At 68.5% G+C, this 461373-nt stretch carries 431 protein-coding genes, 7 tRNA genes, 1 other RNA gene, 14 pseudogenes and 2 riboswitches (2 of these 455 cut by a window edge); of the genes and pseudogenes, 210 read left to right on the top strand and 243 right to left on the bottom strand.

Annotated features, from left to right (window positions below; translation table 11 throughout):
- From BW733_RS04135 to BW733_RS04145, 3 genes are all read right to left on the bottom strand, one after another.
- Positions 1-61 carry the start of a sugar ABC transporter permease gene (locus BW733_RS04135; RefSeq protein WP_077348147.1) on the bottom strand. It extends 827 nt beyond the left edge of the window, so 61 of the gene's 888 nt are visible here — the first part of the coding sequence; it begins with the start codon at positions 59-61; its stop codon lies beyond the left edge, outside the window.
- Positions 61-1629 (bottom strand): ABC transporter permease subunit, encoded by a 1569-nt coding sequence (locus tag BW733_RS04140; protein ID WP_237268293.1) that lies wholly within the window; start codon positions 1627-1629, stop codon positions 61-63. Before BW733_RS04140 ends, BW733_RS04135 begins: the two co-directional genes overlap by 1 nt.
- A 76-nt stretch (positions 1630-1705) precedes the next feature.
- Positions 1706-2980 carry a sugar ABC transporter substrate-binding protein gene (locus BW733_RS04145; protein WP_077348149.1) on the bottom strand — a complete coding sequence of 425 codons (1275 nt, stop codon included), beginning with the start codon at positions 2978-2980 and terminating at the stop codon, positions 1706-1708.
- 245 nt (positions 2981-3225) lie between these two features.
- On the opposite strand from BW733_RS04145, the gene BW733_RS04150 reads away from it, so the two are divergent.
- The 5 genes from BW733_RS04150 (at position 3226) to BW733_RS04170 (ending at position 7170) form a co-directional block, all read left to right on the top strand.
- Positions 3226-3690, top strand: coding sequence for a LacI family DNA-binding transcriptional regulator (locus tag BW733_RS04150; protein ID WP_077348151.1), 465 nt, complete (start codon positions 3226-3228; stop codon positions 3688-3690).
- A gap of 297 nt (positions 3691-3987) precedes the next feature.
- Positions 3988-4740 (top strand): amino acid ABC transporter ATP-binding protein, encoded by a 753-nt coding sequence (locus BW733_RS04155; protein ID WP_077348153.1) that lies wholly within the window; start codon positions 3988-3990, stop codon positions 4738-4740.
- Between the two features lie 23 nt (positions 4741-4763).
- The gene (locus tag BW733_RS04160; protein WP_077348155.1) at positions 4764-5603 is read left to right on the top strand and encodes a glutamate ABC transporter substrate-binding protein; all 840 of its coding nucleotides are present in this window, start codon (positions 4764-4766) and stop codon (positions 5601-5603) included.
- Between the two features lie 35 nt (positions 5604-5638).
- Positions 5639-6289 carry an amino acid ABC transporter permease gene (locus BW733_RS04165; protein ID WP_077348157.1) on the top strand — a complete coding sequence of 217 codons (651 nt, stop codon included), beginning with the start codon at positions 5639-5641 and terminating at the stop codon, positions 6287-6289.
- Positions 6286-7170 carry an amino acid ABC transporter permease gene (locus BW733_RS04170; RefSeq protein ID WP_077348159.1) on the top strand — a complete coding sequence of 295 codons (885 nt, stop codon included), beginning with the start codon at positions 6286-6288 and terminating at the stop codon, positions 7168-7170. Before BW733_RS04165 ends, BW733_RS04170 begins: the two co-directional genes overlap by 4 nt.
- Before the next feature lie 92 nt (positions 7171-7262).
- On the opposite strand, the gene pntB is transcribed toward BW733_RS04170, so the two are convergent.
- From pntB to BW733_RS18185, 9 genes are all read right to left on the bottom strand, one after another.
- A complete protein-coding gene (gene pntB, locus BW733_RS04175; RefSeq protein WP_077348161.1) occupies positions 7263-8669 on the bottom strand; it encodes a Re/Si-specific NAD(P)(+) transhydrogenase subunit beta in 1407 nt (468 codons plus the stop codon).
- Between the two features lie 5 nt (positions 8670-8674).
- Positions 8675-10213 carry a Re/Si-specific NAD(P)(+) transhydrogenase subunit alpha gene (locus tag BW733_RS04180; protein WP_077348163.1) on the bottom strand — a complete coding sequence of 513 codons (1539 nt, stop codon included), beginning with the start codon at positions 10211-10213 and terminating at the stop codon, positions 8675-8677.
- 114 nt (positions 10214-10327) lie between these two features.
- Positions 10328-10636, bottom strand: coding sequence for a transcriptional regulator (locus tag BW733_RS04185; protein ID WP_077348165.1), 309 nt, complete (start codon positions 10634-10636; stop codon positions 10328-10330).
- A gap of 156 nt (positions 10637-10792) precedes the next feature.
- Positions 10793-11092, bottom strand: a complete 300-nt coding sequence (locus BW733_RS18845) for a hypothetical protein (protein WP_202970279.1) — start codon at positions 11090-11092, stop codon at positions 10793-10795.
- A 51-nt stretch (positions 11093-11143) separates the two neighbouring features.
- Positions 11144-11701 (bottom strand): NUDIX hydrolase, encoded by a 558-nt coding sequence (locus BW733_RS04195; protein WP_077348167.1) that lies wholly within the window; start codon positions 11699-11701, stop codon positions 11144-11146.
- Entirely contained in the window at positions 11698-13020 is a 1323-nt protein-coding gene (locus tag BW733_RS04200; RefSeq protein WP_152024554.1) for a hypothetical protein, read from the bottom strand. The genes BW733_RS04195 and BW733_RS04200 overlap by 4 nt, the downstream gene beginning before the upstream one ends.
- A gap of 15 nt (positions 13021-13035) precedes the next feature.
- A complete protein-coding gene (gene purB / locus BW733_RS04205) occupies positions 13036-14466 on the bottom strand; it encodes an adenylosuccinate lyase (RefSeq protein ID WP_077348171.1) in 1431 nt (476 codons plus the stop codon).
- 52 nt (positions 14467-14518) lie between these two features.
- Positions 14519-14788, bottom strand: a complete 270-nt coding sequence (locus tag BW733_RS04210; RefSeq protein WP_077352693.1) for a putative quinol monooxygenase — start codon at positions 14786-14788, stop codon at positions 14519-14521.
- Between the two features lie 10 nt (positions 14789-14798).
- A complete protein-coding gene (locus BW733_RS18185) occupies positions 14799-14969 on the bottom strand; it encodes a cysteine hydrolase family protein (protein ID WP_161490125.1) in 171 nt (56 codons plus the stop codon).
- A 250-nt stretch (positions 14970-15219) separates the two neighbouring features.
- On the opposite strand from BW733_RS18185, the gene BW733_RS04215 reads away from it, so the two are divergent.
- The 4 genes from BW733_RS04215 to BW733_RS20215 are packed head-to-tail and all read left to right on the top strand — an operon-like array spanning position 15220 to position 19316.
- Positions 15220-16209, top strand: a complete 990-nt coding sequence (locus BW733_RS04215; protein WP_077352695.1) for an NAD-dependent epimerase/dehydratase family protein — start codon at positions 15220-15222, stop codon at positions 16207-16209.
- A gap of 1 nt (position 16210) precedes the next feature.
- Positions 16211-17002 carry an MBL fold metallo-hydrolase gene (locus BW733_RS04220; RefSeq protein WP_077348173.1) on the top strand — a complete coding sequence of 264 codons (792 nt, stop codon included), beginning with the start codon at positions 16211-16213 and terminating at the stop codon, positions 17000-17002.
- Positions 16999-18276: a F390 synthetase-related protein gene (locus tag BW733_RS04225; RefSeq protein ID WP_077348175.1), complete on the top strand. Its 1278-nt coding sequence runs from the start codon at positions 16999-17001 to the stop codon at positions 18274-18276. The genes BW733_RS04220 and BW733_RS04225 overlap by 4 nt, the downstream gene beginning before the upstream one ends.
- The gene (locus tag BW733_RS20215) at positions 18273-19316 is read left to right on the top strand and encodes a 3-oxoacyl-ACP synthase III family protein (protein WP_077348177.1); all 1044 of its coding nucleotides are present in this window, start codon (positions 18273-18275) and stop codon (positions 19314-19316) included. Before BW733_RS04225 ends, BW733_RS20215 begins: the two co-directional genes overlap by 4 nt.
- On the opposite strand, the gene BW733_RS04235 is transcribed toward BW733_RS20215, so the two are convergent.
- Both BW733_RS04235 and BW733_RS04240 read right to left on the bottom strand, forming a co-directional pair.
- Positions 19214-19873 carry an alpha/beta hydrolase gene (locus BW733_RS04235; RefSeq protein WP_152024555.1) on the bottom strand — a complete coding sequence of 220 codons (660 nt, stop codon included), beginning with the start codon at positions 19871-19873 and terminating at the stop codon, positions 19214-19216. The genes BW733_RS20215 and BW733_RS04235 overlap by 103 nt on opposite strands.
- Before the next feature lie 180 nt (positions 19874-20053).
- Positions 20054-20545: a MarR family winged helix-turn-helix transcriptional regulator gene (locus tag BW733_RS04240; protein WP_237268294.1), complete on the bottom strand. Its 492-nt coding sequence runs from the start codon at positions 20543-20545 to the stop codon at positions 20054-20056.
- 40 nt (positions 20546-20585) lie between these two features.
- Between BW733_RS04240 and BW733_RS04245 the strand changes: the two genes are divergently transcribed.
- Positions 20586-21482 carry a DMT family transporter gene (locus BW733_RS04245; protein ID WP_077348181.1) on the top strand — a complete coding sequence of 299 codons (897 nt, stop codon included), beginning with the start codon at positions 20586-20588 and terminating at the stop codon, positions 21480-21482.
- Here BW733_RS04245 and BW733_RS04250 read toward each other — a convergent pair.
- The 4 genes from BW733_RS04250 to BW733_RS04265 form a co-directional block, all read right to left on the bottom strand.
- Positions 21479-23662, bottom strand: coding sequence for a hypothetical protein (locus tag BW733_RS04250; RefSeq protein ID WP_152024557.1), 2184 nt, complete (start codon positions 23660-23662; stop codon positions 21479-21481). The two genes, BW733_RS04245 and BW733_RS04250, sit on opposite strands and share 4 nt — an antisense overlap.
- 156 nt (positions 23663-23818) lie before the next feature.
- Complete coding sequence (locus BW733_RS04255) at positions 23819-24685, bottom strand: MaoC family dehydratase (RefSeq protein ID WP_077348185.1); 867 nt, start codon at positions 24683-24685, stop codon at positions 23819-23821.
- Between the two features lies 1 nt (position 24686).
- Positions 24687-26075 carry a 3-oxoacyl-ACP reductase gene (locus tag BW733_RS04260; protein ID WP_077348187.1) on the bottom strand — a complete coding sequence of 463 codons (1389 nt, stop codon included), beginning with the start codon at positions 26073-26075 and terminating at the stop codon, positions 24687-24689.
- A gap of 1 nt (position 26076) precedes the next feature.
- The gene (locus tag BW733_RS04265; protein ID WP_077348189.1) at positions 26077-27321 is read right to left on the bottom strand and encodes an acetyl-CoA C-acetyltransferase; all 1245 of its coding nucleotides are present in this window, start codon (positions 27319-27321) and stop codon (positions 26077-26079) included.
- A 72-nt stretch (positions 27322-27393) separates the two neighbouring features.
- On the opposite strand from BW733_RS04265, the gene BW733_RS04270 reads away from it, so the two are divergent.
- Positions 27394-28071, top strand: a complete 678-nt coding sequence (locus tag BW733_RS04270; protein ID WP_077348191.1) for a TetR/AcrR family transcriptional regulator — start codon at positions 27394-27396, stop codon at positions 28069-28071.
- A 5-nt stretch (positions 28072-28076) separates the two neighbouring features.
- The gene (locus BW733_RS04275; RefSeq protein WP_077348193.1) at positions 28077-30005 is read left to right on the top strand and encodes an acyl-CoA dehydrogenase family protein; all 1929 of its coding nucleotides are present in this window, start codon (positions 28077-28079) and stop codon (positions 30003-30005) included.
- Positions 30006-30070: 65 nt separating this feature from the next.
- Here BW733_RS04275 and BW733_RS04280 read toward each other — a convergent pair whose 3' ends face one another.
- Positions 30071-30541 (bottom strand): DUF3048 domain-containing protein, encoded by a 471-nt coding sequence (locus tag BW733_RS04280; protein ID WP_077348195.1) that lies wholly within the window; start codon positions 30539-30541, stop codon positions 30071-30073.
- Between the two features lie 203 nt (positions 30542-30744).
- Positions 30745-31971, bottom strand: a complete 1227-nt coding sequence (purD, locus tag BW733_RS04285; RefSeq protein ID WP_077348197.1) for a phosphoribosylamine--glycine ligase — start codon at positions 31969-31971, stop codon at positions 30745-30747.
- Between the two features lie 115 nt (positions 31972-32086).
- Between purD and BW733_RS04290 the strand changes: the two genes are divergently transcribed.
- Positions 32087-32422: a hypothetical protein gene (locus tag BW733_RS04290; RefSeq protein WP_077348199.1), complete on the top strand. Its 336-nt coding sequence runs from the start codon at positions 32087-32089 to the stop codon at positions 32420-32422.
- A gap of 44 nt (positions 32423-32466) precedes the next feature.
- A complete protein-coding gene (locus BW733_RS04295) occupies positions 32467-32715 on the top strand; it encodes a hypothetical protein (RefSeq protein ID WP_077348201.1) in 249 nt (82 codons plus the stop codon).
- Between the two features lie 13 nt (positions 32716-32728).
- Here the strand turns inward: BW733_RS04295 and BW733_RS04300 are convergent, their stop codons facing one another.
- Positions 32729-33757, bottom strand: coding sequence for an acyltransferase family protein (locus BW733_RS04300; protein ID WP_161490126.1), 1029 nt, complete (start codon positions 33755-33757; stop codon positions 32729-32731).
- A gap of 61 nt (positions 33758-33818) precedes the next feature.
- On the opposite strand from BW733_RS04300, the gene BW733_RS04305 reads away from it, so the two are divergent.
- A complete protein-coding gene (locus BW733_RS04305; RefSeq protein WP_077348205.1) occupies positions 33819-34298 on the top strand; it encodes a hypothetical protein in 480 nt (159 codons plus the stop codon).
- On the opposite strand, the gene BW733_RS04310 is transcribed toward BW733_RS04305, so the two are convergent.
- Entirely contained in the window at positions 34299-34853 is a 555-nt protein-coding gene (locus BW733_RS04310) for a DinB family protein (RefSeq protein ID WP_077348207.1), read from the bottom strand.
- 128 nt (positions 34854-34981) lie between these two features.
- On the opposite strand from BW733_RS04310, the gene BW733_RS04315 reads away from it, so the two are divergent.
- The gene (locus BW733_RS04315) at positions 34982-35971 is read left to right on the top strand and encodes an IS481 family transposase (protein ID WP_077348209.1); all 990 of its coding nucleotides are present in this window, start codon (positions 34982-34984) and stop codon (positions 35969-35971) included.
- Between the two features lie 115 nt (positions 35972-36086).
- Here BW733_RS04315 and BW733_RS04320 read toward each other — a convergent pair whose 3' ends face one another.
- The 3 genes from BW733_RS04320 to BW733_RS04330 all read right to left on the bottom strand — a co-directional run bounded on the left by BW733_RS04320 (position 36087) and on the right by BW733_RS04330 (position 38095).
- The gene (locus BW733_RS04320; RefSeq protein ID WP_077348211.1) at positions 36087-36326 is read right to left on the bottom strand and encodes a hypothetical protein; all 240 of its coding nucleotides are present in this window, start codon (positions 36324-36326) and stop codon (positions 36087-36089) included.
- A 1-nt stretch (position 36327) separates the two neighbouring features.
- Entirely contained in the window at positions 36328-37611 is a 1284-nt protein-coding gene (locus tag BW733_RS04325) for an adenylosuccinate synthase (RefSeq protein ID WP_077348213.1), read from the bottom strand.
- 118 nt (positions 37612-37729) lie between these two features.
- The gene (locus tag BW733_RS04330) at positions 37730-38095 is read right to left on the bottom strand and encodes a hypothetical protein (protein ID WP_077348215.1); all 366 of its coding nucleotides are present in this window, start codon (positions 38093-38095) and stop codon (positions 37730-37732) included.
- Positions 38096-38148: 53 nt separating this feature from the next.
- Here BW733_RS04330 and BW733_RS04335 point away from each other — a divergent pair, with 53 nt between their 5' ends.
- The 8 genes from BW733_RS04335 (at position 38149) to BW733_RS04370 (ending at position 43605) form a co-directional block, all read left to right on the top strand.
- A complete protein-coding gene (locus tag BW733_RS04335; protein ID WP_077348217.1) occupies positions 38149-38451 on the top strand; it encodes a hypothetical protein in 303 nt (100 codons plus the stop codon).
- Between the two features lies 1 nt (position 38452).
- A complete protein-coding gene (locus tag BW733_RS04340) occupies positions 38453-39118 on the top strand; it encodes a WXG100 family type VII secretion target (RefSeq protein ID WP_152024558.1) in 666 nt (221 codons plus the stop codon).
- Entirely contained in the window at positions 39093-39512 is a 420-nt protein-coding gene (locus BW733_RS04345) for a hypothetical protein (RefSeq protein WP_152024559.1), read from the top strand. The genes BW733_RS04340 and BW733_RS04345 overlap by 26 nt, the downstream gene beginning before the upstream one ends.
- Before the next feature lie 157 nt (positions 39513-39669).
- Entirely contained in the window at positions 39670-40665 is a 996-nt protein-coding gene (gene dhaK, locus BW733_RS04350; RefSeq protein WP_077348223.1) for a dihydroxyacetone kinase subunit DhaK, read from the top strand.
- A complete protein-coding gene (dhaL, locus tag BW733_RS04355) occupies positions 40662-41297 on the top strand; it encodes a dihydroxyacetone kinase subunit DhaL (protein ID WP_077348225.1) in 636 nt (211 codons plus the stop codon). The genes dhaK and dhaL overlap by 4 nt, the downstream gene beginning before the upstream one ends.
- Entirely contained in the window at positions 41298-42014 is a 717-nt protein-coding gene (gene dhaM, locus BW733_RS04360; RefSeq protein WP_077348226.1) for a dihydroxyacetone kinase phosphoryl donor subunit DhaM, read from the top strand.
- A 64-nt stretch (positions 42015-42078) separates the two neighbouring features.
- Complete coding sequence (locus BW733_RS04365; protein ID WP_169836069.1) at positions 42079-42540, top strand: DUF3151 domain-containing protein; 462 nt, start codon at positions 42079-42081, stop codon at positions 42538-42540.
- 111 nt (positions 42541-42651) lie between these two features.
- Complete coding sequence (locus tag BW733_RS04370) at positions 42652-43605, top strand: hypothetical protein (protein WP_152024560.1); 954 nt, start codon at positions 42652-42654, stop codon at positions 43603-43605.
- Between the two features lie 27 nt (positions 43606-43632).
- On the opposite strand, the gene BW733_RS18850 is transcribed toward BW733_RS04370, so the two are convergent.
- Positions 43633-43860, bottom strand: coding sequence for a winged helix DNA-binding protein (locus BW733_RS18850; protein WP_161490127.1), 228 nt, complete (start codon positions 43858-43860; stop codon positions 43633-43635).
- A gap of 13 nt (positions 43861-43873) precedes the next feature.
- Here BW733_RS18850 and BW733_RS18855 point away from each other — a divergent pair, with 13 nt between their 5' ends.
- Complete coding sequence (locus BW733_RS18855) at positions 43874-44380, top strand: alpha/beta fold hydrolase (protein ID WP_237268372.1); 507 nt, start codon at positions 43874-43876, stop codon at positions 44378-44380.
- Between the two features lie 75 nt (positions 44381-44455).
- On the opposite strand, the gene BW733_RS04380 is transcribed toward BW733_RS18855, so the two are convergent.
- The 4 genes from BW733_RS04380 to BW733_RS04395 are packed head-to-tail and all read right to left on the bottom strand — an operon-like array spanning position 44456 to position 49981.
- Positions 44456-46765: a glycoside hydrolase family 3 N-terminal domain-containing protein gene (locus BW733_RS04380; RefSeq protein ID WP_237268295.1), complete on the bottom strand. Its 2310-nt coding sequence runs from the start codon at positions 46763-46765 to the stop codon at positions 44456-44458.
- Between the two features lie 23 nt (positions 46766-46788).
- Complete coding sequence (locus BW733_RS04385; protein WP_077348232.1) at positions 46789-47670, bottom strand: carbohydrate ABC transporter permease; 882 nt, start codon at positions 47668-47670, stop codon at positions 46789-46791.
- Positions 47667-48671, bottom strand: a complete 1005-nt coding sequence (locus BW733_RS04390) for a carbohydrate ABC transporter permease (RefSeq protein ID WP_077348234.1) — start codon at positions 48669-48671, stop codon at positions 47667-47669. Before BW733_RS04390 ends, BW733_RS04385 begins: the two co-directional genes overlap by 4 nt.
- Positions 48672-48673: 2 nt before the next feature.
- A complete protein-coding gene (locus BW733_RS04395) occupies positions 48674-49981 on the bottom strand; it encodes an extracellular solute-binding protein (RefSeq protein WP_077348236.1) in 1308 nt (435 codons plus the stop codon).
- Positions 49982-50125: 144 nt separating this feature from the next.
- Between BW733_RS04395 and BW733_RS04400 the strand changes: the two genes are divergently transcribed.
- The 4 genes from BW733_RS04400 to BW733_RS04415 all read left to right on the top strand — a co-directional run bounded on the left by BW733_RS04400 (position 50126) and on the right by BW733_RS04415 (position 54317).
- Positions 50126-51148, top strand: coding sequence for a LacI family DNA-binding transcriptional regulator (locus BW733_RS04400; protein WP_077348238.1), 1023 nt, complete (start codon positions 50126-50128; stop codon positions 51146-51148).
- A gap of 46 nt (positions 51149-51194) precedes the next feature.
- Positions 51195-51581 carry a hypothetical protein gene (locus BW733_RS04405; RefSeq protein WP_152024563.1) on the top strand — a complete coding sequence of 129 codons (387 nt, stop codon included), beginning with the start codon at positions 51195-51197 and terminating at the stop codon, positions 51579-51581.
- Positions 51582-51646: 65 nt separating this feature from the next.
- Positions 51647-53509: a translational GTPase TypA gene (typA, locus tag BW733_RS04410; protein ID WP_077348242.1), complete on the top strand. Its 1863-nt coding sequence runs from the start codon at positions 51647-51649 to the stop codon at positions 53507-53509.
- A gap of 172 nt (positions 53510-53681) precedes the next feature.
- Positions 53682-54317, top strand: a complete 636-nt coding sequence (locus tag BW733_RS04415) for a PadR family transcriptional regulator (protein ID WP_152024564.1) — start codon at positions 53682-53684, stop codon at positions 54315-54317.
- Here BW733_RS04415 and BW733_RS04420 read toward each other — a convergent pair.
- A complete protein-coding gene (locus BW733_RS04420) occupies positions 54280-54873 on the bottom strand; it encodes an HD domain-containing protein (RefSeq protein ID WP_152024565.1) in 594 nt (197 codons plus the stop codon). The genes BW733_RS04415 and BW733_RS04420 overlap by 38 nt on opposite strands.
- Complete coding sequence (locus tag BW733_RS04425) at positions 54867-55283, bottom strand: hypothetical protein (protein WP_077348246.1); 417 nt, start codon at positions 55281-55283, stop codon at positions 54867-54869. Before BW733_RS04425 ends, BW733_RS04420 begins: the two co-directional genes overlap by 7 nt.
- Before the next feature lie 140 nt (positions 55284-55423).
- Here BW733_RS04425 and BW733_RS04430 point away from each other — a divergent pair, with 140 nt between their 5' ends.
- Complete coding sequence (locus tag BW733_RS04430) at positions 55424-56056, top strand: SatD family protein (protein WP_077348248.1); 633 nt, start codon at positions 55424-55426, stop codon at positions 56054-56056.
- Between the two features lie 49 nt (positions 56057-56105).
- Here the strand turns inward: BW733_RS04430 and tpx are convergent, their stop codons facing one another.
- The 4 genes from tpx to BW733_RS19760 form a co-directional block, all read right to left on the bottom strand.
- Complete coding sequence (tpx, locus tag BW733_RS04435) at positions 56106-56603, bottom strand: thiol peroxidase (protein WP_077348250.1); 498 nt, start codon at positions 56601-56603, stop codon at positions 56106-56108.
- Positions 56604-56679: 76 nt separating this feature from the next.
- Positions 56680-57609 carry a CAF17-like 4Fe-4S cluster assembly/insertion protein YgfZ gene (gene ygfZ / locus BW733_RS04440; RefSeq protein WP_077348252.1) on the bottom strand — a complete coding sequence of 310 codons (930 nt, stop codon included), beginning with the start codon at positions 57607-57609 and terminating at the stop codon, positions 56680-56682.
- Positions 57609-58112 (bottom strand): heme-binding beta-barrel domain-containing protein, encoded by a 504-nt coding sequence (locus tag BW733_RS04445; protein WP_077348254.1) that lies wholly within the window; start codon positions 58110-58112, stop codon positions 57609-57611. The genes ygfZ and BW733_RS04445 overlap by 1 nt, the downstream gene beginning before the upstream one ends.
- Positions 58109-58231, bottom strand: a complete 123-nt coding sequence (locus BW733_RS19760; protein WP_257787459.1) for a hypothetical protein — start codon at positions 58229-58231, stop codon at positions 58109-58111. The genes BW733_RS04445 and BW733_RS19760 overlap by 4 nt, the downstream gene beginning before the upstream one ends.
- 33 nt (positions 58232-58264) lie before the next feature.
- On the opposite strand from BW733_RS19760, the gene dtd reads away from it, so the two are divergent.
- Positions 58265-58702, top strand: a complete 438-nt coding sequence (dtd, locus tag BW733_RS04450) for a D-aminoacyl-tRNA deacylase (protein WP_077348256.1) — start codon at positions 58265-58267, stop codon at positions 58700-58702.
- Between the two features lie 3 nt (positions 58703-58705).
- Here the strand turns inward: dtd and BW733_RS04455 are convergent, their stop codons facing one another.
- A complete protein-coding gene (locus BW733_RS04455) occupies positions 58706-59446 on the bottom strand; it encodes a hypothetical protein (protein ID WP_077348258.1) in 741 nt (246 codons plus the stop codon).
- A gap of 101 nt (positions 59447-59547) precedes the next feature.
- Here BW733_RS04455 and BW733_RS04460 point away from each other — a divergent pair, with 101 nt between their 5' ends.
- The 10 genes from BW733_RS04460 to BW733_RS04505 all read left to right on the top strand — a co-directional run bounded on the left by BW733_RS04460 (position 59548) and on the right by BW733_RS04505 (position 71924).
- Positions 59548-60201, top strand: coding sequence for a winged helix-turn-helix transcriptional regulator (locus BW733_RS04460; protein ID WP_077348260.1), 654 nt, complete (start codon positions 59548-59550; stop codon positions 60199-60201).
- Entirely contained in the window at positions 60191-61048 is an 858-nt protein-coding gene (gene mshD, locus BW733_RS04465; RefSeq protein ID WP_077348262.1) for a mycothiol synthase, read from the top strand. Before BW733_RS04460 ends, mshD begins: the two co-directional genes overlap by 11 nt.
- A 2-nt stretch (positions 61049-61050) precedes the next feature.
- Positions 61051-63129 (top strand): RNA degradosome polyphosphate kinase, encoded by a 2079-nt coding sequence (locus BW733_RS04470; protein ID WP_237268296.1) that lies wholly within the window; start codon positions 61051-61053, stop codon positions 63127-63129.
- Complete coding sequence (locus BW733_RS04475) at positions 63126-63998, top strand: NUDIX hydrolase (protein ID WP_077348266.1); 873 nt, start codon at positions 63126-63128, stop codon at positions 63996-63998. The genes BW733_RS04470 and BW733_RS04475 overlap by 4 nt, the downstream gene beginning before the upstream one ends.
- 204 nt (positions 63999-64202) lie before the next feature.
- Positions 64203-65312, top strand: a complete 1110-nt coding sequence (pstS, locus tag BW733_RS04480) for a phosphate ABC transporter substrate-binding protein PstS (protein ID WP_077348268.1) — start codon at positions 64203-64205, stop codon at positions 65310-65312.
- Positions 65313-65415: 103 nt separating this feature from the next.
- Complete coding sequence (pstC, locus tag BW733_RS04485) at positions 65416-66399, top strand: phosphate ABC transporter permease subunit PstC (RefSeq protein ID WP_077348270.1); 984 nt, start codon at positions 65416-65418, stop codon at positions 66397-66399.
- A complete protein-coding gene (gene pstA / locus BW733_RS04490) occupies positions 66399-67478 on the top strand; it encodes a phosphate ABC transporter permease PstA (RefSeq protein ID WP_077348272.1) in 1080 nt (359 codons plus the stop codon). The genes pstC and pstA overlap by 1 nt, the downstream gene beginning before the upstream one ends.
- A 29-nt stretch (positions 67479-67507) precedes the next feature.
- A complete protein-coding gene (gene pstB / locus BW733_RS04495; RefSeq protein WP_077348274.1) occupies positions 67508-68287 on the top strand; it encodes a phosphate ABC transporter ATP-binding protein PstB in 780 nt (259 codons plus the stop codon).
- Positions 68288-69063: 776 nt separating this feature from the next.
- Positions 69064-70713, top strand: coding sequence for an HNH endonuclease signature motif containing protein (locus BW733_RS04500; protein WP_077348276.1), 1650 nt, complete (start codon positions 69064-69066; stop codon positions 70711-70713).
- A gap of 359 nt (positions 70714-71072) precedes the next feature.
- Positions 71073-71924 carry an SDR family oxidoreductase gene (locus tag BW733_RS04505; protein WP_077348278.1) on the top strand — a complete coding sequence of 284 codons (852 nt, stop codon included), beginning with the start codon at positions 71073-71075 and terminating at the stop codon, positions 71922-71924.
- Between the two features lie 234 nt (positions 71925-72158).
- On the opposite strand, the gene BW733_RS04510 is transcribed toward BW733_RS04505, so the two are convergent.
- From BW733_RS04510 to BW733_RS04520, 3 genes are read right to left on the bottom strand one after another with little or no spacing between them, the layout of a single operon-like run.
- A complete protein-coding gene (locus BW733_RS04510) occupies positions 72159-72566 on the bottom strand; it encodes a VOC family protein (protein WP_077352703.1) in 408 nt (135 codons plus the stop codon).
- 2 nt (positions 72567-72568) lie between these two features.
- Positions 72569-73786 carry a glycoside hydrolase family 3 N-terminal domain-containing protein gene (locus BW733_RS04515; protein ID WP_077348280.1) on the bottom strand — a complete coding sequence of 406 codons (1218 nt, stop codon included), beginning with the start codon at positions 73784-73786 and terminating at the stop codon, positions 72569-72571.
- A complete protein-coding gene (locus BW733_RS04520; protein ID WP_077348282.1) occupies positions 73783-75186 on the bottom strand; it encodes a mycothione reductase in 1404 nt (467 codons plus the stop codon). Before BW733_RS04520 ends, BW733_RS04515 begins: the two co-directional genes overlap by 4 nt.
- Positions 75187-75248: 62 nt before the next feature.
- Between BW733_RS04520 and BW733_RS04525 the strand changes: the two genes are divergently transcribed.
- Complete coding sequence (locus BW733_RS04525; RefSeq protein WP_077348284.1) at positions 75249-76010, top strand: SDR family NAD(P)-dependent oxidoreductase; 762 nt, start codon at positions 75249-75251, stop codon at positions 76008-76010.
- A 10-nt stretch (positions 76011-76020) separates the two neighbouring features.
- On the opposite strand, the gene BW733_RS04530 is transcribed toward BW733_RS04525, so the two are convergent.
- The 14 genes from BW733_RS04530 to BW733_RS04595 form a co-directional block, all read right to left on the bottom strand.
- Positions 76021-77451: a GerMN domain-containing protein gene (locus BW733_RS04530; protein ID WP_077348286.1), complete on the bottom strand. Its 1431-nt coding sequence runs from the start codon at positions 77449-77451 to the stop codon at positions 76021-76023.
- Positions 77452-77457: 6 nt separating this feature from the next.
- Positions 77458-78363 carry a c-type cytochrome biogenesis protein CcsB gene (gene ccsB, locus BW733_RS04535; protein WP_077348288.1) on the bottom strand — a complete coding sequence of 302 codons (906 nt, stop codon included), beginning with the start codon at positions 78361-78363 and terminating at the stop codon, positions 77458-77460.
- The gene (gene resB, locus BW733_RS04540; protein ID WP_152024567.1) at positions 78360-79922 is read right to left on the bottom strand and encodes a cytochrome c biogenesis protein ResB; all 1563 of its coding nucleotides are present in this window, start codon (positions 79920-79922) and stop codon (positions 78360-78362) included. The genes ccsB and resB overlap by 4 nt, the downstream gene beginning before the upstream one ends.
- Complete coding sequence (locus BW733_RS04545) at positions 79922-80632, bottom strand: cytochrome c biogenesis CcdA family protein (RefSeq protein ID WP_077352705.1); 711 nt, start codon at positions 80630-80632, stop codon at positions 79922-79924. The genes resB and BW733_RS04545 overlap by 1 nt, the downstream gene beginning before the upstream one ends.
- A gap of 52 nt (positions 80633-80684) precedes the next feature.
- Positions 80685-81269: a TlpA family protein disulfide reductase gene (locus tag BW733_RS04550; protein WP_077348292.1), complete on the bottom strand. Its 585-nt coding sequence runs from the start codon at positions 81267-81269 to the stop codon at positions 80685-80687.
- Positions 81266-81922, bottom strand: coding sequence for a histidine phosphatase family protein (locus BW733_RS04555; RefSeq protein ID WP_418361330.1), 657 nt, complete (start codon positions 81920-81922; stop codon positions 81266-81268). Before BW733_RS04555 ends, BW733_RS04550 begins: the two co-directional genes overlap by 4 nt.
- Positions 81923-81940: 18 nt before the next feature.
- A complete protein-coding gene (locus tag BW733_RS04560; RefSeq protein WP_152024568.1) occupies positions 81941-83473 on the bottom strand; it encodes a uroporphyrinogen-III synthase in 1533 nt (510 codons plus the stop codon).
- Positions 83474-83550: 77 nt separating this feature from the next.
- Positions 83551-83787, bottom strand: a complete 237-nt coding sequence (locus BW733_RS04565; RefSeq protein ID WP_237268298.1) for a glutaredoxin family protein — start codon at positions 83785-83787, stop codon at positions 83551-83553.
- A 53-nt stretch (positions 83788-83840) separates the two neighbouring features.
- A complete protein-coding gene (locus BW733_RS04570) occupies positions 83841-83942 on the bottom strand; it encodes a 30S ribosomal protein bS22 (RefSeq protein WP_042842924.1) in 102 nt (33 codons plus the stop codon).
- A gap of 139 nt (positions 83943-84081) precedes the next feature.
- Positions 84082-84870, bottom strand: coding sequence for a pyrroline-5-carboxylate reductase (gene proC / locus BW733_RS04575; RefSeq protein ID WP_077352707.1), 789 nt, complete (start codon positions 84868-84870; stop codon positions 84082-84084).
- Complete coding sequence (locus tag BW733_RS04580) at positions 84870-85889, bottom strand: aspartate-semialdehyde dehydrogenase (RefSeq protein WP_077348300.1); 1020 nt, start codon at positions 85887-85889, stop codon at positions 84870-84872. The genes proC and BW733_RS04580 overlap by 1 nt, the downstream gene beginning before the upstream one ends.
- Before the next feature lie 394 nt (positions 85890-86283).
- On the bottom strand, positions 86284-87081 hold the full coding sequence (locus BW733_RS04585; RefSeq protein ID WP_237268299.1) for a CPBP family intramembrane glutamic endopeptidase: 798 nt from the start codon (positions 87079-87081) through the stop codon (positions 86284-86286).
- Entirely contained in the window at positions 87078-87986 is a 909-nt protein-coding gene (locus tag BW733_RS04590; protein WP_077348302.1) for a proline dehydrogenase family protein, read from the bottom strand. Before BW733_RS04590 ends, BW733_RS04585 begins: the two co-directional genes overlap by 4 nt.
- A gap of 4 nt (positions 87987-87990) precedes the next feature.
- Positions 87991-88791: a sugar phosphate isomerase/epimerase family protein gene (locus BW733_RS04595; protein WP_237268300.1), complete on the bottom strand. Its 801-nt coding sequence runs from the start codon at positions 88789-88791 to the stop codon at positions 87991-87993.
- A gap of 96 nt (positions 88792-88887) precedes the next feature.
- Between BW733_RS04595 and BW733_RS04600 the strand changes: the two genes are divergently transcribed.
- The 3 genes from BW733_RS04600 to BW733_RS04610 are packed head-to-tail and all read left to right on the top strand — an operon-like array spanning position 88888 to position 92037.
- Positions 88888-89526 (top strand): VOC family protein, encoded by a 639-nt coding sequence (locus tag BW733_RS04600; RefSeq protein WP_077348306.1) that lies wholly within the window; start codon positions 88888-88890, stop codon positions 89524-89526.
- A 41-nt stretch (positions 89527-89567) separates the two neighbouring features.
- Positions 89568-90959: a DNA repair protein RadA gene (radA, locus tag BW733_RS04605; protein WP_077348308.1), complete on the top strand. Its 1392-nt coding sequence runs from the start codon at positions 89568-89570 to the stop codon at positions 90957-90959.
- Positions 90960-90963: 4 nt separating this feature from the next.
- On the top strand, positions 90964-92037 hold the full coding sequence (locus BW733_RS04610; protein WP_161490128.1) for a HEAT repeat domain-containing protein: 1074 nt from the start codon (positions 90964-90966) through the stop codon (positions 92035-92037).
- On the opposite strand, the gene BW733_RS04615 is transcribed toward BW733_RS04610, so the two are convergent.
- Entirely contained in the window at positions 92025-92762 is a 738-nt protein-coding gene (locus BW733_RS04615) for a HEAT repeat domain-containing protein (RefSeq protein WP_077348312.1), read from the bottom strand. The genes BW733_RS04610 and BW733_RS04615 overlap by 13 nt on opposite strands.
- 152 nt (positions 92763-92914) lie before the next feature.
- Between BW733_RS04615 and disA the strand changes: the two genes are divergently transcribed.
- The 4 genes from disA (at position 92915) to BW733_RS04635 (ending at position 97770) form a co-directional block, all read left to right on the top strand.
- Positions 92915-93952, top strand: a complete 1038-nt coding sequence (gene disA, locus BW733_RS04620; RefSeq protein WP_161490129.1) for a DNA integrity scanning diadenylate cyclase DisA — start codon at positions 92915-92917, stop codon at positions 93950-93952.
- Positions 93953-93979: 27 nt separating this feature from the next.
- Positions 93980-94086, top strand: a riboswitch (TPP riboswitch).
- 29 nt (positions 94087-94115) lie between these two features.
- Positions 94116-95159: a thiamine ABC transporter substrate-binding protein gene (locus tag BW733_RS04625; RefSeq protein ID WP_152024570.1), complete on the top strand. Its 1044-nt coding sequence runs from the start codon at positions 94116-94118 to the stop codon at positions 95157-95159.
- Positions 95138-96802: an ABC transporter permease gene (locus BW733_RS04630; protein ID WP_077348317.1), complete on the top strand. Its 1665-nt coding sequence runs from the start codon at positions 95138-95140 to the stop codon at positions 96800-96802. The genes BW733_RS04625 and BW733_RS04630 overlap by 22 nt, the downstream gene beginning before the upstream one ends.
- Positions 96796-97770 carry an ABC transporter ATP-binding protein gene (locus BW733_RS04635; RefSeq protein ID WP_077348319.1) on the top strand — a complete coding sequence of 325 codons (975 nt, stop codon included), beginning with the start codon at positions 96796-96798 and terminating at the stop codon, positions 97768-97770. The genes BW733_RS04630 and BW733_RS04635 overlap by 7 nt, the downstream gene beginning before the upstream one ends.
- Here the strand turns inward: BW733_RS04635 and BW733_RS04640 are convergent.
- Both BW733_RS04640 and BW733_RS04645 read right to left on the bottom strand, forming a co-directional pair.
- Positions 97699-99240 (bottom strand): MFS transporter, encoded by a 1542-nt coding sequence (locus BW733_RS04640; RefSeq protein ID WP_077348321.1) that lies wholly within the window; start codon positions 99238-99240, stop codon positions 97699-97701. The genes BW733_RS04635 and BW733_RS04640 overlap by 72 nt on opposite strands.
- Positions 99233-99679, bottom strand: a complete 447-nt coding sequence (locus tag BW733_RS04645) for a DUF2871 domain-containing protein (RefSeq protein WP_077348323.1) — start codon at positions 99677-99679, stop codon at positions 99233-99235. The genes BW733_RS04640 and BW733_RS04645 overlap by 8 nt, the downstream gene beginning before the upstream one ends.
- A gap of 132 nt (positions 99680-99811) precedes the next feature.
- Here BW733_RS04645 and BW733_RS04650 point away from each other — a divergent pair, with 132 nt between their 5' ends.
- Positions 99812-100402, top strand: coding sequence for a TetR/AcrR family transcriptional regulator (locus tag BW733_RS04650; protein WP_077348325.1), 591 nt, complete (start codon positions 99812-99814; stop codon positions 100400-100402).
- A gap of 26 nt (positions 100403-100428) precedes the next feature.
- Here the strand turns inward: BW733_RS04650 and pgsA are convergent, their stop codons facing one another.
- A complete protein-coding gene (gene pgsA / locus BW733_RS04655) occupies positions 100429-101022 on the bottom strand; it encodes a phosphatidylinositol phosphate synthase (RefSeq protein WP_077348327.1) in 594 nt (197 codons plus the stop codon).
- Between the two features lie 77 nt (positions 101023-101099).
- Between pgsA and BW733_RS04660 the strand changes: the two genes are divergently transcribed.
- Together BW733_RS04660 and BW733_RS04665 are read left to right on the top strand one after the other, a co-directional pair.
- On the top strand, positions 101100-101462 hold the full coding sequence (locus BW733_RS04660) for a YidH family protein (protein ID WP_077348329.1): 363 nt from the start codon (positions 101100-101102) through the stop codon (positions 101460-101462).
- Entirely contained in the window at positions 101459-101809 is a 351-nt protein-coding gene (locus tag BW733_RS04665; RefSeq protein WP_077348331.1) for a DUF202 domain-containing protein, read from the top strand. Before BW733_RS04660 ends, BW733_RS04665 begins: the two co-directional genes overlap by 4 nt.
- A 617-nt stretch (positions 101810-102426) precedes the next feature.
- Here the strand turns inward: BW733_RS04665 and BW733_RS04670 are convergent.
- Positions 102427-104931: an ATP-dependent Clp protease ATP-binding subunit gene (locus tag BW733_RS04670; RefSeq protein WP_077348333.1), complete on the bottom strand. Its 2505-nt coding sequence runs from the start codon at positions 104929-104931 to the stop codon at positions 102427-102429.
- A 113-nt stretch (positions 104932-105044) separates the two neighbouring features.
- Entirely contained in the window at positions 105045-105377 is a 333-nt protein-coding gene (locus BW733_RS04675) for a histone-like nucleoid-structuring protein Lsr2 (protein WP_077348335.1), read from the bottom strand.
- Positions 105378-105561: 184 nt separating this feature from the next.
- Between BW733_RS04675 and BW733_RS04680 the strand changes: the two genes are divergently transcribed.
- Entirely contained in the window at positions 105562-106560 is a 999-nt protein-coding gene (locus BW733_RS04680) for an NADH-quinone oxidoreductase subunit D-related protein (RefSeq protein WP_161490130.1), read from the top strand.
- 17 nt (positions 106561-106577) lie between these two features.
- On the opposite strand, the gene BW733_RS04685 is transcribed toward BW733_RS04680, so the two are convergent.
- The 12 genes and pseudogenes from BW733_RS04685 to dacB all read right to left on the bottom strand — a co-directional run bounded on the left by BW733_RS04685 (position 106578) and on the right by dacB (position 116936).
- The gene (locus BW733_RS04685) at positions 106578-107186 is read right to left on the bottom strand and encodes a hypothetical protein (protein ID WP_152024571.1); all 609 of its coding nucleotides are present in this window, start codon (positions 107184-107186) and stop codon (positions 106578-106580) included.
- A 60-nt stretch (positions 107187-107246) separates the two neighbouring features.
- Positions 107247-107729, bottom strand: coding sequence for a DUF3180 domain-containing protein (locus BW733_RS04690; protein WP_161490131.1), 483 nt, complete (start codon positions 107727-107729; stop codon positions 107247-107249).
- Positions 107726-108286, bottom strand: a complete 561-nt coding sequence (gene folK / locus BW733_RS04695; RefSeq protein WP_077348343.1) for a 2-amino-4-hydroxy-6-hydroxymethyldihydropteridine diphosphokinase — start codon at positions 108284-108286, stop codon at positions 107726-107728. The genes BW733_RS04690 and folK overlap by 4 nt, the downstream gene beginning before the upstream one ends.
- On the bottom strand, positions 108279-108584 hold the full coding sequence (gene folB, locus BW733_RS04700) for a dihydroneopterin aldolase (protein ID WP_335755087.1): 306 nt from the start codon (positions 108582-108584) through the stop codon (positions 108279-108281). Before folB ends, folK begins: the two co-directional genes overlap by 8 nt.
- Before the next feature lie 276 nt (positions 108585-108860).
- Positions 108861-109631 (bottom strand): annotated as a pseudogene (gene folP / locus BW733_RS04705) (dihydropteroate synthase); the annotation flags it as partial.
- 17 nt (positions 109632-109648) lie between these two features.
- Positions 109649-110215: a GTP cyclohydrolase I FolE gene (gene folE, locus BW733_RS04710; RefSeq protein ID WP_077352711.1), complete on the bottom strand. Its 567-nt coding sequence runs from the start codon at positions 110213-110215 to the stop codon at positions 109649-109651.
- The gene (gene ftsH, locus BW733_RS04715; RefSeq protein ID WP_193791655.1) at positions 110215-112260 is read right to left on the bottom strand and encodes an ATP-dependent zinc metalloprotease FtsH; all 2046 of its coding nucleotides are present in this window, start codon (positions 112258-112260) and stop codon (positions 110215-110217) included. Before ftsH ends, folE begins: the two co-directional genes overlap by 1 nt.
- Positions 112261-112359: 99 nt before the next feature.
- Positions 112360-112965 carry a hypothetical protein gene (locus BW733_RS04720; RefSeq protein ID WP_077348347.1) on the bottom strand — a complete coding sequence of 202 codons (606 nt, stop codon included), beginning with the start codon at positions 112963-112965 and terminating at the stop codon, positions 112360-112362.
- A gap of 67 nt (positions 112966-113032) precedes the next feature.
- Positions 113033-113584, bottom strand: coding sequence for a hypoxanthine phosphoribosyltransferase (gene hpt, locus BW733_RS04725; protein WP_077348349.1), 552 nt, complete (start codon positions 113582-113584; stop codon positions 113033-113035).
- Positions 113585-113594: 10 nt separating this feature from the next.
- On the bottom strand, positions 113595-114542 hold the full coding sequence (tilS, locus tag BW733_RS04730) for a tRNA lysidine(34) synthetase TilS (protein ID WP_077348351.1): 948 nt from the start codon (positions 114540-114542) through the stop codon (positions 113595-113597).
- A complete protein-coding gene (locus BW733_RS04735; protein WP_077348353.1) occupies positions 114535-115506 on the bottom strand; it encodes an Rv3626c family coenzyme F420 biosynthesis-associated protein in 972 nt (323 codons plus the stop codon). Before BW733_RS04735 ends, tilS begins: the two co-directional genes overlap by 8 nt.
- Positions 115503-116936, bottom strand: coding sequence for a D-alanyl-D-alanine carboxypeptidase/D-alanyl-D-alanine endopeptidase (gene dacB / locus BW733_RS04740; protein ID WP_161490132.1), 1434 nt, complete (start codon positions 116934-116936; stop codon positions 115503-115505). Before dacB ends, BW733_RS04735 begins: the two co-directional genes overlap by 4 nt.
- Positions 116937-117125: 189 nt before the next feature.
- Here dacB and BW733_RS04745 point away from each other — a divergent pair, with 189 nt between their 5' ends.
- Positions 117126-117584 (top strand): inorganic diphosphatase, encoded by a 459-nt coding sequence (locus BW733_RS04745; protein WP_237268375.1) that lies wholly within the window; start codon positions 117126-117128, stop codon positions 117582-117584.
- 45 nt (positions 117585-117629) lie between these two features.
- Here BW733_RS04745 and BW733_RS04750 read toward each other — a convergent pair whose 3' ends face one another.
- Together BW733_RS04750 and BW733_RS04755 are read right to left on the bottom strand one after the other, a co-directional pair.
- Positions 117630-117983, bottom strand: coding sequence for a fluoride efflux transporter FluC (locus tag BW733_RS04750; protein WP_077348357.1), 354 nt, complete (start codon positions 117981-117983; stop codon positions 117630-117632).
- Entirely contained in the window at positions 117983-118339 is a 357-nt protein-coding gene (locus tag BW733_RS04755) for a FluC/FEX family fluoride channel (RefSeq protein WP_077348359.1), read from the bottom strand. Before BW733_RS04755 ends, BW733_RS04750 begins: the two co-directional genes overlap by 1 nt.
- A gap of 92 nt (positions 118340-118431) precedes the next feature.
- Here BW733_RS04755 and BW733_RS04760 point away from each other — a divergent pair, with 92 nt between their 5' ends.
- From BW733_RS04760 to BW733_RS04780, 5 genes are all read left to right on the top strand, one after another.
- Positions 118432-119436 carry a TRM11 family SAM-dependent methyltransferase gene (locus tag BW733_RS04760; RefSeq protein WP_077348361.1) on the top strand — a complete coding sequence of 335 codons (1005 nt, stop codon included), beginning with the start codon at positions 118432-118434 and terminating at the stop codon, positions 119434-119436.
- Positions 119437-119490: 54 nt separating this feature from the next.
- The gene (locus BW733_RS04765) at positions 119491-119979 is read left to right on the top strand and encodes a SixA phosphatase family protein (RefSeq protein WP_077348363.1); all 489 of its coding nucleotides are present in this window, start codon (positions 119491-119493) and stop codon (positions 119977-119979) included.
- 130 nt (positions 119980-120109) lie between these two features.
- Complete coding sequence (locus tag BW733_RS04770; protein ID WP_077348365.1) at positions 120110-121438, top strand: ammonium transporter; 1329 nt, start codon at positions 120110-120112, stop codon at positions 121436-121438.
- Positions 121435-121773: a P-II family nitrogen regulator gene (locus tag BW733_RS04775; protein WP_077348367.1), complete on the top strand. Its 339-nt coding sequence runs from the start codon at positions 121435-121437 to the stop codon at positions 121771-121773. Before BW733_RS04770 ends, BW733_RS04775 begins: the two co-directional genes overlap by 4 nt.
- Positions 121774-121924: 151 nt before the next feature.
- Entirely contained in the window at positions 121925-122422 is a 498-nt protein-coding gene (locus BW733_RS04780) for a GyrI-like domain-containing protein (protein WP_077348369.1), read from the top strand.
- 1 nt (position 122423) lies between these two features.
- On the opposite strand, the gene BW733_RS04785 is transcribed toward BW733_RS04780, so the two are convergent.
- The 15 genes from BW733_RS04785 to BW733_RS19245 all read right to left on the bottom strand — a co-directional run bounded on the left by BW733_RS04785 (position 122424) and on the right by BW733_RS19245 (position 139562).
- Entirely contained in the window at positions 122424-123506 is a 1083-nt protein-coding gene (locus BW733_RS04785) for a winged helix DNA-binding domain-containing protein (RefSeq protein WP_077348371.1), read from the bottom strand.
- 53 nt (positions 123507-123559) lie between these two features.
- A complete protein-coding gene (locus BW733_RS04790) occupies positions 123560-124909 on the bottom strand; it encodes a flavin monoamine oxidase family protein (protein WP_077348373.1) in 1350 nt (449 codons plus the stop codon).
- Between the two features lie 159 nt (positions 124910-125068).
- Positions 125069-125141, bottom strand: a tRNA-Thr gene (locus BW733_RS04795).
- A gap of 46 nt (positions 125142-125187) precedes the next feature.
- Complete coding sequence (locus BW733_RS04800; RefSeq protein ID WP_077348375.1) at positions 125188-126843, bottom strand: alpha/beta hydrolase; 1656 nt, start codon at positions 126841-126843, stop codon at positions 125188-125190.
- Entirely contained in the window at positions 126836-127672 is an 837-nt protein-coding gene (locus tag BW733_RS04805; protein WP_077348377.1) for a PSP1 domain-containing protein, read from the bottom strand. Before BW733_RS04805 ends, BW733_RS04800 begins: the two co-directional genes overlap by 8 nt.
- A 74-nt stretch (positions 127673-127746) precedes the next feature.
- Positions 127747-129474 (bottom strand): DoxX family membrane protein, encoded by a 1728-nt coding sequence (locus BW733_RS04810; RefSeq protein WP_077348379.1) that lies wholly within the window; start codon positions 129472-129474, stop codon positions 127747-127749.
- 86 nt (positions 129475-129560) lie between these two features.
- Positions 129561-130709, bottom strand: coding sequence for a DNA polymerase III subunit delta' (locus BW733_RS04815; protein ID WP_077348381.1), 1149 nt, complete (start codon positions 130707-130709; stop codon positions 129561-129563).
- Positions 130710-130725: 16 nt separating this feature from the next.
- Positions 130726-131652, bottom strand: a complete 927-nt coding sequence (locus BW733_RS04820; RefSeq protein ID WP_077348383.1) for a sulfite exporter TauE/SafE family protein — start codon at positions 131650-131652, stop codon at positions 130726-130728.
- 235 nt (positions 131653-131887) lie between these two features.
- The gene (tmk, locus tag BW733_RS04825; protein WP_077348385.1) at positions 131888-132502 is read right to left on the bottom strand and encodes a dTMP kinase; all 615 of its coding nucleotides are present in this window, start codon (positions 132500-132502) and stop codon (positions 131888-131890) included.
- Complete coding sequence (locus BW733_RS04830; RefSeq protein WP_152024573.1) at positions 132499-133893, bottom strand: hypothetical protein; 1395 nt, start codon at positions 133891-133893, stop codon at positions 132499-132501. The genes tmk and BW733_RS04830 overlap by 4 nt, the downstream gene beginning before the upstream one ends.
- A gap of 51 nt (positions 133894-133944) precedes the next feature.
- Entirely contained in the window at positions 133945-136632 is a 2688-nt protein-coding gene (gene topA, locus BW733_RS04835) for a type I DNA topoisomerase (protein WP_077348389.1), read from the bottom strand.
- Positions 136633-136682: 50 nt separating this feature from the next.
- The gene (locus BW733_RS04840; RefSeq protein ID WP_077348391.1) at positions 136683-138461 is read right to left on the bottom strand and encodes a hypothetical protein; all 1779 of its coding nucleotides are present in this window, start codon (positions 138459-138461) and stop codon (positions 136683-136685) included.
- Entirely contained in the window at positions 138404-138712 is a 309-nt protein-coding gene (locus BW733_RS04845) for a hypothetical protein (RefSeq protein WP_077348393.1), read from the bottom strand. Before BW733_RS04845 ends, BW733_RS04840 begins: the two co-directional genes overlap by 58 nt.
- Before the next feature lie 83 nt (positions 138713-138795).
- The gene (locus tag BW733_RS04850) at positions 138796-139230 is read right to left on the bottom strand and encodes an HAAS signaling domain-containing protein (RefSeq protein ID WP_077348395.1); all 435 of its coding nucleotides are present in this window, start codon (positions 139228-139230) and stop codon (positions 138796-138798) included.
- Positions 139227-139562, bottom strand: a complete 336-nt coding sequence (locus BW733_RS19245) for a PadR family transcriptional regulator (protein ID WP_237268301.1) — start codon at positions 139560-139562, stop codon at positions 139227-139229. Before BW733_RS19245 ends, BW733_RS04850 begins: the two co-directional genes overlap by 4 nt.
- 90 nt (positions 139563-139652) lie before the next feature.
- On the opposite strand from BW733_RS19245, the gene BW733_RS04860 reads away from it, so the two are divergent.
- Positions 139653-140735, top strand: coding sequence for a DNA glycosylase AlkZ-like family protein (locus tag BW733_RS04860; protein WP_077348397.1), 1083 nt, complete (start codon positions 139653-139655; stop codon positions 140733-140735).
- 183 nt (positions 140736-140918) lie between these two features.
- Here the strand turns inward: BW733_RS04860 and BW733_RS18860 are convergent, their stop codons facing one another.
- The 12 genes from BW733_RS18860 to ssd form a co-directional block, all read right to left on the bottom strand.
- On the bottom strand, positions 140919-141074 hold the full coding sequence (locus BW733_RS18860; RefSeq protein ID WP_202970283.1) for a hypothetical protein: 156 nt from the start codon (positions 141072-141074) through the stop codon (positions 140919-140921).
- A gap of 25 nt (positions 141075-141099) precedes the next feature.
- Positions 141100-141534, bottom strand: coding sequence for a maleylpyruvate isomerase family mycothiol-dependent enzyme (locus tag BW733_RS04865; RefSeq protein WP_077348456.1), 435 nt, complete (start codon positions 141532-141534; stop codon positions 141100-141102).
- A 2-nt stretch (positions 141535-141536) separates the two neighbouring features.
- Positions 141537-143015 carry a DUF7059 domain-containing protein gene (locus tag BW733_RS04870; RefSeq protein ID WP_077348458.1) on the bottom strand — a complete coding sequence of 493 codons (1479 nt, stop codon included), beginning with the start codon at positions 143013-143015 and terminating at the stop codon, positions 141537-141539.
- A 782-nt stretch (positions 143016-143797) separates the two neighbouring features.
- A complete protein-coding gene (mgrA, locus tag BW733_RS04875; RefSeq protein ID WP_077348460.1) occupies positions 143798-144844 on the bottom strand; it encodes an L-glyceraldehyde 3-phosphate reductase in 1047 nt (348 codons plus the stop codon).
- Positions 144845-145802: 958 nt separating this feature from the next.
- Positions 145803-146129 (bottom strand): hypothetical protein, encoded by a 327-nt coding sequence (locus tag BW733_RS04880; protein WP_161490134.1) that lies wholly within the window; start codon positions 146127-146129, stop codon positions 145803-145805.
- A 71-nt stretch (positions 146130-146200) separates the two neighbouring features.
- A complete protein-coding gene (locus BW733_RS04885) occupies positions 146201-146518 on the bottom strand; it encodes a TadE family type IV pilus minor pilin (RefSeq protein ID WP_152024574.1) in 318 nt (105 codons plus the stop codon).
- Between the two features lie 62 nt (positions 146519-146580).
- A complete protein-coding gene (locus BW733_RS04890) occupies positions 146581-146784 on the bottom strand; it encodes a DUF4244 domain-containing protein (protein ID WP_077348466.1) in 204 nt (67 codons plus the stop codon).
- Positions 146785-146921: 137 nt separating this feature from the next.
- Positions 146922-149195, bottom strand: coding sequence for a DEAD/DEAH box helicase (locus tag BW733_RS04895; protein WP_179947152.1), 2274 nt, complete (start codon positions 149193-149195; stop codon positions 146922-146924).
- A 77-nt stretch (positions 149196-149272) separates the two neighbouring features.
- Positions 149273-149998: a type II secretion system F family protein gene (locus BW733_RS04900; protein ID WP_077348468.1), complete on the bottom strand. Its 726-nt coding sequence runs from the start codon at positions 149996-149998 to the stop codon at positions 149273-149275.
- On the bottom strand, positions 149995-150795 hold the full coding sequence (locus tag BW733_RS04905; RefSeq protein WP_077348470.1) for a type II secretion system F family protein: 801 nt from the start codon (positions 150793-150795) through the stop codon (positions 149995-149997). The genes BW733_RS04900 and BW733_RS04905 overlap by 4 nt, the downstream gene beginning before the upstream one ends.
- Positions 150792-151931, bottom strand: coding sequence for a TadA family conjugal transfer-associated ATPase (locus BW733_RS04910; protein WP_077348472.1), 1140 nt, complete (start codon positions 151929-151931; stop codon positions 150792-150794). The genes BW733_RS04905 and BW733_RS04910 overlap by 4 nt, the downstream gene beginning before the upstream one ends.
- A complete protein-coding gene (gene ssd, locus BW733_RS04915) occupies positions 151924-152925 on the bottom strand; it encodes a septum site-determining protein Ssd (protein WP_161490135.1) in 1002 nt (333 codons plus the stop codon). The genes BW733_RS04910 and ssd overlap by 8 nt, the downstream gene beginning before the upstream one ends.
- Before the next feature lie 135 nt (positions 152926-153060).
- Here ssd and BW733_RS04920 point away from each other — a divergent pair, with 135 nt between their 5' ends.
- The 7 genes from BW733_RS04920 (at position 153061) to BW733_RS04945 (ending at position 156953) form a co-directional block, all read left to right on the top strand.
- Entirely contained in the window at positions 153061-153804 is a 744-nt protein-coding gene (locus BW733_RS04920; protein WP_077348476.1) for a class I SAM-dependent methyltransferase, read from the top strand.
- Positions 153805-153874: 70 nt separating this feature from the next.
- Positions 153875-154360 (top strand): phage holin family protein, encoded by a 486-nt coding sequence (locus BW733_RS04925; protein ID WP_077348478.1) that lies wholly within the window; start codon positions 153875-153877, stop codon positions 154358-154360.
- A gap of 40 nt (positions 154361-154400) precedes the next feature.
- A complete protein-coding gene (gene sp36, locus BW733_RS18470; protein ID WP_169836070.1) occupies positions 154401-154562 on the top strand; it encodes a Sp36 family protein in 162 nt (53 codons plus the stop codon).
- A complete protein-coding gene (locus tag BW733_RS04930) occupies positions 154562-155017 on the top strand; it encodes a RidA family protein (protein ID WP_077348480.1) in 456 nt (151 codons plus the stop codon). The genes sp36 and BW733_RS04930 overlap by 1 nt, the downstream gene beginning before the upstream one ends.
- Positions 155017-155688, top strand: coding sequence for an endonuclease III (nth, locus tag BW733_RS04935; protein WP_077348482.1), 672 nt, complete (start codon positions 155017-155019; stop codon positions 155686-155688). The genes BW733_RS04930 and nth overlap by 1 nt, the downstream gene beginning before the upstream one ends.
- An 18-nt stretch (positions 155689-155706) precedes the next feature.
- Positions 155707-156321 (top strand): TlpA family protein disulfide reductase, encoded by a 615-nt coding sequence (locus BW733_RS04940; RefSeq protein WP_077348484.1) that lies wholly within the window; start codon positions 155707-155709, stop codon positions 156319-156321.
- Entirely contained in the window at positions 156318-156953 is a 636-nt protein-coding gene (locus tag BW733_RS04945) for an NUDIX hydrolase (protein WP_077348486.1), read from the top strand. Before BW733_RS04940 ends, BW733_RS04945 begins: the two co-directional genes overlap by 4 nt.
- A gap of 58 nt (positions 156954-157011) precedes the next feature.
- On the opposite strand, the gene BW733_RS04950 is transcribed toward BW733_RS04945, so the two are convergent.
- Entirely contained in the window at positions 157012-157326 is a 315-nt protein-coding gene (locus BW733_RS04950; RefSeq protein ID WP_077348488.1) for a WhiB family transcriptional regulator, read from the bottom strand.
- A 143-nt stretch (positions 157327-157469) separates the two neighbouring features.
- Between BW733_RS04950 and BW733_RS04955 the strand changes: the two genes are divergently transcribed.
- The 5 genes from BW733_RS04955 (at position 157470) to BW733_RS04975 (ending at position 163299) form a co-directional block, all read left to right on the top strand.
- Positions 157470-159899, top strand: a complete 2430-nt coding sequence (locus BW733_RS04955) for a transglycosylase domain-containing protein (RefSeq protein ID WP_237268302.1) — start codon at positions 157470-157472, stop codon at positions 159897-159899.
- Positions 159899-160795: a metallophosphoesterase gene (locus BW733_RS04960; RefSeq protein WP_077348490.1), complete on the top strand. Its 897-nt coding sequence runs from the start codon at positions 159899-159901 to the stop codon at positions 160793-160795. Before BW733_RS04955 ends, BW733_RS04960 begins: the two co-directional genes overlap by 1 nt.
- Positions 160796-160851: 56 nt before the next feature.
- Positions 160852-160928 (top strand) — tRNA-Pro (locus BW733_RS04965).
- Between the two features lie 899 nt (positions 160929-161827).
- Positions 161828-161986, top strand: a complete 159-nt coding sequence (locus BW733_RS18190) for a hypothetical protein (protein ID WP_161490136.1) — start codon at positions 161828-161830, stop codon at positions 161984-161986.
- 74 nt (positions 161987-162060) lie between these two features.
- The gene (locus tag BW733_RS04975) at positions 162061-163299 is read left to right on the top strand and encodes a DNA topoisomerase IB (protein ID WP_202970285.1); all 1239 of its coding nucleotides are present in this window, start codon (positions 162061-162063) and stop codon (positions 163297-163299) included.
- Between the two features lie 35 nt (positions 163300-163334).
- Here BW733_RS04975 and BW733_RS19250 read toward each other — a convergent pair.
- Positions 163335-163511: pseudogene (locus BW733_RS19250) on the bottom strand (pyrimidine dimer DNA glycosylase/endonuclease V); the annotation flags it as partial.
- A 155-nt stretch (positions 163512-163666) separates the two neighbouring features.
- On the opposite strand from BW733_RS19250, the gene BW733_RS04985 reads away from it, so the two are divergent.
- Genes BW733_RS04985 through BW733_RS04995 form a run of 3 tightly spaced genes read left to right on the top strand, consistent with a single transcriptional unit; the run spans position 163667 to position 166694 of the window.
- On the top strand, positions 163667-165097 hold the full coding sequence (locus BW733_RS04985; RefSeq protein ID WP_077352727.1) for an NAD-dependent succinate-semialdehyde dehydrogenase: 1431 nt from the start codon (positions 163667-163669) through the stop codon (positions 165095-165097).
- A 39-nt stretch (positions 165098-165136) separates the two neighbouring features.
- Positions 165137-165937: an alpha/beta fold hydrolase gene (locus tag BW733_RS04990; protein WP_077348494.1), complete on the top strand. Its 801-nt coding sequence runs from the start codon at positions 165137-165139 to the stop codon at positions 165935-165937.
- Positions 165938-165959: 22 nt separating this feature from the next.
- Positions 165960-166694 carry a TetR/AcrR family transcriptional regulator gene (locus BW733_RS04995; RefSeq protein WP_202970286.1) on the top strand — a complete coding sequence of 245 codons (735 nt, stop codon included), beginning with the start codon at positions 165960-165962 and terminating at the stop codon, positions 166692-166694.
- Here the strand turns inward: BW733_RS04995 and BW733_RS18195 are convergent.
- Both BW733_RS18195 and BW733_RS05005 read right to left on the bottom strand, forming a co-directional pair.
- Positions 166668-167105, bottom strand: coding sequence for a hypothetical protein (locus BW733_RS18195; protein WP_161490138.1), 438 nt, complete (start codon positions 167103-167105; stop codon positions 166668-166670). The two genes, BW733_RS04995 and BW733_RS18195, sit on opposite strands and share 27 nt — an antisense overlap.
- A gap of 49 nt (positions 167106-167154) precedes the next feature.
- Positions 167155-167808: a hypothetical protein gene (locus BW733_RS05005; RefSeq protein ID WP_152024575.1), complete on the bottom strand. Its 654-nt coding sequence runs from the start codon at positions 167806-167808 to the stop codon at positions 167155-167157.
- Between the two features lie 113 nt (positions 167809-167921).
- On the opposite strand from BW733_RS05005, the gene BW733_RS05010 reads away from it, so the two are divergent.
- From BW733_RS05010 to BW733_RS05035, 6 genes are all read left to right on the top strand, one after another.
- Positions 167922-169805, top strand: coding sequence for a phosphoenolpyruvate carboxykinase (GTP) (locus BW733_RS05010; RefSeq protein WP_077348500.1), 1884 nt, complete (start codon positions 167922-167924; stop codon positions 169803-169805).
- Positions 169806-170035: 230 nt separating this feature from the next.
- Complete coding sequence (locus BW733_RS05015) at positions 170036-170329, top strand: leucine-rich repeat domain-containing protein (protein ID WP_152024576.1); 294 nt, start codon at positions 170036-170038, stop codon at positions 170327-170329.
- A gap of 220 nt (positions 170330-170549) precedes the next feature.
- Positions 170550-170744, top strand: coding sequence for a hypothetical protein (locus BW733_RS05020; protein ID WP_077348504.1), 195 nt, complete (start codon positions 170550-170552; stop codon positions 170742-170744).
- A gap of 115 nt (positions 170745-170859) precedes the next feature.
- On the top strand, positions 170860-171285 hold the full coding sequence (locus BW733_RS18865; protein ID WP_202970287.1) for a glutaredoxin domain-containing protein: 426 nt from the start codon (positions 170860-170862) through the stop codon (positions 171283-171285).
- 15 nt (positions 171286-171300) lie between these two features.
- Positions 171301-172476, top strand: a complete 1176-nt coding sequence (locus BW733_RS05030) for an MFS transporter (protein ID WP_077348506.1) — start codon at positions 171301-171303, stop codon at positions 172474-172476.
- A complete protein-coding gene (locus BW733_RS05035) occupies positions 172473-173933 on the top strand; it encodes an amidohydrolase (protein ID WP_077348508.1) in 1461 nt (486 codons plus the stop codon). The genes BW733_RS05030 and BW733_RS05035 overlap by 4 nt, the downstream gene beginning before the upstream one ends.
- Positions 173934-174108: 175 nt before the next feature.
- On the opposite strand, the gene BW733_RS05040 is transcribed toward BW733_RS05035, so the two are convergent.
- Entirely contained in the window at positions 174109-174627 is a 519-nt protein-coding gene (locus tag BW733_RS05040) for an SDR family oxidoreductase (protein WP_077348510.1), read from the bottom strand.
- 160 nt (positions 174628-174787) lie between these two features.
- Between BW733_RS05040 and BW733_RS05045 the strand changes: the two genes are divergently transcribed.
- A complete protein-coding gene (locus BW733_RS05045) occupies positions 174788-175273 on the top strand; it encodes a MarR family winged helix-turn-helix transcriptional regulator (RefSeq protein ID WP_077348512.1) in 486 nt (161 codons plus the stop codon).
- 7 nt (positions 175274-175280) lie between these two features.
- Complete coding sequence (locus BW733_RS05050) at positions 175281-176324, top strand: Gfo/Idh/MocA family protein (RefSeq protein ID WP_077348514.1); 1044 nt, start codon at positions 175281-175283, stop codon at positions 176322-176324.
- A gap of 23 nt (positions 176325-176347) precedes the next feature.
- Here the strand turns inward: BW733_RS05050 and BW733_RS05055 are convergent, their stop codons facing one another.
- From BW733_RS05055 to ffs, 8 genes and pseudogenes are all read right to left on the bottom strand, one after another.
- Positions 176348-176710 (bottom strand): type 1 glutamine amidotransferase family protein, encoded by a 363-nt coding sequence (locus BW733_RS05055; protein WP_202970288.1) that lies wholly within the window; start codon positions 176708-176710, stop codon positions 176348-176350.
- Positions 176711-176782: 72 nt separating this feature from the next.
- Complete coding sequence (locus BW733_RS19685) at positions 176783-177211, bottom strand: cation transporting ATPase C-terminal domain-containing protein (protein ID WP_335755096.1); 429 nt, start codon at positions 177209-177211, stop codon at positions 176783-176785.
- An 85-nt stretch (positions 177212-177296) separates the two neighbouring features.
- Positions 177297-179021: pseudogene (locus tag BW733_RS05060) on the bottom strand (HAD-IC family P-type ATPase); the annotation flags it as partial.
- Between the two features lie 154 nt (positions 179022-179175).
- Positions 179176-180102, bottom strand: a complete 927-nt coding sequence (locus BW733_RS05065) for an aminoglycoside phosphotransferase family protein (protein ID WP_077348516.1) — start codon at positions 180100-180102, stop codon at positions 179176-179178.
- 43 nt (positions 180103-180145) lie between these two features.
- The gene (gene recR / locus BW733_RS05070) at positions 180146-180763 is read right to left on the bottom strand and encodes a recombination mediator RecR (protein ID WP_077348518.1); all 618 of its coding nucleotides are present in this window, start codon (positions 180761-180763) and stop codon (positions 180146-180148) included.
- Positions 180764-180776: 13 nt separating this feature from the next.
- A complete protein-coding gene (locus BW733_RS05075) occupies positions 180777-181085 on the bottom strand; it encodes a YbaB/EbfC family nucleoid-associated protein (RefSeq protein WP_077348520.1) in 309 nt (102 codons plus the stop codon).
- 37 nt (positions 181086-181122) lie between these two features.
- Positions 181123-183366, bottom strand: coding sequence for a DNA polymerase III subunit gamma and tau (locus tag BW733_RS05080; protein ID WP_077352731.1), 2244 nt, complete (start codon positions 183364-183366; stop codon positions 181123-181125).
- 119 nt (positions 183367-183485) lie between these two features.
- An RNA gene (gene ffs, locus BW733_RS05085) (signal recognition particle sRNA small type) lies at positions 183486-183582 on the bottom strand.
- 214 nt (positions 183583-183796) lie between these two features.
- Here ffs and BW733_RS05090 point away from each other — a divergent pair.
- Positions 183797-184777, top strand: coding sequence for an asparaginase (locus BW733_RS05090; protein ID WP_077348522.1), 981 nt, complete (start codon positions 183797-183799; stop codon positions 184775-184777).
- A 238-nt stretch (positions 184778-185015) separates the two neighbouring features.
- Positions 185016-186035: a L,D-transpeptidase gene (locus BW733_RS18550; protein WP_237268304.1), complete on the top strand. Its 1020-nt coding sequence runs from the start codon at positions 185016-185018 to the stop codon at positions 186033-186035.
- A 149-nt stretch (positions 186036-186184) separates the two neighbouring features.
- On the opposite strand, the gene BW733_RS05100 is transcribed toward BW733_RS18550, so the two are convergent.
- Positions 186185-187462: an integrase catalytic domain-containing protein gene (locus tag BW733_RS05100; RefSeq protein WP_152024577.1), complete on the bottom strand. Its 1278-nt coding sequence runs from the start codon at positions 187460-187462 to the stop codon at positions 186185-186187.
- A 123-nt stretch (positions 187463-187585) separates the two neighbouring features.
- Here BW733_RS05100 and BW733_RS05105 point away from each other — a divergent pair.
- Both BW733_RS05105 and BW733_RS05110 read left to right on the top strand, forming a co-directional pair.
- Positions 187586-187673, top strand: a tRNA-Ser gene (locus BW733_RS05105).
- A 732-nt stretch (positions 187674-188405) separates the two neighbouring features.
- Positions 188406-190985 (top strand): alpha-amylase family protein, encoded by a 2580-nt coding sequence (locus tag BW733_RS05110; RefSeq protein WP_237268305.1) that lies wholly within the window; start codon positions 188406-188408, stop codon positions 190983-190985.
- Between the two features lie 50 nt (positions 190986-191035).
- On the opposite strand, the gene BW733_RS05115 is transcribed toward BW733_RS05110, so the two are convergent.
- The 13 genes and pseudogenes from BW733_RS05115 to BW733_RS05175 all read right to left on the bottom strand — a co-directional run bounded on the left by BW733_RS05115 (position 191036) and on the right by BW733_RS05175 (position 210259).
- Entirely contained in the window at positions 191036-191542 is a 507-nt protein-coding gene (locus BW733_RS05115) for a universal stress protein (RefSeq protein WP_237268306.1), read from the bottom strand.
- Between the two features lies 1 nt (position 191543).
- Positions 191544-192941: an MFS transporter gene (locus BW733_RS05120; protein ID WP_077348526.1), complete on the bottom strand. Its 1398-nt coding sequence runs from the start codon at positions 192939-192941 to the stop codon at positions 191544-191546.
- Positions 192938-193402 (bottom strand): SRPBCC family protein, encoded by a 465-nt coding sequence (locus BW733_RS05125; protein WP_077348528.1) that lies wholly within the window; start codon positions 193400-193402, stop codon positions 192938-192940. The genes BW733_RS05120 and BW733_RS05125 overlap by 4 nt, the downstream gene beginning before the upstream one ends.
- Positions 193403-193873: 471 nt before the next feature.
- Positions 193874-194800: pseudogene (locus tag BW733_RS05130) on the bottom strand (IS1634 family transposase); the annotation flags it as partial.
- Positions 194801-194938: 138 nt separating this feature from the next.
- Positions 194939-195931, bottom strand: a complete 993-nt coding sequence (locus BW733_RS05135) for a tyrosine-type recombinase/integrase (RefSeq protein WP_077348532.1) — start codon at positions 195929-195931, stop codon at positions 194939-194941.
- Positions 195928-197478 carry a BREX system Lon protease-like protein BrxL gene (gene brxL, locus BW733_RS05140; protein WP_077348534.1) on the bottom strand — a complete coding sequence of 517 codons (1551 nt, stop codon included), beginning with the start codon at positions 197476-197478 and terminating at the stop codon, positions 195928-195930. The genes BW733_RS05135 and brxL overlap by 4 nt, the downstream gene beginning before the upstream one ends.
- An 11-nt stretch (positions 197479-197489) precedes the next feature.
- Complete coding sequence (pglZ, locus tag BW733_RS05145; RefSeq protein ID WP_077348536.1) at positions 197490-199985, bottom strand: BREX-1 system phosphatase PglZ type A; 2496 nt, start codon at positions 199983-199985, stop codon at positions 197490-197492.
- Positions 199978-203481, bottom strand: coding sequence for a BREX-1 system adenine-specific DNA-methyltransferase PglX (gene pglX, locus BW733_RS05150; RefSeq protein WP_077348538.1), 3504 nt, complete (start codon positions 203479-203481; stop codon positions 199978-199980). The genes pglZ (BW733_RS05145) and pglX overlap by 8 nt, the downstream gene beginning before the upstream one ends.
- Positions 203481-207065 carry a BREX system P-loop protein BrxC gene (gene brxC, locus BW733_RS05155; protein ID WP_237268307.1) on the bottom strand — a complete coding sequence of 1195 codons (3585 nt, stop codon included), beginning with the start codon at positions 207063-207065 and terminating at the stop codon, positions 203481-203483. Before brxC ends, pglX begins: the two co-directional genes overlap by 1 nt.
- Positions 206965-207564, bottom strand: coding sequence for a DUF1788 domain-containing protein (locus BW733_RS05160; protein WP_077348542.1), 600 nt, complete (start codon positions 207562-207564; stop codon positions 206965-206967). Before BW733_RS05160 ends, brxC begins: the two co-directional genes overlap by 101 nt.
- Positions 207561-208199, bottom strand: coding sequence for a DUF1819 family protein (locus BW733_RS05165; protein ID WP_077348544.1), 639 nt, complete (start codon positions 208197-208199; stop codon positions 207561-207563). Before BW733_RS05165 ends, BW733_RS05160 begins: the two co-directional genes overlap by 4 nt.
- Before the next feature lie 222 nt (positions 208200-208421).
- A complete protein-coding gene (locus tag BW733_RS05170; protein WP_077348546.1) occupies positions 208422-209489 on the bottom strand; it encodes a C40 family peptidase in 1068 nt (355 codons plus the stop codon).
- A 35-nt stretch (positions 209490-209524) separates the two neighbouring features.
- On the bottom strand, positions 209525-210259 hold the full coding sequence (locus BW733_RS05175; protein ID WP_179947139.1) for a hypothetical protein: 735 nt from the start codon (positions 210257-210259) through the stop codon (positions 209525-209527).
- Between the two features lie 80 nt (positions 210260-210339).
- Here BW733_RS05175 and BW733_RS05180 point away from each other — a divergent pair, with 80 nt between their 5' ends.
- On the top strand, positions 210340-211638 hold the full coding sequence (locus BW733_RS05180; protein WP_077348548.1) for an IS256 family transposase: 1299 nt from the start codon (positions 210340-210342) through the stop codon (positions 211636-211638).
- A 6-nt stretch (positions 211639-211644) separates the two neighbouring features.
- Here the strand turns inward: BW733_RS05180 and BW733_RS05185 are convergent, their stop codons facing one another.
- The 6 genes from BW733_RS05185 to BW733_RS05210 are packed head-to-tail and all read right to left on the bottom strand — an operon-like array spanning position 211645 to position 215553.
- Positions 211645-212508, bottom strand: coding sequence for a putative type IV secretion/conjugal transfer ATPase (locus tag BW733_RS05185; protein ID WP_077348550.1), 864 nt, complete (start codon positions 212506-212508; stop codon positions 211645-211647).
- Entirely contained in the window at positions 212505-213530 is a 1026-nt protein-coding gene (locus BW733_RS05190) for an SCO6880 family protein (RefSeq protein WP_335755089.1), read from the bottom strand. The genes BW733_RS05185 and BW733_RS05190 overlap by 4 nt, the downstream gene beginning before the upstream one ends.
- A complete protein-coding gene (locus BW733_RS05195) occupies positions 213481-213765 on the bottom strand; it encodes a hypothetical protein (RefSeq protein WP_077348554.1) in 285 nt (94 codons plus the stop codon). The genes BW733_RS05190 and BW733_RS05195 overlap by 50 nt, the downstream gene beginning before the upstream one ends.
- Positions 213762-214514, bottom strand: a complete 753-nt coding sequence (locus BW733_RS05200; protein WP_077348556.1) for a hypothetical protein — start codon at positions 214512-214514, stop codon at positions 213762-213764. The genes BW733_RS05195 and BW733_RS05200 overlap by 4 nt, the downstream gene beginning before the upstream one ends.
- The gene (locus BW733_RS05205; protein WP_077348558.1) at positions 214511-214708 is read right to left on the bottom strand and encodes a hypothetical protein; all 198 of its coding nucleotides are present in this window, start codon (positions 214706-214708) and stop codon (positions 214511-214513) included. The genes BW733_RS05200 and BW733_RS05205 overlap by 4 nt, the downstream gene beginning before the upstream one ends.
- 53 nt (positions 214709-214761) lie before the next feature.
- Positions 214762-215553, bottom strand: a complete 792-nt coding sequence (locus BW733_RS05210; RefSeq protein WP_077348560.1) for a hypothetical protein — start codon at positions 215551-215553, stop codon at positions 214762-214764.
- 275 nt (positions 215554-215828) lie between these two features.
- Here BW733_RS05210 and BW733_RS05215 point away from each other — a divergent pair, with 275 nt between their 5' ends.
- From BW733_RS05215 to BW733_RS05270, 11 genes and pseudogenes are all read left to right on the top strand, one after another.
- A complete protein-coding gene (locus tag BW733_RS05215; RefSeq protein WP_077348562.1) occupies positions 215829-217232 on the top strand; it encodes a hypothetical protein in 1404 nt (467 codons plus the stop codon).
- Between the two features lie 193 nt (positions 217233-217425).
- A complete protein-coding gene (locus BW733_RS05220; RefSeq protein ID WP_077348564.1) occupies positions 217426-217611 on the top strand; it encodes a hypothetical protein in 186 nt (61 codons plus the stop codon).
- A 97-nt stretch (positions 217612-217708) separates the two neighbouring features.
- Positions 217709-218239, top strand: a pseudogene (locus tag BW733_RS05225) (transposase); the annotation flags it as partial.
- A 100-nt stretch (positions 218240-218339) separates the two neighbouring features.
- Positions 218340-218858 (top strand): annotated as a pseudogene (locus BW733_RS05230) (ISL3 family transposase); the annotation flags it as partial.
- Between the two features lie 589 nt (positions 218859-219447).
- On the top strand, positions 219448-220914 hold the full coding sequence (gene ltrA / locus BW733_RS05235) for a group II intron reverse transcriptase/maturase (protein ID WP_077348566.1): 1467 nt from the start codon (positions 219448-219450) through the stop codon (positions 220912-220914).
- 116 nt (positions 220915-221030) lie between these two features.
- Positions 221031-221825 (top strand): annotated as a pseudogene (locus BW733_RS05245) (ISL3 family transposase); the annotation flags it as partial.
- A 138-nt stretch (positions 221826-221963) separates the two neighbouring features.
- On the top strand, positions 221964-222902 hold the full coding sequence (locus tag BW733_RS05250) for a tyrosine-type recombinase/integrase (RefSeq protein ID WP_077347052.1): 939 nt from the start codon (positions 221964-221966) through the stop codon (positions 222900-222902).
- Positions 222899-223834 carry a tyrosine-type recombinase/integrase gene (locus BW733_RS05255; RefSeq protein ID WP_152024508.1) on the top strand — a complete coding sequence of 312 codons (936 nt, stop codon included), beginning with the start codon at positions 222899-222901 and terminating at the stop codon, positions 223832-223834. Before BW733_RS05250 ends, BW733_RS05255 begins: the two co-directional genes overlap by 4 nt.
- A complete protein-coding gene (locus BW733_RS05260) occupies positions 223827-224819 on the top strand; it encodes a tyrosine-type recombinase/integrase (protein WP_077348568.1) in 993 nt (330 codons plus the stop codon). Before BW733_RS05255 ends, BW733_RS05260 begins: the two co-directional genes overlap by 8 nt.
- A 154-nt stretch (positions 224820-224973) precedes the next feature.
- Positions 224974-225960 (top strand): DUF8611 domain-containing protein, encoded by a 987-nt coding sequence (locus BW733_RS05265; protein ID WP_077352739.1) that lies wholly within the window; start codon positions 224974-224976, stop codon positions 225958-225960.
- A 728-nt stretch (positions 225961-226688) separates the two neighbouring features.
- Positions 226689-227432, top strand: coding sequence for a DUF5131 family protein (locus BW733_RS05270; RefSeq protein ID WP_077348570.1), 744 nt, complete (start codon positions 226689-226691; stop codon positions 227430-227432).
- Here the strand turns inward: BW733_RS05270 and BW733_RS05275 are convergent.
- From BW733_RS05275 to BW733_RS05295, 5 genes are all read right to left on the bottom strand, one after another.
- Entirely contained in the window at positions 227408-228547 is a 1140-nt protein-coding gene (locus BW733_RS05275) for a three-Cys-motif partner protein TcmP (RefSeq protein ID WP_202970289.1), read from the bottom strand. The genes BW733_RS05270 and BW733_RS05275 overlap by 25 nt on opposite strands.
- A gap of 536 nt (positions 228548-229083) precedes the next feature.
- Positions 229084-230142, bottom strand: a complete 1059-nt coding sequence (locus BW733_RS05280) for an AfsR/SARP family transcriptional regulator (protein WP_077348572.1) — start codon at positions 230140-230142, stop codon at positions 229084-229086.
- Entirely contained in the window at positions 230111-230752 is a 642-nt protein-coding gene (locus BW733_RS05285) for a hypothetical protein (protein ID WP_077348574.1), read from the bottom strand. The genes BW733_RS05280 and BW733_RS05285 overlap by 32 nt, the downstream gene beginning before the upstream one ends.
- A gap of 110 nt (positions 230753-230862) precedes the next feature.
- Positions 230863-231306 carry a GNAT family N-acetyltransferase gene (locus BW733_RS05290; RefSeq protein WP_077348576.1) on the bottom strand — a complete coding sequence of 148 codons (444 nt, stop codon included), beginning with the start codon at positions 231304-231306 and terminating at the stop codon, positions 230863-230865.
- Positions 231303-231983 carry a TetR/AcrR family transcriptional regulator gene (locus BW733_RS05295; RefSeq protein WP_077352743.1) on the bottom strand — a complete coding sequence of 227 codons (681 nt, stop codon included), beginning with the start codon at positions 231981-231983 and terminating at the stop codon, positions 231303-231305. Before BW733_RS05295 ends, BW733_RS05290 begins: the two co-directional genes overlap by 4 nt.
- 87 nt (positions 231984-232070) lie before the next feature.
- Here BW733_RS05295 and BW733_RS05300 point away from each other — a divergent pair, with 87 nt between their 5' ends.
- Complete coding sequence (locus BW733_RS05300; protein ID WP_077348578.1) at positions 232071-232439, top strand: hypothetical protein; 369 nt, start codon at positions 232071-232073, stop codon at positions 232437-232439.
- Here BW733_RS05300 and BW733_RS05305 read toward each other — a convergent pair.
- Together BW733_RS05305 and BW733_RS05310 are read right to left on the bottom strand one after the other, a co-directional pair.
- The gene (locus BW733_RS05305; protein WP_077348580.1) at positions 232433-233110 is read right to left on the bottom strand and encodes a response regulator transcription factor; all 678 of its coding nucleotides are present in this window, start codon (positions 233108-233110) and stop codon (positions 232433-232435) included. The two genes, BW733_RS05300 and BW733_RS05305, sit on opposite strands and share 7 nt — an antisense overlap.
- Positions 233107-233820, bottom strand: a complete 714-nt coding sequence (locus tag BW733_RS05310; RefSeq protein WP_077348582.1) for a sensor histidine kinase — start codon at positions 233818-233820, stop codon at positions 233107-233109. Before BW733_RS05310 ends, BW733_RS05305 begins: the two co-directional genes overlap by 4 nt.
- 114 nt (positions 233821-233934) lie before the next feature.
- Here BW733_RS05310 and BW733_RS05315 point away from each other — a divergent pair, with 114 nt between their 5' ends.
- From BW733_RS05315 to BW733_RS05350, 9 genes are all read left to right on the top strand, one after another.
- Positions 233935-234666 (top strand): ABC transporter ATP-binding protein, encoded by a 732-nt coding sequence (locus tag BW733_RS05315; RefSeq protein WP_202970290.1) that lies wholly within the window; start codon positions 233935-233937, stop codon positions 234664-234666.
- Positions 234666-236081: an FtsX-like permease family protein gene (locus BW733_RS05320; RefSeq protein ID WP_077348586.1), complete on the top strand. Its 1416-nt coding sequence runs from the start codon at positions 234666-234668 to the stop codon at positions 236079-236081. Before BW733_RS05315 ends, BW733_RS05320 begins: the two co-directional genes overlap by 1 nt.
- 134 nt (positions 236082-236215) lie before the next feature.
- On the top strand, positions 236216-237205 hold the full coding sequence (locus BW733_RS18200) for a DUF4432 family protein (protein WP_161490139.1): 990 nt from the start codon (positions 236216-236218) through the stop codon (positions 237203-237205).
- Between the two features lie 91 nt (positions 237206-237296).
- Positions 237297-238496, top strand: coding sequence for a hypothetical protein (locus tag BW733_RS05330; protein ID WP_077348588.1), 1200 nt, complete (start codon positions 237297-237299; stop codon positions 238494-238496).
- A 50-nt stretch (positions 238497-238546) separates the two neighbouring features.
- Positions 238547-239407: a siderophore-interacting protein gene (locus BW733_RS05335; RefSeq protein ID WP_077348590.1), complete on the top strand. Its 861-nt coding sequence runs from the start codon at positions 238547-238549 to the stop codon at positions 239405-239407.
- The gene (locus BW733_RS05340; protein WP_077348592.1) at positions 239404-240009 is read left to right on the top strand and encodes a 2'-5' RNA ligase family protein; all 606 of its coding nucleotides are present in this window, start codon (positions 239404-239406) and stop codon (positions 240007-240009) included. Before BW733_RS05335 ends, BW733_RS05340 begins: the two co-directional genes overlap by 4 nt.
- A 59-nt stretch (positions 240010-240068) precedes the next feature.
- A complete protein-coding gene (locus tag BW733_RS05345; protein ID WP_237268308.1) occupies positions 240069-240662 on the top strand; it encodes a class I SAM-dependent methyltransferase in 594 nt (197 codons plus the stop codon).
- 39 nt (positions 240663-240701) lie between these two features.
- Positions 240702-240869, top strand: a complete 168-nt coding sequence (locus BW733_RS19255) for a hypothetical protein (RefSeq protein ID WP_237268309.1) — start codon at positions 240702-240704, stop codon at positions 240867-240869.
- Between the two features lie 103 nt (positions 240870-240972).
- Complete coding sequence (locus BW733_RS05350) at positions 240973-241422, top strand: DeoR/GlpR family DNA-binding transcription regulator (protein ID WP_077348594.1); 450 nt, start codon at positions 240973-240975, stop codon at positions 241420-241422.
- A 9-nt stretch (positions 241423-241431) separates the two neighbouring features.
- On the opposite strand, the gene cobS is transcribed toward BW733_RS05350, so the two are convergent.
- Both cobS and cobU read right to left on the bottom strand, forming a co-directional pair.
- On the bottom strand, positions 241432-242202 hold the full coding sequence (cobS, locus tag BW733_RS05355; RefSeq protein ID WP_077348596.1) for an adenosylcobinamide-GDP ribazoletransferase: 771 nt from the start codon (positions 242200-242202) through the stop codon (positions 241432-241434).
- Positions 242199-242828, bottom strand: a complete 630-nt coding sequence (gene cobU, locus BW733_RS05360) for a bifunctional adenosylcobinamide kinase/adenosylcobinamide-phosphate guanylyltransferase (RefSeq protein WP_077348598.1) — start codon at positions 242826-242828, stop codon at positions 242199-242201. The genes cobS and cobU overlap by 4 nt, the downstream gene beginning before the upstream one ends.
- A 56-nt stretch (positions 242829-242884) precedes the next feature.
- Here cobU and BW733_RS05365 point away from each other — a divergent pair, with 56 nt between their 5' ends.
- The 5 genes from BW733_RS05365 (at position 242885) to serB (ending at position 247076) form a co-directional block, all read left to right on the top strand.
- Positions 242885-243877, top strand: a complete 993-nt coding sequence (locus BW733_RS05365; RefSeq protein ID WP_077348600.1) for a class I SAM-dependent methyltransferase — start codon at positions 242885-242887, stop codon at positions 243875-243877.
- Positions 243763-244437: a winged helix-turn-helix transcriptional regulator gene (locus tag BW733_RS05370; protein WP_202970291.1), complete on the top strand. Its 675-nt coding sequence runs from the start codon at positions 243763-243765 to the stop codon at positions 244435-244437. The genes BW733_RS05365 and BW733_RS05370 overlap by 115 nt, the downstream gene beginning before the upstream one ends.
- Entirely contained in the window at positions 244434-244721 is a 288-nt protein-coding gene (locus BW733_RS05375; protein ID WP_202970292.1) for a dihydrofolate reductase family protein, read from the top strand. The genes BW733_RS05370 and BW733_RS05375 overlap by 4 nt, the downstream gene beginning before the upstream one ends.
- Positions 244722-244747: 26 nt before the next feature.
- Complete coding sequence (locus BW733_RS05380; protein ID WP_152024579.1) at positions 244748-246136, top strand: S1C family serine protease; 1389 nt, start codon at positions 244748-244750, stop codon at positions 246134-246136.
- A gap of 82 nt (positions 246137-246218) precedes the next feature.
- Positions 246219-247076 (top strand): phosphoserine phosphatase SerB, encoded by an 858-nt coding sequence (serB, locus tag BW733_RS05385; protein WP_237268310.1) that lies wholly within the window; start codon positions 246219-246221, stop codon positions 247074-247076.
- A gap of 52 nt (positions 247077-247128) precedes the next feature.
- Here serB and BW733_RS05390 read toward each other — a convergent pair whose 3' ends face one another.
- Positions 247129-247740 (bottom strand): histidine phosphatase family protein, encoded by a 612-nt coding sequence (locus tag BW733_RS05390; RefSeq protein WP_077348602.1) that lies wholly within the window; start codon positions 247738-247740, stop codon positions 247129-247131.
- 170 nt (positions 247741-247910) lie between these two features.
- Between BW733_RS05390 and scpC the strand changes: the two genes are divergently transcribed.
- Together scpC and BW733_RS05400 are read left to right on the top strand one after the other, a co-directional pair.
- Positions 247911-249425, top strand: a complete 1515-nt coding sequence (gene scpC, locus BW733_RS05395; protein WP_077348604.1) for a succinyl-CoA:acetate CoA-transferase ScpC — start codon at positions 247911-247913, stop codon at positions 249423-249425.
- A gap of 552 nt (positions 249426-249977) precedes the next feature.
- Entirely contained in the window at positions 249978-250571 is a 594-nt protein-coding gene (locus BW733_RS05400) for a MarC family protein (RefSeq protein ID WP_077348606.1), read from the top strand.
- Positions 250572-250613: 42 nt separating this feature from the next.
- On the opposite strand, the gene rfbB is transcribed toward BW733_RS05400, so the two are convergent.
- Positions 250614-251603 (bottom strand): dTDP-glucose 4,6-dehydratase, encoded by a 990-nt coding sequence (gene rfbB / locus BW733_RS05405; RefSeq protein ID WP_077348608.1) that lies wholly within the window; start codon positions 251601-251603, stop codon positions 250614-250616.
- A 161-nt stretch (positions 251604-251764) separates the two neighbouring features.
- Between rfbB and BW733_RS05410 the strand changes: the two genes are divergently transcribed.
- Together BW733_RS05410 and BW733_RS05415 are read left to right on the top strand one after the other, a co-directional pair.
- Complete coding sequence (locus BW733_RS05410) at positions 251765-254611, top strand: FAD-binding and (Fe-S)-binding domain-containing protein (protein ID WP_077348610.1); 2847 nt, start codon at positions 251765-251767, stop codon at positions 254609-254611.
- A 109-nt stretch (positions 254612-254720) separates the two neighbouring features.
- Positions 254721-255491: a carbon-nitrogen hydrolase family protein gene (locus BW733_RS05415; protein WP_077348612.1), complete on the top strand. Its 771-nt coding sequence runs from the start codon at positions 254721-254723 to the stop codon at positions 255489-255491.
- Here the strand turns inward: BW733_RS05415 and BW733_RS05420 are convergent.
- The 5 genes from BW733_RS05420 to BW733_RS05440 form a co-directional block, all read right to left on the bottom strand.
- Positions 255485-256639 (bottom strand): pyridoxal phosphate-dependent aminotransferase, encoded by a 1155-nt coding sequence (locus BW733_RS05420; protein WP_077348614.1) that lies wholly within the window; start codon positions 256637-256639, stop codon positions 255485-255487. The two genes, BW733_RS05415 and BW733_RS05420, sit on opposite strands and share 7 nt — an antisense overlap.
- Before the next feature lie 54 nt (positions 256640-256693).
- A complete protein-coding gene (locus BW733_RS05425; RefSeq protein ID WP_077348616.1) occupies positions 256694-256951 on the bottom strand; it encodes a type II toxin-antitoxin system antitoxin in 258 nt (85 codons plus the stop codon).
- Positions 256951-257925 carry an SPFH domain-containing protein gene (locus BW733_RS05430; RefSeq protein WP_077348618.1) on the bottom strand — a complete coding sequence of 325 codons (975 nt, stop codon included), beginning with the start codon at positions 257923-257925 and terminating at the stop codon, positions 256951-256953. Before BW733_RS05430 ends, BW733_RS05425 begins: the two co-directional genes overlap by 1 nt.
- A gap of 75 nt (positions 257926-258000) precedes the next feature.
- Positions 258001-258726: a GTP pyrophosphokinase gene (locus tag BW733_RS05435; protein ID WP_202970293.1), complete on the bottom strand. Its 726-nt coding sequence runs from the start codon at positions 258724-258726 to the stop codon at positions 258001-258003.
- 59 nt (positions 258727-258785) lie between these two features.
- Positions 258786-259754 (bottom strand): helix-turn-helix transcriptional regulator, encoded by a 969-nt coding sequence (locus BW733_RS05440; protein WP_161490140.1) that lies wholly within the window; start codon positions 259752-259754, stop codon positions 258786-258788.
- 100 nt (positions 259755-259854) lie between these two features.
- Between BW733_RS05440 and BW733_RS05445 the strand changes: the two genes are divergently transcribed.
- A complete protein-coding gene (locus BW733_RS05445) occupies positions 259855-260433 on the top strand; it encodes a TIGR03086 family metal-binding protein (protein ID WP_077348622.1) in 579 nt (192 codons plus the stop codon).
- 5 nt (positions 260434-260438) lie between these two features.
- On the opposite strand, the gene BW733_RS05450 is transcribed toward BW733_RS05445, so the two are convergent.
- The 3 genes from BW733_RS05450 to BW733_RS18205 are packed head-to-tail and all read right to left on the bottom strand — an operon-like array spanning position 260439 to position 261243.
- A complete protein-coding gene (locus BW733_RS05450) occupies positions 260439-260663 on the bottom strand; it encodes a helix-turn-helix domain-containing protein (RefSeq protein WP_077348624.1) in 225 nt (74 codons plus the stop codon).
- The gene (locus BW733_RS05455) at positions 260663-261100 is read right to left on the bottom strand and encodes a DUF2975 domain-containing protein (RefSeq protein WP_077348626.1); all 438 of its coding nucleotides are present in this window, start codon (positions 261098-261100) and stop codon (positions 260663-260665) included. Before BW733_RS05455 ends, BW733_RS05450 begins: the two co-directional genes overlap by 1 nt.
- Positions 261097-261243: a hypothetical protein gene (locus BW733_RS18205; protein ID WP_161490141.1), complete on the bottom strand. Its 147-nt coding sequence runs from the start codon at positions 261241-261243 to the stop codon at positions 261097-261099. The genes BW733_RS05455 and BW733_RS18205 overlap by 4 nt, the downstream gene beginning before the upstream one ends.
- Before the next feature lie 174 nt (positions 261244-261417).
- Here BW733_RS18205 and BW733_RS05460 point away from each other — a divergent pair, with 174 nt between their 5' ends.
- Positions 261418-262587, top strand: coding sequence for a M20 metallopeptidase family protein (locus BW733_RS05460; RefSeq protein ID WP_077348628.1), 1170 nt, complete (start codon positions 261418-261420; stop codon positions 262585-262587).
- Between the two features lie 3 nt (positions 262588-262590).
- Here the strand turns inward: BW733_RS05460 and BW733_RS05465 are convergent, their stop codons facing one another.
- Positions 262591-263031, bottom strand: coding sequence for a methylglyoxal synthase (locus tag BW733_RS05465; RefSeq protein WP_077348630.1), 441 nt, complete (start codon positions 263029-263031; stop codon positions 262591-262593).
- A gap of 175 nt (positions 263032-263206) precedes the next feature.
- Positions 263207-263383 (bottom strand): annotated as a pseudogene (locus tag BW733_RS17770) (carbohydrate ABC transporter permease); the annotation flags it as partial.
- Positions 263384-263584: 201 nt separating this feature from the next.
- Here BW733_RS17770 and BW733_RS05470 point away from each other — a divergent pair.
- From BW733_RS05470 to BW733_RS05500, 7 genes are all read left to right on the top strand, one after another.
- Positions 263585-264100 carry an alcohol dehydrogenase catalytic domain-containing protein gene (locus BW733_RS05470; RefSeq protein ID WP_202970294.1) on the top strand — a complete coding sequence of 172 codons (516 nt, stop codon included), beginning with the start codon at positions 263585-263587 and terminating at the stop codon, positions 264098-264100.
- Between the two features lie 177 nt (positions 264101-264277).
- A complete protein-coding gene (locus BW733_RS05475) occupies positions 264278-265486 on the top strand; it encodes an IS110 family RNA-guided transposase (RefSeq protein ID WP_202970148.1) in 1209 nt (402 codons plus the stop codon).
- A 241-nt stretch (positions 265487-265727) separates the two neighbouring features.
- The gene (locus BW733_RS05480; RefSeq protein ID WP_237268311.1) at positions 265728-266186 is read left to right on the top strand and encodes an MDR/zinc-dependent alcohol dehydrogenase-like family protein; all 459 of its coding nucleotides are present in this window, start codon (positions 265728-265730) and stop codon (positions 266184-266186) included.
- Position 266187: 1 nt separating this feature from the next.
- Positions 266188-266757 (top strand): type 1 glutamine amidotransferase domain-containing protein, encoded by a 570-nt coding sequence (locus BW733_RS05485; RefSeq protein ID WP_077348632.1) that lies wholly within the window; start codon positions 266188-266190, stop codon positions 266755-266757.
- On the top strand, positions 266754-267056 hold the full coding sequence (locus BW733_RS05490) for a putative quinol monooxygenase (RefSeq protein ID WP_077348634.1): 303 nt from the start codon (positions 266754-266756) through the stop codon (positions 267054-267056). Before BW733_RS05485 ends, BW733_RS05490 begins: the two co-directional genes overlap by 4 nt.
- Before the next feature lie 79 nt (positions 267057-267135).
- Entirely contained in the window at positions 267136-268326 is a 1191-nt protein-coding gene (locus tag BW733_RS05495; protein ID WP_237268312.1) for an NAD(P)/FAD-dependent oxidoreductase, read from the top strand.
- Positions 268327-268390: 64 nt separating this feature from the next.
- Positions 268391-270022, top strand: coding sequence for an IS1182 family transposase (locus BW733_RS05500; RefSeq protein WP_077348636.1), 1632 nt, complete (start codon positions 268391-268393; stop codon positions 270020-270022).
- A 199-nt stretch (positions 270023-270221) separates the two neighbouring features.
- On the opposite strand, the gene BW733_RS05505 is transcribed toward BW733_RS05500, so the two are convergent.
- Positions 270222-270497, bottom strand: a complete 276-nt coding sequence (locus tag BW733_RS05505) for a DUF2277 domain-containing protein (protein ID WP_077348638.1) — start codon at positions 270495-270497, stop codon at positions 270222-270224.
- 45 nt (positions 270498-270542) lie between these two features.
- Entirely contained in the window at positions 270543-271253 is a 711-nt protein-coding gene (locus BW733_RS05510) for an MgtC/SapB family protein (protein WP_077348640.1), read from the bottom strand.
- A 79-nt stretch (positions 271254-271332) separates the two neighbouring features.
- Positions 271333-271427: riboswitch (TPP riboswitch) on the top strand.
- Here BW733_RS05510 and thiM point away from each other — a divergent pair.
- The 4 genes from thiM (at position 271416) to BW733_RS05530 (ending at position 274443) form a co-directional block, all read left to right on the top strand.
- Complete coding sequence (gene thiM, locus BW733_RS05515; protein WP_077352757.1) at positions 271416-272219, top strand: hydroxyethylthiazole kinase; 804 nt, start codon at positions 271416-271418, stop codon at positions 272217-272219. It overlaps the preceding riboswitch by 12 nt.
- Positions 272220-272897, top strand: coding sequence for a thiamine phosphate synthase (thiE, locus tag BW733_RS05520; RefSeq protein ID WP_077348642.1), 678 nt, complete (start codon positions 272220-272222; stop codon positions 272895-272897).
- Positions 272894-273763, top strand: a complete 870-nt coding sequence (gene thiD / locus BW733_RS05525; RefSeq protein WP_077348644.1) for a bifunctional hydroxymethylpyrimidine kinase/phosphomethylpyrimidine kinase — start codon at positions 272894-272896, stop codon at positions 273761-273763. The genes thiE and thiD overlap by 4 nt, the downstream gene beginning before the upstream one ends.
- On the top strand, positions 273760-274443 hold the full coding sequence (locus BW733_RS05530) for a TenA family protein (RefSeq protein ID WP_077348646.1): 684 nt from the start codon (positions 273760-273762) through the stop codon (positions 274441-274443). The genes thiD and BW733_RS05530 overlap by 4 nt, the downstream gene beginning before the upstream one ends.
- A gap of 396 nt (positions 274444-274839) precedes the next feature.
- On the opposite strand, the gene BW733_RS05535 is transcribed toward BW733_RS05530, so the two are convergent.
- Positions 274840-275262 carry a hypothetical protein gene (locus BW733_RS05535; RefSeq protein ID WP_077348648.1) on the bottom strand — a complete coding sequence of 141 codons (423 nt, stop codon included), beginning with the start codon at positions 275260-275262 and terminating at the stop codon, positions 274840-274842.
- Between the two features lie 179 nt (positions 275263-275441).
- Here BW733_RS05535 and BW733_RS05540 point away from each other — a divergent pair, with 179 nt between their 5' ends.
- Entirely contained in the window at positions 275442-278003 is a 2562-nt protein-coding gene (locus BW733_RS05540) for a glycogen/starch/alpha-glucan phosphorylase (RefSeq protein ID WP_077348650.1), read from the top strand.
- Between the two features lie 77 nt (positions 278004-278080).
- Here BW733_RS05540 and treS read toward each other — a convergent pair whose 3' ends face one another.
- The 3 genes from treS to BW733_RS05555 form a co-directional block, all read right to left on the bottom strand.
- Positions 278081-280378 carry a maltose alpha-D-glucosyltransferase gene (treS, locus tag BW733_RS05545; RefSeq protein ID WP_237268313.1) on the bottom strand — a complete coding sequence of 766 codons (2298 nt, stop codon included), beginning with the start codon at positions 280376-280378 and terminating at the stop codon, positions 278081-278083.
- 114 nt (positions 280379-280492) lie between these two features.
- The gene (locus tag BW733_RS05550; protein ID WP_077348654.1) at positions 280493-281365 is read right to left on the bottom strand and encodes an NAD(+)/NADH kinase; all 873 of its coding nucleotides are present in this window, start codon (positions 281363-281365) and stop codon (positions 280493-280495) included.
- Positions 281366-281372: 7 nt separating this feature from the next.
- Positions 281373-282377, bottom strand: a complete 1005-nt coding sequence (locus BW733_RS05555) for an SPFH domain-containing protein (protein ID WP_077348656.1) — start codon at positions 282375-282377, stop codon at positions 281373-281375.
- 94 nt (positions 282378-282471) lie between these two features.
- Here BW733_RS05555 and BW733_RS05560 point away from each other — a divergent pair, with 94 nt between their 5' ends.
- Complete coding sequence (locus BW733_RS05560) at positions 282472-283155, top strand: NUDIX hydrolase (RefSeq protein WP_077348658.1); 684 nt, start codon at positions 282472-282474, stop codon at positions 283153-283155.
- 61 nt (positions 283156-283216) lie between these two features.
- Here the strand turns inward: BW733_RS05560 and BW733_RS05565 are convergent, their stop codons facing one another.
- Complete coding sequence (locus BW733_RS05565; protein WP_077348660.1) at positions 283217-283900, bottom strand: hypothetical protein; 684 nt, start codon at positions 283898-283900, stop codon at positions 283217-283219.
- A 490-nt stretch (positions 283901-284390) separates the two neighbouring features.
- Positions 284391-285341 carry an L-lactate dehydrogenase gene (locus BW733_RS05570; RefSeq protein ID WP_202970295.1) on the bottom strand — a complete coding sequence of 317 codons (951 nt, stop codon included), beginning with the start codon at positions 285339-285341 and terminating at the stop codon, positions 284391-284393.
- Between the two features lie 96 nt (positions 285342-285437).
- On the opposite strand from BW733_RS05570, the gene BW733_RS05575 reads away from it, so the two are divergent.
- Entirely contained in the window at positions 285438-285845 is a 408-nt protein-coding gene (locus BW733_RS05575; RefSeq protein ID WP_237268314.1) for a GntR family transcriptional regulator, read from the top strand.
- Positions 285846-285885: 40 nt separating this feature from the next.
- On the opposite strand, the gene BW733_RS05580 is transcribed toward BW733_RS05575, so the two are convergent.
- The 4 genes from BW733_RS05580 to dnaK all read right to left on the bottom strand — a co-directional run bounded on the left by BW733_RS05580 (position 285886) and on the right by dnaK (position 289906).
- On the bottom strand, positions 285886-286305 hold the full coding sequence (locus tag BW733_RS05580; protein WP_077352761.1) for a heat shock protein transcriptional repressor HspR: 420 nt from the start codon (positions 286303-286305) through the stop codon (positions 285886-285888).
- Between the two features lie 4 nt (positions 286306-286309).
- Positions 286310-287476 carry a molecular chaperone DnaJ gene (dnaJ, locus tag BW733_RS05585; RefSeq protein ID WP_077348664.1) on the bottom strand — a complete coding sequence of 389 codons (1167 nt, stop codon included), beginning with the start codon at positions 287474-287476 and terminating at the stop codon, positions 286310-286312.
- Between the two features lie 37 nt (positions 287477-287513).
- Positions 287514-287954 (bottom strand): nucleotide exchange factor GrpE, encoded by a 441-nt coding sequence (locus BW733_RS05590; protein WP_418361344.1) that lies wholly within the window; start codon positions 287952-287954, stop codon positions 287514-287516.
- An 83-nt stretch (positions 287955-288037) separates the two neighbouring features.
- Positions 288038-289906, bottom strand: a complete 1869-nt coding sequence (gene dnaK, locus BW733_RS05595; protein ID WP_077348668.1) for a molecular chaperone DnaK — start codon at positions 289904-289906, stop codon at positions 288038-288040.
- Between the two features lie 221 nt (positions 289907-290127).
- Here dnaK and BW733_RS05600 point away from each other — a divergent pair, with 221 nt between their 5' ends.
- Positions 290128-290856, top strand: coding sequence for a hypothetical protein (locus BW733_RS05600; RefSeq protein ID WP_077348670.1), 729 nt, complete (start codon positions 290128-290130; stop codon positions 290854-290856).
- 1 nt (position 290857) lies between these two features.
- Here the strand turns inward: BW733_RS05600 and BW733_RS05605 are convergent, their stop codons facing one another.
- The gene (locus BW733_RS05605; RefSeq protein ID WP_077348672.1) at positions 290858-291493 is read right to left on the bottom strand and encodes a DUF1707 SHOCT-like domain-containing protein; all 636 of its coding nucleotides are present in this window, start codon (positions 291491-291493) and stop codon (positions 290858-290860) included.
- A gap of 105 nt (positions 291494-291598) precedes the next feature.
- Between BW733_RS05605 and BW733_RS20035 the strand changes: the two are divergent.
- Positions 291599-291703, top strand: a pseudogene (locus BW733_RS20035) (hypothetical protein); the annotation flags it as partial.
- A 28-nt stretch (positions 291704-291731) separates the two neighbouring features.
- Positions 291732-291938, top strand: a complete 207-nt coding sequence (locus tag BW733_RS17775) for a hypothetical protein (RefSeq protein WP_152024581.1) — start codon at positions 291732-291734, stop codon at positions 291936-291938.
- A gap of 19 nt (positions 291939-291957) precedes the next feature.
- Here the strand turns inward: BW733_RS17775 and thrC are convergent, their stop codons facing one another.
- Genes thrC through mptB form a run of 4 tightly spaced genes read right to left on the bottom strand, consistent with a single transcriptional unit; the run spans position 291958 to position 296748 of the window.
- Positions 291958-293379: a threonine synthase gene (thrC, locus tag BW733_RS05610; protein ID WP_077348674.1), complete on the bottom strand. Its 1422-nt coding sequence runs from the start codon at positions 293377-293379 to the stop codon at positions 291958-291960.
- Positions 293380-293429: 50 nt separating this feature from the next.
- Positions 293430-294314, bottom strand: a complete 885-nt coding sequence (locus BW733_RS05615; protein WP_077348676.1) for an ABC transporter permease subunit — start codon at positions 294312-294314, stop codon at positions 293430-293432.
- Positions 294314-295279, bottom strand: coding sequence for an ATP-binding cassette domain-containing protein (locus tag BW733_RS05620; protein WP_077348678.1), 966 nt, complete (start codon positions 295277-295279; stop codon positions 294314-294316). The genes BW733_RS05615 and BW733_RS05620 overlap by 1 nt, the downstream gene beginning before the upstream one ends.
- Positions 295280-295314: 35 nt before the next feature.
- Entirely contained in the window at positions 295315-296748 is a 1434-nt protein-coding gene (mptB, locus tag BW733_RS05625; RefSeq protein WP_152024582.1) for a polyprenol phosphomannose-dependent alpha 1,6 mannosyltransferase MptB, read from the bottom strand.
- A gap of 201 nt (positions 296749-296949) precedes the next feature.
- Here mptB and BW733_RS05630 point away from each other — a divergent pair, with 201 nt between their 5' ends.
- The 4 genes from BW733_RS05630 to BW733_RS05645 all read left to right on the top strand — a co-directional run bounded on the left by BW733_RS05630 (position 296950) and on the right by BW733_RS05645 (position 301027).
- Complete coding sequence (locus BW733_RS05630; RefSeq protein ID WP_077348681.1) at positions 296950-298320, top strand: NAD(P)/FAD-dependent oxidoreductase; 1371 nt, start codon at positions 296950-296952, stop codon at positions 298318-298320.
- 14 nt (positions 298321-298334) lie between these two features.
- The gene (locus BW733_RS05635) at positions 298335-298805 is read left to right on the top strand and encodes a DoxX family protein (protein ID WP_077348683.1); all 471 of its coding nucleotides are present in this window, start codon (positions 298335-298337) and stop codon (positions 298803-298805) included.
- Positions 298806-298868: 63 nt separating this feature from the next.
- Positions 298869-299594 (top strand): response regulator transcription factor, encoded by a 726-nt coding sequence (locus tag BW733_RS05640; protein ID WP_077348685.1) that lies wholly within the window; start codon positions 298869-298871, stop codon positions 299592-299594.
- Positions 299591-301027, top strand: coding sequence for a sensor histidine kinase (locus BW733_RS05645; protein WP_077348687.1), 1437 nt, complete (start codon positions 299591-299593; stop codon positions 301025-301027). The genes BW733_RS05640 and BW733_RS05645 overlap by 4 nt, the downstream gene beginning before the upstream one ends.
- Before the next feature lie 71 nt (positions 301028-301098).
- On the opposite strand, the gene BW733_RS05650 is transcribed toward BW733_RS05645, so the two are convergent.
- Positions 301099-301470 (bottom strand): hypothetical protein, encoded by a 372-nt coding sequence (locus BW733_RS05650; protein WP_077348688.1) that lies wholly within the window; start codon positions 301468-301470, stop codon positions 301099-301101.
- Positions 301471-301826: 356 nt separating this feature from the next.
- On the opposite strand from BW733_RS05650, the gene deoC reads away from it, so the two are divergent.
- On the top strand, positions 301827-302510 hold the full coding sequence (gene deoC, locus BW733_RS05655) for a deoxyribose-phosphate aldolase (RefSeq protein WP_077348690.1): 684 nt from the start codon (positions 301827-301829) through the stop codon (positions 302508-302510).
- Positions 302511-302544: 34 nt separating this feature from the next.
- Here the strand turns inward: deoC and BW733_RS05660 are convergent, their stop codons facing one another.
- Positions 302545-304437 carry an ABC transporter ATP-binding protein gene (locus BW733_RS05660; RefSeq protein ID WP_077348692.1) on the bottom strand — a complete coding sequence of 631 codons (1893 nt, stop codon included), beginning with the start codon at positions 304435-304437 and terminating at the stop codon, positions 302545-302547.
- Between the two features lie 93 nt (positions 304438-304530).
- Between BW733_RS05660 and dcd the strand changes: the two genes are divergently transcribed.
- On the top strand, positions 304531-305106 hold the full coding sequence (gene dcd, locus BW733_RS05665) for a dCTP deaminase (RefSeq protein WP_077348694.1): 576 nt from the start codon (positions 304531-304533) through the stop codon (positions 305104-305106).
- 22 nt (positions 305107-305128) lie between these two features.
- Here the strand turns inward: dcd and BW733_RS05670 are convergent, their stop codons facing one another.
- The 8 genes from BW733_RS05670 to BW733_RS05705 form a co-directional block, all read right to left on the bottom strand.
- Positions 305129-306502, bottom strand: coding sequence for an RDD family protein (locus BW733_RS05670; RefSeq protein WP_161490142.1), 1374 nt, complete (start codon positions 306500-306502; stop codon positions 305129-305131).
- 79 nt (positions 306503-306581) lie between these two features.
- Positions 306582-308882, bottom strand: a complete 2301-nt coding sequence (locus BW733_RS05675) for a transglutaminase-like domain-containing protein (RefSeq protein WP_077348698.1) — start codon at positions 308880-308882, stop codon at positions 306582-306584.
- Entirely contained in the window at positions 308879-310117 is a 1239-nt protein-coding gene (locus BW733_RS05680; protein WP_077348701.1) for a DUF58 domain-containing protein, read from the bottom strand. The genes BW733_RS05675 and BW733_RS05680 overlap by 4 nt, the downstream gene beginning before the upstream one ends.
- The gene (locus BW733_RS05685) at positions 310117-311082 is read right to left on the bottom strand and encodes an AAA family ATPase (RefSeq protein ID WP_077348703.1); all 966 of its coding nucleotides are present in this window, start codon (positions 311080-311082) and stop codon (positions 310117-310119) included. Before BW733_RS05685 ends, BW733_RS05680 begins: the two co-directional genes overlap by 1 nt.
- A gap of 13 nt (positions 311083-311095) precedes the next feature.
- Complete coding sequence (locus tag BW733_RS05690) at positions 311096-317290, bottom strand: Ig-like domain-containing protein (protein ID WP_077348706.1); 6195 nt, start codon at positions 317288-317290, stop codon at positions 311096-311098.
- A gap of 10 nt (positions 317291-317300) precedes the next feature.
- Positions 317301-318896 carry an FHA domain-containing protein gene (locus BW733_RS05695; RefSeq protein ID WP_077348708.1) on the bottom strand — a complete coding sequence of 532 codons (1596 nt, stop codon included), beginning with the start codon at positions 318894-318896 and terminating at the stop codon, positions 317301-317303.
- A gap of 128 nt (positions 318897-319024) precedes the next feature.
- Positions 319025-320137, bottom strand: a complete 1113-nt coding sequence (locus BW733_RS05700) for a MalY/PatB family protein (RefSeq protein WP_077348711.1) — start codon at positions 320135-320137, stop codon at positions 319025-319027.
- Positions 320138-320160: 23 nt separating this feature from the next.
- Positions 320161-321423, bottom strand: coding sequence for a hypothetical protein (locus BW733_RS05705; protein WP_077348714.1), 1263 nt, complete (start codon positions 321421-321423; stop codon positions 320161-320163).
- A 380-nt stretch (positions 321424-321803) separates the two neighbouring features.
- Here BW733_RS05705 and ileS point away from each other — a divergent pair, with 380 nt between their 5' ends.
- Positions 321804-324938 carry an isoleucine--tRNA ligase gene (gene ileS, locus BW733_RS05710; RefSeq protein WP_077348716.1) on the top strand — a complete coding sequence of 1045 codons (3135 nt, stop codon included), beginning with the start codon at positions 321804-321806 and terminating at the stop codon, positions 324936-324938.
- Positions 324939-325037: 99 nt separating this feature from the next.
- Here ileS and BW733_RS05715 read toward each other — a convergent pair whose 3' ends face one another.
- Together BW733_RS05715 and BW733_RS05720 are read right to left on the bottom strand one after the other, a co-directional pair.
- Complete coding sequence (locus tag BW733_RS05715; protein WP_077348719.1) at positions 325038-326036, bottom strand: Gfo/Idh/MocA family protein; 999 nt, start codon at positions 326034-326036, stop codon at positions 325038-325040.
- A 40-nt stretch (positions 326037-326076) separates the two neighbouring features.
- Positions 326077-327453 (bottom strand): HNH endonuclease signature motif containing protein, encoded by a 1377-nt coding sequence (locus BW733_RS05720; protein WP_077348721.1) that lies wholly within the window; start codon positions 327451-327453, stop codon positions 326077-326079.
- A 776-nt stretch (positions 327454-328229) separates the two neighbouring features.
- Here BW733_RS05720 and BW733_RS05725 point away from each other — a divergent pair.
- From BW733_RS05725 to BW733_RS05735, 3 genes are all read left to right on the top strand, one after another.
- Entirely contained in the window at positions 328230-328571 is a 342-nt protein-coding gene (locus BW733_RS05725; RefSeq protein WP_152024583.1) for a hypothetical protein, read from the top strand.
- A 141-nt stretch (positions 328572-328712) separates the two neighbouring features.
- Positions 328713-329210, top strand: coding sequence for a SigE family RNA polymerase sigma factor (locus BW733_RS05730; RefSeq protein WP_077348725.1), 498 nt, complete (start codon positions 328713-328715; stop codon positions 329208-329210).
- A complete protein-coding gene (locus BW733_RS05735; protein ID WP_077348727.1) occupies positions 329207-330289 on the top strand; it encodes a hypothetical protein in 1083 nt (360 codons plus the stop codon). Before BW733_RS05730 ends, BW733_RS05735 begins: the two co-directional genes overlap by 4 nt.
- A gap of 7 nt (positions 330290-330296) precedes the next feature.
- Here BW733_RS05735 and BW733_RS05740 read toward each other — a convergent pair whose 3' ends face one another.
- Positions 330297-331481, bottom strand: coding sequence for a DUF480 domain-containing protein (locus BW733_RS05740; protein WP_077348729.1), 1185 nt, complete (start codon positions 331479-331481; stop codon positions 330297-330299).
- A gap of 91 nt (positions 331482-331572) precedes the next feature.
- Between BW733_RS05740 and BW733_RS05745 the strand changes: the two genes are divergently transcribed.
- Both BW733_RS05745 and ngcE read left to right on the top strand, forming a co-directional pair.
- Positions 331573-332847 carry an aspartate kinase gene (locus BW733_RS05745; RefSeq protein WP_077348731.1) on the top strand — a complete coding sequence of 425 codons (1275 nt, stop codon included), beginning with the start codon at positions 331573-331575 and terminating at the stop codon, positions 332845-332847.
- 85 nt (positions 332848-332932) lie between these two features.
- On the top strand, positions 332933-334300 hold the full coding sequence (gene ngcE, locus BW733_RS05750) for an N-acetylglucosamine/diacetylchitobiose ABC transporter substrate-binding protein (protein WP_077348733.1): 1368 nt from the start codon (positions 332933-332935) through the stop codon (positions 334298-334300).
- A 324-nt stretch (positions 334301-334624) separates the two neighbouring features.
- Here ngcE and BW733_RS05755 read toward each other — a convergent pair whose 3' ends face one another.
- Positions 334625-336277, bottom strand: a complete 1653-nt coding sequence (locus BW733_RS05755) for a helicase HerA-like domain-containing protein (RefSeq protein WP_237268315.1) — start codon at positions 336275-336277, stop codon at positions 334625-334627.
- 121 nt (positions 336278-336398) lie between these two features.
- Here BW733_RS05755 and BW733_RS05760 point away from each other — a divergent pair, with 121 nt between their 5' ends.
- Genes BW733_RS05760 through BW733_RS18210 form a run of 4 tightly spaced genes read left to right on the top strand, consistent with a single transcriptional unit; the run spans position 336399 to position 337981 of the window.
- On the top strand, positions 336399-336692 hold the full coding sequence (locus BW733_RS05760) for a type II toxin-antitoxin system VapB family antitoxin (RefSeq protein ID WP_077348738.1): 294 nt from the start codon (positions 336399-336401) through the stop codon (positions 336690-336692).
- A 34-nt stretch (positions 336693-336726) separates the two neighbouring features.
- Positions 336727-337260 (top strand): LytR C-terminal domain-containing protein, encoded by a 534-nt coding sequence (locus BW733_RS05765; RefSeq protein WP_077348741.1) that lies wholly within the window; start codon positions 336727-336729, stop codon positions 337258-337260.
- Between the two features lie 10 nt (positions 337261-337270).
- Positions 337271-337819, top strand: coding sequence for a phosphatase PAP2 family protein (locus tag BW733_RS05770; protein WP_077348743.1), 549 nt, complete (start codon positions 337271-337273; stop codon positions 337817-337819).
- A gap of 6 nt (positions 337820-337825) precedes the next feature.
- Complete coding sequence (locus BW733_RS18210; RefSeq protein WP_161490143.1) at positions 337826-337981, top strand: hypothetical protein; 156 nt, start codon at positions 337826-337828, stop codon at positions 337979-337981.
- A gap of 204 nt (positions 337982-338185) precedes the next feature.
- Here the strand turns inward: BW733_RS18210 and BW733_RS05775 are convergent.
- Positions 338186-338273, bottom strand: a tRNA-Ser gene (locus tag BW733_RS05775).
- A gap of 122 nt (positions 338274-338395) precedes the next feature.
- Between BW733_RS05775 and BW733_RS05780 the strand changes: the two genes are divergently transcribed.
- The 3 genes from BW733_RS05780 (at position 338396) to BW733_RS05790 (ending at position 342605) form a co-directional block, all read left to right on the top strand.
- Positions 338396-339670 carry an integrase catalytic domain-containing protein gene (locus BW733_RS05780; protein ID WP_202970180.1) on the top strand — a complete coding sequence of 425 codons (1275 nt, stop codon included), beginning with the start codon at positions 338396-338398 and terminating at the stop codon, positions 339668-339670.
- Between the two features lie 757 nt (positions 339671-340427).
- The gene (locus BW733_RS05785; RefSeq protein ID WP_077348746.1) at positions 340428-341603 is read left to right on the top strand and encodes an MFS transporter; all 1176 of its coding nucleotides are present in this window, start codon (positions 340428-340430) and stop codon (positions 341601-341603) included.
- Between the two features lie 150 nt (positions 341604-341753).
- On the top strand, positions 341754-342605 hold the full coding sequence (locus BW733_RS05790; protein WP_077352763.1) for a formylglycine-generating enzyme family protein: 852 nt from the start codon (positions 341754-341756) through the stop codon (positions 342603-342605).
- A gap of 150 nt (positions 342606-342755) precedes the next feature.
- On the opposite strand, the gene tadA is transcribed toward BW733_RS05790, so the two are convergent.
- Both tadA and BW733_RS05800 read right to left on the bottom strand, forming a co-directional pair.
- Complete coding sequence (gene tadA, locus BW733_RS05795; protein ID WP_077352765.1) at positions 342756-343187, bottom strand: tRNA adenosine(34) deaminase TadA; 432 nt, start codon at positions 343185-343187, stop codon at positions 342756-342758.
- A 32-nt stretch (positions 343188-343219) separates the two neighbouring features.
- Positions 343220-343828: a tRNA adenosine deaminase-associated protein gene (locus tag BW733_RS05800; protein WP_077348748.1), complete on the bottom strand. Its 609-nt coding sequence runs from the start codon at positions 343826-343828 to the stop codon at positions 343220-343222.
- Between the two features lie 60 nt (positions 343829-343888).
- On the opposite strand from BW733_RS05800, the gene upp reads away from it, so the two are divergent.
- Positions 343889-344548, top strand: a complete 660-nt coding sequence (gene upp, locus BW733_RS05805) for a uracil phosphoribosyltransferase (protein WP_179947140.1) — start codon at positions 343889-343891, stop codon at positions 344546-344548.
- 455 nt (positions 344549-345003) lie between these two features.
- Here upp and BW733_RS05810 read toward each other — a convergent pair whose 3' ends face one another.
- Positions 345004-345960, bottom strand: a complete 957-nt coding sequence (locus BW733_RS05810) for a squalene cyclase (RefSeq protein ID WP_077348752.1) — start codon at positions 345958-345960, stop codon at positions 345004-345006.
- A gap of 62 nt (positions 345961-346022) precedes the next feature.
- On the opposite strand from BW733_RS05810, the gene BW733_RS05815 reads away from it, so the two are divergent.
- The 4 genes from BW733_RS05815 to BW733_RS05830 all read left to right on the top strand — a co-directional run bounded on the left by BW733_RS05815 (position 346023) and on the right by BW733_RS05830 (position 349710).
- Complete coding sequence (locus tag BW733_RS05815; RefSeq protein WP_152024585.1) at positions 346023-346787, top strand: YwiC-like family protein; 765 nt, start codon at positions 346023-346025, stop codon at positions 346785-346787.
- 421 nt (positions 346788-347208) lie between these two features.
- Complete coding sequence (locus BW733_RS18215; protein ID WP_161490144.1) at positions 347209-347640, top strand: hypothetical protein; 432 nt, start codon at positions 347209-347211, stop codon at positions 347638-347640.
- Between the two features lie 83 nt (positions 347641-347723).
- Entirely contained in the window at positions 347724-348806 is a 1083-nt protein-coding gene (locus BW733_RS05825) for a type IV toxin-antitoxin system AbiEi family antitoxin domain-containing protein (RefSeq protein ID WP_077348759.1), read from the top strand.
- On the top strand, positions 348799-349710 hold the full coding sequence (locus BW733_RS05830; RefSeq protein ID WP_077348761.1) for a nucleotidyl transferase AbiEii/AbiGii toxin family protein: 912 nt from the start codon (positions 348799-348801) through the stop codon (positions 349708-349710). Before BW733_RS05825 ends, BW733_RS05830 begins: the two co-directional genes overlap by 8 nt.
- 242 nt (positions 349711-349952) lie before the next feature.
- On the opposite strand, the gene BW733_RS05835 is transcribed toward BW733_RS05830, so the two are convergent.
- Together BW733_RS05835 and BW733_RS05840 are read right to left on the bottom strand one after the other, a co-directional pair.
- Entirely contained in the window at positions 349953-350132 is a 180-nt protein-coding gene (locus tag BW733_RS05835) for a hypothetical protein (protein WP_077348763.1), read from the bottom strand.
- 227 nt (positions 350133-350359) lie between these two features.
- Positions 350360-350614: a toprim domain-containing protein gene (locus BW733_RS05840; protein ID WP_077348765.1), complete on the bottom strand. Its 255-nt coding sequence runs from the start codon at positions 350612-350614 to the stop codon at positions 350360-350362.
- Between the two features lie 53 nt (positions 350615-350667).
- Here BW733_RS05840 and BW733_RS05845 point away from each other — a divergent pair, with 53 nt between their 5' ends.
- Entirely contained in the window at positions 350668-351612 is a 945-nt protein-coding gene (locus tag BW733_RS05845) for a sugar phosphate isomerase/epimerase family protein (protein ID WP_237268317.1), read from the top strand.
- A 217-nt stretch (positions 351613-351829) separates the two neighbouring features.
- A complete protein-coding gene (locus BW733_RS05850) occupies positions 351830-352942 on the top strand; it encodes an Ltp family lipoprotein (RefSeq protein WP_161490145.1) in 1113 nt (370 codons plus the stop codon).
- 209 nt (positions 352943-353151) lie between these two features.
- Here the strand turns inward: BW733_RS05850 and BW733_RS17780 are convergent, their stop codons facing one another.
- The 4 genes from BW733_RS17780 to BW733_RS05870 all read right to left on the bottom strand — a co-directional run bounded on the left by BW733_RS17780 (position 353152) and on the right by BW733_RS05870 (position 354589).
- Entirely contained in the window at positions 353152-353562 is a 411-nt protein-coding gene (locus BW733_RS17780) for a phosphotransferase (protein WP_237268318.1), read from the bottom strand.
- Positions 353505-353708, bottom strand: coding sequence for a hypothetical protein (locus BW733_RS19260; protein WP_077348773.1), 204 nt, complete (start codon positions 353706-353708; stop codon positions 353505-353507). The genes BW733_RS17780 and BW733_RS19260 overlap by 58 nt, the downstream gene beginning before the upstream one ends.
- Positions 353709-353716: 8 nt before the next feature.
- Positions 353717-354103 (bottom strand): hypothetical protein, encoded by a 387-nt coding sequence (locus BW733_RS05865; RefSeq protein WP_077348775.1) that lies wholly within the window; start codon positions 354101-354103, stop codon positions 353717-353719.
- Between the two features lie 78 nt (positions 354104-354181).
- The gene (locus tag BW733_RS05870) at positions 354182-354589 is read right to left on the bottom strand and encodes an HIT family protein (RefSeq protein WP_077348777.1); all 408 of its coding nucleotides are present in this window, start codon (positions 354587-354589) and stop codon (positions 354182-354184) included.
- A 515-nt stretch (positions 354590-355104) separates the two neighbouring features.
- On the opposite strand from BW733_RS05870, the gene BW733_RS19265 reads away from it, so the two are divergent.
- Both BW733_RS19265 and BW733_RS19270 read left to right on the top strand, forming a co-directional pair.
- Positions 355105-355614, top strand: a complete 510-nt coding sequence (locus tag BW733_RS19265) for an MBL fold metallo-hydrolase (RefSeq protein ID WP_237268319.1) — start codon at positions 355105-355107, stop codon at positions 355612-355614.
- Positions 355602-355955: a hypothetical protein gene (locus tag BW733_RS19270; protein ID WP_237268320.1), complete on the top strand. Its 354-nt coding sequence runs from the start codon at positions 355602-355604 to the stop codon at positions 355953-355955. The genes BW733_RS19265 and BW733_RS19270 overlap by 13 nt, the downstream gene beginning before the upstream one ends.
- On the opposite strand, the gene BW733_RS05880 is transcribed toward BW733_RS19270, so the two are convergent.
- The 6 genes from BW733_RS05880 to BW733_RS05905 form a co-directional block, all read right to left on the bottom strand.
- Positions 355894-357192 (bottom strand): IS256 family transposase, encoded by a 1299-nt coding sequence (locus BW733_RS05880; RefSeq protein ID WP_077348779.1) that lies wholly within the window; start codon positions 357190-357192, stop codon positions 355894-355896. The genes BW733_RS19270 and BW733_RS05880 overlap by 62 nt on opposite strands.
- A 364-nt stretch (positions 357193-357556) precedes the next feature.
- Positions 357557-358453, bottom strand: a complete 897-nt coding sequence (locus BW733_RS05885; protein WP_077348781.1) for a 1,4-dihydroxy-2-naphthoyl-CoA synthase — start codon at positions 358451-358453, stop codon at positions 357557-357559.
- Between the two features lie 297 nt (positions 358454-358750).
- Positions 358751-359494, bottom strand: coding sequence for a glycerophosphodiester phosphodiesterase (locus BW733_RS05890; protein WP_161490146.1), 744 nt, complete (start codon positions 359492-359494; stop codon positions 358751-358753).
- A gap of 236 nt (positions 359495-359730) precedes the next feature.
- On the bottom strand, positions 359731-361029 hold the full coding sequence (locus BW733_RS05895; protein WP_077348548.1) for an IS256 family transposase: 1299 nt from the start codon (positions 361027-361029) through the stop codon (positions 359731-359733).
- A 66-nt stretch (positions 361030-361095) separates the two neighbouring features.
- Positions 361096-362358, bottom strand: a complete 1263-nt coding sequence (locus tag BW733_RS18555; RefSeq protein ID WP_077352769.1) for an integrase catalytic domain-containing protein — start codon at positions 362356-362358, stop codon at positions 361096-361098.
- Positions 362359-362549: 191 nt separating this feature from the next.
- Complete coding sequence (locus tag BW733_RS05905; RefSeq protein ID WP_152024588.1) at positions 362550-363806, bottom strand: integrase catalytic domain-containing protein; 1257 nt, start codon at positions 363804-363806, stop codon at positions 362550-362552.
- 160 nt (positions 363807-363966) lie between these two features.
- Between BW733_RS05905 and BW733_RS05910 the strand changes: the two genes are divergently transcribed.
- The 4 genes from BW733_RS05910 to istB all read left to right on the top strand — a co-directional run bounded on the left by BW733_RS05910 (position 363967) and on the right by istB (position 367359).
- Positions 363967-364042: transfer RNA gene (locus BW733_RS05910), tRNA-Arg, on the top strand.
- A gap of 189 nt (positions 364043-364231) precedes the next feature.
- Positions 364232-365020: a site-specific integrase gene (locus tag BW733_RS05915; protein WP_161490147.1), complete on the top strand. Its 789-nt coding sequence runs from the start codon at positions 364232-364234 to the stop codon at positions 365018-365020.
- Between the two features lie 228 nt (positions 365021-365248).
- A complete protein-coding gene (gene istA / locus BW733_RS05920; RefSeq protein WP_202970152.1) occupies positions 365249-366556 on the top strand; it encodes an IS21 family transposase in 1308 nt (435 codons plus the stop codon).
- A complete protein-coding gene (gene istB, locus BW733_RS05925; protein ID WP_077348793.1) occupies positions 366553-367359 on the top strand; it encodes an IS21-like element helper ATPase IstB in 807 nt (268 codons plus the stop codon). The genes istA and istB overlap by 4 nt, the downstream gene beginning before the upstream one ends.
- 257 nt (positions 367360-367616) lie before the next feature.
- On the opposite strand, the gene BW733_RS05930 is transcribed toward istB, so the two are convergent.
- Positions 367617-368654, bottom strand: a complete 1038-nt coding sequence (locus BW733_RS05930; RefSeq protein WP_237268321.1) for a hypothetical protein — start codon at positions 368652-368654, stop codon at positions 367617-367619.
- A gap of 117 nt (positions 368655-368771) precedes the next feature.
- Positions 368772-368873 (bottom strand): annotated as a pseudogene (locus BW733_RS20040) (hypothetical protein); the annotation flags it as partial.
- 67 nt (positions 368874-368940) lie between these two features.
- On the opposite strand from BW733_RS20040, the gene BW733_RS05935 reads away from it, so the two are divergent.
- Positions 368941-369930: an IS481 family transposase gene (locus BW733_RS05935; RefSeq protein ID WP_077346832.1), complete on the top strand. Its 990-nt coding sequence runs from the start codon at positions 368941-368943 to the stop codon at positions 369928-369930.
- Here BW733_RS05935 and BW733_RS05940 read toward each other — a convergent pair.
- From BW733_RS05940 to BW733_RS05965, 6 genes are all read right to left on the bottom strand, one after another.
- Positions 369910-370857, bottom strand: coding sequence for a DEAD/DEAH box helicase (locus tag BW733_RS05940; protein ID WP_077348799.1), 948 nt, complete (start codon positions 370855-370857; stop codon positions 369910-369912). The genes BW733_RS05935 and BW733_RS05940 overlap by 21 nt on opposite strands.
- Positions 370857-372191, bottom strand: coding sequence for a BREX system ATP-binding protein BrxD (gene brxD / locus BW733_RS05945; protein ID WP_077348803.1), 1335 nt, complete (start codon positions 372189-372191; stop codon positions 370857-370859). The genes BW733_RS05940 and brxD overlap by 1 nt, the downstream gene beginning before the upstream one ends.
- The gene (locus BW733_RS18425) at positions 372191-372688 is read right to left on the bottom strand and encodes a hypothetical protein (protein ID WP_077348806.1); all 498 of its coding nucleotides are present in this window, start codon (positions 372686-372688) and stop codon (positions 372191-372193) included. The genes brxD and BW733_RS18425 overlap by 1 nt, the downstream gene beginning before the upstream one ends.
- Positions 372689-372691: 3 nt before the next feature.
- On the bottom strand, positions 372692-373912 hold the full coding sequence (locus BW733_RS05955) for an AAA family ATPase (protein WP_161490148.1): 1221 nt from the start codon (positions 373910-373912) through the stop codon (positions 372692-372694).
- 185 nt (positions 373913-374097) lie between these two features.
- Positions 374098-376776 (bottom strand): BREX-2 system phosphatase PglZ, encoded by a 2679-nt coding sequence (pglZ, locus tag BW733_RS05960; protein WP_077348812.1) that lies wholly within the window; start codon positions 376774-376776, stop codon positions 374098-374100.
- Entirely contained in the window at positions 376773-378374 is a 1602-nt protein-coding gene (locus BW733_RS05965; protein WP_077348815.1) for a BREX-2 system ATPase PglY family protein, read from the bottom strand. The genes pglZ (BW733_RS05960) and BW733_RS05965 overlap by 4 nt, the downstream gene beginning before the upstream one ends.
- Before the next feature lie 35 nt (positions 378375-378409).
- Between BW733_RS05965 and BW733_RS05970 the strand changes: the two genes are divergently transcribed.
- The 10 genes from BW733_RS05970 to BW733_RS06015 all read left to right on the top strand — a co-directional run bounded on the left by BW733_RS05970 (position 378410) and on the right by BW733_RS06015 (position 389584).
- Positions 378410-378949, top strand: coding sequence for a transposase (locus tag BW733_RS05970; protein WP_077348818.1), 540 nt, complete (start codon positions 378410-378412; stop codon positions 378947-378949).
- Positions 378950-379147: 198 nt separating this feature from the next.
- A complete protein-coding gene (locus tag BW733_RS05975) occupies positions 379148-379477 on the top strand; it encodes a GNAT family N-acetyltransferase (RefSeq protein WP_077348820.1) in 330 nt (109 codons plus the stop codon).
- A 27-nt stretch (positions 379478-379504) separates the two neighbouring features.
- The gene (locus BW733_RS05980; protein WP_077348823.1) at positions 379505-380716 is read left to right on the top strand and encodes an extracellular solute-binding protein; all 1212 of its coding nucleotides are present in this window, start codon (positions 379505-379507) and stop codon (positions 380714-380716) included.
- A gap of 6 nt (positions 380717-380722) precedes the next feature.
- Positions 380723-381640, top strand: coding sequence for a carbohydrate ABC transporter permease (locus BW733_RS05985; RefSeq protein ID WP_077348825.1), 918 nt, complete (start codon positions 380723-380725; stop codon positions 381638-381640).
- A complete protein-coding gene (locus tag BW733_RS05990; RefSeq protein WP_237268322.1) occupies positions 381637-382479 on the top strand; it encodes a carbohydrate ABC transporter permease in 843 nt (280 codons plus the stop codon). The genes BW733_RS05985 and BW733_RS05990 overlap by 4 nt, the downstream gene beginning before the upstream one ends.
- Positions 382476-383564 carry an ABC transporter ATP-binding protein gene (locus tag BW733_RS05995; protein WP_077348826.1) on the top strand — a complete coding sequence of 363 codons (1089 nt, stop codon included), beginning with the start codon at positions 382476-382478 and terminating at the stop codon, positions 383562-383564. Before BW733_RS05990 ends, BW733_RS05995 begins: the two co-directional genes overlap by 4 nt.
- Before the next feature lie 2 nt (positions 383565-383566).
- Positions 383567-386227 carry a glycoside hydrolase family 38 N-terminal domain-containing protein gene (locus BW733_RS06000; RefSeq protein WP_161490149.1) on the top strand — a complete coding sequence of 887 codons (2661 nt, stop codon included), beginning with the start codon at positions 383567-383569 and terminating at the stop codon, positions 386225-386227.
- Complete coding sequence (locus BW733_RS06005; protein WP_077348830.1) at positions 386227-387486, top strand: CehA/McbA family metallohydrolase; 1260 nt, start codon at positions 386227-386229, stop codon at positions 387484-387486. Before BW733_RS06000 ends, BW733_RS06005 begins: the two co-directional genes overlap by 1 nt.
- A gap of 125 nt (positions 387487-387611) precedes the next feature.
- Positions 387612-389102, top strand: a complete 1491-nt coding sequence (locus BW733_RS06010) for a DNA-3-methyladenine glycosylase 2 family protein (protein ID WP_077348832.1) — start codon at positions 387612-387614, stop codon at positions 389100-389102.
- The gene (locus BW733_RS06015) at positions 389099-389584 is read left to right on the top strand and encodes a methylated-DNA--[protein]-cysteine S-methyltransferase (RefSeq protein ID WP_077348834.1); all 486 of its coding nucleotides are present in this window, start codon (positions 389099-389101) and stop codon (positions 389582-389584) included. The genes BW733_RS06010 and BW733_RS06015 overlap by 4 nt, the downstream gene beginning before the upstream one ends.
- Before the next feature lie 43 nt (positions 389585-389627).
- Here the strand turns inward: BW733_RS06015 and BW733_RS06020 are convergent, their stop codons facing one another.
- Both BW733_RS06020 and BW733_RS06025 read right to left on the bottom strand, forming a co-directional pair.
- A complete protein-coding gene (locus tag BW733_RS06020; protein ID WP_077348836.1) occupies positions 389628-390068 on the bottom strand; it encodes an ACT domain-containing protein in 441 nt (146 codons plus the stop codon).
- A gap of 63 nt (positions 390069-390131) precedes the next feature.
- Positions 390132-390225, bottom strand: a tRNA-Ser gene (locus BW733_RS06025).
- A gap of 76 nt (positions 390226-390301) precedes the next feature.
- Here BW733_RS06025 and BW733_RS06030 point away from each other — a divergent pair.
- Entirely contained in the window at positions 390302-391975 is a 1674-nt protein-coding gene (locus BW733_RS06030) for an LCP family protein (protein ID WP_077348838.1), read from the top strand.
- Positions 391976-392051: 76 nt separating this feature from the next.
- Positions 392052-394265, top strand: coding sequence for an LCP family glycopolymer transferase (locus BW733_RS06035; RefSeq protein ID WP_077348840.1), 2214 nt, complete (start codon positions 392052-392054; stop codon positions 394263-394265).
- A gap of 220 nt (positions 394266-394485) precedes the next feature.
- Here BW733_RS06035 and BW733_RS06040 read toward each other — a convergent pair whose 3' ends face one another.
- Positions 394486-394917: a hypothetical protein gene (locus BW733_RS06040; protein WP_077348842.1), complete on the bottom strand. Its 432-nt coding sequence runs from the start codon at positions 394915-394917 to the stop codon at positions 394486-394488.
- A gap of 91 nt (positions 394918-395008) precedes the next feature.
- Here BW733_RS06040 and BW733_RS06045 point away from each other — a divergent pair.
- From BW733_RS06045 to BW733_RS06070, 6 genes are all read left to right on the top strand, one after another.
- Positions 395009-395093, top strand: a tRNA-Ser gene (locus tag BW733_RS06045).
- 317 nt (positions 395094-395410) lie between these two features.
- Positions 395411-396226 (top strand): pseudouridine synthase, encoded by an 816-nt coding sequence (locus BW733_RS06050; protein ID WP_077352773.1) that lies wholly within the window; start codon positions 395411-395413, stop codon positions 396224-396226.
- Positions 396227-396279: 53 nt separating this feature from the next.
- Positions 396280-398232, top strand: a complete 1953-nt coding sequence (locus BW733_RS06055) for a M15 family metallopeptidase (RefSeq protein WP_077348844.1) — start codon at positions 396280-396282, stop codon at positions 398230-398232.
- Positions 398229-398930 carry a hypothetical protein gene (locus BW733_RS06060; protein WP_077348846.1) on the top strand — a complete coding sequence of 234 codons (702 nt, stop codon included), beginning with the start codon at positions 398229-398231 and terminating at the stop codon, positions 398928-398930. The genes BW733_RS06055 and BW733_RS06060 overlap by 4 nt, the downstream gene beginning before the upstream one ends.
- A gap of 21 nt (positions 398931-398951) precedes the next feature.
- Positions 398952-399917: an NAD(P)H-quinone oxidoreductase gene (locus BW733_RS06065; RefSeq protein ID WP_077348848.1), complete on the top strand. Its 966-nt coding sequence runs from the start codon at positions 398952-398954 to the stop codon at positions 399915-399917.
- A 32-nt stretch (positions 399918-399949) separates the two neighbouring features.
- Entirely contained in the window at positions 399950-400615 is a 666-nt protein-coding gene (locus BW733_RS06070) for a hypothetical protein (protein ID WP_077348850.1), read from the top strand.
- Between the two features lie 5 nt (positions 400616-400620).
- Here the strand turns inward: BW733_RS06070 and BW733_RS06075 are convergent, their stop codons facing one another.
- The gene (locus tag BW733_RS06075) at positions 400621-403461 is read right to left on the bottom strand and encodes a glycosyltransferase (protein ID WP_077348852.1); all 2841 of its coding nucleotides are present in this window, start codon (positions 403459-403461) and stop codon (positions 400621-400623) included.
- 162 nt (positions 403462-403623) lie between these two features.
- On the opposite strand from BW733_RS06075, the gene wecB reads away from it, so the two are divergent.
- Positions 403624-404688, top strand: coding sequence for a non-hydrolyzing UDP-N-acetylglucosamine 2-epimerase (gene wecB, locus BW733_RS06080; RefSeq protein ID WP_077348854.1), 1065 nt, complete (start codon positions 403624-403626; stop codon positions 404686-404688).
- A gap of 21 nt (positions 404689-404709) precedes the next feature.
- Here the strand turns inward: wecB and BW733_RS06085 are convergent, their stop codons facing one another.
- Together BW733_RS06085 and BW733_RS06090 are read right to left on the bottom strand one after the other, a co-directional pair.
- Positions 404710-405204, bottom strand: a complete 495-nt coding sequence (locus tag BW733_RS06085) for a hypothetical protein (RefSeq protein WP_077348856.1) — start codon at positions 405202-405204, stop codon at positions 404710-404712.
- 237 nt (positions 405205-405441) lie between these two features.
- A complete protein-coding gene (locus BW733_RS06090; RefSeq protein WP_077348858.1) occupies positions 405442-405747 on the bottom strand; it encodes a hypothetical protein in 306 nt (101 codons plus the stop codon).
- 90 nt (positions 405748-405837) lie between these two features.
- On the opposite strand from BW733_RS06090, the gene BW733_RS06095 reads away from it, so the two are divergent.
- From BW733_RS06095 to BW733_RS06110, 4 genes are read left to right on the top strand one after another with little or no spacing between them, the layout of a single operon-like run.
- The gene (locus BW733_RS06095) at positions 405838-406719 is read left to right on the top strand and encodes an ABC transporter ATP-binding protein (protein WP_077348860.1); all 882 of its coding nucleotides are present in this window, start codon (positions 405838-405840) and stop codon (positions 406717-406719) included.
- Between the two features lies 1 nt (position 406720).
- The gene (locus tag BW733_RS06100) at positions 406721-407524 is read left to right on the top strand and encodes an ABC transporter permease (RefSeq protein WP_161490150.1); all 804 of its coding nucleotides are present in this window, start codon (positions 406721-406723) and stop codon (positions 407522-407524) included.
- 22 nt (positions 407525-407546) lie between these two features.
- Positions 407547-408656, top strand: a complete 1110-nt coding sequence (locus BW733_RS06105; RefSeq protein WP_077348864.1) for a sensor histidine kinase — start codon at positions 407547-407549, stop codon at positions 408654-408656.
- Entirely contained in the window at positions 408653-409273 is a 621-nt protein-coding gene (locus BW733_RS06110; protein WP_077348866.1) for a response regulator transcription factor, read from the top strand. Before BW733_RS06105 ends, BW733_RS06110 begins: the two co-directional genes overlap by 4 nt.
- Here BW733_RS06110 and BW733_RS06115 read toward each other — a convergent pair.
- Positions 409270-410571: an MFS transporter gene (locus tag BW733_RS06115; protein WP_152024589.1), complete on the bottom strand. Its 1302-nt coding sequence runs from the start codon at positions 410569-410571 to the stop codon at positions 409270-409272. The genes BW733_RS06110 and BW733_RS06115 overlap by 4 nt on opposite strands.
- Before the next feature lie 80 nt (positions 410572-410651).
- On the opposite strand from BW733_RS06115, the gene BW733_RS06120 reads away from it, so the two are divergent.
- A complete protein-coding gene (locus BW733_RS06120) occupies positions 410652-411224 on the top strand; it encodes a winged helix-turn-helix domain-containing protein (RefSeq protein ID WP_077348868.1) in 573 nt (190 codons plus the stop codon).
- Positions 411225-411310: 86 nt separating this feature from the next.
- Here BW733_RS06120 and BW733_RS06125 read toward each other — a convergent pair whose 3' ends face one another.
- The 9 genes from BW733_RS06125 to BW733_RS06170 form a co-directional block, all read right to left on the bottom strand.
- Positions 411311-412600, bottom strand: coding sequence for a nucleotide sugar dehydrogenase (locus tag BW733_RS06125; protein ID WP_077348870.1), 1290 nt, complete (start codon positions 412598-412600; stop codon positions 411311-411313).
- Between the two features lie 213 nt (positions 412601-412813).
- Positions 412814-413815, bottom strand: coding sequence for a Gfo/Idh/MocA family protein (locus BW733_RS06130; RefSeq protein ID WP_077352775.1), 1002 nt, complete (start codon positions 413813-413815; stop codon positions 412814-412816).
- A 2-nt stretch (positions 413816-413817) separates the two neighbouring features.
- Positions 413818-414906 carry a DegT/DnrJ/EryC1/StrS family aminotransferase gene (locus BW733_RS06135; RefSeq protein WP_077348872.1) on the bottom strand — a complete coding sequence of 363 codons (1089 nt, stop codon included), beginning with the start codon at positions 414904-414906 and terminating at the stop codon, positions 413818-413820.
- Positions 414907-415500: an acyltransferase gene (locus tag BW733_RS06140; RefSeq protein ID WP_077348874.1), complete on the bottom strand. Its 594-nt coding sequence runs from the start codon at positions 415498-415500 to the stop codon at positions 414907-414909. It lies immediately after the preceding gene.
- Between the two features lie 584 nt (positions 415501-416084).
- Complete coding sequence (locus BW733_RS06150; RefSeq protein WP_077348876.1) at positions 416085-417167, bottom strand: glycosyltransferase; 1083 nt, start codon at positions 417165-417167, stop codon at positions 416085-416087.
- Between the two features lie 11 nt (positions 417168-417178).
- The gene (locus BW733_RS06155) at positions 417179-418048 is read right to left on the bottom strand and encodes an ABC transporter ATP-binding protein (RefSeq protein WP_237268323.1); all 870 of its coding nucleotides are present in this window, start codon (positions 418046-418048) and stop codon (positions 417179-417181) included.
- Positions 418026-418889 carry an ABC transporter permease gene (locus BW733_RS06160; RefSeq protein WP_077348877.1) on the bottom strand — a complete coding sequence of 288 codons (864 nt, stop codon included), beginning with the start codon at positions 418887-418889 and terminating at the stop codon, positions 418026-418028. The genes BW733_RS06155 and BW733_RS06160 overlap by 23 nt, the downstream gene beginning before the upstream one ends.
- Positions 418890-420050 (bottom strand): glycosyltransferase family 4 protein, encoded by a 1161-nt coding sequence (locus BW733_RS06165; protein ID WP_202970296.1) that lies wholly within the window; start codon positions 420048-420050, stop codon positions 418890-418892.
- Between the two features lie 8 nt (positions 420051-420058).
- Complete coding sequence (locus BW733_RS06170) at positions 420059-422632, bottom strand: glycosyltransferase family 4 protein (protein WP_077348880.1); 2574 nt, start codon at positions 422630-422632, stop codon at positions 420059-420061.
- A gap of 136 nt (positions 422633-422768) precedes the next feature.
- Here BW733_RS06170 and argG point away from each other — a divergent pair, with 136 nt between their 5' ends.
- The 4 genes from argG (at position 422769) to BW733_RS06190 (ending at position 426921) form a co-directional block, all read left to right on the top strand.
- On the top strand, positions 422769-424199 hold the full coding sequence (argG, locus tag BW733_RS06175; protein WP_179947141.1) for an argininosuccinate synthase: 1431 nt from the start codon (positions 422769-422771) through the stop codon (positions 424197-424199).
- A gap of 28 nt (positions 424200-424227) precedes the next feature.
- Complete coding sequence (locus BW733_RS18220) at positions 424228-424611, top strand: hypothetical protein (protein ID WP_161490151.1); 384 nt, start codon at positions 424228-424230, stop codon at positions 424609-424611.
- 187 nt (positions 424612-424798) lie between these two features.
- Positions 424799-425761: a glycosyltransferase family 4 protein gene (locus BW733_RS06185; RefSeq protein ID WP_161490152.1), complete on the top strand. Its 963-nt coding sequence runs from the start codon at positions 424799-424801 to the stop codon at positions 425759-425761.
- Between the two features lie 77 nt (positions 425762-425838).
- Complete coding sequence (locus BW733_RS06190) at positions 425839-426921, top strand: hypothetical protein (protein ID WP_077348888.1); 1083 nt, start codon at positions 425839-425841, stop codon at positions 426919-426921.
- On the opposite strand, the gene BW733_RS06195 is transcribed toward BW733_RS06190, so the two are convergent.
- The 5 genes and pseudogenes from BW733_RS06195 to BW733_RS06220 all read right to left on the bottom strand — a co-directional run bounded on the left by BW733_RS06195 (position 426918) and on the right by BW733_RS06220 (position 432646).
- Positions 426918-428012 (bottom strand): glycosyltransferase family 2 protein, encoded by a 1095-nt coding sequence (locus tag BW733_RS06195; RefSeq protein WP_077348890.1) that lies wholly within the window; start codon positions 428010-428012, stop codon positions 426918-426920. The two genes, BW733_RS06190 and BW733_RS06195, sit on opposite strands and share 4 nt — an antisense overlap.
- 49 nt (positions 428013-428061) lie before the next feature.
- Positions 428062-428271, bottom strand: a pseudogene (locus BW733_RS06200) (integrase core domain-containing protein); the annotation flags it as partial.
- Positions 428272-428325: 54 nt separating this feature from the next.
- Complete coding sequence (locus tag BW733_RS18870; protein ID WP_202970297.1) at positions 428326-429150, bottom strand: site-specific integrase; 825 nt, start codon at positions 429148-429150, stop codon at positions 428326-428328.
- 102 nt (positions 429151-429252) lie between these two features.
- Positions 429253-430210, bottom strand: a pseudogene (locus BW733_RS06215) (IS3 family transposase); the annotation flags it as partial.
- A 36-nt stretch (positions 430211-430246) separates the two neighbouring features.
- Positions 430247-432646, bottom strand: coding sequence for a glycosyltransferase family 4 protein (locus BW733_RS06220; protein ID WP_077348894.1), 2400 nt, complete (start codon positions 432644-432646; stop codon positions 430247-430249).
- A gap of 379 nt (positions 432647-433025) precedes the next feature.
- Between BW733_RS06220 and BW733_RS06225 the strand changes: the two genes are divergently transcribed.
- The 3 genes from BW733_RS06225 to BW733_RS06235 all read left to right on the top strand — a co-directional run bounded on the left by BW733_RS06225 (position 433026) and on the right by BW733_RS06235 (position 436383).
- Positions 433026-433574, top strand: coding sequence for a helix-turn-helix domain-containing protein (locus BW733_RS06225; protein WP_161490153.1), 549 nt, complete (start codon positions 433026-433028; stop codon positions 433572-433574).
- Positions 433575-433696: 122 nt separating this feature from the next.
- Positions 433697-435034: a Gfo/Idh/MocA family oxidoreductase gene (locus tag BW733_RS06230; protein ID WP_077348898.1), complete on the top strand. Its 1338-nt coding sequence runs from the start codon at positions 433697-433699 to the stop codon at positions 435032-435034.
- Positions 435031-436383, top strand: a complete 1353-nt coding sequence (locus BW733_RS06235; RefSeq protein WP_077348899.1) for a stealth family protein — start codon at positions 435031-435033, stop codon at positions 436381-436383. The genes BW733_RS06230 and BW733_RS06235 overlap by 4 nt, the downstream gene beginning before the upstream one ends.
- Here the strand turns inward: BW733_RS06235 and BW733_RS06240 are convergent.
- The 9 genes from BW733_RS06240 to serS form a co-directional block, all read right to left on the bottom strand.
- A complete protein-coding gene (locus BW733_RS06240) occupies positions 436371-439070 on the bottom strand; it encodes a stealth family protein (protein ID WP_077348900.1) in 2700 nt (899 codons plus the stop codon). The genes BW733_RS06235 and BW733_RS06240 overlap by 13 nt on opposite strands.
- 2 nt (positions 439071-439072) lie before the next feature.
- Positions 439073-439945, bottom strand: coding sequence for a hypothetical protein (locus BW733_RS06245; protein WP_077348901.1), 873 nt, complete (start codon positions 439943-439945; stop codon positions 439073-439075).
- Positions 439946-440001: 56 nt separating this feature from the next.
- Positions 440002-441657, bottom strand: coding sequence for a stealth family protein (locus BW733_RS06250; protein WP_077348903.1), 1656 nt, complete (start codon positions 441655-441657; stop codon positions 440002-440004).
- 34 nt (positions 441658-441691) lie between these two features.
- A complete protein-coding gene (locus tag BW733_RS06255) occupies positions 441692-442573 on the bottom strand; it encodes a glycosyltransferase family 2 protein (RefSeq protein WP_077348905.1) in 882 nt (293 codons plus the stop codon).
- A complete protein-coding gene (locus BW733_RS06260) occupies positions 442570-443367 on the bottom strand; it encodes a CDP-alcohol phosphatidyltransferase family protein (protein WP_077348907.1) in 798 nt (265 codons plus the stop codon). Before BW733_RS06260 ends, BW733_RS06255 begins: the two co-directional genes overlap by 4 nt.
- Positions 443364-444119 (bottom strand): ABC transporter ATP-binding protein, encoded by a 756-nt coding sequence (locus tag BW733_RS06265; protein WP_202970298.1) that lies wholly within the window; start codon positions 444117-444119, stop codon positions 443364-443366. Before BW733_RS06265 ends, BW733_RS06260 begins: the two co-directional genes overlap by 4 nt.
- Positions 444112-444957, bottom strand: a complete 846-nt coding sequence (locus BW733_RS06270) for an ABC transporter permease (RefSeq protein ID WP_237268324.1) — start codon at positions 444955-444957, stop codon at positions 444112-444114. Before BW733_RS06270 ends, BW733_RS06265 begins: the two co-directional genes overlap by 8 nt.
- A 156-nt stretch (positions 444958-445113) precedes the next feature.
- Entirely contained in the window at positions 445114-445920 is an 807-nt protein-coding gene (locus BW733_RS06275; protein ID WP_077348911.1) for an HAD family hydrolase, read from the bottom strand.
- Positions 445921-445969: 49 nt separating this feature from the next.
- A complete protein-coding gene (gene serS / locus BW733_RS06280; protein WP_077348913.1) occupies positions 445970-447244 on the bottom strand; it encodes a serine--tRNA ligase in 1275 nt (424 codons plus the stop codon).
- 78 nt (positions 447245-447322) lie between these two features.
- Between serS and BW733_RS06285 the strand changes: the two genes are divergently transcribed.
- From BW733_RS06285 to BW733_RS06325, 9 genes are all read left to right on the top strand, one after another.
- Positions 447323-448504 (top strand): MFS transporter, encoded by a 1182-nt coding sequence (locus BW733_RS06285; protein WP_179947142.1) that lies wholly within the window; start codon positions 447323-447325, stop codon positions 448502-448504.
- Between the two features lie 4 nt (positions 448505-448508).
- Positions 448509-449216, top strand: a complete 708-nt coding sequence (locus BW733_RS06290; protein WP_077348917.1) for a GNAT family N-acetyltransferase — start codon at positions 448509-448511, stop codon at positions 449214-449216.
- Between the two features lie 81 nt (positions 449217-449297).
- The gene (locus BW733_RS06295) at positions 449298-450797 is read left to right on the top strand and encodes a bifunctional phosphatase PAP2/diacylglycerol kinase family protein (RefSeq protein WP_077348919.1); all 1500 of its coding nucleotides are present in this window, start codon (positions 449298-449300) and stop codon (positions 450795-450797) included.
- Between the two features lie 286 nt (positions 450798-451083).
- Complete coding sequence (locus BW733_RS06300) at positions 451084-452385, top strand: ISL3 family transposase (protein WP_077348921.1); 1302 nt, start codon at positions 451084-451086, stop codon at positions 452383-452385.
- 515 nt (positions 452386-452900) lie between these two features.
- Positions 452901-453353, top strand: coding sequence for a DUF1931 family protein (locus BW733_RS06305; RefSeq protein ID WP_058954393.1), 453 nt, complete (start codon positions 452901-452903; stop codon positions 453351-453353).
- A gap of 334 nt (positions 453354-453687) precedes the next feature.
- Entirely contained in the window at positions 453688-454629 is a 942-nt protein-coding gene (locus BW733_RS06310) for a tyrosine-type recombinase/integrase (RefSeq protein WP_077348923.1), read from the top strand.
- Positions 454626-455561: a tyrosine-type recombinase/integrase gene (locus BW733_RS06315; protein ID WP_161490154.1), complete on the top strand. Its 936-nt coding sequence runs from the start codon at positions 454626-454628 to the stop codon at positions 455559-455561. The genes BW733_RS06310 and BW733_RS06315 overlap by 4 nt, the downstream gene beginning before the upstream one ends.
- A gap of 191 nt (positions 455562-455752) precedes the next feature.
- Positions 455753-457051 carry an IS256 family transposase gene (locus tag BW733_RS06320; protein ID WP_077348779.1) on the top strand — a complete coding sequence of 433 codons (1299 nt, stop codon included), beginning with the start codon at positions 455753-455755 and terminating at the stop codon, positions 457049-457051.
- 19 nt (positions 457052-457070) lie between these two features.
- The gene (locus BW733_RS06325; protein ID WP_202970299.1) at positions 457071-458021 is read left to right on the top strand and encodes a tyrosine-type recombinase/integrase; all 951 of its coding nucleotides are present in this window, start codon (positions 457071-457073) and stop codon (positions 458019-458021) included.
- A 68-nt stretch (positions 458022-458089) separates the two neighbouring features.
- On the opposite strand, the pseudogene BW733_RS06330 reads toward BW733_RS06325, so the two are convergent.
- The 3 genes and pseudogenes from BW733_RS06330 to BW733_RS06340 form a co-directional block, all read right to left on the bottom strand.
- A pseudogene (locus BW733_RS06330) lies at positions 458090-458878 on the bottom strand (ISL3 family transposase); the annotation flags it as partial.
- Between the two features lie 116 nt (positions 458879-458994).
- Entirely contained in the window at positions 458995-460461 is a 1467-nt protein-coding gene (gene ltrA / locus BW733_RS06335; protein ID WP_077348927.1) for a group II intron reverse transcriptase/maturase, read from the bottom strand.
- Between the two features lie 590 nt (positions 460462-461051).
- Positions 461052-461373: pseudogene (locus BW733_RS06340) on the bottom strand (transposase); its annotated part runs 196 nt beyond the window's last position; the annotation flags it as partial.

Consider the following 461373-nt stretch of genomic DNA (forward strand, 5'->3'; position numbering starts at 1 on the left):
TCCACCAGCGTGCGCCGCGCAGGCGGGTTTCGTTGTCGCCGGTGGCGATTCGCGTTGCCATCACAGCACCTCCTCGAGCTTGCGGGTCTGACGGAAGCCGAGCCACGAGATGAGGCCGACCACGACGAAGATCAGGATCGACATGGCGCTGGCCAGGCCGTACTGCCTCTCGCCGCCCTCGAAGGCGATGGCGTAGACCATCGAGATCAGGATGTCGGTCTCACCGAGCGGATACGGGGCTCCCGGATAGTTGGGCCCACCTCCCGTGAGCATGAAGATCAGCGAGAAGTTGTTGAAGTTGAACGCGAAGCTGGAGATCAGCAGCGGTGCGACCGAGACAAGCAGGAGCGGAAGGGTGATCGACCCGAAGCGACGCAGAGGGCCGGCTCCGTCCATGATCCCCGCCTCTGTGAGCTCACCGGGGATCGACTGCAGCGCCCCGGTGCACACGAGGAACATGTACGGGAAGCCGAGCCACAGGTTCACGAGCAGGATCGACAACTTGGCGAGGTTGCCGTCGCCCAACCAGTTGATGTCTGCGCCTCCAAGCAACACCTGGTTGATGAACCCGAACTCCCTGTTGAGCAGGCCTCTCCACACGAGGGCGGCCAGGAAGGCAGGGAAGGCGTAAGGAAGGATGAACAGCGCGCGGTAGAGAACGCGGCCCTTGACGCGCGGGTCGTTGAACACGACCGCGAGGAGCATGCCCATCGCGAAGGTGGTCAGCACCGAGAGGATGGCGAAGGCGAAGGACCAGACGAGCGACTTCACGAAGGGCCCGGCCAGTCGGCTGTCGCTGAACATCTGGGTGAAGTTGTCGAAGCCGACATTGACCCGCCAGCCGGGGCTGAGCGTCGAGCCGTCTTCTGCGACGAAGAGTCCCCGCGAGGGGTCGGCCTTAAAGACCTTTCCGTCCGCGGTCGTGAAGGTGTCTGCCGCCTCGTCATAGGTCAGCGTCGACTTCGCGACGTAGGCCATGGTCCCGTTGTCGGTGCGCAGCCAGCCGTCGGCGGGATCGTCGGTCATCGAGACGCGCAGATCGAGCACTTCCTTCTGGCGCTGCTGGATCTGGCCGAGGTTGAGCACCTCCGCGCCCTCGACTTCTGTGACCTTCTCCCCCTCGACGGTCGCCCCGTCTGCGGGTGCGAGCGGGGTCTCGGCGTCACCCACCTTCGCCTCGCCGTCCTGGACGATCGCGAAGGCGATCCTGCCGTCGCGGTCGAGCACGGTGAGCGGGTAGGTGGGGGTGCCGTCGACTCTTCGGTCAGAGGTCTTCATGATCTGGGTGATGGCGGCGGACTTGTTGTCGTTGTGCCCGTCGCCGTAGTTGGTGAAGGCGACATAGGCGGTGTTGACCATCACGTAGATCTGGAACACGGCCAGAAAGATCAGCCCCGGCACGAGGTACTTCGCCGGGATGGCCCGATTCGAGAAGTAGACGTAGTCGACGACGAGCAACGTCACCACCAGGAAGGCGAGCACTCCCCACTCCTCCAGTGGGATGCAGGCCATGATGCCGTAGACGCCCATCGCGTTGACGAGCATGACGAGCACGAGCTTCACGTAGAAGCCTGGGCGCGACAGATCGCGCGCGTGGGAGAGTCTCGACGGTGTTGTCGGAGGGCTCACAATTGGTTCTCCTTCGCTTCGTTGCGACGACTGAGGGTTGCGGGACAGCGTCCCGCAACCCTCAGCCTAGTCTCGACTACGCCGCTGCGATGGCGTCGTTGATGTTCTTGACCATGGCCTGCCATGCGACGGCCGGCTCGGCCTTACCTTCGATGATGCTGAGCTCGGCGGCGCCCCAGTACTTCCACACGGCACCCATGGCGGCGATGGCCGGCATCGGCTGGCCGTACTTGCCCGCCTCGGCGAAGCCGTTGAGGATCGGGTCTTTGACCTTGTCCGCGGAGGCGGTCAGGGCCGGGGTGCGGCCGGCGAACTCGTAGAGCTTGTCCTGGGCCTCAGGGGTGGCCAGGTACTCGAGGAACTGGTTGGCGAGCAGCGCGTTCTCGGACTTCGAGGAGAGGTAGACGCCCTGGACGCCGACGAACGGAGCGGAGGGCTGGCCACCGGCGGACGGGACGGGGACGACGCTCACGTCGATGCCCGCGTCCTGGAAGTCCTTGATGTTCCAGACACCGGTGACGATGTAGGGGGTCTTCTTGTCGAGGAAGGCCTGCTTTGCCTGGTCAGCGCCGAGCGAGGCGGAGACGACCTTCTCGTCTGCCATCTTCTTCAGGTAGGCGGCGAAGGCCTCACCCTCGGGGCCGGCCATGCCGAGCTCGGTGGTGTAGGCGCCGTCGGCGTCGACCTTGAACACGCTCGCACCGAACGAGGTCTGCACCGGGTACAGGTGGTAGGCGTCGCCCTCGGCACCCTGCTGGATGACGACCGGGAACTGGGCGCCCTCGACGGCCTTGCCCTGGGCGATGAGCTCGTCGAAGGTGGCGGGGGTGTCCTGGACCATGCCGTTGTTGCGGACGAGGCCGATGTTCTCGGTGGCATAGGGAACGCCGTAGAGCTGGCCGTCGAAGGTGAAGCCGCGGATGGCGATCTCGTTGAAGCCGGAGACGGCGTCGCCGAGCTCGACGGGGGCGATCACGCCGTTGGCCTGGAGGTCGCCGACCCAGTCGTGCGCGCCGACGATCAGGTCGGGGCCCTCACCGGTCGGGGCCTGGGCGATGAAGTCGGTCTTGATGTCCTGCGAGGGCTTCTGCACGACGTCGAGCGAAACGCCGGTGGAGGCCTGGAAGGCCGAGCCGAGCTGCTTGAAGGCGTCGATGCGGGTCTCGTCGACCCAGACGGTCAGGCTGCCGGTCGCGGCCGGGGCCGACGTGGCGGGCGACGAGGCGGTGGTCGCCTCGGGGCTGGCGACGCCCGTGGTGGGCGTCGAGGTGGAGGTGCCGCTGCCGCCACCGCAGGCGGCGAGAGACAGGGTCAGCCCAGCCGTTGCAACGGCAATGAGGCTCTTGCGCATGTGCTTCTCCTTATGGATCGGGGTCGCATCGGTGCCAACCCGCGTGGTTTCATCGTAACGATTTCTGCAAGGCTTGCAACTCCTTTGCATAACAACTCGGTAACGCTTCGCGGGCCGACGCTGGCGTTGGTTAGTGTTCTGACGCCACGCTTCCTGACGACGGTGTGAGGAGTCAACACCCAGCACGGGTGGCACTCATTGCAAACTTTACAAGGCTGTTGCAGGTCGGCCGAGGTTCTGCAAACATGGCGGGATCCAAGCTCGAAGGAGAGGAGGAGACCGTGATCCCCGCACGAGTGAAACTGGCTGACATCGCCGAGATCGCCGGCGTCTCGACGGCCACGGTCTCGAGGGTGATCAACGAGAAGCCAGTAGTCGCCGAAACCACCCGCGCCAGCGTCCTGGCGGCGCTGGAGGCCCTCGGCCATCCCCTCGACTCCCCCTCCCCCGACCAGCGCGACGGGCTGATCGCCGTGATCGTTCCCGAGCTCGGCAACCCGACCTTCGCTGCCTTCGCCAACGAGCTCTCCCTGCAGCTCTGCAGGAGTCCACGGACTGACAGCGACGGTGGAATGCACCGATTCGGCCACCGTCCGGCACTTCAGAACCCGAGCCAGAGTCGAACCGCACGCCTCGCGACATGGTCATCGTCGACCCCATGCCGACAAGCCCCCGGGGCTCGACCGTCCAGTTCCCTCCCCCGGCACTGAACTCCGCGTAGACCGACGCCAGGCTCCCGGGGCCACGCCGGGCCCCATCAACCACCCGGCGATTCGGCGGCCGGCCGTCTGGGAGCGGTGTCGGATTCCGTCGCAAGCGACGCGTCGTCAGGATCGCGCAGAACCGCTCACCGGAGACAGAATGGAACAGAGTCCGATTGAAGGGATTCAATAAGTGATGACTAGGTACTACGCCTGTCGCGAAGGGCCAACTGTGCCTCGTTACGGTCTGGCAACAATCGTTCCAGACCCCTGACCGTGAGCTTCGCACGCTGTTACTGTGCGGGCATGTCAGCCTTCCCCGAAGAGCGTGCGCTCGTCGAAGTCCGTGGTGTCAACAAGTACTTCGGGCAACATCACGTCCTGAAAGACATCGACCTCGATGTCCAGAAGGGCGAGGTTGTCATCGTCATCGGTCCGTCAGGTTCGGGCAAGTCCACGCTCTGCCGCTCGATCAACCGGCTCGAGACCATCGACTCAGGCGAGATCTGCATCGACGGGAACCTGCTCCCCGAGGAAGGCAGGCAACTCGCTCAGCTGCGCAGCGAGGTCGGCATGGTCTTCCAGGCGTTCAACCTGTTCGCCCACAAGACGGTGCTCGAGAACGTCACCCTCGCACCGATCAAGGTGCATAAGCAGTCGAAGGCCGACGCGGAGAAGCGGGCGATGGATCTCCTCAAGCGTGTCGGCGTCGCCGAGCACGCGCAGAAGCTGCCCGCCCAGCTCTCGGGCGGCCAGCAGCAGCGGGTCGCGATCGCGCGTTCGCTCGCCATGGATCCGAAGGTGATCCTCCTCGACGAGCCCACCAGCGCCCTCGACCCCGAGATGATCAACGAAGTGCTCGACGTCATGATCGAGCTCGCCCGCAGCGGCATGACGATGCTCGTCGTCACCCACGAGATGGGCTTCGCCAGGAAGGCGGCCGACCGGGTCGTGTTCATGGCCGACGGCGCGATCGTCGAGCAGGCAACGCCGGAGACGTTCTTCTCCAATCCGACGTCCGACCGGGCCAAGGACTTCCTTTCCAAGATCCTCGCGTAAAACCACGAGAACGGAGCAATCAAATGAAGATCCGCAAGATCGCTGCGGGGGCAGTCGCCCTCCTCATGTCAGCAGCACTGGCCGCCTGTGGCGGCGAGAAGGCAGCCACCGACTTCCCCGAGGGCAGCACCATGGCCAAGCTGGCCTCAGACGGGAAGATCACGATCGGCACCAAGTTCGACCAGCCCCTGTTCGGCCTGGTCGGCCCCGACGGCAAGCCGGTGGGCTTCGACGTCGAGATGGGCAAGCTGATCGCCAAGAAGCTCGGCATCGCCGAGGACAAGATCGAATGGGTGGAGACGGTCTCGCAGAATCGCGAGCCCTTCATCCAGAACGGTCAGGTCGACATCGTCATCGCCACCTACACCATCAACGACAAGCGCAAGGAAGTCATCGACTTCGCCGGCCCCTACTACACGGCAGGCCAGTCGTTCCTCGTGGCGAAGGGCAACAAGGCCGGCATCAAGGGGATCGACTCCGTCGGAGACAACACAATCTGCACCGTGACCGGCTCCACTTCCGAGAAGAACATCAAGGAGCACACCGACAAGGTGATCACCGTCGACAAGTACTCCGACTGCCTCGAGCCGATCCGCACCGGCCAGGCGCAGGCGCTGACCACCGACAACGTGATCCTCGCCGGCCTCGTGTCCCAGAACCCCGACGAGTTCGAGGTCGTCGACTCCACCTTCACTGAGGAGCCCTACGGCATCGGCCTAAAGAAGGGCGACGACGAGTTCCGCACGTTCATCAACGACACTCTCGACGAGGCGTACAAGGACGGCGCTTGGAAGAAGGCCTGGGAGGACACCGCGGGCAAGGTGCTCCCCGTGCCGGAGCCCCCGGCCGTCGACCGCTACTGACGCACAACCGCTGACGATCCGAGGAGGAGGCGCCCATGGAGGCGGTCTTCAGCAACCTGGACCAGTACTGGGTCGGGTTCAAAGGCACCATCGAACTGCTCGCCATCGGCGGGTTGGGCGCCCTCCTTCTCGGCACCGTCATCGCACTGCTTCGGATCTCCCCCATCGCGAGCCTTCGGGCCGTCGCGGTCTCGTACACCGAGCTGCTGCGTAACACACCACTCACGCTGGTGTTCTTCCTGATCATCGTCGTGCTGCCCACGCTCCAGCTCGGCTTCTCCAATCCGAAGATCGGGGCCTTCATCGCGCTGTCGATGTACACCTCGGCCTTCGTGGCGGAGGCGATCCGGTCGGGCATCAACGGCGTCCCCATCGGTCAGGCCGAGGCCGCCAGATCCGTGGGGCTGACCTTCGGACAGACGGTGTTCCTGATCATCCTTCCCCAGGCCTTCCGGATGGTGATCCCGCCGCTGATCAACGTCTTCATCGCGCTCGCGAAGAACACCTCGGTCGCGGGTGGCTTCCTGGTGGTGGAGCTCTTCGCGGTGTCGAAGGGCCTCGCCAATGCCAACGGCAACGCCGTCATCCCGATCCTGCTCGGCATCGCGGCCTGCTACCTGATCATCACGATCCCGCTCGGCCAGTTGGCCGGATGGGTTGAGCGGAAGGTGGCGATGCAGCGATGAGCGCCGCCAATGTTCTCTACGACGCCCCCGGCCCCAAGATCCGGCGGCTGTCCCTCGGCCTTTCGGTCCTGATCGGCCTCGGTGTCGTCGCCCTGCTCGGCTGGTTCATCTGGCGGCTGGGACAACCACGCACCACCGTCAACGGCGCGGTCCTGACCGGCCTCTGGGATCCGAGCCGGTGGGACATCTTCGAAGATCCCCGCGTCTGGGAGGGCCTCCTTATCCGAGGCCTCCTGATGGGGACGCTGCGCGCCGCGGCCCTCGCGGCGGTCCTCGCCCTCATCCTCGGGACCATCCTGTGCTTCGCGCGCAGCGCGCGTTCCGCCTGGATCCGGGTCCCCACGACGATCATCCTCGAGTTCTTCCGCGGCATGCCCGTCCTGCTGATGATGCTGTTCATCCTGCTGGCGATGAAGACCGGAGGCTACTGGGCCGTCGTGCTCGCGTTGACCGTCTACAACGGGGCGATCATCGGCGAGGCGCTCCGGGCGGGGATCGCATCGCTGCCGCGGGGGCAGCGCGAGGCGGGCCTTTCGCTCGGCCTGACGTCGACCACGTCGAAGCTGATCATCGAGTTCCCGCAGGCGTTCCGGCAGATGCTGCCCATCATCGTCGCCCAGCTCGTCGTGCTGCTGAAGGACACCTCCCTCGGCTACGTCGTCGCCTACCAGGAGATTCTGCGAGTTTCGTACACGCTGAAAGACTTCTACGGCTCGACCAGATACTCATTCTCAATCTTCCTCGTAGTGCTCGTCACGTACCTGGTCGTGAACTTCTCACTCTCGACGCTGGCCCGCTGGCTGGCCAAGCGCAGCGGGCCGAAGACCCAGGCGATGATCGTGGCCGACGCTAATCTCTCCGCCACCCAGACCCAGGTCTGAGCCGAGAGCCGCAACCTCGCCCGCTGCGGTCGGGAACCGCGGCCGGACGATGAGCCAGTGCATGACTGGCGCGTGCGCCCCCGCCCGGCCGGTCAGGCCTTGGTGCCTGCCGGGAGCGCCGCGACGATCTCCTGGGCCGTGGCCTTCGCGTCGCCGAAGCACATCACGGAGTTCTCGTTGAAGAACAGCGGGTTCTGGACGCCCGCGTACCCGGCGCTCATCGACCGCTTGAACACGACGACCGTTCCCGCCTCCCACACGCGCAGGACCGGCATGCCGGAGATCGGCGACCCCGGCTCCATGGCAGCGGGGTTGACGGTGTCGTTGGCGCCGATCACCAGGACGACGTCGGTGTCCTTGAGGTCGTCGTTGATCTCGTCCATCTCGTAGACGATGTCGTAGGGCACCTTCGCCTCGGCGAGCAGCACGTTCATGTGACCCGGGAGACGACCGGCGACCGGATGGATGCCGAAGCCCACCTTCTTACCCTGCGCGCGGAGCCGCTCGGTCAGTTCCGCGACGGCGTACTGCGCCTGGGCGACCGCCATGCCGTAGCCGGGCACGATCATCACGGAGCCGGCCCCGTCGAGCAGTTCCGCGACCTCAGTGGTGGACGCCTCCCGGTGCTCGCCGTAGTCACGGTTCCCCGCGGCGGAGACGTCCTCGCCGAATCCGCCGAGGATGACGGAGACGAACGAACGGTTCATGGCGCGGCACATGATGAAGCTGAGGATGGCGCCGGACGCGCCGACGAGCGCACCGGTGATGATCAGGATGGTCATGTCGAGCATGAAACCGCTCGCTGCCGCCGCCCAGCCGGAGTAGGAGTTCAGCATCGACACGACCACCGGCATGTCCGCGCCGCCGATCGCGGCGACCAGGTGGGCGCCGAGCAGCAGCGAGAGCACGGTGGCGATGATCAGCGGGACGACCGAGCCGGTGTCCAGGTACCACCAGCCGAGCAGGGCGATGGCCACGACGGTGGCGAGGTTCAGCCAGTGCCGTCCGGGCAGGGTGAGCGGCTTGGACTTGATCTTGCCGTTCAGCTTGCCCCAGGCGATCAGCGACCCGGTGAACGTGACGGCGCCGATGAACACGCCGAGGAAGACCTCGATGGAGTGCAGCGCGTCAGCGTGCCCGCCGGCCTCGAGATGCACGTTGAAGCCGACGAGGACGGCGGCGGCCCCGACGAAGCTGTGCAGGAGGGCGACGAGTTCGGGCATGCCCGTCATCTCGACCTTCTTGGCCCGCCACAGGCCGATCGCGCCGCCGATGGCGAGCGCGGCGTACAGCATGATGGCCGCGTCGATCTGCAGGTTGTGGTTGGCGTAGTCTCGGTAGGCGATGGCGAAGTTGGTCGCCACGACCGCGAAGACCATGCCCATGATCCCGTAGACGTTTCCCTTGCGCGCCGTCTCGTGCTTCGAGAGGCCGGCGAGCGCGAGGATGAACATCAGGCCGGCTGCGATGTAGGTCGCGTTGATGAAGTTCGTCAGCATGGCTCTCAGCCCTTCCTGAACATGCCGAGCATGCGCTGGGTGACGGCGAAGCCGCCGAACACGTTGATGGAGGCGAGCAGGACGGCGACGGCGGCAATGATCTTGACGAGGTAGGAGTCACTGGCCAGTTGGGTCATCGCGCCGACGATGATGATGCCGCTGATCGCGTTGGTGACGCTCATCAGGGGTGTGTGGAGCGCGTGGGTGACATTCCAGACGACGTAGTAGCCGACGACGCAGGCGAGGGCGAAGATGCCGAACAGGCCGACGAACGCCGACGGCGCGACCGTCAGGACCGCGATCAGCGCGATCGAGCCGACGGCGACCGCCGAGACCTGATGCCACCAGGGCCGCTCCTTCGGCGGGGGCGGTGGCTCGACCGGCGCGACCTCCTTCGCCGCGGGCGCCGGGGCCGCGGACACCTCGATCGGCGGCGGCGGGAAGGTGATCTCGCCGTCACGCACGGTGGTCATGGTGCGCACGACCTCGTCGTCGAAGTCGATGACGAGGTGGCCGTCCCTTGCCGGGGTCATCAGCGTCAGCGCGTTGACGAGGTTCGTGCCGTACAGCTGCGAGGACTGGCCAGGCAGCCGGCTCGCGAGGTCGGTCCAGCCGATGATGGTGACGCCGCCGTCGGTGGTGTAGCTCTCGCCGGGGCGGGTCAGCTCGCAGTTGCCGCCTCCCTGGGCGGCGAGGTCGACGATGACCGAACCGGGTCGCATCGTGGCGACCATGTCTGCGGTGATCAGCTTGGGTGACGGGCGTCCGGGAATGGCCGCGGTGGTGACGATGATGTCGACGTCGGCGGCCTGCTCGGCGTAGAGCTGGGCTGCCTTCTTGGCGTAGTCGGCCCCGACCTCCTTGGCATAGCCGTCAGACGAGACCCCCTGGCCGGCCGTGTCGACGTGGAGGAAGGTGGCCCCCATCGACTCGACCTGTTCGGCCGTCTCGGGCCGGACATCGGTCGCGCGGACGATCGCGCCGAGCGAGTTGGCGGCGCCGATGGCGGCGAGTCCTGCGACGCCGGTGCCCGCGACGAGCACCTTCGCCGGCGGCACCTTTCCTGCGGCCGTCACCTGGCCGGTGAAGAACCGACCGAAGGCGTGCGCGGCCTCGACGACGGCTCGGTAGCCGGAGATGTTGGCCATCGAGCTGAGCGCGTCGAGCGCCTGGGCTCGGCTGGTGCGGGGAACCATGTCCATGCTCAGCGCGGTGACGCCACGCGCGGCGAGCCGACCGGTGAGTTCACCGTCCTGCCTGGGGAAGAGGAAGCCGATCAGGACGGCTCCGGGCCGCAGCTTGGCGATCTGCGGCTCCGCCGGGGCGTTGACGGTGAGCACGATGTCGCTGCCACAGGCCCGTGCCTGGGTGACGATCTCCGCTCCGGCTTCGGCATACGCCCCGTCGGGGAAGGCCGACCTCAGCCCTGCTCCCGTCTCGACCACGACGTCGTAGCCGAGCCCGATCAACTGCGAGACGGTCTTCGGCGTCGCCGCGACTCTGTTCTCTCCGGCGCCCAGTTCGCTGGGGATCCCAATGCGCATGGCCAGAACCGTATCGGGCCGCCACTGGGCGTCTTGAGTTGGGGTCGCTTGGGAGCGCTGGCAGTCCGGATGGAGGGGGCATGGCCACCCGCCGCGAGGGTCAGGTGGACGGGTTCACGGCAGGGTTCCTGCGATCTCACGCAGGGCGCGGACATGGGCGTCGAACGCCTCCCTGCCCGGCTCCGTGAGCGAGAGCCAGGTCAGCCGCCTCGCGTGGCTGCGGCTCGCGGAGGCGGCCTTGCGGCTGACCACGTAGCCCAGGTCGACGAGGGTCTTGACGTGCTTGGACAGGGTTGCGTCCGAGACCTCGAGGGTGTCGCGGAGGACGGCGAAGTCGAGCTGATGCACGCGCCGCAGCAACCCGCAGATCCGCAGCCGCAGCGGGGCGTGGATCGCCTCGTCGAAGCGGGCGAGGTCACTCACTGCGCAGCCGCTCCAGGGCGCTGTCGTAGGCGACTCGAGCGAGCAACGTCGTGATCACGAACGCGGAGAGGCTGGTGACGGCGACCGCCCAGGTCGCGCCGAGGGCCACCAGCCCGAGTGAGGCGCTGAACAGGGCGAGGCCGGCGACGACGATCCCTACGAACGCGAGGGTGCCTTCGTCCCCACCTTCGGGAACCTGATGCCGGTCTCCTTCTGGATCAGGTGGACGATGGTCAGGGTCACGGCAAGGGCCAGCCACAGGGTTGCAGGAGGCTCGTACTCGTCGCGGGGCGTCGTGGTTGCGGCAGCGGCGACGAACCAGGCGGCCACCGCGCCGAACCCGGCGAGCAGAACCCAGGGCACACGCCTCTGGGAGAGTCGGTCGTTGTCGGTCGACAGCGCCTTCAAAGTGTCAGCAGCCGCCTCGGGCGTCGGTCCAGTGACGTTGCTTTCCATACCGGAAAGTCCAGCATCACTTTCCAACCTGGCAAGTGACTCTGGAACCCCCTATGACCGGGCGCTCCACACAGCCCAGGCGGCCAGCGTGATCCCGTCGACGATCAGGCCTTGCGCGATTGCTCCGACCAACTCCTCGAACGGGACCCACACAGCGTCGCTCAACTCGGATCCCACGGACAGGCCGGGTTGCGCTGCGACCACCTCCACGATCCCGATCGCATTGCTGAGGAGTCCCGTGTCTGCATGGATGCCCCCCAGCTCACGAACCGTCCGGACTGCCTCGATGCCGGTCTCTTCCCGGAGCTCACGCAGAGCGGTCTCGACCATGCTCTCCCCCGGCTCGCCCATTCCGCGGGGAAACTCCAGGCTCGTGGCCCTGATGGCGGGGCGCCACAACCGCGCCATCAACACCCGCTCGTCGTGAATGACCACGCACACGGCTCCGGGTTGGCCGTCCATGAGTTCGACGTGACGAGTCCGGTACGCCTCACCTTCGGTAGGCGTCACCAGGTCCGAGTAGACACTCAGCCAGGGAGCGGCGCCGTCGCGGTACAGCTGCTCGCTGACGATCCTCGGCTCCTCGATGTCCTCTTCTCCCACTGTCACGCTCCCGTCAGCTCAATCACGGAGGACAGATTCCTGTCCCCCAGATGGCGGTACTCGCGCCAGCTCGCCACAGCCTCGGGTAGCACGCCGACCAGGAGCGCCGCTCCGAGCGAGAGTACAGTCCAACGACCGTCGAACTCGGGGATCAGATCCAGCATGAAGGCGATCGTCGCGAAGACGGCCACCATCACGGCGCGGGTGATGACCCCCTTACGCTGCGACCGGACATCTCCGTGCTCTGAGACGACCCGCACCTGGTAGGCCAGCTCCTTCGTGGTTTCCTTCCCCGCTTCACGTTGCCACGCGGTGATCGCATCGCGGGCCTCATACCGGAAGGCCTGAAACCTAGCCGGGGTCATCTCGCCGAGCTGGACTGTCGCCTCGCCGGAGAGCGCGAGCTGCCCCGCCCGGACGCCGGCGCTTCCAGGAGCGTCGCCGTCAGTGCCCTGCCGCACCTTCAGCCAGACCTCTGCCCCACAGGACTCCGAGAGGGCCAACGAGTAGGCGTCGGCATAGGCGGCGTGGAGGCGGCGCTTCTCTGCACCATCGATGTCGAGCTCGTCGATGGCAACCTTCGCGTGAGAGCGGTCGGGCTGCCTGTGGACACGGCTCAACAACTCGTCCGGCAGTCCCGTCGTGGCAGTGGTGAGCCGCCTGCGCATGCGCGCCTCGAACAGGTCCCGGTCGGGCAGCTCCATGGGCGCCGTCTCCACCAGCCCGGCCGTTTCAGCGTCGAACCAGCTCTGCCACGCGTAGGCCAAGCCCTTGAGCGCACCTTCCTCCAGGCCGAGGCCTCGCTCAAGTGCGGCCGCCACTTCCGTGGCGACCATGCCGCTCGGCGCGTCAGCGATCTGGTCGGCGGGCAGCCCCTCAAGTCGGCTGAACGCAGCTCCGGCGTCGACCCCTGCAGGCAGGCCCGCGAGTACGGAGGACCAGATGACGAACCGAAGCTTCCTCCCGTCCCGACCGGTCGCGAAGGCGCGCAGCGACTCCTCGAGGTTCGAGGAACGGATGCGCACCCGGATGCCTGGCCGCTCAGCCAGAGGCATGCCGAGCAACTCGAGCGTCCCCGGCGCGGTCAACGCCTGGAAGAAGACGCCATCGATGAGTTGCGCATCGGTCAGCACGATCTGCTGCGAGAACAGCACCGCCGTGCGCAGCACGCCCCCGAACCACTGCTGAGCCGCGCGCCCATCTCCCCGGACGGTGTACAAGGCGCCGTGAGCCTGCGCCCACAGGCCGGGGATATCACCATGGAGGTGTCTCCACTGCCGCGACTGGACCTCGGAGTCGAGGTTGAAGACCATGGTCTGTGCCATGGCTCAACGGTAGGGCTAGAGGACGGCGCCGGGGGTGTAGGCCGCGGCGTCGGGATCGGAGGAGACGATCTCGCCGACCCTCTCCGCGACCCGGGCGACCTGAGCCTGTGCCGTGCCTGCGAGCTCGAGCGGGGAGACGATCAGCGCGTCGAGGTCCTCCCGGGTCAGCCCGAGCCGCTCGTCGGCGGCCAGCCGGTCGAGCAGGTCGTTGGTCCGGGCGCCCTTGCGCAGGTCGAGCGCGACGGCGACGGCATGCTCCTTGATCGCCTCGTGTGCGACCTCGCGGCCGACGCCCTTGCGGACGGCGGCCATCAGGACCTTCGTGGTGGTCAGGAAGGGAAGGTAGCGCTGCAGTTCGGCCTCGATCACCGCGGGGAAGGCGCCGAAGTCGGCGAGCACCGTCAGGAACGTTTCGAAGAGGCCGTCGAGTGCGAAGAAGGCGTCTGGCAGCGCTACGCGGCGCACCACGGAACAGGACACGTCGCCCTCGTTCCACTGATCGCCCGCGAGCTCGCCGACCATCGACACGTAGCCCCGCACGACCACCGACAGGCCGTTGACGCGCTCGCACGAGCGGGTGTTCATCTTGTGCGGCATCGCGGACGAGCCGACCTGGCCCTCCTTGAAGCCCTCGGTGACCAGCTCGAGGCCGGCCATCAGGCGGATCGTCGTGGCCACATTCGACGGCGCGGCCGCGACCTGGGCGAGCGCCGTGACGGCGTCATAGTCGAGGGAGCGCGGGTAGACCTGGCCGGTCGACGTGAAGACCTGGGCGAAGCCGAGCTCGTCGGCGATCCGGCGCTCGAGGTCGGCGAGCTTCTCCGCGTCACCGCCGAGCAGGTCGAGCATGTCCTGGGCCGTTCCGACAGGGCCCTTGATCCCGCGTGCCGGGTACCTACCGATCAGGTCGTCGAGCCGTTCCAGCGAGACGAGGAGTTCGTCCGCGGCGGTCGCGAACCGCTTCCCGAGCGTGGTCAGCTGGGCGGCGACGTTGTGGGAACGCCCGGTGAGCGGCTGGTCGGCGTACTGGGTGGCGAGGCGGGTCAGCTGCGCGAGGGCCGCAACCACGCGGGCACGCACCAGGCGCAGCGACTCGAGCACCTGGAGCTGCTCGATGTTCTCGGTGAGGTCACGCGACGTCATGCCCTTGTGGATGTGCTCGAAGCCCGCCAGGTCGTTGAACTCCTCGATCCTTGCCTTCACGTCGTGGCGCGTGATCCGCTCGCGGGCGTTGATCGAGTCGAGATCGACCTGGTCGATCACGTTCTCGTACGCGGCGATCACCTGATCCGGGTCGGCTCCGCCGAAGTCGACGCCGAGGTCGCGCTGGGCGCGGAGCACTGCGAGCCACAGCCTGCGCTCGGAGACGATCTTGGCCTCGGGGGCCCAGATGTCGCGCATCTGCGTGGAGGCGTAGCGGTTGGCCAGGACATTGGGGACGATCATGGGCCGCAGTCTAGTGGCGGTGCGCGGACGGTCGAACCGACGTTTCAGCCGGTCATGCCGCCTCGAACTGGCCGACGGCGGCGGCGACCACCAGCATCGACTGCGCCTCGTCCATCCCGCTGCCGCGGAACGCCTCGAGGGAGTCGACGTCACGCCAGATCTCACACACGTTGACGCGGTCCACGTCGAGCGGGTCGGGCGATACGGAGAAGTCGAGGCAGCCCGCGGCTGAGCGGGCCTTCAGCACAGCATCCGCTGAGTGCTCGAGGAACTGCTCCCTGCTTCCCGTGGCGATCCTCAGGTGTCCGGCAATGATGATCATGCCGTCCACCCTACGGGCGAGCGGCCGCGCGGAACGCCTGCACGAGCTGGACCGCCGGGGCGACGACGGCAGAGGTTCCCTCGACCGGGGCCGCGCCGTCGTCGAGGAAGTCGCGCTGCAGGTCGACCATGAGCGCGGCGCTCCTCCAGTGCGGCTCGAGGTGGGAGTCGGGGGTGGCCATGGCGCGACGATAACCCTCGGCGGGGGCCGGGACGCCGCGCGGCCCGAAAGTCTCGGGCGAGACTCTCAGTCCGCTCGCCGGAGGCCGGCACGGGCAGTCGACCTGCGTGCCTCCCTGACGGTGTCGGCGTCGATCGCAGATCCCGCGCGAGCGATGGTCGCACCCGCGCGCCCCCGGCCGGGCATGCACTTTGGGCCAGTCAGGCCTAGTAATGGAGTTCGTGAACGGGCCGCTCGCCTATGCTGACGCGATGTCGATCATCCGCCCGAAGGTCCTGGTCACAGGCGCCACCGGTTTCCTGGGCGGATACACGGTCGCCGAACTCCGGGAGTCGGGGCACGAGGTGCTCGCCTCAGGCCGCGACCGGACGAAGCTCGACCGCCTGCGGGTCGAGACGATCGCCGCTCCGCTCAGTGAACTGCCTGACGCCGCGCTGTTCCGCGTCGACGCCATCGTGCACTGCGCAGCACTCTCATCCCCCTGGGGCCGGTGGTCACAGTTCGCCCGCGCCAACGTCGAGGGAACGGCCGCCGTCGCCGAGGCCGCACGCCGCCACCACATCCCACGCATCGTGTTCATCTCGTCGCCCAGCATCTACTCGACCGCGGCGGACCGGCTGAACATCTCCGAGGACGAGGTCGACGGGTCGAACCCGCTCAACCACTACATCGCCTCGAAGCTGGAGGCGGAGCGGTTGCTGCGCGCCGCCCACGCGGATGGGGACCTCCCAGAACTGATCATCCTCCGACCGCGAGGGCTGGTCGGGGCAGGCGACCCGAGCCTCGCGCCGAGGCTGCTCGATGTCCACAGTCGCATCGGGGTCCCCCTGTTCCGGGAGGGGCGCAACCTGGTCGACCTGACGGCCGTGGAGAACGTCGCTCTCGCGATCCGCCTGGCTCTCGGGCACCCGGACGCGCACGGTCAGGCCTACAACATCACCAACGGCGACCCTCGCCCGTTCCGGGAACTGCTGGACCTCCTGTTCGGGCTGCTCGGCGAGTCCCCGCGCTACCGACGGGTCTCTACGCGGGTGCTCTATCCGCTCGCAGGGGCGCTCGAGCGGATCTGCGCTGCCCTTCCTGGCATGCCCGAGCCGCCGCTGACCCGCTACACGCTGACCACCATCGCCTACTCGCAGACGCTGGACATCACCCGCGCAAGGAACGACCTCGGCTACGCCCCACGGGTCAGCCTCGACGACGCGCTCGCGGCCTTCGCCGCGACCAGAGGGGCGGCCTGAGATGGGAACGCTCGACCACTTCGCCTGCGGCACGACCACCCACGACCTTTCCCGCGTCTTCCGCGGTGCCGCACGGCAGGCGCGGACGTTCCCGGCGGGCGCCTTCCTGTACCGGTCACCGGCGGCCACCGTGCTGTTCGACACCGGGTACGCCCCCGACACCGCGGACTCCGGCGTGGCCGGGTGGCTGTACAGCAGACTGCTCCCACCGTCGGTCGCCCCCGATGAGACGATCGACGCGCGGCTCCGCGCGGCCGGCATCGACCCCGGCGAGGTGACCCATGTCGTCTTGTCCCATGCGCATCCCGACCACCTCGGAGGGGTCCGCTACTTCCCTGAAGCGCAGTTCGTGCTGAGCGCCGGGGTCGATGCCTCCTTGCGCTCACCGAGGCTCAGGGAGGGGGTGCTGCGGGGGCTGCTGCCCTGCTGGTTCGCCTCCGCACGGCGCACCGTCATCGACGACGCCGCATTCGTCGACCACACCGACGGCGACCTCACCGTCCCCGTCCACGACCTGCTCGGCGACGGCAGCTATCTGCTCACGCCACTGCCGGGTCACGCGCACGGCCATCTCGGCGCCATCGTCGAGGGAGCCGTGCTGCTCGCGGGCGACGCCGCATGGGGCGCCGACCTGATCGACGCGGCCGACGACCTGCGCCCCCTCCCACGCCTGATCCAGCACGACGCAGGACGCTACGTCGCGACAGCCCGTTCCCTGCGCGACTTCCACCGCGCCGGGCTACGGGTCTGTCTCAGCCACGACACCTACGACATGTCCCGGCTGCTCGCATGAGCGCCGACACGCTGAGGATCGCCGTGTGGTACGCCCGTGCCCGCTGGCTCACCCGCTTCCGGTCGCGGGCCCGGCTCGAGCGCTACCAGCGGCGACAGCTGCGTCGGCACCTGCGGTTCCTGCGTCGCGCCTCTCCCCTGTTCGGGAGCCTGCAGCCTCGAGCCCTCTACGAGCTCCCGGAACAGGACAAGGCCACGATGATGGCCGGCTTCAACGATCTGGTCACGGTGCCGGTCGACCGTGACGAGGCCATGGCACTCGCCATCGCAGCCGAGCGGTCGCGCGCCTTCGACGCCTCCGTGCACGGCTGCTCCATCGGCCTGTCGACGGGGACCAGTGGCCACCGGGGGTTGTTCCTGGCGAGTCGCAGCGAGCGCGCGCAGTGGGCGGGAACGGTGCTGGCCAGGACCCTTCCGAGGCTCAGGGGGCAGCGCATCGCGCTGTTCCTGCGGGCTGGAAGCCAGCTCTACGACACGGTCGCGTCGCGCACCGTCCGCTTCGAATTCTTCGACACGTTCCTGCAGGTGGACGACCACCTGGCCCGCCTTGCCGAGCTGGACCCGACGATCCTGGTCGGCCCTCCCTCGGTGCTGCGCGGCCTCGCCGACGCGAGGATCCTGGGCCGTCTCCGCATCGCGCCCCAGAAGGTCTACTCGGTGGCCGAGGTGCTCACCCCGCTCGACGAGCAGCATCTGCGTGCGGGGTTCGGGGTCGCGCTCATCCACCAGATCTACCAGTGCACCGAAGGTTTCCTCGGCTGCACCTGCGAGCACGGAACCCTGCACCTGAATGAGGACGTGGTGCACGTCGAACGCGACCACCTCGACGAGCGACGCTTCGTCCCCGTCGTTACCGACTTCAGGCGCCGCAGCCAGCCGATCGTCCGTTACCGGATGGGCGATGTGCTCGTGCTGCGGGAAGCTCCCTGCCCGTGCGGAAGCGCCATGACCGCGCTTGAGCGGATCGAGGGACGCGAGGATGACGTGCTCCAGTTCGCCCGACCCGACGGCCGGCCCGTGCCCGTGTACGCCGATCTGGTCTCACGCGCCATGGCCTATGCGGAGCACGTGCGGCAGTACCGCGTCGTGCAGACCGGAGCGTCGTCGCTGAGGGTCGGGCTCGATCCCCTGACGCCCGAGGTCGCCGCTGACGTGAGCGCCGAGCTGCGCGGGCTGCTGCGCGCCCAGGGCGTCGACGACGTCACCATCGACGTCGTCTCCTACGAACCCGACCCGACGCGGAAACTGCGACGGGTGGAGAGGATGAACCCATGACGGTCCGCGGACTGCAGATCGACGGCTACGGCGTGTGCCTTCCCGAGGGCACGGTGACGTTCGGCTCAGCGACGAGGTACCGCGCCGAGGCCCCGGCGCAGCACCTCGACATGCTGGTCGACTCCGCGCAGAAGGCCATCGCCGCAGCTGGCATCTCCGCCGACGACCTCGACTGCATCATCGGCGCGACCGCAGGCGACGTTCAGCCCATCCCCTGCACCGCCTCCCTCGTCCAGGAGCGCGTCGCGCCGGATGCGCGCTGTGCCGCGCTCGACGTGAACTCCACGTGCACCAGCTTCATCACCGCCCTCGACGTGGCGTCGCGGTACCTGCGCGACGGGGAGTATCGGCGCATTCTCATCGTGGCGGGCGACGTCGGCGCCCAGTTCCTCCACCCCGGGCAGCGCGAGAGCTTCGAACTCTTCTCCGACGCCGCGGTCGCCGTGGTCGTCAGCTCACCGTCCGCGGAAGGGGTGGGCGTGCTCGCCTCCCTGCAGCAGACGTGGCCGCGTCATGCGCACGAGACGGAACTCCGCGGCGGCGGTAGCAGGATGCCCGGTCGCGACTTTCATCCCGACAACGACCACGACTACCGCTTCGACATGGACGGCCGCGCCGTGCTCCTGTCAGCGTCGAGGGTTCTTCCTGGCTTCTTCGAGCGCTTCTTCGAGAAGGCGGGCACCTCGGTGGACGAGATCGACTACGTGATCCCGCACCAGGCCAGCCGGGCGCTTCCCCTGCATGCGACGGATCGGGATCCCCGAGGACCGTTACGCGAACTACGTCGAGGACTTCGGCAACATGGTCTCCGCCTCGGTCCCGTTCGCCCTTGCGAGGGCCTGGGACGAGGGCCGGATCGGGCGTGGCAGCCGCGTGCTGCTCTGCGGCACGGCTGCTGGCCTCACGGCGAACGCGCTGCTGCTGCAGCTCTGACTCGTCAGGCCAGAGCTTCGAAGAACTCGACGAGGGATCCGGTGATGGCAGCCTCCGCCTCCGCACGCTCGACCGTCGGGACGCCGTCGCCGTCTTGGGGGCCATAGCGGCCGAGGAAGCTGTGCACCGCCCCGTCGACCGTGATCAGCCTGGTCGCGCCAGGCAACCGGTCGAGCCCTCCGGTCACCTTGGCGGCGTCGGCCACGCCGTCATGCTGGGCCATCAGCGAGACGACGGGGAACGCCTCGCCGCTCAGATCGGTCGAGTCCGAAGGGTAGGCGGCGGGCAGCACGAGGCCGGAGACGTCATGGTCTGCGGCGTACGAGGCTGCCATGGCCCCACCGAGGGAGTGCCCTCCGACCACAACGGGCAGTCCGGGAGCGAGCGCCTCCGCCACCTCCCCCGCCCGGTCGGCCGACAACACGGCGAGGTCGAGCGGCATCTCGGGGATGAGGGTGCGGACCCCGTGGGCAGCGAGGGCGTGGCCGATCCATTCGTAGGCCTGTGGACGCACGAGGCCGCCCGGGTAGAGCACGAAGGCCACCCGGGCCGCACCGCCGGTCGGCTCGACGACGATCACGTCTCCTCCCGCGTCGGCAAGGCGCACGTTCGAGGGCGCATCGGCGACGGCGGCGTCCTGACCGAGCATGACCGGGCCGCGCACGACGAAGGGTTGAGCGACGCCGACGCCGTACCCGAGCGGCGAGCAGGAACAGCAGGATGACCGTTGCCTTCTTCACGCCGCAATTGTGCCCCGGCATCCTCGCCTGCGGGTGGGCAGGCCTCCGGCCAGCCCCGGAGCGGGACGTCCGCAGCCCAATCAGTCGGCGGCGGGCCGGTCTGCTCATTCGTCTCCGACGGCCCCTGCCCACTTCTGCAGGATCGCCGCGAGGTGAGCCCTCTCGCTCTCGCTGAGCGGGGCGAGCAGGCGGTGTTCGTTGTCCAAGTGGGCCTCCACCGCACGGTCGATGCGCTCGCGCCCTTCGGGGGTGAGCCGCACCAGCCGCGCGCGCCCGTCATGGCTGCAGCGCTCCCGTGTGACGAGGCCGGCCGACTCGAGCCGGTCGACCCGCTTGCTCACCGCTCCGCTTGTGACCATCGTGGTGGCGGCGAGGTCGCCCGGCGAGAGCTCGAAGGGTTCGCCCGATCGGCGGAGGGTGGCCAGGACGTCGAACTCCCCCTCGCCCAGCCCGAACCGCCGTTGGACGGCGGAGATCTCGCGCCCGAGGGCGTCAGCGAGCCGCGTCATGTTGCCGAAGATCGCCATCGGGGAGGCGTCGAGGTCGGGCCTCTCGCGGCCCCACTGGTCGAGGATCCTGGACACGTGGTCGTTCACGGGCTTCACTATATCTTCCTCGGAAGGTACTGTATTTTCCATGGAAGATAAATGGCGGTGGAGCCTGGTGGCGGCGGTGCCTCCCGTGTTGTGGGGCAGCACCTACTTCGTGAACGCCCATTTCATGCCGGCCGATCATCCGCTGTGGGGATCGGCACTCCGTGCCGCCCCGGCTGCACTCCTGCTCCTTGCGGTGACCCGCCGGCTTCCGCACGGCGCCTGGATCTGGCGCTCCGCCCTGCTCGGCATCCTCAACATCGGCGGCTTCTTCCTGCTGCTGTTCATCGCCGCGCAGCTGCTGCCGAGCTCCGTGGCGTCTTCGGTGATGGCGCTCGCCCCGGTCGCCCTGACGCTCAGCGCATGGGCCCTACTCGGGCAGAAGCCAAGCGTCGTGCTGCTGATCGGGGCGGCGGTCGGTGCCATGGGCGTCCCGCTGCTTGTCGGCGTCGGGACGGTTGGCTTCGAGCCGTGGGGGCTTGCCGCCTCGCTCACGGCGATGCTGATGAACAGCATCGGTTCCATCCTCGCGCGACGCTGGCAGGGCGAGATCCCGGTCCTGCACACCACCTGCTGGCAGCTCCTCTGGGGAGGGGCGGCGCTGGTGATCGCCGCCGTCGTCGTCGAGGGCGCTCCTCCTGCGCTCGGGCCGTCGCAGCTCGGCGCCGTCGCCTATCTGTCGATCCTGGCGACCGCCGTGGCCTACCTCTGCTGGTTCGGGGCACTGAGGCACATCGACGCGGGGGTGGTCGGCGTGGTGGGGCTGCTCAATCCGGTAGCGGGCGTGAGTCTCGGCATCCTCGCCGGGGGCGAGGCCCTGGCCGGGACGCAGTGGCTGGGACTTGCGATCGTGCTCGGCTGCATGGCGGCCGTGCAGGTGATGCCAACTCGGCACCCGGCCCTGAACGGGGAGCCTGCGGAGAGAGAGCCTGGGGACTAGTTCGAGGTCGGCCACTGCCCGCCCGGGCGCTGCGGAGGTGGTTCGGACGTCGGCCAAGGCCGACCGGACGGATCGGGCCCGGGCGGTCCCTGCCGGGGAGGGCTCTGTGGCGGCGGCCGCCGCTGCTCGGGCTGTCCCAGCTGCCGCCCACCCGGGTCGGAGTCTCGACTCACCCGGGCCGGAGCGGGTGAGTCGCCGCCTGGACCCCACCCGGGCGCAGCAGAAGAGGGTGGTCGGGGTGGCGCGCCCCTGACGGGGCGACGGCGCAGTCGGAGCAGCAGCACCACACCGATCACGACGATCAGCAGCCCCGCCGCACCCGCGACGATGCCCATGCCGAGCCGTCCAGCCCGTTCCCGCTCGCCTTGGAGGTCGGCGAGCTCTCGACGCAGCTGGTCGAAGTCGCCGGCCTCGAACGCAGAGCGCGCTCGGTCGAGGTCTCCTCCGGTGCCGAGCAGGCGGCGTCCGATCCCGACGAGCGGGCCCGCATCGTCCTCAGCCGATGCGACAACTCGCGTCAGCGAGTCGAGGAGTTCGTCCGTCTCACGAAGCGTTTCTGCCACCGCGTCAGGACCCTCCGCGTTCTCGTAGGCCTCCTGCACGCCGCGGGGAACGGCGAGGCCGGCGTCTGCCGTGGACCTCTGGAGCTCTCCCGCGAGGGCCGCGACGTCCGCGAACCGCTCGATCGACGCGTTGGCCTCATCGAACTCCCAGGCCGCCATCTGCGCACGCAGCGGCCTGGGTGGCTGCCAGGCCCCGTCCTTCTCGTCGAGCTCCGAGTACGCCCTGCGCGTCGGTGCCCTGCCGTCGAGTCTTCCCTTTGTCGCGTCGTCCAGAACCCAGTCGAGGTAGGCGTCAGCGGCGAACGTGTTTCCCCCACGGACCTCGACGAGATCGAGGAGACGCCACTGGTCGGTGGGGGCGATCCCCTCCGTCGAGCCGGGCAGCTCGTAGGCCGACTCTCCGGAAAGGGCCCCGCTGAGCACCTCGGTCACCGCCTCGTCGTCCAGGTCATCCAGCAGGATCCGCAAGACGCCGTGCGCCGCCCGGTAGGCGTACTCCTCCTCCGCAGCGCTGGACGAGCCGCCCTCCTCGCCCCAGGCGACAAGGGGCTGTGCATTCTCGTCCCCGGTGTCCACCTCGACGAGATCCGTCTCCCCCTCTCCACTGACGCGGTGGGTGACGAAACTCGCGAGCCCTTCACGTACCCATCGTTCGGGGAACCGTCCCTCGTCGAAGCCTGCGAGCACGGCCTGACGGGTGAACGTGGTCCGGTCCAACTGCTGCGGCGCCCCCGCGACGCCGGCGGCAAGATCGATTCCATAGTTGCCAGCCGACTCCGCTGCGAGGTCCTCGTACACGGTGATCTGGCGGCTCAGCGGGAGGCCTGTGAGTGCCTCGATCGCGGGCAGCCTCTCTTTGAGGAGCCCCTCGCCGAAGTCGAGCCAGTCCTCGTCGCCGGGGAGTCCGAGCAGCGTCACCCGGCTCCCGCCCACCTCGACCCTGCGCTCGTCGGCGGTCTTCGGGTCGCGCAGCACGACGAAGGACCAGATCCCGTAGTCGACGGTGGCCTCCTCGGCCGTCCAGACGGTGTCCCCGCCGGACTTCGTGGGGGCGAAGGCCCCTCTGCTCGACCTCAGCTCCATGTCGCTCGGTGCGACGATCTCGAGCCGAACCTTTCCCGGGTCCCCCTGAGCGAGGGCCCCGAAGGCGGCGAAGCCGTCACCGACCCGCGTGGTGTCCTTCGCCCGGAAGTCGGCCCCCGGGAACGAGAACGTGAGTTCGATCGTGCGCGATTCGCCGTACAGGAGCTTCGGGAATCCGATCCTGGCCGAACGCACGTCCGCCGCGCTCCCCTCCTCCAGCGTGACCTGCAGCGGCGCCCCACCGGAGGTCGCCTGCACGTTCTGGGCGGTGGCCGGGACGTTGACGGTATAGGCCTTGTACTCCCAGCGTCCATTCGGGCTCTCGGGGGTGACCTCGGTGTCGACATTGGTGATGGTCAGCGTGGTGGTCACCGAGACGTCCGAGCCGTCCGAGCTGACCACGTAGCGGGAGTGGCTCACCTCGGTGAGACCCTTCCAGTCTGCCCGTGCCGTCGGCGACGACCCCAGAGCCATACCGGTCCCGAGCACGGCGCACGCCGCGATGCCTGCGACGATCCGGTGTCCAAACGTCATGACCATGCGCTCCCCCCAAGACGGATGGCCAGAGTCTAGGCGCAGCGTGAGGTCATCTGGCCTTGTTGGACCTCACTTGACCGCCGACGGCCCCGACACGCGGCGGCGGCACCGCGGAGTCTCCGCGATGCCGCCGGGAAGGCCTGGCCACCTCGCTCAGGCTCGTGCGGTGAGCTGACCGACGAGGTGCGGCTTGCCCTCCTTGTTGACGACAGCGAAGCTCCAGTCGTCGCCCTCCTGCTCGGAGGCGAACCAGACTTTTCCTGGCAGCAGGACCGGCTTCGCGAACTGCACCTTCACCGTGTAGGCCGGAGGCAGCTTCCCGCCGAGGGCGGCGAGCGCGCGGGCGTGGGTCCACATGCCGTGGATGATCGCGCGCGGGAAGCCGAACAGCTTCGCGGTCACCGGGGAGAGGTGGATCGGGTTCGAGTCGCCGGAGACGGCCGCGTATTGGCGTCCGAGGTTGGCGGGCAGCCGCCACAGCTGAGAGGGCTCGACCCGCGGGGCGGCGAGACGCTCGGTCGCGACGGCTTCGCCCTCGACCTTCGCGCCTCCCGCCAGGTAGTTGGACCTGCCCTCCCAGACCAGCTCGTCTCCGACATGGATCTCGCCGCGCATCTCGAAGACGGCGCCCTTCGCGTGCGGCCGGAGGTTGTCGGCCCAGACCTTCATCCGCAGCTTCTCCGAGACGGAGACCGGGCGGTGCAGCGCCATCTCGTTGCTGACGTGCACCAGGCCTGCGAGCGAGAAGGGGAAGTCGTCCTCGGCCATGAGCGCGGCCTGCAGCGGGAAGGTCTGGACGTGCAGCCAGGTGCCGGGTACGTCGTCGCGCAGGGTGAAGCCGCAGACCTTGTCGTAGGCGGCGAGCTGCGCCAGGTCCTGTTTCTGGTCCATCAGCAGGTAGCTGCGCTCCGGGAGCCCGGAGACCCTCGCCCCACGCTTGCGCACCGACCCGACGAGGCCCTTCACCAGCAGCTTGCTGACGGCCGGCGGCGCGGGAAGTGATCTCACATCGCGGCCCATGTCACGCCCCGACGAGGTTCTGGCCGCAGACCCGCACGACCTGCCCGTCGACCCCACCCGAGGCCGGGCCGCACAGGTAGGCAAGGGTCTCGGCGACGTCGACGGGGTTGCCGCCTTGGGTCAGCGAGTTCGTGCGACGGAAGATCTCGCGCTGCACGAACGGGATCGCGGCGGTCATCTCCGTCTCGATGAAGCCCGGCGCGACGGCGTTGATGGTGATCGGCCTGTCGGAGAGCTCGTCCTTCAACGCCCAGACGTAACCCATCACCCCGGCCTTGGACGCCGCATAGTTCGTCTGGCCCTTGTTGCCCGCGATGCCGGAGGTCGACGCGATGCCGACGATGCGGGCCTCCTCGCCGAGCCCGCCTGGCATGTCTCCGCTCAGCAGATGGTCGTTGATCCGCATCTCTGCTGCCAGGTTCACGTCGAGCACGGAGGACCACTGGCGCTCGTCGAGGTTTGCGAGCAGCTTGTCGCGGGTGATGCCTGCGTTGTGCACGATGGCCCAGATGCGCTTGTCCTGGCCGTACCGCGAGGCGATGTGCCCCGTGATCCGTGCACCCGCGTCCGCCTTGGTGATGTCGAGCTGCAGCGCGGAGCCGCCGATCTCGTTTGCCACCTTCGCGAGGGCGTCGCCTGCGGCCGGGATGTCGACGGCGACCACCGTGGCGCCGTCACGGGCGAAGGTCCGGGCGATGGCCGCACCGATGCCGCGGGCCGCGCCGGTGACGACGACGATCCGGTCGGCGAACGGCTTCGCGGTCAGCTCATGGGTCACCTTTGCCTGCCCGACCCGCCAGGCCTGACCGTCGACGAAGGCGGAGCGCCCCTCGAGCAGGAACGAGAGGGTCGAGGCGAGATCGGAGGGCCGCGTCCCCTCCTTGAGGAAGACGAGGTTCGACGTAGCGCCGCCGCGCAGTTCCTTGCCGACGGTGCGGTTGATGCCGTCGATGCCCTGGGCGACCGCCTTGGCCTCGAGCCCATCGACCGCCGAGGCGTCGGTGGCGAGGATGATGACTCGTCCGGAGCCCTCGAGCGAGCGCATCGCGGGACGCAGCAGCGCTCGGATGCCCTCCAACTGCACGATCTCGCGCACGCCCGTGGCGTCGACGATGATCGCCCCGGGCTTTGCCGGGTAGCGGGGCGGCACACTGCGCCCCTTGTCGTCCTTGATCCGTGCCTCGGGGGTGTCGACGATGGGCTGGCCGGGGATGACCCCGAGCAGTTCGAGCGTCTGGCGGGCGATCCCGCCGCCGTCGAGCTCACCGAGGACGACGGGGCCGGTCGGCAGCACCCTGCCGCGGCGCAGCTTCGGCGGATCGCTCAGGCCGGCCTTGCGGGCCACGAACTTGCCCGCCGGGGTGGCGTAGATGCTCTCGAGAATGCTCATGTCATGCCTCCAGGATGGCGACGAGGCCCTGGCCGCCTGCCGCACAGATCGAAATCAGGCCGCGGGAACCCGGGCCCTTCTCGGCCAGCATCTTCGCCAGGGAGGCGACGATGCGGGCGCCGGTCGCCGCGAACGGATGTCCGGCGGCGAGCGAGGAACCCTTGACGTTGAGCCGCGCCCGGTCGACGGTGCCGACCCCGGCCTGCTCGAGGGACTTCAGGGTGGCGAGCACGGTCGAGGCGAAGGCCTCGTGGAACTCGTAGAAGTCGAAGTCGTCCAGCGTCAGCCCGTTGCGCTCGAGCAGCACCGGGATCGCCTGCGCGGGGGCGAGCAGCAGATCGTCGCCGCCGTTGACGTAGTCGCTCGCGGCGACCTGCGCGTCGACCACCTTCGCAAGCACCGGCCAGTCGCGCTGACGAGCCAGTTCCTCCTCCGCGAGCAGGACCACGGCGGCACCGTCGGTGAGCGCCGTCGAGTTGCCCGCCGTCATGGAGGCCCCCTCGCCCTTTCCGAAGACGGGGCGCAGCTTCGCGAGGGCCTCGAGGCTCGTGTCGGGGCGCAGGATGCCATCCTTTGCGACCCGCAGGTACGGGGTGACGAGGTCGTCGAAGAAGCCCTCGTCCCACGCCTTTGCCAGGTTCTGATGCGACGCGAGCGTGAGCGCGTCCTGGTCCTCGCGCGAGACGCCCCACTTCTTCGTGGTCAACGCCTGGGACTCGCCCATCGAGAGGCCGGTGCGGGGCTCGACCACGCCCGGCGGAACGGGCATCAGGTCGCCGGGGCGGATCTTGGCGATGGCGGCCAGCTTCTCCGGGAGGCTGCGCGCACGGTTCAGCGCGAGCAGCGCCTTGCGCAGCGGCTCCGTCACGACGATGGGCGCATCGGATGCCGAGTCGACGCCGCCGGCGATGGCCGTGTCCGCCTGGCCGAGCCGGATCTTGTTCGAGGCGTAGACGACCGCCTCCAGCCCGGTGCAGCAGGCCTGCTGCAGGTCGCAGGCAGGGGTGAGCGCGGAGAGCGAGGAGCCGAGCACCGACTCGCGGGTCAGGTTGAAGTCGCGCGTGTGCTTGAGTACCGCACCGCCGACCACCTCGTCGACCCGCTGCCCCGCAAGGCCGAAGCGCGCGACGAGCCCGTCGAGCGCGGCAGTCATCAGATCCTGGGCGGAAGCCATGGCGTACTTGGTGCCCGCCTTGACGAAGGGGGTGCGGTTGCCGCCGACCACCACCGCATTGCGTGAAGTCATCATTGATCCTCTCGGGAACGTATCTGTGACCGACAGTAGCAGGTACACCAAGTTTCGGATACCCTGAGTTGCATGAAGCTGGACGGAGCGTCTCCCGGCGGGACGCTGAGTGACGACGAGGTCGCCGTGGCTGAAGCCCCGGTCGACGGACGGGCCCTGCGGTGGGAACAGCACAACGCAGAACGCCGTCGTGTCCTCGTCGAGGAGGCCGTGCGCGCGATCCGCGAGCTCGGCCCGAACGTCGGAATGGACGAGATCGCGGCGCGCGCCAAGACCTCGAAGACGGTGCTCTACCGCCACTTCGGCGACAAGGCGGGCCTCTATCAGGCCGTCGTGGCGTCCGTGCGTGACTACATCCTGCGCAAGCTCCCCCTCGAGGAGGCGGAGCGCCTCGGGCCTCGCGAACTGGTCGCGGCCCTCGCCGACGCCTACCTCGCCGTCGTCGAGCGCGACCGCAACCTCTACCTCTTCGTCTCGTCGCGGCCTACGGGCGAGACGCCGACCGAGGACCCGGTGCTCAGCATCACCACGCGCATCGGTAACGAGGTGGCAGCGACCATCCGCGCCTGGCTGCGCAACCAGGGCCACGACGAGGAACCGGCCAACATCTGGGCCCACGGGGCGGTCGGATTCATCTGGGCGGTCGCCGACCGCTGGATCGTGACCAACCTCCGCCGCCCCCGCGCCGACGTCGTCGCCTACATCGACCGGTTCTTCGGACCAGCATTTGAAGCCCAACAAAGGAGTTGAACCACATGACGATCTCACCCACGGGTGAAGCCCTCCGCAAGAGCCTCGACGGCCCGTTCCATGCACTCAAGCAGCGGTGGCGCGACGAGGTGACGGCCGACGACGTCGTCCGCGACACCGCGCTGACGATGGACGAGGCTCGCGACTGGGCCCTTGATCGGGTCATCGGCCTAGCGAGCCGTAACTTCGTGACGGCCGGTTTCCCCTCCGAGCAGGGAGGAACGGGCAACGCGGCCGAGTCGGTCGCGAACTTCGAGATGGTCGCCATGGGCGATCTGTCGCTGACCATCAAGACCGGCGTGCAGCACGGCCTGTTCGGCGGGGCAATCGTCAACCTCGGCACGTCGTACCACCACGAGACGTTCCTGCCTGGAGCCATCTCCGTCGATCTGCCCGGCTGCTTCGCCATGACCGAGATCGGCCACGGCTCCGACGTCCAGTCCCTCGAGACGTCGATCACCTGGGATCCGGAGACCTCCGAGTTCGTCGTCCACTCCCCCTCCCCCACCTCGACCAAGGCCTACATCGGCAACGCCGGCCGCGACGGTCGGATGGCGGTGGTGTTCGGCCAACTGTGGGTCGACGGCGTGCATGAGGGCGTGCACGTGGTGCTCGTCCCGATCCGGGACGAGAACGGCAACGATCTTCCGGGCGTCACCACCGGCGACCAGGGGCACAAGGGCGGCCTGCTCGGCGTCGACAACGGCACCATCTCCTTCGAGCACGTCCGGGTGCCGCGCGAGATGCTGCTCGACCGATACGGGGGCGTCAACGAGGCCGGCGAGTACGAGTCGAAGATCAAGTCGAAGAACGCGCGCTTCTTCACCATGCTCGGCACGCTGGTGCGCGGCCGCATCTGCGTGGGTGGCGGGGCCGCGTCGGCCGCGAGGAAGGCGCTGACCATCTCGGTCAACTACGCCAACCAGCGCAGGCAGTTCCGTGAGCCCGGGCTAGGTCACGAGATCCTGCTGCTCGACTACCTGACGCACCAGCGCCGCCTGCTGCCCAATGTCGCCGCCGCGTACGCGTTCGGCTTCGCCCAGAACGAGCTGTCGCTCGAGTTGCAGCGGGTGATGGACGCCGAGGGCGCCGATCCGCACGCGGCCCGCGCACTCGAGACCCTCGCCGCGGGCATGAAGTCCATGCAGACCCGCTGGGCCAACGACACCCTGCAGGAGTGCCGCGAGGCCTGCGGCGGAGCTGGCTACCTGTCCGACAACGCCATCACGCTCGCCCGCCAGGACGCCGACGTGTTCGCGACCTTCGAGGGCGACAACACCGTCCTGCTGCAGCTCGTCGCGAAGGCACTGCTGCTGAACTCCAAGACCAGCTGGGGTGAGATGGACCTGCGCGGCACCGCGCAGAAGACCGCCCGCCTGATCGGGGGGACGGTCCTCGAGCGCACGACCGCCCGTTCGCTGATCGACCGGCTCGTCGCGTCGGCCAACCGCAAGCCCGAGTCGCAGAAGCTGCGGGCACGGGGCTGGCAGATCCAGCTGTTCGAGTTCCGGGAGGAGCACGTCGTCGAGGGCCTTGCCCAGCGGATGCGCGCCGCCAGCAAGGCGGAGGACTCCTTCGAGGCCATCAACCAGTGCCAGCCGCACATGCTCGAGGCCGCGAAGGCGCACATCGAGCGGGTGGTGCTCGAAGCCTTCGTCGCCGCGATCGAGGACTGCGAGGACGACTACGTCAAGGCGCTGCTCGTCAAGGTGTGCGACCTGTATGCGCTGTCGACGATCGAGTCGAACCGAGCCTGGTACCTGGAGCACGAGGCGTTCGACCCGCGCCGTTCCAAGGCGATCACCGCCGCGGTCAACGAGCTGTGCGGCGAGCTGCGCGGCAAGTCGAAGGAGCTGGTCGAGGGGCTCGGCGTTCCCGAGGACTGGCTGGTCCACCCTCGCACGGCGATCCCCCCGCTCAGCAACAAGCGCTGACCGCGTCCGCAGAGCCGCGTCCCGGGACCACCGGGGCGCGGCTCACCCGTCTCGGCGGGCGGCCGCTACGGCCTCAGCCATGGGGCGACCACGGATGCCTCGTCGTCGACGATCTCCTCGGGGTGCGCCTGGATCGCCCGGTCGTACTGGGTCTTGCCGTTCGCCTTGTAGAGGCGCGACTTGTCGACGCTGTAGGCCGCGGTTCCGCGGTAGTCGAGGTAGGTCATCCGTTCGAGGTGCTCGGAGTTGGCCTTGACGTAGTTCATCACCCAGTCGGCTGCGCCGGTGTTGGCGAAGACGGGGAAGATCGGCGACAGCAGCGCGACGTCGGCCGGCCGGATCGAGCGGACGGGCCCCACGGCGTCGGGGTACTGGCTGTGGAAGATTGGGCAGAGCCGCGTGGCCGAGTCGCCGTTGGGCTGGCAGATCACGATGTCTGCGGCGTTGAGCCCCACCCGTGGCTGCTCGACCTTGAGGTTGGGCACCTTCACGGCGACCGCGGGCCGCGTGAGCGTCGCCGGGTCGGTCACCGTCATGCCGGTCAGCGTTGCGCGGGGCACCGGCGTCGGCGACGGGCTCGGGCTGGGCGACGGCACGGCCGAGGGGGTGGGCGTCGGGGCTGCCGAGGTGGGCGACGGGCTGGTGTCGGGCTGCGTGGTGGTGCAGCCGACGAGGCCTGCGACGAGGGCGCCTATAAGGACCCCGCGCCTGGAAGCGGTGATGTGTGTTCCGACCCTGTTCAGTGGGGAATGCCGATGTCTGTGCGGTGGAAGCCTCCCTCGAGGAAGACGCCCTCGAGGAGAGCGTAGGCCCGCTGCCTGGCCTGCTCGACGTCGGTCCCCCGGCCGACGATCCCGAGCACCCGACCGCCCGAGGACACGAGCTGGTCGCCGTCGAGCCGGGTGCCCGCATGGAGGACGTAGGCATCGGCCTCGTCGGCGGGCAGTTCGATGGGCGTCCCGGTCGTGGGGGTGCCTGGGTACCCTTCGGCTGCCTCGACCACGACGACGGCCGCGCCGTCGTGCCATTCGAGGGGACCGACGGTGTCGAGCTGGCCCCGCGCGGCCGCGTCGAGCACGCCCGCGAGCGGGGTCTTGAGCAGCGAGAGGACGGCCTGGGTCTCTGGATCGCCGAAGCGGACGTTGAACTCGACCACCCGCAGCCCCTTCGAGGTGAGGGCGAGGCCCGCGTAGAGGAGCCCGTTGAACGGGGTTCCCCGTCGACGCATCTCGGCAAGCGTCGGCTCGACGACCTTCGTCATGATCTCGTCGGTCAGCCCGGCGTCGGCCCAGGCGAGCGGCGAGTAGGCGCCCATGCCTCCGGTGTTGGGGCCCTCGTCCGCGTCCGCGACCCGCTTGTAGTCCTGGGCGGGAAGCAGCGGCAGTGCGCGTTCGCCGTCACAGATCGCGAAGAGGGAGACCTCGGGGCCGTCGAGGAAGTCCTCGATGACGACGCGTCCGCACGCCTCCGCGTGATCGAGGGCGGCGACCCGGTCGTCGGTGACGACGACCCCCTTGCCCGCGGCGAGCCCGTCGTTCTTCACGACGTAGGGGGCCCCGAACGTGTCGAGGGCGGCCTCGACCTGCTCGAGGGTCTCGCACACCCTGGCGTCGGCCGTCGGCACCCCCGCGGCTGCCATGACGTCCTTGGCGAAGGCCTTCGACCCTTCGAGGACTGCTGCCTCGGCGCTGGGGCCGAACGTCGCGATCCCCGCCTCACGCAGCGCGTCGGCGACCCCTGCGACCAGGGGAGCCTCCGGGCCGACCACGACCAGGTCGATGCCCAAATGCTGCGCGGCCTCGACAACGGCCGCCGGGGAGGCGGGGTCTGCGGAGTGCAGGGTGGCGATGCCCGCCAGCCCCGGGTTGCCCGGGGCGGCATGCAGTTCGGTGACGGACGGATCGGCGGCCAGGGCGCGGCCGATCGCATGCTCACGACCGCCAGAACCGAGCAGGAGGATCTTCACGCGCGCCAGCCTAACTTGAAACCGCCGCGCACCACCGACCGCGCCCACACAGTGTGCGCGAGCCTCGGGTTCCGCGAACCCGCCTGCTGGACCGCCAGGCCATTAACCTCCCGTCATGAGCTACGACCACTACCTGATCCCGGCCGAGCACGCGGACGACCCGGACTCCGCCGCCAGGCATCTCGACTCGGTCATGGACGATGAAGCGGCCCCGGATGCGCAGGCCTTGGCCGACGCCATCACCGCCCGCGACACGGATCCTGAGGTCGCGCTCCTCTCGCTGACCCCGGTGCCCGCCTCGGGAGACTGCGTGCTCGTCTACGGGCCGTGGCGAACCGTGCAGGAGACCCGCGACGTCATCTTCGCGGAGACCCGCCCCGGGGGTACGCGGTCTACGATCCGCAGGACCACATCGTCTTCGACCCCCGCGGCGCCCATGGGGCGAGGCTGAGCACCTCCCATCGCGGCGACTTCCCATACGCCACGACGCAGGCCGTGGAAGCGCTGATCGGCAAGCTCCGCATCGACGACCACCTGATCGCCAGCACCTCGGACGAGCACTACATCCAGGCCCAGCGCCAGGGCGAGACGACCTACGCGGTGGAGTACCGGGAGGGGGGCTCGTCGCGCCACTTCGCGACGGAGATGTCGTCCGCGGACGACGTCGCGGCGGCCTTCCGTGCCTGGCTCGAAAACGGTCCGTCGGAGCTGCCCTCTGGCGGATGGACGAGGCTAACGTTCTGACGTCGGCCTGAGATCAGGCGGCAGCCGTCTGGCGGCCGGGAGCGCGGTAGAGCACTGGGAGCCACCGTCGGGTCAGGTCGTAGATCAGACAGGCCGCGCCCGTCAGGAGCACCACCAGCAGCGGCACGAGCCAGATGCTGACCAGGCTCCCCTGCTTCCCGAGGCCGGGGGTCAGCCAGATCAGCAGTGCGAGCAGCAATGGGTGGAAGATGTAGATGGGAAGGGTTCTCGCCGCGAGGTAGGCCCCGAGCCGCCTCACGCCGCCGAGGTGTGCCAGGAGTCGCGATGCCCCCAGGAAGAAGGTGATCCCCAGGATCGAGAGCACCGCCGTCAGAGGCTGCCGGTACGCGGAGCGCTGCGGCGCGTAGATCTCGAGAGCGATCGGCACGTAGGCGGCGACGGTGAGCGGAAGCACCCACCACGGCACCTTCGCCCAGCGCTCGACCAACGGCCTGGCGAACGCCCCGAGGGCGAAAAACAGGTAGAAGTTGAGGAACCGACGCAGCGTGAACAGCGCGTCGAAGACGATCCCCTCCCCCACCAACGGGACCCAAGGCCAGAGGACGTCGGCCGCGGCGGCGAGGGCAAGCATCACCAGTGGCACGCGGCGTCCGAGCCGCGACACCACGAAGAACAGGGCGAGCAGGGGAAGGTACCAGTAGGCGCCGTTGAGGCTGACCACCCAGCTCGCCGCCCTGACGGCTGTCGCCTCGAGGTGCTGCGGGTTATAGGCGGCAGCGTACGGATAGGCGTAGAGCAGGGTCCACAGCGCGAACACCCAGGCGTGGTCCAGGATCCTCGGCCGGGCGATGGCGCCCCAGCCACGCGAGAGCGCGCCGACCGACAGGAGACCCGAGACAAGGAAGAACAGCGGCATGCGCACCGGAAGCAGCCAGGCGCTCAAGGCGGCGAGCACCGCCTCCACGCGGTTACTCCCGACCGTCAGGACGGACATGCCCGTGATCGCCACGTGGTAGAGCACGACCAGCACGACGGCCGACGCCTTCGCGACGTCGACCCAGTGCAGCCTCTCCCGTTCCACGGCGGTCAGGATAGCCGCCGAGCGGGCCCCACACGCCTGACCACCGGGTAGCCTGCCGAGCATGAGGGAACGACTACGGCGAAAGTACCTGAGCCTCGGGATCGGCGAGTTCACGGCGATCGCGGTGTTCGTCATCGGCGCGCTCATCGGGGTGATGCCGCGCCTGTCCGGGTCGGAGCCCCTGGCGCTGTGGGCCGCGCTCATCCCGCTGTGCCTGATCCTCGCCCAGGCTGGCACCTACTGGCTGCTCGCCCGCGCCTGGGTCGGCGAGTCGACCATGCCACGCGGGTTGGCAGGCTTCTACCGCCTGCTCAGGATCGTCAACCCGATCCTGCTCCTCGGGGGCGCGGTCGTGATCGCGATGTCCTTGCCCATCGGCCCAGGTGCGCTCATCCTCGCGATCGCCATCTGGGTGTTCGCGGTCATCGAGTACCTCAACTACTTCGTGGTGCGGCTCTCCTACCCCCTGAGCCGCTGGTTCCAGGAGGTCGGTTCCTGGCGCACGCCTCGGCTGATGATCGACGTCCGCGACGCGGCCTGATCAACCCATCGTGCGCTGGCCGTCGAGGGCCTCGCGGATGATGTCGGCGTGGCCTGCGTGCTGCGAGATCTCGGCGATCAGGTGCAGCGCGACCCTCCGCACCGACCAACTGACCCCCTGCTCGAACCACGGGGCCTCGGGCAGCGGATGCCCGAGGTCGAGGTCGGCCTCGGCGACGATGCGCGCCGTCTCGGCACCGACGTCGCGGATCCGCCCACGCAGGACCTCAAGGGTCTCGTCGTCGCTCAGCACGAAGCGGGTGTCCTCCCACTCGCTGTCGCCCCAGTCGCCGTCGTTGCTCTCACCCTCGGCGACGGCGTCCCAGTCGACATCGGACTCGTAGACGCCGGACCCACCGAACGCCTCGGCGCCCTTGAGCGCGAACTGCATCCACTGCTCCTCGGTGTCGGCCACGTGCTTCAGGATCGACGCGATGGTGAGGACGCTCACCGTGCTCGCGGTGCGGGCCTGCTCTTCAGTGAGCCCCTCCGCGGTCTGCAACAGGAAGCCCCGGTGCCGGTCGAGGGTCTCGATGATGGTCTCGCGTTCAGTCATTGTCTGAGCCTAGGTGTACTGACCACGGAGATTGAGTACGCGCGGCGGGTCTGCTGGACATAGGGGAAGACCTCTGAGTGAAGTGTGGGACTTACGACAGAACCCATTTCACGAAACAGAGGTCTTCCATGCCCCACCGTAACGCCATACTCACCGAAACCGGACGTCTGCACCTGGCCCAGCTCGTCGTTGACCAGGGCTGGACCCTGCGGCGAGCCGCGGAACGTTTCGGTGTCGCGGTCAACACCGCCCGCCGCTGGGCGCAGCGTTACCGCGAACAGGGCCTGGCCGGGATGGTCGACAAGTCCTCTCGCCCGAAGCATTGCCCGCATCAACTCTCGCAGCGCACCGAGCGTCGCATCGTCGGGTTGCGTGTAACCAAGCGCTGGGGCCCGGCCCGGATCGCCTACCACCTTCACCTGAACCCCTCGACGGTCCACAAGGTCATCAGGCGCTACGGCTGCCCACCCCTGCGATGGACCGATCCTGCTACCGGAGCCAGGATCAAAACCTCACGCGCCGAGAAACGCCGCTACGAGCACGCCGCCCCCGGCGACCTGGTCCACGTCGACATCAAGAAACTCGGCCGGATCCCCGACGGCGGCGGCCACAAAGTGCTGGGCCGTGCCGCGGGTACCCGGAACAAGACCAGAACCGCCACGAACCGCCGGCCCGGGTATGCCTACATCCACAACGCCGTCGACGACCACTCCCGCTTGGCCTACAGCGAAATCCTGACCGACGAGAAGAAGGAAACCGCCGCCGCGTTCTGGCAACGCGCCAACGCCTTCTTCAACGCCGCCGGGATCACCGTGACACGAGTCTTGACTGACAACGGCGCCTGCTACCGCTCCAACGCCTTCAAAAAGGCTCTCGGCGACGACATCACACACAAACGCACCCGCCCCTACCGACCCCAAACCAACGGCAAAGTCGAACGGTTCAACCGCATCATGCTCGAGGAATGGGCCTATGCCCAGCCCTACACCTCCGAAACCCAGCGAGTCGCCGCCTTCGACCAATGGCTGCACCATTACAATCACCACCGAGGCCACACCGCGCTCAAGGGACATCCCCCAGCCGCGCGCGTACCCAACCTATCCGGGGTGAACACCTAGGAGTCGGCACCGACAGTTCGTGGCCGATCGCCTCCGCAGACGGAGTGACGCTCCGCGTCGTCAACCTCGGCGGCCCACCTCAGCGCGGGCGGGGGTGGCTCTGCGTGCGAGAACGTCAGTCGGTGGTGCCGAACTCCGCCTCGTCGGCCTCGCGGTCGGCCCGCTCGGCCGCCTCCTGGGAGCGCTGGACCAGCACCCGGAACCCGATGATCAGCAGCAGGAAGCCTCCCCCGACGGGGACGGCCCACCACCAACCCCAGTTGAAGTCCTCCTGCCACACGGCGACCACGACGGTGGCCACCATGAACAGCGCCAGGAGGATCACCAGGGCGGTGACGAGCCTGCGGGTCGTCACGTCAGATCAGGTCGTTGATCGCGACCGACTCCTCGCGGCCCGGCCCGACGCCGATGCCGCTGATCCGGCAGCCGATCAGTTCCTCGAGCCGGCGCACGTAGGCCTGGCAGTTCGGGGGGAGCTCGTCGAAGGTGCGGGCCTTGGAGATGTCCTCGCTCCAGCCGTCGAGGAACTCGTAGACCGGCTTGGCGTGGTGGAACTGCGACTGCGTCATGGGCATGACGTCGTGCCGCTCGCCGTCGACCTCGTAGGCGACGCAGACGGGAATCTTCTCCCAGCCGCTGAGGATGTCGAGCTTTGTGAGGAAGATGTCGGTGAAGCCGTTGATCTTGACCGCCTGCTCGACGAGCAGCGCGTCGAACCAGCCGCAGCGACGCGGGCGACCGGTGGTCGCGCCGAACTCGCCACCCTTCTCACGCAGCGCCTCGCCGTCCTCGTCGAACAACTCGGTCGGGAACGGGCCCTCACCGACACGGGTGGTGTAGGCCTTCGCGATGCCGATCGTGCGGTCGATCCGCGTGGGGCCGACGCCGCCACCGGTGGTCGCGCCCGAGGCGGTCGGGTTCGACGAGGTGACGTAGGGGTAGGTGCCCTGGTCGAGGTCGAGGTGGTGCGCCTGCGCGCCCTCGAAGAGGACGACCTTCCCCTCGTCGAGGGCGTCGTTGATGTAGCGGCCCGAGTCGACGATGTGCGGACGGATGGCGTCGGCGTGCTTCAGGAGCGACTGCACGACGTCCTCGGCCTCGATCGGGCGACGGTTGTAGATCTTGACCAGCAGTTCGTTCTTCTGGTCGAGCGCGGCCTCGACCTTCTGCCGCAAGATCGACTCGTCGAGGATGTCCTGGATCCGGATGCCTATCCGGTTGACCTTGTCGGAGTAGCACGGGCCGACGCCGCGACCCGTCGTGCCGATGCGACGCTTGCCGAGGAAGCGCTCGGTGACCTTGTCGAGGACCTTGTGGTACTCGGTGATGATGTGCGCGTTCGCGGAGATCAGCGGATGCGGGACGTCGACGCCCCGCGAGTGCAGGACCTCGAGCTCCTCGGCAAGCACGTCGAGATCGACGACGACGCCGTTGCCGATCACGGTGGTGGTGTCCGGGTTGAGGATGCCGGAGGGAAGCAGGTGGAGGACGAACTTCTCACCGCCGACGACGAGGGTGTGGCCGGCGTTGTTGCCGCCGGAGTATCGGACGCAGACGTCTACGCGGTCACCCAGCGCATCGGTCGCCTTGCCCTTGCCTTCGTCGCCCCACTGGGCACCCACAACAACAACACTCGGCATGGAAGTCACATCCCTTGGCACATGCATAGAGGAAGCCCCACAAGAATCTCCCGGGGGCCTTGCGTCCGCAGTCTACCGGACCCTCCGGTCGGCGGGTCCGGAAGCGAGGAGACTCGGCCTAGAAGCGACGGGCCCTGTCCGTCATCTGATCCATACGGTCGCGCATGAGTTGCATGCTGTCTGACATCCGAGTCGTGATGTCTCGGAGCTGGCCCTCGAAGTCGGGAAGCTCGACCCCGCCGGGGAGCTCGGCTCGTTCGTAGCGGGTAAGCAGGTCTGCGACTGCCTCCGCAACAACAATCTGCGCCGTCTCCAGACTCATCTGGCCAAGGGAGACAGACACTGATCCGTCATTCATGACCGTGACGATGGCCGACTGGTCTGCACTCGTTCCGGTGACCGGGCCGAGTTCGGGCATCGATCCCGCGACTGCGAGATCGCGCAACTGCGAGACTGCCCTGTCCACCTCATCTGCTCCGGACATCTGGCCTCCTTGACTCCTAGACTGACGCCCACAACCTACCGTTTCGGAGGATCATGACGAGCTTCGACGTCACACCGGAGGCCATCCGGAAGACCGCCCGCGGGCCCATCGGGTCAGGCGCAGCTGCGATGGCAGCGGCTTCGCGAATCCCACCCCCACAGATCGAGACCGGCAGGCATTTCGCAGAGCTGACGACCCATCTTGCCTCTGCGGCCCAAGGGATCAGCGGATACCTCGGAGATGTCGCCGGTTCGCTCGAGGCGATGTCGACCAAACTCAATCTGGTCGCCGCCAACTACGAGGCGACCGAGGCGGAGAACACAGCCGCGGCCCAGCAATTCTTCAGGGAGTCGTGACGTGGGGTACGCAGTAGACCTGATGCCTCCGCTGAGCGAGGACGCGCAGCGGGCCATCACCTACCTGGGCATCGACGATCCTCGTAACCACCTGCGGGACTTCGACGTCGATGTCGACTCGATGCGCACCTTCGCTGCCGATCTGCAGAGCGCGGTCGGGCAGGCGAAGGGCGCTGGCGAGACGGTCCGCGCCGCGCACGTTGACGGGTGGCAGGGTGCGGCAGCGGTCCAGTACGACGACTGCAAGATGCAGTGGTACGACTACCTACTCGTCGCCTTCGACTGGATCCTCTTTATCGTCGACTGCATCGTCGCCATCGTCGATTGGATCATCGAGATCATCCGCTGGGTGCTGAACCTGATCGACTGGGTGCTCGGCATTCTCTCGGTCTTCGGCGCAGTGCTCCTCCTGGCGGACGAGTTCGGGTGGAGGATCCCGGGGTGGGTCCGATGGCTCCTGAAGGCGGGCAAACTAGTTGAGAAGCTCCCTAAGCTCATTCTCACCGTCGTGGCGGCCGCTGCATGGCTCGTCGGGAAGGTGGGCTGGGTGGTCGACTGGCTCCTTGACCGACTGCGCGACGGGATCAACTGGATCCGCGACGCCATCGACGAGTGTGGCGGAGCTCCGGAGAAGTGGCCCGATGAGCCCATCGAGCCGAACTTCTGATCCCTGGCGCCTGGTCACGCCGGGGCTGATCGCCGCCTCGGTGACAACGGCCATGGTCCTGCTCGCGTCGTTCCTGGCGTTGGCGCAGGTGGAGGGGACCCCCACAAGCTCAGCACACGGATGGCCCTCGCTCGTCCTGGGCCTTGCCATGTCAGCGCTCGTGACGGTTGCCTGGGCGAGGCACCGCCGTCTCGCTGGGGCGACGCACGATCCCGCCCTACCTCGACTCGGTCTCGCGTATCTGGGGCTGATGCTCGGTTGGCTCAACGTCGACAGCCTGGTGGGGCTGCTGGGCAGGCAGGTGTCCTGGGGATCTGTTGCTGGGGCCGCGCTCGCGATCGTCGGCCTCGTGGCAGCGGTGGCCCTGATTGCCTCCGCGCTGCGTCGGGATTGACCGGTTGGCAGGGAAGTGAGGTGGTCGTACTGCCAGGCCACCGGCCAGCGTCGGCACAAACGTCGAAACCCCTGGCCCCACACGCTCGCCCGGTGAGACAATGGAGCCCGCGCGCCCATGACGGCGCCCGCCAGTGCAATGACGCAGGAGGCTCCCCGTGAAGAAGCTCATCAACTCTCCAGACAATGTGATCGCGGACGCCCTCAAGGGCATCGCGGCATCCGACAAGGACGTGCGGGTCGATTTCAACAACCGCGTGATCTACCGGGCCACCCCGAAGGAAGCGGGGAAGGTCGCGATCATCTCAGGTGGCGGCTCGGGCCACGAGCCGATGCACGGCGGGTTCGTCGGCGTCGGCATGCTCGACGCGGCCTGCGCGGGCGAGGTCTTCACCTCCCCCACCCCCGACCAGATGCTCGCCGCGACGACCACCGTCGACACCGGCGCAGGCGTGCTGCACATCGTGAAGAACTACACGGGCGACGTGATGAACTTCGAGATGGCGGCAGAGATGGCCGCCGACGCGGGCGTCGAGGTCGCCACCGTCGTCGTGGCTGACGACGTCGCCGTCCAGGACTCGCTCTACACGGCCGGCCGCCGCGGAGTCGGCGCGACCGTCCTCCTGGAGAAGATCGTGGGAGCCGCAGCCGAGGAGGGCGCCGACCTGGCCGCCGTCGCCGCGCTCGCGCAGAAGGTCGCAGACAACGGCCGCTCGATGGGCATGGCCCTGACGTCGTGCACCGTCCCGTCCGCAGGCAAGCCCACCTTCGACCTGCCAGACAACGAGATCGAGATCGGCATCGGCATCCACGGCGAGCCGGGCCGCCACCGCGAGCCCATCGCGGACGCCCACTCGATCGCCGAACAACTCGTCGCACCGATCCTGAGCGACCTCGACTTCACCGGCGCCCCGGTGATCGCGATGCTCAACGGCATGGGCGCCACGCCGCTGATCGAGCTGTATCTCATGTACGGCGAGGTGATCGCCCTCCTCGAGGAGGCCGGGGTCACGGTCGAGCGCAACATGGTCGGCAACTACATCACCAGCCTCGACATGGCCGGCTGCTCGCTGACGCTCGTGCGCGCCGACGATGAGCTGATTCGGCTCTGGGACGCACCGGTCCGCACGGCCGGGCTACGGTGGGGCCTGTGAGTGCAACAGAGCTGTCCCTCGACCAGCTGGCTGACTGGCTGCGCCGGTTCGCCCAGATCGTCGACGAGAACAAGACGTACCTGACCGAACTCGACTCCGCGATCGGCGACGCCGACCACGGCGCCAACATGGCCCGCGGAACTGCCGCGGTGGTGACCCATCTCGATGAGGCCAACACCATCGACGCGCTGCTCAAGAAGGCGGGCATGACGCTGGTCAGCACCGTCGGCGGAACGAGCGGCCCGCTCTACGGCACGCTGCTGATGAAGATGGGCATGGCCACCGGGGCTGTGACCGAGCTGTCGGCAGAGGAGTTCTCGAAGGCGTTCCGCGCCGGCCTCGAGGGCCTGGTCGCCCGCGGCAAGACCGAGCTCGGCGACAAGACGATGGTGGATGCACTCACCCCCGCCATCGACGCCTACGACGCCGCCCTCGCGGACGGGGCCGACCTGCACGACGCCGTCGAATCGGCCGCCCAGGCGGCCGCCGCCGGTCGCGATGCCACCACCCCGCTCGTGGCGCGCAAGGGTCGGGCCAGCTACCTCGGCGAACGCTCCGCGGGTCACATGGACCCCGGAGCCACCTCGTCGACCTACCTGTTCGATGCGCTCTCCCAAGTGATCGGCAGCTAGATGGCCGTCGGAATCGTCGTCGTCTCCCACAGCCGACGACTGGCTGAGGCCGCCGTCGAGCTCGCGCTCCAGATGGTGCACGGAGATCCTCCGCCCATCCAGGTCGCCGCGGGCACCATCGATGACGGCCTCGGCACCGACGCGACCGCCGTCATGTCGGCGATCGGCGAGGTCGACCAGGGAGACGGAGTCGTCGTGTTCGTCGACATCGGGTCGGCTCTGATGAGCGCCGAGCTCGGCATCGAGCTGTACGGCCAACCCGACTCCGACGTCCGGATCCTGCCTGCGCCGTTCGTCGAGGGCATCGTGGCTGGCGTGATCCGCGCCGTCGGCGGTGCCACCATCGACGAGGTCGCGGCCGAGGCGAACCAGGGACTCAAACCCAAGCTGGCAGCGGTCGGCGACGCGGCCGTTGCCGACGAGCCTTCGACCCCCGAGTCGTTGGCAGGTGAGGCGTCCGCGGAGGCCCGGCTGATCAACGAGACGGGGCTGCACGCCCGCCCCGCCGCGCTGTTCGTGGCAGAGGCGAGGAAGTTCGACGCCGAGATCAAGGTGAGCAACGGCGTGATCGGCCCGGTGGCCGCGACGAGCAGCATCGGGCTCGCGACGCTCAACGCCAGGAAGGGCGACACGCTCACCCTGATCGCGACCGGGCCAGACGCACGGGCCGCCGTCGACCGGCTGGCCGAGTTCGTCAACGAGGGTTTCGGCGAGTGAGGCTGCGACGGCGACACGAGACCTCGGTGCGCCTCCTCACCGAAGGCGGCATTAGGCTGTGGCCATGAGCGAGACGCATCCCAACCTGATGGCCTCCGACGTCGTGGTGCGCCTGCCGGAGGATCCGGCACTGGCCTCCATCTCGGAACACGGACGCGACCACTTCCTGCAGGTCGTCGCGGACAACCCGGGCTCGTCGCTGGTGTGGGCGTTGCTCGCGGAGACGTGCCTGACCGAGGACGATCTCGGCAACTCCATCGCGGCCTACGCCTATGCCCGCACCGGGTACCACCGCGGCCTCGACACCCTTCGCCGCAACGGATGGAAGGGCTCGGGTCAGGTGCCGTGGGAGCACGAACCGAACCGCGGCTTCCTCCGCGCGCTGTGGGCGCTCAGCGTCGCTGCGGGCCGGATCGGCGAGGCTGAGGAACAGGAGCGCTGCGCCCAGTTCCTGCGCGACTCGTCCGAGGAGGCCTACCAGGTCCTGGCAGGCGAGACCGAGGCTCAGCCCTCCCCAGAAGAATGAGCCGGGGCACCGTCCCGGCGTGACCTGAAGTTGACGACGCAGACGCGCGAACACCGCGACCCCACCCACTCTCTTGAGTGACCTGACCCCTGCCGCGGCTAGCCTCGACGGGTGACCAGGACAATCGTGAACCGTGGCCGGATCGGGCTGAAGCTGGGCTTCGGCGCGCTGTGCGTGGCGGCCGCAGCAGCCTGCACCGGCACGCCAGAACCCGCCCCCACCACGCTGTCAGCCTCCCCGCTGCCTGTTCCGAGTGCTCCGCCTGCTGTGCTCGACCGCCTTCCCGCTGTCATCGAGGACCTCACGACGCGACCTGGGGAGATCTCCCTGCTCCAGGTCACCCGGGACCACGTCGCGGCACGGATTCACGAGGGCGACCAGACGCGCCACGAACTGCTGGTCCAGAACTACGACCAGGGCAACCCGCCGGTCGACATCGGCAGGAACGACGAGTTCCCGGCGCCGACCTCGACCCTTGACTCCGCATCCATCGTCTCGGAGGTGGAGACGCTCGCCTCCCGCTGCCCCGGCGAGTACTTCGAGGTCACCATCGTCTTCCTCGGCGAGACGACCCGGTTCGCAACCCTGAAGTGCCCGCCCGACGCGGCCGACAAGATCAGCGTGTCGCCAACGGCTGTCACGCTCAACGGCGAGGTCCTGCCCGATCTCACCGGGCCGTGGACCCTGGAGACGTGGCAGCAGGTGCTCGACGAGACGAGAGCCCTGAGCATCGGGGGAAGGATGACCTCCGTCTATGTGCTTTCTCCCCAACTCCTGCTCCAGGTCCCGACGGCCGAATCGGGCCCCTGCACCAACCTGTCCTTTCTGCGCGACCTGGACGGTCGGTTCATGTCCAGCTCCTGCAACGAACAGAACCTGGCGGAGTCGCCTGCCATCGACGTGAAGGACCGCACCGCCCAGCAGTTGGCCGATGCCGCGGAGGCTACGGGACTGACGATCAATCCGTCCGAGGGGTACCTGTCGGTGCTCTGGTCGGCCGAAGGAGGCACCGAGCACCTGAAGGTCGAGCAGGGAATCACCGAGCAGACGGTCCCGGTCGGCTGAGACCGCAGCCACTCACCCATCTGCCGCTCAGGAGTCCTCGTCGCCCCGAAGGTGGTCGGTCAGGTCTTGCATCTGGCGGGTGAGCGAGGCGAGCCCCGGGATGTCCAGGCCTGAGTTGCGCAGCAGCGCCTCGTTGAGGGCGCTCGTGCGTGGCCGGAGCTCGGCCCCCTGTGCGGTCGGCTCGACAAGGACGTGACGCTCGTCGCGGGCCGGGCGCGTCCGGGTGACGAACCCGGCGGTCTCCAACCGCTTCACCGCGGGCGTGATCGTGCTCGGCTCGAGGCGAGGCGGTGGGCGATCGCGCCGATGGTCGAGGCGCCCTCCTCCCACAGGGTGCACAGAGGTACTGCGTGTAGGTCACGCCGAGGTCGTCGAGCAGCGGCTTGTAGAGGCGCTGCACCGCGATGGAAGCCGAGTAGATCGAGAAGCACGCTGCCGTCGAGCGATGCCGGGCTGGGGCGTCGGCGCCGCCGAGGCGAAGGTCACCGACCCCGCCTGGAAGCACAAGCCGAGCTACTACCTCGTCGCGCGCGACGACCAGATGCTCCCCGAGCCGCTGCGGCGCCGGATGGCCGAGCGGGCGGGCATGGACATCACCGAGGCTCCCGGCAGCCACGCCGTCCACGTGTCGCAGCCCGACGCGGTCGCCGACCTGGTCCGGCGGCATCAGAGCGCTGACCACCCAGCGGCTTGCGGCGGGCACCTTGGGGGCGCTCGGCGGGAGCTGTCGCTCCGCGGGCCCGACAGGGAGGCCGGGCTTGCGGGGCGACAGTAGTCGGCCCCGGGCGAGGCGCAATCCTCGCCCGCCCGGGGCCGCCCCCAACTCGGGACCAGCAGGGTTCCCGGGGCCTCAACTGATTCGCGACGGCGTGAGCAGCACCCTGCCCTCCGCCACCACCCGGCGCCCTCCGGTGAGCTCGACGGCGAGCCCCTCGAGCCGATCTTCGGACGAGTGACCGGCCGACAGCCGGATCTCGCCAGGTTCCACGATGCGCTGCATGTCGGTGCCCGTGAACGATGTACGGTCGGCGTGCACCTCGAAGGTGACCCGCGCCGACTCCCCCGCCTCGAGGTCGACCTTGCGGTAGCCGATCAGCTCCTTCAGCGGGCGCACGACCTCCGCCCACGGGTCCTCCAGATACAGCTGGACGACCTCCGCGCCCGCCCGGTCACCGGTGTTGGTGACCGTGACGTTGTACTCCACCTTCCCGTCCACCGGGATCCGCGTGGCGGAGACGGACGGGTCGGACAGCGCATAGGACGTGTACGACTCCCCCGAACCGAACGGGAACAGCGGCCGCGGGTCGAGGTTGGAGATGCCGTCCGAGAACCACGCGAGCGACGGGGCGAGATAGGTTCCCGGCTGTCCGCCGCGCAGTGCTGGGATGGCGATCGGAAGTCGGCCCGACGGGTTGGTCACCCCGGTCAGGATGTCGGCGAGCGCTTCGGCTCCCTCCACCCCTGGCATGAAGGCCTGGACGATCGCGACGCAGCGAGCCGCGTAGTCGCCGAGCGCGTACGGCCGGCCGGTGACCAGCAGCAGGACCGTCGGGGTCCCGGTCTGGAGCACCCGTTCCAGCAGCTCGCCCTGACGCCCGGGCAGCGCGAGGTCGACGACGTCGCATCCCTCGCCCGAGGTGCCGATCCCAAACAACCCCGCGATATCACCGACGGTGACGATGGCCAGGTCGGCAGAGGCCGCGAGCTCCACCGCCTCGTACAGTTCCTCGTCGGTGCCGCCGAGGAAGCCGCAGCCTCCCGCGAACGAGAGGTCTCCGTCGAGCGCACCGGGCAGAACCTCGTCGAGGCTGCGGATCTCGAGCCCGGTCTGCTTGCCCGGGAACCGGGAGAGCACGTGGTTCGGGAATGCGTAGCAGCCCATGAAGGACCGCACGTCGGTCCACACCGGCCCGACGACGGCCACCTTGCCGAGCCCCGCCCCGAGCGGCAGCGTGCCGTCGTTGCTGAGTAGCACGATCGACTCGTCAGCGATCCGGCGCGCGACGGCGCGGTTCTCGGCAGAGTCGAGGTCACGGTCAGGCGCGTCGCCGCCCGCGATCTCCGGCTCGGCGTCAAGCAGCCCCAGTTCGGCCTTCTGGGTCAGGGCGCGCAGCGCAGCTCGGTCCACGTCCTCGACGGTGAGCAGCCCGCGCTCGATGGCCTCGGAGATCGCCGCGAAGGAGCCCATGTCGGGCAGCTCGATGTCGAGGCCGGCCCGGATGGACAGGGCCGCAGCCGCGGCCTCGTCCTGGGCGATGCGATGGGTGCTGGTGAGGAAGTTGACCGACCAGTAGTCGGAGACGACGGTTCCCGTGAAGCCCCAGCGCTCACGCAGCAGCTCGGTGAGCAGCCAGCGCGACGCCCCGGCTGGCACGCCGTCGATGTCGCAGTACGAGTTCATGACGGACTTGGCGCCGCCTTCACGCACGGCCATCTCGAACGGGGGAAGCATCACGTCGGAGAGTTCGCGTCGCCCCATGGAGATCGGCGCATGGTTGCGGCCTGCGCGCGAGGCGGGGTAGCCGACGAAGTGCTTGAGGGTGGCGTGCACGCCCTCCCCCTGAAGCCCCTGCACGTAGGCGGTGCCCATCGTGCCGACGAGGTACGGGTCCTCGCCGCAGGTCTCCTCGACGCGGCCCCAGCGGTAGTCGCGAGCGACGTCGAGCAGCGGCGACAACCCCTGATGGATGCCAAGCGCGTGCAGGTCCGCACCGATGTGGGCGGCCATCTCGCCGATCAGCTCGGGCCGCCACGTCGCACCCCAGGCGAGGGCGGCCGGGTAGACCGTCGCCCCCATGGCCGTGAACCCGGTGAGGCACTCCTCGTGGGCCAGCGCCGGGATCGAGAAGCGAGATGCACCCATCACGTCGGCCTGCCTGTCGCGCAGCTCGCGGCGGCCCTCCTCGACGGTGAACGGCCGGGTCCCGAAGATGCGGGTCAGATGGCCGAGGCCGTTGCGGTGGGCCTCTCGCCAGGTCGCCTGGCTCATGGCGTGTTCCATGGGCGCGACGTCGTGGTGCTGGCCGTCCTCGGGCGGCGCCTCCCGCGGCCGGTTCCAGAACGATCCGAGCTGGGCGATCTTCTCGTCGAGGGTGAGCTCGGCGAGGAGCGCTGCCGCTCTGCCGGGTGCGTCGAGGGTGGTGTCGTGCCAGGGGCGCATGGTTGTTCCTTCGTGGGGGGCGGTCATCCCTTGACCGCCCCGGAGAGTCCGCCGACGATCCGGCGCTGCATCGCGAGGAAGAAGATCATCGCAGGGATCATGGCGAGGCTGGTGAACGCGAAGACGCCGGCCGTGTCGGCCGAGTGCTCAGATGAGTAGTCGGCGACGCCGAGGGGAAGGGTCCGCATCTCTCCCTGCATCAGCAGCAGCGGCAGCAGGTAGGCGTTCCAGGACGACACGAAGGCGAGCACGCCGACAGTGACGAGCCCCGGCGCCGACAGCGGCAGCATCATCCTCAGGAAGATCGAGACGCGACCCGCACCGTCGATGAAGGCGGCCTCCTCGATGTCGGTGGGGATGGCCTGCAGGAACGGACGCAGGATGACGATCGTCATCGGAAGCGAGAACGCGGCCTGCGGCAGGGCCAGCCCCCACCACGTGTTGCTCATCCCCAGGTCCTTGGAGATGATCACGAACAGCGGGATCACGGCCACCGTCGCCGGGAAGAGCAGGCCGGTGACGAAGATCATGTAGAGCGGCTCGCGGAACTTGAACCGGTAGCGCGACAGCGGGTAGGCGGCCATCAGGCCGAAGATGACCACCATGGCCGTGGTCAACACAGCGACGACGGTCGAGTTCAGCGCATAGGTCCAGAACCTGTCGTCGGTCAGCACCTTCGCGTAGTTGTCGAGCACCCACGGGTTGGGCAGCCCGGCCGGATTCTCGGCGAGTTGCGCGTTCGTGCGGAAGCCGCCGAGGACGGCGTACAGGACCGGGCCGAGCGTCAGCGCGACGAGGACGAGCGCCACGAAGTAGACGAGCGGGCTGGTGCGGGGGCCTCGCCGACGCCGCTGCCTCGGCTCGGGAGCCGTCATGCCCTGTGCGGGCAGGGTCATGGTGCTCATCGACTCTTCTCCTTCGGCTCGTCGGTCGCGTGGTCACGGCGCAGGACGAAGCGCTGGTACAGCAGAGCCATGGTCAGCGCGATCACGAAGAGGATCACCGACGCGGCGCCTGCGATGCCGTAGTTGGAGCGCTTCGTGCCCTCGTTGATCAGGAACGTCGCCATCGTGGTGGTCGCGTTGGCCGGGCCGCCCTTCGTCAGGATCCACACCATGTCGAACAGCTGCAGAGAGCCGACCATGGAGAGGAACGCCCAGGTGCGCAGCGTGGGGCCGAGCAGCGGGATCGTGATGTGCCACTGCGTCTGCCACCAGGAGGCGCCGTCGATCTGGGCGGCCTCGTGGAGCTCCTCGGGGACGCCCTGGAGCCCTGCGAGGAAGAGGATGATGGCGAGGCCGAGGTACTTCCAGGTGATCACGACCATGACGGTCCAGAGCGCATACTCCGGCGTGCCGAGGAAGCCCTGCGGCGGTCCCTGGAGGCCGACCACGGCGAGCATCGAGTCGATGACGCCGTACTTGGGCTGGAGAAGCTGGAACCACACGACGCCCGCGATCACCTCGGCGAGGACGTAGGGGACGAAGACGACGGTGCGCAGGATGCCCTGGAAGCGCATCTTGCGATTCAGCAGGAGGGCAATGGCGATGCCGAGCGGGAGCTGGATCACGATCGAGGCCACGACGATGAACAGGTTGTGGCCGAGCGCTCCGATGAACACGTCGTTGGAGAGGACCGAGATGTAGTTCTTCAATCCGACGAAGTCGACGAGCGGGCCGAATCCCTTCCACCGGAACAGCGAGAACTGCACGGCTTTGAGCATCGGCCACACGACGAACATGGCGAAGAGGATGAGGGCGGGGGCTGTGAAGGCGATGATCTCGACGACCATCTTCCAGTCGCGCGGCTTACGCGGACGAGTCACGGGTGGGCGCTCCTCAGAGCGCCCACCCTCGACCACACCCTCGCTGGCGCCCTTGGGGGGCGCTGCGGTGGTCTGGCTCATGGTCACTTCTCCGCGTCAGCGGCTTCCTGCGTCGCGTCGACGATGTCCTGTGGGCTCGCCTGGCCGGCGAACATGAGGGCGATCGCGTCGTTCATCGCGCCACCGACGGCCTGGCCGAAGGCGGTGTCGAAGTACAGCTGGACGCGGGCTGCGCTGTCGCGGACCTTCAGCAGGTCGGCGAGTGCCGGGTCGGAGACGGCACTGGTCGCGTTCGGGTTCGTCGGCAGGCCCATGTCGTTCTCGGCGAAGCCGGTCTGGACCTCGTCGGAGAGCAGGTAGTTGATGAAGTCGACCGCCTGGTCGGGGGCGTCGGCCGGGGCACCCCAGGCGTCACCACCGCCAAGCGCGGAGCTCGGATCACCCTGCTGGCCCTCGGTCTGCGGGAACGCGAACCATCCGGTCTTGTCGCCGAGTCCCTTGCCGTCCTCGGTCAGGCCCTGCATGACGCCGGGCTCCCAGTGACCTGCGAGCTCCATGGCGACCTTTCCGGTGGCGAGGAGGCCGGACGCGGACGTCGGGCCGGCTTGGGCCGGGGTGGTCAGGAAGCCGGCGTTGAACGGCTCGGCCGCGATGACCTTCTCGAGCTGTTCGCCAGCACGCACGAAGCACTGATCGGAGAAGTCGAGGGTCTTGACGGCCTCGTCGAGAACGTCACCGGTGCACTCGCGAAGTGCGAAGTAGTACCAGTAGTGGGCTGCAGGCCACTTGTCGCCAGCGCCGACGGCGATCGGCTCGATGCCTGCCGCCTTCAGCTTGTCGATGGCCGCGAACATGTCGGTCCAGGTCTCGGGGGCCTCGGTCACGCCGGCCTTCTCGAAGAGCTCGGTGTTGTACCAGAAGCCGACCACGCCCATCGAGAACGGGAGGGCATAGGTCTTGCCGTCGACCTGCCAGCCAGCAACGGAGCCGCCGAGCTTCTCGATGGCCTCGGCCGAGGGCTCGGTGAGGTCCTTGACCAGGCCCGCCTCGACCTTCGCCGCGAGCTCGCCGCCGCCACGCTCCATGTAGATGTCGGGCATGTCGCCCGCCTGCCAGGCTGCCTCGATCTTGGTCCCCATGTCCTCGTGCTGCATCGCGGTCACCTCGATGGTGACGCCCGGGTTGTCAGCCTCGAAGTCGGCCGCGACCTTGTCGTAGTACTCCTTGCCGGGCGAGTTGTTGGAGTTGTGCCACCACCTGAGCGTCACATTCTCCCCGGCGCCCGTCGTCGCACCGCCTGTCGGGTCACTGGTCGCTGCCGGGGCGTCCCCACCACACGCTGCCAGGGCCAGGCTCGCCACTGCGGCGAGAGCCAGGATCTGCTTCTTCATTGAAACTTCCACCTTCCGTACGCGCAATGTTTCGCGAAACAACAATTGAGTGAATCGTAACCCCCGTAGAATCTGAGTCAAGCCGGGGGGTCGATTTGTTATCTACGCGTTGCAATCCACGAAATCATTTCGTAGTCTTCGCGCATGCCAGAACCGAAGCTGCGCCTCGAGGAAGTGGCCAAGCGAGCAGGCGTTTCGCGCGCCACAGCCTCAAAGGCCCTCAACCGCCGTGGCGATGTGTCCGCCGCGACCCGCGAGCGCGTCCTGGCCGCAGCGAAGGAGCTGGGCTACCGCCGCACCGAGCCGAACGAGGGCTCGCTCCCGCTGATCGCCTGGGTGGCCGACAACCTCACCACGACCTACACGCTCGACATCCTGCGCGGCAGCGCCTCGACGGCCCAGGAGGCCGGGGTGGGGCTCGTCACGCAGTACACCGCGCGGCAACCCGGTCACGTGCAGCCGTTGAGCCACGAGTGGTTCGAGAGCATCAGCGGACGCGAATGGCTTGGCGCCGTGGTCGTCACGTCACGCCTGTCTCACGCCCAGTTGGACCGGATCCGTGACCTGCACCTGCCGGTCGTGGCGATCGACCCGGCCAACGCGGTTCCTGCCGACCTGCCGTCCATCGGCGCGACCAACTGGAACGGCGGGGTCGAGGCGACCCAGCATCTCGTCGACCTAGGGCACCGTCGGATCGGCTTCGTGCGCGGAACCGAAGGCTCCGTGCCCGCCGTCGAACGCATGCAGGGCTACATCTCTGCGCTCAGCATGAACGATCTTCTGCAGGACCCGCGCCTGATCGCGGGCAGCGACTTCACGTACGAGGAAGGGGTGCGCGCCGGCCTGGAACTGCTCTCCCTCGACAAGAAGATCCGACCGAGCGCCCTGTTCGTCTCCTCCGACCTGATGGCGCTCGGGGTCTACTCCGCGGCGCGCCAACTCGGCCTGAGCATCCCGGACGACGTCTCGATCGTCGGCTTCGACGACTCGCTCCTGGCGGGTCTCGCCACCCCGGGCCTGACGACGGTGCGCCAGCCGCTGCACGACATGGGTGCCGCCGCGGTCAGGACGCTGATCGACCTGAGGGCGGGTCGACGGGTGACCGCCGGCCCCATCCGACTGGCCACCAACCTCGTGCTTCGCGGCTCGACGGCGCCACCTGCCTGAGCCGCACGCGTCGTAGCGTGCGCCTCCCATGCACCTGCGTCCCGCAATGGTCACGGCCATTCTGTGGAGCCTGGCCGTTGCCATCCCACTCGCCATGGCCGGGTACGTCGTTGCACTGGCCAGCGGCGTCGAGGACAGCCACAGCCCTGCCCGGACCATCGCCATCGTGAGCCTGCTGGCGGCCCTCGGACTGCTCACGCTCGCGGGCTTCCGGCTCCGCACCAGGACGGCGCAGTTGGGCCGCCTGGCCCAGCTGGCGCTGATCCTCATCGGCGGGTACCAGGTCGCCGACGGAGCCCTCCTGATCGCGGAGGGCAGGACAGGGACCGGCGCCTTCTGGATCGCCGTCGGCTCGCTCTGGGTCGCCTTCTGGGCCCTCAAACTGAGGCTCGACACCCGTCCGACACCGAGGGAGCCCGGCGTCCGCCGTTAGGCGCAGGGGCACCGCGCGTTTTACACTTCTCGACGGCCCTTTTTCCGAACCTGGGAGTTCCGCCCGTGCCAATCCGCCAAGACCTGCGAAACGTTGCGATCGTCGCCCACGTCGACCACGGCAAGACCACCCTCGTCGACGCCATGCTGTGGCAGTCCGGAGCCTTCCGTGAGGGGGCCGACGTCAACAACCGGGTCATGGACTCGATGGACCTCGAGCGCGAGAAGGGCATCACCATTCTCGCGAAGAACACCGCGGTCAAGCACACGCGGCCCGACGGCACCGCCGCCACCATCAACATCATCGACACCCCCGGCCACGCCGACTTCGGTGGCGAGGTCGAGCGTGGGCTCGAGATGGTCGACGGCGTCATCCTGCTCGTCGATGCCTCCGAGGGACCGCTCCCCCAGACGCGCTTCGTGCTGCGCAAGGCACTGGCGAAGAAGCTGCCCATCATCGTCGTGGTGAACAAGGTCGACCGCTCCGACGCGCGGATCTCCGCCGTCGTCGAGGAGACCTACGACCTCTTCATGGACCTGATCGACGACGACGCCACCGAGGTGCTCGACTTCCCGATCGTCTACGCCTCCGCGAAGGCCGGCCGCGCCTCCACCGAGCAGCCCGCCGACGGCGAGATGCCGGACAGCCCCAACCTCGAGCCGCTGTTCAGCACCCTCTTCGAGCACATCCCGGCCCCCAGCTACGAGGAGGGCGCCGTCCTGCAGGCCCATGTCACCAACCTCGACGCCTCCCCCTACCTCGGCCGCCTGGCGCTGTGCCGCATCATCCAGGGTGAGCTGAAGCGCGGGCAGCAGGTCGCCTGGTGCAAGACCGACGGCACCGTCCAGAACGTCAAGCTGACCGAACTGCTGATGACCGAGGCGCTCGAGCGCGTCCCCGCCGACAGCGCCGGTCCCGGCGACATCGTCGCGATCGCGGGCATCCCCGAGATCATGATCGGCGAGACCCTCTCCGACCCGGAGAACCCGAAGCCGCTTCCGCTGATCCACGTCGACCACCCGTCGATCTCGATGACCATCGGCATCAACACCTCGCCGCTGGCCGGCCGGTCGGGCAAGAACCTCACCGCCCGCCTCCTCAAGGCGCGCCTCGACCAGGAGCTGATCGGCAACGTCTCGATCCGCGTGAACCAGACCGAGCGCCCCGACACCTGGGAGGTCCAGGGACGAGGCGAACTGCAACTCGCCATCCTGGTCGAGATGATGCGCCGCGAGAGCTTCGAGCTCACCGTCGGCAAGCCGCAGGTCGTCACCCAGGTGATCGACGGGAAGGTGCACGAGCCGATCGAGCGCCTGACGGTCGACATCCCCGACGAGTTCGTCGGCGTGGTCACCCAGCTGATGGGGCTGCGCCGCGGCCAGATGGAGCAGATGGTCAACCACGGCACCGGCTGGGTCCGCATGGAGTTCATCGTCCCCGCCCGCGGCCTGATCGGCTTCCGCACGGAGTTCCTGACCGAGACGCGCGGCACGGGCATCATGAACCACGTCGCAGAGGGCTACGCCCCGTGGGCCGGCGACTTCCGCACCCGCCCCACCGGCTCGCTCGTCGCCGACCGCACCGGCTCGGTGACCAGCTACGCGCTGTTCAACCTGCAGGAGCGCGGCACGATGTTCGTCTCCCCCGGCGCCGAGGTGTACGAGGGCATGATCGTCGGCGAGAACCCCCGCGCCGAGGACATGGACGTCAACCCCACCAAGGAGAAGAAGCTCACCAACGTGCGCTCCTCCACCGGTGACGAGCTGGAGCGCCTGATCCCCGCGAAGCAGATGTCGATGGAGCAGCAACTCGAGTTCTGCGCCGGCGACGAGTGCCTCGAGGTCACGCCGGCAGTCGTGCGCATCCGCAAGGTCACCCTGAACGCGAACGACCGGGCGAAGGAACGCAACCGCGCCAAGAAGGCCTGACGATTTTCGGGGCGGCGGCCGGGGTGATCGCTCACCCCGGCCGCCGCCTTTTCGCATCCATGCGTTCGCCCTTAGCGAACGCTCACGATATATCTTTGACATATCTCGATATGGCGCGCACACTCGTTGTTGTCGGCGTCACACGGACGCCACACGACACGAGGAGATCCACATGGATTACCCATTCGACGGCCCACGTGGCCGCAAGCACATGCACCGTTCGGCCTTCGAGTCGACCGAGGGTGGCGGCGAAGGCCGCCGCGGCCGTGGCGGTCGACGCCATGGCGGCCCCATGGGAGGCCCAGTCTTCCCGCCCATGCCCCCGATGCCCCCTGGCTTCGACCCATTCGGTCAGCGGCGAGGCGGCCGACGGGCCCGGCGCGGCGACGTCCGCACCGCGGCCCTGCTGCTGATCGCCGAGGAGCCGCGTAACGGCTACCAGCTCATCCAGGAGCTCGACCAGCGCACCGACGGTCGCTGGAAGCCGAGCCCGGGTGCGGTTTACCCGGCACTCAGCCAGCTCGAGGACGAGGGCCTGATCCGCTCCGTCGACGAGGCGGCGGGCAAGGCGTTCGCGATCACCGACGAGGGACGGGCCGAGGCCGAGAAGGCCGCAGAGCGTCCTGCCCCGTGGGAGCAGACCGACGGACAGGAGGACCCGTCACACGACCTGCGTCACCGATTCGGGCAGCTCGCCCAGGCCTTGGGTGCCGTCGCGAGCACCGGTAACGACGAGCTGATCGCGCAGGCGGCGTCCGAGATCGACGATCTCAAGCGCCGGCTGTACCAACTGCTGGCCGAGTCGTGAGCAACGCACGCTCGCGCGCGAGATTGCGGCGGGCGGCGGCCTCCCACTCCACCATCCCGAGGGGCGTACGGAAGATCTCCGTGCGCCCCTCCAACGTGTCGATGAACCTCAGCCGCGCAGCGAGCCACCCGGCGTCGTCGACCGCGGGCAGCTCCGCCCGTAGATCGGCTGCGTTGTCCACGTAGCGCGGCCACGGCGATCCGAGCCCCGCCAGGTCGGCATCGCTGACCCGGGCGCCCGCCAGGTCGGCCCGGTCCGGATCGTGGTCGACGGTGACGAGGACGAGCCGGACCACCTCCTGGGCCTCGGCAGGCGGAAGCACTCCCCCAAGCGATTCGACCGCGAGCGCTGCGGAGGCCTCCTCGTCGGCGGGCGACGAGCAGGAATGGACGGCGTCATGGAACCAGAAGGCGATCCGCTCCAGGCGTCCGGCGCCGAGCCGGTCGAGAACCTCAAGACCCGATCGCAGATGCGCCTCGCCGTGATACCTGCGATGCGGCTCCCGCCAACGCAGCAACAACGCCTCCCGCAGCGCGACGGGCAGGTCGCTCACCACGCGCGCACGCCCCAGTAGGCCGCCCCTGCCCACAGCCCCGCCCAGAGCAGCGAGGCGAACGAGCCGATGATGAACAACTCCCCCTTGCGGGACTCAGGCTCGCTCATGGCGAGTTCGGCATAGCGACCGAGCCCCTTCACGGCGAGCACCATGGCGATCCCCGCCGGGAAGCCGGCCACGATGCAGGCATAGACGGCCAGCCGCTCGAGCATGCCGACCCAGCGCCCACCGGGCAGTTCCTTCTGCGCCTGCACGAGGCCGAGGTTCTCCCTCGCCAGTTGCACCTCGTCTGCAGGCTCGCGGCCGGTGGCGTCAATGCGTCGGAGCACCAGCCTGATCACGGGGTTGCCCCAGGTCGCGAGCACAGCGCCCACGACCACGATGAGAGCCTTGAGCACGAGGTCGACCACACCGTCACGCTACACGTCGGCACCGACAGCGCGGCGATGAAGGCGCCAGTTTCATCCCGATCTCGATGAAGACTTTCCCTTTAATCTAGGAATCTGAAGAATTTTCCTTCATCGGGATGTTTTGAAGCTAAACTCTACATATGGCAAAGGACGTCGCGGCTGTTGCACTGCTCGGGGACCTCGTGGGTTCGCGCACGACCGAGCGCACACGGCTGCATGAGGCCGTGGTGGCCGCTGCCGAGGACGTGAACTTGGGTGTCGCGTCGCTCAGCCCTCTCACCACGACCGTCGGCGACGAGTTGCAGGGGGTCTACCCCACGCTCGGCGCAGCGCTGGAGGCCGCCTTCAGCCTGAGGCTGGCCCTCGCGCCCAGGTGGGAGGTGCGCTTCGGCCTCGGAGGCGGAGAGTTGCGTGTGATCGACGCCGAGCGGGGCATCCAGGACGGCTCGGCGTGGTGGTCGGCGCGTGAGGCGCTCGAGTGGGTCGAGGAGCAGGCCGGCCGCAAGGGGTACGCGAGCGCGAGGACCGCCATCCGCGACGGGCGGGAACAGGCCACCCCTCAGGCAGACGCCATGGTGAGGCTCGTCGACGCCTCCCTCGCCCGGCTGCGCGACGGGGGCATCGGAACCCTCTCCGGCATGTGGGACGGCCTGGACAACGCCGAGACGGCCAAGCGTGAAGGGATCAGCGACTCGGCGAACTCGCAGCGGGTGATCAACAACGATCTGCGTCCCCTCCTCGACGCCATGCGGGCCCTGACGACTCTGCCCTGAAGGCGGAGACGGCCCGCCCCATGTTCCGGGGCGGGCCGTTCTTCGCGGATCAGTTGAGGGCCGCGAGAGCCGCGTCGTAGTCCGGCTCCGTGGTGGTCTCGGCGACCTGCTCGGTGTAGACGACCTTCCCGTCGGCGTCGATCACGACGACGGAGCGCGACAGCAGCCCCTTCAGCGGGCCGTCGGTGAACGTCACACCGTAGGTCTCGCCGAAGTTCGTGCGGAAGTCGGAGGAGACGACGACGTTCTCGATCCCCTCTGCGCCGCAGAAGCGGTTCAGGGCGAACGGCAGGTCGCGCGAGATGCAGAGCACCTTCGTCCCCTCGAGCCCTGCCGCCTTCTCGTTGAAGGTGCGCACGCTCATCGCACACACGCCGGTGTCGACCGACGGGAAGATGTTGAGCACCAGCTTGTCGCCTGCGAAGTCGGCCTTGGTGATGGGCGCGAGGTCGACGCCGGTCACCTCGAAGTCGGGCGCAGCGGCGCCGACCTCAGGCAGCTGTCCGACGGTGTGGACGGGGTTTCCCTTGAAAGCAATCTCAGCCATGCCTCGATCCTTCCCGATCCTGGCCCGCTTGCCAACCGCCATCCGCCGATCAAGACGGACGGCGGTTCGTTGGGTCTTATCCGAGAACCGGCCTGACGTGCAGGCCGACGTCCGGATCGACGAGCGCCTCCTGCGAGGCGGGGATGGAGTCGACAAGCACCTCGGCGTCCACGGGCACGTTGCGCTTGATCATGCCTAGCGCGACCGGGCCCAACTCGTGATGCCGCGCAGAGGAGCCGACGAAGCCGACCTGCCTGCCGTTGTACTCGATGGTGGCGCCGAGCGCCGGAAGCTCGGACATGGAGCCGTCGAGCAGCAGCTGGACGAGCCGGCGCGGCGGCCGGCCGAGCGTGTGCACCCGCGCGACGGTCTCCTGACCGCGGTAGCAGCCCTTGTTCAGATGGGTTCCGACGAGACCGATCTCGTTGGGGATGGTCTTGAAGTCGGTGTCGAGGAAGATCCGCGGCACCCCGGCGGCGATCCGCATGGACTCGAAGGCCCACGTGCCGACGTTGCCCTCGAGGCCCTCACCCTCCGGGATGAACACCTCCGAACCGCCGAGTTCGCTGTCGCGCCTGCGCCAGCCCTCAGGGATCTCGACGCGATGGCCTGCCCACGCGAGGCTGAGGTCGGCACGCCGGACGACCTCGACCCGGAGCGAGAACCGCATCGAGTCGAGGAACGAGACAAGTGCGTCGCCCCGGCCCGGCTCGGTCCACCCCAGGAAGCTCTCCCCGTCGTCGACGCCGTAGAGCACGTGCTCGATGTGGCCGGTCGGGCCGAGCAGCAGCGCGCAGGTCGCCTCGTCCGCGGGGAGGGCCTCGACGTGCTGCGTGCTCAGGGCGTGCAGGAGGTTCAGCCGGTCGACCCCCGTGAGTTCGAAGACATCCCGGTTGCCGAGGCCGACGATCCCCTCACCGGCGGCGAGGGCCCTCGCCTCGGTGACCGGGTTGCCGTAGTGCCACACCAGTCCGGCGTCGACGCCGTCCTCCATCAGGACGGGCATCAGACGCGCTTCAGCCGGGCCCACATGTGCGGGCGGAGTTCGTGCTCGGTGGTTGCACGGTCGAGCGCGTACATGAGGTCGCCCTCGACCTTTCCGTAGAGTCGCTGTCCTGCGGAGTGGGTCACCTCTGCACCCTCCGTGCGCACGACGGCGTCGGTGAGCAGGTCGATCCGGGTGACGGCGATCTTGCCGACGAGGACCTCGGTCCAGCCGTCGGAGTTGGCGAGCACGACCTCGACCGAGGCGTCGGGCTTCGGGTGCCAGAAGCCGGTCTCCATGCCGAACGGCGTCGGCTCGGCACCCTCCTCGGTGATCAGGAAGGTCTGGGCCACGTAGTACAGGTAGTTGCCGCCGTTGTGGTTGAACTCGATGCGCTGTTCGAACTCGAAGTCGTTACCGTCGTGGTCGGTTCCGTTTCCGGTGCCCTCCCAGCGTCCGACCAGCCAGCCGAGGGCGGTCAGCTCCGGGTTGAGGCCTTCCGGCACCTCGATGTCGATGTTCACTCGTCTCTCCTGTCGGCCTGGTTACGCAACAGCGTCCACACCACTGCGGCGAGTGCGACCAGTGCCACGAGGCTGGTCAGCCCGGCGGCGACGATCATCACCCACGCTAGGACGCTCATGGTCGCAGTATACGAACGCGCGACAATGGGCCCATGCGTGTTGTGGTGACAAGGGTCAAGTCAGCCTCCGTGAGCGTCGACGGGGAGGTGGTGGGGGAGCTGCCACGCCCTGGGCTGCTTGTCCTGGCGGGCGTCGGCCACGACGACACCCCGGCCGACGCCGCCGCGCTCGCCCGGAAGATCTGGGGGCTGCGGATCCTCGACGGCGAACTCTCAGCCAGCGACGTGGCCGCTCCCCTGCTGGTGGTCAGCCAGTTCACCCTCTATGCCTCCACCCGCAAGGGCAGAAGGCCCTCCTGGAGCCGGGCGGCCCCCGGCCCGGTGAGTGAGCCGCTCGTCGAGGAGCTGTGCGGCCAGTTTGAGGCACTCGGCGCCGAGGTCCACCGAGGACGCTTCGGCGCCCACATGGAGGTGGTCTCCGTCAACGACGGCCCCATCACCATCGTGATCGACACACACGACTGGGACTGAGGCTCACGCCGGGGCCAGGAACTCCAGCATGCTGATCGAGACCGCGTCGTGGGTGCCCGTCGTGTCGCCTGGCTCGGTTGCCTCGCCGACGACCATGGTCACGGTGCTGACCTCCACCGCGGGGAAGCGCACCTCCTGCGGGTTCGCGTTGTTGGCCGATAGTCCCTGCACGAAGAACGATCCGTCCGCGAACTCCCACCTCACGCTCAGCAGGCGTCGCTCGTCGCCGTAGCGCCCAGTCCACACCGTGTTGCCGTTGACGAGTCGGATCCCGGCGAGCAGCGTGCCCTTCTCGAAGGTGAAGCTCACCGTCTCGTCGCGGCCGTCCCCCTCACAGCGCCAGATCGTCTGGGGGTCCCGGTCGATCAACGCCTGCACCGCCTCGCTCTCCCCGCCGCCTCGACACTCACCGAACGCCGCGCTCGCAGCAACCGCGTTGACCGGGCCGTCGTAGGGGGCGAAGCTGTCCGGGGACGAGGGAACCACGCTCGGCGTGGCGGAGGTCTCCGGAACCGGAGTCACCTGCGGTTTGAAGATCAGCAGCCGGCCTGCGATGAATGCGGCCGCGAGCGCCATCACCAGCACGAGCACGAGAAAGCGCGGCGCGATCCCGTCGCGCAGCGGCTCGGGCGCGACGGGGCTCTCGGGGCGGGAGCCCTCGGGCGTGGCCGAACTGGCCTCACGCACGTCCTCAGACTCGGCCGCCCGTTTCCGGAAGTACTCATCCGGAACGCGGGGCACCATGGCGCACATGCTACAAGCCGGGTCTCGACGCCATGGCGCGCGTGCCAGCGAGCAGCACGCGGGCGCTACGATGTTGGCACCGACGAGAGGAGCAATAGCGCGTGAGTGCCGTCCTATTCGTCTCCGGAGTCGAACCACCCGAGGCGTTCGCACTGCTCAGCCACAACGTCAGCCGCATCACCTCTACCGCCCAGGCCCTCCTCGAGGCGGAGTCGGCAGACGTGATCGTGGTCGACGGACGCACCGAACTGGCCAACGCCCGCACCGCCTGCCACACCCTCTCCCAGGGGGCCGGCACGCCCATCCTGCTGATCGTCGCCGTCAGCGGCCTCGCCGTCCTCTCGCCGGAGTGGGGATTCAACGATTTCATCACCGACGGGTCGGAGCCTGCCGAGCTCGACGCCCGGCTGAGGGTGTTGACGCGGACCACGTCCGATCCCGACGTGCTGGCCGCCGGCCCGATCAGGGTCGACGGCGCCGCCTACTCCGCCTCGGTCGACGGCGAGCCGCTCGACCTGACCTACACCGAGTTCGAGCTGCTGCGCTACCTGATGCAGCACCCCGGCCGGGTGTTGTCGCGCGAGACGCTCGTCAGCCAGGTGTGGGGCTATGACTACTACGGGGGCACCCGCACGGTCGACGTACACGTGCGCCGACTCCGGGCTAAGCTCGGCCAGTTCGACCACTACATCGGCACAGTGCGTAACGTCGGTTACCGGTTCGCAAGTGCCAGGGAGGCTCATCGTGCTGGTTAATCTGTCGACGCTCACCCCCACCATGCAGGACGCTCTGCGGCGGTTGGTGGCCGCCATCCGCGACCATGACGGGATCCCACCCATCAACGAGTCCGGATCGCTCGGGATCGACGGCGTCAGGGAGGCCGACTTCTTCTTCATGGGGCGCCGCTGCGACCCGTTCGGGTTCGTCTTGTGCGACGAGCGCGACGGGACCCTCCAGGTGGGCGTGCACCCCGACCACCGCAGGAAGGGGGTCGGCACGGAACTGCTGACCGAGGCGTTGTCGTCCTACCCTGATTTCACCGCGTGGGCGTTCGGAACGCTGCCCGGGGCCGACGAACTCGCCGCCCGGGTGCGGATGGAGCCCGTCCGCCAACTGCTGCGCATGGAGCGCCCGCTCGCACCCGCGGGCCAGGCCCCGGCCGAGGCGGAGGGCTACGAGATCGTCACCTACGATCCCGCCGACCGCGAGGCGATCGTCGCCCTCAACGCGGCAGCCTTCTCGCACCACCCGGAACAGGGAAGGCTCACCGTCGCCGAGTTCGAGGACCTGACGAGGCAGGACTGGTTCGACCCGGCCGGCCTGTTCGTGGCGCGCCGCGACGGCGAGGTCGCAGGCTTCCACTGGACGAAGCAGCACGGCGACGGTCTCGGTGAGGTCTATGTCATCGCCGTCGCCCCGGAGCACGAGGGACGGGGCCTCGGCCGCGTCCTGTTGCAGCGCGGCCTCGACCATCTCGCGGGCAGCGGGGACGAGCGCGTCCAGCTCTACGTGGAAGCGGACCAGGAGCGTGTGGTACGCATGTACGAGCGCGCCGGCTTCACCGTCGGCCAGGTCGACACCAGTTACCGCAGAAAGGGATGACCGTGAGCGAGACGCCGCTGCCGGCCGACCGGTATCTCGACCGCGAGCTCTCCTGGCTCGCGTTCAACGACCGGGTGCTCGACCAGGCCCGCGACGGCGACCGGGTGCCGCTCATCGAGCGGGCCAAGTTCCTGGCGATCTTCTCCTCGAATTTGGACGAGTTCTTCATGGTTCGCGTCGCCGGGCTGAAACGCCGCATCGCCGCCGGTGTCGCCGTCCCCACCCCTGCGGGAAAGATGCCGGGCGAGCTGCACAACGAACTGCTCGACCGGGTCGCTGAGCTCGTCGCCGAGCAGTCGCGCGTGTTCAGCGAAGACGTCCGGCCCGCGCTGGCCGCCGAGGGCATCGAGATCCTCGGCTGGGACCAGCTCACCGCAGCCGAGAAGGACCGGATGCGCGCGATGTTCGCCGAGCGGATCTTCCCGGTCCTGACCCCGCTCGCGGTCGACCCTTCGCACCCGTTCCCCTACATCTCAGGCCTCTCGCTCAGCCTCGCCGTGCTGCTGCGTAATCCCGCCACCGGCGCCAAGCAGTTCGCCCGGGTGAAGGTGCCGCCGCTGCTTTCGCGCTTCGTGAAGCTCGCCGAGGGCCGCTACCTTCCGCTGGAGGAGATCATCTCGAGGCATCTCGGGCAGCTCTTCACCGGCATGCAGGTGCAGTCCTACACGTCGTTCCGGGTGACCAGGAACGAGGACATCGAGGTCGAGGAGGACGATGCGGAGAACCTCCTGTTCGCCCTCGAGCGCGAGCTGCTGCGCCGCAAGGTCGGCCGCCCTCCGGTGCGCCTCGAGGTCGAGGACAGCATCGACGAGGAGATGCTCGACATGCTGATGGCTGAGCTCGACGTCACCGAGAGCGAGGTCTTCCGGCTTCCGGCGCCCCTCGATCTGACCGGGCTGTTCGCGCTCGGCGACTCGAAGCGCGAGGACCTGAAGTACCCGAACTTCCTGCCCATCACCCATCCCGACCTCGCCCAGGTCGAGAGCGCCCGCCCGGCAGACATGTTCAAGGCGCTGAAGCTGCGCGACGTGCTCGTCCAGCACCCGTACGACTCGTTCGCCACGTCGGTGCAGCGCTTCATCGAGCAGGCCGCCGCCGACCCGGCCGTCCTCGCGATCAAGCAGACCCTGTACCGGACCTCTGGTGACTCCCCCATCGTCGACGCCCTGATCGAGGCCGCCCAGGCAGGCAAACAGGTGCTGGCCATCGTCGAGATCAAGGCCCGCTTCGACGAGCAGAACAACATCGGCTGGGCGCGGAAGCTGGAGAAGTACGGCGTCCACGTCGTCTACGGCATGGTCGGCCTCAAGACCCACTGCAAGCTTTCTCTCGTGGTGCGTGAGGAGGCAGACGGGCTCCGTCGCTACGCCCACATCGGCACCGGCAACTACAACCCGAAGACCGCGCGCATGTACGAGGACATGGGCCTGCTGACGTCGAACCCGATCATCACCGACGACGTCGCGCGCCTGTTCAACCACCTCTCCGGCATGACCCAGGAGACGCACTACCGCCGGCTGCTCGTCGCGCCGCACGGCATCCGCAAGGGGCTGATCGACTACATCAACGGGGAGATCGCCAACCACCAGGCTGGCAAGCCGTCGGGGATCAGGATCAAGGTCAACTCCGTGGTCGACGAGGCCATCATCGACGCGCTGTACCGAGCCTCGCAGGCCGGGGTGCCCGTCGACATGTGGATCCGCGGCATCTGCACCATCCGGCCAGGCGTCGAGGGCCTGAGCGAGAACATCAGGGTGCGCTCCATCCTCGGCCGCTTCCTCGAGCACTCTCGGATCTTCTGGTTCGCGGGCGGCGGCAAGCCGATCGTCGGGATCGGGTCGGCCGACATGATGCACCGCAACCTCGACCGTCGCGTCGAGGCGATCGTCTCGCTGTCCAACCCGGCCCACATCCGCCAGATCGAAGAACTCTTCGATCGCGCGTTCTCCCCGGAGACCGTGCACTGGGAACTGCGTGACTCCGTCTGGACGGCGCACACGACCGACGAGGAAGGCAAGCTGCTGACCGATCTGCAGGACACCCTCATCCAGCAGGCCGCGGCACGTCGATCGTCACGATGAGCAAGAGCATCAAGATCCGCGCCGCCGGGGCCGTCGTCCTCCGCGGCGAGGGTGACGACCGTGAGGTCCTCGCCGTACACCGGCAGCGCTACGACGACTGGTCGCTCCCGAAGGGCAAGGGGAAGGTCGACGAGCTCGCGCCACACACCGCGATCCGCGAGGTGCTCGAGGAGACCGGCTACTGCGTGCGGCTCGGGCTGCGGCTGCCTTCGATGCGCTACCAGGTGTCGAAGGGCCCGAAGAAGGTCGAGTACTGGCGCGCCGAGATCGTCGAGGAGGTCGGCTTCGAGCCGAGCAACGAGGTCGACCGGGTCCGCTGGATGCCGATCCACAAGGCCATGCGCAAGCTCACCTACACCGACGAACGGCGGGTGCTCTCGGCCGCCCTGCTGAAGCCGACCACCACCCCGCTCGTACTCGTGCGCCACGGTAAGGCGATGCTGCGCAAGGACTGGAGCGGCAGGGACCAGGAGCGACGCCTAACGGCGCGCGGTCGCCGTCAGGCCGCGGTGCTCAGCCAGTTGCTCGGCGCGTACGGCGTCGACTCGCTGGTGTCGTCGTCGTCCACCCGTTGCGTGGAGACGCTGCGGCCGTACGCCCTCGAGCGGGACCTGCAGATCGTCACCGAGGACGTGCTCACCGAGGAGGAGGGCACCGTCCGGCCGAAGGACGTGCGGCGCTTCACGTCGAGGCTGCTCGACTCCATCGAGGTGCCGACCGCCGTGTGCGGGCACCGGCCGGTGCTGCCTTCGATGTTCGAGGGCCTCGGTCTCGATCCCCGCCCCATGGTCGTCGGGGAGGCGATCGTGGTGCACCGTGACGCCGCAGGTGAGCGGGTGGCCGTCGAAGTTCACAAGCCGACGGCGTGAGGCGCGGGCCGGAACCTCGCGCTGAGCACGTCTTTTAGCGCATCCGGGGCTCCGCGGACCGAAAGCTCGATCCCCGTTCACCTTCTGTTAACCCAACGTGGCCGATCGCGTTACTTTCCAGGCATAGCGTCCCAGACGAAGCCGGAACACCGGCACAGACCCCCAGGGGTCGAAGCGTTCACACTTCGGAAGGTAATTCCCCGAATGAAGATTCGTCTCACCGCCGCGCTCGGCATCACCGCCGCTCTGCTGCTGTCCGCCTGCGCCACCAACGAGGGCACCCCTCCTGCCACCAACGGCAACGACGGTTCGACGTCGTCCTCCGGCTCGGCCCCGGCCTCGACGCTGGAGGGCACGCTCTCCGGCAAGGGAGCCTCGTCGGCGAAGGTCGCCCAGGAGACCTGGATCGCCGCCTTCCAGACCGCGAACCCGGGCGTGACCGTCAACTACTCCCCCGACGGCTCCGGCGCCGGGCGTGAGGCCTTCATGGGCGGCGGCGCCGACTTCGCCGGCTCCGACCGCGCTCTGAAGACCGACGAGAACGTGGCTGGCGCCTTCAAGGGCTGCAAGCCCGAGTCGCTCGCGATCGACGTTCCGGTCTACATCTCCCCCATCGCCGTCATCTTCAACGTCGAGGGCGTCACCGACCTCAACCTGACCCCCGAGGTGCTCGCCAAGATCTTCCACGGCGAGATCAAGAACTGGAACGACCCGGCCATCGCCGCGCTCAACCCGGACGCCACCTTCCCGGATCAGGCGATCACCGCCGTGCACCGCTCCGACGAGTCGGGCACCACCGAGAACTTCACCGACTACCTGAGCGTCGCCGCCGAGGGCGTGTGGACCGAGGAGCCGTCGGGCGACTGGCCGCTGCAGGGTGGCGAGGCCGCGAAGGGCACCTCCGGTGTCGTCGCTGCGGTCACCGGCGGCAAGGGCACGATCGGCTACGCCGACGCCTCCCAGGCAGGCGAGGCCGGCATCGCGAAGGTCGGCCCCGAGGGCAGGTTCGAGGCTCCGACCGAGGAGGCCGCCGCGGCCGCCGTCGAGAACTCCCCGCTGGAGGAGGGCCGCGAGGCCAACGACATCGCGATCAAGCTCGACCGCAAGGCCGAGGGTTACCCGATCGTCCTGGTGTCGTACGGCATCGCCTGCGCGGAGTACGCTGACAGCGCCAAGGCTGAGCTCGTGAAGGGCTACCTCGGCTACATCGCGTCTGAGGAGGGCCAGAATGCCGCCGCCGAGTCGGCCGGTTCGGCGCCTCTCTCCGACGCACTGCGCGAGAAGGTTCTGGCCGCGATCGACACGATCAAGTGACCTCAACCACCTGAGACGCAGCGACGCGCCCTCCCGGGACAGGGTGGGCGCGTCGCTGTGACTTCGGTCCGCACCACGTAAGCACCTTCCAGGAGACACGACCATGTCCACCGACACCACGGAGCCGAGCAGGCAGGATGAGCAGGCGGCGCCCGCCTCCCTTCTGCGCAGCGCCAAGCGCTTCGGCGACTCCCTCTTCCGCTCCATCACGACGGCGTCGGGCGGCCTGATCCTCCTCATCCTCCTCGCGGTGGCCTTCTTCCTGGTCGCCCTGTCGGTGCCGGCTCTCACCGAGCCGCCCGAGGATCTGCCCTACGGGCCGTTCTGGTCGTGGGTGCTCCCCTACGCGCTCGGCACGATCTGGGCCGCGGCGCTCGCGATGCTGTTCGCGGTACCGGTGGCGATCGGCGTCGCACTGTTCATCACCCACTACGCGCCCCGCCGTCTCGCGCAGGGGCTCGGCTACATCATCGACCTGCTCGCCGCCGTCCCGTCGGTCGTGTTCGGCCTGTGGGGCATCAACGTCCTCGCCCCGATGGTGCAGCCGATCTACACCTGGCTCAACGCCAACCTCGGCGGGGTCCCGGTGTTCAGCATCTTCTTCGGCGGCCAGGTCTCCGGCACCGGACGCACCATCCTCACCGCGGCCATCGTGCTCGCGGTGATGGTGCTTCCGATCATCACCGCCGTCACCCGCGAGGTGTTCCTGCAGACGCCGAGGCTCCACGAGGAGGCCTCCCTCGCGCTCGGCGCCACCCGCTGGGAGATGATCCGCCAGGCGGTGCTGCCCTTCGGCATGCCGGGCATCGTGTCGGCCTGCATGCTCGGCCTCGGCCGCGCGCTCGGCGAGACGATGGCGGTGGCCATGGTGCTCTCCCCAGGTGACGGCTTCCACCTGAAGCTGCTCACCTCGTCGAACCCGAACTCGATCGCCGCGAACATCGCGCTGAAGTTCCCCGAGGCCTACGGGCTCGGCGTGAACCAGCTGATCGCCTCCGGCCTGGTCCTGTTCGTGATCACCCTCGTCGTCAACATGGCCGCCCGGGCGATCATCGCCAGCCGCGCCGAGTTCTCTGGAGCGAACTGATGCCCGGAACCGCCACCGCCGCGCCGAAGACGCGCAACGTCCTCACCTCTGCCCAGCTGCCGAAGTACACGACGCTCGCCCTGCTCGTCACCGCGCTCGCCGTCTCCTTCGGCATCCTCGCCGTCCTCGGAGCGGCCTCCTGGCTCTCGGGTATCGCGCTCGGCGCCGCGCTCTTCTACGTGACGAGCTACGCCCTGTCCGCCGCCGTCGAGGGCACCCGCAAGGCGAAGGACCGGCTGGCCCGCAACGTCGTGACCGGCTTCTTCATCCTCGCGCTCTTCCCGCTGGTCTCGCTGGTGTGGGGCACCGTGTCGAAGGGCCTCGCCCGCTTCGACGGCGAGTTCCTCAGCTACTCGATGCGCAACATCGTCGGCGAGGGTGGCGGCGCCGTCCACGCGATCTGGGGAACGCTGATCATCACCGGCCTTGCCACGCTGATCTCGGTGCCGATCGGTGTGCTGACCGCCATCTTCCTGGTCGAGTACACCAACAACCCCGCCTTCCGGGCGCTCGGCCGCACCATCCGCTTCTTCGTCGACGTGATGACCGGCATCCCCTCCATCGTCGCCGGCCTGTTCGCCTACACCATGTTCTCCCTGTTCCTCGGCCCTGGCACCAACAACGGCCTCTCGGGCGCGGTGGCGCTTTCGGTGCTGATGATCCCCACCGTCGTGCGCTCCACCGAGGAGATGCTGCGCCTCGTCCCGAACGAGTTGCGCGAAGCCTCCTACGCGCTGGGCGTGCCCAAGTGGCGCACGATCGGCAAGGTCGTGCTGCCGACGTCAATCGCGGGCATCGTCACCGGCGTCGTCCTCGGCATCGCCCGAGTGATCGGCGAGACCGCCCCGCTGCTGGTCACGGCCGGCATCACGGCGTCGATGAACCTCAACCCGCTCGCCGACCCCATGGCCACCCTCCCGGTGTTCGTCTACTACGAGTACACGACCCCCGGAGCCGTCGCCGCCCCGTACATCGAACGCGCCTGGGCCGGTGCGCTCACGTTGATCATCATCGTCATGGGACTGAACCTGATCGGGCGGCTCATCGCCTGGAGGTTCGCTCCCAAGGCCGGCCGTTGACCCGAACGTAGAGAAAGAACTATCAAGCAATGTCCAAGCGCATCGAGATCAGGGATCTCAACATCTTCTACAGCAAGTTCCAGGCCGTGCGTGGCGTCAACATGGTCATCGAGCCGCGTTCGGTCACCGCGTTCATCGGGTCGTCCGGCTGCGGCAAGTCGACCGTGCTGCGTTCGCTCAACCGCATGCACGAGGTCATCCCTGGCGCGTACTGCCAGGGCGAGGTGCTGCTCGACGGCGTCAACCTGTACGACCCCGCCGTCGACCCGGTGCGCGTGCGCCGTCAGGTCGGCATGGTGTTCCAGCGGCCCAACCCGTTCCCGACGATGAGCATCAAGGAGAATGTGCTGGCAGGCGCGCGGCTGAACAACTCGCGCATCTCGCGCTCCGAGGCCGACGACATCGTCGAGCGGTCGCTGCGCGGCGCAAACCTGTGGAAGGAGGTCCAGGACCGTCTGGACCGCCCCGGGTCGGGCCTGTCGGGCGGTCAGCAGCAGCGACTGTGCATTGCCCGAGCGATCGCGGTCTCCCCCGACGTGCTGCTGATGGACGAGCCGTGCTCCGCGCTCGACCCGATCTCGACGCTCGCCATCGAGGACCTGATCAAGGAACTCAAGGAGACCTACACCGTCGTGATCGTGACCCACAATATGCAGCAGGCGGCGCGTGTGTCGGACCAGACGGCGTTCTTCAACCTGAAGGCCCACGGGCAGCCGGGTGAACTGATCGAGATCGGCTCGACGGAGAAGATCTTCCACAACCCTGACCAGAAGGCCACTGAGGACTACATCACGGGTCGCTTCGGCTGATCGAGGTGCGGGGAGGCCCGGTGGAGCTGCTGCTCCGCCGGGCCTTCTGCTTTCGGGGAGAGCTGCTTGCACAGGGAGCACCAGTCTGCCCCGTAGTCCACGACGACATGGCCACCGCCGCGGGGTCGGAGGTGGCACCACGGGCAGCGGCACCGCCCCTGTTCCCGGTCGCCATCCAGCGCCGCCGCGCGAGGCGGCCCCCGTCGTTCCCGTCACATGAGCAGGACCCCCCCGCGAACGCGCCACCCCTCTTCCCGTCCCTTGAGCAGGGCCGCCCCGCGCAGCGGCGGCGCCCGTCGTCGAAAGGCCCTCGAACACGTCCACGGTCCGGACCACAGCGCCAAAGTGACCCACGATCCCGGCCTCAGCCTCGCGCGACTCGGCCGGAGCCTGCGCAACGGCCCCGAGCACCTCGCTTGCCAGGACGAGAGCCGAGAGAAGCGCAACGAATACGGCGACGGGCGCTGGGAGTCGGCGCAAGGTCGGGGTCGTCTCCGGCGCGCCCCGCGCCGATCTCAGGGGCGGCCGAGGCGGTCTCGACACCGACCATACGGGGTCCGCGCACCCCATGGCCTGTAACTGGCCGGCTCCTCGGATCAGCGAACCGGTGGACGGAACTCGCTGGACCGGATCAGGTTCTGTTCGGGGACTCCGCTTTCGGTTTGGCGCCTGTCCCCCCGCCGCCCGCGGACGGCGCGGGTTCGCCCGGATGTCAATCTCGGAAAATTATTAGAACATCTATTTGATTTTTCGCCAAGTTGCCGTAAACTCAGCACATGGAGCCGCAGCAGTCCCAGAGCCGACGCGACAAGGCAGTCGCGTTGATCCGGGCCGGGCTCGAGCTGCTCCGCGATCCCTCCCCCGATGAGCCGATCACTGTTCGGCGTGAGCTGGAGCTGCTCGATGCGATCCGCGTAGCGGCCGAGCAGCTGCAGACGCAGCATCGGGTGATGGCCGCCGATGCCGACCGCCGGAAGGTGGCCGAGCGGGCGGTGGGCGTCCCGCTCACCACCTGGCTCAAGTCGACAGGTCGCACCACTCAGGCGGTTGCCGCGGCGACGATCTTCGCCGGCCATGACCTCGCGGCCCACCCGGAGGTCCGGGCAGCAGCGCTGGAGGGCTCGGTCACCTCACGCCAGGCCGACAGCATCACCCGCGTGCTCAACCAGTTACCGAGCGATCTGAGCGACGAGCAGCACGAACATGCGGAGCGCTTCCTCGTCGAGCAGGCTGGGAGCGCCACCCACGAACAACTGCGGTCCATGACCCAACGCGTGCTCGATGTGGTCGACCCCGCGCTGACCCGCGAGGGAGCGGCCGAGCGGGAGCGGCAGCGGCTACAGAGGCAGCGCGAACGCGCTCTGGCTCAGCGGTGCTTCCGATACCGCTTCGATGACGGCTCGATGATCTTCAACGGGTCGCTGCCTGCCGTGGACGGCGAGGCACTGGCGCGGCTCGTGGCGTCATACCGGGCCTCGGAGCGGCGGCAGGCACGCGACGACGGCAGGCCGTCACCTGCGCTCGGTCGCCCGTCCGACAGCCCGGAGCAGCGCGATGCCGATGCGCTGGTGCGCATCGTCCGCGCCATGCAGGTGCGCAAGGCGGCACCCAAGGTCGCGGGCGACCGGCCGCGTGTCGTCGTGGTGATGCAGGAGGAGTCGCTGCGGGAGCGGGCCGAGCAGGCCGGGGTGCTGACCCACGGCGAGCGGGTCTCGGCCGGGGACCTCCGGCGGCTGTGCTGTGACGCCGATCTCACCCCGGTCGTGCTCGGTGCAGATTCGGAACTCCTCGACGTCGGGCGGACCCAGCGGCTCGTCACAGATCCGATCCGCAAAGCCCTGTCGCTGCGCGACGGCGGCTGCACCTTCCCAGGCTGCGAGCAGCCCGACGAGGCGTGTGATGCGCACCACATCGTTCCCTGGTGGGAGGGCGGACCCACCTGCCTTGCGAACCTCGTGCTCGTCTGCGCACAGCACCACGCCATGGTCGAACCCCTGCGGATGCACGACGACCAGCGCAGCCGCGGTTCAAGTCCACCGGTGCCGCACGATCACAACCCCGCACGGCCGGGCTCGCCACCGCCCGAGGGCTCTGGCGTCACGCCACCCGGCCAGCTTCCACCATCAGGGGCCCCGGACGACTCCGTCCTCGGGCCACCGGGGCCAGCCGAGCGAGCCCAGCCATCAGGTTCCCGGGAGGACTCCGTCCTCGTGGCACCCGGATCCGAGCGGGACCGGCGCCATGGGCGGTCGCTGGTCGGGGCCGGATACCCGCTGCGCAGCGGCTACGACCCGACCGACCGTTGGGAGGTCAGGATGAACGCCTCTGAGCGGCCGGAGTTAATCCCACCACGACGGCTCGATCCCGGGCGGACACCGGTGCCCGCGCGTTCGGGCCTCCGGATCGACGTCGGGCTCGCCACCTGAGCGGCTGGGGCGAGCCCACCGGCCAGGCCGTCGTCCCAGCCGGTGACAACTCAAGAGCGTGACGGTTCAGGCGCAGAAGGGTCCGCTGTGTGGACGTTGACGGCCCGTCGGACGACTTGGGCTCAGGCCCACATCGTCACCAGTTGGCCGGTCCCCTCCCCGACCACGGTGCGCGCGCGTATCGGCATGATCCGTCTAGCCGCGGAGCGGAGACACCAGCAATGCGTCGACTGGAAATTCGACTGGAAGGGGGCAATGGGGATGTGTGTTAATTGCCCCGGGCGATCGGCTGCCGCGCAGTGGGCGGCAGTTCCCGGAATCGCTTGTGAGGCCGGCTGGTGCGTGGTTGTGTGGAGGACATGAGTGATCTCAGCAACATCCCCGCACAAGACCAAGAATGGCCAGGCCGCGAGTCCGAGCTGAAGCCGAAGGCCGATCACGGCCACGACACGTGGGTGGCGCGAGGCCGGCTGGAGGGCAAGCGCGCTCTGGTCACCGGGGCCGACTCCGGAATCGGTCGGTCCGTCGCCCTCGCATTCGCCAAGGAGGGAGCCGATGTCGCCATCGTCGATCTCCCCGGCAGTGACGACCTTGAGGAGACGAAGTCGCTCGTGGAGTCGCAGGGAAGGAAATGCGTCGCGATCCAGGCCGACCTCCGTACAGCCGAGGCCAACCGCGAGGCCGTGGAGACGACGGTCGAAGCACTCGGAGGGCTGGACATCATCGTGGCCAACGCCGGGTTCCAGATGAGCCATCAGGACATCTCCGAGTTCCCACCCGAGCAGCTACACCGGACGTTCGAGACGAACGTGTTCTCGCCGTTCTGGCTCGTGCAGTCAGCCATGGACCATCTCGGCCCTGGGGCCTCGGTGATCATCACGACGTCGATCCAGGCCTACGACCCGTCCGAGGTCCTGCTGGACTACGCGGCGACCAAGGCGGCAGCGAACAACCTGACGGTCAACCTTGCCCAGACGCTCGGCCCGCGAGGCGTGCGGGTCAACGCCGTCGCCCCGGGACCCATCTGGACGCCGCTCATCCCGTCGACCTTCCCCGAGAAGAAGGTCGAGGGTTTCGGCACCGATACTCCGCTCGGCAGGGCGGGCGATCCGATCGAGGTGGCCGCGGCCTTCGTGTTCCTCGCCTCGGACGAGGCCAGCTACGTGTCGGGCTCGGTGCTCGGCGTGACGGGTGGTCGACCGGTCTTCTGATGTGACGACCAGACAGCTGCCGGCACGAGCTCTGCGACCCGTGCCCGCCGTCCTCGTCGCGTCCACGCGAGGGCGTGTGTACAGATCTACCAGGAGCGCGGTTGCTGCCAATACTGGCGCTGCCAGCGCTCACCGTAGGTTTGTGCACGCCCCCTGCCCAGAGCACCGATCGGACACTGGATCGCCCGCACCAGCCCGACCCTCTTCCCCTGCCTCGCCGGGCTGTCGCGGACTTCAGCCGGACGCGGGGCTCTCGACGTCTGCGACCACCTCGGCCTTGAAGCCAGCGGAGTTCTCGAGCCAGCCGGCGTAGTGCTGCTCGCCTCCTGCGTGCGGGTAGCGGTCCTGGTAGAGGGGCGTCCAGCCATGGAGCGGAGCCTCGGCCATGATCGCGTCGACCGTCTCGCGCTCCCCCGCCTTGAAGGCGAGATGGTTGACGCCCGGACGGCGACGGTCGTGCCCTCCGGCGCTGACGTTCGGTGACGTGGTCAGGCTGAGATAGGTCCCTCCGGCCGCCCAAGACTCCCCCTCGGACCAGCTCGATTCACGCACGAACCCCAGCCGTGCGAGGAGCCACCCCCATTGCGCAAGGTCGGTGCCGACGTCGGCGATCCAGACCTCGACGTGATGAAGTCCGGGCATCGTCAGCCGCCGCACTCCATGAGCCCCGCCGACTCCTTCAGCGTCAGGACGCGGGCCGCAGACTCGGTGACCCGGGTGGCGAAGGCCTCGTCCGACTCGGCCTTCGCGACGGTCGCCTCGACCATCGCCGTCATGATGGTGGGATCGGCGTTGATGGCCAGATCACCGCCGGCCTCGATGAAGCGCACGCCGCGGTCGGCCGGTTCGATGTCCTCGACCGACTTGGCCGCGCCCAGGTCGTCGGAGATGACGACCCGGTCGAAGCCGAGGTCGTCGCGGAGCATCCCGTCGATGATGGCCGAGCTGAACATGGCCTCGTTCTCGGGATCGATCTGGGTGTAGACGGCAGAGGACACCATGACGGAGTCGACGCCGCCATCGATGACAGTGCGGAACGGTTCCAGCACAGGGCTGTCCTTTGCCACCTCGGTGTCCTCAGCCGCGCCGAAGTCGGTGTTGGTCTCCACGAGGCCGAGGCCTGGGAAGTGCTTGACCGAGGTCACGACGTCTGCGGAATGCATGCCCTCGATGAACTCCATGGCCTTCGCACCGACGAGGCCCGGCTCGCTGCCGAAGTCTCGCTTCAGCTTCCCGACCGGCGCGTTGGTGTTGCGCCGATCCTCGGGCACGACGTCGGCGTCAGGGGCCAGGTTGTAGGCGACGCCTGCGGAGCGCAGTTCCTCGGCCCACTTCGTCGCCTCCTCCGTGAGGTGCCCCTCGGGCCAGGCTCCCTGCTCTCGGGCGTCGGGGATCCGGGTGAAGCCCTCGCCCTGGAGCCGCTGCACCTGCCCGCCCTCCTGGTCGACCGACACAAGGAGCGGGAGTTCGGCCGTGCCAAGCGAGCCGAGCTCTGCCGACAGCATGCGGATCGGCTGAGCGCCTGCGGTGGTGTTGCCGAGAAGGACAACCGAGCCGAGCTTGTTGTTGACGATGGCCGTGCGGGTCGTCTCGTCGAGGCCGCTCGTCGAGACACCCACCATGAACAGCTGGCCCACCTGGTCGGCGACCGGGAGCGCCTCGGCCTGTACCAGGCAGGCGTTCACCGACTCCGGGGACGGCGAGGCAGAGCCCTGTCCCTCAGGCACGGGCGAGGCCTCGGAGGTGTGTGAGCCAGCAGGGGTCGGGGCCTGGACCCGGCCGTCGTTGACCGGCAGTTCCGGCGCGCAGGCCGTGAGGGCAAGGACGGCCAGGAGGGCCAGCGGATGCAGCGGCCGCCTCACTTGGCGATCTCTGCAGGCTGGTGGGCGGCCATCAGCCCAAGCAGGGCGTTCTCGACCACCTCAGCCAGGGCTGGATGGATCCAGTACTGGCCGCGGGCGATGTCGGGAACCTTCTGCCCGAAGCTCATGGCCTGGATCAGCGGCTGGATCAGCGTGCTCGCCTGGGGGCCGATGATGTGCGCGCCGAGCAGGGCCCAGGAGCCCGGATCGGCGAGCAGCTTCACGAAATGGCCCTCATCCTCCATCGCCCATCCATAGGCGACGTCGGCGTAGCGCTGGGTGGCGGTGACGTACGGAGTGCCCCACTGGCGCAGTTGCTGCTCCGTGGCGCCGACGGCCGCGATCTGCGGGTTCGAGAACACCGCGTGCGGGACGTAGCGGTGATCGGTCTCCACCGGGCTGTCGGGGTAGAGCAGGTTGTGCTGGACGGTGCGGGCCTCGGCATTCGCGACATGCTTGAGCAGGTAGTCGGACGACACGTCTCCCATCGCCCAGATGCCGTCCACGCTCGTACGCTGCTGTGCATCGACTCGGATCTGGCCGTCGCCGCGCACGTCGACGCCCGCCGCCTCCAGGTTTAGGGCCTCAGAGTTGCGGTCACGGCCGACAGCGACAAGCATCGCGTCGGCGAAGTACTCGTACTCGATGCCGTTGCGGTCGGTGGTCACCACGATCAGGCCCTTGCCGTCCTTCTCCACGGAGGACAGCTTCTGGTTCAGGCGCAGCTTCACCCTCCCGGCGATGAGCCGCTGGAACTGGTCGGAGATATCGCGGTCGTAGCTGCGCAGCAGGACGTCGGAGCGGTTGATCAGGGTGACCTCGGTGCCGAGCCCCGAGAAGATGTGTGCGAACTCGGCGGCGATGTAGCCACCCCCGACGATCACCAGACGCTTGGGCCGCTGGTCGATGCGCATGATGTCGTCTGAGGTGAAGACCAGGTCGGAGACCTCTTCGAGGCCCGGCACGTCGAGCCTACGCGGGCGCGAGCCGGTGGCGATGACGATCCGGTCAGCGCTGATCTCCTCATCGCCGATGCGAAGGGTCCGGTTGTCGACGAACGAGGCCTCGCCATGGAAGACGGTGACGTTCTCGGAGCGCTCGCGCCAGTCGAGCCCGCCGGCGGAGATGGCGTCGATCCGCCCGAAGATGCGGTCGCGGATGGCAGCCCAGTCGGAGCCCTCGTAGCGCAGATCCACGCCGAGCCGCTCCGCCTCGGTCGGGCTCACCGCGTAATCGGCGGGCAGCACGAACATCTTGGTCGGGATGCAGCCGCGGTTCAGGCAGGTGCCGCCGAAGACGGGGTCACGTTCGATGAGGGCGACATTCCAGTCGGCAAACCGTTCGTCGATCAGCGAGTTACCGGAACCGGATCCGATGACGGCGAGGTCGAAGTGCTGCATGGCCCCATTGTGTCACGACCGCGCGGAGCGGCACCCGCAGGCGGCTCACCTAGAGTGGGGGCATGAACAACGCATGGGCGGTCGTCACCGGAGCATCGAGCGGGCTTGGGGTGGCGTTCGCAGACCGCATCGCGTCCGAGGGGGTCGGCGTGGTGCTCGTCGCACGCCGCGAGGACAAGCTGCGCGAGGTCGCCGCCGACCTGCACCGGCGTCGCGGCGTGGACACAGACGTGGTGGCAGCCGATCTCTCGACCCAGGAGGGTGTGCAGAAGGTCATCGACGCGATGGAGGGTCGCGAGCTGGCCTATCTCGTCAACAACGCCGGCTTCGGCACCCTCGGCGACTTCGAACAGGCCGACGAGTCGCGCATCGCCAACGAGCTGAACCTCAACGTCGTCGCCCTCACCCAGCTGTCACGGGCGGCGGCGCCGGGCATGGTCGAGCGGGGCCGCGGAGCCATCATCAACGTCGCCTCGACCGCCGCCTTCCAGCCCATCCCTCGGATGGCCGTCTACGCAGCCTCGAAGGCCTACGTGCTGCGGCTGACGATCGCTCTGTGGTCCGAACTGCACCCCACGGGGGTGCGGGCCCTTGCGATCTGCCCCGGCCCCACGGAGACGCAGTTCTTCGCCAACGCCGGAAACGACGCCGTCATGGCCGACCGACGGACGCCTGCGCAGGTGGTCGACACCACGTTCACCGCGCTCAAGCAGCACCGCCCCTACGTCGTCGACGGCGTCCGCAACACGGTGATGGCCTTCGCCACCCGCCTCGCCCCGACCAGGCTCCAGGCGAAGCTCGCCGAGTTCGTCGCGACGCACTGACGGCGAGGGCTCACTCCACCTCGAACGTCTTGGTCTCCACCGGCTTCGCCGAGTTCTCCGGGGTCCGCACGCTGACCTCGTACCGGCCCGGAGGCAGGGTCGCCGTGACGCTCCAGGGGCGCCACCCGTCGGGGTTGGGTTCGGCAGAGGTCTGAGCCGACTCCTCGGCGACGACGGCCCCGGAGTCGGTGTTTATGATCCGCACCACCGGCTCCCCCAGCCCGGGCTTCACGGTGCCGGTGATCGTCAGGTCGCCGCTCACAATCGCCAGGTTCCGCGGCGCGGTGATCCACACGTCGGGCATCGGGGCCAGGTCCTGGCGGCGGTACCCCGACTCGCTGACGAACCGGGCGGGCGCGGCGCCGCCGTCCGACTGGAACTGCACGCTCAGGTACGGATCGGCCACCAGGTCGGAGATCGTGTAGACCATCTGGTTGCGGGCGAGCTCAGCATCCTGGTCCGACTCGATGGCCTCGTAGGCCTCGGCTGAGAGGTTGACGGTGAGGGCGTCGCCGCTCTGCTCGACGCTGATCAGGCGGCCCGCGGTCCACATCGAGCGGTAGTCGGGGTCGGCCGCCGGAACCGTCAGCAGCGCGTCGACCGCGGAGCCGACGAGGTTGCCCGACGACGACAGGTCGCGCAGTTCGCGGTACAGCCCCCCGTCCCTTCCGACGTAGTAGAGCGGGACGCCGCGCACCTGTGCGGGAATGGGCCGACCCGCGGTCGGGGCGACCGTCTGGTCTGGTGAGGCGGGTGGCTGCTCAACAGGGGCAGCAGACGGGGTGGTGAGGGCGGCGAGGACGAGGCCGGCCACGATGGCAAGCGCGGTCAGCACGGCGACGGAGCGGGGCCCGAAGGTGACCCTCGCATCGCTGCCCAGCTGCCCCAGTTCGGCGGCGAGCGTGCTGGTGCCGGGAGCCTGGACGGTGCGCGCCGCCGCGCGCAGCGCCGCCGTCACCTCCTGGGAGAGCGCCTCGATCCCGCCGGGGATGCCGTCGCCCCTGACGTTGGCCCGCAGCGTCTCGCGGGCGATCTCGAGCTTCTGGTTGCAGCCGCGCACCGACATCCGCATGATGCCCGCGAGCTCGGGCCCGAACACCGCCAGGTAGTGGCTGACCACGATGATCTCGGCCATCCGCGGAGGCAGCGCGGAAATCTGGGCGAGGAGTTCGTTCTGCCTCGGGTCCTCGACCCGCGGAAGCTCGAGCGGCTGCTGCGGCCGCCGCGCGACACGGGCCGCATGGACGACGCTCTCCTGCAGGAACTCGATCCGCTCGGCGGGGTCGATCAGCCGTTGGCTGCGTCGGTGCAGCGCAAGCAGCGCTCCGCGCAGGATCCGGCCCGACTGTTCCTCCGCGCCGAGCAGCACGGTGAGCCGGTGCAGCGTCGCACCCTGCTCCTCGTACAGTCGGACCAGCCAGTCCGGGCTCTCATCTGCCATCGGTCATCAGATCCCGGAATACGAGTGCAATCCGCTGAAGAGCAGGTTCACGCCCACGAAGTTGAACCAGAAGGCGACGACGCCGACGATCGCGATGATCGCGACGGGCTTGCCGCGCCACCCGGCGGTGGCCCTGGCGTGCAGGTAGGCGACGTAGATGATCCAGGTGATCAGCGACCAGGTCTCCTTCGGATCCCAGTTCCAGAACCGGCCCCATGCGTACTGCGCCCAGACCGAGCCAGCGACGATGGTGAAAGTCCAGAGCGGCACCGCGAACGCGTGCAGCCGGTAGGAGATCAGGTCGAGCTTCTTGGCGCTGGGGAGCTTCGCGAGGTAGCCGCGCAGTTCCTTCCCGGAGGCCTTCTCCTCGGCGCGGACCCGGATCAGGTACAGGATCGAGGTGACGGCGCCGACGTTGAACGCGGCGCCCGCGATGGCGGCGGCGACGATGTGGATGATGAACCAGACGCTGTGCAGCGCGGGCACAAGCGGCGCGACGTCGACGTAGAACTGCGTGACGGCGACGCCGAGGCCGAGCGCGAACAGCAGGTTGAGCGCCAGCCCGAGCCACCGCATGCCGAGCCGGTAGGCGCACACGAGGTAGATCAGCGCGGCGAACGCGAGCGACGAGGTGACGAACTCGTACATGTTGCCCCAGGGGGCGCGTCCGGCCGCCACCCCTCGCAGCACCACGGCCGCGACGTGCAGCAGGAACGCGATGGTCGTCGCGAAGAGGCCGAGTCTGCCGTAGAAGTCGACCCGGGTGCGCGCAACGTCCTCGGATCCGTCCGCGGGACGCTCCGAGGCCAGGCCACGGGCCGCAGACCACTCCAGGGCGCACAGCCCGAACGCGACGAGATAGATGACGGTCGCCGCGACCATGGCCGTGTAGGACCACTCACTGAGCGTCATGCAGTCGCTTCCTCCTTCTCGGCGGGCACAGAGCCCTCACCATTGTCGCGCAACTCCTGCGAACCTGTCGTGGCGGCCAGCAGCGCGGCCACCTCCTCGGGCAGTCCTGAGGCGGCGTCCGCCCGGTCGAGACCGCCTGCCGTGGCCTCGGCGTCCGTGACGCGCACGAAGAGGCGACGCGGCCGCACGAACAGGCTGACGCACAGCCCCGCAACACCCACCGCGATCGCGATCAGCGTCAGCAGGTTGCCGGGCGTGTCGCTGACCTGCAGCTTCACCCAGCGGTCCCAGCCGTCGAAGGTGATCGACCCGAGGCCGTCGGGGAGGGTCATGCCTCCGCCGACGGGAAGCGCCGCACGAAGCACCTCGCCGTTGTCGCCGGGCACCGGCTCGAGGCCGGTCGTGTCGAGCGTGTAGATCGACTCGGGGATGCCCGTCTCCTCCGCCGGGTCGCCGAACCAGGCGTTCAGGTAGACCTCGGGGTTGAGGGCGTCGGGGAAGATCGACTGCGGGCCGTTCTCGTTCAGCAGCGCCGTCGGGTAGAAGAACGCCTCGAACGCGAGCCGTTTCGGCCGGGCGTCCGGAACCTTCACCACGCCGACCGAGGCGAAGTTGCCGTCCTGCGGTAGGAACACGACCGGGCCGGAGAAGGCGACGTCTCCGTTGCCGTCGCGGACGGTGAACGAGGGGGCGTAGCCGTGGCCGAGGAGGTTCACCTGGGTTCCTCCGGCGGTGATCACCGGCTCGTTCACGGTGAGCAGTTCGGTGCTTGTGCCTGCGGCGTCGTTGACGGTGACGTCGGCGTCGAACCGGCGTGCGGCGCCCGTCTGCACCTCGCCCGTCTCGAACTCGGCGCGGAAGTCGTCGACGTCAATCGAGAAGGGCTCGAGCGTGTCGGTGTCGAGCAGCGGGCCGCTGGTGAAGTCGTCGTACTGGGTGATCACGTTGGCGAAGCCGCGGCCCTCGACGACGACGGCTGTGCCGTGGAAGCCGAGCAGGTTCGACCAGGCGAGGCCGAGCAGCAGCACGACGAGTGAGATGTGGAAGACGAGGTTGCCCGCCTCCCTGCTGTAGCCGCGCTCCGCGCTGACGCCCTCGTCGAAGCGGCGGACGCGGTAGCGGCGTGAACGCAGGTACGCCTCAGCGTTGTCGAGCGCGGTCGGCGCGTCAACGGCCAGGGCGCCGGTGGCCGTCTCCTGGAGGCGACCGATGCGGGCGGGCAGCTTCGGCGGCGGCTTGCGCACGGCCCTCAGGTACTTGGCGAGGCGGGGAAGGATGCAGCCGATCAGCGAGACGAACAGCAGCAGGTACACCGCCGAGAAGGCAGGCGAGGTGTAGACGTGGTACATGCCGAGCGGCTCGAAGATCTTGTCCCAGAACGGATGCTCGCGCTTGAAGTCGAGCACCGAGATCGGCGAGACGGTGGTCTGCGGGATCATCGAGCCCGGGATCGCGGCGAGAGCGAGCAGGAACAGCAGCATGAGCGCAGTGCGCATGCTGGTCAGCTGCCCCCATGCCCAGCGGACGAACTCCACCACCGGGTTGGACCTCCGCGCCATCACAGGATCGTCCCGAACGTGGCCGCCCACTGACGAAGCACGTCCATCAGCCGGTCCCACAGGCCCGTGACCATCGCGACACCGACCAGGATCATGACGACACCTCCGATGCGCTGGATCAGTCTCTGGTGCCTGCGTAGCCAGTCGAGCTTCGGCGCGAGCGCGGTGAAGGCCATCGCGAAGGCGAGCAGCGGGATCCCGATGCCCAGCGCGTAGGCGAACGCCAGGATGCCGCCGCGGGTTGCGGAACCCTCGTTGATGGCGAGGGTCAGCACGACGGAAAGGGCCGGGCCGATGCAGGGGGTGAAGCTCAGGCCGAAGACCATGCCGAGCAGGGGTGAGGCCAGCGCCCCCATGCGGGGGGCGAGGTTCGGTCGCCAACCGGACGGCATGGGCAGCCAGCCCGCGAAGGCGGCGCCGAGGGCGATGATCACGATGCCGAGGATGACGGTGATGATGCGCATGTTGCTGATCAGGACGGCGCCGACGCCGCCCAACAGGGCGCCGGTCAGCACGAACACGATCGAGAAGCCGAGGATGAAGCCGAGCGTTCCGCCGATCAGGAGCCGCTTGGAGCCCGTGCCCTCCGCGATCTCGCTCGCCCCGAGGCCGGAGGCGTAGCTCAGGTAGCCCGGCAGCAGCGGGAGCACGCATGGCGAGGCGAACGAGACGAGACCGGCCAGCATCGCGACGGGGATCGCCACCAGCATCGACGAGGTGAGCGCGTCGTTCGTCCAGGCCTCCAGCAGCATGCCGGTCATGTCAGGAGGCCGATTTCACGTCGTCGACGATGCCGACGAGGGTCTTCGCATCGACGGCGCCGAGCACCCGGGCTGCGATCCTGCCCTCCTCGTCGATGACGAGGGTGCTGGGGATGGCCTTGGGTGGCAGCTTTCCGAAGTCGAGGAGGAGCTTTCCGGACCCGTCGTAGATACTGGGGTACTCGATGCCGAAGGCGCGCTCGAAGGCGAGCGCCGGGGCCTTGTCCTGTTCGCGGGTGTTGAGCCCGAGGAAGGCCACGTCCTCGCCGAGTTCCTCGCTCGCCTTGACCAGTTCGGGGGCCTCCTTGCGGCAGGGCGCACACCAGGAGCCCCACACGTTGAGCACGATGATCTTTCCTGCGTGGTCCGCGGTGGAGGCCTCGCCTCCGGTCACGGTCGGGCCGGAGATGACGGGGGCGATCTCGCGATCACCCTCGGGGACGATCGTGACGGTTCCGTCTCCCGTGACGAAGCCGGCCCCGCCTCCGGAGTCGCCGGTCTCGTCGCCCGAGTTTCCGCCGGGTTCTGCGGTGCAGGCGGTGAGCGCGAACAGCGCGGCCAGGGTGGCCGCGACCGCGCGCCTCACGTCCCGACCTTGAACTTGCGCTTCGACGTCGAGGGCAGCAGGTCGGCGACGGGCTCGGCGTAGGAGACACCGGTGATCCGGCCGCTGCGCACGGTGAAGCTGGTCACTGAGCACAGGGTGCAGCGGCGGCGTCGGGGGTCGTGCACGAAGCTACGCCCGAGCGCCGCGAGGTGGGAGATCCAGATCGGCAGCTGGTGGCTGACCACCAGCGCCTGGCCGCCTGGTCCGGCTGCCTCGGCCGCGTCGGTGATGGCCGCGCGCATCCGGGCGGCGATGTCGGCGTATGGCTCCCCCCAACTGGGGCGAAGCGGGTTGCGCATGTGCCAGAACATCCTCGGGTCGCGCAGGGCGGCGTTGTCTCGGCCGAAGATCATCCCCTCGAAGCGGTTCTCCGCCTCGATCACGCGCTCGTCCGGGGTGATCGTCAGGTCGGCGTGACGGGCGGCCGTCGGGGCCATCGTCTCCTGCGCCCGCTGCAGCGGTGAGCACCGGAGATGGGTCAGGGGCACCTCTGCCCAGTACTGCCCCATGCGTTCGGCCATCTCACGTCCGAGGGCCGACAGCCCGAAGCCTGGCAGTCGGCCGTACAGCACGCCGGTCGGGTTCTCCACCTGGCCGTGCCGCATGACGTGCACGATGCTCGCATTATCCACGTCCATCACCATATGCGGCTATCCGGCGGGTTCAACAGCCTTGCGCCGCTTGCGACGCTTGCGCTGCGAAGGCTTGGTCAGCGGGAGACCAGCGGCGGCCTGGTCGCTCCGCCTGCGGTCGGCGAACCGGGCGAGGCCGTCCGCGACCGACTCGAAGGTCGGGGTGTCGGCGATGACGTCGACCCGCAGGCCGTGCATCTCGCAGGCTGCGGCCGTTGCGGGGCCGATCGCGGCGACGACGGTGGCCGCGTGGGGCTTGCCAGCAATGCCGATCATGTTGCGCACCGCGGTGGCGGAGGTGAACACGACGGCGTCGAACATGCCGGTCTTGATGTCGTCGCGCACATCGGCCGGCGGGGGCGCGGCGCGGACGGTGCGGTAGGCGGTGACCTCCTCGACGTCCCAGCCGAGGCGGCTGAGCCCGACGAGCAGGGGCTCGACTGCGACGTCGGCGCTGGGCACGAGGACGCGGTTGAGCGGGTCGATCAGGTCGTCATAGGCCGGGAACTCGTTGGCGAGGGCGCCGGTGGTGTTCTCCACGACGGGGGTGAGGTCGGCGACGAGGCCGAGGCGCGCGAGGGCCTCGACGGTGCCTCTGCCGACTGCGGCCAGGCTGATCCCGGACAGCGCGCGGGAGTCGAGGCCGAACTCGGTGAGCCGCTCCGCGATGGCGGAGACGGCGTGCGGGGAGGTGAACACGAGCCAGAGGTAGCGCCCGTCCACGAGGCCGCGGACCGCCTTCTCCATGGCCTGCTCGGTGCGCGGAGGCTCGATCGACATCGTGGCGACGACCTCGCTGCTCGCCCCGTAGTGGTCGAGCTCGTCGACGAGGGCCGTGACGTCGTCCTTCGTCCTCGGCAGGATGACGCGCCAGTCGAACAGCGGCTTGCCCTCGAACCAGGCGAAGCGGTTGCGGTGCGACTCGTCGATGCCCGGGCCGATGATGAAGAACCGCTCCTCGGGATCGATGTCTGTGACCTCGCCCCAGGTGGTCAGGTCGCTGACCTGCCCGGTGGTGCCCATCCGTTCGAGGGAGAGCACCGTGGCGTCTGCGCCGAAACGTTCGGCGGCCTTTATCGCGACGGCACGCGACTTGTCGCCCATGACCCGGATGATCAGGGTCTGGGCCGTGGGCCAGTCCTCAAGCTCGGGGATGCCAGCGGTCGCATCGAGGGCCGCGAAGGCAGCGGACGCGGTGACCGCTCCGTAGGACAGAGCGGCGCTCCACCTGTTGACGCCCGGGACCACGTTGGAGTGGTGGCCCGCCTGGGCGAGCACGTCGGCGAGCACCGAGTCGGCGTCGGCGTCGGTGAAGTAGTCCCAACCGTGCAGGCGCACGACCTTCAGCCCCTGGGCGACGGCCCTGAGGATCTGGTTCGCGTCGTCCTCGCGCTTGGACACGCGGATCTGGGCGTGCGCGGGCACGAGCGCGCGCACGTGCTCGACGTCGGTGGTCGGGTCGACGATGATGAGGTCCGCGAACTTCAGGGCGCGCGACCCGGAGAGCGTCAGCAGCGCGAGGTCGCTCGGGCCGGATCCGACAAAGGTCACGGAGCCGCTTGTCGCTTCAAACTCCGGCGGCGAGGCCGGGGAGGTGGGGTTCAAAGACTCGCTCACGAGAAATCCGTTCAGTGGTGCGCCAAGACCCAGTCGTCTGGGATCGGTCGGGGGTGGCCGGAGGCCAGAGCCGAGCGGAGGGCCCCGTCATCGACGAACCAGTAGCCGAGCAACTCCCGGTCGACGAAGGTCACCGGCACGTGGTCGGTGTACTTCGCCCGGAGGCGCTCATCTGTGTCGACGTCGAGGACCCGCAGGCCCACGCCAAGCTCCTCGCAGGTTCCGCGCACGAGAGACTCGGCTTCCACGCAGAGGTGGCAGCCTTCCCGTGTCAGGAGCAGAACCCGCGGGGCTGGGTGCACTACTTACCGGCGCGACGACGCTGAATGCGAGTGCGCTTCAGCAGCTTGCGGTGCTTCTTCTTCGCCATACGCTTGCGGCGCTTCTTGATAACAGAACCCACTGTGTGCCTTTCATCGCCGGAGACTGTCTCCGGATGTGTGAGGAGTCCAGCCAAGCTGGTCAGACCCCAAATCTTAACGCGACGGCGGAGGATCGGACAATTGCCCTGCTCCGGCGCCACTCCTGGCAGCGTCGGTCAGCTACTCCTCGGCCATCTCCCTGCCGCGGGTGCGGCACTGCTCTACGGCGTCGAGGAGGGCCGCGCGCACCCCGTGGTCGTCGAGCGCGCGGAGCGCCGCGGCGGTGGTTCCCGCGGGAGAGGTGACCATCTCGCGCAGCACGGTCGCGGACTTCCCGGACTCGGCAAGCATGGCTGCCGAGCCGACGAAGGTCTGGGTGACAAGTGCGGTCGCCTCAGCGCGGGTGAGTCCCTGGTGCACCCCGCCCTCGATCATCGCCTCGGCGACGTAGAAGAGGTAGGCGGGGCCGGAACCCGACAGCGCGGTGAGCGCGTCGAGGTGGGCCTCGTCGGTGACGATGGAACTGCCGACGGCGTCGAGCAGGCCGGTGACCCGTTCGACCTGTTCCCCGGTCGCGGCGGCGCCCGGGACGATGCCAGCCATGCCCTTTCCGACCAGCGCGGGGGTGTTGGGCATGACCCGGACGACTGCGGCGCCCGGGAGCGCATCCTCGAGCTTCGCGAGGGGCACCCCGGCCGCGATCGAGACGACGAGCGCCCCGTCGGCCAAGTGCCCGGAGAGGCTCTCCAGCACGTCTGGGATCTGGTAGGGCTTCACGGCCAGCACGATCGTCTCGGCCTCGGCCGTGTCCGTGAGGTCGATCCCACGCACGCCGTGGCGCTGCTCGAGTTCGGCCACCCGGGGCGCCGAGGCGTCCACGATCGCGATCTCCGCGGGCTCGATGCCCGAGGCGATCCAGCCGGCGATCAGCGCCTCCCCCATGGCTCCCGCGCCAACGACCGCGATCATCATCGGACGAGGAGCTCCGCGATCTGGATGGCGTTGAGGGCCGCGCCCTTGCGCAGGTTGTCGTTCGAGAGGAACAGGACAAGGCCGTGGTTGCCCTCGACCGAGCGATCCTGGCGGATGCGGCCGACGAGCGAGGGATCGGCCCCGGCCGCCCGCAGTGGGGTCGGGACGTCGACGAGTTCGACGCCGGGCGCCGCTGCGAGCAGGTCGCGCGCCTCCAGCGGCATGATCTCGCGGTCGAAGCGGAGGTGGACGCTCAGCGAGTGTCCGCTGAAGACGGGGACGCGGACGCAGGTGCCGGCGACGAGCAGCTGCGGGAGGTGGAGGATCTTGCGCGATTCGTTGCGCAGCTTCTTCTCCTCGTCCGTCTCCCCCTCGCCGTCCTCGACGATGCTTCCCGCGAGCGGGAGCACGTTGTAGGCGATGGGGGCGACGTAAGGGTCGGCGTCGACCGGCTGGAACGCCGACCCGTCGAGCGCGAGAACGCGCGGGTCGTCGATCTCGCCGAGCTGGCTCGAGAGTGCCTCGACGCCCTTGACTCCCGACCCGGAGACGGCCTGGAAGGTGGTCACCTGCATGGCCTTGAGGCCGGCGGCGTCGTGCAGCGGCTTGACCACCGGCATGGCGGCCATGGTCGTGCAGTTGGGGTTGGCGATGATTCCGAGCTGGGCGTCGGCGACGTCGCCGGGGTTCACCTCGGAGACGATCAGCGGGACGCGCTCGTCCATGCGCCAGGCGCTCGAGTTGTCGACGACGGTGGCGCCGGCTGCGGCGACCTTCTCGGCGTGCTGCTTCGAGGTTGAACCGCCCGCGGAGAAGATCGCCACGTCGAGGCCGGCGAAGTCGGCGGTGGCGATGTCCTCGACGACGACCTCGGCGCCGCGCCACGGCAGCTTCTTCCCTGCAGAACGCGCGGAGGCGAAGTAACGGATCTGATCGACGGGATAGTTGCGTTCCTCCAGGAGGCGACGCATCACGCCGCCGACCTGACCGGTCGCACCAAAGACACCAACACGCATGGCCGCGATTCTACGCCGAACCCGCAGACCGAGCGTCGCACGCGTCCACGCCGGGCGTCCTCACATGACTCTTCTGCGGCGACGAGCGAGCGGCGAGGGCGAGCGGCCTTGGACGCGGCCGACGGCCGGGGGAACAGGTCTCCCCGGCCGTCGGCGGTCATGCGCGGCTGGATCAGCCGATCTCGTTCTCCAGGTCGGCCTGCGCCTTGTCCAGCACATCCTTCACATCAGCGTCATTCTCGTAGATCTCGTTGAGCTGGTGATGTTGCTCGGCAGGTCGTGCATGGAGGGCCGACCGAAGAAGGAGGCGAGCAGGTCGCCGTTGGGGGCGGTGGTCAGGGACGGGATGCGGCAGCGCAGCCGGTCCCCCTCGCCCCTGCGGGTGATCGGGAGGTCAGCGTCCGATCAGCGACATCAGCCACGGAAGCAGCGGCGCCCCGAGGAAGGCGACGATATCGAGCAGCGAATGGGTGACCACCAAAGGCATCACGCGCCCCTTCAGCCACGTGAGGAAGAGCCAGCCGAAGGCGAGCCCCATCACGAAGTTGCCGATGAAGCCGCCCCACCCCTGATACAGGTGGTAGCCGCCCCGGATCAGCGCGCTGACCAGGACGATCACCCACATCCGGCCGCCGGTCTGGGCCCACCGGGTGAAAAGGTAACCGATCATGACGACCTCCTCGAGGACCCCGTTCATGATCGCCCGCAGCAGTAGGACGATGACGTTGACGACTGTGAACTCGAGGCCGGAGGTGTTGATCTGGGTGTTGATCCCGACCGCCAACGCGAAGAGGTAGAAGGCCAGGCCTGCCACGCCGATCACGGCGAAGATGGCGGCGCCCTTCGCGAGGTCGCTTCCTGGGCGGCGAAGGTCGAAGCCCATCGCCCGGAACGGGCCGCCCTCAAGGGGCCTGTGCACCCAGAGCAGGTACAGCACCAGCACCACCGGCATCAGCGGGAAAGCGATGTTGGCGACCTGGTACATCGCGTCGAGCCAGGGCCGGTCCGGGGTGGTGGCCGTGTTCAGCGTCGTCGTCTGCTGACCGATCGGCTCGGGCCGCGTCATCCGCTCGATGATCCGCAGGATCGAGTAGACGGCCGACTGACCGAGCGAGATCAGCATCACGATCGCGATCTCGACGTGGATCGTGCGTCCGCTTCCTGGATCGACCACCGCAGGGGCGGTGGTCACCGCTTGTCCCCCAGCGCGCGCAGGTAGCTGAACATGGTCCTCGGGCGGGCCGCGAGCCGCGTCGTCAGGTACTCGAACCAGGCCGGGCCGAAGGGGAGGTAGGTCCGCGAACGGTAGCCGATGTCGGTGAGCCGACGCTGCTCGAGCGGGCGGACGCCGTAGAACATCTGGAACTCGAACCCGTTGGCCGGCACGGCGTTGCGGTGCGCCAACTCCTGGGCGATCGCGATCAGCGTCGGATCGTGCGTGGCGAGCATGGCGTAGCCGCCGTCCTCCATCACCCGACGCAGGCACCGCACCAGCGCCTTCGACTTCTCACGCTCGGAGCGCAGGCCGATCGACCGCGGAACCGGGTACGACCCGACGCAGAGCCTCACCCGCGCACCCTCCGCGGAGACGGAGGCGACCTCACGCTCCGACCTGCGGATGTCCGAGGGAAGGGTCAGGCCGAGGCTCCCGTGATGCGCGTGCACCCCACGCCAGAGACGCAGAGTCTCGTCGTAGGCCTCGGCGCCCTGCATCTCGAGCGTGACGACGGCGCCGCGCTGCTCGGCGGCGTCACAGAGGTCTCGCAGACGTGACGCGGCGCTGGCCGGGTCGGTCCGGAGCCCGAGCGACGAGGGCTTGATGGAGAGCTCGGCGCCCACGGCGAGCGCATCGAGCACCTCGAGCGCATGGACGAGGGCGCCGGGTGTCTCCGCCTCGTCATTCGAGGTGGGCAGGTAAGCCAGCGAGACGAGCAGCCCCTGCCTGCGCAGTCGCTCGACGACCACGCGGGCCTCAGTTGCGTCCGCGCCCGCCACATAGCTGCTCGCGAACTCCTCCGCGACCCCCGAGGCGAGGGCGGCGTTGCGGACCCGACCGGAGCGGATGAAACGGCGCACGGCCGTGCTGACAGTTGACATGTGCTCAGCGCCTCCGTGCCAGGCCGGCGTCCATGGCCTTGCGGATGTTGGCGAGCGCCTCACCGAGAAGCTCCTCGCGTTCATGCCTCGACTTGGCGCGCCGCGACGAGACCTCAAGCACGATGTGGCCCTCGTAGCCGGTCTCCGCCAGATGCTCGAGAACCTCCCAGGCCGACTGGTCGCCCTCACCCGGCATCAGGTGCTCGTCCTTGAAGGAGCCGCGCCCGTCTGTGAGGTGGACGTGGGCCAACCGGTCTCCCCAGGCGTGGATGAGATCCATCGACTGGCGCTGCGACGTCGAGGCGTGCGAGAGGTCGAGGGTGAGATGGTCGTAGTCGTAGGGGGTGGGATCCCAGCCGGGGAGGTAGGCCTGGAAGTGCCGTCCCGGAGTCCGCCAGGGATACATGTTCTCGACGGCGTAGATCACGTCGGACTCGGCGTTGAGCTTCTTGACCCCCTCGACGAAGCCCGCGCCGTACTCGCGCTGCCAGCGAAAGGGCGGATGCACCACCACGACGTTGCCGCCGAGCTGTTTCACCGCCTCCCCGGAGCGTCGCAGCTTGTCCCAGGAGTCGGAGCCCCAGGTGCTCTGCGTGACGAGCAGCGTCGGCGCGTGCACCGAATGGACGGGAACGCCGTGGTAGTCGGCGAGCTTGGCGACCGAGCCGATGTCTGTGGAGAGCGTGTCGACGCCGACCATCAGTTCGACGCCGTCGTAGCCGAGATCTGAGGCGAGTTCGAATGCGCTGGTGGACGCCTCGGGAAACACCGAGGTGGTCGAGAGAAGGACCTTCGACGTGGGCACGGAGTAAACACTACCGCGCAGTCGTGGCGCAGCCCGGTGCCTGTCGAGACGCGCCCCGATTTCGTGGGGAGGGTACCTGGGGGCGAGAATGAGGGCATGCACGTCGACCATCTCATGTTCGCGACCGGTCCGGACGGCCTCAAGGCGGAGGCGGCCCGGCTCGCTGACGCGCTTGGCACGCAGTACAAGGATGGTGGCTTCCATCCCCGATTCGGCACGCGCAACCACATCATCCCCCTGGCAGGCTCCCGCTACATCGAGGTCGTCGAGGTCCTCGATCATCCTGCGGCGGACAAGGCGGCTTTCGGGCAGGCCGTGCGCGCCCGCTCGGACATGGGCGGTGGCTGGCTCGGGTGGGTCGTGAGCGTCGCCGACATCGCTCCGTACGAGCTGCGCCTCGAGCGCTCCGCCGTCCCCGGTTCGCGCCAGTTCCCCGACGGTCGCCGCCTCGAGTGGTCGCAGATCGGCATCCGCGGCCTGATCGCCGATCCCCAGCTGCCCTACTTCCTCGAGTGGAAGTCCGACGACTCGCTGCGCCCCTCCGCCCTTGCGGGCGACGTCAGCCTCGACTCGATGCAGATCTCCGGATCCGCGGAGCGCCTGTCCGAGTGGCTCGGCCTTGAGGTCGGAGACGAACTCGACGGCGTCGCGCTCGACCTGGTCGCTCCCCGCGGCATGCCGGGCATCAACAGCGTCACCTTCCGCAACGGCGCGGGCGACCTCGTCACCATCTGAGCCCTGAGGGATCTGTCGGTCCGGCCAACTAGGCTCTGACCGTGGCGAAGAAGCAGGATTCCTACCAGTGCACCGAGTGCGGCTGGTCCTCCACCAGGTGGGTCGGCCGCTGTGGTGAATGTCAGGCGTGGGGCACCGTCGTCGAACGGGGTGCCCCGAAGCTGCGCTCCGTCGCGTCGTCGGTCCCCGTCGACCAGGCCGTCCCGATCTCGCAGGTGCCGACCGACCAGGCGGCCCGCCGCCTGACCACGATCGCCGAACTCGACCGCGTCCTCGGCGATGGCCTCGTGCCTGGGGCCGTCGTGCTGCTCGCAGGCGAGCCGGGGGTCGGCAAGTCCACCCTGCTGCTCGACGTCGCAGCGAAGTGGGCGCGGTCGGGTGAGACGACGCTGTACATCTCCGGCGAGGAGTCGGCCTCCCAGGTGCGGCTGCGCGCCGAGCGCACCGGCGCCATGGACGACTCGCTGTACCTGGCCTCCGAGAACGATCTCGGCACCGTGCTCGGCCACGTCGAATCGGTGCGCCCCTCGCTGCTGGTCGTCGACTCCGTGCAGACCATCGCGACCGCTGAGGCCGACGGCGCCCCCGGCGGCCCGAGCCAGGTCCGCGAGGTCACCGGAGCGCTCGCCCGCGTCGCGAAGCGTGAGGGGATGGCGGTGATCGTCGTCGGCCACGTCACCAAGGACGGCGCGATCGCGGGCCCGCGCACCCTCGAACACCTCGTGGACGTGGTGCTCACCTTCGAGGGCGACCGGCACTCCGGCTTCCGGATGGTCCGCGCGACCAAGAACCGCTTCGGCCCGGCAGACGAGGTGGGCTGCTTCGAGATGAGCGAGACCGGCATCGTGGAGGTGCCCGACCCGTCCGGGCTCTTCACGACGGCCCACGCCGAGCCGGTGCCCGGCACCTGCGTCACCGTCACCCTCGAGGGGCGCCGCCCGCTGCTCGCGGAGATCCAGGCCCTCGTCGCCCCCTCCCCCAACCAGTCGTCGCCGCGGCGCACCACCCACGGTCTCGACAACTCGCGCATCGCCATGGTCCTTGCCGTCCTCGAACGCAAGGCACGGCTCCCGCTCTCGGCACACGACGTCTACGTCTCGACGGTGGGCGGCGCACGGGTCACCGATCCGTCGGTCGACCTGTCGGCCGCCATCGCCATCGCATCCGCCGCACTCGACAGGCACTACCCGCGTCGGCTGCTCGCGCTCGGCGAGGTCGGCCTCGCCGGCGATCTGCGCCGCGTCCCCGGGGTGGAGCGGCGGCTCGCCGAGGCAGGAAGGCTCGGCTTCGAGTTCGCCGTCGTGCCGCGGGGTTCGCGCGATGTCACCGTCAAGGTTCCGCGACTCGGCGGGCTGCGCGTCGTCGAGGTCGACTCGCTGGCCGATGCGCTCGGGGTGCTCGACCTGCGTCGCGCCACGAAGGAGAAGGAGTAGCCGGGTGGAGGAATGGCTGCGGATCGGCGAGGTCGCGAGGCGCACCGGCCTGACTCACCGGACGCTGCGCCACTACGACGAGATCGGCCTGCTCCGCCCGAGCGGGCGAACCGATGTCGACTACCGGCTCTATGCCCGCAAGGACCTCGACCGGCTGCTCGCGATCCAGCACCTCAAGGCGTTGGGGCTGTCCCTTGGCGAGATCTCCGAGGCCCTCGATGAGGGTGGTGACGCGGCAGAACTGCTCGGCAGGCACGCAGCGGTCGTAGAGGCGAGGATCGCCCAGGAGCAGGAGCTGCTCTCCACGCTGCGCAGGCTCCAGCGCGCCGCGAACGCCGGGTGGGATGAGGTCCTGCGCGCCATCGAACTCACTGAGCGGCTGCGCCACCCAGAGCCGGAGGTCCGGTTCCGCGCCGCGCTGACCGAAGCGCCGGACGCACCCACCGATGTGCTGATCGAACTGCTGAGCGACCCGGTGGCCGGGGTGCGCGAGGGCGCGACCTGGGCGGTGGCCCAGCGTCCCGAGATCCGCGAGGAACTGATCGCCACCATGCTGCACGGCGACGCCGAAACGCGCCACTCCCTCGCCCACGCCCTTGGGAAGCTGCGCGATCCCGCCTCCGTCGCGACGCTGCGCACGCTGCTCACCGACCCGGACGAGCTGGTCGCGACAAAGGCCGCGTTCAGCCTCGGCCAGGTGGGCGGCGAGGAGGCCGCGCGGGCCCTCGTCGGCGCCCTCGGGGAGTGCCGCGCCCAGGTCGGCGACGAGGCGGGCTCGGCGCTGGCGCGGATCGACGGCGCGCTCCCGTTCGTCGTCGAGGCGCTCGCGGACGGTTCCGCCGTGGTCAGGGAACGGGCGGCGGACGCGTTGGCGCTGCTCGGGGATGCCGGAGCCACCGAGGCCCTCATCGCCGCACTCTCCGACGCGGAGGAGCCGGTGCGTTTCGCGGCTCTCGTCGCGCTCGGCCACCTGGAAGGCGAACTAGCCGGGCGCGCCGTCGAGGAGGCTCAACACTCCCCCGACGAACGCACCCGGCTCGTGGCACGGCGGCTCGTGGCCGACCGTCAGCCCAGGTAGGCCTTCGCAACCTTTGCGACCAGCGGGTCGCCGCCGTCGACGAGACGTCGCAGCCCCGCCTCCGAGCTCTCCCCCAGCTGGCCGAGGGCGGCGATGGCGGCGAGCCTCACGGCGGGCTCCGCGTCAGCGGCGGCCTCCTCGAGTTTTGCGGCCGCGGAGGCGGCCTCCTCGCCCAGGTGGCCGAGCGACTCGGCGGCGTGCTCGCGCACCTCGGCGTCCCCGCTGGAGAGCGCACTGATGAGGGCGGGAACGGAGGCGTCGCCGAGGGAGTGGAAGGCGTTGGTGAGCGCGTCGCGCTGGTGCAGGTCCCCGTCACCGAGGCGGGTGGCCAGCAGGTCGACGGCGGAGGCTCCTCCCGTGTTGACCGCGGCGCGGTAGGCCTTGATCGCCACATCGGGGTCCTCGTCGGCGACGAGGCGGCTCACCGCCTCGAAGTGCCGGGAGTCTCCCACCTTCGAGATGACGTGGGCGGCGGTGCGCCGCTCGCCCGGGTCGTCGCTGCCGACCATCTCGAGCAGGACGGGGCCGGCCGTCTCGGCGTGCTGGACGATCGCCCAGGTGAGGTCCTCGCGGACGCAGGAGTTCTCCTCGACGCGGATCCGGTCGAGAAGGGCAGGCACGACGCTCGGATCCGAGGCCGCGCCCATGGCGAGTGCCGCCTCGCGGCGGTCGCTGCCCTCGGGGCTGCCGAGGGCCTGAATCAGGGTAGTGGTCGTTGCATTCATGTCCTCGACGCTAAACCCTTACGTCGCGTGAGGGTCAAATGCCCCCTGGCGTCGCAGGTCACCAGCACCTCCGGGCCATCCACTCACGCTGGGCGGCAACAACTGCACCGGGCGACACTAGACTGATCACGCAGTCCGACCAGGAGAACCACTTGCCCAAATCGACAGTCCGCCGATACCTGAAGCTGTTGGCGCCCGGGACACCGCTGCGCGCTGGCATCGACCGGATCCTGCACGGACGTACCGGCGCGCTGATCGTGCTCGGGAACAACACCCAGGTGCAGCAGGTCTCCTCGGGAGGGTTCAAGATCGGGGTCGAGTGCACCGAGCAGTCCCTGCGCGAGCTCGCGAAGCTCGACGGCGCGATCGTGCTGTCGAACGACCTGTCCCACATCGTCGCCGCGGGCGTGCACCTCGTGCCTGCCGGTGACCTCCCGACCGCCGAGACGGGCACCCGGCACCGCTCCGCCGACCGGACGGCCCAGGTGGCCCGGATCCCCGTCGTGACCGTTTCCGCCTCGATGTCGACGGTCTCGATGTTCCACGAGGGTCACCGCCACATCGTCGAGACCGTCCCGCAGGTCATCTCGCGGGCCAACCAGACGCTCGCCGCTCTCTCCAGGGTGGTCACCCGGCTCGGCGACCTGATGGACCAGTTCACGCCGCTCGAGATGGCCGAGACCGTCACCCTGCGCGACCTCACCCACGTCGTCCACCGTCTCGAACTGACCCGACGACTCTCCTCGGAGATGCAGTTCCACATCGATCTGCTCGGCATCGAGGGCAGGATGGTCGCGCTCCAGCACGCCGAACTGGCCGCCAACTTCTACGGCATCGGCGACCTGCTGGTGGCCGACTACGCGGGCAACGTGTCGGATCCATCCGAGTTCGACCTCGCGAAGCTGCACAACTTCTCCCCAGAGGAGCTGTTCAGCGGGCAACTGGTCGCGGAACGACTCGGTTTCGGCACCGGCGCCAACCTCGAACAGCACGTCGAGACGCGCGGCATCCGCCTGCTCACGAAGGTCGGCAGGCTGCCAGCGTCTCTTGTCACCAAACTCATCGACGACTTCACGCTGCAGGAGCTGTTCGGCGCCTCGGTGAGTGTCCTGATGGAGATCGAGGGGATCGGCCCCACGCGCGCGCGCCAGATCCGCGACGCCCTGCTGCGCATCACTGAGACGAGTTGATCGGTCTGAGCGCCGGCGGCTAGGCTGGAAGCCACACAGGGGAGCGCCTCGAGGCGCTGAGAGTGCGGACAGAGCCGCAGACCCTCAAACCTGATCCGGCTAGCACCGGCGTAGGGAGTGGGACCTCCCCGGCATGTGCCGGGCCTCCGAGAGGAGAGAAATCATGAAACCGCTGTCAACGGCTGTCATCGCCGGCGCACTGATCGCGCTCAGCGCCTGCGGAACCCCGGCGCAGGAGCAGACGGGGAACCCGGGTGCACCCAGCGAGAGCGAAACGCTCACCGTCGTCACCCACGACGCGTTCACGCTTCCCGACGAGTTGAAGGAGAAGTTCGCCGAGGAATCGGGCTACAAGGTCACCTATGTCGCGCCGGGGGACTCCGGAACACTGGTCAACCAACTCGTGCTCACCAAGGACGCACCGCTGGGCGATGTCGTCTACGGCATCGACAACACCTTCGCCTCGCGCGCAAGCGATGAGGGAGTGCTGGTCGACTACGAGTCGCCCGCCCTTCCCGGGAACGCGCAGCAGTTCGCGGCGGACCAGCTGACCCCGATCGACTTCGGCGACGTGTGCATCAACGCCGACAAGGCCTGGTTCGAGGAGCGGAAGCTGGACGTGCCCACCACGCTCGACGACCTGACCGACCCCGAGTACAAGGACCTCCTCGTGCTCACCAATCCGGCCTCGTCCTCCCCCGGCCTGGCCTTCCTGCTCGCCACCATCGGGGCCAAGGGCGAGGACGGCTATCTCGACTACTGGAAGGCGCTGCAGGACAACGGCGCGAAGATCGACTCCGACTGGACGGAGGCCTACTACACCGACTTCTCCGGAGCCGACGGTGACGGTCCCCGTCCGCTCGTGTTGAGCTACGCGACCTCGCCCGCCTACACGGTCGACGGCGAGTCGAGCACGACCGAGGCCCTGCTCGGCACCTGTTTCCGGCAGATCGAATACGCGGGGATCCTGAAGGGTGCCGCCAACGAGATCGGCGCGCGCAAGTTCATCGACTTCATGCTCAGCCCGGAGGTGCAGTCGGCGATTCCGGAGAACCTCTACATGTATCCCGCCGTGATCGACACCGAACTGCCGGAGGACTGGGCGCGGTTCGCGCCGTTGGCCAGCAGCCCGATCGAGGTCCCGGCCGAGGAGATCGGGGCGAACCGGGACCGCTGGATCCAGGAATGGACCGAGGCCATCGGCTGAGCCGGGGCGCCGGGTGGGTCGGCTGGATCCTGATCGCCGCCGTCCCGCTCGCGTTCCTGGCCGTCTTCTTCGCCTGGCCGGCCGCGGCGCTGATCCTGCGCGGCTTCCATGACGGGGCGTCCTGGAGCCTCGACGGTTTCACCGCCGTGTTCTCCTCCTCCCGCACCTGGAAGGCGGTCGGCTTCACGCTCGCCTCGGCGACGGCGTCGACCGCGCTCTGCCTCGCTCTTGGGGTGCCCGGCGCCTATCTGCTCTACCGGACCAACTTCCGGGGGAGGTCGGCTCTGCGGGCGCTGGTCACCGTCCCGTTCGTGCTGCCGACCGTCGTGGTGGGCGTGGCGTTCGGGGCGCTCCTGCGCGAGGACGGCCTGCTCGGTTGGGCGGGCCTCGGAGGGACCCCGACGGCGATCATCGCGGCCATGGTGTTCTTCAACTACTCGGTGGTCGTGCGCACCGTCGGCACCATGTGGTCGCGGCTCGACCCGCGCCTTGCCCAGGCCGGGGCGACGCTCGGCGCGTCGGCGCTGCGGGTGCTACGCACCGTCACTGTGCCGACGCTGACGCCCGCGATCGTCTCCGCCGCATCGTTGGTGTTCCTGTTCAGCTCGTCGTCCTACGGGATCGTCATGGTGCTCGGCCAGAACAGGTACCGCACTATCGAGACGGAGATCTGGTTCCTCACCACCCAGTTGCTCGACCTGCGTGGCGCGGCCGCGCTCTCGATCACCCAACTGGTCATCGTCACGGCGGCCCTGTGGCTGAGCGGAAGGGCCCAGGCACGGATGACGCGCGCCCTGAGGCTCCAACCCGACGTGGCGGACGCGCGCAGGCTCGACATCCGTCGCGACGGGTTCCCGCTCGCCGTCACCGCTGTGGTGGCCGTTGTCCTGATCGGTCTTCCGGTGGGAAATCTGCTCTGGCGGTCCCTTCACCGCGACGGCGCGTTGTCCGTCGTCAACTACGTGCAGTTGGCCACCACCTCGACGATGGGCTCCGACCTGTGGAGCGCCACGCGCACCTCGCTCGTGACGGCGGCCGCGGCGACCGTACTCGCGGTGCTGCTCGGGGTGCTGGTCGCGCTGATCGCGTCGCGTCGGCCACGCGGCAGGTCCGGACGCGGCGCGCTCACCGCCCTGGAATCGGTGTTCCTGCTCCCGCTGGGCGTCTCAGCGGTGACAGTCGGGTTCGGCTACCTGATCACGCTGAACCGGCCGCCGCTCGATCTGCGCTCGAGCATCGTGCTGATCCCGATCGCGCAGGCCGTCGTCGCGCTGCCGCTGGTGGTGCGCACCCTGCTCCCCGTGCTTCGGGCGATCGATCCGCGCCAACTGCAGGCATCGGCGACCCTCGGCGCTGGGCCGTGGCGCACGCTTCTGCGCGTCGAACTCCCACACCTTGGGCGGGGCCTCGGGTTGGCCACCGGGTTCGCCTTCGCCACCTCGCTCGGGGAGTTCGGTGCCACGTCGTTCCTGGCCCGCCCGGACAACCCCACCCTGCCCGTTGTGATCTTCCGGCTCTTCGGGCGGCCGGGCGCCGAGACCTACGGGATGGCACTGGCAGCTTCAGTGCTCCTGGCAGGATTGGCGGCAATCACGATGGCGGCCGCCGAGAGGATGCGGCCCCAGGAGGTGGCGACGTGGTAGCTGGGCTCGACGTGCGTGACGCACGCATCGCCTACGGGAAGGTGACCGCCGTCGACGGGGTGAGCCTGCAGGTTCCCCCTGGCAGCGTCGTCGGCTTGCTCGGTCCGTCCGGGTCGGGCAAGTCGACCCTTCTGCGAGGGATCGCCGGGCTCGAGCCGCTGGTCGGCGGCAGCGTCTCCTGGGACGAGGAGGACCTCGTCGGCGTGAAGGTCTTCAAGCGCAACTTCGGCATGGTGTTCCAGGATGCCCAACTGTTCCCGACCATGAGCGTCGGCAGGAACATCGCCTACGGCCTCGGGAAGCTCGGCCGTGCTGAGCAGCGGGCGCGGGTCGAGGAGATGCTCGACCTGGTCGGCCTCCCCGGCTACGCCGACCGCAGGCCGACTGAACTGTCCGGCGGACAGGCGCAGCGGGTGGCGCTGGCCCGATCGCTCGCTCCGTCGCCGCGGGCGCTGCTGCTCGACGAGCCGCTCTCCGCGCTCGACACCGGTCTGCGCCGCAGGCTGGCCGAGGATCTCTCCCGGATCCTGCGCGAGACGCACACGACCGCCGTCTACGTGACCCACGACCACCAGGAGGCCTACACGATCGCCGACCAGGTCGCGATCCTCGCCGAAGGGCGTCTGCTGCAACTCGACGACCCCGAGGCACTGCGCACCGCACCCGCGTCACGCGAGGTGGCGGCGTTCCTCGGCGCGCGGGCCTTCATCACGGAGTCTGTGGCGAGGCAACTCGGTTGGCAGGGAACGCTCGGCAGCGGCGAGATTCTCGCTGTGCTGCCGAGCGCCCTCATCCTCGCCGAGGACGGCACCGAGGTCGAGGTGCTCGACCAGGGCTACACCGTCGACGACGTGGAGATCGGCGTGCGCCTGCCCGACGGGCAGCGCACCGTCGTGTCAGCCCCGGAGCGTGCCGACTCCGGCACCGTCCGGGTCAGGCTGATCGGCGGGGCTCCCGTTCCGGCGTGAGCCGACGCTCGCCTTGAGCCGCAGCGAGGAGAACAGGCCGATCGCGAGGGCCGCCGCGGCGGCCCAGACTGCCCACGAGCTGGCCCGGGCGAAGTCATCGGGCGTTGCCTGCTGCAGGACGTGCGTGCCGAGCGCGCTGGTCAGCACCGTCCCGCCAAGCGCCGCGCCGAGGGCGGAGCCGATCTGGCGCACGGTCGACTGGACGGCGGAGCCGGAGCCCGACTCCTCCACCGGCACGTCACCGAGCACGAGCGAGGTGACCTGGGCCGACGCGAGGCCGACACCGACGCCGTAGACCAGCATGGTGGCGGCGACCCACCAGGAGCCGAGCTCGAGCAGGACGAGGAGTCCGGTCGCGGCTGCACCGACGACCTCGAGCGCCAGCCCGAGGATCACCACGCGGGCAGCACCGAGAGCGGCGGCGACATGGCGGGCGGAGGCACCCGCGAAGAATGCGCCGAGCGCCATGGTCACGAGGACGAGCCCAGCGCCGAGGGTGTCCAGCCCGAGCGTGGTGGTGAGATACAGCGGCAGCACGAACACCAGTGCGAACTCGCCGACGGCGACGAGGCCTGCGGTGAGGTTGCCCCACGCGAAGCTGGGGATCGCGAACAGCGAGGTGTCGAGGATCCGGACCTTTCCGCGGGCTCCGCGGCGTCGCTCATATGCCACGAAGACCGCGATGAACACGGCACCGACGAGGAGGGCGACAGGCGCGGCCGAGACGGGCACGTCGAGGCCCCAGGTGAACGAGCCGAGACGAAGCTCCGACTCGGGGCTCCACCAGCCGAGGTTCGAGCCCTCGATGAGACCGAAGACCAGGGCGCCGAAGCCGACGGCGGCCAACACGGGGCCGAGGAGGTCGCGGCCCGGATCGGCGTCGCCCCGCGTGTCGTCGACGAGGAGGAGGGTGGCCGCGATGAGCACGAGCCCGATCGGGACGTTGACCAGGAAGATCCAGTGCCAGCTCGCGTACTTCGTCAGGAGGCCGCCGAGCAGTGGGCCCAGGGCGGCGGCGCCCGACATCACGGCACCCCAGACGCCGAAGGCGACCGCGCGGTCCTTGCCCCGGAACGTCGCGTTGACCGTCGAGAGCGTCGAGGGGAGGATCAGTGCACCACCGACGCCCTGCACCGCGCGGGCCGCGATCAGTGACGCGGCGCCACCCGAGAGCGCCGCGAGCACGCTTCCCCCGCCGAACAGCAGGATGCCGATCAGCAGGGTGTTGCGGCGGCCGAACCTGTCGCCCAGGCGTCCCGCCGTCAGGAGCAGGGCGGCGAAGACCACCGAGTAGAGGCTGTTGACCCACTCGGCGTCGGTCAGCGACAGCCCGAGGTCCTGGATGATGACCGGCAGCGAGACGCCGACGATCGTTCCGTCGAGCACCACGAGGCCGAGCGAGATCGCCAGGACGGCGAGCCCCGCCCAGCGGCGGCGGCCTTTGTCAGGCTCCTGAACCTCCTCAGGCATCGGCGAGCTTCTTGCCGAAGAAGCCGATGCGGGTGCCGAGCATGAGCAGCAGGAGCACGAAGCCGGCGGTGACGCTCATGTGCCCGAGGCCGGCGAAGCCCGCCAGCATCGGCGAGTCGGCGAAGGGGTTTCCGAGCACCTGGAGGGAGCCCTTGATCAGCATCATGGTGCCGGTCAGCACGACGCCGACGTTGAAGGTGATCATGAATGCCTTGTACCGCTTGGTGAGCACGCTCAGCTCGAACTGCTTCTCGAGCAGCAGGAAGATCAGGCCGCAGATGGCGCCGAGCGTCAGCCAGTGGGTGTGCACGACGGCCAACTGGGTGCCACCCGGGTGGTCGTTGAACTTCGTGAACTCGCGGTAGAACAGCCCGCTCAGCAGTCCGAGGGCGGTGTACGCCGACGCGAAGAAGTACTGGGTCTTGAGGGCCTTGGTCATGTCAATCCTTTTCGAGACATCGTGTCGCTATCCATGGTAGGTTCGCGACACCCTGTCGTCAAATGCTCGGGTTTTGCGGTCCGCGGACGGGAGCATCCGGGCACCCTCGACGCCACATGAGACAATGAGTTCATGCCAAAGATCGCCGCAGCCACCGTCGCAGAACACCGCGAACACATTCGCGGTGCCCTCGTGGACGCTGCCGAGCAGATCCTCCGCGCCGGCGAGCCGTTGACCGCAGGCGTGGTCAGCGCGTCGGCTGGCATCGCCCGCAACTCGATCTACCGCTACGTGGACAGCGTCGACGATCTGCGCGGCATGGTGCTCGCGCGCTACCTCCCCGCATGGGACGAGGCCGTGGCGCAGGCACTTGCACCGCTGCCCGATCCGGGCGACCGCATCGTGGCGTGGGTGAAGGTCAACATCCGCCAGGCCGACTCGACCGGCCACAGTTGGCTGATGGACATCTCCCGCGGCGCCTCGTCGTCCAACGCCAGCGCCGAAGTGGCCGACCACGCCCACCGGATCCTGCGCGACGCGCTGGGCTCCGCATGGCTCGACCTCGTCGGCGACCCAGAGGAGGCCCGCATCCAGGCGGCGCTCACGCTCGGCCTGCTGCAGGCCGCCTTCCAGGCCCTCGATTCCGACCTCCCGACCGAACGCCTCGTCGAGTCGACCGGCAACGCCGCTCGCGCCCTCGTCGACGCCGCTCGGCGCCAGTGAGATCTTGAGCACTTTCCGCCTACTGGTTATCGGGACGCGACGGCGGCGGCGCGGATGCGCTGTCCGACCGTGAAGGCACTTCCGACGGCGACGAGGCCGAGCCCGACCCAGAGCACGGCGACAGGCGCGCCGAGCCCGACGGCGAACACCCCGGCGAGGCTCACCAGGAGCCGGTCGGTCCGCTCGAAGAGCCCGGACGACGCGTCCCAGCCCTCGACCTCCGCCCGGGCCCTTGCGTAGGACACCAGGAAGCCAAGCGCGAGGCAGGCGAGCGCCAGCCACACCACCACCTCGTCATGCCTGGCTCCCCAGAGGACGAGCCCACCGAACAGTGCCGCATCGGCGAGCCGGTCGAGGGTCGAGTCGAGGAAGGCGCCGAAACGAGACTCCCTCCCGCCGAGCCGGGCCATGTTCCCGTCCAGGCCGTCGCCGAGCAGGAAGGCGAGCACGATCAGCGTCCCCGCGACGAAGCGGCCGGCTGGAAGCAGGGTGAGCGAGGCCACCACCACCCCGGCGGTGCCGAACACCGTTACTGCACTAGGCCCGATGCCCCAGGAGAGAAGCAGCCGGGCGAGCGGGGCGAGGAGGCGGCCGTAGAGGCCGCGCAGGCGCGAGAACACGACCCCAATGTAGCGCCGCGCTCACCGGGTCGGCACACGGGTCGAGCCACCGTGGACTCGGCACTAGGGTGTCCCCCATGGCCCGCTCCCGCTTCCCCAGCTCCGTCTTCTCGACCGGTTCCGAGCCCGATCCGCGCTTCACCATGGCCAACGAGCGGACATACCTGGCCTGGATCAGGACCTCGCTCGCCATGCTGGCCGGCGGCATCGCGCTCGAGGTGCTTGGCCTCGGCCTCCACGAGGGACTCCGGCTCGCGGCGTCGCTCGTGCTGATGCTCGCAGCTGTGGCCGCGGCGCCGATGGCCTACTTCGGCTGGGCCCGCAACGAGCGTGCCTTGCGCCGCAACGAGCCGCTGCCCTCCTCCCCCTTCGGCCTCCCGCTCGTCATCTGCGTGTCGGTGGCGGCCGTGCTCGTCTTGCTGGGCTTCCTGCTGCGATGAGCGACCACCCGTTCGATCCAGGGTTGCAGCCGGAACGCACCCGGCTCGCCTGGCAGCGCACCGCGATCTCCATCGCGGTCGGTGCACTGGTCTACGCGCGGATCGAGGCAGGCGTGCTCGGCCTCGCGAGCTGGGCCTGCGCCGTGATCGGCGCGGTCGCCGGGATCGGCATCGGCTACTGGTCGAAGCAGCGCTACCGCTACACCCACCGTTGCCTGAACACCGGACGGGTCGCCCTCCCGGACGGGCTGCTCCCGCTTGTCGTCGCGGTCGTGGTCTTCGCAGCGGGGCTGCTCGCGGTCGTGGCCGCGCTCCTGCGCGCCACCGGCGACAACCCACCGATCTGACCCGATCAGACACGCAACGCCATCGACCCAGCCCGGACGACGATCGATGCGACACCCCCGCGCCCGCGACCAGGCCGCGCTGGCCGACCCCAACCTCGCCGGCGCCGAAGGACGCCACACGACGTCGGCTCACCCAACAGGGGCTTCCGGAGGTGAACCAGCCCGCCTGCACCTCACGCTCGTGGGATTGGCCATTGGCCGCAGGGCGCACGGCTCGGTCTCGTCGGCCGGATCTGCCGCGTCGGCCTGGCGGTGCTCAAGTAATCAGCCCAGACCCGCCCGCACCCGGGCCAGGTGAGAGCAGTGACTCACCGGTTCCGGCGACGAGGGCGTCGCCACCGTCACGCTGTTCGCGACGGCGAACCCCAAGGGCGCGAACGCCGACCGCAACATCACGCTCAGCGACGGCCAGAGCTACCACTCATCCGTGCGAGCTCTCCTCAGTGGCTCCAGGCGCGACCACCGAACCAGCTCAGGCCCTGTGCCTCGTCGACTCAACCGGCCGCGAATGCCGCCCTGCGACCGCTCGTCGAGGTGGCGTGGACTGCTCCTGGTGGCCAGACAGCACGAGGGGCGGACCACCGAAGTGGTCCGCCCCTCTCAGCGTGTGCCAGGTGTCAGCCCTGTTCGCCCTCGAATGCCGGCTCGAGCTCTGCGACGTCGGCCTTGGCCACGCCGGTGAACTTGAACGGCAGCTCCGAGCCTTCCTCGGCGACATCGACCTGGACGATCTGGCCCGCGGAGAGCTCCCCGAAGAGGATCTTCTCGGCCAGGATGTCCTCGACGTCGCGCTGGAGGGCGCGGCGCAGCGGGCGGGCACCGAGCACCGGGTCGAACCCGCGCTTGGCGATCAGCGTCTTGGCCGCGGGCGTGAGCTCGATGCCCATGTCCTTGTCCTTCAGACGCGACTCGATCTGCGCGACCATCAGGTCGACGATCCGCTCGATGTCGGTCTGCGTCAGCTGGTGGAACACGACGATCTCGTCGACGCGGTTCAGGAACTCCGGACGGAAGTGCTGCTTGAGCTCGTCGGAGACCTTCGCCTTCATCTTCTCGTAGTTGGACTCCGTGTCGCCGGCCTTCGAGAACCCGAGGTTCACGGACTTCGAGATGTCACGCGTACCGAGGTTGGTCGTCATCACGATGACCGTGTTCTTGAAGTCGACCACGCGGCCCTGGGCGTCGGTCAGACGACCCTCGTCCAGGATCTGCAGCAGCGAGTTGAAGATGTCCGGGTGGGCCTTCTCGATCTCGTCGAACAGGACGACGGAGAACGGCTTGCGGCGCACCTTCTCGGTGAGCTGGCCGCCCTCTTCGTAGCCGACGTAGCCGGGAGGCGAACCGAACATCCGCGAGGCGGTGTGCTTCTCGGAGTACTCGCTCATGTCCAGCGTGATGAGGGCGTCCTCGTCGCCGAACAGGAACTCGGTCAGCGCCTTGGTCAGCTCGGTCTTTCCGACGCCGGACGGGCCGGCGAAGATGAACGAGCCGCTTGGACGCTTCGGATCCTTCAGGCCGGCACGGGTGCGGCGGATCGAACGCGAGAGCGCCTTGACCGCGTCCTCCTGGCCGATGTACCGCTTGCCGAGCTCCTCCTCCATGCGGAGCAGTCGCTGGGACTCCTCCTCGGTGAGCTTGAACACCGGGATACCGGTCGAGCCGGAGAGCACGACAGCGATCTCCTCCTCGCCGACGACGGCGGGGATGTCGGAGTCGCCCTGCTTCCATGCCTCCTCCTTCTCCGCCCGCTGGGCGCGGAGCTTCTGCTCCTCGTCGCGGAGCCGGGCGGCCCGCTCGAAGTCCTGGGCGTCGATCGCCGCGTCCTTCTCGAGCTTGTTGGCCGCGATGGCCTCGTCGAACTCGCGCAGGTCCGGCGGAGCGGTCATGCGCTGGATGCGCAGGCGTGCGCCGGCCTCGTCGATCAGGTCGATCGCCTTGTCGGGAAGGAACCGGTCCTGGATGTAGCGGTCAGCCATCGTCGCCGCGGACGAGAGGGCCTCGTCGGTGATAGTGATGCGGTGGTGCGCCTCGTAGCGGTCGCGCAGCCCCTTGAGGATGTCGACCGTCAGAGCCACGGACGGCTCGGCGACCTGGATCGGCTGGAAGCGGCGCTCGAGGGCCGCGTCCTTCTCGATGTGCTTGCGGTACTCGTCGAGCGTCGTGGCACCGATGGTCTGCAACTCGCCGCGCGCGAGCATCGGCTTGAGGATGCTCGCAGCGTCGATCGCGCCCTCGGCGGCACCCGCACCCACCAGGGTGTGGATCTCGTCGATGAACAGCATGATGTCGCCGCGGGTCTTGATCTCCTTGAGCACCTTCTTCAGGCGCTCCTCGAAGTCACCGCGGTAGCGGGAGCCTGCGACGAGTGCGCCGAGGTCCAGCGTGTAGATCTGCTTGTCGCGCAGCGTCTCCGGCACATCACCACGGACGATGGCCTGCGAGAGGCCCTCGACGACCGCGGTCTTGCCGACGCCGGGCTCGCCGATCAGCACCGGGTTGTTCTTGGTGCGGCGGCTGAGCACGGTCATGACGCGCTCGATCTCATGGGTACGGCCGATCACGGGATCCAGCTGGTTCTCGCGCGCAGCCTGGGTCAGGTTACGGCCGAACTGGTCGAGGATCTGCGAGTTGCCGCCCTTCTCCGGACCGGAGTCGGGGGCGCCGGACATCGAGGCCTCGCGGCCCTGGTAGCCCGTGATGAGCTGCAGCACGGTGCTGCGGACGCGACCGAGGTCGGCGCCCAGCTTGATCAGCACCTGGGCCGCGACCCCCTCACCCTCACGGATGAGGCCGAGCAGGATGTGCTCAGTGCCGATGTAGTTGTGGTTCATCTGCAGCGCCTCGCGCAGAGAAAGTTCGAGAACCTTCTTGGCGCGGGGGGTGAACGGGATGTGACCCGTCGGAACCTGCTGGCCCTGGCCGATGATCTCCTCGACCTGCTGCCGGACAGCCTCCAGCTCGATGCCGAGAGACTCCAGAGCCTTGGCAGCGACGCCCTCTCCCTCATGAATGAGGCCGAGCAGGATGTGCTCGGTGCCGATGAAGTTGTGGTTGAGCAGCTTGGCCTCGTCCTGGGCCAGGACGATCACGCGCCGCGCGCGGTCGGTGAACCGTTCGAACATGTAACTTCCCTCCTGCTGCCCGACGGGGCACGTCGAGCAGAACTCTTACAAGCTTACTAACGCTTGCCGAGTACCAAAGGATCCGCGGTTCACCACCCGCGAACGACCCTCGCTCAGTTGGCCGCCTCGTAGGCTGCCATGACGTCCGCCGGCACCCTGCCGCGGTCAGAGACCTCGAAGCCGTTCTCACGTGCCCAGGCCCGGATCTCGGCAGTTCCGCCCCGTCCCGCACGGCCGCCCGCGGCCGCGCTGGTGCGGCGCGAACGCCTGCCGCGGACCTTCTCGGCCTTTGCGATGAAGGGCTCGAGTGCGGCCTCCAACTTCGCGACGTTCGCATCGCTGAGATCGATGCTGTACGAAGCGTTACCCAGCGAGAACTCGACCGTCTGATCGGCCTCCGTGCCGTCAAGGTCATCGGTCAGAATTACTCGGATCTCGCGCGCCATGTCATCTCCTGGTAGTCACGTGTATGGATAGGATGAACCCTACAAGCATAAAGGGGTCAGGTTCCAGGGTTAATTCATGAGCAATATCAAGAACTTCAGCATTGGCGAGATCCCGCTTCCCAATCACGAGCAGATATCTCTCGGCAAACGTCATCCGACAAGCACCGGAGCAATTTCCATTGCGGTGGAACTCGACGGCTCGGACCGCATCGCGTGCGCAGACGTCACGTCCGGCTTCGGTCACCGCGGCGCCGAGAAGCTGTTCGAGGTGCGCGACTACCGCGCCATGATCATGCTCGCGGACCGGCACGACTGGCTTGCGGCGTTCAGCGGCGAACTCAGCCTGACACTCACGGTGGAGAACGCGATGCGATTGACATCGACGCCGCGATCGACAATGCTTCGCACCCTGCTCGCCGAATTGAGCAGAATACACAGCCACCTCGCATTCCTGTCCTATATCGCCGACGAGGCGACGGCCGCGCGCCTATGGGCGGTGGTCGAGTCAATTCGCATGGCAATGCTCGACTGGGCCGGAAATCGCGTCCACCCCATGCTCAACCGGGTGGGCGGACTCGCCAGCAATGCGCCGGAAGGCTGGATCGACCGGCTCGAGCAGACGCTCGACGACGCGGCCCGGGTCGCGGCAGAACTGCGGGCATGCCTCGCGGCCACCACCCGGTTCCGGGGGCTCGCCGTCCTCGACAGCAAGGCCTGCCTGGGCCATGGCCTTTCGGGCCCGGTCGCCCGCGCCGCAGGGCTCGACCTCGACCGGCGTGCCACCGGATACCTGGCCTACGGGGAGATCTTCCGACCGGTACAGCCTCGGGAGGCGGGAGATGCCGAGTCGCGGTTCGCAGTCCTGATCGACGAGGTGGGCACCTCCGTCGACATGATCCGCATGGCGGGCCGGCGGCTGCCGGAGGGCGAGATCTCGACGCGGCTCTCCCGCAGGCTCAAGGTGCCCGAGGGTGAGCACACCACCGACATTGAGGCCCCCTGGGGCATCGCATCGTGCCTGATGGTCTCACGTGGCGGCCAGACGCCCTGGCGGGTGGCGCTGCGCACGCCCTCGTTCGCGAACCTCTCCGCGCTCGGTCTTGCCCTGGAAGGCGCCACAACAGCAGACATCCCCGATGTCGTAGCCAGCTTGGGCTACACCATCGGGGATGCCGACAAGTAGGAGGGCGTCAGCCTCGCTCAGGCCTCGCGGCGCAGCTCCGGCAGCACGTCGAGGTTGAGCTTGGCGAGGTCGACCATCGTGGGGTGCTCGTCCTCGCCCCAGATGTCGTCGATGCTCGGCGTGACGGCGTTGCGCGGGAGGGTGACGATGTTGGCCGTCTCCTCGGCCTCGAGCTCCGCGATCCGGGCCTCGAGCACCTCGACGCGGGCCTGTCGCTCGGCCACCTCGGCGCGCAGCCAGGCGGCGTTGCCGCGCATCGAGCTGAGCTCCGACTTGGCGGCGGCGAGCTGACCGCGCAGCTTCGCGATCACGGCCTGGAGGTTCTCCGCGCGAGCGTTGAACCGGCTGATCATGGCGACCGACTCCTCATGGAAGCGGTCGGCCTGATGCGAGCGCAGGTCGATCTCGTGCTTGAGTTCTTCGGCGTGCCGGACGCGCTCGGCGCCCAGTTCGCGCCATGCCACGTAGACGGCGGCAAACGCCATGACGATGGCGACGACCACCCCGGCGCGGATCACCCATTCCCCACCGAACATCGAGGCGACGGCAGCCACGGTTCCAACGGTGAGGATGGTGAGCGCAAGGGTGCGATCAGAGGATTTGTGAGCAGCGCGACGACCAGCCATGGGCGACAGTGTATTCACGGGAGATTGTGCACACGCGCAGCACGCTGGGCGTGTCGCGGATCAGGCAGGTTCGCCGTCGGGATCCTCGTCATCGTGGTCGTCTTTGACGACGCAGGCGCGCTCCAGTAGGGCGCCCGCGCCCGCGAGGGCGAACGATGCGACGACCGTTGCCGCGCCCTGGATGACGCGTTGCGAGGGCAGCGGGGCATCGAACAGTTGGAGATAGCGCATCACGTAGACCACGTGGGCGCCTGCGAAGGCGGCACCCGTCATGATCATGGCCTTACCGACGCTCAGCGCGGCGAACGACTCCTGGGACGAGGCCTTGTGCTCCTCGCGACGCTTCGGCAGCAGCCTGCTGTAGATCGCGACCACCACGGCGAGCGCGAGCAAGGTGATCGGCACCGACCATGGCACGACCGGAGGGAAGCTGCCCGCCGCCTCGAAGGCCAGCAGCACGAGCCAGCACACGACGGCACCGGACAGGACCGAGATGACCGCCTGCCTCACCGTGGTGAGGCCGAGTTTCGGGCGCTCGCTCAAAATCCCGTGTTGGCGTTGATGACGATGTCGGCCCGGCGCACCACGCCAGACACGTCGACGTCGTCGATGAGTTCCGCGATGGGGCCGTGGCCCGCGATCTCGCCCTTCGGGTCGATGTCGAGCCAGGGAACGAGCACGAAGGCGCGCTCGTGGGCGCGGGGATGCGGCAGTTCGATGTTGTCCTCGGAGATCCGCTTCCCCACCATGATCACGTCGATGTCGAGCGTTCGGGGACCGAAGCGGACATCGCGCACGCGGCCGAAGTTGTCCTCGATCGCCTGGGCGCGGTCAAGGATGGTCAGCGGCTCAAGCGTGGACTCGGCGACGACGATCAGGTTGAGGAAGTCGTCCTGCTCGATGCCACCAACTGGCTTGGTCTGGTAGACCGGCGAGACGTCGACGAGCATCAGATCGGGCGTCTCGGCCAGGAAGTCGACGGCCTCCTGCAGGATCGCCGCCGAGTCGCCCATGTTCGATCCGAGGCTCAGGACGACCTTCGAGATCGGCCGCAGGTTTCCCAGCGTGTCGACGTCGATATCGAAGGGGCCGTTATTCATCTCTACTCCTGCTGATCGTTACGGAGACATCCGCGAAGGTCTGGGTCAGGGGCGCTGAAGGCTTGTGCACCGTGACGGTGGCACGCACAACTCTCTCATGAGCCAGGCATCGGGACGCAATCTCGCCGGCAACCGTCTCGATCAGATCACGAGGTTCGCCGGTGATCACGGCCTCGACCTCGTCGGCGATGTCCGCATAGCTCACGGTGTCTGTGAGGTCGTCGCTCGTGGTCTCGAGGGGCAGCTCGAGGATGACGTCGACGACGAACGACTGGCCGTCGCGGCGCTCTTCAGTCAAGACGCCGTGGTAGCCGGTCGCTGTCAGCCCGGTGAGCGTTATGCGGTCGATCGGAGGCTCCCTTCGGGTATCGATTCGACCTTAGCGCACCACCTACCGCGGGGGCGTACCCGCCTGGGGTCTTTCGATGGAATTTGGTCACGCTCGAGGCGGAAGTGACCGGTCAGAGTCGCCGCGGAGCGGGTCGGCTGAGCCCCGGTGTGGCCGCGTGGCCCGCTCGCCTGCGGGCGTCGGGTCGATGGGTCCCGCCACGTCGACCCGGGCGACGCCGTCGCCGAGCAGCTGCATGGCAACGGTGATCGCGTCGGACTGGCCTGCCACGTCGTGGGTGCGCACCCCCCACACGCCGTGCAGCGCGGACCAGAAGGACAGGGCCGCGGTCGCGCCGTCCCTTCCGTGCGGTTCGCGGCCGCCGAGCAGATGCCCGAGGAAGGCCTTCCTGGATGCGCCGACGAGCAGCCGATGGCCAAGTGCCTGGAACCGGTCGAGGTGGCGCAGCAGCTGCCAGTTGTGCTCGGCCGTCTTCGAGAAGCCGAGCCCAGGGTCGAGGATGATGCGCGACGGGTCGACTCCCCCGCCGACCGCCCGGTCGCGCTGGGCGAGCAGTTCCGCGAGCACCTCTTCGACGACGTCGTCGTACGTGGCGAGCGACTGCATCCGCGAGGAATGGTCGCGCCAGTGCATGACGACGTAGTCGGCGTCGGAGTCGGCGACGCTGGGGATCATGTCGGGGTCGGCGAGGCCGCCGGAGACGTCGTTGATCATCCGCGCTCCGGCCTGCAGGGCCGCGCGGGCGACGCTGGCTCGCATCGTGTCGACCGACACCGTCGCCCCCTCCGCGACGAGAGCCGAGACGACTGGTACGACGCGCGCGAGTTCCTCTTCGGGCGAGACGCGTGCGGCGCCGGGCCGGGTCGACTCGCCGCCGACGTCGATGATCCCCGCGCCTGCGGCCATCATCTCCCTGGCGTGGGCGAGGGCGCGCTCGCCGTCAAGATAGGCGCCGCCGTCGGAGAACGAGTCAGGGGTGACGTTGAGGATGCCCATCACCTGGGTCACCGGGATCACCGGCCCAAGATCAGGCTCATGGCCTCCGCACGGGTGGCGGGGTTGCGCAGTTGGCCGCGGACGGCCGAGGTCACCGTCTGGCTGCCGGGCTTCCGCACGCCGCGCATGGTCATGCAGGTGTGCTCGGCGGAGATGACGACGATCGCGCCGCGCGCATCGAGCTCGTTGACGAGGGCCTCCGCGATCTGGGTCGTCAGCCGCTCCTGGACCTGGAGCCGCCTCGCGTAGACGTCGACGAGGCGGGCGAGCTTCGAGAGTCCGGTCACGCGGCCGTTCTCGGAGGGGATGTAGCCGATGTGGGCGACGCCGGTGAACGGCAGCATGTGGTGTTCACACATGCTGACCAGCTCGATGTCCTTGACGAGGACCATCTCCTCGTGAGCGATGTCGAACGTGGTGCCGAGGATCTCCTTGACGTCCGCGTCGTAGCCCGCGGCCAGCTCGGTCCAGGCCCGCGCGACCCGGTCAGGGGTGTCACGCAGTCCGTCGCGTTCGGGGTCCTCCCCGATCGCGATCAACAGTTCGCGGATGGCTGCCGCCGCGCGCGGCCCGTCGACGGCCATCAGTTGCTCGGAGGTGTGTTCGGCGGACCCCATGGTGACGATCCGGGCTGCGGAGGCTGGGGCGTCTGGTCGTGGCCAGGAAGCTCACGGGAGAAGTCCGGCCCGGGGGCGAGCACGTCCGGCCGGTTGACCGGCTCAGGCGGAAGCGGGATCTCGACGGGGGGCTGGTCGGAGGGGACGCGAAGGTCGGAGCCGGTCCAGGCCGGACGCTTGTCGCGACGGCGTAGCGACGCGAACACGGCCGCGACCTCCTCCTTGTTCAGCGTCTCCTTCTTGAAGAGTTCGCGCACCAGTTCGTCGAGTACGTCGCGGTTCTCCACGAGGACGTCGAACGCCTCCTGGTGGGCCGTGTGGATGAGCTCGGCGACCTCCTTGTCGATGACCGCGGCCATGCTCTCCGAGTACTCCTGCGTCGAGTCGGTGCCACGCATGCCCATGAACGGTTCCGAGTCGCCGCCGCCGAGCTTGACGGCGCCGACGGCCTCGCTCATGCCGTACTGCGTGACCATGGCCCGGGCGACCTTAGTCGCCTTCTCGATGTCGTTGGCCGCGCCGGTGGTCGGGTCGTGGAAGACCAGCTCCTCGGCCGCGCGTCCGCCCATCATGTAGGCCATCTGGTCGAGCAGCTCGCCGCGGGTCTGCGAATACTTGTCCGCGTCGGGCATGACCAGGGTGTATCCGAGTGCGCGGCCGCGGGGAAGGATGGTGACCTTCTGCACCGGGTCATTGCCCGGCATCGCGGCAGCGACAAGAGCGTGGCCGCCCTCGTGGTAGGCCGTGATCAGCCGCTCGCGGTCGTTCATCAGGCGGGTCCGCTTCTGCGGGCCTGCGATGACGCGGTCGATGGCCTCGTCCAGCTGGGGCTGCCGGATCATCTCCTCGTTCATGCGGGCGGCGAGCAGGGCGGCCTCGTTGAGCACGTTGGCGAGGTCGGCGCCGGAGAAGCCGGGGGTCCGGCGGGCGATCGCGACCAGGTCGACATCGCTGGCGAGCGGCTTGCCCTTCGCGTGGACCTTCAGGATGTGGGCACGACCGGCCGCGTCGGGGGCCTCGACGCCGATCTGGCGGTCGAAGCGTCCGGGGCGCAGCAGCGCGGGGTCGAGCACGTCGGGGCGGTTGGTGGCCGCGATCAGAATGACGCCGCCGTGCACGTCGAAGCCGTCCATCTCGACGAGCAACTGGTTGAGGGTCTGCTCGCGCTCGTCGTGACCGCCGCCCATGCCTGCGCCTCGGTGGCGGCCGACGGCGTCGATCTCGTCGATGAAGATGATCGCGGGGGCGTTCTCCTTGGCCTGCTGGAACAGGTCACGGACGCGGGAGGCGCCGACACCGACGAACATCTCGACGAAGTCAGAACCGGAGATGGAGAAGAAGGGGACGCCCGCCTCGCCCGCGACGGCGCGCGCGAGCAGCGTCTTGCCGGTGCCGGGAGGGCCGTACAGCAGCACGCCCTTCGGGATCTTCGCGCCGAGCTTCTGGAACTTGGCCGGCTCCGCGAGGAACTCCTTGATCTCCTCGAGCTCCTCGACCGCCTCGTCGGCGCCCGCGACGTCCTTGAACGTCGTCTTCGGGGTGTCCTTCGAGACTAGCTTCGCCTTCGACTTGCCGAACGACAACGGACCGTTCGCCCCGCCGCCCGACATGGAGCGCATGACCCAGAAGATCAGCAGGATCAGGATCAGGAACGGTAGGCCGGTGTAGAGCAGGGTCGACCAGATCGACGGAGTCGGGTTGGTGCCCGTCCACTTCTCGAGCGTCCCGTCGGCCTTGCGCTGCTCGATCAGCTTGATCACGTCGTCGACCTGCTGGTTGCCGACCCACGCCGACTGGGTCTTCTTGCCCGCCTCGTCGGTGATCCGGATCGCCTGCTCGCCGTCGACGAGGATGACTTCCTTGAGCTTGGCCTTGCCCGCGAGCAGGTCCATCGTCTCGGAAGTGGGCACGGTCTGGTAGCCCGCCATGGAGCTGAGCAGCTGCATACCGAGCACTAGGAACAGCACACTGAGCAGGATCCAGGCCAGTGGGCTCTTGAAGAACTTCTGCAAGTCATTCCGATCTCGTGGGTGCCGAGGGTTCAGCGCACCGAAACCTTACCAGCGTACGCAACATCGGCTTGTGGTCACGCCTGGGATCCGCTATCGGCACTAGATCGCCAGGTCGACGGATAGGAGGCCGGCGTGGTCTGCGCCCCTGGCAAGCCCTCCAGCACATCGGGTGTGGCGCCCACCCGTGCCGAGTGGTCCCGCCGGTCGCCGCGGCACGGGGCGCGTGGGAGCTGCGATGCCGCGCCCGGTCGAGCGCCAGAGCACCGGGCCGAGGACCGCTACGCCGAGGGTGGCCGCGAGGGCTCCGATCGAGAACAAGCATGGCCAAACCGAGACCTTCGGCCGCTTGGCGAGCAGTTCGCCCTCGGGGTCCCTACAGATGGTGACCTCGTCACCCACCCGGATGTCCTCGCTGCGCACGGATCTGGTTGAGCCGTCCGGCATCGAGACCTCGACGTGACGGACCTCGCGCGTCGAGACCCGGCGTCTGGTGCGTACCCCCTCCCCGCTCTGGAACTCGCCGGTCGCGGTCACGGTGACCTCTTCGTACGAGGCGGTGGCCGTCGACACGTCACGGGAGGTGCTGAAGACACCGAACACGACAAGCGCAGCGAGGGCCAGCAGCCAGGTCACGACCTCCCTCGGCGAGCGCCTTCTCGCCCGGATCGCCTCGGCGTACAGCGGTGAGCTCGTCGGATCCGTCACGGGAGGCCTCCCTGATCGACAAATCCGGAAAGCCTATCCCCGCCGGGGTCTCCCCGGCCCCGCCAGGTCAGCTGTAGACGTGCTTGGCGAGGGTGCCGACGTCGCGCAGGTTGCGGTAGCGCCCGGCGTAGTCGAGGCCGTAGCCGACCACGAACTCGTTGGGGATCTCGAAGCCCACGTACTTCACCGGCACCTCCATCTGGGCGGCGTCGGGCTTGCGGAACATCGTCATGATCTCGAGGCTCGCGGGCCCGCGGGAGGCGAGGTTGCTCATCAGGTAGGAGAGCGTCAGTCCGGTGTCGATGATGTCCTCGACCACGATCACATGGCGGCCCTCGAGGTCGGCGTTGAGGTCCTTGAGGATGCGCACGACGCCGCTCGACTGGGTGCCCGCACCGTAGGACGACACCGCCATCCAGTCCATCTCGACGTGGCTGCGCATCGCGCGCTGCAGGTCGCTCATCACCATCACTGCGCCGTTGAGCACGCCAACGAGCAGGATGTCGCGCCCCGCGTAGTCCTCATCGATCTGCTGAGCCACTTCGTCGATCCTGGCCTGAATTTCGGCCGAGGTGAAGAGCACCTTCTCCAGGTCTTGCGACACGTCTGTTGCATCCACGTGCAAGAGCCTATACCGGCTCCACCTCGCCCGCACCCGGGGTGAAGTGGAGGCGCCCGTCGACCCTGCGTACCGTTCCCCCCGGCACGTGGATCCCGCCCTGGCCGCGCCAGGCGAGCACCAGTTGGTCGACGGCGAGCACGTGGTTCTGCTCGGCCGCGGAGCCGCGCGAGCCGAGCCAGCGGTGCAGCGCCCGCCAGCGAAGGGCGTCGGGCAGATCGGACAGTTCACGACACGACGGCGACTCATCGTCTGGTGCCTCGATGCCCGCGAGCGAGTCGAGCAGGTCTGCATCGGCCCGGGCGAGCAGCGCGGTGCGGGCGAGCGCAGGTGCGATGTCGCGGCCGAGCCCTTCCGAGAGTTCACGCAGGAGCCTCCTGGCCCTGACGCGGGCGAAGGCCGGATCGTCGTTCATGGGGTCGTGCCACCAGTCGATCCCCCATGCCTGGCAGGCGGCCACCGTCTCGTCGCGGCGCAGCCCGAGCAGCGGCCGGATCAGGGGCTCACGGCGCGGGGCCATGCCCGCGAGCGAGCGGGTGCCTGAGCCGCGCAGCAGGCCGAGCAGGACGCTCTCGGCCTGGTCGTCGAGCGTGTGTCCGAGCAGCACCGGCAACCCCTGCGCGGTCAGCGCGGAGAGCCTGGCCTCACGGGCGGCGGCCTCGACGCCGTCGCCGGAGGGCCGGACGGTGACCTTGACGATGTCGGCCTCAACGCGCCGGCTGTGCAGCCGTTGACGCGTCCGCTCGGCGACGTCGGCCGACCCGTCCTGCAGGCCGTGGTCGACCACGATCGCGCGGATCCGGCCGCCCGCCCTTGCCGCCGCCCACTGCGCGCCGAGCGCAAGCGCCATGGAGTCGGCGCCCCCTGAGCAGCCGACGATCACCTCGCCGGGTGGCAGGTGGTCCGCGACGGCACGGGCGACGAGGAGCGCGGCGGGCGCCAACTCCTGCCTAGCCATCGACCCGGTCGAGCCAGCGCCCCGGCTCGGTGATCTCTTCGGGGCGCGGCAGGTTGCCTGGCTGGGCGAACGCCGTCATCAGCGCGGCGCGGCCCTTGAGCGCGGTGATCCGGTCGCAGAAGGCCAGCCCGTCGCGATACTGGGCCGACTTGTCGAGCGAGGACGACAACCGGCCGAGCCCCGATGCTCCCTTCGGCCGCGTGAACGCCTTGCGCAGCGCCCGGACGGTGCGGACGTGGCCGCGGCCGGCGTTGTCTGCCGTGTGGTCGGCGTGTCCCTCCAGGAACGTCATGGCGGCCACCAGTTCGCCGAGCGCCTCCCCCGCCTCGCCGGTCGCGAGCATCGAGGCGAGGTCGCCGGTGCGCGCCCATGCCACCAGACCGGGAAGCGGGGGCGCGTCGTCCTCGAAGACCGTTCGCGCACGCTCGGCGATCCAGGCTCGCAGCCAGGGTGCGGCCCGGAACTGCAGGGCGTGGGTCTGCTCGTGCAGCGCGACCCACAGCCGGAAGTCTGACGGCACGAACCCGTGGCTGCGCTCGTGGGCGACGATCGTCGGGGCGACGAGGTAGAGGGTGTCGGAGCCGGTGTAGGCGTCGAACTGGCCGAGCAGCCTTCTGCTTGCCATCCGCAGACCGGCGCCGAGCAGCACGGCGTTGCCCGCGCCCCTCACCCGGTTCAGCGGGCCAGCGGGACGGCGGGGAAGGTCCAGCTCGTGGACTGTGGCCTCGATCATGGAACGCACGGCCCTCCCCCAGCCCGCCCAGTCCACGACGCTGATCCGGGAGGCGCCGGGCGAGTCGACGCCGAGCCGCGCCGCTGCGAGTTCCCCCGCCCTTCTCGCGGTGACGCGCAGGTCGGCGACGAGCTGCTGCACCTGACGCGAGTCGACCTCGGGCAGGCCGCGCGAGCCGGTCCCCCCGAGCGCGAGCGCGAGGGACCAGTTGATGCTGGGGGCGTAACTCATGAGCAGCCGCAGGATGCGACCACCCCGGTCGCCTGGTCGGCCCAGACCTTCGACGCCCAGCCGTCCGGCGGACCGTTGATGATGAACGCGAACGAGACGAGCCGTCCGTCGTCGGTGATCGTCGTTCCGGCCAGCGACGAGACGAGCGAGAGGGTGCCCGTCTTGGCGCGGGCCACCCCACGTGCGGGGCTGGAGATGTCGTCGGTGAAGCGGTCGGCGAGGGTTCCGGTCACGCCCGCCGTCGGGAGGCCGTCCAGGATGACCGACAGGTGCGGCTGGGAGTCGAGCAGGAGCATCGCCTTCGCGAGCATGTTCGCGGTGACGAGGTTGCTGCGCGACAGGCCGGAGGCGTCGTGCAGGACGGTCCCCTCGTCCCACACGCCGAGTTCGGTCAGCTCGGCCCGGATCGCCGCGACGCTTCCTGCGAATGTGGTGGGCTGCCCGACGTGCCTGGCCAGCTGAAGGCCGAGGACCTCGGTGTAGGAGTTGTTCGAGCGGTTCATCGCGGTCTCGACCAGGACGTGCAGCGGGAGGGACTCGACGCGGGCCACCTCGTCGCCCGAGCCGGTGGCCGGAGTCGGTTCCCCTGTGACCGTGATGCCGTTGGCCGTGAGCTGGGCCGCGAAGGTCTTCGCGGCGTCGAGGGCGGGGGTGCGGCTGCGCCCTCCGGCGGGGAGCTTGCCCTCGTCGACCCAGAGGGCGGACAGCTGGGTGACCTGGTCACGGTAGTTCGCGGGCCAGGTGGCGTTCCACCCAGGCTCCTCGAACCAGGTCGCGTCGAAGCCGAGGGTGACGGAGGTCTGGCCGGCCTGTTTCAAGGCCTCGGCCGTTCGTGCCGCGAGGTCCTGGGTCGTGGCCGGGCGCGGGTAGGTGCCCGCCTTGGCGGGGACGCTGAGCAGGGTGGGATCGCCCGAGCCGACGATGACGATGCGCCCGGGCTCGGGCTGGACGACGGTGGTGGCGAAGCGTTCCTCACCGTCGAAGGCGTTCATCACGGCGAGCGTGGTGAGGGTCTTGGTGTTGGAGGCGGGGATCAGCGGAGTGGTGGCCGACTTCGACGCGAGCACCTCTCCCGTTGCGACGTCGAGCACCTCGTAGGCGAGGCTGACGGCGGCGCCGTCGACCCCGACCAGCTTCGACGTGTCGAGACCGGCGAGCTTCGACTCGAGCGTCGCACGCACTGGCACCGGTCCCTCGCTCGGGACGGCGGCAGCACCGATCAGCCCTGTGCCTGCCGCTTCGACGGCCGACGGGGTGGCGCTCGGCTGGTCGAACAGGGTTGGCGCGACGGTCGTCGGGGCGCCCTCTCTCGTCCACCCGGCCGCTGCCGCCACCTCGCGTTGGAACACCGCGAGCGCGAATCCGCCCACGAGCAGGACCACGGCAAGCACGCCGGTGATGATCCACTCGACGATTCTGCGAGTCTTCACGACGTCCTCCAACGCGGTATCCTGCTGGGGTAGCTGCCCCGCCACCGGTAGGCGGGCAACGAACCCAATCATAGGAGTGTCGCAGTGAGCGAAGAGGCGCCAGTTGGCCTGACCCCCATCGATCCCGGCCGCCGCATCCTTTTCGACGTGACGGTTGAGATCCCCAAGGGCACCAAGAACAAGTACGAGATGGACCACAACACTGGTCGCATCCGCCTTGACCGCACCCTGTTCACCTCGACGCAGTACCCGTACGACTACGGCTACGTCGAGGGCACCCTCGGCCAGGACGGCGACCCACTCGACGCGATGGTGATCGGCAACGACCCGACGTTCCCGGGCTGCCTGATCGAGTGCTACGCCGTCGCCATGTTCCGCATGACCGATGAGATGGGCGGTGACGACAAGGTGCTCTGCGTCGCGACGGCCGACACCCGCCGCCACCACATCACCGACCTGTCGAGCGTTCCAGAGCACATGCTGCTGGAGATCGAACACTTCTTCTCGGTCTACAAGGACCTCGAGCCCGGCAAGTCGGTCGAGGGCGCGACCTGGACCGGCCGCGAGGACGCCGAGGACGAGGTCAGCGCCTCCTTCGAGCGCGCAAAGGGCACGCCGTACGAGCACCACCACGTGAACCTGGCCTGACGCCAGCCGAGAAGGGCCCCGCTTCGGCGGGGCCCTTTCGCGTTCTCAGGCGAGCGATGCACCCACCTGGACGCCGACCCAGGCGGCTGCGAGGCACCCGGCGACCGTGGCCATCGCGTAGAGCACACCGGTGCGGACGCGCCTGAGGCCGAGCTCGCGCGCCGCCTGCCAGCAGGCAGACGAGAAGGTCGTGAAGCCGCCGCAGAAGCCGGTGCCGAACACCGTCAGGGCGTCGTCGGTCGCGATCACGGAGGCGACGCCGAGGGCCAGCGAGCCGCTCAGATTGATCAGCAGCGTGCTGATCCAGGCGGGGAACCGGCGGGTGACCGCCTCGTCGACCAGAGCCCGTGCCACGGCGCCCAGCCCGCCGGCCAGGCACGCGAGCAGGGCCGTGAGCATCAGTCGTCGTCCCTGCGCAGCTTCATCCCCGCCAGATGCCCGACCCCGGCGAAGACGATCCCGACGAAGGTCTCGGCGATGACGATGATGACGCCGCCCGGCTCGGTGACCCCCTGCAGGGCGAGCGAGGACCAGGACGTGAAGGCGCCCAGCCCGCCCACCGCGAGGAAGAGACGACGAAGGGGCACGTGGGGGCCCATCACGCCGGAGAGCAGACCGAGCAGGAAGCAGCCCGCGACATTGACCGCCGCGAGCGCGACGACCTCATCCCCGAGAAGGTGCAGCAGGGCCATGCGCACCGCGGTTCCGAGCGCACCACCCGCGAAGATCACCAGCAACTTCACCCAGAGTTTCATCGCAGCCAAGCAAACCACCGACCCGCCCTGCGGCCAACTCGCCCCCGTCGAGCCGCAACGGACCACCGGTCGGCGTGTGGGAGGATTGCCCAATGCCCCGCTATCTCATGTTGCGTACCCCCTCGGCCAACCGCGTCTACGCGGGCGAGTCGGGGCCGCTGACCGTGGCAGAACTCGAGATCACCGCACCCTTCGCGCGCGAGGTCTCCGACGTCGAGCTCGCCGGCGTCAGCTATCTGGGGTTCGAGGCCGACGCGCTGGGTGAGGCGCACCTGGAGGCCGTCGCGCGACAGTCGGCCTGCTTCGCACTGTTCGAGGCGGAGGGCGATCTGCTGCGCCCCGTCGCGCTCCCCCGCGCCTTCGTCATGGACGACGACCTCGTCACCATCCCGAAGTACCAGGGAAAGACCAACGAGCAGTTCACCCAGCTGCTGCTGGGCGTCACGCTGGCCTCCGTGACAAGGGAACCGAACGGCCCACGGCAGATCCTCGACCCCCTCGCGGGCCGTGGCACCACGCTGTCGACGGCGCTGCTGCTCGGTAACGACGCCCACGGGGTGGAGGGCGACGCGAAGTCGTTCGAGCAGATGGCCTCGTTCTACAAGACCTATCTGCGCCGCAAGCGCATCCGGCACACGGCCGACGTCCACCCCGTGCGACGCGACGGCAAGGCGATCGGCAAGCGCTTCGACGCCGAGCTCCAGACCGAAGCCGGCCGACTGACTCTCACGTCGTTCACCGGCGACACCCGCACCTCCCGCGACCTCTTCGGCAAGAAGAAGTTCGACGCCATCGTCACCGACGCCCCCTACGGCGTGGCGCACGGCGCGACCACCGACGTGCGCGGCACCTCCGGAAGGCGCGACCGCTCCCCCGCCGGGCTGCTGCGCGAGGCGATCCCGGTGTGGGCGTCGCAGCTGATGCACGGCGGGGCGCTCGGCCTGTCCTGGAACACGTTCGGCCTGACGAGGGAGGACCTCGCCTCGCTGCTCACCGACGCAGGGCTCACCGTCCGCGAGGGCGGCCCGTGGGAGCGGTTCGCCCACCGGGTCGACTCCTCCATCAAGCGCGACCTGATGGTCGCGGTCAAGCCGTAGCAGCCTTTCCACGGCGCCCCCACGCAGGGGGGCGGGGCAAAGTAGCATCGCCGCATGAGACAACTCGTGCTGATGCGCCACGCCAAGACCGAGGGCAACAACCCGGGAGGCGACAAGGCCCGCCGGTTGATCCCCCGCGGCGTCCAGGACGCCCAGGAGGCAGGGCTCGCGCTGCGTCGGCTCGGCCTCCAGCACGCGCTGGTCTCCACCGCCGCCCGCACGAGGGAGACGTTCACCGCGCTCGGCCTCGACATCCCGGCTGAGCACCTCGACGCGCTCTACATGGGCGGCACCGACACCATCGCACGGCTCGTCTCCGAGGTCGACGACGACATCACCGGGCTGCTCGTGGTCGGGCACGCACCGTCGATCCCCGGCCTCGCGGCCACCCTCGCGTTCCGGGCCGATCCGGGTGACGCAGACGACATCGGCGCCTGGTTTCCCACGGCCGCCTACTCGCTGTTCACGCTCGAGGGGAGCTGGAGTGACCTCGCCGAGGGCATCGGCGCACGTCACGAGGTGACCAAGCGCCCCGAACAGTGATCCGGGCCACTCCACGGCAACACGCCCGTAACGCGCGCGCCCGTTTTCGTTACGGCACGGGCCGAAACGTTGACGCGACCGTTACGAGACGACGCGTTCCACGAAACGTGCGACTTGTTGGATCGTGGCCATGGAAATCCTCGAAATTGACACGGGCGACACCGCCTGGGTCCTGGTGAGTGCGGCGCTCGTCCTGCTCATGACCCCCGGTCTCGCGTTCTTCTACGGCGGAATGGTGCGCGCCAAGAGCGTGCTCAACATGCTGATGATGTCGATTACGACGATGGGGATCGTCGGGGTCCTCTGGGTCGTTGTCGGCTACTCCATGGCCTTCGGCGAATCGTTCGGAGGGTTCCTGGGCAACCCGCTCCAGTTCGCCTTCCTCGAGGGCCTCATGGATCCCGAGAAGGCCACCTTCACGGTTCCGTCGCTGGTGTTCGCCGGCTTCCAGGCCGCCTTCGCGATCATCGCCGTCGCGCTGATTTCGGGCGCGGTCGCCGACCGGATGAAGTTCTCCGCCTGGGCCACCTTCGCGGCAGTGTGGGCGCTGCTCGTCTACTTCCCCGCAGCGCACTGGGTGTTCTCCTTCGACGGCGGCACCGCCGAGAAGGGCGGCTTCATCGCCAACTCCATCCAGGCCATTGACTTCGCGGGAGGAACCGCGATCCACATCAACGCCGGGGCCGCGGCTCTGGCCCTCTGCCTCGTGATCGGCCCGCGCCTCGGCTTCGGCAAGGTGCCGATGCGGCCGCACAACCTCACGCTTGTCATGCTCGGTGCCGCGCTGCTGTGGTTCGGCTGGTTCGGCTTCAACGCCGGCTCGGCCCTCGGCGCCAACGCGATGGCGGGCGTCGCCTGGATCAACACCCTGGCAGGAGGTGCCGCGGCGATGCTCGGCTGGCTCCTGGTGGAGCGGCTGCGTGACGGCCACGCGACCAGCCTGGGCGCCGCGTCCGGCATCGTCGCCGGTCTGGTCGGGATCACCCCCGCAGCGGCCTCGGTCAGCCCGCTCGGCGCCCTGATCGTCGGCCTCGCCGCAGGCGTGCTCTGCGCCTTCGCCATCGGGCTGAAGAACCGGCTCGGCTACGACGACTCGCTCGACGTAGTGGGCGTCCACCTCGTCGGCGGACTCGTCGGCACCCTGCTGATCGGCTTCATCGCCGACCCGTCCTCCCCGGCTGGCGTCGCGGGCCTGTTCTACGGCGGCGGCCTCGACCAGCTGTGGCGCCAGGTGGCCGGCGCGGTCATCGTGATGGTCTACTCCTTCGTGGTCACCTTCGCCATCGCCAAGGTGCTCGACAAGACGATGGGCCTGCGGGTCGTCGACGAGGTCGAGACGCGCGGGATCGACACCGCGGTCCACGCCGAGACCGGCTACGACCTCAGCCACATCGGCTACTCGACCTACGGCGTCCGTCAGACGCTGATCGTTCCCGCCCGAGAGGAGATCGACGCATGAGGCTCGTCACCGCAATCGTCCAGCCAGCCATGATGACCCAGGTGCAGATCGCACTGGCCCAGCACGGCATCGCAGGCATGACCGTCACCGAATGCTCCGGCTACGCGCGCCAGCGTGGCCACAAGGAGATCTACCGGGGCGCGGAGTTCACCATCGACTTCATCACCAAGGCCAAGATCGAGGTGCTGGTCGAGGATGACGAAGTAGAGGACGTGATCGCAGTGGTCACGGACGCCGCGAGGACGGGCGCCGTCGGCGATGGGAAGGTCTGGTCCACCCCGGTCGACGAGGTCGTCCGGATCCGCACCGGCGAGAAGGGCGCGGCAGCGATCTGACCCGACCCTGGGGCGACGGGGCGTCGAGTGGGAAACCACCCGGCGCCCCGTTCCACGTCCGCTCACCGCGAGCGGCGGTGACCTCAGCCAAGCCCGACCCGCGGCGGCGTCGCCCGACTAAGCTGGTGCCAACAGGTCAAAGGAGACTGCCATGAGCGACACCCTCATCTCGTCCGACGCCGGCTGGCCCGAGCCCGCCCTGCTCGAAGGCGAGGCCATCCCGACAGCCGTCGTCCGCCACGACGGTGTCACCGTCGCCGACCTGCGCGATCTGTTCGACTCGGCCTACTCGAAGGTCGCGCTCGCGCTCGGCGCGCAGAGCAACCCGCCCGCCGGTCCCGCCATCGCCGTGTACGAGGGCGACGTGGCCTCCACCTTCTCGATCGAGATCGGCTTCCCCGTCGACACCGCCCTTGCCGACCCCCAAGACGACATCGTCGGCTCAGAACTCCCGCCAGGTCCGCTCGCGGCGCTGACCCACATCGGCCCCTACGACCGGCTCCCCGACGCGTGGGCGAGCCTGATGGGTTGGCTGTCGACCGAAGGACACACGCCCGGTCGGCGCTTCGGCGAGATCTACGTCAGCGAGCCGGGCCCAGACGCCGACCCCGAGCGGCTGCGCACCGATCTGTTCGTCACGCTGGCCTGACTCACTGCCCGACGAAGGGGAACTCCTCGAAGCGCCTCTGCAGGGCCCGCTCACCGGCTGCCGAGATGGGCCGGAACGCCTCGATCTCCAGGCTCCGCCTTCCCGGCCGCCCACCGCGACTCCAGATGCCGACCACCTGCGCTCCCTGCACAACCGTCTTCTTGAAGACCCCGTTGTTGCCGGGCACGAGCCGGTCGTGCTGATCCCGCGTCATGGCGAAGAGTCGGTCCTGGTAGCCGAGGATGAACTCGTCGAAGCCGGGAAGCAGCAGCGGCCTGCTCACCGCCCGCCCCAGGGCGGCGACCTCGTCCAGCAGCCCGGCGCGCCAGTAGCTCGGCTCCGCCGCGCCGTCGCTCTCCAGGTGGCCTGCGACCAGTGGAAGGGCGGCCCGGATCTCGGCCAGGCCGAGCTTCGTCCACCAGGCGAAGTCGCGGATGGTCGCCGGACCGTGGCTGCTCAGGTAGCGCAGCAACAGTTCGGCCACGGCGGGGACGCGCTCACCGTCGAAGCGTCCCGCCAGGTCGGAGCCGGCAGGCAGCCATGATGAGACGAGCGCGATGTCCTGGTCGGTTCCGTTCCACGGCCCGTGGCACACGGTGCTCCTGGCGATCAGCGTGAAGAGCATGTGGTAGCCGCGCCCGCCCTTCGGTGCGAGCCCGGCGGCCTCCCAGACGCCGAAGAGTTCGGGGCGCGACCTTGGGCCGTCGGCGAGCGCCTCCAGCGCCGTCTCCTCCGCCCTGGCAAGCGCCCCCTCGTCGAGACCGAGCTGGCGGCGCCTGGCCTCCGCCGCACGCAGCGACGGCGCCGAACAGAGCTGGGTGACCCACACGGCATCCCTGGACGGCATCAGGAAGACGGTTCCGCGCATCGGGTAGCTGCGCACGATCCGCCCGGCATCGAGCTCAGCCAGCACCTCCACCGGATCGGGTCGCGGCGTGCGCAGCGCGGTGCTCGCGATGACTCCTGGAAGGTCCTGGCCCTGCATCGCCACATGGGCGGTCACGGCGTCAAGGGCGGTCGCGTGAGGCGCGATCAGGCCCTGGGCGACGAGCCGTGCCGCGGCGAGCTGTCTGCGGGTGAGCATGGGTCAAGTATGGCGTCGCGGGGAGGTCGCCCGCGCGCCGTCGACGGGAAGGCTCAGGCCAGGTCGCGGGCCACCGCTGCGGCGACCTCGCGGCCGGAGCGCACCGCGCCCTCCATGTAGCCGTTGAACCGGGTCGAGTACTCGGCGCCTGCCCAGTGCAGCACGCCCTCGGGCTCGGCGAGGATCGGGCCGTTGGTGGTCCACACGCCGGGCGAGAAGTGGGCGCCGTGGCAGCCGCCGGTGAACTTCTCGCTCGACCAGTTGCGCTCGATGTAGGCCACCGGCTTGGCTGCCGTCTGCCCGAAGGTGCGCACGACGGAATCGACGAAGGCGCGCTCGCGCAGGCTGACGGAGCGGCGCGAAAGCGAGTCGGCGTCGGCCCCCTCGAAGAAGCCCATCAGGTGGCCGCGGTTGGAGTTGTCCGCGGTCGTGTCGAACGTGACCCGCACCGCCCCCTGGTCTGCGCTGGACTGGCCGGAGAAGCCCCTGTCGCGCCAGAAGGGATGGTCGTAGATCAGGAAGGCCTTGATCACGTTGCCGGGGGCGACCTTGTCGGCTGCCTCCTTGCGCCAGGCGGGCAGCGGCGGGTCGTACTCCATCGCGACGGCGAGCTGCGGAGGAAGGGTCGAGATGACCTGCTTGGCCTCGATCTCCTCGCCGTCGGCGAGCGTCACGGTGGCGGAGCGGTCGGAGTAGGCGACCTTGACCGCCTCGGCGTTCAGTCGGACCACGTCACCGAGACGATCGGCGAGCGCGGTGGCGACGGTGGCCATCCCCCCGTCGACGCGCTTCTGGTGCAGGCCGCCGTTGCTTGCGAGCATCGTCTCGAGATCGGGGCCGGAGTTGACCTGGTGCAGGCCCTCGAGCAGCGTCGCGCCCTTCGGCATCGGGCCGAACGCGGCGGCGTAGACCTCTGCGAATCGGCGCTGGGCGCCCTGGGTGCGCAGGTTCGTCGAGACCCAGCGGCGCAGATCCTGACCGAGCCAGGCCCCATTGGACTTGCGCCAGGCCGGGTCGTCACGCAGACGCTCGGCGAGGCGACGGAGCCGCAGCAGGCCCTGGCCGAGGTCGGAGACCTCGAACGGGGTGAGCGTGGGAGCCTCGTCCGAGGACGGCACCTCCAGCGCCTGGCCTCGGAGCCGGACGACGAGGTTGCCCTTGGCGGGGAGCCCGATGGTGGTGAGTCCGAGGTCGTCGATGATCTCGGTGAGTGCGGCGAAGCCTGGGCCGATCCACTGGCCACCGAGCTCGACGTACCCGCCGTCGCTCAGCACACGGTTCTCGACCCGGCCGCCGACCCGGTCGCGCCCTTCGAGCACGACAACCTTCAGTCCCCGGTCGACGAGGTACTGAGCAGCCACGAGCCCTGCAAGGCCCGCACCGATGATGGCGCAGTCCAACACGTGTCTCCTCCTCCGCAGATCATCCCCGAGGTGATCGGGGCGCGATGCTCAGCCTACAAGGACCGCTGCATCACTCAGCGCACGGCCTTGGTTAAGGGCGCTGTCACCTGAGCACATGGAAAAGGGGACGGACCCGAAGAGGATCCGTCCCACTGTCCGAGCCGCCCACGGGATTCGAACCCGTGACCTACGCTTTACGAGAGCGTCGCTCTACCGACTGAGCTAGGGCGGCAGCAGGACGGAACTATACCGAACCAGCCCACGGTTTGACGAACCGGCTACGAGCAGGTGGTGCCCTCCTTCGGCGCCTTCCCTTCGTAGAGGTATTCGTCGACCGCCTTGCCGATGCAGCCGTTGTCACCGCTGACCGCCCCGTGACCCGCGCCGTCCAGGGTCAGGAGGGTGCCCGACTCCAACTGCTCGGCCATGGAGACGGCCTGCTCGTACGGGGTGGCGGAGTCGCCGGTGGTGCCGACGACCAGGATCGTCGGGGCTCCGGCGGCGGTGAGCTTGAGTTGGGGAGCCGAGCCTGCGGTCCAGTACTGACAGTTGTAGCTCGTGCCCATGTTGGGGGCGAGGACGGGGGCCTCGTCGAAGGTCTCGCGCCAGTCTTCGAGCACCGGGGCGGCCCCCTCGTCGACGCCGTCGACGCATGCCATGGCGGGGAAGGCGTAGGCGATCGTGTCGTAGCCATTTCCTGCACGGCCGTTCATGGCGTCGGCGGCCTGCAGGAGCGGCTCGCCGTCACCGGCCATCCCCGCCTTCAGGAAATCGGCCAGGGTGCGGTAGGCGGTGTCGTCCTCGTAGAGGAACATGGCGACGCCGGAGGCGCCGAGGGTCTGGGTCAGTTCGCGGTTGCCGACCTTCAGCGGCTTGGCGTCCAGGCCGGAGAGGAAGGACGCGATGTCGTCGTTGATCGCCAACTGATCGTCGCCGAGCTCACACAGATCGGAGCCTGCGCACCACTTCGTGAAGTTGTTCAGGGCGAGTTCGAAGCCCGCGACCTGCGGCACCTCGTCCTTTCCCGTGATGTCGACGGCGGCGTCCAGCACGAGCCGTCCGACGGAGTTGGGGAACAGCTGCGCGTAGGTGGCTCCCACGTAGGTGCCGTAGGAGACGCCCACGTAGTTCAGCTTTTCGGCGCCGAGGAGGTGCCGCAGCAGGTCGAGGTCGCGCACCACGTCGATGGTGGTGATGTGGTCGAGCAGTTGGGCCGAGCCGTCGCGGCACTCCTTTGCGAAGGTCTTCGCGCCGTCGCGCAGCGCCGTGTCCTCCGCGGCGTCGTCGGGGCTGCCGTCGAGGTTCATGAACGCGTCGGTGCTCTTGAGCCCGCCGCACACGACGTGCGTGGACTGCCCCGTCCCGCGAGGGTCCCAGCCGACGGCGTCGTAGTTGACGAAGCGCCCAGCCATCGACTCGGCGTAGCCCTGCCCGCCGAACCCGGGGCCGCCGGGGTTGAAGAAGAGGGGGCCGCGCGACGAGTCGCCAGACGGGACGCGGCGCACCGCGATCTCGATGGCCTCGCCCTCGGGCTCGTCCCAGTCGAGCGGAGCGGTGATGGTCGCGCACTGCGCCTTCTGGGAATCTGGGCAGAGTTCCCAGTCGACGACCTGGGATGCGTAGTCGGAGTAGTCGCCAAGCGAGTCGAGGAACTCGACGCGGGGCGTTCCCGAGGCCTTGTAGTCGGTCTGACGGTCGGCGTTGTCGTTCTTTCCCGCCGGGAAGGTCTCGTACTCGGAGATCTTCTTCTCGGGCATGCCGGGCATCCGCTCACCCTCGGCCACCGGATCGGGCGTGTACGGTCCGACGGTGGTCGGCGAGGCAGGCACGTCGCGGCTGCGGCCGCCGAGCATGTTGCCCAGGAACAGCGCCCCGACCAGTGCGATCGCGATCGCCGCCAGAATCATCTGGATCACCTGGACCGACCTACTCATGCGGTTCCTCTCCTACTCGGGCTAGCCGCGTCGAACATACCGATTCGAGGGGGCAGCGGATCACCCCGCTCGTGCGGGTCCGGACGATCACCTGACCCGCCGGGACGTTGTGCCCGACGACGACGCCGGATTCCTCGTCCACCTCCACCCGCTCCCCCACCTCGGGGGCGCGGTTGAGGAAGTCGACATACAGGCGATGTTCGTACTTCAGGCAGCACATCAGCCGTCCGCATGCCCCGGCTATCTGCAGCGGGTTGGACGCAAGTCCCTGCAGCTTTGCGAGGCGGGCCGAGACGGGGTCGAAGTCGGTGAGGAAGGTGGTGCAGCACAGCTGTCTGCCGCAGCTGCCGACTCCCCCGATCAACCTCGCGGCATCACGCGCGCCGACCTGGCGCAGGTCGACCCTCGCCTCGAGGGCGCGCGCCAGCTCGCTCAGGAGGGCACGGAAGTCGACCCGGTGGGGGGCTGTGAAGTAGACGGCCACCATCCGGTCGAACTGGTCGGAGCGGTCGAGGTAGTCGGTCCCGACGACCTTCATGGGCAGCCCGTGACGCGCGATCAGCTCGCGGGCCGTCTCTGCGGCCGAAGCCCTGATCCGCCGGTTGGTCTCATCGCGTTCATGGTCGGACGGCTCCGCGGGACCGGCGCACACAGGCAGTTCACCGAACCCCTCGCGCGCCTCCTCGGGGGCCCACACGCACTGGGCCAGTTCGTCGCCGTCAGCTGTCGGGTACAGCACCCAGTCCCCGACCCGGTAGTCGCGTTCGCCCGGGTCGAGGTAGTGCAGTTGGCCGTGGCGCTCGAACGCCACCGCCATCACCTTCGCCATGGATCACAGACTAACGGGCGCCGACAAGCATGAGGCCCCCGGTGGTGACCGGGGGCCTCGTCTGCGTCAGAGGATCAGTGGCGCTTGGCCTGCCTTGAGTTCCAGCGCGCCTTGGAGATGGCTCCGTCGATGCCTGCCTTTCCGCCTCCGATGGAGAACAGCAGGATGCCGATGGCCAGCAGGACGAGTTCCTTGTCGCCGCGGAAGCCTTCCATGTTCTCCACGAAGATCGGGAACGGACCCCAGCGCAGGAAGGCGAGGGCGGCACCGGAGATCACGGCCAGCAGGAGGCCCACGATCCGCACCCCGAGCCCGAGCACCAGCATCACGGCCATGGCCGCGAGGGTGAACCCGAGGCCCCACGCGATCTCGCGGGTGTACGGCAGGACGGTCTGCTCGAGGTATTCGGCGGTTCGCGTCACGTTGCCGAGGATCTGCCAGGCGGCGACGCCGAGCACGAAGGCGAGGACAAGTCGCAGCACGAGCAGCCCGAAGCTGCCGAACCCGCCGACGCCGGGGCGGCGAAGAGGCGCGGGGTCGCGCAGGGCGTTGGCCTCCGAGGTGGCCACGAGTCCGAGTCGCTGGTCGCGAGCCTCCTTCTCGAGCCGGAGCTGCTCGGCGCGCTGCTCCTCCTCGGCCGCCTCGGCCTCGAGCGAACCGCGGGTGTCGATCACCTGGGTGTGCTCGCCATTGTCGTCGCGATAGAGGCCCGCCATCGAGGCGGTCGCTCCGACGGCAGCGGCCTCCTCGGCGCCCACCGGGCGGGCGAAGGGGGCTGCGGCGGCGTCGTGCTGCCGGGTCTCGGTCATGGACTCGTCCTCCGGGTTGGCCGCGTCGTCCGCGGTCGTGGTCTGATCGACGAGCGGCGCCTGGTCGTCCGCCGGCTTGTAGCTGGTCTCCTCGATCACGGACTCGCGTTCGGCCGCGACTGCGGGGGCGACATAGGCGACACCCTCCTCACGCAGGTCGTCTGCCGGTTCGGTGGCGGGGAGGGGCGCATCCATCGGCTCGGGCGGCAGCGGCTCGTCGACGGGGCCGAGGGTGGGCTCGCCGGCCTGGACGAGCTCGTCCTCAGCTGCGGGAGCGACGTCGCGGTCCGCGGTCGGCTGGTCGAGCACGGTCTCGGTGTGGGAATCGTCGATCAAGCGCTCATCGGCCGGATCGGGAGCGGCGATCGGCGCGTCGACCGCGCGTTCGGACTCGCTCTCGACCGCCTGGGAGGCCGGTTCACGCACCATCGTCTGGTCCGGATCCCCGAAGAACTCGGGCTGCGCCTCAGGCGACGGTTCGACCTGGTCCTCAGGGAACACGACGGTGGGCCGCGGAGGGACGTCGTCGGCGCGGTCACCGGCCAACGGCTGATCGGCGATCTGAGCGCCGTGGTCGTCTGCGCCAGATGCCTGCTCGACGTCGGCGTCGCTGCGGGTCTCGTCACCGGCAAGGGGCGCGGCCGAGTCGGCGACGGGCTGATCGGCGGGAGCGTCGTCGGGCTCGTCGACAGGAGCGTCGTAAGCGATCGGCTGATCCACGGGAGCATCAGCGACCGGCTCATCCGCGGCGATGTCGGCCTCGGAAGCGTCCGAGCGGAAGATCGACTCGTCCGCGACGACCGGCTCTGAGGACTCGTCCGAGCTCGCACCTTCCGGCGCGGTGGGCTGTGGCGTGGGAACGGGGACGGTCTGCTCCGAGGAGTAGTCGTCCCATTCGTTGGCCTCGACAGGCACGCCGTAGTCGTCCTGCTCCTGGCTCCAGTCATCGGCCTCGCGCGGAGTGCCGACCTGCCGCCAATCGTTGTTGGACATGTCGCGATTCCCCTATCCGTGGGCATTCTTGCACCACATCTTGACACCGACAGCGCCGTCGATCCGGGGTGACACGCCCGGGCGGGTCAGGTCCGGCCTGCGAGCGAGAGCGAGATCAGCAGGGCCTCGAGGGCGAGCAGCGGGGCGACGTTGCCCTCGAGCGCCGTGCGGGCGCGCAGGATGGCGTCGAGCGCCCGGACCGTCTGCTCCGGCGTTGAGCGCCTGGCGATGGGGGTGATCTCGTCGGCCAGATCGGAGTTGACGAGGCTCACCTCTGGGGCGGTCTGGGTGGCGAGCACGTCGCGGTAGTACGCGGTGAACTCGGTGAGCACGCGGTCGAGCGCGTCGCGCTGGAGCCGCTTCACGCGGGCCTTCTGCTGGTCCTCCAGGTCTCGCAGTGCCGCCTGGGCGTTGCGCGGCTTCACCCCGCGGGTGCCGAGCCCGAGCGCCTCCTGGAGCGCGGCCAGTTCCTTGGCGTCCAGTTCGGCGGTGGCCTGCTTCGCCTCCTCGGCCGCGGAGTCGACGAGGTTGTGGGCCGCGTCGAGACAGGCGGTCACCGACGTGAGCCGCCCTGGCAGGGCGAGGATCTCCCTGCGCCGGATCCTCGCCTCCTCGTTGCGGGCGAGCATCCGCGCCCGCCCGATGTGCCCCTGCGCCGCACGGGCCGAGTGCGCGGCGAGCGCCGCGGGGATGCCGTCGCGTTGGACGAGCAGTTCGGTGACGGCCTCGTCGCTCGGAGTGACCAGCTTGATCACGCGGCTGCGGGAACGCACGGTGATGATCACGTCATCCGGGCTGGGGGCGCACAGGAGCCACACGGTCTTCGGAGCCGGCTCCTCCAGCCCCTTGAGCAGCGCGTCCGCGCCCCGCTCGGTGATCCGGTCGGCATCCTCGACCACGACGATCTGGTAGCGGCCCTTCACCGGGCTGAGGTTCGCCCTTCCGACAAGCGCACGCACCTCGTCGACGCCGATCGACAACTGCTCCGTGCGAAGCAGCGTCACGTCGGGGTGTGCTCCGGAGAGGGTGGTGCGGCACTCCTCGCATTCGCCGCAGCCCCCGCGTGGACACTGGAGGGCTGCGGCGAACGCCTTCGCCGCGTTGGAGCGGCCTGAGCCGGGAGGCCCGACGAACAGCCAGGCGTGGGTCATGGCGTGGCGACGTCCCTCGACGGCGCGACGCAGCGTCTCCACCGCGCGCCCCTGGCCGATCAGTTCGGAGTAGACGTCACCCATGAGGGCAATCCTGCCATCAGGCGACGACAGCATCACCCTCGGTCGCGCCCTCGTCCACAGCCTCCGTGGCCGCAGCCTCCTGACCACGGGTGCGCAGATGCGAGCGCACCGACCAGCCGATGGCCAGCACGGCGACGGTGAAGGCCGCGATGTAGAGGGGAAGGTGCGCGGCCGACGGGATGTCGAAGGCCTTCAGCAGGGAGCGGATGTTGACGATCACGATCGCCGATCCGGCGGCCGCACCGAGGATCCGCGGAGGAAGGTGGCGCACCAGCCACGCGGCGATGGGCGCCGCGATCAGCCCTCCGAGAAGCAGCGCGAGCGCCATCCACCACACGATGCCCTGGCCACCGAGGCCGATCAGGAACCCGAGGCTGGCGGCGATGGCGACGAGGAACTCGCTCGCGTCGATGGTGCCGATCACCTTGCGGGGCTCCATCCGGCCGCTCGCGAGCAGGGCGGGCGTGCCGACCGGCCCCCAACCTCCGCCGCCGGTGGCGTCGACGAAGCCCGCGAAGATGCCGAGCGGGGCCAGGAACTTCGTCGGGAGTCGCCGTCCGAGGTGCCTGGTTGAGATGCCGAAGAAGGTGAAGCGGATCAGCACATAGATGCCGAGGACCAGCAGGATCACGGCCATCAGCGGCGCTGCGGCCTCGGTGCTCAACTGGGAGAGCACCGTCGCGCCGAGGAAGGCGCCGACGGCGCCTGGGATGCCGATCCGGGCGACGACCTTCCAGTCGACGTTGCCGAAGCGGTGGTGTGAGACGCCAGAGGCGAGCGTCGTGCCGATCTCGGCGAGGTGGACGGTGGCCGAGGCCATGGCGGGGTTGGTCCCGATGGCGAGCAGCAGGGTGGTTGAGGTGACGCCGTATGCCATGCCGAGCGAGCCGTCGACGAGTTGGGCGGCGAGGCCGACGAGGGCGAGAAGGACGAATTTGAGCATGAGGATTCCTGGGTTCGATCTGACGGGGAGGGGCTCGTCAGGCCGGACACAGGGCGCTGGAGACGCGCATGTAGTCGACCGCGCGTCGTGCGATGGGATAGAACATGTCGCCTCCTTCTGATGCAGGAGTCAAACACGCATGGAGGCCGTCTGGGAACGCCCGGAACGGCTATTTCCGACGGATTTCGCTGTGGGGAGAATCGCGGAATACCCGCGGCCACAGCGTGGTTCAGTCTTATCCAGGCAGGAGCGATTCGACCCTCTGACGGATCTGGGACGAAATGTCCTCGCGGGTGCCGCGGGCGTTGATCACGAGGAAGTGGTCGGGATCTGCGGCTGCCTGGTCGAGGAAGAAGGCCCGTGCGCGGTGGTGCAGGTCGATGCCTGCCTGTTCGAGCCGGTCCTTCTCCGCGATCCTCGCGACCGCATCGCCGGGGTCCGCGTCGAGCAGGATGGTCAGATCGGGTCGGAGCCCGCCGACGGCCCACCAGCCGAAGTGTGCGATGTCGTCCATGGCCAGCTCGCGCCCCGCACCCTGGTAGGCGATCATCGACAGGACATAGCGGTCGCTGATCACGATCTCTCCGCGTTCGAGCGCAGGCGCGATCAGTTCGTGCACGTGCTGGGCCTTGTCAGCGGCGTACATGAGCGCCTCGGCCCGCGGGGACACGTCGCCGTAGGCCGGGTCGAGCACCAGCCTGCGCAGCTCGGTGCCGACCTCGGTCCCGCCGGGCTGGCGCGTCCTGACGTGCGCGAGGCCACGCTCGTCAAGCCAACGGCTCAGCAGGTCGACCTGTGTGGTCTTCCCGACCGAGTCGCCGCCCTCGAACACCACGAACAGTCCACTCATCGCTTCTTCTTCTGCCTCTTCTTCTCGGCCTTGGCCAGCGCCTTGCGCGCGGCGATCACCCGGTCGGGCCAGCGTTCGATGAACTGGGCGCGCCGCGTCCGGACCCGCGACCTGGTCCGCTCTGCGTCAAGCCCCAGCTGGTACGCCTGGCCTGCGGAGAGCCCGTCCAGTTCGGGGTCGCTGTCCATCGCGCCCAGCGCGGAGCCGCGCAGGTCGTCGAGGAGTTCCTCCAGCTGCGCGAGCAACCTGCCCATGGTCTTGGGGAACAGCGGCGCCGCGACGCTCGCGGCCACGTCGAGCTGCTCGGCCGCGCGTAGAGCGGCGAGCCACCGGTCATCGGGCGAGGCGAGCTCGAGGGCGCGGCAGCGGTCGGCGAGGATGTAGGTGGCCTGCTCGGCGCGGTCGAACAGGACCTCCGCCGCGGGGCGTTGGGACAGGTCGCCGAGCCGGGGCGCGAGCACCGCGCCGACCAGCGCGTCGAGCACGTCGAGCACGGGGGCTTCGATGTCTGCCGCACTCTCGTACGGGAGGCCGTCGAGCGCCTTCTCCGTGCTCTGCCGCCAGCCGGGCTCAAGGACCGGGGCGAGGCCCCTCAGGTCGCGTCCGAAGGCCCACAGCTGCGCGTTGAGCGGGCCGAGGTCGTCGCTCTGCTCGGCCCGGCGTTCGAGGTCGGCCCGCACGATGCCCTGAAGGTGCTCCGCGAACACCTCGGTTGCGAACTCCTCAAGGGTGAAGTCGCGTCGCATGGGCTCGGGGCGGGGAAAGTTCGTCAGGCCCGTCGCGGGCGCTCCGAGGCGCTGCTGCAGGCTCGGGTAGGAGTCGACGACCGTCGCGTTGACGGCTCGGGCAGCGCTGAGCAGGAAGTCGCGCTGCTGGCCCGTGAGCGCCCTGGTCGGCGTGATGGTGATCTCACGGAACCGGGCGGTCGTGATGCCACTGCGCCGGATGGTGACCTTCTCGTCCTTGACGTGGGCGGCGATCTCGCCGTCGTCGTCGCGCAGGGCCCACTCGTCGCGTTCGCTGTTGATGGCGGCGATCGGACCGAGCACGGCGTGCCGGACGATCGGCTTCAGGAGCCGGGCGAACTCCTCTGGCAGGTCCCCGTCCGAGCCGAGCGGGTGCGCCTGTTCCTCGGGAAGTGACGGGGCCCAGCGGGGGGCCGCGATGTACCACTCCCCCAGCCCGCCGACCACGCGGTGCGCGACGACCACGCCGTCGCGCAGCAGGCGCCCGTCCGCCGCGTCGAGGATCGTCGCGTCCATGGTGAGGCTCGCCGCCGGACGTCGCATGACGCGCGGCAGTCCGACCGACTCGGATGTCAGCTGGGGAGCCTCGGAGCTGTAGGGAACCTCCAGCCGCAGGACCTCCATGCGGCGTCGCTTCTTACCCATGCCGCAACCCTAGTGTCGGGACTGACCTCATGTCTGCGCTCCGACAGAGGCTCAGGAGGATGCCTTCTTCGCCGGCGCCTTCTTCGCCGGTGCCTTCGCGGGTGCCTTCTTGGCCGGGGCCTTGCGGGTGGTCGTCTTGCGCGCCGCGGGCTTGCGCTTGGGGGCGGGCCCCTTCGCGCGCTTCTCGGCGATCAGCTCGAAGGCGCGCTCGTTGCTGATCTCCTCCGGGGAGTCGTCGCGGCGAAGGGTCGCGTTCGTCTCACCGTCGGTGACGTAGGGCCCGAACCGGCCCGACTTCAACACGACCGGCTTTCCGGAGACGGGATCGTTGCCGAACTCCTTCAGCGGCGCGGCGGTGGCCGCCCGACCCCTCGTCTTCGGCTGCGCGTAGATAGCGAGCGCCTCGTCGAGGGTGATGTCGAAGATCTGCTCCTCGCTGGTCAGCGAACGCGAGTCGGTGCCCCGCTTGAGGTAGGGGCCGTAACGGCCGTTCTGCGCCGTGATCTCGACGCCGTCGGGATCTGTGCCGACCACGCGGGGAAGGCTCATCAGCTTCAGCGCGGCTTCCAGGTCGATCGAGTCGATCGACATCGACTTGAACAGCGACCCTGTGCGCGCCTTGGCCGACTTCGGAGCGTCCTCGGGCAGCACCTCGGTGACGTAGGGTCCGAAGCGGCCGTTCTTGGCGACGATGAGGTTGCCGGAGGCCTCGTCGGTGCCAAGCTGGCGCTCCTCGTCGAGGGGGCGGCTGAGCAGCTCCTCTGCAAGGGCGACGGTCAGTTCGTCGGGCGGGGTGTCCTCGGGCACGTTGGCCCGCCTGCCGTCCGAGGCCTCCACATAGGTGCCGTAACGGCCGACGCGCACGTCGATGCCGGAGTCGCCGAGCGGGAAGGTCGACAGCGCCCTCGCGTCGATGTCACCCAGCTCGGTGACGAGCGTCTCCAGGCCCTGGTGGGCGTCACCGTCAGGCCCGCGGTAGAAGTCGGAGAGCACCTGCAGCCGCTTTGCCCTGCCCGCCGCGATCTCGTCGAGCTGGTCCTCGAGCTGGGCGGTGAAGTCGTAGTCGACCAGCTCGGAAAAGTGCTCCTCCAGCAACCTGGTGACGGCGAACGCGAGCCAGGTCGGCACGAGCGCCGAGCCCTTCTTGAAGACGTAGTCGCGGGCGGTGATGGTGCGGATGATCGAGGCGTAGGTCGACGGGCGGCCGATCTCCAGTTCCTCGAGCTTCGCCACGAGCGACGGCTCGGTGTAGCGCGCGGGGGGACGGGTCTCGTGGCCCGCCGGTTCGGCCTTCGCGACGGCGAGGTCCTGGCCCTTCTCTAGGATGGGCAGGCGGGTCTGCGCGTCGTCGGTGGCCGAGTCGTCGTCGGTGCCCTGGACGTAGGCCTTGAGGAAGCCGGGGAAGGTGATGGTGCGTCCGGAGGCGACGAGGCCTGCTTCCTTTGCGTCGTCGGCGGAACCCGCGAGCAACGCGTCGATCCGGATCGTCACGGACTCGCCGCGGGCATCGGCCATCTGCGAGGCGAGCGTGCGGCGCCAGATCAGCTGGTAGAGCCGGAACGTGTCGCCGGTGAGGCCGGTCTGGTCCGGGTGCTGGAAGGTGTCACCTGCGGGGCGGATGGCCTCGTGGGCCTCCTGCGCGGACTTGACCTTCGAGGTGTAGACGCGCGGCTTCTCGGGAAGGAACCGCTCACCGAACAGGTCGCGGACCTGCTGGCGGGCGGCGTTGATGGCCTGGCCCGACAGCGAGATCGAGTCGGTTCGCATGTAGGTGATGAAGCCCTTCTCGTAGAGCTCCTGAGCCACAGACATGGCGCGCTGCGCGGAGAAGCCGAGCTTGCGGCCTGCCTCCTGCTGCATGGTGGTGGTGCGGAACGGCTCGTAGGGACGGCGCGTGTATGGCTTCGACTCGACGGAGGTGACCCCGAGCTTGGCTTCGGCCAGCAGTTCGGCGATCCGACGGGCGGACGCCTCGTCGAGCACGAGGAGGTCCTGGCTCCTGGCCTGGCCCTTTGAGTCGAAGTCGCGGCCCTGCGCGATGCGGGTGCCGTCGAGGTCGACGAGGCGCGCCGGGAAGTTGCGGGGGTCGGCGTCGGCACCGGCATCGAGGATGACGTCGAGGTCCCAGTAGCCGGCAGGGACGAAGGCGATCCGCTCGCGTTCGCGGTCGACGACGAGTCGGGTGGCGACAGACTGCACGCGGCCCGCAGAAAGCCGGGGCATGACCTTCTTCCACAGCACGGGCGAGACCTCGTAGCCGTAGAGCCGGTCGAGGATGCGGCGGGTCTCCTGGGCATCGACGAGGGCGACGTCGAGGTCACGCGGATTCTCGACGGCCTCGAGAATCGCGGGCTTGGTGATCTCGTGGAACACCATGCGCTTGACGGGGACCTTCGGCTTGAGCTCCTGCATCAGGTGCCACGCGATGGCCTCGCCCTCGCGGTCACCATCGGTGGCGAGCAGGAGTTCGTCGACCCCTGCCAGCTTGGACTTGAGGTCCTTGATGGTTGCCTTCTTGTCGGGCGAGACGACGTAGATGGGCTGGAAGTCGTCGTCGACGTTGACGCCGGTGCGCGCCCACTTCTCACCCTTGTACTTGGCGGGAACCTCCGCGGCGGAGGTCGGCAGATCGCGGACGTGTCCACGGCTCGATTCGACGATGTAGTCGCGACCGAGATAGCCGGCGATCTTGGTCGCCTTGGTCGGTGACTCGACGATGACGAGACGCTTGGAAGCCATCAGCTCTGCCCCTTTCCGATGGGAAACATTGCGAACAATAGCCTGCGAGGTCAATAGGTCCCATCACCGGTTGTCGCTGGCGGTCCTTCTCCGCCGGACAGAGGCGGGCCGGACGGAGCCGCTGGACGCACCCTGCGTGGCCTCCTGACAAGGGCGACGAGCCCGACTATGAGGCCGCCGACCGTGTGGGCGGTGACGAGGATCAGGCTGGCGCTGAGCCACGGTGCCCAGCGCGTCTGCTCAGTGGCCAGCGCCGCCCGCTCACCCGCGGTCGCCAGGTCTCCGTCCGAAAAGGCCTCGCGCGCCCCCGCCACGGCAGCCTCGGTGCGAAGCAGCCGGATGCCGAGGTCGGAGAGCGGATCGGCCGCCCCCTCCACCGTTGCGCGTGCCCCCTCGACCCGTTCGAGGCTCTCGCCCGTCTCGGCCAGCAGCTCTGCCGAGTCCGAGTATGCGGCCTCGTCCTCCGCGTTCTCGTAACCTTCGCGCACCTCACCCGCGAGCTCGAGGCCGGCCGCCGCAGCAGCCTGCTGCAGCTCCCCCGCAGCCTCGGCCTGTTCACCGAGGGCACCCATCAGGTCACCCGCGCCGCCGAAGTCCCAGCGGGACATGGCGATCCGCAGCCCCCTTGGCGGTAGCCATCCTTCGTCGGCTGCGTCGACCGCCGCATAGTCGTCGCGGGCGACCGAGCGCTGTTCAAGAGTGGTGGCAGCGTCGTCGTCGAGCACCCAGGTCGCGTAGGTCTGGTCGGCGTCCGTGTTGCCCCCGCGCGACTCGACAAGGTCAAGGAAGCGTCGGGAGTCGGTCGTGCCCCGGTTGTCCTCGCTTCCCGGGGGCTCGTAGGCGGACTCGCCCGCGAGGGCCGCCTGCACGACGGTGGTGAAGTCCTCGTCCTCGAGGCCACCGATCAGTTCGTTGACAGCGGCGTGGGCCGCCGCATAGCCGTATTCGTCGGTCTCGCCGACCGCGAGCCCGGTCGGGTTGCGCCACTGGCTGAGCGGGAACGCCGGGTCCGAGTCGCGCTTCGGGACATCGGAGGGGGTCTCTTCGCCACCGATCCTCGGCGCGAGTCGTCGCGACACGACCTCGGCGAGACCCTCCTGGAGCCAGCGTCCCGAGAGGTGGTCGTCGTTGAGCCATGCGTGGGAGGTCTCGTGCAGGAGGAGCTGGGTGTCGAGCTCCTCGCCCAGCAGGATCTCGCGTTTCGTGAAGTCGAACCAGGCGTAGCCGGTGACCGTCGGGGAGACGTCTTCGCGGACGGTGTCGAGGCCGCCGGGCCACGGCGTTGCGAGGAGTTCCTCGAGCGCAGGGACGCCCTCGGCGAGTTTCTGGTCGACGAAGTCGGCCCACGCCTCGTCCCCTGGGAAGCTGAGCAGGCTGACCTCGTCGCCACCGACGGTGATGCTCCGCTCAGCGGTCTGCGCCGGGTCGCGCAGGGTGACGAACGCCCAGATGCCGGTCTCGTCCGTGTGCTCGCTCGCCCGCCGGGTGACGGACGAGTCGGCCGCGGTCTCCGTGAAGATCTCGCTCGTGGAGTGGAAGTCGTAGCCCTCCGGAGCGACGATGTCGAGCGTCGTCCGGCCGGGCTCCCCCCAGGCGAGGGCGGTGAAGGCCGCGAAGCCCTTCCCCACCCGCGTGGGGTCCTTTGATCGGAGCTCGGCACCGGGCAGGTCGTAGGTGAGCGTGATCTCCCGGGTGCGTGCGTAGCGCAGCTGGGGGAAGGCGATCGACGCGATCCTGATGCTCGCCTCCGTACCGCCCTCCGTCGTGACCGTCAGGGTCGAGCCTCCAGAGGTGGCCCGCAGGTTGCTCGCGCCCGCGGGTACGGGCACCTGGTAGCTGGTAGCTGGTAGCTGGTGAAGTAGAAGTAGCGGAGCTGGTTGCCGCAGCGTTGGTCGGGAAGGGTGTTGCGCAGCGACATCGTGACGCCGACCTTGACCGCCGATTTGTCCGCGGCCACCACGTATCGTGCGGCGTTGGTCTCCGTGAGCCCCTTCACATCGGCCTCGGCGTGCGGCGCGAGTCCCACGAGGAACGACGAGGCGAGCAGTGCAATCCCTGCCCCGAGGCGCCGACCCCTCATCTGATCCCCTCTCCTAGGGGACCGAGTGTAGGACCGGCCCCGCGTTCTGAGTCACCGCCGAAAGTCGAGATCCTGAGCGGGGCTCACCTGCCCAGGGGAAACTTCACCTCGCGCCCGTCGCGTGGGTCGATGACGGGGTCCACGAGCGCGCGGACGTAGAGCGAGAGCCCGCCCAGGCAGATCAGCCCGACGACGATGAGCAGCCAGCCGGGAAGCCCAAACACCTGCTCCGACCATCCGAGGAGGGAGAAGATGCCTTGCAGGACCAGCATCCCTCCAAGGACTCCGAGGGATCCGGAGATCGCGATCACCAGGCCGTAGCGCACTCGGGGAACGGGGCGCGCCGCCACCAGCGAGTCGGCGTACTGTGCCGGGGTGCCGAACGCCTGCTCGGCCGGCTCACCGCTCTCGGCGAGGTGGCTCTGGGCTTCGGCGAGGATCTCGCCGATCCTGACCCCGGGCACGTCACGCTCACGGAGTTCGGAGGTGAGGTCGTCGAGGTACTTGTCGTTGTTCATGACTGTTCCTTCACGAGATCGGTGACGGCCGCGGAGAACCGGTCCCAGTTGAGTGCGCGAAGGGACAACTCGGCGGTCCCCTTCTCCGTGATCGCGTAGTACTTGCGCCCCGGCCCGTGTTCACCCGTGCGCCACGTCGTCGTGACGAGCCCGGCCTCCTCGAGCCGTCCGAGAATCGGATACAGGGTGCCTCCCTTGACCTCGCCGAAACCAGCGTCGGTCAGCTCCTTCGACAGTTCATAGCCGTAAGTCTCGGCCCTCCCGATCACAGCGAGCACGGCGAGTTCGAGGAACCCCTTCACCCAGGGCGTCGGCCATGTCTGCTGCGTCACGACTCCATCGTGACACCATCTAGCTAGGTTTGCAATATAGATAGCGATTCGATTGTGGTGATCGTCACTGGGCGCCAATAGGGTTGATTCATGGAGACGCTCACGAAGGAGCAGGGGCGCGCGGCCGCTGTGCGGGCACAGCAGCTCGATGGCGAGCAGCGAGACGACCTGCTCGCCGTCGTCTCCGCGCTGACTCATCTGCCGGTCAACGTGACCGACATCGTCGCTCCGTCTGCCGAGCACATCGCCTACACCCGGCTCGGGGAGTCGATCTCGTTCGACGACGTGCGCAGGGCGGCCGAGGTCGAGCTGTCGCTCTTCGAACACCTCGACCAGCCGATCCCCACCGAGCCGTTGAACATCCTGCTGCGTCCGGTCTCTGACCTGCCTCTGCTGCGCGGCGAGATGGAGGCCTGGGCTGAGACCCACCCGAGGACTGCGGCCTGGGTCGAGGCGAACGCCGGTTTCCGTGACGACGTCCTCGAGACGCTGCGGATGGACGGGCCCGTCCCCCAGCCGGACATCGAGGACACAGCGACGGTGCCGTTTCGGTCGTCAGGCTGGAACACTTCGCGCAATGTCGCGATGATGCTGGAGGCGCTGCAGGGATCCGGCGACGTTGCGGTCGCGGAGCGGCGCGGCGCCGTCCGGGTGTGGGACCTGGCCTCCCGGATCCTTCCCGAGGTCGAGGCGCTCGGCCGGGAGGAGGCCTCGGCCGAGCTGGACCGGCGTCGACTCGTCTCGCTCGGGCTCGCCCGGCCGAAGTGGGTCGGCGATGCCGGGCGCGAGGTGCGGGTCGAGGGGACGCGGGGGCTCTGGCGGCTCGCCCCGGATGCCGAGCTCGGCCCGGTCGCTCCCCGGGTCAGCGTCCTGTCGCCGCTGGACCGCCTGCTGTTGCCGAGGACGAGGATGCGCGACCTGTGGGGCTTCGACTATGCGTTGGAGCAGTACACCCCTGCGGCGAAGCGTCGTTGGGGCGCGTTCGCGCTCCCGGTCCTTCACGGCGCCGACCTGGTCGGGAAGGTGGACGCCCGCAGCGACCGCGAAGCGGGCCTGCTGCGGGTCGCGGCGCTTCACTGGGACGTCGAGGCCGACGCCGCGCTGCGCGGCGGTGTGGCCGAAGAGTTGGAGCGCTTCGCGGCGTGGCTGGGGCTCGGACTCCGGCTTCCCTGACCGGAGCCGGACTTGACTTCCAGGTGACGCGCACAGACCTACGGTGAGCGCCGGCGGTGCCTCTATTGGCACGAACCGCGCTCCTTGTAGATCCGTGCACGGTCTTGACCCCTTCATCGGTCGCCGGGTCCCATGGCATCGCCGGACCGGGCGCGAGCCCGGTCCGACCCAGCCCCTGGCCGTTCAGGCAGGCTCAGCGATCCCGGGGCCCTCGACGCTGCCGGGCGTGGCCGTCCTTCCGCAGGTCAGCATCAGCAGTTCACCGATGGGCCCTCGGATTTCGGGGCCGCGGCCCGCCTGCCAGTCGGCGTCGGTGGCGACCATGCGCACCGACCGCACGAGCCGCCACCCATCGCCACGGCCATCAGTCTGCCCTGTCGATCGCCTCTCCGACGCCTGCGGGATTGAGATCTCGTCTGATGCCGAGGGGTCGGGCGATGTCCTGCTGATGCACGAGCACGTCGATCAGCGGCTCCCTGATCGACGTGACGAAGGGGTGTCTGCGCACCTCGGCGAAGCGGTCCCACTGGTCGAGGATCTGCTCGACGGGAGCGCTGCCCCTCCGCACGCCGTCGAGTCGGACGGCCGTGTCGTACCCGCGCCACATGCCGCCGACGAACCGCAGGGTGGCCGCGACGTCGAGCTGCGGGTTCGCGATCAGGTGGGCGGCGACGTCACGGACCCGCCAGCCGTCGCACAGGCTCGGCTCGTCCCACTGCGCAGGGGTGAGCGAGCGCAGCAGGTCACGGATGCCAAGCCGTTCTTCGATGATGATCTGCCAGATCCCGGCACGGTCCATGGTCACTCCTCGAGGGTAAGGAACTGGTCGAGGAGCGCCTGGCGCACCTCGGGGATGACGGCTGCGCCCAGGTCGGCCGCGGCGATGTCCAGCACCTGGGCGACGGCCCCGATCACCTGCGCAAGCGTGAGGTCGCCGTCCAGGGCACCGAGCACCGCGGCCAGCGCGGTGTCGGCCTTGATCGCGCGCAGCAGGCCTACCCGCTGGCGGAAGATGACGTGTTCCGGATCGGCGGCACCGGGGCGTCCAAGGGTCTCCTGGTCGACATCGACGAGACGCGGCCGCGAGGCGAGCAGCTCACCCGTGGGAAGGCGGTAGGCGTCGACCGCGGAGGCATTGCGGGCGAACACATCGCCGACCGGCTGCGCGACCGCGTGAGGCCAGCTCTCGAAACGGCGGTGTGGTTCATCGCGACCGGCCCTGGTGATCTGGATCCAGCCCATGCCGACGGAGGAGATCCCAAGCTTCTCGAAATAACCGAGCCACTCGTCATAGGCGGGCCGCCACCGCTCTGTTCCTGCGAGCCCCGCGTCGGTCAGCCACATCTCGATGTAGCTGAACACGTCGAGCCGTTCACGTTCGATCACCCAGGCGTCGCAGCCGTCGGGAACCCATCCGGCGAGCCGCTCTTCCCACGGCTGATCCAGCACGGCCCAGTTGGTGAGCAACTGGAGGCTGCCGCCATGCGTCAGATGCTCCCCTGCGCCGCGGACGAGTGTCTCGACGAGCAGGTCGGCCTCGAAGTTGGCTTCGCGGTAGACGAGGGTGTCTCCGTCGGCGCTCGGGGGTGACATGACGAACGGCGGGTTGGACACGATGAGGTCGAACCGTTCGCCCGTGACCGGCTCGTAGAGGGAGCCAGCGCGCAGGTCGATGTCCGCCTCGTTGAGGGCCGCGGTCACCGCGGCGAGTTCAAGGGCCCGGGCGTTGACGTCGGTGCCGACGACGCGGCCTGCGTGTCGGCCGAGGTGGAGCGACTGCACCCCACACCCCGTGCCCAGGTCAAGCGCGGTGTCCACCGGCATGCGCATGGTGATCTGCGCGAGGGTGGTCGAGGCCGGCGAAACGCCCAGCACGTAGTCCGGCCGGGTGGGCGTGATGATCTGGTCGAGCCCCGGCGTGAGATCGGCGACCACCCATCCGGAGGCTCCGTCGTCGGGCGAGCCGTAGGGACGGACATCGACAAGCGCCCGCACGGCGTCGCCGTCCAGGCTGAGGAAACCGGCCCGGACGAGGGCGTCGGCGTCGACCACCCCGTCGAGACGATCTGCAGGAACGCTCTGCTGGAGGAGGAAGAGCCGGATCAGCGTGCTGAGCAGGTCGGTCGCCTCGCCGAGCGCCACGTCGGCCGGCACCGTCATGTTGCGACCGAGGCCAGCCTGACCGAGTTCTCCGATCCGGTCGAGGACGTCATCGACGAGGTATCCGACGGCGATGAGGTCGGCACGGAGGCGGATGAGGTCGGTATCGCTGAGCTGCACCCCGTCATCCTAGGACCGCCGGTCCGGGCCGACGCCCCGGTTGTGGGCGTGGGGCGCGACACACCCCGGGCAGTCCGCGCCAGGAGGTCGACGGTCGAGTCCTCGAGTCGATCAGCTCTGCGGTCTCGAGCACACCGAGGCACCGACGACTCGGGTCATGGGCCTGCACCATCCAGGCTTCTGCGCCTGCCTGCGGTCGTGGCCACCACCCCTTCGACGACGTCTCCACGTCGACCGGAGGCTGCTCAAGGAGCGGAGCGCCGGAGATACTCGAGGATCGAAAGGACCGAGGCTGCTCACGGCACGACGGTCCGGGAACCGCCGAAGAAACGGAGTGCGGAGGCTGTTCGATACCGGCGGCACCCGGCCGGTCCAGGCCCAACCTGCGTCCTGGCGTCCTGGCGCTTCCCTCGTCCGCGGCCGTACCCACCGCCTCTCGACGACGCCTCGCGCGACTGGGTCGAGCGGAGGCTGCTCAAGGAAGGGTGGGTGGGCTGCTCAAGTGACGGATGGGGCGGAGGCCGCCAAGTGACGGGGAAGATCACGCCCAGCGGCCAGACCCAACCGTCCACCCAACGGGAGTCCCCCGGCGAGCGTCGGCGGTCGCGGGCACCGCCTTCCGACGACGCCAGGCACAACCTCGTCGTGCGGAAGTCCGACCCGCCGGGCCCGCAAGCGGTATCCACGGCCGCCCTCGCGCCTTCGAGCGGCGACTCCGGATGAGGGGAGAAGAGGCCGGTGGCGCCCCAGTTGGGATCGTCACCGGCCTCGCCGTTGGAGGATCAGACCGACTCGGTCGCTCCCTGCCAGAGGTTGACGCCCTCGACTCCGCTGTGACGATCGATCGCGGCGAGCTCATCGGCGGTGAACTCGAGATTCCCGAGCGCGGCCAGGTTGGCATCGAGCTGCTTGACGGAGGAAGCACCGAGCACGACGGAGGTGACAGACGCGGCGCCCTGGTCGCGGAGGGCCCAGGCAATCGCCATCTCAGCGAGGCTCTGCCCTCGCGCCTCTGCGATCTTGTTGAGCTCACGCAACTGCTCGATGTTCTCCTCGGAGAGGAGGTCGCTGTCGAGCGACTTGCCCTGCGCGGCCCGCGAGCCCTCCGGGATCCCGTCGAGGTAGCGGTCGGTGAGCATGCCCTGGGCAAGCGGCGAGAAGCCGATGACGCCCATGCCATTGTCTGCGGCGGCCTGCAGCAGCGACGGTTCGCCCTCCTCGATCCAGCGGTTCAGGATCGAGTAGGAGGGCTGATGGATGATCAGCGGCGTGCCGAGCGAACGGGCGATCTCCTGCGCCTTGGCTGTGAGCTCGGCCGAGTAGGACGAGATGCCCGCATAGAGTGCCTTGCCGGAACGGACCGCCTGATCGAGGGCGGCCATCGTCTCCTCGACGGTTGTGTCGGGGTCGGGACGGTGGTGGTAGAAGATATCGACGTAGTCCAGGCCCATCCGCTGCAGCGAGTCATCGAGCGAGCTGAGCAGGTACTTACGCGATCCCCCGAAGCCGTAGGGGCCCGGCCACATGTCCCAGCCCGCCTTGGACGAGATCACGAGCTCGTTGCGATACGGAGCGAAGTCCTCGGCGAAGACCCGACCGAAGTTGATCTCGGCCGAACCGTACGGCGGTCCGTAGTTGTTGGCCAGGTCGAAGTGGGTGACGCCCTTGTCGAAGGCACGACGCAGGATGGCGCGCTGCGTCTCGAGCGGCTTGTCGTCCCCGAAGTTGTGCCACAGGCCGAGCGAGATGGCGGGCAGCTTCAGGCCGCACGTGCCGAGACGCCGATAGGGCATGGATTCGTAGCGGTCTTCCGCGGCGACGTAGGTCATGATCCACACTTTAGTTGCATCGCGAACCCCAGGAATGGCGCATCGACCCAAGCCAGATATCGGTCGCCGCGACGGCGGGCAGCCACCGTGCGCCCTGGACGCCGACGAGTATGTCGGCGACCCGTCCCGGCGTTGGGCTCACCGCTGGCACCTGGTTCGCCGGGCCAGTCTCTGCCCTGTTTCCGCGTTGTGGCCCCTCCCCCTCCCCCACCCCGCCCCTCGTCTCGTCCCTTGTGTCAGGGGACCTCCTTCGCCAGACTCTCGGCCACATCACGGACGCGGCTGAGCGAACACGGTCGGAACCCGATTGCCGAGCTCTCCCGACTCTCCAGTCCCAGTCCTTCTCCATAGGCGACCTGCGGCCGCAAACAACCGCGCACACCTCATGCAGACGACCCCGCGGCACAACCAGTAGACGACAATCCGCCGCTCCTTCGAAACCAGCGGCCGCTCCCCAACGAAAGACGACCGGGGCACCCAACCCCCAGCACGATCACACCAGCCCTCGCGCCTACGGCCGACTGCCCAAAGGAGTCCGATCAGCATCCCGTGCCACGTCCCAAGACCGCAGTGGATGCTCGTGTAGGCCCACCCTGCGACCTGGGCCCGTTCACCGCGTGTGCATGCCATCAACGAGGTCGACCGTCCGGGAGGTCCTCGCCGACGCCTCGGCTCACCGAGGTATCGCCGCGGCAGCGACGCTCGGCGACCGCCCCCGCACTGACGCCGCATGCCTCCAAAGTGGCCAACGCTGAGCACGGTGGCCGCCCTTCAACGTGCCCGGCGCCCCGGGTGATTCGGAAGCCCGTCACCGGGCGCACCGCCTCGACGGCGCCCGGCCGTACCCGGTCCGGTCATGGCCCCGCCCTGTGCGTGGGCCGCCCAGGCCTGTGCGCCCACCTCGACCGCTCTCCGTACTCTCCCCAGGGGACTCAGCTCGACACTCTCCCCAGGGGACTCAGCTCGACGCGGCTGTCGCCGTCCGCCGGATCGTCGCCGGAGCCCCGGCGAGCCGCGGGGCGACCCCCTCGGAAACCGTGACCTCGACGACGACCTGGCGCCCCTCACCCCTGACCCGGCAGGCCGCCACCGTCACCTCGTTACGGCGGGCCGTCTCCGCAGCCGCGCGGCACGGGTCGTCTCCCGCGACTGCCGCGCTGACCGCAGACAGCGCCGAGAGCTCCGCCGCCTGCTCCGCCTGCCGGGCGACCGCGAACCAGTGGATGAGAACGACAGCCGCATAGAAGACCGCGCAGATGCTGAGGCAGATCCCGACCACGAGCACGGCACCTGCGCTTCCCCTTTCATCCCGCCGCCGGGCGGACCGGGAACGGCGCCGGGCTGACGCCGGGCCGGTCATGGCCCCTGCCCCGGTTCGTAGGCCGCCCAGGCCTGTGCGCCCACCTCAACCTCCCCGAGCCCCAACACCCGCACGCCGAGCGTCACGGAGGCCTCTACGCCGCCGGCCTGCCGATCGATCGAGATCCGTGCTCCACCAGGGGCCCGGTCCCGGGCGGCCTGCACCGCCCGGGCATCTCCCCTGGCGCTCTGCCTCGCCAACTGGGCGCTCGACTCGGCGCACGCGCTCTGCGCGACGCCCAGCATTGCGAGCGAGACAAGACAGGCCGTCACGACGACAACGGTGACGACACCCACCGCCAACTCGACGGTCACCATGCCACGTTGGGACCGGGGCGACGGGCGACCACCGTGGCCGCCCGCGCCCCTCGGCCACATCACAGGCCTCCGGCGACCTTGCCGAAGATGTCGATGACCCAGTCGAAGAGGGTCTGGAAGAACTGGTTGTCGTTGAAGATGCGCAGCAGGACGAGGGCGACTGCGGCGGCCGCGAGGAGGCCGATGGCGTACTCGACGGTCGTCAGGCCGCGCTCGGCCAGGCGACGCAGCTTCTTCGGGGTGCTCGGGACGAGGTTGGACATTGCCGGTTCCTTTCGGTGCGCCGGCTGCCGTTCAGCCGGTCACCTACTTGATCCGTCGGATCCGCACCCCGTTGCCACCAGGAACCCCTCCTGTGGAGATCCGGCACGGACAACACCTCCGCCTGTGGACAAGCGGCTCAGAAGAGCAGCAGTGACAACAGCTCGGCGGCGTCGGCCTTGTTGAGCACCTGGTTGGCGTTGCCGCACTTCGGAGAGACCACGCAGGCGGGGCAGCCTTCCGAACACGCGCACCGGGTCAGTCGCTCCAACGTCGCCCGAAGCCACTCCTCGATCTCCTCGTAGCCCCGGTAGGCGAAACCGGCACCACCCTCCATGCCGTCGTGCACGAAGATCGTCGGCAGCCCCGTGTCGGGGTGGAGAGCGGTGCTGACGCCACCGATGTCCCACCTGTCGCACGGCGCGAAGGCGGGCAGCAGCCCGATGGCGGTGTGTTCCATCGCGTGTGCCGCGGCACCCATCTGCAGCTCGGGCCAGCCGAGCCGGCGGCTGAGATGGGGCGGAACCGTCCACCAGACGGCCTGCGTGGTCATCCTGTGCCTCGGCAGCTCGAGCGGGGTCGAGTCCCACACCTCGTGGGTCACCTCGTCGCGGCGCAGGTATCCGAGCACCTGCGAGTCGAGACGCACCTCACCCCTGCACACCTCCGTGAAGCCGAGCTCGCGCCTGTCGACCTCCCGGACGATCTGAATGTCGAAGGAGGTCTGGGGTTGCGTGTAGTAGCGAGGGCGCGACCCGACGACGAAGGCCTGGTGTTCGTCCCTGTCCAGCGAGTCGACGAGGAACGCCTCCCCCTGATGCAGGTAGACCGCACCGGGGTGGACCGTCCGGTCCACGGCGGCCATGTCCACCCCTCCGAGCACCCGGCCTGTGTCGCGCTCGATGATGTCGAGTGGGCGTTCCCCGATCGAGCGGAGGTTGATGAAGTCGACCGCACGGTCGGGCCGGGTCCAGAAGTAGCGCCCTCCCCTGTTGCGCAGCACGCTCTGATCGGCGAGCGCGGCGGCGGTGGAGGGCATCGTCGGCCCGAACCACCGTTCGTCCTGCGTGCTCAGCGGCAATTCCTGGGCCGCGGCGGCGAGGTGCAGACCGAGCACCCTCGGATTGTCGGGATGCAGGACGGCGCGCTCCACGGGCGAATCGAAGATCAGCTCGGGATGCTCAAGCAGATAGGCGTCGAGCGGGTTCTCGCTTGCCAACAGGACGACCAGGGCGTCCTGGCCGCGTCGACCGGCCCGGCCGGCCTGCTGCCAGAAGGAGGCGAGCTTCCCCGGGTACCCGGAGACGAGCACGGCATCCATGCCTGCGATGTCGACGCCCAACTCGAGCGCGTTCGTGCTGGCCAGTCCACGCAGCTCGCCGCTGTGCAGCCCCGCCTCCAGTTCACGCCGGTCTGCCGCGAGGTAGCCGCCCCGGTAGGAAGCGATCCGCAGCGGCTCGTGCGCCTGCTCCTGCGCTGTGATGGAGACCAGCTCGGCCCCCTGCCGTGACGGCACGAACGCGATGCTCTGGCAGCCCGAGTCCGAGAGCCTCGCCAACAGTCCGGCCGTGTCCATCCGTAGGGACGACGAGGGCTTCCAGAGGGCGACAGTCCGCCGCCCAGCCGGAGACGTGTCCACGTCGACGACGCAGACCTCATCCTCGCCGATGAGCGCGCCGGCGAACTGGGCCGCGTTCGGGGCCGTCGCCGACGAGAGCGCCACCGTCGGGGAGGCGCCGTACTGCGCCGCGATCCGGCGCAGGCGTCGGATGACCTGTGACACGTGGGCACCGAAGACCCCCTGGTAGCGGTGGGCCTCGTCCACGACGATATAGCGCAGCGAGCCGAGGAACGACGACCACCGCTGGTGGTTGGGCAGGACCGAGTAGTGCAGCATGTCGGGGTTGGTCAGGATGAAGCCGGCATGATCGCGTGCGAACCTCCGATCAGCCTCATCGGAGTCGCCGTCAAGGGTTCCGACGCGCCACCCCCTCGGCCCCAACTCGGCCGCCGCCCGCGCCTGGTCGTGGGCGAGCGCCTTCGTGGGCGCGATGTAGAGCGCCGTGTGCCGGGCCCGGGTGAGCCGGGCGCGCGCCGAATCGACGGTGGTGCCCACCTCGCCATCGACCCCGGCCGCGATGATCGGCATCAGATAGCCGAGGGTCTTTCCCGAGCCTGTAGGGGTGCAGATGATCGAGTGCCTGCCTCGGAAGAGGTGCTCGGCGAACTCCACCTGGTGCGCCCACGGCTCAGGGACCCCTGCCTCCACGATGCGACGCCGACTGGCCTCGGAGAGCCAGGACGGCCAGTCGCATGCGCTCGCCTCACGGGCCTCGCGGGTGTGCACGGCGCACACCTCATCACGGGAGAGCAGCCAGGCATGCCCTGGCACCGGGGCATCGCCCCGTTCCACGGCCTCTGCCACGTCTGATCCGGAAGTCACGTCACCACTGTGCCAGCAGGCACGGACAAATCCACGAGGTGCACTCGTCAGCCGAAGAAGTCGCGCAGCAGTCCCGCGACTATGGGCACGACGCCCACCAGGATGAACGCGGGCAGGAAGCACGCCATGAGGGGCACCACCGATCTGACGCCGACCTTCCTCGCCTCCTTCACCGCCAGGTCACGGGCATCACGTCTGCCGTCCTCGGCGTGCATCCGGAGCACATCCGCGAGCCCCGTCCCCGAGCGCTCTGCCCGAGCGATGTCGGCTGCCACCCTCCCCCACACACTGTGACCACGCAGGTCCTCCCAGGCGCTCGGGCCTGCCCTTCCCAGCGCCACCTGGGCCGCGACCCTCTCGAGGAGACTCCGTGTCGCCTCTGGTGAGACCTTCGCCACCGCCGTGACCGCGTGGCCGACGGGTTGACCGGCATCCAGGCACACCGCGAGGAACTCGAGCGCTTCGGGCAGCTCGATCGTGAGGATCCTCACGTCGGTGCGACGGGGTAGCCGTCCGAGCACGACTGCTGTGGCGGGGCCGGCCACCCCAGCGACGAGGATGCCCGCCGCACCGGGCAGCACCAGCAGCGCCATGGCTCCCGTTCCGATGCCCGCGAGCATCCGGCTCGCCAGCCCGAGCATGGGTTCCGGGCCGCCTCGCCGACCGGCTGCCTGCCGTGCCGGGCGCAGTCGGGAAAGCGCCGAACTGGACGGCGGAAGGATCAGCCAGGCGGCCACGGCCGCCGCCAGCGCCGCCAGCACCACCTGGTTCATCTTCGGCCTCGCTTCGGCCGCGACAGCGCATCGATCCACAGCACACCCGCGGCGGTCAGCACCACGCCGACCAGCACCAGCACCTGACCGAGCGGCTCACGGGCGAGGAAGTCGAGCGAGTTCACCCCCACCGCGAACCCCAGCCCGATCGCCAGGAAGGGCAGCGCCGCCATGATGTGGCCGCTGGTGCGGGCGGCCGCCAACTCCGCGTCGACGACCGCAGCCAACTGCTGCTGCCTGCGCAGGTTCTCCGCCACCCGGGCGAGGATCTGCGCGACCGGCGCTCCGCTGCGTTCACTCAGCCGCCACGCCGCGGCCACCGGTCGCAGCGCACCACGGCCGGGTTCCGTGGCCGTCCGCAGCAGCTGCTCTCCGACGTCTGCCCCCAACGCCGAGGCCTCTGCGGCTGGGGCGAGCACGGGACACTCCATTGCGGCCTCCCTCAGCGCGGCGGTCGGGATCTGGCCCGAAGCCAGGAGCCCGGCGAGGATCCGGGCAGAACGTGCACACTCCGCCGCGGACGCACGTTCCCGGCGCCGCGCGAGGTGGGCCCTGAGCAGGAACCACACGGTCGCCGACGCGACCGCCCCGCTGAGCAGCCACAGCGTCAACGCGGGTACGACGGCGATCGCCACCAGCAGTCCGACGAGCCAGAGCACCGGCCAGCGCACCGGAAGGAGTCGGCGAGGTGTCCTCGTCTGAGCCGAGACGGCGAGCCGCCGCAGCGACCCGGCGTGCGACGGCCCGAGGAACACGACCGCCGCGAGCGCTGCGAGCGCCACCGCCCCGACGATCATGGCCCGACCATCCGCCGCAGCCGCTCGCCCGCCGCGGTGTACTCGACCCCAGCCGGGCGGAGGTTCGCCGCGGGCTCGATCACGACCTCACCCGACGCCGACCTCCGGAATACGCCGATCTGAGCGACCGACCGCCTCCCACCCGGTTCACGGACCACGTGGATCACCATCCGAAGCGCCGACGCCACCTGCGCGTGGCATGCCTCGCGCCCCATCCCGCCGAGCGCCGCGAGAGCCTCGATCCGGGCCATCACATCCGAGACCGAGTTGGCGTGCACCGTGGCACACCCTCCCTCGTGCCCGGTGTTCAGGGCCGTCAGGAGATCGGCGATCTCCGCCCCACGCACCTCGCCGAGCACGACCCTGTCGGGACGCATCCGTAACGCCTGACGCACGAGGGTCGTGAGGCTGATCGCCCCCGCACCCTCGGCGTTGGGAGGCCGGGCCTCCAGCCGGACACAGTGCGGATGCGAAGGGACCAGTTCGCGGGCATCCTCGACCAACACCATCCGCTCACGGGCGGGCACGAGGGCGAGCATCGCGGCGAGCAGCGTCGTCTTCCCCGTCCCGGTGCCGCCCGAGATCAGGAACGGCTCGCGTCGCCGCACGATAGACCCGAGCAGGCCGGCCCCCTCCGGGCTCAGCGAACCGCTGCCGACCAGATCCTCCAGCGAGAAGTTGCGCCTCGCGGGGACACGCAGCGACAGGCAGGTTCCCGGCTCTGAAACCGGCGCGAGCACCGCATGCAGCCGCACGCCGCTCGGGAGCCGTCCGTCGACGAAGGGCGAGGCGTCGTCGAGTCGTCTGCCCGCGGCAGCGGCAAGCCGGATCGCGAGCCTGCGGACCTGCTCGTCGTCGACGAAGCACAGCTCGGCACGCTCCAGCCCGGCACCGCGGTCGACGAACACCTCTGAGGCCCCGTTGACCACCACATCGGAGACGTCGGGCAGGTTGAGCAGCTCGTCGAGCGGCCCGGCTCCGATGCTGTTGCGCCTCAACTCGTCGAGGGTCTCGCGGACGAGGCAGTCGGTGACCACCCGTCCCTGGGCCCGGAGTGCTGCCGCGACATCGGTGGGCGTGAACGCCCGGCCGAGCTTGGCGAGGCTGGTGCGCAGCTCGTCGAAGCCCTCACGCATCTCGCACCCATCCCAGAATCCGGGAGACCTGCTTCGCATATCTGCGGGAGGCCCCCGCGAGCGGCGTCATGCCCAGCTCCGCCAGCCGTGGCAACGCCTTGTGCGAGCCGACGACACCTGCGCACTCGGCACCGAGGGATCGGCACACCGCCGCCTCGGGAACCGTCCGTCCTGGGCCCGACCGGACGACGATCCCCGCCTGAGCCCGCCCGAGGTCGAGCATCTGGGCTGCCGCGACCGAACGCACGTCCGCACCCACCACGACCAGCACCCGCTCGGCCTCGGGCGGCGCCGGCCCGCGGCCGGCGTCGATCACCATCACATCGCTGGAGCGGCCCAACCCACCGAGCACTGCCTCGACGGCCTCACCCCCCGGCGCCTCGGCCTGCCTCGAGCGGGAGAGCACCGCGGCCCCATCCACCTGTGGCAGCCCGCCGAAGACGTCACCCAGCTCGCCGCGCGCCTGGCCAAGATCCGACCAGCGGAGGCCGCGTACCGTCTCTGCACCGACGAGCAGATCGAGCCCACCGCTCGCGGGCGCCAGATCGACGGCGACGGCCCGCGCTCCGCCACGGGCGGCCAGCATCGCAAGCGAGACCACGAGCGTGCTCACGCCGAGCCCGCCCGAGGCCCCGACGACCGCGACGGTGCGGGCGGCGCGCACCGACCGCACGGCCCCGGCCAGGACGGAGCCGAGCCGGTCCGCCGCCTCCGGCAAGGGGATCACGGGGAGACCCAGCTCGGCCGAACATCTCGCGAGCTCGTCGACCGAGGCACCGACGAGGTGGGCCGCCCCACGCCCCGGCGACCCCGACCGTCGCGCCACCTCGACACCGATCAGCCGCACAGCGGCGCCAGCCCACTGCCCGGCGGCCTCCTCGGGCGCCCCCGCGACCCGCAGCTCGACGTCGAGCGCGGCGGCACTGACCTCCACGGCTTCGATGAGGAGAGGGTCGCGGCTGCACAGCAGCGCATATCCGGTCACGTCGTCCATGACTCCTTGTTCCGCAACCGCGCCCGGCCTTTCCCACCGACCCGCCGGGCTGTGCATAACCCTCGGGTCGCTACAGCAGGCCGGGCACTGTCGTGGTTAACCTAGAGGCCAGCAAACCCCTGCCGAGAGGACCCCATGAGCCGCGTCGCGATCCCGCTTGAGGCCGTCGACTGGCTTTCGGTCTGGCGTGGGGTGCGCGGGCTGGTACTGGCCGGAGACACCGCCTGGCCGAAGCGGCTGCACCGCGCGGGCCACACCCTCTTCGCGCTCACCGACGAACCGGCGGTGGTGGACAAGCTCGGCCCGATCGACAGGATCACCCCGCTGCTCGCCCGGCCAGAGGCGATCCCGACCGACCCGTTCCAGTTCGAGGTCGTCTTCGTCCACCAGAGGCTGCACACCTGCGACCCGGACGAGGCACTGCCCCAGATCGCGCGGGTGCTGCGTCCGGGTGGCTGCCTCAGCGCCTCCTACCTGATCCGCGACGACTCGGTGCCGTGGGTGCGCCGTCTCGCTGCCCTGCTGCGCCGCTTCGACCCGATGGCGATGAAGGGCGACTACGGCAGCGAGTCCCTCGAGCGGCTCCGCAGCAGCAAGTACTTCCCCGAGGTGGAGGAACGCGCCTTCCGCGTCTGGCAGACGATCAGCCGCGAGGATCTGCTCAATCTGGTCCGCCACCAGCCGCTGACCGCGAACCTCAACCCGAGCCAGCTCGCGCACCTGCTCGGCCAGGTCAGCGACCTGTTCGACAGCGCCGTGCGCCCGGGCGAATCCCTGCGCCTGCCTTTCCAGCTGCTCTGCAGCCGCGCCTGGGTCAACCACGAGGAGATGACCGGCCCGGTCGTCCTGCCAGAGAGTGCACTAGCCATCCCCCTCTGATGCACAGTCTGGCCCGCAGGTAGTGGCCGCGCGTGGCGGGCACTAAGCTGGCATCTGCGAAAGGAGCGTCATGCCCATAGAGCCACGTCATCCACTGGTCGAGATCAAGGATGCGGTTTCCGACTTCGTCGCCAAGGAGGCCGAACTCGCCTCTGCCGAGCTGAAGCCTGCGGCGAAGGCCGCCGGAATGGGCGCCGGATTCTTTGCCGGCGCCGCCGTCTTCCTCTTCCATGCGCTCTGGATGCTGGTCATCCTGATCACGCTTGCGGTCGGTCTGCTGCTGCACTCGGTGACCCCGATGGGGCCGTGGGTCTCGTTCACCCTCGGCTTCCTGGTGAGCGTCCTCTTCTCCGTTCTGGTGGCGGGCATCCTGTTCACACTCGGCCGCGGCAAGTTCTCCCAGGTGAAGAAGCCGGAGGCCACGATCAGCGAGGCGAAGGCCACGCTGGACGCGGTCGTGGACGCCATCGCTTCACGCACGAAGGGCAGCGACGTCGCCATCAAGCCGGGCAATCTGCCTCAGTTCCGCGACGCGGAAGAGGGCGACCTGCCCTGACCACTGGTCGGAGGGTGCACCCACCTGGCAGGCTTGGCCCATGACCACTTGGGAATACTTCGTCGCTCCGATCCTGTCGCACGTCGCACAGCAGATCCTCAACAACTTCGGCTCTGAGGGCTGGGAACTGATCCAGCTCGCTCCTGGCCCGAACCCCGACACGCTCGTCGGCTACTTCAAGCGGCCCGCCGCGAACTCCTGATGCACGCCTCTGAGCGCCTGGCTGAGCTGGGCATCGACCTTCCTGCCGTCGCCGCCCCGGTCGCCGCCTACGTGCCAGCCACCCGCGCTGGAGGTCAGATCCTCACCTCGGGGCAGCTCCCCTTCGTCGACGGCGCGCTCAGCGTGACCGGGAAGGTGGGCGCCGAGGTGTCGGCCGAGGAGGCAGCGTCCGCGGCGAGGATTGCGGCACTCAACGCCGTGGCAGCCGCGGCCGATGTCGCGGGCGGCGTGGACCTGATCCGTCGCGTGGTGAAGGTCGTCGTGTTCGTCGCGAGCGACCCGGCGTTCAGCGGCCAGCCTGCCGTAGCCAACGGCGCCTCGCTCCTGCTCGGAGAGATCTTCGGTGAGGCGGGCGTCCACGTGCGCAGCGCCGTCGGGGTCGCCGTCCTCCCCCTCGACTCGCCGGTCGAGGTGGAACTGGTGGTCGAGGTCTGATGAACCAGCCGGAGGCGATCAACCAGGCTCTGGCGACCCTCTACCCAGACGCCAGGGCCGAGCTCGACTTCACGTCGCCTTTCGAGCTGCTGATCGCCACCGTGCTCTCCGCACAGTCGACCGACCGCAGGGTCAACGCCGTCACCGCCGTCCTCTTCGACAGGTATCCGACGCCGCTGGCTCTCGCGGAGGCCGACCGGGCCCAGGTCGAGGAGATCATCCAGCCGGTCGGCTTCTTCCGGAACAAGACCACCGCCATCATCGGCCTGTCACGCAGCCTCGTCGACGACTTCGACGGGAACGTCCCGGACACGCTCGACGAGCTCGTCACCCTTCCCGGTGTGGGCAGGAAGACGGCGAACGTCGTGCTCGGCAACGCCTTCGACATCCCAGGCATCACCCCGGACACCCACCTGATCCGCCTGGCCAACCGGTTCGGCTGGGTCGAGAGCACCAAGCCCGACGTCGTCGAGCAGGCTGTCGGCGCCCTCTTCCCCCCTTCGGAGTGGGTGATGGTGTGTCACCGGGTCATCTGGCACGGCCGCCGCTGCTGCCATGCCAGGAAGCCCGCCTGCGGAGCCTGCGTCGTCTACGACCTGTGCCCAAGCCGGGATCTCGGCGAACAGGATCCGGTCAAGGCGGCGAAGCTCATTCGGGAGCCTCGTAACTGACGGGTACGCTCGTCCCCGATGAGGATCCCGCGCACCGTCACAACCGCCGCAGCCCTGCTGCTGCTGTCGGCCTGCGTGCCGAATGGAGTTGACGCCCCGACGTCGCCAGCGCCCCCGACCCCAGCGGCCACCTCGCCTGCCGACCTCGCCGCGCTCAGGCAGCAGTACGGCCTCCCTGACTGCCCGACGACCGATCCCGAGGCCGAGCAGCTCGATGGGGGGCTCCCGCGCACCGCGCTGACCTGTCTCGGCAGCGACACCGTGCTCAACCTCGCGGGGCTCCCCCGCACCCCGACGGTGATCAACCTGTGGGCGCAGTGGTGCGCGCCGTGCCGCGCAGAGTCTCCCTATCTGCGCGCCGTCTCCGCCGACCTGACAGAGGTGTCCTTCATCGGGATCAACTACGACGATCCTCAGCCCGACTGGGCCCTCGAGTTCGCGGATCTGGTCGGCTGGGACTACCCGCACATCATGGATCCACAGAAGGAACTGCAGGTGCCGCTCAAGGTGCCGGGCCTTCCCACCACCTACTTCATCGACGCAGACGGACGCATCGCCGGGGTCCACCCTGGAGAGCTCGAGTCGGAACAGCAACTGAGGGACCTGACGGCGAAATACCTGGGGGTCTCGTGAGGCACCCGGAGGCATTCGCCGACCTGGAGCGCGCCCTCCGGGAAGGCCCGGTTCCCCGCAGCATCGGGCTCGACCGCTCCCCGCGCGGAGAGCGTCACGCCGCCGTGCTGATGCTGTTCACCGATGACGCCGACCCCGAACTCACCTTCGTGACGCGGGCGGAGACGCTCCGCAAACATCCGGGGCAGATGGCACTCCCAGGGGGCCGCGTCGAGCCCGGGGACACCACTCGGGCCCACACGGCGCTGCGGGAGGCGAACGAGGAGATCGGGTTGGTGGCCGACGCCGTCTCCGTGCTCGGCGAACTGCCGCCGCTGTGGGTGCCTGCCTCGCGGTTCGACGTGACGACGGTGCTGGGCGTGTGGGAGGGCGGCACGCCGCTCGAACCGGTCGACCCGGCCGAGACGGGCGCGGTGCACTGCTACCGGGTCTCCGACCTCGCTTCCGAGGCGGTCCGCGTCACCGCGAGCCACCCGACGGGGTTCCTGAGCCCCGCCTTCGTGTTCGGCGACCAGTTCATCTGGGGCCTCACCGCCCACCTCGTCGACTGGGTGCTCGAACTTGGCGGTTGGGCACGTCCCTGGGATGCCGACCGCATCGTGGAGATTCCGGCGCGCTACCTGCGCGACTGAGCCGAAAATGGCGAGGCGTGCCGGAACGTCTCGTTCCGGCACGCCCCCTGAGCGCGTGTCAGTCCTTGCGGCGAGGCGGCAGCACCGTGATTGTCGCCGCCGGATCGTCCTGGTAGTTGAGCAGCACGTCGTGCCAGCTCTCGATGTCGGGCCGCGAGCGCAGCAGCGCACGGCGCTCCCGCTCTGTCATGCCGCCCCAGACCCCCCACTCGATGTGGTTGTCGAGTGCCTCGGCGAGACACTCCGACCTGACGGGGCAGCCCATGCAGACGGAACGAGCCCGCTTCTGGTCCTTACCTTCAGGAAAGAGTGAATCCGCCATGTCGCGGCACTTGGCCTGCAGGGTCCATTCACTTGCTTCTGCGAGAGACATCTCCTGCCCTCCTTCGCGCAGTTGCTGACTTGTCTCCGACGCTAGCGCATCCCACGCTCACCGCAACAGGGGTTCAGCGCCACAACTTCGGTTGTCAAGTACAAACGATGGTGACTTTAGGTCGGTAACGTAGGATGTGGACCATGAAGTCTGCCTCCCTCAGCCAGAAGGCGTACTCCCTGCTGATGTTCCTGGCGGTCAGCGTGCTCGCCGGGCTCCTGATCTCCGGCCTCGCTGTGCCGTTCACCGCACTGACCGGCAGCGCGGGCAAGATGGCCGTCACGGCCCTCGAGGACATGCCTGCGGAACTCCGCACGCCGCCTCAGCATGAACGCTCCGAGGTCTACATGGCCGACGGGTCCCTGTTGGCAACGTTCGCGGATGAGAACCGCGAGTACGTGACCCTCGACAAGATCTCGACGCAGATGCAGATGGCGCAGCTGGCGATCGAGGACCACCGCTTCTACGAGCACGGAGCCATCGACTTCCAGGGCTTCGGCCGCGCCGCCATCAAGACGCTGACCGGCGACACCCAGGGCGCCTCGACGCTCACCCAGCAGTACGTGAAGATGGTCCGCATCGAGATGGCCCGCGCATCCGGCGACGAGGAGGCCCGACGCAAGGCTGACGAGGTCACGATCGAGCGCAAGATCATTGAGGCGCGCTACGCGATGGCGCTCGAGGAGGAGCTCACCAAGGACGAGATCCTGGAGCGCTACCTCAACATCGCCTACTACGGCGACGGCGCCTACGGCGTCCAGGCTGCAGCGAAGCAGTACTTCGGCGTGAACGCTGCAGACCTCAACCTCAGCCAGTCGGCGATGCTCGCAGGCATCGTGCAGAACCCCACGTCCTTCGCGCCAACCAGCAAGGGCAAGGTGCGCGAACAGTCGATCAAGAAGACCACCGAACGTCGCGACGTGGTGCTCAACCAGATGGCCAAGTGGGACATGATCACCCTTGATGAGGCGGAGGAGGCCAAGACCCCGCTCGACTTCAGCAAGGGCCAGCGAACCTACATCGGCTGCGCCAACTCCGACTACCCCTTCATCTGCGACTACGTCCGTCGCACGCTGATCTCCGACCAGATGACCTCGCTCGGAGAGACGGCGGAAGAGCGCACCAACACGCTGGAGCGCGGCGGCCTGCGGATCCACACGCTGATCGATCCGGCGGCCCAGAACTCGGCCCAGAAGGCCGTGAGCAACATGGTCGCCTCCACCGACCCCGTGCTGGCCAACTCGGTGCTGATCCAGCCGAGCACCGGTCTGATCGTCGCCATGGCGCAGTCGCGCCCGGTGATGGGCGAGAAGGAGTTCGACCAGACCTTCTACAACTACAACGTCGGCGCAAGCATGGGTGGCGCCGAGGGCTACCAGGCGGGCTCGACCTTCAAGACGTTCGTGCTCGCCTCCGCGCTGAACCAGGGCGCCACTCCGGACAAGACCTACAACGCGCCGGGCAGGATGCAGTTCAAGGGCGACACGTTCCGCAACTGCGAGGGCCCGTTCAAGTTCGACCAGGACTACGAGCCACAGAACCAGGGTAGGCGGGGTTACGGCACGATCGACATGATGAAGGCCTCCCAGAGTTCGGTGAACACGTACTTCATCCAGCTGATCCGCGACACCGGCATCTGCTCGGCCATCGACATGGCGAAGCTGGCCGGGGTCGAGCGCTCCGACGGCAAGGACATGCGGGTCGACGCGAACTTCCCCGCCTGGGTGCTCGGCACGACCGACGTGACCCCGCTCTCCATGGCAGAGGCCTACGCCACCTTTGCCAACCGCGGCATCCACTGCGAGCCGATCATCCTGAAGTCGGTCGAGCGCAACGACGGGACCGCCGTCGAGGTGCCTTCGGCCAACTGCAAGCAGGTCATCCGCCAGGAGGTCGCCGACGGCGTCAACTACATCCTCAAGTCCGTGGCCCTGAAGGGCACCGGAAGGCCGGCCGCCCTCGGGGACGGCCGCGATGAAGCAGGCAAGACCGGCACCACAAACGGCGCCAAGGCCGTGTGGTACGCCGGTTACACCCCGGAGATGGCTGGCGTGGCCATGATCACCGTCGACAAGACAAACCCGCACTTCAAGGGCACCAAGAACCCCTCGCTGACCGGCGTGCGGGTCAAGGGCGGCAGACTCGACGGATCAGGTGGTGGCGACGCGGGCCAGATCTGGAAGGCCGCCATGAAGTCGGCCCTCCGTGACAAGCCGAAGACCAAGTTCACCGCCCCCTCCAAGAGCATCCTCGAGGGCGTCAAAGTCAAGGTGCCGAGCATCAAGGGAATGGGTTACAACGAGGCGAAGCAGACGCTCGAGGCGGCCGGCTTCAGCACCTCGGTGTGGCGCGTCTACTCCAATAGCAGCAAGGGCACCTTCCTCGGCATCGAGCCCAGCGGTACCGCGACCAAGTTCTCCACCATCCGGATGAAGATCTCCAACGGTCCCAAGCCGAAGCCCAAGCCGAAGCCGACGACCCCGGCCACCCCGAATCCTCAGGCCCCCGCGTCGATCGCACCTCCCGCGGTGGAGCCGACCCCGCCGGCCGCCCAGCCGACGCCGCAGCGCTGATGCGCAGACCCGTCGCCACGGCAGCCGGTGCCGTGGCGGCAGTCGGGGCCGCCTGCTTCGGCTGGGGGCTGCTCGAGGCACGCCTGTTCACCGTCCGCGAGGCGCGGCTGCCGCTCCTGCCCCAGGGCAGCCAGGACCTGAGAGTGCTACACCTTTCAGACGTGCACCTCCTCAGCAGGCAGGCCACCAAGCTGGAGTTCCTGCGCTCGCTGGCCGATCTGGCCCCCGACCTCGTCGTCAACACGGGCGACAACATCTCCGAGGCCGGCGCGGTCTACCCTCTGATGCAGGCCCTGGCAGGGCTCCGAGGAGTGCCTGGGGTGTTCGTCTTCGGCTCGAACGACTACTACGCGCCGAAGTTCAAGAACCCCGTGTGCTACCTGCTCGACGGCCGCTCGCACATGGCCGCCGCGCCCCCGGTCGAACTGCCTTGGCGCGATCTCCGCGATCGACTGGAGGGTTACGGCTGGGTCGATCTCACAGGGCACCGCGCCACCCTCGAGGTCGACGGCCTGCGGATCTCCTTCCGTGGCACCGACGACGCCCACCTGGAGAAGGACGACTACGCGCTCGTCGGCGGGCCCGCAGACGAAACGGCCGACCTCAACATCGGCGTCACCCATGCCCCCTACGCCCGTATTCTCGACGCGATGGCCGCGGACGGCATGGACCTGATCTTCGCCGGCCATACCCACGGCGGTCAGGTCTGCGTCCCAGGCTACGGCGCCCTGATCACCAACTGCGACCTGGATACGGCACGGGTCAAGGGCCTCTCCCGCCACGGCGCGGCCCACCTGCACGTCTCCGGCGGGCTCGGCACCTCCCCGTTCGCCCCGTACCGGTTCGCGAACCGCCCCGAGATCACCCTGCTGACACTCACCGCCCGATCCGCCTGATCCAGTTCGCGATTCCGCCCCGGTTCGGCTAATATTTCCGATGGCTCACGAGCCATCGGGGTGTGGCGCAGCTTGGTAGCGCGCGTCGTTCGGGACGACGAGGCCGCAGGTTCAAATCCTGTCACCCCGACCAGTGAGGTCGCAGTGCAAGCCCGGATCCGGCAACGGACCGGGCTTTTCTGTACCCGGCTCACGCCGACTCCGCCACGCCGAAGTGTTCCGCCAGCAATCTCCGTGGCAGTTCCCGCCCGAAGCGGGCGAGAAGAGTTGCCGGACCGTTCACCTCGTCTCCTGTCGGCGTGTGCTGTCTCCGGTCATGTCCCGTCTGTCAGTGCGACCAGGCGGCCGCAGGGCACGCCAGTGGGTCCCCCGGAACGGGATACTACAACTTGTAGTCCACCGTTCTGGGTGCGACCTGCTCCCTTCGCGGCCACCCGTTCCGCCATCCACAGAGGGTGCCGATAGGCTCGCCCTACCTCGACCACCGGAGTGCGACAATGCTGACGCTGAGGATCATCGCCACCCAGGTCATCGCCCTGATGGCCGAGCCGCTCCTGACCGCCCGGCAGGCCCTGCTGGCCGAAGGCTGCCTCGACGACGCCGTCCGCGCACGTCCGGCGTGGATAGGGGCCTGGACCTCTGGCCTGCTCGCCGGAACCCTCTCCACGCTGCCGCCCGAGGATCCATGGCGCCACATCCACGCCCGGTATGCCGCGCCTTCGGCGACCTGTCGGTCGACCCGGGACGATCAGGTCGAATCCCCGAGGCTTCGATACCCTGCTCGCCGGTGCCGTGGAGGGCTGGCGCGCAGCCTTCGCGGACTGGCTCACGGCTGCCCAGTCACTGGGCGGAACCCTCACACCCTCAGACGACCTCGAATCCGACGTCCATCCCTCCCGTCGCCGCCCCCACTCGCCTGTCACCGAGGCCTCCCTGGCTGCGCGACGTCGCCCACCGGAGGCGGGCCTACCTGGGCTCGCTCGACCCAGGCTGGGTGCTGTTCGCCGCGACTGGCATGGGCCGGGCGACGAGGTGGAGCATTCCTTCCAGCCCACCTGGCTGCGTCCCGATGAGTCGGTCGAGCAGATCCTGGCCATGCTCGCTCCGATCTCCGCGTTCGACCGATGGAACTGGCCGGAAGACGCCCTGATTCCGCCAGACGCCTACGAGGACTTCCGCGTCGACCGCTGAACCGACGAAAACACCGTCCCGGCCCCGACAACGGGAGATACTTGGCCATGGCCAAGCTGCATCGCGTCGATCCCATGACTGAGCCTGGCATCACCCGCAAGGGCGCAGGCACCGGTTTCACCTACGCCGGCCCGCGCGGAGGGAAGGTCAGCGAGGCCGACCTCGCCAGGATCAAGGCGCTCGCCCTGCCGCCGGCCTGGACTGACGTCTGGATCTGCACCGACCCGCTCGGCCACATCCAGGCCGTCGGCACAGATGAGGCGGGCCGCCAGCAGTACCGCTACCACGAGCTCTGGCAGGAGGAGCGGGCCCAGGACAAGTTCGACCGGATCCTCAAGCTCGCCACGGCGCTGCCTGCCGCGCGTGGGCGGGCGACAAGAGACCTCAACGGTGACGACGCCCAGTCGCGCGTGCTCGCCGTCGCCTTCCGGTTCCTCGACGACGCGGCTCCGAGGATCGGCTCGATCGCCTACCTCGAGCGGTACGGCAGCCGTGGTCTGACCACGCTCGAGCAGCGCGACGCCACGGTCGACGGCCATCGGATCCGGCTGCGCTTCCCGGCGAAGTCGCACAAGACCGACGAGCTGGAGATGACCGACGAGGTGCTGGCATCGGTCGTGACGGCGCTGCAGAACGGATCGGCCAGCGACCGCCTCCTGCGATACAAGATCTCCGGGAGGTACCACCACATCGATCCCGAAGAGGTCAACGGATACCTGCACGAGTTGACCGGCGGACCGTACACGGCAAAGGACTTCAGGACGCTCCGCGGCACCATCACGGCTGCCGAGTCGCTGGCGAAGGCCGACCCGGCCGAGAACGAACACTCCATGAAGCAGGTAGAGGTGGCCGCGATCAAGGCCGCTGCCGAGGCGCTGCAGAACACCCCTGCGGTCGCACGGTCGAGCTACGTGGACCCGCGGATTTTCGACGCGTTCCGCGCCGGAAGGAGATCGAGCTCCGCGTCTCGGGCGACGGAGCCCTGCTCCGGCTCCTCGGCGGCGACGCTCAAAAGTAGGGACCTGCTCCGGCGCCATCAGACCGGACCACGGCCTCCACGGGCACGTCCCGCACAGCCACGCTGTCGAAGCCGTGCCACGACTCAGGGGCGTTCCCAGTCCTCGATGTCGCCTGGCACCACCGTGAACAGGGGGTGCGGCTCCAGCCGCTGTGGCAGCGCAGGCAGCAGGTCGGGCGAGCGGACGGCGAACTTGGCCGCGAGGTGCCCACGTTCGAACACGAGCTGCCCTTCCGTCACGCTCAGCGCGTCTGCCGGATCCGTGCGGTCGATCCTCGAACGGTCGAAGCGGTAGCCGCGGGCGTCCGCCTCGTCGGCGAGCCTCGCGAGGTAGGCGCCCACCGTCGCGACGGGGTCGTCGGCGGTGCGGAACCGGTCGAGCTGTGGATGGTTACGGTAGCCCTTCGTCCGCCCGGCGAGCACCGCCTGGGCCAGCAGCGTCTCGCGCCAGCCGGCGATGAGCGCCTGCCTGTCGAGGTACCGGGGATGCACCGACCAGATCCGCATGGGATCCGAGTCTACGGCGCGGCGAGAGCTGCTTTCACTTTGACAAGTGGACCGATCGCGGCACCGCCGTGCGGTCGTCGGAGAGCCGGACTAGGCTCGAAAGCAAGTGGCAGGAGAGCCCCTGCCACCACCGATGCCCCCGGAGAGTGATCGACATGCCCTTCAAGACCAGCCACTACATCGCGGGCCGGTTCACCGACGACGAACCGAGCCTCCCGGTCGAAAACCCGGCGACGGGGCAGGAACTGACGAAGGTGGCCGACGCCTCGCCCGAGCAGGCGATGACCGCGCTCGACGCCGCCGTCGACGCAGCCGAGGAGTTCGCAGCCACCGAGCCGCGGTACCGCGCCGAACTGCTCCGCTCGGCCTACGAGGCGATCATCTCGCGGACAGACGAGTTCGCAGAGACCATGACGCTCGAGATGGGAAAGCCGCTCGAGGAGTCGCGCGGCGAGGTGACCTACGGAGCCGAGTTCCTGCGCTGGTTCGCCGAGGAGACGCCGCGCGTCTACGGCCGCTGGTCGACCGCCCCGAGCGGCGGATCGCGGCTGCTGACCATGAAACAGCCCGTCGGCCCTGTGCTCGCCATCACCCCGTGGAACTTCCCGCTCGCGATGGCCACCCGCAAGCTCGGACCGGCCATCGCCGCCGGCTGCACGAGCGTCCTCAAGCCGGCGCAACTGACGCCCCTGACCGCCCTGCTGCTGATGGACGTGTTCGACTCGGTCGGCCTCCCCGCAGGCGTGGTCAACTGCTTCGTGTCATCCGACTCCGCCGCCACGACGGGGCCCATCATCGCCGACCCCCGGCTGCGGAAACTGACCTTCACCGGGTCGACGGCGGTCGGGGTGACGCTGCTCGAACAGGCGGCGGACAACGTCCTGCGCACCTCCATGGAACTCGGCGGCAACGCACCCTTCCTCGTCCTCGCGGGGGCGGATGTCGACCGCGCGGTCGAGGGTGCGATCGTCGCGAAGATGCGCAACATCGGCCAGGCCTGCACCGCCGCGAACCGCTTCATCGTGCACCACAGTCACTGCGAGGAGTTCGCCACCAAGTTCGCCCGCCGGGTCTGCGAACTCGTGATCGGCAACGGCATGGATGACGGCGTCAAGATCGGACCGCTGGTCTCCGCGGGGGCGCTCGACGGCGTCGAGTCGGTCGTGCGGGAAGCCATCGACGCAGGCGCACGGGCGTTGGTGGGCGGTTCCAGGATCGATCGACCGGGACACTTCATGGAGCCGACGGTGCTCGTCGACGTGGACCCCGCCTCGAAGGTGTTCCGCGAGGAGATCTTCGGACCCGTCGCCCCGATCGTCCCCGTCGGCTCGACCGACGAGGCGATCGCACTGGCCAACGACACCTCCTACGGCCTGATGAGCTACGCCTACACCGACGACCTCGACGAGGGCCTCACCGTGTCGGAGCGGCTCCAGTTCGGCATGGTCGGCCTCAACACCGGGCTCGTGTCCAACCCCGCGGCGCCGTTCGGAGGCGTCAAGGCCTCGGGGCTCGGGCGTGAGGGCGGACCCGAGGGGATCAACGAGTACCTGGAGATCAAGTACGTCGGCATCGGGATGAAATAGGCCCTGACAACGAACGCTAATGTTCGTAGCTTATTGGCTATGGGTATTAGCATTAGCTTTCTTGAGAACGGCGTCGCCTACGAGGCGATGGGCGAGGGACCGCTCGTCGTCTGCTCCCCCGGCATGGGCGACCGGCGCGACGCCTTCCGCCCGCTGGCCGAGTTCCTCGTCGGGGCCGGCTTCCGGGTCGCGCTGGTCGACCTGCGCGGGCACGGCGACAGCAGGGGTGCCTGGGAGGTCTTCGGCGACGAGGCAACCGCCTCCGACCTGATCGGGGTCATCGAGCGGCTCGACGGCGGCCCTTCCGTCATCGCAGGCGCCTCGATGTCGGCCGCGTCTGCCACCATCGCCGCCGGGCGACGCCCCGATCTCGTCTCGGGTCTCGTGCTGCTCGGCCCCTTCCTGCGTAACGGCGCGGGCGCCCTGATGCGCGTGGTGATGTCCGTTCTGCTTGCCAAGCCGTGGGGCCCCTCGGTCTGGCGCTCCTACTCGGCCCGCCTGTGGCCAGGCCTCGGAGAGGGCGCCGCCACTCGCGCTGCGGAACTCACCGACGACCTTCGCTCCCGGTGGTCCGACTTCCGGAAGACCGCCGCCACCGACCACGCAGTCGTCGCAGCATGGCTCGGTCGGGTCGAGGTCCCCACCCTCGTCGTGATGGGCACGGCCGATCCCGACTGGTCCGATCCGGCCGCGGAGGCCGACTGGGTAGCCGAGCAGTTCCCCACGTCGCGCATCGTGATGGTCGACGGCGCGGGCCACGCCCCGATGCTGGAGCGCCCCTCCATCGTGGCCAGCCAGGTCACCGGGTTCCTCGGCGAGCTGGGCGGCACGCGTGGCTAGGGCGGGGCTGAGCCCATCGGTGGTGACCGAGGTGGCAGGCGACCTCGTCGACCGCCACGGCGCTGAAGCGCTGACCCTTGCTCTGGTCGCCAAGGAGGTGGGGGTGGCGACGCCCAGCCTGTACAAGCACGTCGGCGGGCTCGATGATCTGCGTTCGCGGGTCTCGGCCGCCGCCACGATCCAACTCTCCAAGGCGCTCGCCGAGGCGACGGTGGGGCTCGCCGGGCGTGACGCGCTGGTCGCCCTCGCCTCGACCTACCGGAGTTACGCCGCAGAACATCCCGGCCTCTACCCGCTCACCCAGGTGGCCCCGACGTCCGAGGATCACCAGCAGGCGGCGAGTGGGACCATGGCGGTCGTTGCAGCGGCCCTCAACGACTACGCGATCGATCGGGAGCGCCGCACAGACGCCATCCGCATGGTGAGGGCGGCACTGCACGGCTTCGTCGACCTCGAGTGCCGCGGGGGGTTCGGCCTTCCCGAGGATCCCACCTCAAGCTTCGACCTGCTGGTCGACGCGCTCGACGAGGCGCTCGGCAGGTTGGGTCGCCGGTCTGGTCAGTATCCGACGAGGTCCTCGCCGTCGAGGCACTGCAGCCCGACTCCGGTGGGGACTCCCGCCGACTCGAGTTCCTCGCAGAGCGGTGGCGCCTGCATCACGAACAGCCGCTCCCAGCCGCCACCCTGGTCGGCCCAGATCACCTGGCCGCCGCCGCAGTCGCTTGACTCGCTACCGAGCACGAACCCTGACGGGTGAACGCTCATCACGCTGACGTTGGTGGTGGTGCAGCCGTCCGCGTCTGGGGCGCTCATCGCCGCGGCGACGAAGGTGCGGAAGCTCTCTGGAACGCCGGCGAGGTCGGCCGCCTGGGCGGCGGACGAGGCCTCCGACTCGGTGTCCTGCCACTCTCCCGACCCTGAGGTCGGTGGTGTCGAGGCCGGTGCGCTGGGAGCCTCGGGCGACGGCGTCGGAGTCGGGCTGGCGACCGGACTCGGAGCGACGGGGCTCGGCGAGGCCGAAGGCACCGGGGCCGCGCTGGTGGCAGGGGCGCTCGGAGTCGTCTCCTGCGGCGTCGGCGTAGGCGTAGGAGAGGGTGTCGGCGTCGGGCTCGCGCTGGTCGGCGCGGCCGTAGGTGTGGGGTCTGGCGTCGTCGTCTCGGGGGCGCACGCGGCCAACCCGACGACCAGCAGCGGAGCGAGGATCAGGCAGCGGCGCATCAGTAGTCCTTCGCGTTGTTCTGCTCGTCCAGGCAACGCAGACCCGGAACGCCCGGCGGGATGTCGTTGAGCTCGAAGTCGCGGCACGGCATGGCGTCACCGAACTGCACGATGTAGTTCCACTGGCCCTCGGTGATGCCCCAGATGACCTGGCCGCCGCCGCAGTCCGACTCCTCAGACCCGAACACGAAGCCGTCGGCGTGCACGGCCTTGACCACGACCTCGGTCGTGGTGCAGCCGAAGTCGTCCTCGGAACCGATGCGCGGCACCAGGAAGTCCCGGAAGCTCTGCGGCAGCTCGGTCGCCGCCGAGACCTCCTCGGGGGTCGTGGCGGTGAGGCCGACCGTGGTCCACGGTCCGCCCTGTGCGGACGGCTGCGCGAGCGGCGATCCGCTGGGCGAGGGCGCCTCCTCCGTCGGCGCGAGCGACGTCGGGGCGGCGGCCGGGCTGGCGGGCGCGGGGGTCGCGCTGGACGGCTCCGCATCGTCGGACGGGCCGGCCGGAGGCGGCTCGGTGGGGTCGGGCGTCCACATGCTGGGCGAGGCGGCAGGCGTCGTCTGCGCGGTGGTCAACGGCGCCTCCGCCTCGCCGCTGCAGGCGACGAGGCCGGTCAGCAGTACGGACGCTCCGGCAATGATCAAGGCTCTACGCACGCTTGTGACATTACCAGCGCAAGACACGCCGATGATGTGGCACCGCGGCAGCGGCTCGCTATGGTGAAACCGGAGACCGCTCAACGACGACGCGTTCTCTGATGAGGAGATCGATGTTCACTGAATCAGAATCCCGACCCCGCACCAAGCTGCCCAGCACCGGGCAGGAACCGAACCACCCCAAGCTGCTGGCCTGGCTCGACGAGGTCGTCGAGCTCTGCCGACCCGACGCGATCCACTACTGCGACGGTTCGCCGGAAGAGGCCGAGGAGCTTGTGGAGAAGCTGATCGCTGCGGGAACCATCGTGCGGCTGTCCGAGGAGGCCAAGCCCGGCTCCATCTATGCACGCACCGACCCCGACGACGTCGCGCGCGTCGAGGACCAGACCTTCATCTGTTCCGAGGACGAGCGCAACGCAGGCCCGACCAACAACTGGATGGACCCTGCCCAGATGAAGCGCATCATGACCGAGCTGTACGACGGCTGCATGGTCGGTCGGACGATGTATGTGATGCCCTTCTGCATGGGCCACCTGGACGCCGACGACCCGAAGTTCGGCGTCGAGGTCTCGGACTCGGCCTACGTCGCCCTCTCGATGCGGATCATGACCCGGATGGGCGCGGAGACACTCGCCGCGATGGAGGCGAGCGGCGCCGACTTCGTGCCGTGTCTGCATTCGGTCGGGATGCCGCTGTCTGACGGGCAGAGCGACGTGGCCTGGCCGTGCAATGAGACGAAGTACATCGTCCACTTCCCGGACGAGCGGACGATCTGGTCCTACGGCTCGGGCTATGGCGGCAACTCGCTGCTCGGCAAGAAGTGCTACGCGCTACGGATCGCCTCGGTGATGGCCCGCGACGAGGGCTGGTTGGCCGAACACATGCTGATCCTGAAGCTCACCTCCCCGGAGGGTCGCAGCTTCCACATCGCGGCCGCCTTCCCATCGGCCTGCGGCAAGACGAACCTCGCCATGCTGGAACCGACCATCCCCGGCTGGAAGGTCGAGACCCTCGGCGACGACATCGCCTGGCTCCGCTTCGGTGAGGACGGCCGCCTTTACGCGACCAACCCCGAGACGGGTTTCTTCGGGGTGGCCCCGGGCACGAGTTACGCGACCAACCCCAACGCCATGCGCGCCATCGAGGCAGGCAACTCGATCTTCACCAACGTCGGCCTCACCCCTGAAGGAGACATCTGGTGGGAGGGCATGACCAAGGAGAAGCCGGAGACGCTGTCCGACTGGAAAGGACGCACCTGGCACGGCGCGACCGGGCCGGAGGGAGGTCGGCCGGAGGAGAAGGCCGCCCACCCCAACAGCCGGTTCTGCACGCCGATCGAGCAGTGCCCGATCCTGGCCGACGAATACCACGATCCTCAGGGGGTGCCGCTGGACGCGATCATCTTCGGCGGCCGCCGCGAGAACACCGTCCCGCTGGTCACGCAGTCGCGCGACTGGCGCCACGGTGTCTTCATGGGCGCGACCTGCTCCTCGGAATCGACGGCGGCGGCGAAGGGAGCGGTCGGCGTGCTGCGACGCGACCCGATGGCGATGCTGCCGTTCATCGGCTACCACGTCGCTGATTACGTGCAGCACTGGATCGACCTGGGCAAGGAGGCTGACGCAGACAAGCTGCCGAAGATCTTCTACGTGAACTGGTTCCGTCGCGACGAGGACGGCCGCTTCATGTGGCCCGGCTTCGGCGAGAACTCCCGCGTGCTGAAGTGGATCGCCCAGCGGATCGACGGCCAGGTCGACGCCGAGGAGACGCCGATCGGCCTGTTGCCGACCGCGGACGGCCTCGATGTCGACAGCCTCGGCATCTCCGAGGAGGACCTGCGCGGAGTCGTCGGCTACCGGGAACAGGAGTGGCGCGACGAGGTGCCCCGGATCGGGCGTTGGTTCGACAGCTTCGGATGGCGGCTGCCGCGCGAGATGGTCGACGAGCTGCTCCAACTGGAGACCGCGCTCGGTCGGGAGCCGAGCAGCTTCCGCTAGGCGGGTGCGCCTACCGGCCGGATCGTCGCGATCTTCCGAGCGGACAACGAGCGGGCCCGTCAGACGCTGACGGCGTCGCCTTCCCTGCGGTCGAGGCCCGGCTACGGGCCGGGCCTCGACCCTGGCCTCGGCTGATCGGACGGCCTCACTTGTGGATCACGAGCCCCTTTGCCACGAGCCCGTCGAGAGGCTTCCAGTCGCGCACGGCGGTGTCCTCGGCGAACAGGTCGATGTGTCCGGAAAACCCGGTCAAGGACCTCGCCCCGCTCTCGAAGCTGAAGTCCCTCGCCTCCGTCGGCGTCGCCGAGACCGGGATCACGACGATCGCCCCGCTCACGACGCTTCCCGAACTGTTCGACCTGAGCGTGGGCTACAACCCACGAGCGGATCTCTCAGGCCTTGCGAAGCTGACCCACCTCGACTCGCTCAGCATCGCGGGCAACAACCTGACCAGCCTCGCGCTCGTCGCGAAGCTGCAGAACCTGACGATCCTGACGCCGGCGACAACAAGCTCGCCGACCTGAGCCCCCTTCCCCGCAGCGCCACGCTGACCCAGCTCTACGTCGGGGACAACCAGCTCACCTCCCTGAAGGGGATCGAGAATGCCAAGGGCCTGACCTCCCTGTCGGTCGCCTACAGCGACAAGCTCAAGGATGTCCGGCCCTCGCGGCAGCGCCGAGCCTGACCGAACTCGACGTCTCGGGGACCGCGGTCACCGACCTCGCCCCCGTCGGCAAGCTGACGATGCTCCAGTTCCTCTCGGGCTTCGAGACCCCGGTCGTCGATGTCGCCCCGCTGAAGACGCTGGTGCGCCTCGATCTCCTGCTCGCAGTCGACTACGCGTCGCCGACTGGTCGCCGCTCGACGCCCTGGTCTCCAACCGGCTCGAGATCCTGCGCGACTGAGATGACCTCGGCTACGAGGACGAGGGCTACCTGACCCTCGACGTCTCGCCCTCGCTCGCGGTCACCCGGATCGGCAGCCTCTTGGATGAGACCCGCTGACCGACCCACCTGACGCGCTGCGCCCGGCCCCGGAAGGTAGCGTTGCCCACATGCAACGGTGGATCTGGCTGGTCTGGCTCGCGGGTGGGGTGCTCCTCGCGGGCAGCACCAGCGGCTGGCGGGTCACACCGTGGTCGCTTCTCATCGTCGCCGTGGCGGGCGCTCTCGCCTGGTGGACAAGCCCCAGGTCGCGCGGCCGTTCGAAGAGACTTGCAGATGTGATGGAACTGCCCGAGGACCAGCGCCGCGTCATCGTCTACTGGCGGCCCGGCTGCATCTACTGCGAACGTCTGCGTAGCTCGCTGGGAGCCGACGCCGAACGTGCGCAGTGGATCAACATCTGGCAGGATCCTGACGCTGCGGCATATGTCCGCAGCGTCAACGACGGCAACGAGGTCGTACCCACCGTGGTGATCGACTCGCAACCGCACACCAACCCCGAACCGAGCGAGGTCCAGGCTGCCCTCGCTCGCTGAGCCGAAGGGGCCCAGATGGCACCCACCCGCGAGATCGTGCGCGCCCGCCGCGGCGTCACGATCATGTTCTGGCTCAACGGCGTCGGATTCGCCTCGCTGCTTCCCCGATACCCCGAGCTCAAGTCCGCGCTCGGCCTCGGCGAACTCGGCTGGGGGCTCGTGGTGGGTCTCGGCCCGCTCGGCGGGCTCATCGCAGGTCTCTTCACCGCCCGTCTGATCCGCAGGTTCACCTCCGCGAAGGTCAACCTCGTCACCGCACTGCTCGGGCTGGCGATGCTCAGCGTCTACGGCAACGCCACCCACTGGACGGTGTTCGCGCTCGGCATCCTGCTGATGGCCGGCCTGGACGCGATCAGCGACATCTCGATGAACGCGCACGGACTGCGGGTGCAGAAGCTCTATGGCCGCTCCATCCTCAACGGCCTTCACGGCTGGTGGTCCGTCGGAGCCGTCTCCGGCGGTCTCCTCGGTGCGCTCGCGGCTCAGGCACGGATCCCGATCTGGCTGCAGTGTCTGCTCGCCTTCGCGATCTTCGGCGCGCTCGCGCTCTACGCCCGTGGCCTCCTGCTGAAGGGCCCGGACGCCGCACCTGACCCCGACCGGGCCGAGGTCTCGGGTGGGATTCCGAGGCGCTGGCTGCCGAGGCTCATCGCGCTGGGGCTGCTCGGCGCCTCGGTGGGCCTGATCGAGGACTCGGGCGCCTCCTGGGGCGCCGTCTACATGGACTCGATGTTCACCGTTTCGCCCTTCGTGGTCGGCATGGCCTTCGTCGCGCTGCAGGGAGCTCAGGTGATCGGCCGGTTCACCGGAGACGCGCTGACCAACCGGATCGGGCCTCGGCTTGCCGTCACCCAGGGCGTGATCATCGCGGGCATCGGGATGGGCCTCGCGGTCGCCTTCCCCTCCGCCTGGGCGACCCTTGCCGGGTTCGCCTGCGCAGGCTGGGGCATCGCGACCGCCATTCCGATGGCGATGCACGCCGCAGACGAACTGCCTGGGATGGCGCACGGCAACGGCCTCACCTTCGTCACCTGGCTGATGCGGGTCGGCTTCTTCGCCGGCCCGCCCCTGATCGGCCTCGTCGCCGACGCCGTCGGCATCCGGTGGGCCCTGATTGTCATTCCCGCCGCAGCGCTGCTCGCGCTCCTCCTGACCCCTGCCCTGACCCCGCCCGCCAAGGAGAACCGGTGAGCCACCTGCTGATCCGCGGCGGTCGTCTGGTCGGCTCGGGCGCCAGGGCAGACGTGCTGATCAGCGACGGCGTCGTCGCAGCGGTCGGCGCAGATCTCTCCGACACCCGCGCCGCCTCCGTCGACGCCCACGGCACCTGGCTGATTCCCGGGCTCTGGGACGCGCACGTCCACTTCGGGCAGTGGGTCCGTTCCACGACCTGGCTGGACATCTCCGGGGCGGCCAGCGCCGAGGAGGCGTGCCGCATGGTCGCCGACGCCCCCACCAGACCCGGCAGGCCGCTGATCGGCTTCGGGCACCGCTTCGCCGGGTGGCCACGCGTGGGCACCGTCGCCGAACTGGACGAGGTCAGTGGCGAGCGCCCCGTCTTCCTGATCTCCGGTGACGCGCACAACGGTTGGCTCAACTCGGCCGCGCTGAGGCTGATCGGGGAGTCTCCGCGGAACGGCCCACTGCAGGAAGGCGAGTGGTTCCCCGTCCTTGCCAGGATCGGCTCGCTCCCCGGGGCGGATCCGAGCGTCGACGACGAGCGCGCAGCGGTCGACCTGCTCGCCTCACGCGGCCTGGTGGGCATGGTCGACCTGGAGTTCAGCGACACGTTCCGTGACTGGCCGCGGCGCATCGGCGAGGGTATCGACGCGTTGCGGGTGCGGACCGGCGTCTACGAGCATCAACTCGACGAGGTGATCGACCTCGGGCTCCGAACCGGCGACGCGCTCGACGCCCACCTGGAGATGGGTCCCCTGAAGGTGATCAGCGACGGCTCCATGTCCACGAGGACCGCCTGGTGCCTCTCCCCCTACCGGGACGCCGTCGACGGCGAACACACCTCGGGCATCGCCAACCTGTCCGAGTCCCACCTGCGTGACCTCCTGCGGCGTGCGACAGACGGCGGCCTGGGGGTCGCCGTCCATGCGATCGGCGACCGTGCCAACCAGGCCGCCCTCGATGCCTTCGCGGCCACCGGCGCACAGGGATCCATCGAGCACGCCCAGTTGCTGCGCTGGGAGGATGTCCCGCGGTTCGCGGAACTGGGCGTGACGGCGAGCATGCAACCGGCCCATCTCCTGGACGACAGGGACCTGAGCAAACGGATCTGGCCCGACCGCGGCGAGCGCACCTTCCTGGCGAGGTCGCTGCTCGACGCAGGCGTGCGGCTCGCCTTCGGCTCGGATGCACCGGTCTCACCTCCCGACCCGTGGCTGGCCATGGCGGCGGCCGTGCACCGCAGCGGGGATGAGCGCCCGGGGTGGCATCAGGAGCAGGCGGTCACGGCGGCCGAGGCCCTCGCCTCGTCGGTCGACGGGAGACGCATCGAGCCGGGCTCCCTCGGCGACGTGGTGCTCCTGGACGCCGATCCGCTCGAGCCCGGCCCCGCCGACGAGGTGGCGGCAAGGCTACGCGCCATGTCACCTCTCGCGACGGTGTGCGCGGGCCGGATCACCCACAGCCGGTAGGGGTGGACGCGTCGAGCGCGTCTGCGAGAAACGTCCGCACCTCATCGGTCCAGGCGAACGGGTCCGCCTCGAATCCCGAGGCGTGGGTCGCTTCGACCGCAGGCCGAACTGCGCGTCGGTGACGCGCTCGTCGGCCGCGAAGGCGACCGAGACGAGCCCCGCCTCCTCTGCGCACTCAGTCGGGATCGACCCAGTTCCTGCTGCGCGTGGCGACGGCGCCGAGCACCTCGGCGCCGATCCTGCGCTGGTCGCCCACCTCGGCCGCGAGCACGCGCTGCATCATCAGCAGGGAGGCCTGCTCCATGTTCATCAGCGAGGCACCCGGGACGGGGATCACGGCGGAACCGCCGAGGATCAGGAGAGAGGAACCGCCCTGCGGCAGCCTGGGAATCCAGGCGCGCGCCATCGCCATGTGGGCGATGGAGAGCCCGACGAGCCAGCGCTGCCAATGCTGCTCGTCGACCTCCCACAGGGCCTTGCCCTGCCACCAGCCACCGATCGAGGCGACCACGTCGGTGATCTCCCCGTGCTCGGCGATGATCCGATCGGCGAGCTCAGCGGCCGGGTCGAAGCTCGTGTAGTCACCGCCGACGAAGTGCAGGTCGCCCTCCAGGTCGCCCGTGGCCTGAGGAACTGGTCGACCCGCCCCTGCGTCCGCGAGGGGACGATGACCGGCGCCCCCGCCTGCAGCCAGGCCTTGACGATGCCCTCGCCCACGCCGCCGGTCCCGCCCGCAATGACCACCCGACGTCCGCTGAGGTCAGGGAACGTAACCTTGGTCCGATCCTTGTCATGCATACTGGCCATATTATCTGTAACTACAGATATTTGCCTTCTATTCTCGGAGTACGACGATGGCCGACCTGGAACCACGCCTCGAGATCTGGCGCGCCCTTCTGTACGGGCAGCGCTCGATGATGCTGCGCGTGACCCACGAATTGACACACGATTTCGGCCTGACGGCCGCGCAGTTCGATGCCCTGCACAACCTGCTCGAGGCCCCCGACCACGAGCTTGCGGCATCCGAACTGGCCGACCTCCTCCTCTACAGCAGCGGCTCGACGACCCACCTCGTGCGCCGCCTCGAGGAACTCGGCTGGGTGACCCGCCGCGCCTGCGACGAGGACGCCAGGAAGGTACTGATCTCGCTCACCGACGATGGCCTCGACCGTATCCGGCGCGCGAGGCTCGCGTACCAGGAGACCCTGCGCGAGGAGTTCTCCCCGCTCATCGGCGACGACGACGTGGCCGTTCTGCTCGACTTTGCGCGACGGCTTGCCCGGCACGAGGGCGTCTCACCTGCGCCACCTCCCGGCGCGCTGCCCGATGAGGCGCTGTAATAGTCGGATGACCGGAACGCTTCCGACCTCCCGCATCCCCGATCCGAAGGCCGCTCCCCCGCTCCGCTGGGGAGTCCTCGGGACCGGAGGGATCGCAGCCGGATTCATCAGCGCCCTGCAGGCCACGAGGCAGCGGCTCGTCGCCGTGGGCTCGCGCTCCGCAGAGAAGGGGCGCGCCTTCGGCGAGCGCCACGGCGCCGAGCGCTTCTTCGGCAGCTACGAGGAGTTGGTCGGCGACGATCAGGTCGACGTCGTCTACGTGGCCACCCCGCACAGTGAGCATCTCGCCAACGCACTGCTCGCCATCGAGGAGGGAAAGCCCGTTCTGATCGAGAAGGCCTTCACGCGCAATGCCGCGGAGGCGCGCCAGGTCTTCGACGCCGCGCGCGCGGCAGGCGTCGCGGTCATGGAGGCGATGTGGACCCGCTTCCTCCCATCGACCGACATCGTGCGCCAGCTCCTCGCCAACGGTGAACTCGGCGACGTGGAGACGCTCTTCGCCGACCACGGCCAGTGGTTCGCCGAGGATCCGCAGTTCCGCCTCTTCGACCCGGCCCAGGCTGGCGGAGCGATGCTCGACCTTGGCGTCTACCCGGTCTCCTTCAGCCACTTCGTCTTCGGCACCCCCGGCCGGATCCAGGCCGCGGGGACGAAGGCCTTCACCGGCGTGGACAGGCAGATCTCCGCGGTGCTGAGCGATTACCCGGATCACGCGACAGGCCAGTCGCTGGTCAACACGACGCTGGCGTCGAAGACGCCGACGGTCGCGCTCATCTCAGGCACCGAGGCGAGGATCGAGATTCCGGGCGCCTTCTACGCCCCGCAGCGGATCAAGCTGATCGGCCGTGGCGGCTCCTTCGTGGAGTCTGCCCCTCCGCAGATCACCGGCCACATGGGCCTCTGCTACGAGGCGGCGCACTTCGCGACGGTGATCGCCGAGGGTCGCCTCGAGTCGGACCTGCTCCCCTGGGACGAGACCCTTGCCGTCATGGAGACGATGGACGAGCTGCGCCGACAGACCGGATCCGAGCTGCCCGGCGAGACCCTCTAGGGCTCAGCTACCCACGCCGACCCTTACCGGGTACCCAGCAGGGCCGCGACCTTCTCCGCCGAGCCGGGGTTCTGCCCCGTGACGAGGTTTCCGTCGATGACCGCGTAGGACCCGAAGGGCAGCTTCGTCTTCTCGTAGCGGGCGCCGTGCTCCGTCGCCTGCTCCTCCGCGTTGTACGGGACAAGCCTGTCCATGCCTGCCAACTGCTCCTCCCGCCAGGTGAAGCCGGTCATCGCACGGTCGGCGATGAGCAGGCTTCCGTCGGGTTCCGCCGCCGGATCCGGCACGGGGATGACGCCGGCGACGTGGCGCTCGGCGCGCACGAGGCGCGCTGGCTCGACGCCCAGGACCATTCCGGCCTCAACGTCGGAGACACGTCGACCCACGCCCTGTTCGTCGAACTGAAGGAGCCAGGCGACGAGCGTCGAGGCAGGCTGGGTCCCACCTGGTCGTGAGGCTCAGCGCCCGACGCGCGAGCGACGGATGGCCTTGACGATCTCCTCGAAGGCCAGCACCACCACACCCGCGCCGACCGCGACCGCCCAGTGCAGCAGGTCGAGCGAGGCCGTGCCGAACGCGCCCTGCAGGAACGGTACCTCGACCACGAGGATCTGGCCGACGATCACGGCGGCGAAGGACAGCCACAGCCACTTGTTGGTGAACAGATGGTCGAAGGCACTCGCAGTGTCGGCCCGCGAGTTCAAAGCGTTGAACAGCTGCATGAACACCAGCGCCGTGAAGACGGTGGTCCGTGCGACGACGAACTCCTCGCCTGCCGGGGCGAGGTGTTCGAGCCCGCTCAGCAGGCCACCAGGCAGCGACAGATCGAAGATCACGAGGCTGACGATGCCCATGACGAGACCTACGCCGATGATCCGCGACCACATGTGGTGTCGATGATCCGGTCGTCGTAGCCGCGTGGCCGCCGGCCATGACGTCGTCAATCTCGGGGTCGACGCCCATCGCCAGGGCGGGCCCGGAGTCGGTGACCAGGTTGATCCACAGGATCTGGGTGGCGAGCAGCGGGACGACGGTGGCGCCCGGGTTGCCTGGATCGGCCAGCTCGATCACCCCTCCGAGCACGACGCCGAGGAAGACGGTGGCGACCTCGCCCATGTTGGAGCTGAGCAGGTAGCGGATGAACTTCTTGATGTTGTCGTAGATGACCCGGCCCTGGCGCACGGCCGCGACGATCGTGGAGTAGTTGTCGTCGCCGAGGATCATCTCGGCGGCCTCCTTCGTCACCTCCGTTCCCGTGATGCCCATGGCGATGCCGATGTCGGCCGACTTGAGCGCAGGCGCGTCGTTGACCCCGTCCCCGGTCATCGAGACGATCTGCTGCTGCGCCTGGAGCGCGTCGACGATCTTCAGCTTGTGCTCGGGAGAGACGCGCGCGTAGACGGAGGTTGGTTGCGACCGTCTGCGCCAGCCGGCCTCGTCGAGCGCGTCCAGGTCGCGGCCGGTGACGGCCGTCGGGCGGCCCTCCCCCTCGACGATGCCGAGGTCGGAGGCGATCTTGGAGGCGGTGACGGGATGGTCGCCGGTGATCATGACGGTGCGGATCCCCGCCCGGTGCGCCTCGCGGATGGCGAAGGCCGCCTCCTCGCGGGGTGGATCGATGATCCCGACGAAGCCGGTCCACACCAGGTCCCGCTCGGCGGCCTCGTCGAACGTCTCGGGGGTCTCGTCCGCTTCCCGCCAGGCAACCCCGAGCGTGCGGAACCCCTCCTCGCTCAGCTCGACGATGGAGCGGGCGATCTCGTCGCGCCTCCCGTCGGTGAGCGGTCGGGTCTCGCCACCCACCTGTTGCGCGACGCAGCGCTCCAGCAGCACGTCCGGCGCGCCCTTGGAGAAGACGCGGGTGACACCGAGCTCACGGTTGCGGCCGAGCACCGACATCAGCTTGCGCTCCGAGTCGAACGGGGCCTCCCCCTCGCGCTGGTAGCCGGAGACGCGCTCGCTCAGGCCCTCGAGCTTGCGCTCGGCGACGAGGAAGGCGGCCTCGGTGGGGTCGCCCTGGATCTGCCAGACGCCGTCGACCTGCCCGAGCTGGGCGTTGTTGGCCAGCACACCCGCACCGATCACGCGCTGCACCACGTCGTCGTCGTTGTTGGCTAGGAGGCGCACCTCGCCGGTGGGCTCATAGCCCGTTCCCGACAGCTTCACGCGCCCCGACGCCGTCACGACCTCGCGCAGCGTCATCTCGTTCTTCGTCAGGGTTCCGGTCTTGTCGGAGCAGATCACGCTGACGGCGCCGAGGGTCTCGACGGAGTGCAGGTCCTTCATCACCGCGTTGCGGCCGGCGAGCATCTGCACGCCGAAGGCGAGCACGAGCGAGAGGATGGCGGGTAGCCCCTCGGGGACGGCGGCGACGGCGAGCGAGACGCCCAGCAGCAGGATGTCGACGGCCTCGCTGACGGAATGGACCCCGTTGACGTCGACGCCGTGCCACAGCGGCATGGCCATGATGACCCACTGGATCGCCGTCGGGTACACCTCGATCGGGAAGAAGGTGGCCGAGAGCAGGGACATCGGCAACATGATGAAGTACACGAGGTCGAAGTGTTGGAACCCCTTCATATAACTGGTCGCGGTGAGGCCGACGGCGGCGAACCCGAAGGCGACGATCAGTGCGGCCGGCACCGCCAGCAGCGCCGTCCAGGACAGGTTGAGCCCGAGCAGGGTGGTGATCACCATGAACCCGCAGGCGTAGTGCAGGCCGCGGAAGAGCGCGAGCAGGATCTCACCGAGTAGATCGGGAGGGTCTCCAGCTCTGGGCTGAACCGGCGAACGTTCGTCGGCCAAACGGTGCGATCAGAGAGGCGAAGGCGAGGTTCCCGGCCGCGGGCGGCTAGTCGAGCGGGTCGGTGAAGGCCTTCGCCAGCGCGATCATCCTGCCCCGGAACTCGTCCGAGGCGGGGACGTATCTTGCGGCCCAGACGGCGTTGAGCACGAGCCGCACGAACGTCCAGGCCCCGACCCGCTCAAGGTCGAGCCCCGCCGCGTCGGCGACGATCTGGGCACGCAGCCGCGCATGCGTGCGAAGCGAGGTCGCGCGGGCGGCGGCGTCCGGCCGGTTCCACACGATCGGCGCGACCGCGTAGGCCCACTCGCCCGACACCGGCTTGGGATCGATGGCCAGCCAGGTCCGACGAGTCGATCCGAGCACGTTGGCGTCGTGCAGGTCCTCGTGCACCAGTCGACCCGAGGCTCCGCCGACGAGGTCCGCCAGGTGCGAGGCCGCCTGCTCCCGCAGCCTTCGCGGCACGAACTCGGACGGCGCCGACAGCGAGTCCGTCCAGCCGTCGGCGGTGGCCGCGAGCGTGCGGAACTGCGGGGTCGCCGGCCGATCGAGCTCACCCATCAGGTCACCGATCACCTCGCACGCCTCGAGGATCGGGGCCTGCGTGAGGGGACGGTCGGCGTCGAGCCGTTCCAGCAGCAGCCCGAACCCGTGCGGGTCGGCGGAAACGAGCCGCACGGCACCGTTACCGTCCCAGAGCCGCAGCGCCAGGTGCTCCTGGGCGGCCTCTACATGCGGCCAGGTCAGCTTGAGCGCCAACGGGGTCAGCTCCTCGTCGCGGACGGGCACGACGAGCGCGCACTCTCCGTGCCTCGGCGCACCGTCGACGTGGAGCCCCCACCTTGCGAGCGACTCGTCGAGGCGCCGCGGGAGCTGGGCGAGCCACTCGCCTCCGGAGACGCCGTAGTCGGGATCGGCCTCACGCCCCGCGACCGTCGCGATGAGCGTGGCCGGAACGATCACGTCGCCACGCATCCCAGGCTCCTTCCACGGGCTCCGCTGGAGCGCAACGGATCGCTCAGAGCCCGGCCGTGCTCGGTTCGAACATGGTCTGCCTGCCCTCGAAGGCCCGGCCGAGCGTCACCTGATCGGCGTACTCGAGGTCTCCGCCGACGGGCAGCCCACTCGCGGGCCGGGTGACGCGGACACCGAAGTCGCGCAGCATGCGGCTCAGGTACGACGCGGTCGCCTCGCCCTGGGTGTCGGGATCGGTGGCCAGGATCACCTCCTGCACCTCGCCGTCGGCCAGGCGGGTGAACAGTTCACGGGTGTGCAGATCGGAGGGACCGCGCCCGTCGATCGGCGAGATCGAACCGCCGAGCACGTGGTAGAGACCCCGGAACTCGTTGGTGCGTTCGATCGCGACGACGTCCTTCGACTCCTCGACGACGCAGAGGATGCTCCGGTCGCGGCGCGGGTCGCGGCAGACGCGGCAGCGCTCGTCCTGCGAGATGTTGAAACACACCTCGCAGAAACGCGACGACTCCTTGACCTTGCGAAGCGTGTCGGCGAGTGCGAACACGTCCTCCTCAGGTGCGTCGAGCAGGTAGAACGCGATCCGCGAGGCTCCGCGGGGCCCGATGCCGGGCAGCCTGCTGAGCTCGTCGATCAGGTCCTGGATCGGCCCTTCATACACGGGTGGTTCAGCCTCACATTCCCGGAAGCTGGGGCATCTCCGGCAGCGCGGCGGCCATGGCGGCGTCGGCCTCGGACTTCGCGGCACGGAACGCGGCGACGATCAGCGCGGAGAGGGTCTCCGGATCCTCCGGATCCCAGGCCTCGGGCTTGATGTCGACAGAGAGCAGGTCGCCCTTGCCGCTGAGCTTGACCGACACGAGGTCACCGCCTGCGGAGGCCGTGTACTCCTTGTCCGCCAGCTCGGCCTGGGCGCGCTCGAGGTCGTCCTGCATCTTCTGGGCCTGCTGCATGAGGGAGTTCAGATCGAAGTCACCAAACATTTCTTCTCCTGTTCGTCTGGTCAAGCATAGGAGCGCCTCAGCGCTCTTCGGTTTCCCGCACCGAGATGAGCTCGGCGGCGAAGGTATTGCTGAGCAGTTCCTCCGCGTTGTGCGTGGCGTCCAGCACCTCGTCGTCATTGGAGACCTCTGCCTCGACGGCGGGAGGCGGGGTGGGTGCCGAGACGGGTTCGGGCCTCGGCTCCGGTGTGGCGACCGGGGCGCCCGAGGGGCGCTGCTGCGGAGCCTGCTGCTCGGTGGGCGCCTCGCCGGAGGTCACCGTCGGGACGACGCGGAGCTCGACGCCGATCACCTCGATCAGCGAGTCGACGAGGATGTCGACGCTTCCCCCCGCTCCGAAGTTCTCGCGCGGGCCAGGGCCCGAGAAGCCGAGCGTGAGTGCGCCGTCGGCGACCTCGATCACCTGGGCGTGCTGGCTGAGCAGCATGTGGGTGAAGCGACGGCGCCGCTTCACCTCGTCGAGCACCTGCGGCCAGACGCGGCGCAGCTCGGCCGCCGTGAGCTGGCCGGAGCGGGACGTGGCCTGGGGCCGAGGGGCCTCCTGGGTGGGGGGCGCTGCCGGTGCCGTGCCCGCGGGCGGAGCGCCGGCGGCGCGCTGCTGCGGAGCCTCACCCGCAGGACGCTGCTGCGGAGCCTCACCCGCAGGACGCTGCTGCGGAGCCTCACCCGCAGGACGCTGCGGTGCAGCCTCGGCGGGGGCCGGGTCAGGGCGCGACGCGGTCTCGGGCCTGCGGCGCGGCGACGCAGCGGGCGGCTGATCGACGTCCGTCCACTGCTCGATCGGTGCCGCGCCGTCACCCATCATGCCGACCCTGCGTTCGAGCCTGTCCATGCGGGCGTGCAGGCCACGCTCGTCGGTGTCCGCGCCGGGCAACAGCACGCGCGAGCACATCAGCTCGAGGTGCAGCCGGGGCGCGGTGGTGCCACGCATCTCCGTCAGACCGGTGGCGATGACCTCTGCGGCGCGGGTGAGTTCCCCCTGCCCCATGCCTGCCACCTGGGTCTGGAGGCGCTGGGCCTGATCGGCGGCGACGTCGAGGATGCCGTTGGTTGCGGCCTCGGGGACGGCGGCCAGGATGACGAGGTCGCGCAGGCGGCGCAGCAGGTCCTCGGCGAAACGTCGGGGGTCCTGGCCGACCTCGATCACCTTGTCGATGGTCTTGAACACGCCCGCGGCATCGCCCGCCGCGAAGGCGTCCATGATCTCGTCGAGCAGCGCGTCGGGGGTGTAGCCGAGAAGAGCAGCTGCCTGGTCATGGCTCACGCCCTCGTCGCCCGCGCCGCCGAGCAGTTGGTCGAGCACGGAGAGCGAGTCACGCACCGACCCGGCGCCGGCCCGCACGACGAGCGGGATGGCGCTGTGGTCTACCGGCACGCCCTCGACCTCGCAGAGGTGGGTGAGGTAGTCGCCGAGGACGCGCGGGGGCACGAGCCGGAACGGGTAGTGGTGGGTGCGGGAACGGATGGTCCCGATCACCTTCTCGGGTTCCGTGGTCGCGAAGATGAACTTCGTGTGCGGCGGCGGCTCCTCGACGAGCTTGAGCAGGGCGTTGAAGCCCTGCGGCGTGACCATGTGAGCCTCGTCGATGATGTAGATCTTGTACCGGCTCGCCACCGGCGCGAAGTAGGCGCGCTCGCGCAGGTCGCGGGCGTCGTCGACACCGCCGTGCGATGCCGCGTCGATCTCGATCACGTCGATCGAGCCTGGGCCGCCGCGGGCGAGATCGAGACAGGACTGGCACTGACCGCACGGATCGGCCGTCGGGCCCTGCTCGCAGTTGAGGCAGCGCGCGAGGATGCGTGCCGAGGTTGTCTTGCCGCAGCCGCGCGGGCCGGAGAACAGGTAGGCGTGGTTGACGCGGTTGTTGGTGAGGGCCCGCTGCAGCGGGACCGTGACGTGCTCCTGCCCGATCACGTCTGCGAAGGTGTCGGGGCGGTAGCGACGGTAGAGCGCAAGCGGTGCCTCGGGCGCCTTAGGGCGAGGGGCGGAGGCTGCTGCAGCCGGAGCAGCCTCGACGAGGGTCTCGTCATCGGCCTCGGCGAAGGCCTCGTCTTCGTCGGGCTCGGGTTCGATGAGCGGGGCCGGGGGCTCCTCGTCGGGCTCGATCAGGTTATCGGCCGCTTCTGGCTCGGACGGCACCGTCGGCTCGGGTTCAGCCGATGGCTCATCGACCTGGCCTTGGAAGAGGCGTGGCCCGGTCTGCTGCGCGGGCTCCGGCTCGTCGAAAAGGCCTGGTTCATCGAAGAGGCCCGGGCCGTCCATCGGCTCGAAGCCTGGAAGGTCGGCGGATCCGTGGCCCTCATCGAGCGGGGCGTACTCGTCCTGGTCGTTCTCGTCCACCCGTCCACCCTATTCCAGCGCACTGACACTCACGGGGAAAGAAAAAGGGCCCCTCGCGCACCCGGCAGAGCTCACTTACCCTTGCTGCCTTCCGACCCTGGGGGAGTTGGGCGAGGTACCGCCGCGCGAGGAACCTGAGGAAAGTCTAGCCCATCGACGAAGTGGCATCGAAACCGCCGATGCCCTCCCCCGAGCCCAGCCCGGGGTCCGATCACGATGCGCCGCCTCTGCAGCCCGGGGACCCTGCCGCGATTCCGAGCCGCCCACATCACGCGATGGCCTTCCATCTGGCAGACCGGTTCGCGATGCTTGCGCGTGGAGCGGCTGAGCGGACACGGCTAGGGTCTTCCGCATGGTCAACGACACCGAACCCGTGCTCGCCGAGGTCTGGCGAGGCGACTACCTCGAGTCCACGCATCGCGGATCGGTCGTAGTGACGGGGCCGGACGGGAGGGTCCGGCTCGCTATGGGAGACGTCACCTCGCCGATGCTCCCCCGCTCAGCGCTGAAGCCCTTCCAGGCGGTCGCCATGCTGCGCGCAGGGCTCGACCTCGACGGCGCGGAGCTCGCGCTTGTCGGGGCCTCACACTCGGGCGAGCGGTTCCATCGCGAGGCCGTCGTGACCATCCTCGAGGGCGCCGGTCTCGGCGTCGACGACCTGCAGACGACGCCCGGGCTACCGTTCAGCCAGAAGCCGATGGCCGAGTGGCTCGCCGAGGGACACGGCAAGGAGGCGGTCGCGCACAACTGCTCCGGCAAGCACGCCGGGATGCTGCGCACCTGCGTCCGCGCTGGCTGGCGGCTCGACGACTACCGCGAGCCGACCCATCCGCTCCAGGTCGCCTCGCGCGAGGTGATCGCCGAGTTCACCGGGGAGCCGGTCGGCGATCCCGTCGTCGACGGCTGCGGAGCCCCCGCCTTCGCCACCACCCTCACCGGCCTCGCCATCGCCTTCGGGAGGCTCGCGTCGGCGCGCGACGGTGCGGCCCTCCGCGTCGCGGATGCGTTCCGCGCCCATCCGGAGTACGCGTCCGGCACCGATCGGGACGAGCTCGTCTTCCATCGCGAGGTGCCGGGTCTCGTCTGCAAGCTCGGCGCCGAGGGGGCCTTTGCGATCGGCCTCGCCGACGGCACGGGCATCGCCATCAAGATCGCCGACGGCAACCATCGGGGAAACCCGCCCGTGCTGGTCGCTGTCCTCGATGCCTCGGGCCTGGCCACCGACGCGCTGCGGGCACTCGATCCTTATCCGGTGCTCGGCCACGGCGACGTCGTCGGCCGCGTCTCGGCCGCCCCCGGGTTCCTCGACCCGTTGAGCGCCCTCAACGCCTGACCACTGCTGCCGAAGCACCGCCGCGCGCGCCGGCCTCGCCCCTCACATCTGGCAGGCGACCCTGCCGAACACCAGCCACGAAGCGCCCTCTCCGCAAGGAATCTCGGGGAGGGATGCAACCTCAGCCCCACGTCACGCGTATATGGAGGTGAAAGGGGCCACAGGAGCGACGATTACGTCCTGAACGATCGGCGGTTTACGATGGCCCGGAGACATCGCTAGGGAGGATCCCACCACCATGCGCAAGAAGGTCATCGCGGCTGCCGTAGCTGCACTGGCAATGGCGCTCGTCGCGCCCTGGGCTCACGCTGACACCGTGACCACCCCTGAGCCCATCGTGCAGCAGGCTCCGGCGCAGCTGACCCCCGAGCAGGCGGTCTACGTCACCCCGGGCTATCACAAGGTCAACGACCGCTACTGGTACACCTCCTGCGAGATGTACTCCACGACCACGGTGCGCTGCCGCACCCTGATCTACGCCTCGACCGTCTTCCAGAAGTCGGGTCAGTGGTACACCCAGAACGCATGGGTGTTCAACAACCTCACCTACCTCCCGTCGCCCCGCGCCGCCTGGGAGGGCAATCCGCTCGGCAACAAGGGTAAGTGGACCGCGAAGGACGGCCGCAAGTGGCGCACCGAGTGCGACACCGCGGCCACCGGACGCGGCGCCTGCCGCTCGTACGCGCAGGCCTCGACCGCCTCGCTGCAGAAGGGCAAGGTCGTCCAGAAGAGCAACGTCTGGACCTTCAACGGCATCGTCAAGTTCGAGACCGACAAGACCCCCTGGGTCAAGACGATCCCGTCGACCGCCCCGATGCCCGCCGGCGTCCCCTACCCGAGCGCGCCGCAGCCGATCATCACCACCCCGACCACGCAGTCCGGTTTCCGCCTGGACAAGCGCTGCCTCACCGGTCGCGCGTTCTGCGTCTCGAAGAGCCAGCGCAAGATGGCCTGGGTGATCAACGGCCAGATCCAGAAGGTTGTCGACGTCCGCTTCGGCTCCGAGCTGACCCCGACCCGCAACGGTTCCTTCCAGGTCAACCGGAAGTCCCGTGACCACGTCTCGAGCATCTACAAGACGCCGATGCCCTACGCCATGTTCTTCAGCGGCGGCCAGGCCATCCACTACTCGGCCGACTTCGCCGCCCGGGGCTACAACGGCTCCTCGCACGGCTGCGTCAACGTGCGCGACAAGGCTGCCATCGCGAAGCTGTTCAACGCCGCCCGCGTCGGCGACAAGGTGATCGTCTACAACTGATCCACACCTGCATGAGAGTGGGGCGCGTCCGATGGGCGCGCCCCACTTTCGCGTCCGGGCGCGCCTCACGGCGCTCCGACGGCGACCGGCCGAGCCGCCGAACCGGGCGGGCGGCACCTGCGCGGAGACACCAATCCCGTTGCCTCATGTCAAGATGCCCGCTTGGTTTGAGTCGTTGACTCATCTGAGGATGCCCGCTTGTTGAGCTTGGTGCGGGAGAGGTAGACGTGGTTGCGTTTCGTGCGTCGTTGGACGGTGCCGCGGCGTTTTGCGAGGTCGAGCAGGTTGCCTTGGATCAGGGCGGTGTGGTCGCCGAGTGCGATGGGGTCGATGGTGTCGATCTGGTGGTGCAGGCTGGCGAGTTCGTTGGTGGTGAGGGTGTCGGGGTGGTCGCGTAGGAGTCGGTCGGCTGGTGTGGTGGCGGTGTCGTGGTGTTTGGTGACTTTCGCGCCGGTGCGGGTTTTGGAGATCAGTTTCTGGCTGGGCATCAGGAGGTTGTTTCGGGTGTTCCAGGCGGGCCAGAGGTGGTTGAGGAGGTCGAGTTCGTGGGCGGTGTCGTAGCGCCAGTAGCCGACGGCGCGGCGCACGATTGACCAGTTCTTTTGTTCGATGTGGGCTTGGTCGTTGGAGTGGGATGGTCGGCCGCGGGTGAAGGTGATCTGGCGCAGGTTGCAGTAGCGGGAGAGGTGGTGGTTGATGAACTCGGATCCGTTGTCGGAGTGGATTCCCAGGATCAGGAACGGGAACCGGCCGATGAGTTGGTCGAGGCCGGCGGCCACGATGCGTTCGCCTTTGGAGCGCACGGTGCAGGTTTCGGTCCAGCCGGTGGCGATGTCGGTGGCGTTGAGGCTGTAGTGGAAGGTGCCGTTGTTGTCGCCGCCTTCGTGGCCGACCAGGTCGATCTCGATGAACCCGGGTTCGGTGTCGTTCCACTCGGCCCAGGTCTTGAGCGGAATCGAGGACTTCAACAACGAGCCGGGTTTGGTGTGGGCGATGCCTTTGGCAGCGATCAGTCCGGTGCGGTAGGGCTGCAGGTGCCGGTCCATGGTGGCCGGTGACATGGCCAGGAGCTGGTCACGGACCTCGACGCTCATGTCGAGTCGGTCGAGGCGTTCCAGCGCGGCCAGCAACCGTGGCAAGGCGGCTGCGAGACGTTTCGAGGCGATCCCGTCGAGCATGGCCCAGCACCGCACCAATGCTTCGGTGACGTGTGTGTCGTAGCGCCTGATCGCCTCTCGGGGTTTGCGGGGCCCGGGCATCTGACCGGTCGCGGCGCGGCGCAGCATCTTGCGGGCATGATCGCGATGCCAGCCGGTGACCTGGACCACCGCGTCCAGAATCGCGGCCTTCTCCGCCTTGGTCGCCTTCGTCCATGCCTTCGCCTGGGCCGTGGTGATCGCTTTGCGCTGGGCCATCGTCAACTCCATCCTCGTAGCGTGCCGCTACGCGGGCATGTTGAGATGAGTCAACGAATCGACCTACGCGGGCATCTAGCGTGAGTCAACTCGCCAATTTGGGGCGTCGGCGCTGGCTCCGGTACAGTTCTCGACGGAGGATTCGCCTAGAGGCCTATGGCGCTCGCTTGGAAAGCGGGTTGGGTTCACGCCCTCACGAGTTCGAATCTCGTATCCTCCGCCATGCACTAATCACGCTTTGACTAGGGCTTATATCGCCGGGAAGCTAGGGCTACTGTTGAGTGGGCCCCGATCCGGACGCACTTTCGGGGCACACTCGGGGCACGCTATGCATCTTCCTGCCCCACTTTTAACGGCAGACTCATTGCAATGCCTAGCCCGTAAGCACACTCCGAATGCTTGGCGATACGAGATGCTGCGGATTTCTTGAACATCCGGTGCCCCGCCATCAGCTGGGCCTGGGAGACGCCCGGCCCGAAGAGCCGCGAGTTTCGGGAGCACCTGTCTGACGGGTCGTGACTCACCCACCATGCAACCGTTGGTGTGGACATCCCATCAGCCGCTGACGTGCGCGGGCGCGTCGACCTCCAGGCCGATGGTCATGTCCTCGCTCTCATGCCCATCTTTGACTGCCCGCGGCGATGGTCGGCGCCGCCAGACGACGATGTGCCGGTTCCCGAGGTGGAACCACAACTCGTGGATTCTGTGCGACGTAGCGCCCGTTGGACTACCAATCTCCGGGTCGCATCGCGGGGTGTGAGACGAAAGGCCTTGTCAGAGGCTTTGGGGTGCCGACGGGCGATCTCCTTGGTAGTCCACATGGCGCCACGCATCGCCCGTGAACCCTCGACAATGCCCGCGTGGGAACGCAAGCCGTTCGTACGGGTTCTGTACCCACCGGGACACCCCCCGGTGGGATAATGGGCGCGGTTCACCAGACGACGAAGGAGTCCTCGTGCCCTTGTTCCCCGCGCTCACCGATCCCAGCTCGATCCCCACCGGGGACATGCCGGGGGACAAGGTGCACATCACCGATTGGCATCTGGCGGCTGCGGCCACGCTGTACCCCGCCCTGCGCGAGCAGCTCGACCCCGTCCTGGCCGCGGGACGCGCCGTGGTGGCCGTCTACGGCGGCTCGGGCGTGGGCAAATCCGAGCTGGGATCGCTGCTCGGCCACGCGCTCAACACGGACGGCATCGGCGCCTACATCCTGTCGGGCGACAACTACCCGCGCCGGATCCCCTCCGTCAACGACGCCGAACGCCTGCGCGTCTTCCGCCATGCGGGCGCCCGCGGGCTGGTGGACGCCGGGGCCTACGACGCGTCCGTCCGGAACGCCCTCTCCTCCCTCCAGGCTGCGGGGACGGACGCCGACCCGGCGGCCGCAGCCGAGCACCCTTGGCTCCCGACCTACCTCGGCGCGGGCTCCACGGCGCTCGCCGCGTACCTCGGGACACCGAACGAGATCGACTTCGACGAGGTGAATGCGATCATCGCCGCCTTCAAGGGCGGTGCCGACACCCTGACCCTCAAGCGCATGGGGCGCACCGAGGCCGACCAGTGGTATGACCAGGTCGACGTCTCGGGCACCCGCGTGCTCGTCATCGAGTGGACCCACGGCAACAGCGACTTCGTCGAGGGCGTGGACGTGCCCATCCTGCTCAACAGCACCCCGGCGCAGACGCTGGCGCACCGCCGCGCTCGCGCCCGTGACGGGGCGGTCGACAGTCCCTTCACGACGCTCGTCTTGGGATTGGAGCAGGCCAAGCTGGACGCGCAGGCACCCAAGGCGTCCCTGATCCTGTCGAAAGAGGGCGAACTGCTCACCTACGACGCCTACCTGCAGGCGATGGGGCGCCACCTCCCCCGCGATGGCGTCATGCTGAACGCCTACCCCGACAGCCTCGACGGCACCCTGGCAGGCCTGGCGGCGTTCGTGCAGCGTCCCGAGGTCGCCGGCGCGTTCAGGTCGCTGTACCTGCTCCCCAGCGTGTTCAACAGCGACCTCGACCGCGGCTTCAGCGTGATCGACTACGGGCTGAACGACCTTCTGGCGAAGCCCGCCGACCTCGAGGCGCTGGCCGCTGCGGGGCTCGACCTGAAGTTCGACTTCATCCTCAACCACGCCTCGGTGCTGTCGCCCCAGTTCCAAGACATCCTGGCCCGCGGCGAGAGGTCGCCCTACAACGACTTCTTCATCGACTGGAACGCCTTCTGGGCCGGTCACGGCGAGATGACGCCGGAGGGCTACATCCAGCCACGCGCGGACCTGATCGAGCACATGTTCTTCCGCAAGCCGGGCCTGCCGCTGTTGATGGTGCGTCTGCCCGACGGGTCGGAGAAGCCGTTCTGGAACACCTTCTACCAGGAGGTCCGCTACCCCCGCGTGGACGCCCAGGACCTGATGGCGGCCGGCCTGCAGTACGCCTCGGCCGACGAGTTGGCCACCCGGGTCAACGCCACCATCGCGGACGGCGGACGCCCCGGGAATGCTGACTTCACCGGCTTCGAGGCGTGGCGGGACGCCGTGGTCGACCTGGTGGAGTCGCGGCGCACCTACCTGGGACAGATGGACCTCAACATCAAGTCGCACCTGGTGTGGACGTTCTACGCCAACACCCTGGCCAGGCTCGCGGGCTACGGCGCCGAAATCGTCCGGCTGGACGCTTTCGCCTACGCCCCCAAGGAGCCAGGCGAAAAGAACTTCCTGAACGACCCCGGTACGTGGGATCTGCTCGACCAGGTGAAGGCGTTGGCCGACCGGCACGGGGTGAAGCTGCTGCCCGAGATCCACGCCCGCTACGAGGAGGGCATCCACGAGACGATTGCGGCCAAGGGGTTCCTCACCTACGACTTCTTCTTGCCCGGGCTGCTGATCCACGCGCTCGAGACGCACTCCGCCGAGCGCCTGCTCGCGTGGATCGGCGACATCCAGGCCAAGGGCATCAAGACGGTGTCGATGCTGGGCTGCCACGACGGCATTCCGCTGCTCGACCTCAAGGGCCTGCTCAGCGACGACGAGATCGAGTCGGTGATCGCCACGGTGCGCGGACGCGGCGGCTACGTGAAGGATCTCCACGGCCAGAAGGCGACCTACTATCAGGTCAACGCCACGTACTACAGCGCTCTGGGCTGCGACGACGCATCGATGCTGCTGGCCCGGGCGATCCACCTGTTCATGCCGGGCAAGCCGCAGGTGTGGTACCTCGACCTCTTCGCCGGCGAGAACAACCTGGCCGCCGTCGAGCGTGCGGGGTCGGGCGGGCACAAGGAGATCAACCGCACCAACCTGTCGGCCGACGACCTCGAAGCCGGCCTCGCGAGGCCCGTTGTGCAGCGCCAGATCGACCTGCTGCGGTTCCGCAACACCCACCCGGCGTTCGGGTGGGATGCCGAGCTGACGGCGTCCGGAGAAGGCTCGATGTTGATGTTGGAGTGGTCGCGCGAGGGCCACACCGCACGGTTGGAGGCCGACCTCGCGACCCGGGCGTTCCGCATCACCGCGGACGGCACGGACCTCGACAGCCAAGGCTGACCCTGCGTTCGGCGCCCCCGGCCGGCGGGCAGGGTGCGCCGTCGCAGCGCTCAGACGTCCTCGGGCACCTCGATCTCGGTCACGTCACCCCACGCCGCCGGGGGACGCACCACCAGGACCTCGCACGGGGCTTCACGCACGACGGCGGACGCGACCGTCCCGAGCAGGCGTCCGGCGAGACTGGTGTCTCGGATCGCCCCGATCACGATGAGGTCCGCCTCGTGCTGCTGCGCGGCTCTCAGGAGGGCGGAGGCAGCCTCGCCCTCCACCAGCAGCGACGCCTTGACCTGCGCGCCCAGGCCGGAGGCCGTGGATGTCGCGGTCGCCAACGCGTTGCTGGCCGCTTCGCGTCCCAACACAACGGAGGTCCGGGTATCACCGAGGGTGTTCGTCGCCTTCGCACCCTCGCGCATCGTCATGCCCGAATAGGCGCAGACGATGACGAGGTCGGCCTCCTCGGCAGCGGCCAAGAACGAGGCCCTCGCGACGGTCGGGTCTGACAAGGCAGAGCCGTCGGTGCCGACGACGATGCATCCGTACGGAGTCATGCGTGCCATCTCAGGCTCCCTTCGTGGTGACGGTCTCGTCGCCAGAGCCGACCGGCTCGATGTCGCGCACGATCGGGGGCTCCTTGACCCAGAGCATGACCAAGCCGGCGATGCCCAGCAGGATGCCGGCGGCCATGATCGCGTTGTTGGGGTTGTCCCCCAGCAGGTTCTTGTAGATCGCGCCGAACGTCAGCGTCTGGATGAGCATCGGGATGACGATCATCATGTTGACGATGCCCATGTAGACGCCGTAGCGGGTCGAGGGAACCATGCGCACGATCATGATGTAGGGCACGCCCATGATGGACGCCCACGCGATGCCCAGGCCCACGATCGCGACGACCTTAAGCGGCAGGGTCGGCATTTGCGGGAACAAGAGCAGACCCACCGTGGCGCACCACAGGGCGATGGCGTGCACCCACTTCGCGCCCAGGCGGCGGGCCAGGGCAACCAGCCCGAACGCGACACAGAAGGTCACGATGTTGTAGGCACCGTTGATGACGCCTGTGTTCGCGACGGCGAGCTGGTAGCCCTCGGAGTGGGCGTCCGTCGTGCCGTAGAGCGACTGGGACACCGACAGCGACACGTATTGCCAATAGATGTTCATGGCGTACCACTGGAAGAGGTACACCAACGCCAGCTTCCGCATCTCGACCGGCATGTCGACGATGGCGTCCTTGATCTCGGCGATGAAGTGGCCGGGGCCACCCTTGCTGGCGCGGAGCTCGGCGAGTTCTTTCTCCGTCGGCTCGAGCTCGGGCGTTGACAGCACCGAAATGAGCACCGTGGCGATCGAGCAGACCGAGCCGAGGAGGAACGCCGGGTAGACCCACAGCGGGATGCCGACGGACTGACCCAGGCCGAAGACGCCCTGGAAGAACATCAGGCTCAAGTTGGCCAGCGTGATCCCCAGGCCGGTGAAGAACGACTGGGCAAGGAAGCCCTTGCCGAGTTGGGCCGGGGGGAGCCGGTCGGCGATGAACGCGCGGTAGGGCTCCATCGCGGTGTTGTTGGAGGCGTCCAGGAGCCACAGCAGGAGAACCGCCATCCAGACCGCCCACACGAACGGGAACAGGGCCAGGCAGATCGCGCAGCCGATGGCACCGATGAGGAAGAAGGGGCGTCGGCGCCCGCGGAAGAAGCCCTTCTCCACCCATGTTCGGTCTGAGAGGGCCCCGATGATGGGTTGGATGAGCAGGCCCGTGACCGGACCGGCCAGGTTGAGCAGCGGCAATTGGTCGTGTGACGCGCCCAGGAACGTGTAGATCGGATTGATGGCCGTCTGCTGCATGCCGAAGCTGTACTGGATGCCGAAGAACCCGAGGTTCATCAGGAGGATCTGCGGCATGGTCATGATGGGCTTCGTGCGGACGACCGCCGACGTCGTCGGCGCTCCTGCGGTATTCATGCCTGTCCTCCATCCAGGTAGGTGCCCAAGCGGGCCAATTCCTTCTCCCAGCCGGCGGCGTGATACTGCGCCACGGCCGGGTCGTACGGCCCCTGGACGATGCGCACGAGCGTGCTGTCGCCGCCCATGGCGGTGAACTCGACGCGCAGTTCGAGGGACTCGTTCGGGTCGATGCCGGAGTCGCCCGTGATGCGCTGACGCGCGACGAACACGTCCGGGTCGAAGTACTCGGTGAAGACGGCGTCCGTGGTCACGCGGACGCTCGGGTCGTCGTCGCGCACCTTCACGTGATGGTGCTTGCCGCCGGTCCGCAGGTCCGACGTGACGCTCTCCCGCTCGACGTGCCACCCAGGGCTGCCCCGCCACTGGGACATCTCCTCGGGTGCGGTCCAGGCGCGAAACACGCGGGGCCGCGGGTGGGCGAACTCCTGCTCGACCACGACGATGACATTTGCTGACATGCGACCTCCAAGTGGGGGTTGACTCGGCGCTCGGGGGCCACCCGAGGCGGTTGCGCAACCCGCGTTGGCTGCCGGCACCATCATGGCACCCCATCCGGAGCCTGTGCAACGGTCAGGAACGACGATTCTCACCAGGGCGTCGAGAGTCGCTCATCATCGGCAGCGTCCTCGTGGTCGCCTCCCTCGTCCTCATTCGGGATGCCGTCGTGCTGGGCCGCGATCTGCGCCGTGAGCCGCTGGACTCGCGTTCGAGCCCGCCCCCAGCCGCGGGCTCCTCTCCCCCGGCACCGTGTTCGGCTTGGCTGCCGACGTCGGGACGCGCCCCGCAAACGCTCCTCGAAAGTGAATCTGCGCCCCCTCCAGCAGGGGCGAATCACGTTTAGAGGTGCATCTGGCTCGCCTCGGCCACGGCGTCCAGCCGCATCTGGTCGTACTGGCCGTTCACGATCGTCACAACCCGACTTGGCTCATTTAGTGTCGCCTGCGGGCTTGGTGGATCGCGTCGAGCCAGGCTTGGGCGTCGTCGGGCAGGGGGTCCTCGGCGGTGACGATGGTGTCGCCGGCTTGGATGTCGATGGTGCGGTGGCGACGCAGCGTCTTGACGAGGGCCTTGATGCTGACGCCGGTGGTGCTCTCGACCCATCGGGCGACGGCGAGGGCCGCGAACACGATGGTGAGGTGGGCGTCGATCGAGCCCTTCAGGTGGTGGTAGACCGGCCGGGCCTTCAGGTCCGACTTGGACATCCGGAAGGACTTCTCGACCTGCCACAGCTGGTGGTAGGCCCCGATCACGTACTCCGGGGTCGGGTTGGCCAGGTTCGTGATGTAGCCCTTCCAGCCCGCCAGGGTGCGGGCCTTGGCCTCCAGTTCCCGGTTCACCGACTTCTGCGCGCCGGTGAGGGTGATGAACCGGTTCCGCTTCACCGGCGCCTTCCCCGCGACCGCGCGTTCGGCCTTGCCGACCTGCTCACCGATGCCGCGCAGCGTGCGCCGGGCCCGATCAGCCCGGTACTGGTAGTAGATCGTTTCCTTCACCTGCTGGCCGGCCGGACCCCGTGCCCACGGCTGGGTCAGGATCAGCCCGTCAGGCGGCTGCTCACCGGGGTGGGTGTCCATCCAGTGGCGCACGACGTAGGGAATGTCGGGGATCTTCTGACCCACGATGAACCGCAGCCCCGCCCCGGACAGGGCGCGCAGGTTCCCATCCGACAGCATGCCCGCGTCGGCGACCACGGTCACCTCGGGGAGCTGATGGGCGGCCTGGAACGCCTGGATCGACGGGATGATCGTGGTGGTCTCGGCGCGATTGCCCTCGAACGCTTCGACCATCAGCGGGAACCCGCGCGCGTCGGTCAACAGGCCGATGGTGATCTGCGGCTCCAGGCGGCGTTCCTTGCTGTTATGCCGACGTCGGCATAACTCCAATTATGCCGAGGTCTCGCTTATGCCGACGTCCGGGTGGGCGGAGCGGTGTTTGTGCTGGTCAGCGGTCCGGGTGGGGGTCGCTGACGCGGCATAACCCTCGCGGTGGGGGCGTCACAGTTGTTCGAGGAAGGCGATGAGGTCGTCCGCGGGACGGTAACGTCCGGGCTTAGTGCCGGACGCGGGGATTCGGGCGAGGGCCCTCAGCTTGATGGTCATGTCCGCGTGCAGGTAGATGTGCGTGGTCGTTGCGCTTGCGTGACCGAGCCACAAGGCGATCACCGACGTGTCGACACCGGCCGCGAGCAGCGTCATCGCTGCGGTGTGCCGCAGCGTGTGCGGTGTCACATGCTTGGACGCGATCGATGGGCAGACAAGGGCCGCAGTCACCGCGTGTTTGGTGACGAGCCGTTGGACTGCATCGGCAGATAGCCGGGTTCCGCGGCGGGTCGGGAAAACCGGTCCGCTGGGCCCGGTTTGTGGCAGCCATTCATGCAGGACGGCCGCAGTCTGCCGGGTCAAGGGGGTGACGCGCTCCTTCCGGCCCTTGCCCGTGGTGTGCACGGATGCGCCAGGCATGATGGCGGTGACGTCCTGGATGGTGAGCCCGGTCAACTCGGACAGCCGAAGACCGGTCTGCACGGCGGTAAGGAGCAGAGCGTGGTCACGGCGCCCATACCAAGTCGTGCGATCCGGCGCCGCGAGCAGGGCATCCGTTTCGGCGGCCGTCAGGAAGGACACCATGGCCCAGTCATGACGTCGTTGCGGGATCGCGAGCACCTGACTGGCAGTGTGAGCACGCTCCGGGACGAGCGGGAGCGCGAAACGGTAGAAGGAGTGGATCGCGGCCAGGCGGGCGTTACGGGTCGCGGTGCTGTTGTGCCGGTCGCAGTCGAGGTGGGTGAGGAACTCGCCGACGGTGACGGCGTCCAGGTCGTCGATCGTGAGCCGTGAGGGGGGCCTCTTCGTCTTCTGCGCGGCGAACAGCAGCAGGAGACGGATCGTGTCCCTGTACGCGGTGACCGTCTGTGGGCTGGCGCCCAACTGCCGACCCAGGCGCTCGGTGAAGAACCGTTGCAGCAGGAACGTCAGGGTCGGCTCACTCATGAGGCCGGTCCTTCGCTCGGAGTGACCTGAGGGGCGTCGAGCCGGCCAGCGGCCAGCGCGAGCAGTTCGGGCACCGCGTGCAGGTACCAGTAGGTCGAGGCCGGGTCGACGTGGCCCAGCCACGTGGACAGCAGGGGAAGGCGTCCTTGCACGTCATGGCCGTCGCGGTACCAGTCGAGCATGGTGGTCACCGTGTAGGTGTGCCTCAGGTCATGGAGCCGGGGTGGCCTGTGGCCGGGGCGGATGGTGATCCCGGCTGCGGCCACGACCTGTTTGAAGGTGACGCCCAGACGGTCCGGGTCGAGCGCTGCCCGTCGGCGATTCACGAAGAAGGCCGGGCAGGCCCGCACTGTTCCTCCGACCCAGTCGTGGCGGACCTGCAGGTAGTGGCCCAGGACCGTCGTGGTGGTCGGGTGGAGGAACACAAGCCTGGACTTGCCGAACTTGGTGTCCAGAACCTGCACCACACCGTTGGCCAGGTCCACGTCGCCGACGGTCAGGTGGCAGGCCTCCCCGGGCCGCAGCCCTGTGGCGGCCAGCAGACCGATCAGCGTTCGCCAGGTCACCGCCCGGAACCGGGGGGACAAGCGATCGGTTCCGCCCAGGAGCGCGAGGACCTCAGCGTCGGTGAACACGTCGACGAGCGCCCGGTCAGTGCGCTTCTTCTTGCCGGCGAACTCGTCGAACGCCACCACATCCCAATAGCCGACGAGACCGATGCGTCCGTTGGCGTTGTTGACGAAGAGCTTGGGGACGGTGACCTCGCCCCCCGAGATCAGCATCCCGTGGGGCGAGAACTCGGAGAAGATGTGGGACTTGCCGGTGCCCTTGGGGCCGAGCTCGACCAAGTTGTAGTTCCGTTCGACGAACGGGATGAGGCGCACGAGCTGGAAGAACTTCCCGCGCCTGCTGAACATCTCGGGGTTGAAGCCGATGGACTGCATGAGCAGGTCGATCCACTCGTCGGTGGTGAACCCGCGTCGGGACTCCAGGTACTGGTCGACGTCGAATCGCGAGAGTTGGATGGGTTTGATGGAGCCCAGTATCCAGGGCACGACCCGCTGGTCCTCGGTGTGGAAGTACTCGATGTCGCAGATGCACCACACCCCGCCTACCAGCAGCTTGGGGTGGGCTGTGATGATTGGCGAGTCGACGATGACGCCCTTGATGCCGAGGTTGGCGAACTCGGCCTCGTAGACGTCCGCCTTCTCGTTGAGCGTGACCGCGACTTTGTCGATGATCCGGTGGCGGCCACGTTCCTTGATCTTGGACTTGACCAGCTCGGACTCGCTGCGGTGGACGTAGTGCTCGGCGAGGATCTGGCGGACGGTCTCGATGCCGGCCTGGATGGTGGCTTCGTCGTCCGACGCGGCGTACTGGCCCAGCAGATACTCCAGGACGTAGGACGGCACGATGGCGTTGCCCTTGACAGCCTTGACCAGATCTTTGCGCACGACAACACCACCGAACAGGAGGTTGATCTTGTAGTCCAGGTCGCTCTGTGGCGGCTCGCCGGCGTTGTGGGGCTCGTTCTGGGTTTCGCTCATCTCGCCTCTCCTCAGAAGTCGAAGTCTGACGTGAAGGAACGCTTCAGCGTGTAGATGGCCTTCTCGTAGACGCGCCACTGATTTGTGTTGGGGATCCGCTCCTCCAACCGGAATTCGACAGCCCGGTTGTTGTAATCGTTGGCGTCTTGACTGAGCAGCATCCGCGGACTCTGGTACCGGTCACGCGTGTCGGTCGAGATCTCGTCGAAGGTCAGGTTAACGAGGTTCGAGAGCAGCGTTTCGCCGGCGTAGAGCCCCGCTCGGAGGGAGCGCGGCTGGACCTTGTCGCTGACCGGTTCTGACTGGAACAAGCGGACGACGACTTGCCCGGTGGTGATCTTGTCCGACTCAGGCATGATCTTGACATTCACCGGCCGAACGTCGCTCCTGCGCTTCTTGTTGACCGCCAGCACTGGGACGACGATCTCCTGCACGGTCGCCCCACCATGAACGAAGCGCGATCCGCTGCCGGCCAGCCGTAGGCGGTGGATCGACTTGGGAATCTGAACTTCCAGCGCGCTGTCCAGCCCGAGCTGGGCCGCCTTGAAGGTGGTGAAGGCGGGATCGACCTTGAGGCCTGTGCCCAGCACGAAGCGCTTGTTGACGTGCTTGAGGTCGTCGCCCTGGGGCTTGGTCGACAGGAAGAAGGCGTCGGCCAGCGCCTCGTCCTGGAACAGGAATCCGTGGTCGGCCGTGATGAAGATGTTGGTGGCGTTGGCACTGGCCAGCTTCTTCACCAGGTCGACGAGGTCGCGGAGCGTGTCCTCCACTGCCTCGAACACCTGGCGCTCGGTGCCGAGCTTGTCTCCGGTGGCGTCGATCCGGTTGTGATAGACGTACAGGACCCGGTTGGCCTTATAGAGCTCGCGCCGCTCGTCGGCGGTGAGGGCCTGGAAGTCCTCGGCCTGGATCGCCGACCCACCCACCGCCTCTAGGATCTTGCTCCGGAGCGTGGTGTTGTTGGTGGGTTGGTCGTCGGCCAGCACGGTCTTGGCGTCGGCCGAGTGCTTGAGCGTCGAGTGCGGCAACAGGGCGGCCATACCGAGCTGGGTGTAGCTGGGCAGCACACCCAGGACCGCCTCCAGGGTCGCGTCGAAGCGATCCTCCTGCCTGATCAGCGAGCCGAGTTCATCGGCCACCTCGTAGCGCATGGCGTCGGAGATGATGACGACGGCCTTCTTGTCGCCGTCGCGGACGAGCGGTTCGACGTAACGGACGTAGAAGTCGGTCTGGGAGCGCAGTGCAGTTGAGCGCCACGTCTCGACCTGGTCGACCTGCTGCTGCCAGGCGTTGCCCAGCTCGTAGACGTACTTGTTGGTGTAGCGCTTCTCGACCTGCTCACGCAGCGCTTCGAGGGGCTTGGGGTACTCGGCTGTCCGGGCAGCGACGATGAACTGGCGGTAGAGCTGGTCGATGCGGAACCACTCGCGTCGGTAGCGCTCCAGTCCGTTGTCGAACGACTGCATGGCCAGATCCAGCGCGGCCAACTCGCCCAACAGCTCCGAAGCACTCGCCACAGCCGTGTAGAGCCGCCGATAGCCGTCGATCCAGACGCTGCTCTGCCGTGCCCGGACCACCTCGGCAACCTCGCGCGGCGCGACCGTCTGCTCGGCCACCGCGCGCGCCAGGTCACTGATGATCTTCTGGTCGGTCTCCTCGAACAGGTCGACACTGATCAGGTCACGAAAGCTCGCGTTCTCGATCTTCGACTTGAAGTCCAAGTCCCTGGCGGCCCGCTTGGCGAGCGTAGACATGGCTTCCTGGCTGCGCCGGTCGTTTCGCAGGCTCGCGAAATCGAGTTGGATGTTCTGCAGCCCGCCCGGGCGGTCCGACTTGAAGCCCTCCAGGGCTCGCTGGAAGATCCACAACACCAGGTCGTCCATGCTCGGCGTGGGCGATTCGTAGCCGTAGATGCGCGCCACGCCCTGCCAGTAGAAGCTGTCGAGCCCGTAGTCGACGAGGGCGTCGTACTTGGCGTGCGATCCCTTGGCGTTCTCGGTCAGGAGGGTGCGTGTGATCTCCAGCAGGCTGTGCTCCCGCTGGCCGAGCACCACGGCGCTGATCTTGGCGCGCAGCCGAGCCGCGTCGTCCTCCGAGCTGAGCAGTGCCTTCAGGCTCTGGACACGCTTGGCGGCGTTGAAGAACTTCTCGTGCGCCTGCACCACCTCGTCGATGCCCTTGCCCACCAGCCCGAGATCCTGGGCAACGAGCGCGGTACGGTCAGCCGTGAAGACCCCGTAGGCCAGCTCCAGGTCGAGCAGCCAATCCCCGATGCCGCTCGGCACCTGACCTGAGCGATAGACGAGGAACTTGCCCTCCGGCTCCTCGTGCAACAACCTGTTCTTCACGGCGAACTCATCGTTAGCAACACGAATCGTGTGGATCCCCGGAAGGTCGAGGCCGTCGAGATCCGCCGAGTACTGGCCTTCCGGGTCATGCCAGAACACCACGCGGCGGCTGTCAAACCAGCGCAGTAGGTGCGGACGGACGGCAGCGGCGTCACTCATCGCTGGCCTCAAGTCCGGGGATCTTCTTCAGGGCGGTACCGAACTTGGGATAGTTCGCCTTCACACCGTCGTCGAGGTCGATCGCGAGCTGCCGGGACGCCAGCGGGTACAGCACGTCGTGCTCGTACTGCTCCAGCTCCAGCAGCACCCTGCGGAGCCGATCGGCCTCCTTCTGCGCGGCCGCCTGCTGACGCGGCGTCCCACCACCAGCCGCCAGGCGCTCCTGCTGCTGCAGACTCGACGTGAGCTTGGCCGTGAACTCGCGCAGGTACTCGTTGAGCACCGTCGAGACCGTGGACGGCGTGTAGCGGTGCATGTAGATCAGGGCGTTGAACGATCCCTTGGGGCTGGAGAACAGCCAGTAGATCGGGCGCTTCTTGTACCGCTGGACGTGGTCCTTGTAGAACGACTTCACGAAGTAGTCGCGGACGTCCCGCACGCCAAGGGACTCCGTGACGAAACGCAGGTTCTCCTCGAAGTGCTGCTCCCCGAACGCCGCCCGAAGGAAGGTGCGGAAGCGCGCAACAATGTCGTCTTCGAACCAGTCGCCATCCACGATAGGGATGACATTGTCCTTGTCGGGGGGGAACGTCGGGTTAGGCACGTTGGCTAGGTAGTCCTGCACCGTAGCCCCCTGGTCGGCCAGGATGAGCCCCGGCTGGTCCAGGCTGTAGCGGCCGAACATGCACCCAATGGCGTAAGAGACGAGGTCCACGGTTGCAGTGCGCGCGAAGTCCGCTTGGTCGTCGTTCAGGGCGGCCGCAGCGTCGAGGGTGATCTCGTCAATCGCGGCGCTCATGTCCTGAATCTCAGCCAGACCGTATGCGTTGAGGGCGCTTTGATTGAGTGCATGCTCCAGCTCCCTCATCCGTTCGACGTGAGAGCGGCACTCGTCTACGTACTCGCGGAACCGGTCTCGGATGCGTCCGCTAGGCAAGGGGCGCCGCACCAACGGTGAAGTCTTGAAGCCCCAGGCAGTCTCTCGCCGGTCCCAATCCTGCCACGCCAGTCGCACACACTCCTCGGCCCACGAGGCGAACTCAGCAGGCAGCGTGCTGAGGAACGGGATACTCATGACGTGTCCAAGGTTGAAGTCCAGGGTCGGCGCCAGCATCCGCATGAACCTCACAGCCACCGCACTGTTCAGCAGGCCCTGAAGCAGGCGGAGTTCATCAGCCTTGATCGGAAATCCCATTGGCCCCTTGGTGTCGAACATGAAGCCTGGCGGCACGTCACGGACGGCAAAGCCATTGCTCGAGATGCCCGACCACGTGAAGCCCTCGCGGAACGCGAAGTCGCCGTTGAAGTTGTGCGCGCGAATCCGACCAGTCTCTGCGTCGATGTTGGCCTTGACCTCAGAGCCGTCATTGAACCAGTTGACGACGTACTCGTAGTTGCCCGCCCAACGCCGATACTCACCACCCTTCACGTAGGGGAACCATCTACGAGCGGACGGCTCTTCCTGGTTGGCGTGGAAGTCGATGGCGGCTAGGGACACCTCGTGCCACCGGCGGAGGAAGGCGTCGTTATCACCAGTGATCAGACCAACCCGGGTCTCGATGTGAGCTGAGACCGGGTCGGCAGTCTCGAAGAGTTCAAAGTCTCGGGCCGCAGCCCAATAGACGAACGCTCGGCCGGGCACCCGCGCAAGGTGGCGCAGTTCGAGTACGTAGAGGTCCCGAGTGGTCCCGGCCGCCACTTCGCGGAGCTTCGCCGACTTCGTGGCCTCAGACCGACCTTCAACCAGTCGGACGAACACCCCACGTGAGGTTCGCTTGGCAACCTGCCGACAGATCACGAAAGCAGTCGTACCAACTACCTCACCACCAATGCTGTCGAACGCCCGAGCGCCGAGGTGCGCCATCGAGACCACCCGAGTTCGACCGAGAATCTCTGCTCGCAGTGCCTCGAAGTAGCGCAGGTACATCCAGCTCTGCATGGTCACCATGGCGATTAGACCGCGACCAATTGCGAACTTGATGGCCCGCTCGATGAACATCGAATAGAGGTCGGTCTTGGTCGCGGGGTACGCCCTCCTCGCCCACTCGACGAAACGAGCGTTCATGTTGCCGAGACCGGCATAAGGCGGGTTGGCCACCACCACCGCGTAGCGTGGCGACAGGTACTCGGCCTGCTCGATAGCCCTCTCCGCCCACTCGAGCGTGTCGGCCCGGAGGATGTCCCCGCCATCGTCTAGTTGGGAGATGTGTTGTTTGAGGCGGGCGGTGAGCTCGACGTCAGGCTGGATCAGCGACCCGAACATGTCGGCGTGCTCAAACTGGTTCCAGAAAGCCGCCTCAGCATGCTTATCCCCACCGCGGGTCAGCAGGAAGTCGATCTCGGCAGGGGCGAAGCGGATTGGGTCGAGGACGCAGACGTTGGGCTCGATCTGCTTGTTGAAGAACGTGCGCTGCTTGGAGCGGGCTTTCATGGTCAGGGCGAAAGCTGCGAGGGCTCCGGCGCGGGTGTCGATCTCGATGCCGTAGAGGTTGTTGGTCAGGATGAGGCCGGGGATCTCTGCTGGTGCGTAGCCCTCTTCTTCGTAGATGGCGTACAGCAGGTCGAAGGCGTAGGTCAGCATGTGCCCCGACCCGCAGGCCGGGTCGACGACCTTGAGTTCCTCGGGCCGGCTGATCTTGAGGAACTCGGTCTCCTCGTCGACTGGGGCAATGTAGTACTCCATCTGGTCGACCAGGCGGGAGTCGGGGCGGTTGAGCATCCACAGCCGACCGAGGGAGTTCTCGACGAGGTAGCGGACGATCCAATGCGGTGTGAACAACTGGGTGGCAGCGGGGATCTCGTCGGCGCCGGCCTTCTTGTTCTGCTTGAACCCCGCGAAGACCTCGTCCTTACGCTCCGAGATGTAGAACTGGTAGAGCCAGCCGATGACCTCGACGTCCTGGCAGACGTCCTTGGTCAGCACCTTCACCGCTCGGCTCGGGACTGAGTCGTCGGCCAGCAGGTTGCCCGGGATGAGGAGCTCGGTGAAGTCGCCCTCGCGCTCGAACATGAACGGCATGGCCCGGTTCCAGTGGCGGCAGTAGTCCGAAAGCAGCAGAGCGTAGGCCTCGCCTTGGGCATCGGCGCTCCGTCGGGTGCCGTTGAGCAGACAGGCGACGGTTTCGCGGGTCTTGCCCGAGACCACCCCGGTGTCGATATTGCCGCGCTTGGCTTCGGCCAAGACCTCAGGCTGTCCGGTCGCGACGCCGGCCTGCGGAGAGACGACGCCGACACTGGTATAGCCGTTGGCGTCCATGAAGCGCAGGGCGATGATCCGGTTGAACCACGTGTAGGCGACCTTGTCGGCGACGGCAGCCCTGCCTCTGTCGCCCCCACCGCCCGCCAGGACAGCCTTCTCCAGGACTTCCACGGCCTTCGGCTGCTCCACTCGCTCGGGCGAGGCCGGAGCGAGCACGACGGCGATCCGGGCAGTGACTTCGCGGAGGAGCTCCTTGCGTGCCCAGGTGGCGAACGACTTCAGCGGTGCGGTTTCCATCAGAGAGAGATTCGCTTTCCGTTGTTGAGCGTCTTCACCAGCGCAGAGCGCAGGGCATCAAGGTAGCGGTCGATGTCCGCCTCGGTCTCCAGCACTCCCGAGACCCCTGCAGCGGAGATGCTCTTCACCGACACGGTCTGCTTCGGAGGTGACGGCGGGCCGGCTTCCGCTTCGCCGTTTCCCTTCTGCGAAGCGGCCAGTTGGTCAAGCAGGCTCGGGTACACGCTCTCCTCGAAGCCCGAGCCGGTCTCCCGGATGAGGGCGATCTGATTCTGGGTGCGGACACGGGCGATCGTCTGGTCGACGTGGCGCAGCACTCTCGTCTGGGCGTCGGGAGTTGCCTTCTCGTAGAAGGCGCTCTGCTCGATCTCGGCCCTGCGTCCCTCGATCGCCTCGATGACGCTAGCGCGGTTGTCAGCGACGACCTGGTCGACTTGGGCGCGCAGCTGGTCGGCGGCCTGCTTGAGTTGGGCCATCTTGCTGCCGCGGAAGGCGTTCGGGTCGTCGAGGGCAGCCCTCACGGTGGCGTCGCTGCCGGAGGGCAAGTAGCCGAGATTGCCACTGTGGGTGGCGAGGAGGGCAAGGGCGTCGTCGTAGATGGTCTTCTGGCCGCCGCTGAGGAAGGCCTGAACCGGGTCGATGATCGATTCCTTGGTGTCGAGCAGATCGTCGCCGAGGTGGAAGTAGGTCAGGTACCAGTCGTTCGGCTTGCCGACCACTTGGTCGAGCATGTCGATCGGGCCAGAGAGCTGGCTGACGAACGGGTACTTGGAACTGGTGATCGTGGCCTTGAGCTCGTCGCGCTTGGCCTTCAGCTTGTCAGCGCCATGGCGCGCCAACTCCAGCGGGTCCTTGGGGGCGTTCGGCTCGTCGAAGAAGTCGGTGCAGAACTTCCGGAAGGCTGCAACCCTGCGCTCGTCAAAGGTCTTCTGCGGCGACACCACGGCGTGGGCGTGCTTCTGGGTGTTGCGCAGGGCCGTGGCGACTTCGGAACGCTTGAGGAGGTTGCCGTCCACGGTGAGAGTGACCTTGGAGGTCCCGATCAGGAAGGAGATCAGGACTTCGATCGAGGCCAGGTCCCAGCCGTAGGGCTTGGCCGTGAGGCTGTCGACGATGGTCTTCACCGTGACCTGTTCGCCGAGTGCCTCCTTGCGTAGGACGAAGGACAGCACCTCCTCGGACGGTGCGAAGAGCTTGCTGGCCTCGGCGGCGTCAAACAGGCCGCTGTCGGGGTTGGCTGCCCCGGCGACCTGCTGCTCGCTGTAGGTTCGGCCGTCGAGCAGCTTGAGCTGGGTGTAGGTGCGGCTGATCAACTCCTGAAAACCGTCGGTCACCCGGACCAGCGCGTCCTGCGAGCTGGAGCTGATGTCAGCGGCGTTGATCACAAGGGTGGACTTGCCGACCGAGGCCTTGACCCGCTCAATCAGCTCCTTCTCCCGCCCGGTGTTCTGCGCACCCTTGGTCTGCAGGATCTGGCCCTCAATGGCCGAGATCGAGGTGCCCTGCTTGCGCTTGATGTACTTCTCGGTCTTGATCAGCAGCCGCAGGTCCGACAGCACCCGAGCATCGGGCTCGAGAATGACGCGCAGCTCGTCCTTGCCTGCGCTGTGCATGCGGATCTCTTCGGGAGAGTAGGGGTACTCCGGGGAGATGAAGTGGACCGACAGCTCCTTCTGGGAGCCGTGGGCCTGGTCGTCGAGTTTGAACCCGAACGGGAAGTCCTGCCCGTTCTTGGCGTAGCGGATCTTGCTGGTCTTGATGACGTCGCCGGACAGGATCCTGAACAACCGACCGCTGACCTCGGAGCCGTCGATCTCGACGTTCTTGATCTCCTCCTCGATGACTTGCTCTTCGTTGGTTAGGTACTCGTAAGTGTTGCCGTTGCGCTGAACGTAGGTCTGCGTCTCCAGAACGGTCAGTGCTTCCTTGACCTGCTCCGACAGCGCTGGCAGGTCGAGGCCGAACCGGTCGTACACCAGCACCGTCAGGTTGCGGGGGGTCGCCTGGAAGCTCTCGACATACTTGACCAGGAACAACGCCTTGAGCAGCCGGACCGCGAGGGGGTTGTCCAGGTTGCGCTCGGCGACGTCGATCGAACGCTGAGCTGCCGATTTCAGGGAGGCCCGTATGCCGGCGAACATGCTGTCGAACGTGGCGAGGTGGCCGACCTCGACGTTGCCAATGTCCTTGGCGACCTGCTGGACGACGCCGAGCATCGAACGCTCACCGACCGAGCTGTTGCGCCCCTCGAAGACGTTGTGATCGGAGATGCCTTCGATGGCGGCCTGGAAGAGCGGGAACTGGTAGCTGACGAACGGGTAGGTGCCGACGAAGTGGGCCTCGTCGGTGTAGTTGCGGTAGCTCTTGGCCCCGTCGACGAAGTCGAACAGGGTCTTGAAGTTGGCGTGCTGCTCGGCGTAGATCACCGACAGCGCTCCAACCCCGACGTCGTTCTTCTCCAGCAGCCGCTTGCGAATGACCTCCTCGACATCGGCGCTGGTCAGTTTCAGCCGGGTCTTGAACCGTGCCTGGATCTTGGAGAAGTCGTTGCCCTGTTGGCGGGTGCGGTCGCCCAGGACCTTCTCCATGTCCTCTTGGCTGGTCACGAACACCCATGCCCGCCCGCCGCACTTGGTGTTGAGCGATTCGGCGATGGTCTGCAGGTTGAGCATGAGCTTGGTGTCTGAGCCGATGAACTGACCCACCTCGTCGACGAAGAAGTTCAGGCGGAAGGTCGGGTCTGACTGCTTGTCCAGCCAGGCCTTGACCTGGTCGGCAAAGTCCTCGATCGAGACGGAGTACGAGGCGCTGTACTGCTGGATGACCCCATGGTGGTCCTTGCCGTCGACTTCGGTGAAGGCACGATCGATGCTCGGTCCTTCGAGCGCTGTCTGTTCGCGCCCTTGGGCCCACGGGATACCGGAGATGCGCGCAAACGCGTCCTGGAAGGCCTGATACTGGCCCCGGTTGTCGAGCTGGCGCTCGAAGCGAGCGACGTGGCCTTGGTTGCCGTAGTAGCCCTGGGACTCGTCGAAGACCTTGACGAACACCTTGAGCAGGGCGTCGGTCTGGTCCTTGCTGATCAGTGTGGCCTTCTGGTCGATGTTGAACAGCAGGCTCTTGGCGGGGATCAGGTCTGCCTTGTTCAGCAGCCCCGGAAGGAAAGCATCAGGAGCCTTCGATCGGAAGTTGTCGGAGACGTTCTGGCGCGAGAAGTCCTGTCCTTCGACGTCGCCCAAGAGGTGGGCGAGCATCTTGAGCATGTGCGACTTGCCAGAGCCGAAGAAGCCGGAGATCCACACGCCGTTGCCGTTGGTGTAGGAGGTGTACTCCTCCAGCAGGATCTCCAACCCCTTGGCGGCCTCGTTGGTCAGCACATACTCGTCGACCTCAGTGGCCAGATGCGCAGCGTCATCAGCCTTGATGACGCCCTCGATCGGGCGCTGGATGTCCTTGGCGAAGATCTGGTCGAGCTGCATCAGCTCACGCCTCCTGTTCCAAAATGTTCTTGGCTCGGTAGTACTGGTCGTCCCTGAGCCGGCCGAACAACACCAGCGACGAGCCCAAGGTGTCGGACTGCTCATAGCGGCCCGGGAAGAACATCAGCATCGGTTTTCCCTTGACCACCGACTGCAGGTTGTTCAGCACATTGTGGGAGCGGATGTAGGGGAACACCTCACCGATGCCGGTGAGGAAGAAGATGTCGAACTGCTCCTGCGCCAGCCGATCTCGGATCGCCGGGGCGATGTGGAGCTGCGGGTCCAGCATGCCCTGAAGCAACTCGCGGAAGTCGGCCTTGTCCTGGTCGGGCTCGACCGCCAACACCCGATCCCAGACCTTGCGCCCCTTGAGCAGCTCGACCGACAAGTCGTAGAGGTTGATCTCGAAGACCTTAACCCCAACAGCGGCAAGCCGGTTCTTGACCCGCTTCTTCGCCCCCGCCACCTCAAGCGCAGCCTCGGGCGGATAGGGGTAGATGAAGAAGGGGACCTCATTGCCAAGGCCTTCCATCTGCAAGAAGCGATCGCCCCTGAGAACATCGAACAGATGATCCTCCTGGTCCGGCAAGGTCTTCGGGATCACAGTGCAGTCACCTCTCCAGCCATCGCCCGGATGGGGAAGAATCGCAGATCGCTCGGAGTGTGGGAGCTCAGCGCGACCGAAAGTCGCTCCGACAGCAAGGCGGGCATGATGCGCCCAGCCACCGACAGCAACCCTGCCTCCTTCAACATTCCGAACACATTCGACCTCAACTTCCGCAACGTCGAGTCCCTGATTTCCACCAACTCCTCGTGCCACAACGCCTTACTCCGAACGAAGCCATCGAAGTCCTGATGATCCAGAGTCGGCGCCAGAAGCAGGAACCGCTCGTGCAGCACTTCCTCGGCGAACTCCCCAATGAGCTCGTACCGGCGGCAGGCGGCGGCCCACATCAGGTGGCTCCTCTCGGACGCGGTGACCTCGGTCACGAGTGACACCTCGTCGTCGGTCAACACCGAAAGACGCTTGACCGTCTCCCGAACGAGGCGGATCCCAGTGCTGTGGGTCCTCACCTGCAGCACGTTGCTTTCCAACGCCAAGCGGCGGACCTTTTCCCAGTCACGGTGCTGGGCATACAACGGCGCAAGCAGTGCGGCCTCGTGGGCGAGAAGGGTGCCTGTGGTGAAGGACAACGCATAGCGCACAGGGGCCACCGATGATGCTGCGGCGTCGTTCATCGAACCCTCCTCTGCTCGGGTCGTCGTCAGGGGCTCGTCAGCCGATGGCGATGCCATTCACGACCGGCGCGCCAGCTTCCCGGCACGCGCGAGCCCCATTGCGTCTGCTTACTTCTCCCCCGACCCTAGCGGGCCCACCCGACACTTCCTGTCACACCCGCGATCAGGCGCGAAGGCTACGCGTCGGCCCTCCGCGTCCCGCGCGGTCGCGGGGAGACTCCTTTACGCGACGAACCTCACCACCCGCCAGACGAGCCGGCTGTAGTACCCCGTGGTCAGGCTGTCGATGGATACACCGCTGCCGTCGGAGTTCACCATGCGGCCGTCGCCCATGTACATCCCAGCGTGGAACACGCGTCCTCCGGGGGTGTGGGAGAACCCGATCACGTCCCCCGGCCTCATCTGTGCGAAGTCCCTCGGGATGACCTGGCCGCCCGAGTTGTAGGTGATGTCGTGGGCCAGGTGTGGCAGGCGGATGCCGATCTGGGCGTAGGCGTACAGAACGAGGCCGGAGCAGTCGAACCCGGTCACGACGCGTCCGTCCTGGCCTCCGGGTGAGCAGCAGATGCCGGTTGAGGGTCCGCTGGGGGTCCCGCCGCCCCAGCTGTAGCGGGTGCCGAGCCAGCGGAGGGCCGCGTTGACGGCGTCCGTCGCCGGTCCGGTGCCGGTCAGGGGGGTGCCGGCGGTCTCGGTGTCGTCGGTGACGCATGGGTTCTCGGCGACGTCGCCACCGCTGTAGGCGGCCGCGTAGTAGAGGACGTCGTTGACGTACCAGACCGCGTGGTTGTAGGCGAACAGCGCCTTCCGGACGCCGTCCGCCCCCGTCAGCGCACCCGACGCGACCAGGTAGTTGGCGGCGGAGTGGACGCTGTCGGCCTCGTCGGTGATGACCGCGCGTCCGTCGCCGTTGCCGTCGACCCCGTAGAAGGCGAACGTGGCCGGCATGAACTGCATGAGTCCGCGAGCGCCGGCGCTGGAGGTGGCGTTGTTGCGGCCGTGGTTGGTCTCTTCCATGCCAACCCCGGCGAGCAGTATCCAGGGCAGCCCGTACCGAGTCGCGGCGGCCTCGTAGAGCGCCTGCACGGCGGCCGGGATCTCGGTCGGCGGGTTGTGCAGGCTCGCCTGACGCGGGCTCCCGGGCTGCGGCAGACCCGCCGCGGACGCTGGCGGGGTGCAGCTGCCGGCCGCGACAGCCGGGTTGGCGAGCGTGGTGATGAACAGCACCAACGCGAGGGGAACCGTGAGCAGGGCGCCGAGTGAGAGTGCGAGGGCCCAAGCAATCGCCTTCATCGTGAGCTCGTTTCGGTCATTCTTCCGGCGAACTTCTATCGAGCGCCGTCGATGGCCTGGTTGGTGTAGGTGAACGCGGCGGCCGCCGAGTGCAAGACGGTCTGCACCTTGTAGATCTGCTTGCCGACGCACCACAGGGCGCGACCCTTGCGCTGGGTGGCCCAGTCGGCCATCAGATGTTCGGCGATCGGGCCGAGTTCCAGCAGGTCGGCGAGTTCGCGGGCGACGCTGGGGTCCTGGCCGTGGAGGATCTTGAGGTCGGCCAGGTTCAGCAGTTCCTTGGCGATCGCGGTCGCGGCTGAGGTCGACTCGCCGACGGTGAGCATGTCGCCGGGTTTGTGGCCGACGACGAACTGGATCTCACCGTCGCGGCGCGAGAACCGCATGTCGGCGTCCAGGCTCTTGACGGCTTCGAGGCCGAGTCGCATCTGTTTCCACATCTCGTCGCGGATGTTGATCCGCAGGTCGCCAGGGGCCTTGATCTCGCGCATGGCGCGTCCCCACGAGGACAAGCAGGTGAGCGCGATGCCCATGGCCTCGTCGCCGAGGGGTTCGAGGCGAGACAGCGAGAACGACTGGATGGGGGCCGTCCAGTCCACCGCGATGGTGGTCGGGGCGTCGAACAAGCCGGCCAGCGCGCCGGTGACCAACTGACCGAGCGCATCGCGCAGCAGGCGGGTCTCGTCGAGGAACTGCCGGGTGGACGCGTACCTGGAGGAATGATCAAATCCTGTGGATGGTCCCCGGGGGCTGGGGTGCGAGGGACGCACCTTCTCGGGGATGATCTTTCAGTAACAGAGATTCTGATCATGGGCCGACGTTGGAAGCGTTGGTCCGGGAAGGTGCGTCCATGTCCAATGTAGTTCCCGAGGGCTGGGAGGCCAACCAGGGGCAGCCGACCGAGGCTCGAGAGGGAGACGGGCCGGTGCTTGATGAGATCGTGCGTGATGGTGCCCGGCGGATGCTGGCTGCGGCGTTGCAGGCCGAGGTCGACGCTTACATCGAGCAGTTCCAGGCGGAGGTGGACGAGCAGGGCCGCCGGCTGGTGGTGCGCAACGGCTACCACGCCCAGCGGCTGGTGACCACCGCCGCTGGCGCGGTCGAGGTCCGCCAGCCCAGGGTCAACGATAAGCGCGTCGATGAGGCCACCGGTAAGCGGGCAAGGTTCGCTTCGGCGATCCTGCCCAGGTGGGCGCGCAAATCGGCCCAGGTCGCCGAGGTGCTGCCGCTGTTGTATCTGCACGGCCTGTCGAGCAATGACTTCGCCCCCGCGTTGGAGCAGTTCCTGGGCACCGGCAAGGGCCTCTCGCCGGCGGTGATCACCCGGTTGACCAGGCAGTGGCAAGACGAGGCCCGGGCCTTCAACGAACGGTCCCTGGCGGGGTCGGACTACGTCTACATGTGGGTCGATGGGATCCACCTGAAGGTCCGTCTGGACCAGGACAAGGTCTGCCTGCTCGTCATGATCGGCGTCCGCTCTGATGGCCGCAAGGAGCTGATCGCCCTGGCCGACGGGTTCCGGGAATCCTCGGAGTCGTGGGCGGACCTGCTGCGGGACTGCAAACGCCGCGGCATGACCGCCCCCACCCTGGCCATCGGTGACGGGGCGCTCGGGTTCTGGAAGGCCGTCAGGGACGTGTTCCCGGCCACGAAGGAGCAACGGTGCTGGTGGCACAAGACCGGCAACGTGCTGGCCGCGCTGCCGAAGTCTGCCCAGCCGGGTGCGTTGGCCGCGATCCGGGAGATATGGCAGGCCGAAGACAAGTCCCACGCCAAGGCCGCTGTGAAGGCGTTCGCCGCCGCTTACGGCACCAAGTGGCCCAAGGCGGCTGCCAAGATCGTCGACGACACCGACGTGCTGCTGGCGTTCTTCGACTACCCCGCCGAGCACTGGGTCCATCTACGTACCACGAACCCGATCGAGTCGACATTCGCGACCGTCAGGCTCCGTCAGCGGGTCACGAAAGGCCCAGGCAGCCGGGCCGCTGGGATCGCGATGGCGTTCAAGCTGATGCAATCCGCGCAGAACAGGTGGCGAGCGATCCGGGCACCCCACCTCGTAGCCAAAGTCCGAGCAGGCGCCACCTTCAAAGACGGCAAACTCGTCGAACCAGACCCCTCCGACCAAGCCATCCAGCAGGCTGCCTGAGAAGGCTCATCCACAGGATTTGACAATACCTCCGTACCTGCACTCGGTGACGAGCTGCTCGGTGGGGTTGGCGAGCAGCTGCCACAGGGCGGGGATGGTGGTGACGTGCAGGGTGTGGTGCCCGTCGACGTAGCCGGTCAGCTGGGCGAGGGCGGCTTCGACGACGCGGGCGTCTGTGGGTCCGAACGGGACGCGTTGCTCGCCGACGAACTGGGAGCCGACCAGCCCGCGGATGAGCGTGAGCCAGCGGCGGAAGATGATGCCAGCCCGGCGCTGGGCTTCGACCCGGTCGAGGGTGTCCCACCCGTCGCCGAGAGGGCCGAAGTCGAGGGGGTTGATGCGGGCGCTCATGCCCGGTCCGACGGCGAAGGGTTGGACGCCGAACGCGCGGCACAGCGGTTCGTACTCGTCCTTCGGGTCGCCGAGGACGAACACCTTGTAGCCGAAGTCCATCATCAGGGTGGCGAAGTTCTTGGTGTTGGTGGACTTACCGCCGCCGGGCTTGCCGAAGGTGATCACGTTGGGGTTGGTGACCGGGACGGTGTCATCGAGCACCCAGCCGAGCGGATCGGCGTAGAAGCTGCCCCCGGAGAGTTCGTCGATGCCGATCTGCGCGCCGGTGGGAGGCAGGGGCGGGTTGGCGATGAACGGCCACCACGCCGCAGCCTGATCGCTGGTCATGCGGTACTGGACGACGGGCGTCCGCGCGGGATTCCACCCGCGGCCGGGACGCCGCTGGCCGCGGCGCGGGGACGCGTGGAAGAGGTACGGCTCCTTGCCGGGCCGCTCGGGTTCGGGTTTGGTGGGCAGGTCGTGGCCGAAGTCGGCCAGCAGCTGGGCGGTTGACCGGCCGCGGGGTGGCGTTCTCATTCGTCCGCCTTTCGGGTGAGTCCGAGTCCGAGCGGCAGGGTGGCGGCGGCGAAGCCAGCGTCTTGGGCCAGGTCGAGGCGCAGCGGTGCGAAGCCGGCGCGCCGGACGGACGCGTCGAGGCGGCGTCCGAACTCGGCGACGCGCATGGTCTTGGCGACAGTGACGCACGCGACCGCGTAGGGGCGGGTGAGGGCGTGGCCAGAGGCGAGCTTCGCGTCGAGTCGGTGGGCCCGGGTCACGTTGTCGCGGTCGCGGGAGCGTTGTCGGATCTGGAGCCGGCCGCGGAGCCCTTCGCCCATGTCGGCGGCCCATTCGCCGGAGGCGGTCTGCCGGTCGGCGCGGCTGAACGGCAGGATCGGGAACACGACCGTGTAGCTGCGCCGTTCTCCCGGCTCGGACGGCGTGAGCACCGGGGCGAGGGCGCCGAGGCACGCGCCCCGGTCGGGGAGCTTGATGGTGGAGCTGATCGAGTTCCAGGCGTCGTGGGAGTAGTGCCGCATCGTGGTGTCGGCGCCGGAGGGTCCGGCCATCGCCCACGGCACGTCGGTGCACACCGTCGGGTCGGTCTGGTGGGCGGCGAGGGCGTCGATGATGCCTGCCCGGTCGGCGGGCGCGAAGCCGGTGCGGACCGCGAGCGCCAGTTGGGGCGAGGTGAGCCAGGTGACGTCGGTCATGCCCATGCCGCCGCGCAGCATTGCGGCGATCTCGTCGGCCAGCGCGTACAGGACGCGGGTGCGTCCCTCCAGGCCGCCGCCGAACTCGCGGGCCTGCTTCGCGATCCGGGCCTCGGGAACCACGAACGTGACGAACGCCTCGGTGCGCACGGCGGCGCGGGTCAGGGCGGTCGCGAGTTCGTCGTTCATCCGCCTGGCGAGTTCACCAGCAGCCCCGCGAGGACGCCGAGCAGCTGAGTTCGCGAGAGCGGTACGACCTCGGCTGAGCTCGTCGGGCGGGGTGGGCGACGGCGAAACATCAGCCGACGCAGCCGTCGCCGAGGATGCCGTTGAGCATCCCGTAGCCACCCATCAGCACCACGGCCAGCACCAGGACGCCGGCGAGGCCGATGATGCCGCCCTTCGAGAGGTGCGGGGAGTGCGTGGCACGTCCGACGAGGATCGCCCCGACGGACACCAGCGCCGCGATGCCGAACAGCCACAGCACGGACCACAGGACCATGCCCGAGATCTGGTCGGTGTAGGCGGCGACGCCTGTGGGAGCCACCGGGCAGATCTTCAGCGGGACGATCAGCGGGTTCATGTCGGTTCCTTTCGGAGGAGGGCGAGGACGTTCTGGGCCGCCTTGAGCAGCGGGGCGGGCAACGGGTCGGGAGTCAGGCCGGTGACCCGCAGGCGTGGGTCGAGCGGGAAGTCGGTGAGGTGCACGCGTGCGGGTATCCCGGCTGCGGCGACCTTGACCGGACGCGGCCACCGCTTGACCGTGGGTCCCACGACCACCCCGAGCGCGTCGCGGCCCAAGAGCTCGGCGCACGACTCCAGGCGGCGGACCCCGGGCACCGTGGCATTCGAGACGAGGACGACGTCGTCGAGCGTGCGCACCACTGACGCCAGCCACCCGCCGGCGCCTGACACCGTCGTCCAATTTGTGTCCACCAACGTCCACTCGACCGATGACTCGGTCGGCACCGGCAGGATCGCCTCGCCGGTGATGGGGCGCTCCAGCAGGACGTCGCCACGACTGCCGCGGCGCCAAGGTCCCTCGGTCCCCAGTTCGGCATTGGCTGTGGCCGAGAAACCGGACGCCAACGGAGAGCAGCACTCCACCACCCGCGCCGACGCTCCGGTCGCGGTGGCCAGCGCAAGCGCCACCGTGGATGCCCCCACTCCTCCGGCGCAGCCAACGACGGCGACCACCCGTTCACGTGGCGCCGGCGTCCAGACTGTCGCAGTTCCCGGGGCGGTGGGCGCGGACCGGGGCCCGTGGGCGAACTCGCCCGCCTCGATCGCGCGCCAGGCCTCTCGCAGTTCGGCAACGCTGTGCGCGGTCACGACGGGTCACCGCCCCGAGGCCGCCGATCCAGCAGCCCGGACAAGAGCATGGCCGGGGGCACCTTGGCCAGCTCGCGTCTGGCCTTCTGCACGTCGCGGAGCCTGCGCAGGCAGCCGTCCAGGTCATCCAGGGTCTCCGGCTCCATGGCCGCGATCTTCAACAGGGCGGCCACTTCGGCCGGGGTGCTGGTCATCTCGGCATCACCTCCGCCATCCCTAACGGGCCGCGCCCGTCATCGGTGGACAGTCAGCCCACGCCGTTCAGGTACTCGCCGGCGGCTTCGCTGAGGGCCGCCACACAGCGAGCGGTGCGACGCCGCACGGTCCGGGCGCACACGCCCCACGCCTGGGCCACGACGGCGCTCAGCTGGCGGCTCGACAGGCCGGCCACTCCGCCCTCGCGGGCGCGACCATCAGCCTGGAGGGTCTTCGCGGCCTCGATCAGACTGACCAGCAGCTCGCGGTCCTCGTAGGTGATGACGTCCTCGGCGCAGGCCCAGGCGAGCAGTTCGGCCAACTCGGCTGCCGGGTCGTCGTCTTCCACGAGCCGATTGTCGGCCGGGTCGACGGGGCCCAGCGAGACCATCGACAGCCGGTGCGGCATGTGGTGCGTGGGCGCCCCGCAGTCCAGTAGTACCCCCTCACGCAGCTGACCGGCGACCTTCGCCGCCACCCAGTGCGGACGCCGCCACGGCAGCCCCCGGACCTCCACCCACAGCTGCGCGGCCAGCACCTCGTCCACCCGATCATCAGCCAGTCCCAACCGGCGGCGGACGCGCAGGGCGGTCGGGAGGAGGAGCCACGCGAGCACCAGCGCTGCCTCCCGGTCGTCGGCGCCATCGAAGGCCGCCAGTCGGGCGAGGCCGAGCAGGACACCGTTGGCGACCGCAGGATCGGCCGATCGCCGCCAGGCGTCCAGCCCGGCGGGGTCGTCGACGTCCCCCAGCCGGGGCTCGAAGGCGACCCATCCCGCCCAGTGATCCTTGACGACGGACTCCATCCGCTCGTCCTGCAAACCCAACATCTCGGTGATGTTCATGGCCGTGGTCCTTCCGCGTGGGTATGCGGGAAGATCACCAATCGGACGTTGTTCCTTTCGTAGTCCACAGGGCTTCGCGGCATCGAACCGCGACCCACGACGCGGCCAACACCGACCAAAGCGCCTAGTCGACCCCGTGTTGCCCCGCGTAGCCCCTGACACGCCCGGCCTGAGGCTGGAGATGCGCTAGCGCGTGAGAAGTCGGCCTGGCCCTTTACGGAAGCAACCACGTGGCCACACCTGCCACGTGCGGAAAGGTTCGCGATAATCAGTGGGTGAAGAACGTGATCGGGCCCGGCGGCGTGCGGTATCCGGTCACGCCAGACATCGAGCGGTTCCTGCGCTCGATGGACCGTGATGCGCTGCAGTCGCTGGTACTCGAGATGGCGGGGTACAGCCCCGAGGCCATGCGATCGCTGCAGTTGCGCGCCACACCCGAGGACGAACCGACCGCCTCCGAACTCCTGGTGACCGTGGACGGTGCGCTGGCCGGAGTCGACCTCGACTACCACGACCCCTTCTACGAAGACGTCGACGACGGCGTCCAAGCGGTCGAGGAGGTCGTCGACGAACTGGAGCGGCACCTCGACGACGGCGCCCACCCCGTGGTGCGCCGAGTACTCCAGCACCTGCTCACCCGGCTCGGCGACCTGGCACGGGACGCCGACAACGACGGCGCCCTGCTCGAGGTGGCCGAACGGGCGTCGGCGCTATTCGGGCGCGCGGTCGCCGGGCATGTCGACCCGGTCAGCCTCGCCCGCTGGGTGGTCGGCTTCCGGGTCGAATACGGCGGCTGGCCATCACTCACGTTGGACGCCGTGGCCCACGCGTTCGACGAACCCGCCTGGGACGCCTACCGCACGAGTGTCGCGACGCTGGGCGGCGGTGGACCGGCAGCAGACCCCTACCGCAGCGAGACCGACCGCATCCTGCTGGAACTGGCCGACCACGACGGCAACATCGAACGGGCCGTCGCCCTGCTGTCCGGAGGTGACCACCCGTATTACCCGGAGATCCTCCGCCGGCTGCATGACGCCGGACGTCCGGCTGACGTCCTCGTCTGGCTGGACCGAGCCGTCTCCCAGGGCTGCGTGGACGTCGCCTGGCGGGCGGGTCCCACCATCGTGCCCGTTGAGGACGCCGTCGACGCCTACCTGGAGGGTGGGCGTCCGGACGCCGCCCTCGCGATCGCGCGGACACTGTTCGACCGCGACCTCAGCGTTGACGCCTTCCGGTTGCTGATATACGTGGCGGAACGGTCCGGGCGCCAGGAGGAACTACGCACGTGGGCGTTCGAGCAGGCCACGCAGCGGGCACGTCGCAGCGGCGGCGCCCACCTTGTCAGGCTCCACCTCGCCGACGGGAACGTCACACACGCGTGGGAGGCGGCGGACGCCTTCGGCTCTGGCCACGCGTGGCGCGAACTCGTGGACGCCTCCGAAGACGGCTTCCCACTCCGGGCAGCCCGCCTGTGCCTGGCTCAAGTGCTGGAGTCCCTCACCACACCCGACTCCAAGCGGTACCCGGCCATCGTCGATCTCCTCGTCAAGGCACGCGCCCTCTACGACAAGGCAGGCCACCGAGCTGAGGCGGACTCCGAGAGCATCCGCTTGCGCGAGGTCTATCGCCGCCGCCCCGCCCTGATGTCGGCCATGGACAGGGCCGGACTTCCCGCCTAACCCCACCCTGACGGCCGGTTGCGCACGAGGGTTCAGCCGCCAGGCTGCCCCGCGCTGCCGCGCACCGCGCGGCAGCGCGAGCGCCGCGGAGAGCCAGCCCGGAAGAAGACGTCGCCGATCGTGACCAACGTCGGGCCCGAACAGTGCGCTGGCGGACGGCCAGTCTGTGAGCCGCCGAGGATAGCCTGCTGCCATGCCTCGAGAGTCCTACAACGTCCGGGTGCTGCGCGCCAAGGCCCTGTCCTCTTTCCGTAGAGGCGTCGCCGCGTTCAACGGTGTGGAAAGCGATGGCAGGGTCACTGTCATCTTGCTGAGCTTCCAGCACGCCTTTGAAATGCTGCTCAAAGCCATTCTCGGCTCTTCACAATCGAGGGTGTAGGTAGCGCTGTTCGGGGTTGCGGCGTGGCGGCTGGCTGAAGGGGTCGAGGCCCTCCGAAGATGGAAGTTCTCACGCTCCCCATCTGGAAGACCTCGACGTGTCCGACGCTACCTTCACGTGCCCTGATCTGACTAGTTTCTGCCGTCTCGACGGCCTCGGGTTGGAAGTCACCGGCCAGCGCATCGAACCCGACCGTGCGATCCTGGCCTGCCGCCCGGTCGACGCCGACGACTGGTGCCGAGACTGCGGCGGCCAGGGCCTCATCCGGGGCTCGGTGGTGCGACTCTTGTCGCATGTCCCGCTGGGGTGGCGCCCTACCGTGCTGCACGTGCGGCTCCGGCGCTATCGGTGCATCGAGTGCGGGCGGGTGTGGCGTCAAGACACCAGTGCCGCAGCCGAGCCGCGTTCGAAGCTGTCGCGCGCGGCGCTGCGTTGGGGACTGGAAGGACTTGTGGTCCAACACCTGAGCATGTCCAGGATCGCCGCCGGTCTCGACGTCGCGTGGAACACCGCCAACGACGCCGTGCTGGCAGAAGGACAGCGCGTCCTCATCAGCGACCTGGCCCGGTTCGACGGGGTCAAGGTGATCGGGGTCGACGAGCATTGCTGGCTCATCACATTTGAGGGTGTAGAGGCGGGGTGATCACGGCGGCGCGTCGGTCCGCGGATGAGGGTCGAGGCCTCCCGAAGATGGAAGTTCTCACACTCACCATCCGGAAGACCTCGACGTGCCCCACGCTACCTTCACGCGCCCCAACCTGACCACGTTCACCCGCCTTGACGAGCTCGGCTTGGAGGTCGTGGGCCAACAGATCGAGCCGAAGCGGGCCGTGTTGGCCTGCCGGGTCGTTGAGCCGGACCAGTGGTGCCGGCGGTGCGGCTGCGAGGGAACGCCACGTGGCACCGTGGTGCGTCGTCTGGCGCACGAGCCGTTCGGCTGGCGACCCACCATCTTGCTCGTCACCGTGCGTCGCTACCGCTGCGGCGAGTGCGGGCATGTGTGGCGTCAGGACATGAGCAGAGCCGCCGAGCCGCGGGCGAAGTTGTCCCGACGGGCGTTGCGGTGGGCGTTGGAAGGACTCGTGGTCGCGCATCTGACCGTAGCCCGGATCGCCGAAGGGCTGGCAGTGTCGTGGAACACCGCCAACGACGCCGTCCTGGCCGAGGGCAAGCGGGTCCTGATCAACGATCCGCGGCGTTTCGACGGCGTCCATGTGCTCGGCGTCGATGAGCACGTGGTGCGCCACGAGGCGCTGTTGTATCGGATGGAGGTGGGAGACCTGCATTGGTTGGCCGTCGTAGCGGCCAGGTGAAGCTGACGGCAGCCTGTCCTGGGGGAACGACTGGGGTGGGTGGGAGCAGCCGTGACAAAGTCAGGACGGTCCGGTACTGCCGGATGGGCCGTGTCTGGTGAGCAAGACGGGAAGGTGTACGAGAGGAACCGGTGTCGTAAAGCCTCTTGATCGTCGCCCAGCTCTAACCCGGTGGATCGGGGCTGGTTTGCGGTGCGTAACCGCTTGTCGGGGCCGTCGCTGATGGCCGTGGCGGGTGGGGAACTGTCGGAACGGTGGTATGTGTCGGGTCCGGCAGGTCGTGGTGAAGGTCTACGGCGTAGCCACGACGATGCCGCAGGGGCAAAGCCGGACGCCTCGCCCGTCAACCGAACAACAGTGAACGTGGGAACCATCCGCATTCCGCTCCCCGCATTGGTGGGGATAGGTGCGTTGCCTGCCGAAGGGTGTGGGTGGGGCGGAGCCGTCGTAGTACTCCGAGGCCGGGAAAGCCAGTCACATGGGGAAGGGCGGCAGTGAGAGAAAGCAGAAGAAGGTGAATGTAATGTCCGAAGACGCGCCGGTGAATGTCGGCGCCTCCGGATGGCCCAGCGATGCCCGGGCCTATCTGGGGGTACGGAGGATGCAGACCAAGCTGCATGGTTGGGCGGCCACCGATGGTGGCCGCCGGTTCGATGACCTGTGGAACCTTGTATGTGATCCGGCGTTCTTGACGATGGCGTGGGAACGCGTCGCCGGGAACAAGGGGTCCAAGACTCCCGGGGTGGACCGTGTCACCGTGGCACGGATCAGTTCCGGGGTCGGGGTGGAGGAGTTCCTGCGGAACCTCCGCGCTCAGTTGAGGGCTGGAGAGTTCAGGCCGGTGCCGGTGCGGCAGGTGATGATCCCCAAGGCCAGCGGCAAGCTGCGCAAGTTGGGCATCCCAACCGTGACCGACCGGGTGGTGCAGGCAGCTTTGAAGCTGGTGCTGGAACCCATCTTCGAGGCCGACTTCAAGTCGTGCTCCTACGGGTTCAGACCCAACCGGCGCGCGCAGGACGCGGTCGCCGAGATCCACCACTTCGCGAGCAAATCGTACGAGTGGGTGCTGGAGGCCGACATTGAGGCGTGTTTCGACATGATCGACCACACCGCCTTGATGGACCGGCTCCGGTGCAGGATCGGTGACAAGCGGGTGCTCGCGCTGGTCAAGGCGTTCCTGAAAGCCGGCGTGCTCACCACGGTGGGCACGACCGAAGGGACGATCACCGGCACCCCACAGGGCGGGATCTTGTCCCCGCTGCTGGCCAACATCGCCCTATCAGTCCTCGATGACGAGTTCGCTCGCCGCTGGGACCATGAGATGGGCACGGCCGGAAAGCGGGCCTGGCGCCGTGACCACGGCAAGGCGTCCTACCGGCTGATCCGTTACGCCGATGACTTCGTCATCGTCGTGAAGGGCAGCCAAGAACACGCCGAGCAGTTGCGTCACGAGGTGGCAGACGTACTCGCCCCGATGGGGTTACGGCTGTCACCGGAGAAGACCCGCGTGGTCCACATCGACCACGGGTTCGACTTCCTCGGTTTCCACATCCGACGGATGCGGAGACGAGGCAGCAACAAGTGGTACGTCTACACCCTGCCCGCGAAGAAGGCGATCGCCTCGATCAGACAGCGGGTGAAGACCATGACCTACAGGCACACCCTGCACCGGGACCCGGGATACCTCATGGACTATCTCGGGCGGGTGCTGCGGGGATGGGCGAACTACTTCCGACACGCGGTGGCCAAAGCGACCTTCGCCGCGATCGACTCCTACACGTGGGAGCGGATCACGGCATGGCTACGCAAGAAGCACCGCCGACTCGGATGGCCAGAACTCCGCCGCAGGTACTGCCTGCCCGGAACCTGGCGCCTCGCTCACAACGGGAAGAGGTTCACCGGCGCCGCGAGCGTCCCGGTGACCAGGTACCGCTACCGCGGCTACCACATCCCTACCCCCTGGGACCGGCCAGCTGTCACCACCAGCTGAACCAGCCCTCTCTCATGGAGAGCCGGATGCGGTGAAAGTCGCACGTCCGGTTCGGCGGGCGGCCTGGGGAAACGGACCGGGAGCAATCCCGACACCGCGCCCCAGGCCGACCCAACTGGCGGCACACCCGTCACGGCGACAAGTACGTCACCGTGATCATCGACCTCACCCCGATCAGGGATGACACCGGCCCGGCACGCCTGCTGGACATGGTCGAGGGCCGCTCCAAGCAGGCGTTCAAGACGTGGCTAGCTGCCCGACCCGAAGCGTGGCGGGCCGGCGTGGAGGTCGTGGCCATGGATGGGTTCACCGGCTTCAAGACCGCCACCACCGAAGAGTTGCCCGAGGCCACCACCGTCATGGACCCGTTCCACGTCGTGAGGCTCGCCGGTGACGCCCTCGACCAGTGCCGGCGCCGGATCCAGCAAGAACTCCACGGCCACCGCGGCCGCGCTCAGGACCCCCTGTACCGGGCACGGCGCACCCTCCACACCGGAGCCGACCTCCTCACACCCCGACAACAAGCCCGCCTCGACGCCTTGTTCACCGGCGACGACCACGTGCAACTGGAGGCCACCTACGGCGTCTACCAGCAGCTGGTCGCCGCCTACCGCGACCCCGACCGAGCCAACGGCCGCGCCCGCATGGAGGCACTCATCACCAGCATCAGCAGCGGGGTCCCCGGCGCCCTACGTGAGGTCATCACCCTCGGACGCACCCTGAAGAAACGCGCCACCGACGTGCTGGCCTACTTCGACCGACCCGGCACGTCGAACGGCCCTACCGAAGCCCTGAACGGCCGCCTCGAACACCTCCGCGGTTCCGCCCTGGGGTTCCGGAACCTCACCCACTACGTCGCTTATGCGGAATTCCGCATAAGCGGTGGTATGTCGACCTCGGGGTTATGTTGACCGACGTCGTGGGGTGCCTGTTCCAGTGCGGGTTGGGGCCTGATCCGGTCAACATAACGATGAATGCTCGGGTCGGGGTTCGCTTGATCTGACCGGGCGATCGTTGGGATCGCCTGGCTTCGGGTCAGGAGGACCAAGATGGTGATTCATCGTGATCAGTGCCGCGCTGACGCGCGGGACGTGCTGGACGAGTTCGAAGCGTGGCTGCTGCGGGAACGGTCCACGCAAGAGGGCACCGCTGCTGCCTACACCGCCCGCGTCGCGGGGTTCGTGGAGTGGCTTCCCGCGCCGGTCGATCAGTCGCTGAAGACGCTGACTGCGGCGATGCTGACGCAGTGGGTGAACCTGGAAGCGGCACGCGGGCTGAAGGCATCGACCCTGAGCAAGCAGCTGGTGATGCTGCGCTCGTTCCTGCAGTTCTGCCACCGGTCAGGGCGGACCGGGCAGGACTTCTCCGGGGTCGTGCCTCACGCGGCGGCATGGCGGCTCTCGTCGATCCCTGACCCGGTCCCGTCCGGGACGATCGAGGCGTTGTTCGGCACTCTCGATCTGCGGTCGGCGAAGGGGATGCGCGACCGGGCGATCCTGATGTTGTTGACCGGTCTGGGCCTGCGGGCCTGCGAGATCGCCGGCCTGCGGCTGGGCGACATCGGTTGGCGCACCGGAACCCTGCGCATCCGTGGGAAGGGCGACAGGGTTGACGAGTTGCCGCTGCCCGAGGATGTCGGGCAGGCGTTGGAGGACTACGTGCTCCACGGCCGCGGAGGCCGGACTGCTGGCGAGGAAGTGTTCTGGACTGTGATCGACCCGGTCCAGCCGCTGACCGCGAACGGTGTCTGCGGGACAGTCCGGCAGATCTGCGTCAAGGCCGGGGTGGAGAAGTTCGGCCCGCACCGGCTGCGGCACACGTTCGCGACCGGGATGCTCGCCTCCGGGGCGACCCTGCAAGAGGTTCAAGGGCTGCTACGCCACGCTCACCTGCGCACGACCGCGATCTACACCAAGGTCGACAAGAACCGGCTGAGCGCACTGGTCACCGAGTGGCCGGCAACGGCATCGGGCAGGTGGTCACGATGAACGGCCTACGCGACCTCCTGGACGACTACCTGGCGACCCGGCGGGCACTCGGGTTCAAGCTGACCGCGCCGGGCAAGGCGCTGGACGGGTTCGTGGGCTGGATGGAAGAGGCTGGCGAGCCCACGATCCGTCGCGACCTGGTGATCGCCTGGGCGGCGCAGTTCTCTCGCGGCACGGTGCTGGAGCGGTTGAACTACGTCCGCCAGTTCGCCGAGCACGTCGCCTGGTTCGACCCCGCGACCGAGGTCCCGATCCTCGACGGGCGCCCCTATGGCGCTCATCGCCCTCGCCCGCTGATCTTCACCAGCGACCAGATCGACACGCTGCTCGCCGCGGCGGGGAGGCTGACCCCGCAGGTCCGGGCCGCGTCCTGGCAAACACTGCTCGGGCTGCTGACGGTGACCGGGATGCGGATCAGCGAGGCCCGGAACCTCAACGACGACGACATCACCACCGACGAGGACGCCGGTGATGGCAGCGGCTGGGCCAAGGTGACCGACACGAAGTTCGGCAAGTCCAGGCTCGTCCCGCTACACAAGTCCACGATGGACGCGATCCGCCGATACCAGCGGCTCCGGGATCGGACGTTCCCTACCCGGGCCACGACAGCGGTGTTCGTCGCCAGGCGGGGCACCCGGATCGCCCGCTCGACCGCGGGGAACACGTTCCGTGAGATCCGCGAGGCAGCCGGGCTGGCCGGCGGTCCGACCGGACCGGCGGCGAGGTTGCACGACTTCCGGCACACGTTCGCCACGACCACTCTGATCGAGCACATCCGTGTTGGTGGTGATGTCGATCAGATGATGCCGGTCCTGTCGGCGTTCCTCGGACACGTCGGCCCGGAAGCGACCTACTGGTATCTGTCGAACACCCCGGAACTGGCAGCGGCCCTCGTCGAGCGCATCCAAGCGAACGGGGCCGGCGATGAGTGACCTCGCGCCGCTGCTGCAACGGTTCTTCACCGACAAGCTCGACCGGCACCTGAACGCCAGCCCGCACACGAAAGCCGCCTACGCCGACACGTTCCGGCTCCTGCTGACCTACGCCCAGCAGGCCACCGGGATCGCCCCGTCGGCGTTGACCCTGGCCGATCTGGACGCGGACCTGATCGGCGGATTCCTCCAGCATCTGGAAACCGAGCGCGGGAACTCCGCCGCGACCCGCAACGCCCGCCGGGCCGCGCTGCGGTCGTTCTTCAGCTACGCCAGCTACCGGGCACCCGACGCGATCGCGACGATCAGCCAAGTCCTCGCGATCCCCGCGAAACGCACCAAGACCACCCTCGTGTCGTTCCTGACCGCTGCCGAGGCCGAAGCCCTCATCGCAGCCCCGGACACCGGCACCTGGTTGGGGCGCCGTGACCGGCTCCTGCTGCACCTGGGCATCCAAACCGGACTCCGCGTCAGCGAGCTGACCAGCCTGCGCGTCGACAGCATCCAGATCGGCCCGCACAGCCAGCTCGAATGCATCGGCAAGGGCCGCAAGCAACGCGTGATCCCACTCCAGAAGAACACCGTCCAACTCCTCAACGCCTGGTTCGGCGAGCTTCCACCCGTACCGGACGGGCCACTGTTCCCGACCCACGCCGGGACACCCCTGACCAGGGCCGCCGTTGGGAAGCTCGTTACCCGCCACGCCGCGACCGCGGCCGAGAGGTGTCCTTCGTTGACAGACAAGAACGTCACGCCGCACACGCTGCGGCACACTTGCGCAATGAGCCTGCTGCACGCCGGGATCGACACCGCGAGCATCGCGCTCTGGCTCGGGCACGCGAACATCCAGACCACGCAGATCTACCTCCACGCCGACCTCGAACTCAAACGACGAACCCTCGAACGCGTCCCCGCGCTCGACGAGCGGCCACCAGCCCGATACAAGGCATCCGACGCTCTCATCGCGTTCCTCAAGAACCGCTGACACTGCGATGGTTATGTTGACCGGCTCAGCCGTTCACGCCCGCCTGGCCACGGCGCTCACCGAGCCGGTCAACATAACCCACAGGCCGACATACCATCGCCAGATCACTGCTCGAGACCGGCGGATTCAGACCCCAACTACACCCTGCATTGTGATGAGCCCCATTCTCGACGCTAAGAAGGTGTCCGTCTTCGACAAGAAGAGCCAGCGATCTATCTCACTCGAAAGCGCGATACGGCTTTGCCAGCAACTGGACGGCGTGAAGCTGAGCGATGAGGAGGCAGGGACAATCCGAGTGTTGGACTCGCTTCGCGATGCTGAGCAGCATTGGTATATCGTGGTAGACGAGGGCCTCCTATACTTGGACGTGCGAGCCGGCGTAACACTGTTCGACGCACTGCTCACGAGGGCCTTTGGGGAGCGATTAGCCGACCATCTTCCAATCCGGGTTCTGCCTATCAGCGCTGAGCCACCTCGGAGCCTCGACCTTCTTGTTGATCGCGAGTTCCAGCGTGTTGCTGACCTGCTGAAGCCCGGCCGGCGGGCTTCAGCAGAGGCTATGGCGCGGATTAGATCACTCCTTGCCACAGAATCATTCACCGACCCGGACGCCGCGGAGGTGAGCGAAGCGGACGTTCGCCGAGTTGCCAAGGGAATTCGTGATGGCAAGTCGAGGTCTCTGGTTTTCCCCAAGCTGTCGGGTCTTTCCTCAGACATTCAGGGTTCAGGCCTCACCGTGGAGGTGCGCATGGTAAAGTCGGGTGGACTTCCCGTCACCTACACCAATGACGCGAGCGCCGACGTGTCGGCCATCAGGACCGTGGATCTCGAGAAGAAGTTCTACATGGGTCCCCACGACTTGGCAGACAGGTGCAGCGTCTCGAGGAACAAAGCGACGGCCTTGAGGAGGCATTTGGGTCTTGACGCTAACGACGATCACTTCTCACACCGATTCGTGTTGGGCAAGACCAAATTGCTGCGCTATTCGGACAATGCGTTGCGAGCGATGAGGACCGCCCTCGAGACGGTGGACATAGAAAGGGTTTGGAAGGCTCACCGGACCGTGCCCGGCAATGCAAGTGACCTGACCCGCCCCCCTTGCGACCAGCCGGGGTGCGTTCTCGTTCTCGGGGCGGGTTGACCAGCAAGATCCACCAACTCGTCGACGGCCGGGGCCCACCGATGGTCGTGGTTGCCTCGACCGGCAAGTCCGATGACTCGGGGATGCTGCCGGTCCTGCACGGCCATGTGTCGGCGCCCCGGATCGGGCAGGGTCGGCCCCGGACGACACCGGACCGGGTCCGGGCGACAAGGCCCACTCCTCCCGTCGAGCATCGCTCGCTGCTCCGGTCCCGGGGATCACCGCCACCATCCCTGAGCCGGCTGACCAGATCGCGAACCGGAAACGCCCAGCCCGATCCCCGCTGGGATCAGTAGCTCCATGTGCCACTTGTGATGTCGGTGAGCCCCACCAACATCACGCCATGCTCCTGGCATGGCGATCGAGTTGAGCGCCTCCACGATGCGCCGTAAGCCATCGTTCAGGACATCGACGCCAAGTACCAGGTCGAAATGAGCAGTGGCCAGGCTGGCTGAAGCCCCTGCAGGCGCATTCGATGTCTTCCATAAGCGTGACGTCCCTGCTGACGTCGGCGTGGGCAAACGCCCCAGGGTCGGCCGCAAGACGCCCGTGAGACGAACTGCTTGCTGATGCTCGCCACGGGGAGGCTCACCCTATGATGGCCCCGCCCTCCCCCAGCCCCTGCTCGTCAGGGTTGACCGCGGGCCAGTTGGCAGCTTGGAACGCGAGGCGAGGACACGCGATGCGGAAAGAAACAGAACATACGTTCGAGCCGCTAGACTGCCACCATGGCCGATAAGAGCGCAATCGAGTGGACAGAGGCCACCTGGAACCCTACGACAGGCTGCGACCGCGTTTCGGCTGGCTGCGACCACTGTTACGCGCTCACGCTCGCGAAACGCCTCAAGGCGATGGGAAACCCGAAGTACCAAAACGACGGGGATCCCCGCACGAGCGGGCCGGGCTTCGGGGTGACGGTTCACCCTGACGCCCTGGCGATCCCGTACACCTGGAAGCGTCCGCGGGTGGTGTTCGTGAACTCGATGAGCGACCTGTTCCACGCGCGAGTGCCCATGGACTTCATCCGGGAGGTGTTCGACGTGATGGCTGAAACTCCCCATCACACCTACCAGGTGCTGACTAAGCGGGCCCACCGACTCACGAGGATTGCCGAGAAACTTGAATGGCCGACGAACGTGTGGATGGGGGTTAGCGTCGAGTCACCGCATCACTACGACAGGATCCATGATCTCGCCAAGGTCCCCGCGGCGGTTCGCTTCCTATCCTGCGAACCGCTGCTGGCAGAGCTCCCGGATCTTCCCTTGGAAGGCATCGATTGGGTGATCGCCGGCGGCGAGAGCGGTTTTCAGGCAAGACCCGTGGACCCCGAGTGGATTCGGGACATCCGCGATCAGTGCGTCAGGGCTCGAACCCCATTCTTCTTCAAGCAATGGGGCGGAACCACGTCCAAGAGCGGAGGGCGCGAACTCGACGGTCGGACATGGAATCAGATGCCCGGGCTAGCCGGTTGAGACACTACTAATTCCAGAACGGTTGTCTTCGTGAGCCTTCCCGTTGCGGGCGTCCGTGCGATGCGGCCTTCATCATGCATGTAGCGAACCCCATCAGCAGCATGTTTAGGCAACCATCTCGCGGTCTCACGTAACAGAAAGTCCCTGATGACCTCCAGGGTCTTCGGTCCACTCCGAAGACTGTCCGCGATGAACGCGAGGAGCTCGGGATCCGGCGCATCGACGTCTTCGAAGAGCGTCGGCCGAATTGCGGCCATGGCCGCCTCTCGCGCAACAGTCGTCCGCGGGTCGCAGAACCGCATCCCGTCTGAACTGTCCACCTTCCACATGGCGTCCTTGAACGCACTTACTGCGCGCTCATGGCCCGTGCCGAAGACTAGGTTGAGCGGTTGCCCGGTCTTCGGGAGAACCTGAAACGGGATGCAGAACTTGAACCCGGCACGGAGAACCGCATCCCGGTACGTCTCTAGCCAAGATCGCCAGCGCTCCTGCGGATCCAAGGACTTGTCGCTTGGAGACCAGTACTGCGGACCGCCGAAGACCTGGTCGAGGGAGTGGGGCTCCTCCTTTTCCCGACGGCTGAACCAGTTCGGCCCGAACGTGACAATGACCTCGCTCGCCGGGTTGGAAGAGATGGTCTCCAAGTGGTGCAAGGGAACACCGACGTTCCCCCAGCTGTCGAATATGGCCAAGATAGGAGAGCCCCACGCACCGACCTGATTCAAGAGCGGCAGGGTGTCAACTTCGGCGCGGCCGTGCTTGACGACTACGTTTACGGGGAGCTCATCAAGCGGACCGAAACGGCGGACCAGCAGTTCGGAGAGGTGTCGGTGCCGCGCTGCGTTTCCCTCGATGAAGATCAGAGTGACCCGGTCACGGGACAGGTTCATTCGAGCGCGGGCGTCGTGGGTAAGCAGACGATCGAGAGCAAAAACCGGCGACCCCTCCTCGCCCTTCTCGTACTCACCCGGGCCAGCGAACGCATCGACGTATGTTACCCGTTCGACCCACGACTGCTGGAGTAAGATGGGAAACCAAGCATCCAAGTAGCGCTTGTAAAGGCGGTGCTTCGCCTCCGTTGCTGGCTCCTGCTGCCAGAGGACATCCATGGTCATACTCCCGGATACTCGCCGTGGGGGTTCCTAGCCTAACCGTTGGGTAGGAGCAGACCCGCGGAGAAATCACCGCGTGGTGTTTAGTCAACCCGATTAACCATCGTGATCTGGAGCGGCCGGCTACGAACTCGCGCCGACGAGCCCCCACGCCTGGTCTCAACGACAACCGGCGAGCGCAGTTGTTCCCAAATCAGGAGCCTGAGGAGGATGCCGGCATGATCGCCCTCCCTCCCAACGACACCAGCGCAACTGGCCGGCTCCGGGTCGCCGCCGACTTGATCGGCATCCGGCGAGGAGATGGAGGAGTGCCATCCACGTGGACGCGGTCTGAGCTGAGTGGTGATGTACCGACCCACGTCGTCGCCAGGTGGGCTTGATGAAGGACACGGTGCCTGGACGCGACCACGTCAAGCACGCCGCTCAACAGGTGTGGGCGAAGACCTGTTCTGGACGTAGGCGTCCGCCCACGGGCAGGTCCACGGAAGGTCCCCGACCAGGCAGCCGGGGTTGGCTGACTAAAGGACGTAGCTCGCCCTTCAGGCGACGCGTCCCTTCTTCAGCCACGGAGCGCTGGCGACGAGTTCGGCGGTTCGCTCTGGTAGGTCATCTGGGGCATCGCCGTCGTCGGCGCGGTTGCTGACGTCGTCTCGAAGTATGCGTTCGGCGGATTGCCGGTCGCCCTCGGCCGCGACGACAGCCGCGAGGTCCAGTCGGGGGGTGTCCTCGTAAGGAGCGGTGAGCAGGGCTGTCTCGGTGGCGCTTCGGGCCAGTTCAAGGTCGCCGGCGTGTAGCGCCGCGATGGTGACCGTGTGTGCCACGTCGACCACGGCGCACACCATGTGCTGATCGATGCGGACACCGTCGGCCAGCCAAGCCCATCCGCGCCCTCGTTGTCCCGTGAATGGCTCTCCCGTAACCAGCCCCAAGGCGACCAGAAGGTCGTTGAGGCCCTCGGTACCGCGGGCCTGGCCACGCGCGCGGAGCCTACGGAACAGGTCGATGTCGGCCAGGACGCCGACCAGCTGGTAAATGCCCATCCCGCGGGCGATGCCGGCCGGGGATTTCGTGGCATCGGGCAGGTAGTTGCCACCGGTCGTGGGGTCGACGCCGAGCCAGCTTCGAACCTTCGACAGGTGAACCCTCATCTGAGTGGCGTCGGAGCCGAAGGCGTCGACGACCTGATCGATCGTGACGCCCTGGGGGTGCAGCACCAGGAACGCCAGGAGCTCGGTGTAGAAGGCCTTGCGCTTCGCGACGGCCGTGGGCTTCCCGGTGGTACCGGTGCGCGCCTGGATGGGACCGAGGAGCCGCAGGTGCGGTCGGGTGCCTGCGGCCCAGGCCGCAAGGTCGGCTTCCAAATCGGGGTCGGCGCCCTCGACCGCTGCCCGGACCTTGTCGGGTACGTGCGGAGCGAGTTGCTGCAGGTCGTCCGTGGTGGTCGCGGCCACGTCGAGGACCTCGGCGTCCGGGGCTGGAACCACCGCCGCACCCGGCTCGGACTCGGGGTCACTGCCTCGGGGCAGCACGAGTTCGTCACGGATCGCTCCGGCGGCGTCCACGTACTCACGCCAGCCGTCGTCGCCGTCGCTGGGCATCTGGGTCGAGCAGGTCCGCGTGGGCCAGGAGCAGGACGCAGCCCTGGGCTTCGGCGGGGGTGAGTCCGTTGGCGATCAGGTCGGGGCCGAGGGACGGGATGAGCACCCGCCCCTGCCCGGTCAGTCGGACTCCGAGGCCACGGACGGGCTCGGTGTCGGCGACCATGACGACGGCCGTACCGGTCCTCTCTGGATGCTCTCCGACGAGTGTGAGCAGCCGGTCGAGCGGGGTGCTCGACAACGCCCCGTTGACTAGGACCACCCAGCTGTCCCACACGTCGCCGCCCAGGTCGTCGACGCGGCCGGCGGCTGCGGTCACGTCATGGTCGGCGCACTTGTCGACGGTCTCGCGGGCCGCTGCGATCGCGGCGTCCAGTGCGGCGCGGTCCTCGAGACGGTGATGGCGGATGCGCGCCGGGTCGAGCGGCTCGGCCTCCGGCGCGATCCCGATGCAGTCGAGCTGGACGTGTCGTGCCCACGGGTTGACGACGATCTCGGCAGCCACGTAGCGGGCGAAGTCGGCGGCGTAGGTGGGGTCCCCGGTGAGGCTGATCGTGCCGAGCTCTTCGAGGTTGACCAGCCACGTGGCGCCGTCGTCGTCGAGTCCCACGGAGACCACCTGCGGGTAGGCGGATCGGGCGGTCGATGTCTGCGAGTTCGAATCTCGTATCCTCCGCCACCGCCCCTGGTCCAGCGCCAGGGGCTCTTTGCTTTCCCGGGTTAGGCCGGGGCAGCGGGCCGCAGCATCGGGACGTGCGCGATGCCGTCCTCGAGATATCCCTCGCCGTCGCGGACGAAGCCGAACCTGCCGTACCAGCCCTCGAGGTGGTCCTGCGCGTGCAGCTCGATCTCGACGGTGGGTCCGCACAGTGCGAGGCCACGTTCCATCAGCCGGGCCGCGATTCCCCTCCCCCTCGCAGACCGCGCCGTCGCGACCCGCCCAACGATCGGGCGCCCACCGTCGGCGTGAAGGATCCGGATCGTGCCGAGCAGTTCCCCCTCCTCCGTCACCCAGAGGTGCACGGTGTCGGCCAGGAGGTCGCGGCCGTCCAGCTCGGGGTAGGCGCACTCCTGTTCGACGACGAACACGTCGGTGCGCAGCCGCAGCAGGTCGTACAGTTCAGCGGCGGCCAGTTCCCCGGCCCGGCGGATCTCGATGCTCACGGCCCCAACACTAAAGGCCCTGCGTTGAGCAGGTCGGGCGACGTTGCGAGGCGTCGTCCCATCCGTTCCTTGAGCAGCCTCCGCCGACGAAGTCGTGCGAGCCGTCGTCGAAAGGAACTGGCCACGTCGAGGAGTTCGAGGACGCCCTGGCAGGCGTCGTGGAAGAGCGCGGGATCCTGCGCGGCGATCGCCAGGACGTAGCCGCCCTGGATGGTCGCCGACATCAGAGCCGCGACCCGCTCGGGGCAGAGCGAGGCGGGGAGCTCGCCGGCGTCGAACGCCTGCGACAGGACCCTCGTGAGCGCGCCGCGAACCTGGGCGAAGGCGTCGGCCACGGGGGCGAGCAGTTCCGGATCGGAGGCCACTTCTGGGTCCTGGGTGAGTCTTCCGACCTTGCAGCCGCGCAGCGCGTCGCGATCCCGCGACAGGTAGGCACGCCACCACGCAAGGGGGGTGCCTTCGCCTTCGAGCAGTTCGAGCGAGCCAGGCAGCAGGTCGGCGCAGTTGCGCTCGAGTGCCGCGAGGGCGGGCGGGTGCTTGCCGCTGAAGTGGTGGTACATGCTGCCTTGGCCGACGGTAGAGCGCTCGCGGACCTCGCGCGGGCTGGTCGCCGCGTGGCCGCGCTCCCACATCAGGTCGCTCATCGCGGTGACGAGCCGGTCCCTCGGGGTCTCCATGACCCCGCTGTACATACTTGTAGGTACAGATCAAAGAGGCGAGGGCGCCGACCTGTCCTGCACCCGCTGCGGCCTACCCTTTCCGGCATGAGCGTTCTGGCAGCCACCCCCGGCGTCATCCCCTACGTCGACTTTCCCTACGTCGACTTTCACGACGGCCCGCGACGCATCCTGACCGTCATCTCGGAAGGCAGCGGCCTGATCACCTTGACCAGCAGGCCGGTCATGTTGGTCGACGGGCGGGAGTACCACTGCGTCTGGGGCCCGGTGACCTTCGAGGTCCCCGCCGACCGGAACGTCCATATCGGTGGCTACATCCTCGGCGGCCAAGCCATCACGGGCATGGGCTCGTTCCTGCTCGAACCAGGCAACGACGAACAGATCGTGTTCAGGCACCGCAGCCTGTCGAGCATCGGCGAGTTCCACCGGCTTCCGCCCGCGCAGTTCGGCTACTGACGCACGCCCCCGGAGTCGGAAAGGAACGCGAGGATCGCGCGCACCCTCCGGTTCTCCTCGCCCGGCGCCAGGCCGAGCTTCATGAAGATGTTCGAGACGTGCTTTGCCACCGCCGCGCCGGAGAGGAACAACTGCTCGGCGATCTGCGCGTTCGAGAGGCCCTGAGCCATCAGTTCGAGCACCTCGAGTTCGCGCTGGCTGAGCTCCCCCAGGCCGGAACGGCTGCTGCGCATCATGGAGCGCGCCACCTCCGGGTCGATCACCACTCCCCCGCTGAGCACGAGCCGCAGCGAGGCGATGAAGTCGGCGACCTCGGCGATGCGGTCCTTCAACAGATAGCCGGTGCCGCCCGCCGCCTGGAGCCCGAACAGCTCCTGGGCGTACATCGGCGCCACGTACTGACTGAGCACGAGCACCGCGACCTCCGGATGCGCCGCCTTGATCTGCAGCGCGGCCTTCAAGCCGTCGTTGCTCATCCCGGGCGGCATCCGGACGTCGGTGATCACCGCATCGGGCAGATCTCCGGCCTCCTTCAGCACCCGGATCCGATCCAGGAGTCCGTCGGCGTGGGTCTCCTGCGCCACCACCGTGAAGCCCTGTCGCTCGAGCAGTCCGACCAGCCCCTCCCTGAGCAGGGTCGAGTCGTCCGCGACGACGAGTCGCGCAGTCATAACGCCACCCCCGGTTCCCCTCTGAACAGCAGCAGCGGCACCGACGCCGCCACCTGGGTCGGCCCACCCTCTGGGCTCGAGATCGTCATCTCGCCGCCGAAGGCCGCGAGCCGTTCGCGCAGACCTGACAGCCCGTGACCCGGTTTGATCCGCGCCCCACCCGGGCCCGTGTCCACGACCGAGACCTTGAGCCTCTCATCGGCGACGAGGAGAACGGTCACGCTCGCCCCCGGTGCTTGCTTGGCCGCGTTGGCGATGGCCTCCGTCGCGAAGAAGTAGCTCGCCGCGAGCACCCCCTCGGGCAGCTCGGGCAGCGGGTTCGGGCACACGATCCTCACGTCGGCGGCGGAGCTGGCGGCCACATCGGTCAGCGCCGCGGCGAGCCCCCGCTCGGTGAGGATGGTCGGGTGGATCCCTCGGACGGCGGTGCGCAGGGCCTCGAGGCCGGCGGAGAGCGAGCTGCGGGCCTGGGTCAGGAGTTCCTTGAGCGCCGGGTCCCCGTCGACGGAGGGTGAGAGCATTGCCTCGCCCAGCTTCATCGCGGCGGCGACGAGGTACTGCTGGGTGCCGTCGTGCAGGTCGCGCTCGATGCGGCGTCGTTCCACCTCGTAGGCGTCGACGATGATCCGCCGGGACCGGGCAAGCTCCTCGATCTCCCAGGCGCGCTGTGCCTCGTGGGAGTCGGTCTCCCTCCGCCGTCGAAACGCCACGGCTCGACCCTACTGGATTGCATGGGCGTGGGAAGGTAGTGCCAGCACTACCCGGGAAGCATCGTCGGCACCATGGTGCCGAGCGCGGCCTGAGCGTGAAATGGAGGCATGGACATGACACCGCATTCCCCGAACAGCCCCTCCGCCCCGGCCCAACCTGTGCTCTCCACGCTCGACATCACCAAGCTCTTCGGCCAGGTTCGCGCGTTGGCCGGAGTGAGCCTCGAGATCGCCAAGGGTGAGACGGTCGCCATCATGGGCCCGTCCGGCTCCGGCAAGTCGACGCTCCTGCACTGCCTCTCAGGCGTGATCGTTCCCGACGACGGCGAGGTCCGCTTCGACGGATCCACCCTCTCCGGGCTGTCCGACCGCGACCGGTCGCACACCCGGCTGCGCAGGTTCGGCTTCGTCTTCCAGGACAACCAGCTGATCCCGGAGCTGCCCGCCCGCGAGAATGTCGCGCTGCCCCTCATGCTCACAGGCACCTCGCGCGGGAAGGCACTGAAGGAGGCCGACGAGATGCTGCGCAGGATCGGCATCGCCGACCTCGGCACGCGTCGACCAGGTGACATGTCGGGAGGCCAGGCCCAGCGCGTCGCGATCGCCCGCGCCCTGGTCGGCAGGCCAAGCGTCGTCTTCGCGGACGAGCCGAGCGGCGCCCTTGATCAGGCGACGGGGCACGAGGTGATGCAGCTGCTGACCACGACCGTCTCCCTGATCGGCGCGAGCCTCGTGCTCGTCACGCACGACCCGAACGTCGCGAACTGGTGCAGCCGCCTCGTCGAGATCCGCGACGGGCTCGTCCACTCCGACGGGGTCCTCGCCGCCCGCGGGGGTGCCCTCTGATGAGCACCTCGGCCACCGGGCTGGGCACGCTCAGCCTCCAGCTGACGAAGGCGCGTTTCGTCAGCAGGCAGGGCGAGTCCCTGCTCTATCTCGCCTCCATCCTCGCCTACGCCATCTGCTCGGCGCTCGCGCTGACCGTCGCGGGAGGCACCTGGATGTTCTACAACCGCTGGCAGCACCCGTTCGGCCTGATCGCCGAGGTGCTCGCGGTCGACCCGAGCTACGAGAACTTCATGACGTTCTACTTCGTGCTCGCGGTCATCGCCTGCGGCCTGCTCGTCCCGTCCGTGATCGGGCTGGCTTCGTCCGCGGCGGTGCTCGGAGCGCGTGGCCGTGAGCGCCGCCTCGCGGCGCTGAGGCTGCTCGGGGTCTCCTCGGGAGACGTGACCCGCATGTCTCTGGTCGACACCCTGATCCAGGCGGGCATCGGTGCCGTGATCGGCACGGGCCTCTACTACGCGACGCTCCCCCTGTGGTCGAACATCTCCATGCAGGGCGAGCCCCTCGGCGCGCACGAGATGTGGCTGCCGTGGTGGCTGCTCCTCTCGGTGCTGCTCGGCACGATCCTGATCGGCGTGTTCGCGAGCTGGTGGGGGCTGCGCCAGGTGCGTATCTCCCCGCTCGGGGTCGCGCGACGCTCGTCGATCCCCGGCCTGAAGGTGTGGCGCCTGGTCGCCTTCGGCGTCGCGATCGCCGCGGCCGCTGTGGTCGGCCGGATGCTCGCCACCGCCCAGGCGGCTCTTCCCATGATGATCATGGCCGTCGTGATCCTCCTGGCTGTCTGGGGTCTGAACCTGCTCGGGCCCTGGGTCCTGCAGACCCTCTCGCGCCTCTTCGCGAAGGCGCCCTCGCCGTCGATCGTGTGGGCCGCCCGCCGCATCGAGGCGAAGCCGAAGGCGACCTGGCAGCGGGTCTCTGGCCTGGGTCTGCTCGCGTTCATCGGCGGTTTCGTGGCTCTCCTGCCGATGGAGATCCGCGACTCGAAGGCGGGCTCCGCCGTGACGGACTTCGTCACGGCTGCGCGCTGGGACTTCACCACGGGTGCGATGATCACGCTCGGCATCGGCATGGTGCTCAGCGCCGCGTCCATCCTGATCACGCAGGCCTCTGCCGTCTTCGAGCAGGCCGAGCAGTCAAGGGCGCTGACCAAGATGGGCGCCCCGAGCGGCTACCTGTCTCGCGTGTCCTGGCTGGAGACCCTCGGCCCACTGGTGCTGGCGCTCGCCATGGCGGCGGCGCTCGGCGCGGCCATGGCCGACCCGCTGCGGATGATCGGCGGAACCGACACAAGCACCGGTCTGCTGATCCTGGCCGGTGTGCTCGGTGCGGGCTTCGTGCTCGCTGTCGGCGCCCTCGCCGCCGCAGAACCGCTGCAGCGCCAGGTGCTCGGCGTCCAGCGGCGCCGCAACGACTGAGCGCACCTCTGCGAGCCGTCCGCCGGGATGATCCCGGCGGCCGGCTCGCGTCGCTACACCGTCACCGCCGGGCGCCACAAGGCAGTTTCCGCGACCGCGACACAATCCCCGCCACCGCCCGCATACTTGGCGGGGTGAGCAACACCCTCCCGACCGGCCGCCGTCACCTTGTCGGCGGCCCCCGCCAACTGGCACGCGTGCTGCGCTGCGAGCTGACCGAGGGGCAAGCGGCCGGCGCGCCGACCCTGGTGGTGCACAACCCCGGCGGCATCTCCTTCGACGTGGCACTGGACAAGGCCCTCGACATCGACTGGGCCGATGCACTGGGCATCCCGCTCGCCTGGTCGTCGACGTCGGGCCGGGTCGACGCCCGACGCTACGACGCCATCGGGCGCGGCTGGGGCTCGACCTTCGGCGGTGGCCTGCTCGCCACGTGCGGGCTCGCCAGCACCGGCGCACCCACCGAGGTGGACGGCGTGGCTTACGGCCAGCACGGCAGAATCAGCCACACCCCCGCCGAGCAGGTCACGTGGCAGGTGGAACCCGGAGAGGTGAGGATCACGGGCACCGCCGTCGAGGGCACGCCCGGCGAGCCGGCTCTGCGCCTGTCCCGCACCATCAGCGCGAGCACCAAGGAGGCCCGGCTCAGCATCGTCGACATGGTCTCCAACGAGGGCTTCGCCCCCGCAGGCCACATGTTCCGCCACCATCTCAACTTCGGCTACCCGCTCGTCTCCGAGAACAGCAGGCTCACCACCGAGGTGATCCCGATCGGAACCCGCGACGGGGCACGCCCCGGCCCGCTTTCTGCCGACCAGTTCCTGTTTCGAGTCGCGGACCGCCCTGTCGACGAGATGGTCTGGTACGCAGACAGCGGCGATGGGCGCGCCGAGCTCGTCTCCCCCGACGCCGGGGTGAGGCTCAAGCTCGACTGGTCGATCGACACCTTCCCCAGGTTCATCGTGTGGCGCAACGCCTCCCCCGGAGTCAACGTCCTCGGCCTCGAGCCGTCGACGTCGCGCGACGGCGGACGCGACGAGACCGCCGAGTCCGGGGAGCTGATCATGCTGCAGCCGGGAGAGGCCCGCACCTACGTCACCGAGATCACCGTCGAACGGCTCTGAACCCCCTCTTGGTTACGGTGGCAGTGGGAGGTCCCATGCCTAGGAAGAAGACAGGCCTGCTCGCCGCCGTGATGGCCCTCGTCCTCGGCGGTTGCAGCATTGTGGGGACTCGCGGGCGACCCGCGACATCCAGGCCTGGGTCAGCGAGCATTCCGGGGACTGGCCGGGTGTCACCTTCTCGTCGAAGGCGGGACTGTTCGGGCCCGACGGGGGCGTGGTCAGCGTCGAGGTCGACGACCGCGCCGCGGCCGAGCGCTTCCACGACGAGATCGGGCAGGAGTTCGACCGGATCGGCCGCGACAAGGGCCGCTTCATGGTCAAGCTCGCCTGGTCCATTGACGGGGGCACCGCAGTGCTCGCCGACTACAGCTACCACGATGAGCCGACGGAGGTCTGGGACTGGGCCGAGGCGCCGCTGCCGACCAACGCGACCGAGCGTCACGTCGGCTGGTCGGTGACCGATCAGAAGTTCACCGACTACCGGCCGGTCGTCGAGTACGTCACCGACGACCTCTCCACCACCCTTGCGGCCGTCGATGCCCCTCCCGGGTCCGTGACGACGGTGTGGGAGTCCGAACGCCAGGCGAGTTCAGCGAGGACCAGTTCGCCGAGCGCCGCCGACCTCGGCACCCTCGACGGCGTCGGGGTCAGGCGCACCCGCATCGAGGTGGACAACCCCACCGACATCCCCGGGATCGCCCGCTTGCTCACCTCGGAGTGGACCGTCTCCGACGGTTCACGCACCCAGATCACGACCGGCCGGGAAGACCTCGACTACGGATTGCTCGCCGACCTGCTCGACCGGGCCGACAGCGTCCAGATGGGCGGCACCGTCACCTCGGTGACGGTGGTCGGCCTCCGCGAGTGCCACGACCTGCTGGAGAGTGTCCCCGGCATCAGCGGCACCTTCCCCCTCGTCTGCCGCGGCGACGGGACCGACCTCGACCTGAACAGTGAGGTCAGCATCACGGGTGACTTCGACGGCGTCGCCTGCGATCTCGACATCGCCTGGCAGCTGGCCGTGGACGGGACGAGCCAGCCGCTCGTCACTGCCGATGAGCTGCGCCTCTGGCTGAACGACCTGCCCGAGGACACCAGGCTGGAGATCCTCCGCACGGCCCGGGAGCTCAGCTGGCCGACCGACCGGAAGGTCACCCTCGCCCGAGACGACCAGCTGGTCACCTTCACCTCCTCCCAGCACGGGCCGGCCACCGACGTCGATCACGGCGACGGGAAGGGCCGCGAGGCAAAGGACGCGCTCGTGCGGCTGTGGGACGAGACGGCCTCCTGAACCAGGTCGGTTAGGCTTGCCTAACCTGAACCCCATCGGGAAGAGAGAAGATGCCTCCTCGCCAGCGAACGCTGCGCCGCGCAACGGTCACCTCGACCGAGCGCCTGTCCCCCCAGCTGATCCGGCTCACGCTCGACAGCCCCGATCTCATCGGGGCTGAGCTCCCCTTCACCGACCACTACGTCAAGTTGGTCTTCGCACCCGAGGGGGCGCCCTACAGCTGGCCCTTCGACCCTGAGCAGGAGAAGGCCGCGCATCCGGAGCACCCGCCCGTCACACGGACGTACTCGGTCCGCTCGCTCGACGCGACGACGGGAGAACTCGTCATCGACTTCGTGGTCCACGGCGACGAGGGGCTCGCCGGGCCGTGGGCCGCCAATGCCGCGGCAGGAGACGAGATCGGCTTCTTCGGCCCGGGCGGTGCCTGGGCACCACAGCCCGGCTACGACCACTTCATCCTCGCCGGGGACGAGGCCGCCGCCCCCGCGATCTGCGCCGCCCTCGAGCACATCCCGGACGGGACACGCGCCAGCGCCTACCTGGAGATCGCCGACCCCAGCGCCACGTTCCCCGTTCCCGCGCGCGAGAATGTGGAGGTGTTCTGGGTTCCACGCTCCGGCGCCGCCTACGGGGTCGAGCTCGCACGGGCGGTGCGTGACCTCGACGTGCCCGAGGGCCGGGTCGGCTGGTTCGTGCACGGCGTGGCGGGCATGATCAAGGAGCTCCGCCGCCACCTCTTCGTCGAACTCGGGGTGCCCCGTGCCGACGCCTCCATCTCCGGCTACTGGAGGGCAGGCATGAACGAGGACGGCTGGCAGAGCTCCAAGCACGACTTCGTCGCCGAGATGGACTCCTCCGAGGTCGCCGCCGGAGCGGAGCCATCACCGGAGAAGAGGCCGAAGCGGGCGTGATCACCGTTCCCAGCCAGATCCGAGACTTCGCCGAATGGCACGGCGGCTGCCGCCACGCTCTGGTCTGGGCGCTGGAGATCTCCCCCTCCGAGGTCGACGAGCTGCTGAGCGCAGCGCGCCGTCGGCTCGACGGCATGCTGCTTCCCCGCTACGAGCGCCAGCCCCACGTCACCCTCACCTATGCGGGCCTCGAACCGCGGCAGGGGGCCACGCCCTCGGGACACCTGTACCCACCGGAGCGGCTCGAGCGTGACCTCACGGCACTGCGCCGCCTCATCCCCCACCGGGTCGAGCTGAGCGTCACCGGATGGGGATCGTTCTCCATGGCCCCCTACCTCGGCGTCGAAGGCACCGGGGTGACCGAGCTGCACGAGGCGCTTTCCGCCCCCGGTGAGCGGTACGTCCCGCACGTGACGATCGGTCTCTACGGTGTCGCGGAGCGCATCGACCTGGTCGCGGAGCGCATGGCCGGCTGGCCCGCCGCGGCGGTGCAGGTGGAGGTCGGCGCAGCGTCGCTGCTGCGGTACGAGACCGCGGACATCGCCGGGCCGTTGAGCACCGTCGGCAGGCTCGATCTGACCGACGGCACCTGGTCGGTCTGACCGCCTCGCCCACCGGGCAGCGGCCCGGCGGGTGCTGAGCACGGCCAACGCTGTCCCCCATGACGACGCAGCCCCGCTACACCCACGGCCACCACGAGTCGGTACTGCGCTCCCACCGGTGGCGGACCGCGGAGAACTCCGCCGCCTACCTGCTGCCCCACCTCGACAGCGACACCGTCCTGCTCGACGTCGGGTCAGGACCCGGCACGATCACCGCAGACTTCGCGGGCATTGTCGCAGAGGTCACCGCGACCGAGATCGACGAGTCGGCGCTCGAACTGACCCGCGCCACCATCGCCGAGTGCTGGGTCGGAAACGTCGAGTTCGCGGTCGAGGACGTGCTCGCCCTGTCGTTTCCCGACGACAGCTTCGACATCGCCCACGCGCACCAGGTGCTGCAGCACGTCTCGGATCCGGTCCAGGCTCTGCGCGAGCTGGCACGGGTGACGAGACCCGGGGGCCTGGTCGCCGTCCGCGACAGCGACTATCACGGGTTCGTCTGGTGGCCCCGGCTCCTGGAGCTCGATGAGTGGATGGACCTCTACCAGAGCTGCGCGCGGGCCAACGGAGGCGAGCCGGACGCGGGACGGCGCCTGCTCGGCTGGGCGAGGGCCGCGGGACTCACCGACGTCGTCGCCACATCGAGCACCTGATGCTACGCCTCGGACGAGAACCGCGCCTGGTGGGGAGGCATGTTGGCCGACCGGGTCCTCGACTCGGCGATGGCGCGACAGGCCGTCGACTCCGGCCTCGCTACCCGCGAGGACCTCTCCCGGATGAGCGCGGCGTGGCGCCGCTGGGCCGAGGCCGAGGACGGCTGGTTGTCGATCCTGCACGGGGAGATCCTGGCCCGGGTCTGAGCCTCGCCCCCGACAGACGTGTCGGGGGTCCTCTGCCAGAGATCGTGGGTCTGCGGTGTCTATCTGGTGAAGGCACAGAATCTTCACGAGACGGAGGCAGCACATGGACGACGCGACGACTGACCCGGTTGTGGTGGTGGGCGCAGGGTATGCGGGAGTGATGGCGGCCAACCGGCTGGGCGACGTGCGGCTCCTGATGACGGGCGGGAGTTCGTCGTGTGGGCCCGAAGCACTCTTCGGTCCGATCTCGGTCGCGACCGTGCGCAATCTCCACGCCGACGCCGTGTTCATGTCGGCCTCCACCGTGGCGGGTGGCGTCATCTACCACCCCGCGGCCGAGGCCGCGGAGCTCAAGCGGGAGATGCCGGCCGCGTCGTCGCTCAAGGTGCTCTACGCCGACCACACCAAGTTCACTCGGACAGCACTGCACAAGGTCTGCGACGTCACGGACTTCGACGTCGTGATCGTCGACGCCGAGACCTCTTCCGAGATCACGAACCCGATCGCCGAGGCTGGCGTGCGGGTCGTCCACGCGGGCAGCGGAAAGCGCTGACCGAGGCGGTCAGAACAGGGCGCCCGTGGCGACGGCCGCGCTGAGCAGGAATGCCGCCTGGGTCACCTCGATCAGCGAACCGAAGGTGTCGCCTGTCCATCCGCCGAGCCTGCGCACCAGCCGGCCGCCCCACAGGCGCGCGACGATGCCTGCGACGAGCGAGGCCGCGGACAGCGCGACCGCCCCTCGCCAGCCCGCGCCGAGCCAGCCGAGCGCGACAACCACGAGCGCGGCCACGAGCGCGTTGACGACGGCGGTCGCCGTCGAGGTGACGCCGACGAACAGGGCCCCGAAGCCGGAGACCCGCGCGGACGAGCGCGACACCGTCGCCACCGTCACCGCCAGCCGCGACACCATGACGGCGCCCGCCAGGGCAGCAACCACAAGGGCCGGGGTCGGCAGCGAGGCGAGCGACGCGACGTCCAGGCCGAGCACGAAGACCAGGACGACGACGCCCATAGGGCCGATATCGGAGCGACGCATGATGGCCAACGCCTCGTCTGCCGGTTTGCGCGAGCCGAGGCCGTCGGCGGTGTCGGCCACACCGTCGAGATGGAGCGCTCCGGTCAGCCACGCGAGCAGCGCGAGCCCGACCACGGCGCCGAGCAGGGGCGAGGTCAGCCAGCCGAGGAGCCCCGCAACGGCGCCAGCGGCGAGGCCGAGCAGCAGGCCGAGCACCGGAAGGGCGGCCATGGCGCGCGAAGCGGCGCGCCGGTCGACGTCGAACGGACGCACCGGGATGACGGTGAACAGCCCGACGGCGGCGAGCAGTGCCCTCACGCGAGCCTCCTCGCCACGCCCGCGATGCAGAACCAGACCTCATCGACGGCGGCGGCGACCCGCGCGTTGAGCCGCCCGAGTTCGTCGCGGTAGAGCCGACCGGAGGCGGTGGCGGGCACGATGCCCGAGCCGACCTCGTTGCTGACCAGTACCACCTCGCGGTCCGTGTCCTCGAGCGCCGCGACCAGGTCGGTGACCTGCGTCTCGACCGCGTCACGCCAGCCGGGCGCGTCGCCCCAGGCGCCTGCCGTCATCAGGACGCGGTCGAGCCAGACGGCGAGGCAGTCGATCAGCACCGGAGTCGCGTCGTCTGCCCGCAGGACGGACGCGAGGTCGGTCGTCTCGGTGGTGCGCCAGGCGTCAGGTCGGCGGGCGCGATGCAGGGCGACGCGCTCGACCCACTCCGGATCGTCGGCGCGGGACTGGCTCGTGGCGACGTACTCGACGTCGGCCACACCGTCGAACTGGGACTCGGCCCAGGACGACTTCCCCGAGCGGGCACCTCCGAGCACAAGCGCCGCTCCGTGGCCGCGCGTCATGGGCGCGACCTCGCCGAGCTCGGCCAACTGCAGCAGCAGCGCGCGCGCCGCGTCGTCCGCCGGATCGATCCGCACCATGAACTCCATCGAAGCCTCCTGTGGCCAAACTTAAGTCATGGGCGCTGTCCCATAGGATCGGGGGCATGCGCGATGTTGTTGACGATCTGATCTGGGACGAGGCCCCCGACCACGCCGAGGCGGTGGCGATCCTCGACGCCCCGGCGCTCGTCGAGGACGCGCTCGGCCTGACCGACGACGTCCGCGTCTTCTGCGACGACTGGCGCGACGCCGCTCAGGTCGACCAGGACCTGCTTGTCGAGCACCCGTCGGATCTCGCCGGGGTCGACCTGGCGCTCGCGCGGCTGCCGAAGTCACTCGCCGCGCTGGACGAGCAGGCGGCGTCGGTGCAGGGCGCGCCGGAGGTGACCTTCATCGGTGGCGCACGGGTCAAGCACATGAACCTGACCATGAACGAGGTGCTCGGCAAGCACTTCGCGGCCGTCTCGGCCTCGCTCGGCAGGTCGAAGTCCCGCGTCCTGCGGGCGTGGGGGCCGGAGAACCTGGAGTCGGACTGGCCGAAGGTCAGGCTGCACGAGGACCTCGGCTTCTGCGTTGCGGCCCACGGCGCGACCTTCGGCGGCACGAAGATCGACCAGGGCACCCGCCTCCTGCTGACGGCTCTTGCTGGCAAGGGGAAGCTGCCGGGCATCGAGGCCGAGACGGTGCTCGACTGGGGATCGGGCAACGGCACGCTGTCGATATGGCTGGCCCGCGAGGGGATGGACGTCCTCGCCCGCGACGTCAGCTGGTCGGCGGTTGCCGCGACCACGATCGCCGCCGAGGTCAACGGCGTCGACGTGGAGGCGACCTGGGGCACAGGCCTCGACGGCTACGCCGATGCGAGCCTCGACGCGATCGTCACCAACCCCCCATTCCACCAGGGCGTGGCGAAGGACTCCTCCGACACGATCGCCATGTTCGACGAGGCGGCCCGAGTGATCCGGCCCGGCGGCCAGCTCTGGTGCGTGTTCAACTCGCACCTGCCTTACCGCAAGGAGCTCAACGTCCGGCTCGGCCGCACCCAGGTCGCCGCCCAGGACCCCAACTTCACCGTCACGGTCACCACCCTCCGCTGACTCCCCGCATCCCGACCAACATTCTCTCCACCCGCCTCAAGGAACTCCAGGAGGGCGGGGCGGTGCGCCGCGTCCCCCTGCGCCGATGCGGGCTCGTCTATGAGCTGACGGAGTACGGCCGGGCGCTCGAACCGATCGTGCTCGCGATCGGCCGTTGGGGGTTCCAGGCCATGGGAGAACCGATGCCCGACGACGTGGTCACCCCCGACTCGCTGACGATGGCCCTTCGCACCTCATTCCAGCCCGGAGGCGACGACCTCGACGTCGAACTGCACGTCGGCGACATCGCCCTGCGGATCGTGACCGAGACCGGCAAGCTCCGCGTGGCGCAGGTCTCGCCTCCCCCGACCATCACCGTCGCGCCGCCTCCCGACGGCGACCCGGAGGCGGTCATCGCGGCCGGCCCCGGAATCAGGCTCCTGATCGGCGGCCAGGTGAGCGCAGCCGAGGCGCTCGACCAGGACATCGCGACCGTCGTGCGCGGCGACATGCGGGTGCTCGACACCTTTGCCTCAACCTGCCACATCGCACCGGTGCCGTCCGAAGGGAGCCGGACATGACCGGCCGCATCATCATCGACCTGTTCACCACCCTCGACTGGGTCGCCCAGGCGCCCGGCGCGCCGGACGAGGACACCAGCGGCGGCTTCCCGTTCGGGGGCTGGCAGGCGCCGCTGCCGAGTGAGGCCGTCGGACGACGCGTCGGGGAGGGCATGAAGACCCTTGACGCGCTGCTGCTCGGCCGTCGCACCTGCCCGACCAGCCCCTTCGCGGGGGAGCTGAAAGGTCTAAGCAAAGCATCAGGGCGCTCACAGGAACCTCATAGCTTCGTTCGGTTCTCTTGACTCAACACACGAGGAGACAAGAAGACATGAGCAACGAGCAGAACCCGAACCCCTGGAGCCGCGAAGCATGGAGCGGCACCTCCCCTGAGCAGCAGCCCACCTGGCCACACACCGGCCAGGCCAGCAGCCATCCCTCGACCCCGGCGCAGCCCTCGGCCAGCTACCCGCAGCCGCGCACGGCACCGACCCAGAGCCAGCAGTGGGCCTCCCCCACCTCCGCCTTCGGCACCCCGCAGTCGGCACAGACGGCCACCGCCACCCAGAAGAAGACCGGGAAGGGCCGCACCCGCCTCGCCGGAGTGCTGGCCGTTGCCCTGCTCGCGGCAGGCGTCGGCGGCGGGGCAGGCTTCGCCGCCTCGCAGCTGACCGACCAGGGCGCAAGCAGCGCTGCCACCACCACCACCGGCGAGACCTCCGGCGGGACGAGCACCACCGTGGTGCAGGGCGACCCGTCCAACCCCGACTGGGCGGCAGTCGCGGCCGCCGCCTCCAAGTCCGTGGTGGCGATCGACGTCGTCACCTCGAGCGGTGAAGGGCAGGGCTCCGGCGTCGTCATCGACGGCGAGGGCCACATCGTGACCAACAACCACGTCGTCTCCGGGGCCCAGGGAGGGACGGTCACCGTCCTGCTCGGCAACAGCTCCTACGAGGCGAAGCTGATCGGAACCGATCCGTCGACCGACCTGGCCGTGATCAAGCTGGTCGACCCGCCGTCCGACCTCAACGTGATGGCGTACGGCGACAACAAGTCGCTCGTCGTGGGCGAGCCGGTCATGGCGATCGGCAACCCGCTCGGGCTGGCCGACACCGTCACCACGGGCATCGTCTCGGCCCTGAACCGCCCCGTCACGACCAGCGCGGTGACCGAACAGCAGCAGGACCCCGGCTTCGGTCAGATGACCCGCCAGACGTCCGCCGACACCGTCGTCACCGCCGCCATCCAGACCAACGCCGCGATCAACCCCGGCAACTCCGGCGGCGCACTGGTCAACACCAAGGGCGAACTGGTCGGCATCACCTCGTCGATCGCCTCGCTCTCCAGCGGGCAGGGCCAGTCCGGCAACATCGGCATCGGATTCGCCATCGGCTCGGACCAGGTCCAGTACGTGGCCGACCAGCTGATCGCCAACGGCACCGCGCAGCACCCGCAGCTCGGGATCTCCGCTCGCGACGTCGAGGGCACCGGCCAGCTGGGCGCGGTCGTCGCGCAGGTCAACCAGGGCTCCCCCGCCGCCGAGGCGGGCCTGCGAGCCGATGACCTGGTCACCGCGGTCAACGGCGAGCCGGTCACCTCCAGCGAGTCGCTCGTCGCGCTCGTCCGCTCCGGACGGGTCGGCCAGCCCATGGACCTGACGGTCGTGCGCAACGGCTCCGAGGAGCAGGTGAGCGTGACCCCGGTCGCTGCCGGCGCCTGATCCAGCGCCCGATGACTCCGCCGCCGTCCGTGACCTCCCTGGAACGGACGGCGGCGGTTCCACGTCCATTAGCCTGGGACGCATGCAGATCCGAGTGACGTTCGCCTCCGCAGGCCCCATCCCCGACGCGCTCGTCTCGATGGTGCCCCCGACGGCGAGGGCCACGAGCGAGGAGACCCCCTACGGTCGACGGATCACGCTGCTCACCGAACATCCCGAGCCCGACCTGCTGCGCACCGCCCTGCGTGCCGTGGCGGGCAACGTCGCGGTCGCCGTCGTGACCGGACCCCTCGCCGGCACGCCCGCCCGGCTGATCCTGATGGACGTCGACTCGACGCTGACCACCACCGAGGCGGTGGACCTGTTGGCCGAGCACGCAGGCGTCGGCCTGAAGGTGGCCGAGATCACCGAGCGGGCCATGCGCGGTGAGCTCGACTTCGGGGCCTCGCTCGCAGAACGCGTCGCCACGTTGCGCGGCCTGCCCGCCAGCATCTTCGATCAGGTCGGCCCGGCCATGACGCTCTCCCCCGGCGCCGCCGAACTGGTGGCTGAGGCGAAGGCCGCAGGCGCCCTCGTCGGGGTCACCTCAGGCGGCTTCGTCCAACTGGTCGAGCCGCTCGCGCAGCGCCTCGGACTCGATTTTTTCAACGCGAACGTGCTGGAGACCGAGCTTCTCGACGACACCGAGGTGCTGACCGGTCGAGTGGTCGGCCAGGTCGTCGACCGGGACCAGAAGGCACGCGACCTGCTGCGCTTCGCCCACGACAACGGCATCGATCCCGCGCTCACAGTCGCTGTGGGTGACGGCGCCAACGACCTCGGCATGTTCGATGCGGCCGGCCTGTCGGTGGCCTACTGCGCAAAGCCCGTGACCGCGGCTGCGGCCGACGTGGCCCTGAGCTTCCCGCGGCTGGACGCCGTCGCCGCCTTCGCCTTCTGACAGCGGGGCTCGACCGTCCTGCCCCGGCGGCGTCATGGACGGTCGCGCCTGCTCAGAGGTCGCCGACGTTCCAGGCGACCAGCGCCGGGGACTCCTTCTCGTAGCCCAGGATGCTCACCCCACCGGTGTGCAGCGGGAAGTGGGCGGCCATCCGGATGGGGAAGTCGAGCCAGACCATCGCGAGCGATCGCAGCGCGTGTCCGTGGCCGAACACCAGCGCATCCGAGACTCCGGACTCACGGGCTCGCCTGACGACCCGGCCGAGCCGCTCGGCCACCGCGTCGACGTCCTCGCCGGGCTCGAACTGTCCTTCGCGCTCCAGCTTCGGCGCTCCATGGGTCCACACCCGCCAGTCGGGGATGAGGTCGCGGATCTCCACCGAGGTCAGGCCCTCGCCCGCACCGTAGGACCACTCGACGAGGTCGTCGTCGATCTCCGGATCGGGGAACCCGGCGAGGCGGGCGGTCTCGACGGCGCGGCGCCGCGGGCTGGACAGGACGAGCCCGAACTGATGCGTGCTGAGCCGCTCGCCGACGCGTCGCGCATCAGCCTCGCCCGAAGGAAGGAGGGGCAGGTCGGTCACGGATGTGTGGCGTCCGTTCTCGGACCATCCGGTCGCGCCGTGGCGCACCAGCCAGAGTCTGGTTCGTTCGTCGTTGGCCATGGCGCCAATGTACGGGGGCGGCCCGACCCCGGGAGGTGGTTCGGCGAACGCAGGTGATGTTCCTTGTCAGTAGAGCACACGGGCATCCGGTTCGAATGAGCGGCCCCTGTTTTTCACGCTCGGCGTACCGGTAGGGTGTGCGGCAGCACCGTAATCTTCAAGGAGGACAGATGTCAGGTCGCATCCGTAGCGAGGCGTTCCGGAACAAGGTCATGGCGGCTCACGACGCCGCAGAGCTGGTCGAGAACGGCTGGAACATCGGCTTCTCGGGCTTCACCGGCTCCGGCTACCCGAAGGCGTTCCCGGAGGCGCTCGCCGCTGTGATCGACGCCGCGCACAACCGCGGCGAGGAGTTCCGCATCGGCATGTGGACCGGAGCCTCGACGGCCCCTGAACTCGACGGCGCCCTCGCGCGCACCGGCGGCATCTCGTACCGCGCCCCGTACCAGTCGGACCCCGAGATGCGCACGGCCATCAACAACGGCACGACGTACTACCAGGACATCCATCTGTCCCACATGGGCCCGCAGGTCTCCCAGGGCTTCCTCGGCAAGCTCAACCTCGCCGTCGTCGAGGCGAGCGCGATCACCGAGGACGGCGACGTCGTCCCCTCGTCGTCGATCGGCATGAACCGCACCTACCTCGAGCACGCCGACAAGGTGATCATCGAGGTCAACTCGTGGCAGTCCGAGGACCTCTACGGCATGCACGACGTGTACTACCCGATCGGCGCGCTGCCGCCGAACCGCGTCCCGCTTCCCATCCAGAACGCCGGTGACCGGATCGGCGACAAGGTGATGAAGATCGACGCCGACAAGGTGATCGCGATCATCGAGACCAACGATCCCGACCGCAACACCCCGTTCAAGCCGCTCGACGACGACTCGCGCGCCATCGCGGGCAACCTGCTCGACTTCCTGGGCGCCGAGGTCAAGGCCGGTCGCCTGCCGAAGAACCTGCTTCCGCTGCAGTCCGGCGTCGGCAACATCGCCAACGCCGTCCTCGCCGGCCTGCTCGAGGGACCGTTCGAGAACCTCACCTCCTTCACCGAGGTGATCCAGGACGGCATGGTCGACCTGATCGACTCCGGCAAGCTGACCGTCGCCTCCGCGACGGCGTTCTCCCTCTCCCCCACCGCGGCGGAGAAGATGAACGACAACGCCAAGTTCTACCGCGACAAGATCGTGTTGCGGCCGCAGGACGTCTCGAACCACCCCGAGGCGATCCGTCGCATGGGCGTCATCGCCTGCAACGGCATGATCGAGGCCGACATCTATGGCAACGTGAACTCCACCCACGTGATGGGCTCGCGCATGCAGAACGGCATCGGCGGCTCCGGCGACTTCACCCGCAACGGCTGGATCTCCTCGTTCGTCACCCCGTCGACGGCGAAGGGCGGCGCGATCTCCTGCATCGTCCCGATGGTCAACCACGTCGACCACACCGAGCACGACGTCCAGGTGATCATCACCGAGCAGGGCCTCGCCGACCTGCGTGGCCTCGCCCCGCGCCAGCGTGCGCAGGCGATCATCGACAACTGCGCGCACCCGGACTTCAAGGAGCCCCTGCGCGAGTACGTGAAGCTGGCTGAGAAGAAGGCCAACGGCATGCACACGCCGCACGACCTGGCGACCGCGCTCGGCTGGCACGTCCGGTTCCTCGAGACGGGCACCATGGCCCAGTGAGCTGAACGATTCGGGCCCCGCGCTTCGGCGCGGGGCCCTTTTCTGTGCCTGTTGGTGCTCCTTGACTGCCCGTGTGCATGTGCGCCTCGTGGCTCGCGGCTCGTGTGCCTATGCGCCTTGTGGCTCGCGGCTCGTGTGGCTGTGCGCCTTGTGGCTCGCGTGCATGCGCGCCTCGTGGCTCGCGTGCCTCGTGTGGGCTGTCGGTGTCCGTCGTGTGGGCCTGGTCTGCTGGTGCGTGCGCCCCCGGTGAGGGCCACTCAGGCCGCCGTCCCGCGCGCAAATCTACGGTGAGCGCGACTCGTGCCAATGCTGGCGCGAGTCGCGCTCCTTGTAGATCTGTGCACGGAAGGCGGACCTCCGAGGGCCCGATTAGCGGGACTTGCGTCGCTCATCGGCGCATCCGCCCCGCACCGGAGGCGTTGCGCGCAGAGCGTGACAACACTGCCCGTCGCCTTCGCGGAGGAGCCGAAGTGCACCGTCCGGTCGGTCGGGTTTACAGTGGATCGCCGAGACAGCCTCGGCAGCGCCCAAGAGAACCGGAGTTGGCCCGTCATGGAAGTGATGATCTCAGCAGCGATGACGTTCCTGCTGGTCATGGACCCGCTCGGCAACGTGCCGCTGTTTCTCACCTCCCTGCGCAACACGAAGGCCGAGCGTCGCCAGTGGGTGATCCTCCGCGAATGCCTGATCGCGCTGGTGATCATGGTGACGTTCCTGTTCCTCGGGAAGTCCCTGCTGAACCTGCTCCACATCGAGGAGTCGGCCCTCAAGGCGGCGGGCGGTGTGATCCTGCTGCTGATCGCCATCCGCATGGTCTTCCCCACCCCGGAGAAGAACCTCGCCGAGCCCGTCACCCACGACGAGCCCTTCATCGTCCCACTCGCCGTGCCCTACGTCGCCGGCCCGTCGCTGCTCGCGGTGATCGTGGTCTTCGTGAGCCAGGACGCGGGCAACTGGCCGTGGTATCTGGGCGGCCTGGTGATCTCCTGGCTGGTCACGACCGTGACGCTCTACTTCTCCGGCTTCCTGCAACGCGTCGTCGGCACCCGCGCCCTTGTCGCCGTCGAGCGTCTGATGGGCATGATCCTCGTGCTGCTCGCCGTCCAGATGATGTTCGACGGAACGAAGGCGTTCTTCGTCGGCTGAGGCGCCCGGCCAAAGCTCCACCTTGAGCATTTGCCAGCCCCCTCACTCGGAGGCGTAGCGCGCCTCCGTCGCCGCCTTCGTCGGGCGCCACCAGGACTCGTTGTCGCGGTACCAACTGATCGTCTCCTGGAGGCCACGGGCGAAGTCGCCGTGCCTGGGACGCCAGCCGAGCTCGTCACGCAGCTTCGACCAGTCGATCGCGTAGCGCAGGTCGTGGCCTGGGCGGTCGGCCACCAGGTCGTAGGCGTCAACGGGCCGACGCATGGCGGCGAGGATCAGCTCGATGACCTCCCGGTTGCTGCGCTCGCCGTCGGCCCCGATCAGGTAGGTCTCGCCGATCCTGCCCCGCTCGATGATGGCGAGCACGGCGTCGGTGTGGTCGTCGACGTGGATCCAGTCGCGCACGTTGTCCCCCGACCCGTAGAGGACGGGCCGGACGCCGTCGATGAGGTTGGTGATCTGCCGCGGGATGAACTTCTCGACGTGCTGGAACGGGCCGTAGTTGTTGGAGCAGTTGCTGATCGTGGCGCGGATGCCGTAGCTGCGCACCCATGCCCGGACGAGGTGGTCGGAGCCGGCCTTCGTCGCCGAGTAGGGGCTCGACGGCGCATACGGTGACGCCTCCGTGAACCGTGCCTGATCCACGGCGAGGTCCCCGTAGACCTCGTCGGTGGAGACGTGGTGGTAGCGGCGCTCATGCCTGCGCACGGCCTCAAGGATCCGGAAGGTACCGACCAGATTCGTCTCCACGAAGGGAGCGGGATCCGCAAGTGAGTTGTCGTTGTGCGACTGGGCAGCGAAGTGCACCACGACGTCGTGGTCTGCGACCATTCGGTGGACCAACTCCTCGTCGCAGACCGACCCCTCGACCAGGCGGAACCGCTCCCGCGGAAGAGAATCCAGCGTCGACCGGTTGGCCGCGTAGGTCAGGGCGTCCAGGACGGTGACGTTGTCGTCGCGCCGTCGCAGCAGCGAACGCACGAAGTTGCCCCCGACGAACCCGGCTCCGCCGGTGACGAGGAACGATGCCATGACGGGAGTCTAGCCCCGCCCCCTCCGCGCATTTTACGAAGGACACGTCACATGAATGCCCTTGTCGGCTTAGCCCGACCCGGCTCGGGATCAGGCACCTCCGGTGTAGTCTTGTCTGGTCAGACCAGCTCACAACGTCCGTGAAATGGGGAACCCCTTCCATGTCGGTCACCACCTCCCGAGCCCACCTAGACCCGACGAACCAGGCCGGAGTCCAAGCGCTCCGCGCCGCTCTCGGCGACGACGCCGTCAGCACGCGCGAACTCGACCGGATCGCCCTCGCGATCGACGCCTCGCACTACATCCACACGCCCGACGCGATCATGCGTGCGAGCAACGCCGACGAGGTCGCCACCGCGATGACGGTCGCGCGTCAGGTGGGCTGGCCGCTGACCTTCCGCGCCGGAGGGTCCAGCCTCTCGGGGCAGGTGATGTCGATGGGGCTGACCGTCGACGTGCGCCGCCACTTCCGCGAGATCGAGGTCCTCGACGGCGGACAGCGGGTCCGCGTGCAGCCCGGCGCGACCATCCGTCAGGTCAACGGGGCCCTTGCCAGGTACAAGCGAAAGCTCGGCCCCGATCCGGCCTCCGAGATCGCCTGCACCATCGGAGGGCTCGTCGCCAACAACTCCTCGGGCATGACCTGCGGCACGGAGAAGAACACCTACCGCACGCTCGACTCGATGACCCTCGTGCTGCCCTCGGGCACCGTCATCGACACCGCCGCCCCCGACGCGGACGACGAGCTTCGCCGCCGCGAGCCGGCGCTCGTCGAGGTGCTCGAGCGGGTCCGCGACCAGCTGCGTCGCCCCGACCTGAAGAGCGACCTCGAGCGCCGCTACGCGATCAAGAACACGATGGGCTACGGCCTCAACTCGTTCATCGACCACGACCGCCCCGTCAAGATCCTCGAGCATCTGATGATCGGCTCCGAGGGCACACTCGGGTTCGTCGCCGAGGCCGTGTTCCGTACCCTGCCGCTGCCTGCGAAGACCGCGACCGGTCTGCTGCTGTTCGACACACTCGAGGCGGCCACGACGGCGCTGCCGCACCTCGTCTACTCGGGCGCCGACGTCGTCGAACTGATCGACGCGGCCTCGATCAGGGCCATGGGCGAAGACGCGAAGGACGTGCTTCCCGCCGGCTTCGTCGCCACTCAGCAGGCCTCCCTCCTCGTCGAGTACCAGGCCGACGACGAGGCGGGCATCCAGGAGCGGATCGCCAGAGGCAACGCGACCTTCTCCGACCTCGGCGGGCTGGCCTCGACACCCGAGATGACGCAGGACCCGAAGCGCCGCAACCAGATGTGGGTGATGCGCAAGGGCCTCTACACGAAGGTCGCCCGGAACCGCCCGAAGGGGACGGCCGCGCTGCTCGAGGACGTCGCCGTCCCGATGGAGACCCTCGGTGGCGTCTGCGCCGACCTGCAGGTGCTCTTCGATCAGCACAACTACGCCGACGCCGTCATCTTCGGCCATGCAAAGGACGGCAACATCCACTTCCTGGTCACCGAGGACTTCGCCGGCCCAGAGTCGCTGAAGCGCTACGAGGACTTCACCGAGGACATGGTCCAGCTCATCCTCGACAACCAGGGCACCCTGAAGGCCGAACACGGCACCGGCCGGATCATGGCCCCGTTCGTGCAACGCCAGTACGGCGACGAGCTGTACCGGGCGATGTGGGACGTCAAGCTCGCCTGCGACCCGGACCAGATCCTGAACCCCGGCTCGGTGCTCACCGAGGATCCGGAGCTGCACCTGAAGAACATCAAGGCCACCTCCCCGGTCCGCGAGGTGATCGACGACTGTGTCGAGTGCGGCTACTGCGAGCCGGTGTGCCCGAGCCAGCACCTCACCACGACCCCGCGCCAGCGAATCGTCGTCCAGCGCGCGATCGACGAGGCGAAGGCGGTCGGCGACACCGAACTGGCGGACAAGCTGTTCAAGCAGGAGACCTACGACGTCGTCCAGACCTGCGCCGTCGACGGCATGTGCTCGACCGCATGCCCGGTCCAGATCAACACCGGCGACCTGATCCGCGACCTGCGCAAGGAGCGCCAGAACCCCGTCCTCGACTTCGGCTGGGACGTCGCCGCCAAGCACTGGGCTGGGGTGCTGCGGATCGCCTCGACGGGCTTGACCGTCGTCGACCACGTCCCGACGCCGCTCGTGCGCGGGGCGCTGGGCGTGGCCCGCGCAGTCGTCGGCACCGACATCGTCCCGACCCTCTCCGGGGAACTGCCCAGAGGCGGCCCCGTCCGCACCGCGCAGGCGGCCAACGACCCCGCAGCGATCTTCATGCCCGCCTGCGTCGGCACCATGTTCGGTAGCGACCATGCCTGCGGAACCGGGGTCGCGGGGGCCGTGCGCCAACTGGCCGCCGCCGCCGGGATCCAGCTGAGTACGCCGGAGGGCATCAAGGCGCTCTGCTGTGGTACGCCGTGGAAGTCGAAGGGCCTCGCAAAGGGCTACGAGACGATGACGAACAAGGTCGCCGAATGGGCGGTCGCGGCCACAGACAACGGCAAGCTCGACCTCGTGTGCGACAACGTCTCGTGCACCGAGGGCGTCGAGGTGGCGTTGAAGCACCGCGGCATCAGCACCATCCGCGTCGTGGACGCGACCCAGTGGGTGGCGGAGAACGTCGCGCCGAAGCTACCTCCGGTGACGAAGGCCGCCTCGGCGGTCCTCCACCCGACCTGCTCCTCGACGCTGATGGGCGTCAACGACCACCTCACTTTCCTCGCCGGCCTCGTCGCCGACGAAGTCATCATCCCCGAGGGCTGGGGCTGCTGCGCGTTCGCGGGCGACCGCGGCCTGCTGCACGAGGAGCTGACCGCCACCGCGACCAAGGACGAGGCGCGTCACGCCAAGGAGGCCGACGCCGAGCTGTACCTGTCGCTCAACCGCACCTGCGAGCTGGGCATGACGAGGGCGACAGGCAAGACCTACACCCACGTCCTCGAGGAGCTGGCGGCCCGCGTGGTCGCGGCGAGCACCGGCAACTGATCCCTCCAAGAGGGCCGGGTCCGCTTCTGCGGGCCCGGCCCTCATCTTGCCTGTGACTCCGCCGGCTGGGCCCTTGCCACGTGTCGACCGGGGGCAGCAGAGTGGGTCCATGCGCATTGCCCTCGCCCAGCTCGGCTCGACAACGGACCCGCAGGCCAACCTCGTGCTAGTCCGGGACGCCGTGGCGACGGCGGCCGCCGAGGGGGCGGAACTCGTCGTGTTCCCCGAGGCGACCATGTGTTCCTTCTCGCGCCGCTCCTCGGAGGTGGACGAGGCCTTCGACGGACCCTGGGCGGAGTCGGTCCGTCTGATCGCTCGCGAGTCGGGAGTCACCGTGATCGTCGGGATGTTCACCACGGCCGACGACGGCCGCGTGCACAACACCCTGCTCGTCACCGGCGAGGCCGAGGTGCGCTACGACAAGATGCACCTCTTCGACGCCCTCGGCTACACGGAATCGAGGCACATCGCCCCAGGGCACGACCTCGTCTCGCTCCCCCTCGGAGACGCCAGGCTCGGCCTTGCCACCTGTTACGACATCCGCTTCCCCGACCAGTTCACGTCCCTCGCACGGGGCGGCGCGTCCGTCATCGCCGTGTGCGCCTCGTGGGCACCCGGCCCGGGGAAGGTGCACCAGTGGAGGACGCTGGCCACGGCCAGGGCGATGGACTCGACCTCGTACGTGGTGGCGGTGGACCAGGCCGCCGACGGTGACCCCGACGAGCCGGGACTGCCGACCGGCGTCGGGCATTCGATGGTGGTGGACCCGACCGGTCGCATCCTGCTCGAACTCGGCACCGGGCCCGAGGTGGCGTTGATCGACCTCGATGCCGAGCTCGTGGCTGAGACCCGCAGGGCCCTCCCCCTGCTCGGTCACTGAGCCGCCAGCCGGCGCACCCCCTCGTCCAGCACCTCGTCGCGCTTGCAGAACGCGAACCGCAGCGTTGAGCGCCAGGGTTCGGGGTCGTCGACGAAGGCGGTGACGGGGATGGCCGCGACGCCCCGCTCCCGGGGAAGGTCGCGGCACAGCTCGGCCGCGTCGAACCCGTCGGCGTCCGCGCAGACGAAGTAGGTTCCCTCGGAGCGGAAGGGCGCCAGCCCGGTGGCGGCGAGCGCGGAGGTCAGCCGGTCCCGCTTGACCCGCAGGGAGGCGCGCAGGTCGGCGACCCACTCCTGCTCGTGGCGCAGCGCGTGCGCCACGGCTGGTTGAAAGGGTGAGCCGCCCGCGAACGTGAGGAACTGCTTGGCCGCGAGCACGCCGTCGAGCAGGGGCTGGCTGGCGAGCGCCCAGCCGATCTTCCAGCCGGTGACGTTGAAGGTCTTGCCCGCACTGCTGACGGTGACCGTGCGTGAGGCCATGCCGGGCAGGCTGGCGATGGGAACGTGCGGCGCGTCGAAGGTGAGCCGCTCGTACACCTCGTCGGAGAGGACGAGCAGGTCGCGTTCGACGGCGAGCTCGGCGATGGCGGCGAGCTCTTCCGGGCCGAAGACGTGGCCGGTCGGGTTGTGCGGCGTGTTGACCACGATCATGGCCGTGCGGTCGGTGACCGCGGCGCGCAGGGCGTCGACGTCGAGCACGAACCCGGCGGCGTCGCGCACGAGCGGGACGCTGACCCGACGCGCCCCGGCCATCGCGACCGCGGCCGCGTAGGAGTCGTAGTAGGGCTCGATCAGGATGACCTCGCTGCCGGGCTCGACGAGGCCGAGCATGGTGGCCGCGATGGCCTCGGTCGCCCCAGCGGTGACCAGCGCCTCGGAGGCCGGATCGTACTCGAGGTCGAAGGACTCGGCCCGATCCTCACAGATCGCCGAACGGAGATCGGCGGTGCCTCGCCCCGGCGGGTACTGGTTGACCCCCGAGGCGATGGCCTCGCGCGCGACCTCGAGCATCCTGGCGGGGCCGTCCCAGTCGGGGAAGCCCTGGCCGAGGTTGACGGCGTCGTAGGCGCGGGCGAGCTCGGTGATCTCGGCGAAGATGGTGCCGCCGAAGGGCTGCAACCGCGCCACTGCGGCCGATGGGGCTGTCATTGGTCGAGTCTGACACGACCGCACCCGACGCCTCGGGCCCGTCTCACCGTCGGGTCAGTCCCGGTCGTCCTTTGTGGGACGACCTGGACGCCGGATCGGGGCGGCCTTGACGTCGCGCCCCGACTTCCTGAGGGCCTCCCGCAGGAGCAGCTCGATGTGGGCGTTGACGCTACGCAGGTCGTCGGCCGCCCACTTGGCCAGCGCCTCGTGGACGGCCGGATCGAGCCGCAGCAGGAGCGACTTGCGTTCCCGCCCCTGCCGCTTCCCGGCGCCCGGCTCGCCCCCGGGCGCCGCGCCATCGTCTGCAGTCATCACCCGTATAGCGTCCCTGTATTGATCACCGGTGTCGAGCGGGAGTCGGAACACAGCACCACGAGCAGGTTGGAGACCATGGCCGCCTTTCGCTCGTCGTCGAGCTGGACGACGTCGTCCTCCTCGAGCCGGGCGAGGGCCTGCTCGACCATCCCGACAGCCCCCTCGACGATCTTGCTGCGGGCCGAAAGCACGGCGGAGGCCTGCTGCCGCTGCAGCATCGCGTGGGCGATCTCCGGTGCGTAGGCCAGCGACGAGATGCGGGTCTCGACCACCTCGAGGCCCGCGATCGCGATCCGGGCCGCAACCTCCTCCGCCAGCTCACGCGAGACCAGGTCGGTCGAGCCACGCAGGCTCTCCTCGCCCGGGTCGGCGAAGTCGTACGGGTGCGACGAGGCGACGTGCCGCAGAGCCGACTCGGCCTGCACCGTCACGAAGTTCTCATAGGCCTCGACGGCGAACACCGACTTCGCGGTGTCGGCCACCTGCCACACGACGATCGCCGCGATGTTGACCGGGTTGCCGTCCGCGTCGTTGACCTTGAGTTCGTTGGTCTCGAAGTTGCGCACCTTCACCGACACCTTCTTCTTGGTGGTCAGCGGAACGGTGAGCAGCAGGCCCTGCTTGCGGATGGTGCCGAGGTAGCGCCCGAAGAACTGTGTCACCTTCGTGTCGCCCGGCGAGACGACCGTGAGCGACGAGAGGATCACGAGCATCACCAGCATTGCGAGCACCGACGCGGCGGTGAGCCACACGTTGACCGGTTCGCCTGCGTCGTCCTGCAGCGCAGCCCTGACGATCCCCCAGATGCCGAATGCGAGCAGTGCGACTGCGAGCAGCAGCGCCAGCGCGCCCGACATGGACCAGGCCGTGCGTTCCTCGACGTTGACGCGGGTCCCCTCGTGGCCGACCGGCCGACCGGCGGCCTCTCCTGCGATGGAGGACTCATCGACGGGGACGGAGTTCTGGGTCATCACACCCTCCTAATATCTGACAGCTAAGTGATATCAGATTAACAGAGGGACGGGGCCGCCCCGAGGCGGGGGTCGCTAAGGCGTCGCGGCGTCCCGGGCGTCGGCAGGCAGGCGCTCGAGCGACCTCACCTCTGCCCGCAGATCACCCATCTGCCGGTCGAGCGAGGAGGCGACCCGGGCGACGTCGCGCAGGTTTTCCTGCAGGTGGGTCGGGACCTGGCCGGCGTACTTGTAGTGGATCTGGTGCTCGATGCTCGCCCAGAAGTCCATCGCGATGGTGCGGATCTGCACCTCGACCGGCACCTGGATGGAGCGGTCGGACAGGAAGACCGGCACCGAGACGATCAGATGCAGGCTCTGGTACCCGTTGCCCTTCGGGTTGACGATGTAGTCCTTCTTCTGCAGCAGCGTGATATCGGGCTGCTGGAGCAGGATCTCCGCGACGCGATAGGTGTCCTCGACGAAGGTGCACACGACGCGGATGCCCGCGATGTCGCGGATCCGCTCGCGGATGGCGTCGAAGCTGCGGGGGCAGTCGGTGCGGGTCACCTTGTCGAGCAGCGACTCCATGGACTTCAGCCGGGTCTTGACGTGCTCGATGGGCTTGTACTGGTGCGTCTGGTCGAACTCCTGGCGCAGGATGTTGATCTTGGTCGCGACCTCGTCCATTCCGCACGAGTACTCGAGCCGGAACTTCGCCATGTCGGCCTGCAGCATGCGGATCGACAGCTCCGCGTCGTTGTCCGACGCCTCCAGGTAATCACGGATCATCGGCGGCAGCGTGGGCGCGGGGTCAGCCATGCCTTCCAGTGTGTCGCTCGACACCAAACCTCAGGCGCCCGGACCGTCCCGCCACCGCCTCACGAGTAGTGCCGCGTGGCGCGCTCCGCCGCGGCCACGACGTCGCCCCTGAGCCAGGCGGGCTCGACGAGGGTCAGCGAGGGTGCAGCAAGGACGGCCATGGCGGCGATCACATCGGTCTGCCGCACAGGCAGGCGCCACCTGAGCCGCCCGTCACCCTCCTGCGTCTCGACGATGACGCCGCCCGCGACCAACTGCATCGACAGGAGCCTGCGAAGGCGGGGCGCCTCATCGGGGTCGACGAGGACCTCGATCCCGGTCGATCCAGTCTGCGACTCGAGGGCGCTTCGCAGCTCGCGCCACACCTCCAACACCGGACGGCGTTCGTGCGGCTCGGCGCGCTGCCGCAGCACCTCGACCTCTGCGACGCGCGAGACGCGGTAGGTCCTGACCCTCCCCCGGTGCTCGGCGACCAGGTACCAGCGCCCGGCATTGTCGACGAGCCCGATCGGGTCGAGCGTCCTGGCACGGGGCGCTGCCGACTCGGCGGAGGTGTAGCGAATCCGGAGCCGGCGGTGGGCCGCCAGAGCCTGCCGCAACGCCGGGAGCGCCGTGAGCGTCTCCTTCGCCCCGTACCAGGAGCGGCGATCGGCGGCGACGACGTCTGCCATGGCCTCCGCTCCGGCAACGGCATCGCTCGGGGCGGTGGCCGCGATCTTCGCAAGGGCCCCGGCGAGGTCGGCGCCGAGACCGAGGTCGGTCGCGGTCTCGCGGGTCGCCCAGGCGAACAGCGCCTGGGCCTCACCTGTGGTCAACCCGGAGGCCTGAGTCGTGTAACCCTCGACCAGCACACATCCTCCACCCCTCCCCTGCTCCGTGAACACGGGGACGCCAGACGCGGAGAGCGCCTGCATGTCGCGCAGCACGGTCCTCTCACTCACCTCGAGGCGTTCGGCGAGCCAGGACGCCTTCGCCCTGCGATGCCGCTGCAGCAGCATCAGGAGGCGGATCAGGCGGTCGGCTCGCATGCCAGAAAATGTGCCACAGAAACCAGACAGTGGATGTCTGGTTTGACGGATTGACTTGGTTTCGACACCACATCCGGTGTCTCGACGAAGGAGATCCACCATGTCCGGTTTCGACCCCCGCCCCCTGCTCGGCAAGGCCCTCGACCAGATGGGAGAGCTCATCACGACCACCGACGACTCCCAGCGCGACCTGCCGACACCCTGCGCCGACTACACGGTCAGCCAGCTCATCGATCACATCCAGGCCGTCGTGCGGCGCATCGGCGCCGTGCTGTCCGGCCAGCCCTTCTGGTCGGTCCCCCAGTCGATCGAGAGCACAGACTGGCCCGCCGACTGGGCCGAAGGAAGGGCGGCCACCGACGCCGTGCTCGCCGACGACGCGATCCTCACGCGCGAGGTCCAGGTCCCATGGGGCCAGTCGGACGGGGCGGCGGCGGCCGCCTCCTACATCGGCGAGCTCGCCGTGCACGCCTGGGACCTCGCCGCCGCGACGGGGAGGTCGGAGCGACTCGATCCCGAGCTGGCGGCAGCGGCACTGCCCGCCTACCGGGCGAAGGTGCCCGCCGAACCACGCGGGGGTGACATCCCGTTCGGACCGGTGGTCGAGATCGGGGACGACGCCGGGCCGTACGAGAAGGTGGTCGCATGGACAGGCCGCGACCCGCAGTTCGCGGCCTGAACCGGTCAGGGCCGGGCGACGGTGAACAGGTCGCCCGGCTGGCAGCCGAGCACGTCGCACAGCGCGGTGAGGGTGCTGAACCGGATGGCCTTCGCCCTCTGGTTCTTGAGCACGGACAGGTTGACCTGGCTCACCCCGACGGCCTCCGCGAGAGCCGTCAACGTCATGCCCCGCTCCGCCAGGAGCTCGTCGAGCTGGCAGACGACGCGGTGCGGATCGTCGACAGGCATCAGATCAGCCCTTCGACGTCGCCCTCGAGCTTCACACCCCTGGCGTAGGCCTCGGCGACAAGGGTCACCACCAGCCCGATGCCGACGAACACCATCGCCACGCCGCTCTCCAGATAGAAGAGGCCGTCGTCATCGAAGGCGGCACGCATGAGGGCCGCGGTCACGAATCCATCCACCACCATGTACACCAGCGGGCCGAACAGCAGCACCCACCCCAGGAGCCTCAGCCTGGTCAGGCTGCGCTCGACGAACGGAGCGGCAAAATCCGCGACGAGGCCGTAGACGCACCACACGACGCACAGTCCCACCGCGACGACGACGAGTCCGGGCAACAGCGAGGCCAGCCGGAGCCCCACCCCGGCCTCGAACCGCGCAAAGACCTCAGTGACGTCGACGTCCGGGACCCCGGACTCCACGTGGTTGCCCGGCAGGCTCACACCGGAAAGGGCCGGGAGAACGCGCCGATGGCTGGCAGCACCAGCCCCAGCACGACCAGACCGATCCCGATCACCACCAGCTGCACCCGGGTGAGTGCTGCATCGACACTGTCGAACCTGAAGAGTGACTTCTTCTCAGACATCTCGTCCACTTCCTTTCTATCGAAAAACGAAAACAACGATTATCGATAGGTTCAAGGGTTCCGAGCAGGAAGCACGCGTCCGCTGCTGACGAATCGGGCGGCGACGAGGCGCCGCGTCCGACCAGAGCGGTGGGCCGCAGACGCCGTGCGGTCGGGATGCGGTAGACAAGGACCATGAGCATCGACCTCGTCGCCCTCCGCCGCGACCTGCACCAGATCCCCGAAGTCGGCCTGCAGTTGCCGCAGACCCAGGCGAGGGTGCTCGAGGCACTCGAGGGCCTCCCCCTTGAGATCACGCTCGGGCGGTCGGTCTCGTCTGTGGTCGCGGTACTGCGCGGCGGCCGCCCGACGGAGGGCAAGCGACCCGTCGTCCTGCTGCGAGAAGACATGGACGCCCTTCCGGTCGAGGAGCTCACCGGCCTCGACTACGCCTCCACCAACGGCAACATGCACGCCTGCGGACACGACCTCCACATGTCGATGCTGGTCGGCGCCGCCCACGAACTGTGCGCCCGCCGGGAGGAGCTGGCAGGCGACGTGATCTTCATGTTCCAGCCCGGCGAGGAGGGCGTGGACGGGGCACGGTACATGCTCGAGGAGGGCGTCATGGACGCCGCAGGCTCACAGCCCGACTGGGTCTACGCGATCCACGTCTGGTCGGCGCTCGACCCCTGCGGAACCTTCTCGACCAAGCCGGGGACGGTGATGGCGAGCTCCGACGTGGCGAAGGTCCGCGTCGTCGGGAGGGGCGGCCACGGCTCGACGCCCCAGCGCGCGGCCGACCCGGTTCCGGCCCTCGCCGAGATCACCACCGCGCTGCAGACGATGGTCACGCGCCGCTTTGACGTCCAGGACCCGGTCGTGGTCACGGTCGGCCTGCTCCAGGCGGGCACGATCGCCAACGTGATTCCCGAGGACGGGCGTCTCGAGGCGACGCTGCGCACCTTCTCCCACGAGGCTCGCGACCGGCTGATCGAGACCATCCCCCAGGTGGTCGAAGGGATCGCCTCCGCGCACGGCGTCACCGGTGAGTTCACGCTGCTGGAGCAGTACCCCGTCACGATCAATGACGACGCGGAGGCCGATGTCGTGGCCGCCGTCGTCACGGAGCTGTACGGCGAGGACAGGCATGCGCGCTGGAGGCACCCCCTCGCCGGCGCCGAGGACTTCTCCCGCCTTCTGGAGCTGACCCCCGGGTGCTTCATCGGGCTCTCTGCCTGCCCGCCGGACATCGACCCGGACACGGCCCCCTTCAACCACTCCGCCTACGCGCGTTTCGACGACTCGGTGGTCGAGGACGGGGCGCACCTGCTCGCGGAACTGGCGCTGCGCAAGCTGGGCTGACGCTCACTCCAGGCCGGGCTCCCACGGCCGCGCAGAGATCTCGGGGCGGCTGTCCCACGCCTGGTCCATCATCGGCGAGGAGATCAGCATGTCCGCCGTCGCGGTGTTGCACGCCATCGGGACGTTCCAGACCGCGCCGATGCGCAACAGCGCCTTGACGTCGGGGTCATGCGGCTGTGGTTCCAGGGGATCCCAGAGGAAGAAGAGCATGTCGATGCGGCCCTCGGCGATCATGGCGCCGATCTGCTGGTCTCCGCCGACCGGGCCGGACAGCAGCCGCGTGACGGGAAGTCCGAGCTCGTACTCGAGCATGGTGCCCGTCGTGCCCGTCGCGTACAGGTGATGCCTGCTCAGGGTGCCGCGGTTGAACGCGGCCCAGCGGAGCAGGTCGTCCTTCTTGTTGTCGTGCGCCACGAGGGCGATGTGGTGCGAAACGCCTGCCATGTCGTGCCTCCCCTTCGAGGTTGCGCCCATCGTACCGGGGCGCGGAGGCTGGGGTGGTCGCACGGGGCGAGGTGCGCTGTCACGCCCGGTTTCCCGTCCACATCGACGCCGATGCGCGAGCGCCGCGCGGCCCGGTAGGGACGCGCGGCGCCTTCGCCGGCACTTCGGCCGAGCCTCAGCCCTTCAGGCCAGAGGTGGCCCACCCGTCGATGACGCGCTTCTGCATCGTGAAGAACAGCAGGAAGATCGGGCCATCGCCATCACCGGGGCCGCCATCATGAGCGCGTAGTCGCTGGTGTGCTGACCCCGGGAGCGTGGCGCTGCCGACGCTGAGCGCCATGTTGACCTCGCGACCACCGCAAGCGTGTACAGAGCGTATGCCCTGGGATCGAGCAGCGGACCTGGGCACTATCCCGGCTCGATGGCTACACATCAACTCCAGTCGAGCCCCTTGACACGTGGTTCCTGGGGGCGTTGACTGCTAGCGATGGGGTCGGCGTCGGAGAGGCCTTGCCAGAAAGACATCGAGCAACACACTCGGATCGGAATAGAGATGAAAGCAGTGGTGTACGAGGGGCCCCGTCAGGTCAGCACGAAGGACGTCCCGGACGCGAAGATCGAGCGACCCACCGATGTCCTGGTCAGGGTGACGACGACAAACATCTGCGGCTCGGACCTCCACATGTACGAGGGGCGTACCTCCTTCGAAGTAGGCCGGACGTTCGGTCACGAGAACATGGGGGAGGTCATCGAAGTCGGTAGTGGCGTGGAGAAGGTCAAGGTCGGAGACCGGGTTGTGCTCCCGTTCAACATCTCGTGCGGATTCTGTAAGAACTGCGAACGCGGCCTGACCAACTACTGTCTCGCCACCCAGCCCGATCCATCATTGGCCGGAGCGGCCTATGGGTTCGCCGACATGGGTCCCTATGGCGGTGGCCAAGCGGAGCTGCTCCGCGTGCCTTTCGGTGACCACAACGCGCTGCGCCTGGGCGAGGATGCGGAGGAGAGGGAGAACGATTACGTCATGCTCTCTGACATACATGATGGTAGGCGTCTTGGGGAGTCGTGACCCTGCCTCTGACTGGTGCCCTGCTGGGCTACCGACAAATTGATCCGTCCGGCTCTCCAAGGCATGGGTGACGACCGCCCGGCCATGACCTAATACGAGCCTGATCACGAGTCCGGTGTATGTCCTGTCTGACCAGACGGCCGTCACTCGACCCATCCCAGCGTTCAGGAGTAGGCCATGACCATCATGACAAATCCCGGCGACCATGTCGCCGGCATCGATTCACACAAGGACACCATCCACATCGCGGTGATCACCGCCACCGGCATCGAGGTCGCCGACCACGAGTTCGACACCACCACCGCGGGATACCGTCAGGCAGTGGCCTGGCTGGTCGCTCACGGCCCGATCACCGCTGTCGGCGTGGAAGGAACCTCCAGCTACGGGGTCGGGATCACCGCCACCTTGCGCCGCAACGGGATCGGTGTCGTCGAGGTCAACCGCACCCGCCCCGCCGAACGGCGCAAACAAGGCAAGACCGACCGGCTCGATGCCTACCGCGCTGCCCGGGCAGTCCTGTCCGGTGAGGCCACCACCGCCCCCAAGCACGACACCATCGAGCCCTTACGGGCGCTGGTGATCACCCGCCGCAGCGCGAACAAGGCCCTTCAGGCCTGCTGGCGTCAGATCAACAGTGTCCTGGTCAACGCCAGCCCCCGACTCCGCGACAAATACCGTGAACTGGGCCGCGACAAGCTTGTCGACCAGTTGGCCAGCACCCGCCCCGACCAGATCAAAGACCTCCACGACGCCACCAGCCTGCGTGCCCTGCGTAGCCTCGCCCGACGTCACCAGTTCCTCCGCGCAGAGCTCGATGACCTCGATACGCAACTCGACGAGCACACCACCGCCCGCAACCCAGGCCTGCGCGCTATCCACGGTATCGGCCCGGCACTGGCAGCGATCTTGCTGATCACCGCCGGTGACAACCCCGACCGGCTACGCAGCCAAGCATCCTTCGCTGCCCTCTGCGGCACCAGCCCCATCCCCGTCTCCTCCGGCAAAACCCAACGCCACCGCCTCTCCCGCGGAGGCGACCGGCAAGCCAACTGGGCACTGCACCAAGCGATCAAAGTCCGCATGTCCCAGGACCAACGTACCCGCGACTACCGCGACCGCCACCTCGCCACTGGCAAGACACTCGCAGCCGTCTACCGCAGCCTCAAACGCGCCCTCGTCAGAGAAGTCTTCAAAGCCCTCACGGGCCACTGCGAGATCCCCAACTACACCGACCTCAGACCAGCCCGACAAGCCAAGAACCTCACCCTCACCAACGCCGCCGAAGCCTGCCACACCTGGCCAGCACGCATCTCCGAAATAGAACTCGGCAAACGCCGAGACGACAACCTCGCCCACCGCTACCGCGAATGGCTCACCGCCGCTTGACACCACATAGGAGCATCATCTTCCCCACCGGCTACCACGCCACCGAGATGGCCGGCGTGATCCCCGGCGACAGCGTTGTGATCGCCGGGCGGGTCCGGGGGGGATTGATGGCCGCCCTGTCCGCGACGATCAAGGGCGCCGCAAAGGTGATGGTGGTCGATCGCCACCCTGACCGGCTCGCGCTGGCCGAGCAGATCGGTGCGATTGCCATCGACGACTCCAGGTCGACCCCGTGCAGGCTGTGCTGGACGAGACGATGGGGCTCGGAGCTGACCGTGGTTGCGAATGCGTGGGCTACCAGGCCCACGATCCCCAGGGCAACGAGGACAACGCCGCCACCCTGAACATGCTCATCAACTCGGTCCGCTTCACCGGAGGAATCGGCACCGTTGGCGTGTTCGTCCCCCAGGACCCGGGGGCCAAGGACGAATTGGCCAAGCAGGGCAAGGCAGCCATCGACTTCGGCACACACTGGTTCAAGGGGCAGACCATGGGAAGCGGTCAGGCCCCGGTCAAGCGGTACAACCGCCGGCTGCGAGACTTGATCGCGGCCGGCAAGGCGACCCCTTCCTGGATCGTCTCCCACGAAATCTCGCTGGATCAGGCCGCCGATGCCTACAAGAACTTCGACGCCAGGTCCAAGGGTTGGACCAAGGTCCTCATCAAGCCCGGCATGTCAAACGGAAAGAAGGAAAACTGATATGGCAGCAGATCTTCAGGGCAAGAGGGTCGCGATCCTCGCCGCCGACGGAGTCGAGCGCGTTGAGCTCGAGCAACCCCGCGAAGCACTGGAACGGGCCGGCGCTCAGACCGAGGTCCTCTCGATCCACGACGGCGAGATCAAGGCCCGTGAGAACGACCTGGATGAAGCGGGCACGTTCACCGTCGACGGGTTGGTCGCCGATTCCTCGGCGGGCGACTACGACGCCCTGCTGCTTCCCGGCGGCACGGTGAACCCCGACCAGCTCCGGGTCGACGAGGACGCCGTCTCCTTCGTCCGGGACTTCGTCGAGAGCGGCAAGCCGGTGGCGGCGATCTGTCACGGGCCGTGGACGTTGATCGAGGCCGGCGTGGCCGCCGGTCGCACTCTGACGTCCTTCCCGAGCATCCGCACGGATCTGCGCAATGCCGGCGCGAACGTCGTTGACCAGGAGGTCGTGGTCGACAAGAATCTCATCACCAGCCGCTCGCCGGAGGACCTGCCGGCGTTCTCCGCGGCGATTGTGTCCCAACTCGCGGGCACCACGACAAAGGAAGAGGAGAAGTCATGACTGTGACCAGGGGACTGCTGGTCAGGTTCGACGCGCTGCCCGGCAAGGAGGACGACGTGAAGGAGTTCCTTGACAGCGGCCGTGCTCTTGTCGAGGACGAGCAGGCGACCACCGCGTGGTTCGCGATCCGCCTCGGGCCGACCTCGTTCGGGATCTTCGACGTGTTCCCCGATGACGCCGGACGTGACGCCCACCTGTCCGGCCCTGTTGCGGTCGCTCTCGGCGAAAACACCGGCACGTTGTTCTCCGAACCGACGATAGAGAAGCTCGACGTGTTGGGCTCCAAACTTCCCGCCTGACACCACAGACGGGGAGTATTGACCCCGACATGAGGGGTCGCTGCGCGGTGATTTCGGGCTGACACAGTCCGTTGACGTCGTGGCAGCGGCCCCTTCTCTTGCGGCCTATCGCACATCCCTAGCAGATCGAGGAACCGCGATGACAGGAACTGACGACGGCGTTGCCCCGACGCGTTCACCCGAGGTAGCAGTGATCGGAGGGGGGATCGTCGGTCTGTCGACGGCGTACGCGCTGCGGGAGCAGGGGGTTCCGGCGCGCTTGTACGAGGCCGGTGTGCCCGGAACGGGTCAGTCCGCAGGCGAGTCGCGGATCTTCCGGCATGCCCACGACGACCCGCGCCTCGTCGCTTTCGCGCGCGAAAGCCGCGGCGTATGGGATGAGTGGGCCGAACACTTCGACGTCGAGCTGGTCTCGTCAGACGGTGTCGTGGCGATCGGCGACAGCGCCCTGGCGCGGCTGCGGGTGCTCGACCAGGTCGGCGGCGTGGAAGCGCACGAGATCGATGCAGCCGAGCTCGCCCAGCGAATGCCGCTGCTCGCTGGGTACTCGGGGCCAGCGGTGCTCGACGAGTCGGGCGGCGCGATCCGCACCCGCACCGCGATCACGGCACTCGCGGGTGCCCTCGCAGATGCCGTCACCACCGCAGAGGTCATCTCCATCGATCCCCGCGCCGACGGGACGGTCGAGGTGCGCAGCGTCACCGATCGGGCTGTCTACTCCAAGGTCGTCGTGTGCGCCGGCCGCGAAACCGCCCGCCTGGCCCGCAGGGTCGGCCTGTCGCTGCCGGTTCGCCTTGCCGCACACCTCAGGCTGACCTTCGACGTGAAAGCCGCCGCCCCGGCACGAGTCGCGTGCCTGCAGGACAGCAGCGGCGTCTTCGGCGAAGTCGGCGTGTACGCGACGCCGTTACCGGGCAACAGCAGTTATTCGGTCGGACTCAGCGAAACCGTCGGCGTCCGCGACGACGGAACGTTCATCGACCCGGCGGCGATTCGATCGCTGGACGAACGCGCACGCGAATACGTGACACGGGCGCTGCCCGGTCTCCACCCAGAGCCGCGCGACTTCCTTCACTGCTGGGTGACCGACCTCCCGTGGAGTGAGGACGGCGTGGCCGTGTGGGAGAGAGGCTCTGTCCTTTTCGTGGCCGGTCACAATTTGTTCAAGCAGGCGCCTGCGCTGGGTCGCGCTCTTGCCCGAGCTGCGACCGGCGGCGGTCTCCGCGCCGAGCTCACGCCCGAAGCGCGCCTCGGCGAGGCCCAGAGCTAGGACGGTGCTGAATAACCCGCGCGTCGCGGGGTGCTGATCGGGGTGGGCTTGCGATCCTTGTTTCATGCAGGGTGAGGCTGATCGGCAGCGGGAGCTGTTGGACGTGGAGGCGTTGGCGGGACATCTGTTGGTGCCGGGGAGCGTGTTCGCGTTCCTGGCCGAGCACCGGTTGCGGTTGTTCCCGCCGGAGCTGTTCGCCGACCTGTTTCCCTCGGGGCGGGGTCGGCCCTCGATCCCGCCAGAGGTCATCGCCTCGGTGCTGGTGCTGCAGTCCTTGTACGGGCACTCTGACAGGGAAGCGGTCGAGGCGCTCACGTTCGACCTGCGCTGGAAGGCCGCGTGCGGGTACGCGGTCGACGGGGCCGGGTTCCACCCTTCGACGTTGACGTACTGGCGTAAGCGGCTGGCCGCCAGCGAACGTCCGGACCGGATCTTCGAGGCGGTCCGCGAGGTCGTCATGGCTACCGGTGTCCTGTCGGGCAAGACGCGGCGGGCGTTGGACTCCACGGTGCTCGACGACGCGGTCGCCCGGCAGGACACGGTCACCCAGCTGATCGCCTCGATCCGCCGGGTCGGCCGCGACGTGCCGGGCGCGCACGCACTGGTGGTCCAGGAGTGCACCCGGTTGGCCGAGGTCACCGGCGGTGACTACACGGTCGCTGGCAAGCCGCGGATCGCCTGGGAGGACGAGGCCGCCCGGACCGAGCTGGTGAGCGCACTGGTGGGCGACGCCCTGGCCCTGCTGGCCGCTCTCGACGCCGCCCACCACGACGAGCACGGCGACCCGGACGGCCTGGCGCTGCTGTCCGAGGCGGGTGGGAAACCGGCCGAGGCCCTCGCGCTGCTGGCGTTGGTCGCCGGGCAGGACGTCGAGCCGGCGGAGGGTTCCGACGGCACCGACGGGCGGTGGCGCATCGCCCGCAAGACCGCGCCGGACCGGATGATCTCCACCGTCGACCCCGATGCCCGGCACGCGCACAAGACCCGCGAACGGCGTCAGGACGGGTTCAAGGCCCATGTCGTCGTCGAGCCGGACACCGGGCTGATGACGATGGTGAAGCTGACGAAGACCAACGGGGCCGAGCACTCCGACGCCGCGGTGGGTGCCGACCTGGTCACCACCGACTCCACCCTCACCGCCACCCCTGACGCGCCGGTGCAGGTGCTCGGCGACTCCGCCTACGCCTCCGGTGACATGCTGGCCACGCTCGATGCCCGCAAGTGGGAACCGGTCCTCAAACCCTGGCCGCTGCGGCCGGCTGTCGAGGGCGGGTTCACCCTGGACGACTTCATCCACGACCCGGTCGCCGGGACGTTGACCTGCCCGGCCGGGCTCACCCGCGGCGTCAGTGCCAAGGGCAAGGTGACCTTCGGCGCCGCGTGCGCCGGCTGTCCGCTGCGGCAGCGGTGCACCACCGCCGAACGTGGCCGCAAGGTCACCCTGGGTGAGCACCACCAGCTCCAACGACAGCACCGCGAACGAGCCACCGACCCGGACTTCCAGGCCGTCTACCGACGGCACCGGCCGATGGTCGAACGCTCCATCGCCTGGCTCACGCGCGGAGCACGCCGCGTGCCCTACCGGGGCGTGGCCAAGAACGACGCCTGGCTGCACCACCGCGCCGCCGGTCTCAACCTGCGACGCCTCCTCAACCTCGGGCTCACCGTCCAGGACGGGACCTGGGCCATCGCCTGAGGGTGGGACCGGGGGCCGCTGGGCCCTTGCCACGCCGCCCCGATCGAGCGCAGGATGGCCTCAGGCGGGCGGAACGACCCCGACTGTCGCACCCCAGGGTGCTGACCTCACTGCCGCAAAGACGGCCTTGGCGGCGCTCCGCCCGCCCCCCTCACGCCATACCCGCCTCAGATCACACCTTGTTCAGCGCCCTCCTAGGTCAGGAGGCGTTGGCGAAGCGCTTCGCCGAACGGGCCTTCGCCTTCTCGGCCTCGGTCTCGCGGTCCTTCGGAGGCGCCGGGGTGACGAGGTCCTCGAGCAGGTGCGCGGTGATGTGGGCGATCTCCTCGACGGCGCGGTTGAAGACCTCCTCGTTGGCCTTGCTCGGCTTCGTCGCCCCGGAGACCTTGCGGACGTACTGCAGCGCGGCGGCGCGCACCTCGTCCGAGGTGGCGGGCGGCTCGAAGTTGTTCAGGGGGCGGATGTTGCGGCACATGCCTTCAGCCTACGTCGGCGTCGCTCGATTTCGGCTCGGCGGCGGCTACAGCTCGTCGGGATCGGCGCGGTTGGCCTGTTCGACGCCCACCACGCCGGACAGGTCCATCAACTGGGCCATCACGTCGCGCGTCGAGGGCCCGCCCTGGAAGCGCATCTCGGCCCGGATGACCCTGTCACCGTCCTCGCCCTTCTTCTGCTTCGTGGTCAGCAGGGTGGTGCGGCAACCCATCGCGGTCGCCTCCTCCAGGATGGTGCGCAGCACGCCCTTCCCGTCCTCATAGGTCACCACGACGGTGGAGTGGTCGCCCGCCTGTGGCATCAGCCGGGCGATCCGCGGGCCGAGCAGAGCGGCGACGAAGTGGAGCAGCGTGGCAAGCACGGCGAGCGGGATCAGTCCGGAGCCGCAGGCCATGCCGATCGCTGCCGCAAGCCAGATGGAGGCGGCGGTCGTGAGGCCGCGCACCACGTCGCGGTTGACGAAGATCAGGCCTGCGCCGAGGAAGCCGATGCCGCTGACGATCTGCGCGGCGATGCGCGAGGGGTCTCGTGTCACCTGATACTCGGCGAGGTAGACGAAGCCCTCCACCGAGATCAGCGTGAACACGCACGCCCCGAGGCCCACCAGCGCATGCGTGCGGATGCCCGCCGACTTGTGCTGGAACTGGCGTTCCATGCCGATGACGGCGCACAGGACGAAGGCGATGCTCGCGAGCAGCACCTGGGTCGGTACCTGTCCCCAGTCGAAGAGTCCCATTGGAGCACCCTAGCGCCGCTCCCAGGCGCTCAGCCCGGGGCGTCACCTCCCGTTACCGAACCGGGTGGCGCTGCTAGGCTGGCTGGCGCCGGGGTGCCCCACACGGGGGCTGAGATCACACCCGCAACACCTGATCTAGGTCGTGCTAGCGAAGGGAGCAAGATGAGCCAGGTCACCGCCGTCCTCGAAGAACTGCAGAGGACAACGCCGTTGGTGCACTGCATGACCAACACCGTCGTGCCGGAGGTGACGGCCAACGTGCTGCTCGCCATCGGCGCGGCACCGGCCATGATTGACCTGCCGGAGGAGGCCGAGATCTTCGCGGGCATCGCCTCGGCCCTTCTGGTCAACGTCGGCAACGGCTCCGCCGAACAGCATGCGGGCATGCGCCGGGCCGCGCCTGCCGCCGTCGCCGCGGGGAAGCCGTGGGTGCTCGACCCGGTCGCCGTCGGAGCCCTCCCCGTGCGGACGGCTCTGGCCCGGGACCTCCTCGCCGACCGGCCCACCGCCATCCGAGGCAACGCCTCCGAGATCCTCGGCCTCGCAGGCACGAGCTCAGGTGGGCGAGGCGTCGACTCGACGGACGAGGCCGAGGCGGCGCTCGACACGGCCCGTCAGCTCGCCGGCGACACCGGCGCGATAATCGCCGTCTCCGGTCCGGTCGACCTGGTCGTCTCCGCAGGCCGGGTCACCCGCATCGACGGCGGAAGCGCCATGATGCCGCTGGTGATCGGCACCGGCTGTGCCCTCGGCGCGACCGTCGCCGCCTGTCTCGGGGCGGCCCGCCCGGCCGGCCTGGACGAGCATGACGCGGTCGTCGCCGCCCATGCCCTCTTCGGCATGGCAGGCAGGATCGCCGGCCACGAGGCGGTCTCGCCCGGCTCGTTCCGGACGGCGTGGATCGACGCGCTGCACGGCTGGAAGCCCGGCGACATCGGTCAGTGGACCACGATCACGGAGGCGTGAATGCAGGCGAGACCTGATGAGGCCGCGAAGATCGACTGGCGGCTCTACTTCGTCACGGACACCGCGCTGTGCGGCGGCCCCGACCGCGTCGCACACGTCGTCGAGCAGGCCGTCCTCGGCGGCGCCGGAGTCATCCAGATCCGCGACAAGACCATGACCGACGACGAGTTCGCCCAGCTCACCCGCGACTGCATCCTTGCCACCGACCGCGCCTTCGACGCCACCGGCCGCAGGGCGGCGGTGTTCGTCAACGACCGGCTCTCCATCGCCGACCGGTTCGGGCTGCACCTGCACCTGGGGCAGAGCGACGGCGATCCCGAACACGCGCGCCACGTGATGGGCGAGGACACCCTGATCGGGCTGTCCATCTCCAACGACGACCAGCTGGCCGCCGAGCTCGCCGACCCGACGGCCGACGTGCTCGGCATCTCCCCCGTGTGGGCGACGCCGACGAAGAAGGACACCGACCCCGCACTCGGCCTCGACGGCGCCCGCCGGATCGTGCACACCACCGCCGGGCGCGCCGTCACCGTCGGCATCGGCGGCATCAACCTCGACAACGCGGCCGACGTGATCGCGACCGGGGTGGACGGCATCTGCGTCGTCTCCGCGATCGCCGCCGCGCAGGCCCCACGGGCGGCCGCCGCCCGACTTCTCTCCCAGTGGAGGACCTCATGAACCCAGCCATCGCGCTCAGCATCGCCGGCTCCGACCCGAGCGGCGGCGCAGGCATCCAGGCCGACCTCAAGACGTTCACCGCGCTCGGCGTCTACGGCGCGGCCGCCCTCGCCGGGCTCACCGTGCAGAACACCCAGGGCGTGCTCGCGGCCCACCCAGTCGACCCGGACCTCGTCCGCGACCAGATCGTCGCCATCATCGACGACCTCCCCGTCGCCGCGACGAAGCTCGGCATGCTCTCCGACGCAGCGGTCGCCTCGACCGTTGCCGACCTGCTCGAACGGCGGAGGGCCGACTTCGGCCTGGTCATCCTCGACCCGGTCATGGTCGCCACCTCTGGGGACAAGCTGCTGCGTGACGACGCGATCGCCACCGTCCGCGAACGGCTACTGCGGTTGGCCGACGTGGTGACCCCGAACGCCCCCGAGGCCGCCGTCCTGCTCGGCACCCAGCCCGCCCGCGACACCGACGACCTCACCGCCCAGGCGCTCGCCCTGCGCGAGCTCGGCGCCCGTGCCGCCCTCGTCAAGGGTGGCCATCTCGAAGGCGAGGTGATGACGGACGTCTACGCGACGGCCGATGCCACCTCACTGCTCAGCGGCCCCCGGGTGGAGACCCGCAACACCCACGGCACGGGCTGCACCCTCAGCTCCGCCATCGCCGCCTGTGCCGCACGACGCGGCCACACCATCGCCTCCGGGGTCTCCCTCGAGGCCGTCGAGGAGGCCCGCGACTACCTGCTGCGCGCCATCGCCTCCGGCGCTCGCTGGCGGCTGAGCCGGAGCCCGGAGACGGGGCACGGTCCGGTCGACCATCTGGTCGGCCGCTCGGAGCTCGGCTTCGAGTCGTTCGAGGTGAGGCTGTGACCTGGACCACCCGCTCCTTCAGCCGCCGCGTCTGGGAGGAGACGGAGCCTACCCGTCGGGCGATCGACGCCCTCCCTCTCCTCGCAGAACTCGCCGACGGCTCGCTCGAGCCCCACCGCTTCGCCGAGTACCTCGCGCAGGACGACTTCTACCTGCGCGGCTACGCGCGCGCACTCGCCATGCTCGCCACAAGGGCACCGACTGCGGAGGCGTCGGCCTTCTGGGCCGTGAGCGCGAGCGGCGCCGTCGCGGCCGAGGTCGACCTGCACGCCACACTGATGGCCGATCCCCGTCTCGCCGGTCAGCCGCGCGCCGCAGCCGCCTCCCCCACGACGCGCGCCTACGTGAACCTGCTCCAGACGGCGGCGGCCTACGAGCCCTACGCCGTCGGGGTCGCGGCCGTGCTGCCCTGCTACTGGGTCTACGCCGACGTCGGCGAACGGCTCGCCGGGACGGCGGCGACGATCGCCGAGCATCCGTACGGAGCATGGGCGGCCGCCTACGACGACCCGGCCTTCCGCGAGGCGACGGTGACCGCCATCTCGTTGATGGACGACGCGGCCGAGGCGGCCGACGACCAGACCCGCGACGCCATGGCGGAGATCTTCGCCGCCGCCACCTGGTACGAGCACGAGTTCTGGGCGCGCTCCTATGCGCTGGAAGCGTGGCCGCTGCCCTGAGCCTCAGCAGCCGTCGTAGGACACCTCGTCGGTGAACGGTCCGGCCGAGATCTCCACGACCTCGTCGCCCGGCTTCGGCGCCTGGAGCGGGGCGTGCCAGCGACCGCCGTGGCCGTCGGGGCCGCCCTCGACCCGGAACAGCAGTTCGCGGCCGCCGGAGCGGACCGAGCCAAAGTACTGGGTGACGCCGTAGTTGTCCTTCGCGACGGTGCGGAAGGCCGACCCGTACAGGGCGCGCCACTGCCGTCAGCATCCCCCGGAGCCGCTTGGTCCCATGTCATCCCCCTTAGACGATGGCCACGACGATGCCACGTCGCGTCGCGTCACGAACCGGAAAACCGGTAGTCAGGAGGAAAGTGAGTCCCGGCATGAGACGCAGGTGCCACTCCGGTCCGGTCACCAGGCAAGGGTCGAGGGCGGCCGCACGACCTGCGCGCGACCGCCCTCGGATGGCTTCGGGATCAGCAGCCGCCGTGGCTGACGTCGGTCAGGTAGTTCTGGGAGGTGATCTCGATCACCTTGTCGGAGTCCTTCAGCGGGGTGCTCGGCGTGGGCGTCGCCTCGGCCGTCGACGCGGAACATGAGTTCGCGGTCGCCGACCTTCACAGAGCCGAGGTACTGCGTGACGCCGTAGTTGGTCTTCTTGACGACCTTGAACGCCGACCCGTAGAGGGCCTTGAACTGGCCGATGGTCATGCCCGCGTGGGCTCCCTTGTCGGTCATGATCTTCGGGTTCGTCACCGCGACGTCGCCTGCGATGTCGATCACCGCGACCCCCAGCCCGCTGAGCAGGTCGCTGTTGCCGTAGTGCTGGGCCACGCCGAAATTGGTCTTGGTCCGCGAAGCGGACCAGGTTGTCGAACACGAACCCCTTCTTCGTCACGAGCGGACGATCTGGTTGCACGTTTTCTGCAGAACACGGGGCTTTCCCGCTCCCGGACGTCTCGTGACACGCCCCGGTATGGACCAGATTGGATCGTGCCAATTACTCTAAGGGCATGCCAGAGATTGAGCAGCCGGTCGGGACGACGCTTCCGGCCGACGAGACCCCGAACACCGACACCCGCAGCTTCGGCCCAGCGTCGACACCGACCCACCCCTTGGCGACAGCGCCGGTGGGCATGCCCTCGCATTCGGTCGACGGATTCGTGCGCGAATTCCTCCATGAACTGAACACGAACCAGGGGGTGACGCTTTCCCGCTCGAGCGTCAACGACCAGTACCTCGCGCTCGCGAGCACCGTCAAGAACTACCTGATGGCGCGCTGGCTCGAGACCGGCCGCAAGACCCGCGAGGCGAAGGCGAAGACGATCGGCTACCTGTCGGCCGAATACCTGCTCGGGCGCCAGCTCGGCAACGCCCTTCTCGCGACCGACCTGAACGAGGTCGCGAGCAAGGGCCTCGAACTGTGCGGCCTCGACCTCGCCACCCTCCGCGCGCAGGAGGTCGAGCCCGGCCTCGGCAACGGTGGCCTCGGTCGCCTCGCCGCGTGCTTCATCGACTCCCTCGCGACGATGGACGTCCCGTGCATCGGCTACGGCATCCGTTACGAGTACGGCATCTTCCGCCAGACCTTCGTGGACGGACGCCAGGTCGAGCAGCCCGACACGTGGCTCGCGCTCGGCTCCCCCTGGGAGTTCCCGCACCCGGAGGCCTCCGTCCAGGTGAACTTCGGCGGTCACACCGAGAAGGCGACCGGTGCCGACGGCAAGGAGCGCACGCGCTGGGTCCCGGCGTGGAACGTGCTGGGCGTGCCCTACAACTACATGGTCCCCGGCTACCTGAACGGCCGCGTGAACACGCTGCGCCTCTGGTCGGCCCAGGCGACGAAGGCCTTCGACCTGCAGATCTTCAACTCCGGCGACTACGCGCAGGCCGTCCGGGCGCAGACCTTCGCCGAGAACATCTCGAAGGTGCTCTACCCGGAGGACTCGACCCCGCAGGGCAAGGAGCTGCGCCTCCAGCAGCAGTACTTCTTCGTGGCCTGCTCGCTGCGCGACTTCATCGACAACGAGCTCGAGGAGGACTTCGACCTCCACAACCTGCCAGAGCGGATCACCTACCAGCTCAACGACACCCACCCGGTGATCGCCGTTCCTGAGCTGATGCGGCTCCTGATCGACGAGCACGACTTCGCGTGGGACGAGGCGTGGGAGGTCACCCGTCATTGCTTCAACTACACGTGTCACACGCTGCTTCCCGAGGCTCTCGAGGTGTGGCCGACCGAGCTGCTCGGTCGCCTGCTCCCGCGCCACCTGGAGATCATCTACCAGATCAACGAGGAGTTCCTCGACGACGTGCGCGAGGCGTTCCCCGGTGACGAGATCCGCGCCCGCCGCATGTCGATGATCGCGGAACACCCCGAGCGAGGCGTCCGGATGGCCTACCTGGCCACCGTCGCGGCGAGCAAGGTCAACGGCGTCGCCGAGCTGCACTCGCAGCTGCTTCGCGACAAGGTGCTGCCCGACTTCTCCGAGCTGTGGCCGGACAAGTTCACCAACGTGACCAATGGCGTCACCCCGCGCCGCTTCGTGAAGCTGGCCAACCCGCGCCTCTCCGACCTGATCTCCGACGCCATCGGCTCTGGCTGGGTCACCGACCTCGAGCGGCTCAAGGAGCTGGAGCCCTACGCGGACGACCCGGAGTTCAAGGAGAAGTTCCGCGAGGTCAAGGCGGCCAACAAGACCCGCCTGACCACCCTGCTGAAGGCGCGCGACGGCATCGAACTGCCCGACGGCCATCTGCTCGACGTGATGGTCAAGCGGCTCCACGAGTACAAGCGCCAGTCGCTGAAGCTGCTGCACATCGTCAGCCTGTACGAGCAGGTCACCTCGGGGAAGCTCTCGGCCTCCGACCTGACGCCGCGCACCGTCGTGTTCGGCGCGAAGGCGGCCCCCGGCTACAAGATAGCCAAGGACACCATCTACCTGATCAACAAGGTGGCGGCGAAGGTCAACGCGGCCCCCGAGCTCGAGGGACGCCTGAAGGTGGCCTTCCCGGCCAACTACAACGTCACTCTCGCCGAGGAGCTGATCCCGGCAGCCGACCTGTCCGAGCAGATCTCGCTCGCGGGCATGGAGGCCTCCGGCACCGGCAACATGAAGCTCGCGCTCAACGGCGCGCTCACCATCGGCACGGATGACGGCGCCAACGTCGAGATCCGCCGCCTTGTCGGCGACAAGCACTTCTTCCTGTTCGGCATGAACGAGCCGCAGGTCGCCGAGCTCAGCGCGAAGGGCTACGACCCGGGCAGCTACTACCAGTCGAACGAGCAGCTTCGCTCGGCGCTGGACCTGATCCTCTCGGGCCACTTCTCCGACGGCGACCAGCACCAGTTCGACTCGGTGGTGTTCAACCTGCTCAACGAGGACCGCTTCATGGCGCTGGCCGACTTCCAGTCCTACATCGACGCCCAGGCGAAGGTCGAGGAGCGCTACGCCGACCAGGAGGCGTGGACCCGCTCCGCGATCCTGAACGTGGCGCGCACCGGCTACTTCAGCTCGGACCGTGCGATGCGCGACTATCTGCAGCGCATCTGGCACACGACGCCGATGATCTGATCCGTCACACACAGAACCGGGCCGTCACCCTGCTGGGTGGCGGCCCGGTTCGTTTCGGGCGGATGACCGACGCTGCGTCACTCGGAGGCGGGGACGTCCTTGAGGATCAGCGCCTGGAAGCCGAACGGACGCAGCCGCACCTCGAAGCTGCCTGCTTCGCCGTCAGCCTCGACTACCGCGACCTCCTCGGAGGTGCCGAGGTCGACGACGGTCGCACCGGCGGGAAGCTCAGCCGAGCGGACGACCGAAGCCACGTCGCGCTCGGAGAAGTTGAACACGCTGAGCTGCACGGCGCCGATCGCGAGCCGGTTGACCAGCACGAGGATCGCGTGGTCGTCGGGCTCGGGCACGTCGAGCAGCGTGCCGGTGGCGATGCCGTGGGCCTCGCGCAGATGCAGCATCGAGGCGAGCCTGCTCGCGAACGAGTCCGGATCCTCGAGCTGGGCGCCCAGCGGACCGTACAGCGTCCGCGCGCGGGGAAGGCCGGAGGCCGAGCGGGCCGCGTCAGGGTTCGACCCCATCAGGTCGAAGGCGCCACGCTCGATCCAGCGGGTGTCTCCTCCGGAGATCAGCTCGGCGACGTCATCCCTGTCGACGGGGAGCGCCCCCACCAGATCCCAACCGGACAGCGCGAACACTCCCGGCTGGAGCGCGTTGTAGGCGGCGAGCAGCAGGTGCGCGTCGCGGATCCGGGGCAGGTCCTCGTCGGTGATGGTGCTCAGGTCGGAGATGCCGAGGCTCGCGGTGATCACCGAGGCCGTCGTCGACGCGATGCCGTTCTGGGTGAAGATCGCGTTGTAGGGCGCGGCCGGGCCGGCGATCCGGCGGCGCAGGTCGTCGCGGATTTTCTCGGCGAGGTCGGCGCCAAGATAGTCGACGCCCCCGAGCCGGTAGGTGTCGCCGCGGTGCACGGTTGCGAAGTGGACCAGTTCGTAGGTGAGCTCGTCATGGTTCTGCAGCGCGTGCACCAGCGAGGCCTGGTCGATGCCGATCCCCAACCCCTCGCGCAGCGTCAGCCGCAGGAAACCGGTGTCGGCCATGGCGAGCGCGTGCTGGTAGGCGGGGCGGGTGACGAAGTCGTAGGACAGGTCGGGCCCGGCGGCCGAGGTGGCGCGGATGGCATCCATCGACAGGTTCAACTCCTGGAAGGTGAAGCCACCCACCTTGCGCACCATCGACCCGATCAGCTGGTTGGCAGCGACGGAGAGCGGGTGGCCCTCCGACCATGCGACGCCACCCTCGTCGTCCTCGCTTGCGCGTTCGACGCCGAGGAAGCCGTTGGCGTCGAGCCGCAGCCCGCCCGCGCCGAGGTCGGTCAGGGCGTGCAGGGCGTCGCCCATCACCAGCCGCATGCCCGCGAAGGTCGGGTCGAGCCAGTTGATCGACGGCTGCCCGTCCTTGAAGTAGTGCAGGTAGACCCAGCGGTGCGGTTCGCCGTCGGTGTCGAGCACCTCCGCCGTCGCCGACCAGTTGGTCTCCTTCACCCCCGGCTCGTAGAAGATGACGCGCTGCAGCTCGCCGATGATGTAGCCGGCGTCCTTCAGGCGACGCTCGGCCTCCGCGTCGAGGTTGACCGAGTCGCGGCCCGGCGGCACCTCGGGCAGCAGGTGCCAGGCCTCCTGCGGGATGTCGATCATGTGGTAGACGCCGGGGTAGTCGCGGTAGTTCATCTCGGCGAGCCGGAAGTCGGCGCCCTTGCCCGTGTGGGCAGGGACGAGGTCGTCGATGACGGTGCCGCCGTGGGCCGCCGCGGAGGCATGCATGGAGCGGTAGTCGTCCTCGTTGCCGAAGAGTGGGTCGATGGTCATCGAGATCCGGTCGAAGTGGCCGTCGATCGACGGCGTCTGCTTCCAGCCGGAGATGCCTCCGGCGAGCTTGACGGGGCCCGTGTGCACGGCGCGGATGCCGATCCGCGCGAAGGCAGACCACAGCGCCTCGGAGCCGAGGCCCGCGAGGAAGGACTCGCCGTCGCCGGTGATCTGCGAGAGCGGATAGGCGGTGAACCACACCGACGCCGTGTCGACGGCGCCGCGCGGGTGGGGACTGGCGTAGGCCTGGCTCCACATCTCCGGCTGCCCGGAGAGCTGGCGCGCCATCGTCTTGGCGTCGCCCAGCATGGAGTGGTTGACCAGCCACTCAACATAGGCCTTGTTGGTGGCCACCGGCTCGAACGGAGGGGTGAGGGAGCCGGTGAAGGAGAGCCGACGACGGGCCTTCGGCCTCAGGCTGCGGGGCCTCGCCGGGTAGAAGGCCTCGTCGAAGTTGACCTCATGCTCGACGGCCTCGGCCACCGCGGGGTACGTGTCCGCGACGCCCGGGGCGGGGATCGGGATCGTGTCGGTGTAAGGCTCGTGCTCTTCGATCGGCTCGCTCAACTCAGGTCCTTCCATTCCGTCTGGAACCAGCCTATGGCCTCGTGGCCGAGGTTGAGCCACCAGCCTTGAAGGATCAGGGATGCCGAAGGCGACGTCGTCGAGACGATCGGCTGATCAGAGCGTCCGCAGCGACCTGCCCGCGGCCAAGATCACGACCCGCTGCCCCCAGCCGAGCGTCAGGCGGTCGTCCTCGATGCCGTCGCCGAACGCGACCAGCGTGTCGGACTCGACGACGAGGGCAAGCTCCTCCCCCGGCCCGAGCCGGCCGCTGGTGAGTTCGACGCCTGTGGTTGGCGAGGGCCACGCCTCGCGGACGAACCAGGCGAGCGCGGCCTCGTCGGCGCCCGGGAGCGGGCTCTGCGGGTCGACCACCCGCTGCAGCGAGGCGCACCAGCCGGTCGATCCGGTTCCCGTCCCGACGATCACCCCGGACGACGACTGCCGCTCCGCGCGGCCGCCCACCTCGAGCCGGTACCTGCTGGACTGGTGGGTCGGTTGGCCGAGGTAGATCTCGTTGAGCGCGGTCAACTCCTGGCCGTCGTCGGTGCGGATGGAGACCATCGTGCGCTCCCGTGGGCGGGCGGTCGCCACCGAGGCGAGCAACCGGGCGCAGTCCTCTGGACGGTGCGGCACGAGCACCCCGGCATGGCCGCCAGGGTTGATGCCGATCACGACCTGACCAGCCAGGTACTTGGCGACGTTGGCGACCAGCCCGTCCTGACCGACGACCACCACGACATCCTCCGGGCCGAAGACGAAGCGGTTGACCTCGGAGCGCTCCGTCTCCGCGCGTCGCCAGTCGGCCGGGATGGACGCCGCGACCTTTGCCCTCGCCGCGGCCTGCGCCTCATGTCGACGCTCCAGCTCGTCGAGGCTCCTGCCGCGGTTGGCCAGGAAGAATGCCGCCTGCCCCCGCGTCCCGTGCCGCGCCAGCAGCTCCTCGTATTCGGTGGCTCGGTGCACCACCACGACCCTCGGGCTCGCCACGACGGCCTCAGTCCTGCTTGTCGGCGGTCAGCTTGCCGAGCATCCCGGTGAGCAGGTCCGGGGTGAGCACCAGCTGGTCGACCTTCGGGAGGTTCGCCGCCAGTTCGCGCAGCGCGAGGGCGAGCAGCACGTCGCGGCCCGCCGCGTTGTAGGCGGTCAGCTTCGCCGCCTCGGCGTCGGCCTCCGCAGCACCGAGGAGCCTTGTCGCCTCCGCCCTCGTCTCCGAGAGCGTCGCGGCCCGGCTGGCCTCGGCCTTGACGCGGACGCTGTCGGCCCGTGCGGCGTCCTCCGCCTCCCGGCGCGCATTGGTTCCCTTCTGGGTGATCAGCTGCTCCTGCCTGCGGGCGAGCTCGATCTGGTTCGCCAGTTCGTTCTCGCCGATGGCGGCCTCGCGTTCGACGGCGAGCGCGCGCCGCTCGAACGTCGCCTTGTCAGCCTCCTGCTGCACCTGCTCGCGGGCGGGGAGCTGGAGCGCGCGCTCGACCTCCGGCTCGGGCCGAAGCAGGGCAAACCGGATGCCGATCACCTCGATCCCGATGGCGGTGAGCCGCTGGTCGGCCCGCAGCCTCGCGAGCGCCTCGTCGGCCAGGTCCGCGACGTCCCTGCCGAGCACCTCGCGCAGGGAGTAGCCGGTGAGGATGCCGGTGACGGCGGCGGCTGTGGCGCCATGGATCATGGCACCCACCGTCTCGAGCGGGGACTCGAGCCACTCCCCCGTCGCCGGGTCGATCGAGAAGTCGACGCGGGTGGCCGCCTGGGAGGGCGAGGCGAAGCGGTAGGTGATCGTGGCCGGGGCGGTGATCTCCTGGAGGTCGGAGGTGCGCACCCGCACGACCGCCTCCTGCTCCCGGTCGTCGATCGGGATCTCGCTGATCGCAGAGGTCAGCGGGCGGAACCAGAAACTCGCACCGACGCCTGCGTTGCTGCGACGGCCGTTGGTGAGGCACTCGGTGTAGGTCGTCGCGGTCCCTCGCAGGTGCCGGACGAAGGGGAAGCGGGTGATCGTTGCCATCGTGGTCTCCTCAGAACACTTATCGTGTTATTGACGATAAGCGCTGTCCGGGTTCGATGTCAATCTGACGATAAGTCTGGGGTAGGGTTGCGGCATGCAGGAGTTCTTCGTCACGGTCGACCTGGTCGTGCTCACGATCCGCGACGACCGCCTTCAGGTGCTGGTGGTGGAGCGCAAGTACCCGCCCTACCAGGGCGACTGGGCCCTTCCCGGGGGCTACGTGGGCGCCGAGGAGGACCTCGAGGCCGCCGCCTATCGTGAGCTCGCCGAGGAGACGGCGATCGGCGCCGGCGTCCACCTGGAGCAACTGGCCACCTACGGGGAGCCTGGCCGCGACCCGCGCGGCCGTACGGTCACCGTCGCCTGGCTGGCCCTCGTGCCCGAAATGCGCGACCCGTCCGCAGGCACGGACGCGGCCGCCGCGGCCTGGCGACCGGTCGAGGACTTCGAGGCCGGCCGGCTCACGCTGGCCTTCGACCACGACCGCATCCTCGCCGACGGCATCGAACGGGCACGCGCGAAGCTCGAGTACTCCCCTCTCGCCGCGGCGTTCTGCCCTCCGGAGTTCACGGTCGCCCAGCTGCGTGGCATCTACGAGGCCGTCTGGGGACACCGGCTCGACCCCCGCAACTTCCACCGCAAGGTCACCCGCAGCGCTGGCTTCCTCGAGCCGACCGGGCGCACGAGCACCGTCGACGGCGGCCGCCCTGCCCAGCTGTACCGTCGCGGCTCACTAGACACGCTGAACCCACCGATCACCAGGGCAACGCAGGCCTGACCCCGCGAGATGACGAAGGCCCGGCCCCCTTTCGGGGGCCGGGCCTCATCGGTTGGTCAGTTCACCACTGGTCACGCAGGCGCGGATCGTCCGCCTTGTCCACCACGTCGTCGACCCGCTCGGAGGCCGACTCGGCCTTCTCCCCGAACGCATCAGCCGCGCGCTGTGCGGAGTCGCCGAACTTGTCGGCGGCGCGGTGGGCGCCCTCGTCCGCCTTGTCAGCCAGGTCGGCTGCCTTGGCGGCTGCCCTGTCCGCGAGGTCGGCTGCCTTGTCCGCAGCGTCCTCGGCTGCGACCTTCGAGGAGGCGCGGCCTCGATCGGCGAGGTCGCGGATCGTGGTGCCGATGTCGCCGACGAAGCGGTCGACCTGCTCGCCGAAGCGCGAGATGACGTGCTTGGCCTCAGGCTCACCCTCGAGGTCGGGGTGCTCGTCGGCGTAGTGCTTCTTCTGGTCGGCGTAGAACTCCTTGACCCGGTCGCTGACCAGGCCGACGAGGCCGATGGTGGCGTAGGCGGCGTCCGCCGCCGCCCGGGCGAGGTTCTCGGCGAGCTGGTTCAGCTCGACGGTCGCCTTCTCAAGCTTGTCGTGGCCCTCCGCCTTCGCCTCTTCGCCGGGTGCGTCACCCGCGTCGACGATGGGTTCGTGCGGATCGACGACGGGCTCGTCGATGCTCTCGGCTTCGACGTAGGCGGCCTCGTCGTCAAAGTTGTGCTCGTTGTCGGGTCGCTGGTTGTAGTCGCTCATGTCGCTCCTCATACGCGTGGTCTCCCTATCCAGTGTGCATCGAGTGGGCCCCGCCCAGTAGGGAAATGCCCCTGGGATCATCCCTGACACGCCCCTGAGCGGCCCACTATCCTTGCCGGATGAAGCAGAGCGCGCTCACACTGTCGAACGCCGACTCAGCTGCGGCGCGACGTTTGGATTGGCATGGCTGTCACCGGGCGGTCGGTCCGCTCTGGGCGGACCCGTGCCGCGCGCCATGGCGATCCGGCTGCGGTGCGTCTGCTCACGGACTTCGCGCTCCTGCGGCCGCGGTTTGACCAGTCCGGCTACCTCTTCGAAGCGGCGGTGGGCGCGCTCGCCATCGGGCCGGCGTCCGATCGGGGAACCATGCACGACATCGTGGCCTCCTCCGCCACGGGCAGGGTCACCCGCGAGACGTGCTACGTGATCCGTCTGGCCGCCCGCTACTGGGACGGCGACCTGGCGGTAAGGCTGCGTCGGCTGGCCACCGCTAGAAGCCGAGGCTCGCGGCGACGGTGCGGATGTGGTCGGCACTGTTCTGCAGGCCGACCAGTTCCTGGGCGGAGACCGGAAGTTCGAGCGGCTTGATCACGCCTTCGCGGCCGACGATCTGCGGCACCGACATGCACACCCCGGAGATCCCGTGCCAGTTGTGCAGCATGGAGCTGACCGGGAGGACGAGGTGCTCGTCGCGCAGCACGGCCTGGATGATCCGGGTGCCCGCGAGGCCGATCGCGTAGTTGGTCGCCCCCTTGCCCTCGATCACCTCGTACGCCGCGCCGACGACCCGCTCCGCGATCTCCTTGCGGCGCTGGAAGCTCAGCTGGCCGGTCTGCTCCTCCCACTGCCGCAGCGGCACGCCACCGATGGTGGAGGTGGACCAGAGCGGGATCTCCGAGTCGCCGTGTTCGCCACAGATGTAGGCGTGCACGTTGCTCATGGCGACGTCGCACTCCTGCGCGACCAGCCAGCGCAGCCGCGAGGAGTCGAGCACGGTGCCGGACCCGAAGACCTGCCCGTCCGGCAGCCCGGAGATCTTCAGCACCGCCTGCGTGGTGACGTCGACCGGGTTCGTGACCAGCATGAAGACGGCCTCGGGCGACTGCTCGACGAGGCCGGGGACGATCTTCTTCATCAGTGAGACGGTCTTCTCGGCGAGGTCCATCCGCGTCTCGCCAGGCTGCTGCTTCGCGCCCGCCGCGATCACGACGATGTCGGAGTTGGCGGTGACTGCGACGTCATCGGAGCCCTCGATCTTCGCCGGGGGCAGGAACTGGCTGCCGTGGGCCATGTCGAGCGCCTCTGCCCTGACCTTCTTCTCGTTGATGTCCATCAGGGCGACCTCGGAGGCCGCTCCCCGGATCAGGGCCGCGTAGGCGAGTGACGTGCCGACCGCCCCCGCCCCGACCACCGACAGCTTGCTTCCGCTTCGCTTCTTCACGTGAGGCTCCTCCCAGTCTTCCCGCCTCACATCCTATCCCTACGGCGCGCACGAAGCTGCCCGCCTCGGGCGACCGGCTGGTCTAGATTTGGCCCCGTGGATGAGCGAGGCGAGCCGGACCTGCGGATCGACCAGGACGGCGCCGAGCCGCCCTATCAGCAACTGCGAACGCAATTGATCGACCAGATCATGCGTCGCCTTCTCCCCGCAGGGACCAAGCTGCCTGCCGTGCGGACACTTGCCGCAACGCTGGGTCTAGCCAACAACACCGTCGCCAAGGCCTACCGCGAGCTGGAGGCGGAGGGCTACGTCGTGACCGCAGGTCGCGCCGGCACCGTCGTGGCCGACATCGCCCCGGTCGACGAGGCAGCGGCGCTCCGCGCGGGCGAACTGACGCTCGACTACGTGCGCGCGATGCGACGGCTCGGCCTCGGGGACGACGCGATCCTCGGCACCGTGCGCCAACTGCTCTGGGCCGGACACGCGAAGGGCCCCGCGATCTGAGACGGGTTCTAACGGTGGTCGCGGGGCCCCTTCACTCAGTTCAGCTCACAGACGGCGGCAGTGCCCTCGGCGTGGCGGGCCGGAACCGTCCGGTGTGGACGGCTCCCGACGCCTCGGCGGTGAACACGCGGCTCGCGCCGTCCTCCTCCCGGAGGCGACGCACCATGTCGGCGAGGCGCTCGACCTGTCCATGCAGCGAGTCGACCTCCGCCTCGAGGGCGAGGATCCGACGGATCCCTTCGAGGTTGATCCCCTGCTGGCTCAGGTTCTGCACGTGGCGCAGCCGCGCGATGTCGCGCAGCGAGTAGCGACGGCCACGCCCGCGGGCCCGCTGGGGAACGACCAGACCGAGCCTGTCGTAGCCGCGGAGGGTCTGGGCGTGCATGTCAGCCAGGGACGCGGCCACCGACACCGGGAAGACCGCGGCCTCCGGATCGAAGGGCTGCAGATGCTGGCTCATCGGATCACGCGCCGAACAGCGCCTCACGCGGGTTGGCCTGGTGGGCCTTCTCCGCGTACTCCTCCAGCGCAGCCTTCGCCTCCGGCGACAGGCCGTCTGGCACCTCGACCTTGATCGTGACCAGCAGGTCGCCCATCGAGCCGTCGGACTTCCGTGCGCCCTTGCCGCGCACGCGCATGGTGCGCCCGTTCGGGGTGGCTGCCGGGATCCGCAGCTTGACCTTGCGGCCCTGCAGCGTCGGGATCTCGATCTCGGCTCCGAGGGAGGCCTCGGTGAAGGTCACCGGAACGTCGAGCGTGAGGTTGCTCCCGCTCCTGCCGAAGAGCTTGTGCGGCGACACGTGGACGAGCACGTACAGGTCGCCGGAGGCGCCGCCGTTCTCGCCTGCGGCCCCCTTGCCCTTCAGCCGGATCCGCTGACCGTCCTGCACACCCGCGGGGATGCGCACCTGCATGGTCTTCGACGACTTGCCGCGGCCCGACCCGTCACAGGTGGGGCACGGATCGTCGACGATGAGGCCACGGCCGAGGCACTCGACGCACGGCTCGCTCATCTGGAACACGCCGCCCGCCTGGGTGGTCTGCATGCCGGAACCCTCACAGCCCGGGCACACCCGGGGAAGGGTGCCCGCCTTCGCTCCGGTCCCGCGGCACGAAGGGCAGGGCTCGTCGGAGATGGTGCGCAGCGAGATCGTCGCGCCCTCCACCGACTGCTCGAACGAGATGGTCGCCTCGCCCTCGATGTCCGCCCCGCGGCGCGGGCCACGCTGGGTCGCGCGTCGCTGGGTGGTGGGGCCGCCGCCGTTGAAGAGGCCGCCGAAGATGTCGCTGAACGACCCTGCGTTGCCTCCGCCTGCGGCGTTGCGGAACAGGTCCTCGAAGCCAGCGTTGCCGCCTCCCGAGGGCTGCCCGCCCCGGTTGAACTTGAACCCGCCACCGAAGAGGCTGCGTGCCTCGTCGTACTCCTTGCGCTTCTCGGCGTCACTGAGCACCGCGTTGGCCTCAGAGGCCTCCTTGAAGCGTGCCTCGGCCTTCTTGTCTCCGGGATTCGCGTCGGGATGGTTCTCCCGGGCGATCTTGCGGAAGGCCTTCTTGATCTCCACACGCGTCGCGCTCTTGGAGACGCCGAGAATCTTGTAGTAGTCCTTCTCGAGCCAGTCCTTCGTACTCATTTCCCGCTCATCTCCTTTCTGATGACGACTGCTGGGATCAGGGGTTGGCCACGGCCACGCGCGCCGGCCGGATCACGCGACCCTTGAGCTGGTAGCCCTGCTGCATGACCTGCGACACGGTGACGATGTCGACCGGCTGCTCGAGCGGCACGGCCATGAGGGCCTCATGCAGGTTGGGATCGAACACGTCGCCCACCTCGCCGAAGGCCACGAGGCCGTGCTTGCCTGTCACCTTGTCCAGCTCCTCGGCGACCAGACGAAATCCTCCGTCGATGTCACCGTGCTGCTTGGCGAGCGAGATCGCGTCGAGCACCGGCATGAAGTCGGTGAGCACCGACTCGACACCGCCCTGGCGGGCGAGGTCACGGTCGCGGTCGACGCGCTTCTTGTAGTTGATGTATTCCGCCTGAAGGCGCTGCAGGTCGGCGGTGCGCTCCGAGATCAGCTGCTCGAGCTGAGCCTCGCGCTCTGCCGTCACGTCCTGCTCAACGCCCTCGGGTGAGGGCGCCGAGTCGACGCCCTCACCCGTGGTTGCGCGGTCCGCATCCTGATGCGAATCGGTCACTTGTCTTCCTTCTCCTCATCGACGATCTCAGCGTCGACGACATCGCCGTCACCCGAGTCCCCCTCGGTGGCAGAACCGGTCTCCGCACCCTCGCCGTCGGCAGGAGCGGACTCCTGAGCCTTCGCCTGGGCCGCGGCGTAGATCGCCTGACCCATGGATGCGGCCTTCGTGTTGAGGTCGTCGATCGCAGCCTTGACCGCGTCGTTGTCCTCGCCCTTCAGGGCCTCCTTGAGCTTGTCGGTCGCCTCGACCACGGGGGCCTTGACGTCCTCGCCGATGGTATCGGCGTGCTCGCTCAGCAGCTTCTCCGTGCGGAACACGAGCGCGTCGCCCTCGTTGCGCATGTCGACGGCCTCGCGACGCTTGCGGTCCTCCTCGGCGTGAGCCTCGGCGTCCTTGACCATGCGGTCGATGTCGTCCTTGCCGAGGGCGGAGCCGCCGGTGACGGTCATCGACTGCTCCTTGCCGGTGGCCAGGTCCTTCGCCGCGACGTGCACGATGCCGTTGGCGTCGATGTCGAAGGTGACCTCGACCTGCGGGACCGAGCGGGGGGCAGGAAGGATGCCGGTCAGCTCGAAGTTGCCGAGCGACTTGTTGTCGCGCGCGAACTCGCGCTCGCCCTGGTAGACCTGGATCATCACGGAGGGCTGGTTGTCCTCGGCCGTGGTGAACACCTCGGAACGCTTGGTCGGGATCGTGGTGTTGCGCTCGATGATCTTGGTCATCACGCCACCCTTGGTCTCGATGCCGAGGCTGAGCGGGGTGACGTCGAGCAGCAGCACGTCCTTGACCTCGCCCTTGAGCACGCCGGCCTGAAGCGAAGCGCCCAGTGCGACGACCTCATCCGGGTTGACGCCCTTGCTGGGCTCCTTGCCACCGGTCAGCTCCTTGACAAGCTCAGCGACGGCGGGCATGCGGGTCGAGCCACCGACGAGCAGGACCGTGTCGATCTTGTCGACCGAGGTCTTCGCATCGGAGATGACCGCGTTGAACGGCGCGCGGCAGCGGTCGAGGAGCGGCTGGGTCATGCGCTGGAACTCAGCGCGGGTCAGCTTCTCGTCGAGGTGCAGCGGGCCCTCCGCCGAGGCGGTGATGTAGGGCAGGTTGATCGTGGTCTCCGAGGCGGAGCTCAGCTCGATCTTGGCGCGCTCGGCGGCCTCCTGCAGGCGCTGGCGGGCCATCTTGTCCTTGGACAAGTCGATGCCGTTCTTGTTCTTGAACTGCGTGACGAGCCAGTCGACAACGACGGCGTCCCAGTCGTCACCACCGAGGCGGTTGTCGCCCTTGGTGGCCTTGACCTCGAACACGCCGTCGGCGATGTCGAGCAGGGAGACGTCGAACGTGCCGCCACCGAGGTCGAAGACCAGGACGGTCTGCTCGAGGTCGGACTTGTCGAGGCCGTAGGCCAGGGCGGCCGCGGTGGGCTCGTTGATGATGCGGTCGACGGACAGGCCCGCGATCTCGCCGGCCTCCTTCGTCGCCTGACGCTCGGCGTCGCCGAAGTAGGCCGGGACGGTGATGACGGCGTTGGTGACCGACTCACCGAGGTAGGCCTCAGCGTCGCGCTTCAGCTTCTGCAGCACGAAAGCGGAGATCTGCTGGGGACGGTATTGCTTACCGTCGATGTCGACCTGCCAGTCAGTGCCCATGTGGCGCTTGACGGAGCGGATGGTGCGATCGGGGTTGGTGACCGCCTGACGCTTGGCGACCTCGCCGACGAGGACCTCGCCGGACGGGGTGAACGCGACGACGGACGGCGTCGTGCGCGAGCCTTCAGCGTTGGGGATGACAGTCGGCTCGCCGCCCTCGAGGACAGCGACGACCGAGTTGGTGGTGCCGAGGTCGATACCTACTGCACGAGCCATGTGGATTCCTCCTGGATGGATAAGTTTCTGCTTCGATTCCCTTGAGCGGGGTTGACTCAAGTTAAGCATATGAGTCAGTCACGCTCAAGTTTCAGGTTGAGCCGGATGGACTCAAGTTGGTTTATCAGTAAAACGGCCCCGCGTGGATGGGTATTCCCGGATCGGGCGAAACTTCTGGCGCGTGTCTGGAGTAGTCGTGCCTGTCCTGCAAGGATCGGAGCATGGGATTGGACATCTACGTGGGCCCCTTCACGCGCTACCTGACCGGCGACTGGAAGACCGTCATGGCCCAGGCCGCCGAGGCCGAGGGCATCGAGTTCACCACCATCCGGCTCGACGACACCACCCCCGAAGACGCGCCCGACACCGACGAGGTCGTCGAGATGGTCCACTCCTGGCAGAGCGCCATGACCGAGGCGCTCGGCGTGGAGAAGGCGTGGGACGACAACCCGGACGCCCCCTACGCGACGGACCAGCCGCACTGGCTGGGCTACGGCGCCCTGCTCATCCTCGCCGCCCGGCTCGAGCGGCCGCAGCTTGCCTCTGCCACCGATGACCCGGCCGACTTCCAGGCCTCCGCCGCATTCCAGGCCTCCCAGCAGGACGGAAGCGCCATGTTCCCGAGCCTGCTCGGCGGGGCTCAGTGGTGGCTGCCGCTCGCCGGCCTCTCCGCGACCTTCACCGGCAGCGGCTTCCAGGGCGAGATGGTGCCGATGAGCACCCTCGACCTGCTGGAGAACGAGCTCGACACCCTGAGCAAGGGGCTCGGCGTGCCCGGTTCTGCCCTCGCGGAGGCCCTGCTGCTCGGTGGGCCCGGCGTCGACGGGCCGCCCACCCCGGAGCAGGCGCCCGAGTACCTGACCGCCTGGGGCGTGTTCGGGCTCGCCGTCTTCCGTGAGCTCACGCACCAGGCCCAGCGGATGCAGCTGCCGCTGCTGCTCGACGCCTGACTCAGCGGCGCCGCCTCCGGCGGACGTCCTCGCCCGCGACCCGGACGTTGTTGCCTCCCCACCACAGGAAGCCCTTGAGCACGAGGGTGCCGTTCGAGCCGTCGCCCAACGCCTCGCGCTCGATGTCGTTGCCCGCCATGATCGCCAGCGACTGGTCGACCACGCGCACCCCCTCGGGGACGACGATGTCGTTGCCGCCCATCACGGCGTTGAGGGTGAGCGTGACGATCCGTCCCGGGCCCATGGCGTCGGTGAGGTCGTAGTTGTTGCCTCCCCACCAGGCGAAGTTGCTCAGCGTCCGGGTTCCCGACTCCACGCGCACGTCGCGGCCGGACATCACCGACATGGTGAAGCCTGCATCGCTCGGGGCGGTCTCCGGGACGCTCGTGCGGTAGTCCTCGACCGGCTCGACCACGGCGCCCTCACCGAGCGGGGCGAGCCCCCTCCCCTCCGGAAGGTCCGCCACGATCTCGGGGAGGTCGTCGAGATAGGTGGCCCGCAGGGCGAGGTCCTGGCGGTCCTTCATCTCGGAGAGATCGAGCCTTCCCGCCTCATAGGCGCGCTGCACGACGGTGAGGATCTGGTCACGCTCCGCGTCGCTGGCCCGGATCCGACGCTGTGGCAGTTGCTCTTCCATGGCTCAACCCTAGGGCGCGACCGTGCCACAACGAGCCCCGCGGTCAAACCCGGCGGGGCGCGGGCGCTGGTCACGCTCGGCCACGACGAGTACTGGTCGCTCGCCATGCGCACCAACCTGCAGACGCTGCGCGACTGGGGGATCAACCTCGTCTTCCTCGGCTCGGACACCATGTACTGCCGGATCCGCTGGAACGCGGACAACACGAGGGTCACGTCCTGCAAAGTCGCCGAACTCGATGCGATCCAGTCCCCGGAGACGACCACGACGTTCCAGGCAGGGCTGGAGCGACATCACCTACTACGTCGCGGCATCAAAGGCCGGCGTGTTCAACCTGGGCACCATGGGCTTCGCCAACGCCCCGACCCCCGGCATCACCTACCCGAGCCAGTCCGTCGCCTTCGCGAAGAAGGTGATCGCAAACAACATCGTGCGGTTCAGCTGAGCTCGGGCCGCGACCGCCACTACACGCCCGCGCGCTCCTCGATGATGGCGCGCACCGCGGCGGCGTCGTTGGGCGCGTCGATGACGTGACGCGGCAGGTCCATCAGGTCCTCGAAGCGCGCGGGAAGCGGTGGCACCATGCCGATCGCCTCGACGATGGTGTCGGAGAACTTGACCGGCAGCGCCGTCTCCAGCACGATGATCGGCCCCTCGACCCCTGATTCGCGGGCGACGTGCACCCCGTCGGCGGTGTGCGGGTCGATCACGACCCGGTCCTCGTCGTAGACGCGGCTGATCTCGGCGAGCCGGTCGGCGTGGGTGGAGGCGCCGGAGACGAAGCCGAAGCGCTCGACCTGGCCGCGGAACTCGTCCGAGTCCGCCAGGTCGAAGGCGCGGTCCTGCGGGAGCCGTTCACCGAACAGCTCCGCGGTGCGGCCGGGGTCGCGGCCGAGCAGGTCGAAGACGAAGCGCTCGAAGTTCGACGCCTTCGAGATGTCCATGGACGGCGAGCTCGTGGCGAGCGTCTCGTTCGCGTCGCGCACGCGGTAGGCGCCGGTGCGGAAGAACTCCTCCAGCACGTTGTTCTCGTTGGTGGCGAGGATCAGGCGGTGGATGGGCAGTCCCATCTCGCGGGCGATGTGGCCTGCCGCGATGTTGCCGAAGTTGCCCGACGGGACGGCGAAGCTGGCCGGCTCCCCGTCAGAGACCTGCAGCCAGGCGGCGAAGTAGTAGACGATCTGGGCCATCAGGCGGGCCCAGTTGATCGAGTTGACCGCGCCCAGCCGGTGGGCTGACTTGAACTCGGGGTCGGAGTTGAGCTGCTTGACGATGTCCTGGCAGTCGTCGAACACCCCGTCGACGGCGATGTTGACGATGCCCGGATCGTCGATGGAGAACATCTGCGCCTGCTGGAACGGCGTCATCCTCCCCTTCGGCGAGAGCATGAAGACCCGCACCGCAGGCTTGCCGAGCAGCGCGTACTCGGCAGACGAGCCGGTGTCGCCGCTGGTCGCGCCGACGATGTTGATGCTCTGGCCCCTTCGTTCGAGCTCGTACTCGAACAGCTCGCCGAGCAGCTGCATCGCCATGTCCTTGAAGGCGGCGGTGGGACCGTTGCTGAGGTGGGCGAGCCACAGCCCACCCGACAGCTCGGTGACCGGCACGACCCCCGGGTCGATGAACTTGCCCGGCTCGTAAGCGCGCTCGACGATGGCGCGCAGGTCGGCTTCGTCGATGTCGTCGACGAACAGCCGCACGATCTCGAACGCCAGCGCCGCGTAGCCCTGTTCGGCCAGCAGCGTCCGCCACCGTCCGAGGGTCTCCGCGGAGACCTGCGGATAGCTCTCCGGCAGGTAGAGACCGCCGTCGGCCGAGAGCCCCTCGAGCAGGATGTCGCTGAACGGCTTGCCCGGGGCGGCCGAGCGCGTGGAGACGTAACGCATGGCACGGATTCTAGTGGGGACGCGCACGACGATCGGGCCGCTGACCAGGCTCAGCCCTTGACGTCGCGTCGTTCGAACACGAGGCCGGCCACGACGGCGAGCACCGCGATCACGCAGAGGTGGAAGATCAGCGACTCCCCGCGGGTGACCACGCCGAAGTTGGGGCCGTCGGTGAACGGGTCGGTCAGGTCGGAGCGGCCGTAGATCATGGCGATGGCGTTGCGCAAGGGAAGCAGGTGGTAGACCCACGCGTCGCGACCGGCCACGCCCATGTCGTCGATCAGCAGGTTGACCACGAGGACGGCGACCGCCGCGGCCATCGACAGCGGCGTGCTGCGGATGGTGAAGGTGACCAGCGCCGCGATCAGGCCGACGATGAACCCGTAGAACATGGTCGAGGCGATCAACTCGAGCAGGCCATGCGCGGGCCCGATCGACCCGATCCCGTTGACCGCCATGTAACTGACCACCATGGAGGCGACCGTCGTGCCGATCCCGACCAGCGTGAGCACCGCCCCGAGCACCCCGCAGGCGAGCGTGCGGGCAGCGAGCAGGATGCCGCGCTGCGGCGTGAAGGTCAGCTGCGTCGCAAGCGCCCCGGACGTGAAGTCGGCCCCGACATAGGTGACCACGATCATGAACGCGATGAACGCCAGGACGAGGGCTGCCTGTGGCAGGACGGTGACGACCGCCTCGTCGAAGGTGAGGAAGTAGACGACGTTGTCCAAGGTGCAGTCGGGGCACTCGCCAGTGGCCTGCATCCTGACCAGGTCGACCTGGGCGAGCAGTATCTCCTGGCTGCCTGGCTGGCGGATCTGGTCGGCCCACGACGCCGGGAGGAACACCCCGGCGAGGATGACCAGGATCACGCTGCCCCAGGCGCGGCGTCGGTAGCGCAGCCTGGAGAGCTCGGAGCGCATCAGGTTGGTGAACATCAGCGCCTCCCCGACTGCGAGCTGCCGAGGTGGGCACCGGAGGTCAGGTGCAGGAACACCTGCTCGAGGCTCCTGCGTTCCGTGGTCAGTTCCTGGGGCCAGAGCCCCACCCGGCCGAGGGTCTCGGCGATGACGGCGGCATCGGGCACCCCTCTGTCGCGCGCGGAAACCCGGAGCCCGGACTCGTCCGTGTCGACCTTCCAACCCGCGGCACGCAGCAGGTCGGTCGCCTCGAGGGCACGCTCGAGGCGGACCCGCACGTGGGGCGCGCCGTCGCTGAGGAAGTCCGCGATGGAGCCCTCGGCTACCACCCTCCCTCGCGCGATGATCGAGACGGAGTCGGCGATCTGTTCGATCTCGGAGAGGATGTGCGAGGAGACGAGCACGGTGCGGCCCGCGTCGGCGAGCCCGCGCATGGTGGCCCGGATGTCGTGGATGCCGACGGGGTCGAGGCCGTTGGTCGGCTCATCGAAGATCAGCACCTCGGGGCGCTTCAGCAGCGTCGCGGCGATCGCGAGGCGCTGCTTCATGCCGAGCGAGTAGGTGGTGAAGTGGCGCTCGGCGTCGGCGGTCAGGCCGACCTCGAGCAGCACCTCGCTGACCCGGCGGTGCGGGGCTCCGATCGAGTCGGCGAGCACGTTCAGGTTGTGCCGCCCAGACATGCGCGGCGAGAACTTCGGCGACTCGACGATCGCGCCGACCTGCCCGATCACCCTCGGCAGCGCCTTCGGGATGGGGTGGCCGAGGATCTCGACGCTTCCTCCGTTTGCCCGCACCAGCCCGAGCATGATCCGGATGGAGGTCGTCTTGCCAGACCCGTTGGGTCCGAGCAGGCCGTGCACTCCACCGCGCGGGACGTTGAGGTTGAGCCCGTCGAGGACGGCCCTACCCCCGTAGCGCTTAGTGAGGTCCGTCGCCTGGATCGCCCACTCGGAGGCGCGCTGATTCCAGGGGACGGCAGACATACCGGCGAGACTAGCCTCGCCACCCGAAACGGACATCACACCGGGGTCTTGAAGGGGTCGCGCTCCGGATCCGACGCAGGTAGCGGGTCGATTTCGCGGCGGGCGAGGGCGCGCCAGGCGAACCAGAGCGGCACACCGACCACGGCCATCGACACGTACGAGGGGAGGATGTCCTGCAGCGGCGCGAGCAGCGCGAAGGCCGCGACGACCACGAGCCAGACCCGGTTCCACCCGGGGCCCCCGCGCAGGAACACGTACAGCGGGAGGAAGAGGGTCAGGTACCACGGCTGCAGCGCGGGCCCTAACACGTTGAAGGCGGCGAGGACGAGGACGGTGAAGAGCCACGGTCGGCCGATCCTCGCTCCCGTCGGCCCGACCCGGACCCAGACCAGCACGATGGCCACCACCATCAGCACCGTCGACAGGCCGGTGACGAGCGCGTTGGCTGTCGAGTGCGGCAGCAGTTCATTGTAGCGCAGGAAGGAGGCGACCCACGACAGCGGCGCGTTGCTCGTCGCCTCGACCGGGCTGCCAGCCGTCGGGTTGCGCCAGCCCAGGCCCCACGACAACGAGGAGACGAGGAACGTGGCGATGGTGATCAGGCCGGGCACGACCGCGACGGCGATGAGCCGCGGCCAGCCCCCGACCTTCTCCCCGTCGCGGAAGCGGAGCCCCCACCCGACGGCGACCACGCCGAGCCCGTACAGGGCGGCGGACTGCTTGATCCCCATGGCAAGGCCGAGCAGCACGCCGGCCACGACGAGGCCGCGCCAGCCCCGCCAGCCGAGGTCGGTGGCGGCGAGCAGCGCCGCGACGCCGAGCGCCACCATCAGGGCGTCGTTGTGCACGCCGCCGACCCACTGCACGAGCATGATCGGGTTCAGCAGCCCCGCCCACAGCGCGAGCCGCGGGTCGATGCCGAACCGTCGCGCCAGCCGGGGCAGGCAGAAGGCCAGGATGGCGAGCGCGAGCAGGCTCGGCAGCCGCAGCGCGACGAGGGTCCAGTACAGGTCTCCCCCGGTCATCTGCGAGATCAGGCCGAATATGTCGAGCGAGAGGGACGGGTAGACCGACGTCGTCTTGTACCAGTGCACGCCGACCAGCAGCCCCGCGAGCCCCGCGTCGCCGATCGGCGTCTCATACGGGTTGATTCCGTGCGCCACCTGCCAGCCCGTCGCAGCGTAGGCGTAGGCGTCGCGGGAGTGCATCGGAAACGCGAACAGCATGGGAGCGATCCAGATCGCGGCGGTCAGCAACGGATGTCGCCAGGTCGGGCCGAGTTGCCACCATGCAAGCAGCAGCAGCCCCGTCGCGGGCACGGCGATCAGCGGCCGCCACCAACTGGCGCGGACCTCGAGCAGGCCAGCCAGGTCTGCGGTGTGGGCCCCGATGATCACGACGACGGCCAACAGGCCGAGGGCAACCCACAGCCATGGGCGCCCCGTGACCGCCGAAGGGCGGGTCCGCAACCACGGCAGTCTCACACGCTTCCCCTCTGTCTTCGCCGGAGGGTCGGGCACCGTGCGCCGCCACTCCGAGCCGGACCAGCCTATCCTGCCGCGGATGGCAGGGGATCTGAGATCGGGGCCGGTCGGGTTAGGCTTGGAGGAAACCACACCGTCGCGGGCGACCCCGTCGGGTCGCCCGTAGACACGACTCGGGGAGGACGCATGACCCGCAAGCGCGTCGTGATCATCGGTTCCGGCTTCGGAGGCCTGTTCGCCGCGAAGGCGCTCAAGCACGCCGACGTCGACATCACGCTGATCGCCAAGACCACCACCCACCTGTTCCAGCCGCTGCTGTACCAGGTGGCGACGGGCGTCCTGTCGGAGGGCGAGATCGCCCCCGCCACCCGCGAGATCCTGCGCAGGCAGGCCAACGTCCAGGTCCTGCTCGGGCTGGTCGACGACATCGACCTGACCAACCGCGTGGTCAAGTGGCGCTTCCACAATGACTACCACGAGACGCCCTACGACGAGCTGATCGTCGCGGCAGGCGCCGGGCAGTCGTACTTCGGCAACGACCATTTCGCCACCTTCGCCCCAGGCATGAAGTCCATCGACGACGCTCTCGAGCTGCGCGCCCGCATCTTCAAGGCGTTCGAGGTCGCGGAGTTCACCACCGACGAGGAGGAGCGACGCCGTCTGCTCACCTTCGTGGTCGTCGGCGCAGGCCCGACGGGCGTCGAGATGGCAGGCCAGATCCGTGAGCTCGCCACCTCGACGCTGCGCAACGAGTTCCGCTCGATCGACCCCACCACCGCGAAGGTGGTCCTGATCGACGGCGCCTCGCAGGTCCTCCCCCCATTCGGCCCGAGCCTCGGAAAGAAGACCGAGAAGGTGCTGGAGAAGCTGGGCGTCGAGGTGATGCTCAACGCCATGGTCACCGAGGTCGACGAGGACGGCCTCACCGTGAAGCTGAAGGACTGCACCGTCAAACGCATCGAGGCCACCTGCAAGGTGTGGGCGGCAGGCGTCAAGGGAAGCGAGCTCGGCACGATCCTCGCGGAGCAGTCCGGCGCCGAGCTCAACCGCGCCAACCAGGTCGTGGTCAACGAGAACCTGACGCTTCCCGGCCATCCCGAGGTCTTCGTGATCGGGGACATGGCATTTGTCGAGGGCGTGCCCGGTGTCGCCCAGGGCGCCATCCAGGAGGCGAAGTACGCCGCGAAGACCATCAAGGCGCGGCTGTCGCACACGGACCCGCCCGGTCCGTTCAAGTACTTCGACAAGGGCTCGATGGCCACCATCTCGAAGTTCTCCGCGGTGGCGAAGATCGGCAAGTTCCACCTGACCGGCATCCTCGCCTGGTTCGCCTGGCTGTTCCTGCACCTTCTCTACATCGCGGGCTTCAAGCAGAGGGTCACCACCCTGCTCAGCTGGGCATTGACGTTCGCCACCAATGGCCGCTCGCAGCGCGTGGTCACCAACCAGCAACTGGTCGGAAGATTGGCCCTTCAGCGGCTAGGCTCCGGTGTGTCGGGCAGACTGATGCACGGCGAGGACGTGGCGCCGAAGCCTGAGGACGCCCAGCCGCAGTAGCCGAGGAGGCGCCAGTGGAAGCATTCCTGAGAGTCGTGCGCGACATCGCGCTGCTCATCGCACGGATCGTCACCGGCGTGATCCTCGTGGCCCACGGCTGGTACCGCTGGCAGATCACGGGCGTCGACCTGCAGGTCGTCGTCCTCGAGGGCTCCGGCCTCCCCGCTGCGCAGGGCCTTGCCATCGCCACCGTCATCTTCGAGATGGTCGGCGGCGCGCTGCTCGTCTTCGGCCTCGCGACCCCGCTGGTCGGGCTTGGCATGGCGGTGATGAACGTGGCGATCATCCTCACCACGCGGGCCGACGGCGGCTTCTACGTCCACGAGGGCGGCTGGGAGTACAACGCGGTCCTCGCGGCCATCGGGCTGCTGTTCCTCGCCTTCGGCTCCGGCCGGGCAGGCCTCGATCACCTCTTCATCCGCCCCTCGGGAGGAGACGGCGAGCTGATCCAGGAGGATCCGCGCTACGTGCGCGACGCGGCCTGAGCTCACAGGATCGGCACAGCTTTCTCATAGCCTTTCCCGGTTCTGCGGTGCGAGAGTAGAGCCATGGCCATCACGGAACCCCTCTCCCGCCCCGACGGCACGCCGATCCGCATCCTCACCGTCGACGACGAGCCCAGCCTGATCGAGCTGCTCTCCATGGCGATGCGCTACGAGGGCTGGGACGTGCACACGGCCGCCTCCGGGAGCGAGGCGGTGAAGGTCGCGCGCGAGGTCCGTCCGGACGCGCTGGTGCTCGACATGATGCTTCCCGACTTCGACGGCCTCGAGGTCATGCGCCGGATCCGCACGGAGCAGCCCGACGTGCCCGTGATCTTCCTCACCGCGAAGGACGGCGTCAGCGACCGGATCAACGGCCTGACCGCCGGCGGCGACGACTATGTCACGAAGCCCTTCTCGCTCGAGGAGGTGATCGCCCGGCTGCGCGGCCTGCTGCGCCGCTCGGGCGCGACGACCGTGCGCCCCGACACCCAGATCGTGGTTGGCGACCTGATCCTCGACGAGGACTCGCACGAGGTGACGAGGGCGGGCGAGCCGATCCATCTGACCGCGACCGAGTTCGAGCTGCTGCGCTTCCTGATGCGCAACCCCAAGCGGGTGCTGTCGAAGGCGCAGATCCTCGACCGGGTGTGGAACTACGACTTCGGCGGCCAGGCCAACGTCGTCGAGCTGTACATCTCGTATCTGCGTAAGAAGATCGACGCCAACCGTGAGCCGATGATCCACACGATGCGCGGGGCGGGCTACGTGCTGAGGCCGGCCGCGGCATGAGCCCTCGACGCGGCGGCTCGCTCGCCGCCCAGCTCCAGTTCCGCATCGTCGTGACGGTCGCCGTCATGGCGTTGCTGATGTGTCTTGGCACCGTGTTGTCCGCGCGCGTGATCCTGTTCGACCAGTTGGACCGTGACGTCCTGACCGTCAAGGACCGCCAGATCGGCGGGATGCGCCCGGACGATCCGCTGGCCGGGCTGCACTCCTCCTCCGGCATCCCCGACGGGACCGTCATCCTCGCTCCCACGGAGCGGGGGCCGGTCCCCTTCATCCTCGCCCCGGAGGGAACAAAGCCGCCGAGCGCCGATGATCTGCGGAGGGTTCCCGCGGACGGAAAGCTGCACACGGTGAACCTCCAGGTCGGAGGCAAGTACCGCGCGCTGGCCTACGACACCCCCTTCGGCGAGGTCACCGTCGGCGTCCCCGTTGGCCGCGTCGAGACCACGCTCCTGCGGTTGACCACCTTCAGCATCGGCCTGTCGCTGATCGCGCTCGCCGCGACCGCTATCGCCACCCGGACCGTCCTGACCCGGGCGACGAGGAACCTGGTGACGTTGACCAACACCGCCGACGAGGTGAGCCAGCTCGAGCTGGTGCGCGGCGCCGTCGAGGTGCCTCGGGTCGAAACGGCTGAGGCGCACGAGAACAACGAGGTGACGCGACTGTCCTCGGCCTTCAACCGGATGCTCGGCAACGTCGAGAGCGCCTTCACCGCCCGCGAGGCGTCGGAGAAGAAGCTGCGCCGGTTCGTGGCAGACGCGTCGCACGAGCTGCGCAACCCGCTCGCGGCGATCCGCGGCTACTCCGAGCTCGCCCAGCGCGCGCCGGACGCCACCGACTCGCAGTTCGCCATGGGCCGCATCGAGTCGGAGTCGACGCGGATGGCGAAGCTGGTCAACGACCTGCTCCTGCTCGCCCGGCTGGACGCGGACGCACGGGTCGAGCCGCGGCCCGTCGACGCCGTCGAGGTCGTGCTCAACGCCGTCTCCGACGCCCAGGCCGCCAGCAGCGACCACCGTTGGCTGCTCGACGTGCCCACCTCGGAGATCACCGTGCTCGCCGACCCCGACCAGCTGCACCAGGTGATGGTGAACCTGCTCGCCAACGCCCGCACGCACACCCCGCCCGGCACGACGGTGCACACCAGCGTGCGGATCGTGGACGGCAGGGCCGTGATCCAGGTCGCCGACGACGGCCCGGGCATCCCGGAGGACACCCTCCCTCGCGTCTTCGAGCGGTTCACGAAGGCCGACGAGGCCCGAGCCCACACCGCCACCCAGTCCACCGGCCTCGGGCTCGCGATCGTCAAGGCCATGGTCGAGGGCTGGGGCGGCCTCGTCGACGTGGCCTCCCGCCCGGGCCTCACCACCTTCAGCGTCGGCCTGACCCTGGCCGACGCCGAGAACGTGCCCGCGGTCCAGACGACCGACTGACGGCCTCAACCAACGGGAAGGCCCCCGACTCCTTGCGGAGCCGGGGGCCTTCCTGTGTGCCGTTCGGTGGGTCACTTGAACATCACGATGTTGTTGAACACCCACTTCTGGGACTCGGAGAAGGTGTAACCCCCTCCGGCCTTGGCCTTTGCCGAGTACACGGTCGCGAGCGTGTAGGAACGGCAGGCGTTCTTACCGGTCGTGGCGGTGTCGCACTCGGTCCTCCACTTGCGGCCGTCGGTCGACGTCCAGGAGTTGGTGTAACCGAGCGGGTTCTTGGCCCACTGCGCACGGGTCATGTACGGCAGGTAGGTCAGGTTGTTGAACGCCCAACCCTGCTGCAAGGTGTAGCGTCCGCGCGAGTCCTTCGTGACCGTCGTCGCCCAGATGTCGGTGCGGCAGCGCTCGGTCTGCGAGTACGCCTCACACTGGGTGAACCACATGCGGCCGTTCAGGTTGTGCAGGCCCGCGAGGGTGTACGGAGCGGTCCGCTCGAAGTTTAGCTTCGGCTTGGTCGGAGTCGGCTTCGGGCTCGGCTTGGCCTCCGGGGCGACGGTCAGCTTGAGGCCGATCGTCGTCTCGTTGCCCTTGGCATCCTTGACCGTGACCTTGACCTGGCTTGCGCCCGCTCAACAACGAGCCAACACACTGTGCGAAAGGCTAGGAGGGGTCACAGTCTCTGTCGCCCCTTCAGGCGTGTTCGCTCGTTTCAAGTGCCCGTAACCGCCTCATTCGCTCACGCTGACTGCGCTTTTCAGGGGCGGTACGATGCCCCAAAAGGACCCGCGAAAGGACCGACATGGAGATCACCCGTTCGGCACTGGCTCAGATGATCGACCACACCCTGCTCAAGCCCGATGCGACGCACGGACAGGTCTCGGCCCTGATCGCGGAGGCGCGCGAGCTCGGCACCTACTCGGTGTGTGTCTCGCCCTCGATGCTTCCGCTCACCGACGACCTCGGCGAGGTGAAGGTGGCGACGGTGTGCGGCTTCCCCTCCGGCAACCACACCCCCGAGGCGAAGGCCTTCGAGGCGGCCCAGGCGTCGAAGAACGGCGCCGACGAGGTGGACATGGTGATCAACGTCGGCCTGCTCAAGGAGGGCCGCGCCGACCTGACCGAGGCGGAGATCCGCGCCGTGCGCGAGGCCACCACCGGAGTGCTGAAGGTGATCATCGAGTCGGCCGCCCTCACCGACGACGAGATCGTCGCGGCCTGCAAGGCTGCGGAGGCCGCAGGAGCCGACTTCGTCAAGACCTCGACCGGGTTCTCGCCCGCCGGCGGCGCCAGCGTGCACGCCGTCGAGCTGATGAACGAGACGGTCGGCGGTCGGCTCGGGATCAAGGCGAGCGGCGGCATCCGCGACTACGCGACGGCCAACGCGATGATCGAGGCGGGCGCGACGCGGCTCGGTCTGTCGAGCAGCTCAGCCGTGCTGGACGGCGCTGACGGCGTCGAGGTCGAGGCAGAGGGCGACTACTGAGTCGCACTGACTGAGTCGGGGCGGCTGCCCCGGCTCAGTCCGCCTCACCGGCCTCGAGCGGCGTCTCGTCGAACTGCGTGAGGTACAGCGTCGAGTACTGTCCACCCGCGGCGAGCAGTTCATCGTGGGTTCCCCGCTCGACGATCCGGCCGTCCTCGATGACGAGGATCTGGTCGGCGTGGCGCACCGTCGACAGCCGGTGCGCGATCACGATGGAGGTCCGCCCCTCGCGCGCGGTGTCGAGGGCATTTTGGACGAGCGACTCCGATTCGGAGTCCAGATGCGCGGTCGCCTCGTCGAGGACGAGGATCGGCGGGGCCTTCAGCAGCAGCCGTGCGATGGCGAAGCGCTGCCGCTCGCCACCACTGAGCCGGTAGCCCCGCTCCCCCACGACCGTGTCGAGCCCGTCGGGCAGCCGCCGCACCAACGCGTCCACCCGGGCCGACCCGAGCGCCCGCCACAACTCCTCCTCGGTCGCCTCAGGCTTCGCGTAGAGGAGGTTGGCGCGGACGGTGTCATGGAAGAGGTGCGCGTCCTGGGTCACGTAGCCCACCTCGTCCTGCAGCGACCCGAGCAGCAGGGAGCGCACGTCGTCGCCCGCCACCCGCACGGCGCCGCTGTCGACGTCGTAGAGCCGCGCGATCAGGTGCGTGATGGTGGTCTTCCCGGCCCCCGATGCCCCGACGAGTGCAACGGTCTGGCCGGGCAGCGCCTCGAAGCTCACGCCCTTCAGCACCGGCTGCGACGCGCTCTCGTCGACTGCGACGGCCGGCTCCAGGGAGGCGAGCGAGACGTGTTCGGCGTCCGGGTAGGTGAACCACACGTCGTCGAACACGACGCTGGGCGGCCCCTCGACCGGGCGCGCGTCGTCTGCGTCCTGGATCAGGGGCGTCAGGTCGAGCACCTCGAAGACCCGCTCGAAGCTGACCAGGGCGGTCATGATGTCGACGCGCAGGTTGCTCAGCTGGATCAGGGGCCCGTAGAGCCGGGCGAGCAGCGCGACGAGGGCCGTCAGCGTGCCGACGGTGAGTTGCTCGCGGACTGCGGCGACGCCTCCGAAGCCGTAGAACAGGGCTGTCGCGAGCGCCCCGACGAGGGTGAGCGCGGTCATGAAGACGCGCGAGGTCATGGCGATCCGCACGCCGGAGTCGGCGACGGCCTTCGCCTGGCCTGCGAAGACGGCCTGTTCGGTGGCGAGGTTGCCGAAGAGCTTGACCAGCAGGGCGCCGGAGACGGAGAAGCGCTCCGTCATGGTGGCCGACATCTCTGCCTGCTCCTGCATCCGCGTGCGCGACAGGTCGGCCAGCCTCCTGCCGACCAATGAGGCGGGCACCATGAACACGGGAAGCAGCACGAGGGCGGCGAGCGTCAGCGGCCAGGAGAGCGCGAACATCGAGCCGAGCACGAGGATGAGGGTGACGCCGTTGCTGACGAACGTGGAAAGCGTCGAGGTGAAGGCCTGCTGGGCGCCGTTGACGTCGGACTGGAGCCGCGAGACGAGCTTTCCGGTGTGGGAGCGGCTGAAGAAGGCGATCGGCATCCGCAGCACGTGGTCGAAGATCTGGGTGCGCATCGAGTAGATCAGCTCCTCCCCGATCCGGGACGAGCACCACCTCTCGACGAGACCGACCGCGGCCGAGCCGATGGCCATGCCCGCCACGGCGAGGGAGAGGGTGACGATCAGTCGCACGTCGCCGCCGAGGACGCCGTCGTCGATGATCCGTTGGAAGAGCAGCAGGGGCACGACCGACAGGGCGCTACCGACGATGGTGGAGATCAGGAACACGACGATCAGCCCGGTGAACGGGCGGCCGTAGGCGATCACCCGGCGGGCCGTGCCACGGTCGAGTTTGTGCGACCTGATGCCGGGGTCGGCGGCGAGGCGGCCCATCATGCGGCCACCGCCCATCCCGCGTCCTACGCTCATCCCCGCCCGTCCTCTCGTCTGCTCCGCGAGATTAGCGCGCACTCCCAATGGTCCGGCCCGTCGCGCGGCCCACGGACCGGTAGGCTGCCGATCATGTTGTTGAGCGACCGCGACATCCTGACCGAAGTCTCCGAGGGTGGCATCCGCCTCGACCCGTGGGACCCGCAGATGGTCCAGCCGTCGAGCGTCGACGTCCGGCTCGACAAGTTCTTCCGCGTCTTCGAGAACCACCGCTACCCGTCGATCGATCCCTCGGTCGAGCAGCCGGAGTTGACGCGCATGATCGAGGTGAGCGACGAGGAGCCGTTCGTGCTGCACCCGGGCGAGTTCGTGCTCGGCTCGACCTACGAGCAGGTCACCCTCGGCTCGGCCGTCGCCGCGCGCCTGGAGGGCAAGTCGTCGCTCGGCCGGCTCGGCCTGCTCACCCACTCGACCGCAGGCTTCATCGATCCGGGTTTCTCGGGCCACGTGACGCTGGAGCTGTCGAACATGGCGACGCTGCCCGTGAAGCTGTGGCCTGGCATGAAGATCGGTCAGCTGTGCTTCTTCCGGCTGAGCTCACCTGCCGAGCATCCCTACGGCTCGGCCGCCTACGGTTCGAGGTACCAGGGCCAGCGCGGGCCGACGCCGTCGCGCTCGCACCTCAACTTCCACCGCACGAGCATCTGACGGTGCCGCCGCGCCCCCCGCGTCAGAGGGCGGGGCGGCGCAGCACGGTGAACCACCGGTTCCCGTAGGAGACCTGCTGCCCCTCGCGGATCCGCACCTGGGTGCCGGACGGGCACGGCTCCAGTTCGCCGCCCGCGGCGACGAGGGCGGTGCCGTTGGTCGAGCCACGGTCCACGACGTAGACGCCGCGCGGGTCGGTGCCGATCATCACGTGCGTGCGCGAGATCATCCGGCCGTCGCCGGAGGCGGGCACCAGGTGCACCTCTTCCGGGTCCTCCGCCGTCTTGTGCGGGTTGCGCCCGAGCAGGACGGTGACGCTCAACTCGACCTCGCGGCCGTCGTCGAGTCGGATGTACCAGCCCTCGTCACCGGGGCGGGAGGTGCCCGCAGCAGGCAGGTTCGCGATCCGGGTGCCCTCGTCGTCGTCCACCTCGCCGAAGTCGCGGGGGCGGACGCGGACCTTGCGCGACGGCTCGATCACCGACGAGGCCGAAGGCAGCGGGATCCAGTTCTGGGCGGGCTTATGCGGTGAGGCCGGGCCCTGCGGCTCGGGAGCCTGCTGCTGCCACGGCTGCTCGGGCGCCTTCCACTGCGGCGCCTGTGGCTGCTGCGGCTGGGCGGGCTTCGGCTGCTGACCGGGCCAGGACGGGCCGACCTGTTGGCCTCCCCACTGCTGGCCGGGCTGGGCTGGGGGCTGCGAGTTCCACTGCTGTGCCGAGGACTGCGACTGGGGCGAGAACTGCTGGCCTGAGGACTGCGGCTGCGGGAACTGCGCCTGGGCGGCGGGGAGCACCGGCTCGGGCTGGATGCCGGGGAGCCAGTCGGGGGCCGGGGCCGAACCCGCAGACGAGGAGGTGCCAGGCTGGGGGCTGAACGAGCTCGCGAGATGGGGAGGCAGGCCGACGGTGCTGCTTGCCACCGCCTTCTTCTGCGGCGTCGGGGCCTTCGCCTCGGTGCGCTTCGGCTCCACCATCACCGCCCCGCCGACCATGTCGTGCCAGCCTTGGCGCCGCTCGTGGATGACCAGGAAGATCAGCAGCGCGATGCCGCCGATGCCGGTGGCCATGAGGGCGTAGAAGACGACCTGGCGCAGGAAGAAGCGCCACCAGCCGATGGGTTCGCCGTCGCGCATGGAGACGAGCCGAAGCCCGGTCACGCGGGCGCCGATGCCTGCCCCGCGCGTCGCGTAGGCCCACCACTGGTAGAGCGCGTAGCCGGCGCCGAGCACGCAGGCACCGATGATGGCGACGAGCCGGATCGCGGGCGAGGTGGTCAGGCCGAGCACCAGCACGGCGACCCCCGAGATCACCGCGATCGGCAGGGCGTCGACGAGGGCGGCGAGGAACCGCTTCCCCAGCCCCGCAACGACGGCGCCGCGCGGAATGAGTCGACTCACAACCATCCTCCTTGCATCCAGCAGGTTCGGCGCACCAGCCTACCGCTCAGGGGTTCGCCGGAGGGGTGGCTCGTGACGGCTATCGGATCCGCCGGAACGACTTGGTGGAGAGATACGACGCGAGCCAGCGCAGCCAGTTGGTGGAGCGCCGCATGCCGCGCTGCACCGAGGCGGCAGACGTCCAGTACTCCTTGGCCCTTCCCTCGCTCGGGTCGCCGGGAGCGAAGACCAGCCAGTCGGCCTCCTTCGCCAGCCCGACGGGATCGCTGTTGTCGCGCAGGTTCGGGAAGTCCTCCTTGAACCCCTCGGCCTGCTCGGAGCGGGTGGCAGAGGCGGACGGCGAGCGTCCGACGTCGCGCGCCCTGTCGACCAGCTCGGACCATGCGCCCGCGATCCGGTTCGCCACGACAGGGTCCCCGCGGCGACGGGCGCGACGGCGCAGCTTGAGGCCGATGATCAGCACGATCGGCGCCACGATGGTGAGCAGCGGGATGCCGGTCAGCAGCGCGACGGCGCCGACCCGGGCCCAGTCGATCTGCTGTTCGTCATCGGGCGAGGCGGCCTGCTCGATCGGGAGCTGGTCGTCCGGCGGGGGCACCTCAGGCCGCATCGGCGGCGGGGGCGGGTTCTCGACGAAGGGCTGCTGCTCCGGCGGCTGCGGGGGGAGCACCTCGGGGAGGATGCGGTCCTCGTCGGGGGTCGGCCGGAAGGTGACCCAGCCGAGGTCCTTGAGGTAGAGCTCGGGCCAAGCGCCGACCTGCGCGCCGGAGATGGTCTGGCTCGCGCCGACCTCGTAGCCGTAGATGACGCGGGCGGGGATGTCGAGGCTGCGCGCCATGAGGGCCATTGCGACGGCGTACTGCTCGTGGTCGCCGACCATCGAATCGGCGGTCAGCAGGGTGATCAGGCGTCGCTCGGAGTGTCCGGGAAGCGAGAGCGCCTCCTTCTGGTCGAGCTGTCCGTGGCTGAAGTAACCCTTGCGCAGCTCGGCCTCGATGGCGAGGGCCGCGGCACCGGCGGTCGGCTGGGTGCCTGCCCAGGTCTTCGCCTTCGCGGCGATCTCCTCGGGGACGTTGACCATCTCGGGCAGCTCGAAGGTTCCAGCCTCGGCTGCCCGGATCTCCTCGACGGAGGGCTGCTCGGGGACGCGGGCCTGGAGCAGGTAGTGGTCGCCGCGCTCGAGGCGTGCGGTGTCGAGACCGGTGCCCGAGGAGCGGTTGTAGTAGAAGTTCTCCGACAGCGCGATGCGCCGCTCGCCGTCGAACTCGACGCCGGTGGTGCGGCCGAGCGTCGGCACCCAGACTCCGGAGTAGTCCTCGACGGTGACCGAGAGGGAGCGGTCGGTTCCCTCGGTGTCGTCTGCGATCCACTGGCCGACCCGGGTGAACGTCGTGGCCTCGACCGCCTTGTCGTCCAGCGACGAGACGGTGTAGCTGAGCCCGTCGTACTTGTCGAGGGTGGCGACCCGCAGCACCTCGTTCTCCTGCGCGCCTGCGACGGTGAGCAGGGTGTCCTCGCGGTTCTCGGTGATGTTGGCGCGGTAGGCCTGCAGCGGTGAGGCGTACTGCTCGAGGTCGATGGGCGGCTCCATCGCGGCGCGCAGGTTGTCGCGGTCCCCCGCCCCGGCGATCACCGGCACGAGCGCGACGGCGAGTGCCCCCGCGACGGCGAGCACGGCGACGCCGAGCAGGGCGCGCAGCGGCTTGAGCCGCGACGAGGTTCCCGTGGCGAGGCTGCCTCGCACGACGGCGCGCCGGTAGCTGGTCCACAGCAGCACGATCAGGAAGAAGGCCACGCCCACGGGAACGGGCTGAAAGGCGACCTGGGAGCCGACGATGACGCCGATCAGGTAGCCGAAGGCCGCAGGCACCCAGGCGAGCATCGGGGCGCGCGAGCGCAGCGAGATCAGGCCCCCGAGCAGGCCTGCGAGCAGGGCGACCAGGCCGGGCACGGTGAGCAGGTTGAAGGTCTCGCCGATCGGCGGGTCGAGGGTCAGCATGTCGCGCCACGCCGTGACGGGGCCGACGAGCAGCCCGAAGAGGGTGCGCGGCGTGGGGACGACGGCGGCGACGGTCGACGACGGCATGGCGAGCAGGCCGCCGAACAGGAACCAGGCGGCGAGCGCGATGCCACCGGTGACGATGGTGCTCAGGCGGCGCAGCGCCGAAAGCACCGCGATCCCCAGGCCGACGGCCCCGAAGCCGAGCACGGTGACGAACAGCCACGGCGTGCCGTAGACGGGGTAGAACGCGAGCGAGACGAGCCCGAGCAGCGCGAGCAGGGCGACGACATCGACGGCGAGCCAGATGCCCCGCTGCCGCTGGGAGCCGTCGGCGAAGGAGCTGTGTTCGGTGCTCACGCCCCGCTTGCCCGTCGTCATTCCATCGCCTTTCGCATGGCCCGTGGCAGGTCCTCGAGGTCGCCGAGCTGCATCACGGTCACGTTGCCCGCGGCGCGCACGCGCAGCTCGGTCCCCTCGTCGATCCGGATGCCGACGACGCGGGCGTCGACGTCGAACCGGGAGCAGGCCCGGCGCAGGGTGGCAAGGCTTGAGGACGACCCGGTGATCACGAACACGACCGAGGAGCCGGGGGCCCTGCGGATCGTGGAGTGGACGAGGTCGGAGATGCCCCCGCGCGTGCTCTGCTCCACCACCGACATCTCGTCGAGGGTCCTGGTGGGGGTGACCGAGGCGAGCGTGTCGCGGGAGGTGAGCAGGGTGAGCGGCGAGTCGGAAAGCAGCGTCTGGACGGCGACCGAGGCGGCAACCGAGATGCCCAGCTCGAACTCGTCCTCGTCGAGGTAGGCGGCCCGGCCCGTGTCGAGCGAGACGGCGACGCGCGACATGCGCGACTCCTCGAACTGACGCACCATCAGCTTGCCTGTGCGGGCGGTCGAGCGCCAGTGCACGTGGCGGCGGTCGTCTCCTGCGACGTAGGGACGCAGCGCGTGGAAGTTCATGTCAGAGGACGTCAGGTGGGTGCTCGCGTGCCCCTCGAGGTCGTGCACGAAGCCGGTCTGCCTGCCTGGAAGCGCGACGGTGCGGGGATGCACGTAGAGCTCGAGCTCGTCTGTCCACCTGCTTTCGCGGCCCGTGAGCGAGAACGGGTCGCCCTGCACGGAGTGCGCCGGGCCGACCGTGACGAGGCCGCGCCTGTCGGTGGGGATCCGGAAGCCGTCCGAGATCACCTCGCCCGGCCTGAGGCCGGGAAGCGAGAAGCTGGCCGCGCCCTCGCCGACGGGCAGGTCGAGCCGGGAGCCCCAGTGCCTGCGGGCCGACGCGTTGCGCACATGCAGCTGACCCGAGGCCCGCTCCCCCACGACGACCGAGCGGTCGGTCAGCTGCACCCACACCTCCAGCTTCGGGCGGCCGATGGTGAACAGCAGGCAGATCAGAACCGTCACGATGGCGAGCACGCCCACGACCGTGAACTCGAGCCAGCCGAACACGATGCCGAGCACCAGGCTGAGGATGCCGCCAAGCAGCGCGATCCAGCCGGCCGTGCGCATGCCGGTGACGTCGCAGAGGCGACGGTACGCGTTGCGGAGCCCCTGCGTCGAAGGCGGATCGACGACCTCAGGCGCTTCCCAACGCGGCTGGACGGCAGTTGTCATCAAGCGGGTTGACGCTCGGTCGGCGGGGGAACGCTTCCGACGACCTCGGCCATCACGTCGACGGCCTGGACGCCGTTGAACTCGGCCTCCGGGTCGAGGATCAGGCGGTGTGCCAGGCACGGGATCGCCAGCATCTTGATGTCGTCGGGGACCACGAAGTGGCGGCCGAGCGAGGCGGCCCACACGCGGGAGGCGCGCACGAGCGCGAGGGCGCCTCGGATGGAGACGCCGAGGCGGACGTCGTCGACGGTGCGGGTGGCGGCCGTGAGGCGGGCGATGTAGTCGAAGACCGAGGACTCGATGTGCACCGAGTTGGCCAGCTGGCTCATCTCGGCGACCTGGGAGGTCGAGATGACCGACGGGAGGGCCGTCGAGCGGGGGCGGCTGCCTCCGGTGGCGAGGATCCGCATGGTGGCCTCGTGGTCGGGGTAGCCGAGCGTCGTCTTCATCAGGAAGCGGTCGAGCTGCGCCTCGGGCAGCCGGTAGGTGCCCGCCTGCTCGATCGGGTTCTGGGTGGCAATCACCATGAACGGCTGTCCCACGGTGTAGGACTGGCCGTCGACGGTGACCCGCGACTCCTCCATGACCTCGAGCAGCGCCGACTGCGTCTTGGGCGAGGCGCGGTTGATCTCGTCCGCGAGCACGATCGAGGCGAAGATCGGCCCCTGGTGGAACTCGAACTCGCCGCTCTTCTGGTCGTAGATGGTCACGCCGGTGACGTCGGAGGGCAGCAGGTCCGGGGTGAACTGGATGCGGCTGTTGGTGCCCTGCACCGACTGCGCGAGCGCGCGGGCCAGCGTCGTCTTGCCTGTGCCCGGGTAGTCCTCGAGGAGCAGGTGCCCCTCTGCGAGGAGGCAGGTCACGGCGAGTCGGATGGCCTCGGCCTTGCCGATGATGACGCGCTCGACATTGCCGACGACGTTGGCGAAGTTCTCGCCAAACCAGCGTGCTTGTTCGGGGTTCATGAAGTCTCTCTGCTCAGAAGTCGTACTCGTAGGTGCTGCCGCCGTTGACGCTGCACTTCGCGGTCCCGCTGACGGCGGGCGAGGTGGTCGGGCCTGTGGTCGGGGGGGTCGGGATGGGGATGGCGGTGAAGTCGACCGTGCCGGAGAGCTTGCCGCTGGAGGCCGAAACGCTCTGGGTGGCGGTCCCGTCCTCGGCGTTGACGGCCGTCAGGACACACTGACCACTCAGCGCGTAGGGGAACGAGAAGGTGACCTTTCCCCCGTCGAGCTCCGGCTCCGCGACGCCGTCGATGAGACGCTCATACCGGACGGGGTCTGAGCCGCGAACCTTCCAGTAGATGAAGTTGGTCTCACCCGCCTCGAGCACCCGCGGGAGCGTGGAGTTGAATCGGCTACTGGGACACCCCCCTGCAAAGGTCGAGGTGCAGAAGGTGTAGGCGTCGATCCCCCACCCGCCCGTCTCAGTGAGCGAGTCCTTCATGTAGGCGCGGACCTTGTCGGGCAGCACCAGCTCGTAGCGGTCGACGGCCGGAGGCGGCGGGGCCTTCGTCTTCGGCCGCAGGTCGTTGCCGACGGTCCACGTGTTGGAGCTGGTGCCCGCCAGCTCGACCCGCACGCGCAGCGTGTAGTCCTCGCCGTTGGTGAGGCCAGAGATGGTGCCCGTCGGGCCGCCGAGATCGCGCCAGTCGCCGCCGTTGAGGGAGTACAGGTACTTCACCGGGTCGCCGGCGGCCACGTTGGACTCGATCCTGCTGATGCTGATCGACCCCTCGCCCGCCGTCGCCGTCACTCCGGTGACCTTCGCCTTGGGGTAGGCGATCTTCGGCGGGGACGTGACGCCGACATCGGAGGTGCCCGACCGGTTGGTCGCGGTGATCACGAAGTGGGTGGCCTTGCGGCCCATCCCGTACACGGGCGTGGAGTAGGCGGTCGTGGAGGAGGCCTTCAGCGCCACCTGCTTGGAGGTCTGGCGGGCGCCGTCGAAGACGGGCACCACCATGTACTCGGTGATGTCGGCTCCGCCGTTGTTCACGTTCGCGGTATTGAAGCTGACGGTGAAGCCGCCGCCGATCTCATCCTCGATCACGGTGGCCACCGGGGCCGAGTTGCCCGACGGGGGCGCCGAGGGCTTCTCGGGTACGGACGCGGGCGAGAAGCCCGACTTCTTGCCCGTCGAGTTGGTCGCCTCGACCTCGAACATGTAGCTGGTGCCGTTGGTCAGGCCCGGCCACGTGAACTCACGCACGTTCGGTGGCACCGTCTTGGTGCCTGTGGTGCCGCCGGAGATCCGGATCTCGTAGCCGGTGAGCGGGCTTCCTCCGTTGGGCGAGGTGTAGATCGGCTCGTGGGTCCAGGAGAGCGTGAGTTCTCCGTTGCCGAACTGCACGCTCGGCTGGCCGGGGACGCTCGGGTTGGTGTCGGGCGTCAACGGGGCTGAGGCGGGCGAGAAGTCTGAGTCTCCGACCTGGTTGGTCTCCTTCACCTTGACCGTCCACGGCACGCCGTTGGAGAGCCCTGCGATCTGGCAGGTCTGCGCCGAGCAGGTGCCGCTGACGTCGCCGCGGCCGGGCGAGCTGGCGACCGCGACGGCCGAAAGGATCTCGGAGCCGCCGTTGCCGTTGAGCTGTCGGTACTGGATGGTGATGGTGCCGTCGCCGGGCACGCCGCCGTAGGGGGTGGACGGCTGGCCGGGCTTGGCGATCACGTTGATCCGGATCTGTCCGGTGGTCTGCCTGTCCGGGTCGCCGGTGGCGTCATTGACGGTGTAGCGGGCGGTGAACATCCCGCTGAAGCCCTCCGCCAGCTTCACCGTTACCAGGCCGTTCTGCTTGTCGACGTTGGTGACCGTCCCACCGGGTCCGGTGGCGGTCGCCTCGACCAGGTTGACCTTCGGGTCGCCAAGCAGGTTCGACTTGTCGTTGCCTGTGACCGGGAGGGTGACGGTGCTGCCTGCGATCTGGTCGTCGAGGGTGTCGTCGGCCGTGGAGACGAGCGGGCGGGTCGAGCGGGTGACCTCGACGGTCACGGTGAAGTCGAGCTCGATCCCGTCGGCGTCGACGATGGTGCCCGCAAGGACCTTGTTGGTGCCCACCTTCGCCGTCTCGGGCGCCTCGGCCCTCAGCAGCTGCGCGTCGCGGGTGATCCTGACGTCGGCGTCGCCCGAAACCTCGCGGAGATCGCCGACGAGCGTCATGGAGCCACCTGCGCCGTCGGGGTCGCGGAAGAGGCTCAACAGGTCAAGCGTCCTCGGCCCCTCCCCTGCACCGACCTGCAGGCGCGGGTCCGAGACCACAGGGACCGGCGGTTTGCCCGCCGAGTCGGTCGGGCCCTCGTCGCTTCCGCCCTCGCTGACGGGGGCGGGCTGGACGTCGAGCGGGACGGTGATGACGCTTGTCTTTCCCGCCTCCTTGTTGTCGCCGGGGACGTTATCGCGGACCTCGAAGGCCACCGAGGCGGGGCCCTGGTGCCGCACGTCTCCCACGTACTCGACCCGGCCGGGACCCTCCGGGCGGGCGGTGCCCCAGGTGCCCCAGATCCGTTCCGCGTTGGTCACGGAAACGTCACGGCCGTCGACCCCGACCACGAGCTGGTTGACGTCGATCGTGAACGGCTGGCCAGCGGTCGGCTTGAGTTCCTTGTTCGGGTCCTTCAGGTAGGGCGCAACGTCGCGGCGGCCCGGCACGGTGACAAGGCCGTTGGTGCGGTTGTCGTCGGCGTCGACGACGGTGTAGCGGATCTGCTGCATGGCGTCCTTGACGGGGATGAGCAGGCTCTTGCCGTCCTCGTCCACACGGACGGAGTTCTCGGGGTCCTCCTCGGGATCCTTCACGTCGGGCACCTCGACGCGCAGGTCGTCCTTCGCGCCGTCGGGGTCGTAGTCGTTGTCGAGCACGCCGACCTTGACGAACTTCTCGTCTGCGATGGCGGCCGCGCCGACGCTGTCGTCGCGCGCGATCGGGGCGATCAGCTTCGCCTTCGGGTCCACCTCGACGATGAACTGGCCGTAAGCCTGCTCGCCGCGCACGTCCTGGATGGAGTACGAACCGGTGTAGAGCCCCTCCTCCTCGGGCGCGGTGAGCACGATCTCGCGCTCTTGCACCTCGGCCTTGATCCCGCCGTCCATCTCGATGGCTGCGCCGTTGGTGTAGCCGAAGTTGTCGCCATCGGCGTCGAAGTCGTTCTCCAGGGCGGAGATCCGCACCGGACGGCCGGGACGGACGCTGATCCGGTCCTGTACCGCGACGGGCTTCACGTTCTTGGGGTTGACGGGGACGACGCCGATGCGTGCCTCGCTGATGCCGGTCGCCCCGTGGGCGTCGACCACCTCGTAGGTGAAGGTGTCGGTGCCGGACTTGCCAGCGAATGCCTCGTAGGTGAGGTACTCGTCGCCGACGGAGGTGATCCGGCCGAGCTGCGGGCCGGAGGCGATGCCGACCAGCCGGACGGCGTCGCCGTTGGCGTCGAGGCCGCTGAGCGGAACCGCGATGCGGGTCTCGGTGCCCGCGAGCACGCGGTCGATCACCGGCTCGGGCTGGGGGGCCACGTTGTTGGCGTCCTCGGGGATGACCTCGACGTTGATCCGGGCGGGCGCCTGGTTCTGCTTCGCGTCGGCGACCCGGTACGGGATGCTCGTCACGCCTGCTGGGCTGCCTGCCGGGACGGTGACGCGCACGCGGTCCCCGTCGATCCAGGCGCGGTCCTTGAACGGGTTGTCTCCGAGCGACTCGAGGCTGAGCTTCATGCCGGTCGGTGAGGAGTCGTTCTCCAGCGGGGTGACGGTGGCGGTCGTGCCTGCGCGCACGCGGATCGAGTCGTTCACGGCGTTCGGCAACTGCGAGCCGCCCGAGGTGGGCACGACGACGATCCAACCGGTGACGATGGAGGATCCGTCGGAGATCGTGTATGGGAACTGGACCGGCCCGTCGAGCGGACGGCGCGCGGAGATCGTCATCACGTGGCGCCGCTCCATGACGACCTCGAGCGAGTCGGGGGCCTCATAGGTCTGGACCACGAGCACGTCGCCGTTGGGGTCGGTGTCGTTGAGCAGCGGGTCGAGGGTGACGGTGCCGTCCTCGGGAAGCAGCGCGACGTCCTGGGCGGCGACGGGGCGGCCGTCTGTCGACTCGGCGCGCACGTCGATGCGTACCACGCCGGTGGCGACCTCGCCGTCGACGATCGTGTAGGGCAGGTAGTAGACACCCGCCTTCGAGGCCGAGAACGTGAAGTTCTGCTCGCGGTAGTTGGTCTCGAGCCTGCACTCGGCGCAGCCCTCGATGGCGGGCACCTCGGTCAGCGTGGCCGTGCTGGAGATCTGGTCGTTGGCGAGCGGCTCGACCCGCACGGGCGTGGAGACGGCGGTGGTGACGAAGTCTCCGTAGGCGACCGGGGCGACCGGATCCTCCTTGACGACGATTTCGACCTCGCCCTTCGTGTCGCTCACCCCGTCGGAGACCACGACGTTGATCGTCTTGGGGCCGGTCTTCTTTCCGACGTCGATGAAGGTGATGGTGCCGTCAGGCGTGAACGAGACCATGTCGCCCACGTCGCCTGCGACCGAGGCGTCCTTGAGCATGAGCGGATCGCCGTCCGGGTCGCGCCAGTCGAGCAGCACCCGCTTGGAGACCTCGCTGTTGAGCTTGACCTGGAGCGGCTTGATGCCGCCGGGGCGGTCGACCGGGGTGGGCGCCTTGTTGACGCTGCGGTCGGCGGGCAGCACCTTCACGGTGGCGACCGCGGTGTCGGTGCCCTTGCGTCCGTCGTCGATCGTGTACTTGATCTCGTAGGTGCCGGTGGCCGCGCCCTCGAGCGAGATCTGCAGGCCCGCTCCGTTGTTGATCGGCTGCAGCGACATCCCGCTCTGGTCCTCCGACGCGATGATGGTGAGCACGTCGCCGTCTGGGTCGGTGTCGTTGTCGAGGACGTGCAGGATGGTGGAGGTGCCCGCCCGTGCGGACAGGTTCGGGTCGTCGTTGGCGACCGGCGGGCGGTTCTTCTCGGAACGTTCGGGGACGACGTTTGTCTCGGTGCTCTCCTGGTTGTCGTCCTCCTTCTTGTCCTCGGGGACGATGTTGCGCCAGTCCTCGGGGTGGATGATGAACATGTCCTTGTCGACCATCCACAGGGTGCCGTTGGAGAGGTCGTTGAGGGCGACGACGCCGCGGTTGACCTGGAAGTCGATGGCCGAGCCGTCGGAGGTGATGGACTCGATCGGGACGCGGATCGGGTCCTGGCCGCGGCATTTCTTGACGAAGGTGCCCTCGGTGCCCGAGACGCCCGCCCCGTAGACGCAGTCGCCGACCTGGACGGGCGCGACCGGGGCGTGGTCGATGCGGCCGCTGACCGACTCGAGCCCGTCGGTGGTGACGCGGTTGAGGCCCGCGGTGTTGGCGAAGATGGCGCGCGCGCCGTCCTCGCCGCCGAGCGCGGAGGCAGCGGGTTCCATGAGCTCCGCGGAGGCCGCCTCGGAGACGGGGAAGGCCTGATCCATGCCCTCGACCCAGATCCGCGAGGAGGTGCGGTCGAGCACGACCGCCTTGTTCCCGACGGCGGAGAGTTCGAGCACGGAGTCGGTCTCGAGTTGGAAGGGCAGCTGGGTGAGCGTCTCCTGGTCCCCGTCGTGACGCACCAGCGCGGAGCGGCCGGGGTCGAGTCCGATCACGTCGCCGTCCGCGGTGAGCGTCGCGATGCCTCCCTCACCGATCTCGAACTCGGGCTTCTCCTTGTCGAAGTCGAGCGCGAGCATCTTCTTCAGGTCGCCCGACCAGATGGCGCCCGACTCGGGCCGGTAGACCAGCAGCGTCTCGCCGACCAGCTGGACCCCCGCGTTGGGCGGCAGCTTCGTGGGCGAGGCGGTGATGTTGCGGGCCGCGTCGAACGCGACGAGGGAGGAGGACTGCGGAAGCAGGAGCAGGACGGTGTCGCCGCTCTGCAGCACTTCGGAGCGCTGGTCACCGATGGGCGCGGCGTTGGAGAGCTGCTTGATCTGGGAGTTGACCGTGCCGAGCAGCTCGTCGCCGCGGTTGATCGCGTAGACGTTGCCTTCGTCGAGCCGTACGTCGGCCTCGACGAGCCCAGGGCTCAGGTAGGCGGCGATGCCGAGCGCGATCGCGAGCACGGCGACGAGCAGTCCCTGCCATGACTTCCGCAGGAACCGCCCGATGAGTCGTAGGGGACGCGCAGTGTGACGCTCCAGCTTCTCCTCCGACACAGTTACCCCCTCAGCCGCGTGGCGGCTCGATACGTAGCGAGACGCCGTCGCCCAGGTCGAGCACGGTGCCGAGCTCCACCTGGACGGAGGCCCCGTCGCGAAGCGTGAACGGCGCCTCACCCGAAGGCAGCACGGTCGTCCCGTTGGTCGAATGCAGGTCGGTCACGTGCACGCCCCAGTCGCGGGTCGTGACGAGCAGATGGTTGCGCGAGATGTCGCTGCTCGGGCTTGGCACGCGCAGCAGGTACGCGCCGCCTGGGCCGTTGGCCGCGTCGGGCGCGCGCCCGATCACGACGCCGTCGACGATGTCTACGAAGTCGCCCTGGTTGGTGTGCACGCCGGCAAGGGTCGGGCGGCGGATCAGGCGCGGGTTCGACGAGTCGACCGGGCCCTGGCAGATGCGGCAGGTGCGCGAACCGGGCGGGTTGGCGTGGCCGTTGATGCACGGCACCGCCAGCACCTGCGGGTCCTGGCGCTGCTCAGCCTGCGGCGCGGGCTTGTGGGTGGCGGCAAGGCCGGTCGAGAAGATCGTGCCTCCGGCGTCGTCGTCGATCTCGCCGAGCTTCGGGGGGATTACGACGGGGGCCGAGCGCTGCGGGGCGACCGCTCCGACGGCTGCACCTGCGGCGGCCGCTGCGTCACCGACGGGTTGGTCCAACTCGGGCGCGACCGGGACGACCGCCTCGGGCGATGGCGGTGCGGCGATGGCACCGGCCGGGTCGGTGGCGTTGTCGAGCGGGAGCTCGTCGCCGAGGCCCGGGAACTCGGGGGCGGCCTCATCAATGGCGGGCTCCTGTGCCGCTTCCCCGTCGACGGGCGCCTCGTCCGGGGCGACGACGGGGCCGACGTCGGTCGCCGCGTCGTCGCTGTCCTTGGCGACCGGTTCCTCGGCGGCGACGAACTGCGCCTCCTCGGCCACGGCGGACTCCTCGGCCACGCCCTCCTCGACGGGGGCGGGGTCGACGATGTCGGTGTCGGAGGCGGGGGGCTCAGGGTTGGCCGCGGACGGCTCGTCGATGACGGTGACGGCCTCGACCGCCGGCTCGACTGCGTCGTCGCGTCGGCGCTGGCGGGGGCGGACGCCGAGCACGGGGATCTTCGGGAGGACGCCGAGCTGCTCGTAGCTGGGGAAGCGGACGAGGGTCTCGGGGTCGGTGGTCAGGTAGACGGCAGAGACGGAGGCGGCGCCGACCACGAGCGGAAGCTGCAGCACCTCATTGTCGTCGACGGGCTCGAGGTCGATGCGCAGGTGGCGCGTGCCGCCGAGGCTCTGTTCGTCCCAGAGCACCGAGCCGGTCCCTTCGAGGGCGACCTCTCCGGTGTCGGTGTCGACGACGCGGACCCGGCCGCGGCTGAGCCCGTGCAGGCCGTTGTTGTCCCAGAAGAAGGCTCCGAAGTCGGGCATCGCGTCGAGGCCGACCTCGCCGACGAGCTTGAGCAGCCCGTCCACGGATTCGGCGGCGACGATGTCGCTCCAGAGGTCGTTGATCAGCTTCGACGCCCGCGCCGGTGCGGGCAGCATGACCACGAACATCGTCGGTCCGGACAGCACCAGCCAGTTGCCGGGAGTGTAGGTCACTCGCCAGGCGGCCATGGGCAGCGTCATCTGATCCTCCTCAGGTGGGCACTAAGGAGAAGATTACGAGGTCACGGGGTCGAAACCTAAGCGTTGCGTGTAGTCGGCCGCCACGCTGCGGGCAAGCACCCCGGAAACCGACCGGTCGCCGATCCGGCTCAGGCGCCGCCCCCGAGGGTGGACGCCGTCGCGGCCATCCGGGCGACCGCCTCGGCGATGATCTCGTGCGACGTGGCGAGGTTGACCCGGACGAACTGGGCGCTCTCCTGTGCGAACTCGGAGCCGAGGTTGAATCGGACCCGGCCGACCTGATGGAACTCACGCCCCGGGTTCTCGAGGCCAAGCGGTGAGCAGTCCACCCATGCCAGATAGGTGCCCTCGGACGGGGCGTAGCTGAGCTGCGGCAACCGTTCGCCGAGCTGCTGCGCGAAGTAGGCCTTGTTTCCCGCGATCTCCTCCGCCGCCTCCGCGAGCCACTCGCGGCCGCCGGTCAACGCGGCCGAGTGCGCGATGACGCCGAAGTAGCTCGCACCGTCGGAGACCATCGGGCGCAGCTTGGCGCGGATGGCGGCGGGGCCGATCACGAGGCCCGACTTGAGCGCCGCGAGGTTGAACGACTTGGACGCCGAGGTGACGATCACCGCGTCTTCTGCGACGTCGAGGTAGGGGACGTGGCGGGCGCCTGCGAGCGGGGCGTGGATCTCGTCGGAGATCACCGTCACGTTGTACTTCTCGGCGAGGGCTGCGACCCGTTCGAGCTCCTCGCGGGTGTGGATGGTGCCGGTCGGGTTGTGCGGCGAGCACAGCAGGTAGGCGGTCGGCTGCTCGGTGCGCAACGCCTCCTCGAGACCCTCGAGGTCGAGCCGGTCGTCGACCATGGCGACCTCGACGATGCGCCGGTCGTGGCACACGCCCCTGAACGGCGGGTAGATCGGCGGGTTGATCACGACGGCGTCGCCCGGCTCCGTGACGGCCACGAGCACGTCGCGCATGCCGGTCACGACGTCGGTGACCAGCGTCGCGTCTGCCGGGTCGGTGTTCCAGCCCCATTGCCACGCGGCGTAGTCGGCGAGGGCCTCCTGGTAGGTGGGCAGCTCCGGGTAGCCGGTGTCACCGATGGCGAGCGCCTGCTCGAGCTTTTCCCGCACCGCGGGCGCGAGCATGCAGTCCATCTCGGCCACGAACAGCGGGAGCACGTCCGGCTCGAACCGCCTCCACTTGATGCTTGATCGCCTGCGCAGCTCGTCGAGGGGGACGTCGAAGATGGCCATGGGACCATCTTGCACCACCCGGCTCAGCGGCCCATCAGCGTGACGAGCTTGTGCAGGAAGGAGAGGTAGTCGTCGACCCGGCCGGGCCCGATCGGGCTCTCGGTGATGACGGCGGCCACGTCGCGCTCGAACCAGAGCTGGGCGAACTTCGGGACGAACGGCTCGGCCATCAGCTTCCAGACGGCGGGCGTCAGGGCGGCCCGGGCGCTCTCGGGCGACTCGGAGGTGACGCGCCAACGCTCGTCGAAGTCGGGGTCGCCGACCTCGATGTCGCCGCTGCCGACGAGTTGGGTGAGCGTCGGGTTGTCAAGGGTGACCCGGACCGGTTCGAGCTTCATGCCTGGCTTGCGCACGCAGATCACCTGGCGGATGTTGGCCTCGGTCCCCGCGCCGGTGACGGTGCGCCAGCCGAAGACGGGAAGCTCGCCGAACTTGCCCGCGAACGCGTCGACGTGGCGGCCGCCGGGGAGCGGGCCGTGGTTGAACCGTTCGGCGATCTCGCGGCCGTTGGGGTAGTACAGCCAGCCGCGCCGCGAGCTCCACAGCGCCCACTCGTTGCGCGGGGCGAGCCTCGGCTCGGAGAGACGGGGCGTCGAAGGCAGCGGAACGGGTGCGCGCATGGGAAGTGGCCGCGGCGGCAGTGGTCGCACCGGGTAGTAGCCGGGGACGGCGCGCGTCGACATCGGCGCCGCGCCTGGCACCATCGACAGCCCGGGCGCCGGTGCAGACGGGCTGCCGCGCAGGGCGTTGAGCACGCGTGTCGGCATCTTGTCGACGAGGCGGCGCAGCAGGTGCAGGTACCGGTCGAGCGACATGGCGGAGACCTCGCCGCGGGCGCTGAGCAGGACGGCGTCGCGCTCGAGCCAGATCTGGGAGAAGTCGGGCTGGATGTCGAAGAGGACCTCCTGCAGCGCGGTGCCGATGAGGTCGCGGGCGAACTTGTGGCTTGGCGCGACGACCTTCCAGCGCAGGTCGAAGTCGGTGTCGATGGGCACGCCCGGGTCGTCGCTGAGGAAGGTGGCCTCCATCATGGTCAGCGGCGGGAACGTGATGCCGGGAAGCTGCACGGCGACGACGTGGAGCGCGCCGTCGGGGTCACGGCCCGCCGCCCCTTGGAATCCGAAGACGGGCAGACCGCCGAGCGTCCCGGACCAGCCGTTGGTCAGTTCGCGGTCGCCGCCGTCGAACATCTCGCCGCCCCGGAACAGTCCGCGCATCGACGGCCAGAGGGCGTAGAAGCGCATGTTGCGTTCGCGCGCCCATCCCTCGATCTCGCCACTGATCACCAGATTCCTCCTTGACACCCTCCATCGTGCCAGCCCCGTGGGGCCGTGCGCCGCCGTGCGTCGCGACCGGACTGCGGGCGGGCCTGCGTGACCCGTCGCGTCGTCCGCGGGACGGCGATCGGCACTGTTGGCATCAGGGAACCTTCCGACGACGACGGCTGAGGGGTTTGAGCCTATGCCCCGCGCGGCGCATAATAGGTGCCACCGCACGACGTCGATGGGGCCATCACCCCGGAGTTGCCGGAAGAACGGTGCCTCGCGGCACTCACTAGAACCGGCGGCGGTGAGTCAAGAGTGGGGCGCCTTCGGCGTCCAAGGAGGGTGGTACCGCGGGCCGAGGCTCGTCCCTTCAGTAGTGACGCTGAAGCAAGGACACCCAGATGACAACCTCCCCCGGCTACAACGCCGTGCCTGCACAGGTCGACTTCCCGGCGATGGAACACGACATCCTGAAGCTGTGGGCCGAGCGCGACACGTTCGAGGCGACCCTGCGGCAGAGCGAGGGCGGCCAGCCCTGGACGTTCTACGAGGGCCCGCCGACGGCGAACGGCATGCCTGGCACCCACCACATCGAGGCGCGCGTCTTCAAGGACCTGTTCCCGCGCTTCCGCACGATGCGCGGCTACCACGTCGAGCGCAAGGCCGGCTGGGACTGCCACGGCCTTCCCGTCGAGCTCGCCGTCGAGAAGGAACTCGGCTTCTCCGGCAAGCCCGACATCGAGGCGTACGGCGTCGAGGCGTTCAACGCGAAGTGCCGCGAGTCGGTGCTGCGCCACGTCGACGCGTTCTCCGAGCTGACCGAGCGGATGGGCTACTGGGTCAACCTCGAAGAGGCCTACGTCACGATGGACCCCGAGTACGTCGAGTCGCTGTGGTGGGCGATGAAGCAGATCCATTCCAAGGGTCTGCTCGAGGAGGACTACCGCGTCGCCCCGTACTGTCCCCGCTGCGGTACCGCCCTGTCGGACCATGAGCTGGCCCAGGGCTACGAGGAGGTCGTCGACCCGTCGATCTTCGTGCGCTTCCCGCTGACCTCCGGCCCGCTCGCCGGCCGCGTCGATCTTCTGGTGTGGACGACGACGCCGTGGACGCTCGTGTCGAACACCGCCGTCGCGGTGCACCCCGACGTGACCTACCGCGTCGCCTCGCACGCCGACCAGAAGCCGCTGCTGATCGCCGAGCCGCTCGCCGAGAAGGTGCTCGGGGAGGAGTGGACGCTGGGCGAGTCGTTCCTGGGCCGTGACCTCGAGCGCTGGGCCTACCAGCGTCCGCTGGAGCTGGTCGAGTTCCCCGAGCCCGCACACTTCGTCGTGCTCGCCGACTACGTCACCACCGAGGACGGCTCGGGTCTGGTCCACCAGGCGCCCGCCTTCGGTGAGGACGACATGGCCGTTTGTCGCGCCTACGGGCTGCCTTTCGTGAACCCGGTGCGCAAGGACGGCACGTTCGAGGAGGAGCTCGACCTCGTCGGCGGCATGTTCTTCAAGGCGGCCAACACCCCGATCGTTGCCGACCTCTCCGAGCGCGGGCTGCTGTTCCGCAAGCTCGACTACACCCACACCTACCCGCACTGCTGGCGCTGCCACACCCCGCTGCTCTACTACGCCATGCCTTCCTGGTACATCCGCACCACGAAGATCAAGGACGAGATGCTGGCCGAGAACGAGGCCACCAACTGGCATCCGGACAGCATCAAGCACGGCCGCTACGGCGACTGGCTGAACAACAACATCGACTGGGCGCTTTCCCGCAGCCGCTACTGGGGCACGCCGCTGCCGATCTGGCGCTGCGAGGACGACCATCAGGTCTGCGTCGGCTCCCGTGCGGAGCTGAGCGAGCTGACCGGCAGAGACCAGAGCGAGCTCGACCCGCACCGTCCTTACGTCGACGACGTGGTGTTCGCCTGCCCGACGTGCGGCAAGGAGTCGCGCCGTGTGCCCGAGGTGATCGACGCGTGGTTCGACTCCGGGTCGATGCCGTTCGCGCAGTGGGGCTTCCCGCACGCCGAGGGCTCGCAGGAGAAGTTCGCCGACCGCTACCCCGCCGACTTCATCTGCGAGGCGATCGACCAGACCCGTGGCTGGTTCTACTCGCTGATGGCCGTCGGGACGCTCGTGTTCGACAAGTCGGCGTACCGCAACGTCGTGTGCCTCGGCCACATCCTCGCCGACGACGGCCGCAAGATGAGCAAGCACCTCGGCAACGTGCTCGAGCCGATCCCGCTGATGGATCAGCACGGAGCAGACGCCGTCCGCTGGTTCATGGCGTGCTCGGGTTCGCCGTGGTCGGCGCGTCGGGTCGGCCATCAGGCGATCGGCGAGACGGTCCGCAAGGTGCTGATCACCTACTGGAACACCGTTGCCTTCCAGTCGCTTTACGCGCGCGCCGCGAACTGGACGCCGTCGGGCGGGGCGCCCGCGGTGGCCGAGCGGCACGTGCTCGACCGTTGGCTGACGTCTGCCACCCAGCAGCTGATCCTCGAGACCACCGAGGCGCTGGAGGGCTACGACACGCAGCGCTACGGGCAGGCGCTTTCTGGCTTCATCGACGCGCTGTCCAACTGGCACGTGCGCCGCTCCCGCCGCCGCTTCTGGGCTGGCGACGAGGGCGCGCTGTGGACGCTACACGAGACCCTCGACACGCTGACCCGCCTGCTGGCGCCGATCATGCCGTTCGTCACGGAGCGCGTGTGGCAGGACCTGTTCCACGCCGCCGACCCGGAGGGCCCCGACTCGGTGCACCTCACCGCCTGGCCGGTCGCCGACGAGTCGCTGATCATCCCCGCGCTGTCCGAGGCGATGGAGATGACCCGCCGCACCGTCGAGCTGGGCCGCGCCGCGCGGGCCGAGTCGAAGGTGAAGGTGCGCCAGGCGCTGCGCAGGATGCTTGTGCCTTCCGCGATCTTCGAGAAGCTCTCCCCCGAGCTGCAGGACGAGATCAAGGCGGAGCTGAACGTCGAGTCGATCGAGTCGTTCGCCTCCGCAGGCGACCTGGTCGACCATTCGGCGAAGGGCAACTTCCGCAACCTCGGCAAGCGGTTCGCCCAGCGCACCCCGCTGATCGCGAAGGCCATCGCCGAGCTGGACGCCGAGTGGCTGGCCACCCAGCTGCGCGACGCGGGCCGCGCCGTCCTCGAGTTCGAGGGCGAGCAGCTCGAGCTTGGCCCCGACGACGTGATCGTGACGGAGCGTCCGCGCGAGGGCTGGTCGGTCGTCAACGAGCAGGGCGAGACGGTCGCGCTCGACCTTGAGCTGACGCCCGAGCTGATCCAGTCGGGCCAGGCGCGCGAGGTGATCCGCTTCATCCAGGAGGCCCGCAAGCGCGCAGGCCTCGAGGTCTCGGACCGGATCCGGATCGTGCTGGAGGCCGGCCCCGAGCTGACCGCCGCGATCGCCGCGCACCGCGACCTGATCGCGGGCGAGGTGCTCGCCGTCGAACTGATCCAGGACGAGGTCGACTCGGCCACCGACGAGGACGAGGAGCTGAACCTGCGCCTGCGGCTGGTCAAGGCCTGACCCGGGAGCATCCCGGCACCCGACGGGTGGTGTGTGTCCACGCCACGCACCACCGTCGACACAGCTTCGCGAGGATCTGAGCGTAGCGACAGCGCGTGGTCAGCGCAGGTCGGGAAGGGTGGCGTCGACGTGCTGGATGCCGGAGTCACGCAGGCACTCCTCCAGCACCCGCATCACCTCGAGCGTGTCGCTCAGCGGCATGGTCGGCGACTCCGTGGCGCCCTCGGAGATCCGCTTGGTGGCCTCGGCAAACTCGTGGCTGTAGCCGCGGCCCGACGGTGCGGCCTCGATGATCCGCGGCAGCACCCCGGCGCGGTGGACGGTGATCACCGACGGGTGGTGGAACCGCGGCTCGATCTCGATCCAGCCCTTCGTGCCGACGACGATCATCCGGCCGGGGCCGGGACCGTCGAAGCCGCACGACAGCGAGGAGAGTCCTTCGCCCACGTGGGACAGGGTGATCGCTGAGGCCTTCTCGACGCCGGTCGGGTAGAGGCGGGTGACGCACTCGACGCTCTTCACGTCGCCGAGGAACATCTGGGCCATGTTGACCAGGTAGACGCCGAGGTCGAGGATCGCGCCGCCGCCGAGCTTCGCCTCGAACAGCCGGTTGCCCGCCTCGTACTCACGGAAGGCGTACAGGTCTCCCTGGACGGCGATCGCGTCGCCGATCCTGCCCCAGGCGACCACTTCGCGTGCGGCGGCGACCGCCGGCAGGAAGCGGGTCCACATGGCCTCCATGGCGAAGACGCCGCGGGCCTGGGCCGCGTCGACGATCTGCCTGGCTCCGTCAAGGGTGGCCGCGAAGGCCTTCTCGACCATGACGGCCTTACCCGCCGCGATGGCCGCGAGGGCGACGTCGCGGTGCTGGGGATGGGGGGTGGCGATGTAGACGGCGTCGATCTCCGGGTCGGAGATCATCTCGCGGTAGCTGCCGTAGGCGGCGGGGATGCCGTGGTGGGCCGCGAACACGTCTGCCTTGTGCTGGGAGCGCGATGCGATTCCGACGAGGCTGGCCCCGGGAACGAACTGGAAATCGCCCGCAACCGAGCCCGCGATGGATCCTGCTCCGACTATTCCCCAACGCACCGTACTCATGGCCCGAGCCTATCGGTGTGGGGCCGTTTCTGAGCAGGGTTCAGGCGACCCAGGCAGGCGACATGGCGGGTTCGGGGAAGGCTTCGCGGACCGCGCGCGGCGGGTCCGTCGAGGGCAGGGTGGGGCCTCGGAGCCGGTGTCGTCGGTGGAGGCGCGGCCGCCGTTGCGGATCGAGGTGCCGGGGTGCGGTGAACAGCGGCAGTCTCGAAGCCTCGTCGAGGTGGATCTGCCACTGCGCCTCGGGCGGCTTCAGCGGATCGGGTTCGACCAGCCGGTGGTGGTAGGCGCAGACGAGCACCCCGTTGCTGAGGGAGGTTTCGCCGCCTGCCCACCACGGGATGATGTGGTGCGCGTCGCAGGCGGAAGGGGTGGCATCGCAGCCGGGGAAGGCGCAGCCCTGGTCGCGGTGGGCCAGCGCCCTGCGCAACGTTCCGGCGAACAGCCGACTGGAGCGACCGACGTCCAGTACCTCGGACTGTGCGCCGAGGACGGCGGGGATGAGGTGGGCGTCGCAGGCAATGCGCCGCGCGTCTGCGGCGGTGAGGCGGACGCCGGTGGGAACCGAGGAGACCGCGCCGACGCCGCTGGCGAGGGTCTCGTAATCGAGGGTGATGAACACGTGGGGCCTGTCGCCCGCGCTGACGGGCAGACTTCCGGAGGCAGCGGCCAGGGCGCAGAGCCTGACCAGCGCATCGGCCCGGCGGGCGGCGCGGGTGGGCAGGTCTCCGGTGTGCTGGTACGACGCGGCCGACGGCATCAGGGCCTCGAGCTGGGCGAGGAGGGCCTCGCCTTCCGCGACGGGAACCTGGCCTCGGATCAGCATCGAGCCGTGATGGTCTGGCACGACGACGAGGGTGCGGGCGGCCTGCGCGACGCGGGCCTGGCGGGCGAGGTGGTCTGCCTCGACGGCCTCTGCGTGCTCCGGATCGGTCACCTCCGCCATGCGGGTGGCAAGGCGGAGGAGATCGTCTGGATCGAACTGGGCGGCGTAGCCGATGAGATCTGCCTGGCGGCGCTCGTGCCCCTCGGCGCTGAGCGCAGCCGGGGCCTTCTTCAGGCCGGAGACGATGGCCCGGGCCTGCGCCTCGGAGATGGTGCCCGCCGACCATGCCCGTCCGATCAGCTCGAATCGCTCGGACAGCTCCGCCGCGAGGCGGACATCCGCGTGCGCCCTGCGCCGGGTGATCCGGTTGGTGGCGTGCAGCTGATCTGTGACGTTGTGCCCCGGCTCGGCGGTGAGGGCGGCCTCGTGGATGAGGCTGAGCCGGGTGGCGGAGAACTGGGTGACGGCGACATCCAGGGTGGCCACGAGCTCGAGCTTCTGGGAGCTGGAGAGCGCGGCCGACGATGCCTCGCGCAGGGCGACCCAGACGGCTTCGATGCGCCGTTCCAGCTCGTCCACTGCGATGTGTTCCATACCCTTATTCTCCGCGACGCCACTGACAGTTTTTCACCTATCCACAGGGCATTGACAAGGAAATTCGATGATTCTTCCAGCCTCTGCATCTCCCTCACGCGGGGTCTCGCAGACCGCTGATCCGACAAGCCCCGGGCGGCGTTGACTGCAAGGTGTGGACGCCCTCGCCCGCATGGCGAACAGACCCACCTACCGAGGCAGGCCCCGTGCAGCAAGAGCAGGCCGTCCCGGCACGACAGACGCCCGAAGCCGCGGGCCAGAACTCGGCCGTCGCGGCGCGGTGCACCCATCAGCCCGGCTCATGCGCCCAGACCAGATGCGGCTGCTGTGCTGCGCGCCTGCCCGGATCGACCAGCGGACCCGGTCGGCCAGCCCCCGCGGGTCACGGCTGGAGGCTGCCACCCACGCAGCCAGGTCGGCAGGCCCCGCCCCGCCAGACCCGACCCATCCTTCCCCCACGACCGGCGCGGTTCGGTCCTGGCAACGCGCTTCCCGCCTACTGTCCGAGCGAGGCCAGCAGGTGCCGACCGCCGACCCGCCAGCCACCGCGACGACGGCACGGCTCCAGGCGCCTGGCGCTCGGAACCTGGCGACCCACCCGGTTCTCCTCGGCGAATCCCACCCGAACGTCGATGCCGCCATCGCGGGGGCTGGGCGCGTGAGGGCCTCGTCCACCCACCTCCACGCAGAGCCACCGGTCTGTTCCGGCGACCCTCGCACGGCCTCACGGGCCGTCCCCTGTGGCAGGCTGGGTCGAGAGTCCCGAAGGCGAGGTGGTGATGGTGATGACCGGTGCCGAGCACTTGCTGATCACCGAGGGCGCACCCCTCAGCGAGCGACACCGCAGAGTCCTGAAGAGCATCGTCGCGGTGGTGGTGGCAGGCCTGTGGGCATTCACCCTCTACCTCCATGTGCTGCTCGCGGCCATCTTCTTCCTCCCAAGCGACGAGATGCCCGATCGCGGCGGCGTGCAGCTCGGCTTCGGGGTCGGATTCATCGTGATCGGCTTCCTCGTCGCTGCCTCGACCACCTGGCTCAGCCGACGGCTCGGGCCGACCGCATTCGGGCTGACCAATGTCGTCGTCATGGCCCTGCTCTTCATCCTCACCTGGCTGTAACCGGCCGGCCACCGTCCGGACTCGACGACCACGACGGCGTCGCGTCGGAGCTCCTGGGAATCCAACCGCCCCTTAACCAACAGCAACAGAACCCGGCCTCCGCATGGCCTCGTATTACCGTGCAGAGACAAGGAGGACTCCATGGGGAGCAGCCGGACGGACGAGGAGTTCGACGCTTTCGTGCGCAGCTCGTTCGCGCGGCTGACCCGCACGGGTTACCTGCTCTGCGGCGACTGGCACAAGGCCGAGGACGCGGCGCAGACGGCCCTCCTGCGACTCCACAAGCGCTGGGCTCGCATGGGCAGCGGCCGTGAGGCCTACGCCCGCCGGGCCGTCGTCACCATCCTGATCGACGAGTCCCGCCGACCTTGGCGGCGCGAGTCGCCGCAGGACGACATCAGGGACGGCACAGTCGCGGACTGGTCGGGAACCGTCGACGACCGCGACCAGCTCACCCGGGCCCTGTCCCAGCTCACCCCGCGCCGACGGACCTGCGTGGTCATGCGGTTCTACCTCGACGCGTCCGTCGCCGACACCGCCGAGGCCCTCGGCTGCTCGGAGGGCAACGTCAAACGGATGACATCGGAGGCGCTGCACGCGCTGCGCGACATCCTCACCCCCACCAGGAGTCAGACATGAACGACAACGAACACCTGACACACCTCATGCGCAGGAGCGTCGACGACCACGAGATCACCACCCCCGACCTGCTCCCCCGCGCGAAGGCGTCGCGGACGAGGCGGCGGGTCGGCGGCGTCGCGGGCGTCGCTGTGCTGGTCGCGGCGGGCGCGTTCGCCGTGAACTCCACGCTCGCCTCGACGAACGTCGCAACCCCCGAGCCGGCCGAGCCTGCGCCGTCGACGGCGCCTGCCGAGCCCGCCCCGTCCGTGCGGCCGACGGAACAGGCGCTCTCCAACGAGGAGGTCGCGCTCCGCTGCCAGTCGCAGCTCGACGCGTACAACGCCGACCCCGACTACGTCCCCGAGGGTTTCGCCTACCCGGCCTGGCAGATCGCCCACACCGACCAGCAGTACCGGGTGGGCGACGCCGTGCTGTTCCTCGACCCGAGCAAGGACTTCCGGTGGCCGCTCTGCATCGTGCCCGCCGAGGGCGATGCGCCGACGGAGATTCCCGACCCGGCCCCCAGTCTCGACAACCCTGAACGCCTGCTCGGACTCTGCTCCCAGTACCTCCACAACGTGCTGCCGCCAGAGAGCGACGAGCAGTTCATCGAGGGAAACCCGACCCGCCACTACGACTTCGAGACCCCGGATCTGCGAGGCGCGACGATCGTGGCGGGGGCGGAGGAGGCAGGTAACGTCACCGCCCTGCTCAAGCTCGGCGACGCCTTCTACACCTGCGACCAGGCCGGACTCGACGGCGACCTGCCAAACAGCGTCACCCGCGAGCCGTCCTATGCGTCCGGCGACGAGTTCCCGGGCGCGGGCCTCGCCTACTTCCTCCCAGGCAACGGCAAGAGCGACGACCCGTCCGTCAGGCCCTACCTGGCAGGCTCCGGCCACGTCCCGGTCAAGCGCGCCACGAGCTTCGTGATCGACGGCCACCTCAGCGTCGAGATCGCCGAGGACGGCAGCTACGCCTTCATCGAGCACACCCAGCCGAAGCAGAGCGGGGCGATGACGATCGACTACCTCGACGCGGAGGGCAACGTCCTCCACACCTCGACCGACGGCGGGGATCCCTACATCGTGCCGTGACGCGGCGTCAGGGGCGCTGGGCGAGGACGAAGAGACGATCGGTGTCCTCGCCCACCTCCACGTACGCCTCGATCTCCACGAGGCCCGCCGCGGCAAACGCCGCCCTGACCTGCGCCGGATCGTGCCGCACCCACGGCGTCGACACCTCGTGCCCGAGCCACTCGTCTGTCGTCTCGACGGCGGCGCCCGCGTGCAGCGCGACCGCGAGGATCCCCTCCTCGTCGAGCAGGTTGGCCAGGTAGGCGACCTGCTGGGCCACCTCGTTGGGCGTGTAGTGGATCAGGCTGTACCAGGCGGTGATCGCGCCCCAACCCGCCGCGGCAGGCGGACGGAGCAGCGTGCGCTGGTCGGCCAGCTCGAAGGCGAGGTCGGGGTGCGACCGGCGGGCGACGTCGAGCATCTCGGGTGAGAAGTCGTAGCCGGTCACCTGGGCGCCGGCCCTTGCGAGGGCGGCGGTGATCGCGCCGGTGCCCGCGCCGACGTCGGCGACGGGCCGGTCCCACGCAAGCTCGGCGACGCGCTCGATCAGCCAGCGCTCGATCGGCCGCTCGTCGAGCCAGGTGCCGAACTGCTCCTGATACTCCTCGGCGACGGCGGCGTAGGTGGCGCGGAGTTGGTCGTCGCGCTCCCCCGCACCCTCGGCGAGGATCTGCTCCCGGTCAACGTCCGCCACCGGGCCGGGCGCCGCCGGCACCTCCCCGAGCAGATGTACCCACCGGGCGTCCTGCTGCCCGGGGCGTCGCGGAAGCTCGACGACGAGCGGCTCCTCACGGGCGGCCATCCGCTTCAGCGTCGCCTCGACGTCGGCGCGGTCGGCGAAGCCGTGCAGCCGGTCGGTGCGGGTCTTCAGCTCGCCGGGGGCCTGTGGTCCGCGCAGCAGCAGCACGGTGAGCAGGGCCCGCTCGTCCGGCGCGAGCGCGAGCACCTCGACGGCGACCTGCGCGTACTTGATGGTGCGCCGTCCGTGGTCGGCCCACGTCGAGCCGGCCAGGCCGTGGTCCTTGAGCGCGCGCATGCCGTCCTGGACGGTGCGGTCGTCGTACTCGACGACTGGCTCGCGGCTGCTCGTCTGGTTGCAGGCCGTGCGCAGCGCGTTGAGCGTCAGCGGATAGCTGGCCGGCACCGTCACCTCCTTCTCGAGGAGGCATCCGAGCACACGCTGCTCGACGGGTGTGAGGTTCGGCAGGCTCATGTCTGCAGAGATTACCGGCCGTCGTCGCGGACGCTGTCGTCCAGATCACGCCGGACGACTAGACTCTTGGAGGTTTCCCAGGAGGTTATGCATGGGTCGCATCGTTCAGAAGTTCGGCGGATCGTCCGTTGCGGACGCCGAGTCCATCAAGCGCGTCGCGCGCCGGATCGCCCGCACCCGCGGCGAAGGGCACGACGTCATCATCGTCATCTCGGCGATGGGTGACACCACCGACGACCTGATGGACCTCGCCCTCAAGGTGTCGCCGCGGCCCAAGTCGCGCGAGCTCGACATGCTGCTCACCACCGGGGAGCGCCAGTCGGCGGCCCTGCTGGCGATGGCGCTGTCCGACCTCGGCGTCGCAGCCGTCTCCTACACCGGCTCGCAGGCGGGCGTCATCACGACCCCCACCCACGGCAACGCGCGCATCATCGACATCACGCCCGGCCGCGTCGAGAAGGCGCTCGGTGAGGGCAACGTCGCGATCGTGGCCGGCTTCCAGGGCGTCGCGCAAACCACGAAGGACGTCACCACGCTCGGCCGTGGCGCCTCCGACACCACCGCCGTCGCGCTCGCCGCCGCGCTGGGCGCCGACTACTGCGAGATCTACTCCGATGTCGACGGCGTCTACACCGCTGATCCGCGCATCGTGAAGTCCGCCCGACACGTCCAGGAGATCGGGTACGAGGACATGATGGAGATGGCCGCCTCGGGCGCCAAGATCCTCCACCTGCGGTGCGTCGAGTACGCCCGCCGCGAGGGAGTGCCCGTGCACGTGCGCTCCTCCTTCTCCGACCAGCCAGGCACCTGGGTCAAGAACCAGGACGAGATCACCAAGGACGACACCATGGAAGAAGCCATCATCACCGGCGTCGCGCACGATCGCGGCGAGGCAAAGATCACCATCGCGGGCGTTCCCGACAAGGTCGGCGAGGCCGCCCGCATCTTCCGCGCCGTCGCGGACGAAGACCTCAACATCGACATGATCGTCCAGAACATCTCGCGGCTCAGCGACGTCAAGACCGACATCTCGTTCACGCTTCCGATGTCGGACGGGGCGAAGGCCATCGCGGCGCTCGAGGCGGTCAAGGACGAGGTCGGCTTCGACGAACTGCTCTACGACGACCAGATCGGAAAGGTCTCCGTCGTGGGCGTCGGGATGCGCTCACACCCTGGCGTCTCGGCCACCTTCTTCGACGCCCTCGCCAAGGCCGACGTGAACCTGCAGATGATCTCCACCTCCGAGATCCGGATCTCCGTGATCGTCGGGGCTGACGACGTCGACCGCGCCGTCCGTGCGGCCCACACCGCGTTCGGGCTCGACGCCGACTCGGAGGCCACCGTCTACGCGGGCACCGGTCGCTGAACCACCGCCACCCACGTCGAGCAGCCGACCCGCAGCGGGTCGGCTGCAGTGTGTCGTAGGGTGGTCTGACTACCAGAGGAGTCCCATGCAGCCGATCAGCCGCCGACACGTGCTGTCCGCGCTCGCGCTGGCTCCGCTGGCGGCCTGCACCCCCGACCCGACCCCTCCGTCGACGTCCCCGACCCCGAGCGCGACGCCGACGCAGTGGCCTGAACGCGCCGGGGACAAGCTCAGCATCGACGCCGCCGTCTTCGACGGTGCCTTCGGGACGGCCTACGTCCAGCTCGCCGCCGACCTGCTGACGAAGGCCTACCCGAGCGTCACCACGAAGGTCACGGCGCTGGAGAAGGTCAACGAGGAACTCAAGGCCCGCTTCGCCGACGGCGCCACCCCGCCCGACCTGATCGACAACTCGGGCGCCGATCCGCTGCCGGTCGCGGAGATGCTCGACCAGTTCCTCCCCCTCGACGACGTGATCGCCGCCACCAACAGCCAGGGCGAGGTCATCTCGGAGACCCTGCACACCGGGGCTCTCAACCCGGGGAAGGTCGGCGACGACCTGATGGCCGTCAACTACGCCGTGTCGGTCTACGGCCTCTGGTACTCGGCAGCGCTGTTCGCCGCCGAGGGATGGGCCGTCCCCACCACCTGGGACGACCTGCTCGAGCTCGGCGACACCGCGCGCGGCCTCGACAAGTACCTGTTCGTCTGGGGCGACGACGCGGCCACCTACTACCAGGAGCTCGCCGTCTCGTCGGCGATCAAGGAGGGCGGCCACGACGTCCGCAAGGCCCTCGACAACCTCGACTCCGGCTGCTGGGAGCATCCGGCGGTGATGGGCGTGCTGGAGCAGTTGGAGCTGTGCGTGAAGGAGGGCTTCTTCCTGCACGGCGGCCCGTACCTCGACGCGCAGGCCGAGTGGTCGGACCGTCAGCTGGCGCTGCTGTACCCGTCCGGCGCCTGGATCGCGCACGAGATGATCGAGCGGACGGCAGAGAACTTCGAGATGACGGTCGCGGCGGCCCCGACGCTGACGTCGTCGCCGACGCTGCCGATCACCGCGATCCACTCGGCGTCGATGGAGCCGTTCGTCGTGCCCGCGAAGGCGTCGAACCCTGATGGCGGCAAGGCCCTGTTGAAGACGATGCTGAGCCCCGAGGTCGCGCAGGAGTTCACCAGGACGAACCTGATGCCGACGATCGTGCGCAACTCGATCCCGACCGACCTGAAGTCGTCTGCCCTGACGTCGCAGACCCGCCTGCTCGCCGACGCTGGCGAGGACGTCTTCACGTGGCGGTTCAACGACTACTACGGCTTGAACCTCGAGCAGGGCGAGTTGTGGGCGCGGTTCCTGTCGAACCAGCTGTCGGCGGCGTCGCTGGCCGAACAGCTGCAGGAGATCACAGACCGGGTCCGCAACGACCCGAAGGTCGAGCGCTACACGGTCTCGTAGGTCCGCCCAACCCGTTCCTCGAGCAGCCTCGGCCGACGAAGTCGCGCCAGGCGTCGTCGAAAGGCACCCACACCTACAAGCAATCCCGACCGAAGACCCCGCGCATCGTCACGAACCTTTCGACAACGGGCGATCCCGCTCTGCGGGGCGGCCCTGCTCAAGGAACGGAAGGGACAACGCGCGCCGTGCCCGGCCCTGCCGAGGGACCGGGGAGGGACAACAGGCGCTGCTCCGCAGGGTGGGCCCGCTCTAGTAACGGGAGGGACGAGTACGCCGCCGAGCGTTCCTCCTCCCGGAACGGACGGCGTCACGGGCGTTTCGACGTCAGCGCGAGCGGCGGCCAGTTCCGAAGATGCTGCGGATGATCTCGCGGCCGGTGGTGCGGACCAGGTCCTTGAACACCGTCGACTTGGTGACCTGCTCCATGAGCGAAGGGTTCTCCTTCTCCCACTTGCGGCGGGCCGCCTCCTGGGCGCGCTGTTCGCGCTCGAGGCGGGCGCGCTCCTTCTCGGCGTCGCGCTGCTGCTTCTCGAACTCCTTCTCGAGCCGCGCGGCCTCCTTTTCGGCAGCCGCTGCCTGCTCGGCGCGCTCCTTCTCGAGGCGCTCCTCCTCGGCGATGCGGGCGCCCTCGGCGAGACGCTTGGTCAGCAGCTCGTAGGCCGACTCGCGGTCGATCGCCTCGCCGTAGCGGGCCTTCATCGGAGACGCGTCGACGATGGCCTGCATCTGCGGCTCCGGCGTCGGGCCCATCTGGGAGGTCGGCGCCCAGATCTTCGTCCAGGCGACCGGCGTCGGCGCGCCCTTCTCGCTCATCACCGTGACGATGGCCTCGCCGATGCCCAGCTGCTGCAGCAACTCCTCGAGCTCGTAGTCGGAGTTCGGGTAGGTCGCCACCGTCGCCTTCAGCGCCTTCGCATCGTTCGGCGTGTGTGCGCGCAGCTGGTGCTGCACGCGCGAGCCGAGCTGGGCGAGCACGTCGTCAGGCACGTCCTTCGGCGTCTGGGTGACGAAGAACACGCCGATCCCCTTGGAGCGGATCAGCCGCACCGTCTGGGTGATGGCGTCGAGGAAGGCCTTGGAGGCGCCGTTGAACAGGAGGTGGGCCTCGTCGAAGAAGAACACCAGCTTCGGCTTGTCGATGTCGCCGACCTCAGGCAGGTCGTTGTACAGGTCGGCGAGCAGCCACATCAGGAACGTCGAGAACAGCGCGGGGCGCGAGGCGAGCCTCGGCAGCTGGAGCAGCGAGACGACACCGCGACCGTCGGGCGCGACCCGCATCAGCTCGGACGGGTCGAACTCCGGCTCGCCGAAGAACACGTCGGCACCCTGGTCGGCCAGCGTGATCAGGGAGCGCAGGATGACGCCGGCGGTGGCGGTGCTGACCCCGCCGATGCCCTTCAGCTCGGCCTTGCCCTCGTCGGAGGTCAGGTACTTCAGCAGCTCGATCAGGTCCTTCAGGTCGAGCAGCGCGAGGCCGGCCTTGTCCGCATAGTGGAACACCAGACCGAGGGAGGATTCCTGCACCTGGTTGAGGTCGAGGACCTTCGACAGCAGGATCGGGCCGAACGCCGTGATGGTGGCGCGGACGGGGATGCCGATGCCCTCGCCGCCGAGGGCGTAGAACTCGGTGGGGAACGACGTCGGTTCCCACGGCTGGCCCTGGCCTGCGGCGCGGGCGAGGATCTTCTCGCCCGACTGGGCTGCCGTCGCCATGCCGCTGAGGTCGCCCTTGATGTCGGCCGCGAAGACGGGCACGCCGGCGCTGCTGAGCGCCTCAGCCATCACCTGGAGGGTCACCGTCTTGCCTGTTCCGGTGGCGCCGGCGACGAGTCCGTGGCGGTTGAACATGGAAAGGGGAATGCGGATCGGGGCGTCGACGACGGGCTGATCGTCGGCGATCAGGACACCGAGGGTGGCCGACGGAACGTCGAAGGTGTAACCCGCGCGGATGAGGTCGACATGTGCTGCATCGTTCACGCGCCTACCTTCCCACATCCCGCCTCCGGAGCGCCGCGATCACGTTCACTTCCGGCTGCCCGGCAGGGTGACTCTGCCGGTCGACGGCAACCTCTCAAACGGTTGCGGGTACTGTGGGGCCGTGATCTTCAAGCGCGTCGGCGACAATCGCCCCTATCCGGACCACGGCTACACCCAGAAGCAGTGGATCGCGATCGCACCTCACCAGGTGCGCCTTGACGAACTCACGACCACCAAGAGGACCCTGGATCTGGAAGCGCTGCTCGAGGAGGATTCGACCTTCTACGGAGATCTGTTCGCCCATGTCGTCGCCTACAGGGGTGAGCTTTATCTCGAGGACGGGCTCCACCGTGCTCTGCGCGCTGCACTGCAGCAGCGGCAGACAATGCACGCCCGGGTGCTCGAATTGAACTAAGGTTTCCTCCCAAACCCCGACGAAGGCGGCACGAGTGCGCATTTTCAGGCTCATCGCTACCCCACTGATCCTGCTGGGGCTCCTCGGCCTGCTCGCTTGGGGCGCATTGTGGGGCTGGAAGGCCTTGACGGCACCGATTCCGTCGCCGTCGCCGACGCCGTGCGTGACGCAGACCGTCGAGACCCTGACGGGACAGTCGGTTTACGTGCGGATCTTCAACGCCGGCTTCACCACCGGGGCGGCGGGCCGCCTCCGGGACGCGCTCGAGTCGCGGGCCTTCAACGTGATCCGGATCGACAACGTCGAGGAGAAGTACAAGAAGGTCACGATCAAGGGCAACACGAAGCACGGCGGCCAGCTCCGCCTGCTGACGCTCCAGTTCGCACCCGACACGTTCGAGGTGCAGGACGACGGACGCATCGACGGCACCTTCGACGTCTACCTCCCCACCGATGGCGTTGAGATGGCCGAGACCCCGATCTCTCAGATCGCGGGCGGCGAGGTCTGTGTGGTTCCGCCCAAGACTCCGACCCCCAAGCCCTCGCCCGAGCCGAGCCGAGAGCCGTAAAGCCACGCCCATGTCACGCCGCGGCGAGCCTTCTCGGGGTTTCGAGACTCAGAGGTGGCATGGGAGCAAGCGTTCCTCGCTGCGCATCTGTCTGAGCGTCGGTGTCCTCCTGCTCGCGGTGTCCTTCCTGCTGGGTCCCGCCCAGCCGGTTCCGATCGCGCTCGACCTCGTCCCCGCCCGCTTCTTCGGGGAGCTGTGCGAGACGAACCCGGCCTGGAAGACGACGTGGGTCGTGATCAGCGCGATCCTCAGCCCCGACACGTTGCGGGTCATCGCGGGGGTGCTGCTCGTTGCCTGCCTCGTTGTCCCGCGCCGAGAGGGCGCGCCGGGCGAGGCGCTGAGGCTGCCGACCGTCGTGTGGAGCGTGATGCTGTTGGTCGCCTCCGTGTTGCCGCTGGCGATCAAGGTCTTCGTCGACCGTCCCCGTCCGGGGCTCGCCGCCGTCTCTGCGTTCGGCTCCGCCTACCCCTCATCGCATGCGGCCGCGATCACGGCGGCTGTGATCGGCGCCTGGCTCGTCTTCGCGCCGCTGTTCCGGGTGCACCCGTGGCTGGTGTAGGCCGCGGTGGCGCTGGTGTGGCTGGTGTCGTTCGCGCGGATGGCCCTGGCCGTGCACTACGTGACGGACCTCGTCGGCGGGATGGGGCTGTCGCTGACGTTCCTGTCGATCGCGCTGATGGTGATCACTGCGGTCGAGAAACGCTCTGCAGCCTCGGCCTGACCCGGGTCCGCGTTTGCCGTGACCTCGCCTCGCCGCCGCCCTGAGGAATGCTCCCGGGTCCGGCTCGGGACGTTGCGATGCAGTCGGCCGGGATGGTCGTGATGAGCAGATCAACGCCTGAGCCGTGGCTGGCGGGGGCCCCGAGGCTCGCATCGGGACGGGAGGACGCATGAGAGAAGCCCCGCACTGCTGCGGGGCTTCTTCTGGCGGTGATGGAGGGATTTGAACCCCCGGTAGGTTTCCCTACTCTCGCTTTCGAGGCGAGCACTTTCGGCCGCTCAGTCACATCACCGAGAGCGATTTTACCGAGTCGCCTGCCGTTTGACCAATCGTCGAGTTGACTCACGCTAGATGCCCGCGTAGGTCGATTCGTTGACTCATCTCAACATGCCCGCGTAGCGGCACGCTACGAGGATGGAGTTGACGATGGCCCAGCGCAAAGCGATCACCACGGCCCAGGCGAAGGCATGGACGAAGGCGACCAAGGCGGAGAAGGCCGCGATTCTGGACGCGGTGGTCCAGGTCACCGGCTGGCATCGCGATCATGCCCGCAAGATGCTGCGCCGCGCCGCGACCGGTCAGATGCCCGGGCCCCGCAAACCCCGAGAGGCGATCAGGCGCTACGACACACACGTCACCGAAGCATTGGTGCGGTGCTGGGCCATGCTCGACGGGATCGCCTCGAAACGTCTCGCAGCCGCCTTGCCACGGTTGCTGGCCGCGCTGGAACGCCTCGACCGACTCGACATGAGCGTCGAGGTCCGTGACCAGCTCCTGGCCATGTCACCGGCCACCATGGACCGGCACCTGCAGCCCTACCGCACCGGACTGATCGCTGCCAAAGGCATCGCCCACACCAAACCCGGCTCGTTGTTGAAGTCCTCGATTCCGCTCAAGACCTGGGCCGAGTGGAACGACACCGAACCCGGGTTCATCGAGATCGACCTGGTCGGCCACGAAGGCGGCGACAACAACGGCACCTTCCACTACAGCCTCAACGCCACCGACATCGCCACCGGCTGGACCGAAACCTGCACCGTGCGCTCCAAAGGCGAACGCATCGTCGCCGCTGGCCTCGACCAACTCATCGGCCGGTTCCCGTTCCTGATCCTGGGAATCCACTCCGACAACGGATCCGAGTTCATCAACCACCACCTCTCCCGCTACTGCAACCTGCGCCAGATCACCTTCACCCGCGGCCGGCCCTCCCACTCCAACGACCAAGCCCACATCGAGCAAAAGAACTGGTCGATCGTGCGCCGCGCCGTCGGCTACTGGCGCTACGACACCGCCCGCGAACTTGACCTCCTCAACCACCTCTGGCCCGCCTGGAACACCCGAAACAACCTGCTGATGCCCAGCCAGAAACTGATCTCGAAAACCCGCACCGGCGCGAAAGTCACCAAACGCCACGACACCGCCACCACACCAGCCGACCGGCTCCTTCGCGACCACCCCGACACGCTCACCCCAGCCGAGCACGCTGCCCTCCACGACCGCCTCGACACCGTCGACCCCATCGAACTCGGCGACCAGATCGCTGTGATCCAAGGCAACCTGCTCGACCTCGCCAAACGCCGCGGAGCCGTCCAGCGACGCGCGAAACGCAACCACGTCTACCTCTCCCGCACCAAAATCACGCGGGCATCTTCAGATGAGGCAACGACTCAAACCAAGCGGGCATCTTGACATGAGGCAACGGGATCGTCGCCCGAGCATTGGCGCTCGTTCACAGGCCCGCTCGCAACGTCGACGCGGCCACAGACCGCTGGCTCTGCCCCTCCGACTGATCGGCCGAGGCCGAGCGACGCAGGGAGCGCTCGCAGAACCCCAGCCGACCGAGCGGCCAGGGCAGCAGCCCATTCCGGCTGAGACCCCCCGGCCAACTCCCGTGCACAGACCTACAAGGAGCGTGACATACGCCACTATCGGCACCAACCGCGCTCACCGTGGCACTGTGCACGTCCCCCCGACGGGCTTTAGTCGCGGGCGACCTCGACGGTGAACCCGCTCATCGCCGACGGTCGGGTCGCCACGTGCACCGAATCCCAGACGACTGAGCGGCACAGGCAGCCGCCACTCTGGGCGAGACCCCCGTGGCCCGCTCCCGTGCACAGACCTACAAGGAGCGAGACACACGCCACCATTGGCACCAACCGCGCTCACCGTAGAACTGTGCACGTCAACCGGGTCGCAAGCACCCTCCGCATCGAAGTGGGTCACGATGGGGCCGAGGAGCCGAGGGGCACCCCCAGGTCAACAGCATCGACATGGTCACGATGGAGACGAGGTGTCGCGGGGAGCCCCCCAGGTCCACACCATCGAGGACCCTCGTGCCGGGGAACTGCCGGACGATCCCGCTCGGACCGAGCCGCCATTGCGACGCCCGGAACGACCCGGACTGCGCCCGCTGGCCCCGCTGGCGGCCGGGGCATAGAGTGTGCCGGTGCGTGACTTCGTGACCTTGATGAAGATTCCCGGTCTCGCTCTCGTCATCGCGACCCAGCTCGCCGCCCGCTTCCCCGCAGGCATGTACTCGCTTGGCCTCCTGATGCACGTCGAGCACACCCAGGGGAACTACACCTCAGCAGGCATCGTGCTTGCCGCCTTCTCGATCGGCATGGCCATCGCCGGGCCGATCGTCTCGCGCCAGCTCAGCCGGTTCGGGACGATGCCGGTCCTCGTGGTGACGCTGGTCATCTCCTCGGCCTCCTTCGGGCTGCTCGCGGCGCTGAACCTCCCCCTCGCCGGCCAGGCCGCGCTCGCGGCGATCGGCGGCGCGGCGATGCCTCCGGTCATCCCCGCCGTCCGCACCCTGTACCCCGTCATGGCGCCGCAGCGGATGCTCACCGCCCTGTTCAACCTCGACGCAGCCCTGCAGGAACTGATCTGGGTGTTCGGACCGGTCCTGATCACCCTCCTCGTCGCGGGCTTCGGCACGTCGACGGCGCTGCTGGTGGTCGTCGCGATCCAGGTCGCCGGAGGGCTGCTGTTCGCGCTCGCCCCGCGAGTCCGCCGACTCGTGATCCCCGCAGCCACGCGCAAGCTCGGACGGGTGCTGCAGAACCCGTCGGTGGTCCTGATGATGTTCGCCTCGATGCTGATGATCGGCTCGTTCGCCTCGATCGAGGCCGCGGTCGTCGCCACGTTCGGCGAGGGTTCCGTGAACGCGGGCATCGTGCTCGCCATCTCGTCGATCGGATCCCTGCTCGGCGGCCTGCTCGCCGGGAACCGTCAGCTCACCCGTTGGTCGCTCACTCTGCGACTGCTGGTGGTCGTCAGCGGTTTCGCGGTCGCGACGGCGACGTCGGGCTTCGTCGGACTCTCCATCGCGCTGTTCGTCGCCGGCCTCGGCATCGCCCCGGCGCTGGCCGCGGTGTCCTCGGTGATCGCCCGCGCCGTCGACCTCTCCGACACCGCCGAGGCGTTCGGCTGGATCGGCACCGGCCAGTTGATCGGCACCTCCATCGGGTCGGCACTGGCAGGCATCGCCATCGACGCGCAGGGCGGCCACGGCGGCATCCTGGTCAGCGTCGCGATCTGCGCGCTCGCCGTCGTGGTGTCGGCCGTGTTCCGGAAGGCCCAGCCCGACATGAAGCTGCCGATCGAGGACGACCTCTGACCAGCACCCGGTCGGGCGGTGCGACGCCCGAACGGCTTGGGGACAATGCCCTGAGAAGGAGGTCGACCGGTGGCTGACGATCATGGCTCCCACGCCTGCTGCTCCGGTGACGTGTCGTCGTTCGCGGAGCGCGCACCCGGGACGGCGCGGATGGCTGCCGGCCCCGTCGGCCGCTCGGACCACCTTCCCGAAGAGGTCGAGCTGCCCGGCGGCACATTCGCGATGGGCGACTCCTCCGGCGACGCCAACCGCAGCGACGGCGAGCTGCCGGTGCGCCAGGTCGAGGTCGAGCCCTTCGCGATCGACGCCACCTCCGTCACCAACGACGCCTTCGCGGCCTTCGTCGACGCCACCGGCTACGTGACCGACGCCGAGGACCTGGGCGTCTCGGCCGTCTTCCACCTCGCCGTCAGGGCCAGGGACGAGGACGTGCTCGGCGCCGTCCCCGGCACCCCCTGGTGGTTGGCCGTCCGCGGCGCCGACTGGCGGCACCCGGCCGGGCCGGAATCCGCGCTCGAGGGAATCGGCGACCACCCCGTCGTCCAGGTGAGCTGGGCCGACGCTGCCGCCTACGCCGGTCGTCGGCTCCCCACTGAGGCTGAGTGGGAGTACGCCTCCCGCGGCGGCCTCGCGTCGAAGAAGTACCCGTGGGGCGACGAGGAGGTCGACGAGCGCGGCTGGCGCGCCAACATCTGGCAGGGCCGCTTCCCCGCCGTCAACACAGTCGAGGACGGATTCCTGACCACCGCACCGGTGCACAGCTTCGAACCGAACGGGTTCGGGCTGTGGCAGACGGTCGGCAACGTCTGGGAATGGTGCTCGGACGTGTGGCGGGCCGGCTCGGACAAGTCCGACCCGGCGGTCAGCCGCGTGATGCGCGGCGGCAGCTACCTCTGCCACATCTCGTACTGCAACCGCTACCGCAACTCGGCGCGGACGTCGAACACCGCCGACTCGGCGTCGGGCAACGTCGGCTTCCGCACGGTCCGCGCGCTCGGTTGACGGACGCCCACCGTTCCTGACGCCCCTGCTGCCGGGCTTCGGATCGTGACCTGCATGCCGCCGAGAGTCGCCGGTTCCGGTTGCCGAGACGCAACCTCCCCGTGGGGGGCCACTCGTCTTCGGCCCCGACGCGTGGCAGCGCTTGACCGCCTACCGGCGAGCGGCGAAGAACGCGTCGAGCAGCGCCGTCGACTCCTCGGCCAGGACACCGGTGGTCACCTTCGGGCGGTGGTTCAGGCGAGGGTCCCGCACGACGTCCCACAGCGAGGCGACGGCCCCCGCCTTCTCGTCGTAGGCGCCGAAGACCAGGTGGCCGATCCGGGAACTGACGATCGCGCCTGCGCACATCGTGCACGGCTCGAGCGTGACCACGAGCGTGCAGTCGGTCAGCCTCCACTCCCCGACGGCCTCCGCGGCGCGGCGGATCGCGACCACCTCGGCGTGCGCCGTCGGATCTGCGTGCAGTTCGCGTTCGTTGCTCGCGCGGGCGATGACGACGCCGGACGGGTCGAGCACGACGGCGCCGATCGGGACGTCGTCATGGCGTGCGGCAGCCTCGGCCTCCTCAAGGGCGAGGCGCATCGCGGGGTGCCAACGGGTGGCCACCGCCGCTCCTAGTCGTCGAAGGCCTCGGCGGCCCGCTCGAACTCGTCGCCGACCTTGAGTCGCTCGGCGATCCGGCCGAGCAGCTCGTCGGAGTCCTCGTCGTAGTCGGTGGTGATCGCCTCGAGTTCGAAGGCGCGCAGGCCGCTCGCGGCGTACATCTCCATGTCGCCGAGCGGGGCCGGCTCGTCGTCCTCGTCGGGAAGCTCGACACCGAGGTAGTCGACCACGTCGCGGGCGATCGGCCAGTCGTTGGCGGCGGTCACGTCCGAGAGCAGCACCTCGACGGAGCGTCCGCGCACCCGGCAGATCACGAAGAACTCGCCGTTGATGGAGACCCAGCCGTCGGCGCCGGAGTCGCCGGGAAGGCGGTTCAGCTGGCGGATCAGCTCGTCGAGGTCGTTGGCCAGGTCGAAGTCCATAGGCACGATGGTCGGCTTGCCGTCCTCACGGTAGAGGGCAACGACCAGGTCGACATCGTCCTCCGAGGCGTCCTCAAGATCGTCGTCGTAGTCGTCCTCGTCGCTGTCGGCGTCGTCCTTCAGATCGAACGGCTCCGCGTCGTCGTCGAACACGTCCACGGCTCTCTCCTTCCAACGCGACCACACGTGAGTTCCCATCCTTGCACGCCTGCCCGGAAGACACACCTCCTACCCCCTTCCGGTCACTACCGGCGCCGGATGTGGGACAGTTGGTCCGTGGAAGTACGCGTCGTTCAGCATCCCCTCGTCGATCACAAGCTCTCGCTGCTGCGCAGCAAGACGACCCCGCAGCCGAATTTCCGGAAGCTGGTCGACGAACTGGTCACCCTCCTCGCCTACGAGGCGACGTTCGGAGTGCGCGTCAACGAGGTCGACATCGAGACCCCGATCACGATGACGAAGGGCACCCGCCTCGCGAACCCGGCCCCGCTGGTCGTCCCCATTCTCCGCGCTGGCCTCGGCATGCTCGACGGCATGCTCCGCCTCGTCCCGACGGCAGAGGTCGGCTTCCTCGGCATGATCCGCGACGAGGAGACGCTCCAGCCCATGACCTACGCCGAGCGCCTCCCGCAGGACCTGTCCGGGCGCCAGTGCTACGTCCTCGACCCGATGCTCGCCACGGGCGGCTCGCTCGGCGGGGCGGTGCAGTTCCTGGTCGACCGCGGCGCCGACGACATCACCTGCATCTGCCTGCTCGCCGCCCCCGAGGGCATCGAGAAGCTGCAGGGCCTGCTGTCCGACCTCAAGGTTCCGTGCAGCCTCGTCGTCGCTGCCGTCGACGAGAAGCTCGACGAGAACGGCTACATCGTGCCCGGGCTCGGCGACGCCGGCGACCGCCTCTACGGCCTGGCCCAGTAGCAGCCCGCAGGTCGGCCTGTGCCGTGAGCCGACGCGGCTCCCGCGCACAGTTCTACGGTGAGCGAGACAGGTGCCAATAGAGGCACGAGTCGCGCTCCTCGTAGATCTGTGCACGCCACCCCCTGACATCCAGGGCCACGTCGGTAGGTCCCGCTGCCACTGCAACTCAGCCCGGTCGCCGCCCGAGGCCACCGCAACCCAGAACCTCGCCTAGCGCAGCTCCCGAGCACAGTTCTACGGTGAGCGAGATCGCCGCCAATAGAGGCACGAGTCGCGCTCCTCGTAGATCTGTGCACGCCAACCCCGACAGCACAGGACATCCCGGGCGACCTAGGCCAATCCGCCGCAGCCTGCCCAACCGCGGGGTCTACCACAGGCGACGGTTCACCCCGGGCCTCTCGGACGCCGGTCCGCGACTTTGCGTCACCCAGAACCGCCCTGACGACCAGGTATGCCTAGACCGACGGCGCGTCCCACCAGCCGAGGACCCGCAGGGCGTGGAAGGTGACCCACTTCGACGGCTCGCCTCCGTCGACGTCGACCTCGAACCACACCGCGCCCGGATGCCTGCGTGCCTGCAGCCAGGTGCCGTCGCTCTGCCGCGCCGCCCGCACCACGTCGACGGCGTCCGCCAGGCGCGGATCGGGCGCGACGCCGTCGTGCAGGGAGGCGGCCCGGAAGTGGTCGAGCGCCGTCAGCGCGTTGTAGAACGACCTGAACGGCCAGGCGAACTTGTCGACCCACGGCCCGATCGGTTCGCCGTCGGAGAGCCGCCACAGCAGCCGACGCTCGAGCAGATACTCCTGACCGCGCTGACGCGCCTGCCGGAGGGTGTCGTCGCCGGTCCTGATCTCGTGGTCGAGCATGCCCTTCACGCCGTTGAGCGTCGAGACGACCGACGAACGGGTCGCGCCCTCCACCCACTCGCAGTTCCAGCCGCCGTCGTCAAGCTGGTGAGCGGGGAACCAGTCGCGCAGGCCGGACATGTCGCGACCCAGCCACGCCCCGTTGGCGAGGGTGAACGCGTTGATGCAGACGTCGACCTCGCCGTCCCAGTAGGGAAGATCGTCGTACTCCCACCGCGAGTTGCGCTCGATCCTGTCTCCCGTGTCCCCGAGCACCGAAGGGTCGAGGCCGAACTCGCGCAGAAGGTTCAGCGACCACGTGGTCGCCGTCCACGGCTGGCCAGGCTCCGGATTCTCGAACTCGAAGCCGGCCGGGAAGAACGCTCCGCCCGCCCATTGTCCGTCCGGGTCCTGGAGGGCGAGCAGCCGCGCGCCGAAGCCCTCGGTCGCGACCCGTGCGCGCGTGCGCTGCCATTGATCCTCGGGACGGCGCAGCAGGTCGCGCTCGACCTGCCAGCGCAGCGCCGGATCGGAGTCGAGCAGCCACTCATGGACGTCGTCGTTCATGGAGGAAGCGTAAACACAGGGGCCGACGGTCCGGCCGACAACGCCTCGGATAGCGTGGCCACGTGGCCGGTACGAAGAACTCTGGTTGGGTTCCGCAGCAGCACGGGGCATGGGCGATGATCGTCGTGCCCTATCTCACGGGCCTCGCGCTCGCAGCCCCGCACCGCCAGCTCGACCTCGGCGACCTGTTCCTCGGTCTCACCTGGCTGGTCGGTTACTTCGCCTTCAACGCCGCGACGCTGACCCTCAAGTCGCCCGCCAAGCGGCGCGCCCGCTACTACGTTCCGCTGGCGACCTACACGGGGGCCGCGAGCGCGTTCGGCCTCGTCACCCTCGTCTTCAAGGGCTGGCCGCTGCTGTGGTGGGTGCCGCCCTACGCCGTCGTGCTCGGCACCTCGCTCTGGCTGGCGGCAAGCAAACGGGAGCGCAGCCTGCTCTCCGGGGTGCTGACCATCGTGGCGTCGTCCGGCCTGATGGGCGTGCTGCGGCTCTGGCCGGGGGCCCCGGCGCTGGAATGGCGCGAGTGGGCGGTGATGGCCGTCGTCACGCTGTACTTCATCGGGACGGTGCTGCACGTCAAGGCGCTGATCCGCGAACGCAACGACCCACGCTCGGCGCCCCGCTGCATCGCCTACCACGCGGTGCTCGCGGTGTTGATCGTCGGCGCCGTCGCCGCCGGCTGGCTGACCTGGTGGTGGACCCCGTGGGCGCTCCTGCTGGTGGTCCGCGCATGGTGGATGCCGAGGGCGCGGAGGAAGCCGGGCGTGATCGGCGCCGTCGAGATCGTGAACTCGGTGCTCCTCCTCGCGCTCGTGTTGTTCGCCTGAGCACAGCCTCGCTCACCTGCATCGCGACCTGATAACGATGCGGAAAAGACCATTCCGCTGGGCTGACCAGCGTGGTAGCGTCCGTTTATGGTCGATGGTGATACAAATTCGGCCCTGCCAAGAATGAGCGGGATCGTCAAGCATTTCCCCAGCGCGAAGGCCCTCGATGGCGTGGACCTGGAAGTGTTCCCCGGCGAAGTGCACTGCCTGCTAACCCACACCACCTCACCAGCCACCCGAGAGGACTCACGACATGCCCCTGAGAGAAGAAGACAGCCGCGCCGCGGTCAGGCCCAAGCGGTCCTCCAAACTCCCAGACCAAGGTCCGGCGCATCACCGGAAAAGGAACGAACTCATGACGTCACCAGGCGACGACTCCGATACTCAGACCCCGACACCCCCGAACCAGCCCAGGCCAGACATGACCCTCACCGACGAGCTGGGTATGCAGATCGCCAGCGAGATCAAAACGATCAAGGGACTCATTGGCCAGCTCCACCAAAGACTCACCTTCCTGGAAGGGCAAGGGCAAGGCCCAACTGCAGGCGGACAGGACGACACGGACAACAGCCTCAAGGCACCGGGCAAGTTCGACGACTTCACCGAATGGCTCGACTGGCTGTTCGTCACGTACTACCTACGCGAAACCCTCCTCGAGGAACTCAGCACCAACACCGGCCTGCAAGAAGAATTCAAGGCACTCTACGTGGCGTACTGCTCAGTGATTGGTGAAGGCAACGCATCGTTCGCGTGGGTCCGCTGGCACGAGGCATTCGCCTCCCTGCAACACCGCATCAGGGACATCAGCGACCGGCATCGCACCGCAACATCAGCCCTGCCTGAGCAAACCTAACCAGCCCACCGACCACTTGCTTTGTAACACAGAATCGAGCCCGTAAGCTTGGATTGTATCTCCCAGGCAGATACAATCCAAGTATGAACCTAGCGGAGAAGCTCAGACGGCTAGCCGAGGTCACCTCCACACAGTGGGGGATGATCACGACCGCCCAGGCGAAGACGCTTGGCGTCTCCCGAGTCGACTTGGCGCGGATGGTCGATGCCGGGCACCTCGAACGCCTCGCACATGGTGTCTACCGCGACAGCGGTACCCCAGACGACCGCTGGAGCGAGCTGCGCGCAGCATGGCTCAGCACAAGCCCGAAGCTTCTTGCGGAAGCGAGGGACCGCCGAGGCGGCGATGTCACGGTCGCTGGCGAGTCTGCGGCTCTCCTCAACGGAATCGGCGACCACCGGGCCCACCGACACGAGTTCGTCGCCCCACAGCGGCGGCAGACTCAGCGCAGCGATATCCGTTACAGGCAACGAGAACTCGACCCCGTCGACGTCACCCTGGCCGAGGGGCTGCCCGTCATGACGATGGAACGCACCATCGCAGACCTCCTCGAAAGCAACATCGACTTCAGCCTCGTCGCTGACACCCTGCGTGACGCTGTCAGTCGGCGCGACCTCGACCAGGAGCGCCTTATGGCGCTCCTGGCCCCGCTGGCCGCCCGCAACGGACTGCCCACGGGTGACGCCCAAGGACTCTACGACAAGCTCGCGGAGACGGCTCAGATCGACGCCGCCGAGGCAGGCGAGATGATCCGGCGCATGTCCACCCGCCCCGCGCTGCAAGAGGAACTCATGAAGTTGGGACTGGCGGGCTACGCGGCGACACTACGGGCGGAGCATCTCGCATTGCTTGAGGCGATCCGGCCAGTGCTCATCGAGAGGGTCTTGCTCGGAGAGACGCTTCAGCTCGCCGGGCTTGGGGATCTTCTCACAGAGACGCCTCAAGATCTTCTCGGAGAGACGCTTCAGCGCGCCGGGCTTGGGGATCTTCTCAGAGAGACGCCTCAATATCTTCTCGGAGAGACGCCCGCAGCTCGCCGGGCTCGGGGTCTTCTCGGAGCGACGCCTCAGCTCGGTCTACCCGGCCCCGAGCTGATCCCACACGACAACGATCCTCGTAGCATGACTGGGCCAGCAAGCGAGAGCGAGACGACAGGTGATGAGTGACCACTATCCCAATTCCAAGGGCGTCGCGCACGCGATCACACTGGCTGCGCGCGCACATGCAAAGCGCACCGGTCGCAGTGTGCAGATGCTCGTCGAGGAGGAAGTACACCGCCGGTTCCTGAGTCGAGTGTTCTCCGAAGGTGATGAGTCGCAGTGGATCCTGAAGGGCGGCGCAGGGATGCTCGCCCGCGTCCCAACTGCTAGAGCAACGACAGACCTTGACCTCTTCCAAGAGGGATACTCCCTCGAACAGGCGCTGGAAGATCTTCGCCGTCTTGCTGCGGTCGATCTGGGCGACCACTTCCGGTTCGAGTTCAAGAAGTCGCAGCCCATCCTTCAGGGAGAGCAGAACCCGTATGCCGAGGGCTGCCGGGTGACCTTCGACGTCTACCTCGGAGTGACCCCCCGCGGGCCGCTACACGTCGACCTGGTCAGCTCGAAGGGCATCGTCGGACCTGTCGAGATGGAAGTTCCCAAGAATGCACTCGACCTACCTCGGCTGACAAGCCACCCCTACCGGGTCATCCCGTTGGTCGACCAGGTCGCTGACAAGGTTTGCGCCACGCTGCAGCTCTACAACGGGCGTCAGTCCAGCAGGACGAAAGACCTCGTGGACCTGGTCGTGCTAGCCCGCACGTTTGACGTCGACGGCAGGCTCCTGGCCATGGCCATCGAGGGTGAAGCGCGCCGTCGTGGGATCGGTCCATTGACCGCCTTCCGCGTGCCTGTGGCCTCCTGGAAGGCCAGGTACGCACAGATGGCCGCGAGCGTTCCAGCGTGTGAGGAATACACGGACATCACCGCCGCAGAGAAGCTCGTCGCCAGGTTGATCGACCCGTGCCTTGACGGAATGACCGTCGGGAAGACATGGCAGTCGCAGGAGATGGCCTGGTTCGACAGCTAAGCCGATCGGTAGAGGCTGTTGTAGGGCGAGTCGGGCCGCCTCGCCGACGTCGCGCATATGAGGCTTACAACGACAACTGGGTCGGACCGTTCATGAACGGTCCGACCCAGTTGCGGCTTTTGGCGATTGATCAGGCGCGACGGTTGATGACGATGGCCACAACGATCAGCGCGATCACGGCGACCTCGCCGACCAGGACCGCGATCTCCCAGGTCCCCAACATGTCGTTCCTCTCTCTGGCTTCAGCCTTGCATTCCGCTCGTAAGGGTCAGGCTGGTGCCCGTTCCCTGGTTGGTCTTAAGCCAGTATGCGCTGGTTGCACCAGTCCCCACGTCGATCTTGAAATGGCAGGTGCGCCGGACCTTGGCGCTGTTGATCCGTTCAAGCACCTGAGAGGTGACGCCTCCGACGCCGGTGCACATCGGGCCGTGGTAGGCAGTGATCGTGCCAGCTCCGCCCTTGTTCTGCGTGACGTTGACCTTTGTAACTGAGCGCGCGGGTGAACCAGGACTTGTATGCAGTGCAGCCCGAGTACCTCGTCTGGTAGGCGCTGCTGTAGACGGTGGTGCAGTCCGGCAGAGCACGGGTAGTGCGGCCAGGTTGGCCGAGGGGTGCGACATCGGGGATTTCGGCGCGGGTCAGCGAACCGTCAGCGAACCTCTCGATAGTCACCCCGGTTGACCAGCACCAGCTCTCGCGGGTCGAGACCGAGTTGGGTATAGAGGCTGTAGTCGCGGGCTGCGGCCTTCTGCCCAGCGTTGTCGTGGTCGGTGGGGCTGAGGACCACACCGGAGGGGGCGCAGTCCGCGATCAGCTGGCCCTGGGCGACGGTGAGCGCGGTCCCCAGCGGTGCGACGCCGACGGCCTTGCCTTCGCCTGCGAGGCTGACGGCGATCGCATCCATAGGGCCCTCGACCCTGACGGGCAGCGCAGTGGGCCGACCTGCCGTTCGAGGAGGTGGCCAAGCTCGCCGGCGACTGGGGATATGACGGTCTCGAGATCGCGTGCTGGGGTGACCACCTCGACCCGTGGCGGTGGGAGGACGACGACTACATCGCGGGCAAGAAGGAGGTGCTCGAACGCAACGGCCTGCAGGTGTTCACCATCTCGAACCACCTCAAGGGCCAGGCCGTGTGCGACGACCCGATCGACCAGCGGCATCGCGACATGCTGCCCGACGTCGTGTGGGGCGACGGCGACCCCGAGGGCGTGCGGCAGCGCGCCGCGGAGGAGATGAAGCACACGGCCAGGCTCGCGGCGAAGCTCGGCGCGAAGACGGTGACCGGCTTCACCGGGTCGTCGATCTGGAAGTACGTCGCGATGTTCCCGCCCGCGTCGCAGGAACTCGTCGACGCCGGCTACCAGGACTTCGCCGATCGCTGGAACCCGATCCTCGACAAGTTCGACGAGGTGGGCGTCCGGTTCGCGCACGAGGTCCACCCGTCCGAAATCGCCTACGACTACTGGACGACGGTGCGCACCCTCGAGGCGATCGGCCACCGGGAGGCGTTCGGCCTGAACTGGGACCCCAGCCACATGGTGTGGCAGGACCTCGACCCGGTCGGCTTCCTGTGGGACTTCAAGGACCGGATCTACCACGTGCACTGCAAGGACACGAAGAAGCGGATGGTCAACGGCCGCAACGGTCGGCTGTCGTCGCACCTGGCGTGGGCCGATCCGCGTCGCGGCTGGGACTTCATCTCGACCGGCCACGGGGACGTGCCGTGGGAGGACGCGTTCCGGATGCTGAACGCCATCGGTTATCAGGGCCCGCTGTCGGTCGAGTGGGAGGACGCCGGAATGGACCGCCTCGTGGGAGCACCCGAGGCATTGGAATTCGTCAGGAGCTTCGCGTTCGATCCGCCTGAGGCGGCCTTCGACGCGGCGTTCTCGACGAAGTAATGGGAGAGCGACGGCGGGCGGATCCCCGGATCCGCCCGCTCGTCGCGCCCCTGGTTCGTCGAACGCGTCCCGAAATCGCGCCTATGGGTGAGATTCCGCCCACAAAGGAATGGATTTTCGGCACAGAATCTCGGTCTGACCCGTCGGGATGCGCCCGCGGATGGCGCGCTGTTACTGTCTCCCGACATCGACAATGAGCGTCGAAAGGGACACACCGATGAACAAGACCCGGGCCAGCATTCTCGCGCTGATCATGATGGTGGCAGGCACTCTGCTTCCAGGCTTTGCCACCACCCAGGCTGCGGCAGACATTGACGTCTACACGACCCCTGGCACCCACACCGTCAACGGACGACAGTGGAAGACCGTCTGCAGCAAATACTCCTCCACCATCGAGCGCTGCCGCACCGAGATCTGGGCCACCCAGATCACCCTCACCAAGGGCCGCTTCACCCAGACCAACGGCTGGGCCTTCAACAACCTCACCTACAAGCCCGTCAAGCACTCACTCTGGGGCAGCAACCCCCTGGCAAACCCCGGCACCTGGACCGAGGCCGGACGCCAGTGGAAGACCGAATGCGGCACCGCCGTCACCGGCCGCGACGGCTGCCGCAGCTTCATCTACAGCACCGTCTACACCCGCAGCGGATCGGCCTACAAGGCCATCAACCAGTGGACCTTCAACAACATCGTCCGCCTGACGCCCGGGTCGGCCAACTTCGGCGCCGCGAAGCCGACGACGCCCAAGCCGACGACATCGACGAAGCGGGAACAGGCGATCAAGGAGGCACGGGATTACCTGAATGTCATGGCCTTCTCGAGGTCTGGGCTGATCGATCAGCTTGAGTACGAGGGGTACAGCACCGCTGACTCCACCTACGCTGTCGACTCGCTCAAGGTCGACTGGAGGGCGCAGGCAGTGCGGATGGCCAAGAGCTACATGAGCCACTCCGCCTTCTCACGTGTCGGTCTCATCGACCAGTTGGAGTACGAGGGTTTCAGCACCGCTGACTCCACCTACGCGGTGGACTCACTCAAGGCCGATTGGAAGGCGCAGGCTGTCCTCGTCGGCAAGGGCTACCTCAAGATGGGTGCGTTCTCGAGGGCTGGTTTGATCGATCAGCTCGAGTTCGAGGGCTTCAGCACCAGCGATGCCACGTACGGGACTGACGCGCAGAAGGCCAACTGGAATGCCCAGGCCGCACGCGCGGCGCAGGAGTATCTCGACTACGACGACGCCTTGACGAGGGCCGAAATGATCGACCAACTGATCTATGACCTCTTCACACCTGCCCAGGCCGAGTACGGCGCAACGGCCGTCGGACTCTGACCCAACCGCGAATGCCCGTCTCCCGGATGGAGGCGGGCATTCTGCGCTTGACCTTCAGGACCGGCGACTCTCTGAGGCCCCGGCACGTCCGACTCGGAGCACGGCGCAAAGACGGTCGCACCCTGAACGTCGAGTCACAGGGCGAGTAGAGACCGGCTCCTCCCGTACCGCGTCGTCTCACTTCCGGGCTCGCGGGTCACCATCCGGCCTCAACCCACGTGATCCAGTTCTCGCTTCAGCCACGCGAGCAGCGCGTCGGCCTGGAGCCTCTGGAAGGCCCGAAGCGTCGGCAGACCCGGTGGATCGGGGCGGCGGCTGACGTTGCTGAAGAAGCCGAGCGCTCCGAGCATCAGGCCGAGCACGGTGTCGCGGTCCACGTGGAAGTCGGCCATCACGCGCTCGAGCACCGCCGTCGGGTCCGGGGAGGTCGTGTCCTGCAGGTGACTCGTGGCCACCTCGATCAGGAGCAGGGCGGCGTCGATCCATTGGGCACCCCTGAAGGCCCAGGGCCAGTCGATGACGACGACCTCTCCGTCCGGCCGGACAAGGAGGTTGTCCGCCCTCAGATCGCCGTGGACTGTGTGTCGCCGTCGACCTCTGCCATGGAGCGGTCGACCCACCCGGCGAAGGCCACAAGCCGGTCCCGGAACCACGGATCGAGGTCGTCGGGAACCGGTTCGGCACCGTCGGCCCATGCGCGCACGATGCCGAACAGCCGCCACAGGGAGTCGTAGGCAGACGGTGCATCGAGGTGGCTCGGGGTCATTGCGCTGCTCAGACGGCGAAGGGCCACGAGGGCGGCGTCGAGTTCGTCAGCGCGCCAGGGGACCGTCGGTTGGCGCCCCTCCACATCCTCGATGAGGAGAGCACCACCCAGTCCTGTTCGTCGAGGCCCGCGATCAGTCGCGGCACCGGAATCCCGTCGGGCATGGAGCGCAGGTTCGCCAACTCCGCGCGGTGGATGTCGGGCGACTCGGGATTGTGTGACGGATGCACCGCCTTGAGGAAGCCCCTCGTCCCGTCGGCGCAGACGAGCCGGTCGGCCGTGCCTGGCGAGTAGCCTCCCGGCTGCGAGGTCGCGCTGACGACGGGGGACCCGAGCCGCTCGGCCACCCACGCCTTCAGCCATGCGGGAAGGTCGTCGAATCGTGCGCGTGTCATGTCTCTCCCATCCGAGATCGGGCAAGTCCACCAGCGCCGAACGCCTGCCGCAAGCCCCTAGGTTGCCCCTGGCTGCGTTCAGCCGAGCCCCGACCGCAGGCGTTCCGCGTACTCGGCGGCCTCGCCGTCCGCGTACTTCGTCCTCGGCCAGAAGAAGCCGCGCAGTCCGTCCTTGCGGCGACGCGGCACGACGTGGACGTGCAGGTGGGGCACCGACTGGCTGACGACCGTGTTGACGGCGGTGAAGCTCCCGTCGGCGGCGAGGCCGGCGACCATCGCGTCGGCGAAGCGTTGCACCTGGAGGAACAGCGGGGCGATCAGCTCAGCGGGGGCGTCGGTCAGCGTCGCGACGTGCTCGACGGGGGCCAGCAGCACGTGGCCCTTGAACACCGGCCGGTGGTCGAGGAAGGCGATGACCGTCTCGTCGCGCCAGACGACCTCGGCGTCGAGCCGCCCGGCGACGATGTCGCAGATGATGTCGGTCATGGCCGTGCCGATCAGTAGCAGTGGGATCTCCCGGCAGTCTATGGCCAGGTGCGATGACGAACGACGAAGAGGTCCGGTTCGACCACGGCCCGTTGGCGGCTGCACCAAAAGGGCGTTGCTCGGGCGCTGCCGACGGTCCCAGATCCGAACCGGCGCTGATGTCGTCCCTCTGAGGCGCGGCACCCGGTGGTCGACCCGATTCCGGAGGACCACCCGCTGAGGGGCATGGGCGGAGGTCGCGTTCGCGGAACGCTGGGAGTCGAATCGTGAGCGTCGCGGGCTCGATCGTGCCCGCGACCTGAATGGGCGGGCTGTATGAACTTCTGCGACCGCGGGCTGACCGAACCGTCGGCAAGCGGCACCCTCCGCATCGCGGCAGGGCACCGCCCACTGCGTCTGTCCGGTCACCGGTCCATCGAACGCCGCGAGCCGGTTCACCGCGCGACGAAGCGGCCAGAAAGCCGGCCGCCTCGCCCCAGCGCGAGCCTGGCCCCGAACGGAAACGAGGCATGAACATGACCACCAACACCAGTCGACCCGCGACCGACGCGGTCATCGCGCAACACAGGCAACTCACCGAGACCCTGCCCTTCGCGGACGAGCAGGACTTCGAGGACGCCCACCGTGGGTTCATCGCGGCCCTCTCCCCTGCCGTGGTGAAGGCCGCCGACGGTCGGGTGGCCTGGGACAACGACTCCTACGCCTTCCTCGACGGTGAGGCGCCGGACACGGTGAACCCGAGCCTGTGGCGGCAGTCGAAGCTCAACATCATCCAGGGCCTGTTCGAGGTGGTCCCGGGCATCTACCAGATCCGGGGTCTCGACCTTTCGGTGATGACGGTCATCGAGGGTGAGCGTGGCGTGATCGTCGTCGATCCGCTGATCTCAAGCGAGACCGCGGCGGCTGCGATGGGCCTGTACCGGGAGCACCGCGGCGACCGCCCGGTCACGGCGCCTCGCTCGAGCGAGGCCCACGCGGCCAGGTCGGCGCCGGACTCGGCCAGACGACGTCCGTGGGTTCGGTGACCCTCATCCCACCGACGGTCATCATCTCGGAGACCGGTGACGAGCTCATCGTCGACGGCGTCAAGATGATCTTCCAGGTCGCGCCCGACTCGGAGGCACCGGCCGAGTTCCACTTCCTGCTGCCCGACTTCCGCGCGCTGTGCATGGCCGAGAACGCCACCCACGTCCAGCACAACATCCTCACCATCCGCGGCGCACTGGTGCGCGACCCGCACGCGTGGGCACGCTACATCACCGACGCCAACGAGAGGTATTGTCAAATCCTGTGGATGAGCCTTCTCAGGCAGCCTGCTGGATGGCTTGGTCGGAGGGGTCTGGTTCGACGAGTTTGCCGTCTTTGAAGGTGGCGCCTGCTCGGACTTTGGCTACGAGGTGGGGTGCCCGGATCGCTCGCCACCTGTTCTGCGCGGATTGCATCAGCTTGAACGCCATCGCGATCCCAGCGGCCCGGCTGCCTGGGCCTTTCGTGACCCGCTGACGGAGCCTGACGGTCGCGAATGTCGACTCGATCGGGTTCGTGGTACGTAGATGGACCCAGTGCTCGGCGGGGTAGTCGAAGAACGCCAGCAGCACGTCGGTGTCGTCGACGATCTTGGCAGCCGCCTTGGGCCACTTGGTGCCGTAAGCGGCGGCGAACGCCTTCACAGCGGCCTTGGCGTGGGGCTTGTCTTCGGCCTGCCATATCTCCCGGATCGCGGCCAACGCACCCGGCTGGGCAGACTTCGGCAGCGCGGCCAGCACGTTGCCGGTCTTGTGCCACCAGCACCGTTGCTCCTTCGTGGCCGGGAACACGTCCCTGACGGCCTTCCAGAACCCGAGCGCCCCGTCACCGATGGCCAGGGTGGGGGCGGTCATGCCGCGGCGTTTGCAGTCCCGCAGCAGGTCCGCCCACGACTCCGAGGATTCCCGGAACCCGTCGGCCAGGGCGATCAGCTCCTTGCGGCCATCAGAGCGGACGCCGATCATGACGAGCAGGCAGACCTTGTCCTGGTCCAGACGGACCTTCAGGTGGATCCCATCGACCCACATGTAGACGTAGTCCGACCCCGCCAGGGACCGTTCGTTGAAGGCCCGGGCCTCGTCTTGCCACTGCCTGGTCAACCGGGTGATCACCGCCGGCGAGAGGCCCTTGCCGGTGCCCAGGAACTGCTCCAACGCGGGGGCGAAGTCATTGCTCGACAGGCCGTGCAGATACAACAGCGGCAGCACCTCGGCGACCTGGGCCGATTTGCGCGCCCACCTGGGCAGGATCGCCGAAGCGAACCTTGCCCGCTTACCGGTGGCCTCATCGACGCGCTTATCGTTGACCCTGGGCTGGCGGACCTCGACCGCGCCAGCGGCGGTGGTCACCAGCCGCTGGGCGTGGTAGCCGTTGCGCACCACCAGCCGGCGGCCCTGCTCGTCCACCTCCGCCTGGAACTGCTCGATGTAAGCGTCGACCTCGGCCTGCAACGCCGCAGCCAGCATCCGCCGGGCACCATCACGCACGATCTCATCAAGCACCGGCCCGTCTCCCTCTCGAGCCTCGGTCGGCTGCCCCTGGTTGGCCTCCCAGCCCTCGGGAACTACATTGGACATGGACGCACCTTCCCGGACCAACGCTTCCAACGTCGGCCCATGATCAGAATCTCTGTTACTGAAAGATCATCCCCGAGAAGGTGCGTCCCTCGCACCCCAGCCCCGGGGACCATCCACAGGATTTGATCATTCCTCCGCCAACGAACTCTTCGGCGACCAGAGCTGGGTCGACGTCGTGGCGAGACGACGCCGGAGAGGGAAGGAGAGGCCGCCGAATCGACACGACCTGAGCGGCCCTCACAGTGCAAGGTAACCCTGGGGCCACGCGCGCACCTCAGCCGCCCAGGGGCTGAGGCGCGGGTCGTCCCTCCCCGAGCGACACCACCCACGGCGCTTCCGCCGAGAGCCTGACCGCCGCCAGGGTCTAGTAGTAGTACGGGAACTTCGACCAGTCAGGCGCGCGCTTCTCGAGGAAGGAGTCGCGGCCCTCGACGGCCTCGTCGGTCATGTAGGCCAGGCGGGTCGTCTCCCCCGCGAAGATCTGCTGGCCGACCAGCCCGTCGTCGATCGCGTTGAAGGCGTACTTCAGCATGCGCTGGGCGGTGGGCGACTTTCCGCAGATCTTCGCCGCCCATTCGAGGCCGACGTCTTCGAGCCGTTCGTGGTCGATCACCCGGTTGACCATGCCCATCCGGTGGGCGTCCTCGGCGTCGTGCACGTCACCGAGGAAGAAGATCTCGCGGGCGAACTTCTGGCCGACCTGGCGGGCGAGGTAGGCCGACCCGTAGCCAGCGTCGAACGAGCCGACATCGGCGTCGGTCTGCTTGAACTTCGCGTGCTCGCGCGAGGCGAGCGTCAGGTCGGCGACGACGTGCAGCGAGTGGCCACCGCCTGCGGCCCACCCGTTGACCAGCGCGATGACGACCTTCGGCATGAACCGGATCAGGCGCTGCACCTCGAGGATGTGCAGCCGGCCGAGCTTTGCCGCATCGACGCTCTCGGACGTCTCCCCCTCGGCGTACTGGTAGCCGGCCCGTCCGCGGATGCGCTGGTCGCCACCAGAGCAGAATGCCCAGCCGCCGTCCTTCTCGGACGGCCCGTTACCCGTGAGCAGGACGCAGCCGACGTCGGACGAGGTCCGCGCGTGCTCGAGGGCCGTGTACAGCTCGTCGACGGTGTGCGGACGGAAGGCGTTGCGGACCTCAGGTCGGTCGAAGGCAATCCGCACCGCTGGCACGTCGTTGGCGCGGTGATAGGTGATGTCGGTGAAGTCGAATCCTTCGACCGGCGTCCAGAGTTCGGGGCGGAACGGGTTGGTCATGGGCCGAGCCTATCGCCGTCGCGCCTGCCCCGGCGCACCCTGACCCGGCGTCGCTGGCCACCCAAGGCCTGAGCCCGGGACGAAGTCCGTGCACAGATCTACACAGGGCGCGGGCTGTGCCAATAGAGCACGAGTCTCGCTCCTCGTAGATCTGTGCACGCCACCGCCCGCGTCGTCCGGTCACCGCGGCGGCGAGCGTGCCGAGAGGGACGCCGAGGATCGGCCACTCCCCTGCCGCTCCCGCAGCGAAGGCCGCGGCCAGGGCGGGTGAAGGCGAGCTCAGAGGTGGGTGCTGGCTCAGAAGTGGGAGCGGTACTCCGGGTGGCGGACGGCCTCGCCTACGCGATCGGGGAAGTCGGTGATGATGGCGTCGACGCCCAGGTTCTTGAGCCGGATCGCGTCCTCGTCACGGTTGACGGTCCACGGGTTGACCTTGATGCCCTTCTCGTCGGAGAGCCAGACGTAGTTCGGCTGCTGGAGCGCCTGATAGGCGGGGTTGATCGCGCCAGCGCCGAACCAGTCGGCGTAGAGCCACGGGTCGTAGAGCCCGTCACTGATCAGCAGCGCGATGTTGTCCTTCGCGACCCGGCCACGCAGGTTGGCTAGCGAGAAGTGGTTGAAGGAGGAGTAGACGACCTGGTCCTCCATCCCCATCTCCTGCACGATCCGCAGCACCTCGTCCTCCATGCCCGGGTACAACTCGACCGAGTTCTTCAGTTCGATGTTGACCGTCATGGACGTGGGCCGGAACACGTCGAGCGCGTCACGCAGCGTCGGGATCTTGACGTTGCGCCGCCCGGCGAAGCCGTTGGTGAGGTCGCAGCGGCGCAGTTCCTCAAGCGTCAGGTCGACGACCCGGCCGACGCCGTTGGAGGTGCGGTTGATCGTCTCGTCATGGATGACGACGATGTGCCCGTCCGCGCTGCGCTGCACGTCGATCTCGACGCCGTCGGCCTTCATCTGGACGGCGACCTCGAAGGCGGGGACGGTGTTCTCGGGGGCATAGGCACACGCGCCACGATGGGCCCAGATAGCAGTCACGCGTCCCATCCAACCATCCCCCGACCGGATGCGCACGCCACCTCCCGGAGCGCCGTTCGTGGTACCTCACTGTCAAGTCCCCGCGAAATGGTAGGCCTTACCTCAGATATTTTTCCCCGCGAAAACAAGGGTTAGCTGGCCCGGGTTTTGAGGCCGGCGGGGTCGGGTGCCTTCCATGCGATGTGTTGTTCGAGACGGGCTGTCGAGGTATTGTCAAATCCTGTGGATGAGCCTTCTCAGGCAGCCTGCTGGATGGCTTGGTCGGAGGGGTCTGGTTCGACGAGTTTGCCGTCTTTGAAGGTGGCGCCTGCTCGGACTTTGGCTACGAGGTGGGGTGCCCGGATCGCTCGCCACCTGTTCTGCGCGGATTGCATCAGCTTGAACGCCATCGCGATCCCAGCGGCCCGGCTGCCTGGGCCTTTCGTGACCCGCTGACGGAGCCTGACGGTCGCGAATGTCGACTCGATCGGGTTCGTGGTACGTAGATGGACCCAGTGCTCGGCGGGGTAGTCGAAGAACGCCAGCAGCACGTCGGTGTCGTCGACGATCTTGGCAGCCGCCTTGGGCCACTTGGTGCCGTAAGCGGCGGCGAACGCCTTCACAGCGGCCTTGGCGTGGGACTTGTCTTCGGCCTGCCATATCTCCCGGATCGCGGCCAACGCACCCGGCTGGGCAGACTTCGGCAGCGCGGCCAGCACGTTGCCGGTCTTGTGCCACCAGCACCGTTGCTCCTTCGTGGCCGGGAACACGTCCCTGACGGCCTTCCAGAACCCGAGCGCCCCGTCACCGATGGCCAGGGTGGGGGCGGTCATGCCGCGGCGTTTGCAGTCCCGCAGCAGGTCCGCCCACGACTCCGAGGATTCCCGGAACCCGTCGGCCAGGGCGATCAGCTCCTTGCGGCCATCAGAGCGGACGCCGATCATGACGAGCAGGCAGACCTTGTCCTGGTCCAGACGGACCTTCAGGTGGATCCCATCGACCCACATGTAGACGTAGTCCGACCCCGCCAGGGACCGTTCGTTGAAGGCCCGGGCCTCGTCTTGCCACTGCCTGGTCAACCGGGTGATCACCGCCGGCGAGAGGCCCTTGCCGGTGCCCAGGAACTGCTCCAACGCGGGGGCGAAGTCATTGCTCGACAGGCCGTGCAGATACAACAGCGGCAGCACCTCGGCGACCTGGGCCGATTTGCGCGCCCACCTGGGCAGGATCGCCGAAGCGAACCTTGCCCGCTTACCGGTGGCCTCATCGACGCGCTTATCGTTGACCCTGGGCTGGCGGACCTCGACCGCGCCAGCGGCGGTGGTCACCAGCCGCTGGGCGTGGTAGCCGTTGCGCACCACCAGCCGGCGGCCCTGCTCGTCCACCTCCGCCTGGAACTGCTCGATGTAAGCGTCGACCTCGGCCTGCAACGCCGCAGCCAGCATCCGCCGGGCACCATCACGCACGATCTCATCAAGCACCGGCCCGTCTCCCTCTCGAGCCTCGGTCGGCTGCCCCTGGTTGGCCTCCCAGCCCTCGGGAACTACATTGGACATGGACGCACCTTCCCGGACCAACGCTTCCAACGTCGGCCCATGATCAGAATCTCTGTTACTGAAAGATCATCCCCGAGAAGGTGCGTCCCTCGCACCCCAGCCCCCGGGGACCATCCACAGGATTTGATCATTCCTCCGGGCTGTCTTTCGGCCTGCGAGTCGGGTGAGCTCCTGTTGGATCTCGGTGATGCGTCGTTGCATTGCGACGGGTTTGAGGGTGGCCTTGTAGGCGGCTAGTTCTGTTTCCTGGGCGGGGTTGAGGACCCCGGCGGCCAGGAGCCTCTGGTAGGGGGAGCGTGGCTTGTCGTAGAGGCGTTTGCGGCGCCCTACGGTGTCGGTGGCCCAGCCTTCGGGTTTCTTCGTGGGGGTGAAGAAGTTGAGCCGGTCGTTGACCAGCGGCCATAGCTGGTTGAGTAACGCGAGTTCGGTGGCGGTGTCGTAGCGGTGGTAGAAGCCGTAGCGGCGCACGAGGTGGTTGTTCTTCGATTCGATGGTGGCTTGATCGTTTTTCTTGTAAGGCCGCGACCGGGTGAAGAACACCTCTCGTTGGCCGGCCCAGCCGATCAGGTCGTGGTTGATGAACTCCGAGCCGTTGTCACAATCGATCCCGGTGACCGCGAACGGGACCTGGGCGATGAAGTGGTCGAACGCGGTCCGGATGTGGAGGTGGGCGTTGTTGCGGATGGAGTAGGTGAAGCTCCAGCCGGTGTGCATGTCGGTGAAGTTCACGCTGCGGGCGAACTCGCCCTTCAGCGTGGGGCCGCAGTGGGCCACGGTGTCGACTTCGAAGAACCCGGGTTCGGCTTCGACCTCGTCACCGGCTTTACGCACGGTGATCGAGTTTCGTAGCAGGCTGCCGGGCTTGGTGGCGGTCTTTCCTCGGATCGGGTCCTTCGCCCGCGCCGGTGCGAGGTACCGGTCGATCGTGGCCGCCGACATCGATTCCAGCTCGGCCCTGACCTCGGCGCTGTAACGGTCCTGGCTAGGCACCAGTTCGCCTTCGGCTTCCATCGCATCGATCAGATCGCTCATGGATGCGGCGAGGTACTGCCCGCAGCTGCCCCCCGAGGCCGCCCATACCCGCTGCAGGATCAGCCTGGCGTCGTAGGAGTACTTACACGCCTTGGTCTTGCGCCGATCGATCACCGCGACCGTCGCGGTGGCCCGTCCCGGGGCCTGTTTCAACCGGGCCACCAACTGCTGGCGGGCATGGTCACGGTTCCAGCCGGTGATCTCGACCACGTGGTCGAGGATCTGGGACTTGCCCTTCTTCGGGGCCGCGGCATAGGCCTTGGCGTACTTCTTCGTGATCTCGACTCGGGCTGCCATCGACAGCTTCTCTCCAACCTCCACACCCCATCGTGGCCGGCCACTGTTTCCCGGGGAAAAGTATGTGAGGTACGGCCCCTTCGTTCGCGGGGACTATGTATGAGTGTCGTCGTCGTTCGTGGTACCTCACTGTCAAGTCCCCGCGAAATGGTAGGCCTTACCTCAGATATTTTTCCCCGCGAAAACAAGGGTTAGCTGGCCCGGGTTTTGAGGCCGGCGGGGTCGGGTGCCTTCCATGCGATGTGTTGTTCGAGACGGGCTGTCTTTCGGCCTGCGAGTCGGGTGAGCTCCTGTTGGATCTCGGTGATGCGTCGTTGCATTGCGACGGGTTTGAGGGTGGCCTTGTAGGCGGCTAGTTCTGTTTCCTGGGCGGGGTTGAGGACCCCGGCGGCCAGGAGCCTCTGGTAGGGGGAGCGTGGCTTGTCGTAGAGGCGTTTGCGGCGCCCTACGGTGTCGGTGGCCCAGCCTTCGGGTTTCTTCGTGGGGGTGAAGAAGTTGAGCCGGTCGTTGACCAGCGGCCATAGCTGGTTGAGTAACGCGAGTTCGGTGGCGGTGTCGTAGCGGTGGTAGAAGCCGTAGCGGCGCACGAGGTGGTTGTTCTTCGATTCGATGGTGGCTTGATCGTTTTTCTTGTAAGGCCGCGACCGGGTGAAGAACACCTCTCGTTGGCCGGCCCAGCCGATCAGGTCGTGGTTGATGAACTCCGAGCCGTTGTCACAATCGATCCCGGTGACCGCGAACGGGACCTGGGCGATGAAGTGGTCGAACGCGGTCCGGATGTGGAGGTGGGCGTTGTTGCGGATGGAGTAGGTGAAGCTCCAGCCGGTGTGCATGTCGGTGAAGTTCACGCTGCGGGCGAACTCGCCCTTCAGCGTGGGGCCGCAGTGGGCCACGGTGTCGACTTCGAAGAACCCGGGTTCGGCTTCGACCTCGTCACCGGCTTTACGCACGGTGATCGAGTTTCGTAGCAGGCTGCCGGGCTTGGTGGCGGTCTTTCCTCGGATCGGGTCCTTCGCCCGCGCCGGTGCGAGGTACCGGTCGATCGTGGCCGCCGACATCGATTCCAGCTCGGCCCTGACCTCGGCGCTGTAACGGTCCTGGCTAGGCACCAGTTCGCCTTCGGCTTCCATCGCATCGATCAGATCGCTCATGGATGCGGCGAGGTACTGCCCGCAGCTGCCCCCCGAGGCCGCCCATACCCGCTGCAGGATCAGCCTGGCGTCGTAGGAGTACTTACACGCCTTGGTCTTGCGCCGATCGATCACCGCGACCGTCGCGGTGGCCCGTCCCGAAGCCTGTTTCAACCGGGCCACCAACTGCTGGCGGGCATGGTCACGGTTCCAGCCGGTGATCTCGACCACGTGGTCGAGGATCTGGGACTTGCCCTTCTTCGGGGCCGCGGCATAGGCCTTGGCGTACTTCTTCGTGATCTCGACTCGGGCTGCCATCGACAGCTTCTCTCCAACCTCCACACCCCATCGTGGCCGGCCACTGTTTCCCGGGGAAAAGTATGTGAGGTACGGCCCCTTCGTTCGCGGGGACTATGTATGAGTGTCGTCGTCGTTTTGCCGAACTCTGTCCGGTTGCGTATAGTTGTGTCTCGCCCAAGCGCTCGTGGCTCAACGGATAGAGCATCTGACTACGGATCAGAAGGTTGGGGGTTCGAATCCCTCCGAGCGCGCCAGCAAAAGGCCTAGCCAAATGCTTGATGCAAAAGATCGGGACTCCCTCGGGAGTCCCTTTTCGCGTTCATGGGGGCAACCAGCTCGGGAACAGCTTTCGAGCCCGATTATCCCGGCCCGCCCCCGCCAGCGTTCGGCGTCGTCCCGACGGCGCCCTCACCCGAGGGCGTCCCGACCCAGGGAGGACGAACATGGCACGCAAGCGCGGCAACGGCGACGATTCGATCTACAAGAGCGGCGGCCGCTGGTACGTCCAAGGCTCCATCGACGAGGGCGATCGCACGGTCAGGCGCAAGGTCAGCGCAACCACCAAGACCGCAGCACTGGCCAAGTGGGCCGAGCGCAGGGCGGACGCGGCGCGCGGAGCTCAGCGCCACAGCGAGTACAAGACCGTCGGCGAACTGCTGCAGCACTGGATCGACGTACGCTCCCTGGAACTGCGCTACACCACCGTGACCGGCTACCGGCACTCGATCGCGAGCCACCTCATCCCCTACCTCGGAGCGATGGAGCTCAAGGCCGTGACCGCTGCGAGCGTCGAACACTGGCAGTATCAGCTCAGCGCAGGGAAGAAGCTGTCCTACTCCGCCGTCCATCAGGCACGAGTGATCCTGAAGCAGGCCTTCGACATGGCGGTCAGGCACAGGGTCCTGGCGGGCAACCCCGTCACCATCGCACGCGCACCCAAGAAGAAGGCGACCCGCATCGACCCCATGACAGAGGCGCAAGCACAGCAACTGCTGCGATCCATCGCTCACGACGACGCCCACGCCCGGGTCCGGGTCCTACTGGCCATCACCCTCGGGCTGCGCCAGGGCGAACTCCTTGCCCTGCGCTGGAAGGACCTCGACCTGACCTCCTCCGAGCCGCACCTTGTCGTTCGCGCCAGCCTCCAACGCCAAACAGGCAAAGGCCTCGTGCGGGTCGAACCCAAGACCGAGAAGTCTCGACGCACAATTCATCGGGGACCTGTACCTTGACGCTGCAGGAATGGCCCACGAGGTGCTCAGCCCATCGCAGCTGAAGCAGTACAGGGCAGAAGCACGGAGGTTGACGGCGCTCACTGAAATTCCCCAGTTCTGCTCATCGAAATTCCTCACCCTGGGTCGCTCCGCCGCATGAGGCGGGCCCTCCCCGAGACTGGTGGTCTCTGACCACACACCACCTCGAGGAAGGCCCTTGTTCTTATGCTCTCAGAAAGGAGCAGCGTGGATATCCACGCTCTGAAACGGCAGGGGATGACGATCAGCGAGATCGCCCGCCGCACCAACCATGACCGCAAGACGATCCGCGCGTACTTGAACGGGGACCGGGTCCCGGGGCGGCGGCAACGCGCCGTGCCGGACTCGTTCGAGGCGTTCGTCGACTACGTGAGCGCGCGCCTATCGGAGGACCCGCATTTGTGGGCGGCGACGTTGCTCGACGAGCTGCGCCCGCTGGGCTACGCGGGGTCGTATCCGACGTTGACCCGACAGATCCGTGACCGCGGGCTGCGGCCGGCCTGCGCCGCCTGCGCGCACGTCACGAAGCGTCCGAACGCGGTCATCGAGCATCCGCCGGGTGAGGAGACCCAGTTCGACTGGCTCGAGCTGCCCGATGCGCCCACGCACTGGGGGTTCCCGACGAAGAAGGCGTTCCTGCTGGTCGGCTCGCTGGCCCACTCGGGGGTTTGGCGGGCGGTGCTCGCCCCGTCGATGGATCTGCCGCACCTGTTGGCCGCGATGAGCACCTTGCTGCGTCTGCTGGGTGGGCTCACTCGCGTGTGGCGCTTCGATCGGATGCGCACCGTGCTGGACCCGGTCACGGGGGATCTGACGGCGATGTTCGCCGGGTTCGCGAAGCACCACGGCGTCCAGGTGGTCGCCTGCCGGCCCCGCTCCGGCAACCGCAAGGGCGTGGTCGAGAAGAATAACCACACCGCCGCGCAACGCTGGTGGCGGACTCTGCCCGACGAACTCACCCTCGAGCAGGCCCAGGCCGGTGTCGAGGCGTTCGCCCGCCGACAAGACCAGCGACGCCGGGAAGACGTGTCCGGGTGGAGCACCGCGAAGGCGATGTTCGCCGCCGAACGGCTCCGAGCGTTGCCACCGACGGTGTTCCCGGTGATCCTCACCGAGGAACGCACCGCCACCCGGCAGGCGCTGATCGACTGGCGCGGCAACCGGTATTCCGTCCCACCCGAACTCGCTGCCGGGAAGGTCGTCGTCCATCACCGCCACGGCAGCGACACCATCGACATCGCCACCCTCTCCGGCGCGGTCCTCGCCCGGCACCGAGTCGCCGAACCGGGCCTGGGGGTCACGATCCGCGACACCGGACACGTCACCGCCCTCGAAACGATCGCCCTCGCCTCGGCACCGCCGGGACGCTCCCACCGCCGCAAGGAACGCATCCCACCCGGCGCCACCGCCCTGCGCGCCGCCGCCGTGCTCACCGGCGCCGCGGAACCGCTCTCGACCGTGATCAGCCTGGCCGCCTACGAGCAGGCCGCGAAGAACAGGAACACCCTCCCATGACCACCACCACGAACACCGCCGCCAGCGTCTACCAACAGCTGCGCAACCACCTCACCGACCTGAAACTCGCCGACGCCGCCGACGCCCTCCCGAAGGTGCTCGACCAAGCCCAAACCGAGGGCTGGAGCCTCACCCACACCCTCGAGCACCTCCTGCGCATCGAGGTCACCGCCACCGAAGCCCGACGCCTCGCCGGCCGGTTCCGGTTCGCGAACCTCCCCACCGGCGCCACCCTCGACGACTTCGACCTCGACCACGCCTCCGGCATCGACCGAAACCTGCTCACCGAACTCGGCACCTGCCGCTACCTCGACACCGCCACCAACATCCTCCTCATCGGCTCACCCGGCGTCGGGAAGACCCACATCGCCACCGGCCTCGGGCACGCCGCCGTCACCGCCGGCTACCGCGTCTACTTCACCTCCGCCGCCGACCTCGCCGCCCGCTGCCACCGCGCCGCCATCGAAGGAAAATGGTCCACCATGATGCGATTCTTCGCCGGACCGACCCTGCTCATCATCGACGAACTGGGCTACCTCCCGCTGCCCGGCGAGGCCGCCTCAGCACTCTTCCAAGTCATCAACCAGCGCTACCTGAAGACCTCGATCGTGATCACCACCAACCGACCGGTCGGAGCCTGGGGCGAAATCCTCGGCGACACCACCGTCGCCGCCGCCATGCTCGACCGGCTCCTCCACCGCTCCGTCGTCATCACCCTCGACGGCCCCTCCTACCGACTCCGCAACCACCACGCCGCAGCCGACGAACTACGCCGCGCCACAACCGGCACCAACCTGCGCTAACCTAACCCCGCGACCTGAGGAACTTCGACGAGCAACTCTGGGGAAATTCGCTGAGCACCGTCAAGGTGGGGCATCGTCCCTGGGACGCAGGTTGAGTTCCTTGGTGAAGCAGACCAGCACCTCGATCTCGAAGCGGGCGAGCTGCGGCCTTGGACTCCGCCGTGCACGTCTGCTGCATGAATAGCGGCGTGCTCACTGCGCTCTGATGTCGCCTGTATGCGGACTGGCCGCAGCGTCACCGGGCGCGCGAGACTTCGTCAGCCCTCGCTGCTTCGTCTCTCCACCAGCCCACGGGCCATAACCTCTGCGGCTCTGGGATGGTCGGAGAGACGGACGGCCAGAGTCCGGATAGCTAAGTCGCTGGGGAGCATGTCGGAGAACTTCAAGTCCTTTATGGCCCGTTCACTGACTTCAGGCACGACGCTTGCTAGGTCGGTGCCGAAACGCAGTTTGACCAACAGCAGCGCCTCGCGGAGCGCGGCGGCCGTCGTATCGCTACGAAGAACGAGATGGTCGTTGGTGACGGTCGACATCGAATCGCAGAAATGGGGCGCCACCTCGTTGAGTGCAGCCCAGATCACGGCGTTTGCCCGAGTACCTGCCCAGGTCCACCATCGTGTCTCCCCATGCGAGTGGAGGAGCGCCGTCCGGTCTGGGTCGAGCCGGTCGGCGAGCTCTTCCCGCAGTTCGTCCAGCTTCTGCCGTGCACGCCTCGTGAGCTCCACTCCACGCGGCTCCGCGCCCAACAAGGTACGACGCATTGCGTCCACCAATTCGAAGCTCAACGGCGAAGAGGACCCCATCCAGCGGGCGAGCCCTACACCGTCAGATGGCTCGACGTAAGCCCGCTTTCGATCCCAATCCACGGAGTTCACCGCCCACGAGCGTCCTGCCAACGCGATGCGCCGGGGACCTTGCACCTTGGTCAGCAGCACCATCGGGTCCACGGTGCCGATCTCGGTGCGCCCGTGCAGAACCGCCACCTGGGGGTCTGATGTGAACACCGACATCAGCTCCATGAAGTGCCGGCGGCCGTAGCGTCCCTCCGCCTCCGGCCCGACCATGAGCATGTCCTGGTCGGCGTCGAGCCAACCGCGTTCCAGGAGAGTCTCGATCACGAGCACCTCGTCCTCGGGGTCCACGAGGGCGAGGTCTCCGATCCAGTCCCTCCACGTGTGCCGGCCGACCCGCCGCTCCTGGAGCGTGATCGCCAGTACCTGCTGGGCGGCAATGTGGGCGGGGGTGGGCGGGGCGGTAATCGACTCGACGAATCCCTCGGACCACAGCAGGAGCAAGCCTGCAGCCCGGAGCAGTTCCTGGTCGTTGCTTGCGAGCAGCGTGGCGTTGCGGCTGCTTCCGGGACGCCGTCCCGTGCGTCCGAGGCGTTGGAGGAATGACGCCACGGTGGTGGGCGCTCCCACCTGCAGGACCCGGTCCAGGTCGCCGACGTCGATGCCGAGCTCTAGATGTACTGACCACGGAGATTGAGTACGCGCGGCGGGTCTGCTGGACATAGGGGAAGACCTCTGAGTGAAGTGTGGGACTTACGACAGAACCCATTTCACGAAACAGAGGTCTTCCATGCCCCACCGTAACGCCATACTCACCGAAACCGGACGTCTGCACCTGGCCCAGCTCGTCGTTGACCAGGGCTGGACCCTGCGGCGAGCCGCGGAACGTTTCGGTGTCGCGGTCAACACCGCCCGCCGCTGGGCGCAGCGTTACCGCGAACAGGGCCTGGCCGGGATGGTCGACAAGTCCTCTCGCCCGAAGCATTGCCCGCATCAACTCTCGCAGCGCACCGAGCGTCGCATCGTCGGGTTGCGTGTAACCAAGCGCTGGGGCCCGGCCCGGATCGCCTACCACCTTCACCTGAACCCCTCGACGGTCCACAAGGTCATCAGGCGCTACGGCTGCCCACCCCTGCGATGGACCGATCCTGCTACCGGAGCCAGGATCAAAACCTCACGCGCCGAGAAACGCCGCTACGAGCACGCCGCCCCCGGCGACCTGGTCCACGTCGACATCAAGAAACTCGGCCGGATCCCCGACGGCGGCGGCCACAAAGTGCTGGGCCGTGCCGCGGGTACCCGGAACAAGACCAGAACCGCCACGAACCGCCGGCCCGGGTATGCCTACATCCACAACGCCGTCGACGACCACTCCCGCTTGGCCTACAGCGAAATCCTGACCGACGAGAAGAAGGAAACCGCCGCCGCGTTCTGGCAACGCGCCAACGCCTTCTTCAACGCCGCCGGGATCACCGTGACACGAGTCTTGACTGACAACGGCGCCTGCTACCGCTCCAACGCCTTCAAAAAGGCTCTCGGCGACGACATCACACACAAACGCACCCGCCCCTACCGACCCCAAACCAACGGCAAAGTCGAACGGTTCAACCGCATCATGCTCGAGGAATGGGCCTATGCCCAGCCCTACACCTCCGAAACCCAGCGAGTCGCCGCCTTCGACCAATGGCTGCACCATTACAATCACCACCGAGGCCACACCGCGCTCAAGGGACATCCCCCAGCCGCGCGCGTACCCAACCTATCCGGGGTGAACATCTAGAGTGGAGGTGGCGACGATGACGCAGTCGCGGGCCTCAGCGAAGGCGGTCTCCGACCGTCGACGCTCTGAGGCGGAGAGACTGGAGTGCGAGACGTAGGTGTCGACGTCGAGCTCACCAAGCCGCACGCCCAACTGTTCGACGGTGCGCCGGGAGTCGGCGAACACCAATCGCTTTTCCCCGCGGTGCAGCAGTGAGACCACCTTGGCCGCGTTGTCGACGGACCCGACATAGTCGAGTGCCACATCGGACTCAACCGCGGACTCCGGCGGTGGCGAGATGACTGCCCCTGACAGCCCGGACCGTCGGTTGGATCCCTGGAGCCAGGTGAGCAGGTCCTCAGCGTTTCCCACCGTCGCGGAGAGCCCGACCCTCTGCAGTGGCCGGCCTGTCAGATGGGTGAGCCGTTCCAGGACGGCAAGCAGGTGCCAGCCGCGATCGTCGCCGGCGAAGGCGTGAATCTCGTCGACGATCACGGCCCGTACGCCCCCCAGGAGCACGCGGGGGTCAAGGGTGCTGGAGACGAGCATCGCCTCGATCGACTCGGGGGTGGTCATGAGAATGTCCGGCCGCTCCACGGCGATGCGACGCCGCACGCTCTGTGCAGTGTCCCCGTGCCGCACGGCGGCGCTCCTGCCGAGCCATTTGGCGTAGGAATCGACGCGGTGCTCCAGGTTGTTGAGCAGCGCGCGGAGCGGGCAGATGTAGAGCACGGAGGTGCCCGACCAGGTTTCCGTTGCCATCCGGGTCAGCATCGGGAACACCGCCGCCTCGGTCTTGCCGCCGGCCGTGGGCGCGAGGAGGAGGGCATCCTTGCCAGCGATCAGGGGCTCAACAGCGGCGTCCTGCAGCGGGCGGAGGTCCGGCCAGCCCAGGGAGTTGACGATGTGGTGCTGCACGACTGGATGCAGGGCGTCGAATCCACTCATCAGTGGGTGTCGAGCTCGATCTCGTCCAGCGAGGCGGCGCCGCGGGCGGCGTTGCGCTCCACAGCGGTGAGCTCGCCGGCGTCGACGGTGAGCGCGTAGTGGGTGCGCGGGTCGAAGTCAGGGAACTGGTCGACCCGGTCCAGCACGTCGCCCACCAGCTTCTTGAGGAACACTCGCGGTGCAACGCCCACCCTGCCCCCGAGGGATCCGGCGACGGCGTCGGCCAAGTCGCCGATGTACTGCTCGTCGATCACCTGCCGGAGGCGTTCGGGCTCGTCGGCGCCGTCCGCGTAGAGGTCGCGGACCTTGCCGCCCAGCTCGACGAGGCTCTCGCGGGTGAAGCCGGGCAGCCGCACCTGCACCGCGCGGGGGTTGTCGAAGCGCGAGTCGGTGGTGAAGTCGGTGTGGACGCGCTGGGCCAGCGGTGGCAGGCGGCTGAGCCCCGAAGGGCCCTCGAAGAAGGCCGGGGTACCTGTGATCAGGAGGTACAGGCCGGGGTACCGGCCGGAGTCCACCTCATCGATGAGCTGTCGCAGGGCGTTGAGGGCCTTGTCTCGGACGTCGCCTCGGACCCGCTGCAGCGTCTCGACTTCGTCGAGGACGACGAGCAGTCCGGGGTGTCCGGCGTCCTTGAGGACGGTGAGAAGGCCCTGGAGGAAGGCCATGGCGCCGAAGTGGTCGAGGTCGCCTCGGAGGCCGGCGCTGCGTTTCGCGGAGGCTGCGACGTGCGGCTGGCCGCCGACCCATGCGGCGAGTCCGTCGGCGGTGGCGACATCACCGCTCAGCGAGGCCGCGCGGTAGCCGCGCAGGGCCTGAGCGAACGCGGGGGTCTTGCTGGAGACGGCCGCGAGCCGCGCCTCCATGAGCCGCTCGACGGCCGTGGACAGGGCGCTGTCTGAGGCGTGGAGCAGCGCGGGATCGGCCTCCGTGGCGTCGGATTCGAGGGTGAACAGCCAGCCGTCGAGCACCGACCTGAACGCGCTGGGCGGGACCGTCGCGGTGCGCAGCGACTCGGTGATCCGTCGGTAGACGGTCTCGAGCCGATGCAGAGGTGTTTCGGTCTCGCTGATCTGAACCTCTGCCGTCGCCCAGCCCAGGCGGAGCGCTCGCTCGGCGAGGTGTCGCGTGAAGAAGGTCTTGCCGGAGCCGTATTCGCCGCGCACCGCCTTGAAGACGGCGGATCCGCCGGACGCAGCGGCAAGCTCAGAGTCGATCGCCGTACTGAACTGGTCCAACCCAACGGCGAGCAGGTCCAACCCGATCGCGGGCACAGTCCCGCGACGCAGGGCGTCGATCACTTCGCGACGGCGGCGTGGGGAAGGCGTATCAGGCATCAACCTGATCCGCCAGCGTGCGCAGGGCGCCCATGTGCCTGGAGCCCGGCATCAAGGCTCCATACCTGTACGTCTTGGTAAGGCGTTTGGCGCAGGAACTGATCGCGCTCCACCAGGATCGCGATGTCACCGGCTCCGAGACTCTTCGACGTGAAGTGATCGACCATAGAAGTGCCAGTCGAGTCGCCGGCAGTCAGGGCAAGGACGAACTCGGGATCCCATTTGACATCCCTGATGATCCAGGGCGGAGCATCCTCTGTCGCTGCGATCAGCGCGTTCTCAAAGCGTTGGGCTGCGGCTCGCCTGTCACCCGTACACTGCTGAATGAAGTTGCCTGTCTCAACAATAGTAGTTATCGGCAGTACGAACTTGACATCGGCTTTGGCCAAGCGCTCAAACTCTTTACGGCAAGCATCGGCATCGCCACATCGACCCGGAACGCGGAGCAGGTTCAGGAAGACCGATGTGTCGATCAGGATGACGCGATTATCAGGCACGTCTCAATCCCCCAGGATTGCCGAGAGCGATACCGATGGGCGGACATTGTAGCGATTGGAAGGCCTCAGTCGGTCTTTCGCCGCATTCTCACCCAAGGAAGTTCGCGCGATGACCTCGAAATAATCTGGGAAGTCGACGAGTCTAGTCACGCGGCTCCACCCGTCTTCGTCTCGTGTGCAAACAAGGACATTCTTGTGGTCTTGGCCATCCAGCGCGTTCAGAATTGCTGGGCTGTGTGTTGTGGCAACCGTGCTGACTTTGCGCTCTGCGGCGGACTGCTTAAGAAGCCTCAGGAGGAGCGCAGCTTGAGATGGATGGAGTCCATTCTCCAACTCCTCAATCGCGAGAGTCCGATCGGTTGGCGCTTGGGCTGGCTCTGCATCATCATGGTCGTCAAGTAGTGCTGCGACAATGGCCAAGAAACGCAGAGTTCCGTCGCTCATGAGCCGAGCGGGCACACGACGAACCTCACCGCCGATACGCTCACTAATCGTGAGCATCACATCGCCCAGTTCACTCGTGACGGTGTCTAGCTCCGTAACCTGCGCTTCGGAGAGGGATCGCGTCATACTCAGAAGGATTTCCCGCACCCCAGGTAGGTCGGCTAGGCGACGCACTGTGGCTGAAAGATTGTCTGCGGTGCGTCGAAGAACGCTGTCTCTCTCTGGCACGTATTCGCGCATTTGATGAGGCACGGGATCCAGGAGGAAAATCCCGGCAATCGCTTGAAGCATCTCAGCTGCGATCTCGTGAACTTTCCGTCCCGCCTGTGAGGTCGCTGGAACCCGCGTGATCACTTGTGAAGTCAGCAGTTGATCCGCCCGCATGGTCACACCTGGATTCACACCGCGTTTGCCATTGTCCCAGCGTGCAGTGATGTCGGCCGAATACGTCGAAGGCTGTTCCGACTTCAAAAAATCCTGTGGCTCGCCCTTCCTGGGGCCGCTCTGGCGTAAAGCCCAGAGCCGTTCGGACCGAATCTGGAGGTTCGGCGACGTTTGTACTTCGATATCGAGGTGCACTATCAGGCCATCGATGTCTGCCGCGCAGCCGACCGAAAAGGAATCCTCGCCGATCGGGGCGCAGCCCTCGGAGCCCCCGCGGACAACTGGGCCATTTCGCCCACCGTCCAGAGAATCGCGGAGGTTGAGTCCGCCACCCAGTGAGGACAGCACGGCGAGGGCATCGAAGACATTCGACTTTCCAGATCCATTACGACCCACGAGGAGAGTGAGGGGGCCGATGGGCACAGTCGCGTCTCGGACGCTCTTGAAGGCTGGGAGCCTGAGTTCGACTAGACGACTGGTCATGGCGCAATTCTAGGGGGCTGTCTGTCAGGATCGTGGAGATCGGCCTACTCCAGCTCCACTTAGCGCCAGACAAGCTCCGGAATGGCCCTGTAAGAGATTCATCGCGATTCGCGGACTCCGTACTGCTCGGCCAGCAGGGCGACGTCGAGGGTGACGGCCTGAGTGGTCGGGTCGGTGGCCACCACCGGGTAGCCCTCCACGTTCAGCAGCTTCGACACCTGGCTCATCACCATCGCGACCCTGTTCGCAGGCACGCCCAGCAGGGTCGCGGCGCGGGTGGCGCTGAGGCGGCGGTCGGGCGTCGATGTGAGGGCGTCGACGAGGGCGGCGACGGCGTCGTCCGTCACGGCAACGCGGCCGACGAGCTTCTTCTGAGCTCCGTACGTCGTAGATTCGACGAGCGCCCGGCCCACACCACCACTGACGGTGGACTCGGGGACGGAGGAGAACAGGTCTGGCTGCGGGACGTCCGGCACCTCGACGGGTGCCGAGGGGGCCGCGACGGGGAGCGTGGGTGCACCGGTCAGGTCCCACCACGATGGTTCGGCAACTGGCGCAGCGGCCAGCTTGTGGGAGAGGGTCGATGGCGCCAGCAGCGCGACAGGAACCACCACTTCGGCTGGAGCCGCACCGCCGTGGTATCCAGCCATGGTTGGCCGGTAGCGGAGTCGTTCACTGACCGCCAGGACAGCTTGGTGATCTTCGGTTAGGACGCGAGTACCTGATACGAGCACTTCGTCGTCCCCAATAGGAGGTGACACCGAGCGGTAGCGACTGCTCACCGCAACCCCTCGCTGCGTTCCGCGCCGGCGCTCGACGACGTGACCGTGGTCGCTGGTCAGCACCACCAGCCGGCCAGCGGCCCGCGCGGCGCGCAGGAGCGGGCCGAGGTGCTTGACAGTCTCGGCGGTCCAGTCGGTGCCGCCGGGGTCGTTGCGGTCGAGGGCGTCGTCGATGGTGTTGAGGACGCATCCGACAAGGCGATGCCGGTCAGTGTCCGCGATCGCGAGGCGGACGTCGTCGGCGATGGCGAAGCCCTGCCGGCCGGTGTCGAGGCCCTTCTTGTGGAACAGCGGGGCCTCGCCCAGGCCCTTTGCCGAGGTGAAGGCGGCGAAGTTGCGGCGCTCGGCGTCCTGCTGGCCGCTCGTCAACCGACCAGCCAGCAGCGAGGAGCGGCTCATCTCCGTGACGCTGGGCAACACGGCCAGGGCGGGCATGCGCCGGTCGACCCCGGGTACGATGCACTCAACCATGCCGAACTCCACCTCGGTGGTGGCGTGCTGGATGATCTCGGTGGCCACGCCGGCGCTCATCCCGTCGAGCACCAGCAGCAGCGTCGGGTACTCGTGGGCCAGGGGCGCGACGATGTCTGGCAGCACCTGCTCCAGGCCGCGCACCCCGGCGAGTGAATCACCGCAGCCCTCGCGGGCCAGGGCGGTGGCGAACTCCAGGTCATGGCCGTCGCGACGCTTTTCGACGGCGCGCAGCACCGCCTCGAGCGCCGAGGCGAGTCCGGGATCGTCCACCCCCGCCTCGGCGTCGTTGACGGCCGAGTCCACCCAGGCGTCCACCAGCAGGTGACGATCGGCCAGAGCGGCGAGCGCCGAAGGCGACTCGTCGTCGGAGGTGGCGGTCAGCCAACGGACCAGCCGCACCCCGGCGCGGGCCGGGGCGACGCGGGTGTCGCCGTCGACCAGCTCGTGCTCGGCGACTCGCGCCCACGTCGATTCCAGGGCGGAGGTGTCGCCGTCGGCGCCGTGGCGGAGGGCCTCGGCCAGGCCGCGGAGGCGGTGGGTGAGGCCGGAGCGCAGCAGGGTTGAGGCCTCGGTGAGGTGCTGGGCCTGCGCCGAGTTGAGGAGGTCGTCGGCCTGGGCCAGGAGCGCGGTGCCGGTTCGGGCGGTTGAACTCGCGCCCAGCAATCCTGACAGCACGACGCGCGAGAGCCGGCCGGCCGCGGCGAGCGACTCGCGGGGCACCGAGCCCCAGCGGTGCTGGAGCCGGGCCAGGGCGAGCTCGGCCTCGTGCCGGTCGCGTGCGTTCAGCAGGCAGTCGACGGCGACGCCGAGCGGGACGAGGTCGTTGACGGTGCCGGTGCGCAGCAGCGCGGCGACGAAGGGGGCCGCCTCGCCGGAGGAGGCGGCCACCCAGTCGAGGATGGCGTCGACGGTGGTCTCCCCGGCCCGGGTGCGGAGCCGGGCGATGGCGGCGGGCAGCGAGGCGTCGGTGGACCAGTGGAGGACGGCGATGAGGTCCACCGGCCCGGCGGGCAGTCCCAGCTCGGCGCGGGCCGCCGACGACAGCGCGTGGTCGCGGGTCAGGACACCGGCGGGGGCGGGCGGCCAGCCGTCCGTCGGCGCGAGCTCCAGCAGACCCGACGCCACGTCGCGGGCGTTGCCGAGGCTGAGGAGGCGGGCGTCGACGCTGTGCGCGGCGAACGCCTGCTGAACGGCCTGCCAGGGGTCGGGGTGGCGGAGCCGCTGCCAGATGAGGTGGGACAGGAGGCCGGCGCCGAGGTCGTCGTCGCTGCGGTCGGTGACCACGACGAGCCAGCCGTCGGGGTCGGCGCTTCGAATGGCCTCGCGCAGGGCCAACGCCGAGCCGGCCGGGACGATCCGCACGCTCTGCCCGCCGAACTGGAACGTGGTCTCGCCCGTGGCCTCGGGCCGGGCTCGCACCCCGATCACCCCGTGCGCGTAGTTCTTGTGGCGGGCCTGCTCGATGAACGCACGCGCGATGGCCGGGGTGACCGCCGCGCTGGCAGCGACGTCAACCGTCATTCGACCCGCCACTCCACGACGACGTTCTCATCCGGGTGCTGGTCGACGAACTCGCGGAGCTGGTCGGACACGCTGGACAGGCCGCCCCTCCCGCGGAGGCTGGCCCGCCCAGACGTGCCGGGCTTGGGGGCAACGGGTGGCGGCGACACCGGAGGCTTGGGGCCGGGGTTGCCACGAGCGAGCCACTCGAACAACTCCCGGTCCGCGTTCGTGATGGCGGGCGCCAGCTGGGTGGTGAACTCGTCGGCGAGGAGCGCCTCGCGCAGCCGGGTCAGGATCCCGGCGGCCTCGTCGGCCCGTTCGCCCTCACCGGAGGAGGCGGTGATGAGGGGCGCGAAGCGGTGCCAGTCATACCCGGTCACCATGGCCGCGACAGCGCCCGCGCTCGCTAACGACCGGCCGGTGGCCGTCGGCTGGGGGATGTCCGCAGCCGCGAGCCGCTTGATCAGCGGCAGCCCGTTCAGCCCTCGCAGCACCTCGCACAGGTCGGCGGCGGCACGCGCCGTGGCCAGCCGCTGGTTCGGCCGCGACTCGTCGACCCCGACCGACCTCCCCGCCGATTCGAGGGCCGTGACCAGCCGGGCGCTGGGCTCCGACCACTCGATGGCCTTCGCCCGCACGGCCTGCGCCAGGTTCGCCACCGCGCTGGGCGTGGCGTGCGTCGAGCTGGTCAAGCCGAGGATCGACCCCGCCAACCGGATGGCCGTGGCCCACTCGTCCTCAGTGGGCATGGGCTGCTCGCGCAGCTCCATGTCGTCGCGCAGCGCCCCGGGCTTGGGGGCGTCGATCGTGACGCCGTGGTGATACCAGGCACGACGGCGCAGCGCGGCCCACGCGAGGATCACCAGGTCGGCCACCTCCCGGGTCAGTCCGACCTTGGGCTCCATCCCGGCGATCCAGCCGCGCACCTCGCCCACGGTGACCGGCCCACGGGCGTCGGCGTCGCGGGAGCCGAGCCGTCGCTCGAACTCCGGGCCCCAGGCGGCGAAGTACTCATCCCCCATGAGGAAGTGCGTCTCGGCCGCCTTCCCGACGCCGAGCGGATTGGCGATCCGGCGTGCGGCGGCGGCGTCGGGACCCAGCGGCACCCGGTTCTCGCGGTCCGCCAGCGCCTGCTCGACGTACGAGTACGCCACCTGCAGCTCGCGCGGGCGCACCTCTTCGTCGCCCGGCTCGAACCGTGGGTGCGCCGGATACGTGGCGGAGAACGCCTCCCGCACCAGGTACTCGTAGGCCTGCTTGAGCGTGCCGCCGGCCGAGGGCCGGGGCGTGAAACTGGGCGTCAGCGAGGCGAGTACCTCGGGGTTGGAGGCGTCGCCCACCACGTCGCCGCTGCTCAGCGGGGATTCGACGTCGTAGGCCACCTGGATGGCCTGCCGGATCCGGTGCAGGAGGGCCTCGCGCTGCGACTGCAGGATGGTCTTCGCCTGCACCCGGCCGGTCTCGGAGAGGTGGTCGGCGAAGGACGCGTAGCGGTCGCCGGCGCCCTCGAGGAGATAGTTGAGGATCACCAGGCGGCTGACGTCGCGCATCCGCTCGGAGCTGAAGAACCGCGGCAGCCACACGATGGTGCGCTCGTCCCAGTTCCGGGCGCGCATCTGGTCGATCCGGGCCAGGTCCTCGGAACGCGCCGGTGCAGGTGCTCGGCGACTCCGCCTACGCCTCCGGTGACATGCTGGCCACGCTCGATGCCCGCAAGTGGGAACCGGTCCTCAAACCCTGGCCGCTGCGGCCGGCTGTCGAGGGCGGGTTCACCCTGGACGACTTCATCCACGACCCGGTCGCCGGGACGTTGACCTGCCCGGCCGGGCTCACCCGCGGCGTCAGTGCCAAGGGCAAGGTGACCTTCGGCGCCGCGTGCGCCGGCTGTCCGCTGCGGCAGCGGTGCACCACCGCCGAACGTGGCCGCAAGGTCACCCTGGGTGAGCACCACCAGCTCCAACGACAGCACCGCGAACGAGCCACCGACCCGGACTTCCAGGCCGTCTACCGACGGCACCGGCCGATGGTCGAACGCTCCATCGCCTGGCTCACGCGCGGAGCACGCCGCGTGCCCTACCGGGGCGTGGCCAAGAACGACGCCTGGCTGCACCACCGCGCCGCCGGTCTCAACCTGCGACGCCTCCTCAACCTCGGGCTCACCGTCCAGGACGGGACCTGGGCCATCGCCTGAGGGTGGGACCGGGGGCCGCTGGGCCCTTGCCACGCCGCCCCGATCGAGCGCAGGATGGCCTCAGGCGGGCGGAACGACCCCGACTGTCGCACCCCAGGGTGCTGACCTCACTGCCGCAAAGACGGCCATGGCGGCGCTCCGCCCGCCCCCCTCACGCCATACCCGCCTCAGATCACACCTTGTTCAGCGCCCTCCTAGGTGTTCCGCGCCATCGGGCTGCGGCATCTGAGCATCGTGCGGGCGATGGACGCCGAGTACGCATCCTTCCGCCCGCACTACCCGCACTGGTATCTGACCGATCTGGCGGTCGACCCGGGAAGCCAGGGGCTCGGCATCGGGTCGGCGCTGCTGCGCGACCGTCTCGCGAAGGTCGACGCCAACGGCCTTCCCGCCTACTTGGAGGCGACGACCCCCGCGAGCAGGCGCCTGTACGAGCGCTACGGCTTCGCCTTCATCGACACGATCAACCCGGAGGGCCCGGCCGCCTTCGCGATGGTCCGACCGGCGCAGCGCGACGCCGACTCGTAGTCAGCGCGCCTCGACCTTCGCCTCGAGATCCTCCATCCGTCCGCCCAGAAGGAGAAGGGCGTCGAGGTCGAGGTCAAGTTCGAGCCCCAGGGCGTCGACGACGAGGACTACAAGACCAAGATCGCCCTCGACCTCAGCTCCGGCAAGGGCGCCGATGTGCTCGGCATCGACGGCATCTGGACGGGTGAGTTCGCCCAGGCCGGCTACATCAAGCCGCTGAACCAGGTCTCCAAGGACTCCGACTCCTGGGACGGCTGGGAGCAGATGACCGAGGCCGTCCAGCAGGCCCTCTCCTTCGAGGGTGAGCGCTACGGCGTCCCGCAGGGCTCCGACGGTCGCGTCATCTACTACAACAAGACGCTCTTCAAGGACGCCGGCCTTCCCGAGGACTGGCAGCCGACGTCTTGGGACGAGATCCTCGAGGCGGGGCGCGCGCTGAAGAAGCTCGACGGCGTCACCCCCATCCAGCTCAACGCGGGCACCGCGATGGGCGAGGCGACCAGCATGCAGGGATACCTCCCGATGCTGATGGGCACCGGCCAGAAGCTCTGGGCCGACGGCAAGTGGTACGGCGACACGCAGGGCATGCGCGACGTCCTCGATCTCTACAAGAAGATCTACGTCGATGAGGGCCTCGGCGACCCGATCCTCCAGCAGGAGGCCTCCGGCCGCGACACCTCGTTCGCCGAGTTCGCCGCGGGCAAGATCGGCATCCTCTTCGAGGGCGACTACTTCTGGCGCTCCGTGATCAACCCAGCCGAGGGCGTCGGGACGGCGCCGATGGCCGACCGCGACGAGGTCGTCGGCTACGCGAAGATCCCGGCCATGAAGCCCGGCTCGGGCATCAACGGGCAGGACTTCGTCTCCATGTCCGGCGGCACCGGCCGCGTGCTCAACCCCAACTCGGCCAACCCCGATCTCTCCTGGGAACTGCTGGCGTTCATGAACTCGCCCGAGGCCTTCGAGGCCCGCTCGGCCGGCACCTTGTCCATCTCGCCCCGCAAGGACGTCAACGACAAGCTGCTCGCCTCCGACAAGATGCTGACCTTCGTCAACAACGAGGTTCTGCCCATCACCGCCTACCGCCCCGGCCTCGCCGAGTACCCGGAGGTTTCCGCGAAGCTGCAGCAGGCAACGCTGGACGTCGTGTCCGGCACCTCGACCGAGGACGCCGCAAAGACGTTCGCCGACGCTCTCCCGTCCATCGTGGGCGGCGAAGAGAACATCGCTCAGGGCTGATTTGTCATGAGCACCACCGCATCGGCGCCGGGAACGAGGCGTTCCCGGCGCCGGGCGGAGGATGTGGCCGGCCTCGGGACGAAGCGAGCCATCGTCTTCGTGACCCCGGCGCTGCTCCTCATCGCCCTCTTCCTCCTGTTCCCGGCCCTGTGGACGGTCTATCTCGGGATGACCAACTACAGGCTGACCGGCCTCGCAGCGGCCAACACGGAGTTCGTCGGCCTCCAGAACTATTCCCAGGCGCTCGGTGACAAGAGCTTCTGGAATTCGCTCTGGCTGACCGTCATCTTCGTCGGCTTCTCGGGCGTGCTCGGTCAGACGCTGCTCGGCTTCACGCTCGCCTGGTCGACCCGGCGCATCGCGGGCTGGGCGCGCACCGTCCTCGAGTCGGTGGTGCTCGCCGCCTGGGTCATCCCCGGCTCCGTTCACGCGTTCCTCTGGATCGCCCTTCTCGACCGCCGCGGCGGAACGCTCAACGCCCTGCTCGGCACCGAAGGCAAGGCGTGGCTGATCGAGAACCCGATGACGATCATCATCATCTTCAACATCTGGGTCGGCACCGCCTTCTCGATGCAGCTCTTCTCTTCGGCACTGTCGGCTGTTCCGCCGTCGCAGATGGAGAGTGCACGCATGGCGGGGGCTTCCGGTTGGGAGCAGTTGCGCGACGTCGTCCTGCCGAACATCCGCGGCCACGTGCTCACCAACACGCTCATGATCACGCTGTGGACGTTTAACACGTTCACGCCCTACCTGCTCACCGCTGGCGGCCCCAACGGTAAGACGGAGATCCTCTCGGTCTACATCTACAAGACCGCCATCCCGGGCGGCCAGCTCGGCTTCGGTGCTGCGATCTCGATGATCATGCTGCTGATCAACCTGGCCATCGCCCTGATGTACATGCGCATCGGAAGGAGCAAGAAGTGAAACCGCAGAGCTTTGGCCGTCAACTGCGCAAGGTGCTCGGCCGCACCCTCTTCATCCTCCTGCTCGTGGTGATCGCCGTCTTCTTCGCGCTCCCGATGGCCTGGCTCGTCGTCGCGCCTTTCGACGCGAACCCGACGATGGCCGTCAAGTGGCCGGAGTGGACGCTGAGCAACTTCCAGCGCCTCGCCGAGAACCCCTATGCGCTCGGCTCTATCGTCAACTCGCTGATCATCGCGCTCGGGACGATGCTGATCACCGTCCTGTTGGCCACCGTCGCCAGCTATGCGCTGTCACGGGTGCGCATCCCTGGGCGCGACGGGCTGCTCTACGGCATGTTGCTGCTCAGCTCGATCGTCACCGGAACGGCCGCCATGGTGCCGACGTTCCAGTTGATGAACGCCATCAACCTGATCAACACCCACACGGGCGTGATGCTTGTGCTGGCCGGAGGGCTTCTCCCGACGGTCGTGTTCATCCTGAAGGACTTCATGGACTCGGTTCCGAAGTCCTATGAAGAATCGGCTCGCCTCTACGGGGCCAAGCCGTACCAGATCCTCAGCCACGTCGTCGTCCCCGTCGCGCGGCCAGGCATCGCGTTCGTCGCGATCTGGACCGTGGTGCAGGTGTGGGGCAACTTCCTCGTGCCGTTCCTGCTGCTGCGCGACCCGACCAGCCAGCCGGCCGCGGTCATGATGTACACCTTCTACACCGAATCCGGGCAGGCCGACCTCCGCCTCATCTCGGCGTTCTCGCTGATCTTCGCGTTGCCCGTCATCCTCATCTACTTCTTCGTCAACCGAAAGTTCGGTTTCCGCTTCTACGGAGGAATCAAGTCATGACCTCGACCATCACGACCACTGCGCTGGTCAAGCAGTATCCGAACGGGGTGCGCGGCGTCGACGGCGTCGACATCGAGATCGGTGAGGGCGAGTTCTTCGCACTGCTCGGCCCGTCCGGCTGCGGCAAGACAACGCTGCTTCGCTCCATCGCCGGACTCGAGACCATCACCGAGGGCACCTTGCAGATCGGCGGCGAGGACATGACCCACCGCGAGCCGGGTGAACGCGGCGTCGCCATGGTCTTCCAGGACTACGCGCTCTTCCCGCACATGGATGTCTCCGACAACATCTCCTACCCGCTTCGCATTCGCAAGGTCGCCAAGGACGAGCGGCGCAAGGCGGCGGCCGACACGGCGGCCAAGCTGTCGCTCGAACACCTCCTTGAGCGACGCCCCGGGCAACTCTCCGGTGGCCAGCAGCAGCGTGTGGCGCTCGCCCGCGCGATCGCCACCCGGCCCCAGGTGCTGCTGCTCGACGAGCCGCTGTCGAACCTCGACGCGCGGCTCCGTCTCGAGGCCCGATCCTTCTTGAAGGAACTGCAGCGCGAGCTCGGCGTGACCTCGGTCTTCGTCACCCACGACCAGTCCGAGGCGCTCGCGCTCGCCGACCGCATGGCGGTGATGAAGGAGGGCAAGATCCAGCAGATCGGCACCCCGCGCGAGGTGTTCCACTCCCCCGCGAACACCTTCGTGGCGTCCTTCATCGGATCGCACCCGATGAACCTGCTCGACGGCGTCGTCGAAGGCGGCCGCGTCCGGCTGCTCGGCACGACGATCACCGTCCAGCCGGATACGACGGCGAGGCTGAGCGAGGGCCAGAAGGTCGTCATCGGCGCGCGCCCCGAGTACATCACGTGGAGCCCCACCCCGGTTCCCGACGGCATCGAGGCGGAGGTGGCGACCATCGAGAACCTCGGTGCGGCGGCGCTCCTCACCGCCCGCGTCGGCGACGAGCGGCTCCAGGCCGTCGTCGAGGAGGAGCCGCTTCCCGAGCCTGGCCAGAGCGTCTGGTTCACCATCCCCGTGCCGAAGACGATGGTCTTCGACGAAGAGTCCGGACTCCGCATCGGCGGAGAGGAGCGATGAGCGTGTCACTGCCCAAGGCGATGTGGATCGTCCCGCACACCCACTGGGATCGCGAATGGTACGAGCCGCACGACGTGTTTCGCGCCCGACTCGTCGCGATGCTCGACGGTCTGCTCACCATGCTGGAACGAGAACCCGCGTACAAGTTCACCCTTGACGGCCAGAGCGCCGCGATCGACGACTACCTCGAACTCAGACCCGAGGAGACCGAACGGGTGAAGGCCGCGGTGGCTCGCGGGCAGTTGGCGCTCGGTCCCTTCCAGATCCTGCTCGACGAGTTCTGCTGCGACGGCGAGACCATCGTCCGCAACCTCGAGCACGGCATCCGGTCGGCGCGTCGGCTGGGCGGCGAGATGCGGGTCGGCTACCTGCCCGACATGTTCGGCCACGCAGCCCAAACTCCGCAGATCCTCCGCGGCTTCGGCATCGCGGACGCATCGCTGTGGCGGGGCGCGCCCGCCTCGGTGGACAAGCACGCCTTCCTGTGGGAGGCGCTCGACGGAAGCTCGGTGCGGGTCGAATACCTGTGGGACGGGTACGGCAGCGCGCTGAAACTGTTCGAGCCGCTGGAGAAGCTGCCCGAACTGATCGACGGATACCTGAACGAGAACGCCTCATGGTTCGACGGGGAGGCTGTGGCCGGGTGGTACGGAACCGACCACATGGCGCCGCGCTCAGACCTGGTCCAGATCCTGCGCGGCTACGAGGGCGACGTCGAGTTGACGATCGGCACCGTCGAGGAGGTGGTCGCCTCGCGTGACCACTCCCCCGAGGCCCTTGGCGCGTTGCCGAGGGTCAGGGGCGAGCTGCGCTCACACGCTCGCGGCAACCTTCTGCCGGGCGTCTTCTCCATCCGAACCAACCTCAAGGCAGCGATGTCGGCAGCCGAACGCGCGCTCACCACGGCCGAGCGTCTCGACGCTTGGCTGGGAGGTCCGTCCCGGACGGCGTTCTTCGAGCGCGGCTGGGGCCTTGTCATCGAGTCGACGGCGCACGATTCGGTCACCGGGTGTGGCGTCGACTCGACCGCAGACGAGGTCGAATCGCGGCTGAAGGTGGCGGCGCAGACCGCCGACGGCGCCGTCGACATCTCGCTCGGCGCCCTGGGAGCAGTCGCGCCGGTCGGCGCGGTCGCGGCGTTCAATCAGAGCGGCTACCGCCGCCCTGTGCAGGCCGAGTTGGTTGTCGAGGGCGCTCCGTCGTCGTCCGCCCTCCAGGTGGTCGAGGCGATGCCGACGGTGATCGGCGACGAACGCCTCGCCTCACGCGACCTGCCGAAGATCATTCGCCGCATCCACGGCCAGGAACTGTTCGGCAAGCACATCCGATCCTGGAACTGGGACGACGATGAACTCGAGTTCGTCGTGGCCGACCACACCGCCGGCGACTTCGACCTCGCCGACTTCGCCGCCGTCCTGCACGACAAGATGGCCTCCTCGGAGCCCGATCACGAGTTCCACGTGATCACACGCGTGCCGGAGTCGAGCCGCGTGGTCGTCTCGGGATGGGCCGACGGCATCTCCGCAGTCGCGCTTGGCGCCGAGACCGCCGTGGCGCCCGAGGCACCGGTCGCCGTCGACGGCACCACACTCGACAACTCGCTGGTGCGCACCGAGGTCGCCGCGGACGGGACGGTCACCGTCACGGACCTGCGGAACGGGACGAGCATCGCCGACGCGCTGCGTCTGGTCGACGACGGCGACCGGGGCGACTCGTACAACTTCGGACCGCTGGAGGGCTCGATCACCGATGCCAAGAGCGTCGAGGTCACCGTCACGGAGCGCGGCCCGCTGCGTGGCCGCATCCTGATCCGGCGCACCTTCGAACTGCCGGTAGGGGTCGACCCGGACGACCGCTCGAAGCGCCTCACCGAGGTCGCCGAGCAGGTGGTCGACACCGACCTCGAGATCCGTGCGGACGAGCCCTTCGTTCGGGTCACCGTCAGCCTCACCAACCAGGTGCGCGACCACCGTCTGCGCGTTCTCATCCCCACCCTGGCCTCCGGGCTCGACGGGTCGGCATCGGCCGGGCAGTACGGAACGACCAAGCGCGGACGTGACGCCGAGGGCGGCTGGGGCGAGTTCCCGGTTCCCACCTTCCCGGCCACCCGGTGGGTATCGGCCGGCGGGGTGAGCGCGCTCCTCGACAAACTCGTCGAGTACGAGGTGGTCGACGGGGAGGAGGGTCGGCCAGACGACCTGGCACTCACCGTCTTGCGAAGCGTGGGTCTGATGAGCGTCAACGTTCACCCGCTTCGCGATGAGCCCGCGGGGTCGCAACTGCCAGCACCGGGCGCGCAGTATCTCGGACGGAAGGTCGAACTGTCCTTCGCGATCGACCTCGACCCCGAGGCCACGGTCGCCAACGCGGACACATTCCGGTTCACGCCAGTGGTGGCCAAGGGGCTTGGCGGCCAGCGCGCCGAGCCTGAGGTTGGCCTACGGACCGAGGGCGTCGTCGCGCTTGAGTCGCTGCGGCGCGTGCCTGGCGGCCTGGAGGCCCGCTTCGTGAACTACTCCGACCAGAGCGCTCCGCTTCGGGTCGCGACTGAGGGCGCCTGGGTGGTCACCGACCTGACCGGCGCGGTGTCGTCCGACCCCGTCGACCCGTTCTCGCTCGAGGTGGGGCCGGGCCAGATCGTCACGCTGCGGAGGAAGTCCTGATGCGACACGTCGAGACTCGGCACGTCACGTTGGCCGACCAGGCGGCCGACCGCTACCAGCGGTTCGCCTTCGAGCTCCCTGAGGGTGTCGGCTCATTCGAAGTGAACCTCGAGGTCGAGGGCGGCCCGGATGCCGTGGTCGACCTCGGCTGCGAGGGACCCGACGCCTGGCGGGGCTGGTCGGGCGGGGCGCGGCGGACGTTCATCGTCGCCGAGGACGACGCCACCCCTGGGTATCTGCCGGGTGGCGTCGTCGCAGGGGTCTGGAACGTGATCGTCGGCCTGCACACCCTTCCCGGGGACGGGGCCGACGTGTGCGTCACCGTGGAAATGCCGGCTCTGAATCGTCCAGATCACGGGCCTCGAGAGGATCCCGTGGACCGCGTCTCGCGCGGCAGTGATCGCGACCTGCCCGCGCCCGACGGGATGCGCTGGTTCGCGGGCGACACGCACGCGCACTCGCTGCACTCCGACGGCGCGCTCTCGCTATGGGAACTGGCCAACGAGGGGGTGCGCTCGGGCCTCGACTTCCTGTGCGTCACCGACCACAACACGACGAGCCACCACGCCCACCTTCCATCGGTCGGGGCGCGGCACGGCATCACTCTCGTGCCCGGCCAGGAAGTCACGACCCACGCCGGACACGCCAACGCGTTCGGCGAGATCGGCTTCGTCGACTTCCGCAACCCTGGGCAGCAGTGGGCCGACGATGTCGCCGAGCGCGGCGGTCTGATGTCGATCAACCATCCCGTCTCGGGCGACTGCTCGTGGCTGCACGCCGTGGAACGCGAGCCAGGCGGCGTCGAGCTCTATCACAGCTCCTGGTACGAGGAGCCCATCGCCACCTCGGCCCTCGCCTGGTTCCAGCGGTGGAGTCACGACGTCGTCCTGATCGGCGGCGGAGACTTCCATAACCGCTCGAAGCCGCTCCGGCCAGGGCTGCCGACGACGTGGGTCGCTGCCGAGGAATGCTCGCCCGAGTCGATCCTCGACGGCATCCGCGCCGGCCGCACCACCGTCACGGCGATGGGTACGTACCTGAACGACGGGGAGGCGCGGCCCGTCCACGACAAGGCGCCCATCCTGATCCGTCAGGACGAAGACCTCCTGGCCTTCGCGGCGGTAGGGCTCGTGCTGATCTCCGGGTCGGGACGGCGCCTTGTCGTGGACGGTGAGGGCCAGCGCATCCGAGCCCCGCGCGAGGACGGGCCGTTCCGTCTTGAGGACTCGCACCGCACCGTCGTGGCCCTTTCGGCCTGACACCCAAGATCAGCCGCCGGGCGGATGGGGGCACAACCTCCGCCCGGCGGCTTCCTGATTCTCAACAGGAGGGCAGTGTCGCATTCCTGCTAGAAATCCGGTCCCGCCTGGGACATGCTTGAGGTATGTACACCGACACCGCCGCCTGTCTACGGGCGATCCAGGCGAAGGACGCCCGCTTCGACGGCCGCTTTTTCACCGCGGTGCTCTCGACCGGCATCTACTGTCGGCCGTCGTGCCCGGCCCGCACCCCGCAGGCGAGGAATGTGCGCTTCTATCCCACCGCGGCCGCGGCGCAACTCGCCGGGTTCCGCGCCTGCAAGCGGTGCGTCCCGGGCGCGACCTCCGGCTCCCCCGAATGGGACGTCCGAAGCGACGTCCTCGCGCGCGCCGTCCGACTGATCGACGACGGGGTGGTCGACCGCGAAGGCGTCGCCGGGCTCGCCTCGCGGCTTGGCTACTCGACGCGACAGGTGCAGCGGTTGCTGACCGACGGCACCGGCGCCGGCCCCCTCGCACTGGCGCGGGCGCGACGCGCCCAGACGGCCCGCACCCTCCTGGAGGCCACCGAACTCTCCCACGCCGAGATCGCCTTCGCGGCGGGCTTCAGCAGCGTGCGCTCCTTCAACGCGACGATGCAGGAGGTCTACGCGACGACACCGCGCGAGCTGCGCAACCGGTCGACGAGACGTCGCACGGCGGCCGACGGCGGCCTGACGTTCATCGACCTGGAGCTGCCCGTGCGGCAGCCGTTCTGCCCGTGCAACGTCTTCGGCCACCTGATCGCCACCTCGATCGACGGCGTCGAGTCGTTCCACGACGGCGCCTACCACCGCACGCTGCGGCTGCCCGTCGGCCACGCCGTCGTGTCGCTGCGGCCGGGTCATGGCGGGGTGTCGGCGCGGATCGGGCTGAGCGACCTCGGCCAGTTGCCGACCGTCGTGTCGCGGGTCCGGCGGCTTCTCGACCTGGACGCCGACCCGGTCGCGATCGACGGCTTCCTCGCGGAGGACCCGGTGTTCGCGCCGCTGGTGGCGGCGCATCCCGGACGGCGAATCCCGCGCGGGGTCGACGGCGACGAGATGGCCTTCCGCATTCTGCTCGGCCAGCAGGTCTCGACGGCCGCGGCACGCACGCACGGGGCGAGGCTCGTCTCCGCCGTCGGCGACCAGGTCGACAGCCCGGTCGCCGGGCTGACCCATCTCTTCCCGACCGCCGAGCAGATCCTCACGGCGGGCGACGAGACGTTCGCCTTGCCTCAGTCGCGCCGCGACACGATCCGCCGCACCGCGCTCGCACTCGCGGAGGGCGACCTCGACCTCGGCGTCGGCGTCGACAGGGACGAGGCTCGCGCGAAGCTCGGTGCGTTGAAGGGGATCGGCCCGTGGACCGTCGAGATGATCGCCATGCGCGGCCTCGGCGACCCCGACGCCTTCCCCGCCACCGATCTCGGCCTGATCCGCGCCGCCGCCGAACTCGGCGTCGACAAGCTCGAGGCCCATTCCCAGGCGTGGCGCCCGTGGCGCTCCTACGCCACCCAGCACCTGTGGGCCATGACCCCGCACGCCGTCAACACCATCCCCGGGCATCCGGGCTGCTCTGAGGAGGCAGCATGAGTTACCGCACCATCGACTCCCCGATCGGCGAGCTGACCATCGTCGAACGCGACGGCGCCCTCGCCGGTCTGTACATGACCGAACACAAGCCAGCGCCCGACCCGGCGAGCTTCGGCGAACGCGACGACACCGTCCTCCCGGAGGTCGAACAGCAGCTCGGCGAGTACTTCGCAGGACGCCGCACGACGTTCGATCTGCCCCTCGGCCCCCACGGAACCCCCTTCCAGGAGAAGGTCTGGGCGGCGCTGCGCTCCATCCCCTACGGCGAGACCTGGACCTACGGACAGCTCGCCACCTCGATCGGGCAGCCAGGCGCCTCGCGCGCCGTCGGACTCGCCAACGGGCGCAACCCGATCAGCATCGTCGTGCCGTGCCACCGGGTGGTCGGCTGGACGGGGAAGCTGACCGGTTACGCGGGCGGCACGGAGCGCAAGTCCTACCTGCTCGCGCTGGAGCGGGGCGAGACCCCGATCGTCGCCTGACCGACGCCCGCCAGGCCGAGGCGCCGACCGGTCGGATGAATGCTCAGTGGCGGGGAGCGGTCAGCCCCAACCAACGCGCGATCGTGATCCCGAAGCCCCGCGCTGCGGGCTTCGACAGGTCGTTCAGCACCGCAAGGGCCTCGTCGACGCGCGGGGTCGGGATGAGCAGGTGGTCATGGTGGAAGCCGGCGAGCAGGTTGCAGGAGATCCCGGCCCGCGCCAGCGCCGTCGACACGGCCGCGGTCAGACCGACGGCCTCGAGTGACGAGTGCACCTCGAGGGTGATCCAGCCGAAGGTCGCCTCGTAGGTCAGACCGTGGTCTTCGGCTGTCTCGCGTCGCAGCACCAGGGTGACGCCCTCACGCTCGACGATCCTGGCCTCGGCCGGCACCTCGGAGCCCGTGGTGACGTAGACGAACTCGCCCTCGCGGCGTCGCGGGCTGAGGTCGCGCAGCAGCACGTCGAGGTCCGTGATTCCAGCCATGGGGCACACGATATAGGTGGTCAGACGCGAACGACGCCCCGGGATCCGGGGCGTCGTCACGACTGGCGGAGGTGGCGGGATTTGAACCCGCGATGGGGTTGAAGCCCCAAACCCGCTTAGCAGGCGGGCGCCATAGACCGTACTAGGCGACACCTCCAGTGCCGGTCCAGACTAGCCGAGCGGGTAGTGCGGCAGCAAACGCGCTGCACATAAACTGGAGGGCAGGAGGTTACATGAACGACAGCGGAGCGCCCCGGCGCGCGGCCGACCCGGCCGACACCCCGTTCACGTCCTGGGACCTGGACGACGGAGACGGTGCGCCCGACGAGACGGCCGCACCGGAGAGCCGCCGTCGCCACCTCCGCAGCTCGATCCTCCTCACCCTCGCCTCGGCCGTCCTGCCCGGTTCGGGCCTGCTCGGCGCTCCTCGTCGTGGGCTCAAGATCCTCGGCGCGGTGACGGCGGCCCTCGCGCTCGTCGCGGGCGTGACGCTGGCCTACTTCGCCCTCACCGACATGCCTCGCGTGGCGCGCTTCGCGGCCAACACCCGCTTCCTGACCCTCGCCACCACCGGGCTCGCGGTCGGTGCCGTGGTGTGGGTCGCGCTGATCGCGCTCACCCACATCGTCACCCGGCCCGCCGGGCTGCGCGGAGGCAAGCGTGCGCTCGGCGCCGTCGTCGTCACGGCGCTGGCGTTCGGCGTTGCCGCCCCGACCGCGGTGGCCGCCCGCTACTCCCGGGACACGACCCTCGCCCTGTCGAGCGTGCTGCAGAGCGGCGACGACGTGAAGTCGAACAACAGGCCGAGCATCGTGGCCAACGCGCCAGACCCGTGGGCCAACCAGGCACGGGTCAACATCCTCCTGCTCGGCGGAGACGGCAGCGCCTCGCGGGCCGACGCCGTCGCGAAGTACTCGATCCGCACCGACACGATCATGGTCGCCTCCATCGACACGAAGACCGGTGAGACGACGCTCATCCAGATCCCCCGCAATCTGCAGTACACCCCGTTCCCGGACGGCTCGGAGATGGCGGCCGCCTTCCCCGACGGCTTCCGCGGCGAGGGCGACGCGGGTGAGTGGTTCGTCAACACCATCTGGTCGCACGTCGAACTCGACTACCCGAACCTGATGACGGGCAGCACCCACCGCGGCGCCGATGCGCTGAAACAGGGCGTCGAGGGGATCACCGGCCTGCAGATCAACCAGTTCGTGCTGCTCAACATCGACGGCCTCGAGTCGCTGATCGACGCGATGGGCGGCGTCACCGTCAACATCAACGAGGAACTGGCCATCGGTGGCGACACCGCAAAGGGAATCAGCCCGAAGGAGTTCCTGCAGCCAGGGCCCAACCAGCACCTCATGGGTCGCGACGCCATGTGGTACGCCCGCAGCCGCTACAACACCGACGACTACAACCGCATGGCCCGCCAGTCCTGCCTGATCAACGCCATCGTCGACCAGGCGAACCCGCAGACCCTGTTCACGAACTTCGAGCCGATCGCAGATGCGTCGTCCGAGATGCTGCTGACCGACATCACCGACGACCAGCTCGGCGCCTACATCGACCTCGCGTTCCGGATGAAGGACGGCGGCACCATCAAGCGGGTCGTGTTCAGTAACGGCAAGTTCGGCTACAGCTACGCCGATCCCGACTTCGAGAAGATGCACCAGGTGGTTCAGGCGGCCATCGCCCCGGCCCCGACGCCCGCCGCCACGGCCACGAGCGCGGCGCCGACGGCTCCCGCGACCGCCTCGGCTCCGGCCACAGCGTCGGCTCCCGCAACCGCGTCGGCACCGGCGACGCCCGCGACCCCGACCTCAGCCCCGGCGACCGCCGCCACCCCCAACGACGCCGAGGGCGTCCAGACCGTCGCCGACGCCTGCGCCTACAACCCGCAGAGCTAGTCAGCGGCGCGACGACGCCTGATGCGGGTGTGGGCCGACGCGGGTCCGCAACGTAGACTGACCGCCAGGAGGTCACATGAACGACGCCGAACGACCACGCCGCGCCCTTGGCCCGCAGGGCGAGCCGTCGCCCGCGCACGCAGCCGACGGGGCCGACGAGGCCGAGCAGACCGTCGTCCGGAAGCAGAAGTTCAGCTACGACGACCTCCTGTACCGTCGGCCGCCCTCGCAGGGCGGCATGGATCCGTGGCCGAGCGGCGAGCGTCCGCGCCCCGAGCAGGTCGCCCCCGGCACCGCGCTCGGCAGGTCGAAGGACGCGCCGAAGGACGATGCCACTGAGGCGAAGCCGGCGGCAACGGAATCGACGTCCTCGTCCGCGCAAGCCAAGTCGGCAGCGGAGTCGAAGGCCGGCGCAGCGGAGCCGAAGGCCGGGGCCTCGGAGTCGGCAAAGGCGGGCGCCGCGATCTCGGATGCCGAGTCCCCCGCCGCGTCAGCAACGCAGTCGACCGCGCCTGACGCGGCGGCACAGCGCCCGTCCGACCGGCCCGCGACCGCGGCGAGCGCCGCCGTCCCCTCGGGCGACTGGTTCCGGCCGGAGCCGAAGACCACCCCTGCGCCCAAGGCAGGCGACGGCGGTGGGAACACCCCCGTCGATCCGCCTGCACATGCGCTCGGCAAGGAGCCGGACGAGTCGTCCGACAAGGCCGTGCCTGACGAGGCGAACACGGGTCGCCTGCGTCGTTCGCTGCTGCTCACCCTCGCCTCGGCCGTCGTCCCGGGTTCCGGGCTGCTCGGCGCTCCGCAGCGCGGGCTGAAGGCGCTCGGCGCCGTCACCACGGCCGTGTTCGTCCTCGCGATCGGTTACCTCGGGATCTCGGCGCTGACCGATCTGTCGAAGCTGACCCAGGCCGCGCAGCGCGAGTCCACCCTCACCCAGGCCACCTTCGGCCTCGTCATCGTCGCCGTTGTGTGGGTCGCGCTGATCGCGCTCACCCACATCGCCACGCGACCCGAACACACCACGCAGGGACGGCGGATCCTCGGCGCCGTCGTCGTGACCGCCCTCGCCTTCGGAGTGGCGGCCCCCACCGCCGTCGCGGCCCGCTACTCGCGCGACGCCTACCTGATGCTCGACCAGATCCTCCCCCAGGCCTCAGACATCAAGGCGAGCAACCGCGAGGAGATCGCGGCAAGCAACGCCCCTGACCCCTGGGCCGACACGGAACGTGTCAACATCCTGCTCCTCGGCGCCGACGGCAACGAGGCACGCAAGGAGAACGTGGAGATGTTCGGCGTGCGGACCGACACGATCATGGTCGCCTCGATCGACACGAAGACCGGCAACACCACCCTGATCCAGATCCCGCGCAACGTGCAGTACACGCCGTTCCCCGAAGGTTCCGTCATGGCCGAGGAGTTCCCGGACGGCCTGCGCGGCGAGGGCGGCGAGGGCGAATGGTTCGTCAACACCATCTGGGAGAAGACCTCCGAGGGCGGCGACTACGCGCACCTGTTCGAGGGCACGACCTTCCCGGGCGCCGAGGCGCTCAAGGAGGGGGTGCAGGGCATCACCGGGCTCAAGATCGACCGCTTCGCCATGCTCAACATCGACGGGCTGAGCAACCTGATCAACGCCATGGGCGGCGTGACGGTCAACGTCAACAACCGGCTTCCGATCGGCGGCAACAAGTCGAAGGGCATCCGCCCGAGCGGCTACATCGAGGTCGGCAAGGAACAGAAGCTCGACGGGTACCACGCCATGTGGTACGCCCGCAGCCGCTACGACTCGTCCGACTACGACCGGATGGCCCGCCAGTCCTGCCTCGTCGACGCCATCATCAACCAGGCGAACCCCGAGACGCTCGTGACATCGTTCGAGCCGATCGCGGCCGCCTCGGCCGACATGGTCTCCACCGACATCACCCGCGACGAGTTCGGGGCCTTCATCGACCTGGCCTTCCGGGTCAAGGACGGCGGAACCGTCAACCGGCTCGTCTTCGCCCCCGGCAAGAACGGCTACTCCTACGCCGACCCGGACTTCGAGGCGATGCGCGAGGCCGTTCAGACGGCCATCGGCAACCCGGCCAAGTCAACCGCCTCCCCTGCCCCGCCCAGCGCGGCTCCGACCTCCAGCCCGACGGCCTCCGAGGCCTCAGCCGAGCCGAAGGAGACGCAGTCCAGCGAGCCTGGGGAGAGCGAGTCCGCGAAGCCCACCCCGACCACGGACGAGCAGAAGCTCACCGACGGCAGCCAGAACGTCGGCGACGCCTGCGCCTGGCAGGGCAACTGATCTCTCGCCACACCGGCCGCGGCGGCGTCGGTCGAGCGGCCACGGCGTCTCCGTCGGGTGGCTGCGCAGTGGCTGATGGTGTGCACAGACCTACAAGGAGCGCGGCTCGTGCCAATAGATGCACCGGTCGCGCTCACCGTAGAACTGTGCACGGGCCTCCGCGCCAGACGACCAGATGGGACGGAGTCGCTGGTCGACGGTCGGCGGGGTCGGCCAGGACCTACCGGCGCGACTCCAGCCGGCCCTTGATGTCGTCGAGGACGCGGTCGATCTCCGCGTCGGGCCGGGAGAACAGCAGGTGCGTTCGGCGGACCGAGCCGTGATAGATCGTCACGTGCACGCCGTCCTCGGACTGCGTGACCTTGCTCACGTCGGCCCACTCACCCTCGTGGTCGTCGCCCGGGCCGACGAGGCGGTAGCCGTCGTCGTCGAGCGTGAGGTGGACGGCGAGGCGCTGCATCGACATGAATGCCACGATCAGCAGCGCGACACCTGCGGCGAGCAGGACGCCGCCGAGGATGGCGACGACGAGGTGCCAGCCCTGGGCGATCGCGAGGACGAGCAGCAGCGCCCCGAGCAGGGCCCCCACCGCGGCGATGACGAACGCCCGCACCGGCGGGCGGGACTGGATCGTGTAGGTCGTCTCGGCCATGGCCCGAGCCTACCGGCGCACCCGCCTCCGTCCCGGGTGGCCCCGCCGAGGACCCAGAGGATCGAGGTTCGCGCTAGCATGGTCCCGCACTGGCGAGGTCGCATAGTGGACTAGTGCAGCCGCCTTGAAAGCGGCCGAGGGGCAACTCTCCGTGGGTTCGAATCCCACCCTCGCCGCTCCAGCGGAAGGCCGATGGTCGTCCCTCCATCGCCGGGGGGCCGAAGGTTCGCGAACACCCCGGCACCGACAGGCATGCAGGCTCCCGGCACCTCGGTCGGCGTCTCCACTCAGAGACCCACCCCCACGATGACCCAAGCCTGGCCGACCTGGTGCGCCCCCACCGAGCCAGGAACCGCGCGAGGCCTCCCCGCCCTGGCGCGGTTATCCTTGCCCGGTGCCTCCCAAGTCTCCGCTGCCGCCCCGACACGGGCTCCAGGCCGCGTGGGTCCGCACGCCCGACCGCGACCCGGCCAACCCGCTGCCTTGGCCGACCATGCGTGACTGGCTGGTGCACAAGCTGGCCCCCGCGCCCGAGGACGTCGACGAGATGCTCGACGCCGGCGCGTTCGTCGACGACAAGGGCCGACCCTGGACCGGGCGCGAGATCTACCGCCCCCACACGTTCGTCTGGTTCCATCGCACGCTCCGCGAGGAGGCGGAGGTGCCGGGAGAGCTTCGGGTGCTGCACCGCGACGAGCGGATCGTCGTGCTGGACAAGCCGCACTTCCTGTCCACCATCCCGCGCGGCAGGCACGTCGTCCAGAGCGCCGTCGTCAAGGCCCGTCAACAGCTCGACCTGCCCGAGCTGTCCGCGGCGCACAGGCTCGACCGGGGCACAGCGGGCGTCCTCCTCATGACGACTCAGAAGCGGTGGCGGGCCGCCTACCATTCGGTCTTCACCGAGCGGACGGTCACGAAGGTCTACCGCGCGATCGCCCCGTTCGACGAGACCCTGACGTTCCCACGGAAGGTCGAGTCGCATCTGGTCAAGCGCGTGGGAACCATGCAGGCGGAGACGCTCGACCTGCCGCCCAACGCCTTCACCGAGATCGACCTGCTCGAGCGCCGAGGCGACCTGGCGCTGTACGAGGTGCGTCCGCTCACCGGGAAGACGCACCAGATCCGCGCCCACTTCGACCAGCTCAGCATCCCGCTGCTCGGCGATCCGCTGTACCCGGAGGTCCTGCCGACCCCTATCGACGACTTCTCCACTCCCCTGCGCCTGCTCGCCTACAGTCTCGCCTTCCCCGACCCCGTCGACGGCACGCAGCGACACTTCACCTCCGGCCATATCCTCAGCTGGACTTAGCCGTCGTCTGCAGCTGACTCCTCGCGGCTGTTAGGTTGACGGAGGAGGCAGGCATGAATCGACGACGCATCATCGGCATTCTCATCGGAACCGCGCTCATCGCGGGGCTCTTCACCCACAGCCCAGCGCAACCCGCGCAAGCGCTGGACGTATACACGACGCCGGGAACCCACCACGTCAACGGACGCGTCTGGCGGACGACCTGCGAGAAGTACTCCTCGACGGTCGAGCGGTGCCGCACCGAGATCCAGGCCACGACGATCACCTACTCGCGCGGCCGCTACGTCGAAAAGTTCGGCTGGACGTTCAACAACCTCACCTACAAGCCGAGCCGCCGCGCGCAGTGGACGAGCAACGTGCTCGCCACGCCCGGCGAACACGTCAGCGGCGGGCGCAGGTGGAAGACGGAGTGCGACAGCGCCTGGACCGGCCGCAACGCCTGCCGCTCCTCCATCCTGACCACGACCTACCGCCGCTCCGGCAACGGATATGCGCAGGGCTCGACGTGGGTGTTCAACAACATCGTGCACTTCTCCGACTCCAGCCCCACCACCTTCTGCGTGCCGGGCGGATCAGCCAGCGCTGGGGTCGCGGCCATGCCCGCGAACGACGACATTGTCGTCCCCGGCGAGGAACCGACTCCGACCCCGAGACACTCCCCCGAGGCCACGGCGGCTCCCGACGACCCGACGCCCGCACCGAGCCTCAGCCCGAGCCCGTCTCCCTCTCCGTCTCAGAGCCCATCCCCATCTCCGTCTCAGGGCTCCTCCCCGGAGACGCCCACCCCGTCTCCGAAGCCGGACCCGACCGTCACCGAATCACCGACGCCCAGCCCCTCCCTCACCGCCCCCGTCACGCAGAGCGAGCCGAGGCCGCTTTCCGTCGAGCCGGCCGCGGCAACCGTCACGCTCGGCCGGATCCAGCACCCCGACCACCCCGTCGGGGTGCTCTACGACCGCCTCGGCGCCTTCCGCGTCGAGGGCTCCGCGGCCGGGGCGACTCAGGTGAAGGTCGAACTGATCGACGCCACGGGGAAGGTCCGCTCGAGCGCCACCGTCGTCGTCGCATCCTCCGGCGCATTCGCGGCCTCACTCAAGGGCGGGTTCGCCGGGAAGGCGACGGTCAAGGCGACCGCAGCAAACGCGACCGCGAGCCGCGCCGTCGAGCTGCGCAAGGCGGGGATCACGCAGTCGACGCCGACGCGCATCGACCCGCTCACCACGTCGAAGGTCACCGGAACGCTCACCCCGGGGATCGGCAACGTGCTGGTCACCGCCTACGTCTCCACGTCGTCCGGCTGGGTGGCAGCCGGGTCCGCCCGTACCGCGAGCGACGGCGACTACAGCATCCCCTTCGCCTACGGGAAGGGCACGCTCGGCACGTGGCAGGTGCGAACCTGCGCCACGCTCACCTGGGGCCCGACGATCCCGGCAGCCGCGTCGTCGGGCGTGACCCGGGCTCGGATCGCCAACCCGGTGATCACGAACACGACGGCCGCGGAGGTCGCCTCGACGTACCGGTCCGGCTGCCCCGTCGGGCCGTCCGGGCTGAGCACCATCCGGATCAACCAGCAGTCCATGGACGGGCGGGTCTACCGCGGCGAGATCATCGTGCGCCGCGGCCGGGCAAGCGACGTCGCGCAGGTCTTCGCGAAGACGTTCGAGGGCGGCTTCCCCGTGTTCCAGATGACCAACCCCAATGCCTTCGGCGGCGACGACATCAAGTCGATGGCTGCCAACAACACCTCGGCGTTCAACTGCCGCAAGGTCGTCGGCAACCCCTACGCCCTCTCCCCGCACAGCTACGGCTACGCCGTCGACGTGAATCCGTGGCAGAACCCGTACCGCGACCCGCAGGGCCGCTGGCACCCGAGCACCCAGCACGTCAGCCGAACCCCGGTCGTTCCCGGCATGCTGACCACCGGCAGCGTCCCGGTGCGCGAGTTCAAGGCCCGCGGCTGGGAGTGGTTCTCGGGGTGGGACTGGCACCACTTCGAGAAGAAATGAGGTTCGTCGCCGCGGCGCTCGGGGCGGTCGTCCTCGCAGGATGCGCGCCCGCACCGACCCCGACCGAAACACCGTCGGCCCCTCCACGCCCGACAGTGGGCGTCCCGTCCCAGCCTTCATCCGCTCCCGCATCGGCAGCCTCGACGACGCCGTCGCCCGAGCCGGCGCTGCCGCCGCAGGAGCCGCCGCCGGCGCCCGTCTCCCCGGCGCCCAGCACCGCGGGTTCCCTCGGGGAGACCGACGTCGCCCGGGCCGAGGGCTGGACGCCGACCGCGAGGCCGGGCTCGTCGGAGGAGGGCTATCTCGGCAACGGGACCTGGGTGCACGCCGTCTCCGCCGAGCACTCGGCCTACGCAGCGATCGCGCTCGGCTGCGCGGACCTCGGCGCCTATCCGCAGCCGACCGCAGCGCTCGAGGGCACCCTCGCGGGCCCGGAGGGGCGGCCCGGGGTCGGCGTGACCCTCGAGTTCGCCGGAGCCGACGAGGCGCGCGGCTACTTCGGCGAATGGGTTCGCCAGGCCAAGGCCTGTGAGGGGACGGCGACCGAGCTGCTCTCGCTCGATGCCGATACCTGGGTGGGCAGGCGCAACCTCGAGACCCTCTGGTCGGAGACGGTCGGGGTGCGGGGCGAGCGGGTCGTCCTGCTCATCGTCGACCAGGCCGACGCCGACCTTTCGGGGGCAATCCCGGCCCCCTGAGCCGGGCACTAGGGTGGCTGCATGCGAGCTGTCATCGTTGAGACCCCAGGCGACGTCGATGCCCTGACCATCGGCGAGATCGACACCCCCACCCCGGGAGCGGGCGAGATCCTCGTGCGCACCGTCGCGTCGGGGGTCAACCGCGCCGACGTCCTGCAGCGTCAGGGCCACTATCCGCCGCCCCCCGGCGTCACCGACACCATCGGGCTCGAGGCCTCCGGGGTGATCGAGGAGGTCGGCGAGGGCGTGACGCGCTGGAAGAAGGGTGACGAGGTGGTCGCCCTCCTCGCCGGGGGCGGCTACGCGGAGTTCTTCTGCGTCCCGGAGGGTCAGGCGATCGCGCCGCCGCCAGGGATCGACCTCGTCTCGGCCGCCGGGGTGCTCGAGGTTGCCGCGACGGTGGTGTCGAACGTCCGGGTCGGCTGCCTCAAGGCCGGGCAGGTGTTCCTCGTCCATGGCGGGGCAGGCGGCATCGGGACCTTCGCGACCCAGTACACCAAGGCCCTCGGCGCCATCGTCGCGGCCACCGCGGGCAGCCAGGCGAAGCTGGAGCACTGCCGCGAGTTCGGCGCCGACTTCGCCTTCGACTACCACGAGGACTGGGTCGACGCGCTGAAGGAGGCCACCGGCGGGGCGGACATGATCCTCGACATCATCGGAGCCAAGTACCTCGAGCAGAACGTGAAGGCCCTCAAGAAAGGTGGCCACCTCGTCGTGATCGGCCTGCAGGGCGGCGTGAAGGGAACGCTCAACCTCGGCCTGCTGCTGAACAAGGGCGCCTCCGTGGCGGCGACGTCGCTGCGCTTCCGTCCCGCGGAGGAGAAGGCCGCGATCTGCCGGGCCGTCGAGGACGAGGTCTGGCCGATGCTCGCCGACGGCCGGATCCGCCTCTCCCCCGAGACGAGGATCCCCTTCGACGACGTGCGCAGGGCCCACGAGCAGCTCGTCGGCGGCGACAACGTCGGCAAGATCGTGCTGGTGCACTGAGCGGATCACCCTCACCCGATAGGCCGCTCGAGGTGAACCACTCGACAGTCACGGCCGGGCGAACCGTCACCGTCTCCGGCGAGGGTTGCGGCGGCGAGGGCACCTACATCGCGAGCGTGGCCGTGGAATTCGGCGGCGACACCTATCACGTCGACACGAGGGGCCAGTGGTCCACCGTCTTCCAGGTGCCCGAGAACATGTCCGGCCCGCAAGAGGTGAAGGCCAGCTGCGGCTGGACCTACGCAAGCTCGACCATCGAGGTGGTCGCGGACGGTGCCGAGGGCCTCGACCCACGCGGCGTGCTGCTGGTCACCGACGCGGTTGTGTCGGTCGGGCGCTACTTCAACGTCTACGGGGCGGGTTGCGCGGCCGGGTCGACGATCGAGTTCACGTTCGGCAGCCAGGCCACGACGCTCGAGGAACGTTGGGGCCAGACCTGGGCGGGCGGCCCGATCCAGGCCCCGCCCGCCGACCTTGGCGAGCAGACGGTGACGGCCACCTGTTCCGGCCCGGGCGGCACCTGGACCCATCCGCCGGTGGCGATCTCCGTGGTCGAGCGCGGCGATCATGGCGCCTCGACCCCAGGGCTGCCGGTCTGTACCGGCAGCCCGCAAGACGATCGGTACGGCTCCTGCCCGTCGACCTACAGCCCGACGCCGTCCCCGACGAAGCCCGGGCTCCCGAGCACCGGCGGCTGATCGACTCAGTCGGCGTCGACGACCACCATCGGCGGGAAGCCGGCCTCCGGCGCCCGGTGTTCGTAGCCGGTGAGGCGGTCATAGACAGCGAGCAGGCCGTCCTCGAGACCCTGCCACGTGCGCTCGGCGGCCTTCTCCGCGAGCAGGTCCGCCGGGACGGGCGAGGCCAGGTTCTGCCGGACGGCGCGCAGGTAGTCCTGCAGGTCGCCGCTGCGGAACACCGTCCCGGTGCCGTGCTTGCGGGTGAACGCCCGCATCGCAGCCGCGTCGGCGTGCACGAGCGGCAGGCGGGCGTGCAGGTACTCGAACAGCTTGTTCGGCAGCGCGAGATCGTGGTTCGGTGAGCCCTTCGGGATGGCGGAGACGGCGACGTCTGCGCCAGACAGGTAGTAGGCGAGCTCGTGCTGCTCGACCGGCGGGGCGAAGTGCAGCCTCTCCTGGGCCACATCCGCGGCCTCTGCGACCTTGCGCAGCTCGGCCTCCTGCGGGTGCGGGAAGGGGACGGCGACCAGCACCAGGTGCACGTCGTCGGGCAGTTCGGCGAGCCCGCGGATCAGCAGGTCGAGGTTGCGGGCCCGGCTGAGCACGCCGGAGTAGACGAGCAGCTTGACGTCATCTCCCACGCCGACGGCGTCGCGGACGGTGCGCTCCCCCTCCAGCGGGTATTCGGCCGGGTAGTGCAGCGCGACCAAGGGACGGCGCGGCAGGCGGAAGCGCTGCTTCAGCTCGTCGGCGAGCGGCTCGGCGACGGTCAGCACGGCGTCGGCATGGACGATGCCGTCGGCCTCGGCCTTGACGAGCATCTCGTGCTGGGCGCGGACGCCCTGCTCGACCCCCGGCAGCCCCGCCCAGTTCTCGCGGGCGTCGTAGACGAGCCGCACCCCGTCACCGAGGCGTCGCTCAGCGGCGAGGGCGGCGTCGAACACGTAGGGGTGGTGCACGTGCAGCACGTCGGGCTTCAGCTCGACCAGGAGGTCGGCGAGGGTGTCGGTGTGCTCGGCGATCACCACGTCGGGCCGTTCGGACGGCGGGGTGACGAGGTTGCGCACACGGGCGGGCGCGTCGCGCTGCAGCTTGCCGATCACGCGCTCGCGCAGGTTCCGCGGCGCGGCCTTCGCCGGGCGTACGGTGCGCTTCAGCGGGACGCGGAGGATCCGGACGTCACCCATCGACGCCTCGCCCGGCTCGGTTCCCGGCTGCTCGACGGAGACGACGGTGACCCGGTAGCCACCGCGGCTGAGCGTCGTGGCGATCTTCTTGGCGCGGGTGTCGAGGTCGATGGGGGCGTGCCGGAACAGCACGACGTGGGGCGCGTCGGTGCGCGACCCGGGCGCGCGGAAGGGCGCGTCCTGCGGGATCAGCTGCGCGTCACCGGTGCGCGGATCCTCGATGGCGAGATGTGCGAGCCGACGGAAATCGGTGAGGATCGACTCCTCGTTGTTCTGCCACGAGTAGCGCTCGGCGAGCCCGCGCAGATGCTCGGCTGGGACGGGATCGGCGAGCGCGGCGGTCAACTGGCGGCCGAGGTCGACGGGGTCGTTGCTGCGGAAGACGCGCCCCATGCCGTTGGTGGTGACGAAGTCGGCGAGCAGCTTCGCGTCGGAGGTGACGAAGGTCAGCTCGGCGTGCAGGTACTCGAACAGCTTGTTCGGCATCGCCTGGTCGTGGTTCGGCGAGCCTCCCGGCATCGGGTGCACGGCGACATCGGCGCCCGACAGGTAGTGGATCAGCTCGCTCTGGTCGACCGGGGGGACGAAGTGGATCCGGTCGGCGACGCCGAGCGCCTCGGCCTGCTCGGTCAGCTCGGGCATCATCGGGTGCGGCATCGGCATGGTGACGATGGCGAGGTGGGCGTCGGAGGGGACGTGGGCCATGGCGTCGATCAGGGTGTCCATGCCTCGGGCGCGGCTCATCACGCCGGAGTAGACGATCAGCGGGACCCCGTCGTCGAGGCCCGCCTCCTCGCGCACCGTGCGGCGGCCCTCGCTCGGACCGAGCATCGGGTAGTTGCGCAGCGCGATAGCGGGGCGCGGCAGCTGGTAGTCGGCGGTGATCAGGTCGGCGATCGGCTCGTTGACCGAGGTGACGTAGTCGGTGAACGGCATGAACCGACGCTGCATCTCGACCATCGTGCGGTGTCCGGTGACGTCGCCGATCTCCTTCTCGGGCAGGCCGGAGAAGTTCTCCCGCACGTCGTAGGAGATCCGCACGGGATGACCGCCGCGGCGCAGCTCGTCCATGGCGTGCCAGGCTGCGGGGATCACGTTCGGGTGGTGCGCGTGCAGGATGTCGGGCCGCAGCGAGATCAGCAGGTCGCGCAGCGTGTAATCGGTGTGGTCGGCGATGGGAAGGTTGTTCGGCAGGTCGAGATCGAGGAACGGATCCTCGCCCTTGCCGCGCAGGTACCAGGCCTTCTGCACGAGCGAGCGGGCCCCGCGCGCGATGCGGCCGGGGGTGTCGCCCAGGTCGTGCGGCAGCAGCTGGGCGCTGAGCTTCGCGACGTGCAGTGCGGCCTTCGCGGACCCGGCGTTGGGGCCGGTGATCCTGCTCCGGTAGGCGGCCCGTCGACGGCGCAAGGCCCCGACGTGCTCGGGTTCCTTCTGCACGGGTGCCGCGGCGTCCAGACGCCCGAGGTCTTCCTGCGGGCGGAAGGTCAGCGGCACGCGGATCACGCGGATGGCGCCGTCGAGTAGGAACTCCTCGCTCCTGCCGCCTGCCGGCTCGACGGAGATGACGATCGGCTCGAAGCCGCCGCGGAGCAGGGTGCCCGCGAGGCGCTTCGCGCGCGAATCGAAGTCGATCGGCGCATGGCGGAAGATCACGACGCGGGGCTTGCCAACGGTCACGCAAACGGCCTTTCACTTGGAACCAGGGTCACTCTACCGGCCGGCACTCCACGGTCGGCCCTCTGGCATGCCCCTCATCCGCACGGCGGCGCCCGCCGTTGTGCGCGTAGCCTGGGCGTCCGAGAGGACGGTCGGGGGCCGGGCTTGTGCCAGACTGACCACGTGAAGATCATGAGCGTCGTCGGAGCCCGCCCGCAGTTCGTCAAGCTCGGCCCCATCGTCAGGGCCTGTGAGCAGCACGCGGAGCTCGAACACATCATCGTGCACACCGGTCAGCACTACGACCCGCTGCTCTCGGATGTCTTCTTCCGCGACCTCGGCATCCCCGCCCCGAACGCACACCTCGGCGTCGGCTCCGGCTCGCACGGCCGACAGACGGGCGCCATGCTCGCGGCCATGGACGGCGTCCTGGAGGAGTACCAGCCCGACTGGGTCCTCGCCTACGGCGACACCAACTCGACGGCGGCCGCCGCGCTAGCCGCGGTCAAGCAGCACATCAAGCTCGCCCACCTCGAGGCGGGCCTGCGCTCCTTCAACCGCCGCATGCCCGAGGAGCACAACCGGATCGTCACCGACCACGTCGCCGACCTGCTCCTGGCGCCGACCCAGGTCGCCGTCGACCACCTCGCCGCGGAGGGCCTCGCCGAGCGGACGCTGCTGGTCGGCGACGTGATGACCGACGTCTGCCTTGCCACCCGCGACGCGGTGCGCGACGACGCCGTCACCCTCCCCGCGGGGGTCGATCCGGAGGCCCCGTTCGTGCTCGCCACGATTCACCGCGCCGACAACACCGACGATCCGTCCCGGTTGCGCGAGATCCTCGATGCGCTGAAGGGCGCACCCGTCCCCGTGGTGCTGCTTGCGCATCCGCGCCTCGCGGCCCTCGCGAAGAAGCACGGCGTGTCGCTGACCGCCGGGTCGCTCGTCGCGTCGGAGCCCCTCGCCTACCCTCAGATGGTGCGCGCCGTCATGGCCGCCGCCGGCGTCGTCACCGACTCCGGGGGCCTGCAGAAGGAGGCGTTCCTGCTGGAGACGCCGACCACGACGATCCGCACCGAGACCGAATGGGTCGAGACCCTCGAGGACGGCTGGAACATCCTCGACCCCGGCCTCACCCAGCTCGCCGAGGTGATGGTGCGGCCCCGCCCCGAAGGGGCCCAGGCGCAGCCCTACGGTGACGGGCACGCCGCCGAGCACGCCGTCCAGGCCCTGGTCGACCGGGCCTGAGGGCAACAGCTCAGACGAGGCTCAGAGACCGCCGCGCAGCCGGTCGATCTCGCGTCGGATCGCCTCGACCTCTTCCGAGTGGAACGCGACACCGAGCCGCTGCGACAGCGCTCGCAGCAGGTCGACGGAGTGTGTCTCCGTCATGGTCGGGAGCACGTTGAAGAGCGTGCGTGACCGGCTCGTTCCGAGGAGCCTTCCCGAGTGCTGCAGGAAGTGCGGATACAGCCGGTGCGTGCGGACGATGCCGCGGATCCCGGTGAGTGCCACCGGACGGCGCAGCGGGCGATGCAGGTGGGTGTCGGACAGCCACACCACCGACTGGCTGCCCACGGCCCAGGCGAGCTGGCCGCAGCACAGCGAGACGAAGGCGAAGAAGATGGCCGGCCAGAACGGGTGCTCGAACCGGTGGGGCTGCAGCAGCGCGATGCCGAAGGTCGCGAAGGCCACGGCGGCGAGGACGAACGCCACGACGGCGACCACCACTGCACTGACCGAAACGAACACCCGGCGCGACATGGTCCAAGTGTGCAGCAGTCGATGCCGCGAAACCGCCCGACGCGGCGACCTGAGACCACAGGTTCTTCCTCGACGCCGCCGGGCGGACGGGTCACGCCAGACGAGCCTCGAGCAGAGGAACGTCGAGGGCCTCCGCCAGCAGCGCGAGCCTCAGCTCCGAGCGCCACGCCGTCGTCATGGGCAGCACGTCGAAACCCAATGCTGACGAACCGACCCCGACCAGCAGGCCTGAGAAGCTCAGCCCCGGCCGAAGGGTCGGCGGATCCGTTGCACCGCCTCCATCTGCTCGCGAGGCACCGGGCGTCGCATGGGACGGCGAAGCTCGGTCGCCGTCACCGTCACGACGCTCTGGCTCCCGACCACCCAGAAGGCGGATCCACACAACGCAGCGATGACCACGAACTGGACGAGGGTGCCGAGGACGCCCGGCACGTCCTCCTGTGTGAGCGCCACGACCGTCACCCCGAGCGCGAGCAGAGTCATGACGAGCATCAGCGCCGCAACGCCGACGGCGGCCCATGAGACGAATCGCTGCTGCACCATTGCCCAAGTGTGCAGCACATGACACCTGTCACACCAAGGCCGTGACAGCGCCCCCTGCCGCGAAACCGCATCCCGGGCGAGGGTTGGTACATGAACACGCCAGGCATCCAGCTCACCAACCTCACCAAGCGCTACGGCTCACTGACGGCCGTCGACGATCTCGATCTCGAGGTCCCCGCGGGCCAGATCCTGGCCCTGCTCGGCCCCAACGGCGCCGGGAAGTCGACCACCACCGAAATGGTGCTCGGCATCACGAAGCCCGACGCCGGCACCGTCCGCGTGTTCGGCAACGACCCGACCACGGCCATCCGCCGCGGTGACTCGGGAGCGATGCTGCAGAACGGCGCGCTGCTCTGGGACACCAGCGTCGGCCGCCTGATCAAGGCCATGCACGCCGTCCATCTCCGGCCGCTCCCGCTCGGCGAGGTGATCGACCGGGCCGACATCGGCGCCATCCTGAAGACCAACACCAACAGGCTCTCCGGCGGCCAGGCACAGCGCGTCCGTTTCGCGCTGGCCATCATGGGCGATCCCCGGCTGCTCGTGCTCGACGAGCCAACCGTCGGCCTCGACGTCGACGCTCGTCGCCACTTCTGGTCGAACATGGGCGACCTGGCGGCAACCGGGCGAACCGTCGTGTTCGCCACCCACTACCTGGACGAGGCAGACGAGTTCGCCGACCGGATCGTCGTGGTCGACAACGGTCGCCTCGTGGCCGACGGCTCCGGCGCCGAGATCAAGCGGATCGTCGGCAACAAGCTGGTCAGCTTCACCGGGCCGGTACGCGACTGGACGGCCCTTCCCGGCGTCGTCTCGGCCGAGACCCTCGACGGGAAGACCCAGCTGACCTGCTCCGACTCCGACGCGACACTGCGCGCCCTGCTCACCGACCCCAGTCTCGATGTGTCCGACATCGAGGTCTCCTCCCCCAGCCTCGAGGACGCGTTCCTCACGATCACGAAGGCGGCCTGACATGACCACCGCGACCTTGACCACCACGACGACCCGAGAGGCGACCACCCAGCGCGGCGCCCTCACCCGGCTCTGGAACTACTTCACCTTCAGCCTCGGCTCGATGGTGCGGGACTGGAGCTTCCTCGCCTTCATCATCGCCATGCCCGTGACGATGTACCTGTTCTTCGCGGGCATCTACGGCGGAGACATGACCGATCACGGCCCGGAGATCGCCGCAGGGATGATGATCTCGATGGCGACCTACGGCGGCCTCGGCGCTGCGATGAACGCAGGCGCCACCATCCAGGCGGAGCGCTCCTCCGGCTGGTTCCGCAACCTGATGCTCACCCCACTCACGCCGGGCGAGTTCATCGCCGCGAAGGTCCTGACTGCCGTGTGTGCCATGGTGCCTGCGCTCGGCGCCGTCTTCGTCGCGGGAATCGTCCGCGGGGTCCGGATGGACGTCGCCACCTGGTTCGCCGTCCTCGGTCTGCTGCTGGTCGCCCTCCTGCCGATGGTGCTGCTCGGGCTCGTGATCGGGCTCTGGTTCAAGCAGCAGACCGCGAGCGCCGTCACGACGCTGACCATGCTCGCGCTGTCGATGATCGGCGGCCTGTTCGTCCCGCTCGACCTGATGCCCCAGTTCATGCAGACCCTCGGCAAGGCCGTCCCCTCCTACTGGGCGGGTCAGATCGGGCTGTGGCCGCTCGCCGGAGGCGACTTCCCCTGGGAGGGCGCAATGGTGATCGGAATCTGGGCGGTGGTGCTGCTGATCATCGGCGCACTCGGCTACCGTCGAGCCATCCGCACGTCGCGTCGCTGACGCCGTCGGGAGAGGGGAGGACATGGACACACGGGCCCCGGCCTACAACGCCGACGTCGCCGAGTGCGGCTTCTGGCGGCGCGGCTTCGCCCAGGGGGCCGGCTACGCCCTTCCCGGGTTGAGCTTCCTGATCATCCCCATGCTCTTCGCGTGGGGCTCCCCGCTTCCCCAGCTCCTGCTGCTCGGCGGGCTGCTGCTGACGCTCGGCGTGCTGGCGGTCGGCTGGGCCTGGGCCACCCACTGGCCGGAATGGGCCCGGTGGCTCTGGGTCCTCGCGCTCACGGTGGTCATCTCGGCGGTGGCGTTCGTGACCGACAGCCCCGGCATCCTCGGCTACTACTCGGTCTACGTGACGATGGCCGCTGCCACCCTGCTCCCGTGGCTGATGGCCAGGATCGTGATCATCGCGGTCGCGGTCGCCGCGGCCGGCGTCTCGCTGATGGACGCACAGCCGCTCGCGGTCATGATGGCGATCCTCGCGCTCGCCATGGGACTGATGGTGGGGCTTGTGCTCGAGTCCGAGCACAAGGACCGGCAGCTGCGCCAGGCCGAGCAGCGCACCGCGGTGTTCGCCGTCGCCGCCGAGCGGGAACGGATCGGGCGCGACCTGCACGACATCCTCGGTCACTCCCTCACCACGATCGCCGTCAAGGCCGATCTCGCCACAAGGCTCGTCGGGCGCGACGACGACGCCGCCCTCGCCGAGGTGCAGGCGCTCGCCTCCATCGCCAGGCAGGCGCTGAGCGACGTCCGTTCCACCGCTTCCGGCATGCGCGAGGTGCGCCTCGCCAACGAGATCGCCTCGGCCCGGTCCGTGCTGCTTGCGGCGGGCGTCGAGGCCGTCGTGCCGAGCGCTCTTCCTCCGCTCACCGACGAGCGGGCCGAACTGTTCGGCTACGTCGTGCGGGAGGCGGTCACCAATGTCGTGCGGCACGCGGGAGCCACCACCTGCACCATCGAATGCGACGAGTCGTCGGTGACTGTGCGCGACGATGGTGAGGGGATCACCCGGGGCGGCGGCGGAAGCGGCCTCAAGGGGCTTGGGCAGCGCGTCGAGGAGGCGGGCGGATCCCTCGCGGTCGACTCGTCCGCGGCAGGCACCACCGTCACGGCACGCATGGAGGACGCATGACCGGCATCGTCATCGCCGATGACCAGACCCTGATCCGCAGCGCCCTCGCGACCATGCTCGACCTCGAGGCCGACCTGAGCGTCCTCGGCCAGGCAGGCGACTGCGCTGGCACCGTCGCCGCGGTCGAGGAGCACCGGCCCGACGTCCTGCTGCTCGACGTCCAGATGCCAGACGGCGGGCTCGGCGTCGACGACGGGCTCGACGCACTCCCCCAGATCCTGCGCGCCTCACCCGCGACGAGGGTGATCGTGCTGACCACCTTCGGTCGGCCCGGCTACCTGCGCCGCGCCCTCGAGTCGGGAGCCGTCGGGTTCCTGGTGAAGGACACCCCGGTCGACCGGCTGATCGAGGCGATCCGCCGGGTCGCGCAGGGGCTCCGCGTCGTCGACCCGGAACTGGCGGCCGCCTCGCTCTCGATCGGCGCCTCCCCGCTCAGCGCGAAGGAGGCCCTCGTCCTCGCCGCCTCGGCAGGCGGGGCAAGCACAGAGGAGATCGCGGCGACGGTGTTCCTGTCCGAGGGCACGGTCCGCAACTACCTCAGCTCCGCGATCGGCAAGCTCGGCGCCCGCAACCGCGCCGAAGCCCTGCGCACCGCCACCGAGAACGGTTGGGTCTAGCCCTGGCCTGCGGGTTGCTGCTCGGGGGTCGTGGCCTCAGCCGCCTCCGCAGGAGTCCCGTTGGCGACGGCGTGGGCGACCCAGCCCGACTCAGCGGGCAACTCCCTGAGGCTCCTCGTCGACGCGGCGAGCCCGGCCGCCGCCAGGCAGATGGCCGCGGTCGCCACGAGCGTCCAGGTGCGGCCGACCAGCCCGAGGCCGAGCCCGGCGACGAGCGGGGCGAGCGGCATCGCGCCCGAGGCGAAGACGGTGACTGCCCCCGTCGCGCGTCCGATCAGGTTGGGCGGCGTGGCGACCATGAAGTAGCCGAGGAGGCCCGCGTTCAGCGCCGGGCCGCCGACGATCGACAGCGCCATCACGACGGTGATCCCGAGCGGATGCGTGACGAGGGGCAGCGCGAGGGCCGCCGCGCACATCACAAGGAGCCCGAGGATGGTCAGCACCCCTGCCCGCACCCGTGAGACCAGCAGCGGCGCGAACGCAGCCCCGACGAGCATGCCGATCCCGAGTCCGCCCGAGACGAGGCCGATCACGGCGGGCGAGGCACCGTCCTGCTGCATCGAGTAGACGACGGTGCTGATCGCGGCGTTGAAGCCGAGGTTGACGAGGGTGCTGACCAGCAGGGCGCCACGCAGGTCGGCCCGGGCAAAGACCCAGCGGAACCCGGTCGCCAGCTCGCCGAGGAAGCGGCGCTCCCCCAGTTCCTCGACGTGGGGTCGCGCCCATCTGGGCAGGAGGGCAGCCGTCGCGAGGGCCACCGTCTGGCAGACGAGCATGGCGAGGCCGACGACGGGGGCGCCGACGCCGAGCAGCAGCCCGCCTAGCGGGGCTCCGGCCAGGCCGAGCAGCGCGTCGCGGCCCTGGTTGGACGCCTGGGCGCGGCCGAGCGCGTCGGAGGCGACCAGGTCCTTCAGCGCCGCCTGGGTCGCGGTCCCGAACAGACCGTTGCGTAGCGCCATGGCGATGTTGAGCACGAGCAGCACCGCGAACCCGAGGCTCGTCATGGCGGCCCAGGTGAACAGCGCGGCGAGGACGAGTCCCACGGCGGCGCCGAGCACCACCAGCCGGACGCGGCTGTGCCGGTCTGCGAGCACGCCGCCGACGAGCGAAGCGAGCACCCGGGCGGCGATCCCCGTCGCGCCGATCACGCCGGCGAGGATCGGGTCGTCGGTGACCATCAGGGCGAGCAGCGGGATCGCGAAGCCGGCCAGGGCGCCGGAGAGTTCGAAGGCTGTGTCGCTGACCAGCCAGGTGGAGTAGCCGGCGGTCCAGAGCCGCGACTTTCGCGTGATGTGCATGGAAGAACCATAGATCCGCAACATCTTTTGCGCACCTATTCTTGCGCAATGATTTTCGCGGGATGGTCTAGGCTTCGAGCATGGCTGATCTGGAGTCCCGCCTGCGCGCCCCGTCCATGTCGACGGAGGTGCTGAAGGCGCTGGCCAACCCCCTGCGGAGGCAGGTGTGGAACGAGGTGATCAAGCTGCGCTACGCCCGGGCCGCCGATCTGGCCGGGCGTCTCGATCAGCCCGCCAACTCGCTCAGCTTCCACCTGCGCGTCCTCGCCGAGGCCGGGCTCATCGAGGAGGCCCCCGAGAAGGCCCGCGACAAGCGCGACCGCGTCTGGAAGCCGACCCATGGTGCCCGCTCGCTCGGCTCCCCCGAGGATCCTGTGGCCGACGAGGCGCTCGGCAACGCCGTCATGGCCGGATACGTCGCCGAACACCAGCAACTGCTCGCACGGGTCACCGGCTGGGCGAGCAAGTACGTCACCGGCGAGGACCCCGTCGAGAAGGGCACCCACACCACCTACTCACTCCGGTTGAAGCGGGAGCGCTTCGTGGAGCTGATCGAGGAACTCGACGCCGTGATCAACCGTTACGAGCGCGACGATGACGACGACTCGCTGGTGTGGACGCTGACGATGCTCGCGGCGAGCGAGGAGATCTGAGCGCTCGGCTCGGTGTGCGAAAGGTCACACCTGACAACGCACGACGCGGCGCCACCCAGAGGTGACGCCGTGTCCACGGGGTCGGGTCAGCCGAGGCCGATGACGAGGATCTCGACGCCGGGGAAGCCGGCGGGGTCGAGGCTGCGGCGACCGTCGACGATGGTCGTCACGCCCGGAAGGTCCTTCGCCGCGAGGGTGCGGTACTCGGCATGGTCGGTCTGCAGGATGGCGAGGTCGGCCTCGTCGCCCAGGTGGTACGGGGACCAGCCGAACCTCGCGATCTCCTCGTCGGTGTACATCGGGTCGTGAACGGCGATGTCGGCTCCGCGCTCGCGCAGCTCGGCGACGACCGGGAAGACGCCGGAGAACGCCGTCTCCTTCACGCCTCCGCGGTAGGAGGCGCCGAGCACGGCCACCCGCTTGCCCGTCAGGTCGCCGACGGCGTCCGCGGCGAGCTGGACTGCGAACGCGGGCATCCCTGCGTTGGCCTTGCGGGCGGTCTCGACGACTGTGGCCTCAGGGTCGGTCCACAGGTAGAGCCGCGGGTAGATCGGGATGCAGTGGCCACCGACGGCGATGCCGGGGCGGTGAATGTGGCTGTACGGCTGCGAGTTGGAGGCCTCGATCACCTGGTAGACGTCGATCCCGGACTTGCCCGCGAACTTGGCGAACTCGTTGGCGAGTCCGATGTTGACGTCTCGGTAGGTCGTCTCGGCGAGCTTCGCCATCTCGGACGCCTCAGCCGAGCCGAGGTTCCAGACGCCGTTGGCGCGCTCCAGGTCGGGCCGCTCGTCGAAGGTGAGCACGGCCTCGTAGAAGGCCTTCGCCCGCTCGGCTCCGGCCTCGGACAGGCCGCCGATGAGCTTGGGGTACTTGCGCAGGTCCGCGAAGACGCGTCCGGTGAGCACGCGCTCGGGCGAGAAGACCAGGTGGAAGTCGGTCCCCTCGGTGAGGCCCGACAGCTCCTCGAGCATGGGCTTCCACCGGTTGCGCGTGGTGCCGACGGGAAGGGTCGTCTCGTAGCTGACCAGGGTTCCGGGCTTCAGGCCCTTCGCGATGTTGCGGGTCGCCTCGTCCATCCAGCCAAAGTCGGGGACGCCCTCCTCGTTGACGAACAGCGGGACGACCACCACGACGGCGTCCGACTCGGCGACGGCGGCCGCGGTGTCGGTGGTCGCGCGGAGGCGACCGGCGGGTACCAGCTCGGAGAGCTTCTCCTGCAGGTGGGCCTCACCCGGGAAGGGTTCGGTGCCCTGGTTGACCAGGTCGACGACCGACTGATTGACGTCGGCCCCGATGACCTCATGCCCGGCGTCGGCGAACTGCACGGCCAGCGGCAGCCCGATCTTGCCCAGCGCAACGACGGCGATCTTCACGTGTTTCCTCCTCGCGGCACCCTGTGCACCGAGCGCAACCTTACCTCCGGGGGGCGGCACTGATCACATCAGTGGTGCGGCCCGTTCACGTCGGCTGCCTCGGGCCGTCGCCCACACCCGGTCGGCTGAACGGGCGTCATCCGCACACCGCGCCACTCGCCGCGAGATGCGAGACGGCCCGCCCTCCGGAGAGGACGGGCCGCAGCGTGAGGCTCAGCGGGTGCCGGTGAGGTCGACGAAGTGGCCGGTCTCGGCCGACTCGATCATGGCCTCGCAGACCTCGACGACCCGTGCGCCCTGCTCCATGGTGACGATGTCCGCGTCCTTGCCGAGCACCGCGTCGCGGAAGTTCTCGTGCTCGGTGCGCAGCGGCTCGGGCTTGGCGATGTTGAACCGCGTCACGTCGCCCTCGGTGACGCCGCCGAACTGGGCGATGTCCTCCCAGCTGGTCTCGTGCACCATGCCGTTGGCGTAGTACGTGAGGTCGGCGGTGAGGGTGTCCGCGATGAACATGCCCTTCTCGCCCGTGATGATCGTCAGACGCTCCTTGGTGGGAGTCAGCCAGTTGACGAGGTGGGAGCTCATCAGCCCACCCTCGAGTTGGCAGGTCGACGCGACCATGTCCTCGTAGTCACGACCTGCTTTGGAGACGGTGCGGGCGGCGACGAGCTCGTAGTTGCGCTGCGTCACCCAGCTCGTCAGGTCGATGTCGTGGGAGGCGAGATCCTTGATCACGCCGACGTCGGCGATGCGGGCCGGGAAGGGACCCTGGCGGCGCGTGGAGATCTGGTAGAGGTCTCCGAGGTCGCCGTTCTCGAGGCGCACCCGAGCGCTCTGCAGCGCCGGGTTGTAGCGCTCGATGTGGCCGGTGGCCCCGATCAGGCCGGCCGAGGCGAAGGCCTCGGCCAGGCGACGCGCGGCGCCGGTGTCGGCGGCGAGCGGCTTCTCGATCAGGGCGTGGATGCCCGCCACGGCGAGCGCGAGGCCGATCTGCTCGTGGAACTTCGTCGGCGTCGCGACGACGACATAGTCGGGCTTCTGCGCGATGAGGGCCTCGATGTCGGGGAGCACGTCGAGGCTGCCAGCCACACCGAACGAGTCGCCTGCCGGGTCGGCGACGGCGATCAGGTCGACGCCGTCGATGGCGCGGAGGTTACGGGCGTGGTGGCGCCCCATGGAGCCGAGGCCGATCAGGCCTGCGCGAAGGTTGGCCACGGTCACGCACCGGCCTTGACGAGGGCGTTGACCGCCTCGACGACGCGCTCGAGGTCACCCTGGGACAGCGACGGGTGCACCGGCAGCGACAGCGCCTCCTGGGCGGCCTGCTCGGTGTTGGGGAGGTGGATGTCGCGCGCGAACGGCTTGAGGCGGTGGTTCGGCACGGGGTAGAACATGCCGGAGCCGACGTTGTACTCGTCCTTCAGCGCCTTCGACAGGCCGTCGCGGTCGCCCTCGACGCGGATCGTGTACTGGTGGTAGACGTGCACGGCACCGTCTGCGACCGACGGGACGACGACGCCCTCGAGGTTCGACGACAGGAAGGCGGCATTGTCCTGGCGCTGCTTCGTCCAGGCGCCGACCTTCGTCAACTGGACGCGGCCGATGGCGGCGTGGATGTCGGTCATCCGGTTGTTCAGCCCGACGACCTCGTTGTGGTACTGCTGCAGCATGCCCTGGTTGCGGTAGAGGCGCAGGTTGCGCTCGACCTCGTCGTTGGCCGCGGAGACCATGCCACCCTCACCCGAGGTCATGTTCTTGGTCGGGTAGAGCGAGAACATCGCGAAAGTGCCGAACGCGCCGACCGGGGTGCCGTTCAGCGAGGCGCCATGCGCCTGCGCGGCGTCCTCGAACAGCATCAGGCCGTGCTTGTCGGCGATGGCCTGGAGCTCGGCCATCTTCGCGGGGTGACCGTAGAGGTGCACCGGCATGATCGCCTTGGTCTTGTCGGTGATCGACGCTTCGACCGAAGCGGGGTCGAGGGTGAAGTCGTCGAGCGCGATGTCGGCGAAGACCGGGGTGGCGCCGGTAAGCGCGACCGAGTTCGCCGTCGCGGCGAAGGTGAACGAGGGAACGATGACCTCGTCACCGGGGCCGATCCCGGAGCTGAGCAGGCCGAGGTGCAGGCCGGAGGTGCCGGAGTTGACCGCGACGCACGCGCGGCCGAGGCCGAAGTGCTCGGAGAACTCCTCCTCGAATGCCTTGACCTCTGGGCCCTGGGCGATCATGCCGGAGCGCAGGACGCGGTCGACCGCTTCGCGCTCCTCGTCACCGATGATCGGCTTTGCCGGGGGGATGAAGTCGTTCACTTAGGAAACCTCCACGAGGATGTCGTCTTGTTCTTGGTACTTCTGGCCGGATTCGGGGCACACCCAGGCGCCCTCACCTTCGCCGGGTTCGAGCGGGACGCCGACGCGTCCGACCCAGCGGATGCGCTTGGCGGGAACGCCCGCCACCAGCGCGAAATCGGGAACGTCCTTTGTCACGACGGCGCCGGCCGCGACCATGGCCCAGCGGCCGATGGTGACGGGGGCGACGCACACCGCGCGGGCGCCGATCGAGGAGCCGGTGCGGCAGGTGACGCCGACCGCCTCCCAGTCGTCGCCACGCTTGAGGTTGCCTTCCGGGTCGACGGAACGCGGGAAGTGGTCATTGGTGAACACGACGGCGGGTCCGACGAAGACGCCGTCCTCCAGCACCGCGGGTTCGTAGACGAGGGCGTAGTTCTGCAGCTTGCAGTTGTCGCCCATCGTGACGCCGGTGCCGACATAGGCTCCGCGGCCGACGATGCAGTTCTCACCGAGGACCGCCTGCTCGCGGACCTGAGCCAGGTGCCATACGGAGGATCCTTCACCGATCACTGCGTCGGGCGAAACGTCTGCGCTTTCCTGAATGCGGACCATCCAACAGTTCCCTTCGATCGCTGAGAGCGAGCATACCGTTTGGACATGCGAACGGCGCGCCCACCCTTTGACACGCCCTTTCGCGCCGGGCCAGATGCCTCCGCAGAGGCAAGGGGCCTGCGGCCGATCGCATGGAGGTGTCCTGACCGAGGTCCAGATTGGCCCGCATGACAGCGCTCCAGCCCTACGTCACCCTCCCGGGCAATACGCGCGAAGCTCTGCCCACCTACCAGTCGATCTTCGGTGGCGACCTCGCCCTCTTCACGCTCGCCCAGTTCAACCGCACAGACGGCCCCGCAGAGGCCATCGCACACGGTGACCTCTCCGGTGCCGTGTCCCCCGCCGGCTCCGATGCCGTCGGCGACCAGCCGAGCGTCCGGGTCGAGGGCCTGATGCTCGCCCTGCTGGGCACCGCCCAGCCGGAGACCCTCCACACGTGGTTCGAGCGGCTCGCGGACGGCGGCCGGGTAGTCGATCCACTCGGCCCCAAGCCGTGGGGCGCCTCTGACGGCCAGGCGGTGGACCGGTTCGGCCTGCACTGGCTGATCGGTTGCGAGGCCTCCTGGCCCAGGCATACCGAGGCGCTAGGCGAGCTCGACGATCCGCCTCGCGGCCTCGTCATAGGGGCTGGGGCGGTAGCGCAGCCGCTCCCCCGCCACCCGGGCACCCGTGATCAGGTGCCATCGGAACTGGTCGTCGCCGATGAAACGGCGTAGCGCCGCGGTGGTCGCGTCCGCGTCCTCCACGATGACGCCCGCTTCCTCGTCCTCCAGCAGCCGCCGCACCCTCGGCAAGGCAGTGGCGATCGTCGGCAGACCCATCGCCAGGTACTCGTAGACCTTCGACGGCATGGCCTCACGGAAGGCGGCCGTGTCTGCGAGCAGGCACATGCCAACCGAAGCGTGGGAGGCCAACCGCCAGGCGTCACGGGGCGGCTGACGGTCGTGGAAGGTGATCAGCCGGGCGTCTGGTTCACGAAGGCGCGCATCGAACCAGTCCCGGTCGCCTGTGGCAACCGGGCCCACCAGATCGAGATGCCATGGCACCTCGTCGTCGGCGGTCGCGGCGACCGCCTCGATCATGACGCGAAGCCCGCGGCTCGTGCGGTTGTCGCCGATGTACAGCGCCCTCGGTGCCTCCGTGCCCGGCGCCTCGGCTGGCATCGGCGGCAGCACGGTGACGTCTGGCTCGTTGCGCATGACGAACCGGTTCTTCGCGTCGCGCGGCGGGACGTGTTCGTCTGCGACGAGCACGAGGTCGGCCCGCGCGATCACGCGGTTCAGGAAGGAGACGAAGGACCGCACGAAGGCGAGCATCGCCGGGCGGACCCAGCTGCGGTCGCGCACGAGCTCGCGGTAGTCCTCGTGGACGTCGGCCACCCAGCGTCCGCCCCGCAGGCGCGTCGCGAGGCGCGCGGCGGGCGCGGTGTCCGGGTCGATGGTGAGCAGGATGTCTGCGCGCCCCTTCCAGGGCCAGGTGAGCGAGCGGAGGTAGCGCTTGAACCTTCCCGTGCGCGGGGAGGTCGTGACCTTCGCGTCGACGGGTCCCTTCGCGGGATCGCCGAGCCCGTGTACCCAGACCTCGGCCCCGGCGCGCCGCAGCGCGGCGACTGTCCGGTGGAGCCGGGCGTCTGCGACATCGTGGCCGGTGGTGACGATCCCGACCACGATCCCGCGGCTCAGACGTCCTCCATCACGATGGACTCGTCGCCGACCTTGAGGAACTCAAGGTAGGCGTCGCAGACCAGCTTGGGGTCGCCTCGCTTGATCAGGCGTCCCTTGTGCAGCCAGATCACCTCGTCGGAGAGGTTCTGGATGGTCCCGAGCGCGTGGGAGACCAGCAGCATCGTGCCCGCGTGATCCATGAGCTCGGCCATCTTGGCGTTGGCCCGGTCCTTGAACTTCGCGTCGCCCGCCGAGAGCGCCTCGTCGATGATCAGGATGTCCGGGTTCATGTGCACCGCCACCGCGAAGGCGAGGCGGGAGAACATGCCGGAGGAGTAGGTGCGCATCGGCATGTCGATGAAGTCGCCGAGATCGGAGAAGTCGGCGATCTCGTCGAACTTCTCGTTGACCTCCGCGCGGGTCAGGCCTGCGGCGAGGCCGCCGAGCATGACGTTCTCGCGGCCGGTGAGGGCCGAGTTGAAGCCGACGCCCAGCGCGAGCAGCGTCGAGACCTTCCCGTCGATCGTGATGCTGCCGGAGGTGGGAGGCAGGATGCCCGCGACGGCGCGCATCAGCGTCGACTTGCCCGCGCCGTTTGCCCCGATGATGCCGGTGCACTGCCCCTTGGGCACGTCGAAGGAGACGCCGCGGATGGCGCGCACCTCGCGGTAATTCTGCTTCTCGCGGCGAAGCCCCTTGACCAGGGCGTTCTTCAGCGAGGCCTTGCGCTCGAGGTTGACCTTGTAGGTGATGTGCAGGTCGTAGATGGAGATCGCGGGGTCGAGTAGCCGCTTGTCCGCCGAGACCGACTCGTCGGCCTCGGGCTCGGCGGCGCCGGGGTCGCGCTCCAGGAACTGGGATTCAGAGGCGGACAGCGAAATCACGCTCCCTCGAGACGAAGTACAAAGTGCCTCCAATGCTCAGCACCAGCGCCCACGCGACCGCCACGAGCAGGTAGGTCATGTTCGGCCACTGGCCGTGCAGTGCATCTCCCCACACCCCCAGCATTCCGAACACCGGGTTCAGCAGGATCCACTCACCGGTGAATTTACCGATCGCGCTGGAGTTCAGGAAGTACTCGCCCGTGTACAGCACCGGGGAGGAATAGAGCCAGATCCGGATCACATAGGGCAGGAACTGGGCGGTGTCGCGGAAGTAGACCTGCCACGTCGCGACGAAGCAGCCGATCCCCATCCCGATCAGCAGAGCGAGGAGCACCACCAGCGGCATCCACAGCATCTGCAACGACCAGACGCTTCCGGGCCAGATCAGATGGATGAAGAAGTAGACGATCATCGTGGGGATGAACCGGCGGAACGCGAGATACGTGTGCGACAGGATCAGCAGCATCCGCGGGAAGTTCATGTTGAGGATCAGGCTGCCCGCCGTGGTCACCGAGGTGGCGCAGGCCTGGATGATCCCGGAGACGAGGAAGAACAGGAACAGTCCACTTGCGATCTGGGGGAAGTCCACGTCTGCAGGGTGCTTGCCCGACAACACGACGACCAGCAGGAAGTAGACACCCGCCAGCAGCAGCGGGTTGAGCACCAGCCAGGCCTGTCCGAGCACCGTGTTGGTGTTGCCCGCGCGCATGTTGGTCTCGCTGAGTTCCTTCGCGAAGTCGCGGCGCCGCCACAACTCGCCGAAGTACTCCCGCAGATTCGGCAGCCCCGCCTTGTGCGGGGTGTAGACCCGCACCGAGGACTTCACAGCATCCTTGGCCACTTAACCTTCTCCCCGAGCGTCCGTCCGGGCGCTCAGCCCAACGTAGACCGCCCGCAGCCGGGCGGCGTCGGCAGGCCAACTCAGCGCTGCCCGTGCCGCATCGAGATTACACTTCAGCTCCGGGAAACCCTCAACGGCACGGCGCACCGCGGCCACCAGGGACTGCGGATCGCCCGGCGTGTAGAGCGTCCCCAGCCCGTACTCGCGCACCGTCTTGCCGAGTTCCCCGACGTCGGTCGCGACCACGGGAAGGCCGAGGCTCACCGCGTGGAACAGCTTGTTCGGCAGCGCGAGCCGGTGGTTGACCCAGCGGTCGGAGTGGGTGACCAGACACAGCCCAGCCTCGACCATGAGCGCCGACGCCTCATCAAGCGGAAGGGCCCCGAGCACCTCCGCCCTTCCCGGGTCGAAGGACGACAACCAGGTCTGATCGGCGGGACCGCAGAGCGTGATCGGCAGGTCGATCTGGCGGCTCGCGGCGGCGATCGTCTCCAGTTCACGGTACGCGGCGAGCCGACCGGCGTAGACCAGTCCGCGGGGCCGCTCCGGCAGTGCCGGCCGCTCCTCGACGAGGGGGAAGGTGTTGCGCACCACGTGGACGTGGTTCCAGCCGTGCACGTCGCGCAGCGCGTCCGCGACCCCCTGACCGACCGTGAGCACCGCGGCGGCCCGCCCACCGAGCTCCGCCTCTTCGCGCTTCTCGCGGCGGTCGGCGAGCGGAGTCGGACGGTGTTCGCGCGGCAGCCCCGTCCACAGCTCGTGCGAGTCGTAGATCAGGGGAACGTCGCGGCTGCGGGCGAGTTCCTCGCCCGCAGCGAGGGCGGTGAAGTCGTGCGCGTGCACCACGTCGAACTCCCGCCCCTCTGCATCCTCGACCGCCCCGGCGGCCCAACGGCCGAACGCGGAACGCCGATGTTGCGGGAGCAGCGCCCAACGGGCGAGCCGGACGGGTGCGGGCAGCTTCCTGCCCGCGAGCGACGGCCTGCCCTCGGACCGGAACACCGATGACGTGCCGACGCTGGAGACGGTGACGCCTGCCGGAGGCTCGAAGTCCTCGGGCACCGAGCGTCCGATGATGTGGACGGTGTGCCCGTAGTCGACGAGGGTGGTCGCCTCCCGCAGCACCCTCGTGTCGGTGGCGACCGAGGTGGCCACCAGCATCAGCACCTTCATCGACGCGCGAGGCCCATGAAGTCGGAGAGCACCTCGGCCGCGTGATGTCCGTCGTGCCAGCGACGGGCGTAGCTGCGGCCTGCGCGGGAGAGTTCGGCGCAGCGGATCGGGTCGGCCACCAGCCCCAGGATGACCTGACGAAGCGACTGTGCGTCGGCCTCGACGATCGGCACCTCGCCGTCGATGCGCTGGCGAACCCGATCGGCGACGTGCCCGATCACCACCCGGCCCGCGGACATGCCCTCGACGGCGGTGAGGCCGTAGTCGCCGATCCGGATCTGGTCGATCACGATGTCTGCACTCAGCATGTCCCGAAGCATCTCATCCCGCGACAGTTCGAAGCCGGCGAGGTAGGTGATGAGTCCCTCATCTGCGAGCTGTCTGCAGACGGCGTCGATGTCCTCGGAGCCCTTCATCGAGCGCCGGGAGGGGACGTGGAACACCACGGGTGGGCCCTCATGCTGCAGCGGAACCGTCTCGCTCGCCCAGAGGTTGGTGTCGATCACGACCGGAAGCCAGGTGGCGTGGGGCAGGTAGTCGAGCAGGTCGTTGGTGGTCACGAAGACCGGGCCGTCGAAGTCGAGCACGTGGGGGGTGAGCTCATCGACCTGCTTCTGCAGCACGGCCGTCAGTTCTTCGTGCGGGTCGGCGAAGGGTGAGTCCTTCTCAAGGGAGGCATGCACCTTCGGGTTGCGGATGTCGGAGCCGTGGAAGACGAGGCCGAGCCTGATCCCCGTCTCGGTGAAGAAGTCGAGTTCCTCGTGGAAGTAGGCGCCGTACTTGGCGCCGACCACGCTGCGCCCGGACTCGGTCAGCACGTGGGTGACCCGGTTGCGCAGCTTCGCGGCCAGCTTCTTCTGCCAGGCGGGTGAGACCCATTCCTGGTAGAGGACCGTCTCGTCGACGGGGAAGGTGAGGTTCTGCTCGCGGTGGCGCCAGACCGACTCGACGATCACCTCGGGATGCTCGCGCATCAGCGCATCGGCCCATAGCAGCGGAAGACCGCCGGTGTTTGCGCAGCCGATCCGCAGCCATGGCCGCTCACCGAAGAGCTCGGCGTCGGCCAGCGGGACGCGCTGGCGCATCATGTCGGCCCGGATGGCCCCGAGGTTCTCCGTCAGGGGGCTCGGCCGCAGCCCCTCGAGCAGCGCCGGTTCGACGATCGAGTTGGCCACCCGCACCACGACCGGCTCGTAGTGCTCGAAGGTGTGTTCCTCGACCACCCCGGGGGTCAGGTTTGCCCGGTAGTGGTCGAGGTTGCCGAGGAGCTTCTTCGTGGCGGCGACCACCGAGGCAGGGTTGGAGTGTTCGAACACCTCCCCGATGCCGTAGCGGTTGATCCGCTCGCTGAGCCATTCCATGTCGGAGGTCAGGATGGGCAGCCCAGCCTGGACGGCCTCGAAGTACTTGTTCGGGGCGGCCCAGTTGTGGTTGCCGACCGGCAGGAACGGGATGATCGCGGCGGTCGCGGACGAGAGGTACTCGGCGACCTCGTGGGTCGGCGCGAACGGGACGAAGTGGACGCGCGCGGTGACGTTCTTCTGCTTCGCGAGCTGCTCCAGCTCGTCGGTGTAGGAGCTACCGCGTCGCGCTCCGATGGCAAGGTGCACCCCGGGCAGTTGGGGCAGCGCCGCGATCACGTCGTGCACGCCGCGGTGGTAGCTGAGCCCGCCCGCGTAGACGAGCAGCGGGGCGTCATCGGGCAGTTCGACGAAGTCACGGATGGTGATCGGCCTTCCGACCTCCGGCAGCGTCGCGATCGGGGCGTTTGGCACCAGTTCCGGCACCACGGGAAGGTCGTACTGGCGGGCAAGGAAGTCGGCGATGGGTTCGCAGACGGTGAAGGTCGCATCGACCTTCGGCATGTACTCGGTCTCGAGCGCCGGGAAGCCTCGGGTGATGTTCGGGTCGTCGCTGGCCAGTCCGTAGACGTACTCGCGCGCGTCGTAGAGCAGGCCCATCCTGCGGCCCTTCGCGGCCTGCGCCTCGGCGACCTCGACTCCGAGCGGAAGCAGGTGGACGTCGGTGACGATCAGGTCGGGGTCGAGCCCGATGATGACGTCGCGCATGGCGTCGACCATCACGGGCACGTGCGGAAGAGCCTTGCGCCAGTCGAACGGGGCGTTGGGATCCTCAGCGGGTGCCTCGACCTGGCGCCCGCCGCGGCGGATCCGCTCGACCCCCTTGCCGATCAGGCCCTTCGCGGGCCGCACTACCCGCTTGTCCGCCTGCTTCACGACGGCGCCGGCCGTCTCCTCAACCCGCGCGATGGCCTTGGCGACCTTCTGCGGTGGGCGGCGTCGCAGCGTCAGGTGGAAGGCCTTGCGGACGAGTCGGTACAGGATCGACGGTGGCTTCGGCCCGGTCGGCGCGGGACGGCCCCCGACCGGCTTGGCCTGGGTGAGTCGGTAGGGCATGCCTGCGATGACACCCTCGTTGGGGATGCCGGTGCCGAAGCCGACCATGGTGACGCGGTATCCGGCCGCGACGAGGGCGAGCCCGTTGCGCTGGGCGCGGGCGTCGATCTCGATGTTGTTCGGTAGCGCTATCACCGCATGCGGTTGCCGCATGATCTGTCCTCCTCGGTCGGCACCATCAAGGCCTGATGCAGTCTAGTCAGTCGTCGATCACGTCCCCCAGCCTCGCGACGGGGCTTCGCGTCCAGCGCCGCACCCCAAGGCCTCTATCGGGGTGAGACCCCCTAAAGTGGGGCCCGTGGCTAAAGTTCTGACCTCCCTCCCCGTCGGCGAGCGCGTCGGCATCGCCTTCTCCGGTGGCCTCGACACCTCGGTTGCGGTCGCCTGGATGCGTGAAGCGGGCGCGGTGCCCTGCACCTACACGGCCGACATCGGCCAGTACGACGAGCCGGACATCGCGTCGGTTCCCGGCCGCGCACTGCAGTACGGCGCCGAGCTGAGCCGGCTCGTCGACTGCCGCGCCCAACTCGTCGAGGAGGGCCTCTCGGCCCTCGCCTGTGGCGCGTTCCACATTCGCTCCGCAGGCAAGGCGTACTTCAACACCACGCCGATCGGGCGCGCCGTCACCGGCACCATGCTGGTGCGCGCCATGGCGGAGGACGAGGTCTACATCTGGGGCGACGGGTCAACCTACAAGGGCAACGACATCGAGCGGTTCTACCGCTACGGCCTGATGGCCAACCCGCAGCTGCGCATCTACAAGCCCTGGCTCGACGAGAAGTTCGTCCGCGAGCTCGGCGGTCGCGACGAGATGAGCCAGTGGCTCACCGAGCGTGAGCTGCCCTACCGCGACTCAAAGGAGAAGGCGTACTCCACCGACGCCAACATCTGGGGCGCCACCCACGAGGCGAAGACCCTTGAGGACCTGAACGTCTCGCTCGAGACAGTCGAGCCGATCATGGGCGTGAAGTACTGGGACCCGAGCGTTGCGATCGACACCGAGGACGTCTCGATCCGGTTCGAGCTCGGCCGCCCCGTCGCGATCAACGGCGTCCGCTTCGATGACGCCGTCGCGCTCGTCATGGAGTCCAACGCCATCGGCGGGCGCCACGGCCTCGGCATGAGCGACCAGATCGAGAACCGCATCATCGAGGCGAAGTCCCGGGGCATCTACGAGGCCCCGGGCATGGCCCTGCTGTGGATCGCCTACGAGCGGCTTCTCTCGGCCATCCACAACGAGGACACCCTCGCCAACTACCGCAACGAGGGCCTGCGCCTCGGCCGCCTGCTCTACGAGGGCCGCTGGCTCGACCCGCAGTCGCTCATGCTGCGCGAATCCATCCAGCGCTGGGTCGCCTCCGCCGTCACCGGCGAGGTCGACATCCGCCTGCGCCGCGGGGACGACTACACCATCCTCGACACCCGCGGCCCGCACCTCAGCTACCAGCCCCACAAGCTCTCGATGGAGCGCGTCGAGGACGCCGCCTTCGGCCCGACCGACCGCATCGGCCAGCTCACCATGCGCAACCTCGACATCGCCGACTCGCGCGAGAAGCTCGAGCTCTACGCCTCGCAGGGCTCGCTGCTCGCGGGCCACCAGGACCTCATCGGCCGGCTCGAGTCGGGCGGCGCGGCAGCGATCGCCGAGCTCGGCGCTGTCGGCCCGTCCGATGTGGACTCGGCGGTGGAGCGCTCGGCCATGGAGACGGGCACGGACTGACCGGTCAGGCCGGTGCTACCGTGGGCCCGTGAACCCCACTGAGCAGGATCTACGCAGCCAGGTTCAGGCCAATGAACGAATCCGTAAAGCCGCGATTTCCGAGTTGGAACAGACCCGCGACGAGTATTCTGCACTCCTGACCGAACTGACGGTCGCCCGCAACGATGCCCGTGAGATGGCGAAGCGCCTCGCCGAACGTGAAGCGGAGCTGATCCAGCTCCACGCCGATCATGAGGCAGCCCTCACGGGGCTGCGGGAGGAACTCGCGGCGGCTAACGCCGCGGTCAGAGAGCTCAATGCGCCGCCGGCGCCCCAGGCACCGCCACGCAGCGCTCGACGCGCGTCCACCGTTGCGAAGCGGGCGCTCCGGCGGCTCGGTCTGGCGCCAAGGCGAACCCGGCCCAATGCCTGAAGGGCTACAGGGGCTGCTGTCGGGCCGTGACTTCGCACTGGTGACAGCGAACTACCCGACGAAGCTCCGCCCGGGAGGTGAGTTCGTCCGGTCCCGTGTCCGCGCGTACGAAGACGCCGGGCTCAGCGGCATCGTCCTCGTGCCATGCGGCTCGGGCGGGGCGTCGTATCTCGATCGAGGTACGCCTGTGGTCGAGGTTCATCACGATGAGATGCAGCAGGTGCTCGGGGATCTGCGTCGGCTTTCGATCCCGGTTCTCGTTCACTCCCCGACCCCGCAACTGTCGGCCGCGCTGGCAGCCGAGGCAGGCAGGCAACCGATCGCCGTCTGGTATCACGGCTACGAGGTCCGCGATTACCGTCGTCTGTCGACGAACTACTCCCGGGCCGATCTGGTGGCCCATGGCAGGAGTCTCGACGGCTTGAATGCGCGCAGGTTCGAGACCGCCCGGCCGATGTTCGAGTCACCGGACATAGCAGTGGTCTTCGTCTCGCAGTTCCAGAAGACGATGAGCGAGTTCGATGTCGGAGCCGAGGCGACAAACTCGCACATCATCCCCAACCACATCGACAACACGATCTTCGCCCCACGGGTGCGCACCGCGGATGACGCCCGGGACATTCTCCTTCTGCGCAGCTTCTCTCAACGCAACTACGGCAACGACATCGCTGTTGAGGCACTGCGCCAGCTTGGCCGTGAACCCTGGTTCAGGGAACTGAGGGTGACGATCCGCGGCTTTGGACGGCTGTTCGACTCCGTGGTGGCTCCCCTGCGGGAGCTGCCCAACGTCGTACTTCAGAACCGTTACTCGACGATTCCGGAGATGATGGCACTCCACCACGACAACGGCGTGATGCTCTGCCCCACCCGGTACGACACTCAGGGGGTCGTGCTCGGTGAGGCCATGGCCAGCGGCATGGTCACCATCACCAACCCCGTCGCCGCGATCCCGGAGTACACCGACGAGACCTGCAGTCTCCTGCCTCGCCCGGACGACCCACGTGCCTTCGCCAATGCGATCCGACACCTCTTCCACAATCCGGATCTGATGCCCTCCTACTCACGCAACGCCGCAGAACGGGTCGCCGAGCAGTGCGGTCTGGCCGCAACCATCGGCCGTGAACTCGACCTCATCGGGAGCCTCTCATGACGGCAAGACTGCACACACCTGTCGTCGTCTCCGAGGACCAGGAGATCAGAAGCGAGGCTCTGCGACGCGGTTGGCGGGTGGTCACGCGCCACCCGGCCAACCCACAGGTCCTGATGCTCAGCGGCTGCGGCACTCCCTGTGGCATACCCCAGCCCACGATGTCGATCTTCCATGGCTCACTCGACCCGGAGTCGTTGCCCGTCTGGCGCTACGTGCTGAACTGGCTCACTCGCTTCGTTCACAATCCCCTCCTCGTGGTTCAGGCGGACGACTATCTGACCGACCTCGCCCTGTGGGCGTCGGCGACGCGGAACTGGCCGATCGGCGCGATCGTCACCCACCCACTGTCACAAAGTGCGCAGGCGTATGCCCTGCACGGTTCGGCCGTCGGTTTCCTGTCTCTGGCTGGGACCGGTCTTGAGCCGGAACTGGAGGACGAGCCGCTGGTACTCGTGCAGTCAACTGCGGACATGAGGGAGCCGGAGCAGGCAGGAACCATTCAGCGTGACCACACACGAGTGCTCGTCGTGGGCTACCCGACCACCGACGACCCGGAGAGTTCACGCACCTTTCAATGGGCACGGGAACTCTCCGCAAGGGGGCTGGACACAGACCTCGCCCTGCCGGGCCGAAAGCGTTCTTCTACCGAGGGGCGCATCCACAGGATCCCAGATCTGGGGCAGGCGAACCTCGTCACGAGCGAAGCGCCCCTTTCGGCCTCGCTGGACCAGTTCGTCAGGTTCGAGCAGAGTCGGCCATTCCAGATCCGCGAGACGGTGGGAGGCATGTGGGGCTGGGCCTTCGAGCGCTACTTCGACCGGAGACGCGATGAGTACGACGTGGTAATCATCGTCGGCCCCCCGTGCGGGTACTTCGACATCGCGAGCTACGCCCACCGCAAGTGGTATGCGAGGGTCGTCCTCGATTACGAGAGCCCACTTCCTGAGGTCGTCGATCCCGCAGTGTCAGAAGATGCCCGCGACGTCGCGAAGGGGTGGAACTTCAATGCCGACCTGATCGTGGTTCGTGATCGTCCGGCGGCAGAGGCCGTGGTCCGCAGCAGTCCTGACCAGCGTGTGGAAGTGCCAGATCATGCGGATCTGGGCGGCTGGATGGAGTCACGCGTCACCGGGCTGGCGGCGCACACCTTCTTCGGCTAACGCCGCGACAGCCGGATCGCCGCGTCGCTGCCCCTGCGCAGGATCCTCGCTGCCTTGTTCAGCAGCCGATATCGGAGTCCACGCGCGACTTCGGGATGTCCCGCCTCCCTGGCTGGATCCTGCGTGTGCGGCTCCCCTTCGGTATGCGGTCGCGCGGGTGCGGGCTCGTGGCCAGCGGGTGAGCGGTCGGGCGAGCCCTCGTCCGGTGTCACGGACGTCTCGGGACCGGCCGCCCCCAGCTCAGAGTCCTGCCGCTGCGCCGGAGCAGTCTCCGCGGCAACCGACGGAGCAGTCTCCGCGGCAACCGACGGAGCAGCCTCCGTGGGCGGCGCCGGCTTCGGAGCGACATACGGAGGTGGGTCTCCGGGCAGGTGCCCGAGCCGCTCGAGTACGAGAGTGCGGATGGCCGCATTGGATCGGGTCCGCAGCTCCCGGTCCCGTTCCGAGTAGGCAGCCTTGGAGATGTTCGTGTCATGGCGGCGGTACAGCCACGTCGGCTCTTCAACAATCGCGAACCGTGCGTCGCTGAGCATCACGTGGGCCCACATGGGCGGCAGCATGTGGGCTTCAAGGGCCACATCCAACTCGACACCCTGGATGAGGCTGGACCGGAGGAAAGAACCGTCATTGAGCCGCGTGTGGCCGGCGATGATGTCCCTGATGCCTGTCGGCTTCAGGATCACGGTGCTTGTGACGTTCAGCTCGGAGTCCGTGATGTGGAAGGAGTTGGACACGACGTCTGCCCCTTCGCCGATCAGATCGAGGGCACTGCGGAAATGCCGGGGAAGCGTGATGTCGTCGTCGCCGAAGAGCGTCTGGAACTCGGTGTCGATCCGTGAGAAGCCGAGCTTGATGGCAGCCCCTGGATCGAGTCGGCCATCATGCTCGACGACGCGTAGGTAGTCCACGCCGAGTTGGCGCGCGAGATCCCGGGTGTCCTCATTGTCGGGGGCATCGTCGACAACGACGATCCGGACCCCGTGCCTTGTCCCTCGGACGGCTTCAGAGGCTGCTGACTGGACGGAGCGCAGCGTCGTGTCGAGGAGGGCCGAGCGGTTCCGGGTCGGAATGACGACAGTCACCTCAGTCATGGTCGTGCCTCCAGAAAGGGTCCGCTGAAGGTTTGGTTAACCTCCGGGTTTATGCCGCCAGTGTAGCGGTTGGTTTCATGGTGAGTTCGAACTCGAGTGGGGTGAGTTTCCCGAGTCGGCGTTGGCGGCGTTTGCGGTGGTACTTCCCCTCGATCCAGGACACGATGGCCAACCGCAACTCGTCTCGTGAGGCCCAGGTTCGACGGTCGAGGACGTTCTTCTGCAGGAGCGCGAAGAACGACTCCATTGCCGCGTTGTCAGCGTATTAACCGGCTAATCTGTGCTGATTTTGCGGTGATGGAGGTGTCTGGTTTCATCCGGCGTTCGGGCGTGTCGTGGCGGTGTCGATGAGGGTGTTGAGCCGGGTGATGAGTTTGAGGTGGCGCTCAGTTTCGCTGTCCCATCCGCGGTGTTGTGCGTCGTCGGCCAAGACCGCGGCGGTGTCGCGTTGCCGGGTCAGGATGGGGATGTCTTGGATCGTGGTGTGGAAGCTGGGGCAGTGTTCGCAGATGTTGGCGTAGGTGCAGGCCTGTTGCGCGGGGGCGCGGAGGCAGTGCCCGCCCGCCAGGGCGGTCTTGATCGTCGGCCCAGTCAACCAAGTCGTGGCGGGCTCGACGGTGTCAGTGCGCAGCCGTAGCCGGGATCGTGGTGCCGGTCGTCGGCGGGTATGGACCAGCATGCCGGTGCGCTCCCCGGTCGCGAACCAGGACGAGGGCTTGCCCTTGGGGATCGGGGAACGCATTCCCGGGTCCCGCATCGACAAGAACTCGAACATCCCGGCGACGGCGGCCAGCCGCAGGTTCACCGACGCTGGTGCGAGCCGGTCTGTGGGTCGGCCCGCCAGGTCGACCACGTTGGGCCCTGGTCGGCCCGGGATCGTTTCTTGTCGACACGCGCTCAGGAAGCCCAGCACGTCGTCGGTGACGACGTCGCCAACACTCAACCCAACGTGATGGAGCCATCGGTGGAAGGCCAGCAGGCCGTAGCCGTAGGTGCGAACCGTTCGTGGCGAGTAGTTCCGGTCCGCGAGGTACCCCAGATAGGCGTTGGCCTGCGACACCAACTCGGGGTTGCTGTCACACCTGAGTCGCCACGACTGAGCGTCGCGTTCAAGGAGGAGAACATCATCGTTGTCCATACCCCCATGCCTACGCCAAACCGCTCACCAAATCCAGCATGCCTGACCGCATCACCGCGCCCTTGACTACCCCCAACGCCCCGATTAGCCGGTTAACAGGCATGCCCCCACGCGGCCCATGGAGCCGGTCGGCGGTGTCGTTTCAAGGCCCTCAGGAAGCGGCGCGACCGGAATTGGGACCCGCGGTCGGAATGGACGACCACCCCGGTGGGCCGGCCTCGGTGAGCCACTGCCATCTCGAGCGCGTTGACGGCGATCCGGGCCTTCATCCTGGAGTCGATCGAGTAGCCCACGATCCGGTTGGAGAACACGTCCTTGATCGCACACAGATAGACCTTGCCCTCGCGGGTGCGGTGCTCGGTGATATCGGTCAACCACAGCTCGTTGGGGCCGTCGGCGCTGAACTTCCTGTTGACCAGGTCATCGTGGACAGGTGCGCCGGCCTTCTTGTAGCGGGTCTTGCGCGTGGTGAACACCGATTGGATGCCTGCGATCCGGCACAGCCGCCACACTCTGCGCTCCGACAGCTGGTAGCCCAGCTCGGCGATGTCGTCGGCCAGGACGCGGTAGCCGCCTTCTGGATCGTCTTCGTGGAGCTCGCGTAGCACGGCGATCAGCTCACGCTCTTCGGCCGCGCGAGCCGAGACCGGCTGCTTGAGCCACTTGTAGTAGCCCTGTTTGGAGAATCCCAAGACCCGGCACGCGACCGCCACCGGCACCCTGACCCGGGCACCCGGGGCGGCCATCTCCTTCACGAGCGGGTAGACCATTTTGGGGGCGTGATGTGAGCCTGCGACAGATACGCCGCCGCTCGCCGCAGCACCTCGTTCTCCATCTCCAACTCGCGGATCCTCCGCAACGCCTGCGACATGTCCCTGCGCTGCTCCGGATCGGTGGTCGGAGTCATCCCCTGGGACTGAAAACGAGCGTCGCGGACCCACGCCTGCAGAGTGGTCTTGGCCATCCCCATGTCTTCGGCGACCTGCTTCTGCGGGATGCCAGAGGCGACCAGCGCGACCGCGTCACGCTTGAACTCGTCGGTGTAGGTGATCCTCGGCATGGATGCCATCCTTCCAGCACAACCCCCTTCCAGAGATCATGCGGTCTTGGAGTCAACCAAACCCTCGGCAGTCCCGAAAAACGCCTGCAGGACCGACCGCGTGGCGTCGCCGAGATGCCAGCGTTTCACGAAGTCCGGCCCCTTTTCGGCGATCTGTCTGGCCCGCTCTGGCTCCTCGACGACCTCTCGAATGCGCGACTCAAGGTCGCAGGGGACGGTCTCCATGATGGGAACGTCATCGTCAATGGCGCCTCTGATCTCATCCCCGAGCCTTCCGATCACGAGAGTGCCTGCCGCAAGTGCCTCCAGTGCCTCGAGTCCGTACCCCTGGCGATCAAGATCGTCGACGAAGACGTCTGCGAGGCGCCTGAGTCTCGCCAACGTCGACGCAGTGGCCGCCTCCACAAGCAGCAACTCGATCACGCCCTGTTCATCGAGTTTGCGCAGTGTCGACCCCGATTCGGTTCCGGCGCTCCCGGCAAAGAGCACAACGGGCACCCGATCCCTCAGAATCGCCCGCCTGTCGGTGCCCGATGAGGGCTCGACGACCATCGGGACCCAGATCGAACCGGGAATCGACGCCCGAAGCTCCGGCGAGGTCACGAACCGGGGCAGCCCCAACCACTTGGCGGTCTCGACGATCTCGTACACCCGCTCGGGAGGGTTCCGCTCGTCGAGGTCATCGGCATGGAAGACCTGTCCGACCAGGACGCCCGCCTCTTCGAGCCGTTCAACCTGTTGGCCGATGCTCAGAGGTTGTGTCGAGGCTCCGGTCACGGTCCTGCCGGACTCGAGCAGGACGTGGCTGAAGCCGCCACACAGATGACTGAGCAGCGCCTCGATGAACTCCGGGTCCCCGATCTCGTGGTCTGCGATGGCCAGCTCGCCTGCTCGCCCGAAGGTCATGGCGTTCTCAAGTTGGGCGGCCCAGTCCGCCGATGGCGAGCCTGGATCAGCCGCCCCGACAGCAAGTGACGGCCTTCCCACCGGCGGAGTTGGGAAGCTGCTCACCTGCCCGGGATCTCCTTCAACATGTGCGCCATGCACCCCGCCTGCTCGGGTCTTCGGGGGGTTATGGAGTCCTGTCGCCAACCGGTCGTAGACAGCAACGAGCTTCACTGCCTGGGCGTCCCAGGTCCAGTGGCTCTTCAACTCCTCGGTGATGGCCGCCCGATACCTCTGCAGGTCGCCGAGCACCGCCTCGACCGCCCGGGCCATGTCATCGGCGCTGTCTGCCTCGAAGCTCTCTCCGATCCCTGTCGCCTTGACGAACGCCGCGAGTTCCCGCTGATCCGAGACCACCTGAGGCAGTCCTGCGGCGAGGAACTCATAGGTCTTGCTGGGAAGCGAGTCCTGGACGTTTTCCGTATGCCGCAGCGGGACGAGCCCGATGTCGGCGCCGGAGAGGAACTCGACGAGATGCTCTGGACGGACGTACCTGGTCAGATGGAACCGATCGAGCACCCCGCGTTCGGTCGCCCTCTCCTTTAAAGCCTCCATCACGTTGCTGGTCGGGTGCGACACCACCAACGCGACATGCACCTCGGGCAGCATCGCCATCACGTCGACGAGATGCGTGAGTGCGCGGGACCCACCAACCGATCCCGAGTAGACGAGCAGCGCAACATCGTCTCCGAGGCCGAGCCGTTGCCGGAGGTTACGCCCGGGAGCCCTGCTCGACGATGCGACGGGGGCGTTGACCACAACGGTTGGAACCTCCGGCAGGCCGTGGTCCCTCTGCATCCGAAGGGCGAGCGCGTCGGAAACGCTGATCACCGCGTCGGCGACATCAATGTTGCGCGACTCGATCATCGTCGCGGCCCGCAGCCGGTTTTCACCGATCTCGTTGAGGCCGGGCACGTACTCATGCGCGTCGTAGACGATGCGCACGGTCCGTCCGCGCCGCTCGAGCTCCGTTCTGGCCGCGGCTGCGGCGGGCAGCGTTCTGTAATCGTGCACATGGATGATGTCGGGCTCGGCGTCGACAAGGGCCTCGACGATCCCTCGGTTCAGCCCCGCCACGTGCGGATCAAGGTGCTCCCACACTCCCCACCGGTCGGCGAGGCGCTGGCTCTTGGCAGCGAGTCTGTAGGTCTGGTCCAACTCGCGGGGACCGTAGCCAGCGAACCGGTTCAGGCGCCACCGGGCAGCGACCGTGGCGCGGGAGACGACGCGACGCAGCGCACTCTGCTCTCGCGCACGGGCCCGGTAGGCCCGAATGTCGCCTGGATCCATGGCGACGTTGCGAAGCGCCCACCGGAGGACGGATGACTCCCTCTGCGCAGGCTTTCCTGGGACCAGCAGGGCATCAACACCTGCAATGTCTGGCTGACTGGTTCCGTACCCGATGACAAGGACGTCATATCCTGCTTCGCGCGCACTTCGTGCTGACTTGATGACGCGGGAGTCGCCCACCACCCCGTTGTCCACGGTCATGACAATGCGCAACGCGGCCCGATCCACGACTGTTCCCTTCGCTGGCGACGCATCGCAATATAGCGAACAGGACCCGCCGGGCCCAGATCGTGTGACCCTCCCGTGAGCAATGATGGGCTGCACAGCCACGGCGGCGTTGACCTGAGTACTCACTGCGGCCGGGATGGCGAATGCCACGCAGGGCGACAGCCCTTGTCGGAAGCCGTTCGCTCGATCGGTTGTCTCCCGCCGTGAGTGCGGGTACTCATTTGCTGCTACTGCAGATACCCAGGAAAGACGGGTAGATCCCCCCACGATTTTGGGGTCACAAGCCGAAGGTTTACCGCCACTCTTGTTAGGGACGGAGTTCACACCGGACTTCGAGGAAAGAGGGCAAGAGATGACCACCGGAGCCACCACCGCATGCGTGACCTACTCGAACGTCTTCCTGCACCCTCTGCTGGACGACGGTGCGGCCCCCAGCAGCCGTGGTGAGCGTCGCGAGCAGCAGATGCTCCGCTCCCAGGCCGAGAAGATGTGCGCCGAGTGCCCGATGCTCGCCCAGTGCCTCAGCGACGCCGTCACCAAGTTCGACGTGGCGGGCTACGTCGCGGGCACCACCAAGCGCCAGCGCCAGGAGATCCGCGGCCGCCTCGGCGTCCAGGTCGATCCTGAGGACTTCGACACCTTCGCGGGCGTCAACTCCGGCCGTCAGTTCGACCGCTACGAGATCCACCGCATGCGCACCGCCAACCCCGACCAGCCGCTCAGCGTGATCGCCTCGAAGATCGGCTGCTCCGTCTCGACCGTCAAGCGCCACCTGCGCCGCATCGAGGAGGAGAACGGCGTGGTGCGCCCCCGCAAGAAGGCCGTCCCCTCGCCCGCGGCCGTGCTCGCCGTCGCCGAAGAGGTCAAGGGAGGCGCGGTCCAACGCGCCGTCGCCGCCTGACCACAACCACCGCTTCGAGTCGAGGCCGCCCCGGGGAGTCCCGGGGCGGCCTCGCCGTTTCAGCGGGCCGGGCACTAGTGTTGAGCGCACCGTCGTGCGACGGTCGGCGGAAAGGGGCAGGCATGAAGCGGGTCATCACCTACGGGACCTTCGACCTGTTCCACGACGGGCACCGCAGGCTCCTCGAACGGGCCCGGGAACTCGGCGACCACCTCACCGTCGGAGTCACCGCATCCACCTACGACGACGCTCGCGGCAAGCTCAACGTGCGCCAGTCCCTCGTGGAGCGCATCGGCAACATCGTGGACTCGGGTCTCGCCGACGAGGTCATCGTCGAGGAGTACGAGGGTCAGAAGATCCACGACATCCAGCGCCTGAAGATCGACACCTTCGTCATCGGCTCCGACTGGGTCGGGAAGTTCGACTATCTGAGCGACTACTGCGAGGTCGTCTACCTCGAGCGCACAAAGGGCATCTCCAGCACGGGCCTGCGTGAGGCGCGCGGCGTCATCCGGCTCGGGGTGGTCGGAGCGGGAAGGATCACCCGCAGGTTCGTGCGCGAGGCGAGGTTCGTCTCCGGCGTCAGCGTCGAGGCCGTCTGGACCCGCGACCACGCCAAGGCGACCGCCTTCGCCGACGAGTTCGAACTCACCTGGGCGAACGAGACGCTCGACATCCTGCTCGAACACGTCGACGCCGTCTACATCGCGACCCCCCACGAGACGCATGTGGAGTTCGCGCGGAAGGCACTCGAGGCCGGCGTCCACGTCCTCTGCGAAAAGCCTGTCGCCCTCTCCGTCCCCGAACTGGAGGACCTCTACGCCCTCGCCGACGCGCGTTCGCTCGTCCTGCTCGAGGCAATGAAGACGGCGTTCGCGCCCGGATTCCAACGCATGGTCGCCATCGCCCGCAGCGGCACACTCGGCAGCATCAGGGCGGTCGACGCCACCTTCACCAAGCTCATCACCGAGGGCCGCGAGCTCGACTCCCCCGTCGGCGGCGCCCTGACCGAACTCGGCACCTACCCCTTCCTCGCCATCGTGAAGCTGCTCGGCGAGAAGCCGACCGATGTCTCGTCCCGGGTGCTGCGCAAGGGTGAGGACGGGGTCGACCTTTTCGCCCGCGTCAACGTCGACTACCCACACGCCGTCGCCTCCGCAACCGTCGGCATCGGCGTGAAGTCAGAGGGCGACCTCGTCGTCTCGGGCACGCTCGGCTACCTGTACGTGCCCGCCCCGTGGTGGCTGACCGAGTACTTTGAGACCCGCTTCGAGGATCCTCGCAACAACCGCAAGTACTACACGACCTACGACGGCGACGGCCTGCGCTACGAGCTGGCGGAGTTCGTCTCGATGATCCTCGACCAGACGCCGGAGTCGTTCAAGCTGCGCCGCTCGGAGTCGCTGGCGGTCGCCTCGCTGCTCGAGCGCGCCCGCCGCGACGCCCGCTCCTTCGGGTGAGCGGCGTGAAGGGCCCCGTCAGCACAGCGCTGCACCTGACCCGGAGGGCGGCCGAGTCGGCGGTCGAACGGCTCGGGCACGCGGTCTCGCGCCTGCGCGACAGGGGCACGCATGGCCGCCACGCGGTGCGGGTTTCTTTCCGGGGCCGCAGCCTCGCCGCTCTGCCGTGGCGATCGGCGGAGACGGCCTTCGACGCGACCCTCACGCGCTGCCATGACGTCCTCGGCGAGAGCAGGCTCGAGACGGTGCGGCGAGGCTGGGAACGGCCCGCGATCGTGGTCGACGACCTCCCGGCCACCCGCGCCACGCTGCGCGCCACCCCCGGCCTCTACCTGGAGGGCGACCGGGTCTTCCACGCCTGGGAGAGTTCGGGACGGTTCGTCGCTGGGCCGGACGTCGGCGTCGACCTGGTCACCTCGTCACCCGCACCCGCGTTCTCCGGCGAGATCGATCTCGTCTTCACCTGGGTAGACGGCACCGATCCGGCATGGCTGGAGCGACGCCGGAGCAGGCTCGGGCAGGATGCCGCGACACTCCACCCCAGCGCCGCGAACGACGCCCGTTTCGTCCAGATCGATGAGCTCCGCTTCGCGCTGCGCGCCGTCGAGCGGTTCGCCCCCTGGCGCCGCCGCGTGTTCCTCGTCACAGACGGGCAGTCGCCCGACTGGCTGGCCGACGAGTTCCCGCACGTCGCGCTGGTGGGCCACGAGCAGCTCTTCGACGATCCGGAGGCGCTGCCGACGTTCAACTCGCACGCCATCGAGTCGCGCCTGCACCGCATCCCGGGGCTCGCCGAGCACTGGATCTACCTCAACGACGACGTCTTCCTCGGTGGCTACAGCCCACCGTCGAGATTCTTCGACGCGGAGGGTCGGGCCCGCGTCTTCCTGGCCGACGAGGCGATCCCGGACGGTCCCGTCACCGCCTCCGACCAACCCGTCGTCGCTGCCGCGAAGCGCAACCGCGAACTGCTGGCGAGGCTGACCGGCGCACGACTCGAGCGAAAGCTCAAGCACGTCCCGCACCCCCAGCTACGCTCGGTCACCGAAGAGCTCGAACGGCTGGCGCCGGCGGAGTTCCGCTCGACCGGACGATCCGCGTTCCGGCACCCCGACGATCTCTCGGTCGCCTCCTCACTGGCCCCGCATTACGCCCTCGCTACCGGGCGGGCGGTTCCCGGTCGGATCTCGCACTTCTACGCCGACGTCGCCTCGCCCGAGCTGCGGTGGCGCCTGCCGCGCCTGCTGGAGTGGCGCGACGCCGACGTGATCTGCCTCAACGCAACCGACGCCGCGCCCGACGCAAACCGGGCGCGGCTGGTCGACTTCCTCAGCCGCTACTTCTTCTGAGCCTCGTCCGACACCTCGTATGGAGAGGGCCAGGGCAGGATGTCGTTCAGGAAATCGCGAAGCTCCTCATTGGTGTCGAACTGCTCCTCGCCAGCTGAGTTCTCGCCGATTGCGAAGGACCGCAGATTGCGGTCGCCACGGATCGCCTTCATCCGGTCGATGGTGGTGGGCGCGTTGAGCTGCAGGTAGGAATACCTCGTCGCTCCCTCGATGTATTCACCCGTGAAGTAGCCGTAGTACTGGGCGAGGCCGCTGCACATGGAGACGTCTCGTTCATGCCGGAACCGTGAGGCGCGCGTGGCAGCGATCTCCCCCTCGAACTCCTGTTCAAGCTGCTGCAGTACCGACCGGCGATGGGGGTGGGGCGTGTGCAGAAAGGCCTGCGACGTGGTCTTCCCGAACCGTTCCTGAATCAGGCGACGGTTGTTCTGCGCCGACTGGATGTGCGGCGGGGAGTCGGGCAGATCGTTGACCTTGACCGGCGACAGGAAGAACCGCGCCTGGCCGGCGGAGGTGAAGTAGTTGCCCTTCGTGGCCGACCGCGTGAGGATCACGTCGTCGTTCATCACGATGAAATGCTCACTCAGCCCAGGAATCCTGTGCAGGCACGCCTCGATCGCCTGCGAGTTGAAGGTCGGCAGTGCGCTCGGATCCGGGAAGATGTCGCGGTGGTCGACCACCTGGATCCGCTCGTCCGAGGTGTCCAGCCACGAGGGACGCTGGTTGTCGGTGACCAGGAAGATCTTATTCACCCACGGCGCATAGGCATGCAGCGAGCGCAGGCTGTAGCGCAGTTCCTGGCGATCGGTGAATCGGGTCACGTCGGTCGCCTCAGCGTGATACTCGCCGGGCGCCTCGGAGAACTCGGCCCGCTTGCGCAGCCATTCGGGATCCTGCCCGTCGACCCACATGTAGACGACGTCGACCGGGAAATCGGGGACTGACCACAACCCGGAGACCGACTCGGCGAGGCTGGCGAGGCTCTGCTCGGGACGCGTGGCGAAGAAGTTCTCCTCCACGAGGCTCGCCCAGCGGTTGTGCCGCGGGCAAGCGTAGGTGCCGTCCGGTTGCGTGGTCCAGACCTCCAATTCGACGAAGGCCCCAGGATCGCTCACCTTCGCCTGGTCGAGCGGAACGTCGAGCATGAGCCCGAACACCCGGGAGGCACTCCAGCGCATCACCGATCCGACGCTCGCGGCGCCGTTGGACCAGCGCGCATCCTTGCGGCGCGGCTCGACGAAGCGGGCGACGACCTCCCCTTCGAGATGAGCGAGCGTCCGTCCCACCTCAGGGACATCCACGTCGCGCACAGCGATCACGGGGCACTCGCCGTAGCCAGCGATCGGTGCCCAGCCGATCCCTTCCTCCGCCAAGGCAGCAGTGAGTCGTCGCAGGGTGCGCTCGGCAGCAACGCTCGGAACGGCCGGGACCACCGAAGGCGGTGTCACGGCGGGGGCAGCCTCGTCGACAGGCAATGGGGGAACCGGCCTCGGAAGGGCCTCCAGACGCTCGGAACGCTTCGCGCCTGTAAGGTGCCAGAACAACTCCTCCCACTGGTCGGTCACGACCTGCTCCGAGTAGCGCTCGGAGGATGCACGCGCGTTAGCCCCCATCGCGATCCTCAGGTCTTCATCCGCCATCAGGGTGCGCAGACGCTGCGCGAAGGCATGCGTGTCTTCAGCCGGGACGAGGTAGCCGTTGACTCCGTCCTCGATGATCTCGGCCGGCCCGGTCGGGATGTCGTAGGACACGAACGGGATACCGGTGGCGACCGCTTCGAGGCCTACGAGCGGCAGCCCCTCAAAGATGGAGGTCATCGCGGCGATGGACGCCTTAGACATCTCGAGGCGGAGATCCTGAACGAATGGGAAGAGGTGGATCTGGTCTCCGAGCCCGGCCTCCTCAATCACCGTCTGGATCCGCCCCTTGTACGGGCCCTCCCCGAAGATCCGAAGTTCCCAGTCCGGGAACTCCTCGGCGACCATCGAGAATGCCTCGACAAGGTGCTCGAACCTCTTCTGTGGAGCGTGACGCCCTGCCGCAATGATGACCTTGGACCGGCATGACGACTGCGCGTAGAAACCGTTCGGGTTCATGTTGGGGATGGTGGGCAACATTGGGCTGCCCGTGAGGTTCTCCGTCAGCCAGGTCGTCGAACGCTCGGTGAGAGATACGAGCGCGTCGATCCGATCGCTGAACTCGTTGATCTTGTTGAAGGCTCCCCTGGCGCGGAAGGCCGTCGGCCGATGCTCCTGCTGGACAATGGCCACCTTCGGGCAGAAGAGAGTGGCGTACGCGACAAGCGGCGGGGTGGGTGCAACGATGATCTCGGCCCTAGAGCGCCGCAGTAGCGGAGGAAGAACGAGATCGCACAGAGCCGTGAACTGTACATCCCAACCGGGGGGGGAGATGGCCGAGCCCTGCTTATGGAGCCAGACGGGATCGGGGATCTGGCTTGCCACCCAACGGTGAGGCCTGATCCTGTCATCCCGTCGATCGATTGCGTAGGTGACCTGCACCTTCGGGTGGATGTGGAAATGCGGACGGTCCGCGTCACGGAAGACGCTGATGATGCTGACTGTATGTCCACGCCGAGCCAGCGCATTGGCCTGATGGATGATCGCCTGTTCGGTTCCACCGACCAGGTCAGCAGTCATCAGGAGGTACTGGATGTTGAGTTTCTTCATGCTCACCGGTTCCTCACCTTCAGCGACAGGTTTCCGCTGAGAGTCCAGTAGGGACGCACCAGCAGCGTGTGTTCCGAGTCCACCACCGTGTGGGGCAGGAATGTCTGATAGTTCCTGGGCACTCGAAGCCAGGGGTCTGGATGCGAAATGCCACCGTGTGCTCCTTCCGTGGTGACCTCGATGTCCATCAGAACCGGCCCCACGTGGCCAGTCGGGCAGAGTCGTGCGAGCAGGTCGGCCGTCACGACGAGTCCCGGTCCGGCGGTTGGGATTGCAACGCTCTCTCCGTCCTCGTCCCTCGCGCGCAGTGAGGCGGCGGAGAGCACGAGATCTGTTGAGATCACGAGTGCCGACGGCTCATCGGTCCACGTGAGGCTGCCAAGCAACGGGGCTTGGAGCTTCCTCTGCTTCCCCTCCTCGATGAGCAGCGCGCCGTTTCCCTTCCTGACCACAAGCCGGTCGATCAGCGGGTAGCTCTTGTCCCGGGTCTGCCGCACCTTCATGGATGAGAGTGAGACCTCCCCCTGGTCAGTCATGACGCGGATCTTCGTCCCGGGAACCAGGCGGCTGTCCTGCGACAGCTTGGCGAGCACGAACGATCTCCCATCCTGGTCGTAACGCAGGAGCTCCTGCAGTTCGCTGGAAGTCGTGCCGGCCGCAGCTTCGACCTGAGCCGACAGTTGGGCAACGGGAGCCTTGGACGAGATGAGAAAGGTCAGGACATGTTCATCGGCGATGGCCACGTCCGTCAGCGCCGGTCCACTGGTCGCAGGACCAGCAGGCGTGCGGATCCCCTCCACACGGGCCACCAGCTTTCTGCGCAGCCTCTTCGCCGCAGGCCGCATCGCCTCCGGCACCAGATCCTTCATCGCCATCTGCAGTCCCTCTCATTCACCTGTTCTGGTCCACGCTGCCTCACGTGGGTGGTTCCTCACAACTCGAAGCCGCTCGCAACGGGGAAATAACGCCGAAGGTAAGCGTCGAAGGCCTTGGCCTTGGCGTCGTCGAGCGCGGTTCCCGTGTCATTGAGGCAGAACACCGCGAACTGCCTGGATCGCAGCCATCGGGCGAGCACCTGCTCGATGTCGGGGCGGCTGATGTCTGCGTAGTTGTAGGCGATCCGGGACACGACTGCCCGCCCCGTCGCCGCCCCGTACCGCTGGGCGAGCCCTGACACCACCGAGTGATCGGTGTGTGAGCGGAATCTGGCCCGCACGTTGCCCTCGAAGACCTCAGGGAACCGCTCCTCGAGCTCATTGAGCAGAGAGACGAGTTGGGCGTGCGGCGTGTGCTTCAGCTTCGTCGTGATGGTCCGTCCGAGCGCCCGCTCCAGGAGGTCGCGGTTGTTCTTCGCGGCACTCGTCACCGAAACGTCGTCCGGACGGCTCGGCCCAGGGTCGATCGTCGCCCTGCTGGGGAAGAACCGCGCCTGTCCTGCACCCGTGTAGAAATCCTCAGGCCACACGGTCGAGCCGAAGAAGACGTCGTCGTTGAGATAGATGAAGCGCTCGGAGAGCCCGGGGATGTGGTGCAGCCTCGATTCGATGGCGTGCGAGTTGAACAGGGGGACCTCATCCTCGGTGAAGAGGTCGCGGTGGTCGACGACGGTGAGTCGCGGATGCTCGCGGTTGAGCCACTCGGGCACCTGGGCGTCGGTGACGAGGTAGAGGTGGTTGAACCAGTTGGCGTACATCTCGACGGACCGCAGCGAGTAGCGCAGTTCGTCGTGGCTCACGAACCGGGACGCCAGCTGGGCGTCCACCGTGAACCCCGTTCCCTCCCAGCGTGCCCGCTTCTCCAGCCACGCGAGATCGGAGCCGTCGACCCACGTGTAGACCAGGTCGACCGGTTCCGTGACGGCGTCGATCGATGGCAAGCGCACGGCGTCGGTGCCTGGAACAAGCGTCGCCCGCACCGCGGGGCTGAGCTCTGAGGCGTATCCGTTCGGCTCCAATTCGCCACGAAGGAGGGTTCCGATCTCGTGCTCTCCACCGTCGACGCGGCGCACCCCTCGCTGCGTCACCTCGCTCCACCGTTCGAGGCAGACATGCATGGATTCGTCGGCCAGCACGTGGCCACCGGGGGCGACGAGCCTGCGGAAGAGCAGGCACTCCGCACCGGCCGGGGCTTCGGCTGCGTCGGAGACGGGAACGGCGCGGCGTCGCCCCTCGGCTGCCCAGAGCGAGCGGGTCCGAGGGTCGCCGGCGAGCAACGTCCAGGCCCTGGACCAGTCGTTGTCGCTGACGACGAGAACGCAGGGCCGAACACCTGGCAGCTCGTGAACTGGGACGGTGCCCTCGCTGAGGACCTCGACGATCCGGCCGCGTAGGTCTTCGAGGTGGGCGTGGGCATCGAAGCTGGTGGCGATCTCGGCACGGTGGGGATGCAGCAGCGATCCGCCGAGCTGATCGCCTTCCCCCGGAACTCCGAGCGAGCCGGCCCGCAGCGTGCGGACGCGCTCGACGAGGCGTCGCTGGGCATCGGTCTCGCCATGGATGATCGCCGAGACGCCTCGACGCCCACCGGCCGGCAGGGCACGGTAGAGGCGCTGCGCAAGCTCACCGACCCGCTTCTTCAGGCCACCCACGTCGTTGTCCTCCCTCGTCTGTTTCGCCCCATGCTCACACCACCGGTGGCCGTCCGTGGACCGCCATCCTCCAGTGCGTGGACCACTTGAGCTTCTTTCTCCGCGCCCCGGCCCAGGGGCGTTCGCTCCATCCGTCTCCCCAACCGTCCCACCACACGCGGTCGTCGGTCTCGGGCAGGTCGCGGATCAGGTGCTGCAGCGTCCATGCGGAGACGTACAGCCAGGAGAATGGCCAGTGCAGGCATCGCCGCGCCAGCCAGACCCGGTTACGGGCGTTCATGTAGTGCAGTTCGCGGTGTCTCGACTGGTCGATCACCGGGTGCGCGACGCTGAGGTCGCCGCGGTACTCGACCCGCTGGCCCAGGTCCCAGACCCGCCACGCGAGCTCGATGCCCTCGTGCGCGTAGAAGAACTCGTCCGGCCATCCCCCGGTCGCATCGAAGGTGGAGCGGGGAAGCACGACCGCGGTCTCCAGCACCGAAAAGACCTCGCTGCTGCGCGCCGGGTCGCCCTTGCGCAACCGCGGGATCCAGCGCCTCGGCTCCTCGCCGCGTCGGTCGGGGTCGATGATCCGTGGCTGGATCATGCCGAGGGTGGGGTCGGTGCGGAGCATGCCGATGGCGTCGCTCAGGAAGGTGTCGGAGAGGAGCCAGGAGTCGTCGTCGAGGAAGAAGATGTACTCGCCGCCGACCTGTGCGACGCCGGCGTTGCGTCCTGCGGGGATGCCGAGGTTCTCTCCGAGCCGGTGCACCCTGACCCCCTCGGGCACCTCCACCGGATCCGAACCGTTGACCACGACCACCGCGTCGAGCTCGACCCCCTGCTGGGAGACCAGCGAGCCGAGCGCCCGCTGGAGTTCCTCACGACGGTTTCCCATCGTGAGGATGACTGCCCCGACCGTGATCGGGGCGCTCATCGTGCGGCCAGTCTCGGCGACACCCAGATCGCGATGAAGTGGCCGACGATGACCGGCCAGATCAGCACGGCGAGCGCAACGACGTACCAGGGCCAGACGGCGGGGATGAACAGAGCGACGACGGCCACGGCCAGTGAGACGAGGGTCAGCTCGATGGAGTGGAACATCCGGTGGAACGGGACGAAGCGCGCGACGCGACGCAGCCGGGCGAGCAGCGAGCCACCGGAGATGGCTCGGACCGCCGGCTGGTCGGGCAGCCGCTCGAGGCCCGAGTTGGTGCGCGCGAGCGTCACCATCATGTTGAGCGACTTGTTGAACCAGATGCCTGCCGCCAGCGCGGCCCCGATGAACATGAAGCGCCAGTCGACGGGCTCACCGAACCAGGAGAACGCGACCGAGACACCGAGGAAGGCGCCGATGGAGCCCTCGGCCACGTAGTGGCCGATCTGGTCGAGGAAGATCCCGCGCGGGCTCATGGTCTCGCGCCACCGCGCGACCTCCCCGTCGCAGCAGTCGAGCAGCATCTGGAACTGGGCGAGCAGGGCGGCGACCAAGGGTCCCCAGAGCCCCGGAATCAGAAGCGCAGGCCCGGCGAGGCCGCCCGCGATGATCATGAGCCAGGTCACGCCGTTGGCCGTGATCGGGGTGCGCACCAGAAGCCAGGTCAGATAGATCGACAGCCGACGCATGTACAGCGTGCCCGTCCAGTGCTCGGCCGAGCGCTCCATCACCCAGTCCGGCTGGACGACGGCGCGCAGTTCCCCCAGGGTGGGGGCGGCTGGGCGGGCGGTCATGTGCGGCCGGCCTCGTAGGCCTTCACGACCTCGTCGGTCGGCCCGTCCATGACCAGCTCGCCCTTGTTGATCCAGATGGTGCGCTTGCAGGTGTCGCGGATCGACGACATGGAGTGAGAGACGAGGAAGATGGTCCCCGCCTCGGTCGCGAGTTCCCGGATCCTGGCCTCGGAGCGCTTGCGGAACCGCTTGTCGCCGACGGCGAGCGCCTCGTCAATGATCAGGATGTCGTGGCTGCGGGCTGCCGCGATCGAGAACTTGAGCCTTGCCTGCATGCCCGAGGAGTACGTCCGCATCGGCAGGTCGATCGAGTCCCCTAGTTCGGCGAACTCGGCGATGTCGGCCTTGAGCTGCTCGACCTCATCCCGGGAGAACCCCATGGCGAGGCCGCCGAGCACTATGTTGCGCGACCCGGAAAGGTTCGGCAGCAGGGCTGCACCCACGCCGAGCAGGTTGGGGCGCGACCGGGCGTAGACGGCGCCGGCCGCGGGCGGCGTCAGACCCGTCAGCGCGCGCATCAGCGTCGACTTGCCGGAGCCGTTCGAGCCGATCACGCCGATGGTCTCGTTCTCGTAGGCGGTGAAGGAGACACCCTTGAGCGCGTGCACCTCACGGATGCCGCGCGTCATGTTGAGCAGCCCGCTGCGCGCCGCGCCCGCGGCCTTGCCGGACGCGAAGACGCGGTACTTGACGTGCAGATCGTCCACGACGACGACGGGGACGCGGGCCTCACCCTGGTTTGCCTCAGTCACGTCCGTACCGCTCTTCCGCCCGCCAGAAGAAGATGGCTCCACCGAGGAAGATCACCACAGAGCTGACCGCGAGCACCGCCCAGTAGTAGTTGGGGTAGGCATTCCCACCGATCAGGTGATGGCGCGCGATCACCAGCACCTGGTAGAGCGGGTAGAAGTCGAAGATCCGGAGCACGACCGGGTGGTTGGCAAGGATCTTGTCCACCGCGAAGAGCACGCCGGAGCTGTAGAACAGCAGCCGGCTGATGAACGGCAGCAGCTGCGTCAGGTCCGAGACGTGCACCGTCAGCCGTGCCGTGATCAGCGCGATCCCCGCGTTGAAGAGCGTGAAGCACAGGATCAACGGGATCATCAGCAGCCATTCCCACCTCGGGAAATGGCCGAAGAGCATCAGGATGGGGATGAGTACCACCATCATGATCAGGAACTGCAGGAACCGTTCGACGGTGGCAGCCAACGGAAGCGTCATCCGCGGGAAGGCGAGCGACTGCACCAGGTTGCGGTTGCCGCTGATCGCCTTCGAGCCGTCGTTGAAGCAGCCCTGGAAGAACTCGAACAGGAAGACGCCGATCACGACGAAAGCCGGGTAGTCAGGCGGCCGGTTGCCCGCCTGGAGCAGCCCGAAGATGACGCCGTAGATGCCGGCGTTGAGGATCGGACGCAGCACCACCCAGGCCAGGCCGAGCCGGTTGCTCTCCAGGCTGGCGCGCATCCGGAAGCGGGCCATGGTAGCGATGAAGTCGCGACGGCGCCACACCTCCGCCAGATAGCTGGGGAACGATGGTCGCGCACCGACCCGCGGCAGGTTCCATTCCTGCACAAGGGGGGGCAGTGTCACGTCCGAGGCACCTTTCGAGAGCGGTCAGGGGTGGCGGGGAGGTCGACGCGGGCGTGCCGCCCGCGTGGAGGACACTCCACGCACATCGAGTCATGTTACCCCCGGGGCACGGGGGCGTGCCGGACGGCGTACCCGTGAGAGTGTCGTGAGTGAACCTCAGGAGGCGGCCGCATCGGCCGGTGGGAACCACCTGGAGAGTTCGTCGACGGTGCCGAGGTCGGCGAAGTCGCCGGTCACGTCGTCGGCGACGGCCTTGACCTCGTCCGGAGCGTCACCCATGGCGACACCGCGGCCTGCCCACTCGAGCATCTCGATGTCGTTTCGCCCGTCGCCGAGCGCGAGGACGTCGCCCGCCGCGATGCCCAGCTGATCGCACACGATCTGCAGACCGTGCGCCTTGTCCACCCCCTGCGGGGCGATGTCGAGCCAGGCCGACCAGCCGATGAAGTAGGCGACCTCGTGCAGCCCGAGCTGCTTGACCAGCTCGGAGAACTTCTCCTCGGTCGACTCCGGATCGCGGATGATGACGCGGGACACGTCGCGGGAGGCGAGCTCCTCGAGGGTCTCGATCGAGGTCTCACCGAGCAGCTCCCCCTCGGGGAACTCCCGGCTGACCCGCCAGTGCAGCCCGTCCTGGACCGCGATCCTCGCGTCTGGGGCGAGCTCGGCGACCCTGCGCACGACCGGCGCGGGATCGAACCGGGTCTCGTGGTGGATCTCGAACGGAGGGTAGGTCACCACCATGGCGCCGTTGGACGACACCGCCCAGCCGTCCGGGAGCCCGAGCTCGTCGAAGACAGTCTTCGTCGCAAGCCAGGAGCGACCGGTCGAAAGGACGACGGGCACCCCGGCGTCGACGACCCGACGCACGGCGGCGTGCACCTCAGGTGGCATGACTCCGAACCCGTCGACCAGGGTGCCGTCGATGTCGAGGGCGACCAGCTTCGGGGTGAACGTGGGCATCTCAGCCTTTCGTCGTGGGCGCCTCAGGAACCGATCCAACCAGCGCACGTCAGGCGACCGGCTCCAGCACCTCGCGGCCGCCGAGGAAGGGCCGCAGTGCCTCGGGAACCCGCACCGACCCGTCGGCCTGCTGATGGTTCTCCAGCAGCATGATGATGATGCGGGTCATCGCGCAGAGGGTGCCGTTGAGCGTCGCCACCGGGCGCACACCGTCCTCGAACCGGCCGCGGATGTTGAGCCTGCGGGCCTGGAACTCGGTGCAGTTCGACGTCGAGGTGACCTCGCGGTAGCGCTGCTGCGTCGGCAGCCACGCGTAGCAGTCGTACTTGCGGGCGGCGCTGAGGCCGAGGTCGCCGGAGGCCACGTCGAGCACCTGGAACGGCAGCTCGAGTTCGGTGAGGAACTCCTTTTCGTAACCGAGCAGCTTCTGGTGCCAGTCCTCGGCATCTGCCGGGTCGCAGTAGACGAACATCTCGACCTTGTCGAACCAGTGCACGCGGAAGATGCCGCGGGTGTCCTTGCCGTAGGAGCCCGCCTCCCGGCGGAAGCACGGCGAGTAGGCGGCGTACTGGCGCGGCAGCGAGCCACCGTCGAGGATCTCGTCGGAGTGGTACGCCGCGAGCGCGACCTCGGAGGTGCCTACGAGGTACAGGTCGTCGGCCTCGAGGTGGTAGACGTCCTGGGCGGCCTGCCCGAGGAAGCCGGTGCCCTCCATCGCGGACGGCTTGACCAGCGCGGGCGGGATCATCGGGGTGAACCCCCACGACGTCGCCTTGTTCATGGCGAAGTTCAGCAGCGCGATCTCGAGCTGCGCACCGATACCGGTGAGGACGTAGAAGCGCGAGCCGGAGATCTTGGTGCCGCGCTCCATGTCGATGGCGCGCAGCCCCTCGCCGAGTTCGAGGTGGTCCTTCGGTTCGAAGCCCTCGGCGGCGAAGTCGCGCGGGGTGCCGATGGTCTCGAGGATGGAGCCCTCGTCCTCGCCGCCCTCGGGGACGCCGTCGATGACGAGATTGCCGAGCTGGGACATCAGCTCGGCATAGCGGGACTCGGCCTCACCGGTCGCAGCCTGGGACGCCTTGACGTCTGCGGCCAACTGCTTGGTCGCCGCGAGGAGCGCCGCCTTCTCGTCGCCCTTGGCCTGAGCCACCTGCTTGCCGAGCGACTTCTGCTCGGCCCGTTGGGTCTCGGAGGCGAGGATGGCGGCACGGCGGGACTCGTCCGCCGCGATCAGCTCGTCGACGAGCTCGACCGAGGCGCCGCGGGCGGCCTGGGAGCGTCGGACGCGATCGGGATCGACACGCAGCCACTTGGGATCAATCATGTGGCCAACTCTACCGATCCCGACGGCCTTGGCCGCAGCCGCTCCGGGCGCGTCCGGAGCCGCGGCTATGGTGGCCGGGTGCGAGCGACGAGGAGACAGCCGATTCCGGCCGAGATCTGGGTGCTGGTCGCTGCGGCTCTGCTGATCGCGCTCGGGTACGGTCTCGTCGCCCCGATCCTGCCCCAGTTCGCGCAGTCCTTCGATGTAGGCGTGATGGCCGCGTCGGCGATCGTGTCCATCTTCGCCTTCGTCAGGCTGGTGTTCGCCCCTGCCGGGGGCGCCCTCGTGTCGAAGTTCGGCGAGCGGCGGATCTACCTGATCGGGCTCAGCATCGTCGCGCTCTCGAGCGCGCTCAGCGGCCTCGCCGACAGTTACTGGATGCTGCTCGTCTTCCGCGGGCTGGGCGGCGTCGGCTCGGTGATGTTCACCGTCTCGTCCATGGGCCTGCTGGTGCGGCTGTCACCGCCTGCACAGCGCGGGCACACGTCGTCGCTGTACGGCACGGCCTTCCTGCTCGGCAACATCCTCGGCCCGATCCTCGGCTCGGCGCTCTCGGGTCTCGGCCAACGGATGCCGTTCTTCCTCTACGCGGGCGCCGTCGCCATCGCCGTGCTCGTCGTGATGATCTTCCTGCGCGGCGGCGCGGGCGGGCGTCCGGCGCCAGGGGTGGTGCAGGAGCGGATGACCCTCCAGGAGGCGCTGGGGCTTCCCTACTACCGGGCGCTACTGGTCACGGGCTTCGCCCACGGCTGGTCCAACTTCGGCGTGCGGATCGCGCTGCTTCCGCTGATGGCCGCGGCCGTTCCCGCGATCGGGAGCGCGGCCGCAGGCATCGCGTTGACGCTGTTCGCGCTGGGCAACGCGGTCACCCAGCAGGCGACGGGAAGGCTGATCGACAGACGGGGACGGCGTCCCTTCCTGGTGCTCGGGCTGGTGATCTCGGCCGCGGCGACCCTCCCCTTCGGTTGGCTGGACACGCTGCCCTGGTTCCTCGGGTTGTCCGTCGTGGCGGGAGCCGGAGCGGCGTTCATCGCCCCCGCCTCGCAGGCCCTGCTCGCCGACCTGATCGGCTCCAACCGCAACGGCGGCCAGGCTCTCTCCACCTACTCGATGGCGACCGACCTCGGGTCGATCGCCGGAACGCTGCTGGCCGGCGCCATCGCCGACATGGTGGGGTTCGGCTGGGCCTTCGCGGTGACCGGCATCATCATGGCCATCGCGGCAGTGCCGTGGTTCATGGTCAAGCGGCGGTTGGCCTGACCCCATGCCTCACCCCACCGCGTTCACCAGGTTCTGGCTCGAGCGGTTTCCGAGAGATTCGGCACCCGACGGAACGTGGTTCGTCGGCCTGCGTGAGGACCTGACGCATGCGATCCAGACGATCCTGACCCTCGACGGGCGACGACTGGTCGCGGCCTCGCCCGCCTTCGCCGCCCGCGCCAGTCTGGTCGACGGCGCCAGGCTCGATGACGACGCGCTGGTCGAGGCCGTAGCACGGGCAGGGGCGAGGCTCAACGGGCCAGACCACATCTTCGGTTTCGACGACGCCCACCTGCCACGCCTGATGGGTGAAGGAAACGCGGCGTCGATCCGTCGACTCGGCCCCGCAGACGCCGACCGCTTCGCCCGCCTCACGGACACCTGCAGCCCCTCCGAGGTGGACGAGGCCTACGTGGAGGTCGACCATTGGGCCGCCTTCGGGCTGTTCGATGGCGACGAGATCGTCTCCGCGGCCAGCGCCTACCCATGGCGGGACTCGGTGGTGGCCGACATCGGCATCCTCACCCGCCCCGATCACCGTGGCCGGGGTCACGCCCGGGCGGTGGTGCGGGCGATAAGCAGGCACATCGTCGATGAGGGGTACCAGCCGCTCTACCGCTGCCAGGTGGACAACCTCGCCTCTGCAGCGACCGCGAGACGCTCCGCAATGACCCGGTTCGCCCTCTGGGACGTGATCCCGGACGACACCTGAGGGCTGCCTGACGAGGGCCGTCGACGGGATGTTCTGCCGACGCCGTGGGCGTCAGCGCGCTCAGCGTGGGAGAATCGTGGGATGCTCCGCCGCGCCATCCCCTCCGTCGTGACGCTGCTGCTCGGGGTCGCGGTCGTTGCGTGGACGGTGTGGCTGCCCACCTCGCTCGACGCCCTGTGGCCGTGGCGACCTGTCACCGAGGGTTCGACCGGCGGGCTGCTCGCGGTCATCTGGGCCAACGTCCTCCAGCCCGTCGTCGCCTACATCATCATGTTCTTCCTCGTCGGGGCGCTCTTCCGACATCGTTGGCGCGACCTCTCCGGTTCGATGCTCCTCGCGATCGGCCTGACGGTCTCGATCACCACCGTGCTGAAGTCCCTCGTCGGCCGCACGCGTCCCGACATGATCGGACATCTCGACGCCCTCGCTTCCTACCCCTCCGGGCATGCCGCCGCGGGAACGGCCCTGGCGATCGGGATCGTCCAGACCACCTGGGCGCTCTCCCGGCACCTCCGCACCACGGTGCTCGTCGCGGTGGCCTCGGCCCTGCTGGCCGCGGCCGTTGCCATCGGGCGGCTCGTGCTCTCCGTCCACCACGTCAGCGACGTCCTCGGCGGCGCGATCGTGGCCCTCTTCTCCGCCGCGCTGGCTGCGACGGTGACCGGCGCGTGGAACACCACCCCGCCGATCCAGAACCCACGGACGATCCACGTGGTGTGGCATCCGGGCCGGGTGCGCGGTCGCCGCTCGCTCGAGCGCTTCCTGTCCCGCGAGACGGCCAGGCGCGGCTGCCCGCCACCCGTATGGATCCCCACCACGGCCGAGGACCACGGCGCGGGAATCGCACGCGAGGCGGCTGTCGACGGTGCCGACCTGCTGCTGACGGTCGGCGGCGACGGCACGACCCGGGAGGTGCTCGGCGCGCTCGCCGGGAACCCTGTGCCGGTCGGGCTCATCCCCTCAGGCAGCGGCAACCTGCTCGCCACAAACCTTTCCCTCCCCCTCGACGCCGCTCGCGCGGTGCGGGTCGCGCTGGCCTCGCCGGCACGCCCGCTCGACCTGCTCCGCGTCGAGGTCGACGGCGACGCCCCGCGCTGGGCGGTCGCGATGGTCGGCGCAGGCGCCGACGCCGCCGTCCTGCGCGACACCTCCGAACGGGCCAAGCGTGCGGTTGGGCCGTTCGGCTACCTGCTCGCCGGGCTCCGGCACGTCGACGTGGACCCGGTCGCCACGACGGTGACCCTCGACGGTGACACCGACCGGCTGGACGCGTCGCTCCTCCTGGTGGGCAATGTCGGGTCGCTGCACCCCGGTGTCACCCTGCTCCCGGCCGCCGATCCCTCGGACGGTCGGCTGGATCTGCTCGTGGCCACCCCGAGCGTCCGCTCCGAGGTGCTCGCCATGATCTCCGGGGTGCTGACCCGGCGCCGCGACATCGCGGGGCTGGAGCGGCGTTCCGGCCACGAGGTCGCCATGCTCGCGGAGCACCCCGTGCCGTTCCAGATCGACGGGGACGTGGTTGGCGACGTGACCCGGGTGCGGGTCACCGTCTCCCAGGGAGCAGCGCTGATCGTCGCCTGAACGACGGCGACCCTCCGGCGGAGGGCCGCCGTCGAGGTTCACTTCCTGCCGAAGACGGGACGGAGGACCGCAGTTGCACCCATCCGTCGTTCCACCTGGGCGGATGCCCTGATCGCGGCGGAGCCTGGTAAATCGGCTCTTCACAGAAGGCAGTGGGTTGAAGGGGAGCGTTTGAGCGACTGCTGACCCGGGGCCCTGCAGCGTTGGTGGGGCCGGGGTGGGGTGGGGGCCCTCGGGTTGGCAGGATGAAGGTGTCTACGCCTCATCTGATCACCCAAGGGCCCTTATGCGAAACGCTACCCCACCTTCCCTTGACATGTTCTGCCGGCTCGACCGTCTCGGGCTGACCGTGACCGCGCAACGGGTCGAACCCGACCACACGGTCCTGCGCTGCCGGCCCACCACCGCGCCCGCGCCATGCCTCGGCTGCGGCGAGCGCGGAATCCGCCACGACTCGGTACTACGGCGCCTGGCGCACGTGCCGTACGGCTGGAAGCCCACAATCCTGGAGATCGTCGTTCCCCGCTACCGCTGCCTGGAATGCCGCCGGATCTGGCGACACGACATCCGGGCCGCAGCTCCGTCGAAGGGGAAACTCTCCCGCGACGCGATCATGATGGCGGTCAAGTCCATCGTGGTTGACCGCATGTCGATCGCGAGGGTCGCAGCCAATCTCGCAGTGGCGTGGAACACGGCCTGCGACGCGATCCTGGCCGCCGGCGCCGAGCTGCTCATCGACACCCCAGGCCGGCTGGATGGGGTCACCGCGATCGGGGTGGATGAGCACGTGTGGCGCCATACCCGCCGCGGCGACAAGTACGTCACCGTGATCATCGATCTTACTCCGACAAGGACCGGAACCGGCCCTTCGCGGTTACTGGCCGTGATCGAGGGCCGATCCAAGCAGGTGTTCAAGGACTGGCTCGAGGCCCGGACGCAGGCGTTTCGAGACTCGGTGGAGGTGGTCGCGATGGACGGGTTCACCGGCTACAAGTCAGCCGCCGTCGAAGCGATCGACACCGTCGTCACCGTGATGGATCCCTACCATGTCGTGGCACTGGTCGGCGACAAACTCGACCAGTGCCGGCAACGCATCCAACAGGAGACCCTGGGGCATCGTGGCCGTTCCGGGGACCCGCTCTACGGCATCCGACGCGTCGCCCGGACCCGCGCCGCGCTGCTCACCGAGAAACAGCAGCACCGCCTCCTGAAAGTCCTCACCGACGAGCGTCACGCCGCCTTCGAAGCCACCTGGAGCGTCTATCAGGACGTCATCTCCGCCTACCAAGCCGACGACCCCACCGAGGGCAAGGCGATCATGACCCGGCTCATCGACAGCCTCCAGAGCGGAGTCCCAGCCGGCCTCAACGAGCTCAGATCACTGGGCAAAACCCTTCATCGACGCCGCGACGACATCCTCGCGTTCTTCGACCACCCCGGCACGTCCAACGGCCCCAGCGAAGCGATCAACGGCCTGCTGGAACACCTCCGCGGGACAGCCAGAGGGTTCCGCAACATCGTCAACTACACCGCCCGATGCCTACTCGACGCGGGCGGGTTCAGACCCATGATCCACTCACTTCTGTGAAGAGCCGGTTACCTCACGGTGAAGCCCGGCACTGTGCGCCGAGGCGCGGAGGCCGCCGCCGAGGCGCTACAGATACTGTTGGAGGCAAGCTATGACGAGCCTGTCACTCGCCTGGGCCAGGCCGGGCACAAGACGAACTTATAGCGTCCTGCGGGGAATCGCTTTTTTAGCGCGATCTCCTGGTGCCATGGACGAGCGTCGTGCCTATAGAACAGGTTGGTGCTTAGGTCGTGCTCGAAGTGTGCTGAGGTGTGACACCTCTTTCAAGCTCCGCGACGGCGGCATAGAGATCTCGGAGAGACTTGTCCGACATGTCCACGATTGGTTCATACATGAAGGAATTGACATGAAGATTCTCGGGCGTCATTAGCAGCACAGTCCGAAGGGTTACTCGAGCAGTTTCGTCTCCGAGACCTCTACCTTCGAATTCCTTATAGAGCTTCCAAGTTTGGTTCGCAGTTATTCCGGCCACAAGCTATAGTGTCACTGTAAGTCTGACAGGAGGAGATAGAACTATGGCGAAAATCATCGGCGTATCGAAGTTTGAACGGCTCTTTCGGGAGGCAGCCGGCCTGGACGTGGACAAGAACGACCTGGCGCGGCTGAACGATTTCGTGCGGCAGAAGGTCTACGATCTGTTGCTGGCGGCGCAGGCCACGGCCAAGGACAACCAGCGAGACGTCATCCAGCTGCACGACCTGCCGCTGACGCTCGGCTTCAAGGAGAGCATGCGGGCCTTCGACGGGCTGGACACCGCACTGGAGCTTCAGCCTATCCTGGATCAGCTGGTAGCCCTGCCCCCGCTCGACCTGGCCTACAGCTATGAGATGGAAGCGGAGTTGCCGCGCCTGGTCGGCGGGCTGACGGTGGCGCTGGCACGTGCCTTCAAAATCCTCGATCCTAAGGTCAAAAACCCGCAGAGCGTGCACTGGGAGCGGGCCATGGCTATCTTTGACCTGCTCTTTTAGCGTGCCGGACAAGACCTCGATTCGGGTTGCGCGTGGCAGGTCCAGCACTGCGTCAGCGGGAGGCCTGGCCGCGGGTGAGTCCAATAGCGTGGTGTCAATTCGGCTCATCATGATCCAGGGTGTAGTTGGGGTCTGAACCCGCCGGTCTCGAGCAGCGATCTGGCGATGGTATGTCGACCTCGGGGTTATGTTGACCGGCTCGGTGAGCGCCCAGGCGGGGCAGGGGTGAACGGTTGAGCCGGTCAACATAACCATTGGCTCTGGAGTCGGGGTTCGCTTGATCTGACCGGGGCGGTCGCTGGGATCGCTCGGCTTCAGGTCGAGGAGGACCGAGATGGTGGTTCATCGTGATCAGCGCCGCGCCGACGTGCGGGATGTGCTGGATGAGTTCGAGAGGTGGCTGCTCCAAGAGCGATCAGCGCAGGAGTGCACGGCTGCCGCGTACACGGCTCGCGTCGCAGCATTCGTGGAGTGGCTGCCCGCGCCGGTCGAGGAGTCGCTGCGGAAGCTGACCGCGGCGATGCTGATCGAGTGGGTGGACCTGGAAGCAGCGCGTGGGCTGATGGCATCGACGTTGGGCAAGCAGCTGGTGATGCTGCGCTCGTTTCTGCAGTACGCTCACCGCTCCGGTCGGATGGGACAGGACCTGTCCGGGGTGGTGCCGCACGCGGCGGCGTGGCGACTCTCATCGATTCCGGACCCGGTGCCGGCGGGCACGATCGAGGCACTGTTCGACTCTCTCGATCTGCGTTCACCGAAAGGGCTGCGTGACCGGGCGATCCTGCTGCTTCTTACCGGGCTCGGGCTGCGCGCTTGTGAGATCGCCGGCCTTCGGCTCGACGACATCGGCTGGCGCACCGGAAGCCTACGCATCCGGGGCAAGGGTGACCGTGTCGATGAGCTCCCACTGCCCGACGAGGTCGGCCACGCCTTGGAGGATTACGTGCTCCACTGCCGCGGCGGCAGGGTCCAGGGCGAGGAGGTGTTCTGGACGGTCATCGATCCGGTCCAGCCACTGAGCGCCAACGGTGTCTGCGGGTCGATCCGGCAAATCTGCATCAAGGCCGGGGTGGAGAAGTTCGGCCCACACCGGCTGCGGCACACGTTCGCGACCGGGATGCTCGCCACTGGGGCGACGTTGCAGGAGGTCCAGGGGCTGCTACGCCACGCGCATCTACGCACGACCGCGCTCTACGCCAAGGTCGACAAGAACCGGCTCACCGCTCTCGCACCCGAATGGCCGGCGGCCGCGTCATTGGGCAGGTGTCCACGATGAGCGGGTTGCGCGATCTGATGGACGGTTACCTGGCGACCCGGCGGGCACTCGGGTTCAAGCTCGTCGCGCCAGGCAAGACTCTGGATGCGTTCGTCGGCTGGATGGAAGACGCCGGTGAGCCCACGATCCGTCGGGATCTGGCGACCGCGTGGGCAGCACAGTTCTCCCGCGGCACGGTGCTGGAGCGACTGAACTATGTCCGCCAGTTCGCCGAGCATGTCGCCTGGTTCGACCCCGCGACCGAGGTCCCCGTCCTGGACGGACGACCCTACGGCGCTCATCGTCCTCGCCCGCGGATCTTCACCGACCAGCAGATCGACACGCTGCTGGTCGCGGCAGGCAGGCTGACCCCACGAGTCCGGGCGGCTTCCTGGCAAACGCTACTCGGACTGCTGACGGTGACGGGGATGCGGATCAGCGAAGCGAGGAACCTCAACGACGACGACATCACCATCGACGACGATGCCGGTGATGGCAGCGGTTGGGTGCGGGTCACGGACACGAAGTTCGGCAAGTCCCGCCTCGTCCCACTCCGCCCGACGACGATGACCGCGATCCGCAGGTATCGGCGGCTACGGGATCGGACGTTCCCGGTCCCGAAGACGACCGCGGTGTTTGTCGCCCGCCGAGGCACCCGGATCGCCCGCTCAACCGCGGGGAACACGTTCCGAGAGATCCGCGAGGCCGCTGGCTTGGCCGGCGGGCCGACCGAGCCGGCCGCCCGGCTGCACGACTTCCGGCACTCGTTCGCGACGAACACCCTGATCGGGCACATCCGAACCGGCGGCGATGTCGACGCGATGATGCCGGTGCTGTCGGCGTTCCTCGGACACGTCGGCCCGGAGGCGACCTACTGGTATCTGTCGAACACTCCCGAATTGGCGGCTGCTCTCGCGGAGCGCATCCAAGCGAGAGGGGGCGGTGATGAGTGACCTCGCGCCGTTGCTGCAACGGTTCTTCACCGACAAGCTCGACCGGCATCTGGATAGAGGAATGATCAAATCCTGTGGATGGTCCCCGGGGCTGGGGTGCGAGGGACGCACCTTCTCGGGGATGATCTTTCAGTAACAGAGATTCTGATCATGGGCCGACGTTGGAAGCGTTGGTCCGGGAAGGTGCGTCCATGTCCAATGTAGTTCCCGAGGGCTGGGAGGCCAACCAGGGGCAGCCGACCGAGGCTCGAGAGGGAGACGGGCCGGTGCTTGATGAGATCGTGCGTGATGGTGCCCGGCGGATGCTGGCTGCGGCGTTGCAGGCCGAGGTCGACGCTTACATCGAGCAGTTCCAGGCGGAGGTGGACGAGCAGGGCCGCCGGCTGGTGGTGCGCAACGGCTACCACGCCCAGCGGCTGGTGACCACCGCCGCTGGCGCGGTCGAGGTCCGCCAGCCCAGGGTCAACGATAAGCGCGTCGATGAGGCCACCGGTAAGCGGGCAAGGTTCGCTTCGGCGATCCTGCCCAGGTGGGCGCGCAAATCGGCCCAGGTCGCCGAGGTGCTGCCGCTGTTGTATCTGCACGGCCTGTCGAGCAATGACTTCGCCCCCGCGTTGGAGCAGTTCCTGGGCACCGGCAAGGGCCTCTCGCCGGCGGTGATCACCCGGTTGACCAGGCAGTGGCAAGACGAGGCCCGGGCCTTCAACGAACGGTCCCTGGCGGGGTCGGACTACGTCTACATGTGGGTCGATGGGATCCACCTGAAGGTCCGTCTGGACCAGGACAAGGTCTGCCTGCTCGTCATGATCGGCGTCCGCTCTGATGGCCGCAAGGAGCTGATCGCCCTGGCCGACGGGTTCCGGGAATCCTCGGAGTCGTGGGCGGACCTGCTGCGGGACTGCAAACGCCGCGGCATGACCGCCCCCACCCTGGCCATCGGTGACGGGGCGCTCGGGTTCTGGAAGGCCGTCAGGGACGTGTTCCCGGCCACGAAGGAGCAACGGTGCTGGTGGCACAAGACCGGCAACGTGCTGGCCGCGCTGCCGAAGTCTGCCCAGCCGGGTGCGTTGGCCGCGATCCGGGAGATATGGCAGGCCGAAGACAAGCCCCACGCCAAGGCCGCTGTGAAGGCGTTCGCCGCCGCTTACGGCACCAAGTGGCCCAAGGCGGCTGCCAAGATCGTCGACGACACCGACGTGCTGCTGGCGTTCTTCGACTACCCCGCCGAGCACTGGGTCCATCTACGTACCACGAACCCGATCGAGTCGACATTCGCGACCGTCAGGCTCCGTCAGCGGGTCACGAAAGGCCCAGGCAGCCGGGCCGCTGGGATCGCGATGGCGTTCAAGCTGATGCAATCCGCGCAGAACAGGTGGCGAGCGATCCGGGCACCCCACCTCGTAGCCAAAGTCCGAGCAGGCGCCACCTTCAAAGACGGCAAACTCGTCGAACCAGACCCCTCCGACCAAGCCATCCAGCAGGCTGCCTGAGAAGGCTCATCCACAGGATTTGACAATACCTCATCTGGATACCAGCCCGCACACGAAAGCCGCCTACGCCGACACGTTCCGGCTCCTACTGACCTACGCTGAGCGGGCCACCGGGATCGCGCCATCGGCGTTGACGCTGGCCGATCTCGACGCAGACCTGATCGGCGGGTTCCTCCAGCACCTGGAAACCGAGCGCGGGAACTCCGTCGCGACCCGCAACGCCCGCCGGGCGGCGCTGCGGTCGTTCTTCACCTACGCCAGCTACCGGGCACCTGACGCGATCGCCACGATCAGCCAGGTCCTCACGATCCCCGCGAAACGCACCAAGACCACGCTCGTGTCGTTCCTCACCGCCCCCGAAGCAGAGGCGCTCATCGCTGCCCCGGACACCCGGACCTGGCTCGGTCGCCGCGACCGGCTCCTGCTGCACCTGGGCATCCAAACCGGACTCCGCGTCAGCGAACTCATCAACCTGCGCGTCGGTGACCTTCAGCTCGGACCACACAGCCAACTCGAATGCGTCGGGAAGGGCCGCAAGCAACGCGTGATCCCGTTGCAGAAGAACACCGTCAAGCTCCTCACTGCCTGGCTCGCCGAGCTCCCACCAGCGCGAGAGGGGCCGCTGTTCCCGACCAACAGCGGGACACCCCTGACCAGGGCTGCCGTTGGGAAGCTCGTTACCCGGCACGCCGCGACCGCGGCCGAGAGGTGTCCTTCGTTGACAGGGAAGAACGTCACGCCGCACACGCTGCGGCACACCTGCGCGATGAGCCTCCTGCACGCCGGCATCGACACCGCCAGCATCGCGCTCTGGCTCGGGCACGCGAACATCCAGACCACGCAGATCTACTTGCATGCCGACCTGGAACTCAAGCAGCGAACCCTCGAACGCGTCCCCGCGCTCGACGAGCGGCCACCAGCCCGATACAAGGCATCCGACGCTCTCATCGCGTTCCTCAAGAACCGGTGACACCGCGATGGTTATGTTGACCCGCTCAACCGTTCACCCCTGCCCCGCCCGGGCGCTCACCGAGCCGGTCAACATAACCCCGAGGTCGACATACCATCGCTTATGCGGAATTCCGCATAAGCGATGTAGTTGGTCAGGTTGCGGAACCCCAGCGCCGAGCCGCGCAGGTGCTCGAGCCTGCCGTTGATCGCCTCTGTGGGCCCGTTGCTGGTGCTGGGCCGGTCGAAGTAGGCCAGGACGTCGGCGGCGCGCTTCTTCAGCGTCCTGCCGAGCTTGGTGATCTCGACCAGGGCCTTGGGGACGCCGGTGCTGATCGAGTCGATGAGCCGGGCCATCAGCTCGCGGCCGTGGCGCCGGTTCTCGTGGCGGTAGGCGGCGATCATCCGCTGGTAGACGCCCCAGGTGACCTCGACGTGGGCGTCGTCGGCGAACAGGGTGTCCAGTCGGTCCTTCTGCTTGTCGTTGAGCAGGTCGGCGCCGGTGGACAGGGTCCGGCGGGCGGCATAGAGCGGGTCGTCCTTGCGGCCGCGGTGCCCACAGATGGCCTGCTGAACTCGCCGTCGGCACTCATCGAGCGCCTCGCCAGCGAGGCGCGTGACGTGGAAGGGATCTAGCACGGTCACCACGTCGGGCAGTTCCTCGACGGCGGCGGTCTTGAACCCGGTGAAGCCGTCCATCGCGACCACCTTCACGCCGTCGCGCCACTCCTGCGGGCGGTCGGCCAGCCAGGTCTTGAACGCCTGCTTGGAGCGTCCTTCGACCATGTCCAGCAGCCGTGCCGGGCCGGTGCCATCTCGCACTGGGGTGAGGTCGATGATCACGGTGACGTACCTGTCGCCGCGACGGGTGTGCCTCCAGTTGGGTCGGCCTGGGGCGCGGTGTCGGGATTGCTCCCGGTCCGTTTCCCCAGGCCGCCCGCCGAACCGGACGTGCGACTTTCACCGCATCCGGCTCTCCATGAGAGAGGGCTGGTTCAGCTGGTGGTGACAGCTGGCCGGTCCCAGGGGGTAGGGATGTGGTAGCCGCGGTAGCGGTACCTGGTCACCGGGACGCTCGCGGCGCCGGTGAACCGTTTCCCGTTGTGAGCGAGGCGCCAGGTTCCGGGCAGGCAGTACCTGCGGCGGAGTTCTGGCCATCCGAGTCGGCGGTGCTTCTTGCGTAGCCATGCCGTGATCCGCTCCCACGTGTAGGAGTCGATCGCGGCGAAGGTTGCTTTGGCCACCGCGTGTCGGAAGTAGTTCGCCCATCCCCGCAGCACCCGCCCGAGATAGTCCATGAGGTATCCCGGGTCCTGGTGCAGGGTGTGCCTGTAGGTCATGGTCTTCACCCGCTGTTTGATCGAGGCGATGGCCTTCTTCGCGGGCAGGGTGTAGACGTACCACTTGTTGCTTCCTCGTTTCCGCATCCGTCGGATGTGGAAGCCGAGGAAGTCGAACCCGTGGTCGATGTGGACCACGCGGGTCTTCTCCGGTGACAGCCGTAACCCCATCGGGGCGAGTACTTCTGCCACCTCGTGACGCAACTGCTCGGCGTGTTCTTGGCTGCCCTTCACGACGATGACGAAGTCATCGGCGTAACGGATCAGCCGGTAGGACGCTTTGCCGTGGTCACGGCGCCAGGCCCGCTTTCCGGCCGTGCCCATCTCATGGTCCCAGCGGCGAGTGAACTCGTCATCGAGGACTGATAGGGCGATGTTGGCCAGCAGCGGGGACAAGATCCCGCCCTGTGGGGTGCCGGTGATCGTCCCTTCGGTCGTGCCCACCGTGGTGAGCACGCCGGCTTTCAGGAACGCCTTGACCAGCGCGAGCACCCGCTTGTCACCGATCCTGCACCGGAGCCGGTCCATCAAGGCGGTGTGGTCGATCATGTCGAAACACGCCTCAATGTCGGCCTCCAGCACCCACTCGTACGATTTGCTCGCGAAGTGGTGGATCTCGGCGACCGCGTCCTGCGCGCGCCGGTTGGGTCTGAACCCATAGGAGCACGACTTGAAGTCGGCCTCGAAGATGGGTTCCAGGACCAGCTTCAAAGCTGCCTGCACCACCCGGTCGGTCACGGTTGGGATGCCCAACTTGCGCAGCTTGCCGCTGGCCTTGGGGATCATCACCTGCCGCACCGGCACCGGCCTGAACTCTCCAGCCCTCAACTGGGCTCGGAGGTTCCGCAGGAACTCCTCCACCCCGACCCCGGAACTGATCCGTGCCACGGTGACACGGTCCACCCCGGGAGTCTTGGACCCCTTGTTCCCGGCGACGCGTTCCCACGCCATCGTCAAGAACGCCGGATCACACACAAGGTTCCACAGGTCATCGAACCGGCGGCCACCATCGGTGGCCGCCCAACCATGCAGCTTGGTCTGCATCCTCCGTACCCCCAGATAGGCCCGAGCATCGCCGGGCCACCCGGAGGCGCCGACATTCACCGGCGCGTCTTCGGACATTACATTCACCTTCTTCTGCTTTCTCTCACTGCCGCCCTTCCCCATGTGACCGGCTTTCCCGGCCTCGGAGTACTACGACGGCTCCGCCCCACCCACACCCTTCGGCAGGCAACGCACCTATCCCCCACCAATGCGGGGAGCGGAATGCGGATGGTTCCCACGTTCACTGCTGTTCGGTAGACGGGCGAGGCGTCCGGCTTTACCCCTGCGGCATCGTCGTGGCTACGCCGTAGACCTTCACCACGACCTGCCGGACCCGACACATACCACCGTTCCGACAGTTCCCCACCCGCCACGACCATCAACGACGGCCCCGACAAGCGGTTACGCACCGCAAACCAGCCCCGATCCACCGGGTTAGAGCTGGGCGACGATCAAGAGGCTTTACGACACCGGTTCCTCTCGTACACCTTCCCGTCTTGCTCACCAGACACGGCCCATCCGGCAGTACCGGACCGTCCTGACTTTGTCACGGCTGCTCCCACCCACCCCAGGCGTTCCCCCAGGACAGGCTGCCGTCAGCTTCACCTGGCCGCTACGACGGCCAACCAATGCAGGTCTCCCACCTCCATCCGATACAACAGCGCCTCGTGGCGCACCACGTGCTCATCGACCCCGACGACCTTCACCCCCTCGAAGCGGTGCTCCTCGTCGATCAGCACCCGCTTGCCCTCGGCCAGAACGGCGTCGTTGGCGGTGTCCCAGGCCACCCCGAGCCCCTCGGCGACCCGAGCCATGGTCAGGTGCTGGACCACGATCCCTTCCAGCGCCCACCGCAGAGCGCGACGAGACAACTTGGCCCGGGGCTCGGCCGCGGCGGTGGTGTCCTGGCGCCACACATACCCGCAGCCCTGCAGCGGTAACGGCGCACGACGACCTCCAGCGTCGTGGGCCGCCACCCGAGCGGTTCGT

Source organism: Tessaracoccus flavescens (assembly GCF_001998865.1).
In the GTDB taxonomy this organism is placed as follows: Bacteria; Actinomycetota; Actinomycetes; order Propionibacteriales; family Propionibacteriaceae; genus Arachnia; species Arachnia flavescens.

Bases quoted from the DNA above. Each gene is read 5' to 3' on its own strand.
- BW733_RS04785 (WP_077348371.1), bottom strand. From the start codon at position 123,506: ATGCTCACCCGCAGACAGCTCGCCGCGGCACGGCTCGTCGCCCAGGGC.
- BW733_RS06260 (WP_077348907.1), bottom strand. From the start codon at position 443,367: ATGACCGCCCGCCCAGCCGCCCCCACCCTGGGGGAACTGCGCGCCGTC.
- BW733_RS05120 (WP_077348526.1), bottom strand. From the start codon at position 192,941: ATGAATACCGCAGGAGCGCCGACGACGTCGGCGGTCGTCCGCACGAAG.
- BW733_RS05255 (WP_152024508.1), top strand. From the start codon at position 222,899: ATGAACGGCCTACGCGACCTCCTGGACGACTACCTGGCGACCCGGCGG.
- BW733_RS05740 (WP_077348729.1), bottom strand. From the start codon at position 331,481: ATGAGCCTGCCGAACCTCACACCCGTCGAGCAGCGTGTGCTCGGATGC.
- BW733_RS04220 (WP_077348173.1), top strand. From the start codon at position 16,211: ATGGGAACGCTCGACCACTTCGCCTGCGGCACGACCACCCACGACCTT.
- BW733_RS04385 (WP_077348232.1), bottom strand. From the start codon at position 47,670: ATGAGCACCATGACCCTGCCCGCACAGGGCATGACGGCTCCCGAGCCG.
- BW733_RS06255 (WP_077348905.1), bottom strand. From the start codon at position 442,573: ATGAGCGCCCCGATCACGGTCGGGGCAGTCATCCTCACGATGGGAAAC.
- BW733_RS05115 (WP_237268306.1), bottom strand. From the start codon at position 191,542: ATGGCACGCATGACTCCGTACGGATGCATCGTCGTCGGCACCGACGGC.
- BW733_RS06140 (WP_077348874.1), bottom strand. From the start codon at position 415,500: ATGGTCCGCATTCAGGAAAGCGCAGACGTTTCGCCCGACGCAGTGATC.
- cobU (WP_077348598.1), bottom strand. From the start codon at position 242,828: ATGGAGTTCATGGTGCGGATCGATCCGGCGGACGACGCGGCGCGCGCG.
- BW733_RS04640 (WP_077348321.1), bottom strand. From the start codon at position 99,240: ATGCCTGAGGAGGTTCAGGAGCCTGACAAAGGCCGCCGCCGCTGGGCG.
- BW733_RS06305 (WP_058954393.1), top strand. From the start codon at position 452,901: ATGGCGAAAATCATCGGCGTATCGAAGTTTGAACGGCTCTTTCGGGAG.
- BW733_RS04345 (WP_152024559.1), top strand. From the start codon at position 39,093: ATGAGCCCATCGAGCCGAACTTCTGATCCCTGGCGCCTGGTCACGCCG.
- BW733_RS05015 (WP_152024576.1), top strand. From the start codon at position 170,036: ATGTGTCCGGAAAACCCGGTCAAGGACCTCGCCCCGCTCTCGAAGCTG.
- BW733_RS06095 (WP_077348860.1), top strand. From the start codon at position 405,838: ATGAACACGCCAGGCATCCAGCTCACCAACCTCACCAAGCGCTACGGC.
- BW733_RS04200 (WP_152024554.1), bottom strand. From the start codon at position 13,020: ATGGCACAGACCATGGTCTTCAACCTCGACTCCGAGGTCCAGTCGCGG.
- BW733_RS04395 (WP_077348236.1), bottom strand. From the start codon at position 49,981: ATGAAGAAGCAGATCCTGGCTCTCGCCGCAGTGGCGAGCCTGGCCCTG.
- BW733_RS05995 (WP_077348826.1), top strand. From the start codon at position 382,476: ATGACCTCGACCATCACGACCACTGCGCTGGTCAAGCAGTATCCGAAC.
- BW733_RS06110 (WP_077348866.1), top strand. From the start codon at position 408,653: ATGACCGGCATCGTCATCGCCGATGACCAGACCCTGATCCGCAGCGCC.
- BW733_RS04255 (WP_077348185.1), bottom strand. From the start codon at position 24,685: ATGGGCCGCGATGTGAGATCACTTCCCGCGCCGCCGGCCGTCAGCAAG.
- BW733_RS06085 (WP_077348856.1), bottom strand. From the start codon at position 405,204: ATGTCGCGCCGGGTGTTCGTTTCGGTCAGTGCAGTGGTGGTCGCCGTC.
- BW733_RS05565 (WP_077348660.1), bottom strand. From the start codon at position 283,900: ATGAGCGACTACAACCAGCGACCCGACAACGAGCACAACTTTGACGAC.
- BW733_RS04985 (WP_077352727.1), top strand. From the start codon at position 163,667: ATGCCCTTCAAGACCAGCCACTACATCGCGGGCCGGTTCACCGACGAC.
- BW733_RS04260 (WP_077348187.1), bottom strand. From the start codon at position 26,075: ATGAGCATTCTCGAGAGCATCTACGCCACCCCGGCGGGCAAGTTCGTG.
- BW733_RS04245 (WP_077348181.1), top strand. From the start codon at position 20,586: ATGGAAGATAAATGGCGGTGGAGCCTGGTGGCGGCGGTGCCTCCCGTG.
- BW733_RS04545 (WP_077352705.1), bottom strand. From the start codon at position 80,632: ATGCTGGTGGCGATCCCCGTCGCGATGCTGGCCGGTCTCGTCTCGTTC.
- BW733_RS05460 (WP_077348628.1), top strand. From the start codon at position 261,418: ATGAGCATCGACCTCGTCGCCCTCCGCCGCGACCTGCACCAGATCCCC.
- BW733_RS05475 (WP_202970148.1), top strand. From the start codon at position 264,278: ATGACCATCATGACAAATCCCGGCGACCATGTCGCCGGCATCGATTCA.
- BW733_RS05270 (WP_077348570.1), top strand. From the start codon at position 226,689: ATGGCCGATAAGAGCGCAATCGAGTGGACAGAGGCCACCTGGAACCCT.
- BW733_RS05500 (WP_077348636.1), top strand. From the start codon at position 268,391: ATGCAGGGTGAGGCTGATCGGCAGCGGGAGCTGTTGGACGTGGAGGCG.
- BW733_RS05450 (WP_077348624.1), bottom strand. From the start codon at position 260,663: ATGCCTGTCGACGATCCGCACCGCGTCGTCTGCCAGCTCGACGAGCTC.
- BW733_RS06220 (WP_077348894.1), bottom strand. From the start codon at position 432,646: ATGACCGTGGACAACGGGGTGGTGGGCGACTCCCGCGTCATCAAGTCA.
- BW733_RS05125 (WP_077348528.1), bottom strand. From the start codon at position 193,402: ATGTCAGCAAATGTCATCGTCGTGGTCGAGCAGGAGTTCGCCCACCCG.
- dnaK (WP_077348668.1), bottom strand. From the start codon at position 289,906: ATGGCTCGTGCAGTAGGTATCGACCTCGGCACCACCAACTCGGTCGTC.
- BW733_RS05770 (WP_077348743.1), top strand. From the start codon at position 337,271: ATGTCACGCCGCGGCGAGCCTTCTCGGGGTTTCGAGACTCAGAGGTGG.
- BW733_RS05685 (WP_077348703.1), bottom strand. From the start codon at position 311,082: ATGAACCCCGAACAAGCACGCTGGTTTGGCGAGAACTTCGCCAACGTC.
- BW733_RS04950 (WP_077348488.1), bottom strand. From the start codon at position 157,326: ATGTCTCTCGCAGAAGCAAGTGAATGGACCCTGCAGGCCAAGTGCCGC.
- BW733_RS05350 (WP_077348594.1), top strand. From the start codon at position 240,973: ATGGACGACGCGACGACTGACCCGGTTGTGGTGGTGGGCGCAGGGTAT.
- BW733_RS19760 (WP_257787459.1), bottom strand. From the start codon at position 58,231: ATGAGCGTCCTAGCGTGGGTGATGATCGTCGCCGCCGGGCTGACCAGC.
- BW733_RS05180 (WP_077348548.1), top strand. From the start codon at position 210,340: ATGTCCAATGTAGTTCCCGAGGGCTGGGAGGCCAACCAGGGGCAGCCG.
- BW733_RS06050 (WP_077352773.1), top strand. From the start codon at position 395,411: ATGCGTGACTGGCTGGTGCACAAGCTGGCCCCCGCGCCCGAGGACGTC.
- BW733_RS04830 (WP_152024573.1), bottom strand. From the start codon at position 133,893: ATGGGTAAGAAGCGACGCCGCATGGAGGTCCTGCGGCTGGAGGTTCCC.
- BW733_RS19265 (WP_237268319.1), top strand. From the start codon at position 355,105: ATGACCACCAACACCAGTCGACCCGCGACCGACGCGGTCATCGCGCAA.
- BW733_RS05715 (WP_077348719.1), bottom strand. From the start codon at position 326,036: ATGAGTACGGTGCGTTGGGGAATAGTCGGAGCAGGATCCATCGCGGGC.
- BW733_RS18845 (WP_202970279.1), bottom strand. From the start codon at position 11,092: ATGGAAAGCAACGTCACTGGACCGACGCCCGAGGCGGCTGCTGACACT.
- BW733_RS05940 (WP_077348799.1), bottom strand. From the start codon at position 370,857: ATGAGTGGATTCGACGCCCTGCATCCAGTCGTGCAGCACCACATCGTC.
- sp36 (WP_169836070.1), top strand. From the start codon at position 154,401: ATGACCACTTGGGAATACTTCGTCGCTCCGATCCTGTCGCACGTCGCA.
- BW733_RS04755 (WP_077348359.1), bottom strand. From the start codon at position 118,339: ATGAAACTCTGGGTGAAGTTGCTGGTGATCTTCGCGGGTGGTGCGCTC.
- BW733_RS05425 (WP_077348616.1), bottom strand. From the start codon at position 256,951: ATGACTGCAGACGATGGCGCGGCGCCCGGGGGCGAGCCGGGCGCCGGG.
- BW733_RS04645 (WP_077348323.1), bottom strand. From the start codon at position 99,679: ATGACCAAGGCCCTCAAGACCCAGTACTTCTTCGCGTCGGCGTACACC.
- BW733_RS06020 (WP_077348836.1), bottom strand. From the start codon at position 390,068: ATGGCTGGAATCACGGACCTCGACGTGCTGCTGCGCGACCTCAGCCCG.
- nth (WP_077348482.1), top strand. From the start codon at position 155,017: ATGAACCAGCCGGAGGCGATCAACCAGGCTCTGGCGACCCTCTACCCA.
- pntB (WP_077348161.1), bottom strand. From the start codon at position 8,669: ATGCTGACGAACTTCATCAACGCGACCTACATCGCAGCCGGCCTGATG.
- BW733_RS04430 (WP_077348248.1), top strand. From the start codon at position 55,424: ATGGCAAAGGACGTCGCGGCTGTTGCACTGCTCGGGGACCTCGTGGGT.
- thiD (WP_077348644.1), top strand. From the start codon at position 272,894: ATGAACCCAGCCATCGCGCTCAGCATCGCCGGCTCCGACCCGAGCGGC.
- thrC (WP_077348674.1), bottom strand. From the start codon at position 293,379: ATGCGTTACGTCTCCACGCGCTCGGCCGCCCCGGGCAAGCCGTTCAGC.
- BW733_RS05830 (WP_077348761.1), top strand. From the start codon at position 348,799: ATGAGTGACCACTATCCCAATTCCAAGGGCGTCGCGCACGCGATCACA.
- BW733_RS04145 (WP_077348149.1), bottom strand. From the start codon at position 2,980: ATGCGCAAGAGCCTCATTGCCGTTGCAACGGCTGGGCTGACCCTGTCT.
- BW733_RS04770 (WP_077348365.1), top strand. From the start codon at position 120,110: ATGGAAATCCTCGAAATTGACACGGGCGACACCGCCTGGGTCCTGGTG.
- thiE (WP_077348642.1), top strand. From the start codon at position 272,220: ATGCAGGCGAGACCTGATGAGGCCGCGAAGATCGACTGGCGGCTCTAC.
- BW733_RS04250 (WP_152024557.1), bottom strand. From the start codon at position 23,662: ATGACGTTTGGACACCGGATCGTCGCAGGCATCGCGGCGTGCGCCGTG.
- folK (WP_077348343.1), bottom strand. From the start codon at position 108,286: ATGAATAACGGCCCCTTCGATATCGACGTCGACACGCTGGGAAACCTG.
- BW733_RS05205 (WP_077348558.1), bottom strand. From the start codon at position 214,708: ATGACCAGCACCCCGGCCGAAGTGGCCGCCCTGTTGAAGATCGCGGCC.
- ngcE (WP_077348733.1), top strand. From the start codon at position 332,933: ATGCAGCCGATCAGCCGCCGACACGTGCTGTCCGCGCTCGCGCTGGCT.
- BW733_RS04365 (WP_169836069.1), top strand. From the start codon at position 42,079: ATGAGCGAGACGCATCCCAACCTGATGGCCTCCGACGTCGTGGTGCGC.
- BW733_RS05075 (WP_077348520.1), bottom strand. From the start codon at position 181,085: ATGTTTGGTGACTTCGATCTGAACTCCCTCATGCAGCAGGCCCAGAAG.
- BW733_RS18865 (WP_202970287.1), top strand. From the start codon at position 170,860: ATGCAACGGTGGATCTGGCTGGTCTGGCTCGCGGGTGGGGTGCTCCTC.
- BW733_RS04925 (WP_077348478.1), top strand. From the start codon at position 153,875: ATGCCCATAGAGCCACGTCATCCACTGGTCGAGATCAAGGATGCGGTT.
- BW733_RS04820 (WP_077348383.1), bottom strand. From the start codon at position 131,652: ATGCTCAAATTCGTCCTTCTCGCCCTCGTCGGCCTCGCCGCCCAACTC.
- serB (WP_237268310.1), top strand. From the start codon at position 246,219: ATGCAGATCCGAGTGACGTTCGCCTCCGCAGGCCCCATCCCCGACGCG.
- BW733_RS06315 (WP_161490154.1), top strand. From the start codon at position 454,626: ATGAGCGGGTTGCGCGATCTGATGGACGGTTACCTGGCGACCCGGCGG.
- BW733_RS06225 (WP_161490153.1), top strand. From the start codon at position 433,026: ATGACCACCGGAGCCACCACCGCATGCGTGACCTACTCGAACGTCTTC.
- BW733_RS04160 (WP_077348155.1), top strand. From the start codon at position 4,764: ATGAAGATCCGCAAGATCGCTGCGGGGGCAGTCGCCCTCCTCATGTCA.
- pstA (WP_077348272.1), top strand. From the start codon at position 66,399: ATGCCCGGAACCGCCACCGCCGCGCCGAAGACGCGCAACGTCCTCACC.
- purB (WP_077348171.1), bottom strand. From the start codon at position 14,466: ATGATCGTCCCCAATGTCCTGGCCAACCGCTACGCCTCCACGCAGATG.
- BW733_RS20215 (WP_077348177.1), top strand. From the start codon at position 18,273: ATGACGGTCCGCGGACTGCAGATCGACGGCTACGGCGTGTGCCTTCCC.
- BW733_RS05965 (WP_077348815.1), bottom strand. From the start codon at position 378,374: ATGCGCGCCCGGAACTGGGACGAGCGCACCATCGTGTGGCTGCCGCGG.
- BW733_RS04590 (WP_077348302.1), bottom strand. From the start codon at position 87,986: ATGTCAACTGTCAGCACGGCCGTGCGCCGTTTCATCCGCTCCGGTCGG.
- BW733_RS04975 (WP_202970285.1), top strand. From the start codon at position 162,061: ATGACTGAGCCTGGCATCACCCGCAAGGGCGCAGGCACCGGTTTCACC.
- BW733_RS04405 (WP_152024563.1), top strand. From the start codon at position 51,195: ATGGTCACGGCCATTCTGTGGAGCCTGGCCGTTGCCATCCCACTCGCC.
- BW733_RS06060 (WP_077348846.1), top strand. From the start codon at position 398,229: ATGAGGTTCGTCGCCGCGGCGCTCGGGGCGGTCGTCCTCGCAGGATGC.
- BW733_RS06115 (WP_152024589.1), bottom strand. From the start codon at position 410,571: ATGCACATCACGCGAAAGTCGCGGCTCTGGACCGCCGGCTACTCCACC.
- BW733_RS05485 (WP_077348632.1), top strand. From the start codon at position 266,188: ATGGCAGCAGATCTTCAGGGCAAGAGGGTCGCGATCCTCGCCGCCGAC.
- BW733_RS18550 (WP_237268304.1), top strand. From the start codon at position 185,016: ATGCGCAAGAAGGTCATCGCGGCTGCCGTAGCTGCACTGGCAATGGCG.
- BW733_RS04530 (WP_077348286.1), bottom strand. From the start codon at position 77,451: ATGGCAGATGAGAGCCCGGACTGGCTGGTCCGACTGTACGAGGAGCAG.
- BW733_RS04670 (WP_077348333.1), bottom strand. From the start codon at position 104,931: ATGTTCGAACGGTTCACCGACCGCGCGCGGCGCGTGATCGTCCTGGCC.
- BW733_RS05850 (WP_161490145.1), top strand. From the start codon at position 351,830: ATGAACAAGACCCGGGCCAGCATTCTCGCGCTGATCATGATGGTGGCA.
- BW733_RS06030 (WP_077348838.1), top strand. From the start codon at position 390,302: ATGAACGACAGCGGAGCGCCCCGGCGCGCGGCCGACCCGGCCGACACC.
- dhaM (WP_077348226.1), top strand. From the start codon at position 41,298: ATGGCCGTCGGAATCGTCGTCGTCTCCCACAGCCGACGACTGGCTGAG.
- BW733_RS05680 (WP_077348701.1), bottom strand. From the start codon at position 310,117: ATGACAACTGCCGTCCAGCCGCGTTGGGAAGCGCCTGAGGTCGTCGAT.
- BW733_RS05375 (WP_202970292.1), top strand. From the start codon at position 244,434: ATGACCGGCCGCATCATCATCGACCTGTTCACCACCCTCGACTGGGTC.
- BW733_RS04510 (WP_077352703.1), bottom strand. From the start codon at position 72,566: ATGCCCGGACTTCATCACGTCGAGGTCTGGATCGCCGACGTCGGCACC.
- BW733_RS04930 (WP_077348480.1), top strand. From the start codon at position 154,562: ATGCACGCCTCTGAGCGCCTGGCTGAGCTGGGCATCGACCTTCCTGCC.
- brxL (WP_077348534.1), bottom strand. From the start codon at position 197,478: ATGAGCGAAACCCAGAACGAGCCCCACAACGCCGGCGAGCCGCCACAG.
- BW733_RS04310 (WP_077348207.1), bottom strand. From the start codon at position 34,853: ATGACTGAACGCGAGACCATCATCGAGACCCTCGACCGGCACCGGGGC.
- BW733_RS05045 (WP_077348512.1), top strand. From the start codon at position 174,788: ATGGCCGACCTGGAACCACGCCTCGAGATCTGGCGCGCCCTTCTGTAC.
- BW733_RS05135 (WP_077348532.1), bottom strand. From the start codon at position 195,931: ATGAGTGAGCCGACCCTGACGTTCCTGCTGCAACGGTTCTTCACCGAG.
- BW733_RS06295 (WP_077348919.1), top strand. From the start codon at position 449,298: ATGCTCCGCCGCGCCATCCCCTCCGTCGTGACGCTGCTGCTCGGGGTC.
- dtd (WP_077348256.1), top strand. From the start codon at position 58,265: ATGCGTGTTGTGGTGACAAGGGTCAAGTCAGCCTCCGTGAGCGTCGAC.
- BW733_RS05280 (WP_077348572.1), bottom strand. From the start codon at position 230,142: ATGCCCAGCGACGGCGACGACGGCTGGCGTGAGTACGTGGACGCCGCC.
- BW733_RS05675 (WP_077348698.1), bottom strand. From the start codon at position 308,882: ATGACGACGGGCAAGCGGGGCGTGAGCACCGAACACAGCTCCTTCGCC.
- BW733_RS05195 (WP_077348554.1), bottom strand. From the start codon at position 213,765: ATGAACCCGCTGATCGTCCCGCTGAAGATCTGCCCGGTGGCTCCCACA.
- BW733_RS04675 (WP_077348335.1), bottom strand. From the start codon at position 105,377: ATGGCGCGCGAGATCCGAGTAATTCTGACCGATGACCTTGACGGCACG.
- BW733_RS06105 (WP_077348864.1), top strand. From the start codon at position 407,547: ATGGACACACGGGCCCCGGCCTACAACGCCGACGTCGCCGAGTGCGGC.
- BW733_RS04760 (WP_077348361.1), top strand. From the start codon at position 118,432: ATGCCCCGCTATCTCATGTTGCGTACCCCCTCGGCCAACCGCGTCTAC.
- BW733_RS06055 (WP_077348844.1), top strand. From the start codon at position 396,280: ATGAATCGACGACGCATCATCGGCATTCTCATCGGAACCGCGCTCATC.
- topA (WP_077348389.1), bottom strand. From the start codon at position 136,632: ATGGCTTCCAAGCGTCTCGTCATCGTCGAGTCACCGACCAAGGCGACC.
- BW733_RS04335 (WP_077348217.1), top strand. From the start codon at position 38,149: ATGACGAGCTTCGACGTCACACCGGAGGCCATCCGGAAGACCGCCCGC.
- BW733_RS04170 (WP_077348159.1), top strand. From the start codon at position 6,286: ATGAGCGCCGCCAATGTTCTCTACGACGCCCCCGGCCCCAAGATCCGG.
- BW733_RS05300 (WP_077348578.1), top strand. From the start codon at position 232,071: ATGAGCGTTCTGGCAGCCACCCCCGGCGTCATCCCCTACGTCGACTTT.
- BW733_RS05030 (WP_077348506.1), top strand. From the start codon at position 171,301: ATGGCACCCACCCGCGAGATCGTGCGCGCCCGCCGCGGCGTCACGATC.
- BW733_RS05935 (WP_077346832.1), top strand. From the start codon at position 368,941: ATGCCCCACCGTAACGCCATACTCACCGAAACCGGACGTCTGCACCTG.
- BW733_RS05220 (WP_077348564.1), top strand. From the start codon at position 217,426: ATGCCTCGAGAGTCCTACAACGTCCGGGTGCTGCGCGCCAAGGCCCTG.
- BW733_RS05010 (WP_077348500.1), top strand. From the start codon at position 167,922: ATGTTCACTGAATCAGAATCCCGACCCCGCACCAAGCTGCCCAGCACC.
- BW733_RS04390 (WP_077348234.1), bottom strand. From the start codon at position 48,671: ATGAGCCAGACCACCGCAGCGCCCCCCAAGGGCGCCAGCGAGGGTGTG.
- BW733_RS05905 (WP_152024588.1), bottom strand. From the start codon at position 363,806: ATGGCAGCCCGAGTCGAGATCACGAAGAAGTACGCCAAGGCCTATGCC.
- BW733_RS05260 (WP_077348568.1), top strand. From the start codon at position 223,827: ATGAGTGACCTCGCGCCGCTGCTGCAACGGTTCTTCACCGACAAGCTC.
- BW733_RS05275 (WP_202970289.1), bottom strand. From the start codon at position 228,547: ATGACCATGGATGTCCTCTGGCAGCAGGAGCCAGCAACGGAGGCGAAG.
- upp (WP_179947140.1), top strand. From the start codon at position 343,889: ATGTGGGACAGTTGGTCCGTGGAAGTACGCGTCGTTCAGCATCCCCTC.
- BW733_RS05490 (WP_077348634.1), top strand. From the start codon at position 266,754: ATGACTGTGACCAGGGGACTGCTGGTCAGGTTCGACGCGCTGCCCGGC.
- BW733_RS05065 (WP_077348516.1), bottom strand. From the start codon at position 180,102: ATGCGTGGCGACGTGATCGTTCCGGCCACGCTCATCGCGACGGTCGCG.
- BW733_RS05870 (WP_077348777.1), bottom strand. From the start codon at position 354,589: ATGACCGACATCATCTGCGACATCGTCGCCGGGCGGCTCGACGCCGAG.
- BW733_RS04225 (WP_077348175.1), top strand. From the start codon at position 16,999: ATGAGCGCCGACACGCTGAGGATCGCCGTGTGGTACGCCCGTGCCCGC.
- BW733_RS05555 (WP_077348656.1), bottom strand. From the start codon at position 282,377: ATGGCAACGATCACCCGCTTCCCCTTCGTCCGGCACCTGCGAGGGACC.
- BW733_RS04505 (WP_077348278.1), top strand. From the start codon at position 71,073: ATGAGTGATCTCAGCAACATCCCCGCACAAGACCAAGAATGGCCAGGC.
- BW733_RS04580 (WP_077348300.1), bottom strand. From the start codon at position 85,889: ATGCGTGTTGGTGTCTTTGGTGCGACCGGTCAGGTCGGCGGCGTGATG.
- BW733_RS05615 (WP_077348676.1), bottom strand. From the start codon at position 294,314: ATGTTCACCAACCTGATGCGCTCCGAGCTCTCCAGGCTGCGCTACCGA.
- BW733_RS18215 (WP_161490144.1), top strand. From the start codon at position 347,209: ATGACCCTCACCGACGAGCTGGGTATGCAGATCGCCAGCGAGATCAAA.
- BW733_RS17775 (WP_152024581.1), top strand. From the start codon at position 291,732: ATGCGATCCAGTCCCCGGAGACGACCACGACGTTCCAGGCAGGGCTGG.
- BW733_RS05165 (WP_077348544.1), bottom strand. From the start codon at position 208,199: ATGAACGACGCCGCAGCATCATCGGTGGCCCCTGTGCGCTATGCGTTG.
- BW733_RS04905 (WP_077348470.1), bottom strand. From the start codon at position 150,795: ATGATCGTCGGGGCGGTGGCGCTCGCAGCGCTCGCGGCGGTCGTGTTC.
- BW733_RS05540 (WP_077348650.1), top strand. From the start codon at position 275,442: ATGCCAGAGATTGAGCAGCCGGTCGGGACGACGCTTCCGGCCGACGAG.
- BW733_RS06015 (WP_077348834.1), top strand. From the start codon at position 389,099: ATGAGTTACCGCACCATCGACTCCCCGATCGGCGAGCTGACCATCGTC.
- BW733_RS05720 (WP_077348721.1), bottom strand. From the start codon at position 327,453: ATGGAACACATCGCAGTGGACGAGCTGGAACGGCGCATCGAAGCCGTC.
- BW733_RS06165 (WP_202970296.1), bottom strand. From the start codon at position 420,050: ATGCTGGTGGCCACCTCGGTCGCCACCGACACGAGGGTGCTGCGGGAG.
- ltrA (WP_077348927.1), bottom strand. From the start codon at position 460,461: ATGTCCGAAGACGCGCCGGTGAATGTCGGCGCCTCCGGGTGGCCCGGC.
- BW733_RS04735 (WP_077348353.1), bottom strand. From the start codon at position 115,506: ATGAGTTACGCCCCCAGCATCAACTGGTCCCTCGCGCTCGCGCTCGGG.
- BW733_RS18205 (WP_161490141.1), bottom strand. From the start codon at position 261,243: ATGTCTGAGAAGAAGTCACTCTTCAGGTTCGACAGTGTCGATGCAGCA.
- BW733_RS05835 (WP_077348763.1), bottom strand. From the start codon at position 350,132: ATGTGCACCGGCGTCGGAGGCGTCACCTCTCAGGTGCTTGAACGGATC.
- BW733_RS05400 (WP_077348606.1), top strand. From the start codon at position 249,978: ATGGAAGTGATGATCTCAGCAGCGATGACGTTCCTGCTGGTCATGGAC.
- BW733_RS05885 (WP_077348781.1), bottom strand. From the start codon at position 358,453: ATGACCAACCCGTTCCGCCCCGAACTCTGGACGCCGGTCGAAGGATTC.
- BW733_RS06010 (WP_077348832.1), top strand. From the start codon at position 387,612: ATGTACACCGACACCGCCGCCTGTCTACGGGCGATCCAGGCGAAGGAC.
- BW733_RS06005 (WP_077348830.1), top strand. From the start codon at position 386,227: ATGCGACACGTCGAGACTCGGCACGTCACGTTGGCCGACCAGGCGGCC.
- BW733_RS05100 (WP_152024577.1), bottom strand. From the start codon at position 187,462: ATGGAGTTGACGATGGCCCAGCGCAAAGCGATCACCACGGCCCAGGCG.
- BW733_RS05695 (WP_077348708.1), bottom strand. From the start codon at position 318,896: ATGACGCTGCCCATGGCCGCCTGGCGAGTGACCTACACTCCCGGCAAC.
- BW733_RS04270 (WP_077348191.1), top strand. From the start codon at position 27,394: ATGAAGCTGGACGGAGCGTCTCCCGGCGGGACGCTGAGTGACGACGAG.
- pstB (WP_077348274.1), top strand. From the start codon at position 67,508: ATGTCCAAGCGCATCGAGATCAGGGATCTCAACATCTTCTACAGCAAG.
- BW733_RS05295 (WP_077352743.1), bottom strand. From the start codon at position 231,983: ATGGAGACCCCGAGGGACCGGCTCGTCACCGCGATGAGCGACCTGATG.
- BW733_RS05185 (WP_077348550.1), bottom strand. From the start codon at position 212,508: ATGAGAACGCCACCCCGCGGCCGGTCAACCGCCCAGCTGCTGGCCGAC.
- dnaJ (WP_077348664.1), bottom strand. From the start codon at position 287,476: ATGAGTACGAAGGACTGGCTCGAGAAGGACTACTACAAGATTCTCGGC.
- BW733_RS06230 (WP_077348898.1), top strand. From the start codon at position 433,697: ATGAAGCGGGTCATCACCTACGGGACCTTCGACCTGTTCCACGACGGG.
- folE (WP_077352711.1), bottom strand. From the start codon at position 110,215: ATGGCCGTCGACGGGCCGCGCGCGGCGGCAGCCATCCGCGAACTGTTG.
- BW733_RS04415 (WP_152024564.1), top strand. From the start codon at position 53,682: ATGGATTACCCATTCGACGGCCCACGTGGCCGCAAGCACATGCACCGT.
- BW733_RS18555 (WP_077352769.1), bottom strand. From the start codon at position 362,358: ATGGCAGCCCGAGTCGAGATCACGAAGAAGTACGCCAAGGCCTATGCC.
- BW733_RS05090 (WP_077348522.1), top strand. From the start codon at position 183,797: ATGGTCAACGACACCGAACCCGTGCTCGCCGAGGTCTGGCGAGGCGAC.
- BW733_RS05735 (WP_077348727.1), top strand. From the start codon at position 329,207: ATGAACGACAACGAACACCTGACACACCTCATGCGCAGGAGCGTCGAC.
- BW733_RS04745 (WP_237268375.1), top strand. From the start codon at position 117,126: ATGGACCACAACACTGGTCGCATCCGCCTTGACCGCACCCTGTTCACC.
- BW733_RS04625 (WP_152024570.1), top strand. From the start codon at position 94,116: ATGAAACCGCTGTCAACGGCTGTCATCGCCGGCGCACTGATCGCGCTC.
- BW733_RS05320 (WP_077348586.1), top strand. From the start codon at position 234,666: ATGAGCACCTCGGCCACCGGGCTGGGCACGCTCAGCCTCCAGCTGACG.
- BW733_RS04750 (WP_077348357.1), bottom strand. From the start codon at position 117,983: ATGCTCACGGCCCTGCTCGCGTGCCTGGCCGGCGGGCTGGGCGCCGTG.
- BW733_RS05645 (WP_077348687.1), top strand. From the start codon at position 299,591: ATGAGCCCTCGACGCGGCGGCTCGCTCGCCGCCCAGCTCCAGTTCCGC.
- BW733_RS05080 (WP_077352731.1), bottom strand. From the start codon at position 183,366: ATGGACGGCCCGGGCCTCTTCGATGAACCAGGCCTTTTCGACGAGCCG.
- BW733_RS05390 (WP_077348602.1), bottom strand. From the start codon at position 247,740: ATGGCCAACGACGAACGAACCAGACTCTGGCTGGTGCGCCACGGCGCG.
- BW733_RS05210 (WP_077348560.1), bottom strand. From the start codon at position 215,553: ATGAACATCACCGAGATGTTGGGTTTGCAGGACGAGCGGATGGAGTCC.
- BW733_RS05380 (WP_152024579.1), top strand. From the start codon at position 244,748: ATGAGCAACGAGCAGAACCCGAACCCCTGGAGCCGCGAAGCATGGAGC.
- BW733_RS04305 (WP_077348205.1), top strand. From the start codon at position 33,819: ATGAGGGAACGACTACGGCGAAAGTACCTGAGCCTCGGGATCGGCGAG.
- BW733_RS05415 (WP_077348612.1), top strand. From the start codon at position 254,721: ATGCGCATTGCCCTCGCCCAGCTCGGCTCGACAACGGACCCGCAGGCC.
- ltrA (WP_077348566.1), top strand. From the start codon at position 219,448: ATGTCCGAAGACGCGCCGGTGAATGTCGGCGCCTCCGGATGGCCCAGC.
- BW733_RS05265 (WP_077352739.1), top strand. From the start codon at position 224,974: ATGAGCCCCATTCTCGACGCTAAGAAGGTGTCCGTCTTCGACAAGAAG.
- mgrA (WP_077348460.1), bottom strand. From the start codon at position 144,844: ATGACCTACGTCGCCGCGGAAGACCGCTACGAATCCATGCCCTATCGG.
- brxC (WP_237268307.1), bottom strand. From the start codon at position 207,065: ATGAGCAGTCCGACACCTTGGGCTCGTCGCTGGTGTTGTTCGGCCGGC.
- tmk (WP_077348385.1), bottom strand. From the start codon at position 132,502: ATGAGTGGACTGTTCGTGGTGTTCGAGGGCGGCGACTCGGTCGGGAAG.
- BW733_RS04290 (WP_077348199.1), top strand. From the start codon at position 32,087: ATGAGCTACGACCACTACCTGATCCCGGCCGAGCACGCGGACGACCCG.
- resB (WP_152024567.1), bottom strand. From the start codon at position 79,922: ATGGCGCGGAGGTCCAACCCGGTGGTGGAGTTCGTCCGCTGGGCATGG.
- BW733_RS06240 (WP_077348900.1), bottom strand. From the start codon at position 439,070: ATGAAGAAACTCAACATCCAGTACCTCCTGATGACTGCTGACCTGGTC.
- BW733_RS05050 (WP_077348514.1), top strand. From the start codon at position 175,281: ATGACCGGAACGCTTCCGACCTCCCGCATCCCCGATCCGAAGGCCGCT.
- BW733_RS05445 (WP_077348622.1), top strand. From the start codon at position 259,855: ATGTCCGGTTTCGACCCCCGCCCCCTGCTCGGCAAGGCCCTCGACCAG.
- BW733_RS06275 (WP_077348911.1), bottom strand. From the start codon at position 445,920: ATGCCCACGTTCACCCCGAAGCTGGTCGCCCTCGACATCGACGGCACC.
- BW733_RS05915 (WP_161490147.1), top strand. From the start codon at position 364,232: ATGGCACGCAAGCGCGGCAACGGCGACGATTCGATCTACAAGAGCGGC.
- BW733_RS05335 (WP_077348590.1), top strand. From the start codon at position 238,547: ATGCCTCCTCGCCAGCGAACGCTGCGCCGCGCAACGGTCACCTCGACC.
- BW733_RS05895 (WP_077348548.1), bottom strand. From the start codon at position 361,029: ATGTCCAATGTAGTTCCCGAGGGCTGGGAGGCCAACCAGGGGCAGCCG.
- BW733_RS04155 (WP_077348153.1), top strand. From the start codon at position 3,988: ATGTCAGCCTTCCCCGAAGAGCGTGCGCTCGTCGAAGTCCGTGGTGTC.
- BW733_RS05620 (WP_077348678.1), bottom strand. From the start codon at position 295,279: ATGTCTGCCGTCCCCTGGAATCAGCGCGCCTCCGAGTGGGCGATCCAG.
- brxD (WP_077348803.1), bottom strand. From the start codon at position 372,191: ATGCCTGATACGCCTTCCCCACGCCGCCGTCGCGAAGTGATCGACGCC.
- BW733_RS04920 (WP_077348476.1), top strand. From the start codon at position 153,061: ATGAGCCGCGTCGCGATCCCGCTTGAGGCCGTCGACTGGCTTTCGGTC.
- BW733_RS05020 (WP_077348504.1), top strand. From the start codon at position 170,550: ATGCTCCAGTTCCTCTCGGGCTTCGAGACCCCGGTCGTCGATGTCGCC.
- ssd (WP_161490135.1), bottom strand. From the start codon at position 152,925: ATGGACGACGTGACCGGATATGCGCTGCTGTGCAGCCGCGACCCTCTC.
- BW733_RS04315 (WP_077348209.1), top strand. From the start codon at position 34,982: ATGCCCCACCGTAACGCCATACTCACCGAAACCGGACGTCTGCACCTG.
- BW733_RS04520 (WP_077348282.1), bottom strand. From the start codon at position 75,186: ATGCAGCACTTCGACCTCGCCGTCATCGGATCCGGTTCCGGTAACTCG.
- tilS (WP_077348351.1), bottom strand. From the start codon at position 114,542: ATGGCTAGGCAGGAGTTGGCGCCCGCCGCGCTCCTCGTCGCCCGTGCC.
- ccsB (WP_077348288.1), bottom strand. From the start codon at position 78,363: ATGACGCTCAGTGAGTGGTCCTACACGGCCATGGTCGCGGCGACCGTC.
- BW733_RS05470 (WP_202970294.1), top strand. From the start codon at position 263,585: ATGAAAGCAGTGGTGTACGAGGGGCCCCGTCAGGTCAGCACGAAGGAC.
- pstS (WP_077348268.1), top strand. From the start codon at position 64,203: ATGAAGATTCGTCTCACCGCCGCGCTCGGCATCACCGCCGCTCTGCTG.
- BW733_RS04845 (WP_077348393.1), bottom strand. From the start codon at position 138,712: ATGAGGGGTCGGCGCCTCGGGGCAGGGATTGCACTGCTCGCCTCGTCG.
- BW733_RS06310 (WP_077348923.1), top strand. From the start codon at position 453,688: ATGGTGGTTCATCGTGATCAGCGCCGCGCCGACGTGCGGGATGTGCTG.
- BW733_RS05780 (WP_202970180.1), top strand. From the start codon at position 338,396: ATGGAGTTGACGATGGCCCAGCGCAAAGCGATCACCACGGCCCAGGCG.
- BW733_RS04325 (WP_077348213.1), bottom strand. From the start codon at position 37,611: ATGCCGAGTGTTGTTGTTGTGGGTGCCCAGTGGGGCGACGAAGGCAAG.
- BW733_RS05440 (WP_161490140.1), bottom strand. From the start codon at position 259,754: ATGCGAGCCGACCGCCTGATCCGCCTCCTGATGCTGCTGCAGCGGCAT.
- BW733_RS06090 (WP_077348858.1), bottom strand. From the start codon at position 405,747: ATGGTGCAGCAGCGATTCGTCTCATGGGCCGCCGTCGGCGTTGCGGCG.
- BW733_RS04960 (WP_077348490.1), top strand. From the start codon at position 159,899: ATGCGCAGACCCGTCGCCACGGCAGCCGGTGCCGTGGCGGCAGTCGGG.
- BW733_RS04660 (WP_077348329.1), top strand. From the start codon at position 101,100: ATGGCCCGCTCCCGCTTCCCCAGCTCCGTCTTCTCGACCGGTTCCGAG.
- BW733_RS04280 (WP_077348195.1), bottom strand. From the start codon at position 30,541: ATGACGGTGACCGACCCGGCGACGCTCACGCGGCCCGCGGTCGCCGTG.
- BW733_RS05305 (WP_077348580.1), bottom strand. From the start codon at position 233,110: ATGACTGCGCGACTCGTCGTCGCGGACGACTCGACCCTGCTCAGGGAG.
- BW733_RS06065 (WP_077348848.1), top strand. From the start codon at position 398,952: ATGCGAGCTGTCATCGTTGAGACCCCAGGCGACGTCGATGCCCTGACC.
- BW733_RS05880 (WP_077348779.1), bottom strand. From the start codon at position 357,192: ATGTCCAATGTAGTTCCCGAGGGCTGGGAGGCCAACCAGGGGCAGCCG.
- BW733_RS06120 (WP_077348868.1), top strand. From the start codon at position 410,652: ATGGCTGATCTGGAGTCCCGCCTGCGCGCCCCGTCCATGTCGACGGAG.
- BW733_RS04940 (WP_077348484.1), top strand. From the start codon at position 155,707: ATGAGGATCCCGCGCACCGTCACAACCGCCGCAGCCCTGCTGCTGCTG.
- BW733_RS05410 (WP_077348610.1), top strand. From the start codon at position 251,765: ATGTCGGTCACCACCTCCCGAGCCCACCTAGACCCGACGAACCAGGCC.
- BW733_RS05810 (WP_077348752.1), bottom strand. From the start codon at position 345,960: ATGAACGACGACGTCCATGAGTGGCTGCTCGACTCCGATCCGGCGCTG.
- BW733_RS04330 (WP_077348215.1), bottom strand. From the start codon at position 38,095: ATGTCCGGAGCAGATGAGGTGGACAGGGCAGTCTCGCAGTTGCGCGAT.
- BW733_RS06245 (WP_077348901.1), bottom strand. From the start codon at position 439,945: ATGGCGATGAAGGATCTGGTGCCGGAGGCGATGCGGCCTGCGGCGAAG.
- BW733_RS06290 (WP_077348917.1), top strand. From the start codon at position 448,509: ATGCCTCACCCCACCGCGTTCACCAGGTTCTGGCTCGAGCGGTTTCCG.
- BW733_RS05825 (WP_077348759.1), top strand. From the start codon at position 347,724: ATGAACCTAGCGGAGAAGCTCAGACGGCTAGCCGAGGTCACCTCCACA.
- BW733_RS04865 (WP_077348456.1), bottom strand. From the start codon at position 141,534: ATGGACCGTGCCGGGATCTGGCAGATCATCATCGAAGAACGGCTTGGC.
- BW733_RS05730 (WP_077348725.1), top strand. From the start codon at position 328,713: ATGGGGAGCAGCCGGACGGACGAGGAGTTCGACGCTTTCGTGCGCAGC.
- BW733_RS05840 (WP_077348765.1), bottom strand. From the start codon at position 350,614: ATGGATGCGATCGCCGTCAGCCTCGCAGGCGAAGGCAAGGCCGTCGGC.
- BW733_RS18185 (WP_161490125.1), bottom strand. From the start codon at position 14,969: ATGGCCACCCCCGACTCCCACCTCGAGCCGCACTGGAGGAGCGCCGCG.
- rfbB (WP_077348608.1), bottom strand. From the start codon at position 251,603: ATGGCATCGTTCCTCGTCACCGGCGGAGCCGGGTTCGTCGGGGGCAAC.
- BW733_RS05315 (WP_202970290.1), top strand. From the start codon at position 233,935: ATGACACCGCATTCCCCGAACAGCCCCTCCGCCCCGGCCCAACCTGTG.
- BW733_RS05580 (WP_077352761.1), bottom strand. From the start codon at position 286,305: ATGAGCCAGCATCTGCAGCCCTTCGATCCGGAGGCCGCGGTCTTCCCG.
- thiM (WP_077352757.1), top strand. From the start codon at position 271,416: ATGAGCCAGGTCACCGCCGTCCTCGAAGAACTGCAGAGGACAACGCCG.
- BW733_RS04890 (WP_077348466.1), bottom strand. From the start codon at position 146,784: ATGTCCAACCTCGTCCCGAGCACCCCGAAGAAGCTGCGTCGCCTGGCC.
- BW733_RS06100 (WP_161490150.1), top strand. From the start codon at position 406,721: ATGACCACCGCGACCTTGACCACCACGACGACCCGAGAGGCGACCACC.
- BW733_RS04210 (WP_077352693.1), bottom strand. From the start codon at position 14,788: ATGATCATCATTGCCGGACACCTGAGGATCGCCACGGGAAGCAGGGAG.
- BW733_RS04910 (WP_077348472.1), bottom strand. From the start codon at position 151,931: ATGCGTGAGGGCTTCGACGAGCTGCGCACCAGCCTCGCCAAGCTCGGC.
- proC (WP_077352707.1), bottom strand. From the start codon at position 84,870: ATGATCGCGGTCGTTGGCGCGGGAGCCATGGGGGAGGCGCTGATCGCC.
- serS (WP_077348913.1), bottom strand. From the start codon at position 447,244: ATGATTGATCCCAAGTGGCTGCGTGTCGATCCCGATCGCGTCCGACGC.
- BW733_RS06300 (WP_077348921.1), top strand. From the start codon at position 451,084: ATGCGAAACGCTACCCCACCTTCCCTTGACATGTTCTGCCGGCTCGAC.
- BW733_RS04800 (WP_077348375.1), bottom strand. From the start codon at position 126,843: ATGAGTAGGTCGGTCCAGGTGATCCAGATGATTCTGGCGGCGATCGCG.
- BW733_RS06320 (WP_077348779.1), top strand. From the start codon at position 455,753: ATGTCCAATGTAGTTCCCGAGGGCTGGGAGGCCAACCAGGGGCAGCCG.
- BW733_RS06035 (WP_077348840.1), top strand. From the start codon at position 392,052: ATGAACGACGCCGAACGACCACGCCGCGCCCTTGGCCCGCAGGGCGAG.
- BW733_RS05250 (WP_077347052.1), top strand. From the start codon at position 221,964: ATGGTGATTCATCGTGATCAGTGCCGCGCTGACGCGCGGGACGTGCTG.
- BW733_RS04380 (WP_237268295.1), bottom strand. From the start codon at position 46,765: ATGCGCCCCTGGCACGACACCACCCTCGACGCACCCGGCAGAGCGGCA.
- istB (WP_077348793.1), top strand. From the start codon at position 366,553: ATGACCACCACCACGAACACCGCCGCCAGCGTCTACCAACAGCTGCGC.
- pglZ (WP_077348536.1), bottom strand. From the start codon at position 199,985: ATGAGTGACGCCGCTGCCGTCCGTCCGCACCTACTGCGCTGGTTTGAC.
- BW733_RS04775 (WP_077348367.1), top strand. From the start codon at position 121,435: ATGAGGCTCGTCACCGCAATCGTCCAGCCAGCCATGATGACCCAGGTG.
- BW733_RS05505 (WP_077348638.1), bottom strand. From the start codon at position 270,497: ATGTGCCGCAACATCCGCCCCCTGAACAACTTCGAGCCGCCCGCCACC.
- pstC (WP_077348270.1), top strand. From the start codon at position 65,416: ATGTCCACCGACACCACGGAGCCGAGCAGGCAGGATGAGCAGGCGGCG.
- BW733_RS04525 (WP_077348284.1), top strand. From the start codon at position 75,249: ATGAACAACGCATGGGCGGTCGTCACCGGAGCATCGAGCGGGCTTGGG.
- BW733_RS04810 (WP_077348379.1), bottom strand. From the start codon at position 129,474: ATGTCCAACAACGATTGGCGGCAGGTCGGCACTCCGCGCGAGGCCGAT.
- BW733_RS18870 (WP_202970297.1), bottom strand. From the start codon at position 429,150: ATGGACAACGATGATGTTCTCCTCCTTGAACGCGACGCTCAGTCGTGG.
- deoC (WP_077348690.1), top strand. From the start codon at position 301,827: ATGGAGATCACCCGTTCGGCACTGGCTCAGATGATCGACCACACCCTG.
- BW733_RS04815 (WP_077348381.1), bottom strand. From the start codon at position 130,709: ATGGGTGACGTCTACTCCGAACTGATCGGCCAGGGGCGCGCGGTGGAG.
- BW733_RS04665 (WP_077348331.1), top strand. From the start codon at position 101,459: ATGAGCGACCACCCGTTCGATCCAGGGTTGCAGCCGGAACGCACCCGG.
- ygfZ (WP_077348252.1), bottom strand. From the start codon at position 57,609: ATGCCCGTCCTGATGGAGGACGGCGTCGACGCCGGACTGGTGTGGCAC.
- BW733_RS05800 (WP_077348748.1), bottom strand. From the start codon at position 343,828: ATGGGAACTCACGTGTGGTCGCGTTGGAAGGAGAGAGCCGTGGACGTG.
- BW733_RS04990 (WP_077348494.1), top strand. From the start codon at position 165,137: ATGGGTATTAGCATTAGCTTTCTTGAGAACGGCGTCGCCTACGAGGCG.
- BW733_RS04180 (WP_077348163.1), bottom strand. From the start codon at position 10,213: ATGCGCATTGGGATCCCCAGCGAACTGGGCGCCGGAGAGAACAGAGTC.
- BW733_RS04275 (WP_077348193.1), top strand. From the start codon at position 28,077: ATGACGATCTCACCCACGGGTGAAGCCCTCCGCAAGAGCCTCGACGGC.
- BW733_RS04955 (WP_237268302.1), top strand. From the start codon at position 157,470: ATGAAGTCTGCCTCCCTCAGCCAGAAGGCGTACTCCCTGCTGATGTTC.
- BW733_RS05345 (WP_237268308.1), top strand. From the start codon at position 240,069: ATGACGACGCAGCCCCGCTACACCCACGGCCACCACGAGTCGGTACTG.
- BW733_RS04860 (WP_077348397.1), top strand. From the start codon at position 139,653: ATGGAGACGCTCACGAAGGAGCAGGGGCGCGCGGCCGCTGTGCGGGCA.
- BW733_RS04850 (WP_077348395.1), bottom strand. From the start codon at position 139,230: ATGAACAACGACAAGTACCTCGACGACCTCACCTCCGAACTCCGTGAG.
- BW733_RS05985 (WP_077348825.1), top strand. From the start codon at position 380,723: ATGAGCACCACCGCATCGGCGCCGGGAACGAGGCGTTCCCGGCGCCGG.
- BW733_RS04765 (WP_077348363.1), top strand. From the start codon at position 119,491: ATGAGACAACTCGTGCTGATGCGCCACGCCAAGACCGAGGGCAACAAC.
- dcd (WP_077348694.1), top strand. From the start codon at position 304,531: ATGTTGTTGAGCGACCGCGACATCCTGACCGAAGTCTCCGAGGGTGGC.
- BW733_RS05700 (WP_077348711.1), bottom strand. From the start codon at position 320,137: ATGGCCATCTTCGACGTCCCCCTCGACGAGCTGCGCAGGCGATCAAGC.
- BW733_RS05630 (WP_077348681.1), top strand. From the start codon at position 296,950: ATGACCCGCAAGCGCGTCGTGATCATCGGTTCCGGCTTCGGAGGCCTG.
- BW733_RS04215 (WP_077352695.1), top strand. From the start codon at position 15,220: ATGTCGATCATCCGCCCGAAGGTCCTGGTCACAGGCGCCACCGGTTTC.
- BW733_RS05170 (WP_077348546.1), bottom strand. From the start codon at position 209,489: ATGAAGGCGATTGCTTGGGCCCTCGCACTCTCACTCGGCGCCCTGCTC.
- BW733_RS04400 (WP_077348238.1), top strand. From the start codon at position 50,126: ATGCCAGAACCGAAGCTGCGCCTCGAGGAAGTGGCCAAGCGAGCAGGC.
- BW733_RS05865 (WP_077348775.1), bottom strand. From the start codon at position 354,103: ATGACACGCGCACGATTCGACGACCTTCCCGCATGGCTGAAGGCGTGG.
- BW733_RS04475 (WP_077348266.1), top strand. From the start codon at position 63,126: ATGAGCAAGAGCATCAAGATCCGCGCCGCCGGGGCCGTCGTCCTCCGC.
- BW733_RS04500 (WP_077348276.1), top strand. From the start codon at position 69,064: ATGGAGCCGCAGCAGTCCCAGAGCCGACGCGACAAGGCAGTCGCGTTG.
- BW733_RS04600 (WP_077348306.1), top strand. From the start codon at position 88,888: ATGCACGTCGACCATCTCATGTTCGCGACCGGTCCGGACGGCCTCAAG.
- BW733_RS05605 (WP_077348672.1), bottom strand. From the start codon at position 291,493: ATGGAAGAGCAACTGCCACAGCGTCGGATCCGGGCCAGCGACGCGGAG.
- BW733_RS05600 (WP_077348670.1), top strand. From the start codon at position 290,128: ATGGGATTGGACATCTACGTGGGCCCCTTCACGCGCTACCTGACCGGC.
- BW733_RS04650 (WP_077348325.1), top strand. From the start codon at position 99,812: ATGCCAAAGATCGCCGCAGCCACCGTCGCAGAACACCGCGAACACATT.
- BW733_RS05640 (WP_077348685.1), top strand. From the start codon at position 298,869: ATGGCCATCACGGAACCCCTCTCCCGCCCCGACGGCACGCCGATCCGC.
- BW733_RS06195 (WP_077348890.1), bottom strand. From the start codon at position 428,012: ATGACTGAGGTGACTGTCGTCATTCCGACCCGGAACCGCTCGGCCCTC.
- BW733_RS05650 (WP_077348688.1), bottom strand. From the start codon at position 301,470: ATGTGGTTCACCCAGTGTGAGGCGTACTCGCAGACCGAGCGCTGCCGC.
- BW733_RS05510 (WP_077348640.1), bottom strand. From the start codon at position 271,253: ATGGGACTCTTCGACTGGGGACAGGTACCGACCCAGGTGCTGCTCGCG.
- BW733_RS19255 (WP_237268309.1), top strand. From the start codon at position 240,702: ATGTTGGCCGACCGGGTCCTCGACTCGGCGATGGCGCGACAGGCCGTC.
- pglX (WP_077348538.1), bottom strand. From the start codon at position 203,481: ATGGAAACCGCACCGCTGAAGTCGTTCGCCACCTGGGCACGCAAGGAG.
- tpx (WP_077348250.1), bottom strand. From the start codon at position 56,603: ATGGCTGAGATTGCTTTCAAGGGAAACCCCGTCCACACCGTCGGACAG.
- BW733_RS05420 (WP_077348614.1), bottom strand. From the start codon at position 256,639: ATGACAGCCCCATCGGCCGCAGTGGCGCGGTTGCAGCCCTTCGGCGGC.
- BW733_RS05660 (WP_077348692.1), bottom strand. From the start codon at position 304,437: ATGAGCGTAGGACGCGGGATGGGCGGTGGCCGCATGATGGGCCGCCTC.
- BW733_RS04630 (WP_077348317.1), top strand. From the start codon at position 95,138: ATGGACCGAGGCCATCGGCTGAGCCGGGGCGCCGGGTGGGTCGGCTGG.
- BW733_RS04780 (WP_077348369.1), top strand. From the start codon at position 121,925: ATGAGCGACACCCTCATCTCGTCCGACGCCGGCTGGCCCGAGCCCGCC.
- BW733_RS04265 (WP_077348189.1), bottom strand. From the start codon at position 27,321: ATGACTTCACGCAATGCGGTGGTGGTCGGCGGCAACCGCACCCCCTTC.
- ileS (WP_077348716.1), top strand. From the start codon at position 321,804: ATGACAACCTCCCCCGGCTACAACGCCGTGCCTGCACAGGTCGACTTC.
- BW733_RS04685 (WP_152024571.1), bottom strand. From the start codon at position 107,186: ATGGCTGGTCGTCGCGCTGCTCACAAATCCTCTGATCGCACCCTTGCG.
- BW733_RS05435 (WP_202970293.1), bottom strand. From the start codon at position 258,726: ATGGCTGACCCCGCGCCCACGCTGCCGCCGATGATCCGTGATTACCTG.
- pglZ (WP_077348812.1), bottom strand. From the start codon at position 376,776: ATGACGGTTGACGTCGCTGCCAGCGCGGCGGTCACCCCGGCCATCGCG.
- BW733_RS04165 (WP_077348157.1), top strand. From the start codon at position 5,639: ATGGAGGCGGTCTTCAGCAACCTGGACCAGTACTGGGTCGGGTTCAAA.
- scpC (WP_077348604.1), top strand. From the start codon at position 247,911: ATGTCAGGTCGCATCCGTAGCGAGGCGTTCCGGAACAAGGTCATGGCG.
- BW733_RS19685 (WP_335755096.1), bottom strand. From the start codon at position 177,211: ATGTGGTCGCGGATCATCGGCGTAGGTCTCGTCATGGGCATCGTCAGC.
- BW733_RS04455 (WP_077348258.1), bottom strand. From the start codon at position 59,446: ATGGTGCCCCGCGTTCCGGATGAGTACTTCCGGAAACGGGCGGCCGAG.
- BW733_RS05745 (WP_077348731.1), top strand. From the start codon at position 331,573: ATGGGTCGCATCGTTCAGAAGTTCGGCGGATCGTCCGTTGCGGACGCC.
- BW733_RS05465 (WP_077348630.1), bottom strand. From the start codon at position 263,031: ATGGCAGGCGTTTCGCACCACATCGCCCTCGTGGCGCACGACAACAAG.
- tadA (WP_077352765.1), bottom strand. From the start codon at position 343,187: ATGCGCCTCGCCCTTGAGGAGGCCGAGGCTGCCGCACGCCATGACGAC.
- BW733_RS19260 (WP_077348773.1), bottom strand. From the start codon at position 353,708: ATGACCCCGAGCCACCTCGATGCACCGTCTGCCTACGACTCCCTGTGG.
- BW733_RS05560 (WP_077348658.1), top strand. From the start codon at position 282,472: ATGCAGGAGTTCTTCGTCACGGTCGACCTGGTCGTGCTCACGATCCGC.
- BW733_RS06040 (WP_077348842.1), bottom strand. From the start codon at position 394,917: ATGGCCGAGACGACCTACACGATCCAGTCCCGCCCGCCGGTGCGGGCG.
- BW733_RS04615 (WP_077348312.1), bottom strand. From the start codon at position 92,762: ATGAATGCAACGACCACTACCCTGATTCAGGCCCTCGGCAGCCCCGAG.
- BW733_RS05365 (WP_077348600.1), top strand. From the start codon at position 242,885: ATGCGCGATGTTGTTGACGATCTGATCTGGGACGAGGCCCCCGACCAC.
- BW733_RS04805 (WP_077348377.1), bottom strand. From the start codon at position 127,672: ATGGCGAAGGTGATGGCGGTGGCGTTCGAGCGCCACGGCCAACTGCAC.
- BW733_RS05430 (WP_077348618.1), bottom strand. From the start codon at position 257,925: ATGACCCAGAACTCCGTCCCCGTCGATGAGTCCTCCATCGCAGGAGAG.
- BW733_RS06170 (WP_077348880.1), bottom strand. From the start codon at position 422,632: ATGCGGCAACCGCATGCGGTGATAGCGCTACCGAACAACATCGAGATC.
- BW733_RS04900 (WP_077348468.1), bottom strand. From the start codon at position 149,998: ATGAACCAGGTGGTGCTGGCGGCGCTGGCGGCGGCCGTGGCCGCCTGG.
- BW733_RS04150 (WP_077348151.1), top strand. From the start codon at position 3,226: ATGGCGGGATCCAAGCTCGAAGGAGAGGAGGAGACCGTGATCCCCGCA.
- BW733_RS05790 (WP_077352763.1), top strand. From the start codon at position 341,754: ATGGCTGCCGGCCCCGTCGGCCGCTCGGACCACCTTCCCGAAGAGGTC.